Origin of the sequence: Leclercia sp. 29361, from assembly GCF_011290365.1 — a bacterium.
Lineage (GTDB): Bacteria > Pseudomonadota > Gammaproteobacteria > Enterobacterales > Enterobacteriaceae > Enterobacter > Enterobacter tamurae.
Genome location: NZ_CP049786.1, coordinates 3,837,406 through 4,298,778, shown reverse-complemented (window position 1 = coordinate 4,298,778; position 461,373 = coordinate 3,837,406). Strand labels below are relative to the sequence as shown.

General features: G+C 56.2%; 407 protein-coding genes, 11 tRNA genes, 3 rRNA genes, 2 other RNA genes, 10 pseudogenes and 1 riboswitch. Of the genes and pseudogenes, 256 read left to right on the top strand and 177 right to left on the bottom strand.

All coding sequences use genetic code 11. The features are described 5' to 3' along the window. The first annotated feature begins 50 nt into the window (after positions 1 to 50). The 7 genes from garK (at position 51) to G7090_RS20465 (ending at position 6,880) form a co-directional block, all read left to right on the top strand. Positions 51 to 1,196 carry a glycerate 2-kinase gene (gene garK / locus G7090_RS20495; protein WP_166184172.1) on the top strand — a complete coding sequence of 382 codons (1,146 nt, stop codon included), beginning with the start codon at positions 51 to 53 and terminating at the stop codon, positions 1,194 to 1,196. A gap of 32 nt (positions 1,197 to 1,228) precedes the next feature. Beyond that, positions 1,229 to 1,606, top strand: an RNA gene (rnpB, locus tag G7090_RS20490) — RNase P RNA component class A. A 275-nt stretch (positions 1,607 to 1,881) separates the two neighbouring features. Continuing rightward, complete coding sequence (locus tag G7090_RS20485) at positions 1,882 to 3,288, top strand: tyrosine-type recombinase/integrase (RefSeq protein ID WP_226876165.1); 1,407 nt, start codon at positions 1,882 to 1,884, stop codon at positions 3,286 to 3,288. A gap of 308 nt (positions 3,289 to 3,596) precedes the next feature. Further along, positions 3,597 to 3,989, top strand: coding sequence for a hypothetical protein (locus G7090_RS20480; protein ID WP_003844871.1), 393 nt, complete (start codon positions 3,597 to 3,599; stop codon positions 3,987 to 3,989). Next, positions 3,976 to 4,404, top strand: a complete 429-nt coding sequence (locus G7090_RS20475; RefSeq protein WP_064179037.1) for a hypothetical protein — start codon at positions 3,976 to 3,978, stop codon at positions 4,402 to 4,404. Before G7090_RS20480 ends, G7090_RS20475 begins: the two co-directional genes overlap by 14 nt. Positions 4,405 to 4,986: 582 nt before the next feature. Then, positions 4,987 to 6,252: a primase-helicase family protein gene (locus G7090_RS20470; protein ID WP_242685346.1), complete on the top strand. Its 1,266-nt coding sequence runs from the start codon at positions 4,987 to 4,989 to the stop codon at positions 6,250 to 6,252. Positions 6,253 to 6,433: 181 nt separating this feature from the next. Then, positions 6,434 to 6,880 (top strand): hypothetical protein, encoded by a 447-nt coding sequence (locus tag G7090_RS20465; protein WP_242685345.1) that lies wholly within the window; start codon positions 6,434 to 6,436, stop codon positions 6,878 to 6,880. Positions 6,881 to 6,926: 46 nt separating this feature from the next. Here G7090_RS20465 and G7090_RS23865 read toward each other — a convergent pair whose 3' ends face one another. Then, complete coding sequence (locus G7090_RS23865; RefSeq protein ID WP_045616205.1) at positions 6,927 to 7,133, bottom strand: hypothetical protein; 207 nt, start codon at positions 7,131 to 7,133, stop codon at positions 6,927 to 6,929. 215 nt (positions 7,134 to 7,348) lie between these two features. Then, positions 7,349 to 8,496 (bottom strand): IS3 family transposase gene (locus G7090_RS20455; RefSeq protein WP_166182117.1). Its coding sequence is split into 2 segments (ribosomal slippage): positions 7,349 to 8,259 and positions 8,259 to 8,496, totalling 1,149 coding nucleotides; the frame shifts between segments, so codons are not numbered across the junction. A 152-nt stretch (positions 8,497 to 8,648) separates the two neighbouring features. On the opposite strand from G7090_RS20455, the gene G7090_RS20450 reads away from it, so the two are divergent. From G7090_RS20450 to G7090_RS20440, 3 genes are all read left to right on the top strand, one after another. Continuing rightward, positions 8,649 to 10,382, top strand: coding sequence for an ATP-dependent endonuclease (locus G7090_RS20450; protein WP_166184169.1), 1,734 nt, complete (start codon positions 8,649 to 8,651; stop codon positions 10,380 to 10,382). Continuing rightward, positions 10,379 to 11,797, top strand: coding sequence for a UvrD-helicase domain-containing protein (locus G7090_RS20445; RefSeq protein WP_074143544.1), 1,419 nt, complete (start codon positions 10,379 to 10,381; stop codon positions 11,795 to 11,797). Before G7090_RS20450 ends, G7090_RS20445 begins: the two co-directional genes overlap by 4 nt. Positions 11,798 to 12,179: 382 nt before the next feature. Then, positions 12,180 to 13,604: a DNA cytosine methyltransferase gene (locus tag G7090_RS20440; RefSeq protein WP_063155341.1), complete on the top strand. Its 1,425-nt coding sequence runs from the start codon at positions 12,180 to 12,182 to the stop codon at positions 13,602 to 13,604. Positions 13,605 to 13,638: 34 nt separating this feature from the next. On the opposite strand, the gene G7090_RS20435 is transcribed toward G7090_RS20440, so the two are convergent. Continuing rightward, on the bottom strand, positions 13,639 to 14,847 hold the full coding sequence (locus G7090_RS20435) for a type II restriction endonuclease (protein WP_047351815.1): 1,209 nt from the start codon (positions 14,845 to 14,847) through the stop codon (positions 13,639 to 13,641). A gap of 122 nt (positions 14,848 to 14,969) precedes the next feature. Here G7090_RS20435 and G7090_RS20430 point away from each other — a divergent pair, with 122 nt between their 5' ends. Then, positions 14,970 to 15,260, top strand: a complete 291-nt coding sequence (locus tag G7090_RS20430; protein ID WP_166184166.1) for a hypothetical protein — start codon at positions 14,970 to 14,972, stop codon at positions 15,258 to 15,260. Positions 15,261 to 15,496: 236 nt separating this feature from the next. Here the strand turns inward: G7090_RS20430 and G7090_RS20425 are convergent, their stop codons facing one another. Then, entirely contained in the window at positions 15,497 to 16,198 is a 702-nt protein-coding gene (locus G7090_RS20425; protein WP_106994776.1) for a pirin family protein, read from the bottom strand. A 104-nt stretch (positions 16,199 to 16,302) separates the two neighbouring features. On the opposite strand from G7090_RS20425, the gene G7090_RS20420 reads away from it, so the two are divergent. Continuing rightward, positions 16,303 to 17,199 carry a LysR family transcriptional regulator gene (locus G7090_RS20420; RefSeq protein ID WP_106994774.1) on the top strand — a complete coding sequence of 299 codons (897 nt, stop codon included), beginning with the start codon at positions 16,303 to 16,305 and terminating at the stop codon, positions 17,197 to 17,199. A gap of 39 nt (positions 17,200 to 17,238) precedes the next feature. Here G7090_RS20420 and G7090_RS20415 read toward each other — a convergent pair whose 3' ends face one another. From G7090_RS20415 to G7090_RS20365, 11 genes are all read right to left on the bottom strand, one after another. Continuing rightward, positions 17,239 to 17,604: a DUF805 domain-containing protein gene (locus G7090_RS20415; RefSeq protein ID WP_106994773.1), complete on the bottom strand. Its 366-nt coding sequence runs from the start codon at positions 17,602 to 17,604 to the stop codon at positions 17,239 to 17,241. 107 nt (positions 17,605 to 17,711) lie between these two features. Continuing rightward, positions 17,712 to 18,698, bottom strand: a complete 987-nt coding sequence (locus G7090_RS20410) for a glutathione S-transferase family protein (protein ID WP_166184164.1) — start codon at positions 18,696 to 18,698, stop codon at positions 17,712 to 17,714. A 65-nt stretch (positions 18,699 to 18,763) separates the two neighbouring features. After that, positions 18,764 to 19,156, bottom strand: a complete 393-nt coding sequence (locus G7090_RS20405) for a DoxX family protein (RefSeq protein ID WP_181247303.1) — start codon at positions 19,154 to 19,156, stop codon at positions 18,764 to 18,766. Positions 19,157 to 19,377: 221 nt separating this feature from the next. Then, positions 19,378 to 19,692 carry a YqjK-like family protein gene (locus tag G7090_RS20400; RefSeq protein WP_106994770.1) on the bottom strand — a complete coding sequence of 105 codons (315 nt, stop codon included), beginning with the start codon at positions 19,690 to 19,692 and terminating at the stop codon, positions 19,378 to 19,380. After that, the gene (locus G7090_RS20395; RefSeq protein ID WP_032614329.1) at positions 19,689 to 20,087 is read right to left on the bottom strand and encodes a phage holin family protein; all 399 of its coding nucleotides are present in this window, start codon (positions 20,085 to 20,087) and stop codon (positions 19,689 to 19,691) included. The genes G7090_RS20400 and G7090_RS20395 overlap by 4 nt, the downstream gene beginning before the upstream one ends. A gap of 2 nt (positions 20,088 to 20,089) precedes the next feature. After that, complete coding sequence (locus G7090_RS20390; protein ID WP_032614327.1) at positions 20,090 to 20,395, bottom strand: YqjD family protein; 306 nt, start codon at positions 20,393 to 20,395, stop codon at positions 20,090 to 20,092. 29 nt (positions 20,396 to 20,424) lie between these two features. Beyond that, positions 20,425 to 20,793 (bottom strand): DUF1090 domain-containing protein, encoded by a 369-nt coding sequence (locus tag G7090_RS20385; RefSeq protein ID WP_106994769.1) that lies wholly within the window; start codon positions 20,791 to 20,793, stop codon positions 20,425 to 20,427. Between the two features lie 155 nt (positions 20,794 to 20,948). Then, the gene (gene mzrA / locus G7090_RS20380) at positions 20,949 to 21,332 is read right to left on the bottom strand and encodes an EnvZ/OmpR regulon moderator MzrA (protein ID WP_166184162.1); all 384 of its coding nucleotides are present in this window, start codon (positions 21,330 to 21,332) and stop codon (positions 20,949 to 20,951) included. Between the two features lie 4 nt (positions 21,333 to 21,336). Then, a complete protein-coding gene (gene yqjA, locus G7090_RS20375) occupies positions 21,337 to 21,999 on the bottom strand; it encodes a DedA family general envelope maintenance protein YqjA (protein WP_106994767.1) in 663 nt (220 codons plus the stop codon). 351 nt (positions 22,000 to 22,350) lie between these two features. After that, positions 22,351 to 23,127, bottom strand: coding sequence for a transcriptional regulator ExuR (gene exuR / locus G7090_RS20370; RefSeq protein WP_106994766.1), 777 nt, complete (start codon positions 23,125 to 23,127; stop codon positions 22,351 to 22,353). A gap of 166 nt (positions 23,128 to 23,293) precedes the next feature. Beyond that, positions 23,294 to 24,592 carry an MFS transporter gene (locus G7090_RS20365; protein WP_166184159.1) on the bottom strand — a complete coding sequence of 433 codons (1,299 nt, stop codon included), beginning with the start codon at positions 24,590 to 24,592 and terminating at the stop codon, positions 23,294 to 23,296. 479 nt (positions 24,593 to 25,071) lie between these two features. Here G7090_RS20365 and uxaC point away from each other — a divergent pair, with 479 nt between their 5' ends. Continuing rightward, a complete protein-coding gene (gene uxaC, locus G7090_RS20360) occupies positions 25,072 to 26,484 on the top strand; it encodes a glucuronate isomerase (RefSeq protein ID WP_166184157.1) in 1,413 nt (470 codons plus the stop codon). A gap of 18 nt (positions 26,485 to 26,502) precedes the next feature. After that, positions 26,503 to 27,990, top strand: coding sequence for a UxaA family hydrolase (locus tag G7090_RS20355; protein ID WP_166184155.1), 1,488 nt, complete (start codon positions 26,503 to 26,505; stop codon positions 27,988 to 27,990). Between the two features lie 92 nt (positions 27,991 to 28,082). Here the strand turns inward: G7090_RS20355 and sstT are convergent, their stop codons facing one another. The 4 genes from sstT to G7090_RS20335 form a co-directional block, all read right to left on the bottom strand. Further along, positions 28,083 to 29,324, bottom strand: coding sequence for a serine/threonine transporter SstT (sstT, locus tag G7090_RS20350; RefSeq protein ID WP_166184153.1), 1,242 nt, complete (start codon positions 29,322 to 29,324; stop codon positions 28,083 to 28,085). A gap of 273 nt (positions 29,325 to 29,597) precedes the next feature. Continuing rightward, positions 29,598 to 30,575, bottom strand: a complete 978-nt coding sequence (locus G7090_RS20345) for a TerC family protein (protein WP_106994761.1) — start codon at positions 30,573 to 30,575, stop codon at positions 29,598 to 29,600. Between the two features lie 278 nt (positions 30,576 to 30,853). Continuing rightward, complete coding sequence (locus G7090_RS20340) at positions 30,854 to 31,852, bottom strand: Gfo/Idh/MocA family protein (RefSeq protein WP_106994760.1); 999 nt, start codon at positions 31,850 to 31,852, stop codon at positions 30,854 to 30,856. A 70-nt stretch (positions 31,853 to 31,922) separates the two neighbouring features. Continuing rightward, positions 31,923 to 32,411 carry a YgjP-like metallopeptidase domain-containing protein gene (locus G7090_RS20335; protein WP_166184151.1) on the bottom strand — a complete coding sequence of 163 codons (489 nt, stop codon included), beginning with the start codon at positions 32,409 to 32,411 and terminating at the stop codon, positions 31,923 to 31,925. 85 nt (positions 32,412 to 32,496) lie between these two features. Between G7090_RS20335 and rlmG the strand changes: the two genes are divergently transcribed. Continuing rightward, entirely contained in the window at positions 32,497 to 33,633 is a 1,137-nt protein-coding gene (gene rlmG, locus G7090_RS20330; protein WP_166184149.1) for a 23S rRNA (guanine(1835)-N(2))-methyltransferase RlmG, read from the top strand. 121 nt (positions 33,634 to 33,754) lie between these two features. Here the strand turns inward: rlmG and G7090_RS20325 are convergent, their stop codons facing one another. The 3 genes from G7090_RS20325 to lsrR form a co-directional block, all read right to left on the bottom strand. Further along, positions 33,755 to 35,776, bottom strand: coding sequence for an NADPH-dependent 2,4-dienoyl-CoA reductase (locus tag G7090_RS20325; RefSeq protein ID WP_166184147.1), 2,022 nt, complete (start codon positions 35,774 to 35,776; stop codon positions 33,755 to 33,757). Between the two features lie 169 nt (positions 35,777 to 35,945). Next, positions 35,946 to 37,580 (bottom strand): autoinducer-2 kinase, encoded by a 1,635-nt coding sequence (lsrK, locus tag G7090_RS20320; RefSeq protein WP_166184145.1) that lies wholly within the window; start codon positions 37,578 to 37,580, stop codon positions 35,946 to 35,948. Positions 37,581 to 37,617: 37 nt separating this feature from the next. Continuing rightward, positions 37,618 to 38,589: a transcriptional regulator LsrR gene (lsrR, locus tag G7090_RS20315; RefSeq protein WP_106994756.1), complete on the bottom strand. Its 972-nt coding sequence runs from the start codon at positions 38,587 to 38,589 to the stop codon at positions 37,618 to 37,620. Positions 38,590 to 38,803: 214 nt separating this feature from the next. On the opposite strand from lsrR, the gene lsrA reads away from it, so the two are divergent. The 6 genes from lsrA to lsrG are packed head-to-tail and all read left to right on the top strand — an operon-like array spanning position 38,804 to position 44,490. Then, positions 38,804 to 40,291, top strand: a complete 1,488-nt coding sequence (lsrA, locus tag G7090_RS20310; protein ID WP_166184142.1) for an autoinducer 2 ABC transporter ATP-binding protein LsrA — start codon at positions 38,804 to 38,806, stop codon at positions 40,289 to 40,291. Further along, positions 40,288 to 41,319: an autoinducer 2 ABC transporter permease LsrC gene (gene lsrC / locus G7090_RS20305; protein WP_106994754.1), complete on the top strand. Its 1,032-nt coding sequence runs from the start codon at positions 40,288 to 40,290 to the stop codon at positions 41,317 to 41,319. Before lsrA ends, lsrC begins: the two co-directional genes overlap by 4 nt. Further along, the gene (gene lsrD, locus G7090_RS20300; protein WP_166184140.1) at positions 41,320 to 42,300 is read left to right on the top strand and encodes an autoinducer 2 ABC transporter permease LsrD; all 981 of its coding nucleotides are present in this window, start codon (positions 41,320 to 41,322) and stop codon (positions 42,298 to 42,300) included. It begins immediately after the preceding gene. Then, positions 42,300 to 43,301, top strand: coding sequence for an autoinducer 2 ABC transporter substrate-binding protein LsrB (gene lsrB, locus G7090_RS20295; protein WP_106994752.1), 1,002 nt, complete (start codon positions 42,300 to 42,302; stop codon positions 43,299 to 43,301). Before lsrD ends, lsrB begins: the two co-directional genes overlap by 1 nt. 11 nt (positions 43,302 to 43,312) lie before the next feature. Next, on the top strand, positions 43,313 to 44,200 hold the full coding sequence (lsrF, locus tag G7090_RS20290) for a 3-hydroxy-5-phosphonooxypentane-2,4-dione thiolase (RefSeq protein WP_166184137.1): 888 nt from the start codon (positions 43,313 to 43,315) through the stop codon (positions 44,198 to 44,200). Beyond that, positions 44,197 to 44,490: a (4S)-4-hydroxy-5-phosphonooxypentane-2,3-dione isomerase gene (gene lsrG, locus G7090_RS20285; protein WP_166184135.1), complete on the top strand. Its 294-nt coding sequence runs from the start codon at positions 44,197 to 44,199 to the stop codon at positions 44,488 to 44,490. Before lsrF ends, lsrG begins: the two co-directional genes overlap by 4 nt. An 87-nt stretch (positions 44,491 to 44,577) precedes the next feature. Here lsrG and ygjG read toward each other — a convergent pair whose 3' ends face one another. Next, entirely contained in the window at positions 44,578 to 45,957 is a 1,380-nt protein-coding gene (ygjG, locus tag G7090_RS20280; RefSeq protein ID WP_181247302.1) for a putrescine aminotransferase, read from the bottom strand. Between the two features lie 430 nt (positions 45,958 to 46,387). On the opposite strand from ygjG, the gene G7090_RS20275 reads away from it, so the two are divergent. Further along, positions 46,388 to 47,908, top strand: a complete 1,521-nt coding sequence (locus G7090_RS20275) for a PAS domain-containing methyl-accepting chemotaxis protein (protein WP_166184133.1) — start codon at positions 46,388 to 46,390, stop codon at positions 47,906 to 47,908. Between the two features lie 326 nt (positions 47,909 to 48,234). Continuing rightward, entirely contained in the window at positions 48,235 to 49,794 is a 1,560-nt protein-coding gene (locus G7090_RS20270; RefSeq protein ID WP_166184131.1) for a methyl-accepting chemotaxis protein, read from the top strand. Here the strand turns inward: G7090_RS20270 and G7090_RS20265 are convergent. Then, positions 49,791 to 50,285 (bottom strand): PadR family transcriptional regulator, encoded by a 495-nt coding sequence (locus tag G7090_RS20265; protein WP_166184129.1) that lies wholly within the window; start codon positions 50,283 to 50,285, stop codon positions 49,791 to 49,793. The two genes, G7090_RS20270 and G7090_RS20265, sit on opposite strands and share 4 nt — an antisense overlap. A gap of 148 nt (positions 50,286 to 50,433) precedes the next feature. On the opposite strand from G7090_RS20265, the gene G7090_RS20260 reads away from it, so the two are divergent. Next, positions 50,434 to 51,198, top strand: coding sequence for a siderophore-interacting protein (locus G7090_RS20260; RefSeq protein ID WP_166184127.1), 765 nt, complete (start codon positions 50,434 to 50,436; stop codon positions 51,196 to 51,198). On the opposite strand, the gene G7090_RS20255 is transcribed toward G7090_RS20260, so the two are convergent. After that, positions 51,199 to 52,368 (bottom strand): DNA repair protein, encoded by a 1,170-nt coding sequence (locus tag G7090_RS20255; RefSeq protein WP_166184125.1) that lies wholly within the window; start codon positions 52,366 to 52,368, stop codon positions 51,199 to 51,201. A 292-nt stretch (positions 52,369 to 52,660) separates the two neighbouring features. On the opposite strand from G7090_RS20255, the gene G7090_RS20250 reads away from it, so the two are divergent. From G7090_RS20250 to G7090_RS20240, 3 genes are read left to right on the top strand one after another with little or no spacing between them, the layout of a single operon-like run. Further along, the gene (locus G7090_RS20250) at positions 52,661 to 54,328 is read left to right on the top strand and encodes a ShlB/FhaC/HecB family hemolysin secretion/activation protein (protein ID WP_166184123.1); all 1,668 of its coding nucleotides are present in this window, start codon (positions 52,661 to 52,663) and stop codon (positions 54,326 to 54,328) included. A 12-nt stretch (positions 54,329 to 54,340) separates the two neighbouring features. Then, positions 54,341 to 63,478 carry a hemagglutinin repeat-containing protein gene (locus G7090_RS20245; protein ID WP_166184120.1) on the top strand — a complete coding sequence of 3,046 codons (9,138 nt, stop codon included), beginning with the start codon at positions 54,341 to 54,343 and terminating at the stop codon, positions 63,476 to 63,478. Next, positions 63,478 to 63,831 carry a hypothetical protein gene (locus G7090_RS20240; protein ID WP_166184118.1) on the top strand — a complete coding sequence of 118 codons (354 nt, stop codon included), beginning with the start codon at positions 63,478 to 63,480 and terminating at the stop codon, positions 63,829 to 63,831. Before G7090_RS20245 ends, G7090_RS20240 begins: the two co-directional genes overlap by 1 nt. A gap of 37 nt (positions 63,832 to 63,868) precedes the next feature. On the opposite strand, the gene G7090_RS20235 is transcribed toward G7090_RS20240, so the two are convergent. Then, entirely contained in the window at positions 63,869 to 64,006 is a 138-nt protein-coding gene (locus tag G7090_RS20235) for a SymE family type I addiction module toxin (RefSeq protein WP_166184116.1), read from the bottom strand. Positions 64,007 to 64,068: 62 nt separating this feature from the next. Here G7090_RS20235 and G7090_RS23860 point away from each other — a divergent pair. Continuing rightward, positions 64,069 to 65,236, top strand: a pseudogene (locus G7090_RS23860) (VENN motif pre-toxin domain-containing protein); the annotation flags it as partial. A gap of 655 nt (positions 65,237 to 65,891) precedes the next feature. Then, on the top strand, positions 65,892 to 66,206 hold the full coding sequence (locus G7090_RS20225; RefSeq protein ID WP_166184112.1) for a hypothetical protein: 315 nt from the start codon (positions 65,892 to 65,894) through the stop codon (positions 66,204 to 66,206). Between the two features lie 52 nt (positions 66,207 to 66,258). Here G7090_RS20225 and G7090_RS20220 read toward each other — a convergent pair whose 3' ends face one another. Continuing rightward, the gene (locus tag G7090_RS20220) at positions 66,259 to 66,516 is read right to left on the bottom strand and encodes a type I toxin-antitoxin system SymE family toxin (RefSeq protein ID WP_166180990.1); all 258 of its coding nucleotides are present in this window, start codon (positions 66,514 to 66,516) and stop codon (positions 66,259 to 66,261) included. Here G7090_RS20220 and G7090_RS20215 point away from each other — a divergent pair. The 10 genes and pseudogenes from G7090_RS20215 to G7090_RS20165 form a co-directional block, all read left to right on the top strand. Continuing rightward, positions 66,443 to 68,710 (top strand): annotated as a pseudogene (locus G7090_RS20215) (hemagglutinin repeat-containing protein); the annotation flags it as partial. The gene G7090_RS20220 and the pseudogene G7090_RS20215 overlap by 74 nt on opposite strands. Before the next feature lie 33 nt (positions 68,711 to 68,743). Further along, entirely contained in the window at positions 68,744 to 69,487 is a 744-nt protein-coding gene (locus G7090_RS23980; protein WP_371811845.1) for a TNT domain-containing protein, read from the top strand. Continuing rightward, positions 69,484 to 69,714, top strand: a complete 231-nt coding sequence (locus G7090_RS20205; protein ID WP_166184110.1) for a hypothetical protein — start codon at positions 69,484 to 69,486, stop codon at positions 69,712 to 69,714. Before G7090_RS23980 ends, G7090_RS20205 begins: the two co-directional genes overlap by 4 nt. Before the next feature lie 79 nt (positions 69,715 to 69,793). Continuing rightward, a pseudogene (locus G7090_RS20200) lies at positions 69,794 to 70,657 on the top strand (VENN motif pre-toxin domain-containing protein); the annotation flags it as partial. A gap of 96 nt (positions 70,658 to 70,753) precedes the next feature. Beyond that, entirely contained in the window at positions 70,754 to 71,179 is a 426-nt protein-coding gene (locus G7090_RS23975; protein WP_166185475.1) for a deaminase domain-containing protein, read from the top strand. After that, positions 71,179 to 71,547, top strand: a complete 369-nt coding sequence (locus tag G7090_RS20190) for a hypothetical protein (protein WP_166184107.1) — start codon at positions 71,179 to 71,181, stop codon at positions 71,545 to 71,547. The genes G7090_RS23975 and G7090_RS20190 overlap by 1 nt, the downstream gene beginning before the upstream one ends. A gap of 466 nt (positions 71,548 to 72,013) precedes the next feature. Then, on the top strand, positions 72,014 to 72,268 hold the full coding sequence (locus G7090_RS20185) for a hypothetical protein (protein WP_166184104.1): 255 nt from the start codon (positions 72,014 to 72,016) through the stop codon (positions 72,266 to 72,268). Between the two features lie 269 nt (positions 72,269 to 72,537). Next, positions 72,538 to 73,062: a hypothetical protein gene (locus tag G7090_RS23685; protein WP_242685342.1), complete on the top strand. Its 525-nt coding sequence runs from the start codon at positions 72,538 to 72,540 to the stop codon at positions 73,060 to 73,062. Then, on the top strand, positions 73,062 to 73,412 hold the full coding sequence (locus G7090_RS20170; protein ID WP_166184101.1) for a hypothetical protein: 351 nt from the start codon (positions 73,062 to 73,064) through the stop codon (positions 73,410 to 73,412). The genes G7090_RS23685 and G7090_RS20170 overlap by 1 nt, the downstream gene beginning before the upstream one ends. 244 nt (positions 73,413 to 73,656) lie before the next feature. After that, on the top strand, positions 73,657 to 73,998 hold the full coding sequence (locus G7090_RS20165) for a zinc ABC transporter substrate-binding protein (RefSeq protein ID WP_166184099.1): 342 nt from the start codon (positions 73,657 to 73,659) through the stop codon (positions 73,996 to 73,998). 38 nt (positions 73,999 to 74,036) lie between these two features. Here the strand turns inward: G7090_RS20165 and G7090_RS20160 are convergent, their stop codons facing one another. Continuing rightward, on the bottom strand, positions 74,037 to 74,276 hold the full coding sequence (locus G7090_RS20160; RefSeq protein WP_106995880.1) for a SymE family type I addiction module toxin: 240 nt from the start codon (positions 74,274 to 74,276) through the stop codon (positions 74,037 to 74,039). Between the two features lie 71 nt (positions 74,277 to 74,347). Then, positions 74,348 to 74,689: a helix-turn-helix domain-containing protein gene (locus tag G7090_RS20155; protein ID WP_106995879.1), complete on the bottom strand. Its 342-nt coding sequence runs from the start codon at positions 74,687 to 74,689 to the stop codon at positions 74,348 to 74,350. Positions 74,690 to 75,490: 801 nt separating this feature from the next. Between G7090_RS20155 and bcsO the strand changes: the two genes are divergently transcribed. Genes bcsO through G7090_RS20120 form a run of 7 tightly spaced genes read left to right on the top strand, consistent with a single transcriptional unit; the run spans position 75,491 to position 86,848 of the window. Further along, positions 75,491 to 76,096, top strand: coding sequence for a cellulose biosynthesis protein BcsO (bcsO, locus tag G7090_RS20150; protein WP_166184097.1), 606 nt, complete (start codon positions 75,491 to 75,493; stop codon positions 76,094 to 76,096). Then, entirely contained in the window at positions 76,087 to 76,893 is an 807-nt protein-coding gene (gene bcsQ / locus G7090_RS20145) for a cellulose biosynthesis protein BcsQ (RefSeq protein WP_106995877.1), read from the top strand. Before bcsO ends, bcsQ begins: the two co-directional genes overlap by 10 nt. A gap of 20 nt (positions 76,894 to 76,913) precedes the next feature. After that, the gene (gene bcsA / locus G7090_RS20140) at positions 76,914 to 79,034 is read left to right on the top strand and encodes a UDP-forming cellulose synthase catalytic subunit (protein ID WP_166184094.1); all 2,121 of its coding nucleotides are present in this window, start codon (positions 76,914 to 76,916) and stop codon (positions 79,032 to 79,034) included. Next, positions 79,031 to 81,496 carry a cellulose biosynthesis cyclic di-GMP-binding regulatory protein BcsB gene (gene bcsB / locus G7090_RS20135; RefSeq protein WP_166184092.1) on the top strand — a complete coding sequence of 822 codons (2,466 nt, stop codon included), beginning with the start codon at positions 79,031 to 79,033 and terminating at the stop codon, positions 81,494 to 81,496. The genes bcsA and bcsB overlap by 4 nt, the downstream gene beginning before the upstream one ends. Positions 81,497 to 81,509: 13 nt before the next feature. Next, positions 81,510 to 85,382 (top strand): cellulose biosynthesis protein BcsC, encoded by a 3,873-nt coding sequence (locus tag G7090_RS20130; RefSeq protein WP_166184090.1) that lies wholly within the window; start codon positions 81,510 to 81,512, stop codon positions 85,380 to 85,382. Then, positions 85,382 to 85,849 (top strand): cellulose biosynthesis protein BcsD, encoded by a 468-nt coding sequence (bcsD, locus tag G7090_RS20125; RefSeq protein ID WP_106995873.1) that lies wholly within the window; start codon positions 85,382 to 85,384, stop codon positions 85,847 to 85,849. Before G7090_RS20130 ends, bcsD begins: the two co-directional genes overlap by 1 nt. A 9-nt stretch (positions 85,850 to 85,858) precedes the next feature. Further along, positions 85,859 to 86,848, top strand: coding sequence for a glycosyl hydrolase family 8 (locus G7090_RS20120; protein ID WP_166184088.1), 990 nt, complete (start codon positions 85,859 to 85,861; stop codon positions 86,846 to 86,848). Between the two features lie 40 nt (positions 86,849 to 86,888). Here the strand turns inward: G7090_RS20120 and G7090_RS20115 are convergent, their stop codons facing one another. Then, entirely contained in the window at positions 86,889 to 88,142 is a 1,254-nt protein-coding gene (locus tag G7090_RS20115) for a PTS ascorbate transporter subunit IIC (RefSeq protein ID WP_166184086.1), read from the bottom strand. Between the two features lie 637 nt (positions 88,143 to 88,779). On the opposite strand from G7090_RS20115, the gene G7090_RS20105 reads away from it, so the two are divergent. Continuing rightward, complete coding sequence (locus tag G7090_RS20105) at positions 88,780 to 89,232, top strand: hypothetical protein (protein ID WP_166184084.1); 453 nt, start codon at positions 88,780 to 88,782, stop codon at positions 89,230 to 89,232. A 68-nt stretch (positions 89,233 to 89,300) separates the two neighbouring features. Here G7090_RS20105 and G7090_RS20100 read toward each other — a convergent pair. Next, a tRNA-Ile gene (locus G7090_RS20100) sits at positions 89,301 to 89,376 on the bottom strand. A 125-nt stretch (positions 89,377 to 89,501) separates the two neighbouring features. Between G7090_RS20100 and mug the strand changes: the two genes are divergently transcribed. Then, positions 89,502 to 90,008, top strand: a complete 507-nt coding sequence (gene mug, locus G7090_RS20095) for a G/U mismatch-specific DNA glycosylase (RefSeq protein WP_106995868.1) — start codon at positions 89,502 to 89,504, stop codon at positions 90,006 to 90,008. Positions 90,009 to 90,108: 100 nt separating this feature from the next. Here the strand turns inward: mug and rpoD are convergent, their stop codons facing one another. The 3 genes from rpoD to rpsU form a co-directional block, all read right to left on the bottom strand. Further along, complete coding sequence (rpoD, locus tag G7090_RS20090) at positions 90,109 to 91,998, bottom strand: RNA polymerase sigma factor RpoD (protein WP_225759489.1); 1,890 nt, start codon at positions 91,996 to 91,998, stop codon at positions 90,109 to 90,111. A 111-nt stretch (positions 91,999 to 92,109) separates the two neighbouring features. Continuing rightward, the gene (gene dnaG / locus G7090_RS20085; protein WP_106995866.1) at positions 92,110 to 93,855 is read right to left on the bottom strand and encodes a DNA primase; all 1,746 of its coding nucleotides are present in this window, start codon (positions 93,853 to 93,855) and stop codon (positions 92,110 to 92,112) included. A gap of 236 nt (positions 93,856 to 94,091) precedes the next feature. Beyond that, positions 94,092 to 94,307, bottom strand: a complete 216-nt coding sequence (gene rpsU, locus G7090_RS20080) for a 30S ribosomal protein S21 (RefSeq protein WP_001144069.1) — start codon at positions 94,305 to 94,307, stop codon at positions 94,092 to 94,094. 236 nt (positions 94,308 to 94,543) lie between these two features. Here rpsU and tsaD point away from each other — a divergent pair, with 236 nt between their 5' ends. Further along, the gene (tsaD, locus tag G7090_RS20075) at positions 94,544 to 95,557 is read left to right on the top strand and encodes a tRNA (adenosine(37)-N6)-threonylcarbamoyltransferase complex transferase subunit TsaD (protein ID WP_106995865.1); all 1,014 of its coding nucleotides are present in this window, start codon (positions 94,544 to 94,546) and stop codon (positions 95,555 to 95,557) included. Positions 95,558 to 95,574: 17 nt separating this feature from the next. On the opposite strand, the gene G7090_RS20070 is transcribed toward tsaD, so the two are convergent. Continuing rightward, positions 95,575 to 96,222, bottom strand: a complete 648-nt coding sequence (locus G7090_RS20070; protein WP_106995864.1) for a response regulator transcription factor — start codon at positions 96,220 to 96,222, stop codon at positions 95,575 to 95,577. A 263-nt stretch (positions 96,223 to 96,485) separates the two neighbouring features. Between G7090_RS20070 and G7090_RS20065 the strand changes: the two genes are divergently transcribed. Continuing rightward, entirely contained in the window at positions 96,486 to 98,435 is a 1,950-nt protein-coding gene (locus G7090_RS20065) for a S8 family serine peptidase (RefSeq protein WP_166184081.1), read from the top strand. Positions 98,436 to 98,466: 31 nt separating this feature from the next. Here the strand turns inward: G7090_RS20065 and ureG are convergent, their stop codons facing one another. The 10 genes from ureG to plsY all read right to left on the bottom strand — a co-directional run bounded on the left by ureG (position 98,467) and on the right by plsY (position 106,646). After that, complete coding sequence (ureG, locus tag G7090_RS20060) at positions 98,467 to 99,084, bottom strand: urease accessory protein UreG (protein ID WP_166184079.1); 618 nt, start codon at positions 99,082 to 99,084, stop codon at positions 98,467 to 98,469. A 9-nt stretch (positions 99,085 to 99,093) separates the two neighbouring features. Next, positions 99,094 to 99,765 carry an urease accessory protein UreF gene (locus G7090_RS20055; RefSeq protein ID WP_166184076.1) on the bottom strand — a complete coding sequence of 224 codons (672 nt, stop codon included), beginning with the start codon at positions 99,763 to 99,765 and terminating at the stop codon, positions 99,094 to 99,096. Continuing rightward, complete coding sequence (locus G7090_RS20050; protein ID WP_166184074.1) at positions 99,765 to 100,304, bottom strand: HupE/UreJ family protein; 540 nt, start codon at positions 100,302 to 100,304, stop codon at positions 99,765 to 99,767. The genes G7090_RS20055 and G7090_RS20050 overlap by 1 nt, the downstream gene beginning before the upstream one ends. A 9-nt stretch (positions 100,305 to 100,313) precedes the next feature. After that, positions 100,314 to 100,778, bottom strand: coding sequence for an urease accessory protein UreE (gene ureE / locus G7090_RS20045; RefSeq protein ID WP_166184072.1), 465 nt, complete (start codon positions 100,776 to 100,778; stop codon positions 100,314 to 100,316). 9 nt (positions 100,779 to 100,787) lie between these two features. Next, entirely contained in the window at positions 100,788 to 102,491 is a 1,704-nt protein-coding gene (gene ureC / locus G7090_RS20040) for an urease subunit alpha (protein ID WP_166184070.1), read from the bottom strand. Then, entirely contained in the window at positions 102,484 to 102,798 is a 315-nt protein-coding gene (locus G7090_RS20035; protein WP_166184067.1) for an urease subunit beta, read from the bottom strand. The genes ureC and G7090_RS20035 overlap by 8 nt, the downstream gene beginning before the upstream one ends. 9 nt (positions 102,799 to 102,807) lie before the next feature. Then, positions 102,808 to 103,110 (bottom strand): urease subunit gamma, encoded by a 303-nt coding sequence (locus G7090_RS20030; protein ID WP_103822891.1) that lies wholly within the window; start codon positions 103,108 to 103,110, stop codon positions 102,808 to 102,810. Between the two features lie 10 nt (positions 103,111 to 103,120). Continuing rightward, entirely contained in the window at positions 103,121 to 103,933 is an 813-nt protein-coding gene (locus tag G7090_RS20025; protein ID WP_371811844.1) for an urease accessory protein UreD, read from the bottom strand. Positions 103,934 to 104,455: 522 nt separating this feature from the next. Beyond that, the gene (locus G7090_RS20020; RefSeq protein WP_166184063.1) at positions 104,456 to 105,922 is read right to left on the bottom strand and encodes an MFS transporter; all 1,467 of its coding nucleotides are present in this window, start codon (positions 105,920 to 105,922) and stop codon (positions 104,456 to 104,458) included. Positions 105,923 to 106,031: 109 nt separating this feature from the next. After that, complete coding sequence (gene plsY / locus G7090_RS20015; protein ID WP_166184060.1) at positions 106,032 to 106,646, bottom strand: glycerol-3-phosphate 1-O-acyltransferase PlsY; 615 nt, start codon at positions 106,644 to 106,646, stop codon at positions 106,032 to 106,034. Between the two features lie 107 nt (positions 106,647 to 106,753). Between plsY and folB the strand changes: the two genes are divergently transcribed. Beyond that, positions 106,754 to 107,122: a bifunctional dihydroneopterin aldolase/7,8-dihydroneopterin epimerase gene (gene folB, locus G7090_RS20010; protein ID WP_106995853.1), complete on the top strand. Its 369-nt coding sequence runs from the start codon at positions 106,754 to 106,756 to the stop codon at positions 107,120 to 107,122. A gap of 106 nt (positions 107,123 to 107,228) precedes the next feature. Then, complete coding sequence (gene bacA, locus G7090_RS20005; RefSeq protein WP_166184058.1) at positions 107,229 to 108,047, top strand: undecaprenyl-diphosphate phosphatase; 819 nt, start codon at positions 107,229 to 107,231, stop codon at positions 108,045 to 108,047. A 13-nt stretch (positions 108,048 to 108,060) separates the two neighbouring features. Here the strand turns inward: bacA and G7090_RS20000 are convergent, their stop codons facing one another. Together G7090_RS20000 and G7090_RS19995 are read right to left on the bottom strand one after the other, a co-directional pair. Next, entirely contained in the window at positions 108,061 to 109,302 is a 1,242-nt protein-coding gene (locus G7090_RS20000) for a multifunctional CCA addition/repair protein (RefSeq protein ID WP_166184056.1), read from the bottom strand. A 61-nt stretch (positions 109,303 to 109,363) separates the two neighbouring features. Continuing rightward, positions 109,364 to 109,984 (bottom strand): TIGR04211 family SH3 domain-containing protein, encoded by a 621-nt coding sequence (locus G7090_RS19995; RefSeq protein ID WP_106995850.1) that lies wholly within the window; start codon positions 109,982 to 109,984, stop codon positions 109,364 to 109,366. A 238-nt stretch (positions 109,985 to 110,222) separates the two neighbouring features. Between G7090_RS19995 and G7090_RS19990 the strand changes: the two genes are divergently transcribed. The 3 genes from G7090_RS19990 to hldE are packed head-to-tail and all read left to right on the top strand — an operon-like array spanning position 110,223 to position 115,875. Beyond that, positions 110,223 to 111,524, top strand: coding sequence for an inorganic triphosphatase (locus tag G7090_RS19990; protein ID WP_166184054.1), 1,302 nt, complete (start codon positions 110,223 to 110,225; stop codon positions 111,522 to 111,524). Positions 111,525 to 111,542: 18 nt separating this feature from the next. Further along, the gene (gene glnE / locus G7090_RS19985; protein ID WP_166184051.1) at positions 111,543 to 114,401 is read left to right on the top strand and encodes a bifunctional [glutamate--ammonia ligase]-adenylyl-L-tyrosine phosphorylase/[glutamate--ammonia-ligase] adenylyltransferase; all 2,859 of its coding nucleotides are present in this window, start codon (positions 111,543 to 111,545) and stop codon (positions 114,399 to 114,401) included. Positions 114,402 to 114,441: 40 nt separating this feature from the next. Next, positions 114,442 to 115,875 carry a bifunctional D-glycero-beta-D-manno-heptose-7-phosphate kinase/D-glycero-beta-D-manno-heptose 1-phosphate adenylyltransferase HldE gene (hldE, locus tag G7090_RS19980; RefSeq protein WP_106995847.1) on the top strand — a complete coding sequence of 478 codons (1,434 nt, stop codon included), beginning with the start codon at positions 114,442 to 114,444 and terminating at the stop codon, positions 115,873 to 115,875. A gap of 42 nt (positions 115,876 to 115,917) precedes the next feature. Here the strand turns inward: hldE and G7090_RS19975 are convergent, their stop codons facing one another. Further along, on the bottom strand, positions 115,918 to 116,214 hold the full coding sequence (locus tag G7090_RS19975) for an accessory factor UbiK family protein (protein ID WP_106995846.1): 297 nt from the start codon (positions 116,212 to 116,214) through the stop codon (positions 115,918 to 115,920). A gap of 120 nt (positions 116,215 to 116,334) precedes the next feature. After that, positions 116,335 to 116,485, top strand: a riboswitch (FMN riboswitch). 104 nt (positions 116,486 to 116,589) lie between these two features. Between G7090_RS19975 and ribB the strand changes: the two genes are divergently transcribed. Continuing rightward, a complete protein-coding gene (gene ribB, locus G7090_RS19970) occupies positions 116,590 to 117,243 on the top strand; it encodes a 3,4-dihydroxy-2-butanone-4-phosphate synthase (RefSeq protein ID WP_166184049.1) in 654 nt (217 codons plus the stop codon). Between the two features lie 42 nt (positions 117,244 to 117,285). Here the strand turns inward: ribB and zupT are convergent, their stop codons facing one another. Then, positions 117,286 to 118,059: a zinc transporter ZupT gene (gene zupT / locus G7090_RS19965; RefSeq protein WP_106995844.1), complete on the bottom strand. Its 774-nt coding sequence runs from the start codon at positions 118,057 to 118,059 to the stop codon at positions 117,286 to 117,288. 196 nt (positions 118,060 to 118,255) lie between these two features. Between zupT and ygiD the strand changes: the two genes are divergently transcribed. Continuing rightward, positions 118,256 to 119,047 carry a 4,5-DOPA dioxygenase extradiol gene (ygiD, locus tag G7090_RS19960; RefSeq protein ID WP_106995843.1) on the top strand — a complete coding sequence of 264 codons (792 nt, stop codon included), beginning with the start codon at positions 118,256 to 118,258 and terminating at the stop codon, positions 119,045 to 119,047. A 103-nt stretch (positions 119,048 to 119,150) separates the two neighbouring features. Here ygiD and G7090_RS19955 read toward each other — a convergent pair whose 3' ends face one another. The 3 genes from G7090_RS19955 to tolC all read right to left on the bottom strand — a co-directional run bounded on the left by G7090_RS19955 (position 119,151) and on the right by tolC (position 122,574). Next, the gene (locus G7090_RS19955; protein WP_166184046.1) at positions 119,151 to 120,311 is read right to left on the bottom strand and encodes a glutathionylspermidine synthase family protein; all 1,161 of its coding nucleotides are present in this window, start codon (positions 120,309 to 120,311) and stop codon (positions 119,151 to 119,153) included. 2 nt (positions 120,312 to 120,313) lie between these two features. Further along, positions 120,314 to 120,979, bottom strand: a complete 666-nt coding sequence (locus tag G7090_RS19950; RefSeq protein WP_106995841.1) for a DUF1190 family protein — start codon at positions 120,977 to 120,979, stop codon at positions 120,314 to 120,316. Between the two features lie 173 nt (positions 120,980 to 121,152). After that, positions 121,153 to 122,574, bottom strand: coding sequence for an outer membrane channel protein TolC (gene tolC / locus G7090_RS19945; RefSeq protein WP_166184044.1), 1,422 nt, complete (start codon positions 122,572 to 122,574; stop codon positions 121,153 to 121,155). 203 nt (positions 122,575 to 122,777) lie between these two features. Between tolC and nudF the strand changes: the two genes are divergently transcribed. From nudF to parE, 5 genes are read left to right on the top strand one after another with little or no spacing between them, the layout of a single operon-like run. Further along, positions 122,778 to 123,410 (top strand): ADP-ribose diphosphatase, encoded by a 633-nt coding sequence (nudF, locus tag G7090_RS19940; RefSeq protein ID WP_166184042.1) that lies wholly within the window; start codon positions 122,778 to 122,780, stop codon positions 123,408 to 123,410. Next, positions 123,407 to 123,829 carry a DUF1249 family protein gene (locus G7090_RS19935; protein WP_166184039.1) on the top strand — a complete coding sequence of 141 codons (423 nt, stop codon included), beginning with the start codon at positions 123,407 to 123,409 and terminating at the stop codon, positions 123,827 to 123,829. The genes nudF and G7090_RS19935 overlap by 4 nt, the downstream gene beginning before the upstream one ends. A 27-nt stretch (positions 123,830 to 123,856) precedes the next feature. After that, entirely contained in the window at positions 123,857 to 124,684 is an 828-nt protein-coding gene (gene cpdA, locus G7090_RS19930) for a 3',5'-cyclic-AMP phosphodiesterase (RefSeq protein WP_166184037.1), read from the top strand. Further along, entirely contained in the window at positions 124,684 to 125,265 is a 582-nt protein-coding gene (yqiA, locus tag G7090_RS19925; RefSeq protein WP_106995837.1) for an esterase YqiA, read from the top strand. The genes cpdA and yqiA overlap by 1 nt, the downstream gene beginning before the upstream one ends. Positions 125,266 to 125,293: 28 nt before the next feature. Next, the gene (parE, locus tag G7090_RS19920; protein ID WP_106995836.1) at positions 125,294 to 127,186 is read left to right on the top strand and encodes a DNA topoisomerase IV subunit B; all 1,893 of its coding nucleotides are present in this window, start codon (positions 125,294 to 125,296) and stop codon (positions 127,184 to 127,186) included. 54 nt (positions 127,187 to 127,240) lie between these two features. Here the strand turns inward: parE and G7090_RS19915 are convergent, their stop codons facing one another. Continuing rightward, the gene (locus tag G7090_RS19915; protein ID WP_166184035.1) at positions 127,241 to 128,077 is read right to left on the bottom strand and encodes an AraC family transcriptional regulator; all 837 of its coding nucleotides are present in this window, start codon (positions 128,075 to 128,077) and stop codon (positions 127,241 to 127,243) included. Positions 128,078 to 128,243: 166 nt separating this feature from the next. On the opposite strand from G7090_RS19915, the gene G7090_RS19910 reads away from it, so the two are divergent. From G7090_RS19910 to G7090_RS19900, 3 genes are read left to right on the top strand one after another with little or no spacing between them, the layout of a single operon-like run. Next, entirely contained in the window at positions 128,244 to 130,052 is a 1,809-nt protein-coding gene (locus G7090_RS19910) for a DUF2264 domain-containing protein (RefSeq protein ID WP_166184032.1), read from the top strand. A gap of 31 nt (positions 130,053 to 130,083) precedes the next feature. Continuing rightward, entirely contained in the window at positions 130,084 to 131,328 is a 1,245-nt protein-coding gene (locus G7090_RS19905; protein ID WP_181247333.1) for an oligosaccharide MFS transporter, read from the top strand. Between the two features lie 28 nt (positions 131,329 to 131,356). Further along, positions 131,357 to 132,544: a glycoside hydrolase family 88 protein gene (locus G7090_RS19900; protein ID WP_166184030.1), complete on the top strand. Its 1,188-nt coding sequence runs from the start codon at positions 131,357 to 131,359 to the stop codon at positions 132,542 to 132,544. A gap of 22 nt (positions 132,545 to 132,566) precedes the next feature. On the opposite strand, the gene G7090_RS19895 is transcribed toward G7090_RS19900, so the two are convergent. From G7090_RS19895 to qseB, 6 genes are all read right to left on the bottom strand, one after another. Then, positions 132,567 to 133,094: a hypothetical protein gene (locus tag G7090_RS19895; RefSeq protein ID WP_166184028.1), complete on the bottom strand. Its 528-nt coding sequence runs from the start codon at positions 133,092 to 133,094 to the stop codon at positions 132,567 to 132,569. A 23-nt stretch (positions 133,095 to 133,117) separates the two neighbouring features. Next, the gene (lysM, locus tag G7090_RS19890; RefSeq protein WP_106995830.1) at positions 133,118 to 133,558 is read right to left on the bottom strand and encodes a peptidoglycan-binding protein LysM; all 441 of its coding nucleotides are present in this window, start codon (positions 133,556 to 133,558) and stop codon (positions 133,118 to 133,120) included. 137 nt (positions 133,559 to 133,695) lie between these two features. Beyond that, positions 133,696 to 134,010 carry a putative quinol monooxygenase gene (locus G7090_RS19885; RefSeq protein WP_166184025.1) on the bottom strand — a complete coding sequence of 105 codons (315 nt, stop codon included), beginning with the start codon at positions 134,008 to 134,010 and terminating at the stop codon, positions 133,696 to 133,698. A gap of 29 nt (positions 134,011 to 134,039) precedes the next feature. Then, the gene (locus G7090_RS19880) at positions 134,040 to 134,621 is read right to left on the bottom strand and encodes an NAD(P)H-dependent oxidoreductase (RefSeq protein WP_166184023.1); all 582 of its coding nucleotides are present in this window, start codon (positions 134,619 to 134,621) and stop codon (positions 134,040 to 134,042) included. Positions 134,622 to 134,727: 106 nt separating this feature from the next. Beyond that, positions 134,728 to 136,077: a quorum sensing histidine kinase QseC gene (gene qseC / locus G7090_RS19875; protein WP_166184021.1), complete on the bottom strand. Its 1,350-nt coding sequence runs from the start codon at positions 136,075 to 136,077 to the stop codon at positions 134,728 to 134,730. After that, on the bottom strand, positions 136,074 to 136,733 hold the full coding sequence (gene qseB / locus G7090_RS19870) for a quorum sensing response regulator transcription factor QseB (protein ID WP_166184019.1): 660 nt from the start codon (positions 136,731 to 136,733) through the stop codon (positions 136,074 to 136,076). Before qseB ends, qseC begins: the two co-directional genes overlap by 4 nt. A 138-nt stretch (positions 136,734 to 136,871) precedes the next feature. Here qseB and G7090_RS19865 point away from each other — a divergent pair, with 138 nt between their 5' ends. The 5 genes and pseudogenes from G7090_RS19865 to G7090_RS19845 form a co-directional block, all read left to right on the top strand. Further along, on the top strand, positions 136,872 to 137,273 hold the full coding sequence (locus G7090_RS19865; protein WP_106995826.1) for a YgiW/YdeI family stress tolerance OB fold protein: 402 nt from the start codon (positions 136,872 to 136,874) through the stop codon (positions 137,271 to 137,273). Positions 137,274 to 137,392: 119 nt separating this feature from the next. Next, a complete protein-coding gene (gene parC / locus G7090_RS19860) occupies positions 137,393 to 139,651 on the top strand; it encodes a DNA topoisomerase IV subunit A (RefSeq protein WP_166184017.1) in 2,259 nt (752 codons plus the stop codon). 122 nt (positions 139,652 to 139,773) lie between these two features. Then, a complete protein-coding gene (gene plsC / locus G7090_RS19855) occupies positions 139,774 to 140,511 on the top strand; it encodes a 1-acylglycerol-3-phosphate O-acyltransferase (protein WP_106995824.1) in 738 nt (245 codons plus the stop codon). A gap of 59 nt (positions 140,512 to 140,570) precedes the next feature. After that, positions 140,571 to 141,983, top strand: coding sequence for a cell division protein FtsP (gene ftsP / locus G7090_RS19850; RefSeq protein WP_106995823.1), 1,413 nt, complete (start codon positions 140,571 to 140,573; stop codon positions 141,981 to 141,983). 163 nt (positions 141,984 to 142,146) lie between these two features. Next, positions 142,147 to 143,322, top strand: a pseudogene (locus G7090_RS19845) (YgiQ family radical SAM protein); the annotation flags it as partial. Between the two features lie 135 nt (positions 143,323 to 143,457). Here the strand turns inward: G7090_RS19845 and G7090_RS19840 are convergent. Beyond that, the gene (locus G7090_RS19840; protein ID WP_023279901.1) at positions 143,458 to 144,093 is read right to left on the bottom strand and encodes a hypothetical protein; all 636 of its coding nucleotides are present in this window, start codon (positions 144,091 to 144,093) and stop codon (positions 143,458 to 143,460) included. 613 nt (positions 144,094 to 144,706) lie between these two features. Here G7090_RS19840 and G7090_RS19835 point away from each other — a divergent pair. The 5 genes and pseudogenes from G7090_RS19835 to G7090_RS19815 all read left to right on the top strand — a co-directional run. Beyond that, entirely contained in the window at positions 144,707 to 145,954 is a 1,248-nt protein-coding gene (locus G7090_RS19835; protein ID WP_007897923.1) for a site-specific integrase, read from the top strand. Next, a complete protein-coding gene (locus G7090_RS19830) occupies positions 145,941 to 147,707 on the top strand; it encodes a hypothetical protein (RefSeq protein WP_032607906.1) in 1,767 nt (588 codons plus the stop codon). The genes G7090_RS19835 and G7090_RS19830 overlap by 14 nt, the downstream gene beginning before the upstream one ends. Next, the gene (locus G7090_RS19825; protein WP_017384059.1) at positions 147,695 to 149,812 is read left to right on the top strand and encodes a hypothetical protein; all 2,118 of its coding nucleotides are present in this window, start codon (positions 147,695 to 147,697) and stop codon (positions 149,810 to 149,812) included. The genes G7090_RS19830 and G7090_RS19825 overlap by 13 nt, the downstream gene beginning before the upstream one ends. Positions 149,813 to 149,815: 3 nt before the next feature. Continuing rightward, positions 149,816 to 150,244 (top strand): hypothetical protein, encoded by a 429-nt coding sequence (locus G7090_RS19820; RefSeq protein ID WP_017384060.1) that lies wholly within the window; start codon positions 149,816 to 149,818, stop codon positions 150,242 to 150,244. 90 nt (positions 150,245 to 150,334) lie between these two features. Continuing rightward, positions 150,335 to 151,023 (top strand): annotated as a pseudogene (locus G7090_RS19815) (IS3 family transposase); the annotation flags it as partial. 546 nt (positions 151,024 to 151,569) lie between these two features. On the opposite strand, the gene G7090_RS19810 reads toward G7090_RS19815, so the two are convergent. Beyond that, entirely contained in the window at positions 151,570 to 151,878 is a 309-nt protein-coding gene (locus tag G7090_RS19810; RefSeq protein ID WP_032415288.1) for a helix-turn-helix transcriptional regulator, read from the bottom strand. A gap of 95 nt (positions 151,879 to 151,973) precedes the next feature. Then, a complete protein-coding gene (locus G7090_RS19805) occupies positions 151,974 to 153,098 on the bottom strand; it encodes an alkene reductase (protein ID WP_023279877.1) in 1,125 nt (374 codons plus the stop codon). Between the two features lie 260 nt (positions 153,099 to 153,358). On the opposite strand from G7090_RS19805, the gene G7090_RS19800 reads away from it, so the two are divergent. From G7090_RS19800 to G7090_RS19780, 5 genes and pseudogenes are all read left to right on the top strand, one after another. After that, positions 153,359 to 154,291 (top strand): LysR family transcriptional regulator, encoded by a 933-nt coding sequence (locus G7090_RS19800; RefSeq protein WP_158002126.1) that lies wholly within the window; start codon positions 153,359 to 153,361, stop codon positions 154,289 to 154,291. An 82-nt stretch (positions 154,292 to 154,373) separates the two neighbouring features. Continuing rightward, positions 154,374 to 155,249: an MBL fold metallo-hydrolase gene (locus G7090_RS19795; RefSeq protein ID WP_017384065.1), complete on the top strand. Its 876-nt coding sequence runs from the start codon at positions 154,374 to 154,376 to the stop codon at positions 155,247 to 155,249. A gap of 106 nt (positions 155,250 to 155,355) precedes the next feature. Beyond that, positions 155,356 to 156,318, top strand: coding sequence for a DMT family transporter (locus G7090_RS19790; RefSeq protein WP_242685341.1), 963 nt, complete (start codon positions 155,356 to 155,358; stop codon positions 156,316 to 156,318). After that, positions 156,284 to 157,120, top strand: a complete 837-nt coding sequence (locus G7090_RS19785) for a helix-turn-helix transcriptional regulator (RefSeq protein WP_023279881.1) — start codon at positions 156,284 to 156,286, stop codon at positions 157,118 to 157,120. Before G7090_RS19790 ends, G7090_RS19785 begins: the two co-directional genes overlap by 35 nt. 294 nt (positions 157,121 to 157,414) lie before the next feature. Next, positions 157,415 to 158,075 (top strand): annotated as a pseudogene (locus tag G7090_RS19780) (SDR family oxidoreductase). Between the two features lie 42 nt (positions 158,076 to 158,117). Here G7090_RS19780 and G7090_RS19775 read toward each other — a convergent pair. Together G7090_RS19775 and G7090_RS19770 are read right to left on the bottom strand one after the other, a co-directional pair. Further along, positions 158,118 to 158,714 (bottom strand): annotated as a pseudogene (locus tag G7090_RS19775) (LysR substrate-binding domain-containing protein); the annotation flags it as partial. 449 nt (positions 158,715 to 159,163) lie between these two features. Then, complete coding sequence (locus tag G7090_RS19770) at positions 159,164 to 159,490, bottom strand: four-helix bundle copper-binding protein (RefSeq protein WP_022649401.1); 327 nt, start codon at positions 159,488 to 159,490, stop codon at positions 159,164 to 159,166. Between the two features lie 431 nt (positions 159,491 to 159,921). Between G7090_RS19770 and G7090_RS23850 the strand changes: the two genes are divergently transcribed. The 3 genes and pseudogenes from G7090_RS23850 to G7090_RS19760 all read left to right on the top strand — a co-directional run. Then, complete coding sequence (locus tag G7090_RS23850) at positions 159,922 to 160,611, top strand: alcohol dehydrogenase catalytic domain-containing protein (RefSeq protein ID WP_242685340.1); 690 nt, start codon at positions 159,922 to 159,924, stop codon at positions 160,609 to 160,611. Continuing rightward, entirely contained in the window at positions 160,577 to 161,056 is a 480-nt protein-coding gene (locus G7090_RS23845; protein WP_242685339.1) for a hypothetical protein, read from the top strand. Before G7090_RS23850 ends, G7090_RS23845 begins: the two co-directional genes overlap by 35 nt. A gap of 569 nt (positions 161,057 to 161,625) precedes the next feature. Then, positions 161,626 to 161,925: pseudogene (locus tag G7090_RS19760) on the top strand (transposase); the annotation flags it as partial. A 71-nt stretch (positions 161,926 to 161,996) separates the two neighbouring features. Here G7090_RS19760 and G7090_RS19755 read toward each other — a convergent pair. Next, entirely contained in the window at positions 161,997 to 164,648 is a 2,652-nt protein-coding gene (locus tag G7090_RS19755; protein WP_012561117.1) for an excinuclease ABC subunit UvrA, read from the bottom strand. Positions 164,649 to 165,264: 616 nt separating this feature from the next. Here G7090_RS19755 and G7090_RS19745 point away from each other — a divergent pair. Then, positions 165,265 to 166,398, top strand: a pseudogene (locus tag G7090_RS19745) (IS3 family transposase). A gap of 199 nt (positions 166,399 to 166,597) precedes the next feature. Here the strand turns inward: G7090_RS19745 and fghA are convergent. The 5 genes from fghA to G7090_RS19720 all read right to left on the bottom strand — a co-directional run bounded on the left by fghA (position 166,598) and on the right by G7090_RS19720 (position 170,171). Then, a complete protein-coding gene (gene fghA, locus G7090_RS19740; protein WP_012561110.1) occupies positions 166,598 to 167,434 on the bottom strand; it encodes an S-formylglutathione hydrolase in 837 nt (278 codons plus the stop codon). Positions 167,435 to 167,498: 64 nt separating this feature from the next. Then, positions 167,499 to 167,897, bottom strand: coding sequence for a VOC family protein (locus G7090_RS19735; RefSeq protein ID WP_012561111.1), 399 nt, complete (start codon positions 167,895 to 167,897; stop codon positions 167,499 to 167,501). Positions 167,898 to 167,940: 43 nt separating this feature from the next. Then, positions 167,941 to 169,050, bottom strand: coding sequence for an S-(hydroxymethyl)glutathione dehydrogenase (frmA, locus tag G7090_RS19730; RefSeq protein ID WP_017384070.1), 1,110 nt, complete (start codon positions 169,048 to 169,050; stop codon positions 167,941 to 167,943). A gap of 34 nt (positions 169,051 to 169,084) precedes the next feature. Next, complete coding sequence (gene frmR, locus G7090_RS19725; protein ID WP_017384071.1) at positions 169,085 to 169,360, bottom strand: formaldehyde-responsive transcriptional repressor FrmR; 276 nt, start codon at positions 169,358 to 169,360, stop codon at positions 169,085 to 169,087. Between the two features lie 113 nt (positions 169,361 to 169,473). After that, positions 169,474 to 170,171 (bottom strand): IS1 family transposase gene (locus G7090_RS19720; protein ID WP_223195083.1). Its coding sequence is split into 2 segments (ribosomal slippage): positions 169,474 to 169,922 and positions 169,922 to 170,171, totalling 699 coding nucleotides; the frame shifts between segments, so codons are not numbered across the junction. A gap of 400 nt (positions 170,172 to 170,571) precedes the next feature. On the opposite strand from G7090_RS19720, the gene G7090_RS19715 reads away from it, so the two are divergent. Then, positions 170,572 to 171,555: an MDR family oxidoreductase gene (locus G7090_RS19715; protein WP_023280857.1), complete on the top strand. Its 984-nt coding sequence runs from the start codon at positions 170,572 to 170,574 to the stop codon at positions 171,553 to 171,555. Between the two features lie 62 nt (positions 171,556 to 171,617). On the opposite strand, the gene G7090_RS19710 is transcribed toward G7090_RS19715, so the two are convergent. Together G7090_RS19710 and G7090_RS19705 are read right to left on the bottom strand one after the other, a co-directional pair. After that, positions 171,618 to 172,274 carry a TetR/AcrR family transcriptional regulator gene (locus tag G7090_RS19710; RefSeq protein ID WP_023280966.1) on the bottom strand — a complete coding sequence of 219 codons (657 nt, stop codon included), beginning with the start codon at positions 172,272 to 172,274 and terminating at the stop codon, positions 171,618 to 171,620. 423 nt (positions 172,275 to 172,697) lie between these two features. Beyond that, the gene (locus G7090_RS19705; RefSeq protein WP_017384073.1) at positions 172,698 to 172,994 is read right to left on the bottom strand and encodes a helix-turn-helix transcriptional regulator; all 297 of its coding nucleotides are present in this window, start codon (positions 172,992 to 172,994) and stop codon (positions 172,698 to 172,700) included. A gap of 858 nt (positions 172,995 to 173,852) precedes the next feature. Here G7090_RS19705 and G7090_RS19700 point away from each other — a divergent pair. The 5 genes and pseudogenes from G7090_RS19700 to G7090_RS19680 form a co-directional block, all read left to right on the top strand. Beyond that, positions 173,853 to 174,356 (top strand): P-loop NTPase fold protein, encoded by a 504-nt coding sequence (locus G7090_RS19700; protein WP_166184013.1) that lies wholly within the window; start codon positions 173,853 to 173,855, stop codon positions 174,354 to 174,356. 29 nt (positions 174,357 to 174,385) lie between these two features. Then, positions 174,386 to 175,536 (top strand): IS3 family transposase gene (locus G7090_RS19695; RefSeq protein ID WP_087855188.1). Its coding sequence is split into 2 segments (ribosomal slippage): positions 174,386 to 174,644 and positions 174,644 to 175,536, totalling 1,152 coding nucleotides; the frame shifts between segments, so codons are not numbered across the junction. A gap of 124 nt (positions 175,537 to 175,660) precedes the next feature. Continuing rightward, entirely contained in the window at positions 175,661 to 178,375 is a 2,715-nt protein-coding gene (locus tag G7090_RS19690) for a P-loop NTPase fold protein (protein ID WP_166184011.1), read from the top strand. Between the two features lie 204 nt (positions 178,376 to 178,579). After that, on the top strand, positions 178,580 to 178,909 hold the full coding sequence (locus G7090_RS19685) for a hypothetical protein (RefSeq protein WP_000140246.1): 330 nt from the start codon (positions 178,580 to 178,582) through the stop codon (positions 178,907 to 178,909). Positions 178,910 to 179,023: 114 nt separating this feature from the next. Next, positions 179,024 to 180,034: pseudogene (locus tag G7090_RS19680) on the top strand (DUF3362 domain-containing protein); the annotation flags it as partial. An 88-nt stretch (positions 180,035 to 180,122) separates the two neighbouring features. Here G7090_RS19680 and dkgA read toward each other — a convergent pair. Next, positions 180,123 to 180,950 carry a 2,5-didehydrogluconate reductase DkgA gene (dkgA, locus tag G7090_RS19675; protein ID WP_106995821.1) on the bottom strand — a complete coding sequence of 276 codons (828 nt, stop codon included), beginning with the start codon at positions 180,948 to 180,950 and terminating at the stop codon, positions 180,123 to 180,125. Positions 180,951 to 181,055: 105 nt separating this feature from the next. Further along, positions 181,056 to 182,219: an alcohol dehydrogenase gene (gene yqhD / locus G7090_RS19670; RefSeq protein WP_166184006.1), complete on the bottom strand. Its 1,164-nt coding sequence runs from the start codon at positions 182,217 to 182,219 to the stop codon at positions 181,056 to 181,058. A 183-nt stretch (positions 182,220 to 182,402) separates the two neighbouring features. Here yqhD and G7090_RS19665 point away from each other — a divergent pair, with 183 nt between their 5' ends. Then, the gene (locus tag G7090_RS19665) at positions 182,403 to 183,299 is read left to right on the top strand and encodes an AraC family transcriptional regulator (RefSeq protein ID WP_166184004.1); all 897 of its coding nucleotides are present in this window, start codon (positions 182,403 to 182,405) and stop codon (positions 183,297 to 183,299) included. A 56-nt stretch (positions 183,300 to 183,355) separates the two neighbouring features. Here G7090_RS19665 and yghB read toward each other — a convergent pair whose 3' ends face one another. Both yghB and metC read right to left on the bottom strand, forming a co-directional pair. After that, complete coding sequence (gene yghB, locus G7090_RS19660) at positions 183,356 to 184,015, bottom strand: DedA family general envelope maintenance protein YghB (protein ID WP_106995818.1); 660 nt, start codon at positions 184,013 to 184,015, stop codon at positions 183,356 to 183,358. Positions 184,016 to 184,156: 141 nt separating this feature from the next. Continuing rightward, on the bottom strand, positions 184,157 to 185,344 hold the full coding sequence (gene metC, locus G7090_RS19655) for a cystathionine beta-lyase (protein WP_106995817.1): 1,188 nt from the start codon (positions 185,342 to 185,344) through the stop codon (positions 184,157 to 184,159). Positions 185,345 to 185,595: 251 nt separating this feature from the next. Between metC and exbB the strand changes: the two genes are divergently transcribed. Continuing rightward, on the top strand, positions 185,596 to 186,327 hold the full coding sequence (gene exbB / locus G7090_RS19650) for a tol-pal system-associated acyl-CoA thioesterase (RefSeq protein WP_106995816.1): 732 nt from the start codon (positions 185,596 to 185,598) through the stop codon (positions 186,325 to 186,327). 6 nt (positions 186,328 to 186,333) lie between these two features. Next, positions 186,334 to 186,759, top strand: a complete 426-nt coding sequence (gene exbD, locus G7090_RS19645) for a TonB system transport protein ExbD (protein WP_106995815.1) — start codon at positions 186,334 to 186,336, stop codon at positions 186,757 to 186,759. 136 nt (positions 186,760 to 186,895) lie between these two features. Here the strand turns inward: exbD and G7090_RS19640 are convergent, their stop codons facing one another. The 3 genes from G7090_RS19640 to G7090_RS19630 form a co-directional block, all read right to left on the bottom strand. Next, on the bottom strand, positions 186,896 to 187,792 hold the full coding sequence (locus tag G7090_RS19640; protein WP_106995814.1) for an SDR family oxidoreductase: 897 nt from the start codon (positions 187,790 to 187,792) through the stop codon (positions 186,896 to 186,898). Between the two features lie 119 nt (positions 187,793 to 187,911). Next, positions 187,912 to 188,364 (bottom strand): cytoplasmic protein, encoded by a 453-nt coding sequence (locus tag G7090_RS19635; protein ID WP_106995813.1) that lies wholly within the window; start codon positions 188,362 to 188,364, stop codon positions 187,912 to 187,914. After that, positions 188,357 to 188,761 carry a hypothetical protein gene (locus G7090_RS19630; RefSeq protein ID WP_106995812.1) on the bottom strand — a complete coding sequence of 135 codons (405 nt, stop codon included), beginning with the start codon at positions 188,759 to 188,761 and terminating at the stop codon, positions 188,357 to 188,359. Before G7090_RS19630 ends, G7090_RS19635 begins: the two co-directional genes overlap by 8 nt. A 105-nt stretch (positions 188,762 to 188,866) precedes the next feature. On the opposite strand from G7090_RS19630, the gene G7090_RS19625 reads away from it, so the two are divergent. After that, on the top strand, positions 188,867 to 189,358 hold the full coding sequence (locus tag G7090_RS19625) for an ESA_00282 family adhesion-associated protein (RefSeq protein ID WP_166184001.1): 492 nt from the start codon (positions 188,867 to 188,869) through the stop codon (positions 189,356 to 189,358). Between the two features lie 81 nt (positions 189,359 to 189,439). Further along, a complete protein-coding gene (locus tag G7090_RS19620) occupies positions 189,440 to 189,928 on the top strand; it encodes a TIGR00645 family protein (protein WP_106995810.1) in 489 nt (162 codons plus the stop codon). A 39-nt stretch (positions 189,929 to 189,967) separates the two neighbouring features. Here the strand turns inward: G7090_RS19620 and G7090_RS19615 are convergent, their stop codons facing one another. Then, a complete protein-coding gene (locus tag G7090_RS19615) occupies positions 189,968 to 191,008 on the bottom strand; it encodes an aldo/keto reductase (RefSeq protein WP_106996081.1) in 1,041 nt (346 codons plus the stop codon). An 83-nt stretch (positions 191,009 to 191,091) separates the two neighbouring features. On the opposite strand from G7090_RS19615, the gene yghX reads away from it, so the two are divergent. Further along, entirely contained in the window at positions 191,092 to 191,979 is an 888-nt protein-coding gene (gene yghX / locus G7090_RS19610) for a YghX family hydrolase (RefSeq protein ID WP_166183998.1), read from the top strand. A 43-nt stretch (positions 191,980 to 192,022) separates the two neighbouring features. Here the strand turns inward: yghX and G7090_RS19605 are convergent, their stop codons facing one another. After that, positions 192,023 to 194,590: an autotransporter outer membrane beta-barrel domain-containing protein gene (locus tag G7090_RS19605; RefSeq protein ID WP_242685338.1), complete on the bottom strand. Its 2,568-nt coding sequence runs from the start codon at positions 194,588 to 194,590 to the stop codon at positions 192,023 to 192,025. Between the two features lie 532 nt (positions 194,591 to 195,122). Here G7090_RS19605 and G7090_RS19600 point away from each other — a divergent pair. Beyond that, a complete protein-coding gene (locus tag G7090_RS19600; RefSeq protein WP_106996084.1) occupies positions 195,123 to 196,670 on the top strand; it encodes a methyl-accepting chemotaxis protein in 1,548 nt (515 codons plus the stop codon). Here G7090_RS19600 and fucR read toward each other — a convergent pair. Together fucR and G7090_RS19590 are read right to left on the bottom strand one after the other, a co-directional pair. After that, a complete protein-coding gene (gene fucR / locus G7090_RS19595; protein WP_166183993.1) occupies positions 196,667 to 197,383 on the bottom strand; it encodes an L-fucose operon activator in 717 nt (238 codons plus the stop codon). The genes G7090_RS19600 and fucR overlap by 4 nt on opposite strands. Beyond that, positions 197,380 to 198,363, bottom strand: a complete 984-nt coding sequence (locus G7090_RS19590; protein WP_166183991.1) for a sensor domain-containing diguanylate cyclase — start codon at positions 198,361 to 198,363, stop codon at positions 197,380 to 197,382. Before G7090_RS19590 ends, fucR begins: the two co-directional genes overlap by 4 nt. A gap of 167 nt (positions 198,364 to 198,530) precedes the next feature. Between G7090_RS19590 and G7090_RS19585 the strand changes: the two genes are divergently transcribed. Together G7090_RS19585 and G7090_RS19580 are read left to right on the top strand one after the other, a co-directional pair. Further along, positions 198,531 to 199,583 (top strand): ABC transporter substrate-binding protein, encoded by a 1,053-nt coding sequence (locus tag G7090_RS19585; protein ID WP_166183988.1) that lies wholly within the window; start codon positions 198,531 to 198,533, stop codon positions 199,581 to 199,583. Further along, positions 199,583 to 200,305 carry a molybdate ABC transporter substrate-binding protein gene (locus G7090_RS19580; RefSeq protein WP_166183986.1) on the top strand — a complete coding sequence of 241 codons (723 nt, stop codon included), beginning with the start codon at positions 199,583 to 199,585 and terminating at the stop codon, positions 200,303 to 200,305. The genes G7090_RS19585 and G7090_RS19580 overlap by 1 nt, the downstream gene beginning before the upstream one ends. 40 nt (positions 200,306 to 200,345) lie before the next feature. On the opposite strand, the gene yghU is transcribed toward G7090_RS19580, so the two are convergent. Beyond that, a complete protein-coding gene (yghU, locus tag G7090_RS19575) occupies positions 200,346 to 201,215 on the bottom strand; it encodes a glutathione-dependent disulfide-bond oxidoreductase (RefSeq protein WP_106996087.1) in 870 nt (289 codons plus the stop codon). A 256-nt stretch (positions 201,216 to 201,471) separates the two neighbouring features. On the opposite strand from yghU, the gene G7090_RS19570 reads away from it, so the two are divergent. From G7090_RS19570 to G7090_RS19550, 5 genes are read left to right on the top strand one after another with little or no spacing between them, the layout of a single operon-like run. After that, on the top strand, positions 201,472 to 203,061 hold the full coding sequence (locus tag G7090_RS19570; protein WP_166183983.1) for an ABC transporter substrate-binding protein: 1,590 nt from the start codon (positions 201,472 to 201,474) through the stop codon (positions 203,059 to 203,061). 58 nt (positions 203,062 to 203,119) lie between these two features. Continuing rightward, entirely contained in the window at positions 203,120 to 204,073 is a 954-nt protein-coding gene (locus G7090_RS19565) for an ABC transporter permease (protein WP_166183981.1), read from the top strand. Positions 204,074 to 204,079: 6 nt separating this feature from the next. Beyond that, on the top strand, positions 204,080 to 204,925 hold the full coding sequence (locus G7090_RS19560) for an ABC transporter permease (RefSeq protein ID WP_166183979.1): 846 nt from the start codon (positions 204,080 to 204,082) through the stop codon (positions 204,923 to 204,925). After that, positions 204,918 to 205,895, top strand: coding sequence for an ABC transporter ATP-binding protein (locus G7090_RS19555; RefSeq protein WP_166183977.1), 978 nt, complete (start codon positions 204,918 to 204,920; stop codon positions 205,893 to 205,895). Before G7090_RS19560 ends, G7090_RS19555 begins: the two co-directional genes overlap by 8 nt. Beyond that, complete coding sequence (locus G7090_RS19550) at positions 205,892 to 206,869, top strand: ABC transporter ATP-binding protein (protein WP_166183975.1); 978 nt, start codon at positions 205,892 to 205,894, stop codon at positions 206,867 to 206,869. The genes G7090_RS19555 and G7090_RS19550 overlap by 4 nt, the downstream gene beginning before the upstream one ends. Before the next feature lie 62 nt (positions 206,870 to 206,931). Here the strand turns inward: G7090_RS19550 and G7090_RS19545 are convergent, their stop codons facing one another. After that, positions 206,932 to 207,561, bottom strand: a complete 630-nt coding sequence (locus G7090_RS19545) for a DUF2238 domain-containing protein (protein WP_166183973.1) — start codon at positions 207,559 to 207,561, stop codon at positions 206,932 to 206,934. Between the two features lie 119 nt (positions 207,562 to 207,680). After that, positions 207,681 to 210,563 (bottom strand): autotransporter domain-containing protein, encoded by a 2,883-nt coding sequence (locus G7090_RS19540; RefSeq protein WP_166183970.1) that lies wholly within the window; start codon positions 210,561 to 210,563, stop codon positions 207,681 to 207,683. Between the two features lie 188 nt (positions 210,564 to 210,751). On the opposite strand from G7090_RS19540, the gene G7090_RS19535 reads away from it, so the two are divergent. Next, a complete protein-coding gene (locus G7090_RS19535) occupies positions 210,752 to 211,591 on the top strand; it encodes an alpha/beta hydrolase (RefSeq protein WP_166183967.1) in 840 nt (279 codons plus the stop codon). Positions 211,592 to 211,627: 36 nt separating this feature from the next. Next, on the top strand, positions 211,628 to 212,347 hold the full coding sequence (locus tag G7090_RS19530) for a GntR family transcriptional regulator (protein ID WP_106996096.1): 720 nt from the start codon (positions 211,628 to 211,630) through the stop codon (positions 212,345 to 212,347). Here G7090_RS19530 and G7090_RS19525 read toward each other — a convergent pair. Continuing rightward, positions 212,335 to 213,534, bottom strand: coding sequence for an enolase C-terminal domain-like protein (locus G7090_RS19525; protein ID WP_166183965.1), 1,200 nt, complete (start codon positions 213,532 to 213,534; stop codon positions 212,335 to 212,337). The genes G7090_RS19530 and G7090_RS19525 overlap by 13 nt on opposite strands. Positions 213,535 to 213,808: 274 nt before the next feature. On the opposite strand from G7090_RS19525, the gene G7090_RS19520 reads away from it, so the two are divergent. From G7090_RS19520 to G7090_RS19495, 6 genes are all read left to right on the top strand, one after another. After that, on the top strand, positions 213,809 to 215,182 hold the full coding sequence (locus G7090_RS19520; RefSeq protein ID WP_106996098.1) for a PTS transporter subunit EIIC: 1,374 nt from the start codon (positions 213,809 to 213,811) through the stop codon (positions 215,180 to 215,182). 441 nt (positions 215,183 to 215,623) lie between these two features. Further along, positions 215,624 to 217,163: ribosomal RNA gene (locus G7090_RS19515) — 16S ribosomal RNA — on the top strand. A 225-nt stretch (positions 217,164 to 217,388) separates the two neighbouring features. Continuing rightward, positions 217,389 to 220,296 (top strand): 23S ribosomal RNA (locus tag G7090_RS19510). Positions 220,297 to 220,392: 96 nt separating this feature from the next. Beyond that, positions 220,393 to 220,508: ribosomal RNA gene (gene rrf, locus G7090_RS19505) — 5S ribosomal RNA — on the top strand. The 16S, 23S and 5S rRNA genes sit together here, the layout of an rRNA operon. Positions 220,509 to 220,681: 173 nt before the next feature. Then, positions 220,682 to 221,023 carry a DUF1971 domain-containing protein gene (locus G7090_RS19500; protein ID WP_166183963.1) on the top strand — a complete coding sequence of 114 codons (342 nt, stop codon included), beginning with the start codon at positions 220,682 to 220,684 and terminating at the stop codon, positions 221,021 to 221,023. Between the two features lie 80 nt (positions 221,024 to 221,103). Next, complete coding sequence (locus tag G7090_RS19495) at positions 221,104 to 221,295, top strand: hypothetical protein (protein WP_166183961.1); 192 nt, start codon at positions 221,104 to 221,106, stop codon at positions 221,293 to 221,295. A gap of 79 nt (positions 221,296 to 221,374) precedes the next feature. Here the strand turns inward: G7090_RS19495 and G7090_RS19490 are convergent. After that, positions 221,375 to 221,450, bottom strand: a tRNA-Phe gene (locus G7090_RS19490). A 95-nt stretch (positions 221,451 to 221,545) separates the two neighbouring features. Then, on the bottom strand, positions 221,546 to 222,256 hold the full coding sequence (locus tag G7090_RS19485) for a DUF554 domain-containing protein (protein ID WP_166183959.1): 711 nt from the start codon (positions 222,254 to 222,256) through the stop codon (positions 221,546 to 221,548). A 399-nt stretch (positions 222,257 to 222,655) separates the two neighbouring features. On the opposite strand from G7090_RS19485, the gene G7090_RS19480 reads away from it, so the two are divergent. Then, positions 222,656 to 224,791 carry an ornithine decarboxylase gene (locus tag G7090_RS19480; RefSeq protein ID WP_166183957.1) on the top strand — a complete coding sequence of 712 codons (2,136 nt, stop codon included), beginning with the start codon at positions 222,656 to 222,658 and terminating at the stop codon, positions 224,789 to 224,791. A 37-nt stretch (positions 224,792 to 224,828) separates the two neighbouring features. Here the strand turns inward: G7090_RS19480 and G7090_RS19475 are convergent, their stop codons facing one another. From G7090_RS19475 to mutY, 4 genes are all read right to left on the bottom strand, one after another. Continuing rightward, on the bottom strand, positions 224,829 to 226,088 hold the full coding sequence (locus G7090_RS19475; protein ID WP_166183955.1) for a nucleoside permease: 1,260 nt from the start codon (positions 226,086 to 226,088) through the stop codon (positions 224,829 to 224,831). Positions 226,089 to 226,325: 237 nt separating this feature from the next. Beyond that, complete coding sequence (mltC, locus tag G7090_RS19470; RefSeq protein WP_106994337.1) at positions 226,326 to 227,405, bottom strand: membrane-bound lytic murein transglycosylase MltC; 1,080 nt, start codon at positions 227,403 to 227,405, stop codon at positions 226,326 to 226,328. Between the two features lie 102 nt (positions 227,406 to 227,507). Beyond that, the gene (locus G7090_RS19465) at positions 227,508 to 227,780 is read right to left on the bottom strand and encodes an oxidative damage protection protein (protein ID WP_032613973.1); all 273 of its coding nucleotides are present in this window, start codon (positions 227,778 to 227,780) and stop codon (positions 227,508 to 227,510) included. 25 nt (positions 227,781 to 227,805) lie between these two features. Continuing rightward, positions 227,806 to 228,858, bottom strand: a complete 1,053-nt coding sequence (mutY, locus tag G7090_RS19460) for an A/G-specific adenine glycosylase (RefSeq protein ID WP_166183953.1) — start codon at positions 228,856 to 228,858, stop codon at positions 227,806 to 227,808. A gap of 144 nt (positions 228,859 to 229,002) precedes the next feature. On the opposite strand from mutY, the gene trmB reads away from it, so the two are divergent. Genes trmB through G7090_RS19445 form a run of 3 tightly spaced genes read left to right on the top strand, consistent with a single transcriptional unit; the run spans position 229,003 to position 230,820 of the window. After that, positions 229,003 to 229,722 carry a tRNA (guanosine(46)-N7)-methyltransferase TrmB gene (trmB, locus tag G7090_RS19455; protein WP_106994339.1) on the top strand — a complete coding sequence of 240 codons (720 nt, stop codon included), beginning with the start codon at positions 229,003 to 229,005 and terminating at the stop codon, positions 229,720 to 229,722. Then, positions 229,722 to 230,048: a YggL family protein gene (locus tag G7090_RS19450; protein WP_142487055.1), complete on the top strand. Its 327-nt coding sequence runs from the start codon at positions 229,722 to 229,724 to the stop codon at positions 230,046 to 230,048. Before trmB ends, G7090_RS19450 begins: the two co-directional genes overlap by 1 nt. Before the next feature lie 52 nt (positions 230,049 to 230,100). Continuing rightward, a complete protein-coding gene (locus tag G7090_RS19445; protein ID WP_106994541.1) occupies positions 230,101 to 230,820 on the top strand; it encodes a DUF2884 domain-containing protein in 720 nt (239 codons plus the stop codon). Between the two features lie 74 nt (positions 230,821 to 230,894). Here the strand turns inward: G7090_RS19445 and G7090_RS19440 are convergent, their stop codons facing one another. The 6 genes from G7090_RS19440 to G7090_RS19415 form a co-directional block, all read right to left on the bottom strand. Beyond that, the gene (locus tag G7090_RS19440) at positions 230,895 to 231,257 is read right to left on the bottom strand and encodes an endonuclease domain-containing protein (RefSeq protein ID WP_166183950.1); all 363 of its coding nucleotides are present in this window, start codon (positions 231,255 to 231,257) and stop codon (positions 230,895 to 230,897) included. Positions 231,258 to 231,320: 63 nt separating this feature from the next. Further along, positions 231,321 to 232,463, bottom strand: coding sequence for a radical SAM family heme chaperone HemW (gene hemW, locus G7090_RS19435; protein ID WP_166183948.1), 1,143 nt, complete (start codon positions 232,461 to 232,463; stop codon positions 231,321 to 231,323). Further along, positions 232,456 to 233,049 carry an XTP/dITP diphosphatase gene (locus G7090_RS19430; RefSeq protein WP_106994343.1) on the bottom strand — a complete coding sequence of 198 codons (594 nt, stop codon included), beginning with the start codon at positions 233,047 to 233,049 and terminating at the stop codon, positions 232,456 to 232,458. The genes hemW and G7090_RS19430 overlap by 8 nt, the downstream gene beginning before the upstream one ends. A 3-nt stretch (positions 233,050 to 233,052) precedes the next feature. Continuing rightward, a complete protein-coding gene (gene yggU, locus G7090_RS19425; protein WP_106994344.1) occupies positions 233,053 to 233,349 on the bottom strand; it encodes a DUF167 family protein YggU in 297 nt (98 codons plus the stop codon). Further along, a complete protein-coding gene (locus G7090_RS19420) occupies positions 233,346 to 233,912 on the bottom strand; it encodes a YggT family protein (RefSeq protein ID WP_106994345.1) in 567 nt (188 codons plus the stop codon). Before G7090_RS19420 ends, yggU begins: the two co-directional genes overlap by 4 nt. 21 nt (positions 233,913 to 233,933) lie before the next feature. Beyond that, entirely contained in the window at positions 233,934 to 234,635 is a 702-nt protein-coding gene (locus tag G7090_RS19415) for a YggS family pyridoxal phosphate-dependent enzyme (protein ID WP_106994346.1), read from the bottom strand. 17 nt (positions 234,636 to 234,652) lie between these two features. On the opposite strand from G7090_RS19415, the gene G7090_RS19410 reads away from it, so the two are divergent. Both G7090_RS19410 and G7090_RS19405 read left to right on the top strand, forming a co-directional pair. Further along, entirely contained in the window at positions 234,653 to 235,630 is a 978-nt protein-coding gene (locus G7090_RS19410) for a type IV pilus twitching motility protein PilT (protein ID WP_166183945.1), read from the top strand. A 96-nt stretch (positions 235,631 to 235,726) separates the two neighbouring features. Then, positions 235,727 to 236,416 carry an IclR family transcriptional regulator gene (locus G7090_RS19405; RefSeq protein ID WP_166183942.1) on the top strand — a complete coding sequence of 230 codons (690 nt, stop codon included), beginning with the start codon at positions 235,727 to 235,729 and terminating at the stop codon, positions 236,414 to 236,416. A 38-nt stretch (positions 236,417 to 236,454) separates the two neighbouring features. On the opposite strand, the gene ruvX is transcribed toward G7090_RS19405, so the two are convergent. The 8 genes from ruvX to metK all read right to left on the bottom strand — a co-directional run bounded on the left by ruvX (position 236,455) and on the right by metK (position 243,464). Continuing rightward, complete coding sequence (gene ruvX, locus G7090_RS19400) at positions 236,455 to 236,871, bottom strand: Holliday junction resolvase RuvX (RefSeq protein ID WP_106994349.1); 417 nt, start codon at positions 236,869 to 236,871, stop codon at positions 236,455 to 236,457. Next, positions 236,871 to 237,431, bottom strand: a complete 561-nt coding sequence (locus G7090_RS19395) for a YqgE/AlgH family protein (protein ID WP_207630086.1) — start codon at positions 237,429 to 237,431, stop codon at positions 236,871 to 236,873. Before G7090_RS19395 ends, ruvX begins: the two co-directional genes overlap by 1 nt. An 88-nt stretch (positions 237,432 to 237,519) precedes the next feature. Next, positions 237,520 to 238,467, bottom strand: a complete 948-nt coding sequence (gene gshB, locus G7090_RS19390) for a glutathione synthase (RefSeq protein WP_106994351.1) — start codon at positions 238,465 to 238,467, stop codon at positions 237,520 to 237,522. 19 nt (positions 238,468 to 238,486) lie between these two features. Next, positions 238,487 to 239,218, bottom strand: coding sequence for a 16S rRNA (uracil(1498)-N(3))-methyltransferase (rsmE, locus tag G7090_RS19385; protein WP_106994352.1), 732 nt, complete (start codon positions 239,216 to 239,218; stop codon positions 238,487 to 238,489). A 113-nt stretch (positions 239,219 to 239,331) separates the two neighbouring features. After that, the gene (gene endA, locus G7090_RS19380; RefSeq protein WP_166183940.1) at positions 239,332 to 240,039 is read right to left on the bottom strand and encodes a deoxyribonuclease I; all 708 of its coding nucleotides are present in this window, start codon (positions 240,037 to 240,039) and stop codon (positions 239,332 to 239,334) included. A gap of 94 nt (positions 240,040 to 240,133) precedes the next feature. Then, positions 240,134 to 240,631 carry a SprT family zinc-dependent metalloprotease gene (locus G7090_RS19375; RefSeq protein ID WP_166183938.1) on the bottom strand — a complete coding sequence of 166 codons (498 nt, stop codon included), beginning with the start codon at positions 240,629 to 240,631 and terminating at the stop codon, positions 240,134 to 240,136. 72 nt (positions 240,632 to 240,703) lie between these two features. Beyond that, positions 240,704 to 242,101, bottom strand: coding sequence for a galactose/proton symporter (gene galP / locus G7090_RS19370; RefSeq protein ID WP_106994355.1), 1,398 nt, complete (start codon positions 242,099 to 242,101; stop codon positions 240,704 to 240,706). Between the two features lie 208 nt (positions 242,102 to 242,309). After that, the gene (gene metK / locus G7090_RS19365; RefSeq protein ID WP_106994356.1) at positions 242,310 to 243,464 is read right to left on the bottom strand and encodes a methionine adenosyltransferase; all 1,155 of its coding nucleotides are present in this window, start codon (positions 243,462 to 243,464) and stop codon (positions 242,310 to 242,312) included. Positions 243,465 to 243,601: 137 nt separating this feature from the next. Between metK and G7090_RS19360 the strand changes: the two genes are divergently transcribed. The 4 genes from G7090_RS19360 to speB all read left to right on the top strand — a co-directional run bounded on the left by G7090_RS19360 (position 243,602) and on the right by speB (position 247,375). Next, positions 243,602 to 243,817: a hypothetical protein gene (locus G7090_RS19360; protein ID WP_166183936.1), complete on the top strand. Its 216-nt coding sequence runs from the start codon at positions 243,602 to 243,604 to the stop codon at positions 243,815 to 243,817. Positions 243,818 to 244,124: 307 nt separating this feature from the next. Then, positions 244,125 to 244,256 (top strand): acid stress response protein YqgB, encoded by a 132-nt coding sequence (gene yqgB, locus G7090_RS19350; protein ID WP_146145527.1) that lies wholly within the window; start codon positions 244,125 to 244,127, stop codon positions 244,254 to 244,256. Between the two features lie 8 nt (positions 244,257 to 244,264). Continuing rightward, positions 244,265 to 246,241: a biosynthetic arginine decarboxylase gene (gene speA, locus G7090_RS19345; RefSeq protein WP_106994359.1), complete on the top strand. Its 1,977-nt coding sequence runs from the start codon at positions 244,265 to 244,267 to the stop codon at positions 246,239 to 246,241. A 213-nt stretch (positions 246,242 to 246,454) separates the two neighbouring features. Continuing rightward, the gene (speB, locus tag G7090_RS19340; RefSeq protein ID WP_059307233.1) at positions 246,455 to 247,375 is read left to right on the top strand and encodes an agmatinase; all 921 of its coding nucleotides are present in this window, start codon (positions 246,455 to 246,457) and stop codon (positions 247,373 to 247,375) included. A gap of 3 nt (positions 247,376 to 247,378) precedes the next feature. Here the strand turns inward: speB and G7090_RS19335 are convergent, their stop codons facing one another. Beyond that, complete coding sequence (locus tag G7090_RS19335; protein ID WP_166185457.1) at positions 247,379 to 248,590, bottom strand: MFS transporter; 1,212 nt, start codon at positions 248,588 to 248,590, stop codon at positions 247,379 to 247,381. Positions 248,591 to 249,004: 414 nt separating this feature from the next. Between G7090_RS19335 and G7090_RS19330 the strand changes: the two genes are divergently transcribed. The 14 genes from G7090_RS19330 to G7090_RS19265 all read left to right on the top strand — a co-directional run bounded on the left by G7090_RS19330 (position 249,005) and on the right by G7090_RS19265 (position 261,698). After that, positions 249,005 to 249,328: a non-heme iron oxygenase ferredoxin subunit gene (locus G7090_RS19330; RefSeq protein ID WP_061097121.1), complete on the top strand. Its 324-nt coding sequence runs from the start codon at positions 249,005 to 249,007 to the stop codon at positions 249,326 to 249,328. Beyond that, positions 249,325 to 249,633 (top strand): recombinase-like helix-turn-helix domain-containing protein, encoded by a 309-nt coding sequence (locus G7090_RS19325; protein WP_166183934.1) that lies wholly within the window; start codon positions 249,325 to 249,327, stop codon positions 249,631 to 249,633. Before G7090_RS19330 ends, G7090_RS19325 begins: the two co-directional genes overlap by 4 nt. 10 nt (positions 249,634 to 249,643) lie before the next feature. Beyond that, a complete protein-coding gene (locus tag G7090_RS19320) occupies positions 249,644 to 250,666 on the top strand; it encodes an aromatic ring-hydroxylating dioxygenase subunit alpha (protein WP_166183932.1) in 1,023 nt (340 codons plus the stop codon). Then, positions 250,666 to 251,415, top strand: a complete 750-nt coding sequence (locus G7090_RS19315; protein ID WP_166183930.1) for an SDR family oxidoreductase — start codon at positions 250,666 to 250,668, stop codon at positions 251,413 to 251,415. Before G7090_RS19320 ends, G7090_RS19315 begins: the two co-directional genes overlap by 1 nt. Before the next feature lie 12 nt (positions 251,416 to 251,427). Continuing rightward, a complete protein-coding gene (locus tag G7090_RS19310) occupies positions 251,428 to 252,216 on the top strand; it encodes an IclR family transcriptional regulator (RefSeq protein ID WP_166183928.1) in 789 nt (262 codons plus the stop codon). Positions 252,217 to 252,294: 78 nt separating this feature from the next. Further along, positions 252,295 to 253,221 carry a VOC family protein gene (locus G7090_RS19305; RefSeq protein WP_166183926.1) on the top strand — a complete coding sequence of 309 codons (927 nt, stop codon included), beginning with the start codon at positions 252,295 to 252,297 and terminating at the stop codon, positions 253,219 to 253,221. Further along, positions 253,218 to 254,405 carry an NAD(P)/FAD-dependent oxidoreductase gene (locus tag G7090_RS19300; protein ID WP_166183924.1) on the top strand — a complete coding sequence of 396 codons (1,188 nt, stop codon included), beginning with the start codon at positions 253,218 to 253,220 and terminating at the stop codon, positions 254,403 to 254,405. Before G7090_RS19305 ends, G7090_RS19300 begins: the two co-directional genes overlap by 4 nt. Positions 254,406 to 254,430: 25 nt before the next feature. Next, positions 254,431 to 255,687 (top strand): MFS transporter, encoded by a 1,257-nt coding sequence (locus G7090_RS19295; RefSeq protein WP_166183922.1) that lies wholly within the window; start codon positions 254,431 to 254,433, stop codon positions 255,685 to 255,687. A 10-nt stretch (positions 255,688 to 255,697) separates the two neighbouring features. After that, the gene (locus tag G7090_RS19290; protein WP_166183920.1) at positions 255,698 to 256,228 is read left to right on the top strand and encodes a cupin domain-containing protein; all 531 of its coding nucleotides are present in this window, start codon (positions 255,698 to 255,700) and stop codon (positions 256,226 to 256,228) included. An 8-nt stretch (positions 256,229 to 256,236) separates the two neighbouring features. Next, positions 256,237 to 257,007, top strand: coding sequence for an alpha/beta fold hydrolase (locus tag G7090_RS19285; protein ID WP_166183918.1), 771 nt, complete (start codon positions 256,237 to 256,239; stop codon positions 257,005 to 257,007). Beyond that, on the top strand, positions 256,991 to 257,785 hold the full coding sequence (locus G7090_RS19280; protein ID WP_166183916.1) for an SDR family oxidoreductase: 795 nt from the start codon (positions 256,991 to 256,993) through the stop codon (positions 257,783 to 257,785). Before G7090_RS19285 ends, G7090_RS19280 begins: the two co-directional genes overlap by 17 nt. A gap of 9 nt (positions 257,786 to 257,794) precedes the next feature. Next, on the top strand, positions 257,795 to 258,565 hold the full coding sequence (locus tag G7090_RS19275; RefSeq protein ID WP_166183914.1) for an aspartate dehydrogenase: 771 nt from the start codon (positions 257,795 to 257,797) through the stop codon (positions 258,563 to 258,565). Between the two features lie 9 nt (positions 258,566 to 258,574). Next, entirely contained in the window at positions 258,575 to 260,044 is a 1,470-nt protein-coding gene (locus tag G7090_RS19270; protein WP_166185454.1) for an aldehyde dehydrogenase, read from the top strand. Positions 260,045 to 260,057: 13 nt separating this feature from the next. Then, positions 260,058 to 261,698, top strand: a complete 1,641-nt coding sequence (locus G7090_RS19265; protein WP_166183912.1) for a thiamine pyrophosphate-binding protein — start codon at positions 260,058 to 260,060, stop codon at positions 261,696 to 261,698. A gap of 43 nt (positions 261,699 to 261,741) precedes the next feature. Here the strand turns inward: G7090_RS19265 and G7090_RS19260 are convergent, their stop codons facing one another. Beyond that, positions 261,742 to 262,500 (bottom strand): M48 family metallopeptidase, encoded by a 759-nt coding sequence (locus G7090_RS19260; protein ID WP_106994360.1) that lies wholly within the window; start codon positions 262,498 to 262,500, stop codon positions 261,742 to 261,744. Between the two features lie 279 nt (positions 262,501 to 262,779). Between G7090_RS19260 and tkt the strand changes: the two genes are divergently transcribed. The 7 genes from tkt (at position 262,780) to G7090_RS19225 (ending at position 271,256) form a co-directional block, all read left to right on the top strand. Then, entirely contained in the window at positions 262,780 to 264,771 is a 1,992-nt protein-coding gene (gene tkt / locus G7090_RS19255; RefSeq protein ID WP_106994361.1) for a transketolase, read from the top strand. A gap of 386 nt (positions 264,772 to 265,157) precedes the next feature. Further along, complete coding sequence (gene epd / locus G7090_RS19250; RefSeq protein ID WP_106994362.1) at positions 265,158 to 266,177, top strand: erythrose-4-phosphate dehydrogenase; 1,020 nt, start codon at positions 265,158 to 265,160, stop codon at positions 266,175 to 266,177. Between the two features lie 49 nt (positions 266,178 to 266,226). Then, entirely contained in the window at positions 266,227 to 267,390 is a 1,164-nt protein-coding gene (gene pgk / locus G7090_RS19245; RefSeq protein ID WP_106994363.1) for a phosphoglycerate kinase, read from the top strand. Between the two features lie 89 nt (positions 267,391 to 267,479). Then, positions 267,480 to 268,559, top strand: coding sequence for a class II fructose-bisphosphate aldolase (fbaA, locus tag G7090_RS19240; protein WP_166183909.1), 1,080 nt, complete (start codon positions 267,480 to 267,482; stop codon positions 268,557 to 268,559). Between the two features lie 187 nt (positions 268,560 to 268,746). After that, positions 268,747 to 269,604 (top strand): small-conductance mechanosensitive channel MscS, encoded by an 858-nt coding sequence (locus G7090_RS19235; RefSeq protein WP_106994365.1) that lies wholly within the window; start codon positions 268,747 to 268,749, stop codon positions 269,602 to 269,604. Positions 269,605 to 269,745: 141 nt separating this feature from the next. Then, positions 269,746 to 270,381, top strand: a complete 636-nt coding sequence (gene argO / locus G7090_RS19230; protein WP_166183907.1) for an arginine exporter ArgO — start codon at positions 269,746 to 269,748, stop codon at positions 270,379 to 270,381. Positions 270,382 to 270,473: 92 nt separating this feature from the next. Continuing rightward, the gene (locus tag G7090_RS19225; RefSeq protein ID WP_166183905.1) at positions 270,474 to 271,256 is read left to right on the top strand and encodes an oxidative stress defense protein; all 783 of its coding nucleotides are present in this window, start codon (positions 270,474 to 270,476) and stop codon (positions 271,254 to 271,256) included. Positions 271,257 to 271,315: 59 nt separating this feature from the next. Here G7090_RS19225 and argP read toward each other — a convergent pair whose 3' ends face one another. Next, on the bottom strand, positions 271,316 to 272,209 hold the full coding sequence (gene argP / locus G7090_RS19220) for a DNA-binding transcriptional regulator ArgP (RefSeq protein ID WP_106994367.1): 894 nt from the start codon (positions 272,207 to 272,209) through the stop codon (positions 271,316 to 271,318). A 150-nt stretch (positions 272,210 to 272,359) separates the two neighbouring features. Here argP and rpiA point away from each other — a divergent pair, with 150 nt between their 5' ends. Both rpiA and serA read left to right on the top strand, forming a co-directional pair. Beyond that, the gene (gene rpiA, locus G7090_RS19215) at positions 272,360 to 273,019 is read left to right on the top strand and encodes a ribose-5-phosphate isomerase RpiA (protein ID WP_166185451.1); all 660 of its coding nucleotides are present in this window, start codon (positions 272,360 to 272,362) and stop codon (positions 273,017 to 273,019) included. Between the two features lie 267 nt (positions 273,020 to 273,286). Further along, a complete protein-coding gene (gene serA / locus G7090_RS19210; RefSeq protein ID WP_166183903.1) occupies positions 273,287 to 274,519 on the top strand; it encodes a phosphoglycerate dehydrogenase in 1,233 nt (410 codons plus the stop codon). A 91-nt stretch (positions 274,520 to 274,610) separates the two neighbouring features. Here serA and G7090_RS19205 read toward each other — a convergent pair whose 3' ends face one another. From G7090_RS19205 to zapA, 3 genes are all read right to left on the bottom strand, one after another. Then, on the bottom strand, positions 274,611 to 275,210 hold the full coding sequence (locus G7090_RS19205) for a 5-formyltetrahydrofolate cyclo-ligase (RefSeq protein WP_166183901.1): 600 nt from the start codon (positions 275,208 to 275,210) through the stop codon (positions 274,611 to 274,613). A 25-nt stretch (positions 275,211 to 275,235) separates the two neighbouring features. Then, positions 275,236 to 275,419, bottom strand: a non-coding RNA gene (gene ssrS, locus G7090_RS19200) — 6S RNA. A 41-nt stretch (positions 275,420 to 275,460) separates the two neighbouring features. Beyond that, positions 275,461 to 275,790: a cell division protein ZapA gene (zapA, locus tag G7090_RS19195; RefSeq protein ID WP_032613890.1), complete on the bottom strand. Its 330-nt coding sequence runs from the start codon at positions 275,788 to 275,790 to the stop codon at positions 275,461 to 275,463. A 167-nt stretch (positions 275,791 to 275,957) separates the two neighbouring features. Here zapA and G7090_RS19190 point away from each other — a divergent pair, with 167 nt between their 5' ends. From G7090_RS19190 to G7090_RS19155, 8 genes are all read left to right on the top strand, one after another. Next, on the top strand, positions 275,958 to 276,536 hold the full coding sequence (locus G7090_RS19190; protein ID WP_146145529.1) for a YecA family protein: 579 nt from the start codon (positions 275,958 to 275,960) through the stop codon (positions 276,534 to 276,536). 21 nt (positions 276,537 to 276,557) lie between these two features. After that, positions 276,558 to 277,871 (top strand): Xaa-Pro aminopeptidase, encoded by a 1,314-nt coding sequence (pepP, locus tag G7090_RS19185; protein ID WP_166183899.1) that lies wholly within the window; start codon positions 276,558 to 276,560, stop codon positions 277,869 to 277,871. Continuing rightward, positions 277,868 to 279,046, top strand: coding sequence for a 2-octaprenyl-6-methoxyphenyl hydroxylase (gene ubiH, locus G7090_RS19180; protein ID WP_166183897.1), 1,179 nt, complete (start codon positions 277,868 to 277,870; stop codon positions 279,044 to 279,046). The genes pepP and ubiH overlap by 4 nt, the downstream gene beginning before the upstream one ends. Before the next feature lie 12 nt (positions 279,047 to 279,058). Continuing rightward, on the top strand, positions 279,059 to 280,261 hold the full coding sequence (gene ubiI / locus G7090_RS19175; protein ID WP_166183895.1) for an FAD-dependent 2-octaprenylphenol hydroxylase: 1,203 nt from the start codon (positions 279,059 to 279,061) through the stop codon (positions 280,259 to 280,261). Between the two features lie 428 nt (positions 280,262 to 280,689). After that, on the top strand, positions 280,690 to 281,784 hold the full coding sequence (gene gcvT / locus G7090_RS19170) for a glycine cleavage system aminomethyltransferase GcvT (protein WP_166183892.1): 1,095 nt from the start codon (positions 280,690 to 280,692) through the stop codon (positions 281,782 to 281,784). A gap of 23 nt (positions 281,785 to 281,807) precedes the next feature. Next, complete coding sequence (gcvH, locus tag G7090_RS19165) at positions 281,808 to 282,197, top strand: glycine cleavage system protein GcvH (RefSeq protein ID WP_039029826.1); 390 nt, start codon at positions 281,808 to 281,810, stop codon at positions 282,195 to 282,197. Positions 282,198 to 282,324: 127 nt separating this feature from the next. Then, on the top strand, positions 282,325 to 285,198 hold the full coding sequence (gcvP, locus tag G7090_RS19160) for an aminomethyl-transferring glycine dehydrogenase (protein ID WP_166183890.1): 2,874 nt from the start codon (positions 282,325 to 282,327) through the stop codon (positions 285,196 to 285,198). A 71-nt stretch (positions 285,199 to 285,269) separates the two neighbouring features. Beyond that, a complete protein-coding gene (locus G7090_RS19155) occupies positions 285,270 to 286,013 on the top strand; it encodes an SDR family oxidoreductase (RefSeq protein ID WP_166183888.1) in 744 nt (247 codons plus the stop codon). Positions 286,014 to 286,098: 85 nt separating this feature from the next. On the opposite strand, the gene bglA is transcribed toward G7090_RS19155, so the two are convergent. Together bglA and G7090_RS19145 are read right to left on the bottom strand one after the other, a co-directional pair. Next, the gene (gene bglA / locus G7090_RS19150; RefSeq protein WP_166183886.1) at positions 286,099 to 287,532 is read right to left on the bottom strand and encodes a 6-phospho-beta-glucosidase BglA; all 1,434 of its coding nucleotides are present in this window, start codon (positions 287,530 to 287,532) and stop codon (positions 286,099 to 286,101) included. Between the two features lie 113 nt (positions 287,533 to 287,645). Continuing rightward, a complete protein-coding gene (locus G7090_RS19145) occupies positions 287,646 to 288,377 on the bottom strand; it encodes a MurR/RpiR family transcriptional regulator (RefSeq protein ID WP_106994378.1) in 732 nt (243 codons plus the stop codon). A gap of 52 nt (positions 288,378 to 288,429) precedes the next feature. Between G7090_RS19145 and yqfB the strand changes: the two genes are divergently transcribed. Both yqfB and G7090_RS19135 read left to right on the top strand, forming a co-directional pair. Beyond that, positions 288,430 to 288,741, top strand: coding sequence for a N(4)-acetylcytidine aminohydrolase (gene yqfB / locus G7090_RS19140; RefSeq protein ID WP_166183884.1), 312 nt, complete (start codon positions 288,430 to 288,432; stop codon positions 288,739 to 288,741). 164 nt (positions 288,742 to 288,905) lie between these two features. Then, positions 288,906 to 289,565, top strand: a complete 660-nt coding sequence (locus G7090_RS19135; RefSeq protein WP_166183881.1) for a hemolysin III family protein — start codon at positions 288,906 to 288,908, stop codon at positions 289,563 to 289,565. 85 nt (positions 289,566 to 289,650) lie between these two features. Here the strand turns inward: G7090_RS19135 and ygfZ are convergent, their stop codons facing one another. Continuing rightward, positions 289,651 to 290,631, bottom strand: coding sequence for a tRNA-modifying protein YgfZ (gene ygfZ, locus G7090_RS19130; RefSeq protein WP_166183879.1), 981 nt, complete (start codon positions 290,629 to 290,631; stop codon positions 289,651 to 289,653). 304 nt (positions 290,632 to 290,935) lie between these two features. Here ygfZ and sdhE point away from each other — a divergent pair, with 304 nt between their 5' ends. Then, the gene (gene sdhE / locus G7090_RS19125; RefSeq protein WP_032613860.1) at positions 290,936 to 291,202 is read left to right on the top strand and encodes an FAD assembly factor SdhE; all 267 of its coding nucleotides are present in this window, start codon (positions 290,936 to 290,938) and stop codon (positions 291,200 to 291,202) included. After that, entirely contained in the window at positions 291,183 to 291,596 is a 414-nt protein-coding gene (locus G7090_RS19120; RefSeq protein WP_106994382.1) for a protein YgfX, read from the top strand. The genes sdhE and G7090_RS19120 overlap by 20 nt, the downstream gene beginning before the upstream one ends. A gap of 4 nt (positions 291,597 to 291,600) precedes the next feature. Here the strand turns inward: G7090_RS19120 and fldB are convergent, their stop codons facing one another. Continuing rightward, on the bottom strand, positions 291,601 to 292,122 hold the full coding sequence (gene fldB, locus G7090_RS19115) for a flavodoxin FldB (protein WP_106994383.1): 522 nt from the start codon (positions 292,120 to 292,122) through the stop codon (positions 291,601 to 291,603). 102 nt (positions 292,123 to 292,224) lie between these two features. On the opposite strand from fldB, the gene xerD reads away from it, so the two are divergent. The 5 genes from xerD (at position 292,225) to lysS (ending at position 298,312) form a co-directional block, all read left to right on the top strand. Continuing rightward, positions 292,225 to 293,121 (top strand): site-specific tyrosine recombinase XerD, encoded by an 897-nt coding sequence (gene xerD, locus G7090_RS19110; protein WP_106994384.1) that lies wholly within the window; start codon positions 292,225 to 292,227, stop codon positions 293,119 to 293,121. Between the two features lie 21 nt (positions 293,122 to 293,142). Next, positions 293,143 to 293,856: a bifunctional protein-disulfide isomerase/oxidoreductase DsbC gene (gene dsbC, locus G7090_RS19105; protein ID WP_106994385.1), complete on the top strand. Its 714-nt coding sequence runs from the start codon at positions 293,143 to 293,145 to the stop codon at positions 293,854 to 293,856. A 5-nt stretch (positions 293,857 to 293,861) separates the two neighbouring features. Beyond that, the gene (recJ, locus tag G7090_RS19100; protein ID WP_166183877.1) at positions 293,862 to 295,595 is read left to right on the top strand and encodes a single-stranded-DNA-specific exonuclease RecJ; all 1,734 of its coding nucleotides are present in this window, start codon (positions 293,862 to 293,864) and stop codon (positions 295,593 to 295,595) included. A gap of 91 nt (positions 295,596 to 295,686) precedes the next feature. Beyond that, positions 295,687 to 296,785 (top strand): peptide chain release factor 2 gene (gene prfB / locus G7090_RS19095; protein WP_106994387.1). Its coding sequence is split into 2 segments (ribosomal slippage): positions 295,687 to 295,761 and positions 295,763 to 296,785, totalling 1,098 coding nucleotides; the frame shifts between segments, so codons are not numbered across the junction. Positions 296,786 to 296,794: 9 nt separating this feature from the next. Further along, on the top strand, positions 296,795 to 298,312 hold the full coding sequence (gene lysS, locus G7090_RS19090) for a lysine--tRNA ligase (protein ID WP_106994388.1): 1,518 nt from the start codon (positions 296,795 to 296,797) through the stop codon (positions 298,310 to 298,312). Between the two features lie 38 nt (positions 298,313 to 298,350). Here the strand turns inward: lysS and idi are convergent, their stop codons facing one another. Further along, positions 298,351 to 298,893, bottom strand: a complete 543-nt coding sequence (idi, locus tag G7090_RS19085; RefSeq protein ID WP_166183875.1) for an isopentenyl-diphosphate Delta-isomerase — start codon at positions 298,891 to 298,893, stop codon at positions 298,351 to 298,353. Between the two features lie 164 nt (positions 298,894 to 299,057). Here idi and actS point away from each other — a divergent pair, with 164 nt between their 5' ends. The 3 genes from actS (at position 299,058) to G7090_RS19070 (ending at position 300,747) form a co-directional block, all read left to right on the top strand. Beyond that, on the top strand, positions 299,058 to 299,795 hold the full coding sequence (gene actS, locus G7090_RS19080; RefSeq protein WP_166183873.1) for an amidase activator ActS: 738 nt from the start codon (positions 299,058 to 299,060) through the stop codon (positions 299,793 to 299,795). A gap of 80 nt (positions 299,796 to 299,875) precedes the next feature. Next, positions 299,876 to 299,949: transfer RNA gene (locus G7090_RS19075), tRNA-Gly, on the top strand. A gap of 153 nt (positions 299,950 to 300,102) precedes the next feature. Continuing rightward, positions 300,103 to 300,747, top strand: coding sequence for a LysE family translocator (locus G7090_RS19070; protein WP_166183871.1), 645 nt, complete (start codon positions 300,103 to 300,105; stop codon positions 300,745 to 300,747). 24 nt (positions 300,748 to 300,771) lie between these two features. Here the strand turns inward: G7090_RS19070 and fabV are convergent, their stop codons facing one another. Continuing rightward, positions 300,772 to 301,968, bottom strand: coding sequence for an enoyl-ACP reductase FabV (gene fabV / locus G7090_RS19065; protein ID WP_166183869.1), 1,197 nt, complete (start codon positions 301,966 to 301,968; stop codon positions 300,772 to 300,774). Between the two features lie 287 nt (positions 301,969 to 302,255). Between fabV and yjdI the strand changes: the two genes are divergently transcribed. After that, positions 302,256 to 302,486, top strand: a complete 231-nt coding sequence (yjdI, locus tag G7090_RS19060; RefSeq protein WP_032613838.1) for a 4Fe-4S mono-cluster protein YjdI — start codon at positions 302,256 to 302,258, stop codon at positions 302,484 to 302,486. A gap of 10 nt (positions 302,487 to 302,496) precedes the next feature. Then, positions 302,497 to 302,769, top strand: coding sequence for a GNAT family N-acetyltransferase (locus G7090_RS19055; protein WP_166183868.1), 273 nt, complete (start codon positions 302,497 to 302,499; stop codon positions 302,767 to 302,769). 43 nt (positions 302,770 to 302,812) lie between these two features. Here the strand turns inward: G7090_RS19055 and G7090_RS19050 are convergent, their stop codons facing one another. After that, positions 302,813 to 304,042, bottom strand: coding sequence for an amino acid permease (locus G7090_RS19050; RefSeq protein WP_166183866.1), 1,230 nt, complete (start codon positions 304,040 to 304,042; stop codon positions 302,813 to 302,815). Between the two features lie 118 nt (positions 304,043 to 304,160). Further along, entirely contained in the window at positions 304,161 to 304,622 is a 462-nt protein-coding gene (locus tag G7090_RS19045) for a multidrug/biocide efflux PACE transporter (RefSeq protein WP_106994394.1), read from the bottom strand. A gap of 106 nt (positions 304,623 to 304,728) precedes the next feature. On the opposite strand from G7090_RS19045, the gene G7090_RS19040 reads away from it, so the two are divergent. Both G7090_RS19040 and G7090_RS19035 read left to right on the top strand, forming a co-directional pair. Continuing rightward, positions 304,729 to 305,604, top strand: a complete 876-nt coding sequence (locus tag G7090_RS19040) for a LysR family transcriptional regulator (protein WP_166183864.1) — start codon at positions 304,729 to 304,731, stop codon at positions 305,602 to 305,604. 80 nt (positions 305,605 to 305,684) lie between these two features. Then, positions 305,685 to 306,212 carry a cupin gene (locus tag G7090_RS19035; protein ID WP_207630085.1) on the top strand — a complete coding sequence of 176 codons (528 nt, stop codon included), beginning with the start codon at positions 305,685 to 305,687 and terminating at the stop codon, positions 306,210 to 306,212. 14 nt (positions 306,213 to 306,226) lie between these two features. Here G7090_RS19035 and G7090_RS19030 read toward each other — a convergent pair whose 3' ends face one another. Further along, positions 306,227 to 307,003 carry an ABC transporter substrate-binding protein gene (locus G7090_RS19030; protein WP_166183862.1) on the bottom strand — a complete coding sequence of 259 codons (777 nt, stop codon included), beginning with the start codon at positions 307,001 to 307,003 and terminating at the stop codon, positions 306,227 to 306,229. Between the two features lie 14 nt (positions 307,004 to 307,017). Then, complete coding sequence (locus G7090_RS19025) at positions 307,018 to 308,196, bottom strand: M20 aminoacylase family protein (RefSeq protein WP_166183860.1); 1,179 nt, start codon at positions 308,194 to 308,196, stop codon at positions 307,018 to 307,020. A gap of 244 nt (positions 308,197 to 308,440) precedes the next feature. Between G7090_RS19025 and G7090_RS19020 the strand changes: the two genes are divergently transcribed. Together G7090_RS19020 and G7090_RS19015 are read left to right on the top strand one after the other, a co-directional pair. Next, complete coding sequence (locus G7090_RS19020) at positions 308,441 to 309,619, top strand: acetyl-CoA C-acetyltransferase (RefSeq protein ID WP_166183858.1); 1,179 nt, start codon at positions 308,441 to 308,443, stop codon at positions 309,617 to 309,619. Between the two features lie 328 nt (positions 309,620 to 309,947). Next, positions 309,948 to 310,631: an oligogalacturonate-specific porin KdgM family protein gene (locus tag G7090_RS19015; protein WP_106994400.1), complete on the top strand. Its 684-nt coding sequence runs from the start codon at positions 309,948 to 309,950 to the stop codon at positions 310,629 to 310,631. A 143-nt stretch (positions 310,632 to 310,774) separates the two neighbouring features. Here the strand turns inward: G7090_RS19015 and G7090_RS19010 are convergent, their stop codons facing one another. After that, positions 310,775 to 311,950, bottom strand: coding sequence for an oligogalacturonate lyase family protein (locus G7090_RS19010; protein ID WP_106994401.1), 1,176 nt, complete (start codon positions 311,948 to 311,950; stop codon positions 310,775 to 310,777). 454 nt (positions 311,951 to 312,404) lie between these two features. On the opposite strand from G7090_RS19010, the gene kduI reads away from it, so the two are divergent. The 3 genes from kduI to G7090_RS18995 all read left to right on the top strand — a co-directional run bounded on the left by kduI (position 312,405) and on the right by G7090_RS18995 (position 315,797). Further along, a complete protein-coding gene (gene kduI / locus G7090_RS19005; RefSeq protein WP_166183856.1) occupies positions 312,405 to 313,241 on the top strand; it encodes a 5-dehydro-4-deoxy-D-glucuronate isomerase in 837 nt (278 codons plus the stop codon). Between the two features lie 63 nt (positions 313,242 to 313,304). After that, on the top strand, positions 313,305 to 314,066 hold the full coding sequence (gene kduD / locus G7090_RS19000; protein ID WP_106994402.1) for a 2-dehydro-3-deoxy-D-gluconate 5-dehydrogenase KduD: 762 nt from the start codon (positions 313,305 to 313,307) through the stop codon (positions 314,064 to 314,066). 297 nt (positions 314,067 to 314,363) lie between these two features. Then, positions 314,364 to 315,797, top strand: a complete 1,434-nt coding sequence (locus tag G7090_RS18995) for a sugar porter family MFS transporter (protein WP_256367599.1) — start codon at positions 314,364 to 314,366, stop codon at positions 315,795 to 315,797. An 80-nt stretch (positions 315,798 to 315,877) separates the two neighbouring features. On the opposite strand, the gene G7090_RS18990 is transcribed toward G7090_RS18995, so the two are convergent. The 6 genes from G7090_RS18990 to G7090_RS18965 form a co-directional block, all read right to left on the bottom strand. Further along, positions 315,878 to 317,005, bottom strand: coding sequence for an oligogalacturonate lyase family protein (locus G7090_RS18990; RefSeq protein ID WP_166183853.1), 1,128 nt, complete (start codon positions 317,003 to 317,005; stop codon positions 315,878 to 315,880). Positions 317,006 to 317,071: 66 nt separating this feature from the next. After that, complete coding sequence (locus G7090_RS18985) at positions 317,072 to 318,358, bottom strand: ABC transporter substrate-binding protein (protein ID WP_106994405.1); 1,287 nt, start codon at positions 318,356 to 318,358, stop codon at positions 317,072 to 317,074. Between the two features lie 14 nt (positions 318,359 to 318,372). Beyond that, positions 318,373 to 319,500 carry an ABC transporter ATP-binding protein gene (locus G7090_RS18980; RefSeq protein WP_166183851.1) on the bottom strand — a complete coding sequence of 376 codons (1,128 nt, stop codon included), beginning with the start codon at positions 319,498 to 319,500 and terminating at the stop codon, positions 318,373 to 318,375. 12 nt (positions 319,501 to 319,512) lie between these two features. Further along, positions 319,513 to 320,415: a carbohydrate ABC transporter permease gene (locus tag G7090_RS18975; protein ID WP_106994407.1), complete on the bottom strand. Its 903-nt coding sequence runs from the start codon at positions 320,413 to 320,415 to the stop codon at positions 319,513 to 319,515. Beyond that, entirely contained in the window at positions 320,408 to 321,298 is an 891-nt protein-coding gene (locus G7090_RS18970) for a carbohydrate ABC transporter permease (protein ID WP_106994408.1), read from the bottom strand. Before G7090_RS18970 ends, G7090_RS18975 begins: the two co-directional genes overlap by 8 nt. Positions 321,299 to 321,716: 418 nt before the next feature. After that, positions 321,717 to 322,040, bottom strand: coding sequence for a cupin domain-containing protein (locus G7090_RS18965; RefSeq protein WP_106994409.1), 324 nt, complete (start codon positions 322,038 to 322,040; stop codon positions 321,717 to 321,719). A 136-nt stretch (positions 322,041 to 322,176) separates the two neighbouring features. Here G7090_RS18965 and G7090_RS18960 point away from each other — a divergent pair, with 136 nt between their 5' ends. Beyond that, positions 322,177 to 322,869: an aspartate/glutamate racemase gene (locus tag G7090_RS18960; protein ID WP_166183849.1), complete on the top strand. Its 693-nt coding sequence runs from the start codon at positions 322,177 to 322,179 to the stop codon at positions 322,867 to 322,869. Here the strand turns inward: G7090_RS18960 and G7090_RS18955 are convergent. Then, complete coding sequence (locus G7090_RS18955) at positions 322,856 to 323,794, bottom strand: LysR family transcriptional regulator (protein WP_166183847.1); 939 nt, start codon at positions 323,792 to 323,794, stop codon at positions 322,856 to 322,858. The two genes, G7090_RS18960 and G7090_RS18955, sit on opposite strands and share 14 nt — an antisense overlap. Positions 323,795 to 323,915: 121 nt before the next feature. Between G7090_RS18955 and lysA the strand changes: the two genes are divergently transcribed. After that, positions 323,916 to 325,178: a diaminopimelate decarboxylase gene (lysA, locus tag G7090_RS18950; protein ID WP_166183844.1), complete on the top strand. Its 1,263-nt coding sequence runs from the start codon at positions 323,916 to 323,918 to the stop codon at positions 325,176 to 325,178. Here the strand turns inward: lysA and G7090_RS18945 are convergent. Then, complete coding sequence (locus G7090_RS18945; RefSeq protein ID WP_166183842.1) at positions 325,148 to 326,185, bottom strand: LacI family DNA-binding transcriptional regulator; 1,038 nt, start codon at positions 326,183 to 326,185, stop codon at positions 325,148 to 325,150. The genes lysA and G7090_RS18945 overlap by 31 nt on opposite strands. Before the next feature lie 291 nt (positions 326,186 to 326,476). Here G7090_RS18945 and G7090_RS18940 point away from each other — a divergent pair, with 291 nt between their 5' ends. The 4 genes from G7090_RS18940 (at position 326,477) to G7090_RS18925 (ending at position 330,557) form a co-directional block, all read left to right on the top strand. Further along, positions 326,477 to 327,814 carry a PTS sugar transporter subunit IIC gene (locus G7090_RS18940; RefSeq protein ID WP_166183840.1) on the top strand — a complete coding sequence of 446 codons (1,338 nt, stop codon included), beginning with the start codon at positions 326,477 to 326,479 and terminating at the stop codon, positions 327,812 to 327,814. Then, positions 327,811 to 329,238: a glycoside hydrolase family 1 protein gene (locus G7090_RS18935; RefSeq protein ID WP_166183837.1), complete on the top strand. Its 1,428-nt coding sequence runs from the start codon at positions 327,811 to 327,813 to the stop codon at positions 329,236 to 329,238. The genes G7090_RS18940 and G7090_RS18935 overlap by 4 nt, the downstream gene beginning before the upstream one ends. Positions 329,239 to 329,310: 72 nt before the next feature. After that, a complete protein-coding gene (locus G7090_RS18930) occupies positions 329,311 to 330,084 on the top strand; it encodes a GntR family transcriptional regulator (protein WP_166183835.1) in 774 nt (257 codons plus the stop codon). Then, positions 330,081 to 330,557 (top strand): GNAT family N-acetyltransferase, encoded by a 477-nt coding sequence (locus G7090_RS18925; RefSeq protein WP_166183833.1) that lies wholly within the window; start codon positions 330,081 to 330,083, stop codon positions 330,555 to 330,557. Before G7090_RS18930 ends, G7090_RS18925 begins: the two co-directional genes overlap by 4 nt. On the opposite strand, the gene galR is transcribed toward G7090_RS18925, so the two are convergent. Further along, positions 330,518 to 331,534 (bottom strand): HTH-type transcriptional regulator GalR, encoded by a 1,017-nt coding sequence (galR, locus tag G7090_RS18920; RefSeq protein WP_166183831.1) that lies wholly within the window; start codon positions 331,532 to 331,534, stop codon positions 330,518 to 330,520. The genes G7090_RS18925 and galR overlap by 40 nt on opposite strands. Positions 331,535 to 331,957: 423 nt before the next feature. Between galR and aas the strand changes: the two genes are divergently transcribed. Next, positions 331,958 to 334,117 carry a bifunctional acyl-ACP--phospholipid O-acyltransferase/long-chain-fatty-acid--ACP ligase gene (gene aas / locus G7090_RS18915; RefSeq protein ID WP_106994420.1) on the top strand — a complete coding sequence of 720 codons (2,160 nt, stop codon included), beginning with the start codon at positions 331,958 to 331,960 and terminating at the stop codon, positions 334,115 to 334,117. Further along, on the top strand, positions 334,110 to 335,303 hold the full coding sequence (gene lplT, locus G7090_RS18910; protein ID WP_166183828.1) for a lysophospholipid transporter LplT: 1,194 nt from the start codon (positions 334,110 to 334,112) through the stop codon (positions 335,301 to 335,303). The genes aas and lplT overlap by 8 nt, the downstream gene beginning before the upstream one ends. Before the next feature lie 105 nt (positions 335,304 to 335,408). On the opposite strand, the gene G7090_RS18905 is transcribed toward lplT, so the two are convergent. The 3 genes from G7090_RS18905 to mutH all read right to left on the bottom strand — a co-directional run bounded on the left by G7090_RS18905 (position 335,409) and on the right by mutH (position 337,607). Beyond that, on the bottom strand, positions 335,409 to 336,449 hold the full coding sequence (locus G7090_RS18905; protein WP_166183826.1) for an NADP(H)-dependent aldo-keto reductase: 1,041 nt from the start codon (positions 336,447 to 336,449) through the stop codon (positions 335,409 to 335,411). Positions 336,450 to 336,565: 116 nt separating this feature from the next. After that, a complete protein-coding gene (gene ygdR / locus G7090_RS18900; protein WP_032613767.1) occupies positions 336,566 to 336,784 on the bottom strand; it encodes a lipoprotein YgdR in 219 nt (72 codons plus the stop codon). Positions 336,785 to 336,914: 130 nt separating this feature from the next. Further along, positions 336,915 to 337,607: a DNA mismatch repair endonuclease MutH gene (gene mutH, locus G7090_RS18895; RefSeq protein WP_166183824.1), complete on the bottom strand. Its 693-nt coding sequence runs from the start codon at positions 337,605 to 337,607 to the stop codon at positions 336,915 to 336,917. A 684-nt stretch (positions 337,608 to 338,291) separates the two neighbouring features. On the opposite strand from mutH, the gene rppH reads away from it, so the two are divergent. The 12 genes from rppH to recD all read left to right on the top strand — a co-directional run bounded on the left by rppH (position 338,292) and on the right by recD (position 356,628). Then, complete coding sequence (gene rppH, locus G7090_RS18890; protein ID WP_032613763.1) at positions 338,292 to 338,822, top strand: RNA pyrophosphohydrolase; 531 nt, start codon at positions 338,292 to 338,294, stop codon at positions 338,820 to 338,822. 12 nt (positions 338,823 to 338,834) lie between these two features. Then, entirely contained in the window at positions 338,835 to 341,081 is a 2,247-nt protein-coding gene (gene ptsP / locus G7090_RS18885; protein ID WP_166183821.1) for a phosphoenolpyruvate--protein phosphotransferase, read from the top strand. A 194-nt stretch (positions 341,082 to 341,275) separates the two neighbouring features. Beyond that, on the top strand, positions 341,276 to 342,148 hold the full coding sequence (gene lgt / locus G7090_RS18880; RefSeq protein ID WP_166183819.1) for a prolipoprotein diacylglyceryl transferase: 873 nt from the start codon (positions 341,276 to 341,278) through the stop codon (positions 342,146 to 342,148). A gap of 6 nt (positions 342,149 to 342,154) precedes the next feature. Continuing rightward, entirely contained in the window at positions 342,155 to 342,949 is a 795-nt protein-coding gene (gene thyA, locus G7090_RS18875; protein ID WP_142486965.1) for a thymidylate synthase, read from the top strand. A 183-nt stretch (positions 342,950 to 343,132) separates the two neighbouring features. Beyond that, positions 343,133 to 343,597 carry a prepilin peptidase-dependent protein gene (locus tag G7090_RS18870; protein WP_166183817.1) on the top strand — a complete coding sequence of 155 codons (465 nt, stop codon included), beginning with the start codon at positions 343,133 to 343,135 and terminating at the stop codon, positions 343,595 to 343,597. After that, a complete protein-coding gene (locus tag G7090_RS18865) occupies positions 343,588 to 344,151 on the top strand; it encodes a prepilin peptidase-dependent protein (RefSeq protein ID WP_166183815.1) in 564 nt (187 codons plus the stop codon). The genes G7090_RS18870 and G7090_RS18865 overlap by 10 nt, the downstream gene beginning before the upstream one ends. Further along, the gene (locus tag G7090_RS18860; protein WP_166183813.1) at positions 344,148 to 344,552 is read left to right on the top strand and encodes a DUF2509 family protein; all 405 of its coding nucleotides are present in this window, start codon (positions 344,148 to 344,150) and stop codon (positions 344,550 to 344,552) included. The genes G7090_RS18865 and G7090_RS18860 overlap by 4 nt, the downstream gene beginning before the upstream one ends. Continuing rightward, entirely contained in the window at positions 344,537 to 344,860 is a 324-nt protein-coding gene (locus tag G7090_RS18855) for a prepilin-type N-terminal cleavage/methylation domain-containing protein (RefSeq protein WP_166183811.1), read from the top strand. Before G7090_RS18860 ends, G7090_RS18855 begins: the two co-directional genes overlap by 16 nt. 12 nt (positions 344,861 to 344,872) lie before the next feature. Then, entirely contained in the window at positions 344,873 to 348,241 is a 3,369-nt protein-coding gene (recC, locus tag G7090_RS18850) for an exodeoxyribonuclease V subunit gamma (RefSeq protein ID WP_166183809.1), read from the top strand. A gap of 145 nt (positions 348,242 to 348,386) precedes the next feature. Further along, complete coding sequence (gene ptrA, locus G7090_RS18845) at positions 348,387 to 351,269, top strand: pitrilysin (protein WP_166183807.1); 2,883 nt, start codon at positions 348,387 to 348,389, stop codon at positions 351,267 to 351,269. Next, on the top strand, positions 351,266 to 354,811 hold the full coding sequence (recB, locus tag G7090_RS18840) for an exodeoxyribonuclease V subunit beta (RefSeq protein ID WP_166183805.1): 3,546 nt from the start codon (positions 351,266 to 351,268) through the stop codon (positions 354,809 to 354,811). The genes ptrA and recB overlap by 4 nt, the downstream gene beginning before the upstream one ends. Beyond that, on the top strand, positions 354,808 to 356,628 hold the full coding sequence (gene recD / locus G7090_RS18835; protein WP_166183803.1) for an exodeoxyribonuclease V subunit alpha: 1,821 nt from the start codon (positions 354,808 to 354,810) through the stop codon (positions 356,626 to 356,628). Before recB ends, recD begins: the two co-directional genes overlap by 4 nt. A 462-nt stretch (positions 356,629 to 357,090) precedes the next feature. Here the strand turns inward: recD and argA are convergent, their stop codons facing one another. Next, the gene (gene argA, locus G7090_RS18830; protein ID WP_106994435.1) at positions 357,091 to 358,422 is read right to left on the bottom strand and encodes an amino-acid N-acetyltransferase; all 1,332 of its coding nucleotides are present in this window, start codon (positions 358,420 to 358,422) and stop codon (positions 357,091 to 357,093) included. A 229-nt stretch (positions 358,423 to 358,651) separates the two neighbouring features. On the opposite strand from argA, the gene amiC reads away from it, so the two are divergent. After that, on the top strand, positions 358,652 to 359,905 hold the full coding sequence (amiC, locus tag G7090_RS18825; protein WP_106994436.1) for an N-acetylmuramoyl-L-alanine amidase AmiC: 1,254 nt from the start codon (positions 358,652 to 358,654) through the stop codon (positions 359,903 to 359,905). A gap of 88 nt (positions 359,906 to 359,993) precedes the next feature. Here amiC and G7090_RS18820 read toward each other — a convergent pair. The 3 genes from G7090_RS18820 to G7090_RS18810 form a co-directional block, all read right to left on the bottom strand. Then, positions 359,994 to 360,070 (bottom strand) — tRNA-Met (locus G7090_RS18820). A 43-nt stretch (positions 360,071 to 360,113) separates the two neighbouring features. After that, positions 360,114 to 360,190 (bottom strand) — tRNA-Met (locus G7090_RS18815). Positions 360,191 to 360,234: 44 nt separating this feature from the next. Continuing rightward, a tRNA-Met gene (locus tag G7090_RS18810) sits at positions 360,235 to 360,311 on the bottom strand. Between the two features lie 207 nt (positions 360,312 to 360,518). On the opposite strand from G7090_RS18810, the gene mltA reads away from it, so the two are divergent. Continuing rightward, a complete protein-coding gene (mltA, locus tag G7090_RS18805) occupies positions 360,519 to 361,616 on the top strand; it encodes a murein transglycosylase A (protein ID WP_106994437.1) in 1,098 nt (365 codons plus the stop codon). 70 nt (positions 361,617 to 361,686) lie between these two features. Further along, complete coding sequence (tcdA, locus tag G7090_RS18800) at positions 361,687 to 362,493, top strand: tRNA cyclic N6-threonylcarbamoyladenosine(37) synthase TcdA (RefSeq protein WP_166183801.1); 807 nt, start codon at positions 361,687 to 361,689, stop codon at positions 362,491 to 362,493. Here the strand turns inward: tcdA and csdE are convergent. Both csdE and csdA read right to left on the bottom strand, forming a co-directional pair. Next, positions 362,484 to 362,924: a cysteine desulfurase sulfur acceptor subunit CsdE gene (csdE, locus tag G7090_RS18795; RefSeq protein ID WP_166183799.1), complete on the bottom strand. Its 441-nt coding sequence runs from the start codon at positions 362,922 to 362,924 to the stop codon at positions 362,484 to 362,486. The two genes, tcdA and csdE, sit on opposite strands and share 10 nt — an antisense overlap. Further along, entirely contained in the window at positions 362,921 to 364,129 is a 1,209-nt protein-coding gene (csdA, locus tag G7090_RS18790) for a cysteine desulfurase CsdA (protein ID WP_166183797.1), read from the bottom strand. The genes csdE and csdA overlap by 4 nt, the downstream gene beginning before the upstream one ends. Positions 364,130 to 364,322: 193 nt before the next feature. Here csdA and G7090_RS18785 point away from each other — a divergent pair, with 193 nt between their 5' ends. The 4 genes from G7090_RS18785 to rlmM all read left to right on the top strand — a co-directional run bounded on the left by G7090_RS18785 (position 364,323) and on the right by rlmM (position 367,347). Continuing rightward, positions 364,323 to 364,550: a YgdI/YgdR family lipoprotein gene (locus G7090_RS18785; protein ID WP_106994441.1), complete on the top strand. Its 228-nt coding sequence runs from the start codon at positions 364,323 to 364,325 to the stop codon at positions 364,548 to 364,550. A 348-nt stretch (positions 364,551 to 364,898) separates the two neighbouring features. Continuing rightward, entirely contained in the window at positions 364,899 to 365,813 is a 915-nt protein-coding gene (gene gcvA / locus G7090_RS18780; RefSeq protein ID WP_039029917.1) for a glycine cleavage system transcriptional regulator GcvA, read from the top strand. Between the two features lie 45 nt (positions 365,814 to 365,858). Then, on the top strand, positions 365,859 to 366,254 hold the full coding sequence (locus G7090_RS18775) for a DUF423 domain-containing protein (protein ID WP_032613718.1): 396 nt from the start codon (positions 365,859 to 365,861) through the stop codon (positions 366,252 to 366,254). After that, positions 366,247 to 367,347, top strand: a complete 1,101-nt coding sequence (gene rlmM / locus G7090_RS18770; RefSeq protein WP_166183794.1) for a 23S rRNA (cytidine(2498)-2'-O)-methyltransferase RlmM — start codon at positions 366,247 to 366,249, stop codon at positions 367,345 to 367,347. Before G7090_RS18775 ends, rlmM begins: the two co-directional genes overlap by 8 nt. A gap of 90 nt (positions 367,348 to 367,437) precedes the next feature. On the opposite strand, the gene xni is transcribed toward rlmM, so the two are convergent. The 5 genes from xni to queF all read right to left on the bottom strand — a co-directional run bounded on the left by xni (position 367,438) and on the right by queF (position 373,892). Continuing rightward, entirely contained in the window at positions 367,438 to 368,196 is a 759-nt protein-coding gene (gene xni, locus G7090_RS18765) for a flap endonuclease Xni (protein ID WP_166183792.1), read from the bottom strand. 112 nt (positions 368,197 to 368,308) lie between these two features. Continuing rightward, positions 368,309 to 369,676, bottom strand: a complete 1,368-nt coding sequence (locus G7090_RS18760) for an L-serine ammonia-lyase (protein WP_106994444.1) — start codon at positions 369,674 to 369,676, stop codon at positions 368,309 to 368,311. Positions 369,677 to 369,737: 61 nt separating this feature from the next. Continuing rightward, positions 369,738 to 371,027 (bottom strand): HAAAP family serine/threonine permease, encoded by a 1,290-nt coding sequence (locus G7090_RS18755; RefSeq protein WP_166183789.1) that lies wholly within the window; start codon positions 371,025 to 371,027, stop codon positions 369,738 to 369,740. Positions 371,028 to 371,568: 541 nt separating this feature from the next. After that, entirely contained in the window at positions 371,569 to 372,933 is a 1,365-nt protein-coding gene (ppnN, locus tag G7090_RS18750; protein WP_106994446.1) for a nucleotide 5'-monophosphate nucleosidase PpnN, read from the bottom strand. A 116-nt stretch (positions 372,934 to 373,049) separates the two neighbouring features. Beyond that, positions 373,050 to 373,892: an NADPH-dependent 7-cyano-7-deazaguanine reductase QueF gene (gene queF, locus G7090_RS18745; RefSeq protein WP_166183787.1), complete on the bottom strand. Its 843-nt coding sequence runs from the start codon at positions 373,890 to 373,892 to the stop codon at positions 373,050 to 373,052. Positions 373,893 to 373,961: 69 nt separating this feature from the next. On the opposite strand from queF, the gene syd reads away from it, so the two are divergent. From syd to G7090_RS18705, 8 genes are all read left to right on the top strand, one after another. After that, entirely contained in the window at positions 373,962 to 374,507 is a 546-nt protein-coding gene (syd, locus tag G7090_RS18740; protein ID WP_106994448.1) for a SecY-interacting protein, read from the top strand. Between the two features lie 632 nt (positions 374,508 to 375,139). Further along, entirely contained in the window at positions 375,140 to 375,466 is a 327-nt protein-coding gene (locus G7090_RS18735) for a YqcC family protein (protein ID WP_166183785.1), read from the top strand. After that, positions 375,463 to 376,236: a tRNA pseudouridine(65) synthase TruC gene (gene truC, locus G7090_RS18730; RefSeq protein ID WP_106994450.1), complete on the top strand. Its 774-nt coding sequence runs from the start codon at positions 375,463 to 375,465 to the stop codon at positions 376,234 to 376,236. Before G7090_RS18735 ends, truC begins: the two co-directional genes overlap by 4 nt. Positions 376,237 to 376,260: 24 nt before the next feature. Beyond that, on the top strand, positions 376,261 to 376,710 hold the full coding sequence (locus G7090_RS18725; RefSeq protein ID WP_166183783.1) for a flavodoxin: 450 nt from the start codon (positions 376,261 to 376,263) through the stop codon (positions 376,708 to 376,710). A gap of 360 nt (positions 376,711 to 377,070) precedes the next feature. Then, a complete protein-coding gene (gene gudP / locus G7090_RS18720; protein WP_166183780.1) occupies positions 377,071 to 378,429 on the top strand; it encodes a galactarate/glucarate/glycerate transporter GudP in 1,359 nt (452 codons plus the stop codon). Further along, positions 378,426 to 379,766: an enolase C-terminal domain-like protein gene (locus G7090_RS18715; protein WP_166183778.1), complete on the top strand. Its 1,341-nt coding sequence runs from the start codon at positions 378,426 to 378,428 to the stop codon at positions 379,764 to 379,766. The genes gudP and G7090_RS18715 overlap by 4 nt, the downstream gene beginning before the upstream one ends. A gap of 12 nt (positions 379,767 to 379,778) precedes the next feature. Further along, positions 379,779 to 381,119, top strand: coding sequence for a glucarate dehydratase (gene gudD, locus G7090_RS18710; protein WP_166185443.1), 1,341 nt, complete (start codon positions 379,779 to 379,781; stop codon positions 381,117 to 381,119). Between the two features lie 87 nt (positions 381,120 to 381,206). Continuing rightward, a complete protein-coding gene (locus G7090_RS18705) occupies positions 381,207 to 382,346 on the top strand; it encodes a glycerate kinase (RefSeq protein WP_166183776.1) in 1,140 nt (379 codons plus the stop codon). A gap of 59 nt (positions 382,347 to 382,405) precedes the next feature. On the opposite strand, the gene barA is transcribed toward G7090_RS18705, so the two are convergent. Continuing rightward, positions 382,406 to 385,165, bottom strand: a complete 2,760-nt coding sequence (gene barA / locus G7090_RS18700; protein ID WP_166183773.1) for a two-component sensor histidine kinase BarA — start codon at positions 385,163 to 385,165, stop codon at positions 382,406 to 382,408. Positions 385,166 to 385,222: 57 nt separating this feature from the next. Here barA and rlmD point away from each other — a divergent pair, with 57 nt between their 5' ends. The 5 genes from rlmD (at position 385,223) to eno (ending at position 392,912) form a co-directional block, all read left to right on the top strand. Beyond that, positions 385,223 to 386,521, top strand: coding sequence for a 23S rRNA (uracil(1939)-C(5))-methyltransferase RlmD (rlmD, locus tag G7090_RS18695; protein WP_166183771.1), 1,299 nt, complete (start codon positions 385,223 to 385,225; stop codon positions 386,519 to 386,521). A 52-nt stretch (positions 386,522 to 386,573) separates the two neighbouring features. Next, entirely contained in the window at positions 386,574 to 388,811 is a 2,238-nt protein-coding gene (gene relA / locus G7090_RS18690; protein WP_166183769.1) for a GTP diphosphokinase, read from the top strand. A gap of 70 nt (positions 388,812 to 388,881) precedes the next feature. Beyond that, positions 388,882 to 389,673 (top strand): nucleoside triphosphate pyrophosphohydrolase, encoded by a 792-nt coding sequence (gene mazG / locus G7090_RS18685; RefSeq protein WP_166183767.1) that lies wholly within the window; start codon positions 388,882 to 388,884, stop codon positions 389,671 to 389,673. A 224-nt stretch (positions 389,674 to 389,897) separates the two neighbouring features. Next, positions 389,898 to 391,535 (top strand): glutamine hydrolyzing CTP synthase, encoded by a 1,638-nt coding sequence (gene pyrG / locus G7090_RS18680; RefSeq protein ID WP_166183765.1) that lies wholly within the window; start codon positions 389,898 to 389,900, stop codon positions 391,533 to 391,535. A gap of 81 nt (positions 391,536 to 391,616) precedes the next feature. Continuing rightward, positions 391,617 to 392,912, top strand: a complete 1,296-nt coding sequence (eno, locus tag G7090_RS18675; protein ID WP_106994461.1) for a phosphopyruvate hydratase — start codon at positions 391,617 to 391,619, stop codon at positions 392,910 to 392,912. Positions 392,913 to 392,968: 56 nt separating this feature from the next. On the opposite strand, the gene G7090_RS18670 is transcribed toward eno, so the two are convergent. Then, positions 392,969 to 393,793, bottom strand: a complete 825-nt coding sequence (locus G7090_RS18670) for a MurR/RpiR family transcriptional regulator (protein WP_166183763.1) — start codon at positions 393,791 to 393,793, stop codon at positions 392,969 to 392,971. Between the two features lie 166 nt (positions 393,794 to 393,959). On the opposite strand from G7090_RS18670, the gene G7090_RS18665 reads away from it, so the two are divergent. The 3 genes from G7090_RS18665 to queE are packed head-to-tail and all read left to right on the top strand — an operon-like array spanning position 393,960 to position 396,949. Beyond that, entirely contained in the window at positions 393,960 to 395,516 is a 1,557-nt protein-coding gene (locus tag G7090_RS18665) for a maltose/glucose-specific PTS transporter subunit IIC (RefSeq protein WP_166183760.1), read from the top strand. After that, the gene (locus tag G7090_RS18660) at positions 395,516 to 396,223 is read left to right on the top strand and encodes an N-acetylmannosamine-6-phosphate 2-epimerase (protein WP_166183758.1); all 708 of its coding nucleotides are present in this window, start codon (positions 395,516 to 395,518) and stop codon (positions 396,221 to 396,223) included. Before G7090_RS18665 ends, G7090_RS18660 begins: the two co-directional genes overlap by 1 nt. 54 nt (positions 396,224 to 396,277) lie before the next feature. Beyond that, positions 396,278 to 396,949, top strand: coding sequence for a 7-carboxy-7-deazaguanine synthase QueE (queE, locus tag G7090_RS18655; protein ID WP_166183755.1), 672 nt, complete (start codon positions 396,278 to 396,280; stop codon positions 396,947 to 396,949). A 54-nt stretch (positions 396,950 to 397,003) separates the two neighbouring features. On the opposite strand, the gene queD is transcribed toward queE, so the two are convergent. Beyond that, the gene (gene queD, locus G7090_RS18650) at positions 397,004 to 397,366 is read right to left on the bottom strand and encodes a 6-carboxytetrahydropterin synthase QueD (RefSeq protein ID WP_166183753.1); all 363 of its coding nucleotides are present in this window, start codon (positions 397,364 to 397,366) and stop codon (positions 397,004 to 397,006) included. A gap of 304 nt (positions 397,367 to 397,670) precedes the next feature. Here queD and cysJ point away from each other — a divergent pair, with 304 nt between their 5' ends. Genes cysJ through cysH form a run of 3 tightly spaced genes read left to right on the top strand, consistent with a single transcriptional unit; the run spans position 397,671 to position 401,938 of the window. Beyond that, on the top strand, positions 397,671 to 399,476 hold the full coding sequence (gene cysJ, locus G7090_RS18645; protein ID WP_166183751.1) for an NADPH-dependent assimilatory sulfite reductase flavoprotein subunit: 1,806 nt from the start codon (positions 397,671 to 397,673) through the stop codon (positions 399,474 to 399,476). Beyond that, on the top strand, positions 399,476 to 401,188 hold the full coding sequence (gene cysI / locus G7090_RS18640) for an assimilatory sulfite reductase (NADPH) hemoprotein subunit (RefSeq protein WP_166183748.1): 1,713 nt from the start codon (positions 399,476 to 399,478) through the stop codon (positions 401,186 to 401,188). Before cysJ ends, cysI begins: the two co-directional genes overlap by 1 nt. Positions 401,189 to 401,203: 15 nt before the next feature. Next, the gene (cysH, locus tag G7090_RS18635; RefSeq protein WP_166183746.1) at positions 401,204 to 401,938 is read left to right on the top strand and encodes a phosphoadenosine phosphosulfate reductase; all 735 of its coding nucleotides are present in this window, start codon (positions 401,204 to 401,206) and stop codon (positions 401,936 to 401,938) included. A gap of 114 nt (positions 401,939 to 402,052) precedes the next feature. On the opposite strand, the gene G7090_RS18630 is transcribed toward cysH, so the two are convergent. Next, the gene (locus tag G7090_RS18630) at positions 402,053 to 403,096 is read right to left on the bottom strand and encodes an aminopeptidase (protein WP_166183743.1); all 1,044 of its coding nucleotides are present in this window, start codon (positions 403,094 to 403,096) and stop codon (positions 402,053 to 402,055) included. A gap of 239 nt (positions 403,097 to 403,335) precedes the next feature. On the opposite strand from G7090_RS18630, the gene cysG reads away from it, so the two are divergent. From cysG to G7090_RS18575, 11 genes are all read left to right on the top strand, one after another. Beyond that, the gene (gene cysG, locus G7090_RS18625) at positions 403,336 to 404,694 is read left to right on the top strand and encodes a siroheme synthase CysG (RefSeq protein ID WP_106994470.1); all 1,359 of its coding nucleotides are present in this window, start codon (positions 403,336 to 403,338) and stop codon (positions 404,692 to 404,694) included. Between the two features lie 9 nt (positions 404,695 to 404,703). Beyond that, positions 404,704 to 405,612, top strand: coding sequence for a sulfate adenylyltransferase subunit CysD (gene cysD, locus G7090_RS18620; protein ID WP_106994471.1), 909 nt, complete (start codon positions 404,704 to 404,706; stop codon positions 405,610 to 405,612). Positions 405,613 to 405,621: 9 nt separating this feature from the next. Then, positions 405,622 to 407,049, top strand: a complete 1,428-nt coding sequence (gene cysN / locus G7090_RS18615; protein WP_106994472.1) for a sulfate adenylyltransferase subunit CysN — start codon at positions 405,622 to 405,624, stop codon at positions 407,047 to 407,049. Continuing rightward, positions 407,049 to 407,654, top strand: coding sequence for an adenylyl-sulfate kinase (gene cysC / locus G7090_RS18610; RefSeq protein WP_166183741.1), 606 nt, complete (start codon positions 407,049 to 407,051; stop codon positions 407,652 to 407,654). Before cysN ends, cysC begins: the two co-directional genes overlap by 1 nt. A 57-nt stretch (positions 407,655 to 407,711) precedes the next feature. Next, a complete protein-coding gene (locus tag G7090_RS18605) occupies positions 407,712 to 408,035 on the top strand; it encodes a DUF3561 family protein (protein ID WP_106994474.1) in 324 nt (107 codons plus the stop codon). Positions 408,036 to 408,202: 167 nt separating this feature from the next. Next, entirely contained in the window at positions 408,203 to 408,514 is a 312-nt protein-coding gene (gene ftsB, locus G7090_RS18600) for a cell division protein FtsB (protein ID WP_032613637.1), read from the top strand. A 21-nt stretch (positions 408,515 to 408,535) separates the two neighbouring features. After that, positions 408,536 to 409,246, top strand: a complete 711-nt coding sequence (ispD, locus tag G7090_RS18595) for a 2-C-methyl-D-erythritol 4-phosphate cytidylyltransferase (RefSeq protein WP_106994475.1) — start codon at positions 408,536 to 408,538, stop codon at positions 409,244 to 409,246. After that, positions 409,246 to 409,725 (top strand): 2-C-methyl-D-erythritol 2,4-cyclodiphosphate synthase, encoded by a 480-nt coding sequence (gene ispF, locus G7090_RS18590; protein ID WP_006811766.1) that lies wholly within the window; start codon positions 409,246 to 409,248, stop codon positions 409,723 to 409,725. Before ispD ends, ispF begins: the two co-directional genes overlap by 1 nt. After that, positions 409,722 to 410,771: a tRNA pseudouridine(13) synthase TruD gene (gene truD, locus G7090_RS18585; RefSeq protein WP_166183739.1), complete on the top strand. Its 1,050-nt coding sequence runs from the start codon at positions 409,722 to 409,724 to the stop codon at positions 410,769 to 410,771. Before ispF ends, truD begins: the two co-directional genes overlap by 4 nt. Next, the gene (surE, locus tag G7090_RS18580; RefSeq protein ID WP_032613629.1) at positions 410,752 to 411,513 is read left to right on the top strand and encodes a 5'/3'-nucleotidase SurE; all 762 of its coding nucleotides are present in this window, start codon (positions 410,752 to 410,754) and stop codon (positions 411,511 to 411,513) included. The genes truD and surE overlap by 20 nt, the downstream gene beginning before the upstream one ends. Next, the gene (locus G7090_RS18575) at positions 411,507 to 412,133 is read left to right on the top strand and encodes a protein-L-isoaspartate(D-aspartate) O-methyltransferase (RefSeq protein ID WP_106994478.1); all 627 of its coding nucleotides are present in this window, start codon (positions 411,507 to 411,509) and stop codon (positions 412,131 to 412,133) included. Before surE ends, G7090_RS18575 begins: the two co-directional genes overlap by 7 nt. A 28-nt stretch (positions 412,134 to 412,161) precedes the next feature. Here G7090_RS18575 and G7090_RS23840 read toward each other — a convergent pair whose 3' ends face one another. Next, on the bottom strand, positions 412,162 to 412,407 hold the full coding sequence (locus G7090_RS23840) for a hypothetical protein (protein WP_242685337.1): 246 nt from the start codon (positions 412,405 to 412,407) through the stop codon (positions 412,162 to 412,164). On the opposite strand from G7090_RS23840, the gene nlpD reads away from it, so the two are divergent. Continuing rightward, entirely contained in the window at positions 412,295 to 413,374 is a 1,080-nt protein-coding gene (gene nlpD / locus G7090_RS18570; RefSeq protein ID WP_242685389.1) for a murein hydrolase activator NlpD, read from the top strand. The two genes, G7090_RS23840 and nlpD, sit on opposite strands and share 113 nt — an antisense overlap. A 60-nt stretch (positions 413,375 to 413,434) precedes the next feature. After that, positions 413,435 to 414,427 (top strand): RNA polymerase sigma factor RpoS, encoded by a 993-nt coding sequence (rpoS, locus tag G7090_RS18565; protein ID WP_032613624.1) that lies wholly within the window; start codon positions 413,435 to 413,437, stop codon positions 414,425 to 414,427. Between the two features lie 53 nt (positions 414,428 to 414,480). Here rpoS and G7090_RS18560 read toward each other — a convergent pair whose 3' ends face one another. Then, the gene (locus G7090_RS18560) at positions 414,481 to 414,858 is read right to left on the bottom strand and encodes a DUF4440 domain-containing protein (RefSeq protein WP_166183737.1); all 378 of its coding nucleotides are present in this window, start codon (positions 414,856 to 414,858) and stop codon (positions 414,481 to 414,483) included. After that, the gene (locus G7090_RS18555; RefSeq protein ID WP_106994481.1) at positions 414,855 to 415,271 is read right to left on the bottom strand and encodes a MarR family winged helix-turn-helix transcriptional regulator; all 417 of its coding nucleotides are present in this window, start codon (positions 415,269 to 415,271) and stop codon (positions 414,855 to 414,857) included. The genes G7090_RS18560 and G7090_RS18555 overlap by 4 nt, the downstream gene beginning before the upstream one ends. Positions 415,272 to 415,443: 172 nt before the next feature. Between G7090_RS18555 and G7090_RS18550 the strand changes: the two genes are divergently transcribed. Genes G7090_RS18550 through G7090_RS18540 form a run of 3 tightly spaced genes read left to right on the top strand, consistent with a single transcriptional unit; the run spans position 415,444 to position 417,695 of the window. Further along, on the top strand, positions 415,444 to 416,046 hold the full coding sequence (locus G7090_RS18550; RefSeq protein WP_106994482.1) for a non-oxidative hydroxyarylic acid decarboxylases subunit B: 603 nt from the start codon (positions 415,444 to 415,446) through the stop codon (positions 416,044 to 416,046). Next, a complete protein-coding gene (locus G7090_RS18545) occupies positions 416,036 to 417,463 on the top strand; it encodes a non-oxidative hydroxyarylic acid decarboxylases subunit C (protein WP_166183735.1) in 1,428 nt (475 codons plus the stop codon). Before G7090_RS18550 ends, G7090_RS18545 begins: the two co-directional genes overlap by 11 nt. 10 nt (positions 417,464 to 417,473) lie before the next feature. Beyond that, a complete protein-coding gene (locus G7090_RS18540; protein WP_014071539.1) occupies positions 417,474 to 417,695 on the top strand; it encodes a non-oxidative hydroxyarylic acid decarboxylases subunit D in 222 nt (73 codons plus the stop codon). A 115-nt stretch (positions 417,696 to 417,810) separates the two neighbouring features. Here G7090_RS18540 and mutS read toward each other — a convergent pair whose 3' ends face one another. Next, positions 417,811 to 420,372, bottom strand: coding sequence for a DNA mismatch repair protein MutS (gene mutS / locus G7090_RS18535; RefSeq protein WP_166183733.1), 2,562 nt, complete (start codon positions 420,370 to 420,372; stop codon positions 417,811 to 417,813). A gap of 113 nt (positions 420,373 to 420,485) precedes the next feature. After that, positions 420,486 to 420,716, bottom strand: a complete 231-nt coding sequence (locus tag G7090_RS18530) for a SymE family type I addiction module toxin (RefSeq protein ID WP_166183731.1) — start codon at positions 420,714 to 420,716, stop codon at positions 420,486 to 420,488. 189 nt (positions 420,717 to 420,905) lie between these two features. On the opposite strand from G7090_RS18530, the gene G7090_RS18525 reads away from it, so the two are divergent. Further along, entirely contained in the window at positions 420,906 to 421,250 is a 345-nt protein-coding gene (locus G7090_RS18525; protein WP_207630127.1) for a nitrous oxide-stimulated promoter family protein, read from the top strand. Positions 421,251 to 421,254: 4 nt separating this feature from the next. On the opposite strand, the gene G7090_RS18520 is transcribed toward G7090_RS18525, so the two are convergent. From G7090_RS18520 to ascF, 6 genes are all read right to left on the bottom strand, one after another. Then, entirely contained in the window at positions 421,255 to 422,487 is a 1,233-nt protein-coding gene (locus G7090_RS18520) for an MFS transporter (RefSeq protein ID WP_166183726.1), read from the bottom strand. Positions 422,488 to 422,499: 12 nt separating this feature from the next. Beyond that, on the bottom strand, positions 422,500 to 423,261 hold the full coding sequence (locus G7090_RS18515) for an ABC transporter ATP-binding protein (protein ID WP_106994489.1): 762 nt from the start codon (positions 423,259 to 423,261) through the stop codon (positions 422,500 to 422,502). After that, entirely contained in the window at positions 423,261 to 424,298 is a 1,038-nt protein-coding gene (locus G7090_RS18510) for an iron ABC transporter permease (RefSeq protein ID WP_166183723.1), read from the bottom strand. The genes G7090_RS18515 and G7090_RS18510 overlap by 1 nt, the downstream gene beginning before the upstream one ends. Beyond that, positions 424,298 to 425,296: an ABC transporter substrate-binding protein gene (locus tag G7090_RS18505; RefSeq protein WP_166183721.1), complete on the bottom strand. Its 999-nt coding sequence runs from the start codon at positions 425,294 to 425,296 to the stop codon at positions 424,298 to 424,300. Before G7090_RS18505 ends, G7090_RS18510 begins: the two co-directional genes overlap by 1 nt. Before the next feature lie 194 nt (positions 425,297 to 425,490). Further along, positions 425,491 to 426,915, bottom strand: a complete 1,425-nt coding sequence (locus G7090_RS18500; RefSeq protein ID WP_166183719.1) for a 6-phospho-beta-glucosidase — start codon at positions 426,913 to 426,915, stop codon at positions 425,491 to 425,493. Positions 426,916 to 426,933: 18 nt separating this feature from the next. Next, complete coding sequence (ascF, locus tag G7090_RS18495; protein ID WP_166183717.1) at positions 426,934 to 428,385, bottom strand: PTS cellobiose/arbutin/salicin transporter subunit IIBC; 1,452 nt, start codon at positions 428,383 to 428,385, stop codon at positions 426,934 to 426,936. 244 nt (positions 428,386 to 428,629) lie between these two features. On the opposite strand from ascF, the gene G7090_RS18490 reads away from it, so the two are divergent. Beyond that, a complete protein-coding gene (locus G7090_RS18490; RefSeq protein WP_166183715.1) occupies positions 428,630 to 429,643 on the top strand; it encodes a LacI family DNA-binding transcriptional regulator in 1,014 nt (337 codons plus the stop codon). Here the strand turns inward: G7090_RS18490 and G7090_RS18485 are convergent, their stop codons facing one another. The 5 genes from G7090_RS18485 to norV form a co-directional block, all read right to left on the bottom strand. Beyond that, the gene (locus G7090_RS18485) at positions 429,644 to 431,296 is read right to left on the bottom strand and encodes an SgrR family transcriptional regulator (protein ID WP_166183713.1); all 1,653 of its coding nucleotides are present in this window, start codon (positions 431,294 to 431,296) and stop codon (positions 429,644 to 429,646) included. Between the two features lie 501 nt (positions 431,297 to 431,797). Next, positions 431,798 to 433,288 (bottom strand): N-acetylglucosamine-specific PTS transporter subunit IIBC, encoded by a 1,491-nt coding sequence (gene nagE, locus G7090_RS18480; RefSeq protein WP_166183711.1) that lies wholly within the window; start codon positions 433,286 to 433,288, stop codon positions 431,798 to 431,800. 212 nt (positions 433,289 to 433,500) lie between these two features. After that, positions 433,501 to 433,659: a hypothetical protein gene (locus G7090_RS18475; RefSeq protein ID WP_166183709.1), complete on the bottom strand. Its 159-nt coding sequence runs from the start codon at positions 433,657 to 433,659 to the stop codon at positions 433,501 to 433,503. Between the two features lie 192 nt (positions 433,660 to 433,851). Then, complete coding sequence (gene norW / locus G7090_RS18470) at positions 433,852 to 434,985, bottom strand: NADH:flavorubredoxin reductase NorW (protein ID WP_166183707.1); 1,134 nt, start codon at positions 434,983 to 434,985, stop codon at positions 433,852 to 433,854. Further along, positions 434,982 to 436,430 (bottom strand): anaerobic nitric oxide reductase flavorubredoxin, encoded by a 1,449-nt coding sequence (gene norV, locus G7090_RS18465; protein ID WP_166183705.1) that lies wholly within the window; start codon positions 436,428 to 436,430, stop codon positions 434,982 to 434,984. Before norV ends, norW begins: the two co-directional genes overlap by 4 nt. Positions 436,431 to 436,619: 189 nt before the next feature. Here norV and norR point away from each other — a divergent pair, with 189 nt between their 5' ends. After that, the gene (gene norR, locus G7090_RS18460) at positions 436,620 to 438,134 is read left to right on the top strand and encodes a nitric oxide reductase transcriptional regulator NorR (protein ID WP_166183702.1); all 1,515 of its coding nucleotides are present in this window, start codon (positions 436,620 to 436,622) and stop codon (positions 438,132 to 438,134) included. Here the strand turns inward: norR and gutQ are convergent. From gutQ to srlA, 7 genes are all read right to left on the bottom strand, one after another. Then, on the bottom strand, positions 438,131 to 439,096 hold the full coding sequence (gene gutQ / locus G7090_RS18455; protein WP_166183700.1) for an arabinose-5-phosphate isomerase GutQ: 966 nt from the start codon (positions 439,094 to 439,096) through the stop codon (positions 438,131 to 438,133). The genes norR and gutQ overlap by 4 nt on opposite strands. Further along, a complete protein-coding gene (locus tag G7090_RS18450; protein ID WP_166183698.1) occupies positions 439,089 to 439,862 on the bottom strand; it encodes a DNA-binding transcriptional repressor in 774 nt (257 codons plus the stop codon). Before G7090_RS18450 ends, gutQ begins: the two co-directional genes overlap by 8 nt. A 63-nt stretch (positions 439,863 to 439,925) precedes the next feature. After that, positions 439,926 to 440,285, bottom strand: coding sequence for a transcriptional regulator GutM (gene gutM / locus G7090_RS18445; protein WP_166183696.1), 360 nt, complete (start codon positions 440,283 to 440,285; stop codon positions 439,926 to 439,928). Between the two features lie 107 nt (positions 440,286 to 440,392). Next, positions 440,393 to 441,172, bottom strand: coding sequence for a sorbitol-6-phosphate dehydrogenase (gene srlD / locus G7090_RS18440; protein ID WP_166183694.1), 780 nt, complete (start codon positions 441,170 to 441,172; stop codon positions 440,393 to 440,395). 15 nt (positions 441,173 to 441,187) lie between these two features. Continuing rightward, complete coding sequence (srlB, locus tag G7090_RS18435; RefSeq protein WP_166183692.1) at positions 441,188 to 441,550, bottom strand: PTS glucitol/sorbitol transporter subunit IIA; 363 nt, start codon at positions 441,548 to 441,550, stop codon at positions 441,188 to 441,190. A 12-nt stretch (positions 441,551 to 441,562) separates the two neighbouring features. After that, positions 441,563 to 442,522 carry a PTS glucitol/sorbitol transporter subunit IIB gene (locus G7090_RS18430; protein ID WP_166183690.1) on the bottom strand — a complete coding sequence of 320 codons (960 nt, stop codon included), beginning with the start codon at positions 442,520 to 442,522 and terminating at the stop codon, positions 441,563 to 441,565. Continuing rightward, a complete protein-coding gene (srlA, locus tag G7090_RS18425) occupies positions 442,519 to 443,082 on the bottom strand; it encodes a PTS glucitol/sorbitol transporter subunit IIC (protein ID WP_156264509.1) in 564 nt (187 codons plus the stop codon). The genes G7090_RS18430 and srlA overlap by 4 nt, the downstream gene beginning before the upstream one ends. A 268-nt stretch (positions 443,083 to 443,350) precedes the next feature. On the opposite strand from srlA, the gene mltB reads away from it, so the two are divergent. From mltB to G7090_RS18340, 17 genes are all read left to right on the top strand, one after another. After that, the gene (gene mltB, locus G7090_RS18420) at positions 443,351 to 444,445 is read left to right on the top strand and encodes a lytic murein transglycosylase B (RefSeq protein ID WP_207630084.1); all 1,095 of its coding nucleotides are present in this window, start codon (positions 443,351 to 443,353) and stop codon (positions 444,443 to 444,445) included. A gap of 173 nt (positions 444,446 to 444,618) precedes the next feature. Next, entirely contained in the window at positions 444,619 to 445,116 is a 498-nt protein-coding gene (gene pncC / locus G7090_RS18415) for a nicotinamide-nucleotide amidase (RefSeq protein ID WP_106994509.1), read from the top strand. 86 nt (positions 445,117 to 445,202) lie between these two features. Next, positions 445,203 to 446,261, top strand: coding sequence for a recombinase RecA (recA, locus tag G7090_RS18410; RefSeq protein WP_166183686.1), 1,059 nt, complete (start codon positions 445,203 to 445,205; stop codon positions 446,259 to 446,261). 80 nt (positions 446,262 to 446,341) lie between these two features. Beyond that, the gene (gene recX, locus G7090_RS18405) at positions 446,342 to 446,842 is read left to right on the top strand and encodes a recombination regulator RecX (RefSeq protein ID WP_166183683.1); all 501 of its coding nucleotides are present in this window, start codon (positions 446,342 to 446,344) and stop codon (positions 446,840 to 446,842) included. A 131-nt stretch (positions 446,843 to 446,973) separates the two neighbouring features. Further along, complete coding sequence (gene alaS / locus G7090_RS18400) at positions 446,974 to 449,601, top strand: alanine--tRNA ligase (RefSeq protein WP_166183681.1); 2,628 nt, start codon at positions 446,974 to 446,976, stop codon at positions 449,599 to 449,601. A gap of 241 nt (positions 449,602 to 449,842) precedes the next feature. Further along, a complete protein-coding gene (gene csrA, locus G7090_RS18395) occupies positions 449,843 to 450,028 on the top strand; it encodes a carbon storage regulator CsrA (protein WP_000906486.1) in 186 nt (61 codons plus the stop codon). Between the two features lie 342 nt (positions 450,029 to 450,370). After that, positions 450,371 to 450,463 (top strand) — tRNA-Ser (locus G7090_RS18390). Positions 450,464 to 450,467: 4 nt separating this feature from the next. Beyond that, positions 450,468 to 450,544, top strand: a tRNA-Arg gene (locus G7090_RS18385). Positions 450,545 to 450,609: 65 nt separating this feature from the next. Then, a tRNA-Arg gene (locus G7090_RS18380) sits at positions 450,610 to 450,686 on the top strand. A 65-nt stretch (positions 450,687 to 450,751) separates the two neighbouring features. After that, positions 450,752 to 450,828, top strand: a tRNA-Arg gene (locus tag G7090_RS18375). Between the two features lie 160 nt (positions 450,829 to 450,988). Further along, positions 450,989 to 451,065: transfer RNA gene (locus G7090_RS18370), tRNA-Arg, on the top strand. A gap of 248 nt (positions 451,066 to 451,313) precedes the next feature. Next, positions 451,314 to 451,880 carry a fructose-1-phosphate/6-phosphogluconate phosphatase gene (yqaB, locus tag G7090_RS18365; RefSeq protein WP_106994513.1) on the top strand — a complete coding sequence of 189 codons (567 nt, stop codon included), beginning with the start codon at positions 451,314 to 451,316 and terminating at the stop codon, positions 451,878 to 451,880. Further along, positions 451,877 to 452,305 (top strand): YqaA family protein, encoded by a 429-nt coding sequence (locus G7090_RS18360; protein WP_106994514.1) that lies wholly within the window; start codon positions 451,877 to 451,879, stop codon positions 452,303 to 452,305. Before yqaB ends, G7090_RS18360 begins: the two co-directional genes overlap by 4 nt. 71 nt (positions 452,306 to 452,376) lie before the next feature. Continuing rightward, positions 452,377 to 453,921 carry a glutamate--cysteine ligase gene (gene gshA, locus G7090_RS18355; protein ID WP_166183679.1) on the top strand — a complete coding sequence of 515 codons (1,545 nt, stop codon included), beginning with the start codon at positions 452,377 to 452,379 and terminating at the stop codon, positions 453,919 to 453,921. Between the two features lie 152 nt (positions 453,922 to 454,073). Beyond that, positions 454,074 to 454,589: an S-ribosylhomocysteine lyase gene (luxS, locus tag G7090_RS18350; protein WP_106994516.1), complete on the top strand. Its 516-nt coding sequence runs from the start codon at positions 454,074 to 454,076 to the stop codon at positions 454,587 to 454,589. A 227-nt stretch (positions 454,590 to 454,816) separates the two neighbouring features. After that, on the top strand, positions 454,817 to 455,185 hold the full coding sequence (locus G7090_RS18345) for a hypothetical protein (RefSeq protein ID WP_106994517.1): 369 nt from the start codon (positions 454,817 to 454,819) through the stop codon (positions 455,183 to 455,185). Between the two features lie 74 nt (positions 455,186 to 455,259). Further along, positions 455,260 to 457,608, top strand: a complete 2,349-nt coding sequence (locus tag G7090_RS18340) for an FKBP-type peptidyl-prolyl cis-trans isomerase N-terminal domain-containing protein (RefSeq protein ID WP_166183677.1) — start codon at positions 455,260 to 455,262, stop codon at positions 457,606 to 457,608. A 60-nt stretch (positions 457,609 to 457,668) separates the two neighbouring features. Here the strand turns inward: G7090_RS18340 and emrB are convergent, their stop codons facing one another. The 3 genes from emrB to mprA form a co-directional block, all read right to left on the bottom strand. Beyond that, the gene (emrB, locus tag G7090_RS18335; protein ID WP_106994519.1) at positions 457,669 to 459,216 is read right to left on the bottom strand and encodes a multidrug efflux MFS transporter permease subunit EmrB; all 1,548 of its coding nucleotides are present in this window, start codon (positions 459,214 to 459,216) and stop codon (positions 457,669 to 457,671) included. A gap of 16 nt (positions 459,217 to 459,232) precedes the next feature. Continuing rightward, positions 459,233 to 460,408, bottom strand: a complete 1,176-nt coding sequence (gene emrA, locus G7090_RS18330; RefSeq protein WP_166183675.1) for a multidrug efflux MFS transporter periplasmic adaptor subunit EmrA — start codon at positions 460,406 to 460,408, stop codon at positions 459,233 to 459,235. Between the two features lie 125 nt (positions 460,409 to 460,533). Next, positions 460,534 to 461,064, bottom strand: coding sequence for a transcriptional repressor MprA (mprA, locus tag G7090_RS18325; protein WP_106994521.1), 531 nt, complete (start codon positions 461,062 to 461,064; stop codon positions 460,534 to 460,536). Positions 461,065 to 461,373 lie beyond the last annotated feature (309 nt).

Sequence of the window (461,373 nt, the reverse complement as noted above, 5' to 3'; positions counted from 1 at the left end):
CGCGGGAACGCGCCCGCTATTTTTGCCTTAAGCGGTAACAGGCTATAACTATGAAAATCGTAATCGCCCCTGACTCTTACAAAGAAAGCCTGTCTGCCACCGAGGTAGCGCGGGCGATAGAAAAAGGCTTTCGGGAGATCTTTCCCGATGCAGAGTATGTTTCGGTTCCCGTAGCGGATGGCGGGGAAGGAACGGTTGAAGCGATGATTGCCGCCACCAACGGCACGATGCAGCACGCGGTGGTGACAGGGCCACTGGGCGAAAGCGTTAACGCCTGCTGGGGGATCTCCGGCGATGGCGTGACGGCATTTATTGAGATGGCCGCAGCAAGCGGACTGGTGCTGGTGCCTCCGGCCCAGCGCAACCCGTTGATTACTACCTCCCGCGGCACGGGCGAGCTGATCCTCGCCGCACTCGATAAAGGCGCGCGCAATATCATTATCGGGATTGGCGGCAGCGCCACCAACGACGGCGGCGCGGGCATGGTGCAGGCGCTGGGCGCAAAACTGACCGACGCCAACGGTACCGAGATTGGCCACGGCGGTGGCAGCCTGATGGCGCTGAACAATATTGATATTTCGACCCTCGATCCGCGCCTCAAAAGCTGCGCGATCCGGGTGGCCTGTGACGTGAGCAATCCGCTGATCGGCGACCAGGGTGCATCCCGCATCTTCGGGCCGCAGAAAGGGGCCACGGAAGCCAACATCGTCGAACTCGACAATAATCTTTCCCACTATGCAGATGTGATTAATACCGCGCTGCGTATTGATGTCAAAAATGTGCCCGGTGCAGGCGCGGCAGGCGGCATGGGCGCTGCGCTGATGGCGTTCCTCGGTGCGGAGCTGAAAAGCGGCATCGAAATTGTCACCCAGGCGCTGAATCTCGAAGAGCATATTCACGACTGCACCTGGGTGGTGACAGGTGAAGGGCGTCTGGACAGTCAAAGTATTCACGGCAAGGTGCCGGTGGGCGTGGCGCGCGTGGCCAGCAAGTATCATAAACCGGTGATCGGTATTGCCGGCAGCCTGACTAATGATGTCGGCATTGTGCACCAGTACGGTATCGACGCGGTGTTCAGCGTCCTGACCAGCATCAGCACTCTTGAAGAGGCGTTCCGCGGCGCGTTTGACAATATTTATCGCGCCTCGCGCAATATTGCTGCCACCCTGCGGGTCGGGATGCTCACCGAAGGGTGACAGCGGGGCGCAAACCCTCTATACTGCGCGCCGAAGCTGACCAGACAGTCGCCGCTTCGTCGTCGTCCCTTTCGGGGGAGACGGGCGGAGGGGAGGAAAGTCCGGGCTCCATAGGGCAGGGTGCCAGGTAACGCCTGGGGGGGAAACCCACGACCAGTGCAACAGAGAGCAAACCGCCGATGGCCCACGCAAGTGGGATCAGGTAAGGGTGAAAGGGTGCGGTAAGAGCGCACCGCGCGGCTGGTAACAGTCCGTGGCACGGTAAACTCCACCCGGAGCAAGGCCAAATAGGGGTTCGCATGGTACGGCCCGTACTGAACCCGGGTAGGCTGCTTGAGCCAGTGAGCGATTGCTGGCCTAGATGAATGACTGTTCAACGACAGAACCCGGCTTATCGGTCAGCTTCAACTTCTTTAAAAACAATAAGTTGATGTATCTCAGGCACTTAGAAGCATAAATGAGATACAGAATGGGATACATCAACGATTGTTACCTACCTCATACGCTTCAGCGTAACGGCGTTTTTTACGCTTACTTCAGATTGTCTGATAATCAATTTTTCCGTTGCTCGCTTGGTACGGATAGCCCACGCCGATGTCAGTTCCTGATCTCCCGACTAACGCCATTCTTCACTCTTTTGCGATCTGGTACTATCCACCGCGATCAGTTACAGAGAATCATACGAATGATGAAAAAGCTATCCCAGCATGACATTGATGCTTTCGTAGCCGCGCAACATGCAGAGATTTATGGCTATGTTGAGAATATCCCCGCCGACGCTCGCCAGCGAAAAATAAGGGGAGATGTAACCCCACCGTTATCACCAGATACTGGTCGGGCGTTCGCACAGTTTTTTCAAGAGTTCTATGAAGATCAACTCTTCAACGGCGAAGCATCCCCGACGGAATCTTTTTTTCTTGAGTCTCTGGCTCAGCGTTTCGATATTTCAGGTATGGAAAGTGCCATTGTCGCCGCAGCGTCAAAGTACGATATTCTTTTGCACCAGTCGCAGAAGGCCAATGCAGCTTTTCTGAGTAAAGATTTTTCGACGTACTCCCAGATCCTCAACGATCTGAAACAGAAAATCCCTCTACCTGTCGCAGTGTCTCCGGTTGAAGATTCTGCGCCAGCCATGACATTGCAAAAGGCATGGGATGGTTTTCTGGTGTTCAAATCAGATTGGAATCCGAAGATTCGGAAGGGGAACGAAAAGTACTTCATGGTCATCAGAGAAGTGCTGGGGGCTGATACGCCAGTGGACAAAATCACCCGCCGCGATATCAAAAACTTGCTGGAAGTGGTGGCGGGTCTACCCCGTCAGAACAAGAAGCCATATAACAAGATGACGGTTCGGGAGTGTTTAGATTTGGATGAGGTTCCCGAGGATGACCGTGTGGCACCGAAGACCGTTAAAGATTATCTGAAGCTATGCCAGGGGTTGTTCTCTACTTATCTAACATCTGAAATGGATATACTGGCATCTTCACCGACGCTAAACGTTCGTTATGAAGCACACAGCAAAAGCTATGGAGACTACAGCAAAACAGAAATGCGCAGGCTGGTGGCCCATTTCAAAAATCTATCAGGTTGGAAAAAGTGGATACCGCTCCTTCTTGCCTATACTGGTGCACGTCGGGCAGAGATCGCCAAACTAAAGCGTTCGGATGTTCGTCTTGATGATGATTCCCAGCGTTACTACATCATGATTGATGATACCAAAACCGAAGCAGGTACGAGGCAAGTACCGCTATCACTTCATCTGCTTGATCTTGGATTTTTGGACTACGTAGAGGGATTCTCTGCTGGCGATTCGCTTTTCCCTGACCTCACTAACTTCAACCAGATCACCCACTTTTTCCACGATATTCGTGAGGTTCTTGAGATCCCTTATCTCAATGATTATGGCGCTCGCCGCGTCGTGCACAGCCTTCGCCACACATTTATTACAGAAGCGCGAAAAACTAACGAGCTTACGCCAGTTCAGAAGGTGGTCGGACATGAGCATAGTGGGGAAGGGCAAACCCAGCGATACACCCACAAGTTTACTGTGACGAATTTACTTCCAGTGGTTGATGGTATTTGCTGGGACTAAACTCTCATCAACCTTCCTGTAAGTGCAGGGGGGATTCCCCCTACTTTTATAAATTATGGCAAACAGCGTGTTTTTCTCATCAGGTACGCCACCGCTTGTAATGGTTTAATTTATTGATTTTAATAGTGAAACTCATAAAGTACTTGACAAATGAGAATGATTCGTGTTATTATGTAATTAAGGGGAAGATTTCCCCGACATCCCACCGAAACACATAAAATCCCGCAGGTGCCAGTTTCTGCCTCTTCTCCTTGGTAGGCTGGATCAATCCGCTTGCGGGTTTTTTATTACCATCAGGAAATTATTATTTGGAAAATAAAAACTTAGCGTCAATCGACGTAACGGACTCCGCACGTCTGCGCGGCAAGGTTGACCACACCACATGGCACGCGTGCAAATCGCGGCTAAAACTGCTGGGCCTGCCACAGACACCGAAACGAATCGGCTTCCTTCTCTGGCTGGAACACCAGCAACATCACGTCTTCACCTTTGAAGAGTACGTGGAGAGATGGGGCTACAACAACGCCCATCTGCATCTCAATGAGTATGAAAAAAGCGGACTTATCCATCATCGCGACGAGTATTTTCTTAGCGAAACTGCCACCAGCACCGATAGCCCATTCCGCTGTAAGTGCTGCAAGTCCATAAATCTGAACAAAATTCTTAAAGCAAAGGAGCGCATTATTAATGAAACTAACTAAAGAACAAACAGCCCTCATCCAGCGTCTTTATGACGAACGTATCACGCAAGCGGAAAAAGTAGCATTGTCCGAAGTCAGCACCACCATCGTCTTCAACGAGGTATTCCCGCTGGTCATCACTAAGGCGGCTGCTTATCTGGACAACGGTTACATCCTCAATCCTCAAGCCTGCAACCATTATCAATCTTCGCCTTTCTTCGAGGTGAGCATGTTTAAACCGGAGATTCTGCTGGTACAGGAACGCCAGGAGGCTGTAGCGGCGGCATCTGAACGTCTGAAGTCGGATATCGCCGCAGAAGTGTTGGAAATCGTCCGTCAACAACGCCAGCGAAAGCAGGAAGCAGCAGCAGCCGAACAGTCAGCCAAAGACGCTATCACTACTGAACAAGCGATCTTCGCAGCATTCGAGGTGTGATGGTAGACGCACAATTTCAACAGTTCGCTATGCCGTCAGATTCCCGGCGGTTAGCCTCCCGGCAACGCCCGGCTTACAGAGAAATGATGTCCTCACTCCAGGATGGTAAAGACCCGATTACGGGCACCAGACTAAATTCTCCATGCATCGACCATGACCACGATACAGGGACATGTAGGTTGGTCCTCAATCGCTCAACAAACACGTTTGAGGGAAAGGTGCGAGCCTTCCTAATTCAGCAGGGTTGGAAGCCGCAGCAGTTCGCTCAGCCGTTATTTGATGCATGGTTGGGACGTAATGACGCAGTAACCACGCAACTTTATGAGTTCGCTCTGGAGATCTGGCCCTACCTAAGCTGGGAACGCTTCCTAACGTACCTCCGAAATCTCGCCGTTTACTACGGGACAGCATGGGCGTACTACGACCACTTGCTTTATGAAAAGCCTTCAAAAACAGGATGCTAAGCCATGCAATTAATCGTTCCAAAAGACATTGAACAATGGCTGGACAATACGCGCGAACACCGTTCACGCGCAGCACAGATTATTAAACTTTTATACGACGCACAGGAGCACGACACCTATGACACAAGAGACGACCACACACACAGCCACACCCCCACCCCCAGTTGAAGCCTTCTCGCTTCACCTGCGTAGCCAGGGATACGCCCTGATTTCACTGCCTGGTGGCGTTAAGTTGCGCAACATCAACACAGGCACCGATCATAGTCTCGATTCCCTTGCGGTACATTACGCTCGTTTTTCAGGGGGCTCATGGAACCCACAATGGCAGTCAGTTGTATTTAGAACACTTCCATTCATCGCCCAAAGCATCTTCAATCCAGCGTTGCCGTCTGGCCTTTCTGAGGATGGGACGCTGAACACCTATCGCAGATTCTCCAGCGACAATGCTCCAGTCGACATCCTTACTCCATGGTTCGAATACTTAGTGAGGATGTTCCCGGATGAAGCCGATCGCACCAACGTCTGCGCATGGTTGGCACATTGCTTCCAGCGTCCAGAAGAACGCCCAACATGGCATCTCGTGATCCCATCTGATACCGGAACGGGTAAGGGATTCCTCTTTCAGCAAATATTGACACCATTGTTGGCGGGGCAGACAAAACATTATTCGAGCTACGCTCAACTGACCGAAAAACATAATGGCGCGTTAGCCGATAATCTGATAATCGTGTTTGATGATCCGCCGACGGCAAGTCGTCGTGTTGCGGAGTCTCTGAAGTCCATCCAAACCGAACCAACGGTGGACATCAGACCATTGTATGAAAGCGCCCGTAAGGTTGCGACATTCACCCGGTTCATGACGTTTAGCAATAGCCCAACGCCAATCGAAGTGGAAGATAACGACCGTCGCCACTATGCGACGCACTTCGTTAAACACAAAGTGGATCACGATGAAACCGCAGCATTCATCGCTCGCCTCAGCGACTGGTTAAACGCTGGTGGGCTGGAAGCCGTCTATCGTTGGTTTATGCAATACGATCTCAGTGACTTCAATCCATACCGACCACCACACAGTGTAGCGTTGGAACGGATGAAACAGGCAAGTGTCTCCCCGGCAGAGTCAGAAGCGGCAGTATTCACCGAAAGCCACCAAGTGTTCTCTTTCAATGCTTTTCGTGAAGGTTGTCCGGCATTCAGTCGGGACAATGAAGCAACGGATTGGCTTCGCAAACACGGTTATACCAGCGCAAGATTATTCACACTCACTCGATTTAAGGACACTCCGTTAACAAAGGGGGCGCTTTGGTATCATTCTGACATGGATAAGGGACACGCACGTGAATGGTATCTATCGAAATACTACCCTCAGATCGAAGCTGCATAACAGCCCTAAAACGGCCCTGACAAAATAGAGCCGTACTATCCCAGCCCTTGGGAAATAAGGCCTAAACGGGGCAAGCGTCCCTAACGGCCCTAAATCTTTTTTTCTTATTCATTAAGACTGTGACAACCCAGTTGGAACATAACACGTGTCCAATCGTTCGTTATGCGTGGCACTTTGGCTAATGGCGAAGGTCGCCACCACGATGAAAACGCATGTTTGCTTAACAACTTCGTGTAAACGCGAAATTAAAAAAACTTATCTATCCCCTGATCCGAGGAATATCGGACAGGATTCATCATTCCCCAAATGGCGCAGCAGAGCGCCGGAGACTTTATCTATGGCAAGACAAAAAAACTCTGAAATTGATGCTCAGTTAAGAGCGTTGGGTGCGCCAACAGGCGCTATAAACGGTGTTTACAACGAATGGGAGGGATTGCCTTTCGTAGAGGTAGTTCCTGGTTTCTTGGTTTTGCAGCAGGATCTGAACGATGTAATCCTACCAGCAGAATCACGTGAGCCGATTAATTACGATCTGGAAGAGTTCTATCTGAACGTGAGCGGAAACCGAGCGTGGCGCTGGCGTATTGAAGATGGGCGGTTTATTGCCTCCACAGGCACTTGTGATTGATAAAAATGTACGGTAGGAGTGGCGTTTTCATCACATTGCTGTGCACTTACTCTGCATCATCGGTTTGAAAGGTTTTGGTATATGGACATTTTCCTTTGGTGACGTAGGTGAACAGATAAATGCTGTTCTGGTAAGTACAGAGCGTCTTTCCACTCTCCGTCGTTTCCTGCTGAGGATCGGACATTGTGATCTGCTCTGCTGCCACAAACTGCGAGAACAATAGCCCTGATATCGCCAATATTACTCTTGTCACAAACTTTCTCCTTTGATTTCGTTGTCAAAATCCATCGCTCTCAACAACTGTGCATAGGGATTATAGTTTCAATGTTGATCAATTTTATCGATCGATTCAGTATAAATTGATCGTTTTTATCAATTGATTATTTTATAATGACTCCTGATGAATACCTAACTCACAGCAAAAAGGAAGACCATGAAAAGATTGATTCTTGAATCGCCACGGATAATCTAGACACTTCCGAGCCGTTGATAATACTGGTTTTCATATTCTGTCGGTGACATCTGATCGCTGGAACCATGCCGACGCTTACTGTTATAAAACATTTCGATGTAATCAAAAATATCACTGCGGGCTTCTTCCCGCGTTCCGTAGCTCTTTTTCTTTATCCGTTCGCGTTTCAACAACTGGAAAAAGCTTTCTGCAACCGCATTATCATGGCAGTTACCGCGACGGCTCATGCTGCCCTCCAGGCCGTGTGATTTCAGGAACGACTGCCACTCATGGCTTGTGTACTGACTGCCCTGATCCGAATGAACCAGCACCTGTTTTTGGGGATTACGCCGCCATACAGCCATCAGCAGTGCGTTCAGGGCAATGTCCTTTGTCATCCGGGATTGCATGGACCAGCCGATAATTTTGCGTGAGAACAGATCAACAACCACGGCAAGATACAGCCAGCCTTCGCGGGTCCTGATGTAGGTTATGTCCGTTACCCAACGCTCATCCGGAGCATCCGGATTAAACTGTCGCTGGAGCCTGTTGGGCGACACGATACTGGCCTCGCCTTTACGTGCCCGCGGGCTCCGGTATCCGACCTGAGCCTTTATCCCGACACGTTTCATCAGTCGCCAGACTCTGTTCACTCCGCACTGTTGCCCGCTGTCCCGCAGATCCAGATGGATTTTGCGATAACCATAGACGCATCCCGATTCCAGCCAGAACTGTTTAATCTGTCCTGTCAGTCTCAGGTCTGCCTGATGGCGTTGTGAATGCGGCTGCTGAAGCCAGGCGTAAAAACCACTGGGATGAACATCCAGCACCCGACAGAGCAGGCGAACAGGCCAGCAACAGGAGTTGTCACGGATAAAGGCGTACCTCAGTCGGACAGCTTTGCGAAGTACGCCGCGGCTTTTTTTAATATGTCCCGTTCGTCGGTAACCCGCTTCAGCTCTTTCTGGAGACGGCGGATCTCGGCCTGAGCATCTGACTGTTCTTTATTAATGGAAGGATCCGGACCGTACTTCTTTATCCAGGCGTAAAGGCTGTGGGTGGTGATATCGAGACGTGTTGCAACGCTGGCAACAGAATAACCGCGATCAACAACCTGTTTGACTGCTTCAGTTTTAAACTCTTCGGGATAACGCTTACCGCTCATGGGCACCTCTCTTTAAGCCATCTTAAATGACTCGGAGGTGTCTGTTAAACCCGTGGCGATTCAGGTAAACAGAATTGATGATTCTTTAGACGATAACTGAAAGCTGATACATTGATATTTCTAACTATAAAGTGTGAAAGGAAGTCAATCTCATGCCAAAGATTCGTCATATAGAGGTAGAGAATTTTCGGGTAATAAAAAAACTTTCGTGGTCACCATCCCCTGGTCTCAACTGTTTAATTGGTCCTGGCGACTCAGGCAAATCGACGATTCTTGATGCCATTGACCTTGCTCTTGGGGCAAGGAGATCTTACACATTTAATGATGCTGATTTCTATGGCTTAGATGTAACTAAAAAGATCACTATTTCTATAACGATCGGAATGCTTAATGATGAATTATTGAACTTTGAAAGATATGGGCCTTTTTTAAGATCATTTAATTCTGAAACATGTGAAATTCATGATGAACCACATCTGGACTATGAACCTGTATTAACGTTAAAACTTGTTGTTGAGAGTGATTTAGAACCAGATTGGCGGCTCTATTCATTAAGAGCAGATGTTGACGGAGTTGAGCGTCGTCTTCCATGGAAACATCGTGAGATGATTTCTCCATCAAGATTAGGTGTTACTCCTTACAATAATCTCGCATGGGGTAGTCGATCAGTGCTTAACAAACTTTCGGAGGAGAGGTTTGATGTCACATCTGTCTTAACACAATTATCACGACAGACTCGTAATGCTTTTGCTGCTAATCCGATAGAAGGTTTGGATAAAGTTCTTGAAGACGTAAAATCAATAGGTAACAAATTGGGCGTGCCTTTAGGAGAGCTTAAGGCATTATTAGACGTTAATGGAATCACCTTGTCTAACGGAGCTATTAGTCTGCATGGTAGCGATGGGACTCCTTTGCGGCAGTTAGGTACTGGATCCTCCCGGTTACTTATTAGCGGTATACAGAAAGCTACGAGTCAGTCAACAATGTTACTGGTTGATGAGGCCGAGTATGGGCTGGAACCATACAGAATATCAAGGCTCCTTAACGAATTAGGGGCGAAAGAAGAGAACCCATTACAACAAGTATTTTTAACTACTCATTCACCATATGTTTTGCGAGAATTACAGTCAAAGCAATTACATGTTATAAGAAAAAAACCTCCCCTGCATCAGGCCGATGGTATATCTCATAATATTCTCAGCTTAGGTGGTGGTGATGATCAGCAGGCGACGCTGAGAGCTTGTGCTGAGGCATTTTTTAGTAAAAAGGTAATAGTTGGTGAAGGTGCTACTGAAGTCGGAATTATTCGAGGATTAGAATTATATTGTCAAGATATCAATCACGAAGGCTTTCTATCTAAAGGTGTTTTTTGCACTGACGGGAACGGCGGAAGTAATTATTTTGTTCGTGCTGAGATTTTCTCAAGTCTCGGTTATCCTACGGCAATCCTTAAGGATTCAGATATTCAAGATGCCGCACATGCGGGCCAAACAGCGCAATGTATTGAAAAAGGTGTAAGGATTTATGAGTGGGGGCATGGTTTATCAACAGAGGGTGCCATTTTTTCTTGGTGTGATATTACGCTTATTCCTAAGCTAATCAACCTTGCTATAGAACTTAATGGTCGACAAGAGGTTGCCCAGCATATTGAAAACAAGTCAGCTAATCAGTTTAAATTGGAGAATTGTTTAAACCAGCCGGAAGAAAGAATGCGCATGGCCTTATATCAGGCAGCAGGAAGCTATAAGTGGTTTAAAAATATAGCGAAATCTGAAGAGTTATCACGAAAATATATTGGACCAAACTTCAAAACTTTTAAAAATGAGTTCCAAATTGTACTGAATGGAATTTATCAGTGGGCTTGTGAAGAAGGCCATCAGCAATGAATATAAACCAAATACTTACTTCTGAACGTGGGTCTGTTGTAGCTCCCGCTGGATGCGGTAAAACACAGCTAATCGTTGCCGCTTTAAATAATCCACACAGTAAACCTATTTTGGTTCTAACTCATACAACTGCTGGGGTTGCAGCCCTTAAGAAGAGGCTTAGGAAATTTAAAATAGCAAACCAAAATTTTGTGGTAACAACTATCGATGGTTGGGCATTACGAGTTGCTCACAATTTTGCTGCATCTTGCCCCATGCACTCGTCGGCAGAAAGCCCTAAGCTATTTTATCCCGAGATGCGGCGGGTTGTTAACACATTCATTGCTTCTGGTGCTCTGTCTAAAATTCTTAAAGCATCGTACTCACGACTTTATGTTGATGAGTATCAAGACTGTAATATGGATCAGCACCAGTTAATCGTTTCACTTTCCAACCAATTACCGACAGTAGTTTTTGGTGATCCTATGCAATGTATCTTTGATTTTAGTGGTGCAATGCCTGACTGGGTGTCTGAGGTTGAGCAACAGTTTCCATTGTTAGGAACCCTAACGACACCTTGGCGATGGAATAATGCCAATTCTCCAATATTGGGAGAATGGATTCTTCAGGCTCGTGAAATTTTAATGTCTGGAGAAAAGGTCGATTTGAGTTCTTGCCCCCAGCACATTTTTTGGCATCCCCTTAGTGGAGATTATCAAACTGATCGTTCCAGCAATTACAAAGTCGAACGATCGATATTAGAACTCTATCCTAATGACAGCTTATTAGTCATTGGAGCGTCTATGGATGAACAATCTCGTCACAGTTATGCTCAGGGAAATCCCCGTATAGATGTTGTTGAACAGGTCCAACTTTCGGGAATTATAACGGCAGCTCAGGAATTTGACGAAAAGAAAGGTAAATCACTTGCTGATTCAATCGTAGATAATGTATCTAAAATGATTACGAATGTTGATGCAGCAGTAACTAAGCGCCGTATTGATACCATTCTAAACGGTCGTAATGAAAAACCGGCTACAGAATGCGAACAAGCATTATGTGATGTTGTAAATTCCAATTCACGGTCAAGTATTTTATCTGCTCTTCTGCAATTGGAAAAGAATGACGGGGCACGTGTTTATCGTAAAGCAGCCTTTAAAGCCTTAAAAGATACAATATCTATGTCTATTGGTAGTCCACAGAAAAGTATGTTTGAGTCAGCTTCTATCATTCGCGAGCGTTTACGACAAGTAGGAGATAATCGAATACCAAAAAGGGCAATAGGTTCCACGTTACTATTGAAAGGGCTTGAAGCAGACCATTGTTTGATCCTTAATGCTCAAGGCCGTGGAATGAACGCGAGGCATCTTTACGTTGCTCTTTCAAGAGGGGCAAAGTCAGTCAGTGTTTTTTCTACACACCAATATATAGGATGATTAAGCGATTGATTAGACAAGCCTAAAAATATTGAATCTTTAACTAATCAATTGATTTTAAAAGATAAATTTCATGCTCATTGGAAAGGAGTGATTAATTGCCTACTGATATTCGGCGGAGATGCCAGTGAGTAAGGCGGAGCTCTTTTGAACGGTGCTTAACTCTTTAAGCATTGGCGCGGTAAACCAGTTACTAACCAAAGTTTTTGTTAGTATCCTTTTGATATTAAATAATTTTTAGTCTTGCGTGCAGTGTCATTGGAGACAGATTTCAAGTATTGATAGAAAATATGTAAAACACTGTTTAAATAAACAGTAATAAAATTTCCATCTGGGTTAAATGAGTGATAGAGTGTCACTCATGAGACCCATTGGAGGCATTATGTCAGAATTTGAATTACTGGCGCAGGATCTTCTTGAAAAAGTAGAAGCAGAAGAAAAGCAGCGACAGGAAAATGATAGAAAACTCATTGAGCAGGTACTGGAAATCTATGATCAAAAGTATGTGGCTGAGCTCTTAAGAAAAGTTGGCAAAAACGATTGGAGCCGGGAAACGCTTAACCGCTGGATCAATGATAAATGTTCCCCCAAGTCATTGAGCTCAGCCGAAGAGGCACTTCTTCGAAAAATGCTTCCGGAACCGCCAGCAAATCATCCAGAGTACGCGTTTCGTTTCGTTGACCTTTTTGCCGGGATTGGCGGGATTCGTAAGGGATTCGAAGCGATCGGGGGCCAGTGTGTCTTTACAAGCGAATGGAATAAACAAGCGGTACGCACCTATAAAGCTAACTGGTTTAATGACGAGCAAGCGCATACATTTAATCTCGATATCCGAGAAGTCACTCTTAGTGACAAGCCAGAGGTATCAGAGACAGATGCTTATGCCTACATCGACGAACATGTTCCAGACCATGATGTGCTTCTGGCTGGCTTCCCTTGCCAGCCCTTCAGCCTTGCGGGAGTGAGTAAGAAAAATTCGCTGGGTCGCGCACATGGTTTTGAGTGTGAGGCTCAAGGAACACTTTTCTTTGATGTGGCACGCATTATCCGGGCAAAAAAACCAGCCATTTTTGTGCTTGAGAACGTCAAAAACCTGAAAAGCCATGACAAAGGTAAAACCTTTAAGGTCATCATGGAAACGCTTGACGAGTTGGGTTATGAAGTTGCCGATGCAAATGACATGGGGAAAAGTGATCCTAAAGTCATAGATGGTAAGCGTTTTCTTCCTCAGCATCGTGAACGTATCGTTCTGGTGGGTTTCCGTCGCGACCTGAATATTCACAATGGCTTTACCCTCCGCGATGTCAGTCGATTTTATCCCGAACAACGTCCATCCTTTGGAGAGCTACTGGAACCAGTGGTTGATAGCAAATATATCCTCACGCCTAAACTCTGGGAGTACCTTTACAACTATGCTAAAAAGCATGCAGCTAAGGGCAACGGTTTTGGTTTTGGTCTCGTTAACCCCGAAGATAAAGAAAGCGTGGCCCGCACACTTTCTGCTCGTTACCATAAAGATGGATCCGAGATTCTGATAGACCGTGGCTGGGATATGGCAGTAGGTGAAGTCGATTTTGCGAATGCTGAAAACCAAGCTCGCCGACCACGTAGACTGACTCCCCGCGAGTGCGCACGCCTCATGGGCTTTGAAACGCCAGACGGCAAGCCTTTCCGGATTCCGGTTTCTGACACTCAATCATATCGTCAGTTCGGTAATTCCGTTGTGGTCCCTGTCTTTGAAGCAGTAGCCAGACTACTGGAGCCTTACATTCTCAAGGCTATTTCTGCCAAGCCTGATAAGACATAACGGATACTCCCGGCTTCCACATGCCGGGAGCTTCTTATGGCAGTTCTGCGTAAAGCCCTGTGAGCTCAGCGATAAAAGCCCCCAGCGTCATTAGTTCACCTCTCACCGCTTCCGGATATTTCCTGTGTAATGATGATGGTACAACCAGTTTTACCCCTGCATCTCGCATTTCACTATGCTGAGCCTGAGAAACTCCCTCCTGTAGAGTGAAAAGGTGTATCTGCCTAATTTTATCCGCCTCGTTTAGTATCTGACGCCAACGGTCTTTGCATGTTGTCTTCACGGCTAACATACGGAGATTTTCTTCGGGATATCCGATATCGTGGTAAGCCTCAGCAGATGGGAACAGAAAGTCAGGTTTTTTATTGCCCTCAGTTACTGCTTGCGTGGCAAAGTGTCGTAGACCATGCTCAACGAAAAGATGTTCAAGATGTAGCTCAAGTGACTTTCCCGCTCTTGATTTTCGGCGATTACTGACGGAATTTGCCAGTGCAATGAACTCATCGACTGAGCCAAACCCCTTACGAATGATGTCCAGTACGTGAAACTCTTCTACCAGAAGAAAAATGTCGTACTCTATACGGCGTCGATCGATCAACTGTTCGTCTGGGTCATTGGAGTTTTTTGCGTAGTGCCCGCCAGCATACTGGATAATTTCACTACCTGATGGGAACTGCTGCTTCCAGGCGTCAGGTATATTGTATTTATGATTCACTGGGACATGTTGTAGAGACAATCCCCCCAGAATTTCACTGGATGGCCCAAATAAAAGCGTCCCAGGGATGACTTCCCCTATAACGGACTCAATAATATTCTCTTCATCAGGATTGACGCAGACCCATATGTTCACCTCTGAACTATCACCGCCTTGCTCATCCTGCTTGAAGGCCAGAAGCGTAAGGGCTCCTGTATTTTCAGGATCTTGGAGTGGGCTTCCTCTTCCCCAGCGAGTGATTCTTCTCTCATTCCGGGTCCCGCCAAAAAAACGATTATTGTAATAGATAGCCCGAGCCTCGCTGTCCGGATACTCATGTGATGAAACATGCGCGGTAAGAAAAACAGACGGGTTCAGTTCTTGGGTATTGTTGATGGAAGGAAGTAGTTTTTCAGCGATGTCGGAAGAAATATATAGTCCTACCTGATGTCCACCTGTTGCGCCAGTATCATTGGCAGACAATCGTTTGATATAGAGAAAGTAATTGTCACCAGCTATCCTGAGCAGCCAGTCCTGAAAAACCGACATAAGCATCCCTCTGTTGTCTGAAAGTTCGAAGCTCAATTTTTCCACAGAAACGCAAGGGGAGCCAGCAAACTTTCCTTGATTAATTAAGTGAATAAGTGCAGGTGTGACTATCACGGAGCTAAATGCATATGAACACCCCAGGATGGATGCATCCCCAGCTCTTGGCATTTGATCCCTTGCAAGCAGATCGGCGTATCGTACACTTCAAATGGGATACAGAATGGGATACATTGTGGGCTACAACCCGCATTCCACCGCTTCTGGTGCTTGATTGCATGGGATACAAAGCTGACTTATCGGTCAGCTTCACCATTTTAAAACCCCGCTTCGGCGGGGTTTTTGCTTTTTGCATTCCCCGTCAGCTCTTACCTGCACACGTGTTTATATACTTCATCACAGATCGACATCCGTAATTGAAAAATACTTCAGGGTTCTTCCCTGACAGATATTTAAGGATCAGAGCAGCTGACGGCGTTCAGCCGTATTGAAGAGCAGGCGCGTTACTATCGCGTGAAATATTACTTCGATGTGAGCCAGGTTCTGACGCCGGAGCAGCGCGCCGAGGTCCGCTCGCAAATCGCTCAGGCCATGAGCGAGTAAATCATCAATGGTTTGCCGGGGAGGCGTAGGCCAACCCGGCAATACCGACTCAGACCGGCAAATCAATCAGCAGCGCCCGCAGCGGCGTATCAGCCACCAGGGTGATATTCGCCTCATCGCGGATAAACGCCCCGTCCCCGCAGGTCAGTGCTTCCCGCTCTTCAGCCGGGGTTAGTGCATGCACCGTACCATGAATGGACTGCAGATAGGCGCGTGGACCGTGGAGCTGAAAACTCAGGCGCTCCCCTTTATCCAGCTCGATATGGTGCAGCCACACCTGCTGACGTAACTGCAGACTGCCTGTGCTGCCATCCGGCGAGGCCAGCAGCTGCTGTTTACCCTCCTGCAGATCGATCTTCTGCAGCGGCGGGTTTTCCCGCTCAGGGCAGGCATCCAGCCACAGCTGGATCCGCGTCAGCGTCTTATCTTTGCTGAGATTATGCTCGCTATAGCTAATGCCTGGCTGGGTGGCTATCAGCAATGCTTCCCCGGCTTTCGCCTGGACATGGTTGCCCTCGCTGTCGCGATACTCTGCTTCGCCTTCAAGAATCAGATTCAGGATATCCACTTTCGGATAGGTACGCGGCTGGAACGAGGCCCCGGGGGCGAGTACTTCCTGATTCAGTACACGCAAAGAGGCATAGCCCAGCAGTTTCGGGTCAAAGTAGTGTCCAAAGGAAAAGGTGTAGCGAGCCTGCAGCCAACCGAAATCGGCTTGTCCGCACTGTTTGGCTGTTCTTGTCGTAATCATAAACTTGACCTCTCTTTACACTAAAACAATGGTAAAGGTATGGACGCTGCATTGTTAGCCAGATATTCTGCCCGGTATGTTCAAATTTCCTGAATGAGAACGCCATGGCTAAAGAGAGAGCATTGACCCTTGAAGCACTGCGGGTGATGGACGCGATCGATCGACGCGGTAGCTTCGCCGCCGCAGCAGATGAACTGGGGCGCGTGCCATCAGCCCTGAGCTACACCATGCAGAAGCTGGAAGAAGAGCTGGATGTGGTGCTGTTTGACCGCTCCGGTCATCGAACAAAATTCACTAACGTTGGGCGGATGCTGCTGGAGCGCGGCCGCGTGCTGCTGGAAGCGGCAGATAAACTGACCACCGACGCCGAAGCGCTGGCCCGCGGGTGGGAAACACACCTGACGCTGGTCACCGAGGCCCTGGTGCCTACTACTGCGCTCTATCCGCTGGTGGATCGCCTTGCGGATAAAGCCAACACCCAGCTGTCGATCATCACCGAGGTGCTCGCCGGCGCGTGGGAGCGTCTGGAGCAGGGCCGGGCTGATATTGTGATCGCCCCGGACATGCACTTCCGCTCCTCGTCCGAGATCAACTCCCGCAAGCTCTATAAAGTGTTGAATGTCTACGTTGCCGCTCCGGATCATCCGATCCATCAGGAGCCGGAACCGCTGTCGGAAGTGACCCGCGTGAAGTACCGCGGCGTGGCGGTGGCGGATACCGCCCGCGAGCGCCCGGTGTTAACCGTCCAGCTGCTGGATAAGCAGCCGCGTCTCACCGTCAGTACGCTGGAAGATAAACGTCAGGCGCTGCTGGCCGGGCTGGGCGTGGCGACCATGCCGTATCCGTTTGTGGAAAAAGATATTGCCGAAGGGCGGCTGCGGGTGGTGAGCCCGGAGTACACCAGTGAAGTGGATATCATTATGGCGTGGCGTCGTGACAGCATGGGCGAAGCCAAATCCTGGTGTCTGCGCGAGATCCAGAAGCTGTTTACCCAGAAGTAATCTGTTGGCCCGGCAAGCGTAACGCCGCCGGGCAACGTTTTAACCGTTCAGCAGTGGATCCGGCCCAAACCGGTTTTCACCGACCGTGCCGCGCTGGCAGTTGAAGATCAGAATAATTATCCAGCCGATTACCGGGATCAGTACCAGCAACAGCCACCATGCCGACCTGTCGGTATCGTGCAGTCGGCGAAACAGTACCGCCCACCCTGGCAGAAACACCAGCAGGCCATATACCGTAGTGAGAATGCCTTCCCCGCCAGCCCGCTCCCAGCCCAGCATTTTGTCTATGAGTCCCAGGACGCAGATCAAAATGAAGTTCACCAGAATAAACATCCAGTATTCTTTGCGCCGGGCGCGCCCTTTAAAGCCAATATAATTTCGCAGTACTTTGAGATACCAGTCCATTTTTTACGCCTCAGTAGCAATTAATCGCTTGTTTTCTAAGGGATCAAATCAAGCATAGACGGGAATAAAAGAGGGGTAAAGGGCGCCAGCGAGGCGCCCCCTGAGGCTTAGTCGAAGCGAGCGTCGCGGCCGTGCGGTTCAGTCAGATCCTGCCACGGGCCAACGGAGATAATGCCCGTCGGATTAATGGTTTTATGGCTGCGGTAATAGTGGTTACGGATGTGGTCAAAGTCCACCGTCTCCGCAATCCCTGGCATCTGATAGATGTCGCGCAGGAAACCGTACAGATTGAGGTAATCGCTGATCCGGCGTTTGTCGCACTTAAAGTGGGTCACATAAACCGGGTCAAAGCGAACCAGGGTGGTCCACAGTCGGATATCGGCTTCGGTCAGCTGGTTGCCGGTCAGATAGCGGTGCTGACCGAGAATTTGCTCCAGACGTTCCAGCGACGCAAAGACGTTGTTCACGGCTTCGTCATAGGCTTCCTGGCTGGTGGCAAACCCGGCCTTATAGACACCGTTATTGACGTTGTCGTAGATCCAGCTATTCAGGTCATCAATTTTATCCCGCAGCGCCGGCGGATAGTAGTCGCCCGCCCGGGCGCCGTGAGCATCAAACGCGGTATTAAACATGCGGATAATTTCCGCCGATTCATTGCTGACAATGGTCTGATTTTTTTTGTCCCACAGGACCGGAACGGTGACCCGGCCGGTGTAGTGCGGATCGGCGCGCAGGTAGAGCTGGTAGAGAAAATCATGGTGATAGAGTGAATCGCCGGTGGCCGCCGGGAAATCGCTGCCGAAAGTCCAGCCGTTCTCCAGCATCAACGGATGCACCACCGAGACGGGGATCAGCGAATCCAGCCCCTTCAGCGCGCGGACGATCAGCGTGCGGTGCGCCCATGGGCAGGCAAGCGAGACATAAAGGTGGTAACGATCTTTCTCTGCCGCGAAGCCACCTTCGCCGCTCGGGCCAGGCGCGCCGTCGGCAGTGAGCCAGTTACGGAAGGCCGACACGGAGCGCTTAAAGCGTCCGCCAGTGGATTTGGTGTCATACCAGGTATCCTGCCAGACGCCGTCTACGAGTTGTCCCATCTTTTCCTCCTTAGATAGCAAAAGCGAGGAGATATCTCCTCGCTTTTTGATTCAGTATAGTCTGCTTACCACTTCTTATTCAGAACGCGGTCGATGCTGTATGCACCCGGGCCGGTGATGGCCAGCAGCAGGAAGCCGCCTGCGATGGTCAGGTTTTTCATGAACATCAGCGAGTTCACGCCTTCCGCAAAGTTGCTGTGGAACAGGAACGCGGTCAGCAGGGTAAAGCCTGCGGTGAACAGCGCCGTGGTGCGGGTCAGGAAACCGAACAGAATCGCCAGGCCACCGCCAAACTCAAGCAGAATGGTCAGCGGCAGCAGGAACCCCGGGACGCCCATCGCTTCCATGTACTGCTGCGTACCGGCGTAACCACCGATTTTGCCCCAGCCTGCGGTAATAAACAGGATTGGCATCAGGATACGCGCAACCAGTACACCAACATCTTCTAATTTTTTCATCTTACTCTCCAGGGAACCATTCAGGCTGTAAACACTATTTTGTTTGCGAAATCGGGCGGATGCCGCGGTCTCGCTGTCGATGGAGAGAATCATAAACGGGGTGAATGGCGATTGTTAGCAAGGAAAACTGTCAATCTTCTTCAAAGATATTGAGTAAGTCGAGGCGGCACAAAAAAGTAAAGCGCCAGAAGGCGCTTTACCGGGTGAGGCAGAGGGTAACGTCAGCGTGCGTCGTATTTGCGCAGCTGCTGCTGATTAATTGTCGATTTCACCAGCCTCCAGGCGCTCCAGATACCGAAACCGCGGCGTGCCCAGCGGACCAGCCTGTTCGGATGGCGGACTGCCCGCACCGCCAGAATGCTGCTCCCCACCAGCGCCCAGGCGCGGAGGTTGAGAAGGGCATTCCAGCCACGATCGTAAGCGTGAGTCACCTCCAGCCAGTCACGGCTGCTTGCTGACAGATCCAGCCGTTGTTGCTGGATCTGGCTCAGCAAAAATGCCTTTTCTCGCTCACGTTCTGCAGCGCTTCTGCTCACTTTTTCTCATCCTCCAGCAATGACCGATCGTTGGCCAGTTCCTTACGGGTATGATGTAGCAGGGTCGAATGACGCACTTTGCGCATCGTCCAGATCCCTCCTATCAGGGCGGCAAGCAGCAATACCACGGTTGTGCCAATCATGACATTCAGGCGGTACTGCGGATCGACTGCCCAGATAATCAATACCATAAGGCTCATCAGGCCAAAGGCGGCGAAGAGCATGGTCAACCCCAACATCAGTAGCAGCTGGAAGAGGTTTGCTTTCTCTTCTTCCAGTTCAACCACTGCCAGACGGATGCGCGTCTCTGCGATGCCGACGAGAGTGGTTAAAATCCGCTGTCCGATACCGAGGACGTTTTTTGCGGGCCCTTGTGGTTGACGTGAATCTTCCATAATTAACGTCGCGTCAGGAGCATGCCGATGACGACGCCAACCGCAGCACCGATACCTACCCCGGCCCACGGATTTTCGCGTACGTACTCATCGGCGCGCGCAGCGGCTTCACGGGTCTGTTTCGCCAGCACATCGCTGGTTTCGCCCAGACGGTAGCGGCTCTCATGCAGGGCCTGCTCCGCTTTATTGCGCAGTTTACTCAGCTCTTCTTTCGACTTACTGCTCGAGGAGCTCAGCACCTCTTCCAGGGTATCCGCCAGGGACTTCAGTTCAGCGCGTAAATGGTCTGACGTAGTATCTTTTGACATGATTCTCTCCTGTTAAGATGTCCATTAAATCAGTAATCGCGAGACTCCAGCGCTTTCAGCTCGTTCTCCGCTTCCAGCAATTTATGCTCACGTTTAGCAATTTTATCCGCATCGCCTTTCTCTTTAGCCTCCACCAGATCCTGGCGGCGCTCAGCAATCTCCTCTTTCTGATCGGCAATCTTGCGCTGATGATCGGCACGCAGCTTGCTGTCTGAACAGTTAGCTTTAACTTCGCTAAGGGCCTTCTGCAGCCCGTTGATTCGATTCTGATTGTTATGCTTTTCAGCGTAGCTGATCTCGCGTTGAATGTCCTTTTCCTTCTCCTGACACAGGGAAGACGCGAACGATGCTGCACTTAAAGAAAAAAGGGCGAGGCCCAGGGCGATGCGGTAATTCATTATGAAAACCTTCCATTGTTTGTCGACATAACCTACCGGAATGTCGGTTTCCAGAGTTGAGCGGAGTACGAGTGGGAGGTGCTCCGCGTACTTAAGCATAGTAAGTAAACGGTGATATCACCAAAGTGAGTGAAAAGATTCAGAATAGTGGAAATTTAGCCCAGCAGACGCGAGGTATCACGCAGACGCGTCAGCCAGACCACCGCCTGATTATTATCATCCTGTTGCGCAATGATATACCCGTGCGGCAGGCTGCGGTCGAGCACCTTCTTCGCCGCGGCGCTCTGCACGCTGGAGTCGAAGGTAATCAGCAGCACGTCGTTCTGCGGCGTAATGCTTTTAAACTGAATGCCGTTCGCATCCAGATGATGCCAGACGGAGAAGCCATCGGGCATACTGACGCCCTGATTGACAGAGCGAATAGCCAGCGTCGATTCCTGCTTTTGCAGCGCCGCCCAAGCCAGCAGCAAGGCGCTGAACATCATCAGCGCAACGATGGCGTAAGAGAGACGGCGCAGTGACGGGGTTGAATTGCTCATCACCTTAGCCCTGACTTCCATGTTTTTTCTTCCACAGCACTACCAGCGAGCCCACCAGGCCGAACACCAGTAATACCACAGGCAACAGCATCAGGCAGGACATCAGCTGGTCTTCGTACTTCAGGAACACCGGGGTCTTGCCAAGCAGGTAGCCGAGGGTGGTCAGGATAAGTACCCACAGCAGGCCGCTCATCCAGTTAAAGAACTGAAAACGCGCGCTGCTGAGGCCGGAGAGTCCGGCAATCGTTGGCAGCAGGGTACGAACAAAAGCGATGAAGCGCCCGACCAGCAGCGCGGAAAGCCCGTGCTTATGGAACAGGTGATGCGCTCGCTGATGATAGTGTGCCGGAAGATGGGAAAGCCAGTTCTGCACGATGCGAGTGTTGCCGAGCCATCGTCCCTGGATATAGCTCAGCCAGCAGCCGAGACTGGCAGCAATGGTCAACAGCAGTACGGTTTGTGGGAATTGCATTGCCCCTTTTGCGCAGAGCACGCCCACCAGCACCAGCAGGCTATCGCCGGGCAGGAAAGCGGCAGGCAGCAGACCGTTTTCAAGAAACAGGATCATAAACAGGACAAAATAGAGCATGCCAATCATGGAAGGATTGGCCAGCGTTTCGAAATCCTGAGCCCATAAGGCATTCAGTAGTTGGGTCAAAAGTTCCATTCAGTGTTCCTGAAAATCGGTTAACGGCACACCTGTCAACCGGGTCAAACAGCACGGCGACATTTTTTATAATTTCATTATGGTCGCTCGCGGACACAATGTGTGGCCAGAACTGTTCCCTGTTAAGTGGCAAAGTAAGCAAGCACTAACTAACAAGCTAAACGGCTAATTGCATCTAATTGTAACAAAGCCTGAAGGGATCCGTCACAGTATTTGCATCATTCCAGGATTGATTTTGGCTTAACCCAGGCAGGGGACGCGAGGTCTTTTACAAACGCTGACACTCTAAAGGTTTGCTTACCCACCTCAGCGGGAAGGCGCAGCGAAGCGCCTGCTCATGGAAAAAGGAAACTATTTTGCCTGACTGACGGCGGTATCGAGGTGAACCACCGGGTTTTCTGCAAAAAGATAGCGGTCGGCGTTGAATTCGAAGTCGTCACTGGTTTCATTGAACAGCATCTGTTTGGTGTTCTCAAGATGCTGCCACATCGCCAGTTTCGCCGCGTTCGGATCTTTACGAATCAGGGCTTTGAGGATCTGGTCATGGTCGTCGCACCAGTTATCCACGGAACGGGAGTCGATGTGATCGTGCAGTTTTTTCCAGTACGGGTTATGAACGCGCTGAGTCCACATTTTTTCCACGATTGCTGCCAGAGCGGTATTTTGCGTGGCGAGGGCGACCTGGACGTGAAACTGCAGATCCCACTCGGAGTCGCGGAAACATTTTTCTTTACGCGCGTTATCCTGGATCTCCATCAGCTTCATGATGTCCTGCTTGGTCACCTGAGTCGCGGCGAACTCTGCAATATTGCTTTCGATAAGCTGACGAGCCTGGAGCAGCTCAAAGGGACCGTAGTTGGCAAATTCGAGATTCTCATCCGGTACCGGGGAGTGTTTTGCCTGGCTGGAGATAACATGAATGCCCGACCCCTTACGCACTTCAACATAGCCTTCCACTTCCAGCATGATGATGGCTTCACGAACCACGGTGCGGCTTACGCTCTTTTCATCAGCGATAAAACGCTCGGCAGGTAATTTGTCTCCCACCAGATAAACGCCTTGCTCGATGCGAGCTTTCAGCTCAGCAGCAAGTTGCTGATAAAGGCGACGGGGTTCGTTGATTTCCATATGCGCTCCAGGCAGAGTATGGCTAATGATTTGTTATACCACTTTTACCCGTTTGTCTCCAGATTCCACCCGTAAAAAAGCCGCTCGGGAGCGGCCTTTCTATGCCCGGCGGCGCGGGCCTCCGGATTCTGTAAGCCGGGTAAGCGCAGCGCTACCCGGCATTACACTAACTCTGCGTTGCCGGCCTTCCCACCGACTCTTGCAGCAGCTCCTCTGCGGACTTGCTTTTCAGCACCGTCCAGATAAGCACCGCACCCAACAGGTCGAAGATAGCCAGGACCGCGAACAGCGGGCTGAAGCCGATGGTGTCAGCCAGCGCACCGACCACCAGAGCAAACATGGTACTGGCGGTCCAGGCTGCCATCCCGGTCAGGCCGTTGGCGGTCGCCACTTCGTTACGCCCAAAGACGTCAGAAGAGAGGGTAATCAGCGCACCGGACAGTGACTGGTGAGCAAAACCACCGATACACAGCAGGCCGATAGCCACGTACGGGCTGGTGAACAGGCCGATCATCCCTGGGCCAATCATCAGCAGTGCGCCCATGGTCACCACCATTTTACGGGAGACAATCAAGTTCACACCAAACCAGCGCTGGAACAGCGGTGGCAGATAGCCGCCGACGATACAGCCCAGGTCAGCAAACAGCATCGGCATCCAGGCGAACATGGCGATCTCTTTCAGGTTAAAGCCGTAGACTTTAAACATGAACAGCGGGATCCAGGCGTTGAACGTACCCCATGCCGGTTCTGCCAGGAAACGTGGCAGGGCGATACCCCAGAACTGACGGGTGCCGAGGATCTGCAGGACAGACATCTTCTTGCCGTTGTTGGTCTGATGCTGAGACTCCTGGCCACCGATGATGTAGTCGCGCTCTTCATCAGACAGCTTCTTCTGATCGCGCGGGTGTTTGTAGAAGATCAGCCAGGCCATTGCCCAGGCAAAGCTCAGCACGCCGGAGATGATGAACGCCAGCTGCCAGCTGTGCATTACGATAGCCCACACCACCAGCGGCGGTGCGATCATGGCGCCAATAGACGAACCGACGTTGAAGTAGCCCACTGCGATAGAACGTTCTTTCGCCGGGAACCACTCGGAGGCCGCTTTCAGACCCGCAGGGATCATCGCCGCTTCTGCCGCACCGACTGCGCCACGGGCCAGCGCCAGGCCGCCCCAGCTGCCTGCCAGCGCGGTTGCGCCGCAGAAGATAGCCCATGTGACGGCAAAGACCGCGTAACCGACTTTCGTTCCCAGGATATCCAGCACATAGCCTGCTACCGGCTGCATGATGGTATAAGCCGCGGAGTAGGCCGCGATAATATAAGAATATTGTTGCGTGGAGATGTGCAGCTCTTCCATCAGCGTCGGCGCCGCCGCCGCTATGGTGTTACGTGTCAGGTAGCCCAGCACGGTGCCAAGCGTCACCAGTGCGATCATGTACCAACGTAACCCTTTAATTTTACGCATGTAAAACCTCATCGTTATGTTATTGCCGCACCGGAGTACGGGCATCTCTACGCCAGGCGTGAGATGTTTATCAACGGGAGGGCGTTACCGGGATTGCTCCCGGAACGGCCCGAACCTTGCCATAAGTAAACGTGCATAAGTCGGTATCCTTACCGCTGAGTCCGATGCCTGTGGCACCGGTAACGCATTCCGTCGGCTTATAATTTGCGACGGCGAGAAGATAACTTGTCATACAACTTTAAAAGGTGAGTGACATCACAAAAGTGTCAATCTTTGTAAGGACAATGTCTGTGCGCCGTCAGGCCAGAGCTGGCGCGGTGTTAAGCGATATTTACCACTTTGGGCGTAGACTATTTGTCGACGTTTATTGATCTAACTCACGAAAAAATCATCGGCCTCTGGAAATTGGTGTGATAACTTTGCAGCATCTGAACATCACTTTTCTGACGCACTCGTAAGCTCGTAAGAGGAAGACGATAATGACCCCGTTTATGACTGAAGATTTTCTGTTAGATACCGAATTCGCCCGCCGCCTGTACCACGATTACGCTAAAGACCAGCCTATTTTTGACTACCACTGCCACCTTCCGCCGCAGCAGGTTGCCGAGGATTACCGTTTCAAAAACCTGTATGACATCTGGCTGAAAGGCGACCACTATAAGTGGCGTGCTATGCGCACCAACGGGGTGGCGGAACGCCTCTGTACCGGCGATGCTTCCGATCGTGAAAAATTCGACGCCTGGGCGGCGACCGTGCCGCACACCATCGGTAACCCGCTGTACCACTGGACCCATCTGGAGCTGCGCCGTCCGTTTGGCATCACCGGCAAACTGCTCTCTCCGTCTACCGCCGATGAGATCTGGAAAGAATGCAACGAGCTGCTGGCCCAGGACAAGTTCTCTGCCCGCGGCATCATGAAGCAGATGAACGTTAAGATGGTTGGTACAACCGACGATCCGATCGACTCTCTGGAGCATCACGCCGTTGTCGCCAAAGACAGTTCATTTGACGTCAAAGTGCTGCCAAGCTGGCGCCCGGACAAAGCCTTCAACATTGAGCAGGCGACCTTTGCCGACTATATGGCGAAGCTGAGTGAAGTCTCTGATACCGAGATCCGCCGTTTCGGCGATCTGCAGACTGCGCTGGCGAAACGTCTGGATCACTTCGCCGCCCACGGCTGTAAAGTCTCTGACCATGCCCTGGACGTGGTGCTGTTTGCTGACGCCAACGAAGCCGAGCTGGACAGCATTCTGGCGCGTCGTCTGGCCGGTGAAAGCCTCAACGAACACGAAGTGGCGCAGTTCAAAACCGCAGTACTGGTCTGGCTGGCGGCTGAATATGCCCGTCGCGGCTGGGTGCAGCAGTACCACATCGGCGCGCTGCGCAATAACAACCTGCGCCAGTTCAAACTGCTGGGTGCCGACGTCGGTTTCGACTCCATCAACGACCGTCCGCTGGCGGAAGAGCTGTCGAAGCTGCTGAGCAAACAGAACGAAGAGAACCTGCTGCCAAAAACCATCCTCTACTGCCTGAACCCACGCGATAACGAAGTGCTGGGCACCATGATCGGCAACTTCCAGGGTGAAGGGATGCCGGGCAAGATGCAGTTCGGTTCCGGCTGGTGGTTCAACGATCAGAAAGATGGCATGGAGCGTCAGATGACGCAGCTGGCGCAGCTCGGTCTGCTGAGCCGCTTCGTGGGTATGCTGACCGACAGCCGCAGCTTCCTTTCTTATACTCGCCATGAATATTTCCGCCGCATTCTGTGCCAGATGATTGGCCGCTGGGTGGCAGCGGGCGAAGCCCCGGCCGACATCCAGCTGCTGGGCGAAATGGTGAGAAACATCTGCTTTAACAACGCACGCGACTACTTCGCTATTGAACTGAACTAAGGCCTTCTGAGGGTTGATATGCAATACATCAAGATCCATTCGCTGGATAACGTAGCGGTCGCGCTGGCCGACCTGAGCGAAGGTCTGGACGTGACGTTTGATAACCAGACCGTCACGCTGCGCCAGGACGTTGCGCGCGGGCATAAATTTGCCCTGCAGGCCATTGCCAAAGGGGAGAACGTCGTCAAATACGGTCTGCCTATCGGCCATGCGCTGGCGGATATCGCGGCGGGGGAGTTCATTCACTCCCACAATACGCGTACCAATCTGAGCGATCTGGATGAGTACAGCTATCAACCTGAGTTACAGGCTGAGGGCAGCCAGGCGGCAGATCGTGAGGTTCAGATCTACCGCCGTGCCAGCGGGGAGGTGGGGATCCGCAATGAACTGTGGATCCTGCCGACCGTCGGCTGCGTCAACGGCATTGCCCGTCAGATCCAGACCCGGTTCCTGAAAGAGACGAACGACGCAGAAGGCACTGACGGCGTCCACCTGTTCAGCCACACCTATGGCTGCTCCCAGCTGGGCGACGATCACATCAATACCCGCACCATGCTGCAAAACATGGTCCGCCACCCCAACGCCGGGGCGGTGCTGGTGATCGGCCTTGGCTGTGAGAACAACCAGGTCGACGCCTTCCGCGAAACGCTGGGGGATTTTGATCCGACCCGCGTGCATTTCATGGTCTGTCAGCATCAGGACGACGAAGTGGAAGCCGGGCTGGAGCATCTGCATCAATTGTACGAAGCGATGCGCCACGACCAGCGTGAAGCGGGCAAGCTGAGCGAGCTGAAGTTTGGTCTGGAGTGCGGCGGCTCTGATGGGCTGTCCGGCATTACCGCCAACCCGATGCTGGGTCAGTTCTCTGATTACGTTATCAGCAACGGCGGCACCACCGTGCTGACCGAAGTGCCGGAGATGTTTGGCGCTGAACGCATTCTGATGAGTCACTGCCGCGATGAAGAGACTTTTGAAAAGACCGTCACCATGGTCAACGACTTCAAACAGTACTTTATCGCCCATAACCAGCCGATTTACGAGAATCCATCCCCGGGCAACAAGGCGGGCGGGATCACTACGCTGGAGGAGAAATCCCTCGGCTGTACCCAGAAAGCGGGTGCCAGCCAGGTGGTGGATGTCCTGCGTTATGGCGAGCGGCTGCAAACCCACGGTCTGAACCTGTTAAGTGCCCCGGGCAACGATGCTGTGGCTACCAGCGCCCTGGCGGGTGCGGGCTGCCATATGGTGCTGTTTAGCACCGGGCGCGGCACGCCGTACGGCGGTTTTGTCCCGACGGTAAAAATCGCCACCAACAGTGAGCTGGCAGCGAAGAAAAAGCACTGGATTGATTTCGACGCCGGTCAACTGATCCACGGCAAAGCGATGCCGCAGCTGCTGACGGAGTTTGTGGACACTATCGTGGAATTTGCCAACGGCAAGCAGACCTGCAATGAGAAGAATGACTTCCGCGAGCTGGCGATCTTTAAGAGTGGTGTAACGCTGTAGTACCGTGCGGCCTGATGCCCTCACCCTGACCCTCTCCCACCGGGAGAGGGTACAAACACTAAAAACGGCAACCTCTGGTTGCCGTTTTGCTGTTAACCTCGAAGCGCGTTTTTCGCCAGACGTGCATCTTCAGCCTGGCAGGCCGCCGCGGTAAACAGCACGTCAGTCGAGGAGTTCAGTGCGGTTTCGCAGGAGTCCTGCAGCACGCCGATGATAAAGCCGACCGCTACAACCTGCATGGCCACTTCATTCGGGATACCGAACATATTACAGGCCAGCGGGATCAGCAGCAGCGAACCACCCGCCACACCCGATGCGCCACAGGCGCACAGCGATGCCACGACGCTCAGCAGCAGCGCGGTTGGCAGATCCACCGGAACACCCAGAGTATGCACCGCCGCCAGCGTAAGCACGGTGATGGTGATCGCCGCACCCGCCATATTGACGGTCGCACCCAGCGGGATGGAGACGGAGTAGGTGTCACGATCCAGATTCAGCTTCTCGGCCAGCGCCATGTTCACCGGAATGTTCGCCGCAGAGCTGCGGGTGAAGAAGGCATACACGCCGCTTTCACGCAGGCACGTCAGCACTAGCGGATAGGGGTTGCGGCGGATCTGCCAGAACACCAGCAGCGGGTTAATCACCAGCGCCACCAGCAGCATGCAGCCCACCAGCACGAACAACAGTTGCGCATAGCCCCACAGGGTTTCAAACCCGGTGGTGGCCAGGGTGGAGGAGACCAGGCCGAAGATACCGATCGGCGCAAAGCGGATCACCACCTTCACCATAAAGGTCACCGCGTTGGACATATCGTTAACCAGATTTTTGGTGGTGTCGTTACCGTGACGCAGGGCAAAGCCCAGTCCGACGGCCCACACCAGAATGCCGATGTAGTTAGCATTCAGCAGAGCATCAATCGGGTTAGAGACCATGCTCATCAGCAGGCCGCGAAGTACCTCGACAATACCGGATGGTGGGGTGATATCACCCGCGGCAGAGGTAAGGTGCAGCGTGGACGGGAACAGGAAGCTAAACACCACCGCCGTCAGGGCAGCAGAGAAAGTACCCAGCAGATAGAGGAACAAAATCGGACGGATGTTGGTTTTCTGGCCGTGCTGGTGGTTGGCAATGGAGGCCATCACCAGCATCAGGACCAGCACCGGTGCGACAGCTTTTAACGCGCCAACGAACAGGGTGCCGAGTAAGCCAGTGGCAATAGCGGCCGGTTTAGAAACCAGTGCCAGTAAAATACCCAGCACCAGGCCTATCAGTATTTGTTTGACGAGGCTGCCCTGCGCCAGACGCGCGAGCAGACCAGTAGATTGTGTGGTCATGGAAAATTCCTTCAGTGAAATTGCGTTCCGTCCCGGAGGTGCTCTGAGGCACTTATCATCCCGGTTAGAGGTGTGTGTTATGCAAGGTTGAGTATATTGAAAGTGCGGATGCTGGGAAGCGTAAAATGCTGGGTTTTACGTGCTGCGTCATATTTTTTAACTGTATATTTACATTTTTTGTCGGGTGGCAAAGGTAAAAGCAAAACGGCAACCTGAGTTGCCGTTTTTAATGTCTGTACCCTCTCCCGGTGGGAGAGGGCCAGGGTGAGGGCATCAGAGTGCGCCAGATCGCTTTTGTTTCTTATCGTTCTGGTGATTCACCCAGGCATTAATCGCCAGGGTCAGAACCAGAATACCAAACACCACGCCCAGCGAGATGGCGATCGGGATGTGATAGAAATCGACAATCATCATCTTGATACCGATAAACACCAGGATCACCGACAGGCCGTACTTCAGCATTGAGAAGCGCTCCGCCACGCCCGCCAGCAGGAAGTACATGGCACGCAGGCCGAGGATCGCAAACAGGTTTGACGTCAGGACGATGAACGGGTCAGTGGTCACCGCGAAGATCGCCGGAATACTGTCCACCGCGAAAATCACGTCGCTCAGCTCAACCATGATCAGCACCAGCAGCAGCGGCGTCGCGAACAGCAGCCCGTTCTTGCGCACGAAGAAGTGCTCGTTCTCGATGGTGTCGGTCATACGCAGGTGGCCGCGGATCCAGCGCACCAGCGGCTTCTCGCCAATACCGGTTTCGTCCTCTTTTGCCAGCGCCATTTTCACACCGGTAAACAGCAGGAAGGCACCGAAGACGTACAGCAGCCATTCGAACTGCGTAATCAGCCAGCTACCGGCGAAGATCATGATGGTACGCAGGACGATCGCGCCCAGCACGCCATACACCAGCACCCGACGCTGCAATGCAGCCGGTACGGCAAAGTAGCTAAACAGCATCAGCCAGACGAAGACGTTATCCACTGCCAGGGCTTTTTCAATCAGATAGCCCGTCAGGAACGCCAGCGCCTGAGGATCGGCCACCGCGCGGCCCTGAGTAATAGAGAGATACCACCAGAAGGCAGCACAGAAGAGCAGGGAGAGGGTGACCCACACCAGCGACCAGGCGGCCGCCTGTTTCATGGTCATGCCATGTGCGCCGCGACGCCCCTGTAAAAAGAGATCGATCGCCAGCATGATCAGGACCACGACTGCGAATCCGCCCCACATCAGCGGAGTACCGACAGTATTCATACAATTTTCCTTACGCGTAAAAAACAAAAACGGCTATGGTCAGAAGACGATAGCCGTTGCGTTTTTTATGCATAGACCTCGCCTTCCGGCAAGGTCTCACTTACAACAAGAAAGGAATACGCTAATCGCATTCCTTTTTCGTTGCCCGGCGACCGGATGCGGTTTTATACGCATCGTAATGACGATCCACCGGCAAGGAAGTTACTCCCCTTTGCAGGTAACAAAATATGTCAGGTCATTGATTTCGTCAATGACCTGCACTAATTCATTACACAGCTTTACGCGGTAACTTCTGCGTTCAGGCCATCCGCCGGGAACACCACCCCCGTCTGACGACGGATCTCGGTCTGCAGCTTCGCCGTGGTACGGCTCACCGCCAGGCCCGGATGGTTTACTTCCTGGGTTTCGACCAGACGCGCAAACACCTCTGCCTCATACAGCATAGTGTTGATATGCTGAGGCTGCGTCAGCTCCTGTGCCTTGCCGCCGCGCGGCACCAGGCTCAGCTTCTGGCACTCGGAGATCTTCTCGACAACCAGCGAGCCGTTCTCGCCCTGGATTTCACTCGGCAGCACCGAATCACTCACCTTGGAGTGCTGCAGGGTCACGCTGAAATCACCGTAGTCCAGCACCACCAGACCGTGAGCATCGACTCCGCTCTCCAGCAGGCTGGCGGTGGCCTGCACCCGGTGCGGCTCGCCCCACAGCGCTACCGCCGAGGCCAGGCAGTAGAAGCCGATATCCATAATCGAGCCGTTAGAAAACGCCGGATTAAAGGTGTTCGGGTTCTCGCCATCGAGATAGCGCTGATAGCGCGACGAATACTGGCAGTAGTTGATAAAGGCTTTGCGCACTTTGCCGATTTTCGGCAAGGACTGCTGCAGCAACAGGAAATTCGGCAGGCTGGCGGTTTTGAACGCTTCGAACAGCACCACCTGGTTTTCCCTCGCAAGCGCAATAGCCGCCTCAACTTCATCAATATTGGAGGCCAGCGGCTTCTCGCAGATCACATGCTTTTTGTGGCTGAGGAACAGCGTCGTCTGCGGGAAATGCAGTGAATTCGGGCTGGCAATATAGACCGCATCAATGGCATCGCTTTGTGCCATCGCCTCCAGAGAGGTAAACAGATGCTCGACAAGATAGTCGTTAGCAAAGGCCTGAGCCTGTTCAAGGCTGCGGGAATAGACTGCGGTGAGCTTATATTTGCCGGTCTCATGGGCGGCATCGACGAACTGGCGCGTGATCCAGTTCGTCCCAATGACTGCGAAACGTATCATAAACGTTCACGAACTCCGTTGCTGGGAACCTGTTGCCACTGTAGCACGTGATGATGACAAATCTTGTGCGCTATAACGATAAATGCGTCAGCCACAGGCGAGTATCAAACTCCAGCTGGTGGTACTGCGGCTCCATATGACAGCACAGAGAGTAGAAGGCCTTGTCGTGCTCTTTCTCTTTCAGGTGCGCCAGCTCGTGCACCACAATCATGCGCAGGAAGGCTTCCGGCGCGTTGCGGAACACGGTTGCCACGCGGATCTCGGCTTTGGCTTTCAGCTTGCCGCCCTGCACGCGGGAGATGGCGGTATGCAGACCCAGGGCATTCTTCAGCACGTGGATCTTGTTGTCGTACATCACCTTATTGATTGGCGGGGCGCTCTTCAGATATCGGTTTTTCATATCCTGCGTATACTGCCAGAGGGCTTTATCGGTGGCGAAATCATGGGTCCCCGGGTAGCGTTTTTCCAGCACCGCCCCCAGCTTTTGCTCGGCAATTAACGTGCGGACCTGGGAAAGCAGATGCTCCGGGTAGCCCTGGAGATAAGTCAGCTGGTTCATCAAAACCCCAAAATAATTTGAAAACGGGTATACTCACGCACCCTTTTCAGGGATAACGCCGAAATTTTACCATTCAGGAGGGCCGATGAGCCACTTAGACAACGGTTTCCGTTCACTCGACTTAAAACGTTTCCCGGAAACGGACGACGTTAACCCGCTTCAGGCGTGGGAAGCGGCGGATGAATATCTGCTGCAACAGTTGGATGAGACAGAAATTAGCGGCCCGGTTCTGATCCTGAATGATGCTTTCGGCGCATTGGGTTGTGCGCTGGTCGAACATACACCTTATAGCATCGGTGACTCCTATTTAAGCGAGCTGGCGACGCGCGAGAATCTGCGCCACAACGAGCTCGATGAAGGCAGCGTGAAGTTCCTCGACAGCACCGCGGAGTATCCGCAGGCGCCGGGCGTGGTGCTGATTAAGATCCCGAAAACCATGGCGCTGCTGGAACAGCAGCTGCGTGCGCTGCGTAAGGTCGTAACACCCGAGACGCGCATTATCGCGGGCGCAAAAGCGCGTGATATCCACACCTCGACCATTGAACTGTTCGAGAAAGTTCTGGGGCCAACCACCACCACACTGGCGTGGAAAAAAGCGCGCCTGATCAACTGTACCTTCAGCGAGCCAGCCCTGGCTGACGCGCCAGAGACCCTGAGCTGGAAGCTGGAAGGCACCGACTGGACCATCCACAACCACGCCAACGTCTTCTCCCGCACCGGGCTGGATATCGGCGCACGCTTCTTTATTGAACATCTGCCGGAAAATCTGGAAGGGGAGATCGTCGATCTCGGCTGCGGTAATGGGGTAATCGGTCTGACGCTGCTGGCGAAGAACCCGGAGGCCAGCGTGGTCTTCAGCGATGAGTCGCCAATGGCCGTGGCGTCCAGCCGTCTGAACGTGGAAACCAACATGCCGGAAGCGCTGGATCGCTGCGAGTTTATGATCAACAACGCGCTGTCGGGGGTGGAGCCGTTCCGCTTTAACGCCGTGCTGTGCAACCCGCCGTTCCACCAGAAACATGCCCTGACCGATAACGTCGCCTGGGAGATGTTCCACCACGCGCGTCGCTGCCTGAAAATTAACGGTGAGCTGTACATCGTGGCCAACCGCCACCTGGACTACTTCCACAAGCTGAAGAAGATTTTCGGCAACTGTGCCACGGTGGCCACCAACAACAAGTTCGTGGTGTTGAAGGCGGTTAAGACGGGTCGCCGTCGTTAAGATTTAAACAGGTGCGGCCTGATGCCCTCACCCCGGCCCTCTCCCACGGGGAGAGGGTGCAAACACTAAAAACGGCAACCCGGTTGCCGTTTTGCTTTTACCTCGCCGCCGGGCAATGCCGTTAAATTTCCAACGCTAATTTTGTTCCCTGGGCAATCGCGCGCCGGGCATCCAGCTCCATCGCCACGTCGCACCCGCCAATCAGATGCACTGTTTTGCCCGCGTCGCGCAGTGGCTCCGCCAGATCGCGCTTCGGCTCCTGTCCGGCACATAAAATCACATGATCGACGCGCAGCAGCTGCGGCTCGCCATTGATCAATACGTGTAACCCCTTGTCGTCGATCTTCTGATAGCTCACCCCCGGGATCATCTTCACGCCGCGCGAGAGCAGGGTGGCGCGGTGGATCCAGCCGGTGGTTTTCCCCAGTCCTTCCCCCGGTTTGCTGGCCTTACGCTGGAGCATCACAATCTGGCGCGGGCTTTTTGGCAGTTGCGGCCCCTCCGGACGCAGGCCGCCGACCTGATTCAGGCTGGTGTCGATCCCCCACTCCTCGCAGAATTCCGCGATGTTCTGGCTGGTGGGTTCCCCCGCCTGGCTCAGGTACATGGCGGTATCAAACCCGATCCCGCCGCAGCCGATAATCGCCACCCGATCGCCCACCGGTTTTTTGTCGCGGAGCACCTCGAGATAGCTCATTACCTTCGGATGATCGATGCCGTCGATCGCAGGCGTGCGCGGGGCGATCCCGCTGGCAAGGATCGTCTCGTCAAAGTCGATCAGATCCTGCGCGGAGACCCACTGGTTAAGGCGCAGATCGACCCCGGTGAGGTCGATCATCCGCGCGTAATAGCGTAGCGTCTCGTAAAACTCCTCTTTGCCCGGGATCTGTTTGGCGATATTAAACTGCCCGCCGATCTCAGGCAGCGCATCAAACAGCGTCACGCTGTGCCCGCGCGACGCGGCATTTACCGCAAACGCCAGTCCCGCCGGGCCTGCGCCCACCACCGCCAGCCGTTTTTTAGTTACCGCTGGCACCACCGGCATTCTGGTTTCATGGCAGGCGCGCGGATTGACCAGGCAGGAGGTCACTTTGCCGACGAAAATCTGATCCAGACAGGCCTGGTTGCAGCCGATGCAGGTGTTGATCTCATCCGCACGGCCGCTCTGCGCCTTGGAGAGGATCTCCGCATCGGCGAGGAATGGCCGCGCCATCGACACCATATCCGCGTCGCCGTTGGCCAGCAGATCGTCCGCCACCTGGGGATCGTTAATGCGGTTGGTGGTCACCAGCGGGATCGACACCTTGCCTTTCAGCCTGCGCGTCACCCAGCTGAACGCCGCGCGCGGCACCGGGGTGGCGATGGTTGGGATCCGCGCCTCGTGCCAGCCGATCCCGGTGTTGATGATGGTTGCCCCCGCCGCTTCAATGGCCTGCGCCAGCTCGACGGTCTCCTCGAAGGTGCCGCCGCCCTCCACCAGGTCGAGCATCGACAGGCGATAGACGATGATAAAATCACTCCCGACGCGTTCACGCACCGCACGCACCACTTCAACCGCAAAACGCATCCGGCGGGCATAATCCCCGCCCCATTCGTCCTCGCGCTGGTTGGTGCGCGCGGCGAGGAATTCGTTGATCAGATAGCCTTCGGAGCCCATCACCTCCACGCCGTCGTAGCCCGCTTCCCGCGCCAGGGCGGCGCAGCGGGCGAAGTCGTCAATCAGCGTGAGGATTTCATCGTGGGTGAGGGCGTGGGGCGTAAAGCGGTTGATCGGCGCCTGGATCGCCGACGGTGCCACGAGGTTCGGCTGATAGCTGTAGCGCCCGGTATGCAGAATCTGCAGGGCGATTTTGCCGCCCTCGTTGTGTACCGCGTCAGTCACGATCCGGTGATGGGGCAGCTGTGCCACATCGTTCAGCACCGCGCCGCCCTCCATCCCGACGCCAGAAAGGGCAGGGGCCACGCCGCCGGTGACAATCAGCGCCACCCCGTGACGGGCGCGTTCGGCGTAGAACGCGGCCAGCCGCTCGGCACCGTCCGGACGCTCTTCAAGACCGGTATGCATCGAGCCCATTAACACACGGTTTTTGAGCGTGGTGAACCCCAGATCAAGGGGGGCGAACAGCGACGGGTAGTGGCTCATAAACGCTTCCATTGTAAAATTATTGTTATGTGGTCGGATGAGTTACTAATTTAGCCAGCGGCAGAAGAAAGGTAAAAGCGGGATTGAATGATTGTGATAGATCTCAAGAAAAGGCACCCCTCACCCTAACCCTCTCCCCATAGGGGAGAGGGAACAGTCAGGTGCGGTCTTACAGGATTGGCTCCATCGGGGTTTCTCCCTCGCCCCTTTGGGGAGAGGGCCGGGGTGAGGGGGATGACCGCACCAGCCCCGGCGCCTGCCACATCGAGGTGGTCAGCCCGCTGTCCACCAGCCCCAGCTGATCGGCATACACCGCCTGCCACTTCTGCATCATGCCGTCGTACAGCACCCGGTGCGCCGGGTTCGGGGTGAACTCCCGGCTCCACTTCACCAGTTTCTCGCCGGTAGAGGCCATATCGCTGTACAGCCCGGCACCGGTTCCCGCGGCAATGGCGCACCCCAGCGCGGTCGCCTCTTTCACCTCCGGCACCCGCACCGGCAGGCCGGTGACGTCGCTTAATATCTGGCTCCACAGTGCCCCTTTCGCGCCGCCGCCAGCAAACACCAGGCCGTCAAAATTCACCCCGGAAAACTGCGATATCTGCGCCAGGTTACAGGCGGAGACGATCGCCGCGTTCTCCTCAAGTGCCCGGAACAGGGTGGCTTTGTTGCATTTTTCCGGATCGATGGAGAGGTTAATAAACGACGGCGCAGCGTGATACCACTGCTTAAAGTGCATCGCATCGGAGAAGATCGGCATCACCCCATGGGAACCCGCCGGCACCCGGCTGGCCATCTCCTCCATCAGGGCGTAGGTATCCATCCCCATCCGCTCGGCAATCAGCTTCTCTTCGGCGCAGAAGGCGTCGCGGAACCAGCGCATGGTCAGCCCGGTGAAGAAGCTGATCGACTCCGCCTGAGCCATGCCGGGGATGACGTGCGGGTTCACGCGGATGTTCATCTGCGGATCGGTACGCACCTGCGGCAGGTTGACCACCTGCTGCCAGAAGGTGCCGCCCAGCACCGCAGTCTGCCCGGCGCGGACCACCCCCAGCCCCAGGCAGCCCAACTGCACGTCGCCACCGCCCATCACCACCGGGGTGCCTTCCCGCAGGCCGCTCTGCTGCGCCGCCTCCCTGGTCACTGCCCCGAGCAGGGTGCCAGTCTCTTTTACCGGGGAGAGAATATCGGCGCGCAGCCCGGCCATGTCCAGCAGCGCCGGACGCCAGTCGCGGGAGAAGAGATCTAACATGCCGGTGGTGCCCGCGTTGGACGGATCCACCGCCAGCTCGCCGGAGAGCTTCGCCGCCAGCCAGTCGCTGATCATGGTGATGGTGGCCGCGTTGCGGTAGATATCCGGGCGATGGTGCGCCAGCCACAGCAGGCGCGGCATGGCGCTCAGGGCCAGGGTCTGGCCGGAGACGTCATACACTTCGGATTCAAAGCGGAAGTCGTGGATCTCTTTCAGCTCGGCCACTTCGCGGCTGGCGCGGGCATCAACGTTGGCGCAGGCCCAGATGGCGTCGCCGTTGCGGTCGTAGAGGACGATCCCTTCCCGCATCGAGCAGCAGGCGACGGACTGGATAGCCGCCGGACTCAGCTGCGCCCGCTCCAGCGCCTGGTGAATACACTGGCAGGCCAGCCGCCAGTTGGTGTCGAGGTCAAACTCCATCGAGCCGGGAACGTTCTCCACGCTCAGGTGTTTCCACTCCGCCTGGCCGACGGCGACCTGGTTGCCCAGCAAATCGAAAATAACGGCGCGAACGCTTCCCGTCCCTGCATCTAACGCTAAAAGGTAACTCATGAGCTTGCCTCATCGTAAGCGCAGGGCAGACAGGCTCTTATTTTGCCAGAGCCAGCACCGCGCGGGCTGTCGTCTCTTCCGTCACCAGGCCATTGATACGGCGACCGTTCAGTGCGGCATAAATCGCATCGGCTTTCTCTTCCCCTCCGGCGACGCCGACGATGACCGGTAACTGCGCCAGTTCATCGAGGGTGACGCCAAGTAATTCCCGGTGGATCTCCAGCTCCTCTACCCGCTCGCCGTTGGCGTTAAGGAAATAACCGAGGATATCCCCCACCGCCCCTTTACGGGCAAACATCAGCTGCTCGCCTTCGCTGATATAGCCGGAGCGCAGGATAGTGGCGTCCCGGCGCTGATTCACCGAGCCAATCCCGACCACCGCCACATCGGCGGCGGTGGCGGCGAGGATCACATCCCGCACGCTGGTTTCCCGCTTTAAGATCCCGGCCACTTCCGCGGATGAAACCCGCAGCGGGGCAGGGATCATGCTGATGCTGCAGGCGGCATCCAGCTGGCCAATGCCGGTCATATAGGGCCCGACACCGCCGGAAAGCGTCACCAGCCGCACCTGCTGGGAGCTGATAAAGCCGCTTAGGTGCTGAATGCAGCTCATGGTGGTTTCACCAAATCCCACCGCCAGCAGTTGGCCGGGTTCCAGCACCCCCATCAACGACTGCGCGGCACCAATGCCTAAACGCACGCTCATCGGTGGGGTGTTCAGGGCTGGCAACACGCGGGCCAGCCGCAGGCCGAAGCGCTGCTGGAGTTCGGTCTCCAGCGCCAGACAGCCCTCGTAGCGGGAGTTGATCTGCACCCGGATCACCCCGGACTGCCGACCCTTCTCCAGCAGCCGCGAAATCTTGAGCCGCGGCAGTCCCAGCCGCTCGCCGATATCGTTCTGCGTCAGGCCGTCGTGGTAGTAGCACCACGCCACGCGCGCCACCAGTTCCTCTTCCGTTAGTGCCAGTCCGGCAAATCGTCCCTCTTCGGCAACGCGTTTCTCAGCCATATTTGAACTCTTATCAAAATTTAGATCATATGTTCGCTCTGCCGCAGGTTGAATGTGTGAGCCACACGGCAAAACGGGTATTCCGGAATGTTTCTGCATTATCGGGATCATATCCATCAAACTGTGATCCCTGCACGGTTGTAAATATAGTTCACCGTCTACGCTTTTGAACATTATTAATTTCAAAAATCATTTGTTCAATAGCGGAGCGATAATGACAGCACTTATCGAGGCGCGCGGGATCCAGAAGCAGTTTTCCGGCGTTCCTGTACTGAAAAACATTGATTTCACTCTGCTTGCGGGACAGGTACACGCCCTGATGGGCGGCAACGGCGCGGGGAAATCGACCCTGATGAAGATCGTCGCCGGAGTTGAAACTGCCGACCGCGGTGAACTTTCTATCGCCGGGCAGCCTTTTGCTCGCCTGAAACCGGGCCAGGCGCACCAGCTTGGCATCTATCTGGTGCCTCAGGAGCCGATGCTGTTCCCGAACCTCAGCGTGCGGGAAAACATTCTCTTCCGTCTGCCGCGTGGACAGGATATCGCCCGACGGCTGGCCGATAAGCTGGAGCAGCTCCAGTGCCAGCTCAATTTAGAGGCTGCCGCCAGCACGCTGGAGGTGGCGGATCAGCAGATGGTGGAGATCCTGCGCGGGCTGATGCGCGAGGCGAAGATCCTGATCCTCGATGAGCCCACCGCCTCGCTGACGCCGGGTGAAACCGAACGCCTGTTCCGCCAGATCCGCGCCTTACAGGCCGCGGGGGTTGGCATCGTCTTTATCTCCCACAAGTTGCCCGAAATCCGCCAGCTCGCCAGCCACGTCTCGGTGATGCGCGACGGGGCGATCGTCCTGAGCGGTGAAACCGCGCAGTTTGATGATAACGCGCTGATCGCCGCCATGACCCCGGTCAGCCGCGAACAGGGGCTGAGCGACACGCAAAAGCTGTGGCTGGCGCTGCCGGGCAATCGCCGCACCCAGGCCCAGGATTTCCCGGTCCTGCGGGTGGAGAGCCTTACCGGGGAAGGCTTTATCGATCTGGATCTTGAGATCTACGCCGGGGAGATCGTCGGCCTGGCCGGGCTGGTGGGTTCCGGGCGCACCGAGTTTGCCGAAACCCTGTACGGCCTGCGCCCGCCACGTGGGGGCAAGATCTGGCTCGAAAACCAGCAGATCGACAGCGATCCGGTCAGTGCCCGGCTGGAGAAGGGGCTGGTCTATCTCCCGGAGGACAGGCAGGTATCCGGCCTGTTTCTAGATGCGCCGGTCCGCTGGAACACGGTGGCCCTGAATGAACCCTCGCTCTGGCAGCAGCGCAAACGCGAGGCGGCGGTGGTGGAACGCTATCACCGGGCGCTGGGGATCAAACTCAACAGTCCGGATCAGACCGTGCGCACCCTGTCGGGGGGCAATCAGCAGAAGGTGCTGCTGGCCCGCTGCCTGGAGGCCAATCCGCTGCTGCTGATCGTCGATGAACCGACCCGCGGGGTGGACGTCTCGGCCCGGGCTGATATCTATCAGCTGATCAAAAGCGTGGCGGCGCAAAACGTGGCGGTGCTGATGATCTCCAGCGACATGGATGAGTTCCCCGGTCTCGCAGATCGGGTGCTGGTGATGCATCAGGGGGTGCTGAGCGGGGAACTGCCGCGCCACGCCGTCAGCCTTGACCGCATGATGGCCCTGGCCTTTGGAGGACAGGCATGAAAACACTCCTGAAAAACCGCGAGCTCAGCGCGCTGCTGGCGATCCTCGCCCTGTTTGTGGTGCTGGTAGCGCTCAACCCGGCCTACCTCAGCCTGCAGACCCTGGGGATGATCTTTGCCAGTTCGCAGATCCTGATCCTGCTGGCGCTCGGTGCCGGGCTGGTGATGCTGACCCGCAATATCGACGTCTCGGTCGGCTCGATTGTCGGGCTGTGCGCCATCGCCGTGGGGGTAGCGCTGAACAACGGCTACGGCCTGCCGGTGGCGATCCTGTTTGCGCTGGCGATCGGGGCACTGGCGGGGGCCTTCAACGGCCTGCTGGTAGTGGGGCTGCGCATTCCGGCGATTGTCGCCACCCTCGGCACGCTGGGGCTGTGGCGCGGGGTGATGCTGCTCTGGACCGGCGGGAAGTGGATTGAAGGCCTGCCGGTAAGCCTGAAAGCGCTGTCGGAGCCGGTGGCGCTCGGCATCTCGCCGCTGGGGATGGTGGTGCTGGCGATCGCCGCTCTCGGGGCGTGGATCCTGTCGCGCACCGCCTTTGGCCGGGATTTTTACGCCGTCGGGGATAACCTTGCCGCCGCCCGTCAGCTGGGCGTGGCGGTGAACCGCACCCGGATGGCGGCCTTCACCCTTAACGGCGTGCTGGCGGCCTGCGCCGGGATCGTCTTCGCCGCGCAGATCGGCTTCGTGCCGAACCAGACCGGCAGCGGGCTGGAGATGAAGGCCATCGCCGCCTGCGTGCTGGGGGGCATCTCCCTGCTCGGCGGCACCGGGACCTTAATCGGCGCGCTGCTGGGGGCCTTCTTCCTGACTCAGATCGACACCGTACTGGTGCTGTTCCGTCTCCCGGCCTGGTGGAACGACTTTATCGCTGGCCTCGTGCTGCTGGGGGTGCTGGTGCTCGATGGACGACTGCGCCAGGCGCTGGCGCGTCATCAGCGGGCGCTGAAGTACAGCCGTTTCCAGCCGGGCAACAAAGGGGGGAAGCACGTCACCCCGTTTCGCAAACGCAACAAAGAGGTGGCGTAGATGAAGCTTAACTGGGAGTGGGCGCTGCTGCTGTTACTGGTGCTGGAGATCCTGCTGTTTGGCGCCCTCAATCCGCGGATGCTCGACATCAACATGCTGCTGTTCAGCACCAGCGATTTTATCTGCATCGGCATCGTGGCCCTGCCGCTGACGCTGGTGATTATCAGCGGCGGGATCGACATCTCGCTGGGCTCGACCATCGGCCTGTGCGCCATCGCCCTGGGGGTGATGATGCAGTCCGGTGTGCCGATGGTGGCGGCGGTCCCGCTTACCCTGCTGCTCGGGCTGCTGTGCGGCCTGTTTAACGCGGCACTGATCCACTACACCGGCATCAGTCCGCTGGTGATCACCCTCGGCACGCTCTACCTGTACGGCGGCGGAGCGCTGCTGCTCTCGGGGATGGCCGGGGCGACCGGCTACGAAGGCATTGGCGGCTTCCCGGAGAGCTTCACCGCCTTTGCCAACCTCACGGTTCTCGGCCTGCCGATCCCGCTGGTGCTGTTCGCATTTATTACTTTCTTCTTCTGGCTGATCGTTCACCGCGGGCGCTTTGGCCGTCACCTGTTTCTGATTGGGCAAAACCCCCGCGCGGCGCGCTATGCGGCCCTGTCGGTGAACGGCATGCCCTATGCGCTGTATGGCCTGGTGGGTGTGGCCTCGGCGATTGCCGCTCTGGTGATGGTCTCCTATTTCGGCTCGGCGCGTTCCGATCTGGGGCGCGACCTGCTGATGCCAGCGCTCACCGCGGCGGTGCTTGGCGGGGCGAATATCTACGGCGGTTCAGGTTCGGTACTGGGTACGGCGCTGGCGGCATTGCTGGTGGGGTATCTGCAGCAGGGGTTACAGATGGTTGGCATCCCCAATCAGGTGTCGAGCGCGCTGTCAGGGGCGCTGCTGGTTGTGGTGGTGATGGGGCGTTCGCTGAGTCTGCATCGTGAATGGGTGCGGTCTCTTCTCACAAAAAATACCCGGAGCGTATGATGAAAATAAAACTGATGGTGCTGGCCGTGGCGTTAAGCGTGGCGACGGCGCAGGCGGCGGATCGCATCGCGTTTATCCCGAAACTGGTGGGGGTCGGCTTCTTTACCAGCGGCGGTAACGGCGCAAAAGAGGCGGGTAAAGCGCTGGGGGCGGAGGTCACCTACGATGGCCCGACCGAGCCGAGCGTCTCCGGGCAGGTGCAGCTGATCAATAACTTCGTCAACCAGGGCTATAACGCCATTATCGTCTCGGCGGTGTCGCCGGATGGGCTCTGTCCGGCGTTGAAGCGCGCCATGCAGCGCGGGGTGAAAGTCCTGACCTGGGATTCCGACACCAAACCGGAGTGCCGCAGCATCTACATCAACCAGGGCACCCCGGAACAGCTCGGCGGCCTGCTGGTGGATATGGCCTCGAAGCAGGTCACCAAACCGGCCGCCAAAGTGGCGTTCTTCTACTCCAGCCCCACCGTTACCGATCAGAACCAGTGGGTGAACGCGGCGAAAGCCAAAATCGCCAAAGAGCACCCCGAGTGGCAGATCGTCACCACCCAGTTTGGCTATAACGATGCCACCAAATCCCTGCAGACCGCCGAAGGGATCTTAAAAGCCTATCCGGATCTGGATGCGATCATCGCCCCGGACGCCAACGCCCTGCCAGCGGCGGCCCAGGCGGCAGAGAACCTGAAGCGTGAAGGGGTGGCGATCGTCGGCTTCAGTACCCCGAACGTGATGCGTCCGTACGTGGAGCGCGGCACGGTGAAAGCCTTTGGTCTGTGGGATGTGGTGCAACAGGGCAAAATTGCGGTCAATGTCGCCGATCGTTTGCTGAAAAAAGGCGATCTTAACGTCGGCGACAGCGTGGAGGTGAAGGATATCGGCACGCTGAAGGTGGAGCCGAACAGCGTCCAGGGCTATCAGTATGAAGCGAAAGGCAATGGCATCGTGCTGCTGCCGGAGCGGGTGGTGTTCACCAAAGAGAACATCAACAACTACGACTTCTGACAGGGGGGAACATGGCTGATTTAGACGACATCAAAGAAGGTAAGAACTTTGGCATCGACCGACCGCAGCAGAACGTGCCTTTTACCCTGAAGGGGTGCGGGGCGCTGGACTGGGGAATGCAGTCGCGGCTGGCGCGGATCTTCAATCCCGCCAGCAACCGCACGGTGATGCTGGCCTTCGATCATGGTTATTTCCAGGGGCCGACCACCGGGCTGGAGCGCATCGATCTCTCCATTGCGCCGCTGTTTGCCGAAACCGACGTGCTGATGTGTACCCGCGGTATTCTCCGCAGCACCGTGCCGCCCGCCACCAACAAACCGGTGCTGCTGCGCGCCTCCGGGGGAAACTCAATGCTCGGCGAGCTCTCCAACGAGTGCGTGGCGGTGGCGATGGAAGATGCCCTGCGCCTGAACGTCTGCGCGGTGGCGGCGCAGGTCTATATCGGCAGCGAGTATGAACACCAGTCGATCAATAACATCATCAAGCTGGTGGATGCGGGCAATCGTTACGGCATCCCGACCCTGGCGGTGACCGGGGTCGGCAAGGAGATGGCCCGGGATGCGCGCTACTTCTCGCTTGCCAGCCGCATCGCCGCCGAGATGGGAGCCCAGTTCGTCAAAACCTATTTTGTCGAAGAAGGATTCGAGAAAGTGACCGCCAGCTGCCCGGTGCCGATTGTTATCGCCGGGGGCAAAAAACTGCCGGAACACGAGGCGCTGGAGATGTGTTTCCGCGCCATCGACCAGGGCGCGTCAGGTGTCGATATGGGGCGGAACATCTTCCAGTCCAGCGCGCCGCTGGCGATGCTGAAGGCGGTGAAGAAGGTGGTGCATGAGAAGATGAGCGCCCGCGAGGCGTACCAGTTCTGGCAGGAGGAAAAACAAGGAGAAGGGCAATGAACGTGACCTTAGTGGAGATCAACATCAAACCGGACAGGGTGGACGAGTTTCTGGAGGTGTTTCGCGCCAACCACGAAGGGGCGATCCAGGAGCCGGGCAACCTGCGGTTCGACGTGCTGCAGGACCCGCGGGTGAAAACCCGGTTCTTTATCTATGAGGCGTACAAGGATGAGGAGGCGGTGCAGGCCCACAAGCAGACCCCGCACTATCTGGCGTGCGTGGAGAAGCTTGAGGACCTGATGTCGGAGCCGCGTAAAAAACGCTGTTTTGTTGGGTTGATGCCGGCGTAAAAAACGCCCGGTGGCGCTGCGCTTACCGGGCCTACAAACTTCTGCGGATCGTGTAGGCCGGGCAAGCATCGCGCCGCCCGGCGTGTTTTACGCTTCGGTCACACTCACCCGCAGTGCCGCCAGCGCCATCCGGGCGGCTTTCAGCACCAGCTCACACTGCTCGATGGTCAGCGTCAGCGGCGGTTCAATGCGGATGGTCTTCGAGTTGTTGAGCGTTCCCGCCACCAGCACCCGCTGGCGGAACATCTCGCTCGCGAAGCTGTAGCCGGTTTCGTTATCGACAAACTCAATCGCCATCAGCATCCCTTTGCCGCGCGCATCCTGTACCAGGTCCGGGTATTCACGCCCGAGCTGGCGGAAGCCATCCAGCAGCATGTCGCCTTTCTGCTCCGCCTGAGCGGGCAGGTTCTGCTCCAGCAGCACGTTGATGGTGGCCAGCGCGGCGGCACAGGCCAGGGGGTTACCCCCAAAGGTAGTGGTATGCAGGAAAGGATTGTCGAACAGCACCGAGAACACCTCCTCGGTGGCGACGGTAGCACCAATCGGCATCACGCCGCCGCCCAGCGCTTTGGCCAGGCACAGGATGTCCGGCTGCACGTTCTCGTGCTCGCAGGCAAACATCTTGCCGGTACGCCCCATCCCGGTCTGCACTTCATCCAGGATCAGCAGCGCGCCAAACTCATCGCACAGCTTACGTACCGCCGGCAGATAGCCCACTGGCGGCAGGATCACCCCGCCTTCGCCCTGGATGGGCTCGAGGATCACCGCCGCCACGTCGTCGCCGGTTTTACGGCATTCCGACAGCGCGGAGCGCATGGCGTTGATGTCGCCGAACGGCACATGGCGGAAGCCCGGCAGCAGCGGCATAAACGGCTTACGGAAGGCAGATTTCGCCGTGGCAGAGAGGGCACCTAACGACTTGCCGTGGAAGGCGCCGCTGGTGGCAATAAAGGTGAATTTCCCGCGCGGCGACTGGTACGCTTTGGCGAGTTTGATCGCCGCTTCGACCGATTCCGTGCCGCTGTTACAGAAGAAACTGTATTTGAGTTTCCCCGGCGTCAGAGCCGCCAGCGTTTTTGCCAGCATCGCCCGCAGGGGATCCAGCAGTTCCTGGCTATGAAGGGGTTGTTTTGCAAGCTGATTTTGTACGGCGGAAACCACAACTGGATTACGGTGCCCCACGTTGAAAATACCAAATCCACCCAGGCAATCTACAAACTCCTGTCCCTGGGTGTCGACAAGCGTATTAAGACTTCCCGCCTGCCACTCTACGGCTCCGTAATCCCCGCCTGCTGTTACCGATTTTCTGTATTCCAAAAACCCGGGATTCACATGCTCTTTGAAGTAATCAATCACCTCGCGGTTAAGTTGTTTCATCTCCTCATGATCAAGCGTTCGCTTCTCAATGAGATTCAGTGCGTGCGCGGTACAGGCAAGAGCCGATGCGCTGGAGGGTAACCTGTTCAAGATGTGCTCCCGGGAATGGCGTATCACATGATACTGGATTAAGTATTGCAGGCTTTGCGCCACTTCCGGTGAGGGGACAAAAATCGGGATAAACGCCAGGTTAAAATAATGTTACACAATATTTAATCATGCGAAACGCAATTCCGGCGGCAACGCATCGGGATTTTCCCACAGCAGAATGCGCGTTTGCAGTGCATTCGCCCTGTTTTAGTGCGATCGGTTGCCGGGCGGGCGGAGGGGGCGATCCTCCTTTGGGAGTAGTTTCGGTGCGAAATCATTTAATATCAATAGATTATAAAAACACACAAAAAATGCGGTTTAGTCCCGTTTTGCGATCTCGAGCATGTTTAACAACTAAAGATAAATTCGTTAACGCCGAAAAAACGTTACGCCCAAAAAATAACATTCAAGTAACCTGCAAGGGATGCCTATGTCGCCTCAACAATTTGTCACACAGTGTGAATACCCACTGAAAGATGACACCACTCTGATGTCCACCACCGATCTGCACAGCTACATTACCCAGGCCAATGACACCTTTGTCCAGGTGAGTGGTTACTCCCTGGGCGAGCTGGTAGGTCAGCCGCACAATCTCGTTCGCCACCCCGATATGCCCAAAGCCGCCTTTGCCGACATGTGGTACACCCTGCAGCAGGGTGAGCCCTGGAGCGGCATCGTGAAAAACCTGCGTAAAAATGGCGATCACTACTGGGTACGCGCTAACGCCGTGCCGATGGTGCGCAACGGCCAGACCACCGGGTACATGTCCATCCGCGTGAAAGCCACGCCGGAGGAGATTGCCGCCGTCGAACCTTTATATAAAGCACTCAACGAAGGCCGCAGTAAAAAGCGGGTGCACAAAGGGCTGGTGGTGGCGAAAGGCTGGACCGGCAAACTGCCCGCGATGCCGCTGCGCTGGCGGGTACGCAGCGTGATGGCCGCGCTGTACCTGGTGCTGGCGGGCGCGCTGTTCGCCACCGGGGCGAGCTGGGCAGCAATGGGGGGCAGCGCGCTGGTGATGCTGCTGGGAACCCTGCTGTTTGAGCAGCAGATTGTGCGCCCGGTCGAGAACGTGGCCCGTCAGGCGCTGAAGGTGGCGACAGGCGAACGCAACAGCGTTGAGCATCTTAACCGCAGCGACGAACTGGGGCTGACCCTGCGCGCGGTCGGGCAGCTCGGCCTGATGTGCCGCTGGCTGATCAATGATGTCTCCAGCCAGGTCATCAACGTGCGCGACGGCAGCGACCAGCTGGCGAAGGGGAATGACGACCTCAACGATCGCACCCATCAGACGGTGTCGAACGTGAAGCAGACCGTGGAGACCATGAACCAGCTGGCGATGACGGTGCAGAACAACACCCGCACCGCCGTGGACGCCGATAAGCTCTCCATCGCCGCCAGCGACGCCGCCACGCAGGGCGGACACGCGATGCAGACCGTGGTCAACACCATGGATGAAATTGCCGACAGTACCCAGCGTATCGGCTCGATCACCAAGCTGATTAACGATATCGCTTTCCAGACCAACATCCTGGCGCTGAACGCGGCAGTGGAAGCGGCAAGGGCGGGCGAGCAGGGGAAAGGCTTTGCGGTAGTGGCCGGGGAAGTGCGCCATCTGGCCAGCCGCAGCGCCAGTGCCGCCAACGATATCCGCAAGCTGATCGACGCCAGCGCCAGCAAGGTGATGTCCGGTTCCGAGCAGGTGCATGCCGCCGGACGCACCATGGATGACATTGTGGAGAAGGTGCAGAACGTCACCCGGCTGATCGCCGAGATCAGCCAGTCTACGTCCGAGCAGGCCTCCGGCCTGTCGGAGCTGACCCGCGCGGTAGCCGAACTGGATTCCATCACCCAGAAAAACGCGGCGCTGGTCGAAACCAGCGCCCAGGTCTCGGCGATGGTGAAGCACCGGGCTAAACGTCTGGAAGATGCCGTTACCGTGCTCCATTGAGTCAGTAAGGTTCCGAAAAGGCCGTTTGCTCCTGACAGGGTGAACGGCTTTATTTGTGATTATTTTTATCGGTTACTGTTAATGTAATATTAAATAACTAAATAAACCGCTTCAGTTAATTATCCCTGCCTAAGTCAGTTTTCCCCGATGCTCTGTCAAAAACACCTCTCTGGTGGTTACGTAACGATCGATGAGACGAAATTAATAGCCTGCGCCTATCCATTGCTTGGTTTGTTTAATAAAAAAGCGATCAAACTCATAAAGTTAGCGTGAAAGTTACCGATAACGCTGATCGTCTGATAAATGATCACAATGATGGAGTAAATATGTTCTTACATGATGTAAAGATCGGCACAAAATTATTTCTGGCGTTTGGGTTCTTTATTGTCCTGATGGGGATAAGTGCGAGTTTATCTCTGTTGAGCCTTAACCGGGCGAATAACGGGATGCAATCCATTATCAGCAACGATTATCCGACAACGGTAAAAGCGAACCAGTTAATCGAAAACTTCCAGGAATTTATTAGCACCCAACAGCTGATGTTGCTGGACGACCAGGGCCAGTACCGGGAGCAGTCAGAGCAGAAGCTGAAGACCATCAGCGAGCGCATTACACTGATCCTCGGCGATCTGAACAACGCCCTGCAGGACAAGGCGTCCCAGCAGGTGCTGACCGATATTCGCGGCGTGCGCCAGCAATATCTCGACTCCCGCTATCGGATCCTGCAGGCGGTGCAGAGCAACGATCGGGCGGGTGCGATTCAGGAGATGATGACCAACACCCTCAGCCTGCAGCAGGCCTATAAGGCAAAAGTGCAGGAGCTGATTACCATTCAGAATAAGCAGATGCAACGCGCATGCGTGGAGGTGGACGGCGACTTCAGAAGCAACCGTCTGCTGCTGATCCTGATCACCCTGTTCAGCGTGGCGGTGGGCAGCCTGATGGGATGGTTTATCGTGCGTTCAATTACCCGTCCGCTGGGCCAGGCGGTCGATTTTGCCCGGTCGATTGCCGATGGCGATCTCACCGGGAGCATTGCCTCCCACGGTAAAGACGAAACCGGTCAGCTGCTTACTGCGCTGATGGAGATGAAAAACCGTCTGCTGGAGATTGTGCAGCAGGTGCAGTTCGGTTCGGAAAATATCTCCACCGCGGCGGCGCAGATTGTGGCGGGCAACCAGGACCTGGCGGCGCGAACCGAAGAGCAGGCCAGCTCGGTGGAACAAACGGCGGCATCGATGGAGCAGATCACCGCGACGGTAAAAAACACCGCGTCACATACCGGTGAAGCCACCAGTCTCTCCGCGGATGCGGCCAAAGTGGTGAAAAACAACGGCGAGATGATGAAGCAGGTCACCAGCAAAATGCGCCTGATTAACGAAACCTCCAACCGGATGTCCGACATCATCAACCTGATCGACTCCATCGCTTTCCAGACCAATATTCTGGCGCTGAACGCGGCGGTAGAGGCGGCACGCGCGGGTGAACACGGCCGCGGCTTTGCGGTAGTGGCCGGTGAAGTTCGCCAGCTGGCGCAGAAAAGCGCCACCTCGGCCAGTGAAATTCGCCAGCTGATTGAAAGCTCAACCAGCCAGACCCAGGACGGGATGGCGCTGGTGGAAAAAGCCAGCGGGCTGATTAACGGCATGGTGGGTAACGTCGAGGAGATGGATGTGATCCTGCGCGAGATCCGCCAGGCCAGCCATGAGCAGACGGAAGGGATCTCGCAGATCAACAGCGCGATTGGCCTGATTGACTCCACCACTCAACAGAACTCCGCTCTGGTGGAGGAGTCTGTTGCGGCGGCCTCATCCCTGAACGAGCAGGCGCTGAACCTGAAAGATCTGGTGAAAGTGTTCCGCGTGCGCGGGGAAGTTACTGCTTAATCCAGCTGATTGATCTCCAGCGACGCGCGGTCAATAACTGCAATAATCTGTTTCAGCTGCGCGTCGCTCAATCCTTCCTGATTGACCTTCAAATCCAGCACCGCTTTAAAATTGTCGATAGCCCGCTTCATCTGCGGGTTTTTACGCAGCTGGAAACCTACACAGCGTGCTTTGATGCGCGCCTGAATGTTCTCAAGCTGCTCCAGGTTCTCATCCAGCCAGCGCTGCCCGGCTACGGTGATGGCAATCTGTTTGCGCCCGTTCTCTTCTTCGGTGATGGTGATAAATGCCTGATCCTGCAAAAAATCCAGCGTCGGATAGATCACTCCGGGGCTCGGCGTATAGTTTCCCTGGGTCATGCTTTCAATATCTTTAATCAGCTCATAACCGTGGCTGGCATTGCGGGCCAGGAGGTCCAGAATCACCAGCCTTAACTCACCGTGACCAAAAAAGCGCTGACGGCGTCCGCCGCCTTCGTGTGCCTGTCGCATAGGATTTTCCTTTAATTTGATATATCTAATTTATATCTAAAGCAGTTTTAGATGCAATCTAAAACATCTTGCATTTTTTCTTATTAGCAATCATTATCATTTAACTTTCAATTTCGATATATCGATTTCACTTTCACGAAGGCAAATTATGACCACAACCCGCTACCCCCAACGTGTCCGTAACGACCTGCGCTTTCGCGAGCTGAACGTGCTCCGCGTGGAGCGCGTCAGCGCCGGTTTTCAGCGCATCGTGTTAGGCGGCGAGGCGCTGGAGGGCTTCAGCTCCCGCGGCTTCGACGACCATTCCAAAGTCTTTTTCCCGGAAAAGGGCACCACCTTTGTACCGCCAATGGTGACAGACGAGGGCGTGGACTGGGGTGACGGCGTGCGTCCGCAGGCGCGGGATTACACCCCGCTGTACGATGCGGCCCGTCATGAGCTGGCGCTCGATTTCTTTATCCACGACGGTGGGGTGGCAAGCAGCTGGGCGGTGGACGCTAAGCCGGGGGACACCCTCTCCATCGGCGGCCCGCGCGGTTCGCTGGTGGTGCCGGAAGATTACGCCTGGCAGCTGTACGTCTGCGATGAGTCGGGCATGCCCGCCCTGCGTCGCCGTCTGGAAGCTCTGCGTGCACTGCCGGTGCGCCCGGAGGTTCACGCCGTGGTCACCGTGGCTGATGCCGCCTGTCAGGACTATCTGGCCCACTTAAGCGAGTTCAATATCAGCTGGGTGGTGGGGCATAACGAGCAGGCGGTGGCGGATCGTCTGGCGACGCTCAGCGTGCCGGCAGAGGATTACTTCATCTGGCTGACCGGGGAAGGGAAGGTGGTGAAAAACCTGAGTCGCCTGTTTGAAACCGACGCTATCGATCAGAAGCTGGTGCGTGCCAGTGCGTACTGGCACGCCAAATAATCAGGCCACGTCGTCGAGCTGCGCTTCGCTGACCTGATGTTCGAGAGAGGCGCGCACCTCGTGCAAGGCTCTCTCCTGCTGGGCAAAGTACGCTTCCATATTGCTCAGCGAGGAGACCAGCAGCCAGGACTCCTCTTTCTCCAGCTCCGCCAGCTCGCTCACCAGGGTGTCGATCTGCTCCCGGACCTGGGCCATCTTTTTGCGGATACGGGTCAGGTCATTGAGCCTGTCGCTGGCCATCAGCGGCTCCAGCCCCTGATGCAGACGGGCCACCAGGGAGCGGATCGCCTTCACGTCGCCGCGCTGCTTCGCCTGGTTCAGCTGCACCATCATGGCGTTGGCCTCTTCCTTCAGATCGTCCGCCACCAGATCCGGGTGGCAGAGCTTGCTTGCCTGACGCCAGAGCCGTTTTAACTCGTTCTGATCCTCTTCGGAGAGGTCCTGGCCCTTGCGCAGGCGGATTTCCGCTTCATGCTGCTGCTCGCGGTATTTTTCATATTCTTCATTGGCCTCGTCCCGCGCCTGGCGGGCAGGCTCCTCTTCGCGGGTCAGGCCCGTTTCCAGCTCCTGGGCTTCGGCCAGCAGATTGGCGATGAGGTTGCTTTGCTGCTGCAGATGCTTACGCGCCGCGGCGGCCTGCACCGAGTCGGCGGGCAGATCGCGCCAGTGCTGGGTCAGGGTGGTCAGCACCTCTACCGCCTGGGCAACATACTGCTGGCAGCGGCGATAGTCCGCCTCCCGACGGCGCGTCTCTGCCTGCTGGCGGCGCAGGTTGAGCTCCGCCAGGGTTTTGCGCAGGGCGAGGATCTGGCTCATCAGCGGGCCGAGGCGGGTGAGGTAGATATCGTTAAATTCATCCAGCTGCTGCACGCGGGCGTTACGCCTGTCGATAAGATCGCGCAGGCGCTCTTCCAGCGCTTTCAGCTCCAGCTTACTGGCGGCCAGCTGCGGATCGCGCCACGTGGTGACGGCACGCTGGCTTTGCAGCCAGTGGGTAATGGCCGCCATCGCCCCGGTGTAGTTTTTCTGCTCAAGCGCCACGACGATCGCCAGCAGCTCCTCGTCAAAGGCTTCGTTTTTTAACCGTGCCAGCTGGCTCTTGATGATGTCGTCATCTTCCAGCTCGATGGCATTTTTAATGATTTCCAGCCGTTTGATCGGTGTGCTCATGATGCTTTTCGCTTTGGCGCTTAAGTATTTGAGTTAAGGATAGTTGTCAGGAAAACAACAGGGAATAATACACATGTCTGATGAATGGCGCGACGGGGGAATGCGTTAATTTTGCGCCAAGTAATCCGGCTGCGGGATTTCAATAAATTCCTGGAACAGTGGAAAAGTCCGAAAAGTGCATGGATGGGCGTTTACTCATATTTACAGAGTTTACTTTTTGACATAATTTGCCCCTTTTTTGTACGCCGGTCCGAAAACGGACAAAAGGCAGGGGGATGTTGTGAAGGTAAGGATGACCAGGTTAATCGGGCTTTTCGTGGGTATTATTTTGTGGCCGATCGGCAGTGCCCACGCAGCGCTCCTGTCGCCCGCCGACCGTAGTGCCGTCCAGCAACAGCAACAGCTGCTGCTGGATCAAAACCAGCGCCAGCGCGACGAGCTGGAGCGCAGCACGGTTCTTCCCCGGACGCCTTCCTCTCCTGCACTTTCTGCCCCTGACGGCCCCTGTTTTGTGATCTCCCGGATTGTGCTCGAGGGTGCCACCGCCATGCCAGATGTTGCCCAAAGCCGTCTGACTGCCCCCTGGCGCAATCAGTGCCTCGATATGGCCGCTCTCAACGACCTGACCCACGCGGTCTCCGACTGGTATATCAGCCGGGGTTATATCACCAGCCGCGCCTTTCTGACCGAGCAGGATCTGACCCACGGCACGCTGCATATCGCGGTGCTGGAAGGTAAGCTCCAGCAAATTCAGCTGGAGGGGGTACCGGAACGCACGCTGAAGATGGCTTTTCCGGGACGGGTGGGCAAGATCCTCAACCTGCGCGACATCGAACAGGGGATGGAGCAGCTGAACCGGGTTCGTCAGACGCCGGTTCAGATTGAGATCCTGCCCGGCGACCGCCAGGGATACTCCATCGTTAACCTCACCGCCGCCCCGGAATTCCCGCTTACCGGCTCGCTCAGCTTTGATAACAGCGGGCAAAAGAGCACCGGCACCGGCCAGCTCAGCGGGGTGCTTATCGGCAATAACCTGCTGGGGATCGCCGATAAATGGTTTATCAGCGGCGGGCGCAGCAGTGATTTTTCCAGCAGCAAGGATGCGCAGAATTTTGCCGCAGGCGTCAGCGTGCCCTATGGCTATGGCCTGCTCGATTACAGCTACAGCTGGAGCAACTATCTCAGCACCATCGATAACAACGGCTATCACTGGCGCTCGACCGGCGACAACGAAACCCACCGGCTGAACGGCTCCTGGGTGCTGTTCCGCAACGGCGATATCAAGACCAGCGCCGCGGTGGGCCTGACCCACCGCATCAACCATAACTATCTCGACGATGTCCTGCTCGCCACCAGCAGCCGGAAGCTCTCCAGTTTTTCGCTGGGCATTAACCACACGCAAAAAATCGCGAGCGGCGTGGCGACCTTCAACCCGGCCTTCACCCAGGGCGTGCCGTGGCTGGGGGCCGAGGATGATAACGACAAGCACGGCGATGTGCCAAAAGCGGAGTTTCGCAAGTGGAGCGTCAACGGCAGCTATCAGCAACCGCTTACCGACAGGCTGTGGTGGCTCTCCAGCGTCTATTTCCAGTGGTCACCCGATCGTCTGTACGGCAGCGAACGCTTAACCCTCGGGGGCGAGACTTCGGTGCGCGGCTTCAAAGAGCAGTATCTCTCCGGCGATAACGGCGGCTACTGGCGTAACGAACTCAACGCATCGCTCTTCACCCTGCCGTGGATCGGGCAGATCGGTGCCCTGGCGGCACTGGACGGCGGCTGGCTGAAAAAAGACGGTTTCGACCGTTACGCCTCCGGCACCCTGTGGGGGGCGGCCGTCGGGCTGACCAGCGTTAACCGGCTGTTCTCCAGCCAGTTCACCGTCGGGACGCCGCTGGACTACCCGGACTGGCTGGGGCCGGATCATCTGAATATTTATTACCGCGTGTCGGTGGCATTTTAAGGGACAGGGACGATGAAAAAGGAACAGGTAAGTTTATCCCGGCGCGTACTGAGCACCTTACTGAGCGTGCTGCTCGCGACGCAGCCGCTGCTTCCTGCCGTGGCGGCAAACCTTACGCCGACCGGCACTACCCAACTGGATAAAGCCGCCAACGGCGTGCCGGTGGTCAATATCGCCCCGCCGAATGCCGCGGGCATTTCGCACAATAAATATCAGGATTACAACGTCGGCAAAGAGGGGCTGATCCTCAACAATGCCACCGGCCAGGCTAATCAGACCCAGCTCGGCGGGCTTATTCATAACAACCCCAACCTGACGGCGGGCAGGGAGGCGGCGGGGATTATCAACGAAGTCACCGGCACTAACCGCTCTCAGCTGCAGGGCTATACCGAAGTGGCGGGCAAAGCCGCCAACGTCATCGTCGCCAACCCTTACGGCATCACCTGTAACGGCTGCGGGTTTATCAATACCCCCAACGCGACGCTGACCACCGGCAAGCCGGTACTCGACGCCAACGGCCGGTTACAGTCGCTGGACGTCAGCAAAGGCAGCATCCTGATTGAAGGCCAGGGCCTGGACGGCAGCCAGAGCGATGCGGTGTCGATCATCGCCCGCGCCACCGACGTGAATGCCCAACTGCATGCCAAATCATTGACGGTGGTGGCGGGGGCCAACCGGGTGGCGGCCGACGGCAGTATCAGCCCGATCCCCGGTGAAGGCGACGCCCCGAAAGTGGCGGTCGATACCGGGGCGCTGGGTGGGATGTACGCCAACCGTATTCACCTGGTCTCCAGCGAGAAAGGGGTGGGCGTCAATCTGGGCAATCTCAATGCCCGCGACGGGGATATTTCGCTGGATGCCAGCGGAAAACTGACGCTGAAAAACAGCCTGGCCAGCGGTGCCATTACCGCGAAGGGTGAAAGCCTGGCCCTGAGCGGGGATCACAAAGCCGGGGGCAACATCACCCTGAACAGCCAGAGCGATCTGGCGCTGCAGGAGGGTTCGCTGAACAGCGACCGTGACCTGGTGCTGAATGCCAGCGGCACGCTCTCGCACAGCAAGGCCAAACTGACCGCCGGGCGGGATGTCTCCCTTACGGCGCAACAGATCTCCCAGGATGCTGGCAGCCAAACGGATGCCGCACAGCATATCAGTGTGAATGCCCGGGACGGCGCCACGCTCGATGGACGCATGACGGCCGGGCAAAACCTGGCGGTGGCCGCCGACGCCCTGACGCATAACGGCCAGCTGGTGGCGGGAAATGGGCTGTCGCTTAATGCTGCCCGTCAGACGCTTAACGGCGCGATAAACGCGACCGGCGATCTCAGCGTGGCAGGACAGCAGGTTACCACCACCGGGGCCGCGCAGATTCAGGGCCGTAACCTGAGCATAAGCGCCAGACAGGCAGATCTGAAAGGAACCCAGGCGGCGAAAGAGGCTCTGACGGTCAACGCCAGTGAGACTCTGGCGCACAGCGGCAAAAGCAGCGCGAACACGATGACCCTCAGCGCACCGCAGCTGGACAACAGCGGCGTGGCGATCGCGTCGGCACTTAATACGCAGTCACAGAAGCTCACTAACAGCGGGCTGTTGCAGGGGGATTCGTCCCTGCGGCTGGATACCCGGGAGCTGGACAACCAGCAAAACGGGACGCTCTACAGCGCAGCAAGGCTGACTCTCTCCATTCCGACGATTGGCAACAGCGGTCGGATTATCAGCGACGGATCGCTGGTGGTTGCGGCCAACACCCTCAACGGTGCGGGGCTGTTGCAGGGCACCGAAGGGCTGACCCTTAGCGGAGATACGCTGGCCCAGGGGACGGCGGGGCGCTGGCTGACCGCCGGTACGCTGGATATCACCGCCGGGCAGCTCACCACCGCAGGCACCCTCCAGGGGCAACATCTCAGCGTTGATGCAGGCGACTGGCGGCATTCTGGCTCTGCGCTTGCTACGGGCGATTTTGACGCCCGCGCAACCGGCTCCCTGCTGAACAACGGCGACCTGATGAGTCAGGGCAAGCTGACCTTTAACGTACCGCAGCTCACCAACAACGGTAACCTGCTCGCTGCGGGTGACATGCTCCTGACCGGCACCCTGAATAACCGGGGCGACCTGCTGAGTCAGCAGACCCTGACGGTTAACGCCCGGGAGATCACCAACAGCGGTCGGCTGCAGGGGCAGAACATCGCCCTGGCAGGCACAAATTTGACCAACAGCGGCGCCATCCAGAGTGCGTTGGATCTGGCCCTGACGTTAAGCGGTGACATGGCTACCGTCACCGGCAGCAAAATAACCGCCCTGGGCCATGCCCGACTCAGTGGGAAAAACCTCGACAACCAGGGGCTGCTGAGCGCGAAAAACCTCACTATCGACGGCGACTCGCTCAGCAACGGCGGGGAGATCAGCGGCGTCAACGGACTTAACCTGCACCTGACGGGCAACCTGAAGCAGCAGGGGAAAATGCTGAGTGGGGCAGGCCTGACCGTTCGGGCGGACGACATCAGCAACAGCGGCCAGATGCAGGGGGATAACACCCAGCTTGATGCCCGCACGCTTAACAACGATGGACGTCTGCAGGGCGACAGCGGCCTGACGCTCACGCTGCTGGAGGCGTTGACCAACCAGACCAACGGCATCATTCTCAGCCAGAATGCACTCGCTGTGACCGCCCCGGTGCTGAACAATAACGGCACGATTCAGGGGAATGGTCCTTCCACGCTCAGTGGCGCCACGCAGGTGCAAAATAACGGCAACATCCTCTCCGGCGATGAGCTGAAGCTGACCACCGCTGACTACAGCGGGGCAGGCTGGCTGCAGGCGACGAACCTGCTAATGAATGCGGCAAAACTCGCTAACAGCGGCACCATGATAGCGGCCCGCGAGGCCACCTTTACCGGCAACAGCCTGACCAACGCCGGGACCCTGCAGGCGGCACAGCTGACCGTGAACGCGCAGACGCTGACCAACAGCGGCACCCTGCTGGGGAACAACAGCCTGACGCTGACCAGCGACAAAATCAGCAACGACAATGGCAACCTGTTCAGCGGGGGCGACCTGCTGACTGAAGCGACGTCCCTCAGCGGTATCGGCCAGATTGTGGCCCTCGGCAACCTGACGCTGAAGCTGGCGAACAGCTGGACAGCGCAGGGCGTGGTGGCAGCAAATAACCAGCTAACCGTTATCAGCCAGGGCGACATCGTCAACCAGAGCACCCTGCAGGGCAACGGCATCACGCTGAACGCCGCGGGCAAGGTGACCAATAATGGCCTGATTACTGCAGGAGGCGGCACGACCTCGCTTTCCGGCAGTGAGATTGCCATGAACAGCAACGGCTCGCTGCAGGCCGGCGGCGATGTCAGCCTGACCAGCCAGGGCGATATTACCCTTGATGGCTTTACCGGCACCGCTGGCAATATGGCGCTCACCGCCGCCGGGTCGGTGATCAATACCGCGCTGCTGTATGCCGGAAATAATCTGTCGCTGTTTGCGGATCGTATTGCGAACCTGCGGGGCGATATGCTGGCAGGCAATGACCTGGTAATGCAGAAGGATGCTTCCGGGGCGGCGAACACCGAAATCATCAACACGTCGGGGAATATCGAAACCACAAACGGCGATATCATCCTTCGGACCGGGCATCTACTGAATACGCGTGATGGCCTGACTGCCACGACCACAACCACCCAAAATCCTTCATCCATTTCCGGGTTAGGGAATGCGACGATCGATATCGATATTTCTCAGCTGCCTGAAGGAAGTTACGGGAAATATATTGCAGTCTACCCTTTTGAAAACTGTACCGGGGCTGTAAACACCCACTGTTCTATATATAAAGGCCGCACCTCCTGGGGCATGCGAGCCGATCAGAACGAGCAAAAATTTGCCCTCAACCAGACGATTACCTCCGTTTCAGCTACTGGCGGTGCAGCTGGTATTCGCTCTGGCAACGATCTGTCCATTAACGCCGATCATCTTGAGAACAATGCCAGTGCGATCCTCGCCTCCGGTGATATTTTCCTGACGGGTAATACGCTCTCCAACCAGTCATGGCAGAACGCCACGACATCGGATTACTGGAAATATACCTATCAGGGAACAGCGGGTTATGCAGACCCTGATAGCATCATCACCTTCACAAGTGAGCAAGATCATATCGGGACAGTGACTCTGCCCGATCCTGTTTGGGATAAAATTCGTTTTACGCTGGATGGTAAAAGCACGGAAACGGTACTCGGTGATATCTACCGCGCGGTCATTCAGGCTGGCGGCACTGTTCAAGCCGTGTTCGACAACAATATTGGCAACACCAACACCACGTCAAATGCCGGGCGCATCAGCAATACCCTTGTTGCGCCGGACCTGAATACCCCATCAGCACAAAGCATCGCGGGTGGCGCGAATCAGCAGACGCTGGGTGATGCCGACACGATGGCGATCACCGCGCCAGACTGGCAGAACACCGATCAAGGTCAGACCATCGCCGACGGCACAACGCTCGTACCTGGCGGCATCGACGGCACCTATCCTCTTCCTTCCGGCAATAACGGCTACTTTGTCACCTCCACCGATCCGGACAGCCCGTACCTGATCAACGTCAACCCAAAACTCGACGGGCTGGGACAGCTCGATCCTTCGTTGTTTGGCGACCTGTGGAAACTACTCGGCGTTAATCCGGGTACCGCTCCGCGTGAAACGGCCACTCAATACACGGACACCAGTCAGTTCCTGGGGTCGTCGTACATGCTTGATCGCCTTGGGCTGAAGCCGGATCGCGATTACCGCTTCCTCGGCGATGCCGCATTTGATACGCGGTACGTCAGCAACTACGTGCTGAACCAGACCGGAACACGCTATATCAACGGTCTGGGGTCCGACCTCGACCAGATGCGCTACCTGATGGACAGTGCCGCTGGCGCAGAGACCTCGCTGGGGCTGAAGTTCGGGGTGGCGCTGACGGCAGACCAGATAGCCGCCCTCGACCACAGTATTCTGTGGTGGGAAGCCGCCACCGTTAACGGCCAGACCGTGATGGTGCCGAAGGTGTACCTCTCTCCGAAGGACGCCAGGGTGCAGAGCGGCAGCGTGATTAGCGGGAGTAACGTACAGCTGGTGGGCGGTAACGTCACCAACAGCGGAAGCACGCTGCTGGCGCAGAAGGGCCTGTCTGTCGACAGCAGCAACAGCATCAGCAACCTGAACGCCGGACTGCTCAGCGCAGGCGGCGGACTCAATCTGAGCTCGCTGGGTGATATCAACAATATCGGCTCCACCATCAGCGGTAAAACCGTGGGGCTGGAGAGCGTTACGGGCAGCATTAACAACGTCACCCAAACGCAGACGTGGGATGTGGACGCGGGCCGCGTGCGCTTAAGCGGTACGGATGTGGGCGTCACCTCGTCCATCACCGCAACGGACGGGCTGGCGATGCGCGCCGGGCAGGATATCAACATTACCGGAGCGAACGTGGCGGCGGGCGGTAGCCTCGGCATGGCGGCCGGTAACGATATCAATATCACCGCCAACGAGATTACACAGAGTGAGCGCCGTTCGCCGCGCAACAGCGCAACAACAGAGACGGCTTCCGTTACGCAGCAGCGCAGCACCCTGACGGCGGGGGACGATCTCACCCTGCTGGCGGGGAACGATCTCAATGCCCGCGCCGCAGCCATTGCTGCCGAAGGGGATGTTGGCATCCAGGCCGGTCGCGATCTGAACCTGCTGGCAGAAGCCACGTCTGAAAGCACCAGCAGCAAAGCGAAGAAGAAAACCGCCATCGATGAGTCCGTGCGTCAGCAGGGGACGGAGATCGCCAGCGGCGGCAACGCGACCCTCATCGCCGGGCGCGACATGAATGCGCAGGCCGCAGAGGTGACGGCGCAGGGCGATATCGGCGTGGCGGCGGGTCGGGATGTCAACCTGACCACCGCGACCGAGAGCGACTATCGCTACCGCGAGAAAACCAAAACCAGCAGCGGGTTCCTCAGTAAAAAGACCACCCACACCATCAACGAAGACAGCGCCACGCGGGAGAAAGGCTCCCTGCTGAGCGGCGATAACGTGACGGTGCAGGCCGGAAATAACCTGCTGGTGAAAGGCTCGGCAGTGGCCGGTGACGGCGACGTGGCGTTATCGGCAGGTAACAACGTCGACATCGTGGCGGCCACCAACACCGACACCTCCTGGCGCTTTAAGGAGACCAAAAAGTCCGGCCTGATGGGCACCGGCGGGATTGGCTTCACCATCGGCAGCAGCAAGTCCACCCACGACCTGCGGGAGCAGGGCACCACCCAGAGCGGGAGCTTCAGCACCGTCGGCTCGACGGGCGGCGACGTCAGCATCTCGGCGGGGAAACAGGCCCACATCGGCGGGGCGGATATCATCGCGCAGAAGGATATTGCGGTTCGCGGTGACAGCGTGGTAATCGAGCCGGGCCACGATAAACGCACCCGCGATGAGAAGTATGAGCAGAAGAGCAGCGGCCTGACGGTGGCGCTGTCGGGCATGGCGGGGAGCGCGCTGAACAGCGCGGTCACGACGGCGCAAAGCGCGAAGCAGAGCAGCGATTCGCGTCTGGCCGCCCTGAAGGGGACACAGGCGGCGCTCTCCGGCGTGCAGGCCGGGCAGGCGGTGGCGCTGGACCAGGCGAGGGGGACCTCTGACAGCGGTAACACCAACACCGTAGGTATCAGCGCGTCGCTGGGTTCGCAGTCGTCTAAATCCTCATCGCATATGCAGAGTGAGACCACCACGGGCAGCACCCTCAACGCGGGCAGCAACGTTACCCTCAGGGCCACCGGGAGCGACATCACCGTGGCGGGCAGCCAGATCAAGGCCGGTCAGGATGTGACGCTGGATGCGGCCCGGGACGTGAACCTGCTGGCCTCGCAGGATACGCAGCAGACGTCGGGTAAAAACAGCAGCAGCGGGGGCAGCATCGGCGTCGGGCTGGGGGTGGGTTCCGGTGGGGCGGGGTTCAGCATCTCCGCGAACGCCAACAGCAGCAAAGGGCACGAGAAGGGCAACGGGGTCTGGCAGAACGAGACCACGGTGGATGCGGGTAATCAGCTCACGATTAACAGCGGGCGCGATACCACGCTGGCCGGCGCCCAGGTGAGCGGCGAAACCGTGGTGGCGGATATCGGGCGCAACCTGACGATAACCAGCCTGCAGGACAGCGACCACTACGACAGCAGGCAGCACAGCGTCAGCGGCGGCGTGGGGTACACTTTCGGGGCGGGCGGTTTCTCCGGCAGCATCAGCGCCAGCCGGGACAAAATGTCCAGCGACTACGACTCGGTCCAGGAGCAGAGCGGGATTTTTGCCGGGAAGGGCGGCTTTGACGTGACCGTGGGCAACCACACGCAGCTCGACGGCGGGGTGATCGCCTCGACGGCGGATGCGGACAGGAACCGCCTCGACACCGGCACGCTGGGCTTCAGCGATATCCACAACCGGGCAGAGTTTGAGACCGGACATCAGGGGGCGGGGATCAGCTCCGGGGGCAGCATTGGCAGCCAGTTTGCCGGGAACATGGCGAACGGCCTGCTGGCCGGAGGCGGCAACAGCGGCGATGCACAGGGCACCACCCGGGCGGCGGTGAGCGAAGGGACGCTGACCGTCCGTGACACAGCGAACCAGCAGCAGGATGTGGCAAACCTGAGCCGGGATACGGCGCATGCGAACGGCAGCATCAGCCCGATATTTGACAAGGAGAAGGAGCAGCGACGTCTCCAGGAAGTGCAGCTGATTGGTGAGATTGGCAGCCAGGCCATGGATATCGCCCGGACGCAGGGAGAGCTGGCCGGGCGGGCAGCAGCGAAAGATCCGCAGGCACTGGAGGAGGCCCGTCAGCAGCTGATCACGGAAGGGGTACCGGTTACGGATAAAGCCGTGGCAGACCGGGCCTACGGGAACGCGATGGCGCAGTACGGAACGGGCAGCACACTGCAGCGGGGTATCCAGGCGGCCACGGCAGCGCTGTCGGGGCTGGCAGGCGGGGATATCGCCGGGGCGCTGGCGGGGGCCTCAGCCCCTGAGCTGGCGCATATGCTGAAAGCCACCGAGGGTAATACGGCGGTTAACACTATTGCCCATGCCATTCTGGGCGGCGCGGTGGCGGCCATCCAGGGTAACAGCGCGGCGGCAGGTGCCGCAGGCGCGGCCACGGGCGAGCTGGCGGCGAAGGCGATAGCGGGGATGCTCTATCCTGACGTGACCGACCTGTCGAAGCTGAGCGAGGAGCAGAAGCAGACGGTCAGCGCCCTGGCGACGATTTCGGCGGGGATGGCCGGAGGGCTTGCGGGGGACAGCACGGGGTCTGCGGTTGCCGGGGGGCAGGCCGGGAAGAATGCGGTTGAGAATAACTCGCTGAGTGGTGACCAGGCCCGTGCAGCGGCGAAACAGGCTGCTGAATCCCTGAAAAATCAGGTCAGGGAAAAGCTGGGTGAAGGTACAACGTCTGCCATCGCGAACGCCATTATCAATGGCCTTGCTGATACCGGTGATGCAGCGTTAGGCTCTGCGGACTACGCAGCTGATGCGGCCATGGCACTGGCGTCCTGTGCTGCGGGCGACAGCTACTGCAGCAAGGCCATGAGCGACCTGGCCGGGAAAAATCAGGCGGTGGCGGATACGGTCACTGCCCTGATGCAGGGAGAAACCTGGTCTGCAATTGCGGATATGGTTACACAGGCGGCTGGCGGAAATCAGGCTGCGCTGGAAGCCACGGGCGGGTTGCTGGCAGGGATTATATTGCCGGGCAAGAAAATACCAGGAAATAATATAATTGCTGTTGAAAATGGAACAAAAGCAATTATTGATTCCAGAAAGTTTGACTATCTCTTTGGTAATGTTAAAAGCAGTGAACATAACGCAGATCGTTCTACTCAACTAGCGCAAACAATGAACCGCTTGGGGTTAGAAACTAATGACAAAGGGGCAAGTGCCCTTACCGAACATTTTAAACAAGTAGTGAATACAAAAGGGAACGTTGTAGAAACTTATACTAAAGGAAATCAATCGTTTGAGGTGAGGGAGTCTCTACTTTTTGGCCCTTCAGGGAAGGCTGCAAAGTTAGAAACTGCTTTTGAGATCATGCCTGATGGTTCTCGCAGATTTGTCACTACCATTCCTAAAGATGGGAAAAAATAATGTTCATTAAATCATTTCCAGATGAAATAGAATTGTTAGGGTTTTTTGAATCTGAACCTATGGAAATTAGTGAGGTTGATGATTTACATTTTGCATATCAAACCAAGGATGATAGTGGTTTAGAGATAACTTTCTCATTCTGTGTAATAGGTGGTTGGATAAAGGCTGTTATCTCTTTTCATGGAAAGCAAATATCTTGTCATACGCTTGAAAATATTACTGAAATTAAATTGCAGAAAGATATCTTAGGTGAATATCTTTACTCGGAAATCATAACCACTGAACTTATTACGAAAGTTATGATACGTGTACAGCCATATATATCAATAAGTAGTAGCTCTTTGGTTAGGTAAAAAGATCCCGGCCTCTGCGCCGGGATCTTTTTACCCGTCAGCCCTTAACCGGCTCGATCACCGGTCTTCTCTGCTCAACGCTGACCATGACCGGTGTGTCGGTGCTGAATCCCGCTTCTGCCAGCCAGTTACCGTTCAGTCGCAGGCAGGGGCTGAATGAATACCAGATGGTCATGCAGATACAGGCTCTTTAACAGCTTTGGGAAAAATGGAACGCGGGGCATAAAACCGCGTATCGGGCGTGGGGTCACCTTCGGCAGCATGACCGGCTCGGGCTATGTCAGCGCCAGCCAGGACAAAATGAACAGCACCTTTGATTCGGTGCAGGAGCAGACCGGGCTGTATGCCGGTGACGGTGGTTTCGACATCACGGTCGGCCGCCACACACAGCTGGACGGGGCCGCGATAGCCTCCACCGCTGACGCGGGTAAAAACCGCCTGGATACGGGCAGCCTGGGCTTCAGCGATATCCATAACGAAGCCGACTATAAGGTCAGCCACAGCGGCATCAGCATGAGCGGCGGCGGTGACTTCGGCGGCGACCAGTTCAAGGGCAATATGCCGGGCGGGATGATAGTCGCGGGCGGCAGCAGCGGCCACGCGGAAGGCACCACCCGGGCGGCGGTGAGCGAGGGGACCATCACCGTCCGCGACCAGGCAAACCAGCAGCAGGACGTGGCGGACCTGAGCCGGGACACGGAGCATGCGAACGGCAGCATCAGCCCGATCTTCGACAAGGAGAAAGAGCAGAAGCGGCTGCAGATGGTGGGCCAGATCGGCGAGATTGGCAGCCAGGCCATGGACATCGCCAGGACGCAGGGAGAGCTGGCTGGCCGGGCAGCGGCTAAAGATCCGCAGGCGCTGGATGAAGCCCGCCAGCAGCTGGCCCGGGAAGGTAAACCGGTGACGGATAAAGCCGTGGCAGACCGGGCCTACGGGAACGCGATGGCGCAGTACGGCACCGGCAGCCCGATCCAGCGGGGTATCCAGGCGGCCACGGCCGCGCTGTCGGGGCTGGCAGGCGGGAATATGGCCGGGGCGCTGGCAGGTGCCGCGGCTCCGGAGCTGGCGTATGCCATCGGTCATAAGTCGGGTCTCAGTGAGGATGACGTCGCGGGCAAAGCCATTGCCCACGCCATTCTGGGAGGCGCGGTAGCAGCCCTGCAGGGGAACAGTGCGGCGGCAGGAGCCGCAGGCGCGGCCACGGGCGAACTGGCGGCGAAAGCGATAGCGGGCGTGCTGTATCCTGGCGTGACCGACCTGTCGAAGCTGAGCGAGGAGCAGAAGCAGACGGTCAGCGCCCTGGCGACGATTTCGGCGGGGATGGCCGGAGGACTGGCGGGGAACAGCACGGGGTCTGCGGTTGCGGGCGCGGGGGCCGGGAAGAATGCAGCGGAGAATAACTCGCTGGGTCCTGAAAGCTTCGGCAAAGGTCTTGCTGACTCGGCTAAGGCTGCAACCTCCTGGGTTAAGTATGCGCAGGACAACAATCTCTCGCCGGAGCAGGTGCAGGCCGGATTACAGGATATTGTGCGGGGTGATTTGCCGGAAAGTGCGGATATTATCAAAGCCATCCTGAGTAACAATCCAGGCTCTGATACGGTAATGGCGTTCCTGACAGCGGAAGAGGCCAAGGATTACGCGCTGGCTCTGCTGACGTCAATCCCGGCAGAAAAAGCATTATCGCTGGCAGGTAAAGCTGTCGGTATCATCGATAACAAAATTCTGATCAGTGCCGCAGAGAAAATATCGACGGCGAAACCGGGTAAGCAATTTACAGCACCGAGGGATTTGAATGAACAAATTGTATGGAAACAAGTGCAGGAAAATCCGGCAGCAGGAGAGAAGCTGCTCGGCATGAATAATGATCCGCGTTTCCCTACAAGTGCAGGTTTCCAAAAAATGCAGGTAGTCCAGAAAAATGCCAAAGGAGAATCAATAACTATTCATTATCAGTACAACTCTACTACTGGTAAAGCTTACGATATTAAAATTGATACTCCACAAAGGGTTAGCTCTAATCCGGCAGATGTCATCGAAAATATTAAAGGGCTAGTTAAATGAAAGTCAGAGAGAAAGATGGAACAGTTATAAATGTGTTTTCAATTTATTGGTTTGGTGAAGAAACATATTTTTATGGGCTTCCCAAAAACTATGGAGGCTTGATTGCATATAGAGCGAGTCAAGTGACTGTAATTGAATCAGAAATACATTTTAAGGCAATGTATTTTGAAAATAATGCGAAGAGCATTCATCATTGGGCACTGATTAAAGAGAAGTTGCTGGATGATATATTAGAACGAGATGAAGATGCCTATAAACGCTTCCTTGAAATCGTGAAAGCTGAGGGTCTGGTAGAGCCAGATTTTTATTAACTGCAATAGATCCCGGCCTCAGCGCCGGCATCTTCTTTTTACCCGTTAGTCCTTAACCGGCTGGATCACCAGTGGTCCCTGTTCCATGCTGAGTAACCAGCGCGTCGGTGCTGAATGCCGCCTCTTCCAGCCAGTTGCCGTTCAGGCGCAGGTTGGGCTGACGTAATACCAGACGGTCGTGTAAGTACAGGCTCTTTAACAGCTCTGGAGAAAATGGAAAACAGGCAGCAAAACCGCTGTCGGCAGGCAACAACGTCGACATCTTGGCGGCCACCAACACCGACACCTCCTGACGCTTTAAGGAGACCAAAAAGTCCGGCCTGATGGGCACCGGCGGGATTGGCTTCACCATCGGCAGCAGCAAGTCCACCCACGATCTGCGCGAGCAGGGCACCACCCAGAGCGGGAGCTTCAGCACCGTCGGGTCGACGGGCGGCGACGTCAGCATCACGGCAGGTAAGCAGGCCCACATCGGTGGGGCGGATATCATCGCGCAGAAGGATATTGCGGTTCGCGGTGACAGCGTGGTGATCGAGCCGGGCCACGATAAACGCACCCGCGATGAGAAGTATGAGCAGAAGAGCAGCGGCCTGACGGTGGCGCTGTCGGGCACGGCGGGGAGCGCGCTGAATAGCGCGGTCACGACGGCGCAAAGCGCGAAGCAGAGCAGCGATTCGCGTCTGGCCGCCCTGAAGGGGACACAGGCGGCGCTCTCCGGCGTGCAGGCCGGGCAGGCGGTGGCGCTGGACCAGGCGAGGGGGACCTCTGACCGCGGTAACAACAATACCGTGGGTATCAGCGCGTCGCTGGGTTCGCAGTCGTCCAGGTCGTCCTCGCATATGCAGAGTGAGACCACCACGGGCAGCACCCTCAACGCGGGCAGCAACGTCACCCTCAGGGCCACCGGGAGCGACATCACCGTGGCGGGCAGCCAGATTAAGGCCGGGCAGGACGTGATGCTTGATGCAGCCCGGGACGTGAACCTGCTGGCCTCGCAGGACACGCAGCAGACGTCGGGTAAAAACAGCAGCAGCGGGGGCAGCATCGGCGTCGGGCTGGGGGTGGGTTCCGGTGGGGCGGGGCTCAGTATCTCCGCGAACGCCAACAGCAGCAAAGGACACGAGAAAGGTAACGGGGTCTGGCAGAACGAGACCACGGTGGATGCGGGTAATCAGCTCACGATTAACAGCGGGCGTGATACCACGCTGGCCGGCGCCCAGGTGAGTGGCGAAACCGTGGTGGCGGATATCGGTCGCAACCTGACGATAACCAGCCTGCAGGACAGCGACCACTACGACAGCAGGCAGCACAGCGTCAGCGGCGGCCTGGGTTACACCTTCGAGGCGGGCGGCTTCTCCGGCAGCATCAGCGCCAGCCGGGACAAAATGTCCAGCGACTACGACTCGGTCCAGGAGCAGAGCGGGATTTTTGCCGGGAAGGGCGGCTTTGACGTGACCGTGGGCAACCACACTCAGCTCGACGGCGGGGTGATCGCCTCGACGGCGGAGGCGAACAGGAACCGCCTCGACACCGGCACGCTGGGCTTCAGCGATATCCACAACCGGGCAGAGTTCAAAACCGAACATCAGGGGGCGGGGATCAGCTCCGGGGGCAGCATTGGCAGCCAGTTTGCCGGAAACATGGCGAACGGCCTGCTGGCCGGGGGCGGTAACAGCGGTGATGCAGAGGGCACCACCCGGGCGGCGGTGAGCGAAGGGACGCTGACCGTCCGTGATACGGCGAACCAGCAGCAGCATGTGGCGGACCTGAGCCGGGATACGGAACATGCGAACGGCAGCATCAGCCCGATATTCGACAAGGAGAAGGAGCAGCAACGTCTCCAGGAAGTGCAGCTGATTGGTGAGATTGGCTCGCAGGCGGCAGACATTGCCCGCACCCAGGGCGAGATAGAAGGCCTGAATGCGGCGCGGGCCAGGCTGGCAGAAAAGGAAATTTATGAGCCGGGGCCGGATGCCAGTAAAGATACCAAAGCTGAGTATCAGAAGGCGCTGCGCGAGACGTCCGAATACAAGACGGCGATGGAGAAGTACGGCACGGGCAGCACCATCCAGCGGGGTATCCAGGCGGCGACGGCGGCGCTGTCGGGGCTGGCAGGCGGGGATATCGCCGGTGCCCTGGCGGGGGCGTCGGCACCGGAGCTGGCTTACTTCATCGGGCATCATTCTGGTCTTGGTGAGGATGATGTCGCGGGCAAAGCCATTGCCCACGCCATTCTGGGAGGCGCGGTAGCAGCCCTGCAGGGGAACAGTGCGGCGGCAGGAGCCGCAGGCGCGGCAGCGGGCGAACTTGCGGCGAAAGCGATAGCGGGTATGCTCTATCCTGACGTGACCGACCTGTCGAAGCTGAGTGAAGAGCAGAAGCAGACGGTGAGCGCCCTGGCGACGATTTCGGCGGGGATGGCCGGAGGGCTGGCGGGGAACAGCACGGGGTCTGCGGTTGCCGGGGGGCAGGCCGGGAAGAATGCGGCTGAGAATAATTTACTTGGCGGCGGAACTGAAGAAGGCCAGATAAAAGCCATGCAGGAACATGCGAAAAACGTCATGTCCTGCAATACCGACCCTGGCGGAGCGGCTTGTCAGAAAGGACTGGCATTGCAGGACGCTCTGATGGTTGCACTTCCGGCAGGACTTGGCGGTGGTGTTCTGGTTGCAGCAACTCCGGAAATAGCCGCTGCAGCGAAAGCCGCAATCGCAGCTTGTACCAATAATGCGGTACTGTGCTTGAACAATGCAGGGATCATGGCCTCGGAAGCGATAGTGCCTGGTGGTGTGGGGGCTGGTGGTGCAGTAGGAATTGGTAAAACTGCAGCTGAAGCTATGGCTGCGAAGACAGTAGTTAGTACTATTAAGGACAATATTGCAGCCAGCCAGGCAGCCAGAGCCTCTTCGAGCTTTGGGCAATTTAGTAAAGCAGAAGGAGCCGTTCAGGAAAATCTTGGCCTATGGCCGCCGAGTCGTGGAGCTTATGGGCCAGTTGAAAAAGTGACTTTGCCAACAGGTAAGATAGTTGATAGGTACGGTTATCCTGGAGGTAGTTTCGTATCACCAGCAGGTGTGCCCTTTGAACAACGAGCACTACCATCCTCTTATGAAACTACGAAGCCTTATTTTCAATATGAAATATTGAAACCCATTGATGATGTATCCCAAGGTAAAATCTTGCCTTGGTTCGGTCAGAAAGGGCAGGGTACTCAATATGAATTGCCAAAACCAGTTCAATGGTATTTAGATAAAGACTATTTAAAGGAAGTGAATAAATGACTAAATCAGAGCTTGAACGCCAATTAGGTATACTCGGTGTTCATCCTAACAGTTACTCGCTGGGAGTATTGAAAAATAGTGACTGTGTGTGTGTTGTTCATGAAAATACACAATGGAATATTTATTATGTTGAAAGAGATAGACCATCACTCCTTTCTTCATTTTTACAGGAAGAGGAAGCTTACGATTTTGTTCTAAAACAATTTAAAAAATGGCTTTCTAAATAAAAAAATCTAGGCTTGCCGGGATTTGTCTTGCTTCTTCTTTATTATTCGACAAGGAGCAGAAGCGATCCAAGCCATGGATATAGCCGGTGCGCTGGCGTCGGCATCGGAACTGGCTTACTACATCGGTCATCATTCTGGTCTTGGTGAGGATGATGTCGCGGGCAGGGCCATTGCCCATGCCATTCTGGGCGGCGCGGTGGCGGCCATCCAGGGTAACAGCGCGGCGGCAGGTGCCGCAGGCGCGGCCACGGGCGAGCTGGCGGCGAAGGCGATAGCGGGGATGCTCTATCCTGACGTGACCGACCTGTCGAAACTGAGTGAAGAGCAGAAGCAGACGGTCAGCGCCCTGGCAACGATTTCGGCGGGGATGGCAGGCGGACTGGCGGGGGACAGCACGGGGTCTGCGGTTGCCGGAGGGCAGGCCGGGAAGAATGCGGTTGAGAATAACTATCTGAGCTTGTCGGAGAAGACTGAGCTTGAAATAGCTAAGCAGATACTTCAAAACAGCAAAGACCCGACTGAACGCGAGAAAGCTCAGCAGAAGTATGATGCTCTGCGTGAAAAAGATATCGCCAGCGACCAGAAAGTTATTGATGCGTGTGGCAACGGTAATGCCGGAAGTGCGGCCTGTGCCGGAGCAAGGCTAGAGGTTATCGCGGCAAAAGGGGAATACGAAAATACCGGCAACTATAACTCGAAAGCCAGCCAGTAATACTCGGATGCTTACGGACAGATAGTAAATCTGCTGAATATCACCAGCGTTGATGCGCAGAATCAGCAGCAGGTGAAGGATGCGATGGTGAACTATGCTATGGGGCAGTTTGGCATAGATAAATCCACCGCAGAGGCATATGTCGGAACCTATAACGGAATGAAGGTTATTGCTGCTTCAATGGCTCCGGTAATTGGCACTGCAGCTGCAAATAAGCTGAGTTCTTTAGGCAAAGATGTGATTTTTCAGGAATCTGGCCTTTCAGGAAGTTCTGCAAATTGGAACAGCTATGTAGAAAGCGAAAAAGCTATTCAGCAAAGTGCGGCAATGAAGCAGCAGGTAACGGATATACGGGCTGGATTACCGTCATCGCCTAAGCGTTCGGGTAATGTTGCTGTTGCCGATGTGGATATCCCAGGTATGCCAGTGCAGATGGCGGCGCATAATAGTGTTAATGAAGCAGGCAAAGGGTTAGTAGGTAAAGGAAGTCAGAATTTCCAATCCCAAACGTTGCCAAATAAAGAAGGCGCTTTGATTCCAAGAAATACGGATTCTGAATATAAGATTCTTGATAACTTGGCCGATCAGCTAGGCAATAACACCTCAGCAAGAGGCACAGTTACAATTTTCACGGAACGTCCGGCATGTGGCAGTTGCTTAGGTGTAGTTGATCAGTTCCAGCAAAAGTATCCTGGCATTCGGGTCAATGTCCTCGGTAACAATGGTGTGCTACTAACCCCGAGGAAGAAATAATGAATGATGAACGTATTGATTATTATGAAATTAAAAGAGATTTTTTAGAGTGTTGTTATGAAGGTTGTCGCGTAAAATTGGATGATATTGCCAGCGGAAACTCTCAGTGGCCAGAGGGTGCAGATGGAAGAGGTTATGCATCTTATCAATATGAAGGTGCCTATCAGCTCCCTATTGAACAATTAATGTTAGCTGTTATTAATTTAATACTAATGGCGGCGCGTGGCCCTGAACATGTTGAAGCGTATCACCAAAAAGAAATTAATCAGATCTTATCAGCTCATCCTCTTGAGGAACTGTTGAAAGAGTTGGGTGAAGAAGAGCGTAAAGATCTTCTTTACGATATGAAGTTATTAAAATTAATATGATGCCTGAATAAAAAACCCAACCTTTGTGGTTGGGTTTTTTATCTATAACTTGACATATCCATTTTTCTAGAAGTGGCTTTTTTTGTGATAATTATAATAAAATCATTGCATTGACTCTGATTTTGAGCGGAGATCTTAAGAGATTTTCAGCTTCTTCTTAACGTCCGGTTCCGGCTGAATTACCCATTCCTACCTCGCCAGCATCGTAAAGAGAACCGCTAATGACAGTGGAGAAAGCGTTGCTAAAATGCACTGTGCAGACAGGGACGTCACGGCAGGGCGGTAGCGTATCTACGGGGTAACGTGATGGCAGATATCGGGCGCGACCTGACGATATCATCGATAACAAAATTCTGATCAGTGCCGCAGAGAAAAAACGTTCCGGGGGCCGCAGGTGATTAGGTGGTTCAATAGGATCTGAGCTTGGTGGCAAAGCTACAGAAAAAGTAACTGAGGAACTTAAAAAATGAAAACTTCATCTCGAGTGATTTTGGGTAAATTTATTATATGTAGTTCAATATTGTTATTATGTTTTATTGGCATGGTTTTAGCAGCTATCATAACTAAACTAGCATTTATAATGCTAGCATGGTTTAAGTTCGGAGCTGTTGAATTCATGTGGAGTGATGTAATTTATGCAGCAAAGCTGGGTGGAGTAGGGGGAGCTTTTCTAGGACTCGGTTGGGCATTATTTTATCTTTTTAAAGTAAAAGGTTTCTAGCCGAAAGTAACTCGCTGGCGGGGGACCAGGCCCGTGCAGCGGCGAAACAGGCTGCTGAATCCCTGAAAAATCAGGTCCGGGAAAAGCTGGGTGAAGGTACAACGTCTGCCATCGCGAACGCCATTATCAATGGCCTTGCTGATACCGGTGATGCAGCGTTAGGCTCTGTGGACTACGCAGCTGATGCGGCCATGGCGCTGGCTTCCTGTGCAGCGGGTGACAGCTATTGCAGCAAAGCAATGAGTGACCTGGCCGGGAAGAATTAGGCGGTGGCGGAAACGATCACTGCTCTAATGCAGAGTGAAACCTGGTCTGAAGTGGCAGATACGGTTAAACATGCTGCTGACGGAAATCAGGCTGCGCTGGAAGCTACAGGCGGAATGTTGGCAGGTATAATCCTTCCGGGTAAGAAATTACCAGACCTGGTGGCTGTGAAAATTGTTGCGAGTTCTGTAGTTGATGCCAACAAGTTTAATTATTTGTTTGGTCGGGCAACAGGTAGTAAACATAATCTAGATCGTTCCAACCAGCTTGCACTAGAGATGAAAAGATTGGGGGTTACTGACGACCTGAATGGTCATGCAACTTTGGCTGAACATTTTGATCAAGCAGCTAAAAACCCTGATAACATTGTAAAAAAATACACTGATCAGTATGGTAACTTTGAAGTCAAAGAGTCTTTTTTTATCGGCCCGTCAGGAAAGGCTACCATGTTTGAGAGTACTTTCCAGGTAATGGGGGATGGTTCTCACAAATTTATCACGACAAAACCAATAAATGGAGCGGCTAAATAATGTTCATAGAAAAGCATCCTGATGAAATTGCATTGCTATCTTTTTTCGAAAGTGAGCCCGTCTCTTTTGAAAATGAGAATGTGAGTTTTTTATATTCTTATAAAAGCAATGACAATCTATCCATCGATTTTTCTTTTAGTATTATTGAAGGTTGGATTCAGTGCTGGTTGAGTTTAGATGGAAAAGAATTTTTTCACTATTCACTAGATCTTGTTAGCAGTTTTTCCATAAGAAAAGACAACATCGGAGAATATCTTTATGTTGAATCTACTAATAGTGAGTTAGTGAATATTCTAGAGGTTAGAGTAATTCCAGACATAAAGGTAAAGGCAAGCTCTTTGGTTAGATAGATGTGAAGAATAAATCGCTGAGTGGTGACCAGGCCCGTGCAGCGGCGAAACAGGCTGCTGAATCCCTGAAAAATTAGGTTTGGGAAAATGCGGACAGATTAACAGGTTCTGCTGTCGCGAACGCCATTATTAATGGCCGTGCAGATACGGGTAATGCAAAAGATATTGATCAGGTATCGAGGAATGGTGCCTGGACTTCAAGTGAAAATGCTCCTGCCGAATCAGTATCGATGCCTAAACATTGATGAGGTTGATAGTAGTGACAAAATCAGAAATATACATCCAGATGCTTAATCTTGTCTTACCTTATGTAAGAAACATTCAGTTAAAAAATGCCTGGGTAAAGGCAAGAGATATGTCCTGCTACTTAGAAACTGAACTTATACACAATTTACCTAACAGTATTTTAGAGCAAGATATGATGGAGCATGATGTATGGTTTTTGAATAATCAAGCAAAATACTATTTTGAAAAAAGTAGCGAAGATATATCACCTAATTATAATCAGCACATCGAGTATATTAAGTTACTGTTTAAAATGGTGCCGGAAAATTTAAAATGTAAACTACAATGGCAAGGTCCTTGATAGGATCCCGGCCACTCCGCCGGGATCTTCTTTTCCCGTCAGCCCTTAACCGGCTCGATCACCAGTCTCCCCTGTTCCACGCTGACCGTGACCGGCGTATCGGTGCTAAATCCCGCCTCTCCCAGCCAGTTACCGTTCAGGCGCAGGCTGGGGCTGCGGGAATAGTAGGTTGTCATGCAGGTGCGGGGATCAAAATGCCGGATGCTGACATAACTGATCTTCAACCGCCGCTGCGCTTTGGAAATGGTTCGCTCTGACGTAGAATCGTGTTTAGCCATAATAACTACTCCTAACTAGTTGTTGTGGTTAGCGGCAATTCGGTGCTCTAACACCGAATTGCCGCGTTCTTTTACTTCTGTTGAGAGGCGAAACGGTTAGCGTTATGCCTCATTATCAAAGATTCAAGTAGCGCTTTCGCCACGTCCTTTTCTTCTGGCGAAAGGGATCCTGCCGCTTCAAATAACATCTTTAATTCATCTTTCTGACATCGTTCGTCCTCACTAAAAACCAGACTGTCTGCGCTGGTAGACAGAGCAACAGAGAGTCTGCGAATAACATCCAGCGAAGGCTGTACTTTATTCGCTTCATAGCGTCGAACCATGTTGATATGACACCCCGATATTTCGGACAGGACAATTTGTGTCATTTTTTGCTCTTTACGGATACGTGCGAGACGTTTACCAAAATTCATATCATTACCTGCATATAAATCATAACTAATTGTTTGTGTTATGTATTTGACGGCTTTGATTGAATATATCCCATAAGGTATTGGTAGTAGAGGGCAGAGTTTTGTTTTTGCGTAGCCGATTCCAATAAAAATACGTCCTTAACCCGAGTGCTAATATACGTAACCTACAGGTGCTAACCCACAAAACGATAATCCCGATAACCGTTAAAGATGACCCCACCCAACAACGCTACTGCTCGTGAACACGCTTCACATCCCCTCAGTAACCTTGTGGCTTTTTACCCGTTTCGTGAGTTATGCGGAAGGTTTCTCTTACTTACAACGCCCTGGCTTTATCTTCACAGGAGGCAGGTTATCAACACGATGCTGCCCATCTGATAAAAGATCTCCTTAACCTCATGCATTAGTATGAAAAGCCCGTCTCTGCTACTACAACTTTTAGTCTTTTTTGATAAACCCTGCTTATAGTTACCCTCCGGTATTTAACCGCAATTACATCATTTTTTCGGTCAAATGTTTCACTTAAGTAACACAAAACAAAATTTTATGTTTAAGTTGTAGGTTGTTAATGGCGAAAAGTGGAGAAATTGCGTTATCTGTCGATAAGCTTGTAGAGAGTATTACCTCTACGTAATATGCATTAGAATATTCGGTAAACAAATATTAGCGCCAGCAATGGCGGGGGCGATGATGGTTGTTAACCCTTCACTCCCTTTACATGCTCGTAACCCCACAAACTGTTGTCCCTGGCAAAGTCATGCAGGAAACAAAAATACTGACTTGTGAATCAAGAGTAATACCATGAAAAATTATGATGATTTACAGCGTTTCAAGGATAAAACGCGCACCGGTGACATCCATTTCAAGGATCTGTCGGCGCAAAACAAACAGGCGTCGAACAGCGGCTGGGCGATTATCAACCAGCTGGCAGGTGTAGACAGTGACGCAGCGCTGGCGAAGGCCGGCAGCGTTACGGTACCCGTGCCGCAGGCTGTTAAACCCGGCGAACTGGATGCGGCGTTTGCCAGCCTGACGAAGACGCCCGTGGCGGAGCCGGCCGGTTCAGCCCCGTCTATCATGCAGAGCTTACAGGTTGAAAGCGCAGATAAAACCGCACAGACGCAGCTTAATCCGGCGGTACCTTCTCTGTTCGATCAGCTGCGCCCTGAGGCAACCCCCCAGGCGACCGTAAAAGAGACACCTGTCGCGGCGGCGCCATCTGCATTCCATCCAGCACCCGTGCTCGCGCCTGTACAAGCGCCTGCTGAGACAGTGACTCCGCCAAAACCGGCGGAGCCGGTGCGCTTTGAGCAGCTGTTCGCGACCAAAACCTCCGCAACTGCCAGCCATCCGGTCAAGGACCTTCCGTTACAACCGCTCCTGGAGACAATCGCTTCATGCCGTTAGTGTGTATTTGCTCGCCAAAAGGCGGAGTAGGGAAAACCACGGTCACGGCCAACCTCGCTTATGCTCTGGCACGTGCCGGCAATAAAGTTCTGGCCATTGACTTCGATGTTCAGAACGCGCTGCGTCTGCATTTTGGCGTGCCGTTATCTGACGGGCGTGGCTACGTTGCGCGTGCCAATGAGTCGGCGGACTGGAGCCAGTCGGTGCTAACGGCGGGCAGCAATATGTTCGTCCTGCCCTATGGCGAAGTGACGGAAGAACAGCGCCTGATCTTTGAGCATAACCTCACCAGCGACAGCAATTTCCTGGCGCGAGGCTTAAGCTCTCTGCTGAACTATCCGGGGCTGATTATCCTGGCCGACTTCCCTCCAGGGCCGAACCCGGCACTGAAGGCGATCTCGCCGCTGGCCGATCTGCATCTGGTGACCCTGCTGGCCGACACCGCCTCCCTGTCCCTGCTGCCCCACATCGAAAATCACCGGCTGACCGGCGGCGCACCGCCAGATAACAAGGCCGGATACTATTTCCTGGTGAACCAGAGTGACAACCGGCGCCATATCAGCCGTGATGTCACCGCCTTCTTACAGCAACGCCTCGGTGACCGCCTGCTGGGTGTGATCAACCGGGATGAAAGCGTGCCTGAGGCCAATGCCTCACAGCAATCGATACTGGATTTCAGTGCCACCTCGGCGGCGGCGTTTGATATCGAGCTGGTGAGTAAGCGTATCGCGGGTATTTTGGGTATCCAGGTCGGTGACGGCGCCGTGCACGCCAACCTGAGAACCTCCAGTTTCTGACGACAATTTCAGGACGTCCTATGAAAAAGGCGCTGTTTTATCTACTGCTATTGGTCTTAGCACCCATCGCCGTATTAATTATTATCACCCCAATGGATAGCCAGAAGCAGTATATCTTCGGCTTAATCAGCATTGGGGCGCTGATGCTGCTTGGCTTTAGCAAACATCACCGTGTGTCGGTCATTATGATGATTGTGGCGGTCTTAATGTCCACACGATATATCTGGTTCCGGGCCACGCAGACGCTGCACTTTAATTCAGAAATAGAAGCCATACTGGGGATCGGGTTATTTCTTGCCGAACTCTATATCTGGATAACCATTATTTTGAGTTATCTGCAAAACCTGTTTCCTCTCCAGCGCAAGATCGTACCGCTGCCGGATGATATGGCGCAGTGGCCGACGGTGGATATCTATATTCCGTCGTACAACGAAAGCCTGGACGTGGTGCGCGATACGGTGCTGGCGGCGCAATGCCTGGATTACCCGGCAGACAAGCTCAAGATCTACCTGCTGGATGACGGTAAGCGCAACGAGTTTGCGGTATTTGCCGCCAACGTCGGGGTAGGGTACATCACGCGTAACGACAACTCCCACGCCAAAGCGGGTAACCTCAACCACGCCATGAAGCTTACCAAGGGCGAGCTGATCTGCGTCTTTGACTGCGACCACGTGGCGACGCGTATCTTCCTGCAGGCGACCGTCGGGGCCTTCCTGCAGGATCCGCGTCTGGCGCTGATGCAGACTCCGCACTACTTCTACTCACCGGATCCGTTCGAGCGTAACCTCTCCGCGGGCCGCGATATTCCCAACGAAGGTCAGTTGTTCTACGGGCAGATCCAGCGCGGCAACGATAACTGGAATGCCACCTTCTTCTGCGGCTCCTGTGCGGTGATCCGTCGCAGCGCGTTAGAGGAGATTGGCGGCTTTGCGGTTGAGACCGTGACCGAAGATGCCCACACCGCCCTGAAGATGCAGCGTCTGGGCTGGAAGTCGGCCTATCTCGATATCCCCCTGGCGGCAGGGCTGGCGACCGAGCGTCTGGTGGTGCACGTTATACAGCGTACCCGCTGGGCGCGCGGCATGACCCAGATTTTGCGCGTCGATAACCCGCTGCTGGGCCGGGGTCTGAAGTGGCAGCAGCGTCTTTGCTACCTCAACGCCATGCTCTCGTTCCAGTTTGCGTTGCCGCGCGTGGCGTTCCTCACCGCGCCGCTGGCGTACCTGCTGTTTAACCTGAACATTATCCACTCCTCGGCGAGCCTGATTTTCGCCTACATGCTGCCGCACCTGTTCCTCTGTATCTATGTGAACTCGCGGGTCAACGGGCGGTTCCGCTACAGCTTCTGGGGGGAGATCTACGACCTGGTGCTGGCTTTCCACCTGGTGTTGCCGACGGTGATTACCCTGATCTTCCCGAAACGTGGCAAGTTCAACGTGACCGATAAAGGCGCGCTGCTGGACGTGGGCTATTTCGATTTCAGCATTGTCCGCCCGCACCTGATTATTGCGGTGCTGCTGGCGGCAGGGGTTGTCGCCGGGATTGTGCGTGCTGTCGGCCATGACTACTTCGGGGTAGACCCGATGGTTATCGCCCTCAATGTCGGCTGGGGCGTTTACAGTTTAATCTTCCTGCTGGCCGCCATTGCCGTGGCGCGGGAGACCCGTCAGACGCGTAAAACCATCCGTATTGATGCCACCGTGCCGGTAGTAATTCACTACGCCAGCGGCATCTCCTCGCGCAGCCATACCCTGGATCTCTCCATGGGCGGCTGCCGTATTGCGGTGGTGGATGACCGTCACCTCAACGACGAGATCGAAGAGATAGAGCTGCAATTGCAGTCCGGGGCCATCAGTATTCCGGTGAGCGTGATTGCCCACGACGAGCAGTACATTCGCCTGATGTTTGACGAGATCCCGCTGGACCGCCGTCGCGAACTGGTGCGCGTAGTACTGGCCCGCGCCGATGCGTGGATCAACCCGCCGAAAGCGCAGGACAACCCGTTCCGCTCGTTGTTTATCATTATTCGCAGCGTATTCGATCTGTTCTGGCTGACCTGGAAGGACCGTCGTGAAAAGCGCCGTCATCGCCATGATGACGCCCGCCGCGGGAATAACGCCAACGAGGATACCGCTGTATGAAAGGGATGACCCGTAAAGCGCTGCAGATGGCGCTGATGTTCGGCGTGCTGGTGCAGCCGGTGACGGCGGAAGAGCCGACCACCGTGGAATCGCTGCTGCCGGTGGATCTCCCGCCGCCGGTAACGGATGCGGCGCAGCCTGCTCCTGATGCGGTGCCTGCTGCGGCCGACACGGCTCCGGCCACGCTGCCCGCCCCCGACACGCTGCCTGCCTTCCAGACCCCGCCGGTCGAGGAGACGACCCCGGTGCCTGAGGCTGCGCCTGCGATACCGACACCCGATGCCGCGTCTGCGGCACCAATGGGCATCACCCCTGGCACCACCACCAGCATCTCCGTGGCCCAGATGGGTCAGCCAAACGGCGTGGTGCTGAGCGGCGGCCAGCTGCAGGGCGGGATCGACTTTACCCTCTCGGCGGACCAGGTGATCACTAACGCGCAGCTGGAGCTGAACCTCAAGGTCTCCCCGGCGATGGCGGCACGTAATACCACCCTGCAGCTGATGCTCAACGGCCAGCCGCTGGGGACGGTGCCGCTGGGCTCCGCCGACAGCAATGTCTCCAGCTATCAGCTGGATATTCCGGCGGCGATGGTGGTATCCCGCAACAACATCAGCTTCAAAATTAACGACGGCGATGCGCTGCTGTGCCAGCGCGATCTGTCCGACAGCTACCAGGTCACCATCATGCCGAACACGCGGCTGGACCTGGAGGCGCAGCAGCTGAACATTGCTGCGGATCTCAGCCACTTCCCGCGTCCGTTCCTCGACGAAATGCAGATGACGCCGACCACGCTGACCTTCGCGTTCCCGGCCAAAACCCTGCCGGAGCAGGTGGGTGCCGCGGCGCTGATCGCCTCCTGGCTGGGTATCGAAGCGGACTATCGCGGCATCGCCTTTGATGCATTACACGATCAGCTGCCGGAGAAAAACGGCATCCTGTTTGGTAAACCGGGCGAGTCCATCGGCGGCTTAACACTGCCAGCCTCGAACGGAGCCACGCTGCAGGTGGTGGATAACCCCGGCAACCCGATCTACAAGCTGCTGCTGGTGGTAGGGAACAACGAGCAGCAGCTTAAAAGCGCCGCGTACCGTCTGACCCGTGGGCAGTTCAACGGCCAGACCACCAGCCTGCCGGTTGAGGCGCAGAACATCCCGGTCAGCAAACCTTACGATGCCCCGCGCTGGATCTCGACCGATCGCCCGGTGCTGCTGAGCGAGCTGATGCGTAAGGATCAGAGCCTGACCGTGACCGGCATCTGGCACGAACCGCTGACCCTGGCCTTCCGTGCTGCGCCGGATCTGTTTATGTGGGATGGGGACACCATTCCGCTGAAAGTGGCCTACCGCTTCCCGTCCGAAAGCTGGATTGACGAGCAGCGCTCGTACCTGTCGATGACCTTCAACGGCGCGTTCCTGCGCAACCTGCCGGTCAACAAGCAGGGGCTGCTCGAAGGGCTGTGGCATAAGCTTGGCGGCGATGCGCGTCAGGAGAATGTGGAGGTGCCGCTGGAGCCGTACCTGATTTACGGCGACAACCAGCTGCAACTCTATTTCAACATCCAGACCAAAGAGACTGCGCCGTGCAGCGTCCTGCTCAATAACAACATCAAGAGCCGTATCGACGAAGACTCGAGTATTGATCTGAGCAACACGCGCCACTTCACGCTGCTGCCAAACCTGTCGTACTTCGTGGGTGCCTCGTTCCCGTTCACCCGTCTGGCGGACTTCTCCCAGACGGTACTGCTCCTGCCGGAGAACCCGAGCGAAAGCGAGATCAGCACCCTGCTGGATCTCTCTGCCCGTTCCGGTAATGCCACCGGCACCGCGCTGAACAATAACCGCGTGATGTTTGGTCTGCCGTCCGGCGGTGCGAACCTGCTGCGCCTGAGCAACAGCGACGTGCTGGCGGTCTCCTCGCTGGATCAAACCGCCTTTAACCGCGCCCTGCTGGCGCAGTCGCCGTTTGTCAGCAACGAGCACACCTTTGGCGTGCGGGAACCGAAACTGTGGGAAAAAGCGCAGCGTCTGCTGGAGGGAGACTGGAACGCGTCCGGCGTCGATGCCGACCGCTACTTCTCGTCGAACGAATCCTGGCGCGGCTTTGTCAGCTTCCGCTCCCAGTGGAACCCGGAACGTCTGGTGGTGATGGCGATTGGCAGCGATGACGCCCAGCTGGCGCGTCTGCATACCGACCTCAACTCCGCCCGCATCAACGCCGGGATCCGCGGCGATACCGCGATCATCACCGATGAGAACGGCGTACGCAGTTTCCGCGTCGGCCCGCAGTTCCCGAGCGGCCAGATGCCCTGGTACATGATGGTGGTGTGGTATGCCACGCAGCACTCCGCCATGCTGGCGATTTTTGGACTGCTGTTCGCGACGATTATTGGCCTGAGCCTCTACTCGTTACTGAAAAAACGCGCGCACAAACGTCTTAACCCACAGGATTCAGATCGTGAGTAAGGGTGGTAACACTATGGAAAATAAAAACAAAACCGCCGGACATCTGCCTGTGCTTTGCCTGGTCAGCGGGCTGGCGATCGGGGGCATCCAGGGTGCCCAGGCGGCGGATGCCGCGCAGTCAGCCAATAACCCGGCGCTGAAAGCGCTGTTCGATCAGGCCAACTACTGGCACGAAAAGTCTCACGATAATCTGGCGATGGAATCGCTGAAAAAAGTGCTGATGGTCGACGCCAACAACACCCAGGCGTTGTACCTGATGGCCCTCTGGTCGCAGCAGGCCGGCGACATCAAAGGGGCAGCCCAGTGGCGCGAGCGCTTAACGGCGGTCTCGCCGCAGGATGCGAATTTGCAGGCGCTGGATAACGCCAAACAGATGCAGCAGGTGCCGCGCGGGCAGCTGGAGCTGGCCCGTCAGCAGGCGCGCAGCGGCAACATTCCCGCCGCGCTGGCCACCTGGCAGAGCCTGTTTACCGGCAATCAGCCGCCGCCGAGCCTGGCCCCGGAGTACTATCTGACCATGGCGGGGGACAAGTCCCTCTATCCGCAGGCGGTGAGCGAGCTGCGTCAGCTGCGCGTCCAGTATCCGCAGGATAACAACGTCAAAATTGCGCTGGGTAAAGTCCTGACCTATCAGGAAAGCACCCGTCGCGAGGGGATGAACATCCTGCAGGATCTGGCGAGCGGCAGTCAGGATGCGGATAAATCCCTGCGTCAGGCCCTGCTGTGGCTGGGCCCGCAGGCGGGCGACGAAGCCTATTACCAGACCTTCCTCCAGCGTCATCCGAACGATACCGCGGTGCAGGATCACTACCGCAAGAGCATCGGCGGAGCGGCAAAAGGCGAAGGCTATGTGGCGCTGAACAGCGGCAATACCGATACCGCCCGCAACCAGTTTGAGCAGGTGCTGAAGGCCAACCCGGAAGATGCCGATGCGCTGGCCGGGATGGGCTATGTGGCCCTGCGCAAGGGCGACTATGCCGCAGGCGCGCAGTACCTGAACCGCGCGGCCAGCCTTGGCGGTGCCGCTTCTGACGAGCGTAAACAGCAGGCGCAGGACGCCGAATTCTACGGCCAGCTGGCCCAGGCGCAGGCGGCTTACAAGCAGGGTAACGTCAGCCAGGCCCTGGCGCTGAGCGCGCCCCTGACCCAACGCAGCGGCGAGCAGGGGGCGGCGGCGAAGCTGTTCCGGGCCGACGTCCAGCGGCATAACAAAGATTACACCGCAGCAGAGCAGACCCTGCGCGGCCTGCTGACCGAGCAGCCAAATAACGGCGCGGCGCGGGAAAACCTCTACTACGTCCTGCGTGAGCAGAACAAAACCGCCGAAGCCCAGGCGATGTTGCAAACCCTGCCTGCCAGCCTGCAGGCGAGGCTGCAGCCGCGCGTCTCCGGCGGTAACCCCACCGATCCGCTGCGTCGTCAGGCCCAGCAGGCGGTGGCCAACGGCGATCCGCAGCGCGCTATCGCCCTGTTACAGCAGGGTACGGCCCGCTATCCATCCGATCCCTGGCTGCGTCTGGATTTAGCCCGACTGCTGCAGAAGCAGGGGCGCAGCGCGGAGGCGGCTAACGTCATGACGCCTGCCTTCCGCCCGAACGCCAGCAACAGCGAACTCTACGCGGCGGCCCTGTTCGCCAGCGAAAACAACGCCTGGCAGCAGTCGCAAACGCTGCTGTCACGCATTCCGGCCTCCAGCCAGAACGGCGATATGCGCGAACTGTCCCAGCGGGTGAATTACAACCTGCAGATGGACGTCGCCGAACGCTATCTGGCCCAGGGCGACCGGACCGCGGCGGCCAACACCCTGAAAGCCCTGGCATCACGTCCGCCGCAAAGCCCGGCTGACGCCGGCAAGCTGGCGCGGATGCTGGCCCAGAGCGGCGATGTCACCACTGCGGTGAGCGTGGTGCACGACAATATGCGTCGTGGCGTGCAGGGTAATGCCGGGGACTATGCCGATCAGGTTGCGGTCCTGAACCAGGCCGGACTGGGCAGCGAAGCTCAGGCCTGGCTTGCCAGCCCGGAACTGCAGTCGCGCAGTACCCCGACCCAGCTGGCGAGCATTCGCAACGGCTACGTGATCAACGAGGCCGATCGTCTGCGCGTGCAGGGCAACTACGCGGCGGCCTACGACAAGCTGATCCGCGCCATGCAAAACGATCCGCAGAACACCGATCTGATGTTTGCCATGGCCCGCGTCTATCAGTCCGGGAAGATGAACAAAGAGGCCGGGGTGGTTTACGACTACCTGATGACCCGCGACACGCCGCAGCAGGACGCGCGCGCCGGGGCCATCGACGTGGCCCTTGCCAGCAACAACGTGGATAAAGCGAAGCAGCTTTCCGCCGGGCTGACCAACGACAGCACCCCGGAACGCTTACTGCTGCTGGCCCGGGTCTCCGAGGCCCAGGGCAACCATCAGCAGGCGATGAGCTATCTGCGCACCGCCCGCGGCAAGTTGCTCGGCCTGCAGAACAATAACGGCGAAACCGCCCCGATGCTGGGCGGTCTGGCCCTGGCCGACAATCCGTTTGTCGGTACCTCCAGCCAGGGCGTGGAGGCGGCCTCACCGTCGCTCTACGGCCAGGCGATGCCGTGGCAGGTGGCCCAGCTGGCGCGTAATCCACAGACCGCGCCGCCGGGCACCGTGCGCACCGATCTGCCGGTAGAAACTGCCCAGGCGGGCACGCTGCGGCAGGTGGATAACATGATGGAGATGCTGGTCGACAAAACCGCCACCTGGGCGCGGGGTTCAACTGCCCTGCGCGCACGTGACGGCGAAGAGGGGCTGAGCAAGCTGACGGAGATCAAGGCCCCGCTGCAGTGGTCCACCGTGCCGTTCGGCGATTCGCGTCTGGATGTTAACGTCACGCCGATCAGCCTCGATGCAGGCACCTCGTCCGATGAATCCAGCCGCCGGTTTGGTACCGGGGCGCTGATCCAGGGTGGGGTGGCCGAGGAGCTGTATAACGCCTCCACCACCACGCCGCCAGAGCTGCCGAACATCGACAAAATCAAGGTGCCGTCCCAGGGCTCGCAAAGTGCCCAGGGGGTCGAAGTGGCAATGGCACTCACCGGGGAGCAGTACAAAATTGATGTCGGCTCCACGCCGCTGGGCCAGGATCTGAATACGCTGGTAGGGGGCGTGCAGTGGTCGCCGCAGCTGACGGATTACCTCAAGCTGATCCTGACCGGCGAACGTCGCGCGGTGGTGGACAGCCTGCTCTCCTACGTTGGGGTGGAAGATAAGTACAGCGGCAAGAAGTGGGGCCAGGTCACCAAAAACGGCGGCAGCGCCCAGCTGAGCTATGACAATACCGATGCGGGCTTCTATGCCGGGTTTGGCGTGTATGACTACGTCGGGGAGAACGTCCCGAGCAACACCAGCGTCAACGGTTCGGCGGGGGTCTATTTCCGTCCGTACTATGCTGCCGATCGCGAGTTAAAAGCCGGCATCAACATGAACTACATGAACTTTGACAAGAACCTGAGCTACTTCAGCTACGGTCAGGGTGGCTATTTCAGTCCGCAGGATTACATCAGCGTCTCCTTCCCGGTGGATTACACCCAGAAATATGACAACTGGAAGCTGGGCTTAGGGGCATCGGTGGGGTATCAGTCTTACTCCCAGGATGAGAGTCCGTACTTCCCGACAGATTCCGCCATGCAGCGACAGCTGGAAGATTATGTCTCCCGTGGTTTTGCCAAAGAGGCGTTCTACAAGGGCAGCAGCGAGAACGGCCTGGGATACACCCTGCGCGCGTCAACGGACTACAAACTCAATAAAGACATGACCATCGGCGGACAGGTGGGTTATGACACCTTTGGTGATTACAACGAAAGTACCGCGAGCCTCTACTTCCGCTACCTTCTGGGGAATAAGTAATGAACGATCAACAGCTTTTGCAGTATTACCAGCATCAACAGACGCAGTCGGGTTGGTTTTCGCTGATCCACGTGATGATTGAGAGTATGGTAGCCAACGTCGGTGAGGCGCAGAGCCGCTCGTTCCTCGTGCAGATGGGCGACTCGCTGGGCGAGCGTTTCCCGCTGGCGCTGGCCCACACCGTGGGTGAGCTCGAAGCGCAGATCAATGCCCGGCTCGCGGCCTTTAACTGGGGCTATATTGATATTGACGCCAGCGAGACGGCGATCCGCATCGCCCATACGGCGTTGCCGGTACCGCCGGAAGAGCCAAAGCAAATGGCGTGGAACCATGCCTTCAGCGCGGTGCTGGAGGGGCTCTACGCCCGCTGGCTGCGCGAGCAGGGCGGCAAATCACACGTATCACTGTGGCGCGAGGCATCCCCCTCGGCTACGGTTATCCATTTCAGATATCAAAACAATCAATAAGGATCGGCCATGTGGCAGCGAAGTAAAACCCTGGTTCTGGTGCTGGGACTGTTGTTAAGTCATCAGGCCTTTGCCGGCCCCGCCTGGGACAGCTACAAAGCGCGATTTTTGATGGCGGATGGTCGCATCATTGATACCGGCAACAACAGTGTGAGCCACACTGAGGGGCAGGGCTTCGCCATGATGATGGCGGTGCGTAACAACGATCGCGCCGGTTTTGACAAAATCTGGAACTGGACGAAAAAGAATCTGCAAAATCCCGAGACCGGACTGTTCTACTGGCGTTATAACCCGGTGGCACCGGACCCGATCGCCGACAGAAACAACGCCACCGACGGCGATACCTTTATCGCCTGGGCGCTGTTAAAAGCGGGTACCCAGTGGAATGACAATAACTATCTGAACGCCTCGGACGCCATCACTAAATCGCTGCTGGCCCGCAACGTGATCAGCTTTGCTGGTTACCGCGTGATGCTGCCCGGTGCGAAGGGCTTTAACCTCAACAGCTACGTGAATCTCAACCCGTCCTATTTTATCTTCCCGGCGTGGGAGGATTTCGCGAAGCGCAGTCATCTGACGGTGTGGCGTGACCTGATCAATGACGGACAGAAGCTGCTGGTGAAGATGCGCTTCGGCAATACCCAGCTTCCCGCAGACTGGGTTTCCCTGTACGCCGACGGTCGCGTGACCCCGGCCAAAGAGTGGCCGGCGCGCTTTAGCTACGATGCGATTCGCGTCCCGCTGTATATCAAGTGGGCGAATGCTTCCAGCCCGCTGATGGCGCCTTATACCGCGTACTGGGGACGGTTTGCCCGTACCCAGACGCCAGCCTGGGTGAATGTCACCACCGGCGATCCGGCGCCGTATATGATGGCGGGCGGGTTGCTGGCGGTGCGTGATTTGGCGCTGGGGCAACTTCCGGCGGGCGATCCGCAGATCACGACGCAGGAGGATTACTATTCTGCGAGTCTGAAGATGCTGGTGTCGTTAGCGAAATAAAGGCAGGAAAAACCGGCCCGGGAACGGGCCGGTGAGAGGATTAATGGCCTAAGCCGAAGGTGTATTTGATGATGGCGGACAGGAAGGTGAAGTCCGGATCGGCAAAGGTCACCGCACTCACGCCCAGATGGTTAAACAGCGGCAGGACCAGTGCTGGCAGGAAGCACAGCAGCAGACCATTCACGAAACTCGCCAGTACCGCCCCCCGGAACCCACCGGTTGCATTACCAAAGATCGCCGCACTACCGCCGGTAATAAAGCTCGCCATAATGCCCGGGATAATGATCGGCAGACCGATGAACGGGAAGATCGCCACGCAGCACAGTTCCGCCACAAAGCTGACAAGGAAGCCCACCAGTACCGCGTTCGGGGATTTGTCGAACAGCACCATCGGATCCACGGCCGGAACAGAACCTGGCGCCACTACCTGAGAGAAGCCTTTGAAGGCAGGCACGATCTCTTCGGTGAACATCACCACGCCTTTCTTGGCGATATATAACCCGCCTGCGAAGGTCGCAGATTTTTCCAGCAGCCAGACAAAATAAGGTTTATTCGCCAGCACGTTGTTGAGGAAAGCGTCTTCAGCAAAGATGGAGGAGATGCCCAGCAGGAAGAACATGGTCACAAAGGTCGCCACGTCCGGGTTTTTCAGGAAACTGAATTTACCGCTGACTTTGACCTCTTCGACGTTGACCGAGGTATCACCAAACCATTTCCCGAGATACGAGCCGATAATATAGGAGCTGGACGCGGCGTGGGCGATGCAGTAATCGTTGTGGCCGATAATTTTACGGCTGAAGCGCGACAGGATCGTCGGGAACACTGCCATATAGGTGCCGATCACCAGCGAGCCGAAAATAATGGCGAACTGCTCGCTGTAACCTAATCCCACCAGCGCGGCGGTCACCGAGAAGGCCATAAAGACGATCAGGTGCAGTGACAGATAAATTGATTTAAAGCGGGTGTAGCGGGCCAGCAGCACGTTAATGATCATCGCAAAGAACAGGATGAATGCCGCCGGTCGGCCCAGCGTATCGATAGTCAGCGCCATAATCGCTTCGTTGCTGGGCACCACCCCGCGCAGACCAAATGCGTTGGTAAATATGTCGCTGAACATGGTTAAGACGCCGCCGAGAATACTCCCGCCGGTTTTAATTAAGACAAAACCAATAAAAGCAAGAAGGGTGCCTTTAATAATATCGGTGAGGCTGCTTCTTTGTAACGCCAGACCTAAAAAAGCAATAAACGCGACAATAATCGCGGGTGTGCCAAGTATTTTAATAATGTAATCCACGATAAGTTTTCCGTATTTAAGAGAGTATCAAAATAGTCAGTAAAAAATTTTCAGGCCGAACGCATCCCCGAGAGTTATCCCGATAGTTATTTTCTGGCGCTGTAAAATAAAATGTTAAATCCGTGTGTTGGCTTTATATAAAAGCGCTAATGCATGCTCCTCGTTTCTCACACCGGTTAGTTATCCACACAAAAACCTTACTGTTTGTCTGGTCTGATATCTTAACGATTTCCGAGAAGTAAATTGTGATGAACATATCTAAAACGCCATTTCATTTTACAAAAAATGACGATTCGTTTTTGCTGGGGCGTTGAGAGTAGGATTCTGGAAGGCGGCTCGCAGAGATGAAAACGAGGTTGGGATTTTGCTTTTGGCGGGACGGGGAGAGGAGTAGGGTGAGGGCGTTGCAGAAGAAACTGCAACCGGGCGTAGGAACCCGATTCAGTATAAGGTGACCCAGATTCACTTTCTGGTGTCCTGCCAGCGCGTATACCGATAAGATTACGGTGGCGCTGGCGGAGCAGCCGAAAGGCTGGCCGATCCCCTTGTACGTCGGCATTCCTACCTCCGTCAGCGTCACCCCCCGAGCGTAGGAACTCTGGCGTTGATCTCATTCTTTGTACAAGGAGGATGCCTTATGGCTACGATCCCAACTCAGTCTTATCCCGAATTTGACGAAAGCGTTATTCATCATCTGCTCACCGCGCCAATCCCCGCCACGGCCGACCTGTTTGAGGTAACGGACCTGTGCACGGCCTATGTGAATGTCTTACTGGAAACAAAAGATCTGTCTGCGCGTCTGGCGCTTTGCGGGCGGTTATCTCACGTGCTCGCCCGTCTGGCGCAGCTGTGCGATGAGGATTTACCGCCGGAGCTGGTGGCACAGCTTACTGTTGATGAGCCGCCCGAATCCGTCATGCCAGACTGCTGGCAGGACACGTATCTGATGGTGGGATATCTGCGCTCGCTGAATCAGGCGTTACTGGCGAATATGCTGCCGGGTAAGGTGGCGGAGGATCTGGCGGGACTGCTGCATGACATGGTGTATATTCTGCGGGATTATGTAAGGGAGCCGTACCGGACACACTAATATTGCCTGAATAGAGGCTGAACGAAAAAGGCGTCAGATAATTTCTTATCTGACGCCTTTTTTTTATCTGGTGGCCCCTGCTGGACTTGAACCAGCGACCAAGCGATTATGAGTCGCCTGCTCTAACCACTGAGCTAAGGGGCCGTGGCGGAGGATTATAAAGTAACTCCTCGTCGCAATCCAGACATACCCGCCTGCCTGCTGTTTTTATAAACAACCCATTTTCAATCTCTTATACTTAGAGCCTGAACCATTAAGCGGGAGTAAACATGATCAACGACATCCTTGCGCCAGGCCTGAGGGTGGTGTTCTGCGGCATCAATCCGGGCAAGTCCTCTGCCCATACCGGTTTTCACTTTGCCCATCCGGGGAATCGTTTCTGGAAGGTGATCTATCAGGCCGGGTTTACCGACAAACTTCTGAAGCCGGAAGAGGAGCAACAGCTGCTGGATACCCGCTGCGGTATCACCATGCTGGTGGAACGGCCGACGGTGCAGGCGAGCGAGGTGAACCTGCATGAGCTACGCAGCGGCGGGCGGGAACTGATTAAGAAGATTGAGGACTATCAGCCGGCGGCGCTGGCGATCCTCGGCAAGCAGGCGTATGAGCAGGCGTTCAGCCAGCGTGGGGTGCAGTGGGGAAAGCAGAGCATCACCATCGGCGTGACGCAGGTGTGGGTGTTGCCTAATCCGAGCGGGCTTAACAGGGCGACGGTAGAGAAGCTGGTGGAGGCGTATCGGGAGCTGGATGAGGCGCTGGTGACGCGGGGGCTTTAAATACGGTGCGGCCTGATGCCCTCACCCTGACCCTCTCCCACAGGGAGAGGGAATAAACAAAAAAAGCTCCCGATTGGGAGCTTTTTGCTGTTTACCTGGGTTAGTCGTCCAGGAAGCTACGCAGCACTTCAGAGCGGCTCGGGTGGCGCAGTTTACGCAGCGCCTTCGCTTCGATCTGACGGATACGTTCGCGGGTCACGTCGAACTGTTTACCCACTTCTTCCAGCGTGTGGTCGGTGTTCATATCGATACCGAAACGCATACGCAGGACTTTTGCTTCACGGGCGGTCAGGCCAGCCAGCACGTCGTGCGTGGCGGCACGCAGGCTCTCGGTGGTCGCAGAGTCCAGCGGCAGCTCGAGGGTGGTATCCTCGATGAAATCACCCAGATGCGAATCTTCATCGTCGCCGATTGGCGTTTCCATGGAGATTGGCTCTTTGGCAATCTTCAGCACTTTACGGATCTTGTCTTCCGGCATCAGCATGCGCTCGGCCAGCTCTTCTGGCGTCGGCTCGCGGCCCATCTCCTGCAGCATCTGGCGGGAAATACGGTTGAGCTTGTTGATGGTCTCAATCATATGCACCGGAATACGGATGGTGCGCGCCTGATCCGCGATAGAGCGGGTGATAGCCTGACGGATCCACCAGGTTGCGTAGGTGGAGAACTTGTAACCACGACGGTATTCGAACTTATCAACCGCTTTCATCAGACCGATGTTACCTTCCTGGATTAGATCCAGGAACTGCAGACCGCGGTTGGTGTATTTCTTGGCGATAGAGATAACCAGACGCAAGTTCGCTTCAACCATCTCTTTCTTCGCACGGCGGGCTTTCGCTTCACCGATGGACATGCGACGGTTAATGTCTTTTACCTGCTCGATGGTCAGGCCGGTCTCTTCTTCAATCTGCTGCAGCTTCTGCAGACCACGGTGGACGTCGTCAGCCACATCACGCAGCTTTTCAGACCACGGCTTGTTCATCGCGATAGCCGCGTTGAACCAGGTTTCGCTGGTTTCGTTGCCGGTGAACAGGGTGATGAAGTTCTTCTTCGGCATTTTGCACTGTTCAACGCACATTTTCATGATGATGCGTTCCTGGGTACGGACGCGGTCCATCATGACGCGCATGCTGTTAACCAGGTAATCGAACTGTTTTGGCACCAGACGGAACTGCTTGAACACTTCAGAAAGCTTCAGGATCTCTTCCTGAGCGGCAGCATGGCTACGGCCTTTGGCTTTAATGGTGTCGCGGGTGACTTCATACTGTGTACGCAGCTCACCGAACTTCTCGCGCGCCAGTTCAGGGTCGATGCTGTTGTCATCGTCGCTGCTGTCGTCGTCGCTCTCTTCTTCTTCTTCGTCTTCGTCATCGTCCATCTCTTCCTGAGACAGCTCAGAGCCGACATGCGTCGCCGTAGGCGCCATGTCTTCTTCCGCGTTCGGATCGACAAAGCCGGTGATCAGATCGGACAGACGTGCTTCTTCCGCTTCCACACGATCGTACTGCTCGAGCAGATAGGTGATGGCTTCAGGGTATTCGGCAACAGAGCACTGAACCTGGTTGATCCCGTCTTCGATACGTTTGGCGATGTCAATTTCGCCTTCACGGGTCAACAGCTCAACGGTCCCCATTTCACGCATGTACATGCGCACCGGGTCCGTCGTGCGGCCGATTTCTGATTCAACACTCGACAGAACCTGTGCAGCAGCTTCTTCTGCATCTTCGTCAGTGTTGTTTGAGTTTTCAGCAAGCAACAGATCATCGGCATCAGGGGCTTCTTCCATCACCTGAATACCCATGTCATTGATCATTTGGATGATGTCTTCGATCTGATCGGAGTCGACGATATCTTCCGGCAGATGGTCATTGACCTCGGCATAGGTCAGATAGCCTTGCTCCTTACCACGTTGGACAAGAAGTTTCAGCTGTGACTGCGGGTTTTGCTCCATAAGACGGTATCCACACTTATTCGTTTGATTGGTGTCGGCGATACGGCTGCCAACCTTTAAAGCGAGGGCGTACTTGTATTTGTGCCGCTGCCTCTCAGTGCGGCTGTCGGGATCTGCCCGAACGATATTCGGCACTTAAGCCGTTAAATTCTTTTATTTCTTCGCCAGTTCCTGGTTAATCATCCAGAGCTCCCGGCGTTCTTCGCTGCTTAAACCGTGTGTGCGCTCGCGAGCTATCAACTCTTCCTGGCGCAGTTCAAGCATCGAATCAAACATATGGTTGAGCGAGTCGGTGAAGGTCTCTTCAGCGATATCTTTATCTGCTATATCGTCCCACATCGACAGTTTTTCAAGGGTGGCGGACGCTTTTGTTCCGCGATAGTGCTCTAAAAGTTGCCCTGTGGTCAGACCTGGCTGTGAGAGACAAGTGTTGACCAGTTCTGCAAATAAGCCAAGTCCCGGCAGCTTTTCGTGGTTCAAACCTTCCAGAGAGGGCACTTTCGGCGCCAGTTCCGGATTTTGCACCAGCAGTCCTATCAGTATACGCATGGTTGTGCGTTTTAGCTGTGGCGCCGGGCGAGCCGCTCCGCTATCCGCCAGCTTTGGCATTAAACGTTCAAGCTGACTGTCATCCAGAATGCCGAGTTTCTTACCCAACTCCTGACGCAGATAGATGCGCAACGTTTCGCCAGGCACCTGAGTAATCAGCGGTAACGCCAGCGTGCTCAGCTGGGCGCGGCCATCCGGGGTACTCAAATCGACCTGCGGCATCAGGCTGTTAAACAGAAACGTGGAGAGCGGCTGAGCCTGCTCCATCCGCGCTTCAAATGCCGCTTTGCCCTCTTTACGCACCAGCGTATCCGGGTCTTCGCCGTCGGGCAGAAACATAAAGCGTAACTGACGCCCGTCGGTCATATACGGCAGCGCTGTTTCCAGCGCGCGCCAGGCGGCTTCGCGTCCGGCACGGTCGCCGTCGTAACAGCAAACCACGGTGTTGGTCACCCGAAACAGCAGCTGAATATGGTCGGCGGTCGTGGAGGTGCCCAGAGACGCAACGGCATAATTAATGTCGAACTGCGCCAGCGCCACCACATCCATATAGCCTTCGACCACCAACAGGCGCTGCGGTTCAGCGTTATCCTGCTGGGCTTCATACAGGCCATACAGCTGGCGGCCCTTATGGAAAATGTCCGTTTCCGGGGAGTTAAGGTATTTCGGCAGGGCATCGCCCAGCACGCGTCCACCAAAACCAATTACCCGGCCACGCTTGTCGCGAATGGGGAACATCACCCGCTCGCGGAAGCGGTCATAGCTGCGTCCCTTGTCATTCGTGACCAGCATGCCCGCGTCGATGAGGGATTTACGATCTTCGCTATTGCCGCCAAAACGCTTTAACACGTTATCCCAACCGGGAGGGGCGTAACCAATAGCGAAACGCGCAATAACATCGTCGCTCAGTCCGCGCTGATTCAAATAGTGACGCGCAGGCTCAGCGGCAGGTTGCTTAAGAGACTGTTGGTAAAATGCGTTCAGGCCGTCCATCAGCTGATACAGCGTTTGTCGTTGATGACGCTCTATCTGGCTGGGGCCACTGCCTGCTTCATAAGGCACTTCAAGGTTGTGCATGGCTGCCAGCTCTTCGACGGTTTCAACGAACTCGAGCTTGTCGTAGTTCATCAAAAAGTCGACGGCGTTGCCGTGCGCGCCACAGCCGAAGCAGTGGTAGAACTGTTTTTCACCGTTAACGGTGAAAGAGGGGGTTTTCTCGTTATGGAATGGACAGCACGCGTGGTAGTTCTTGCCCTGCTTCTTCAGCTTTACCCGCGCGTCGATGAGATCGACGATGTCGGTTCTTGCCAGCAGATCATTAATAAATACACGTGGAATTCGTCCAGCCATAGGCCCCGCGATTACACTTCATCCTTCAAACTGTCTCTGCGTTGGCTGCGCTCGTTCACCCCTGTCACTTACTTAAGTAAGCTCCGGGGATTCACTCACTTGCCGCCTTGATACAGTGTGAATGATTTTGTGTAAGTCCTGATTCATAAACGAAAACAAGCCGCGCATTCCTTCCGGAAGCACGGCCTTACGACTATTACTCTGTCTGACAATTGAGGACGTGCGTCCTCAAAAGATTAGTACAGACGAGTACGGCGTGCGTTTTCGCGAGCCAGTTTCTTCGCGTGACGTTTCACAGCAGAAGCTTTAGCGCGCTTACGTTCGGTCGTTGGTTTTTCATAGAACTCACGACGACGAACTTCAGCCAGAACACCTGCTTTCTCGCATGAACGCTTGAAGCGACGCAGTGCTACGTCGAACGGCTCGTTTTCACGTACTTTAATTACCGGCATGTAACTCTCACCTTTATAAATTCGGTTTGCCGCTGGCATCAACGCCAGCTTATTTCAAAATGGTGCGGAATTTTACTGCAATTGCTGCTGCTTTGTAAAGCACCGCGGCCGTTTTTGAAAGGGACTTTTATAAGGGTGAGGAGTATACACGAAGAGAACTCCAGGGGTGAGGAAAGTTTTACATCAACCCGCCCAGGCTCTACACTGCGCGGTATCTGAGTGAGGTAAAACAAGTCATGCGTGTACTGGGTATTGAAACATCCTGCGATGAAACCGGCATCGCGATCTACGACGATGAAAAAGGGCTGATCGCCAACCAACTGTATAGTCAGGTGAAATTACATGCTGACTACGGCGGCGTGGTGCCGGAGCTGGCCTCCCGCGATCATGTGCGTAAAACGGTGCCACTGATTCAGGCGGCGCTGAAAGAGGCGGGCTTAACGGCAAAAGATATCGACGCCGTAGCCTACACGGCCGGTCCAGGGCTGGTGGGCGCGCTGCTGGTGGGCGCGACTATTGGTCGTTCGCTGGCGTTCGCGTGGGATGTCCCGGCAATCCCGGTTCACCATATGGAAGGGCACCTGCTGGCGCCGATGCTGGAAGATAATCCACCGGAGTTTCCGTTTGTGGCGCTGCTGGTTTCCGGCGGCCACACCCAGTTGATCAGCGTCACCGGTATTGGTGAATACGAACTGCTGGGTGAGTCCATTGACGATGCGGCGGGTGAAGCTTTCGATAAAACCGCCAAGCTGCTGGGTCTCGATTACCCAGGCGGCCCGATGCTGTCGAAAATGGCATCCCAGGGCACGGAAGGGCGCTTTGTCTTCCCGCGTCCGATGACGGATCGTCCGGGTCTGGATTTCAGCTTCTCGGGGCTGAAAACCTTCGCGGCGAATACCATCCGTAATAATGAAGATGACGATCAGACCCGCGCTGATATCGCCCGTGCTTTTGAAGACGCGGTGGTGGATACGCTGATGATCAAGTGCAAGCGCGCTCTGGATCAGACTGGCTTTAAGCGTCTGGTGATGGCGGGTGGCGTCAGCGCCAACCGTACCCTGCGTGCGAAGCTGGCGGAAATGATGCAAAAGCGTCGCGGTGAGGTGTTCTACGCCCGTCCGGAATTCTGTACCGATAACGGGGCGATGATCGCCTATGCCGGGATGGTGCGTATGAAGCCGGGTGCCACGGCGGATCTCAGCGTCTCCGTCCGTCCGCGCTGGCCGCTGGCAGAACTGCCTGCCGCCTGATGAAAGTGACCCGGATGTCAGAGTGCGATATCAAACATCCGGGTTTTCGCTAGCAGGCAGTAGAGCTGGCAGCTGTTCTTCACCCCCAGCTTGTCCATCGCCCGCATTTTATGGGCGCTCACGGTTTTAATGCTCAGATGCATCCGCCGCGAGATATCCGTCAGGCTCAGTCCCCTACAGATCAAACGCAGCACGTCAGTCTCCCGGACGGAGAGCGCCTCATTCATCATTTTCCCGCCTTTAAACAGGGCGTTCATCAGGGTGCGCTCGACGTACACTTCGCCATCGATCACCGACTGTAACGCCTGGCTGAGGATCTTTTCATCGCTGTGACGGCTGAGCCAGGCTTTCGCACCTGCTTCCAGTGCGAGGCGGATCAGCAGCGGGTTGGTATCGGGCGAGAGCATCATCACCTGCAGCGACGGGTAGTGGCGGGTTAACCACTTCACCAGCGCCAGCCCCTCCATGCCGTTCTGCGGATCCCGCAGCGTATAGCCCAGCAACAAAATATCGGGGGTTTCACGCGCCAGCAACGCCAGAAGCTCTACGGTTGAGGCGGCTTCGCCACAGAATGAGAGCGCCAGAGAAGCGTTATCGCCGATCATGGCGCCGATCCCCCGGCGGATCACGGTATGCTCATCCGCAATCACCATTTTAATTGTCATTGGATTTTCCTTTAGCGGCGTTAATTAGAGTTTGCCCAGGATGTAATTTTATATTGTGCGTACCCGGATGGATTGCAAAGGAATAAATATTTTTACCCGCAGCGAGGGCTTGACAGATTTAAATGGCGCCGCTGCTAAGCCAACGTTTAATGACAAGAGATTTCTTATTTTTTAAAAGAGCGCTCTTATAGGTCCGCTTACTTTTTTAATTCATGCTGAAAAAGAAGGATTTTAATTAATGTCATAAAGGATCGTTGGCTAAAATGAAAAAAAGTATTTTATCGCTGTTAATTTGCGCAGCCGTTACCTGTTCCGCGCACGCTGCAACGCTGCCTCAGGCGGAGCTGGCTCAGGACGGTATCTCTTACGCAGCGATCATCGTGACGCTGAAACCGGGCACCGAGGGCACAACCGCTGCGGCCCGCAAGCTGACCCTGAGCGACCCGACCCTGGTCCTCACCCCCATGTTCCAGGCGGATAAGTCTGCCGAACTGAATGAGCTAAATACGCGTTACGGTTTTGACCGTTATTTGCGTGTCACCCTGCCGGAGAGTAAAGCGCAGGACAAAAATTTCATCAACACAATTATTACCGAGCTGGAACACAACCAGAATGTTGAATCTGTTTATCCTGAAAGTATTCCCGTTTCGTTAGATGATACCCAGCAGGAAACAACCCAAAGCAAACCGAAATTAAAGTCGTCGGTAAACGGGAATCTCACCGCTTCATCCATTCCGGATTATCGCCACCTGCAGGATTATTTAAAATCACCTGGTGAAAAACGTGCTGGCTATTATATGGGTGGCGTTAACCGTGACAGTGTGAATTCCTATAAGGGCAATGAGGGTGAAGACATTACAATCGTCTCGTCCGAAAACTGTGGCTGGAATGATAAGCATCTGAATTTACCGCCGATTGCTTTCCTGCAGGGACCCAACAAAGAGACCTGCACCGAACGGCAACATAATACCGCTTCCGTCGGCATTCTGGCGGCGCGGGATATTGGCTCCGGCGTGCGTGGCCTGAGCTATAAGAGTAAAGTCGCCTATGCCGCCTGGCCATCGACCAACCTCTATAACATGATCCCCCAATTAAACGCGGGGGATGTGGTCTCATTAAATATGCAGACCTGGGGCGGAGAAGTGGCCGGAACCTGTACCTCGGCCTGCTACATCCCTATCGAAAACGATGTCAGCTATTTCAACGTCATTAAGGCGCTCACTGACAAAGGCGTATTTGTGGTGACCTCCGCGGGCAATGGCAATATCAACCTCGACTCGCCAGCGTTCAATGGCAAATGGGATACCCAGGTGCGGGATTCCGGGGCGATTATTGCCGGGGCCTTCTGTGCGAAGACCGGGCAACGGGCCCACTTCAGCACCTATGGCAAGCGAGTGACCAGCTCCTCCTGGGGTTGTAGCGATGTCGTCACCACCGGCTACGGCACCCTCAATAATACCGTCAATGCCAACTACACCAATAACTTCGGGGGAACCTCATCGTCCACACCAATCGTCGCCGGGGTGGTTGCCAGCCTGTCGGGGATTGCCAAAGCTCACGGTATTACGGTGACCCCGCTGCAGATGCGCCAGATCCTGCAGGAGACCGGTACCCCAGCCGCCAATGGCACCGGGGCGATCATCGGGACGCAGCCGGATATGGAGCGGGCCGTTGCCCGCATCATGGCCCTGAAGAACGGCGGTGAAACCCTGCCAGCCCCGACGGCGGTAGCCGGGGCGGATTACACCATGGTTTCGTCTGCCACGGGCGTCAGCACCTGGCCGCTGGATGGCAGCAAGAGCCTGAATGCGAAATCGTATAACTGGAGCGTGACCAAAGGGGCCGGTACCTTCTGGCTGCAGGAGAAGCTGAACGGCACCCTGGTTAACAGCCTGAACAGCGCCCATGCCTATGCGGCGATCCCGGCCAATAGCGAAGGTGAAGTGACCTATACCCTGACCACCACCGGGGCGGACGGTCGTACTGCTCAGGACAGCATGACCATTAAAGTGAGCAAACCGGCGGCACCGGCGCTGGATGCACCGGCCTATAACGCGAAGATTGCCTATCCGACCAAATGCACCAAAGTGTCTTACGACGGCAAAATCTGGATGAACCAGTGGTACGTCAACCCGGGCCAGGAAACCCCGGGCAACGGCGGCACCTGGGGCGTGTGGCGTCAGCAGGGCGCATCGAGCAACAGCTGTAAATAATCAGCAAGCCTGGCGTGATGCCAGGCTTTTTTTATATCTTCAGCATTCCTTTCTCTTCCAGGAAGCCAATGATCGTCCCCAGCCCGTCGCCCACTTTCAGGTTGGTGAAAGTCCAGGGACGCTCGCCGCGCATCCGGTTGGTGTCGCGCTCCATCACCTCCAGCGACGCACCCACGTACGGCGCAAGATCGGTTTTGTTGATCACCAGAAAATCGGATTTAGTGATCCCCGGCCCGCCTTTGCGCGGGATCTTCTCCCCTTCGGCGACGTCGATCACGTAGATGGTCAGATCCGCCAGCTCGGGGCTGAAGGTGGCGCTCAGGTTATCCCCACCGCTCTCGACAAAGATCAGATCCAGATTGCCGAACTTCTCGCTCAGCGCTTCCACCGCCGCCAGATTCATCGAGGCATCTTCGCGGATCGCGGTGTGCGGACAGCCGCCGGTTTCTACCCCGACAATGCGCTCCGGCTCGAGGGCGCCTGCCTCGGTGAGGATGCGCTGATCCTCTTTGGTGTAGATATCGTTGGTCACCACCGCCAGCTGATACTGGTCGCGCATCGCTTTACACAGTGCTTCCAGCAGGGCGGTTTTGCCCGACCCTACCGGGCCGCCGACGCCCACGCGCAGGGGATGTTTGTACTCAGACATAGAGACTCCTCAGGAACGGAATAACCGTGAATATTGGGTTTCATGACGCGCCGAGGCGATGGCCGAGAGCGGCGTGGCCGCCCCCAACTGGTCATCGCGGCGCAGAAGGGCCTGCTCCAGCCCGTCGGCAAAGCGATCGCAGAGATCGATGATCAATAGCTGGGCCGCCTGCTGACCAAAGGGCACCAGCTTAACGCCCGCCATCACTGCGCTCTCAATCCAGCTGTAGCCGAGGCTTAACGCCATCTCGCGCAGGCCGATGCCCCAGCGCACGCCGAGCCATGCCATGCCGCACAGCTGGCTTTGCGAGAACAGCGGCAGCCAGTCGGGCGGGCAGTCCGTCTCCCAGCTTTTGATCAGCCGGGTGAAGGCTGCCCCGCGGTTGCGCTCCTCTTCCCGCAGCTCGCGGGTCTCGCGGCAGGCGAGGAGGTACGCTGTCCAGCGCGAGGCGGCGGCAATATCCTGCTGCTCGCAGGCGCGATACAGGCGGGCAAACAGCGGCAGATCGACGCAGAAAAAGCTCTGCTCCATCTGCTGACATTGCCAGGCTTTGAACGCGGCGGGCGTCGTAACCCAGCCCGCTTCCGCCGCCCACTCCAGCCCCTGGGACCAGGTGTAGGATCCCACCGGCAGGCTGCTGCTGGCGAGCTGCATCAGGCGCAGCTGGCGGGACAGGTCCATCAGCTCATCAGCGCCAGCAGTGCAGAGGCGATCAGCCCCCCGCCAAAGGTTTTACGCAGCCCGTCGTGGCGGCGCAGCAGCAACCCGGCAGCAAAGCTGACGCACAGCACCGCAGCGCTGGCGAGCATAAAGCCGCTGGTGAACAGCCAGAAGCTGTGGCCTGCCATCTCGACGCCGTGCGCCCAGCCGTGGAACATCGCCAGCGCCGGGACGGCCAGCAACAGGCGGTTTTCGGTTTTGAACATCATCACGCCGCATACCGCCAGCGAGGCGATAATCAGCATCTCCATCCCGCTAAAACCGCCAAACAGGCTGCCCGCGATCGCGCCGGTCAGCATCATCCCGAGGGTGGCAAAAGGCATCAGCAGTTTGCGGCCGCTCAGGGCAGCGAGCACGCCTGCGCCGGTTAACATCAGGAGATGATCCAGCCCGGTCAGGGGATGGAAAAAGCCGGCCTGAAAACTGTCGCTGCCGTGTCCCGGATGGGCCAGCGCGGGCAGGGAGAAGGCCAGCAGCAGCAGGGGGAACAACTTGCGCATGATGAATCCTTAATGTGAATGAGCGTGAGAGTGCGAATGGGAATGACCTTCGCTGGCGTAGGCACCTGCTTCCGGTTCAAACGGCAGCCTGGCGAACGTCACTTCGAGGTCGAACAGGTGCAGCATCTCGTCGAGGACGTGATCGTGGTGATAACGCAGCTCGCCGGGCAGAATTTGCAGCGGCACGTGGCGGTTGCCCAGGTGATAGCAGGCGCGCGCCAGCAGGAAAGGATCGGCGCAGCGCACCACCGACAGTGGCTCAGCGGCAGCAATAACTTCCACCACCTCACGGCCGTCGTCGCTGATAAGCAGGTCGCCACCCCGCAGCAGCAGGCCGCGCGGCAATATCAGGCCTGCATCGCGCCCGTCGTCCAGCGCCACGCGGGCGCGGCTCTTGACCCGGACATCAATCGGCAGCGTCACCCGGGCAGTCACGGGATGGGGATGGTCGAGGCGTTGAGTTAAGGTGATCATGATTTCTCCTCAGAACAGAAAATAGCGTTGTGCCATCGGCAGGACCTCTGCCGGCTCACTGGTGATCAGTTCCCCGTCAATGCGCACCTCATAAGTTTGCGCATCGACGGTAATGTTCGGTTGCAGGGCGTTGTGGATCATGTCGGCCTTTTTCACCGTCCGGCAGCCTTTGACCACCGCCGTGGCACTCTGCAGGTTCAACTGTTGCGCAATACCGTTATCGGCGGCGGCCTGCGAGAGAAACGTCAGCCGGGTAGCGTGGCGGGCGGCACCCAGCGACCCAAACATCGGGCGGTAGTGCACCGGCTGCGGGGTAGGGATCGAGGCGTTAATGTCGCCCATCGGCGCGCAGGCGATCATCCCGCCTTTGACGATGGTGGCTGGCTTCACGCCAAAGAAGGCGGGGGACCAGACCACCAGATCCGCCAGCTTGCCGGCCTCAATCGACCCAACTTCGTGGGCGATGCCGTGGGTCAGGGCCGGGTTGATGGTGTATTTGGCGATATAGCGCTTCACCCGCAGGTTATCGTTCTCGCCCGATTCGTCCGCCAGCGGGCCGCGCTGCACTTTCATCCGGTGCGCCACCTGCCAGGTGCGGATAATTACCTCTCCAACCCGGCCCATCGCCTGCGAATCCGACGAGGTGAGGGAGAAGGCCCCGATGTCATGCAGCACGTCTTCGGCGGCGATGGTCTCCCGGCGAATGCGCGATTCGGCAAAGGCGACGTCCTCGGCAATATCCGGGTCGAGATGGTGGCAGACCATCAGCATGTCGAGATGTTCGTCGATGGTATTGACCGTGTAGGGCAGGGTCGGGTTGGTGGAGGAGGGTAGAATGTTAGAGTGCGCGCAGGCGGTGATGATATCCGGCGCATGGCCGCCGCCCGCCCCTTCGGTGTGGAAGGTGTGGATGGTGCGCCCGGCGATGGCCGCCAGCGTGTCTTCGACAAACCCGGCCTCGTTGAGGGTGTCGCTGTGCAGCGCCACCTGGATATCCATCTCATCCGCCACCGTCAGGGAGCAGTCGATGGCTGCGGGCGTTGACCCCCAGTCCTCATGAATTTTCAGGCCAATCGCCCCGGCGGCAACCTGCTCGCGCAGGGTATCCGGGTTGGAGGCGTTGCCTTTGCCCAGCAGGCCAATATTGACCGGCAGGGTGTCGGCGGCCTGCAGCATCCGCGCGATATACCACGGCCCCGGCGTGCAGGTGGTGGCATTGGTGCCAGCGGCAGGGCCGGTTCCGCCGCCGATCATGGTGGTGACGCCAGAGACCAGCGCCTCTTCGGCCTGCTGGGGGCAGATCCAGTGGATGTGGGTATCGACCCCGCCCGCGGTAACGATCTTCCCTTCGGCAGCGATCACCTCGGTGGCCGCGCCAATTGGGATAGTGACGCCGGGCTGAATGTCCGGGTTACCGGCTTTACCGACGGCGACGATCCGGCCATCCTTCACGCCGATATCGGCCTTAACGATCCCCCAATGATCGACGATCAGGGCGTTGGTGAGCACCAGATCGACGCAATCCTGCGCCGTCATCTGCCCCTGACCCATGCCGTCGCGGATCACCTTCCCGCCGCCGAATTTGACCTCTTCACCGTAGATCGTCAGATCCTGTTCCACCTCGATCCACAGCTCGGTATCGGCCAGCCGGACTTTATCCCCGGTGGTGGGGCCAAACATGTCGGCATAGGCCTGGCGTGAGATCTCAGCCATAGTTCACCTCGCCCATCACCTCGCCGCGAAAGCCGACAATACGCTGAGCGCCCGCCACCTGCACCAGCGTTACGGCCCGCTTTTGTCCGGGCTCGAAACGCACGGCGGTACCGGCGGCGATGTTCAGCCGGTAGCCTCTGGTGGGCTCACGATCGAACTTCAGGGCCGGGTTCACCTCGTAAAAATGGTAATGGGATCCGACCTGGATCGGCCTGTCGCCGTGGTTCTCGACGATCACGCTCAGGGTGTTACGGCCTGCGTTGATCGCGATCTGGCCGGGTTTAATCTGGTATTCGCCTGGGATCATGCTGCCCCCTTACAGGATCGGATTGTGAACGGTGACCAGCTTGGAGCCGTCCGGGAAGGTGGCCTCCACCTGAATGTCCGGGATCATCTCCGGCACGCCCTCCATCACCTGGCTGCGGGTCAGGACGTGGCGGCCGGCTTCCATCAGCTCCGCCACCGTCTGCCCGTCGCGTGCCCCTTCCATAATGAAGGCGCTGATCAGGGCCACCGATTCCGGGTAATTGAGCTTCACGCCGCGGGCGAGACGGCGCTCGGCCACCAGCGCGGCGGTAAACAGCAACAGCTTGTCTTTTTCTCTGGGGGTCAGTTCCATCGTGCGTCTCTCAGGTGTGCCAGATACGGGGCGAGCAGGGGGCTTTGGCGGTGAGCTGCGGGCGCAGGCGCTGCCAGATCTCGCGCATCGCCTGCTGGCAAATCAGGTTGTCATGGGCCAGAAAACGCACCGACAGCAGGCCGTCGGTGAGGGTCGCCCCGGCGAAATGCTCCAGCGGTGCCAGGGCCTCGCGGGCCTCCTCCAGCTGCGTTTCGCTGGCCGGGTAAAACAGCAGGGTGCCGATCCACGGGTGTTCTGCCACGGGGGTCAGATCGCCGTCGGCCAGATGCTGGCGTTCGATCAGCAGCGGTTCGCCGTCGATCCAGACCTCAAGGCGGCTTTCGATCTGCCCGGGGCTGAAGATCTCGCCGATCACCGGCCGGCCTAAGCAGAACAGCTCCCAAGCCAGTAGCGTGCTGCTGCGCTGCAGATGAAACACCGAGCGCAGGGCGGCATTCGCGCCGGGGAAGAAAATGGTGTCCTGGGGTAGCCACTCCAGCGTGGCGTGCTCGTCCAGGGTGAAGTGCTGATCCAGCCGCGCCAGCGCGCCGTTGCTGCGGTAGAACTTGCTGGCACCGGGCATGGTGATCAGCGCGTGGCTGCGGGCCTCAAGATGGACGTCGATTGTCAGTTCATCCCCGCCAACAATCCCGCCCGGCGGGTGCAGCAGATAGAGGTGGCAGGTGTCATCTTCGGGATAGAACGGGCGTTGTACGGTAAGGGGGCCGACATGACGAGCAGAGTGAAGGAGGGTTTTTTCAGGGGTGTGACAAAACTGCAAAGCAAGCGATGCCTGCCAGCCTTTTACTGTTTTATCAACCATCTGAGGTGCTGACATGCTTCATCCATCTGCTCGCCGTCGGGATTTTTTTAGTATGCCCTGGCGGAAATGAAGGCTGTCATATGAGTCACTTATGGATGGGAGGCGGCATTGCCCGGCGGCGCTGCGCTTGCCGGGCCTACAGGTCGTGCATGTTGTGGGTTTGTAGGCCGGGTAAGGCGCAGCCGCCACCCGGCTTCTCCGTCGCCTGAATATGGCACGGGTGTTGAGTCCCCGCTGAAATCGGCGAACCGGAGACCGGATGACAAGGGCTGGACGCCAGGGATGGCGGCCAGAGGCGAATCGAGACAGGATGTCGAGTTGAGCCGACCGCAGGCGTCAGGTCGGGAGGTGAGCGTAGTGCGAAGCACCGATTTCGTCGCGGGGCCGCGGGGATTGATAAGGGGGCCGCGGTGGCCCCCTTATCACGTTCACAGGTTCCGTTCATTTCATATTCTGCTGGACATGAGGTGAACGGAACTATTCCACTCCTGCTACATAATGCCTTACCAGACAGGTAATACCTTACCGGTAATCCTCCGCATCAATATCATACCCGGACGGTTCCCAGCGGATCGCCAGCAGCGAAACCAACCCAATCAACGGCGCCAGGGCAATCACCCAGAAAACAGCCGTATCCATCGAGGCCACCAGCAGCGGGAACATAAACAGCGACAGCGTCGAGCTGCTGCGCATCAGCGTCTGGTTCAGCCCCACACCCACACCGCGCAGCGAGGTCGGGTAGCTGAGCGAGGCAAAGGTCATCGTATGCGCCCCCGGCCCAAAGCCCTGGCCAAAGAGGAACAGAGCCAGCATCGCCACCGCCGTAACCCCCTCTGCGGCGCCTTCCGGACGACCGATAATCGCCAGCACCAGCAGGGCAATCAGCTGGCAGGTATAACCTCCCAGTGACATCCGCCATGCGCCAAAACGCGGCACCAGCCGCACCGCCAGCAGACCGCCGACAAAGGCGAACAGCAGGTTCAGGGCCAGCGAAATGAGTATGGTGGTCAGCATCGACTGCACAAAGAAGCTGGAGATAATCACCGGCAGGCCAAAGGCCACCGCGTTATAGGCGAAGGACGAGAAAATCGACAGCAGCGTGGCCAGGGTAGTGCGGCGCAGATAAACCCCGCGGAACAGATTCAGGTAGTTACCCCAGCTGGCTTTGTTCACCACCGGGGCGGGCTGATCGAGCGCCTCCTGCGGCACGTGGGCATTAATGTTATACGCCTTGCGCAGGATCGCTGCCGCCTCTTTCAGGTTGCCCTGATTCGCTGCCCAAACCGGGGATTCGCTCATATACCGACTGCGGATGGCAATGATCACCAGCGCGGGGATCGCCCCAAAGCCGAGGATAATTCGCCACAGCCAGTCGCTGTGCGTCTCTGGCAATACGCTATAGAAGAAGAGCACCAGCAGATACGAAATGCTGATCGCGGCATACCAGGTAGGGCACCACATGGCGACGCTGGCGGCTTTGTTGCCGGGGCCTTTCAGCTTCGCGAACTCGCTTAAGAAGGCCATCGCCACGGGGAGATCGATCCCCACGCCCAGACCCATCACAAAGCGCGCCCCGGCCAGCACGTACTCGTTCGGGGCAAAGGCACAGGCGATGGCCGCGACCACGAAGAACACCATGTCGGCCATAAAGACCCGGTAGCGCCCGATTTTATCCGTCAGGTAGCCGCCAATCAGCGCCCCGACAATCGCACCGAAGGTGATGGCTGAGGCCACCATGCCGGTGCCTGCGGGGGTGAGGTTGAACTCGCGGGTAATGTCTTTGATGCCGAACGCCAGCGCACCCAGGTCGTAGGCATCGAGAAAGATACCGCCAAGGGCGATCCCGATGACGATACGCGCATTGGCCCGGCCCTGTGAGCCTTCGTTTACCAGTTGGGTGACGTCCGCCGCGTTGCGGACCCATTTGATCTCCCCGTCGGGAGTGTTTCCTGCCGTTGCAAGTGAGGTTGGATCTGCGATCTCTGTCATTTTCTTATGTTGTGTTGGCTGTACGAACAAAAAGAGTACTCACAGCAAGAAAACGATCTAAATCACATTTGGTTATAAGGCATAACTAAGGGGTGAAGGCGAAAGGGCGCTACTGAGGCTCTTTCTTCTTTCTCTTCAGCTTCGACCAGATTTTAGTCTCCTGATGACGCCACAGGCGCTGGATGTTGTCATGATGACGCAACAGGATCAGGCAGGAGAGCATCGACACCGGGAAGGTGAACTGGGGTTTGAACCACCAGACGTAAAACGGGGCAATCAGCGCGCTGACGATGGCGCCAAGGGAGGAGTAACCGCTGAGCAATACGCTGAGCAGCCAGGTGCCGGCCATCACGCCGGTGAGATCCCAGCCAATAGGGGCGATGGCACCAAATGCGGTGGCCACGCCTTTACCGCCTTTGAAACCGAAGAATACCGGCCAGATGTGGCCCAGACAGGCGGCGATAGCAATCAGCCCCAGCCAGAATGGCGTAACGCCCAGCGCATACGCGCCCCAGACGGGAAGCATGCCTTTCAGGACGTCAAAAATCAGAACCGCTACGGCTGCTCCTTTGCCGCCAATTCGTAGTACATTGGTCGCCCCCGGATTCCCGGAACCACTCTCGCGTGGGTCAGGTAACCCGGCGATACGGCAGACCAGAATGGCGCTGGAAATTGAGCCGCAAAGGTAAGCAAGGAGGATCATTCCAGGCGCGATTGCACTCATAACGCTGTTCCGTTTTGAAAATATCGTTTTGTACTTAGCATCTGTGGATAATACGCATAATTCGCCGGGAGTGGTATCCGGTTTAGCCAAAAACCAGGCAGGTCGTGATGGATATAGTATTTATAGAGCAACTTTCGGTAATCACCACTATCGGGGTGTATGACTGGGAACAGACCATCGAACAGAAGTTAGTGTTCGATATCGAAATGGGCTGGGATAACGTCGCCGCCGCGAAAAGCGATGATGTGAACGACTGTCTGAGCTATGCCGACGTCAGCGAAACGGTCATCAGCCACGTGGAAGGGCAGCGTTTTGCGCTGGTGGAACGCGTGGCGGAAGAGGTGGCGGAACTGCTGCTCAGCCGCTTTAATTCCCCGTGGGTGCGCATCAAAGTCAGCAAGCCGGGCGCGGTGGCGCGGGCGGCCAATGTGGGCGTTATCATTGAGCGTAGCCAAAATCTGAAAGGAAATATTTAACGGTATCATCGTTAAACCAATTCCTGTTAAATCAGTCTTACAGCTGTTCATTCTGCGGTTACCCCCTGGGTAACCCGTTTTTTTCTGTCTTTTTAGGGGTTTATTGATGAGCGATATGCACTCCCTGCTGGTGGCAGCAATACTGGGTGTGGTCGAAGGATTGACAGAGTTTCTGCCGGTTTCCAGTACGGGCCATATGATTATTGTTGGCCATCTGCTGGGCTTCGAAGGCGAAACGGCGAAAACCTTTGAGGTGGTGATCCAGTTAGGATCCATTCTGGCAGTGGTGGTGATGTTCTGGCGCCGTCTGTTCGGGCTGATTGGCATTCACTTTGGCCACCCGCCCCATGAAGGCACCGGCAAAGGGCGCTTAACGCTGCTGCACATTCTGCTTGGGATGATCCCGGCGGTGGTGCTGGGGCTGGTGTTGCACGACACCATCAAATCGCTGTTCAACCCGATTAACGTGATGTACGCGCTGGTGGTGGGTGGTTTCCTGCTGATTGCCGCCGAGCTGTTCAAGCCAAAAGAGCCACGCGCGCCGGGTCTGGATGATATGACCTACCGCCAGGCGTTTATGATTGGCTGCTTCCAGTGTCTGGCACTGTGGCCGGGCTTCTCCCGTTCCGGAGCGACCATTTCCGGCGGGATGCTGGTGGGCGTGAGCCGCTATGCGGCCTCGGAGTTCTCGTTCCTGCTGGCGGTGCCGATGATGATGGGGGCGACCGCGCTCGATCTCTATAAGAGCTACCACTTCCTGACGGCGGCCGACATCCCGATGTTTGCCGTGGGCTTTATCACTGCGTTTATCGTGGCGCTGATCGCCATTAAAACCTTCCTGCAGCTGATCAAGCGGATCTCGTTTATCCCGTTCGCCATCTATCGCTTTATCGTGGCGGCCGCGGTTTACGTGGTCTTCTTCTGATGACTCACTGCCCTCAGTCTTTCGGCTGAGGGCAACGCTGTTCCTTCCAGTCCGCTACTGCCTGAATCCGTCGTTTTGTTAACTCTTCCCGAATCTCTGGCCCTTTAAATCCGGCCTCGATCACCGCTTGCGTCGGCACGGCTTTCGCCACCTCCCAGGCTTCACGCAACAGTCGCCCCTGCGGATAGTCGTTGGCTTCAAACCCGGTGCGCCCGCGCACGTCGGCTTCGCTGGTCAGGGCGATCTGCTCCACGCGCTGCGGCTTGCGCCAGGCGTCAATGCTGTCGAACAACTTCACGATGGTGGCCGGTTTGAGGATCGGGAAGGTGTGGATCAGGTCATGGAACTCGGCGACCAGCTTCGCCAGATCGCGGATCTCGTTCGGCACCCGCATGCGCTGGCAAACCCGTTCAACCAGTCTGACCCCCGCCGGGCCGTGGCCGTGATGACGTGGCCAGAGTTCGGGTGGCGTTAAGCCTTTGCCGAGATCGTGGCAGAGGGTGGCGAAGCGCACGTCCACCTCCGGGCTGAGCATCGCCGCCATGCTCAGGGTCATCAGGGTGTGGATGCCGGTATCAATTTCCGGGTGCCACTTCGCCGGGGCTGGCACGCCAAACAGCGCGTCCAGTTCCGGGAACAGCACTTTGAGCGCTCCGCAGTCGCGCAGCACCTGGAAGTAAACCTGCGGATTACGGGTGGTGAGCGCATTCTCCGTCTCTTTCCACACGCGCTCCGGGGTGAGGTGTTCCAGCTCGCCCGCGTCGGTCATCGCCGTCATCAGTGCCATGGTTTCGTCGGCGATACGGAAGCTCAGATGGGCATAGCGCGCTGCAAAGCGCGCCACGCGCAGTACGCGGAGCGGATCTTCAGAGAAGGCCGGGGAAACATGGCGCAGGATGCGGTTTTGCAGATCCTGTTGACCGCCGTAGGCATCGATGATATGGCCGTTTTCATCCTGCGCGAGGGCATTGATGGTCAGATCCCGACGCTGCAAATCCTCTTCGAGGGTAACGTCAGGGTCGGCATGGCAGGTAAACCCGGTATAGCCGACGCCGGATTTACGTTCGGTACGCGCCAGAGCGTACTCCTGGCGGCTTTGCGGGTGCAGAAACACAGGGAAATCGCGGCCTACCTGCTGGTAACCCGCGTCGAGCATTGCCTGAGGGGTGGCTCCCACCACCACCCAGTCTTTATCTTTGACCGGCAGACCTAACAACGCATCACGAACCGCACCACCGACCAGATAAATCTTCACGCCACACTCTCCCGTATCAAATATTGGCAAAATAATACGTAAGTGTGGCAGAGATGGCGACTTAGTTCATCCAACGGTCTTTACGTTTACGGCTCGGCACCAGATGTGGCAGCACCAGACCCAGCAGCAGACCCATCCCCAGCACGCCACCGCCATACATAAACCATTGCATGATGATGGTGCGCTGTTTGTCATCCAGCTGCAGGTTGGCCGCGCTCACCTTTTTCTGGGCGACGATCAGCTCGTTCTTCAGCTTCTGGTTCTCATCTTTGAGACCGTTGATCACCCCGTCGCTCTGAGCCACTTTCTGCTGCATTTCAGCGGTGCGCTGGTTCCAGGTGGCGTCGATATTGGTCAGCTTGTCAGTCAGGGTTTTGACCTGGTTTTCCAGATCCGGCACGCGGGTGCGCAGGCTCGGGTCGGTGCTAAGCTCTTTCAGGGGGATCCAGGCGGTACGGCCGCTGCTGTCGCGCACCTGGCCGTAGTTGGATTCCGCGTTGCTCTGCAACAGCACCACTTCCTCGCCGGCATTAATCGTACCCACGAGGCGATAATTGTCACCCGGACCACTGCGTACCCAGGTGTTCAGTTCGTCAGAAACGTAGCGCTTCTCTTCTGCGTGGACCACGGTCGCGGCGCTTAAAGCAAGTAATGTCAGTCCGATCAGGCGTAATTTAGGCATCAGGCAGTCGTTATTTTCATGAAAAGTGGAACGATATTAGTGGAAACAGACTTCAGGCTCAAAGGATTCGTCAGCATTCGGAATCCTCTGTGCTCTGTTGGCCACTGTAGCAAACTTTACGCCCGTCAAATTGCCCATTGCGTGGCAATCTGGCGCAAAATACTATCTACTGACAAAAAAGTGGCGAGTAAGTTCGCCGTAATTTACCCCACGATATTGCAATCAAAAGAACAAGGCCATGGCTCAGGAAATCGAATTAAAGTTTATCGTTGAAAACGGCAGCGTCGATGCGCTGCGAACTCATCTGCATCAGCTGACCGGCGAGCATCACGCTCCGGTGCAACTGCTCAACATCTATTACGAAACCCAGGACCTGTGGCTGCGCCGTCATGACCGGGGTCTGCGTATCCGTGGCGTGGACGGACGCTACGAGATGACCATGAAAATCGGCGGCCGCGTTGTCGGCGGCCTGCATCAGCGCCCGGAATACAACATCGATATCAGCCAGCCTGAGCTGGAGCTGGCGCGTTTCCCGGCGGAAGTGTGGCCGGAAGGCCAACTCCCTGACGATTTGGCGGAGCGCGTTAACCCGCTGTTCAGCACCGATTTCTGGCGCGAGAAGTGGCTGGTGAACGAAGGTAAAAGCCGGATCGAAATCGCCCTCGACCTGGGAGAAGTGAAAGCCGGTGAGTTCCAGGAGCCGATCTGCGAGCTGGAGCTGGAGCTGCTGGAAGGCCACGCCTATGACGTGCTGAAGCTGGCCCGCAAGCTGGTGACGCTGAGCGGCCTGCGCCAGGGCAGCCTGAGCAAAGCCGCCCGCGGCTATCATCTGGCCCAGGGCAATGCTCCGCGTGTTCTGAAGCCGACCGAGATTCTGCGCGTTGCGCCAAAATCCTCTGTCGAGCAGGGCTTTGAAGCCTCGCTGGAGCTGGCGCTGAGCCAGTGGCAATACCACGAGGAGCTGTGGGTCCGCGGCGTGAAGGGGGCGAAAGCCGAGGTGCAGGCGGCGATGGCGCTGGTGCGTCACAGCCTGACGCTGTTCGGTGGCATTGTGCCGCGTAAAGCTAGCGCTCACTTACGTGATCTGCTGACCCAGGTTGAAGCCCTGATGGCCTCTGAGGTCTCTGCTGAGACGGCGATCTACAGCCCGCAAACCGCGACGGCGAAACTGACCCTGACCGAGTTCCTGATCAATCGCGGCTGGCGCACCTTCCTCGATGCGAAGGCGCAGGCCAAAATCGACGACTCCTTTAAGCGTTTTGCCGATATCCACCTCTCCCGCCACGCCGCTGAACTGAAAACCATTTTCGGTCATCCGCTGGGCGATCAGTATGGCGATCAGCTGATCCGGCTGGCGCGCAATATCGACAGCATCCTGCTGCTGGCAGGGGCCTATGACGGGCCGGTCGCCCGCGCATGGCTGGAGAACTGGCAAGGGCTGCTGTATGCCATTAAGACCCGCCAGCACATTGAAATTGAGCATTTCCGCAACGAAGCCATTTCGCAGGAGCCATTCTGGCTGCACAGCGGAAAACGTTAACGCAGGCAAGGAACCCCCATGATGCCGCTTTCTTCACCCTTACAGCAGCAGTGGCAGACGGTATGTGAACGTCTGCCGGAAGCATTATCCGCCTCGTCATTAAGCGAGCAGGCCCGGCAGGTACTGACCTTCAGCGATTTTGTGCAGGAGAGCGTCACCGCCCATCCTGACTGGCTGGCAGAGCTTGAAGCCTCGCCACCCCAGGCGGACGAGTGGCAGCACTACGCGCAGTGGTTACAGGACGCGCTGGTGGATATCAGCGATGAACCCGCGCTGATGCGCGTGCTGCGCCAGTTCCGCCGTCGGGTGATGGTGCGCATCGCCTGGGCGCAGGCGCTGATGCTGGTGAGTGAAGAGAGCACGTTGCAGCAGTTAAGTCACCTTGCGGAGACGCTGATCGTTGCCGCCCGGGACTGGCTGTACGACGCTTGCTGCCGCGAGTGGGGCACGCCGTGCAGCGAGGAGGGTACCCCGCAGCCGCTGATGATTCTGGGCATGGGCAAACTGGGCGGGGGCGAACTTAACTTTTCCTCGGATATCGATCTGATCTTCGCCTGGCCGGAGAAGGGTGCCACCCGCGGCGGACGTCGCGAGCTGGATAACGCCCAGTTCTTTACCCGGCTGGGGCAGCGGCTGATTAAGGCCCTCGATCAACCTACTCAGGATGGCTTTGTCTATCGCGTGGACATGCGCCTGCGCCCGTTTGGCGACAGCGGCCCGCTGGTGCTGAGCTATGCTGCACTGGAAGATTACTACCAGGAGCAGGGCCGCGACTGGGAACGCTACGCGATGGTGAAGGCGCGGATCATGGGCGATACCGGCGATGCGTATGCCAACGAGCTGCGCGCCATGCTGCGCCCGTTCGTGTTCCGTCGCTACATTGATTTCAGCGTTATTCAGTCGCTGCGTAACATGAAAGGGATGATTGCCCGGGAAGTGCGTCGTCGCGGCCTGAAAGACAACATCAAGCTGGGGGCGGGCGGCATTCGCGAGATTGAGTTTATCGTCCAGGTGTTCCAGCTGATCCGCGGCGGGCGCGAGCCCTCGCTGCAGTCCCGTTCTTTGCTGCCCACCCTGGCCGCCATCGCTCAGTTGAACCTGTTGCCGGAAGGCGATGACCGGATCCTGCGCGAGGCCTACCTCTTTTTACGGCGACTGGAAAACCTGCTCCAGAGCATCAATGACGAACAAACCCAGACCCTGCCGGGGGATGAGCTCAATCGCGCCCGTCTCGCCTGGGGGATGCGCGTTGACGACTGGCAGGCGCTGACCGACGCGCTGGATGCGCACATGGCGGCGGTGCGGCGCATTTTTAACGATCTGATCGGCGACGATGAGAGCGAATCCCAGGATGATGAGCTGTCCGAGCACTGGCGCGAGCTGTGGCAGGATGCATTGCAGGAGGACGACACTACTCCGGTGCTGACCCACCTCAGCGATGACGATCGCCATCGGGTTGTGGCGCTGATTGCCGATTTCCGCCTTGAACTGAACAAGCGTGCCATCGGCCCGCGCGGCCGCCAGGTGCTGGATCACCTGATGCCGCATCTGCTCAGCGACGTCTGCTCCCGCGCCGATGCGCCGGTACCCCTGTCGCGCCTGACCCCGCTGCTGAGCGGGATCATCACCCGTACCACCTATCTGGAGTTGCTCAGCGAGTTCCCCGGGGCGCTGAAGCACCTGATCTCCCTCTGCGCCGCCTCGCCGATGATTGCCAGCAAGCTGGCGCGCTATCCGCTGCTGCTGGACGAGCTGCTCGATCCCAACACCCTTTACCAGCCGACGGCGACCGATGCCTATCGCGACGAGCTGCGCCAGTACCTGCTGCGCGTACCGGAAGAGGACGAAGAGCAACAGCTGGAGGCGCTGCGTCAGTTTAAGCAGGCGCAGCTGCTGCGCGTGGCGGCGGCAGATATCTCCGGAACCCTGCCGGTGATGAAAGTGAGCGATCACTTAACCTGGCTGGCGGAAGCGATTATTGATGCGGTGGTCCATCAGGCGTGGGTGCAGATGGTGGCCCGTTACGGCCAGCCGAAGCACCTGGCCGATCGCGAAGGGCGCGGCTTTGCGGTGGTGGGCTACGGCAAGCTGGGCGGCTGGGAGCTGGGCTACAGCTCCGATCTGGATCTGATTTTCCTGCATGACTGCCCGGTAGATGTGATGACCGACGGCGAGCGGGAGATCGACGGTCGTCAGTTCTACCTGCGCCTCGCCCAGCGCATCATGCACCTGTTCAGCACCCGGACCTCGTCCGGCATTCTGTATGAAGTGGATGCCCGCCTGCGCCCGTCCGGGGCGGCGGGCATGCTGGTCACCTCTACCGACGCCTTCGCCGACTACCAGAAGAACGAAGCCTGGACCTGGGAGCATCAGGCCCTGGTGCGTGCCCGGGTGGTGTATGGCGATCCGCAGCTGAACGCGCAGTTCGATACCATTCGTCGCGACGTGCTCACCGCCACGCGCGAGGGCCCGACGCTGCAAACTGAAGTGCGCGAGATGCGCGAGAAGATGCGCGCTCATCTGGGTAATAAGCACAAGGATCGCTTTGATATCAAAGCCGATGAAGGCGGTATCACCGACATTGAATTTATTACCCAGTATCTGGTGCTGCGGGACGCGCACAGCAAGCCGAAGCTCACCCGCTGGTCGGATAACGTGCGCATTCTGGAGCTGCTGGCGCAAAACGACATTATGGACGAGCACGAGGCGCTGGCACTGACTCGCGCCTACACCACGCTGCGCGATGAGTTGCACCACCTGGCCCTGCAGGAGCAGCCGGGCCATCTGCCGCTCGACTGTTTTAACCCCGAGCGAGAGCTGGTGCGGGCCTGCTGGCAGAAGTGGCTGGTGGAACCGTGCGTAACAAAACAAGTGTGATATTATCGCGCGCAAATTGTGAATCTTTCTGGAGTCAGGAATGAAAGTAACACTGCCAGAGTTTGAACGTGCTGGAGTTATGGTGGTTGGCGATGTGATGCTGGATCGCTACTGGTATGGGCCAACCAGCCGCATTTCCCCGGAAGCCCCGGTCCCGGTGGTGAAGGTGGATACCATAGAAGAGCGTCCTGGCGGCGCGGCAAACGTGGCGATGAATATTGCTTCCCTCGGCGCGCATTCGCGTCTGGTGGGGCTGACCGGTATCGACGACGCGGCGCGTGCGCTGAGCAAGACCCTGGCGGACGTGAACGTCAAATGTGACTTCGTTTCTGTTCCGACGCACCCGACCATCACCAAGCTGCGCGTGCTGTCGCGCAACCAGCAGCTGATCCGCCTCGACTTCGAAGAGGGCTTTGAAGGCGTGGATCCGGAGCCGCTGCACGAGCGCATCAACCAGGCGCTGGGCAATATCGGCGCGCTGGTGCTCTCTGACTACGCCAAAGGGGCGCTGGCCAGCGTGCAGCAGATGATTACCCTGGCGCGCGATGCCGGTGTGCCGGTGCTGATCGATCCGAAAGGTACCGATTTCGAACGCTATCGCGGGGCGACGCTGCTTACGCCGAACCTGTCTGAGTTCGAAGCGGTAGCGGGTAAATGCAAAACCGAAGAGGAGATCGTTGAGCGCGGCATGAAGATCATCGCCGACTTCGACTTCTCCGCGCTGCTGGTGACCCGCTCCGAGCAGGGGATGACCCTGCTGCAGCCGGGCAAAGCGCCGCTGCATATGCCAACCCAGGCGCAGGAAGTGTATGACGTCACCGGTGCCGGTGATACGGTTATTGGCGTGCTGGCGGCAACGCTTGCCGCAGGTAATACGCTGGAAGAGGCCTGCTACTTTGCCAATGCCGCCGCGGGCGTGGTAGTGGGTAAACTGGGGACCTCTACCGTTTCGCCAATCGAACTGGAAAACGCGGTGCGCGGTCGTGCCGATACCGGTTTTGGCGTGATGAGCGAAGATGAGCTGAAAGTGGCGGTTGCCGCCGCCCGTAAGCGTGGCGAGAAAGTGGTGATGACCAACGGCGTGTTCGACATTCTGCACGCGGGTCATGTCTCCTATCTGGCGAACGCGCGCAAGCTGGGCGACCGTCTGATTGTGGCGGTTAACAGCGATGCCTCCACCAAACGCCTGAAAGGCGAGACCCGGCCGGTGAACCCGCTTGAGCAGCGCATGATCGTACTCGGCGCGCTGGAAGCGGTGGACTGGGTGGTCTCGTTCGAAGAAGACACGCCGCAGCGCCTGATTGCCGGGATCCTGCCGGATCTGCTGGTCAAAGGCGGTGACTACAAGCCTGAACAGATCGCGGGTAGCGAAGAGGTGTGGGCCAACGGCGGGGAAGTGATGGTACTCAACTTTGAGGACGGGTGTTCAACCACCAACATCATTAAGAAGATCCAGAAAGACAGTGAGAAATAAAAAACGGGCCGCAAGGCCCGTTTTTTTTGCAGGGTGGTGGCATTATTCCACGTTATCTACCGGTGGGATCGCCGGCGCCGGTTTTACTTCATCAACGACGTTGCGGTTTTCCAGCTCGGTCAGACGCTGCTCCAGCAGGGCGATTTTCTCGCGGGTACGCAGCAGCACCTGCGTCTGTACGTCAAATTCTTCACGGCTGACCAGATCCAGACGCATCAGCTGCGACTGCAGCACCTGGCGGATCTTCTTCTCAACGTCATCACCGAATTCACGCACGCCTTTCGGCATAGATTCATGGACCTGGCGGGCAAGTTGTTCAATTTTTTTTGGGTCGATCATGGTAGTTCCCTTGAAGAAAAGGTGTTAACGACCATTGTAGCGCGTAACTGCGATCCTTAAACCAGATTTGTGTGAAGCTTATGCGTTGCCGAACATAATCATTAGCGTTATAGTTATCCCGCTTATTCTCAGGGCGGGGCGAAATTCCCCACCGGCGGTAAATCAGCTCTATGCTGAAAGCCCGCGAGCGCTTTGGGTGCAAACTCAAAGGTCAGCAGATCCGGTGTAATTCCGGGGCCGACGGTTAAAGTCCGGATGGGAGAGAGTAACGAACCAGTCGGGCGAGGCCCGCTCACGTTATTTTTTTGCCGCACGACGGCGCTCCTAAGACTGCCCTGATTCTGGTAACCATAATTTTAATGAGGTTTTTTTACCATGAATCAGACGCTCCTTTCCTCTTTTGGCACCTCTGCTGACCGTGTAGAACAGGCGCTTGCTGCGCTTCGCGAAGGTCGCGGCGTGATGGTGCTTGACGATGAAGATCGTGAAAATGAAGGCGATATGATTTTCGCCGCCGAAACCATGACCGTTGAGCAGATGGCACTGACCATCCGTCACGGCAGCGGCATCGTTTGCCTGTGTATCACCGAAGATCATCGTAAGCAGCTGGATCTGCCGATGATGGTAGAGAACAACACCAGCGCCTACGGGACCGGTTTTACCGTGACCATCGAAGCGGCCAGCGGTGTGACCACCGGCGTGTCTGCTGCTGACCGTGTAACCACCGTGCGCGCAGCCATTGCCGATGGCGCAAAACCTTCTGACCTGAACCGTCCGGGCCACGTATTCCCGCTGCGCGCGCAGCCGGGCGGCGTCCTGACCCGCGGCGGCCACACCGAAGCGACCATCGACCTGGTGACGCTGGCCGGCTTCAAGCCTGCCGGTGTGCTCTGTGAACTGACCAATGATGATGGCTCGATGGCGCGCGCGCCGGAGTGCATCGAATTTGCCGCTAAGCACAACATGGCGGTAGTCACTATCGAAGATCTGGTGGCGTATCGCCAGGCGCACGAGCGCAAAGCCAGCTGATAACGCATCAATAAAAAACGCCGGGATAACCCGGCGTTTTTTTTAGCCTATTCCGGCCGTCTGGAGTAACACCAGACTGAGCCCCATCACCGACATCCCGCACAGCACGCCGTAGCTGGGATTGTTATTCGGGTCGATCTCTTTGGCGAGCGGCATCAGCTCATCCACCGACAGCGCCACCATAATTCCTGCTACCGCTGCCATAATGGCCGCCATCACCACCGGCGAAATCAGGCTGCCGAGGATCAACCACGCCAGCACCCCGCCGAGGATCTCCGCCATGCCGGAAATGCCTGCCCAGAACACAGCTTTACGCTTTGATCCCGTAGCTGCATAGACCGGGCCCGCCACTGCCAGCCCCTCAGGGATATTGTGCAGCGCCACTGCCAGCGCAATACCAAAACCTAACTCCAGATTGTTGCTGGCGGTCACGTAGGTGGCAACGCCTTCCGGAAAGTTATGCAGGCTGATGCCCAGGGTCAGGAGCAGGGCGGTGCGCCGAAGGTTAGCGGGCAGCGGCTGACTCCCTTTTTGCATCAGGTCCTGCGGGTGCGCGTGGGGCAGCATTCTGTCCAGCGCAAAGTAGCCCAGCAGGCCAACGACAAACATCCCGTAGCCGAGCACCGGCGACATGCCTTCCGTGCCGAGGGCGGCGGGCAGCATCTCCATCAGGGAGATGAGCAGCATAATCCCGGCCGCAAAGCCGAGGGAAAAGGCCAGCACGCGGTTAGAGGGCTTCTGGCCCAGGACGCCGAGCATGGCGCCGATAAACGTGGCAGCACCAGCAAGAATAGTCAGAATCAGCGGAACTGACATTCACCTCTCCTTATGATAATGATTCTCATTAATATTAAAGGCTAAACTCGCACAATGCGAGAGGGTACAGTCGCCTTTACAGATCCCTTACATTCAAATTTCCTGATGATCTTCATCATGGTTATCTGAGTTCATCTTATCGGGTTAACGGTTAAGGTAAAGCTATCAAATCGACACCTTGTGTAAGGATATCATCATGACTTCTTCTCGTATGCCAGCACTGTTTGTGGGTCACGGCAGCCCAATGAATGTGCTGGAAGATAACGTCTACACCCGCGCCTGGCGGCATCTGGGCGAGACGTTGCCGCGTCCGAAGGCGATTGTGGTGGTCTCCGCGCACTGGTTTACCCGGGGCACCGGCGTCACCGCGATGGAAACCCCGAAAACCATCCATGATTTCGGTGGATTCCCGCAGGCGCTGTACGACACACACTATCCGGCACCGGGCTCCCCGGCGCTGGCGCAGCAGCTGGTGGATCTGCTGGCCCCGATCCCGGTCACTCTCGATAAAGAGGCGTGGGGCTTTGACCATGGCTCCTGGGGCGTGCTGATCAAGATGTATCCGGATGCCGACATCCCGATGGTGCAGCTCAGCATCGACAGCACCAAACCTGCGGCCTGGCACCTGGAGATGGGGCGTAAGCTCGCCTCTCTGCGTGACGAAGGCATTATGCTGGTGGCCAGTGGTAACGTAGTGCATAACCTGCGCACCGCCCGCTGGCACGGGGAAAGTACGCCTTATCCGTGGGCGACGTCATTTAATGATTACGTGAAAATGAACCTGAACTGGCAGGGGCCGGCAGAGGAGCATCCGTTGGTCAATTACCTGGCACACGACGGCGGCTCGCTCTCGAACCCGACGGCGGAACACTTCCTGCCGCTGCTCTATATCCTGGGCGCGTGGGATGGTCAGGAGCCGATTACCACACCGGTAGAGGGCATCGAGATGGGCAGTTTGAGTATGTTGTCGGTGCAGGTGGGGAAATAAAGGCAAAAAGGTAACAGGAGTTACCGTTTTTAGTGTTTGCACCCTCTCCCTGTGGGAGAGGGCCGGGGTGAGGGCATCACGCCGCACAATCCCGGCAATACGATTATTCCACGAAGATATGCGGGTAGAACCGTGACAGATCCTGGGTGATCAGCGCCCGATCTTCACGAATGCCAATCCCGGCGGGTTGATCGTTGATCAACCAGCTGCCGATCAGCATATAGCTGTCGCCATACTTCGGCAGTTGATAGAACTGCTGGACAATCATTCCCTCTTCGCCATACGGGCCTTCTACCGCTTCCACGGTGCTACCGTTTTCGATAATCGACACGTTGGCCCCCTCGCGGGAGAAAATCGGCTTTTTGACATACTTATCCATCTGCGGATAGTCATCTTCCGCGAAGTACGCTGGCAGCAGATTCGGATGGTCCGGGAACATCTCCCACAGCAGTGGCAGCAGGGCCTTGTTGGAGATAATGCTCTTCCACGCCGGTTCCAGCCAGCGCACGCCAGCATCTTCCAGTTTAGTGGAGAACACTTCGCGCAGCATGTATTCCCACGGATAGAGCTTGAACAGATTACTGATAACCTGATCCTGCGTATCGGTGAACTGGCCTCTTTCGCCCAGCCCGATATCTTCTATATAGAGAAACTCGCTGGCAACCTCGGCCTCGGCTGCGCAATCCTGCAGATACTGCACCGTGCCGCGATCTTCAACCGTGTCACGACAGCAGGCGAAGTGCAGCAGGTTGAAGCCGTGCTGCTCGCGCAGCTCAGCGAAACGCTCAATCAGCTTTTCCTGCAGGCTGTTGAACTGATCGCTGCCTTCAGGCAGGTTGCCCGCCGCGACCTGATCTTCGAGCCAGATATACTGGAAGAAAGCCGCTTCGTACAACGAGGTTGGCGTATCGGCGTTGTTCTCGAGCATCTTCGGCTCACCGACGCCATCCCACGCCAGATCGAGGCGCGAATAGAGCGACGGCTGATGCGTCTGCCATGACTGACGCACAAAGCCCCAGGTGTGCTTCGGAATGCGGAATTTAGTCAGCAGCTCATCGCTGGCAATGACCTTCTCCACGACCTTCAGGCACATCTGATGCAGTTCAGCCGTCACCGCTTCCAGCTTTTCAACCTGGTCGAGGGTCAGCTTGTAATAGGCATCTTCACACCAGTACGGCTCGCCGTACATGGTGTGAAAGTTGAAACCGTATTCGGTGGCTTTTTCGCGCCAGTCCGGGCGCTCAACAATACTGACTCGTTCCATTATCAGCCGCCCATAGAGCGTGTTGAGGTGCCGGTCGCGCTACGCTGCATGGTGTTCTGTTTGGCAACAGAGTCACCGAAGCCGCCGCGGGTAACGGTATTCGTGGTCGCTGGTTTTGGTGCCATGGCGGTCTTAGGCACGTTCATGGTGCGGCCTGGTTGGGCAGCGCCGTAACCTTTGCCGCTGGCATCGGTGTACTGGCCGTAAGCCGGGCTGGCCGGGTTTTTCGAGCTGAACAGCGGCTGCTGTTTATAACCCGCGCCACCACCCATCAGACGGCCCATCATATAACCCGCCATCAGCGGCATCCAGAAGCTGCCGCTGGACTGTGCCTGGGCCTGGTTTTCCGGGGCGGTACCCGCCTGAGCCGGCGCCTGCTGGCACTGACCTTCGCCAAATTCTGCCACGCAGTCTTCACGGCTGGCGTATTTCGGCGCGGTGCGTTCCGCTTCCTTCAGGGCGTTGTTGTAAGAGGCGGTACACTCCGCACTTTTACCGGTGGCTGCAGCACAGTCATCGGCATTCTGATAGAGCGAAACCGTTTCGTCAGTTTGTTCACAGCCTGCCAGCATAAAAACAGCGGTAAACGCCAGGGCGACAGGGGTGAGATGACGCGCGTTCCAGCTTTTGCGGAACGAGGCGTGATTAATGGATTTTGTCCGTTTCATAATTGTCTTCCAGGACCCAGTGGTAAAACACAGAAAATAACGCTCAGAATAGAGGATGAGTGGTGGAAATTGAAGCGATCGGCGTCAAACAGGGGGATCTTTACGTTGGCTTACGTTTTTTTGTCGGGCAGGCAGGATTTAACCGGCCTGGTGAACCCAGGCCGGTATCAATATCAGTTGCTGGTAGTGCGTGCAGCGGCGGCGGTGTAACCGTCAGCAGAGGCATCCTGCTGTGGGTTTTCCGGGGCCACGGCTTCCGGAGTAGTGGAGATCGGTTTACCCAGGGCACCGTTCAGCGCCAGCAGATCCTGCTCGTTCAATGTACCCAACGCTTGCTTGATGTTCAGCTGGTTAATCAGGTAGTTGTAACGGGCGTTTGAGAGCTGTTGTTTGGCGTTGTACAGCGTGGTGGTCGCGTCCAGCACGTCAACGATGGTACGGGTACCGACAGAATAACCGGCTTCCGACGCATCCAGTGAGCTCTGGGCAGAGACCACGGCCTGTTTGTAGGCATTGATGCTGCTGACAGAGGCGTTCACGTTGTTGAAGGAGGAACGCACGGTCTGTACTACGCTGCGGTGCGCGCTTTCGAGCTGCTCGCTGGCACCAACAAAGTTGTACTGCGCCTGTTTGACCTGCGAATTCACCTGGCCGCCCTGATAGATTGGCAGGGAGAAGTTCAGGCCGATTTTATTCTGGCCAACATCGGTATCGTTGTACTGGGCACCGCTGGTTCTGGAACCGCTGTAGCTGGTATTAGAAATACCGCTGGAGGCGCTCAGGCTCAGGGTTGGCAGATGGCCATCCTGTGCCAGGCGGATCTGTTCGCGGGCCAGATCCTGGCTCAGACGCGCCTGCAACAGGCTGAGGTTACGGTTTTCAGCTTCTTTCAGCAGGGCATTCACCGCCTGCGGCTTTTCGGCTTTGAAGTGATCAACGTTCAGCGAGGCCAGTTGCGGATAGTAATTACCGGTTACCTGACGCAGCTCTTCGACGGCATTATCCAGGTCGTTACGCGCGGTAACTTCGTTCGCCAGCACGTTGTCGTATTGTGAACGGGCGTTCTGCACGTCAGTGATCGCCACCAGGCCCACGTTGAAACGCTGGGTGGTCTGATCGAGCTGACGATAGATAGCTTGTTTCTGTGCTTCAACGTAGGAGAGCGTATCGATGGCGCTCAGCACTTTGAAGTAGGCGGTTGCCGTATTAAGGATCAGCGTCTGCTGGTCGGTCTGATAGGTGACATCCTGAATACCGGCAGATTTCTCCTGCAGGCTCAGGTTACGCCATTTAGACATATCAAACAGCGTCTGGGTTAACTGGAGTGAACCGCTGGTGACGTTAGAGTCGACGCCGTTAGCATCACGGTAACCGTTGTTATAGGTATAATCTGCACCTAAACCCAGCTGCGGTAATAATGGGCTGCGTGCTTCATTAATTTTTTCAAAGGCAGCATCACGATCGGCGGCGGACCTACGCAGTTCCGGGTTGCTCAGACGTGCCTGCTTATAAACCTGCATCAGGTCCTCTGCCTGACTCAACGCGCTGAAACCCGTCAGGCTCAGGCCGATGAGGATGGGGAGCAATTTCTTCATTTGCTTTCCTTGTTGTGAAGCTTAGTTAGCGCTGATCTAATTAAAAAATATCTACCGATTCTAGCAGACTTCGCCACTGCAAAAGGTTGGCGTTCCGTGCCATGCGGCAGTAACTTGCACCAATTTACCATACTGTAGTAGAAACCGCAGTTTAGCAGAATTGAATTTCACCTTAACGCCACCATTTATATCAGGATGCAAACATGGATAAACCAGAAAAGTTGCCAGTGACTTTCACAAAAAACGATGTAGAAATTATTGCACGAGAAACGCTCTACAGCGGATTTTTTTCACTGGAATTATACCGTTTTCGCCATCGTCTGTTTAACGGTGAAATGAGTGGCGAAGTCAGACGCGAAATTTTTGAGCGCGGGCATGCTGCAGTGTTGCTACCCTTTGACCCAGTGCGTGACGAAGTGGTACTGATAGAGCAGATTCGCATTGCCGCGCTGGATACCAGCGAAAGCCCGTGGTTACTGGAGATGGTGGCCGGGATGGTGGAAGAGGGCGAGACGCCGGACGATGTCGCCCGCCGCGAGGCGATGGAAGAGGCCGGACTTGATGTCGGTCGTACAAAACCGATCACCAGCTATCTGGCAAGCCCTGGCGGCACCAGTGAGCGCCTGTCAATTCTGGTTGGCGAAGTGGACGCCACGACCGCGCAAGGGATTCACGGTCTGGTTGATGAAAACGAAGATATTCGTGTTCATGTGGTAAGTCGGGAGCAGGCTTATCAATGGGTAGAAGAGGGGAAAATCGACAACGCGGCTTCTGTCATCGCTTTGCAATGGCTCCAGCTGCATTATCAGGACTTACGAAACGAGTGGAAAAAATGAAGCGTTATACACCTGACTTCCCTGAAATGATGCGCCTGTGCGAGACCAATTTCGCCCAATTGCGCCGATTACTGCCGCATAACGATGCGGTGGGTGAAACAGTGAGCTATCAGGTGAGCAACGCGCAGTATCGATTAACTATTGTTGAATCAACCCGTTACACTACACTGGTGGAAATTGAGCAAACCGCTCCCTCCATCAGCTACTGGAGCCTGCCGTCGATGACGGTGCGGCTCTACCATGACGCGATGGTCGCTGAAGTGTGTTCAAGTCAGCAGATCTTCCGCTTCAAAGCGCGTTATGATTACCCAAATAAAAAGTTGCATCAACGTGACGAAAAGCATCAAATTAATCAGTTTTTGGCCGATTGGCTACGATACTGTTTAGCACATGGAGCGATGGCGATTCCGGTTTGTTAGCGTCGTAAACCTACCTAAGGACACCATTTGGAAAGCCTGTTGAACCTGACTGTTGCTGGTGGGGCGCCAGTCAGGGTATTGCAAATTACTGATACTCACCTGTTTGCCAATAAGCATGAAACCCTGTTAGGTGTGAATACCTGGGAGAGTTATCAGGCTGTTCTGGAAGCCATTCATGCCCAGAAGCGCGAGTGCGATCTGATTGTCGCCACGGGCGATTTGGCGCAGGATCAAACCTCCGCGGCTTATCAGCATTTTGCTGAAGGTATCGCGAGCTTTAACGCGCCCTGTGTCTGGTTACCCGGTAATCACGATTTTCAACCTTCAATGTATAGCGCGCTTCAGGATGCGGGGATTTCGCCTGCGAAACGGGTCCACACGGGCGACAACTGGCAAATTATGCTGCTCGACAGCCAGGTCTTCGGCGTGCCGCACGGCGAGCTGAGCGAGTTTCAGCTGGAGTGGCTCGAAGCAAAACTTGAGGCCAATCCTGAGCGTCATACCCTGCTTTTACTGCACCATCATCCGCTGCCGGCAGGATGCAGCTGGCTCGATCAGCACAGCCTGCGTAACTCCGCTGCCCTCGATCGGGTGCTGATGAAGTTCCCGCGGGTGAATAACTTACTCTGCGGCCATATTCACCAGGAGCTGGATCTCGACTGGAACGGTCGTCGCCTGCTGGCTACGCCCTCTACCTGCGTGCAGTTCAAACCGCACTGTGCGAACTTCACCTTAGATACCATTGCGCCTGGCTGGCGCTGGCTGGAACTGCATGCCGACGGCTCGTTAACGACCGAAGTCTGCCGCCTGCAAAGCACGCAGTTCCGCCCGGATACTGCGTCAGAAGGCTACTGATGTCTGCGCTCCTTTATCTGCACGGGTTCAACAGCTCCCCGCGCTCCGCAAAAGCAACGCTGTTTCGACAGTGGCTGGAGGTGCATCATCCCCACGTCGAGATGATCGTCCCGCAGCTGCCGCCATACCCGGCCGAGGCCGCCGACATGCTGGAGGCGATTGTCCTGGAGCACGGCGGCGAGCCCTTTGGTGTAGTGGGGTCATCCCTCGGCGGTTATTACGCCACCTGGCTGTCTCAGTGCTTCATGGTACCTGCGGTGGTGGTCAATCCGGCGGTGCGGCCTTTTGAGCTACTGGTGGGCTATCTGGGGCACAACGAGAACCCCTACACCGGACAGCAATATGTGCTAGAGTCACGCCATATTTACGACCTCAAAGTTATGCAGATTGATCCGCTGGAAGCACCAGATCTTATCTGGCTGCTGCAACAGACGGGTGATGAAGTGCTGGATTACCGCCAGGCGGTGGCGTACTACGCCTCCTGCCGCCAGACTATAGAAGAGGGCGGTAATCATGCCTTCACGGGCTTTGAGGATCATTTCACCCAGATTGTCGATTTTCTTGGTCTGCACAGCCTCTGACAATCGCTGCGAATTGCTAGTTTAAATCATGACGCAAACCTATAACGCTGATGCCATTGAGGTACTCACCGGGCTTGAGCCGGTTCGCCGCCGTCCGGGGATGTACACCGATACCACGCGCCCAAACCATCTGGGCCAGGAAGTAATTGATAACAGCGTCGACGAAGCGCTGGCGGGCCATGCCAAACGCGTCGACGTTATTCTGCACGCCGATCAGTCGCTGGAGGTCATCGACGACGGTCGCGGCATGCCGGTGGATATTCACCCGGAAGAGGGTGTCCCGGCGGTGGAGCTGATCCTCTGTCGTCTCCATGCGGGCGGCAAGTTCTCCAACAAAAACTACCAGTTCTCGGGTGGCCTGCACGGGGTAGGTATCTCCGTGGTCAACGCCCTGTCAAAACGGGTTGAAGTCACCGTGCGCCGCGACGGCCAGGTGTACAACATCGCCTTTGAGAACGGCGATAAAGTGCAGGATTTGAAGGTGATCGGTACCTGCGGCAAACGCAATACCGGCACCAGCGTCCACTTCTGGCCGGACGAGAGCTTCTTCGACAGCCCGCGTTTCTCGGTCTCGCGCTTAACGCACATTCTGAAAGCGAAAGCGGTCCTCTGTCCTGGGGTGGAGATCACCTTCAAGGACGAGGTCAACAACAGCGAGCAGCGCTGGTGCTACCAGGACGGTCTGAACGACTACCTGGGCGAAGCGGTCAACGGTCTGCCAACCCTGCCGGAAAAACCCTTTATCGGTAATTTTGCCGGTGATACGGAAGCGGTGGACTGGGCGCTGCTGTGGCTGCCGGAAGGCGGCGAGCTGCTGACCGAAAGCTACGTCAACCTGATCCCGACCATGCAGGGCGGGACCCACGTTAACGGCCTGCGCCAGGGCCTGCTGGACGCGATGCGCGAGTTCTGCGAATACCGCAATATCCTGCCGCGCGGCGTGAAGCTGTCGGCGGAAGATATCTGGGATCGCTGCGCCTACGTGCTGTCGGTCAAAATGCAGGACCCGCAGTTTGCCGGGCAGACCAAAGAGCGCCTCTCCTCGCGCCAGTGTGCGGCGTTTGTGTCGGGCGTGGTGAAAGATGCCTTCAGCCTGTGGCTGAATCAGAACGTGCAGGCCGCAGAGATGCTGGCCGAAATGGCGATCTCCAGCGCCCAGCGCCGCCTGCGTGCGGCGAAGAAAGTGGTGCGTAAAAAACTGACCAGCGGCCCTGCGCTGCCGGGCAAGCTGGCGGACTGTACCGCGCAGGATCTGAACCGCACCGAGCTGTTCCTGGTGGAAGGGGATTCCGCAGGCGGATCGGCCAAGCAGGCGCGCGATCGTGAGTACCAGGCGATCATGCCGCTGAAGGGTAAGATCCTGAATACCTGGGAAGTCTCTTCCGATGAAGTGCTGGCCTCGCAGGAGGTGCACGACATCTCCGTGGCGATCGGTATCGATCCGGACAGTGAGGACCTGAGCCAGCTGCGTTACGGCAAGATCTGTATCCTCGCGGATGCGGACTCCGATGGTCTGCACATCGCCACCCTGCTGTGCGCGCTGTTTGTGAAGCACTTCCGTGCGCTGGTGAAAAACGGTCACGTTCACGTGGCATTGCCGCCGCTGTACCGTATCGATCTCGGCAAAGAGGTCTATTACGCTCTGACGGAAGAAGAGAAAGCGGGCGTGCTGGAGCAACTCAAGCGCAAGAAGGGCAAACCGAACGTGCAGCGCTTTAAAGGGCTGGGTGAGATGAACCCGCTCCAGCTGCGTGAAACCACCCTTGATCCCAATACCCGCCGTCTGGTGCAGCTGACCATCAGCGATGAAGACGAGCAGCAGACCAACGCGATGATGGATATGCTGCTGGCCAAGAAGCGCTCGGAAGACCGCCGCAACTGGCTGCAGGAGAAGGGTGACCTGGCGGATATCGAAGGTTGATATAACGACAGGTTTTGTAGGCCGGGTAAGGCGTAGCCGCCACCCGGCATCTCCTCAGGCCGCATGATTCTTCCGGTACTGTAAGGGCGTCTCTCCGATGCCCTTTTTAAATGCGCTAATAAAATAGGTCACATCCGAAAACCCCACCCACGCGGCAATCTCCCGCACGCTCGCCTCACTGTGCAACAAACTCTCGCAGGCCTTACGCAGGCGCAACGTATTCAGGTAATCGTGAATTTTCTCCCCCGTTTCGGCATGAAACTTCCGTGACACGTAGCTGCGGGATTTCCCCAGCTCGCCTGCCAGCGCATCGAGGCTGAATTTTTGCTGGTAATGCTCATCCAGCCAGAACATCACCTGGCTGGCGATCCCCTTGCTGTTACCGGGCTGGCCTTCGTCATCGGGCGGCAGCATGGCAAACAGGCCGATCAGCAGGCTGGCGACGCGCTCGCTGTTCATCGGCGGCGGATAGCAGCTGAACAGATGATCGAGATGGCTGTGGCAGTGTGCCATATCCGCCACCCAGGCTTCGCCTCCGCGCCGGGACAGCTTCTGCAGCCGCTGCTGCGTCTGGGGAAAATCGCGTAGCGCCTTCAGAACCGCATGCTGATCGAGATGAATAATGGTCCGCCGGTAGTTCGCTTCGGCCTGCGGGTCGACCATCACCTTGTGCAGGGTAAAAGGCGGAAAGAAAAACAGCCGTCCCGGGCGCATGGTGTAGTGGCGGTTATCGACAATCGCCACGCCAAAGCCTTCTTCCACATAGAGAATTTCCAGACACTGGTGCCAGTGGTGGTAGCGCACGGTGTTGGCAAACAGGCGGCTGAACGACACGATAGTATCGTTCAGGGCAATCAGCTCAAGGTGTTCCGCCGTCGGTGTCTCGCGCATAGTGCAATTAAACTCAACTTTTCCCTTTTCCTGCTTCTTTATAAACCACCTTTTTAAATTTCCTTAACTGCGGGTTTATTCATCTCTCACTCCTGTGACCCGGGTAACATTTCTGCCCCTCACTGATTAACTATTCTTTGCCGCAGTTGATTACGAGGACCAGCCTATGTGCGCGGTAAACAAAGAAAAATCAAATCCGTTGTCATCCCGCCAGGATCTGGTGGCGGCCCTGAATACCCTGCTGGCGGCGGTAGACACCCAGTTCCCGGTGGGCAGTTCCCGCTTTTCGCTGGGGGATACCAGCGCCCATTACGCCACAGATGTCGCGCAGATGGAGGGGCTCTCCCGGGTGTTATGGGGACTGTTTCCGCTGCTGGCCGCGGGCGACAGCACGCCGTTCAGCGAAAAATACATCGCCGCCATTAAGCAGGGCACCGACCCGCAAAGCGCAGGCTACTGGGGCGAAGCCGGGCCTTACGATCAGCGCCTGGTGGAGATGGCGGCCTATGGCCTCGGGCTGGCGCTGCTGCAGGACAAACTCACTGAGCGGTTTAGCGAACGCGAGCTGATGAACCTGCACGCTTGGCTGAACCAAATCACCGATGCGACGATGCCGGACAGCAACTGGAACTACTTCGCCATCATGGTGCAGTTGGGCTTTAAGCGTGCCGGACTGCCGTATGATCAACAGGCCATCGATCGCCGTTTCGCGATGATGGATGCCTACTATCTGGGGGAGGGGTGGTACTCCGACGGCCCGGGTCGGCCAAAGGATTACTACATCTCGATGGCGTTTCACTTCTACGGCCTGATCTACGCCACCCTCAGCGGAGATGAGGCGCGGGCGAAAGTGCTGCGCCAGCGTTCGCGTCTGTTTGCCGAAGACTTTATCTATATGTCCGCTGCGGATGGCGCTTCGGTGCCCTTTGGCCGCAGCCTGACCTACCGCTTCGCGATGGTTGCCTTCTGGAGCGCAGTGGTCTTCTCCGGGCTGGAGGTGTTCACGCCGGGTATCGTGAAGGGGATTGTCCTGCGTCATCTGCGCTGGTGGCATCAGCAGCCGATAACCGATCGCGATGGGATCCTGACCCTCGGGTTTGCCTACCCGAATCTGGCGATGTGCGAGGACTATAACTCCCCCGGCTCGCCGTACTGGGCGCTGAAAACGTACCTGATCCTGGCCCTGCCGGAGAGCCATCCGTTCTGGCAAGCCGACGAGCAGCCGCTGCCTGCGCTTGCTGAGAAGCGCGTCATTCCCCATGCCCAGCAGATCCTTATCCACACCGACCATGTGACCCTGCTCACCGCCGGACAGCTGGAGCTGAACAACTACGTCAACACCGAGGCGAAATACACCAAATTTGCCTACTCAAGCCGGTTTGGTTTCACCATTGAGCGCGGACGCTTCGGCCTCAAGCACGCCGCCTGTGATTCGATGCTGCTGCTGGCGGATGGTGATAACTATTTCCGCGGACGCCGCGAGTGCGAGACGGTGCGTGTGGACGAGAATTACATCTTCTCGCGCTGGTCGCCGTGGCATGACGTTCACATTGATAGCTGGCTGGTGCCGTTCGGCGAGTGGCATCTGCGTCTGCATCGCATCACCAGCGCGCGCACCTTGCAAACGGTTGAGGGTGGCTTCGCGGTGATGAAGACCGAACCGCAGCTTCATGGGCGGGGCAGTTACCTGAGCGCCGATAACGGCAGCAGCACCATTGTCGATCTCTCACCAAACATCAGCCGCCAGCCGGACAGCGTGGTGACGCCGCCGAACAGCAGCATCATGTTTGCCGGGTGCGCCACCATCCCCGTGCTCACCAGCACCCTCCCGCAGGGCGAAAGCTGGCTGTGCTGCGCGGTGACTGCCTCGGCTCAGAATAAAAACCGGGCGGAAAGCCCCCAACTGCAAATCAACAATAACCAGGTGGTGATTAGCGCACCTGGAAGCGAACGTCAGCTGTCGTTCATTTTATAAAGCCCTTACCCTGGATATCGGCGAGGATGGTATGAATAACAAAACTGAATATTACAAAATCAGCAGTTTTATCTTTCTCTATTTCTTTACCTGGTCGGCAAGTATTGGTCTGCTGGCGATCTGGCTTGGACAAAAAGCCAATCTCAGCGGGTCGGTGATCGGCACCGTCTTTGCGGTGAACGGCATCTTCTCCGTTATTCTCAAACCGATCTACGGCTATATTCTGGATAAGATCGGCATGAGCAAATACCTGCTCTATTTTGTGGTGGCGATGTCCGCCCTGATGGCGCCGTTCTTTATTTACGTTTATCAGCCGCTATTAATGTCCAACACCATGCTGGGGATTATTATCGGCGCGCTCTATTTGAGCTTCGCCTGGTATGCGGGTGTGGCGGCGTGCGAATCCTATTCCGACCGTTTCAGCCGCCTGAACGGCATGGAGTTTGGTCAGATCCGCATGTGGGGCTCATTGGGCTGGGCGGTGGCGTCGTCGTTCTCTGGCCTGCTGTTTAACCTCTCTCCCTCTTACAACTTCATTATGGGCAGCGTGGCGTCGGTGATTATGCTGATTGTCCTGCTGAACCTGAAGGTGAACACCAACTCCGAGCATGCCGGTGAGGTGCTGACCAAAGAGAAAATCGCCCCGGCGGATGTCTATGCCTTACTGCGCAGCCGCAAGTTCTGGGCCTTCTGCCTGTACGTGGCGGGCGTGGCGTGGATGATGTTTATCGCCGAGCAGCAATTCTCCCGCTATTTCGTCACCTTCTTCGATGATATTCACCAGGGCAACGCGGTGTTTGGCTATCTCGGTACCGTACAGTCGGGGATGGAATTCGTGATGTATATGGTGATCCCGCTGTTCGTAAACTTTATCGGGGCTAAGCGTGGATTGTTAATCGTCGGCCTGATTGTCGGCGCGCGACTGATTATTTCCGGGATGTGCGACTCCCACCTGTTAATTTCGGTGCTCAAGCCGCTGTACGGTCTGGAAATCTGTCTCCTGCTGGTGTCGGTATTTAAATATATCGCCGAGCATTTCGATAAACGCGTGAATGCCACCATGTACCTGCTGGGCTACCAGGCGATGCTCTACGTCGGTAACGTCGTGGTGTCGTCCCCGGCCGGGTATATGTATGACCGCATCGGCTTCGAGCAGACCTATATCATCATGGGCGCCACGGCGCTGACCTTCACTCTTATTTCTGCGTTTACCTTATCCGCCTGCCAGAGCAAATGGCGCGGGGCTAAAACGCTGAACGTTGCAGAACACCACTAATTTACGCCGTCAAAGAAGGAATCGAATTATGTTAAGTCATATCACCGAGGAACGCCTGGCCGATATTCCCGCGCCCGTGGATGAACGCGCCTTCCGGGATGAATTAAGCTCGGCGCGCAGCCATGTCCTCGACCTGATTAGCCGTCATTTAACGGAGTTCGGTGAACAGTTCCCGGCGGAAACCTGCAAGGACGGATTTTACCCGCTGACGGAAAACGTCGAGTGGACCACCAGCTTCTGGACCGGGCAGCTGTGGCTGGCGTGGGAGATGAGCGGCGAGGAGAAATTCCGCGCCATGGCCGAGAAACACACCCGCTCCTTTGGCCTGCGCATCGCCGGGCGCAGCGACACGAATACCCACGATCTCGGCTTCCTCTACACGCTCTCCTGCGTGGCGGACTGGCGTCTGACCGGCAGCCGCGAGGCGCGCGGCTTCTCGCTGCTGGCCGCCGAAGCGCTGCTGGAGCGCTTCCACGAGAAAGCAAAGATCATCCAGGCGTGGGGGGATCTGGCGGATCCGGAGCAGGCCGGGCGGATGATCATCGACTGCAACATGAACCTGCCGCTGCTTTACTGGGCGACCGAGCAGACCGGGGATCCACGCTTTGCCGAGGCCGCCAGAGCCCACGTGATGCAGGCCGCGACCTACCTGATTCGTGAAGATGCCTCGACCTTTCACACCTACTATATGGATGTGGTGACCGGCGCGCCGCGCTACGGCAATACCCAGCAGGGCTATGCGGATGACTCCTGCTGGTCACGCGGCCAGGCGTGGGGGATCTACGGCTTCCTGCTGAGCTACATCTATACCGGCGACGCGACGATGATCGCCCTGTCAAAACGGCTGGCGAACTACTTCCTCAACCGGCTTCCGGAGGATTACGTCTGTCACTGGGATCTGGCCCTGGTGGGCACCGATGCCCTGCGCGATTCGTCGTCGGCGGCGATTGCGGTATGTGGCCTGCTGGAGCTGGTGAAGCACCTGCCGGTAACCGATCCGGATCGCGAGCGCTATCTGGCGTGGGCGAAAGGGATCATGTCCTCGCTGACGAAGCACTATCTGATGGGTAAAGAGGAGAAGGGCAACGGCCTGCTCAAGCACTCGGTTTATCATCTCGCCAGCAACAAGGGGGTGGATGAGTGTGCCAGTTGGGGGGATTACTTCTACGTTGAGGCGCTGGTGCGCTTTACTCAAAGCTGGAAATCATACTGGTAAGAAAAGCGCTGGGGTGCGCTTATCACCACCCCAGCACTTCAGTAATGACTCGCCGATAGGGGGTGTCGATTTGTTGCGGCACCTGATCAATATAGTCCCGCGCGTGCTGGCGGGCCTCACCGCTCAGACTGTCCAGATAAACAATGGCTTCGTCCACGGTGGGTACCCGTCCCTCCAGCGAGGCGCTTCGCGGTGGCAATCCGGTCCAGATCACCGCCTCGATGCCTCTCTCCACCGCCCATCTCGAGAGCAGGCCGGTGTGGCGACCGGCGATCAGCAGCGAGCCGATGCCGTCGCAGCGCTCCTCAGGGATCCCTTCGCGCTCGCGCAGGGCCTGACAGGCCACACTCAGCGTTTCCGCGTTGAGCCACGCCCAGAGCACCGGCACGGCAGGGGCATTCATACAGATGGCGGTAGCCAGCTCACCGCCGTCGCTGACCCGACAAAACTCGATGGGCAGCGACGGTCCGTCGGTGTGCCACTCCCCGGCGACGGGGAGTGAGCCGCTTTTCCATATCAATGAGCCCCAGCCCAGGCAGGCTATCTTCATCCTGTTTTCTCTGTGCGTTGCTATCAGGCTTCAGGGATACGCAGCGTCTGTCCTGGATAGATTTTATCCGGGCTGGAGAGCATAGGGCGGTTGGCTTCAAAGATTTTGTTGTATTTCGACGCGTCGCCGTAGACGGTTTTGGAGATGGCGCTCAGGGTGTCGCCCGATTTAACCGTGTAGTAGGTGGCCTCATGCTGGGTGTCAGTGGCGTTGATGGTGTTCTCCACCTCGCTGACGCCCGCGATGTTACCCACCGCGACCTGAATTTTTTCTTTCTGTTCCTGGGTGAGCCCGTCGCCGGTCACCACTGCCTTACCGTCGTTGACGTTGACCTGCACCTTTTCAGCGCCCGGTATGTTGAGCTTTTTGAGATGCTCAGAGACTTTATCGCTTTGACCTTTGTGATCGGTCAGGTTGTCCCACAGCTTTTCACCGGCTTCTTTAACGAAGTTAAAAATTCCCATTCCTTCCTCCAGATAACAATGAAATCAGGAATAAGCATAGCAGCTACGCTTTAAGGTGATAAAAAAAGCCCGGTAACGTAACGTTACCGGGCCTGGGATTTTCTCCCTCTCCCTTTGGGAGAGGGCTGGGGTGAGGGTTAAACCCCCTGCTCCAGAATACGAATATGCGTTTCCAGAACATCCCCTTTCACCGCCTCGCTCCACGCTTTCATGTGCGGGGTCTGCAGGTGGGCTTCGAGGTGGGCCACGGTTTCCCACTGCTCAACCATGACGATGGAGTCCGGGGCAGTGGTCTGGAAGCTGACGCCAGCGGCGGTATCCACCATTGGCGCGTAGCCGTGGCAGCCTGCTTCTTCTAAAACGGTCGGGATAATCTTCGCAAACTCATCCAGCACCGCCTGACGGTGATGTTGACCTGGGCGGGTACGGATTTCAGCAATAACGGTAAGCATGGTCATTTCTCCTGATAACATGCCACCAGTTAAGCAAAAATTTCCGCGAGATGCTTGCGATATTCTGCGATATAGCGTGGCACATCCGGCATTTTGATCACGTCATTGGTGATAAAAGTCGGCAGCGCCTCCATCCCCAGGAACTGGTTGGCCTTGTGGAACGGGAGATAAACACCGTCAACGCCCACGCCGTGGAAGAACTGATCTTCGTCGGTAAAGGCCTCCATCGGGGCGTTCCAGGTCAGGGAGAGCATATATTTTTTCCCCTGAATCAGGCCGCCGGAGCCGTACTTCTTCGAGGCATCAGAGCGGGTGCGGCCGTCGCTGGCATACAGCGCGCCGTGACCTTCGGTAAAGACGTCGTCCATGTACTTTTTCACGGTCCATGGCGCGCCCATCCACCAGCCAGGCATCTGCCAGATAACCACGTCAGCCCAGAGGAAGTTCTGCACTTCGGCCTGGATATCGTACTCACCGTCGGTGCGCACGACCTTAACATCATGCCCGGCGTCGCGCAGGAAGCCGTCCGCGACCTCGGTCAGGGTGTCATTCAGTTGGCCATTAGAGTGGGCGAATTTTTTCGCGCCGTTGATAATCAGAATATTGCTCATTAAGTTGTCCTCAGAGTAGCGAGTCTGAGGGCCATTCTACGCGCGACAGCGGTGCGGTGAAATTAGCAAAATGTGCAAAGTCTTTTGCTGAAACAGCAATAATCCCTTACCAGCCGATCCTGACCTCAAACCCGCCATCCTGCCCGTTGCGGAGAGAAACCTGCATCCGGTGCAGCGTGGCAATGCGCTTGACGATCGACAGACCCAGGCCGCTGCCGGTCTGATCCTGGCCGGGCGGGCGATAAAAACGCTCCCCGATCCGCGCCAGGGCCTCGGGCGCAATACCCGGGCCGGTATCGCGTACGGTAAAGCTGTGGGTATCCAGCGTCACCTCCACCACACTGCCGCGCGGACTGTAGCGCACGGCGTTATCCAGCAGGTTACGCACCAGCAGGCTCAGGAGTAGCTGCTGCCCGGTGCGGGTGACCTGCGGGTCGTGAATATGGAGGCGGATCTCGATCCCGGCCTGCTGCGCCGGGTGATAGATATCCATCACCGCCGACTGGAGTAAATCGGCCAGCTTAAGGGGTTCGACATCGTCCAGATTTTCCAGCGAATCCAGGCGCGACAGCGTCAGGAGCTGCTCAACCAGCCTTGATGCCCGGTCGATCCCGGCGTGCAGCTGGTCCAGGGCTTTCGCCTGCGCCTGCGGGTCGTCCAGCGAGAGCTGCGCGACGTCGGTCTGCACTTTCAGGGCGGTTAGCGGGCTGCGCAGCTCGTGGGCGGCATCCGAGGTAAAGCGGCGCTCGCGGGCCATCATCTCCCCGGTGCGGGCGAAAAGCTGATTCAGCGCCTCCACCAGCGGGCTGACCTCCGCGGGCACCCCGTGCGTCGGCAGCTGGTCGGTGGCATCGGGGGAGCGAGCGCGCAGGGTTTGCGCCAGCTTTTTCAGCGGCCAGAGTTCACGGCTCAACAGAACGATCAGCACCAGCAGCATCGCCGGCAGGGCCACCAGCCACGGAGTGAGCTGGGATCTCACCACGTCCAGCGCCATCTCCTGGCGGTACTCCCGCTCCTGACCCACCACTACCCGGTACTTGCCGTCCGGTGCGGTAAGCCATAAGAAGCGCCAGTCGTCGTTGTCGTCGTTGAGCTGGCCGTTATCAAACCCTTCCCGACGATAGTGATACGGGATCTCGCGCCCGTTTTCGCCGTCGTTAAGCACCATTTTGCCGTCGGGGGTGTAGATGGCGAAGGCCAGCGCATCGTCATCCAGATGCCCGTGTTTCGCTTTTTTCGGCACCTCGCGCATCCGCTCCGGGGCGCGGATCTCATCCAGATCCATGGTCAGGAGCCGTTTAGCAAACAGCATCTGCTGGGTGTCGAACAGCTTATCGAGCTTCTCGCTGGTCTGCTGCCAGGCGACAAGGCTGGCGGCAAACCACGCCGTCAGCGACAGGACGAGGAACAGCAGCGTCAGGCGCAGCTTGAGGCTCAGGCGTTGGGTCAGTTTCATGCATCACCCAGGGTATAACCGATGCCGTGCACGGTGCGGATAAAATCGCTGCCGAGCTTGCGGCGCAGATGGTGGACGTGGACCTCTATGGCATTACTGGAGACATCGTCGTCCCAGGTATAGAGCTTCTCTTCAATCAGCTTGCGCGGCAGCACCCGGCCCGCGTTGCGCATTAACAGCTCCAGCAGGGCGAACTCTTTCGGCTTGAGCACCAGGGTTTCGCCATTAAGGCTGGCCACCAGCCGGGTGGGATCGAGCGTGACGCCGCCGTGGCGCAATTCGCTGTGCGCCTGACCGTGGCTGCGGCGCACCAGCGCCTCAAGGCGGGCGGCCACTTCGATCAGCGCGAAGGGTTTACAGAGATAGTCGTCGGCCCCGAGACGCAGCCCCTCGACGCGCTGGTTGAGCGCATCCCGCGCGGTGAGGATCAGCACCGGCTCGCTGCGGCCCTGTTCCCGCCATTCGCGCAGGATCTGCAGCCCGTCGATGCCGGGCAGGGTCAGGTCGAGCACCACCGCGTCATAGGGGGCGCTGTAGAGCGCCGCTCTGCCGGTTTCACCCTCGGTAAACCAGTCCACGCTGAAGCCCAGTTTTGTCAGCCCGGCCTTGATGCCGTCGCCGATCAGCTTGTCGTCTTCTACCAGTAAAATGCGCATGTTCCCTCCCTGTTGCGGCCAGTAAACCCTCTGTCACGCCCGGCTGTACAGTAAAAAAATTTAAATTTTCCGCTTAAGAAGTTGTTAAGGTTTACCCTGTTTAATGGATTGCGAAACGACATTAAAGGGAGAGTTAAGATGAAAAAATATGCTGCGATTGCTGCCATCATGATGATCACCACCGCGCCGGTGTTTGCTGCTCAGGGCGGGTTCAATGGCCCGTCAGCGACGGCAACCCAGACGCAAACCCAGCAGGGCGGTTTTGTCGATAACGACGCCAACCTCACCACCGCCGCCAAGGTCAAGGATCTGAAGGACGACAGTTGGGTAAAACTGCGCGGTAACATCACCGAGCGCCTGTCCGACGACCGCTATACCTTCCGCGATGAGAGCGGCACGGTGAACGTTGAGATCGACAACAAACACTGGAACGGCCAGACCATTTCCCCGCAGGATAAGGTTGAGCTGCAGGGCAAGGTCGATAAAGAGTGGAACGATTTCGAAATCGACGTGAAACAGGTTATCAAGCTCAGCAAATAACCCGGAAAGGGGCCGCTATTCGGCCCCTTTTTCTTTGTGACTCGACTCGCCAGATAAGGTAGTATCTGCGGCAATATTGCCTGAAACCAACTGGTTTCTGAGTTGAGGAATCCCATTTAATGAGCGATATGGCAGAGCGCCTCGCGCTACATGAATTCACGGAAAACGCCTACCTGAACTACTCCATGTACGTCATCATGGACAGGGCGTTGCCGTTTATCGGTGATGGGCTGAAACCCGTTCAGCGCCGCATCGTGTATGCGATGTCTGAGCTGGGTCTGAATGCCAGCGCCAAGTTTAAAAAATCCGCCCGTACCGTCGGTGACGTGCTGGGTAAATACCATCCGCACGGCGACAGCGCCTGTTATGAAGCGATGGTGTTGATGGCCCAGCCGTTCTCGTACCGCTATCCGCTGGTCGACGGTCAGGGGAACTGGGGTGCGCCGGACGATCCGAAGTCGTTCGCGGCGATGCGTTACACCGAATCCCGCCTCTCTAAATATGCCGAACTGCTGCTCAGCGAGCTGGGCCAGGGCACCGTGGAGTGGGTACCAAACTTCGACGGTACGATGCAGGAGCCGAAAATGCTGCCTGCGCGTCTGCCGAACATCCTGCTGAACGGCACCACCGGCATTGCCGTGGGGATGGCGACGGATATCCCGCCGCACAACCTGCGTGAAGTGGCGAAAGCGGCGATCACCCTGATTGAACAGCCGAAAACCTCGCTGGATGAGCTGCTGGATATCGTCCAGGGGCCGGACTACCCGACCGAAGCGGAGATCATCACCTCCCGCGCGGAAATCCGCAAAATCTACGAGAACGGTCGCGGCTCGGTGCGCATGCGCGCGGTGTGGACCAAAGAGGACGGCGCGGTGGTGATCACGGCGCTGCCACACCAGGTCTCCGGCGCGAAAGTGCTGGAGCAGATCGCCGCCCAGATGCGCAACAAAAAGCTGCCAATGGTGGATGACCTGCGCGATGAATCCGACCACGAAAACCCGACCCGTCTGGTGATCGTGCCGCGCTCTAACCGCGTGGACATGGAGCAGGTGATGAACCACCTGTTCGCCACCACCGATCTGGAAAAAAGCTACCGTATCAACCTGAACATGATCGGCCTCGACGGTCGTCCGGCGGTGAAAAACCTGCTGGAGATCCTCACCGAGTGGCTGACCTTCCGTCGGGATACGGTGCGCCGTCGTCTTAATCACCGTCTGGAAAAAGTGCTTAAGCGCCTGCATATCCTTGAAGGTTTGCTGGTGGCGTTCCTCAATATCGACGAAGTGATCGAGATCATTCGTACCGAGGATGAGCCGAAGCCGGCGTTGATGTCGCGCTTTGGCATCAGCGAAACCCAGGCTGAAGCGATCCTCGAGCTGAAACTGCGCCATCTCGCCAAACTGGAAGAGATGAAGATCCGCGGTGAGCAGAATGAGCTGGAAAAAGAGCGCGATCAGCTGCAGGCGATCCTCGCCTCCGACCGTAAGATGAACAACCTGCTGAAGAAAGAGCTGCAGGCGGATGCCGAAGCCTTCGGTGACGATCGTCGTTCTCCGCTGCACGAGCGCGAAGAAGCGAAAGCGATGAACGAGCATGACATGCTGCCGTCCGAGCCGGTGACCATCGTGCTGTCACAAAGCGGCTGGGTACGCAGCGCCAAGGGTCACGACATCGACGCCCCGGGCCTGAGTTACAAAGCGGGGGACAGCTTCAAAGCCGCGGTGAAGGGTAAGAGCAACCAGCCAGTGGCCTTTATCGACACCACCGGACGCAGCTACGCCATCGATCCGATAACGCTGCCGTCGGCGCGCGGGCAGGGCGAGCCGCTGACCGGCAAGTTGACGCTGCCGCCGGGTGCCACGGTTGAGCACATGCTGATGGAAAGCGATGAGCAGAAGCTGCTGCTGGCCTCCGATGCGGGCTACGGCTTCATCTGTACCTTTAACGATCTGGTATCGCGTAACCGTGCGGGCAAGGCGTTGATTAGCCTGCCGGAAAATGCCCGCGTCATGACGCCGCTGGTGATTGAAAACGAGAGCGATATGTTGCTGGCTATCTCTGCCGCAGGCCGCATGCTGATGTTCCCGCTCAGCGATCTGCCGCAGCTGTCGAAAGGGAAGGGCAACAAGATCATCAACATCCCGACGGCGGACGCGGCCGCAGGCGAAGACAGCCTGGCGCACCTCTTTATTCTGCCGCCGCAGAGCACTCTGACCATCCACATGGGCAAACGCAAAATCAAAATGCGTCCGGAGGAGCTGCAGAAAGTGGTCGGCGAACGTGGACGCAAAGGGTCGCTGATGCGTGGCCTGCAACGCATTGAACGCGTGGAGATCGACTCGCCGCACCGCGCTAAAGCGGGCGATAACGAAGCGTAACAGAGCACCTCCCCCTCCGTTCAGGAGGGGGTCTCGCGTAAAACATCCGTTATAAAAACAAAAGAGTTACCCGCTTACAGTTGCAGTATAATCGTCAGCTGTCAGGGGTTTTTGAGGTCGCTATGCTATTAATTGTTCGTTCCATTCTTGCCGTGATTTACTGCATTCTGGTCTGTATTTTCGGCTGTATTTACTGCCTGTTCAGCCCGCGCAATCCAAAGCATGTTGCCACCTTTGGCCACATGTTTGCCCGTCTGGGGCCGCTGTTTGGTGTGAAAGTCGAGACGCGTCTGCCGGAAGGGGTAGAGAAGCACGGCAACGCTATCTATATCGGTAACCATCAGAACAACTACGATATGATCACCGCCGCCAAAATTGTCCAGCCGCCAACCGTGACCGTGGGCAAAAAAAGCCTGCTGTGGGTGCCGTTCTTTGGCCTGCTCTACTGGCTGACCGGCAACCTGCTGATCGATCGTAACAACCGCGCCAAAGCGCACGGCACCATTGCCGAGGTGGTGAACCACTTCAAAAAGCGCAGGATCTCCATCTGGATGTTCCCGGAAGGGACCCGCAGCCGCGGCCGCGGCCTGCTGCCGTTCAAAACTGGCGCGTTTCACGCCGCAATTGCGGCAGGTGTACCGATTATTCCGGTGTGTGTTTCCAACACATCGAATAAGATTAACCTCAACCGCCTGCGTAACGGCCTGGTGATCGTCGAGATGCTGCCGCCGGTCGATGTCAGTAAATATGGCAAAGATCAGGTGCGTGAGCTGGCGGCCCATTGCCGCGAATTAATGCTGAATAAAATCGCTGAGCTCGATAAAGAAGTCGCAGAGCGCGAAGCCGCTGGCAGGGTTTAAGCCGGCCTGAAGGGAAAACGAATTCCCGCGTTGTTAGTACGTTTATCCATGGAGCTAATATGTCACTCAGTCGCCGTCAGTTTATTCAGGCATCGGGTATCGCCCTTTGTGCAGGTGCGGTTCCGCTGAGGGCAAACGCCGCCGGGCAGCAACAGCCGCTGCCCATCCCGCCGTTACTCGAGTCCCGTCGTGGTCAGCCGCTGTTCCTGACGTTACAGCGCTCCCACTGGTCGTTCACCCAGGGGACGCGGGCTAATGTCTGGGGCGTTAACGGGCGCTACCTTGGCCCGACCGTGCGCGTCTGGAGCGGCGATGACGTCAAACTGATCTACAGCAACCGTCTGGCGGAGAACGTTGCCATGACCGTCAGCGGTTTGCAGGTGCCGGGCCCGCTGCTGGGCGGCGCGCCACGCATGATGTCCCCGAGCGCCGACTGGGCGCCGGTTCTGCCGATTCGCCAGAACGCCGCCACCCTCTGGTATCACGCCAACACGCCTAACCGCACCGCGCAGCAGGTCTATACCGGCCTGGCGGGGATGTGGCTGGTGGAAGATGAGGTCAGCAAATCTCTGCCGATCCCGAATCATTACGGGGTCGACGACTTCCCAATTATCATTCAGGACAAGCGGCTGGATAACTTCGGTACGCCGGAGTACAGCGAGCCGGGCAGCGGCGGCTTTGTCGGTGACACGCTGTTGGTGAACGGCGCGCAAAGCCCGTATGTCGAAGTCTCCCGCGGCTGGGTGCGCCTGCGTCTTCTGAATGCATCCAACTCGCGCCGCTATCAGCTGCAGATGAGCGATGGCCGGGCGCTGCACGTGATTGCCGGGGATCAGGGCTTCTTACCAGCCCCGGTACCGGTTAAGCAGCTGGCGCTGGCGCCGGGCGAGCGGCGCGAAATCCTGGTGGATATGACCAACGGCGATGAAGTGTCGATCACCTGCGGCGAGGCGGCGAGCATCGTTGACCGCCTGCGCGGCTTCTTTGAACCCTCGAGCATTCTGGTGTCGACCCTGGTGTTGACCCTGCGACCAACCGGGCTGTTGCCGCTGGTGACCGATACCCTGCCGATGCGCCTGCTCCCGGACGAGGTTCTGAGCGGGACGCCGGTGCGCAGCCGGGATATCAGCCTCGGTGACGATCCGGGCATTAACGGCCAGCTGTGGGATGTGAACCGCATTGATATCACCGCCCAGCAGGGCACCTGGGAGCGCTGGACGGTACGCGCCGACATGCCGCAGTCATTCCATATCGAAGGGGTGAAGTTCCTGGTGCGTAACGTCAACGGCGCCATGCCGTTCCCGGAAGACCGGGGCTGGAAAGATACCGTCTGGGTCGACGGGCAGGTTGAACTGCTGGTCTATTACAGTCAGCCCTCCTGGCCGCACTTCCCGTTCCTGTTCCACAGCCAGACGCTGGAGATGATGGACAGGGGCTCGGTAGGACAAATGTTGGTCAATCCGGCACCGTAGAACGTGCCGGGTGGCGCTGCGCTTACCCGGCCTACGGGCTTGTAGGCCGGGTAAGGCGAAGCCGCCACCCGGCGTTAAAAACCCCGCACAATACTCCTTCATTTCCCACATTGTTCCAGCGTATAATCCCGCTCCTTTTGTCTATTTTTTCTTCGGAAGCATTATGAGCGCAATTTCCCTGATCCAGCCGGATCGTGACCTCTTCTCCTGGCCCCAGTACTGGGCGGCCTGCTTTGGACCGGCGCCGTTCCTGCCGATGTCTCGTGAAGAGATGGACCAACTTGGCTGGGACAGCTGCGACATTATTCTGGTGACCGGCGATGCCTACGTCGATCACCCGAGCTTTGGCATGGCGATCTGCGGTCGCATGCTTGAAGCCCAGGGCTTCCGCGTCGGGATCATTGCCCAGCCGGACTGGAACAGCAAAGAGGACTTTATGCGCCTCGGTAAACCGAACCTGTTCTTCGGCGTCACCGCGGGCAACATGGACTCGATGATCAACCGTTACACCGCCGACCGCAAACTGCGTCACGACGATGCCTACACCGCGGATAACGTGGCGGGCAAGCGTCCGGACCGCGCGACACTCGTCTACACCCAACGATGCAAAGAAGCATGGAAAGACGTGCCGGTCATCCTGGGTGGCATCGAAGCGAGCCTGCGCCGTACCGCCCATTACGACTACTGGTCTGATACCGTGCGCCGTTCGGTGCTGGTGGACTCCAAAGCCGACATGCTGATCTTCGGCAACGGTGAGCGTCCGCTGGTGGAAGTGGCCCACCGTCTCTCTCAGGGCGAGCCGGTAGGCAACATCCGCGACGTGCGTAATACCGCGATCATGGTGAAAGAGGCCCTGCCGGGCTGGAGCGGGGTGGATTCCCGTATCATCGATATGCCGGGCAAAATCGACCCGATCCCGCACCCGTATGGCGACGATCTGCCGTGCGCGGATAACAAACCGGTCGAGCCGAAGAAAGCCGAAGCTAAAGCGATCACCGTTCAGCCGCCGCGTCCCAAGCCGTGGGAAAAGACCTACGTGCTGCTGCCGTCCTTTGAGAAAGTCAAAGCGGACAAAGTGCTTTACGCTCACGCTTCCCGAATCCTGCACCACGAAACCAACCCGGGCTGTGCCCGTGCGCTGATGCAAAAGCACGGCGAGCGCTATATCTGGGTCAACCCGCCGGCCATCCCGCTCTCTACCGAAGAGATGGACAGCGTCTTTGCCCTGCCGTACAAGCGTGTGCCGCACCCTTCATACGGTGACAGCCGCATTCCGGCCTATGAGATGATCCGCTTCTCGATCAACATCATGCGCGGCTGTTTCGGCGGGTGCTCCTTTACTCTTGTTTTTATGTATTTAGAGTTAAACTCTACTTTTCTATTTTTAGAATTCAAGCTATTCATCGTAATTGAGAGATATCCTTTTAATGTTCAGCAAGCCTGTTAAAAGCACTTTATCTGAACCGCGTTTTGCCTAAATCCTGCTCAATATATACTCTCCCTGAGTTCTGAAATCCTCAAATTCCCCAATCTTAAAGCATTGATACATAGATGATGTCAGATAATGCGCAATCATCTCACCGCCAATATGGATCCGTTCCGGGTGTGAGTATGTCGCCTGTATAGCCCTTTGTTCATTCATCATTACAGGAATTGTCTGCAACAAATCCCCATCCAGGATTTGGCACTCAGGTTTTACTCCTGTTCCGTATTGTAATTGCTCTGATTCGAAATCATGGACTGAGCGATAGGCGAACGAAACGATATTTCCTGTTTCCTCGCAAATTGCGAACTGATAAACACTGGTTGTCACCGTTGAAGAAGAGGGAATTGCATGGTCATGCTTGTATTGTTTCCACAGCCTCCTTAGACAGGCCGATGTATGATAATTGAGATTTTGTATACCTGATACGACCATTCTGGTTGATGCTTCAAGCAACCAGGTGTTAGAAAATCCACCTGCCCCCGTACCTGCTATGATGGTTCTTAGCTGGGGGATGTAACCTGCTTTGGAAACAAAAGATAACGGCTCCCCATTATCGGTGACGGCAAGGGTATCTGTTACAATCAGTGCTTGTGCTTCGTCTGTATAAAATATCAGTGATGACATATTTTCCTCATCCAGAAAAGACATTACATGAATCACAGAACAGGTCACTACAACCACGTGAAAGGGAGTCAGACCATTTTCCAGAGGTAAATATATTCTTGTGTTTGGACGCGTTGCGGTTCTCTGTAAAAAATATATAGCACAAACAAAAGTCCCCGCAGGGATAAATATAGTTATATGCGCTTTTTCTGCTGGCTTTTACAATTGAAAGTGACAGGTAAACGAAATGTGTTACAGGTTTCTTTTGCTTTTCGTTGGGTTCTGTATATGCGAATTTACCCTGTGTGTTATTTTTGCAATGGACTCAGGCTGTATTCAATCAATTAAGGTTTACTTCTGGCATTAAGATGTATCCGTTGCCTGTTTTTTAAGGGCACGGTTTGTGCCGGGAAATGAAAATCACATCTTAAGTTCTTCACTCAAAGGATTTGTGATGTTTATCACGTATGGTCCGGGTAACGTGTTGAGGTCAATGTATTGCATCGTGATGGTGTCGTTACATCTTTTACTTTCCTCCTGATTTGCATATTCACTCCCGGCAACCTGGTTGTTTGTTTTTTCTTCTTCCGGATTTATAGTGTAGGCATGAGGTGGCGTTTCAGGGCGACAGACTGTGAGGATAATCACTAACATTCATGCGCGTTATGGGCGTGTCAGCAAACTGGATGCAACAGAGCCGAAACTGAAATTTGAACCCGGATTTCTGTATGCTGAAATACCTTATATTAGCGGCATCCAGAATCGAAAACTGAGCCGATATGTACACTTTTATCTTATGGATAAAGCTATCCTGCAGGCCAGGGATTTAAAGCCTTTAGCCCGGGCATTTTTACGCTGGATAAGGTGGCTGGAGGATAACGGACTTGACCCTTTCACCCCGGGAACGTTGAAATACCAAAGCCCTACATATGGCTTCAGGGAGTATCTTCTGGGGGCCGTAAGGCAGGGGCGCATCGCCTCATCCACCGCGGCGGTGTACATCAGCGTTATCCGACGGTTTTACGTATTTCTGGGCAAGTGTGGTGAGCTGGCTGCCAGCTCATTTTTTACGTTGGTCGAAAAAGTCGTTGACGGGCGACGCAAGGTGATAAGTTCGGATCTTGCCATCAGGATAACCAGCACAACAAAAAGGACAATCAACCCACTGAATGATGCAGAGGTTCATATCCTGGATGAGGCACTGAAATCTGAGTCCGGGTTGTTCAGTTTAATGATTGTGCTGATGAAAAATTGTGGGTTACGGCTGGATGAAATGCTGACCCTGCCGTCGTCACTCTTTACTGAAGAGTACCTTGCCAGTGTCCCTGTATCTGAGTTGACCATCAGGGGGCTTCATATTGGTCCGAGATGCGGAGTTCATACGAAGTTTGGGATGACGCGAGAACTCTTCATCACCAGACGATTGTACGAGCAGGTTCTGGATTATCTGGCGGATGAGGAGTATGAAAAGAAGATCCAAAAATGGCGTGCACGACAGGGTGGGGAAGGGCGGCACGAGCCTTTATTTTTAATGGCAAACGGGAAACGGATGTCTGAAAAAGCCTTTTACTCCCGCTGGTACAGTTTTCGCCATCGCCTGGCCCGGTCTGCTCCGGGAAATGTGTTCAGACATAAACCCCATGATTTGCGGGCAACGTTTGCGACCCATTTTTTACGCTCGGCACTGAGTTGCTATCCCGATCAGGCCGCAAATGCGCTGGGTACAGTAAAATACTGGATGGGCCATAAAAGCGAAAATACGACGATGAAATACATCGTCTTTCTTCAGCAAAACCAGATTTCTGATGCAGTCGCCGGGGTCATGGACGCATTGATTGACGGTGCTGCAGGTCGCGATGGAGCCATATATGAGCCGGAGTGAAACGCAGATAACGTGGATGGCCGAAAATGTGCTGTCATGGGAGACGGTCAGCGGACACATCACTCAGCGGGATCTGAACCGATATTATTTACTTGACGTTTATCTTCAGGCTCATTTTTCAGATTATGTGTTGCTCCCCGGATGGTTTAGTGAACATTCGCATCTTGCCCGCCCTGAAAAACGCGATTTTATTGCCTCTCTGAAACGATTTCTTCTGTCTTACCGTCCCGCCGGAAGGTTAACCATTTTCCGTTATCTCAATATGTTTTTTATATGGCAGTCAGTCAATCAGTATGACTATGGCACGGCTGAAGGCGTTGAAATGTATATTAAACATCTCATGAACGATATTCGTCGGCGAAAAATTTCAGTCAGGATGGCAAGACACTACTTGTCCGTGGTCAACCGGTTTTTGCTTACGGGCGGGCAGATTCAGAGGCGGTATGAATATGAATTCTTACCGAAAGGAACGTATCAGCAGCAGGGAAGGGATAGCTATACCAGGAATGAACTTTCCGAGATCCTGAGGCAGTTGTCATCCATGAATGAGTTCCTTGCGGGATGTATCCGGGAGCATATCGCTAAATCGGAAAAAGGGGTGCGGCATTTCTCACCGTCTTTGCTGGCACCTGTTTATGAAGCGTATTTCCGGTATCCGGGAGAGAACGGGGTCAGCAGGGCAGAGATCATCATCAGGGACGTTCTGGAAAATTACTTTCTTACTTCTTTTTTTCTGTTCTGTTACCACACATGGGGAAACACCTCTCAGGTTCTGGGTCTGACGCGGGATGATATACATCTGGATGAAAAGGGTATCAGCACTGATTATGTTTATAAGGGGAGAGCGAATAAGTATATACGTCTGACGATAGGTAAATCGGAGTATGTGACCAAACGTGCGGGCTATTACTGGTTTCTGTCTTTTATCAGGCTCAGGGACGACATCGTTAACTATCTGGTTTCCGCAGATAACTTCCCTCCGGTACAGGCGCTGTTTCTGAGTGAGCCGCAGGTGAAATTCCGTAAGCTTTATTCTCTTAATCCCAGTCATCTGACTAAATTTTCTAACTCTGAGGGGGCGTGGGCCACGATGCGGCAGCTTAATCCCTCGCTTCCATCAATTACCGTTTCTGGCTTGCGCAAAACGTCTGAGCAGTATACGGACAGAACATTAAAGAATGGTCTGATTACGGCGGAAAAAGCACAGCATAACTGGGGCACTTACAGGCGGAATTATGCTGCAGGTAACCCACAGGGGGCGAAGGAAAACTTCAGTGCTGCACTTGATACGCTTATGAATCAGGGGATTGCGACACGTGCGTTATCCGAGCGGGTAAAAGTTGCTGATGAGCTGGGGATCGATCTGCGTGGAAGCGATGAGGGTGTGGATCTTTTATTGAATGGCCTGGGATGTCGATCGCAGGAGCCGCCTACAGATATTGAATTGCGCTTTATAAAAAAGCAAAAACGATTTGGCCGGACACCAAAGGCTTGTGCGGATTTTTCTCATTGTGTCGAATGTTCAAAAAGTTGCGTTGTGGAAACGCTGGAGTCTGTATGGCTCCTGCTGTCATTCAGGCATGCTATCGAGTATGGAAAACCGTTGTACATCGGTTCGGTCAATGCTGTGGAGCGTTATGAAACGTTACTCCTGAAGATTGATTTACGGCTTGGGCTGGTAGATGAGGCGATCCTGAAAAAAGCGCGCGTTAAACTTCAGCGAGAAGGTGTGGCTCCGGTATGGCAGATTTGAAGAAAAAAGAGGTAAGCCGTAGTCGAATGGCGGAGTTTCCTGCCGGAACGCCGCTTCGTTCAGGGGATGAGTTTCCGACTGAGGATATCATCTGTGAGGCACTAGAAAACAAAAGCTTTGAACGTCTGAATAACTGCCTGGTTATCGCCAGCTCAGATGAACATGATATGCGTTTTATCAATGAGGAGACGCTGAATATTTATTTCAGGGATGATGTCTGGACCAATCGCTATGTCAGAACCCATATTGGTGAAACGTTAAGAACCGTTAATTTTTCAGGCATACGGGATCCTGAACTGCGTCTTGAAGCCAAAATCATCTCAGCCAGCCTGCTCTGGATTGTCGGCAGGACCGCGAAGACGCAGTCCCTGATCCGGAAATGTGCAAACATTGTGGCGGGAGCCCGTATTATTGAGTCTATGGGGTATCGCAGTCTGTTTCAGCTTCGTTTTCCGCTTGTCCGGAATGCTTTCATTGTAAAGATGAAGGAGGAGGATGAGCACGGCAGGAAGCGTTCTGAAAGAACATTACGTAATTACTTTATGGACCTGGCGGATATCTCGCTGACAGGTCATACCCGTCTTCGAAAATACGGTTACTTTCCTGATATTAGCTTCGACAGTTACAACAGTGTGGATGATTCAAACCAGACATATTGTATGCCTTTCAGTCTTATGATGTCTGTCTGGGAAGGGCTGATTACTGAACTGGATGCTGAAATCAGTGATTTCGATTTTGACGGGTTTTCCCGGCTGTGCGCTATCATAAACGGTTTTTATGATTCGCCTTACTATACGTCGATGCTGGAAGCCCGTAAAAGAGGGACAGCAAAAAGCATACCGGATTACCGGGCCGCGTATTACTACAATATTGTTGCCGGGGAAATTCGGGCGCTTTTCGCGACACTTGGCCCCGGGATGCAGGGCTGGTTCTCGGTACATAAAAATAAGCGCTGGAGATCTGATTTTATTGGCGTTGATCACATAAAGCTGAACACCTGGCATTTTGAGCTGACGTTAAAAGTCATGAATGTGATACAGGCCATGTCGGGGATGAGACACAGCGAAGTGCTTGGCGTGATGCACGGTTCACTGATTTATGATGGTGATATCCTGGGACTTCGTTCGGTGTTGCATAAGTTCGCCCCGGAAGGTGGAAGTCACGAAGACTGGGTTGTTTGTCGCTATGTGGAAAAGCCTTTTCAGCATTTACGCAGAATTAATCAAATCATGACAGGCCTGGACGGGAAGACGCTGGACAATGTTCCATTGTCTTTAAATATCAGGTCGTGGTTCTCGGAGCAAAAACTCTCTTTTATGGGGACGCAGCGCCAGACTGAGTGGGCAAAGAAATTTGTGAAAAGACACCATCTGTTCATCCGACGTGACCATATTGATGAGTTCAGGCTTTTAAATCCAAACATACGTGATGATGAACGCGTTGCGATGGAGATTCGGGAGGGGGCTTTCTGGCCATTGCGAACCCATCAGTTTCGCCGTTCACTTGCTGTACACCTCAGGCGTCTTGATCTGATTTCTACTAATGATCTTATCCGGCAGTTTAAGCACTTAATCAGAGGCATGACGGAGTGGTATATGTCCGGTGCACTCAACGCTTCGCATTTTAGCCGGGCGATCCCTCAGGCATTCGCTGCCGAGATTGAGAGGGTTGATACCGAACTCTCAGCTTCCAGGGCTGTTTCTTATCAGCATGAAGGCCTGCTTTATGGCGAAGGCGGGAAGTTACTGATGTCCCAGAGAGGTGGGCACTTACATCAGATGACGTTTCCTACACTGAAAAAAGCGATGAGCATGGCTAAACGAGGCGGGCAAAAACTGGTATCTCTTGGAAACGGTTTTTATTGCATGAATGGCCATGACTGCGAGTTTAAGGCGGTTGTTCAGTCAGCGTCCTGCAATCCGGGATGTGAGAACATGCTGGCCGGAGCTGATTCTGTTCCCGTGTGGAAACGCAGGATGGCTCATTATGACAACCTTCTGGAGATTGCCGTGCGAAATAATGCTCCTCAGGCTGACAGGGATTTTCTGATGCTTGAGAGAGATTTTTATGCAGATGCTGTCCGTTTTTTTGAAAAGGATGAATAGAGCATGACGAACGAACAGTCGGGGGTTAAAAAAACACAGGCAAGAGCAGAGCAGGCCCTGAGGGAACTGATGTTATCAGGGGAGCGTATCAGCCAGTATGCTGTGGAAAAACGAGCGGGGCTGGCAAACGGCACCCTGAATTATAACTGTCCTGAGTACAGGCAGGTCAGGGAGGCTATCCGCAGTCTGAAAAAAACGTGCCAGGGCACCGCGCCGGTTGATGAGCAGGGCATTGAGCAGCAGATCAAGCTGAAAGAAAAGTATCGCCGTCAGAGAAATGAGCTGAGGGAAGAAATCAAAAAGATGATGGCTGAAAATGTAGAGCTGTTACATAACCTTATACTTTTACAGCAGTATGTCAGGGAGCTTGAACGCAACACCGGGAGGGAGAAAGGGGACGTCATTCCGTTCTCGGGTGGTGTCAGGGACTGAGGCTATACTGAACGGAAGGACGCGAGGTGAATCGCCACAGGTTTAACAGACACCTCAGAGTCATTTAAGATGACTTAAAGAGAGGTGCCCATGAGCGGTAAGCGTTATCCTGAAGAGTTTAAAATTGAAGCAGTCAAACAGGTTGTTGATCGCGGTTATTCTGTTGCCAGCGTTGCAACGCGTCTCGATATCACCACCCACAGCCTTTACGCCTGGATAAAGAACTACGGTCCGGATTCTTCCACTAATAAAGAACAGTCAGATGCTCAGGCCGAGATCCGCCGTCTTCAGAAAGAGCTGAAGCGGGTTACCGACGAACGGGACATATTAAAAAAAGCCGCGGCGTACTTCGCAAAGCTGTCCGACTGAGGTACGCCTTTATTCGTGACAACACCTATTGCTGGCCTGTTCGCCTGCTCTGTCGGGTGCTGGATGAACATCCCAGTGGTTTTTACGCCTGGCTTCAGCAGCCGCATTCACAACGCCATCAGGCAGACCTGAGACTGACAGGACAGATTAAACAGTTCTGGCTGGAATCGGGATGCGTCTATGGTTATCGCAAAATCCATCTGGATCTGCGGGACAGCGGGCAACAGTGCGGAGTGAACAGAGTCTGGCGACTGATGAAACGTGTCGGGATAAAGGCTCAGGTCGGATACCGGAGCCCGAGGGCATGTAAAGGCGAGGCCAGTATCGTGTCGCCCAACAAGCTCCAGCGACAGTTCAATCCGGATGCTCCGGATGAGCGTTGGGTAATCACAGCGTGGTTTCCTCAAACCCTCGCTGTGAATTAACTGAAATACTTCATTGAAGCTGTAACCAAACAGTTAACTGAAAGAATGAGCCCGCAGAGCATTGCACAGCGATGACACCATTTGTTGAGCTTCACCGTTTTCGCATACAACCGTCCGGAATTTGGAAAAGCACTGTCTTTTTGTACTGACCGATCATGATTAAGTGACACCTCTTCGAAAAAGAGAGCGCGATGAGCGATTAATATATGGCTCGAAAGACAATTATGTTGGGCTTTTATGACCGCTGTCAGAGGTATTATCTTACCCGGACGGCAACAGGGTCGGAATGTCATCAGCGGCACTGTAACAAGCTATCCGCCATCTTAAATATCTGCAGGTCCTTGCACCGAGTATGCACACCAACCGACAGAGTGATTTGACCCAAACTGGTGGATATTTTGCAAAACTATTAGCCTCTTATGACCGGTCTGCAGCCTGATATTGAGGAATTAGTGCGCTTTCATGGAATGCCTGCCGGGATCGCAAGTACGAACCCCCGGTACTGTTACACTGAATGTGCTCAGTCCTGTATCAGATTGTATTTTTCAGCAACTCAAGAACAACCCTTATTTTATCATTGTCACGTTTGTAGTACGTCCAGGGACCGATGCGCTGAGAAGTAACAAGTTGTGCCCGTTGAAGAGCTGAGAGGTAAAGAGAAACGGTAGACTGTGAGAGCCCGACCTTTTCCTGAATGATACTGACACACACACCGAACTCGTCCGCATCAGCATAAGGCTGATGGAAGTGTATTTTCGGTTCCTTGAGCATATGCAGAATTTTTCTTCTAACAGGGTTTCCCAGCGCCTTAATCACGTCATTCAAATCAATATCAGGCATAAACTCTGTCACTTGTCGCATTGAGGAATTGCAATGTTACGATACTTCTCTACGTTAAGCATCAGCTTTTGAAAAGCTGATGCTCATAAGAATGGTTAGCCAAAGGCGGGATAATCTGTGTAGCCTTTTGCCGTTCCACCATACATGGTTGTTGGATCGACCGGATTCAGTGGCCATTCATGATAAAGGCGCTGCGGTAAATCCGGATTAGCTATGAACGGGCGGCCAAATCCGATAATGTCTCCCCAGCCAGCACCGATAATCCGTTCGGCTTTTTCTTGCGTATATCGCCCGGCATACATAATTACACCGCTGAATAACTTACGGACTTCAGCTCTGAATGCTTCAGGCAATTCGGGAGCATCATCCCAGTCGGCTTCAGCAAGAGAAATATAGGCTATTCCGATTTCTTCAAGAATTTTAACGGCTTCGGTATAGGTTTCATGGGGATCATCTTCCACCAGGCCAAGATAGACCCTTACTTCATCCGTGGTCTGAAAGAGCGGAGCAAAACGGACTCCCACACGGTCTTTACCGACCACATCAGCGACAGCCTGCGTCACTTCGCGCAGAAACCGCAGCCGGTTATGTAATGAGCCACCATATTCATCCTCTCTTTTGTTGCTATGGGATGACATGAACTGGTTAACCAGGTATCCATTTGCACAGTGAATTTCCACACCGTCAAAACCGGCATCAAGGGCGTTCTGAGCTGCCCCGGCGTACATCCTGACAATCTCACTAATTTCCTCTTTTTCCAGTGCGCGGGGGCAGGAAGCGGTAGCCAGCGCACCCTCTCCCGGCCCGGTTTCGATGAATACCTTAACGTTTTCCCCTGCCGGTATCGCCGACGGAGCGACAGGCGAGGCGTTACATGGCTGCAGGGAGTTATGGGATACTCTTCCGACATGCCAGAGCTGGGCAAAAATGATGCCTTCTTTTTCATGCACTGCCCGCGTCACTTTCTTCCAGCCTTCCACTTGCCGTGAGCTGTAGATCCCCGGGGTCCACGCATAACCCTGCCCACGAGGTTCGATTTGTGTTCCTTCGGTCACCATAAACCCGGCACTGCTGCGCTGTGCGTAATATTCAGCCATCAGTTCGTTCGGAATATCACCCGGTTGTGAGCTCCGTGAGCGGGTTAAAGGCGGAAGTACAACACGATTCTTCAGGGTGTAGGGACCTAGTCTGGTGGGAGAGAACAGGTTTTTCGTCTTCATTACATATCCTGATATAGCGAATTTTCAATATCACTGAAACGCCATGTCTCAGCATTTACGACCTGGCATGTCGTCGTTCGGCCGATGTAGCCGCAGAACCACGACACTTTATTCCACATATTGAGATTTACCAATATCTAGATTTATAAAAATTATGATCGGATGAGCGGAACGGGGGGGTTGCCTGATGGCTCACAGAATCGGCATCATGAACCTAAATGGTTCTGATAATGTTATCGGAGATCCTGAACGGGAACGGTATGCGTCACGATTTTAATGACTATGTTGCATTCATGGCAGTAGCACAGGAGTGCAGTTTTTCACGGGCTGCTGTCCGCCTCGGGATCTCGGCATCCACGCTTTCACACACGATACGTCGTCTCGAGGAGCGCGTTGGCATGCCGTTACTTATGCGTACAACCAGGCGGGTGGCTGTCACCGAAGCCGGTAAACAATTATTACTGACGCTTGAACCCGGTCTTGCGCGCATTGAAGCGGGCGTGACAGCTCTTCAGAGACTGCGCCATACACCGGCTGGGCTGGTCAGACTTACGGTATCAGATCACATGATTCATGAATGTCTCTGGCCACGATTGTCACCGTTACTAAAAAAATATTCGGATATCAAGGTGGAAATGTCGCAGCAGAACGGTTTTGTCGACATTGTTGAGGGCAATTTTGATGCCGGAGTCCGAATTGGTGATGACATATTAAAGGATATGGTGGCCGTCCGAATCGCACCGGACATACGGTTTGTCGTCATTGGATCGTCCACCTATCTTGCAGAAAGAGGTCTGCCGCTACATCCCTCTCAGCTGGAAAAACATGACTGCATCAATATACGTCTGTCACCCACAGGCCCGCTGTATGGCTGGGAATTTGTCAGGCAGGGGGAGATTGTGAAAAAAGTGGACGGGCAGCTTACTTTTTCAAGCATTTATCCAATGCTTCAGGCAGTAAAAGATGGCTACGGCCTGGCCTACCTGCCGGAGTCTTCTGCCCTGGCGGGGATTGAGGCGGGACACTATTGTCGGGTGCTTGAGGACTGGTCAGAGGCTTTTCCCGCCGACATGATAATTCCAATAATGTCCATTACAGGCTCCGGTAAAGATAATACCGACACCTTACATGAGAAAGGCAAAAGCAATATAACCTGCTGTGCTCCGGATTTTAAGAATGAGCGGTTTACGTAGCAGGATGAGCAGTTCGAACCAGAAATTTCGTTACTATTGCTAAAGTAAAACCTGATGACCTCTAATCGTAACGGAGACCAATATGACTTCACAACTGAACTGGCAGGCCCCGGCTATCAATCGCAAAAAAGTAGGTGACATGACTGTGACCATGCTGAGTGATGGCTATCTGGACGTATCTTTTGAGCTGCTGTCTGGTATTGACGGCTCACGTGCCGAGGATTTACTGCAGAAGCGCGGTGTGCCAGCAGTACCCCGTATTAATATCAACGTCTACGTTATCCAGACGCCTGAGCGAACCATCCTGATTGACAGTGGTGCCGGAGGTATCAATGGCTGGGGCGGTCGGCTTCAGGTAGCCCTGGCCGCGGCAGGCATTGACCCGCTTCAGATTGATACCCTTCTCCTGACTCACGCGCATCCTGACCATATCGGCGGGCTTGCAGGCCCCCTGCAGACTCCCGTTTTCCGCAATGTTCAGCAGTTGTTTGTGCATGAGAAAGAACTCGCTTTCTGGCGTGATGAAACCATTTCCGCTGGCGCGCCTGACGCATTCAAGCCGTTCTTTGAAGTAGCAAGGAACGCCTTCAGCGCTTATGACGACAAACTGGTGCCATTCCGCGAGGAAGCGATTTTACCAGGTATTCAGACTGTACCGCTGTTCGGCCATACACCAGGACATACCGGTTATCTGCTGGGTGATGAAAAAGAGTCGCTGCTCATCTGGGGTGATATTGTTCACTTCCCGCACATTCAGGTTGCTCAGCCTGACGTTACTATCGCGTTCGACAGCGATCCTGCGGCGGCGGCGGCCATCCGTAGCAAAGTGCTTGACCGCGCAGCGAGCGATAACCTGGCTGTCAGTGGTATGCACTTCAACCTGCCTACTACCGGTAAGGTTATCCGTGAAGGTAACAGCTTCGCACTGAATTACGACCTGTGGTCACCCGCAGTCTGATCACCTTCCTTCCCGGTGCACACAATAGTGACCGGGAAGATCCCCTTTCATATCGCCCGACAAGAACCCACCTGCAATACTATGAATATCACTGCCTCACAAAAAAATGGCTCATTACTCTTGCGCCCTGGCTTTTTGTATTCCTCTGGAGTCAGGGTTTGTCGCAGCCAAATTTACCGTGCAGTACAGCGCGCCGTTTCATCTTTTATTCCTGCGTGGCGCATTTTCCTGTCTGGTCCTTCTGCTGCTTACACTGGGGTTCAGGGCCCGTTTTCCGTCCGGCAGAGGAATGGTTCGCAACCTGATTGTCGGACTTTTCCTGCAGAGCTTCTTTCTGGGCGGATGCTTTTATGCCATCCATCGTGGCATGCCGTCAGGCATTGTGGCGCTCATCACCGGCCTGCAGCCGGTACTGACTGCAATACTGGTTTCACTCATGCACCGTCAGTCCCTGCATCCCCGGAAATGGCTGGGTATTGCGATTGGCTTTGCGGGCGTTTTCCTGGTGCTCTCGCCAGGCCAGCATAGTTTTGCACTGGATCCTGTGGCTTTTGGGTCGGTCATGCTGGGGTTATTTGGCGTAACGATCGGAGCGCTTTATCAGCGCCGTGCTCAGGGAGATGGACATATCTTTGCGAACACGTTTTTACAGTACGTCACTTTGACAATATCGATGGGTGCAATTAGCCTGATGTTCGAATCTGCTCCGACGCAGTGGAGCTTATCATTTGCGCTGGGTCTGGGCTGGCTGGTTATTGGCGTATCGGTTCTGGCGATTATGTTGCTGATTTTTATGATACGAAGCGGTGAAGCAACCAAAGTCGCTACTTACTTTTACCTGGTTCCCATTCTCACGGCAGCTGAAGCGTGGTTGCTGTTTGGAGAGGCCATTACATTGCCCATGCTTGTGGGGTATGGCAATAACTATAATCGGCCTGATTTTTGTCATCCGGGAATAGACAACCGCACGCGTCGCTGTATGCTTTTGTATATGGCGACGTATAATAGCGGTCAAAGTCAAATTCCGGATGAATATGCAAACAGTCAGCTTTTCCGATTCTCCCGTTGATGATCTCCTCGCTGAGCTTCTTACCCTGGCACGCTCCCGTTTTCCACTTCCCTGCGATTGCCTTCGCGCAGAACAGACGCATCAGGTAAAGAAGTTCGAGGTGGAAGGTGCGACCCTTTCCTTCCCGCTGGAAGGAGAATTCCGGTATCGTGAAAATGAGAAATGGCACCGGGTGATCCCGGGCGAGATTATGGTCGTCCCGAATGCCCGTAGCATCGATATAGAATATGCCCCTTCAGAACAAAGTGGTGAGTTTGTTGCCCTGAGCGTGGTGCTCGCGGAGGAACAGCTTGAAGCAGCCAGGCTGTTACTTGCCGCACCACCACCACAGGACACCGGCAGCATCGCAGCCATTTCCGTATCAGCTCTTCTTTCACCCCTTAACCGCTGGACAGCCGCAATGCGGGAAGGGAAGCGTCCGCTTTCCCTGCACGCCATGGTTGAAGTGGTGCTCTGGCTTTATGGCATGGGATACCATGCTTTGCTGCGAGCCCGGCAGCCAAGTCTGGCCATGAAAATCCGTCAGATGGTAGCGGACAAACCGGCTCATCCCTGGAGTGCTGCTGAAATTGAAGATCTGACGGGACTCAGTGGCCCCACGCTTCGGCGCCACCTGGCCAGTGAGTCAACCAGCTTACGCTCAGTTATCGCCGATGCACGTATCGCGGAGGCTCTCCGCCTGCTGATGACATCGACGCTGCCGGTAAAAACGGTCGCGGGGCGGGTGGGTTACAATTCACTATCGAGCTTCAGCAAGCAGTTTTCTGAACGCTATGGAATCGAACCTTCAGGGTTCCGCTGACTTCAGTTCGTTCAAGGTACACATTGCGTCCCTCGCACTTCAGTAACTTGCGTGGATCTTTCGAATATAACGGAAGATATTGGCCGGCATTGCGTGTAACCGGTTCAGGAGTTCTCATCGTGACGGGAGAGCTAAATCGGTACGGCTGTTGTTCTCAGCTATAAGAACAACTGAGTATCTGACCAGCTGTCTGGTGCTGGCAGCAGCATGCAGTGCAATCGGTCAGGCTCAAAGGAACTGACCTGATGTCAGGTTATAATTTCGGACACATCATAACCCCAGAAGGAGACAACTGTGGTTCATGTTTTCATTATCGGTGGTGCAGGCAAAATCGGCCAGCGTCTGTGCAGGATCCTTTCAGGTAGGGGGCATGCTGTTCGTGCCCTCTACCGTAAGCCAGAGCAGCAGGCATTGCTAGGCGAGCTGGGTGCTGAGCCCGTCAGTGGGAGCCTGACAGAGCTGGATGCAGCTGCGCTGGCGATGCACTTTGCAGGTAGTGATACAGTGGTGTTTACTGCCGGTGCCGGCGGTAAGGGGGGACAGGAGATGACCAATGCGGTCGACGGCGAAGGGCTGAAAAAGTCGGTAGCTGCCGCCCTCAGTGCCGGTGTGTCTCGCTTTCTGCTCGTTTCTGCATTCCCGGAGTCCGCACGGGGAGAAAACCACTTCTGAATCATTCGAAAATTATATGCGTGTTAAAAAAATGGCCGATGTGGAACTAGCACAAAGCGAGCTTGACTGGGTGATCCTGCGCCCCGGCGCGCTGCAGGATAAGACTGGTACGGGTTATGTACGTGCCGGCCTGGCCATCCCGTATGGTAACGTGCCCCGTGATGACGTGGCGGCTACGCTGGCTGAACTCATTGAGCAACCTGCCGTCAGCCGCGTCATCATTGAGCTGACGTCTGGCGATGCTCCTGTCCGTGAAGCCATACAGAAGCTGGCGGGCCGATAAAAGGCCAGCGCACGTACCAGCAGGCTGCAGGCCCCCAGGCGTTTACAATAAACTTTCCAGCCAGTCGGTAAACGCCCGTACTTTTCGGGAGAGATGGCGGTGCGGATACAGAAGTTACAGTTTGCGATTCGGGGACGTATTATCTGGCAGAACCTCTACCAACAGCCCGCGATCGAGATAAGGCTGCAAAAAAATATTCATGCCCTGTAGTATTCCCAGCCCCGCCAGGCCTGCTGCAATGTAGGCTTCTGAGTTATCCACGACAAGCCTGCCTGGAAGTTCAATTTCGGTGGAGCCCTCTGACGTCCCGAATGTCCAGGGCATAACTTGTCTGTTGCTGCTGTTAATCCAGTTGACGGCCTGATGCTGCTGCAACTCGTCCATTGTTTCCGGGGTGCCGTGTTGATCAAGATACGCAGGACTGGCGCAGGTCGTCATTTTAACGGTTCCCACCTCCTTTGCGATATAGTCGCCATCGTCCAGCTCCCCCACCCTCAGTATGCAGTCCAGGCCATCATGCAGCATATTCCGTCGGCGGTCTGAGCTGCTCAGGATAATTTCAATTCCGGGATGCTGGCGATAAAAATCAGGCAGGTTGGGTATAACAAGTAAAGCCGCAAACGCGACAGGCATATCTATGAGCGAATAGCGGGCGTCAAAATGATAGCGACAGGAAAGTTCTGCCATATTAAACATAAACAACCCTTGGGCGCACCGCCGCAGGCGCCCTCAGCACGTTTCTGCGGGCCTCCCGCCTGTTTCCGGCACCTTTCAAACGCCCCTGATGATTTCTGCGCGTCTGCATGGCTATGCAGTGAGATCTGCTCTCCACCGATTAGTGCATGCAGATTTTGGAAACGTCCAATTCTGGCACGAAGCGGTCACCCCGGCGGGGTGCAGTCCGCTGTCAGCGAAAACGGACATTGAGCCAATCAAATAATCTGTGCCAGAATTTGTCATTGAGGCTAGTACTTTCGAGTAGATCTATTTCCCGCCCGTACTCTTAAACTCATCTATCTCATCCTTCTACGACTTATTACCGGGAATATAAAACCCCGCCGAAGCGGGTTTGGTAATTTGAGTTTTTCTCAGGCGGCCATCTTTCTGCATTGTTCGGCGCAGTGATGACAAGCGCTTGAGCAATCCTGACAATGGTCATGTTCATGCTTTCCACACTCGTCACCGCACTTCTGACAAACATCAGCGCAAAGACGGCAAAGATCCTGGGCAGACCCGCTATTTAGTGTCATGAATTGAGCTGCAAGACGGCAGATATTTGCACACTGCATATCCAGTTTTATGCACTCGCGCATCATCTCCAGATTCTCTTCGTCGAGACACGAAGCCGCACAGTTATCACATGCCGTTGCACATAGATAACAGGCTTCGATGCATTTTTTGTATTCGTCTAACATAATTTCTCCTTAGCTAAGGTTACGTATTAAGCATGGAAGAGATAACTGATTATTCAAATTTTGAATTAGTTAATTACCTTTTCAGCATTTCATATCATTGATTCAAAGTGCATCTCTAGGGTTACCTAATTCACCTATGTCTACTTCTGGCACAATGCAGAAATGAGATAGATTTACTTTATCCGCTTCTCGCTCAAAGCTGTCCGTAATCCCTTGCCTGCTTAAAAAAACCGGATTAACGTGTGATGTTTTTACGTTTTCCAGGCAGCCTTCATCGGTAAGTACCTGTCTTACAGACTTCAATGCACTTAGTTAAGAAACATCCTAATCGTCCTTTCGCCGATCGCGAGATCTGTTATGGCAGCTAAACTCGATTGATACCCCAATCCGCGGGGCAGCATTTCCTTTCCGCACGCAAGAAGGAGAAGATCATGAAAGCAGTAATTTACAACGGTCCTTATGATGTAAAAGTAAAAGACGTACCGGATGCGAAAATTGTCCGCCCCACGGATGTACTCGTCCGCATCACCACCACCAACATTTGTGGGTCGGACTTGCACATGTATGAGGGCCGGACCAGCTTTGAACAGGGACGGATTCTGGGTCACGAAAACCTGGGTGAAGTGGTCGAAATTGGCTCAGGCGTTGAACGTATTAAGGTGGGCGACTATGTTTGTCTGCCGTTTAACGTGGGATGTGGTTTTTGCGAAAACTGTGAAAAAGGTCTGACTGGCTTTTGTCTCACTACCAATCCGGGTACGGCAGGCGCAGCTTATGGTTTTGCTGAAATGGGTCCCTGGGAGGGAGGTCAGGCGGAACTTCTTCGGGTGCCATTTGCCGACTTTAACTGCCTTGTTCTTCCCCCTGATGCGGCAGAAAAAGAAGATGATTATGTGATGCTCTCTGACATTTTTCCTACCGGCTGGCATGCAACAGAACTTGCCGGATTGAAGCCTGGTGAAAGCGTGGCCATTTATGGCGCGGGGCCGGTCGGTTTGATGGCAGCTCATTCGGCGATCATTAAAGGTGCTTCACAGGTGTTTGTGGTTGATACGCACACAGACCGGTTGGCTCTGGCTGAAAAAAATGGGGGCGACGGGCATCAATGCTACTGGCGATGAAGCTGTACAAAAAATTCTCGACCTGACGGATGGACGCGGTACGGATTGTGGCTGCGAATGTGTTGGCTATCAGTGCTGTAACAAACATGGCCATGAAGATAACTCTGTTACCATGAACAGTCTTGTTGCGTCGACGAAAGCAACCGGGGGAATTGGTGTGGTTGGCGTCTTTATTCCTCAGGATCCGGGGGCTGAATCGGAGCTTGCCAGAGAGGGTAAGATGCCATTTGATTTTGGGAGTTTCTGGTTTAAAGGACAGGCAATCCGTACCGGCCAGGCGAACGTTAAGGCCTATAACCGTCAGCTGTCTCGCCTCATCCATCACGATAAAGCCAGTCCGGGCAAAATAATTTCTCATCGTCTTTCGCTTGAAGAGGCTCCTGCCGGATATAAGCACTTCGATGAGCGGGATGAAGGATGGACGAAGGTTATCCTTAAGCCTTAAATAGAGTTATCCGGTATGAGAAAGCAAAAACCGGGAAAGAATGTATGACTTTTGACAGGGTGCAATAAAATATCCTGTCAGGGCGTTATTATTCATACTTTCAGCTGCCAGGCGCTTCCATATCCAGACTTGTTCCCTGATTTTGCCGACGAGATAGCAAAATTAATACATTCAGGAGGAGGCATCTGCGGTTGATCTGTTCCGTATTTATTAACGCCCTGTGCTGTAAGTATTGTCTGCCTCTACCACATAGCAGACATGTGCGCAGGAACGGTCCGCTATGAGCGAAAAGCGGACTTCCGGTCCTTGCGCAAACTCCCGTTCCGAGAAGTTGCAGTTCACAAATCACCTGTTAAAGAAGGTATGGTAGCCCACAGCATTAATTTTGCTTCCATCTTCAGTCAGACTGGCCGGTACCGGCTTCCGATAAGTTTCGTCGGCTGAGGCCCGCTAAAGTAGAGAGGTCAAAAAATAACCTTGACGTACAATAATTTTCGATATCCAAACTGACCCCTAATTAGGTGGACACCTGATGACTGACTTAAAATTTCTATCACGCCAGCGTTACACATCCGCAGTCGCATCTTGCGGGGTTCAGCGGGGTGTTGCAGGCGGACGTGCACGTGCGGACGCCCTCTGACACCACGACCGAAGCGCTGTGCCGTATCGGCGAGCTGTATGGCATCGAGGCGGGCATCCGGGGCAAAAGCGCGGCGGAACGGCTGGCCATTCGGCAGGAAAAAGCGGTACCGCTGCTGACCGCGCTGGAGGGCTGGCTGCGTGAAAAGCAGAAAACGCTGTCACGGCACTCGGAGCTGTCGAAGGCGTTCGCGTACGCGCTGAACCAGTGGGATGCGCTGAAATTATACCTGCGGGAGATTACTGATACAGAACACGCCGGGAATGTGCCGCCATTGACGCAATGACGACACAGCCCTTTTTAACCGTTCCGTGAGAGTTCCCTGGCAATATACTGTGCGGTACGGCTTTCTTTGACCTGCGATACCTGTTCGGGAGTTCCTGCGGCAACCAGGCGTCCTCCCTCATGTCCCGCTCCAGGACCGATGTCGATAACCTGGTCTGCCTGAGTAACCGCCCGCATATCGTGTTCAATCATTATCACCGTATTTTCTGCATCAACAAGCCGCTGCAGCTGCACAAGGAGGCGGTCGGCGTCTGAAGCATGCAGGCCGGTTGTCGGTTCATCTAGGATATACAACGTGTGGCCACGTTGGCTACGTTGTAGTTCGGTTGCCAGCTTGATCCTTTGCGCCTCCCCTCCGGATAACTCGGTTGCTGGTTGTCCCAGACGCAGGTAGCCCAGACCAATTTCACTCAGCAGACGGAGGGGACGAGCCACTGGTTCTTCAGTCGCAAAGAACTGACTGGCTTCATCCACCGTCATATGCAGGACCTCCGCGATATTTTTGTCCTGCCAGCAGATCCTGAGAGTATCCCGGTTATACCGCGCGCCATGGCAGGTCGGGCACGGTGCATACACGCTCGGCATAAACAACAGCTCCACGCTGACGAATCCTTCACCTTCACAGGTTGCACAGCGGCCTTTTGCCACATTGAAAGAGAATTGACCCGCATCGTAATGATGGAGTTTGGCGTCAGTCGTTCCGGCAAAGAGCTTACGAACAGGATCAAACAACCCGGTATATGTCGCCAGGTTTGAACGGGGGGTCCTGCCTATCGGTTTCTGGTCAACCTGAACCAGACGCTTTACCAGTCCGGTATCACCGGTCAGGGTACCGTACGTTTTCTCCGTTACGGATGGCCCCTCAGCGTCGCTGGCTTCGGAAAGCACGTCTTCTGGCTCACCGCCAAGTGAAGAAAGCACCAGTTCCGGTAAGGCCTGGGCAATCAGACTGGATTTACCGGAGCCAGAGACTCCCGTCACGGCTGTCAGCACACCCAGAGGAATATCAACATCGATCCACTTAAGATTGTGGCGATGGATCCCCTGCAGTTTCAGCCACCCGGATGGGATACGGGCAAAAGATTGTGGTGGCCGGACTTCATCAAATAAATAACGCGCGGTACGAGATTGGGTGACGGCTTTCAGATCTTCAGGAATACCACTGTAGAGAACATGTCCTCCCTGTTCACCAGCCGACGGTCCCACATCAACAAGCCATTGCGCCCGTCGCATCAGGTTAAGATCATGTTCAACGACAAACACCGAGTTGCCGGCATCACGAAGGTTCTCAAGCGCATCGTAAAGCGCTTTACTGTCTGAGGGGTGCAGACCCGCAGACGGTTCATCAAGAACATAGACCACACCAAACAGCATCGAACTGAGTTGCGTGGCAAGACGCAGTCGCTGAAGCTCTCCTGCAGATAGAGTTGGGGTTGCTCTGTCCAGCGTAAGATAACCCAGCCCCAGCTTCTGCAACTGATACAACCGGGCCATGACACCACCGGTCAGCCGTTGTGCCGCCAGTCGTTTCTCTTCCGATAACGCCGATGTCCGGCAGACATCGGCGTTATCGGAATGGACCGCTTTTCCGGATGCAGCACGCTCTGTCAGATCCCGACGGGTGATATCCCTGTCGGCATCTGCGCCGGCGTGGTGGGCACTGAAATCCCCCCGGGAGATTGGAAGGAGCAATTCCGCCAGCTGGTCTAAGGGCATCTGCATAAATTCACCAATGTCCACACCGGCAAAGGTGACGGACAATGATTCTGACTTCAGTCTTTTCCCGTGACAGACCGGACACAGCTTGCCTTCCATAAAACGGGAGACTCGTTTTCTCATCAACGCGCTTTGCGTGCTGGCGAAGGTATGTAGCACATAACGACGTGCCCCGGTGAAGGTCCCCATATAACCCGGCGTCATTTTTTTCCTGACGGCTTCGCGCGTATCTTCCGGACTCAGTCCCGGGAAAACCGGTACAGTGGGGGTGTCTTCGGTAAAAAGGATCCACTGACGGTCTTCCGCTGGCAGATTTTTCCAGGGAGTGTCGATGTCATACCCCAGCGTCACCAGAATATCCCGCAGATTCTGTCCGTGCCAGGCCGGGGGCCAGGAAGCAATAGCCTTTTCACGGATACTAAGTGAGGGATCGGGCACCATCAGTGTTTCAGTTACCTCATAGATATGGCCCAGACCATGGCAAGAAGGGCATGCCCCCTGCGGCGTGTTGGGAGAAAAATCCTCGGCATACAGCATCGGTTGTCCGGCAGGATAAGCGCCCGCCCGTGAGTACATCATTCGCACCAGACTGGATAAGGTGGTCACGCTGCCGACAGAGGAGCGCGCGTTACTGGCACCGCGTTGTTGCTGAAGCGCAACGGCTGGCGGCAGTCCGTCAATGGCATCCACATCCGGAACCCCGACCTGATCAATGAGGCGACGAGCGTAGGGGGCAACCGATTCAAAGTAGCGCCGTTGCGCCTCAGCATAAATGGTGCCAAAGGCCAGTGAAGACTTACCCGAGCCTGACACACCCGAAAAAACAACCAATGCGTTGCGCGGAATGGAAACATCCACCTCTTTAAGGTTGTTCTCGCGAGCACCGCGAATCACAACTGAATTGTTGTCGTCAGTCAGGATGGGATGATAACCGAAAAGTTTCTTTGCCATAGAATTTCCTGTGCTAGGTGTGTCCGCTCTTAATAAGGCCACCTCTTGTGACGGTATCTGGTGTGCCGGACCGCTCGATCAGAAAGCCCGTCGAAAAAAGCGTTTGTGTGACTGGAAACAGATTGCTGAAGCTGGGCCCGGTGGTACCATGTGGGACACCGCTGAAGTTTCAGCGGTACCCTGCGGATCCGCCTTCTGTATGAGAACTGGCTGGCGGCGTACCCGGGACCGGAGATTTGGCTCCCGTGATAATGCGGGCTCCCCGGTACGCGACGCTGTGGTTCCAGACCCAGCTGATGGCGACACTCAGGCGGTTTCGGGTACCAATTAAAAAATACAGATGAATAATGCACGTGATTTCATATGTCATTTCCTTTCATTACAGTTTTAGACCCCATCAGACATCTGCCTGGCAGAGTTAACGGAGATAGGAGCGGACTATCGAAATGGTGTCGTCGATTGACCTCTTCTGCGACTCATTTCGTTTGCCCGTATCGGGGAATTCCTCCCGAAGATAGCTTTCCAGAACAACCGCCATCAGGTCGTTAACGGCTCCCTGGACTGACCCCGCCCCGGTAGACGATCCTGCCCTATAGTTTGAGTATAGGAGGAGCGTATGGGCACACCACGATTTACACCTGAATTTAAGGAAGAAGCCGTCCGTCAGATAACGGAACGCGGTTATTCCGTCGCCTAAGTATCTGAGCGTCTGGGCGTCTCTGCACACCGCCTCTACAAGTGGCTACGGGCTATCAAACCTGATAACAGCGAGCAGCATGCCCGGGATTTACTGGAAGCTAAAAGCGAGATCCTGAAACTCCGGGCGCAGCTAAAACGCACCGAAGAAGAACGGGATATCCTGAAAAAGGCCGCGCGGTACTTTGCAAAGGAGCCCGACTGAAGTACCGCTTTATCAATGAGCACCGAACTGTATGGGGTGTGATGACGATGTGTCGGGTACTGAATGTCGCCCGGGCCGGGTTCTATGCGTGGCTGCATAACCCTGTCTCGGCGCGTGATAAAGATAACCAGCGCCTGCTGATGCTTATCCGCGACTCATATTCCCTGAGCGGAGGCGTATACGGTTACCGGCGGGTTCATGGCGATCTGAACGAAATCGGGGAAACCTGTGGTAGAAACCGGGTGGGTCGGATCATGCAACTGGACCGGATTAAAGCTGTGCGCGGCTATAAAGCGCCACGTCGTATCGCTGGCAGGCCTTCAGTCGTTGCTCCTAATCTCGTGCAGCGGCAGTTCACCGTTGTCCGGGCCACCCAGGTCTGGGTCACCGATATTACTTATATCCGCACCTGGCAGGGCTGGCTGTATCTGGCGGTGGTTATCGATCTCTTCGCCCGTAATGTGGTCGGCTGGTCGATGAAACCCACTCTCTCACGCGAACTGGCGCTCGACGCGCTGATGATGGCGGTCTGGCGCCGAAAACCAGACAGCGAGGTTATCGTACATAGCGATCAGGGCAGCCAGTACGGCAGTGACGACTGGCAGCGCTTCTACCGGGCCAATAACCTGGCGCCGAGCATGAGCCGGCGTGGCAACTGCTGGGATAATGCGGTGGCCGAATCGTTCTTCAGTTCGCTGAAAAAAGAACGGATCAGAAAACGCATATATAAAACCAGGGATCTGGCCCGGGCGGATCTTCGATTACATTGAAGTCTTCTATAACCGGTCCCGGCGCCACAGCCACCTCGGCGACGTCAGTCCGGAGGCCTTCGAACAGGCCTCGTCGTGAGGACAGGATTTGTCTACAGGCGTGGGGTCAGTCCAAACTATAGGGCAGGATCGTCTACCGGGGCGGGGTCAGTCCATCAACGGCTCGGAAGTGTCTAGATTATCCGTGGCGATTCAGTTACAGTACATCTCAGGTCTGCAGGGTTCAGGCCCTGTTCAGGCCTGAAAATTAAGCACATTTTCTGAGGCTGGAAATCAACTCATGCTGACAGCCTGAGCCTGTTGGCATGGTAAGCAATGTGCTCACCAATAAAGCTGGAAATGAAATAATAGCTGTGGTCGTATCCAGTATGATATCGGAACGACGCATTGAGGTTCATCTCATTGCATACTCTCTCAAGGATTTTGGTGCGCAGTTGCTCTTCATAAAAGGCGTCACTCAGCCCCTGATCAATGAAGATTTCTGGTAATTTTTCACCCTGTAAAATGAGGCTGACTGGATCGTAGGCTTCCCACGTTTTTCTGTTTTCACCCAGGTAAGCGCTAAATGCCTGTTGCCCCCATGGCACCTGAGAAGGCGATACTATCGGGGAAAATGCTGATACGCTCACATATTCACCAGGATTTCGCAGAGCCAGCACCAGAGCACCCAGCCCTCCCATAGAATGACCGGATATAGATTTTCTTGCCGTTGCAGGAAAATGATTCATGACGACATCCGGAAGCTCTCTGAGAATATAGTCATACATCCTGTAATGAACATTCCACGGCTGTTCCGTCGCGTTCAGATAAAAACCGGCCCCCTGGCCAAGATCGTAACTGTCGGCATCCGGGACATTATTACCCCGGGGACTGGTATCCGGGACAACAACGATGACGTTATGCCGGGCTGCATAATGCTGCATACCTGATTTGGTGATGAAATTCTGCTCAGTACAGGTCAGGCCCGACAACCAGTATAGTACCGGCAGTTTTTCTGTTACTGCTTTGGGAGGAAGATACACACCGAAATTCATTTCACAATTAAGGGATTGTGAATAATGCCGGTACACGTTTTGCCAGCCGCCAGAGCTGGCATGCTGCTCAATGAGTTCCATCAGCCGTTATCTCATGGTTATTTCCCCTGACCGAAGCCAGGGGAAGTATCTTTAAATCCGGACGTCAGATAAACGTATACGCCGTGATTTTGTTACCCGCCGGATCCCGCAGGTAGGCAGCATAGGCCCCGGGAAGGTGACCACGCGGGCCAGGTTGACCTTCATCAGCTCCACCGGCGGCAAGGCCGGCAGCATGGAAAGCATCAACCTCTTCCGGGGTGGCAGCAGCGAAGCCGACAGTCACCCCGTTAGCGGAAGGTGCTTCACCGTTGCCCGGACGGGCAATGATAAATGCCGGCTTTTCGCGGCCATAGAGTACCCAGCCGTTGCCAAACGGGCCGAGGTTATTGATACCAAGCGTGCCCAGGACGACATCGTAAAATGCGGAGGATTTCTCGACATCGGCTGCGCCAATGAACACATGAGAAAAGATGCCGTCACCAGAAATTACCGGAGTTGTCATTTTCCACTTCCTTCAGTTTGAGTTGATTAAAATTCTGATGGGATCAGTAATGAATCACTGTCCGGATAGATTTGCCTTCATGCATAAGCTCGAAGGCGTCATTGATTTCATCCAGTGTCATCGTATGGGTTACAAATGGCTCAAGGTCAATATCCCCCTTCATGGCATCCTCGACCATACCGGGGAGCTGAGTGCGGCCTTTTACTCCGCCAAACGCGGAACCTTTCCATACGCGCCCGGTGACCAGCTGGAAAGGACGGGTGGAAATCTCCTGTCCGGCCCCTGCGACACCAATGACAACGGACTGCCCCCACCCACGGTGAGCACTTTCCAGCGCTGCACGCATGACGTTAACGTTACCGATACATTCAAAGGTATGGTCAATACCCCACTTGTTGATATCCAGCAGAACATCTTTAATCGGTTTGTCATAATCATTCGGGTTAATGCAGTCAGTGGCCCCGAACTGACGGGCCAGGTCAAATTTTGTCGGATTAGTATCGATAGCGATAATACGTCCCGCTTTTGCCTGACGGGCCCCCTGTACCGCAGCCAGACCAATTGCCCCCAGACCAAAAATGGCAACTGAATCGCCCGGCTGCACTTTAGCCGTGTTATGGACGGCGCCAATACCGGTAGTCACGCCACAACCCAACAGGCAGACGTGTTCATGGTTCGCCTCCGGGTTAATTTTTGCCAGAGAAACCTCGGCCACAACGGTGTATTCACTGAATGTGGAACATCCCATGTAGTGGTAAAGAGGCTGACCGTTGTATGAAAAGCGAGTGGTCCCGTCAGGCATCAGTCCTTTGCCCTGAGTCTCGCGAACCGATACACAGAGGTTCGTTTTACCGGACTGGCAGAATTCACACTCCCCGCATTCAGCGGTGTAGAGCGGAATAACATGGTCACCCGGCTTCACACTGGTGACGCCTTCACCAACTTCAACGACGATACCGGCTCCCTCGTGGCCGAGAACCACCGGGAAAACGCCCTCAGGGTCATTCCCTGAGAGGGTAAAGGCATCGGTATGGCAGACACCTGTGTGGGTGTTTTTAATCAGCACCTCGCCTTTTTTAGGCGGAGCAACATCAATTTCAACAATCTCCAGGGGCTTCCCTGGTGCAAATGCAACAGCGGCACGTGATTTCATACGTAATATATCCTCAATGTAATAATGGCCTCACCTATTTAAGATAGGCACGAACCAGCTCAATCGTATCGTCAACTGATTTACTGACTTCATGACTGTAGCTGTCATTCTGGTCAAAGGTTTCCCGTATGTGGCTCTCCAGCACCTCTGCCATCAGTCCGTTAGCGGCGCCCCGGACGGCGGCGATTTGCTGGAGAACGGAACGGCATTCAGCGCCACTTTCAAGTGCTCTTTCCAGAGCATCAATCTGACCCCGGATACGGCGAACCCGGGTTAGGACCTTTTTTTTCTCTTCAGGAGTACTGGGCATTGCTTACCTCACTGCTCTGTATTTCTTATACTATAGGGGAGTATTACATTAAGATCAACACATACCCCACTATAGTATAATAAATATATCAGAGCACCGGTAATGACTCCAACTTACTGATAGTGTTTTATGTTCAGATAATGCCCGATGACTTTGTCATGCAGCTCCACCGATTTTGAGAACGACAGTGACTTCCTGCCCAGCCTTGCCAGATGCTGCCTCAGATTCAGGTTATGCCGCTCAATGCGCTGCGTATATCGCTTGCTGATAACGTGCAGTTCTCCCTTCAGGCGTGATTCATAAAGCGGCCAGCCATCCGTCATCCATACCACGACCTCAAAGGCCGACAGCAGGCCCAGAAGACGCTCCAGCGTGACCAACGTGCGTTCACCGAATACGTGCGCCACAACCGTCCTCCGTATCCTGTCATACGCGTAAAACAACCAGCGCTGGCGTGATTTAGCGCCGACGTAACCCCACTGTTCGTCCATTTCCGCGCAAACAATGACGTCACTGCCCGGTTGTATGCGTGAGTTTACCGACTGCGGCCTGAGTTTTTTAAGTGTCGTAAAATCGTGTTGAGGCCAACGCCCATAATGCGTGCACTGGCGCGACATCCGACGCCATTCATGGCCATATCAATAATTTTCTGGTGTGTACCGGGCTGAGAGACGGTGTAAGTGAACTGTAGCTGCCATGTTTTACGGCAGTGAGAGCAGAGATAGCGCTGATGTCCGGCAGTACTTTTACCGTTACGCACCACGCCTTCAGTAGCTGAACAGGAGGGACAGCTGATAGAAACAGAAGCCACTGGAGCACCTCAAAAACACCATCATACACTAAATCAGTAAGTTGGCACCATTACCCGAATTACCAGCGTCTGCTCTTGGCACGGAGCGGACCTATTTACTGAGCCGAAGGTCCGCTCAGACTAACTCATTAAAGCCTGGTTGTTTTATCGCATCATCAGCCGTGTTCTGAAGCATTAGCTATGTATCTTCAGGGATGCTGATTTTCCCTCTGCACCAGATAAACCAGAATACAGTTTGATGTCGGTCAAAAAAGACAGCTTTAAGTGCATGAAATGAATAATGTTTCTTGAATGCTGGCAAAGCACTGGGATAGTAGTGTTGATTATTAGACGATCGGTCAATATTATTTATTGACGACTTAATGACTGAACGGTAAACGCCCGGACAAACGAGGTGAACGTGTTTAAATCTTTATTAATCAACAAAACAGATGGACGCTATAGTGCGCAACTTGCTGAAATCGCTGAAAGTGAACTACCGCAGGGGGATGTGGAGGTCAATGTTGACTATTCATCCATCAACTACAAAGACGCACTGGCCATTACGGGCCGGGGCCCAATCGTCCGACGCTTTCCCATGGTGCCCGGCATTGATTTTACCGGTACAGTGTCCGCCAGTTCACATCCCGAATATCAGGCCGGAGATAAGGTTCTCCTGACCGGCTGGGGTGTTGGGGAAAAACACTGGGGCGGACTATCCGAAAAAGCACGGGTAAATGGAGACTGGCTGACGCCGCTCCCGGCTGGCGCTAACGGCAAACACGTAATGGCAATCGGAACAGCTGGGTTTACCGCGATGCTGTGCGTAGACGCACTTCTGAATCATGGTATTAAGCCTGAAGATGGTCCGGTACTTGTTACCGGTGCCAGCGGCGGCGTCGGGAGCATTGCGGCCATGATCCTTGCATCAATGGGGTACCGCGTTACGGCGTCTACTGGACGCCCGGAAGAGGCTGCCTGGCTCTATAAAACGGTCGGTGTGGACGAGATTATTAACCGTTCCGAGCTCTCCTGTCCCGGAAAACCGTTACAGAAAGAACGCTGGGCTGCCGCCATTGATACAGTCGGTAGCCATACGCTCTGCAATGTATGCGCCGGGGTGCGTTATGGCAGTATTGTTGCAGCCTGCGGCATGGCACAGGGGATGGAACTAATGGGGAATGTGGCTCCGTTTATCCTGCGTGGCGTCACGCTGAAAGGGATTGACAGTGTCATGTTCGCGAAGGAAAAAAGAGCGGCGATCTGGCAGCAGGCGGTACAGTATTTACCGGAGTCCAGACTGGATAGCCTGACCACCGTTTATCCGCTGAGTGATGCCATCAATGTGGCCGAAAAACTTCTGAGTGGCGGAATTCGTGGCCGGGCAGTAATTCAGTGTAGCTAATGAAGTGGAAGCCAGGCTCAGCCTGGGTTTGATAATTATTATCAGGGGCTGCGGCCCCTTTTTTACTTTTCAACAGCCGTGTCCTTAGAGGGCTGATAGCGTACTGACTTTTTGAAATAGCTCCAGAAGTCGTACACAGGCTGGGTTGAGCAATAAAGTTTGGCACGCATTACGGCACCCTCCCAACTGCTCCAGAAAATGGCCGCCAGTTGCGTATTATTCATATCGGAACGGATTTCGCCCGAAGATAACGCGTCGGACAGACAGCACGCCACAAGCGCCTGCCAGCGCTCAAGTATTTCGTGGAGCTGTTTGATAAAGGACAGTGGAAGACCCGGACTCTCCTGCATCATATTGCCAACCAGACAGCCCCGGGTGAAATTGTACTTTTTAATGCCGTCGCAGGCATCGTCGATGAAATTTTCCAGACGCATCATTGGTGTGAAGGATGATTCATACAGATGTTTTTGGAGTTTATGCACAAAGAAACTGTCATAGGCGCTCAGAACAGTCTGGGCATACTCTTCTTTGCTCTTGAAATAGTAATAAAATGAGCCTTTAGGAACACTGGCATTTTTGACAATGGCATCGACTCCCGTTGAAAGAAAACCATTCTGCGTGAGCAGTTCAAGCCCGCTTCGGATCAGGTCATTACGGGTATCTGTATAGGTACTCTCTGTTTTTCGTGGCCTGCCTCGCCCACGAATTTCGCCAGTCATGACTTTGCTCCTGCATTTTATTAACGGAAAAGAATAAGTGATTTTGCGCGGAGGCTTCAATCAGTTTATCCCCGGCGGTGACGAGGTGGCCACCTATGCCGACTGGACAGGGGACTGACTATTGCCATAACGCCATCGCAGGTTGCTTCAGTAAACCTGCTAATCCCGTACAATGGCGAATTCGCTATATCCGCTTCTCGCACTTAGCTGCCATAAATCGGCCAGGCAATCACAGGTCATTTCTGTCTCGCAAAGAAGGTGCCGTTTCTGCTTTGCGTTGACACCCCTAAATATTAGAATTAAAAGGAGAGAGTTACTGGAAAAAGGCAGCGGAGGCAGTGACAATCGTGGCTTGAAGCCACTACTCGATGGATGCGGACATGTAGTTGGCGTCATTCGACAAAACTAGCAAACTTCTAATAGTCACCATTTCTCCCGTCTGGCGGGAGTGCTGTCAAATGCCCCCCTCATCTCTGTGTGGGAAATGAAGGGTGAAGGGGAAATAGATGACAGCGTTATTTCTACGCCCAGAATACTGAATACCTTGTACAGACGATCAATACTGGCGCTAGCAGGGTTTGCTTCCAGGCGGGCATAGGTTTGCTGCGTTACGCCAAGCCTCTCAGACACATCTTTTTGCGTGAAGCCCTTGATTTTGCGAAACCCGATTAGCACAGGTCTGAGCTGGTTCAGCGTTTTTATCGGGAACTGATTATTCATAAGTGACCTGCCTCGCAGACTGAGTAGGGAGTACCGCCCTGTAATACAGCAGGTAAGGTGTATTTTGTGTTATACAGACTATAGGCTGTAAAACCTTTATTGAAAAGATGCTGATGTTCCAGGGGCATGCCGAGCATGGACGATTTTCTGCGGGGCGGTATTTCGCTACGGGGGAGATTGCGTTCGGGCAATGTACCGGTGTAAAAAACGTCAATTTTTCAAAACCGCTGTTATCGGGATAAGCTGAAAACTCCGAAGGCAGACACAGCCACGAATAATGTCAGACTTAAACTCTGTAGCTGTCTTCTTTTGCCTGTAAATAACGTCTAGTTTGACTCTGATGAAGGCTGTACCAGGCAGAGAACATGTCACTCTCGGGGCCGGATGATAAAATGTGTTCAACTGGCTGGGCAGGGTAATAGCGAAGAACGTTCTCTGAAATTCGATTCAGCTCAGCGTAACGTGCGCTGTAGGTATGTATAATCCATTGCATCAATTTTGCATCCGTATTATTCGCAGATTACACACAAGAAGCTTAACAATGGCTGAAAGAGTGAGCAGGGATATGTAACAAAAACAAGGGCTTCAAGATGAACTGGATAAAACCGGAGCAGAGCAAGCCCTGTTCCGGTTTGTCAGGCTTTGGAATTTCTTCCAGGCCCCTGCAGCTAGTCACAACAAACACATTAATGTTTTCATTGCTTCAATTCAATATTATTGTGTGAAAGGGATTCCATCGAAATCGGCTTATGCATGCTTAAAACTAAACTGCCCCGGCTGCAGTCATTTGGTTGCTGTGGGCTCTGTACTGTGTCTAATAGTGAAAGAATCTTACGTTATAACGAAGGAAATTGCTGAATGACTCTACGATTGCAGACGGAATCACCCGCTGACCAGGATATGTTTAGAGGCAGCAGTCATGAAAAAGTTGCAGAGAATGTGGCTCAGATCATCAGGACACCTGATGTCAATATTATTGGTCTGGAAGGTGAGCTGGGTTCAGGTAAGTCAACAATATTGAAGTTCCTGCAGAAAAAGCTTAAAGATGATTTTACGTTCATTAACTTTGATGCAGAACGTTACCATCATGGCTCAACTAAAAAAGCGCTTATCGATGTCATCCACCACGGGGTCAGCCTACAATGTCCGGGCTCCCGGGATGTGTTGGATAAGTATAAAAATCTGGCTCTGGGTAACATCGTTGAATACGACAAGAGGGTCAGCAGCAGGCTAAGCTGGTTGACCGTCGTTTTTATTTTACTGTCATTGCTTTCCGTGCAGATGCTTCGTTATGTGCTAACAGACCTTAATCAATATTTTACTAACAATGATCTTACCCACGAAAAGTGGACACACGACTAAGTGAGTAAACTCTTAACCAGAGGTGACTCATGACAAAACCAGCATCAACCAGTAAGAAGCCCCGCAAACAGTACACGCCTGAATTCCGCAACGAAGCCCTGAAGCTTGCGGAACGTATCGGTGTTGCTGCCGCTGCCCGGGAACTCAGCCTGTACGAATCCCAGCTCTACGCATGGCGCAGTAAGATTAACAATGCCCGCAGCTCTTCCGAACGTGAGCAGGAAATGTCCGTTGAAATTGCCCGTCTTAAGCGCCAACTGGCGGAACAGGCAGAGGAGCTGGCCATTCTCCAAAAGGCCGCGACATACTTCGCGAAGCGCCTGAAATGAAGTATGTCTTTATTGAAAAACATCGGGCTGAGTTCAGCGTCAAAGCCATATGCCGGGTACTGCGGGTCGCCCGTAGCGGCTGGTATGCGTGGCGTCTGCGTCGTCAGCAGATAACACCACGTCAGCAGTTCCGGCTCGTCTGTGATACTGCTGTCCGTCAGGCATTCACTGAGGCAAAACAGCGTTATGGTGCGCCTCGTCTCGCTGACGAACTGCCTGAGTACAACGTCAAAACCATTGCCGCCAGCCTGCGGCGTCAGGGGCTTCGCGCAAAAGCGGCCCGGAAGTTCAGCCCGGTCCGATACCGCGAACATGGCCTGCCGGTGTCTGAAAATCTGCTGAAACAGGATTTTTACGCGAGTGGCCCGAATCAGAAGTGGGCGGGTGACATCACGTACTTGCGCACGGACGAAGGCTGGTTGTACCTGGCGGTGGTCATTGACCTGTGGTCCCGTGCTGTCATCGGCTGGTCGATGTCGTCGCGGATGACAGCGCAGCTGGCCTGCGATGCGCTACAGATGGCACTCTGGCGACGTAAGCGCCCGGAAAATGTCATCGTGCATACGGACAGAGGCGGGCAGTACTGTTCGGCAGACTATCTGGCGTTACTGAAGCGGCATAATCTGCACGGTAGCATGAGTGCCAAAGGATGTTGTTACGACAATGCCTGCGCGGAAAGCTTCTTCCACTCGCTGAAGGTGGAATGTATCCACGGGGAACGCCTTATCAGCCGGGAAATCATGCGGATGACGGTGTTTAATTATATCGAGTGTGATTACAATCGGTGGCGCCGACACAGTGCCTGTGGCGGACTCAGTCCCGAACAATTTGAAAACCAGAACCTCGCTTAGGGCCGTGTCCACATTACGTGGGTAGGATCACAAGGAGTCATTATTAGGGTGGCTTTTTTATGTTGAGGTGGCCGCGTTTCTTTCTCCTGCCATTATGGTCGCAGGACTGGCATGCCTGCAGAACATGGAATGGTACAGAAAGAAAGGGTATTCGAGTATTGGTGATTTGTTCAAACGCAACAGTACTGACAGGATTGAAGAGACTTGGCTAGTTAATAAGGAGGTCGGAGCTATTGAGCTGGCTGAAGCTCTGCAGGGATTTACCTCCAAAGAGGTCATTTCCCATGGAGATCGCTTCATCCTTATCATTGATAATCTGGACCGAATCAGTGCAGACAAAGTGAAAGAGCTCTGGAGTGATATGGAGCTTATTGCCGGAGCCACTCATGAACACTTCAGGATAGTGGTGCCCTATTCGGCAAGACAGGTTTCAGCCTCACTTTCTGTGGCGGGTTTCAGCGGGCGTGAGTTTATTGCAAAGCGGATTCCTGTAAGTTTTCAGGTTCCTCCTCTTATTTCGGCAGGATGGCAGGAAGCGTTAAGGCAGTACTGGAAAGAAACAGTAAATGAGGATGCAGGGATAGCGTGCCGGGAAGCAACGGTGTTGCTTGAGCGCTGGAAACCCTCTGAGTATCCTCGTATCACACCGCGATTAATGAAGAAGTTTGTTAATGATATTCATATTCTGAACCTTACCGTTCCTGCAACAGAAGATCATCGCCATATTCTTATTGCTCTCTACTTACTGGTGGTCAGATACGGGGAGCGAGATATTAAAGTATTACTTCGCGATCCCAAAGCTAGTCAGACCGAACCCGGTATTGCTCCGGATGATTTTGACGAGATGCTCTCGCTAACTTATCAACAAATATCCCGAATTTTTAATAACGATACAGAAAGATGGAGCGAATTTCTGATGAGCATCCACTATCAGTCCACGGTGGAGCTTGCCAGGAGCGAGTTGCTTGATACGCCTCTTAAAGACGCGATTGGTGCTATAAATATCCCACGGCTTGAAGAACTGACGGCCTTGTGGGGTTTCGCTGAAGCATGGCAGCGAGTGGCACCACATATTCAGATGCGAGACTGGCTGGTTTCTTATAGCCGGATGGATGAGAAGTGTCAGGCTCTCGCCGAACCGCAACTCAAAGTCGCAGTGCAAATGCTGAATCAGAGTTATGCTGTTTCACTCAGAGAAAAGAATGATGAAGGTTTCGTATTGAGTCTGCAGAAACTGATGGCTGACGGGCGGATAAGCCTAGAGCCTTTCGTCGAAAGGCAAATATCGTTTATTGTGAGTAAACTTGATGAAATTCAGGATTCAGAAAAATTGGAGGCTGAATCCACGCAGACGTTGCTGCAGGAAGCTGATTCATACTCTGTTCTGGCCGGTGAATCACTACTGAATAAAATGGAGAATTTTGTAGATGGCGTATTTTATGTGGAATACCTTGTCAATAATGAAGAGACCTTGTCAAACCTGAAAATTGGCACACTAGATATCGGAAATCACGGTCGGGAGGAGATGTTACGCTATGGAGCTGAGCAACCTCAGATAGACCTTTTTAATCCGGGAATTATCCGGCATATCAATATTGCATCGAAGGCGGTACAGAACGTAATTGGAAAGAATGATGGTACAGGTGGGGCTCAGGTTAGCTCTGCAATAATGACGCTTAAAAATCGTCAGGTTGTTGAGGACGTTATCCATTTCAGAAAAATTGTTCTGAGCCCGGACTGGAATAATAATGTTTTAAATCAATATTATCTTAATAATACGGCGACGAGGAATCTCTTCCCTGCGGAATTTGCTGCACAGGCTGTTGCTCACATGGTGCTCCATGGTAACTATGCCGGTATCGAGTCGTACAGTGAACATATTGGTGAGGAACGGTTTGACCTGGCTTTGGCTGCATATCTTCGTTATCTACGTACTGCCGAGAGTATCTTTATAGCACTTAAGGATAAAAATGTTCTGCCGTACATCAAAAATGCTGTTGGCAGGATTGTTGATTTAGGTCTTCTGGTGAATATACCTGTCCTGAGCTTTGTTAAAGGTCAGTATGACGTCATCAAAGAAGCTACAAATGCAACCTCTCTTTTAATATTTGTGCGAGAGCGTCAAAAAGCACTGTCAGAGAAAATAATTGAGTCTGATGTGAATGCTATGGGTCCAGTATTACTCCATGACGTATATCAGTCAGGTGAGCAGTTTGATATTTTGAAGAAAAAGCTGAACGCCCTGGCATGTGGAGTATTTAGTTCTTCTGAAAGGCTTATTGAGTGTTTTACGGTTCTTCCTGTGAACATGCGCTTTATCCTTGAACAAATGCAACTTCAGGGGCAGCATATCCGGATGGAAGGTAGTGTGGGTATCTTTGCATCATGGTTCCGTGATGCAGAGCCAGACGTTGTCACAAATGCCGAGAACATTCATTTCCTGTGGTCTTGCCTCGACGATACCCAGAGAGAGACTGTACTTGATGAGTTGCACGATGTCTTACTTGAAAGACATATTCGTATTGACAGCCGTATTGCGATTATTACCCGTTTTCATAATGAGTTGTCGTTTATTGAACCTGAGAAGGCCGTTGAACGCAGGGCTATTGCGGCGCTGTTTAGCGCTTCTGTTGATAATGTATTATTGTCTCAATGGCTTGACCGTCAGACGTTTTCATTTTCATCATGGTCTCCGGAGGACGCCCGTACGGCAACGAGTTGTATAATGAATAACTCGGAGATTTTTCCTCTCATCTGCAGGAATTCACAGTATATTAAAAACAGAATGTTACCAGAGAAAGCGGACGTTACAGAAGATAGTGATACGTTTCCGGACTGAGTTCGTTCTTTAAATCCTATACCTGAAGACCACAGCGGTGGTCTTTGGGAGTTTTTTTATTGCCTGATATACATTAAGCATGTTATATCTTGCTAAGAAATAATCATTCAGGGATTAATCATAACTACTGAAGTTATGTTGTGTTCTTTTCTTTTAAAAATAAATTATTCAGATTTATTTTCTATTGATTTAATGAGGTAGGGAATGACAGAAAGTGCTTTGCTTTTGCGAGAGGCATTTAATGAATCGGTTAACTATATGACATGGTCTTTTTATTCACTGATAACTGCTTACGTTTCGATGGCTTTTTATGATAGAGTTGAGGTTAAGACCCGAATAAATAATTATCTGAATAAGTTACTTTTCGTGATTGCTATGTCCGTTTTTATCCCAAATATGTACTTTGTTTCAATGGTGTTCAGTCAGAAGTTAGGCACCGCAGCTGGCGTTGCGTCATTCATTATTGGGCTACTTTTCATGATGTTAAACTCGGCGCCTGTAATTACTGGTATCGTACAGCAGCGCAAAGATTGAGTTTTATGAGTATAGTCAGTTGGGTTTTCATCTGTTTTATCAGACTTAGAAAAATGAAATCTTTCAATTCATTGATTTTAAACGCAAAAAAATTTCTAAATGATCAGAATTATAGGGTGCTCGCTCTGCTCCATCACCGAGCACGAAGGCCGTATTATCCAGAGCCGTTCCGAAGAGTCGATTGTTAACGAGATCGAGGCTATTCGCGACACGGTTCCGGGCTTTACCGGCGTGATCTCCGATCTGGGTGGCCCGACGGCCAACATGTATATGCTGCGCTGTAAGTCGCCGCGTGCGGAGCAGACCTGCCGTCGTCTCTCCTGTGTCTATCCGAGCATTTGCGAGCACATGGACACCAACCACGAGCCGACGATCAACCTCTATCGCCGCGCCCGCGACCTGAAGGGCATCAAGAAGATCCTTATCGCTTCCGGCGTGCGTTACGATATCGCCGTGGAAGATCCGCGCTACATCAAAGAGCTGGCGACCCACCACGTGGGCGGCTACCTGAAGATTGCCCCTGAGCATACTGAAGAAGGCCCGCTGTCGAAGATGATGAAGCCGGGGATGGGCAGCTACGACCGCTTCAAAGAGCTGTTCGATACCTACTCCAAACAGGCCGGGAAAGAGCAGTATCTGATCCCGTACTTCATCTCCGCGCACCCGGGTACGCGTGATGAGGACATGGTGAACCTGGCCCTGTGGCTGAAGCAGCGCCGCTTCCGTCTGGATCAGGTGCAGAACTTCTACCCGTCACCGCTGGCGAACTCGACCACCATGTATTACACCGGCAAGAACCCGCTGAGTAAGATTGGTTACAAGAGTGAAGATGTGGTGGTGCCGAAGGGAGACAAACAGCGTCGCCTGCATAAAGCCCTGCTGCGCTACCACGATCCGGCTAACTGGCCGCTGATCCGCCAGGCGCTGGAAGAGATGGGTAAAAAGCACCTGATCGGCTCGCGTCGTGATTGCCTGGTACCTGCCCCGACGCTGGATGAGATGCGCGAAGCGCGTCGCCAGAACCGCAATACGCGCCCGGCGCTGACCAAGCATACGCCGATTGTGCACCAGCGTTCGAACGCGGGCGCGACGGCGAAAAAAAATGTAAAACGTAAGATCGGTTAAAGCTGTAAAAATGCCCGGTGGCGCTAGCGCTTACCGGGCCTACAATATCTTACCCTCTCCCCTATGGGGAGAGGGCAGGGTGAGGGGACTAACCGCCAAACTGGTCCGGATCCGGGCCTAAACGCTTGCCTTTATCCAGCTTCGCAATTTCACCTAACTCATCTTTATCCAGACGGAAATCCCACACCGCGAAGTTCTCCGCGATACGCGCTGGGGTAACGGATTTCGGGATCACCACCAGGCCGCAGTCCAGATGCCAGCGAATGACAATCTGTGCCGGGGTTTTGCCGTACTTATCGGCCAGGTCGCGGATGATTTTCTGATCGAAGACCCCTTCACCGCCCTGCGCCAGCGGGCTCCAGGATTCGGTCTGGATCTTGTGGGTCGCATTCCATGAGTGCAGTTGACGCTGCTGCATCAGCGGGTGCAGTTCAATCTGGTTGATCACCGGGGCAACGCCCGTCTCATCAATCAGACGCTGCAGATGGTGGACCTGGAAATTACAGACCCCGATGCTCTTCACCAGCCCGGCTTTCTGCAGGTCAATCATCCCTTTCCAGGCGTCAACATAGTGATCGATCGCCGGAACCGGCCAGTGCATGAGATAGAGATCGACGAAATCGAGTTGCAGCTTGTCCAGGCTCTCCTGGAGTGCTTCCGCTGGACGTTTCTGGTCGTCGTTCCACAGCTTGGTGGTGATGAATAACTCATCGCGTGACACACCGGCGCTGGCCAGCGCCTTGCCCACGCCGTCCTCATTTTTGTAGGCGGCTGCGGTATCAATAGAGCGATAGCCGACTTCCAGTGCTTTGTGAATGGCGGACACGACCTCGTCGTTACCGGCTTTCCATACGCCGAGCCCCAACTGGGGCATTACGTTGCCGTCCTGAAGCTTGATTACGGTTTGGTTTGCCATCTTTCCTCCTTCATTGGACATCCACCAGAGGTACTCCTCTGGTGGCGTATGTGCATTAAGCCTGGCCTAAATGCCGAAAAACGAAAGGTAAGCGCGCAAAATCGCTTAGCGAGCAGCCTCGTAAATACGGCGGCTCACGTCGAGGGTAATGTCGTGATGCTCACCGATCTGGGTCATGCCGTGCTCTTCGAGTTTCGCCAGCAGGGCAGGGATGGAGCTCCCGTCCAGGCCGTAGCCGGAAAGACGCGTAGGCACGCCCATCTGCTCGAAGAAGTTACGGGTCGCGGCGATAGCGGCATCGATACGCTCCTCGTCCGATCCGTCAGTGATACCCCAGACGCGCTCAGCGTACTGCAGCAGTTTGCCGCGTTTGGTGTCGCGTTTTTCATTCCACAGCGCAGGCAGCACCACCGCCAGGGTCTGGGCATGATCGAGGCCGTGCATCGCCGTCAGCTCGTGGCCCAGCATGTGGGTGGCCCAGTCCTGCGGCACGCCGGCGCCGATCAGGCCGTTCAGCGCCTGCGTCGCGGCCCACATCACGTTGGCACGCACGTCGTAGTTCTCTGGCTCTTGCAGGGCCAGCGGGCCGTCTTCGATCAGGGTCAGCAGAATGCCCTCGGCGAAACGATCCTGAATTTTGGCGTTTACCGGGTAAGTAACGTACTGCTCAACGGTATGAACAAAGGCATCCACCACGCCGTTCGCCACCTGACGCGGCGGCAGGGTGTAGGTATAAACCGGATCCAGCACCGCAAATACCGGCTGCACGTGCTCGTTCATAAAGGCCTGTTTGTCGCCGGTGGTTTTGCGGGAGATCACCGCGCCTTTGTTGGATTCAGAGCCGGTAGCAGGCAGGGTCAGCACGGAGCCCATCGGGATGGCGCTTTTGATGTCGCTGCCGCCGGTCTGCAGGATGTGCCACGGGTCGATACCGTCAGCGTAGTGGGCCGCCGCAGCGATAAACTTGGTGCCGTCCAGCACCGAACCGCCGCCCACTGCCAGCAGGAAGGTGATCTTCTCGTCGCGGGCGATTTTCACCGCGTTCATCAGGGTTTCGTAAGACGGGTTCGGCTCAATGCCGCCAAACTCACGCACGTCCAGACCTTGCAGGGCGCTATAGACCTGATCCAGCACGCCGTTTTTCTTCACGCTGCCGCCACCGTAGGTGATCAGCACGCGGGCGTTGGCCGGGATCTGCTCGCGCAGATCGGCGATAGCGTCTTTACCAAACAGAATGCGGGTTGGGGTATGCAGATTGAAATTGTTCATTGTTCGTTCCCTTAGGTGGGTGAAAATACCGGGCTAACTGATGGTGCCCATTGTGGCGAGCACCAGCGCTCCTCTCAATGCACATTTCTGCCGTTGTCTTGCCCATTTCTACAGGGTGCTGGAGAAACTGCGAAAAACCGCGCACACTGCAAACGTCGGAAACCCTGGACGGATTGAGCAAAGATGAACCGCGATGAAACCTGCCTGCAGCTAACGGCGCAAATTAACATACTGAAAGATAATGCAAATAAGCTCAGCGAACTGCTGCCGGATGTACGTCTGCTGTACGGTACCCAGCCCGGCACCCGCACGCCGGTGATGTATCAGCCTGGTATCATTTTTCTCTTTTCCGGGCATAAAATTGGCTATATCAATGAGCGTGTATTCCGCTATGACCCGCGCGAATATCTGCTCCTGACAGTACCTTTACCCTTCGAATGTGAAACCTTCGCGACAGAAGCCGTGCCGCTGGCAGGTATTCGTTTAAATGTGGATATCCTGCAGCTGCAGGAGCTGCTGATGGATATTGGCGAGGACGAGCTGTTTTGCCCGTCGATGGCGGCAAGCGGGATCAACTCCGCCACGCTGACGGATGAGATCCTCTGTGCCATTGAGCGCCTGCTGGATGTGATGGAGCGCCCGCTGGATGCGCGCATTTTGGGTAAGCAGATTATTCGTGAGATCCTCTACCACGTGCTGCTGGGGCCGGGCGGCGGAGCGCTGCTGGCGCTGGTCAGCCGGCAGACCCACTTCAGCCTCATCAGCCGGGTGCTGAAGCGCATCGAGAGCCAGTACACCGAAAACCTGAGTGTCGATCAGCTGGCGGCCGAGGCCAATATGAGCGTCTCGGCGTTCCACCATAACTTCAAATCGGTGACCAGCACCTCACCGCTGCAATATCTCAAGAGCTACCGCCTGCACAAGGCGCGGATGATGATGATCCACGACGGGATGAAAGCCAGCGCGGCGGCGCTGCGGGTAGGCTATGAAAGCGCCTCGCAGTTCAGTCGGGAGTTCAAACGTTACTTTGGGGTGACGCCAGGGGAAGACGCGGCGCGGATCAGAATGATGCAGGGGTAGGGTGTTCACGTTCCCTCTCCCCTATGGGGAGAGGGTTAGGGTGAGGGGTATTACTGTCAGGCGCGACAGTATTTCTTACGGATCACCACGACGATAGTGCCCACCAGACCAGCCACCAGCAGGAACACCGGCAGGATCATCAGGAAGGTCATGACCTGATCTTCATGGCGTTTCACGAATGGGATCATGCTCAGGGCATAGCCGAAGGTGGTCACCACGCCGACCCACAGCAGCGCGCTCAGCCAGTTAAAGAACTGGAAGCGGCGGTTAGAGAGCCCGGAGATGCCCGCCATGGTCGGCAGCAGGGTGCGGACAAAGGCCAGGAAACGTCCCGCGAGCAGCGCCAGCAGGCCGTGGCGATCGAACATGCAGGCCGCGCGCTGGTGATACTTATGCGGCAACTGCGCCAGCCAGCCTTTCACAACCCGCGTATTGCCCAGCCAGCGGCCCTGCAAATAGCTGAGCCAGCAGCCCAGGCTGGCGGCGGAGGTCAGGATCACCATCGTCGGCGCAAAATCCATCACCCCTTTCCCGATTAACGCCCCCGCCAGCAGCAGCAGGCTGTCGCCCGGTAAAAATGAGGCAGGCAGTAACCCATTTTCCAGAAACAGCGTGGCGAACATCACGAGATAAACAACCCCAACCACGTGAGGGTCCGCCAGTGCTGCAAAATCGTGTTGCCAGAGTGCAGCGATAATATCTTGAATAACAGCCATGGGCTTTCCTGTGGAACAGCGTATATGGGCCTATTGTACTCCCTATTTCGCCTGCGGGCTTTGATCGCAGGCGCAACAAATCAGACTTTTCTGCATCGATTGAGGAGAAAAGTGTCCGCGGAGTGCTTTTAGGACCCGGTGTCATTCGATACGCGCAAACCCGGCCTCTAAATCGGCAATCAAATCCTCGACGTTTTCCAGGCCGATATGCAGACGGATCAGGGTCCCGGTAAAGTCTACTTCTCCGCCCGGACGCAGGGCTGCAATCTGCTCTGGCTGGTTAGGCAGGATCAGCGACTCAAAGCCGCCCCAGGAGTAGGCCATGCTGAACAGGGAGAAGTTATCGAGGTAGTTTGCCAGCTCGTCATTGCTCAGACGCTTGTTGAGCACAAACGAGAACAGGCCGCTGCTGCCCGTAAAATCACGTTGCCAGAATTCATGCCCGACGCTGCCCGGCAGGGCGGGATGGTTAACCCGCGCCACCTGCGGATGCTGCGCCAGCCACTGGGCGACTTTCAGGCTGCTTTCATGATGCTGGCGCAGGCGGACGCTCAGGGTACGCAGTCCGCGGCTGGTCATGTAGGCGGTATCGGCATCCACCATCTGTCCCATCAGATAGGCGTTTTCACACAGCTGCTCCCAGCAGCGGGCGTTGGAGACCGCCGTACCGATCATGCCGTCCGAGTGGCCGATCAGGTACTTGGTCGCCGCCTGAATAGAGATGTCGATACCAAAATCAAGCGCCTTAAACAGCACGCCTGCCGCCCAGGTGTTATCGATCATGATGATGGCGTCCGGCGCTTTGCTGCGTACCGCCTGTACGATGGCCGGCACATCATGCACTTCCATGGTGATGGAGCCCGGCGATTCCAGGAACACGATCCGGGTATTGGGCTGGATCAGATCGGCAATCTTCGCGCCGATCTGCGGATCGAACCAGCCGGTGGTCACGCCCAGCTTGCTGAGGATTTTGGTGCAGAAGTCCTGGCTCGGCTCGTAGGCGGTGTTGGTCATCAGGATATGGTCGCCCTGTTCAACAAACGCCAGAATAGTATTGGCCACCGCCGCCGCACCGCACGGGAACAGGGCGCAGCCTGCACCGCCTTCCAGCTCGCACATCGCTTCCTGTAATGAGAAGTGGGTCAGCGTCCCGCGACGCCCGTAAAACAGCTCGCCCTTCGCCCGGTTGCGGGTGGCGTGCTTTTTCGCCTCGACGGTCTCAAACACCAGCGACGAGGCGCGCTGAATCACGCTGTTCACCGAACCGAGGGTATATTTCTTGCTGCGTCCCGCCTGGACAAGGGTGGTATCAAGATGCTTCTCTTTCATGTCTGCGCAACCTGTTTTTATACGTCTGGACGTCCACACTATCACGAAAGTAAAAATGGTCGCGAGAAGGGTGGTGGGATCAGCGGAATATTTTTTAAAATATGTTTCCGGGAAATTTTTCCTGCGTAAGCGCAAGGAAAATGAAACGAATTTACGGCACTATGTAAATACTAATGAGAACTACTATCAATTCGACGTTGTTTTGATATTATTATGCTCAGATTTTGTGATTTGCGTCCTGGAGATACCGAGTGGGTAATAATTTGATGCAGACGGATCTCTCCGTCTGGGGTATGTATCATCATGCCGACATCGTGGTGAAGATTGTGATGATCGGCCTGATTCTGGCGTCCGTCGTCACCTGGGCTATTTTCTTTAGCAAGAGCGTGGAGCTTATCTCTCACAAGCGCCGTCTTAAGCGCGAGCAGCAGCAGCTGGCCGAGGCCCGCAACCTGAATCAGGCGAGCGACATGACCTCTTCCTTCCAGGCCAAAAGCCTGACCACCCAGTTAATCAACGAAGCCCAGAACGAGCTCGAGCTTTCTGCAGGCAGCGAAGACAACGAAGGGATTAAAGAGCGTACCGGCTTCCGTCTGGAGCGTCGCGTGGCGGCCATTGGTCGTCATATGGGCCGTGGTAACGGCTACCTGGCGACCATCGGTGCGATTTCACCGTTCGTCGGTCTGTTCGGTACGGTCTGGGGCATCATGAACAGCTTCATCGGCATCGCCCAGACCCAAACCACTAACCTCGCGGTTGTGGCCCCCGGCATCGCAGAAGCCCTGCTGGCGACGGCGATTGGTCTGGTTGCCGCTATCCCGGCGGTGGTCATCTACAACATCTTCGCCCGTATGATCGGCAGCTACAAAGCGACTCTCGGTGACGTTGCCGCTCAGGTCCTGCTGCTGCAAAGCCGCGATCTGGACCTCAGTGCCAGCGCCGTGAAGCCGGTCCGTTCTGCTCAGAAATTACACTTAGGTTGATTCGTCATGGCAATGCGTCTTAATGAAAATCTGGACGATAACGGCGAAATGCACGAAATCAACGTGACGCCGTTTATCGACGTCATGCTGGTTCTGCTGATTATCTTCATGGTTGCTGCGCCGCTGGCGACGGTAGACGTGAAGGTCAATCTGCCTGCATCATCCAGTCAGCCGCAGCCGCGCCCGGAAAAACCGATTTATCTGTCCGTGAAAGCCGATAAATCCATGTTCCTGGGTAACGATCTGGTAACGGATGAGTCGGTGATCCCGGCGCTGAATACCCTGACTAACGGCAAGAAAGAGACCACCATCTTCTTCCGTGCTGACAAGACCGTCGACTACGAAACCATGATGAGGGTAATGGACACGCTGCATCAGGCGGGTTACCTGAAGATTGGCCTGGTAGGCGAAGAGAAGACTGTGGCGAAATAAAACGCAAAAAGGCAACGTAAGTTGCCTTTTTTAATGTTTGTTCCCTCTCCCCGTGGGAGAGGGCCAGGGTGAGGGCATCAGCCCGCAAAGAATCGGTAGGCCGGGTAAGGCGAAGCCGCCACCCGGCACTGCACAACTACCCCAGATGTTCCCCGCCGCATACGCCGTGCACTTCCGCCGTCACATAGCTTGATTCCTGGCTCGCCAGATAGACGTACACCGGTGCCAGCTCCGCAGGCTGCCCTGCGCGCTTCATTGGGGTCTGCTGACCAAACTGCGGGATCTTCTCCTGCGGCTGACCGCCGGAAATTTGCAGCGCCGTCCAGACAGGGCCTGGAGCGACCACGTTAACGCGCACGCCGCTCTCCGCCACCTGCTTCGCCAGCCCGCGGCTGAAGTTAAGGATGGCCGCTTTGGTAGACGCATAGTCCAGCAGGTGCGGACTTGGCTGATAGGCCTGAATCGACGAGGTGGTGATGATGCTCGCCCCGGCCGGCAGCAGCGGCAGCGCCTCCTGGGTTATCCAGAACAGCGCAAACACGTTCACGGTAAAGGTCTGTGTAAACTGCTCCGTTGTAATATCAGCAATATTCTCGACTGCCACCTGCTTACCGGCCACCAGCGCCAGCACATCCAGTCCACCGAGTTCCTGATGGGCTTTATGCACCAGCGAACGGGCAAATTTTTCATCGCTCAGGTCGCCGGGGATCAGTACCGCTTTGCGTCCGGCTTCTTCAATCAGCTGCTTAACCTGCTGCGCATCTTCTTCTTCGGCAGGCAGATAGTTAATCGCAACGTCTGCGCCTTCACGCGCGTAAGCGATGGCGGCAGCGCGTCCAATACCGGAGTCGCCCCCTGTCACCAGTGCCTTACGATCCTGTAGTCTGCCGCTGCCTTTGTAGCTTTTCTCGCCGCAATCCGGGACCGGATCCATCTTGCTCTGCACCCCGGGGATGGGCTGTTTTTGCTTCGGGAATTCGCCAGTGTAGTACTGGGTGGTTGGGTCCTGAATTTTGCTCTGGGAATTTGCCATTGAGGTTCTCCTTGAGTGGGTGATCAGGCTTTAAGCTTAGAAGAATCAACCGGGAAGTGAGGATCATTCAGGATAATCCTTAAACCAATAGCAACAGGCGGAGCGGGACGCGCTGGGGGTTACGGCTTTTGCGCAGGGGGTGTCGTTTTCGCGGCGAGTACGTCTTCATTCAGCGCAACGGTGGTCACGCTGGTGGTACGATAGCCTTCATCGGCCAGTTTACGGGTAACGCGCAGGGTGGCGGTTTCACGGGCCCGCAAATACTGATAGTTGGTTTCCAGCCGGGCCAGTATTTTCTCTTTTAAGTCTGGCCGCTGCTGCATAATGGCATTAATTGCCGCACCGTAGATCTCTTCTTTAACCTGTAACGGATAAATTTCACGGCGGTTCTGCCATTTCAGCCGTACCAGACCTGCCGGAATCGAGAGCAATTCTTTGGCAATACGTTGTATTTCAGCGTTTTTAATCTCTTTCAGCGCAGCCAGATTTTGCTCTAAGATAAATTCATCGCTCTTTTTATCATCTAAAGCTAAATAAACGTTGTTGTTATCAACATCCTTCACGTTATTCATCCTCTAGCTTATAAAAAATGGGCGTGTTTTTTTCACAGGTAATTAGATTCAGCCAGATATCATTACCGGCTTCGTTTATCTCAGCGGTTTTTTCCGACAATATTTGACTTAGTGCCTGGGCATCTATTTCCCCTTCCGCTTGCAGGTCATTGAGCAGGCGGGCGAACACCTCGATTTTAACCACCCGGAATAACCGGTCCTTTATATGGCGGTCGTGCTCTTCGAGCAACATATTGCGGGAGTTACCGGTACGGGTAACACCAATTAATATATCAGGCTCGTAATCAGCGAGTGTTCTTTTCCCCTTAGTGAAATTTGCATTGCTTTCTGCTTCTGGTGGTTTCGGTTCCACGGTAGAAATGTGAAACTTAGCCGGGACCAGATTGTCGGGCAACATTTTATATTTCCTTTAATTTCAACGGGGTGGGCTTGTCTGGAGTGTGAGATTCGTTGACAATAACATGAGGCAAATTTAAAATCAAAAAAAATGGAGCCTGCCTATATGAACAGCATTTTTTATACTGTCATTACTTTGTTATTGCTTACTGCCGTGGTTCTTTTATTGATGCGCGAGTTCAATAAAAGTAGCGAAGCGGATAATGCGCAGCCAGAACGGATGTCAAAAGAAGAGGGCGAAGACCATTTTTCTGTGTTAATGAATGCGATTACGCCGGTCTGGTACTGGCGTGTTAATCATGAATATATTGATTTCCTCCATGCCACAATTAAACGAATGAATATGGTGGAAATAAATAGTACGCCTGACCTTTTTGATGCGCAGCGTCGTTGCAGCGATCTCAACTCGGCGGTGTACAAATATTACGACAATATCAAGAAGCGCTGCCTGAATGGTGAGAAAGTGTCGCATTCCGATCTGGAGGTGATGAACCTGCGCCAGTGTTTTCGTGAGTTCAGCCTGGAGGCCTATCCGGCGCTGGTGGTGCTGGTGTGGCCGGAGTATCAGCGGCCTGAGGTTAAGCCGGAGCAGGTATAGGGTCGGTGTTGTTTAGTTGTTGCAAACACTTTGTCGCGTTGCGATATACTGCACGCTGGTTTCGTTTGCAGACAGGACTCTATGGAACGCTTTTTTGAAAACGCAATGTATGCCTCCCGCTGGCTGTTAGCCCCGGTCTATTTTGGCCTCTCGCTGGCGCTGGTGGCCCTCTGTATTAAATTCTTCCAGGAAATTTTTCACGTCCTGCCGCACATATTCAGCGTTGCGGAATCCGACCTGATTCTGCTCCTGCTGTCGCTGGTGGATATGACCCTGGTGGGCGGCCTGCTGGTGATGGTGATGTTCTCAGGCTACGAAAACTTTGTGTCGCAGCTGGACATCGCCGCGGATAAAGAGAAGCTGAGCTGGCTGGGCAAAATGGACGCCTCGTCGCTGAAAAATAAAGTGGCTGCCTCGATTGTGGCGATCTCGTCGATTCACCTGCTGCGGGTGTTTATGGATGCCAAAAATATCCCGGATAACAAGCTGATGTGGTATGTGATTATCCACCTGACGTTTGTGCTGTCAGCGTTTGTGATGGGGTATCTGGATAAGCTGAGTCGCAAGTAATAAAAAAGCCGGGTAAGCGCAGCGCCACCCGGCATTTAACTACTTATCTGACGACGCCTGCCACAGATTGAGCTGCCCGTCAGCCACATGCTGATCGATCCGCTGCAGCTCATCCTCGCTAAAGCGCAGATTATTCAACGCCTGCACGTTCTCCTCCAGCTGCTCTGTCCGGCTGGCACCAATCAATACTGACGTCACGCGATCGTCTTTCAGCAGCCAGCTCAGGGCCATCTGCGCCATCGTCTGACCGCGCGCCTGCGCCATTTCGTTCAGCAAGCGCAGGCTGTTGAGGTTGGCCTCGGTCAGCATGTTTTCGGTCAGGCCGCGCGCCTTTTTGCCTTCGCGCTGCATGCGGGAGCCGTCAGGAATGCCGTTCAGGTATTTGCCGGTCAGCAGGCCCTGCGCCAGCGGCGTAAAGGCGATACAGCCGGTGCCGTTGGCGGCCAGGATATCCAGCAGGCCGCTCTTGTCTACCCAGCGGTTAAGCAGATTGTAGGAAGGCTGATGGATAAGCAGGGGGATCTTCCACTCGCGCAGCAGCTCCGCCATTTTCTGGGTGCGTTCCGGAGAATAAGATGAGATGCCAACGTACAGCGCCTTCCCGCTCTGCACCGCCTGCGCCAGCGCCGAGGCGGTCTCTTCCATCGGCGTATTTTCATCTACCCGGTGCGAGTAGAAGATATCCACATACTCCAGCCCCATCCGCTTCAGGCTCTGGTCGAGACTGGCGAGCAGATACTTGCGCGAACCGCCCGCACCGTACGGGCCCGGCCACATGTCATAGCCCGCTTTAGTGGAGATAATCAGCTCGTCGCGATACGCCGCGAAATCATCCCGCAGCAGGCGGCCAAAATTTTCCTCCGCACTGCCCGCCGGTGGGCCATAGTTATTGGCGAGATCAAAGTGGGTGATGCCGCAGTCAAAGGCTTTTCGCAGCAGGGCGCGCTGCGAGTCGAGGGCGTGAACGTGGCCAAAGCTGTGCCACAAACCGAGCGACAGGGCGGGTAAACGCAGGCCGCTTTTTCCACAGTACCGGTACTGCATATTCTCGTAGCGTTCAGGGGAAGCGTTCCAGGGCATGATGTCTCCTTTCAAGGTTTTTGATTTTCGAAACAGCGTTTCTATTCTAACCTTACTCAGTGCACAATTCATGGAGATATGCGATGACGCGTATGACCGCCAAAGACTTTCCTCAGGAATTGCTCGACTACTACGATTATTACGCTCACGGCAAAATCAACAAACGTGAGTTCCTCAATCTGGCTGCCCGCTATGCCGTCGGCGGCGTGACGGCGCTGGCACTGTTCAATATGCTCAAGCCGAATTACGCCCTCGCCGAGCAGGTGAAGTTCACCGATCCCGATATTCTGCCTGAATACATCACCTATCCTTCGCCAGACGGTCATGGTCAGGTGCGCGGCTATCTGGTGAAACCCGCCCACGCTACCGGCAAAGTCCCGGCGGTGGTGGTGGTGCACGAAAACCGCGGCCTCAACCCTTACATCGAGGATGTGGCGCGTCGGGTGGCGAAAGCAGGATACATCGCCCTGGCGCCGGATGGCTTAAGCTCGGTGGGAGGGTATCCCGGCAACGATGAGGAGGGGAAAGTCCTGCAGCAGAAGGTCGATCCAACGAAGCTGATGAACGACTTCTTTGCCGCGGTCGGGTTTATGCAGAAACACCCGGACGCCACGGGCAAGGTGGGGATCACCGGCTTCTGCTATGGCGGTGGGGTCTCTAACGCCGCGGCGGTGGCCTGGCCAGAGCTGGCGTGCGCCGTGCCGTTTTATGGCCGACAGGCTCCGACCGCCGACGTCGCCAAAATTAAGGCACCGTTGCTGCTGCACTATGCGGAAAACGACAAGAATGTTAACGAGGGATGGCCTGCCTATGAAGCCGCGTTGAAAGCGAACGGCAAGGTGTATGAGGCCTGGATCTACCCTGGCGTAAACCACGGGTTCCACAACGATTCGACCCCGCGTTACGACGAACCCGCTGCCGAATTAGCCTGGAAACGAACCCTGGGATGGTTTGAGAAGTATTTGAGCTAACAAAAATGCCCGGCAGCCTCAGGCTGCCGGGCAGGCGTGGTCATCAGAAGCTGTAGCTCATACCTGCCTGAACACTGGCGTCGTTATCGACATCGCCTGTGCCATAGTAAATGCCGGTATTCACCGAGAAGTTGTGCGCGATAGTGGCATTCACGCCCGCACCAAACATTCCCATGCTGTTGTTATGACCTTCAGTGTTGTGATAATCCGCTGCCTGGATATCGGTATCATCGCTGAACTCTTTCTGCACGCGGACATCCAGCCACGGCATGATCGCCACGTTTTTGTTCAGATCGGTCAGGGTGGTGGTCAGACGCAGACCCGCGCCGCCGTTCCAGGAAGAGACCTGGCTGTCAGCAAAGGTCACTTCTCTGTCGGAGAAGCCGTTAGCTTTGGTCTGATCCCAGCCGAGAATGGCGTACGGTTGCAGCACGGTTTCGCCCGGCAGCAGTACGTTCACCCCGGTACGGGCCTGGGCCATATACAGGCTACCGTCTGTGGAGCCGTGCAGCGCTTCGGTCATGCCGCTGGTGTCGCCGGTGACGTTGTGGGCGGAGAGGGAGTAGCGCATATCGCCATAGCTGAAGCTGGCGTCGGCGAACATTCCCCACTGACGACCGTTCAGCGCCTGCTGCCAGCCGCCGTACAGGCTGTAGTAGTTACCATAGACGGTGTCCTTGAAGCTGTCCGGGCCGTTGTCGGTATCTTCAACGCGGCTGCGGGTCCAGGCCAGCGCCACGCCTCCGGTCAGACTGTCCCCGTTAGCGAGGTAAGCCGTCCAGTCAACGCCGCCCTGCGCGCCCTGAGTGATGCTCTTGTAATCCACATCGTTGCTGAAGTTACCGTTCTGATAGAGGAAATCGCCCCACAGCTGAGCCCCTTCCTGCCGATCGCCCATCAGGCCAGCAAAGTGCAGGCGATCCAGATGGCTGGTGATGTCATCGGTGACCTGATGTCCTGCCTGTTCGGCCGCATCCAGCCCGGCAATCATCCCCTGGACATCGCTGGCCAGTGCGCCGCGTGAGCTGCTAAAGACAATATTCCAGTTCTGGCTACTATCAGCGGTGAGCAGGCTCTGCGGCGCCGTATCAGCGGCCACGATGCTCAGGTCATTGTTGTAGTTGTAGGCTGCGCTGCGGTTTTCAACCTGCTGCTGACCGTTGCTGAAGGTCGCATTGGCGGCCGTTTGCGGCGTGGTGGTTGCCGTCGTGGTGGTAAAGGTTCCCAGCACGATGTTTTGCTGATTGATCGCCGAAGCGGTGATGTTATTGACCACTACAGCGTTACGGGAGCCGGTGATTTGGCCGAAGTTAACCCTGCTGTCGGTGCTCATGTTCACTTCGGCATTGCTGCCGGTCGTGGCGGCGGTCAGGGTAGAGCCGTTCTGCAGACTCCAGGTGGTGGAATCATTAATGGTGTCGAGGGTGATACTGTTGTCGCTGGTGGTATTTACGGTTTCAAACTGATTAATTTGCCCGGAAATAGAGCTGCCTGCATCCATCGACAGGGTATCGGTGCCGTCCCCGCCGGTAACATTGCCGGTGACATGGGAATCATTCACCAGGACCACGGTGTCATTGCCTGCGCCGGTCGTAATATTGCCGTCAACGTTGGCACCGTTTTGCAGGGTGACGGTGGTATCGCCGCTGTTCTGGCTGGCGTTCAGATCGCCATTGATGGTGCTGTTATCCACCAGAAGGGTATTGGTGGAGTTACCGCTCAGCGTAACGTTGCCGTTCACGACGCTGTTATTGGTGAAGGACAGGTCGGTCTGGCCTTTTTCGTTAATGACGCCGATGTCGCCGGTCACGGTGCTGTTATTCAGTGCCAGCGTATCCTGAGTGGTGCCATACAGGGCCACGGCCAGATCGCTAAAGGCATCGACGTTGATATCCTGGAAAGGTTTGTACTGACTCAGGCTTTCAACGATGGTATCGAGATTTTGCGCCACCTGGCTGTTGGTCGCATCCACGCTGGCGTTAGTCAGGGTAAGGGAGGTATCTGATTTGTCGCTACCGACGTAGATGCCACCGTTATCCATGATGCTGTCGCTCATGGCGATAGTTTGGGTACCCTGGCCAGCGCTGATAATACTGCCATGCAGGGCGCTGCCGTTGCTGATGTTCACATCGTGGTAGCCCGCATCGAGCGGATCGAGATAGATGGCGGCCCCCATCATATAATCTTTGTCTCGCTGATAGGTTCCGTCGCTGTTCTGGCCGTTGAGGGTGGAGTCATTGACGTTGATGGTGGTGTTGGTGGTCTTAAGTGCAGAACCTGCTTCGATCATATCCACTTTGGCATTGTTGGTGACGTTAATATTCACCGTACCGCCATTGCTTCCCTGAATATAATGACCTGACATGTCAGAGCCTGTAACGGTCAGGGTCTGCGTATCCCCCGCTTCACGGTGGCCATCCATATAAATATTGGACGCCGTTTCATTCGCCATCACCGCATCTGTGACGCCCGGGTCCTGATAGAAACTGCCGTCTTTATATTCTGACAGGCCGCAGGTCTGGGTGGTGTCACCACTCTGGCAAGCGGGGGCATCGGTAGCACCTGCCTGAGCAGCAAACGACGCAAGTGACAGTAATACACATTGTGACAACAAGGTCCTTTTCATTGAAATACGCATTTTTTCATCTCATATAACCGGATCAAAGTGAGCTCTTTTTAAATGAAATTTGCGTAATTAAGAACTTTCCCAAGGGAAAAGGGTGTAATGAAATTTGAAGTGATATCAAGCGATTAAATGGTCATTTTAATAAAGGGTGCTAATTGGTTTTTTTAAATACATTCATTTTATGAATGTTGCAGTTTTATTAACGCACTAAAAGTAAGACTTTTCTTGTAGAAAAAGGAACATTCCTTGTTGATAAAAAAAAGAGGCCTAATCCTTTAGAATTATGAGGGTAATGAATGGAGAATGTGATTTACATTTGTAAATTGTATGAAATCTAATAACACGTTATTTGAAGGGGTATTTGCCCCAGCGTGATTATCATTTCCCGGTCCGGTAAACAGAAATGAAAAGGTTTATAAAATTAACCGATAAAAGGTATTGCTTTGCATTTTATTGCCGATAACGAGGGTAATACTCGCCCTCCAGGCGATATCTCCCCCATGGCAAGGAAATAACTATGCACGTGTTTCGTAATTTCACTATCCGGTTCGTCATGCTGACGATTCTGGGGATTTTCTGTTTAATGTGGGCGGCAGCCGGGCTCTACAGCTCATGGGCACTTTCACGCGTGGCTGATGGCAATGAGGTTGATCGCCAGCTGGTCAAACAGATGACGGTGCTTAGCCAGGGTAACGATCAGTACTTCCGCTTCGTCACCCGCCTGACCCGGGCGATGGATGTGCAGGCGGCAGGTGGTACGGCAGATCTCACCGCCGTACAGCAGGCGCTGGAGACGATGAGCAGCAAGCTCGATGAGATGAAAGCCATGTCTCCGGGGCCGATGGATGCGCAGATCTCCTCCCAGGTGATTGCCAACTGGCAGGCGCTGCTGGAGAACGGCGTAAAGCCCCAGTTCCAGCTGGCACAGCAGGGCAATCTCGACGCTTATCGTCAGCAGGCGAACAACGTTACCCCGCCGCTGAGCCGCGCCTTTGGCGAAAGTGCCGGGCAGTTCAATAAAGCCGCCGACAGCATTCTCGACAGCACCCGCGTGACGGTGGACGGCATGACCAGCACCACCCGCACGGTGATCATCACCGCAACGATTATAGGCCTGCTGATCCTGCTGTTCGCCGATCGCTACCTGGTCGCGATGCTGGTGAAACCCCTGGATCAGATCCGCCATCACTTTCGTCAGATTGCGCAGGGCGATCTCAGCCAGCCGATCGTTCCCTTTGGCCGTAACTGCGTGGGCCAGCTGGTACCGCTGCTGACGACGATGCAGGACAGCCTGCGCGAAGCGGTAAGCACCATCCGCGCCGGCAGCGAGAATATCTGGCGCGGTGCCACGGAGATCTCCACCGGTAATAACGATCTCTCGTCGCGTACCGAAGAGCAGGCAGCCGCCCTGGAAGAGACGGCGGCCAGCATGGAGCAGCTCACCGCCACGGTGAAGCTGAATGCCGACAACGCTCGTCAGGCCAGCGAGCTGGCGGATGTAGCCTCAGTCACCGCCAGCCGCGGCGGGGTGCTGGTGGAGAACGTGGTCAACACCATGACCGGGATCTCCGTCAGCTCGAAGAAAATCGCGGAGATCACCAGCGTCATTAACAGCATCGCCTTCCAGACCAATATTCTGGCCCTCAACGCGGCAGTGGAAGCGGCCCGGGCGGGCGAGCAGGGGCGTGGCTTTGCGGTGGTGGCGGGGGAGGTGCGTAATCTCGCCAGCCGTAGCGCCAGTGCGGCAAAAGAGATCGAAGGGCTGATCGCCGACTCCGTCTCCCGCGTGGCGGAAGGGGCCCGGCTGGTGAACGATACCGGCACCACCATGGAGGCGGTGCTGCGGGATATTACCGGCGTGACCACCATCATGAAGCAGATTGCCGCCGCCTCGGAAGAGCAGAGCAAAGGCATTTCGCAGGTGGGAGTGGCCATCACCCAGATGGACGGTGTGACCCAGCAGAACGCCTCCCTGGTGGAGCAGGTGTCAGCTGCGGCCTCCGCCCTGGAGCGTCAGACCGAGGAGCTGCAACGCTCGGTGCAGAAGTTCCGTCTGGCGAGCTAGCGGCGGGCGAGCTGTACGTCGCTGATCAATTGGGTCACCTGTGACAGGTGGCCTATTTTCACTTCGCTGGAACGCTGAAACTTGCTCCTGTCGATCAGCAGCAGCGACTGGCTGGCGCGGCTGAGCAGCTGCGATTTAAACCCGGCGCTGTGCGGGGTGGGATCCCACATCACCCCCTGCTCATCCACCCCTTCGCAAGAGAAAATAAACAGGTCGATCTCCAGCGCCTTCAGCTGCGTCACCAGGGCCGGATTCACATAGCAACGATATTTGCGCTCCAGCGTCCCGCCCGAACAGATCAGGGTGATGCGTTCGCGCTTCGCCATTTCATGGCAGATCGGCAGGCTGTTGGTAAACACCGTCAGGGCGATATCCGGCAGCTGTCGAGCCAGATGAAAGCAGGTTGAGCTGGCATCCAGGGCGAGGGTCATTCCCTCGCTGATCCAGTCGAGGGCGTGGCGGGCAATGTCGGCTTTATCGGCGTAATGGCTTTTCAGCCGCGCGCCAAAGGGTTCCCCGCCGTCGCGGTGATCCGGGTGGATCGCTCGCGCCCGCCCATGATGGCGCACGATCTTGCCCTGCTGCTGAAGTTGTTTCAGATCGCGACGAATCGTCTCTTTGCTGACGTTAAGCTCCGCGGCAAGCGCATCCGTCGTCAGCCAGTCAGACGCCGACAGCAGGCGGATAAGATCCTGATGACGGGTGCTTTTCATGGATGCGTTCCGCTGCGGGAGTGGGAGATCAGCGTCTGGCCAATCGCCACCCCATTCTTACCGGTGTGCTTAATCTGATACATCGACCGATCGGCGCGGCGCAATGCATTGACGAAATCATCCTGCTCCTGCACTTCATCGATCCCCACCGAGGCGCCTACCTGTGCCTGGCCGTTATCCAGTTCGAACGGCGTCAGGGCCGCATTCAGACACTGTTGCGCGGTGCTGCTCACCAGCAGACTGGTGAGCGGGAAGGGCAGCAGCAGGACAAACTCGTCCCCACCCAGACGCCCGACCACGGCTCCCGGCGGGCAGGTGTCGCGCAGACGCTGGCTGAGCTGGATCAGCAGTTCATCGCCGCTGCGGTGACCGAAGGTGTCGTTCACCGTTTTAAAATCATCCAGATCGATAAAGGCAATACAGAGCGGGCCCTGGGCTTTGAGCTGCGCGAAGTGGGTGATCAGCGCATGGCGATTCGCCAGGCCGGTGAGCGGATCGTGATTCGCCAGCAGGGCGAGCTGCTCCTCGTACTGTTTCTCTTTGGTCATGTCGATGTGCGTGCCGGTGACCTTCAGCGGGTTTCCTTGCTCATCCCATTCGGTGACGCGGCCGCGATCCAGCACCCAGGTGACGGTGCCGTTTTTGTGCTGCATGCGATGCAGCGCTTCGTAGAAGGGGGTTTTGCCGTGCAGATGATCGTAGAAGGCGTCGAGCACGCTCTGTTTGTCATCGGGATGCAGATGTTCGCGCCAGATCTCAAACTGCGCGTTGAGCTCTTTGGGCTGATAGCCCAGCATCGAGCCCCAGCGGCGGTTATAGATAATCAGCTTCCCGGTGGGAACGTCGAGCTGCCATAAACAGAGACCCGTCCCGTCGAGCGCCGCGCTGAGCTTGCTGCGGGCGTCGCGCGCCAGCCTGGCAAGCCGGGCATTATGCTTTTTGAGAATCTGAATCTGATGTTCCAGCGCCTTTTCTGACATGCGAATAATCTGAAGAAAGAAATTATTGATGCCAGTTTACCGGATGGTTGTAAATATGCTGTTGAAAAAAGAGAGGGATTTGCGTTAAGACCGGGTACTTCTAAAGGAGGCACGACGGCATAATCGCATCGTTGTATAATAAAATACATAACGAATGCGAGGACATGATGAAACAGCGATTTTGGCAAGCCTTAACCCTAAGCGTAGTGGCTTTACTGCCCCTCTCTTCTCAGGCCTCCCGCCTGATCACCGACCAGACTGGCCATCAGGTAACGATCCCCGATAAGGTCGACCGCGTGGTGGTGCTCCAGCATCAGACCCTCAACCTGCTGGTGCAAATGAACGCCACCGACAAAATCGTCGGCGTGATGGCGAACTGGAAACAGCAGCTGGGGGACGGCTACGCGCGACTGGCCCCCGAGCTGACTCAGAAAGCGACCCTTGGCGATTTGACCCACGTCGATCCGGAAAAGCTGGTCGCCCTCAAGCCGGATGTGGTGTTTGTCACCAACTACGCGCCGCAGGAGATGATCGACAAAATCAGCAGCCTGGATATTCCGGTGGTCGCCATCTCCCTGCGTCACGATGCCGCAGGTGAAAAAGCGAAACTGAACCCCACGATGGCCGATGAAGAGCGGGCTTACGATCTGGGGTTGCGGGAAGGGATCGCGCTGATCGGCGAGATTGTTAACAAGCAGCCAGAAGCGAAAGCGCTGATCAACGCCACCGATCGGGGCCGCAGGATGGTCAGCGATCGCCTGAAGGCTATCCCGGCGGAAAAACGTGTTCGCGCCTATATGGCTAACCCGGAACTGACCACCTATGGCGCAGGGAAATACACCGGCCTGATGATGGCCCATGCGGGAGCGTTTAACGTGGCAGCGGCGACCATTCAGGGCTTCAAAACCGTGGCGATGGAGCAGGTGATCGCCTGGAACCCGCAGGTAATTTTCGTCCAGGACCGGTATCCGTCCGTGGTCAACGAGATCAAAACCGGCGCGCAGTGGCAGACCATTGACGCGGTGAAACATCAGCGCGTCTACCTGATGCCGGACTATGCCAAAGCCTGGGGTTACCCGATGCCGGAGGCGATGGGTGTCGGTGAGCTGTGGATGGCGAAAAAGCTTTACCCGGAAAAATTTAAGGACGTGGATATGCGCCAGGTGGCCAACGACTGGTATCAGCGCTTCTATCGCACTACGTATCAGGGGATCGACTGATGCGCGTGCTGGCGGCCGGCAGCCTGCGCAGGGTGTGGCCGCAGTTAATTGCCCATTTCCCGGAGGCAGTGGAGACGCAGTTCGGCCCGGCTGGGCTGTTGCGGGAGCATATTGCATCGGGCGAGGCCTGCGATCTCTTTGCCTCGGCCAATCTTGCCCATCCGCAGGCGCTACTGGCTGCCGGGCGGGCGCAATCCGTGGCGGCGTTTGCCAGCAATTCGCTCTGTCTGACCGTGCGCAGCGAGGTGCTGCGCGATGGCGATGACTGGCTCTCGGTGCTGACCCGGGATGATTTACGCATCGCCACCTCGACGGCGGGAGCCGATCCGTCCGGGGATTATACCCAGATGCTGTTTGACCGGATGGGTGTTGCTGGCGAGGCGGTGAGGAAACGGGCGCTAGCGCTGGTAGGGGGGCGAAGTTCTGCGCCCGTTCCGGCGGGCAGGCTGGCAGCAGAGTGGATTATCCACAGCGGGCAGGCGGAGGTCTTTATCGGATACGCCAGCTACGCGGCGCTATTGCGCGAGATAGCAGGGCTGACGGTTCTCGATATCCCGGAACCCTTTAACCCTCGCGCGGAGTATGGCTGCGCGGTAATGACGGCGCAGGGGCAAAGGCTGGCGGATTTTTTACAGTCAGAAAAGGCAAAAACGATCCTGCAAAATGAGGGTTTTTTGCCGGGTGGCGCTGCGCTTACCCGGCCTACAAAAACCAATCCGTAGGCCCGGCAAGCGTAGCGCCGCCGGGCAAGGGGTCAGCGCATTAACCCTGACGTTTGTCTTCGGTATTGGTATCAAAATCGCTCGCTGCATGACGCTCATGCAGCTGTTCGTTCAGCTCGCCGTTGGTGCGATTGACGATACGCCCGCGCTTCACCGCCGGACGGCTGGCGACATCCTTCGCCCAGCGCTGGACGTTCTTGTAGCTCTCCGCGTCGAGGAACTCGGCTGCGCCGTAGACCTGGCCGAGCGCCACGCTGCCAAACCATGGCCAGATAGCGATATCCGCGATGCTGTACTCTTCTCCCGCCACATAGCGACCGCGCGCCAGCTGCTTATCCAGCACGTCGAACAGGCGTTTGGCTTCCATGGTGAAGCGGTCAATCGCGTACTCAATTTTCACCGGGGCATAGTGATAGAAGTGGCCGAAACCGCCGCCGAGGAACGGGGCGGAGCCCTGCAGCCAGAACAGCCAGTTCAGGGTTTCCACCCGGCCAGCCGGATCTTTTGGCAGGAAGTGGCCGAATTTTTCTGCCAGATAGAGCAGGATATTGCCGGATTCAAACACCCGGGTTGGCGGCGTGGTGGAGTGGTCACGCAGGGCCGGGATTTTAGAGTTCGGGTTCACCTCAACAAAGCCGCTGGAGAACTGATCCCCCTCGCCGATGCGGATCAGCCAGGCGTCATATTCCGCCCCGGTCACGCCCAACGCCAGAAGCTCTTCCAGCATGATTGTTACCTTCTGGCCATTTGGCGTGCCCAGAGAGTAGAGCTGCAGCGGATGCGAACCCACCGGCAGTTCTTTGTCATGGGTGGCGCCCGAGATCGGACGGTTGATGCTGGCGAACGCGCCGCCGTTGGGGTTCTGCTTCCATTCCCAGACTTTCGCTGGCTGGTAGTTGTTGTCGGACATGTTGATCTGCCTTTTTGGGATGTGTTGAGGCAGTTTAGCAGGCATTCCGTGAACGGTTTAACGAACTGAGCGCATAAGCATATGCACTATTCCTTCTGGCGCTTATATATATAAATTCCGCATAAGCTTAATCAAAAATGGCATTTTCATTGTTAATGCGAAAGGGCTTAAAGCTGAATATGATGCGCAAACAGATATCTGTAAAAAATAAAAATGAGCAGTTAAAAAAACTTTCAAGGCAAGGAGTTAGTGAGATATGCGTAAGCCATTAGTATCTGCTGTTCTGGTCGCGCTGGCGCTGGTTGCCGCAGGCTGTGATGATGCCAAAAATAAAGAGACCGCGTCAGCCCCGGCGGCCAAAAGTGATACGCCGAAAGAGGGCGGTTCACTGATTATCGGCATTACTTCAGGCGACCCGCTGGCGGTTAATCCATTATATGCCAGTGACCGCACCACCCTGACGATCATGCAGGCGCTTTACGCCCCGCTCTACAGCTTTAACGATGGCAAAATCGAATGGGGTCTGGCCGAAAGCCTGACGCCATCCGCCGATAACCTCAGCTACACCCTGACCTTAAAACCGAATCTGAAATGGCAGGATGGCCAGCCGCTGACCGCCGACGACGTGGTGTTCACCTTCAATAAGCTGCTGGAGGAGAAACAGCACAGCTTCTTCCGCAGCATGTTCACCTTCGGCGGCAAGCCGGTGGCGGTGAGCAAGGTGGACGATCGCACCGTGAAGTTCACCCTCCCACAGGTGAGTGCCGCCTTTACCGGCACCCTGGTGCAGATCTACCCGATCCCGCAGCACGTCTTCGCCAATGAAGCCGATCTGGAAAAGAGCACCAAAAACGATGCCCCGGTAGGTTCCGGGCCATTCAAGTTTAAAGAGTACCGCGCCGGGCAGTATTATGCCCTGACCCGCTTTGACGACTACTGGAATGGCAAAGCGAAGCTCGACTCCGTGACCTACCGTTTCGCCAAAGACAGCAACTCCGCCAACCTCGCGCTGCAAAACGGCGAGATCAATCTCAAGATGGTCGATCCGCAGGATGTGTCGCGCCTGAAGAATACCGGCAAGTTTGATTTCGTGGTCTACCCGGAAGGGCGTCTGGCCTACATGACCTTTAACCAGAACGTACCGGTGATGAAGAGCAAGGAGCTGCGCCAGGCCATCGCGTACGCCATTAATAAGGACGAGCTGACCCAGACCGCGTTCACCTCGCTGGATTACGCCAAACCGGCGACCTCGTTCCTGACCCCGGATACGCTCTACCAGAGCAACGACGTTGAGCTGTACAAGTTCGACCAGCAGAAAGCCAAAGATCTGCTGAAGGCTTCCGGCGCACCGGCAAACCTTAAGCTGCGTCTGGCCTACGTGAACACCAACAAAACCCAGGAGAGCCAGGCGCTCTACATCCAGCAGGCGCTGAAGGGCATTGGCGTGAACGTGGAGCTGATGCCGCTCGACTCCAACGCCATGTCCCAGCGCAGCCTCGACATGAACAACACCGCCTGGGAGCTGAACCTCGGCGGCTACATCATGGGTGCCGAGCCGGATGGCTACAAATCGCTGTTCATGAGCAACGAAGCCTATAACTACGCCCACTATAAGAACCCGCAGTTCGATGCCCTGTGGGATAAAGGTGCCGTAGAAACTGACACAGGCAAACGCGCTGAGATCTACAAGCAGATCCAGCAGACCGTGGCCAACGACATGACCTACTACCCGATCGCCTACACCAACGCTACCGTGGCCGTGGATAAACGCTTTGGCGGCACCCAGGAAGCGGAACCGAAGCCGGTGTATCTGTTCCAGGACCTGTCAAAAATCTACCAAAAATAAGCTGTCGCCCCGGTCAACCGATCGGGGCTTTTTGTTGGGTAAGTCGTAAGGGCATGTCGTGAACACATTACTGATGCGTCGGCTGCTGCAACTGGTGCCGATGCTGTTCTTTATCTCGCTGGTGGCGTTTTTGCTGGTCAAACTCGCCCCGGGCGATCCGGTGGCGGCGTACATCACCCCGCGCATGGCACCAGAGGACATCGAGCGTATTCGCCAGAGTCTGGGCCTGGATAAGCCGCTGGTGACGCAATATTTTCTGTGGCTGAAAAACATTCTGCAGGGCGATCTGGGCTATTCGCTGATCTACCACCGACCGGTGCTGGTGATGATTGGTGAGCGCATTCCGGCCACCCTTGGGCTGATGGGGGCCTCGCTGCTGATGGCGATTATCCTCGCCATTCCGCTGGGGCTGCTGGCCGGAGCCTTTAAGCACCGCTGGCTGGATCATGTCCTGAACCTGTTCGCCTATATTGGCATCTCGGTGCCGATCTTCTGGTTTGGCATCCTGCTGATCACCGTCTTTGCCGTGCAGCTCAACTGGTTCCCCAGCATGGGGATGCGCACCATCGGCATGGAGGATAACTGGCTGGACGTGGTGCGCCACGGCGTGCTGCCGTGCATTGCGCTCACCTTCTATAACCTCTCCAGCTACGTGCGCTACATCCGCTCCAATACCATCTCGCAGCTCTCGGCCGACTATGTGCAGACCCAGCTGGCCTATGGAGCCACCCGTTCCAGCATCCTGTTCCGCCATGTGCTGAAAAACGTGCTCCTGCCGGTGATCACCCTGTTTGGCCTGTCGTTTGGCGAGCTGGTGGTGGGGGCGTACGTTACCGAGAGTGTCTTCTCCTGGCCGGGTATGGGGCTGCTGGGGATCCAGTCGATCACCTCCCTCGACTACCCGCTGATTATGGCGATCATCATGCTCTCGTCGCTGATGCTGATCGTCGGCAACCTGATCGCCGACCTGTTATATCGCTTCGCCGATCCCCGCATACGTACCCTGAGGTAACCCCGGATGAGCAGACGCTGGCAACAGGTTCGTCACCAGCTGCGCCGCAATCGTCCGGCGCAGTTCTCGCTTTTTGTCCTCTTTATTTTTGTCGTCGCCGCGCTCTGTGCGGGGCTGAGCCCTTACGATCCCGATCAGATGTCGCTGGGGGCGCGCACCCTGCCGCCTGATGGCGCCCACTGGTTCGGCACCGACGAGTACGGACGCGACTACTTTACCCGCGCCCTGTACGGCGGGCAGATCTCGCTGATGGTCGGCTGTCTGGCGATGGTCTTTTCAACCCTGATCGGCACCATCGTCGGCACGGTGAGCGGCTACTTCGGCGGCTGGCTCGATAACCTGATGATGCGCGCGGTGGATATCCTGATGGCGATCCCGGCCTTCTTCCTGCTGCTGGTGCTCAACGCCTACCTGAAGCCCGGCGTGGATAACATCATCATGATCATCAGCCTGCTGACATGGATGAACATGTCCCGACTGGTACGGGCCGAAACGCTCTCAGTAAAAGAGCGCGAGTATGTGCTCTATGCCCGCGCCTCCGGGGAGCATCCGCTACGGATTATCCTGCGTCATATCATTCCCGGCGTGCTGCCGACCATAATCGTCGCCGCCACCCTGAATATCGCCTCGGCGATTCTGATGGAGTCGACCCTCAGCTTCCTCGGGCTCGGGGTGCAGGCGCCTGCCGCCTCCTGGGGCAGTATGCTCAACAACGCCCAGTCCTATATTGGGGAGGCCTCCTGGCTGGCGATGTTCCCCGGCATTCTGATTTTGCTGACGGTGTTCAGTTTTAACGTGTTAGGCGACGTGTTCCGCACCGCCTTTGAGCCGGGAGCGAACCGCGATGAATAACTTACTTGAACTCGACAACCTGCAAACCACCTTCCGCACCCGGGATGGCGATGTCCACGCGGTGCGCGGGGTGAGCTTTCACGTTCAGCTGGGCGAGCTGGTGGGCATTGTCGGGGAGTCCGGCTGCGGCAAGAGCGTCACCTGCAAATCCATTATCCAGCTGCTGGGCAGCAACGGGCGCATCACCGGGGGGCAGATCCGGTTTGACAATGACGATCTGGCGCAGAAAACCCCGGAGCAGATGCGCGCCATTCGCGGAAATGAGATCGCGATGATTTTTCAGGATCCGATGACCGCGCTCAACCCGGTGGTGACCATCGGCAGGCAGATGTCCGAGATCCTGATCCGTAATAAAGGCTTAAACAAAAAAGCGGCCCGCGCGGCGAGCATCGCCATGCTGGAGCAGGTGGGCATTGCCGAAGCGGAGCGCCGTTACGACCAGTACCCGCACGAATTCAGCGGCGGGATGCGCCAGCGGGTGATGATCGCCATCGCGCTCTCCTGCGATCCCAAACTGTTGATCGCCGATGAACCCACTACCGCGCTGGACGTCACTATTCAGGCGCAGATCCTGCGGCTGTTAAAAAGTTTGCAGCAGAAAACCCACACCGCCATCCTGCTGATCACCCACGATCTGGGCGTCGTCGCCCAGGTGTGCAGCCGGGTAGTGGTAATGTACGGCGGGCTGGTAATGGAAGAGGGCAGCGTAGAGGACATCTTTTATCGTCCGGCACATCCTTATACCCAGGGGCTACTGGCGTCTCTGCCACACCCGGAACAGACCAGCCATCGCCTGTCGCCTATCGAAGGATCGCCTCCGGGCCTGCTCAATCCGCCCCCGGGCTGCCCGTTTGCTGAACGCTGTCCGCAGCGGATGCCGCAGTGCGAGCGTCAGCCCGCGTTTTACCGCCCCGAACCGGGGCATCGCGCGGCCTGCTGGCTGCTGGCCGATAAGGAGATTCAGGCATGAGTGAACACCATTCCCCGCTGGTCAGCGTGCGGGACCTGCATAAGCACTTCACTCTCAACGGCGGCCTGCTGCGCAAAGGGGTGGTGGTGAAAGCGGTGGACGGCGTCAGCTTTGATATCCGCCAGGGGGAGACCTTTGGCCTGGTGGGCGAGTCCGGCTGCGGCAAATCGACCCTCGGGCGCGCCATTCTGCGGCTGTTTGATATCACCTCCGGCGAGATTGATTTTGCCGGACAGGCGATCGCCCAGGCCAGCGAAAAGCAGCTCAAGCCGCTGCGCAAGCGGATGCAGGCCATTTTCCAGGACCCGTATTCATCGCTGAACCCCGGAATGACCGTCCAGCAGCTGGTGGCAGAGCCGATGCAGATCCACGGTTACAGCCGCGAGGAGCAGCGGGAGCGTACTGAAACCCTGCTCTATAAAGTGGGGCTCAAGCAGGAACACCTCCAGCGCTTCCCGCACGAGTTCAGCGGTGGCCAGCGCCAGCGCATCAGCATTGCCCGGGCGCTGTCGGTGCGTCCGGAGTTTGTCCTGTGCGATGAGCCGCTGTCGGCGCTGGATGTCTCGGTGCAGGCACAGGTGGTGAACATTCTCCAGGATCTGCAGCAGGAGCTGGGGCTAACCTATCTGTTTATCGCCCACGATCTGTCGATGGTGCGCCACATCTCGACCCGAATCGGGGTGATGTACCTCGGCAAGCTGGTGGAGGTGGCACCTTCTGACACCCTGTATCAGCGTCCGGCGCACCCGTATACCCGGGCCCTGTTAGCCTCGGTACCGCAGCCCGATCCGCGGATCCGCAATCTGGAGCAGGCGACCCTGCGCGGGGAGATCCCCGGCCCGACCTCCGTGCTGCCGGGCTGTAAGTTCTGCAGCCGTTGCCCGCACGTGATGCCGGTATGCCGACGCGAAGCCCCCGCGATGCAGGAGATTGCCCCCGGTCATTTGGCGGCATGTTGGTTGTTTAAGGTTTGAGGGTAATGCGCCAACATCCGCCGGGTGGCGGCTTTGCCTTACCCGGCCTACAAAACCTGGTCTCAAATATTATGTACGACTGAATGCGTAATCTGGCGCTGATGCCAGCGCCCGAGGAGCAGCACCGTTGTGAGCGCCCCGAGCAGGGCGCAGAACATATCAGACTGGGTATCCCACTGATCGCCCTGAGTGCCGAGGAAATCATCCGCGCCCTGGCCCATCGCCAGCGCCGCCCACCACTCGATCAGCTCGTAGGTGGCGCTGATCGCCAGCGCAATACAGCACACCACAAAGGCTGTCATTTTGCGGCCATTGATGTAGCCGCCGCGGACCAGGATCTCCCGGGCCGCCAGCGCAGGCACCAGCCCCTGGAAAAAGTGTCCCAGCTTGTCGTACGGGTTACGGCTCAGGTTAAACATCTCCTGTACGTCAAAGCCGATGGGCACTTTGGCATAGGTGTACATTCCGCCCACCATCAGGATGATGGCGTGCCAGAAGATCAGCGTGTAGAGCAGAGGTGTCAGCGGGTAGCGCCGTTGGGTGGCAAGCAGCAGCGGCACGATGATGATGACCGGCGTCACCTCCATCAGCCAGGTGATGCGGTCCGAGGTATAGAGACCGGTATAAATCAGGATCAGCAGCAGAAGCAGCGCGCCGACCTTCAATCCAGAGGAGAGTGCAGTTTGCGTCATGTGAGTTAACTGTTGAGTAAAAACAGACACTATCGACCGACGCGGCGAAAAATACAATGTTTGCCAGTGGAGCATAAAAAAACGGGGCCATTCGCGGCCCCGTTGTTCGTTCATAACAATCAGAACGACTTGCGTAAACGCAGACTGAAGGTGTGCGCCTGGTAGCGGTCGCCGGCCTGCAGATCGTAACGCGCGTCGAGACTCAGTTCGTTGGCGTCATACAGGGTGGTACCCACAGCCACGCCCGCCATATCTTCCACCGGAGAGGCCCCTTTGGTGATAAAGCTGGTTTCACCGATAGCATCGGCGGCGTAGGTCGCATGGCTGCTGACCTGACGGTTATCGTACTGGTGGATCCACGAGACCTGGGCGAACGGCGTCAGGTTACCCAGGCCGGTGGCGAAGCTCTTCTCGATGCGGACACCGATATCGCTCATGACAGACTGCGCATGGGTGCTGCTGACATCCAGTGCCATACCGTTGCCGCCGGTTTCACTGTAGCCATCCACATGCTGATAGCCATAGGTCAGGCCCGCCAGCGGGGTCAGCACCACGTCAGCCGGCAGGGCGATTGGGTAGCCCAGTTCGCTTTGCAGGGTGATGGACTGACCGTTGAACTTGCCGTGAGCAGCGCCGGAGAAGCCGGTGAAATCAGCGCGACGCACGGAGCTGTAGTTCTGACGGTTGAGACCCGCAGAGAGGTTCAGGTACCACGGATTGCCGGTGTAACCCGCGTAACCAATCACCCCGTAGTTATCGGCGGTGGAGTTGTTGCCGCTCAGGTTGTCTTTGCCGTGGACGGAGGTGTTGCTGTAGTTCAGGGCTGCCCCCAGACGCCAGTTGTCACCCAGTGCACGGTCAGCACCGATGATCAGGCCGCCAAATTTCGCGGTGTAGCCACTGACGTTGTCGGTGCTGTCCTGGCGAGCGTAACCGCCGAACGGCTGACCCCAGACGATCCAGTTGTTGGCATAGTCATCACCGGTGGCCACACCGCTGGTGCCGGAGGCCTGCGGGTTACGTACGGCATCGATGTGAGCACCCACTACTGCCTGAGCGGTAGAGGTAGCAACGGTGGCCGCAGAGCTGGTATTGAGGTTCTGGCTGGTAGAGAGACGCTCGCCAGCACGGTTCGCTTCCTGTTTACCTTCGATTGCCAGCGAGGCGTTATACAGATCCAGCAGCTGCGGAGACGAGATACCGGAGTAGTGCGCGAGCCCACCCAGCGCCGCCGTGGCGCTCGGGATGGTGGCATAACCCCGTTTGGTCGGCTGAGCAGGTGCAGGTTCTGCTGGCGCAGGCTGCGTCGGCGTTGGCACCGTGACAACCGGGGGGGTGACCTCGGGTTCGGTCACTACCGGCGGCGTGACGTCTGGCGTTGGCTCAGGCTGAGGCTCTACCGGATCGGGGATCACCGGCTCTGCACCCAGGGTTAACACCAGGGCCTTGCTTTCAGCCTCTTCATAGACGCTGCCATTAACCACACCGCGATAGCCGAGGGCTTTGTACTTCAGCTGGTCGGCGTGGTAGTCGGTCTCTGCGCCTGCGGCATTGATCACCACATAGCGCTGGCCTTCGGCAAACTGGTAAGTGCTGCCGGTACGCAACAGATTAACGCTGGAACCCGCATCGATAGTGGCATTGCCGCTGACGTTCAGGCGGCCATAACCGGTATCGGCAAGCAGATCGCCGTTAGTGGTTGCCAGATCGGAAACACCGGAAATCAGCGTTGCGGCCGCTTTCTGATGGTAATCCCCGGCGATATTGATGCTGTTGTTCACCTGCAGGGAGGCCGCTTCGTTCACCACGGTGCCGTTTGACACAGGCCTTTCATCGCTCATCTGGAGTGACATCAGGCCGTATTCAGGCAGGCTGGTAACGATATTATCGTTCAGCAGCAGCGAGCCGGTGTTGAATACCACGTCGGAGCCCATGATAGTGCCAGTCGCGCCGTCGATGCCGCTCAGCGTGCCCGTGGTGATGGTGCCGCCATTGATGATTAATCTTGTCGCATTTAAGGCGTAAATATCACCGGCAATATCGCCGGTGTTGGTCAGGGTCACGCCATCGCTGTTATTGCTCCCGACCATCAGAGCATAATTACCGCCGGTTAACAGGCCATTGTTAACGATGGAGTCAAGAGGACCATAACTATAGATTGCGACGTAATTTCCGGTAATTTGGCCGTTGTTTTCAATGGAACCAATGGTGCCATAGTTAATAATACCGGCGAAGCTGCCATTAATCTTATTATCATTGACGAGGGTAGTAATGTTGCCCTGGTTAGAGATCCCGGAACGGCCGTAATTATCAGACGTTCCCCCGTCAATCGAACCGGTATTGTGCAACGTGCCAATCGTACCACTGTTAAAAATGGCACCGTTCTGGCCAATGTAGTTGTTATTCTCAGCATCCGTGGCGCCGATAAGGCCCGCATTGATTAAGTTATCAATGGTTCCCTGATTACTGATGCCGAGGGAGCCGAGGATCTTGCCATCAGCGGTATTGTTTAAGGTATGAATTGTCCCGGCATTGTTGAGCGTGCCGGTGTTGTAATTACCGCTATAGTAATTATTCGAATTTCCCTTAATGGTGCCGGTGTTGGTTAAGGTATTAACCACTCCCGAAGCGCCCACCGCGAACACGCTGTTAATCTGATTTTCATTAACGCTGGCAATGGTGCCGTTATTATTAAGCTGATCGACTGTTCCATCTATCTGAACAAGATTGTTACTTAAAAATAAAGGCATACCATTCTGGTCGTTAATAACGCCATCATTGGTAAGCGTTGTTACAGTCACCCCCGCATTTACCGCCAGGGCAGAAACTGGCATGCCAGTCACAAATCCATTCTGGGTGATATGCACTAATTCTTTAGCGTCGGCAATCTGCACGTTGCTTGTCGGGGTATCAATAATTAACTCTGGAGATGTGGCGTAGGCCTGGGCGGTCGTTGATGCCACCAGCAGAGAGATCAGCTGGCTAAGACGTTTCTTTTCCATGGTGTACCATCATAACGTTGCGATGTTTATGCAAAATGCAGTTGTGATTTCTTCGGATTAATCCGATATCTTCGGGCGCAGAATATACAATTCGTTGCCGAAAACAATAAGCGATGCTTAATTATTTCCGGTTGAATTCATTTCACATATTTGGTCATGTTGATAATTTGAGTTAAGGCTGGTGCGGTATGAGGATATATCCTCACTTTTTGCAGGGAACCGTATTGATTAGTTTATCTTTATTATTGGTAGGGTGTATTACCGACGATCCGCACCGCTCTGCGCAAAAAATAGCCAGTGAAAGTGGTCTGATCAGTGAGGAATTTGACACAGATCCGTTCCCGATTGTGACATGGCAGCGAATCGCCCCTCCGGTTCATACCCTTCGTGTCTACATCGAAGGGGATGGCTTTGCCTGGAAGAGCCGCACAACGCCCTCTGATAATCCGACCCCGCGTAATCCGACCGGTATGAAGCTGGCTGCGGCGGATAAGCAGGCAAATGTGTTTTACCTTGCCCGACCCTGCCAGTTCATCGGGCCGCCGCTACCGGCCACCTGCCGCGTAAATGTCTGGACGCAGGATCGTTTCTCACCGGCGGTTATTGATGCAATGAACGAGGCGCTCAGCCAGATGGTGCTGCGCTATCCGGGGGTGAAGATCGATCTGGTTGGTTACTCCGGGGGGGGCAATATCGCCGCGCTGCTGGCGGAACGCCGGGATGATGTGCGCTCCCTGCGCACGGTGGCAGGCAATCTCGATGTTGCGTATGTCAATGCCCTGCATCATGTTACCCCAATGCCCGCAGCCCGCAGCGCTATCGATCGCGCTGCTGCACTGCGTGACCTGCCGCAGATCCATTACAGTGGCGACGCCGACACCACCGTGCCACCCGCTGTCGCCCGACGTTTTCAACAGGCAGTAGGGGGGAGGTGTGTGCGAACGGAGGTGGTCAGCGGGATGGGGCATGGCTCGGACTGGGCGACAGTCTGGCCGCGATTGCTGGCGCAGGGTATGCCGGACTGCTGAGGGATGATCAACATTGAATGACTTCAGGACCGAACAATGAAAAAGAAAGAGTTTGTGACTCAGGATCTGCTAAGCAAAATCTATCAGGACACCACGGCGGGGCCACGCAAACTTCCCCCTGAACGGCAACTGGCCGAAGAGTATGGCGTGTCGCGTTTCACGATCCGCCAGGCGCTGGAGAAACTGGTCAGCATTGGCGTGGTGCGGATCGTGCAGGGCTCGGGGATCTGGATCAACGAGCATGCGCGCAATAATCCGCTGATCTACAACTCGATCACCGAGAAGCGATTCGATCAGATGCGCTACCGGATGATTAGCCTGCATAAGAGAAGGCCCGATCGCGCGGCGCAGCAGATTTTTGGTATCGATGAAGAGAGTTTTATCTGGCACTTTTGCCGCCTGCGCTACGTCGATGACCAGCCCGTACAGCTGGAAGTGTCCAGCATGCCGGTTGCCGATTTCCCAGACCTTAATCAGCAGGCGATTGAGCGCTCCATTCAGCAGTACGTATTAAGCAAAGGATTGATCATTTCCCATATGCTGACCACCTATCGGGCAGTCAGCGTCAGCCGTGAGCAGGCGGTAATACTGGGCTGCAAAAAAGGCAGCCCGGCAATGCATATTAATAATCGCGGAATACTGGAGGGGGGCCGGGTTTTTGAGGTGAGCGATATTATCGATATCAACTACACCTGCACCTGGGTCAGCCCCTATAACCGCGATAATTTAGCCTGGCGACAAAATCAGGGCGTATGAATTGTCCCGTCCGGCAGGCGGCTCTGCGTCCACTCGTGTGGGCGATAGGCCACCGGATGCGCCAGAGCCAGCTCTTCATTAAAGCCTGTACCGATGCCGGGCGCGGTCGGGGGATAGATAAACCCGTCCTTTACCTCAGGCGCACCGGGGAAGACGCCGTCGGTGGTCGTGGAACGCGGAATAAATTCCTGAATGGCCGCATTGTGCAGGTGAATGTTCAGGTGCGTATTCACCGCCACGCCGATGGGCGTCATATCCCCGGGTCCATGCCAGGCGAGACGCACGCCGAAGGCCTGACACAGGTGCGCCAGTTTTAATGCTGGCGTAATGCCGCCGATCTGCGAGATGTGGCAGCGAATAAAGTCGATGCGACGATTGACGATCAGGTCGTGCCATTCAGCCGGGTTATTGAAAAGCTCGCCCATCGCCAGCGGCACGCAGCTCTGCTGGCGAACCTGTTCCAGCCAGGCACTTTGCTGTGGCGGCAGAATATCTTCGATAAAGTAGGGCTGGTACGGCTCAAGTTGTTTTGCCAGCTGCACGGCCTGCTGCGGGAAGAGACGCTCGTGGACATCGTGTAAGAAATGGAGTTTCCAGCCATATTTTTCGCGCAGGGCGCGGAACATCTCCACGGTATTCGCCATGTATTCATGCTGATCGAACCAGGCACCCGCGGTCGGGTTTTCCGGGGCATGCAGCGCCGACGGCGTGCCGCCATAAAAACCGAGCTGACAACGGATATGACGATAGCCTTGCGCCACCAGTTTATCGGCGGAGGCAAAGAGTTCCTCCAGCGTCTCGCCGCTGGCGTGGCTGTAAGCCGGGATCGCGTCGCGGGATTTTCCACCCAACAATTGGTACAGCGGCATACCGGCCAGCTGCCCTTTAATATCCCACAGGGCCATGTCCACGCCGGAAATGGCGTTATTCATCGCCGGACCGTTACGCCAGTAGGCGTTAACGTTCATCATCTGCCACAGATCTTCGATGTTACTGGCATCCCGGCCGATCAGCAGCGGCTTGAGATACTCATCCACCAGGGTTTTAACCGCCAGCGGGCGCTGCTGGAAGGTGGCACAGCCGTGTCCGACGGGGCCATGCTCCGTGGTAACGCGAACGGTCACCAGGTTATGTCGATCCGGGCGGGTAATAAAGCACTCGATATTAGTGATGATCACAGGCGTCACGAAAAACTCCTTTGCTGCTCTGTGGAAATACGGAATGGGAATATCATCGCCCTAAAAATGTTTACCGGTAAACCGTTTTTTTATTATTTATTTTGGTCAGTTATTTGATTCTATTTTAATTAAAAACCGTACCAATTTTGGTTTGTTAGCTATTTTGTGGCTCCCTGTATAGCTAAGTGTGAGCGATATCAACTTTTATTGGTTTGTTTTGTAGTGTGGGTTTATCTATTCTCGTGGCATCAATAAAACAACAACCCTACCGGCAGGAGTCTTTATGGGGACGCAAGAAGCCATCAATAATATTATTCGTCTGGTCGGCGGCCAGGGGAATATTAATAAAGTCTGGCACTGTATGACGCGGCTACGGTTTGATTTAATCGACGATAATAAAGTTGACCAGGCTGCGATCAAAAATCTGCCTGGGGTGCTGGGCGCGCAACTGCAGAGCGATCAATTTCAGGTGATCATTGGGCCGAAGGTGAACAGCTGGTATGAGCAAATGCTTGATGTGCTCGGCCAGGGCGCTGATAAATCGCCGACGGCGACAAAAGGGCGTAAAAGTCTGGTCTCCCTCTTTATGGATACCGTCTCGGGCGTTTTTGGTCCGATTGTCCCGGCCATTGCCGGTGCCGGGATGATAAAAGGATTGCTCGCCGGGCTGATCGCCTTAAAGGTGGTCTCGGCGAAAAGCGATACCGTCATGGTTATCGACCTGATTGCCAGCGGCGTCTTCTACTTCTTGCCGTTCTTCCTCGCTGTGTCGGCGGCGAAGATCTTCAAGACCAATGAGTATCTCGCCGCGGCGGTTGCCGCCTGTCTGATGTATCCCTCCTTAATAGAAGCAGCGAAAGCCCTGGCGACGCATCAGGAAGGGGCGGTCAGTGCCATCTGGTTAATGAATGCGATCCCGGTATCCGTCTTTAACTATTCTTCGAGCGTCATTCCGGTGATCTTCTCGGTACTGGCATTAAGCTATATCCATCGCTGGGTAGACAGCATCATGCCCGATGTCCTGAAAACCGTCTTCACGCCGACGCTCACCCTCTTTATAGGTGCCCTGGCGGCGCTGGTGGTGATCGGCCCGATTGGTATCTGGCTGGGTAAAGGACTCGCCTTCTTTATAGAAGGACTGTTTAGTGTGTCGGCCAGCTTTGCCGGGCTGGTGGTCGGTGCCATCCGACCGGTGGCGATCCTGACCGGGATGCACCATGCGATGACGCCGATCGCCCTGCAGAACTTCAGTGACCGTGGCTACGATATGCTGATGCCGATGATGTTTATGGCCAATATGGCAATTGCGGGGGCGACATTTGCTATCTGGCGTCTGAGTCGGGACCGTCAGGAGAAGACCGTTACGCTGTCGGCAGGCATCTCTGCGCTGCTGGGCATTACCGAACCGGCACTCTTTGGTGTCCTGACGCGCTATAAGAAAGCTTTTATCGCCGCCACGGTGGCCAGCTCGCTGGCATCAGCCTTTATTGCCTTCTTCGGCGTGCGTCTTTATGGCTACATTCTGTCGAGCATCTTCAGCTTGCCTGCTTATATAGGTCCGTACTTCGTCTTTGCTCTGGCGGGAGTAGCGATATCGCTGGTGCTTTCCTTTACGTTAACCACCATCCTGGTAGGAAAAGAGCAAGCCGCAGAGTGATTTTGACCCCGTCTTAGAGGGCGTGCTGCAGAGAATATCAGTCAGTTTGTGGATAACTCTGTGGGCAAATGCGTATAAGGCGGGGTTTTGCTGGGGAATGCAGCAGTCAGTCATTTTTCTGTCATTTAAGGGTTGCGGCCCCGGGAGAACTCCCTATAATGCGCCTCCATCGACACGGAACAACGGCAAACAAGCCGCCGGGTCAGCAGAGAAAAGCGTGAAATTATCGCTTGACTCTGAAAGAGGAAAACGTAATATACGCCACCTCGCAACGGTGAGCGAAAGCCGCGTTGCACTGCTCTTTAACAATTTATCAGACAATCTGTGTGGGCACTCAAAGTGACATGGATTCTTAATGTCTTCGGACACTAAATGAATACCAAAGTCTCTGAGTGAACATACGTAATTCATTACGAAGTTTAATTCACGAGCATCAAACTTAAATTGAAGAGTTTGATCATGGCTCAGATTGAACGCTGGCGGCAGGCCTAACACATGCAAGTCGAACGGTAGCACAGAGAGCTTGCTCTCGGGTGACGAGTGGCGGACGGGTGAGTAATGTCTGGGAAACTGCCTGATGGAGGGGGATAACTACTGGAAACGGTAGCTAATACCGCATAACGTCGCAAGACCAAAGAGGGGGACCTTCGGGCCTCTTGCCATCAGATGTGCCCAGATGGGATTAGCTAGTAGGTGGGGTAATGGCTCACCTAGGCGACGATCCCTAGCTGGTCTGAGAGGATGACCAGCCACACTGGAACTGAGACACGGTCCAGACTCCTACGGGAGGCAGCAGTGGGGAATATTGCACAATGGGCGCAAGCCTGATGCAGCCATGCCGCGTGTATGAAGAAGGCCTTCGGGTTGTAAAGTACTTTCAGCGAGGAGGAAGGTGTTGAGGTTAATAACCTCAGCAATTGACGTTACTCGCAGAAGAAGCACCGGCTAACTCCGTGCCAGCAGCCGCGGTAATACGGAGGGTGCAAGCGTTAATCGGAATTACTGGGCGTAAAGCGCACGCAGGCGGTCTGTCAAGTCGGATGTGAAATCCCCGGGCTCAACCTGGGAACTGCATTCGAAACTGGCAGGCTAGAGTCTTGTAGAGGGGGGTAGAATTCCAGGTGTAGCGGTGAAATGCGTAGAGATCTGGAGGAATACCGGTGGCGAAGGCGGCCCCCTGGACAAAGACTGACGCTCAGGTGCGAAAGCGTGGGGAGCAAACAGGATTAGATACCCTGGTAGTCCACGCCGTAAACGATGTCGACTTGGAGGTTGTTCCCTTGAGGAGTGGCTTCCGGAGCTAACGCGTTAAGTCGACCGCCTGGGGAGTACGGCCGCAAGGTTAAAACTCAAATGAATTGACGGGGGCCCGCACAAGCGGTGGAGCATGTGGTTTAATTCGATGCAACGCGAAGAACCTTACCTACTCTTGACATCCAGAGAACTTAGCAGAGATGCTTTGGTGCCTTCGGGAACTCTGAGACAGGTGCTGCATGGCTGTCGTCAGCTCGTGTTGTGAAATGTTGGGTTAAGTCCCGCAACGAGCGCAACCCTTATCCTTTGTTGCCAGCGGTCCGGCCGGGAACTCAAAGGAGACTGCCAGTGATAAACTGGAGGAAGGTGGGGATGACGTCAAGTCATCATGGCCCTTACGAGTAGGGCTACACACGTGCTACAATGGCGCATACAAAGAGAAGCGACCTCGCGAGAGCAAGCGGACCTCATAAAGTGCGTCGTAGTCCGGATTGGAGTCTGCAACTCGACTCCATGAAGTCGGAATCGCTAGTAATCGTAGATCAGAATGCTACGGTGAATACGTTCCCGGGCCTTGTACACACCGCCCGTCACACCATGGGAGTGGGTTGCAAAAGAAGTAGGTAGCTTAACCTTCGGGAGGGCGCTTACCACTTTGTGATTCATGACTGGGGTGAAGTCGTAACAAGGTAACCGTAGGGGAACCTGCGGTTGGATCACCTCCTTACCTTAAAGAACCTGCCTTTGTAGTGCTCACACAGATTGTCTGATGAATGATGAACTTCTAAATGTACTTTCGAGTGCATTGAGAAGTTTTGCTCTTTAAAAATCTGGATCAAGCTGAAAATTGAAACGACACACTGTGTCTGCTCTCCGTAATAAGAGCAGATGAGCGGTGTGTTCGAGTCTCTCAAATTTTCGCAATCAGAAGTGAAACAGCTTCGGGTTGTGAGGTTAAGCGACTAAGCGTACACGGTGGATGCCTAGGCAGTCAGAGGCGATGAAGGACGTGCTAATCTGCGATAAGCGTCGGTAAGGTGATATGAACCGTTATAACCGACGATTTCCGAATGGGGAAACCCAGTGCAATCCGTTGCACTATCGTTAAGTGAATACATAGCTTAACGAAGCGAACCAGGGGAACTGAAACATCTAAGTACCCTGAGGAAAAGAAATCAACCGAGATTCCCCCAGTAGCGGCGAGCGAACGGGGAGCAGCCCAGAGTCTGAATCAGCATGTGTGTCAGTGGAAGCGTCTGGAAAGTCGCAGGGTACAGGGTGATACTCCCGTACACGAAGATACACTTGCTGTGAACTCGAAGAGTAGGGCGGGACACGTGGTATCCTGTCTGAATATGGGGGGACCATCCTCCAAGGCTAAATACTCCTGACTGACCGATAGTGAACCAGTACCGTGAGGGAAAGGCGAAAAGAACCCCGGCGAGGGGAGTGAAAAAGAACCTGAAACCGTGTACGTACAAGCAGTGGGAGCCTACTTGTTAGGTGACTGCGTACCTTTTGTATAATGGGTCAGCGACTTATATTCTGTAGCAAGGTTAACCGTATAGGGGAGCCGAAGGGAAACCGAGTCTTAACTGGGCGTTAAGTTGCAGGGTATAGACCCGAAACCCGGTGATCTAGCCATGGGCAGGTTGAAGGTTGGGTAACACTAACTGGAGGACCGAACCGACTAATGTTGAAAAATTAGCGGATGACTTGTGGCTGGGGGTGAAAGGCCAATCAAACCGGGAGATAGCTGGTTCTCCCCGAAAGCTATTTAGGTAGCGCCTCGTGAACTCATCTCCGGGGGTAGAGCACTGTTTCGGCTAGGGGGCCATCCCGGCTTACCAACCCGATGCAAACTGCGAATACCGGAGAATGTTATCACGGGAGACACACGGCGGGTGCTAACGTCCGTCGTGAAGAGGGAAACAACCCAGACCGCCAGCTAAGGTCCCAAAGTCATGGTTAAGTGGGAAACGATGTGGGAAGGCACAGACAGCCAGGATGTTGGCTTAGAAGCAGCCATCATTTAAAGAAAGCGTAATAGCTCACTGGTCGAGTCGGCCTGCGCGGAAGATGTAACGGGGCTAAACCATGCACCGAAGCTGCGGCAGCGACGCTTATGCGTTGTTGGGTAGGGGAGCGTTCTGTAAGCCGTCGAAGGTGGACTGTGAGGTCTGCTGGAGGTATCAGAAGTGCGAATGCTGACATAAGTAACGATAAAGCGGGTGAAAAACCCGCTCGCCGGAAGACCAAGGGTTCCTGTCCAACGTTAATCGGGGCAGGGTGAGTCGACCCCTAAGGCGAGGCCGAAAGGCGTAGTCGATGGGAAACAGGTTAATATTCCTGTACTCGGTGTTACTGCGAAGGGGGGACGGAGAAGGCTATGTTGGCCGGGCGACGGTTGTCCCGGTTTAAGCATGTAGGCGGAGGTTCCAGGTAAATCCGGAACCTTATTCAACGCTGAGGTGTGATGACGAGGCACTACGGTGCTGAAGCAACAAATGCCCTGCTTCCAGGAAAAGCCTCTAAGCATCAGGTAACATCAAATCGTACCCCAAACCGACACAGGTGGTCAGGTAGAGAATACCAAGGCGCTTGAGAGAACTCGGGTGAAGGAACTAGGCAAAATGGTGCCGTAACTTCGGGAGAAGGCACGCTGATGGTAGGTGAAGCGACTTGCTCGTGGAGCTGAAATCAGTCGAAGATACCAGCTGGCTGCAACTGTTTATTAAAAACACAGCACTGTGCAAACACGAAAGTGGACGTATACGGTGTGACGCCTGCCCGGTGCCGGAAGGTTAATTGATGGGGTTAGCGGCAACGCGAAGCTCTTGATCGAAGCCCCGGTAAACGGCGGCCGTAACTATAACGGTCCTAAGGTAGCGAAATTCCTTGTCGGGTAAGTTCCGACCTGCACGAATGGCGTAATGATGGCCAGGCTGTCTCCACCCGAGACTCAGTGAAATTGAAATCGCTGTGAAGATGCAGTGTACCCGCGGCAAGACGGAAAGACCCCGTGAACCTTTACTATAGCTTGACACTGAACACTGGTCCTTGATGTGTAGGATAGGTGGGAGGCTTTGAAGCGTGGACGCCAGTCTGCGTGGAGCCAACCTTGAAATACCACCCTTTAATGGCTGGTGTTCTAACGTGGACCCGTGATCCGGGTTGCGGACAGTGTCTGGTGGGTAGTTTGACTGGGGCGGTCTCCTCCTAAAGAGTAACGGAGGAGCACGAAGGTTAGCTAATCCTGGTCGGACATCAGGAGGTTAGTGCAATGGCATAAGCTAGCTTGACTGCGAGAGTGACGGCTCGAGCAGGTGCGAAAGCAGGTCATAGTGATCCGGTGGTTCTGTATGGAAGGGCCATCGCTCAACGGATAAAAGGTACTCCGGGGATAACAGGCTGATACCGCCCAAGAGTTCATATCGACGGCGGTGTTTGGCACCTCGATGTCGGCTCATCACATCCTGGGGCTGAAGTAGGTCCCAAGGGTACGGCTGTTCGCCGTTTAAAGTGGTACGCGAGCTGGGTTTAGAACGTCGTGAGACAGTTCGGTCCCTATCTGCCGTGGGCGCTGGAGAATTGAGGGGGGCTGCTCCTAGTACGAGAGGACCGGAGTGGACGCATCACTGGTGTTCGGGTTGTCATGCCAATGGCACTGCCCGGTAGCTAAATGCGGAAAAGATAAGTGCTGAAAGCATCTAAGCACGAAACTTGCCCCGAGATGAGTTCTCCCTGACCCTTTAAGGGTCCTGAAGGAACGTTGAAGACGACGACGTTGATAGGTCGGGTGTGTAAGCGCAGCGATGCGTTGAGCTAACCGATACTAATGAACCGTGAGGCTTAACCTTACAACGCCGAAGCTGTTTCGGCGGACTTGAGAAGACGATTTTCAGCTGATACAGATTACTCATCACGCCTGAGGGCGGGGTGAACAACAGAATTTGCCTGGCGGCTGTAGCGCGGTGGTCCCACCTGACCCCATGCCGAACTCAGAAGTGAAACGCCGTAGCGCCGATGGTAGTGTGGGGTCTCCCCATGCGAGAGTAGGGAACTGCCAGGCATCAATTAAAGAAACCCCGTACCCTAAGGTACGGGGTTTTTTGCCGTCTGCGCCTTACCGGCCTACAAGCTAATTACCCATCCTCCCACGTAAATGAGATTTATTATCAATAATGCTTTACAGGCGGACCATAAAGATGTATTTTAAATGCATGTTTAAAGCCGGAGGTAATTATGAGCCATCAAAGAATCCCCAAAAATTGGACAATCAAACGTTCAACTCCCTTTTTTACTAAAGACAATGTTCCTGCCGCGCTTCTGAGCCATCACAACACCGCAGCCGGTATCTTTGGCCAGCTCTGTGTAATGGAAGGGACGGTGACGTACTACGGTTTCGCCAATGAAGAGGCGACAGAGCCAGAAGTGAAAGTTGTGATTAACGCAGGAACCTTTGCGACCAGCCCACCCCAGTACTGGCACCGTATTGAGATGACCGACGATGCACAGTTCAACATCAATTTCTGGGCCGAACCGGCATTCTGCGGTGATGAAGTCTACAGCGCGAAAAAGGCATAATCCCGATGCTCCCTTATCCCTGAGGGAGCCCCTTCATACGGTGTGAAAGCGTTATGATTACTTTCTTCAGGAACTCTTCAATGCAGGCGGACTACGGTGAGCAGGAGTGTTGCACAGAGCCGTCTCTGCTGCTCGTGGCAGAATATCAGGAGTATCTTTTTAACGACTGTATCGCGCGTGGACAGCGAGGAGAGAGTAAATATACGCTGGACTATACTGAAGACGTCAAAGCCCGCCACGAAGCCTGTATGGCGCAAATTACCCATCAGTAGATCTATTGGTCGAACAGGGAAGGGATTTATAGCTTTCCAAAAGCAAAAAACCAGCCCGTAGGCTGGTTTCTTTAAATAGTGGTGCCCGGACTCGGAATCGAACCAAGGACACGGGGATTTTCAATCCCCTGCTCTACCGACTGAGCTATCCGGGCAACGGGGCGAATTAAACCCGATCTGCCTTGTGCCGTCAACGGAATTTGTTGATTTCGTTACTGACCGCACACTCTGTCGCCACTTTGCTGCTATCTCAGGCAAAAAACGCGGTCCACAGGGCAGAAAGCGGCATGGCGATCACCAGCGCAGGCAGCATATTTACCACCGCAAACATCTTAATTCCACAGATCCGCAGCCCGGTTGCCAGCAGCAGCAGGCCGCCTACTGCGGTGAAGTCCGCCATCATCGCAGGTGTGGTCAGGGGTAAAATCAGCGTGGCACAGGTTGCGAGGGCGAGCTGGATAAGCAGCATCGGCACGCAGATCGCGGCAACCGCGATACCCAGAGTGGTCGCAAAAATCGTGGCGGTGAAGAAATCGAGGAAGGCTTTGGCGATCAGGATGCTGGGGTCGCCGGTCATCCCTTCCTGCATCGAACCAAAGATCCCGGTGCCGCTGGCGCAAAACAGTATGATGATGGCGACATAGTTCTGAATATAGGCATCGTGGCCACCGGCTTTCTGCTTACCGCGCGAGAGCAGATCTTTCGCTTTGCTGACGGCGCCGTTAATCCCTTTCTCCAGATAGCAGAACTCCCCGATCAACGCCCCGAGCAGCGTTGCCAGCACCATCACCGGCAAATTGGCGCACTTGATGACCAGCAGAATACCAATTCCCAGTGAGGCCAGGCCGAAGATTGAGGGCATCGAGGAGCGAATACGCTCCGGTAAGCGCTGGCTAAGTACGGCACCCAGTACGCCGCCCAGCAGCACGGCCCCCGCATTAATGAACGGTCCAATAACCACTGTGAACTCCTGTTATTTACTCATTGATATTGCATTATTATTACTCTTTTCAGTGAGTAATCGCCAAATGTAATCCCATTTTTTGCATAATGATTCCTTGTTGCGCCTCCTGGCGAAAGGTGACATTATTGCGCGAATTTTCTCCTCTCAGATACGGGGCCGCCAATGAACCGACTCTCTTTTACTGCGCGAATGGCTGGCCGTATCGACACATCTTATTCTACGCTCACCATGCGGTGAGGGTACTGCAGGCTCACTGCAGGACAACAGTAAAATCAGACGCGTTCTGCTTTTACTGATGTCTGGCGGTCGGAGCTGAACTCCGGTCAGACACATTCGTTGGGCAGGGGGGACACCCTGTCCGGGGCTTTTTCTCGCCTTGCACGGGTATTTGCGCTTATGAAATCAATGAAAATTGCCGTCAGCCGCGAGCTGGCGTCCGCCTTGTCCACGCACCGGGAAGTGGTGACGCTGGATAACACAGATTTTACGGATGTGGCGGCAGTCGTCATTACCGTCGCTGACAGTCACAGCGGCATCCTCGCGTTGCTGAAACGCACCGGCTTTAAGCTGCCTGTATTAATGTTCTCGCCCCAGCCTGTTGAGATCCCGGCGGGAGTTGATGCGGTGATCGATGGCAAAGCGCAGGAGTGGTTAGAGCTGGAAGCGGCGGCCTGTCGCTATGAAGAGAACCTGCTGCCGCCGTTTTTCGACACCCTGAGTCAGTATGTGGCGATGGACAACAGCACTTTTGCTTGTCCGGGGCACCAGCACGGCGCGTTCTTTAAGAAACACCCCGCCGGACGACAGTTCTTCGATTTCTTTGGCGAAAATGTCTTTCGTGCCGATATGTGCAACGCCGACGTGAAGCTGGGCGATCTGCTGATCCATGAAGGTTCCGCTAAACACGCGCAAAAGTTCGCGGCGAAGGTGTTTAATGCTGACAAGACCTATTTCGTCCTTAACGGCACCTCGGCCGCCAACAAGGTAGTGACCAACGCGCTGCTGACCCGTGGCGATCTGGTACTGTTTGACCGTAATAACCATAAATCCAACCACCATGGCGCGCTGATCCAGGCCGGGGCTACGCCGGTCTATCTTGAAGCGGCGCGTAACCCGTTTGGCTTTATCGGCGGCATCGATGACCGCTGCTTTGACGAGACCTATCTGCGGGAGCTGATCCGTGAAGTCGCCCCGGAAAAAGCCGGTGAATCGCGTCCGTTCCGTCTGGCAGTGATCCAGCTCGGCACCTATGACGGCACCATTTATAACGCCCGCCAGGTGATCGACAAGATCGGTCAGCTGTGCGACTACATCCTGTTTGACTCCGCGTGGGTGGGTTACGAGCAGTTTATCCCGATGATGGCCGACAGCTCGCCGCTGTTGCTGGAACTCAACGAGAACGATCCGGGGATCTTTGTCACCCAGTCGGTGCATAAACAGCAGGCAGGGTTCTCCCAGACTTCGCAGATCCACAAGAAGGATAACCATATCCGCGGCCAGGCGCGTTTCTGTCCGCACAAGCGTCTCAACAACGCCTTTATGCTGCACGCCTCTACCAGCCCGTTCTACCCGCTGTTTGCGGCTCTCGACGTTAACGCCAAGATCCATGAAGGAGAGAGCGGGCGTCGGCTGTGGGCCGAATGCGTGGAGCTGGGGATCGAAGCGCGTAAGGCGATTATCGCCAACTGCAAAATGATTCAGCCGTTTATCCCGCCAGAAGTGGCTGGTCGCCCATGGCAGGATCATCCTACCCATGCGATTGCCAGCGAGCTGCGCTTCTTCAGCTTTGAGCCGGGGGCGAAATGGCACGGCTTTGAAGGCTATGCCCGGGAGCAATACTTTGTCGATCCGTGCAAGCTGCTGCTGACCACGCCGGGCATTGATGCCGAAAGCGGGAAGTACACCGATTTTGGTATCCCGGCGACCATTCTGGCGCACTACCTGCGCGAGAAAGGCATTGTCCCGGAGAAGTGCGATCTCAACTCCATTCTCTTCTTGCTCACACCGGCAGAGAGCGCGGAGAAGATGGCGCAACTGGTGGCAATGTTGGGCCAGTTTGAACAGCACATCGAAGACGACACCCCGCTGGCCGATGTCCTGCCGACCATCTGGAAGAAGTATCCGGTGCGCTATCGCGACTACACCATTCGTCAGCTCTGCCAGGAGATGCACGATCTGTACGTTAGCTTTGACGTGAAGGATCTGCAGAAAGCGATGTTCCGCAAAGAGAGCCTGCCCACCGTGGCGATGAATCCTCAGGATGCTAACCAGGCCTTTATTCGCGGTAACGTCGAGCTGGTGCGCATCAGTGAAGCCGAAGGGCGCATTGCGGCAGAAGGCGCGCTGCCATACCCGCCAGGCGTGCTGTGCGTTGTGCCGGGCGAACTGTGGGGCGGGGCGGTACAGCGTTACTTCCTGGCGCTGGAAGAGGGCGTCAATTTGCTGCCCGGTTTTTCACCGGAGTTGCAGGGCGTTTACAGCGAGAAGGATGCGGACGGGATTAAGCGGTTGTACGGCTATGTACTGAAGTAAAAAAATCCCCCCTCCGCCAGGAGGGGGGACTTACAGATTAATGCGCGACAGGAGTCTGCGCACCTGTTGGCGTACGAACATGTTTGTACTTGAACAGCACCATGAACGCGAAGGCCAGAACCAGTGAGTAGCCAGCAAAGATCAGCCACACCGGCTGCCAGTCAGTAATACCGTTGGTGGTATACATCTCCACAATCTTACCGCTCACCACACCGCCGAGAATACAGCCGAAGCCGTTGGTCATCATCAGGAACATACCCTGGGCGCTGGCACGGATTTCCGGACGAACCTCTTTTTCCACAAACACCGAACCGGAGATGTTGAAGAAGTCGAAGGCACAGCCGTAGACGATCATCGACAGCACCAGCAGCACGGTACCGAAGGCTGACGGGTCGCCGTAGGCAAACAGACCGAAGCGCAGCATCCACGCGAAGATACTGATCATCATCACGTTTTTAATGCCGTAGCGGCTCAGGAAGAACGGGATGGTCAGGATGAACAACGTTTCGGAGATCTGTGAAATCGACATCATCACCGACGCGTGCTCAACGATAAAGCTCCCTGAGAACAGCGGGTCGTTATCGAAGCTGTGCAGGAAGGTGTTGCCGAACATGTTGGTGATCTGCAGTTCCGCACCCAGCAGCATGGAGAAGATAAAGAAGATCGCCATGCGCTTGTTTTTAAACAGCGCGAACGCATCCAGACCGAGCATGGCGCTCCAGCTCTGGTTTTTCTGCTGGTTAGAGACTGGGATATGCGGCAGGGTCAGGGTAAACAGCGCCAGTACCAGAGACAGAGCAGCACCGATATAGAGCTGCATGTGGCTCAGTTCGAAGCCGGCGAAGCTGACAGCCCACATCGCCATAATAAAGCCGATGGTGCCCCAGATACGGATCGGTGGGAAGTCCGTCACGATATCCATACCGGCTTCTTTCAGACGATAGTAGGAGATGGTGTTAATCAGGCCCAGCGTTGGCATATAGGCCAGCGAGTTGAACAGGATCACCAGGAACATCGCACCCGGCGTCGTGACCTCGGCCGCCATAAACAGCGTACCCGCCCCCACCAGATGGCAAAGCGCATACACCCACTTGGCGCTTATCCATTTATCCGCCACGATCCCAAGCAGCGTCGGCATCAGAACGGCGGCAATGCCCAAAGAACTGTAGACCGCGCCGATTGAGGCGCCATCGAACTTGAGCGTGACAAACATGTAGGAACCGAGCGTGGTTAGCCAGCTCCCCCACAGACAGAACTGCAGAAACGACAAGATTTTAAGCTGCAGCTTAAGGTTCATGTTACTTTCCTCACAAGAGAGCGGGCTGTATGTTGGTGTAGAAACATTTGGGTTTTGTATTTGATGCAATTCTATCAGCGAGTGGCGTGATGTTTTGTTACCTCCCGCAAAAAAATGCAATCAACATTAATTTGCAGTTTGGATTGTGATGCAAATAACACTTTCCTATGGATGAGGTCTGGACAGCTGGAGAGCATCTTTACCCTCTCCGGGGAGGAGAGGGTAAAAGAGAGAAGGCTACTTTCTACGGTAGTTCTTTTGCGCCGTATTGACCTTGTACAGATAGCGGCGTGACTCGGCGGCGGGGTGACGGGTGGTCAGGGTCTGGTAAACATCCCCTGGCGACATGCTGTTGATAATACTTGCCGCCTTCACTTTATCGTTGGAGAAGACCCGCAGCACGCTGCCCGCGCCACCGTTATAGGCGGTGATCACCGCATAGCGGCGCGAGGTCGGGTTATCGATACCGCTCAGGTAGACGTTGTTCAGCATCGCCAGATAGGCGGTGCCGGTATCAATGTTACTGGCAGGATCGAACAGATAGCTGCGACCCGGCATGCCGGATTTCCCCTGCGCACGGAAGACATCTTTCCCGGCGCTGTGCTGGACAACCTGCATCAGGCCCAGGGCGTCGGAGCGACTCACCGCATACGGGTTAAACGAGGATTCGGTCTGCATAATCGCCAGGATCAGCGACTCATCGACACCGTATTTACGCGATGCCTGGCGTACCATCCCGAAGTATTTGTGCGCACGTTTATCGAGGTGGTTTGGCACCAGGTTAATGGTCACGCTGTATATAACACGCAGGCCATTGCTGCGGCTTTTCAGGCGCGTCTGCAACAAGTATGTGGCAAAGCTGTTGGCGCGACCTTCCCAGCGAATCGACTGCCCGGTCTGATCCACCACCTGACCATACAGGAACGGCTCTTTCGAGATGGTGGTGTCGTCGGCGTCAGAGTACAGGTCGATTGAGCCCGGATCGTCGCCCATCAGCAGGGTTTTCACGATCGCCTCGCGTAAACGCGCCGCAGGATCGGTTCCGGCGATGGTCTCGACGGTGATGGTACCCTCGTCAAAGTTGATGTGGCTGCGGGTCTGGTAGGCGTCGGTGTACTTAACGTAGTCCTTCGGTCCGGCGATCAGAACCTCGTTAAATCCCCATATGTTTTCGATGTTGTGGGCAAACTGCCCCATCAGAATGTCAAAACCGTTGGTGTCCTTCAACCAGGCTTCGTTATAGCTATCGCCTTTATTACTGGAGGAACACGAAACAAGTAACGGTGCAACAAGAGCAAGCGCTAAAAATTTTTTCATCATTCCGGGAGTGCGTGTTGTGTTGGTTCTGGGGCTGTTTTCGCCGGGTGGCGCTACGCTTACCCGGCCTACAAACCGTAGACCAGGCAAGGCGGCACGATATTATTTTTCTGGTGGTGTATAGCCTTCAATGTGAACGTCTTTGCCTTCAAACAGGAAATTCACCATCTCCTGCTCCAGCTGCTTGCGGTGTTCAACGTTCATCATGTTGAGCTTGCGCTCGTTAATCAGCATGGTTTGCTTTTGCTGCCACTGCGCCCATGCCTCTTTGGAGATCTCGTTGTAGATGCGCTTACCCAGATCGCCCGGATAGAGCTGGAAGTCCTGACCTTCTGCGTCGCGTTGCAGGAAGGTACAAAAAATTGTTCTGGCCATACTGATTCCTCTTTGTCGCCCGGAGCTAAACCATTGCCCCGACACGTAATTGCTGTAACAGGCGCTCTACGGGAGCTGCCAGCCCCACTGACGGCGGTTGCGCTAAGTTATACCAGAGAGCGGTGCCTTCATCCATGCACGCGGTGAATGAGGACACGGGAAGCCACATTGGAACAATATCCAGATGGAAGTGGCTGAAGGTATGGCGAAACGCAGTGAGCTGCACAAGAGTATCGGCAGGGATGCCGCGTTGCGCCAGCCAGTCGCGAAGACTCTCTTCATCCTCAAACTGCGGGAAGCAGAATAAGCCGCCCCATAAACCGCTTGGCGGACGCTGGGCAAGATAGACCGTCTCTTCGTGCTGCATCAGCAGAAAATAGCCGGTGCGCTCAGGCAGCGTCTGCTTCGGTTTTTTACCGGGATACTGTGCCCAGCTGTGGTTGGCATAAGCCACACACAGATTATTCAGCGGACAGAGTTCGCATTTGGGCTTCGAGCGGGTGCAGACCATCGCCCCTAAATCCATCATCGCCTGGTTAAAGCGTTCAACGCCGTTAGCAGGGGTGACCGCTTCGCTAATTTCCCACAGGCGCTTCTCCACCTCTTTCTTGCCCGGCCAGCCGCCAACGGCATAGCAGCGGGCCAGCACGCGCTTCACGTTGCCGTCGAGAATAGGGAAGTGTTTACCCAGCGAGAGGGAGAGGATCGCGCCGGCGGTGGAACGCCCGACACCTGGCAGGGCGGCGACTTCATCAAAGGTTTCCGGGAATTTTCCACCGTGCAGCGATACCACCTGCTGGGCGGCTTTATGCAGATTGCGGGCGCGGGCATAGTAGCCGAGCCCGGTCCACAGATGCAGCACCTCATCAAGGGGGGCGTTCGCCAGATCGGTCACGGTGGGAAAACGCGCCATAAAGCGCTCAAAGTAGGGGATAACGGTAGTGACCTGCGTTTGTTGCAACATCACCTCAGAGAGCCATACTTTATAAGGCGTTTTTTCAGTTTGCCAGGGCAGGGTTTTACGCCCGTATTTGTCGTACCAGTCCAGCACCTGGGCTGAAAAATGAGAGGCTTGCATGGTCTTCGCTTCGCGATATCAGGGACGCAGATTGCAGCACAGAGGCATGCGGCTGTAAACCGGATCTTTCCCATGCTTGCATCCCATCATTAACTTTGGATAATGCCCGTTTCCCGAACATTCTCACAAGCAGACTACTCTTTTATGAAAAACGACGTCATATCACCGGAATTTGATGAAAACGGTCGCCCGCTGCGCCGTATTCGCAGCTTTGTCCGCCGTCAGGGTCGCCTGACAAAGGGGCAGCAACACGCGCTGGATAACTACTGGCCGGTGATGGGCGTGGAGTTCACCGAACAGCCGCTCGATTTCGTTGAGCTGTTTGGCCGCGACGCGCCGATTACGCTGGAGATCGGTTTCGGCATGGGCGCTTCACTGGTGACCATGGCAAAAGCGCGTCCGGAGCAGAATTTCCTCGGCATTGAGGTTCACTCCCCGGGCGTGGGCGCGTGCCTGGCAACGGCCCATGAAGAGGGCGTTGAGAACCTGCGGGTGATGTGTCATGACGCGGTGGAAGTGCTGCACAAGATGATCCCTGACAATTCTCTGAACATGGTTCAGCTCTTTTTCCCTGACCCATGGCACAAAGCACGTCATAATAAACGCCGTATCGTTCAGGCTCCCTTTGCTGAGCTGGTAAAAAGCAAACTGAAGCTGGGTGGCGTTTTCCACATGGCGACCGACTGGGAACAGTATGCGGAACATATGCTGGAGGTGATGTCAGCACTCGACGGGTATAAAAACCAGTCGGTGAGCAACGATTATGTGCCGCGTCCTGACTCACGTCCGGTAACGAAATTTGAACAGCGTGGCCATCGTCTTGGTCACGGCGTATGGGACTTAATGTTCGAGAGGGTGAAATAATGGCAAAGAACCGTAGCCGTCGTCTGCGTAAGAAAATGCACATCGAAGAATTCCAGGAAATTGGTTTTTCGGTTGCATGGCGTTTCCCGGAAGGCACCAGTGTAGAAAAAATTGATGAAGACGTGGATGCGTTCATCAATGAAGTTATCGAGCCGAACAAGCTGGCGTTTGACGGCAGCGGCTACCTGGCGTGGGAAGGTCTGATCTGCAAACAAGAGATCGGCCAGTGCACCGAAGAGCATCAGGCTATCGTGCGTAAGTGGCTGGAAGACCACAAATTCGAAGACGTACGCATCAGCGAACTTTTCGATATTTGGTGGGACTAATAGAGCATCAGGGGCCAGCAATTGCTGGCCCGTTTTGTCTGAGGGAGAATATATGATGCGCAAAACGCTGCTCGCTGCGGCTTTAATGACCACGGCTCTGACCGCTCACGCAGATTACAAATGCGAAGTCACACCGCGTGACGACGTGATCCTGAGCCCGCAAACCGTGCAGGTAAAAGGTGAGAACGGCAATCTGGTGATCACCCCGGATGGCAACGTCATGTTTAACGGCAAGCAGTATCAACTGAGCGCAGCCCAACGTGAACAGGCAAAAGATTACCAGGCCGATCTGCGCAGCGCGCTGCCGTGGATCGACGAAGGCGCTCTGACCCGCGTGGAAAAAGGCCGTGTCGCGCTGGATAAGATCATCGCCAAAGAGGTGGGGGAGAGCAGCAATATGCGCTCGCGCCTGACCAAACTGGACGCCCAGCTAAAAGAGCAGATGAACCGGATTATTGAGCATCGTACCGATGGCCTGACGTTCCACTATCAGGCGATCGATCAGGTGCGTGCCGATGGCCAGCAGCTGGTGAATCAGGCGATGGGTGGCATTCTGCAGGACAGCATCAACGAGATGGGTGCCAAAGCGGTGCTCAAAGGCGGCGGCAACCCGCTGCAGGGCGTGCTGGGTAGCCTGGGTGGTCTGCAAACCTCGATTCAGAACGAGTGGAAGAACCAGGAAGCGGATTTCAAAGCGTTCGGCAAAGACGTGTGTAAACGCGTGGTGTCGCTGGAAGAGAGCCGCAAGGGGCTGGTGGGATCGCTGAAGTAGGTTTGTGCGGTCTGGGCCCCTCACCCTAACCCTCTCCCCAAAGGGGCGAGGGAATGATTTGCTCCCTCTCCCTTTCAGGGAGAGGGCCGGGGTGAGGGTAAAAGCGTTTGCAGATTTTCTAAAATACTGTTCAGCACCCCTTCCTCATTATTCCACACTTCGTTGTTCCAGAATCGAATCACCATCCAGCCTTTTTGATTCAACCAGGCTGTTCTTTGCCGGTCATATTCTTCTCTTTCAACATGTTGCCCCCCATCCAGCTCAATGACCAGGCGCGCCTCGCAACAGACGAAATCCAGAATGTAATTCCCTACAGGATGCTGGCGACGAAATTTATAGTGAGCGAACCGGCGACTGCGTAACAGATACCAGAGTCGTCTCTCTTCTGTCGTCAGCTCGCGTCGAAGCTGCTTTGCATAAGAACGAATAATTTCCATCCCCGCACTCTGCCAGCTTTTCCTTCAGCCAGCAGAACGGGATGCAAAATCCTGAATCAGGCTTCAGGACTCTTCGGCGAGGAACAGCTCAAGAAGGGAGTTTAAGAACAGTTTGCCATGCTCGGTGATCTGCCAGTACTCCGCGCATTCGGTCAGGTATCCCTGCGCCAGCGCCTCGTCAATCTGCGGGCGAATCACCGACTCCGGTAATCCGGTATACAGCGCAAACTCCGCGCGCGGCGCGGCTTCCAGCAGACGGAAGCGGTTCATAAAGAACTCAAATGGCTTATCTTCGGCTTCGACGTCGTGCTGGCGCTCCAGATAGCGTCCTTCCATATAGCCACGCGGGTGACGCGTTTTGGCGGTACGCAGAATACGACCATCCGGGAAGGTCACTTTGCCATGGGCGCCGCAGCCAATGCCCAGATAGTCACCAAAACGCCAGTAGTTCAGGTTGTGCTGGCACTGGTAGCCCGGCTTCGCATAGGCCGAGGTTTCGTATTGCTGATACCCGGCGGCGGTCAAAAGCCTATGGCCCTGCTCGAAAATATCCCACAGCGCGTCGTCATCAGGCAGCACTGGCGGGCGTGAACCAAACAGCGTGTTCGGCTCAATGGTCAGCTGATACCAGGAGAGGTGTGGCGGGTTCAGCTCAATGGCCTGACGTAGATCGTCCAGCGCTTCCTCCAGGGACTGATCCGGCAGGCCGTGCATCAGGTCGAGGTTAAAGCTACGCAGGCCCAGGCCGGTTGCCAGGTGTGCGGCGCGCTTAGCTTCACCCGGGCCATGAATACGCCCCAGACGCTTTAACTTCGGCTCGCTGAAGCTCTGTACCCCAATGGAGATCCGATTTACACCGGCACGCTGATACTCGACAAAACGATCGGCCTCAACCGTACCCGGATTGGCCTCCATGGTAATTTCTGCATCCGCTGCCAGATTGAGGCGCGCACGCACGCCATCCAGCAGCATCTGCATCGCCGGGCCTGAGAGCAGGCTCGGCGTACCGCCACCAATGAAGATAGTCTTAACTTCACGTCCCTGCGCGTAAGCTACGTCGGCGTCCAGATCGGCAAGCAGATGCTGAACGTAATCGTCATGAGGCACTTCGCCTTTCAGCGCATGCGAGTTGAAATCGCAGTACGGGCATTTCTGCACGCACCACGGGATGTGAATATAAAGACTCAGAGGTGGCAAATTAGCCATTACGTAACGCTTCCAGTAACAGTTTCAGTGCGCGCCCACGATGGGAAATCGCGCTTTTTTCGTCGCGGGTCAGCTCCGCAGCGGTCTTGCCCTCAGACGGGACAAAGAAAATCGGGTCGTAGCCAAAGCCGCCGTTGCCTGCCGCTTCGCGGGCAATCACACCCGGCCAGCTGCCGTGACAGACAATCGGTGTAGGATCGTCGGCATGGCGCATATAGACCAGCACGCAGTGGAACTGCGCCTTGCGCCGATCATCCGGTACGTCCTTAAGCGCTTCCAGCAGTTTTTCGAGGTTCTGCTGGTCGCTGGCATCGACGCCGGAATAGCGAGCAGAGTAGATCCCCGGCGCGCCGCCCAGCACGTCCACCGCCAGACCTGAGTCATCGGCGATAGCCGGCAGACCGGTGACCTGCGCCGCGTGGCGTGCTTTCAGAATGGCGTTTTCAATAAAGGTCAGGCCGGTCTCTTCGGCAGAGTCCACGCCCAGCTCGGTCTGCGCAACCACATCCAGACCGAAATCATTTAACAGCGAGGCCAGCTCGCGCACCTTACCGGCATTACCGGTAGCGAGAACAACTTTTTGCATGTGTTAATCCTGTTGTATCAGAGCCGCGACTTCCGTCGGGATTTGTTGCGGGTTCAGAATTTTGACCTGCTTATGGCGCCCCAGTTCACCTTTCTCGAGAAGCACCTGGCTTTTCGGGACGCGAAACTGTTTTGCCAGATACTTCACCAGATGGGCGTTCGCCTGGCCATCCACAGGAGGGGCGGTGATGGCGACTTTTACTTCGTCGCCATGCAGCCCGACAATGGAGTCACGGCTGGCTTTCGGCTGAATATACAGCCGTAAAACCAGCCCGTCGGCGCAGGTGCTGACAGCACTCATAACGCCATCCACAGCCCCGGCAGCAGAATGTTGCCCGTGGACTGCAGCAGTTCAGCGATACCCATGTTGAGCACATACAGCAGCAGCACGAGGATCATTGGGGAGAAGTCGATCCCGCCCATGGCAGGCAGCAGGTTACGGATCGGACGCAGCAGCGGTTCGGTAAGCTGAATCAAAGAATATTCTACCGGACTGCGGCCCCGGCTGACCCAGCTCATGATCGCCATCACCATCAGGACCCAGAACACCAGCAGGCCGATCGTTTTCAACAGGATCAACACCGCCGCGATCCAGATGATCGGCTGGAAGGTGATGACCATAAACAGCACGATCGCTTTCACCACGCACAGGATCAGCGCAACCAGCAGAGAGGCACTGTCAATGGGGCCCATCGGCGGGATCACCCGGCGCAGCGGCCCGATAATCGGCTGGGTCACTTTGACGACAAACTGTGAGAAGGGGTTGTAAAAATCACAACGAGCCCACTGCATCCAGACGCGAAGCAAAAGCACCATCGTATACAGTTCAATGACGGTTGAGAGCAGGAAGGTCAACGTCTTCATGGCGTTCCTCAGGTTTCCTTATTATTGGGTGTAATCGCGCGCACCGAAAATTGCTGTGCCGATGCGCACCATGGTGCTGCCAGCCGCAATCGCGGCAGCCATATCGTCCGTCATGCCCAGTGAAAGCGTGTCGACCGTTGGGAAGCGTGTTTTAAGCGCCTCAAATGCTACAGCCATTTGCCGGGCGACGGCAAACTGCCTGTCGTAATCTGACTCCGGGGCCGGGATCGCCATCAGTCCACGAAGCGTCAGGCCAGGCAGCGCCGCTACCTGATCCGCCAGCTGATCCAGTTCTTCCAGAGCAATACCTGACTTGCTGTTTTCGTCGCTGATATTGATTTGAATCAGTACGTTAAGCGGTGGCATCTCTGCCGGACGCTGCTCGCTCAGACGGCTGGCGATACGCAGCCGATCGACGGTATGACACCAGTCGAAATGCTCCGCCACCAGTCGGCTTTTGTTCGACTGTAAGGGGCCGATAAAGTGCCACTGCAGATCCGCGGTACCTTTTTCCCGGAAGTGGCGGATTTTTTCCACCCCTTCCTGCACATAGTTTTCACCGAACATGCGCTGGCCTGCATCAATCGCTTCTGCGATGGCGCTCGCAGGTTTGGTTTTACTGACTGCAAGCAACGTAACTTCTTCTGAAGCACGGCCGCAACCTGTTGCCGCGGCTGAGATTTTGTTCCTGACCTGTGCCAGGTTATGCGCAATGTCGTTCATTTTCCGAGGATCATTAAATGGATATGGAAGAAATTGTGGCCCTTAGTGTAAAGCATAACGTGTCGGATCTACACCTGTGCAGTAACGCACCACCGCGATGGCGACGACGAGGGAAGATGGAGTTCGCCCCTTTTCCGGGGCCGGACGTCGTGATGCTGCTGAAAAGCTGGCTTAGCGACGAACAGCAGGGGGCATGGTGCGCTCAGGGGCAGGTGGATTTTGCCGTCGCCCTGGAGAGCCACCGGCTGCGGGCCAGCGCCTTCGCCCATACACAAGGGTGCTCGCTGGCGCTCCGGCTGCTACCGGAACAGTGCCCGCAGCTGCCTACCCTGGGCACGCCGCGGGCGATCCCCGAGCTGCTGACCAGCGATAACGGCCTGATTCTGGTGACCGGGGCCACCGGCAGCGGCAAGTCCACCACGCTGGCGGCGATGGTCGACTTTCTCAATCACCACAGCGACGGGCATATCCTGACGCTCGAAGATCCGGTGGAGTTCATCCATCAGAGCAAGCGCTGTCTGGTGCAGCAGCGGGAGATTGGCCTGCATTGCCCCTCCTTTGCCGATGCGCTGCGGGCGGCGTTGCGTGAGGATCCCGATGTGATCCTGCTGGGTGAACTGCGCGACAGCGAGACGATCCGCCTTGCGCTCACTGCCGCCGAGACCGGGCATCTGGTACTGGCGACTCTGCATACCCGCGGCGCGGCGCAGGCGATAGAGCGGCTGGTAGATGCCTTCCCGGCCGACGAGAAAGAGCCGGTACGTAAGCAGCTGGCGGGTAGCCTGCGGGCGGTGCTGGCGCAAAAGCTCGAAAGGGATAACCAGCAGGGGCGCGTCGCGCTGTTTGAGTTACTGGTTAATACCCCCGCGGCGGCAAACTTAATCCGTGAAGGTAAAACCTGGCAACTGCCGGGCGTGATCCAGACCGGGTTGCAGGCCGGCATGCAGAACTTCGAGCAGAGCCGTGCTGAGCGCAGGGCGCAGGGGCGGCTTTAATGCGCGGGCTTACGGCAGAGAATGATTTTCGCGGCCTTGTATACTTACGTATGGGCGGTAAAATCGAGCCTCTGATTGCACACATTGAAAGCGACTATGTCATCACAACCGAACCAAAGTCTTATCGACGGCATTCGCTGTCTGCAATATCTGGTTTCCAGCGGTCGCGCCATCGGTTGCCGTGAACTCGCGCGGCTGATGGGGATCAACACCACCCGTGTGAACCGTTTGCTGATGACCATGGCCTCTATTGGCCTGACCATGCAGGACGAGCATCGACGCTACCTGCCAGGCCCCGGTATCCATGCCCTGGCGGCCCAGTCAATCCGCGGCTCCGAGCTCTTCTCCCGCGCCTTGCCCCGGCTGGAGCGCGATGCGCCACGCGATATCGTGGTGGCGCTGGGCGTGCTGTGGGAGGACCAGGTGATCTATATCTGGCACTCGGTGCCCGGTAGCCAGACCACCCAGGCGCTGGCCGGTTTCCATATGCTGCCTGCCTGGCAATCGGTAATTGGCATGTCGCTGCTGGCGAGTGAGACGGACGAGGCGCTGATGCCGCGCTTTACGCCAGAACAGTGGCAGAATCTCGCCCCGCATGTAGCCCAGCAGCGCCAGCAAGGGCGTGTGATCTGGCACCATGATGATGGCGAAGTGTCGATGGCGCTACCGGTGGGCGCGCATCATGCCGCGCTGGCCTTTGCCGGGATGTGGAATATTGACGATGAGAGCGTGCGGACGCGTCTGGCTGAACTAACGGCGCTCAACGCCACGTTGCTGGAAGCATAAGAAGTATTTGCCCGGGGAGCCGGGCAAAGGGAAGGGGATCAGTAACCCTGCTCGAAGAAGCTTTCGAGGATAATCACCGCTGAGGCGGAATCGACACTGCCTTTGCTGAGCGCACGAAAACCGCCATGTTCAAACAGACCGGCGCGGGCTTCTACCGTGCTCAGTCGTTCATCATGCAGCTTAATCGCCACGCCAAAACGGCCATGAATTTTATTGGCAAAGTTGCGTGCCCGTGCCGTCAAGGGCTGTTCGGTGCCATCCATATTCAGCGGCAGCCCGACAATCACTACCTCCGGCTGCCACTCTTTCAGCAGCCGCTCAATCAGGTTCCAGTCCGGGGTGCCGTTTTGCGCTTTCAGCGCCGTCAGTGGACGAGCGGTGCCGGTGATGCGCTGGCCGATCGCCACGCCGATACTTTTAGTGCCGAAATCAAACGCGAGAAGCGTGCCGCTCATCAGGCATGCCCCGCTACGCCAGGCATGGTCTGGATATCAATGCCAATCAGTTTTGCCGCATCACGCCAGCGATCGGCGATAGGGGTTTTAAACAGAATGTTTAAATCTGCAGGAGCCGTCAGCCAGGCGTTATCGAGGATCTCCTGCTCAAGCTGGCCTTTTTCCCACGAGGAATAGCCGAGCGCCACCAGCACATCAGCAGGCTGCTTTTCTGTGCCCAGAGTCTCCAGCACGTCACGGGAGGTGGTGATCACGGTATTATCAGAGATACGGATACTGGAGGAGAACCCTGGCGGCGTATGCAGGATAAAGCCGCGATCTTCTGCCAGCGGGCCGCCGAGCATCACCGCTTTATCGAGACGAACTTCAGGGACACGTTCGTCCTGGGAAATTTTTAATTTTTCCAGAATGCCTTCAACAGTAAGATTTTCCAGCGGTTTATTGATGATGATACCCATCGCGCCATCTTCGCTGTACTCGCAGATGTAAACGACCGCACGACGGAAAATGGGATCCTGGAGAGCAGGCATGGCAATCAGAAAGTGATGCTGTAAATTCATTGTCAGAGGTTCTGTTTCCTGGTTTAAAAAGCGACAGCACCCAGTATGCGGAGAAAGCTGAGTACTGTCACTAATAGTATTGGCTAGGTTACTGCTTCAGACGTTTTTCGATCGCATCCATCAGCATGCCGGTAATCGACACCGGGAATTCTGCTTCGATTTCGCGAATACAGGTCGGACTGGTGACGTTCACTTCTGTCAGACGATCGCCGATGATGTCGAGGCCAACAAAGATCAGCCCTTTGGCTTTTAACATCGGGCCGACGCGGCGGGCAATTTCCCAGTCGCTTTCGGTCAGCGGACGCGGTTCGCCACGGCCACCGGCCGCCAGGTTACCGCGGGTTTCGCCGCCCTGCGGAATACGCGCCAGGCAGTACGGCACCGGCTCACCGTCCACCACCAGCACGCGCTTGTCGCCGTCGACGATCGCCGGGATATAGTTCTGCGCCATGCAGTAGCGGGAGCCGTGCTCGGTCAGGGTTTCGGCGATCACCCCGAGGTTCGGGTCGCCCTCTTTAACGCGGAAGATAGATGCGCCACCCATGCCGTCCAGCGGCTTCAGGATGATATCGCCGTGTTTCTGCCAGAAGGCTTTCAGCTGCGTTTTGCTGCGCGTTACCAGCGTCTCTGGCGTCAGGTCGGAGAACCAGGCGGTGTAGAGCTTCTCGTTGCAGTCGCGCAGGCTCTGCGGTTTGTTGACGATCAGCGTCCCTTTCTCTTCTGCGCGCTCAAGAATATAGGTGCAGTAGATGTATTCAGTGTCGAACGGCGGGTCTTTACGCATCAGGATGACGTCGAGTTCGGCCAGGGGCAGATCCTGCTCGGAACCGAACTCGTACCATTTATCGTAATTCTGCTCGACGTTGACGATGCGGGTGCGCGCACGCGCTTCGCCGTTAATCAGGTACAGGTCGCTCATCTCCATATAGTGGAGCTGGTAGCCGCGACGTTGTGCTTCCAGCAGCATAGCGAAGCTGGAATCTTTCTTGATATTGATGCTTGTGATGGGATCCATCACGATGCCGAGCTTAATCATTGTCTTCTCCGTTAATGCTTCAACCTAAATCGCCAAAACGCACCTGCAGGGCAGTGATGGCGGTTAGCGCGGTGGTCTCAGTACGCAGAACGCGGGGTCCCAACAGAATATCAGTAAACTGGTAGCGCGCGGTCATGGCGATCTCATCCGCCGACAGACCGCCTTCCGGGCCAATCAGCAGTCGCACGCGCTCAACCGGCAGCGGCAGGGTGTTGATGCTGGCGCTGGCGCGGGGATGCAGGTTGAGCTTCAGACCCTGCTCCTCTTCCGCACACCAGGCTTCCAGATCCATTGCCGGACGGATCTCCGGGACCCGATTGCGGCCACACTGTTCACAGGCTGCAACGGCGATTTTTTGCCACTGCTGGAGCTTCTTATTCAGACGTTCGGCATCCAGTTTAACGCCGCAGCGCTCAGAAAAAAGTGGCGTAATGAGGCTTACACCCAGTTCGATCGATTTCTGGATAGTGAATTCCATTTTTTCGCCGCGCGACATCACCTGGCCTAAATGGATATGCAGCGGCGATTCACGATCGTCGATTTCGCCACGTAAGATATTCACCTGCACGCTTTTTTTATCGGCGCGGGTAATTTCCGCCTCAAACACCTGGTTTGAACCATCAAACAGTTGAATCGCCTGACCTGCGCCCATGCGCAGCACACGGCCAACATGGTTGGCGGCCTCTTCAGACAGGGCAATTTCACTGTCCGGGGTTATCAGTTCCGGGTGATAAATACGGGGAATACGCATAGTCAAAGAATTCCATAAATAGCCAGGTCCCGGCTCGGTCTGTCCCCTCTCCCCTGCGGGGAGAGGGTTAGGGTGAGGGGTGTAAGTAAATAAACAATTGTCGCTAGTGTAGGTTAGCTCTTTTGCGCCTGGCAAGCGCGCTGGACGTACGGGTTATGATTCCCCTGCACTTTAGCAATGCGTTCGTCGCGCTGGCACTCCCAGGCGGTTACCGGATAGAGCTTATCCCAGGCGTTAAACAGCTGGGTTTGCTGACGGGAGAGGGTCAGTTGGTAGTGATCGCGCATATAGAAGTAGGTGCGGGCGATGCTGCCCCGGGCGCGGGCTGGTGGTTCGGCGAGCTTCTCTTTGAAGTCTACCTTCATGGCGCACTGACCATACTGGCCTTCGCCGCCGTTCCACTGGCTGTACATAAAGTTGCCGCGATCGCCATTCACCTCGCCCACGGCGGGTTGCAGGTTATGCATATCGCTCTCTATCTGGCGATAGACCGGGTCTTTGGCGCAGTTTTTACGTCCGCCGTCCTGCCAGCACTGACGCTGGTGGCCGAACTGCCAGGCCGGGACGACATGTTCCCATTCAATGCGGCTGGCGCGGTTCTCGTTTTTACGCACTTTGTAACCGCAGGAGGCCAGATCGACGACCCCTTTTTTGCCCTGCCAGTTAATTTTGCACCCGCAGTAAAAATCGCCTGCGACGTCGGCGTTGACCTTCACGCCTGCGGCTTTTGCCTGAGAGAAACTGTGGATACCTTCGGCCAGCACATGGCCTGAAAACGCCGTCGTCAGAAAGGCGACCGCGAGAGAGAAATTACGGGACATCGTGAACTCCGTATCAAAACGAGCCCGCAACGTAACGAAAGTTGTTCCTGTATGCAATCAGGCAGATCATGAATGTTCCTGATGATTCTGCCGCTTACTCCGCAATAAGAGGGTTGCCGCACTTGACGCAGCGGTAGGTAGCTTCGCCCCGCACCACCCGGTTATGGCGACGCACGGTGAGCTGGTGCTGCTGACACGGGCAGCGGTAGGGGAAGGTATTGCGCCGTACTGAATCAAGCTCGAACTGATGCGTGCGACGCGCCGGCACGCCAAGCACCGCTTCCATCATCCATTTCCACTCTTTGCCATGGGGTGCCACGCGGCCAAAGTGCTTCCACACCAGCAGGTGCGCCAGCTCATGCGGAACCACTTCGTCGATAAAAGCCTGCTGATTTTCCAGCATCAGGACCGGGTTGAGGCGGATCTCATACGCATCCAGCCAGGCGGTGCCGGCTGCGGTGCCGCGCTGCTGCCAGACCAGTTTCGGTTCAGGGTAGTTCCGGGCAAGCTTCAGATTGGCCTTGGCCAGGTTATCACGCAGGCTGCGCATGGCGGCTTGCTGAAGCGCAATGGGGAGACGGGGTGTTTTCATAACGGCAGAGCATAGAGTTTGTCGCGGGGCGGTGCAAGCGGCTTCCTCCCGGGCGGGAGGAAGCCGAAAGGATCAGTCGTGAGCGCCGATTTCGCGCAGCGGACGACCTTTCATCAGGTTACGTTCAATATGTTCCAGCGACACGTGTTTGGTTTCAGGAACCAGCCACAGGGTCAGGACGATAAACAGCAGGTTCAGACCACCGTACACCCAGAAGGTGTTGGCGTTGCCAAACGTATCGAGCATGGTCAGGAAGGTTGCGCCGACGATCATGTTGGCGATCCAGTTAGTAGCGGTGGAGCAGGTGATACCGAAATCGCGGCCTTTCAGCGGCTGGATCTCAGAACACAGAACCCAGATCAGCGGACCGGCGCTCATCGCAAAACCAACGATAAACATCAGCAGCATCGCCACGGCAGCATACTGTGCGGTGGTGGAGTGGATGCCCATATGCATCATCGTGCCCAGCACGCCCATGCCGATCGCCATCACCAGGAAGCCCAGGGTCAGCGTCGGTTTACGGCCCCAGCGATCCACCAGACCGATGGCAATAAAGGTTGCCAGCACGTTGGTCAGACCGACAATCACCGTGCCCCACATCTGCTCGGTGGTGTTGCTGTAACCCGCCAGTTCAAAGATTTTTGGCGCGTAATACATGATGACGTTCATCCCGGTGAACTGCTGCATCACCTGCAGCAGCACGCCCAGGAACACCGCCCGGCGGAAGTTACTGTTCTCTTTAAACAGCGCCCAGCCGCTCTGTTTGATCTTCAGGCTTTCGCGGATCTCTTCCAGCTCGCGTTTCGCTTCTTCACTGGTATCACGCAGGCGCAGCAGCACGCGCTCCGCATCATTAAAGCGCCGTTTGGCCGCAAACCAGCGCGGGCTGTCAGGCAGGAAGAAGACGCCAATCAGCAGCAGGATTGCCGGGATAATAATCACACCCAGCATCCAGCGCCATGCGCCGCTGTAGCTGAACGCGGTATCGGAAAGGTAGGCACCGAGAATACCGATGGTGATCATCAGCTGGTACATGGAGATCATGCTGCCGCGAATTTTCTCGGGCGCGATCTCCGACAGGTAAAGCGGTGCGGTATAAGAGGCAACACCCACTGCCAGGCCCAGCAGTACGCGGGAGATAATCAGCACTTCCACGTTAGGTGCTGCGGCGGAAAACAGTGAGCCGGCGACAAACAGAATGGCGCCAATCATCAGGCTCTTTTTACGCCCGAGCTTGAAGGAGAGCCAGCCGCTGCCCACTGCGCCGACTGCCGCACCGAACATCATCGAGCTCACCACCCACTCCTGGGTATGGGAGTTGATCTGGAATTCATCCGTAATAAACGGCAAGGCCCCGGCAATAACGCCGATATCAAGACCGAAAAGTAATCCTGCCAGAGCGGCAAGGAAGCAGACGAAGAACGTCATCGTCTTGTTAGACGTCCGCCCCTGTTTTTTATTGTCAGGCATTTTGCCCTCCATTTGGCTTAGCTGTTTCATCAATGTAAAGATTTGATTAGGAAACAGTAAAAGTATGTCAGAGGGGGAGGCGTGACAAAGAGAGTATTCCGAAAGGGACTGATTTTATTTGGGTGTAAGCGATTTCATGGCGGGCGATATAAAGCCGAAATCAAAAAGGCCAGCACGGGGCTGGCCTTTCAGGAGCGCTGTCAGTCGATTATTTCAGACCAGCAGCTTCACGCAGCAGAGCGGCTTTGTCGGTTTTTTCCCATGGGAAATGTTCGCGACCAAAGTGACCGTAAGCGGCGGTTTCTTTGTAGATTGGGTGCAGCAGATCCAGCATCTGGATCAGGCCGTATGGACGCAGGTCGAAGAACTCACGCACCAGCAGGGTCAGCTGCTCCGTTGGCACTTTTTCGGTACCGAAGGTTTCAACCATGATGGAGGTTGGTTCTGCCACGCCAATCGCGTAGGAAACCTGAATCTCACAACGGTCAGCCAGGCCAGCCGCAACGATGTTTTTAGCAACATAACGTGCAGCGTACGCAGCAGAACGGTCAACCTTAGACGGATCCTTACCGGAGAACGCGCCGCCACCGTGACGCGCCATGCCGCCGTAGGTATCAACGATGATCTTACGACCGGTCAGACCGCAGTCGCCCATTGGTCCACCGATAACAAAACGGCCCGTTGGGTTGATGAAGAATTTGGTTGAGGCATTCAGCCACTCGGTCGGCAGAACCGGCTTGATGATCTCTTCCATTACCGCTTCCTGCAGAGATTTCTGGTCGATATCTTCTGAGTGCTGAGTGGAGAGAACTACCGCGTCGATGCCGACAATTTTGCCGTCGTCGTACTGGAAGGTAACCTGGCTTTTCGCATCCGGACGCAGCCACGGCAGGGTGCCGTTTTTGCGCACTTCAGCCTGACGCTGCACCAGACGGTGAGCATAGGTGATTGGCGCTGGCATCAGCACGTCGGTTTCGTTGGTGGCGTAGCCAAACATCAGGCCCTGGTCGCCCGCGCCCTGCTCCAGCGGATCGGCACGGTCAACGCCCTGGTTGATGTCAGGGGACTGTTTGCCGATGGCGCTCAGTACGGCGCACGAGTTGGCATCAAAGCCCATATCAGAATGCACATAGCCGATTTCACGCACGGTGTTACGGGTGATCTCTTCGATATCAACCCATGCACTGGTGGTGATTTCACCGCCAACCATTACCATGCCGGTTTTGACATAGGTCTCACAGGCAACGCGCGCTTTTGGATCCTGCTCGAGGATCGCATCCAGCACCGCATCGGAGATTTGGTCAGCAATTTTATCAGGATGTCCTTCTGATACAGACTCGGACGTAAACAGGTGTTTTGCCATGTTTTAATTTACCTAAGGAGAATTTGTTTAGCTCAAACTGTCGTGTGGGATAGCCGTGGCAGGTTTTTCCACCAGGACTTGCAGATGATGACACTGGCAGTCTGAGTGTTAATCAGTATGGATGGATTAACATCTGGATGGCTATTTTAGGTCACATCTTCGCCCGATTTCCAGCTTTTTTTATCTATGCGCCTACGGCCTTGAAAACCCAACTGGAAATTTTTGCTGACGGTCCCGGCAATGCGCACATTTATATTTTGCATTTTCCCTGTCTTGTCGGTATAAAACGCGGCGCGCGGCTCATACAAAAAAGCACACGACGTTTCTTCGTGTCGCCACTTCCAGCCGGGTAAAGCAGTGAACTTTTAGCTTTAACTTGTCGCGAGTTTTATCAGGCTTGCGTGGAGGTGATACGAGATAATGAACCGTCGTTTTCCGCTTAGTCAGTTCTGCCTTTCAGGCCGGAACATGCTCCCCGCCATTCGCATTTCTAATCTGCAAACCTGCCGATGTTATACCCATCTCGGCGCTTCTCAGGATTCCAGGGCAGGCACTACGCTTTGTGAAGTCTGAACAAGGGCGCTCTTGTAAATACAAGAGTTTTCTCGTGGTTTCGCCGGACCTTGTCATACAGAGTTCGGATACGTGTTTTACAATGATATGAATAAGAAACCGGTGGCACGCCCCGGCTTTCAGCATTCTGTGCTGGAAATCCGGTCGGATAATGGGTTGTTATCGCAGATTGACGCTGCGATAGTAGTCAACTGTTTTACACTGAATAGTAAGAATTGAGGTTCGCTATGTCTGACGACATGTCTTCGTTTTCGCCTTCGTCAGCAGGCGAACAGGGTGTACTACGTTCTATGCAGGAGGTTGCGATGAGCTCCCAGGAAGCCAGCAAGATGCTGCGCACTTACAATATTGCCTGGTGGGGCAATAACTACTACGACGTCAATGAACTGGGCCACATCAGCGTCTGCCCGGATCCTGACGTACCGGAAGCGCGCGTCGATCTCGCAAAACTGGTGAAAGCGCGTGAAGCGCAGGGGCAGCGTCTGCCTGCACTGTTCTGCTTCCCGCAGATCCTGCAGCACCGTCTGCGTTCCATCAACGCCGCCTTCAAACGCGCGCGTGAATCTTACGGTTACAACGGCGACTATTTCCTGGTTTATCCGATCAAGGTGAACCAGCATCGTCGCGTTATCGAATCCTTAATTCACTCCGGCGAACCGCTGGGTCTGGAAGCCGGTTCCAAAGCGGAACTGATGGCGGTACTGGCCCATGCCGGCATGACCCGCTCGGTGATCGTCTGTAACGGCTATAAAGACCGGGAATACATTCGTCTGGCGCTGATTGGTGAGAAGATGGGCCACAAGGTCTATCTGGTCATCGAGAAGATGTCTGAGATTAATATCGTGCTTGAAGAGGCCGAGCGTCTGAACGTGGTGCCGCGCCTTGGCGTGCGTGCGCGTCTGGCCTCGCAGGGCTCCGGGAAGTGGCAGTCCTCCGGCGGCGAAAAATCCAAATTTGGCCTTGCGGCGAACCAGGTTCTGCAGCTGGTCGAAATCATGCGCGATCGGGGTCGTCTGGACAGCATTCAGCTCCTGCACTTCCACCTCGGTTCGCAGATGGCCAACATCCGCGATATCGCCACCGGCGTGCGTGAATCGGCCCGTTTCTACGTCGAGCTGCATAAGCTCGGCGTGAACATCCAGTGCTTTGACGTGGGCGGTGGCCTGGGCGTGGACTATGAAGGGACCCGCTCGAAGTCTGACTGCTCGGTGAACTACGGCCTGAACGAATACGCCAACAACATCATCTGGGCGATTGGCGATGCCTGTGAAGAGAATGGTCTGCCGCACCCGACGGTGATCACCGAGTCCGGACGTGCGGTTACCGCGCACCACACGGTGCTGGTATCGAACATCATCGGCGTGGAGCGCAACGAATACACCGAAGCGACACCACCGGAAGACGATGCGCCGCGTGCCCTGCAAAGCATGTGGGAAACCTGGATTGAGATGCACGAGCCGGGCACCCGTCGTTCACTGCGTGAATGGCTGCACGACAGCCAGATGGATCTACACGATATTCATACCGGCTATTCATCCGGGGCGTTCAGCCTGCAGGAGCGTGCCTGGGCCGAGCAGCTGTATCTGAACATGTGTCACGAAGTGCAGAAACAGCTCGATCCGAGCAACCGTGCGCACCGTCCGATTATCGACGAGCTGCAGGAGCGTATGGCGGACAAGATGTACGTCAACTTCTCCCTGTTCCAGTCGATGCCGGATGCCTGGGGTATCGACCAGCTGTTCCCGGTTATGCCGCTGGAAGGGCTGAATCAGATCCCTGAGCGCCGCGCGGTGCTACTGGATATCACCTGTGACTCAGACGGGGCGATCGACCACTACATTGACGGGGATGGCATCGCCACCACCATGCCAATGCCGGAGTACGATCCGGAGAACCCGCCAATGCTGGGCTTCTTTATGGTCGGGGCGTATCAGGAGATCCTGGGCAACATGCACAACCTGTTCGGGGATACCGAAGCGGTTGACGTGTTTGTCTTCCCTGACGGCAATGTCGAAGTGGAGCTCTCTGACGAGGGTGACACCGTGGCGGATATGCTGCAGTACGTGCAGCTCGATCCGAACAAGCTGCTGACCCAGTTCCGCGATCAGGTGAAAAAGACCGATCTCGACGACACTCTGCAGAAACAGTTCCTGGAAGAGTTTGAAGCGGGTCTGTACGGCTATACCTATCTGGAAGATGAGTAAGCATTCTTCCCTCTCCCCTCTGGGGAGAGGGTTAGGGTGAGGGGTAAAGCCCGCACAATGCCCTATACTCACTTGAACCCGTATGAAATAGCGGCGATAATCCGCCGCAACAGGCACTATTCGAATCAATCCCTTCCTCGTCGGGTTTAACGACGCGGAGGGGATTTTTTTTCATCTATTTTTAATGCACCGACGTTATAAAGAGGTCAGGACATGAGCACTTTAGGGCATCAGTACGATAATTCCCTGGTATCGAACGCTTTTGGTTTTTTACGCCTTCCGATGAATTTCCAGCCGTACGACAGCGATGCGGACTGGGTGATCACCGGTGTGCCGTTTGATATGGCGACATCCGGTCGTGCCGGTGGCCGTCATGGTCCGGCAGCGATCCGTCAGGTCTCCACCAATCTGGCCTGGGAGCACAACCGTTTCCCGTGGAACTTCGACATGCGCGAGCGCCTGAACGTGGTTGACTGCGGTGACCTGGTCTATGCCTTCGGTGATGCGCGTGAAATGAGTGAAAAGCTGCAGGCCCACGCTGAGAAGCTGCTGGCTGCCGGCAAGCGTATGCTCTCCTTCGGGGGTGACCATTTCGTGACCCTGCCGCTGCTGCGCGCTCACGCCAAGCATTTCGGTAAGATGGCTCTGGTGCATTTCGATGCCCATACCGACACCTATGCGAACGGCTGCGAATTCGACCACGGCACCATGTTCTTCACCGCGCCGAAAGAAGGCCTGATCGATCCAAACCACTCCGTGCAGATCGGGATTCGTACCGAGTTCGATAAAGACAACGGCTTCACCGTGCTGGACGCGGGCCAGGTGAACGATCGCGGCGTGGATGACATCATCGCGCAGGTGAAGCAGATCGTTGGCGATATGCCGGTATACCTGACATTCGACATCGACTGCCTGGATCCGGCCTTTGCGCCAGGTACCGGCACCCCGGTGATCGGCGGCCTGACCTCCGATCGCGCCATTAAGCTGGTACGTGGCCTGAAGGATCTGAATATCGTGGGTATGGACGTGGTGGAAGTCGCGCCTGCTTACGACCAGTCCGAGATCACCGCGCTGGCCGCGGCGACCCTGGCACTGGAAATGCTCTACATCCAGGCGGCGAAAAAAGGCGAGTAAGCCTTACACGCTGATTGCTGCTGCGCGACGCATGCGCAGCAGCAACATTCCGCCCGCCAGCAGGGTGATAGCCTGAGACACTACCAGGACCGAAAAGCCGGAACTGACCGACCCCATCGATTTCATCACCATCCCCATCAGCAGCGGAATAAACGCCGCGCAGATATTGCCGATCCCATTGATGATCCCGTACGCGCTTCCCACCGCTTCCCGCGCGGCATGGTGCTGGATCACCGCCGGAATAGCGGCCCCCTGAAGCCCCCAGAAGACGTTAGCCGAGAGCATAAACAGCGCCAGCCATACCGGCTGATGGCTCAGCATCAGCGCGACCACCGACAGCGCCGTCAGCAACCCGCCCACCACAAACAGCACCGGCGCCTGTTCCGGACGCATTTTGTCGAGCAACACCCCGCCGAGGAATTTCGAGCCCAGGCTTAACAGGAAGGGGACCGCCGCGAGCAGGCCCGTCGCGTGCAGCGAGAAGTGGTGCTCATCGCGCAGCCATGCCGGCAGCCACGCGCTGCTGCCCCAGAGATAGCTCAGCGTGGCGATTTCCACCAGCAGGATCCATCCCAGCAGCGGCGTTTTCCAGGCCAGGGTAAAGGTCTGCACAAAGCCCGGTTTTTTCATCCTCACCCGGTTGCGTGGCGCTGGCAGAAAATGCCAGATAAGACCACCACCGAGCACCAGATTCATCACCGCCAGCGCGTAAAATGACCCCGCCCAGCCCAGATGCGCCATCAGCCAGGTGACCAGTGGAAAGCCGATGGCCAGCCCGAGAGAGACGCCGAGCGCGGTCACGGCGTTAGGTTTGCCTATCTCCTCCGGGCTAAAGTTGTCGCTGATAAACCGCGTCTTCAGGGAAAAGAGCGGCCCTTCGGCAATGCCCAAAATTACCCGGGCGATGAGCATCCCCATCAGCGAGCCGAGCAGCGGAGAGATAGCGCACACGACGGCCCATATCGCGATACTACTTAATAAACCCTGTCGGTAATGCAGTTTGCTTTCAATAACCGGTGTTAATAATAAAGCCGAAAATCCATAACCCAGAAGAAAGCAGGTCATGAGCATTCCTTGTAACATTCTGTTTTCATTTAACTGAAAATGTTCGGCAAACTCCGGGTTTAAAATCATCACCGAGATATTAACCCGGTCAACGTAAGAAATAATAATCAGTAATAACAATGCGATTGTACCTTGCCATCTTGCCGTCATCATGCCCGCCTTAATTTTTTATCTCTTTATATTTTTATCAATGTGATTGTCACGCAGCTAAAATGGTTTACCTGTGAAACTCGTTGTTTATAAAGGTTAATTTAAAAATAAGTTTCACAGGTGAAACAGCGTTAAGACGCTTGCTTTTATTTTTAAGGAATAAAACGAAAAGAAGTCAATATCAATTTTGCAATTTTTAAGGGCATCAATAAAACGTATTCATTCACGGCTTAATAATGAAAATTTCATATCGCTGCATTTTTTCGTGATCCTTTGCACAGTTAGCTAATTAATTGCCTTCCAATTAACAAATTTGTCACATTGGCGCTTGACGAAACATCCGTCGCTTTTATATTGACCGTATTAAATAAGAAACAGAGTTTCATATATGAAACAAAAGCCTGGAGGATCGTGATGAGCTGGATAGGCGTATGTGACGCAGAACAAGTACAGGAAGATTTCCCTTTTAGCGGCAGCGTCGAGGGCAAAGAGATCGGGGTTTATTTGATTGACGGTGAGTATTACGCCCTTGAAGACGTATGCCCGCACGCCTATGCGCTGCTGAGCCAGGGCTTCGTGGAAGACGGTAAAGTGGAATGCCCTCTGCATGAGGCGGTTTTCGACGTCAAAACCGGCCAGTGCCTGCACGGCCCCGGTGGTCGTAACCTTAACCGCTACCCGGTTCGGGTCTTTGAAAACCAAATCCAGATTACCTTCGTCGAGGAGACCGTGGCATGAGCGACACCCTGAACTTCAACCCGGCGCTGCCGGAAAGCCGTCAGTTTACCCCGCCTGCAGAGGGCGGTAACGGCGCCATCCATAAGCCGGGTGATTACACCAACCTGATCTGGCAAACCCGCAGTCGCGAGCCGGAAAACTGGGAAGTGAACCTGATCGCCACGCTGGAAGATCTCTTCGAACAGGGCGCGGAAACCTTGCCGGAGCTGGTTAACGGGCTGAACGCGGTGCGCATGCACGATCAGCAGGGCGAGCCGTGGAGCGAGACCAGCTTCCAGGCATTCTTACAGGTTAACGGCTACTGAGGACAACGCGATGACGACTACCGTACAAAACTATCTCGATAAAGGTCTGCGTGGCCTCTGGTATCCGGTGCTGGCCAGCTGGGAAGTGCAGTCTGCGCCGGTGGGCATAACCCGTCTGGGCGAGCAGATTGTGGTCTGGCGTAACAAAGACGGCCAGGTACAGGCGCTGGAAGACCGCTGTCCGCACCGTGGCGCGCGGCTGTCGATGGGCTGGAACCTCGGCGACCGCATCGCCTGCTGGTATCACGGCGTGGAAGTGGCGGGCAATGGCGAAGTCAAAGATGTGCCCGCCGTGGATAAATGTCCGCTGGTTGGCCAGCAGTGCGTGCGCAGCTACAACGTGCAGGAGGCACATGGCGCGATTTTTCTCTGGTTTGGCGTCACCGCTGACCAGCAGCCGGACGAGCTGACCTTCCCGGATGAACTCGCCGACACGGACAATTTCAGCAACTTCCTCTGCACCGCGGCGTGGAAATGCAATTACCAGTACGCGCTGGAAAACGTGATGGACCCGATGCACGGCACCTATCTCCATTCCTCGTCACACTCGATGGCGGAAGGGGACCGCAAGGCCGACATGGTGCTGCAGCCAACTAAAACCGGCTTTATCTTTGAGAAGAAGGGTCAGAGCGGCATCAACTTCGACTGGGTGGAGTTGGGCAACAGCGGCACCTGCTGGATGCGCCTCTCCATTCCATATAAGAAGCGTTTCGGGCCGGGCGGCCACTTCTTTATCGTCGGCATGGTGGTGCCGGAAGATAACGACAACTGCCGCGTCTTCTTCTGGCGCATCCGCCGCGTACAGGGGTGGCAGCGCGATATGTGGCGCTTCATGTACCGCAACCGTCTGGAAAAACTGCACTGGGAAGTGCTGGAGCAGGATCGCGTGGTGCTGGAAAGTCTGGCGCCAAACGCCCGCGACCACGAATACCTTTACCAGCATGATGTCGGCCTCTCGCGCCTGCGCCGCATGATGCAAAAGGCCGCCAAAGAGCAGCTGGCGATGCGCGAAGCACAGCAGGGAGCCGCCTGATGAACGGGCTGTTAAGCGGAAAACGTATCGTTGTGACCGGCGCCGCGCGCGGGCTGGGCTACCACTTTGCCCAGGCCTGCGCGGAGCAGGGCGCGGCGGTGGTGATGTGCGACATCCTCAAAGGCGAGCTGGCCGAGAGCGCCCACCGGCTGCGCGAGCAGGGCTATGCGATCGAATCGCACGTTATCGATCTGGCCGATCAGCACTCCATCGAGCAGGTCTTCAGCGCCATTGGCGAGCAGGGGCAGATTGACGGGCTGGTGAACAACGCGGCAATGGCCACCGGCGTGGGCGGCAAAAACATGCTCGATTACGATCCGGATCTCTGGGATCGGGTGATGAGCGTGAACGTCAAAGGCACCTGGCTGGTGACGCGCGCCGCAGTGCCGCTGCTGCGCGAAGGGGCGGGGATCGTGAACGTAGCGTCCGATACTGCGCTGTGGGGCGCGCCGCGCCTGATGGCCTATGTCGCCAGCAAGGGGGCCGTGATTGCCATGACCCGCTCAATGGCGCGCGAGCTGGGTGAAAAACGCATTCGCATCAACGCCATCGCCCCAGGGTTAACCCGCGTCGAAGCAACCGAATATGTGCCCGCCGAACGGCATCAGCTCTACGAAAATGGCCGCGCGTTAACGGGCGCACAGCAGCCGGAGGATGTCACCGGCAGCGTGGTCTGGCTGTTAAGCGATCTGTCGCGGTTCATCACCGGACAGCTGATCCCGGTCAACGGCGGTTTTGTCTTTAACTAAGGTATGGCGATTATGGCAAACGATCAGGAAGTGAAGTATCTGGTGCCGGGGCTAGAGCGCGGTTTACAGCTGCTATTGGCCTTTGGCGAGCAGCATCGCGATCTGACCTTTGCCGAGCTGCACCGGCTGGTGGATATGCCGAAGGCTACCGCCTACCGCGTGGTCCAGACGCTGGAGTACATGGGCTTTCTGGAGCGTAACGCGCGCACCAATACCTTCTCGCTGGGCATGAATGTGCTGCGTCTGGGCTTTGAGTACATCGCCTCGCTGGATGTGGCCCAGGTCGGCCAGCCGGTCATCGAACAGCTGCGTGACGTAAGCCAGTGCAGCAGCCATCTGGCGATCCGCGACGGACGCGACATCATCTACGTCGCCCGCGTCAGCGCCGCCGGGTCGCGCATCAATCAGGTCAGCATTGGTACCCGTTTACCGGTGCACTGTACGTCCCTGGGACGCATGCTGCTGACCGATATTTCCCGCGCCGATTTTGAACAGTTGTTCCCGCACGAACGCCTGCCGGGCAACACGCCGGGACAGCTCCACGACCGCGAAGCCCTGTGGCAGATGGTGCAGCAGGACAAAGCCCGCGGGTATGTGATCGGCGAATCCTTCTTCCGCCACGGCATCTCCTCCATCGTCTACCCGGTATATGACCGAAGCCATCGCGTCGCAGCGGTGGTGAGCATTCTGGTGCCGTCGGAAGAGATCCCGCAAACCGACCGCGAGCGCCTGCAAAACGACGTCCGTCTGGCGGCGGATAAAATTTCTGGCTTCTTAGGGTATTTGTCACAGGCCAGTTAAATCAGCGAGTTAACGTCAGACGCTTGACTGCGTCGGGCATGTTTTACGCCCAATTTGGGCCAGATGAGGCAACGAACGATGAGTGTAACCGGAATTGAAAAGCTGGAATTTGGCGTTGAAGACCTGACGCACTGCGCCAAATTTATGCGTGATTTTGGCCTGACGGGCGATGCCAGCGGCCAGCGTTTTACCACCTTAAGCGGCGCGCGCGTGGAGCTCAACCCGATCGACAGTAGCGACCTGCCGCCGGCGTTTGAAGCGGGCAACACCCTGCGCCGCATGACCTGGGCGGTGGCCACGCAGGGCGATCTGGATGCGCTGCGCCCGAAGCTTGCGCAGCAACCCGGTTATCGCGAAGTGGGCGATGCGCTGGAGTGCCTCGACCCGAACGGCATGACGTTGCGCGTGCAGGTCAGCCAGCAGACTGACGTAGAGCTGAACGTCGAGCCGATTAACCAGTGGGGCGATGCCCGCCGAATCGACACCCCAAGCCCGGTTTATGACCGTGCCCAGCCGATAAACGTCGGGCACGTGGTGTTCTTCGTGGAAGAACTGGCGGCGGTGGAAAAATTCTATCGCGAGGTGCTCGGCTTCCAGGTCTCGGATCGCTATATCAACCGCGCCGTGTTTCTGCGCTGCGGCGTGCGCGGCGGCCATCACAACCTGTTTCTGCTGCAATTGCCCAACCGTAAGCGCGGCCTGAACCACGTGGCCTTTACCGTGCGCGATATTCATGAAGTCATCGGCGGCGGCATTGCGATGAACAAAAACGACTGGAGCACCTTTATTGGGCCTGGTCGTCACCCGGTGTCGTCGGCCTACTTCTGGTACGTCAACAGTCCGACCGGCGGCGCGTTTGAGTATTACACCAATGACGATTACCTGACGGAGAACTGGCAGCCGCGGGAGCTGGAACACTCTCTCATCTCCTTTACCGAATGGGCGGTGGAAGGCGGCATTGACCACGACACGCGCCGTCAGCAGAAAAAGCCGGAGGCGGTATGACCTCGCGCATAGTCATTATCGGCGGCGGTCAGGCGGGCGGCTGGGCGTCAAAGACCCTGCGCGACCAGGGCTTTGACGGCGAGATTTGCGTGGTGGCGGAAGAGGAATGGGATTTCTACGAGCGTCCGCCGCTGTCAAAAGCGTCTCTTCTGGAGCCGGACGCAACCCTCCCGCGCCTGTTTACCGAAGAGGCGCAGCAGACGCTGAACCTGAGCTGGTACCGACCGCTACGTGCTGAACAGATCGATCGCGAGGCGAAAACGATCGCTTTAAGTAACGGCGAGCGCCTTAGTTACAACATGCTTTTGCTGGCCACCGGGGGGCGGGCGCGCCTGCCGGGCGAGGCGTGGGCGAAGCATCCGCAGGTGTTTACCCTGCGCCACTGGCAGGACGCGCAGCGCCTGAAGCGTCGTCTGTCGGAAAGTAAAAAACTGGCCATCATCGGCGGCGGCTGGATCGGCCTGGAAATTGCCGCTTCCGCGCGCAAAAGCGGCGTGGCGGTCACGCTGTTCGAGCAGCAGTCCGCGCTGTGCATGCGTTCGGTGAGCGGCGAGGTATCTCAGCAGTTAGAAAAGATCCATCGCGAGCAGGGGGTGGATATCCGTACCGGCTGCGGTGCGCTGGAGCTGGAAGATAACAAGGGTCTGCCGGTGATTCATTGCGACGGTAAGCGGGAAACTTTTGATGCGGTGGTGGTGGGGATCGGTGTCGATCTCAATCTCGAGCTGGCGCGCGACGCCGGGCTTCGCACCGGGCGCGGGATCGTGGTGGATGCCCAGGGCCGCACCTCGGATCCGTTCATCTTCGCCGCGGGGGACGTCGCACAGCATCATCATCACGGCCTGTGTATTCAGTCCTGGGCCTTCGCCCAGAATCAGGCGGTGGCGACAGCGAAGGCGATGCTCAACCCCGATGCGCCAGGCTACGACGACGCGCCCTGGCTGTGGTCGGATCAATACCAGCACAATATTCAGATCCTCGGCATTCCGCAGCCGGGTAGCAACACGATAGTGCGTGAGGAGTCACTGTTCTTCTCGCTGGATGCGAACGGGCGGCTGACGCAGCTGGTGGCGTTCAACGATGCACGCACCGTCAAACTGGCGAAGCGCTGGATGGCGGCCGGGCGTGATTTATCGGACGTGCCGCTCGCCGACCCCACCTTTTCACTGATGTCACTGCGATAAAAAACGCGCACCCGTAGGGGGAGACATGACCACTTTAGAGACCAACACCGCGCCCGTTGAGGCAGGCGGTGAGGGCACCCGCACGCCTGAAAAAGCGGTGCGCTGGGCCATTCCGCTGTCGCTGCTGGCCTGCGTGCTGCTGGCGTTTTTCGACAAAATCAGCATTGCAGCGCTGTTTTCCGACACGCATTTCCAGCAGGCGATGGGGATTGATTTCGATACCACGCGGCTCGGCATTCTGATGAGCGCCTTCCTGCTGAGCTACGGCTTTTCCTCGGTCTTTCTCAGCGGGCTGGGGGACAAAATCGTGCCGCTGCGCCTGCTCACCGGGATGATGGTGGTGTGGTGTGTGCTGATGGTGGCGATGGGCTTTACCCATAACTACACGCTGATGATTGTCCTGCGCATTCTGCTCGGCGTGGCGGAGGGGCCGCTGTTCCCGCTGGCCTTCGCCATCGTGCGGCATAACTTCCCGCAGCATCTGCAGGCGCGCGCCACCATGCTGTGGCTGCTGGGCACGCCCGTGGGGGCGGCGATCGGTTTTCCGCTCTCTATCTGGCTGCTGAACACCTTCGGCTGGCAGAGCACCTTCTTTGTGATGGCGATGCTCACCGTGCCGGTACTGCTGTTTGTACGCATTGGTCTGCGCGGCATCCGGCTGGAGGCCAAACCCACAACATCACAGGCCTCGCAGGATGAACGTCGTACGGCCCGGCGCGAGCTGTTTGTTAGCCCGCACTTCTGGATCATCTGCATCTTTAACATCGCGTTTCTCACGTACCTGTGGGGCATCAACGGCTGGCTGCCGGGGTATCTGATTAAGGGCAAAGGCATCCATCTGGAGCATGCGGGCTGGCTGTCGTCGATGCCGTTCATCGCCATGCTGGCGGGGGAGGTGATTGGCGCATGGCTCTCGGACCGGGTCGATAAGCGTGCGGCGGCCTGCTTTATCTCCATGGCGGGTGCAGCGGTAGGGCTGGCGGCGGTGATGCACCTCGATACTCCGCTGACCGTTATCGCGGCGATGAGCTTTAGCACCTTTATGTGGGGCACCGGTGCACCCAACATTTTCGCCCTGCTGGCAAAAGCCACCCATCCACGGGTGAGCGCCACGGCGGGCGGCATTTTCAACGGGCTGGGAAACTTTGCGGGCGCGCTGTCGCCGGCGGTGATGGGTGCGCTAATCGCCTACACCCACAGCATGGATTCCGGAATGATTTTTCTGGCGGTGATGGCGGCGGTGGGCTGCCTCCTGTTACTGCCGCTGCTGAGACGTTACTGAGGAGAGTGTTATGACTGATTCAACCGTAACTGCAAAAACAGGCGTTAAACCTGACCATCTGACCATGGAAGAGTGGGTCGAATCGCGCATTGCGCGCTTCGAAGGCCGTAAATACGACTGGAACGCACTGAAGTTTCAGGCCGATTTTGACCCGAAATATCGCCGCGCCCAGATGCGTTACATCGGCACCGGCGCCACGGGCGTGGCGAACGACACCAACACCGTACAGGCGGACCATTTTACCTTCTCCACCATGGTGCTGCCGTCGAAATGCGAAGGGCCGCTGCATCTGCATGATGATGTGGAAGAGGTGTTCTTTATGCTCAAAGGGCAGATCACGCTGATGATTCAGGACGGCGATAACTACACCGAAACCGTGCTGCGCGAGCGTGACCTGATTTCCGTTCCGGCGGGGATCTACCGCGGGCTGTTCAACCACGGCGAAGAAGAGGCGCTGATGTGCGTCATGCTGGGTACCAACAAGCCGGAAATCCCAACCTATCCATCCGATCATCCGCTTTCCAAAGTGAAGCGGAACTAGGAGGCACGATGACGGGGTTTCGCGAACAGGGCAGCGGTATTCCGCTGATGCTGCTGCACGGTATCAGCTCCGGTGCAGCCTCCTGGCATAAACAGATGTCGCTGGACGGCTTTCGCGTGCTGGCGTGGGACATGCCCGGCTATGGCGAAAGCCCGATGCTGGCGGTTGAGCGGGCAAACGCCGGTGATTACGCCGACGCCCTGGCGGCAATGCTTGACCGCGCGGGTGTCTGGCAGGCGGTGCTGGTCGGCCATTCGCTGGGGGCGCTGGTGGCCAGCGCCTTTGCCGCGAAGTTCCCGGATCGCGTAATGCACCTGGTGCTGGCAGATGCTGCGCAAGGCTACGGCCAGGCCGCACTGGCGCAGCGCGAGCAGGTCTGGCGCAACCGCGAGCAGCAGATGGCGCTGGGCGGGGAAATCCTCGCCCAGACCCGCGCCGCGAAACTACTGCGTCCCGGCGCGCGTGCGGAGGATATCGCCACCGTCGCGGCGGGAATGCGCAAGCTGCGTCCGGAAGGCTACCTCGCCGCCGCGTGGATGCTGACGCACGACGATATTCATGCCTGGCTGAAGCGCTACTCAGGCAACGTTGAAGTCTGGTGCGGCGAGCAGGACGCGATCACTCAGCCGGAGCTGGTACAGGGGCTGGCGCTGCGCTACGGCGTACCGTTTATCGCTATCCCGCAGGCCGGGCACGCCAGCTATCTCGATAACAACGCCTTTTTTAACCAACAGCTTTTACGCATTAATGAAGAGGTGCGCGATGAATGCACAAATTAACGGGCGCGTAGCGGTCGTCACCGGCGGTTCTTCTGGTATTGGCTTCGAAACGCTGCGGTTGCTGCTGGGCGAGGGGGCAAAGGTGGCCTTCTGTGGCCGCGATCCGGACCGTCTCGCCAGCGCCCACGCCGCGCTGCAAAACGACTACCCGGACGGGGAGATTTTCGCTTACCGCTGCGACGTGCTGAAAGCCGACGAGGTGCTGGCGTTTGCCCGTGCCGTGAACGATCGCTTTGGCGCGGCGGATATGCTGATCAACAACGCCGGGCAGGGCTATGTGGCCCATTTCAATGACACCCCGCGCGAGGCCTGGCTGCACGAAGCCGAACTCAAACTGTTCGGGGTCATCAACCCGGTGCAGGCGTTTCAGCCGCTGCTGGAGCAGTCCGACATCGCCTCCATCACCTGCGTGAACTCCCTGCTGGCGCTGCAGCCGGAGGAGCACATGATAGCCACCTCCGCCGCCCGCGCCGCGCTGCTGAACATGACGCTGACGCTCTCGAAAGAGCTGGTAGGGAAAGGCATCCGCGTCAATTCCATCCTGCTTGGCATGGTGGAATCGGGCCAGTGGCAGCGCCGCTTTGAAAACCGGACGGATAAAAGCCAGAGCTGGCCGGAATGGACGGCGGATATCGCCCGTAAACGCGGCATTCCGATGGCGCGACTCGGCAAACCGCAGGAGCCCGCGCAGGCGCTGCTGTTCCTCGCCTCGCCGCTGGCCTCCTTTACCACCGGGGCCGCGCTGGACGTTTCCGGCGGCTTCTGCCGCCATCTGTAAGGACACATCATGAAAAAGATCATGTTAATTGGCTTCGGGGCGATGGCGCAGGCGGTGATTGAGCGCCTTCCCGCCGGTGTGGCTATCGGCTGGATTGTGGCGCGTGAATCTCACCACGCGGCAATTCGCGCGCAGTTTGGCGATGCGGTGGTGGTCCTGACCTCCCCGATGGCGTGCGCTGAAACGCCCGATCTGGTGCTGGAGTGCGCCAGCCAGCAGGCGGTGGCGCAGTATGGGGAAGCGATTTTAGGTCGCGGCTGGCATCTGGCGGTCATCTCCACCGGTGCGCTGGCGGACAGCGCGCTGGAGCAACGCCTGCTTGCGGCGGGCGGCAAGCTGACGCTGCTCTCCGGTGCGGTTGCCGGTATCGACGGGCTGGCGGCGGCGAAAGAGGGCGGACTGGAACGCGTGACCTATCAGTCGCGCAAAAGCCCGGCCAGCTGGCGCGGCAGCTATGCCGAGCAGCTTATCGATCTTAACGCGGTGTCCGTTGCCCAGGTATTCTTTGAAGGCAGCGCCCGCGAGGCGGCGCGCCTGTTCCCGGCGAATGCCAACGTGGCGGCCACCGTGGCGCTCGGCGGTGTGGGGATGGACGACACCCGCGTACAGCTGATGGTCGACCCGGCAACGAAACGCAATACCCACACGCTGCACGTCGAAGGCCTGTTTGGCGAGTTCCATCTGGAGCTGAGCGGGCTGCCGCTGGCCTCTAACCCCAAAACCTCCACTCTGGCGGCACTCAGCGCGGTGCGCGCCTGCCGAGAACTTGCCCAAGGCTGAGGAGCCATGATGGAAGAGCAAAAGATTTTCATTGGCGGCAACTGGCGACACGGTGGTGGCCATGCCATGCAGAGCCATTTCCCCGCTGACGGCTCGTTAAATGCGGTGTTGAACGCGGCAAGTCTGGGCGATTTGCAGGAAGCCATTGAGGCCGGAGAGCGCGCCTGGCGCGATCCCGCATGGCGCAACAGCCTGCCGCATATGAGGGCCAGGATCCTGCACAAGGTCGCGGATCTGATTGAGTCCCGCGTGGACGAGTTGGCGCAAATGCAGAGCCGCGATAACGGTAAGCCGCTGGCGGAAGCGCGTGGCCTGGTGATGAGCGCGGCGGGAACGGCACGCTATTTCGCTGCTGCCTGCGAGCTGCTGGAAGGGGAACTCCCGACCCCGCGTCAGCAAGATTTGCTGACCCTGAGCCGCTATGAGCCCCTCGGAGTGGTAGCGGCCATCACGCCGTGGAACTCGCCGATTGCCAGCGAGATGCAGAAGGTGGCTCCGGCAATTGCCGCGGGTAACGCGGTGATCCTCAAACCCGCCGAAGCCACGCCGCTGATGGCGCTGGAGCTGGCGCGCATTTTTGAGCAGGCCGGGCTGCCAGCCGGGCTGCTCAGCGTATTGCCGGGCAAAGGCTCGGTGATTGGCGATGCGCTGGCACGACACCCTAAGGTTCGCAAAATCTCCTTTACCGGGGGTACCACCACCGGACGCCATCTGGCGCACGTGGCAGCGGAAAAACTGATCCCGGCGTCGCTGGAGCTGGGGGGTAAATCTCCGACCATCGTGCTGGAAGATGCGGACGTTGAGCAGGCCGCGCGCGGGATCTGCTACGGCATTTTCAGCTCAGCTGGGCAGGCGTGCATCGCCGGTTCACGGCTGTTTATCCACCAGAGCATTTACGCCCCGCTGATGGCGCGGCTGCTGGAGTTAACCCGCGGTCTGCGCGTCGGCCATCCGTTTACCGACGGCACTCACGTAGGGCCGCTGATCAACGAGAAGCACCGCCAGAGCGTGCTGGAGTATGTCGAGCTGGCGAAGCATGAAGGAGGGCGCGTGCTGTGCGGCGGGGAGATCCCGGCCGATCCCACGCTGGCAAACGGCAGTTTCTTCCAGCCAACCATTATCGAAGGGCTGAGCAACAGCGCCCGCGCCTGCCAGGAGGAGATCTTCGGCCCGGTGCTGGTGGCGATGCCGTTTCGCGATGAAGCGGCGCTGATCCGCGAGGCGAACGATTCGGTTTACGGTCTGGCTGCAGGGATCTGGACGCGCGACACCGGGCACGCGCTGCGCCTCAGCGAGCAGCTGGAGGTGGGCACGGTGTGGATCAATACCTACAAGGTCTTTGCCATTTCGACCCCGTTCGGGGGCTTTAAAGAGAGCGGTCTGGGCCGCGAAAAGGGCATTCAGGGGCTGAAAGCCTGGATGCAGCAAAAGAGCATTTATCTGGCGACGGGTAACAGCGTCAACCACTGGTGCGACTAAGAAAGGGTGAGTAATGAGCGAAATGATAACCGTCGGCGACGCCATCGCCAGAACGCTGGAGCAGTATCAGGTTGAGGCCATCTACGGCGTCATCTCCATTCACAATCTGCCGATCGCCGATGCGGTAGGGCAGCGCGGCAACATCCGCTTTGTGCCAGCGCGCGGCGAAGCAGGCTCCGTCACTATGGCCGACGCCCACGGGCGCTTTTCCGGTCTCGGCGTGGCGCTGACCAGCACCGGTGCAGGGGCAGGGAACGCGGTTGGCGCGCTGGTGGAGGCGATGAATGCGAATACGCCGCTGCTGCATTTAACCGGACAGGTAGAGAAAACCTGGCTGGATGCCGATACCGGCTTTATCCACGAAACCCGTGACCAGTTGACCTTCCTGAAGGCCAGTTCAAAACGGGCGTACCGCATCAGCAATGCCAACCAGGCGATAGCGATTCTGCATAAAGCGATTCAGGAGGCACAGACCCCGCCGTGTGGACCGGTCTCTGTAGAAATCCCAATTGATATTCAGGGTGCGAAAATTCCACTGTCGCTGGTAACGGCGCCAGTGAAACCTGCTCCGGGGGCAACCCTTGATGCCAGCGTTGTTAATACGCTGTGGGCACAGCTTAAGCAGGCGAAACAGCCGCTGCTGTGGCTGGGCGGCGGTGCCTTGTCATGCGCTGATGCCGTTAAAACGCTGGCAGATGCGGGCGTGACCGTTATCTCCAGCACTCACGCTCGCGGCGTGCTGCCGGACAGCCATCGCGCCAGCCTGCGGGCGTTCCATAACTCGCCGTCCGTTGAAGCGCTTATCGCCCAGTGTGATTTTACGCTGGTTGCCGGTTCGCGCCTGCGCAGCAACGAAACGCGCTCCTGGACGCTTGAGCTGCCGCACCCGCGCGTGCAGATTGATATCGATCCGGCGGCGGCGAGCCGCAACTATCTGATGGATAACACCCTCATAGCCGATTGCCCGACGCTGTTAACGGCGCTGGCGGCGAAAACGCAGGGCCGCGAATGGGGTGACGCCCGGTGGGATTCGCAGGTACAGCAGGCGGTTGAGCAAGCTGACCAGGGACTTCGCGAGCAGTGCGGCGCCTATGCGAAGCTTAACGATGCTATCGAAAAAGCCTTGCCGAAGGATGGCCTGCTGGTGCGCGATATCACCGTTTCCGGCAGCCTGTGGGGTAGCCGTCTGTTCCGCGCCAACGGCCCGCTGATGAACATCCACTCTCTGGCGGGGGCGATAGGTATGGGTCTGCCGATGGCGATCGGCACCGCGATTGCCAACCCGCAGCGTAAAGTGGTCGGGCTGGTGGGTGACGGCGGTCTGAGCCTGAACCTCGGCGAGCTGGCGACGCTGGCGCAGGAGAAAGCCAACGTGACGCTGCTGGTAATGAACGACGGCGGTTACGGAGTAATGCGCGGCATTCAGGATAAATATTTCGGCGGGCGTCAGTATTATAACGAGCTGCATACGCCGGACTTTACCCTGCTGGCGCAGGCGATTGGCCTGCAGGCGTGGAGCGTTGAGCGAGCGGAAGATTTTGATGCAGTAATGACGGAAGCGCTGGCGATGCCGGGGCCGTCGGTGGTGGAAGTGCGGATGGGGCAGATTGGCGCGCTGAAGTTTGCCGGGCCGCCGCAGAAGACGTTGTACTAGGTGTTTTGCCCGGTGACGCACTGCGCACCGGGCATATGTGCAATTATTTAATGCCGTCTGTAGCCATGCGATCGCGAATATGCTGCGCACGTGCCGCAGAAGCAGGGTGGTCGTCAAACATTGAGCTTTGACGGCCCGCTTCCTGTTGCGCCAGTTTTTCGAAGCTGGTGGCTAAACCTGACGGGTTGATGCCGCGTTTGCGCAACAGATCGTAAGAGTAGTCATCCGCTTCAGATTCCTGACGCTGGGAGAACTGGGAATTGACCAGTTTTTCACCGAGATCGCCAAGCTGCGACTGGGACAGGCTCCCGACAATGCCGCCGGCAGACGCTGCCGCCACGCGCACGGCGTTGGTGCCAAGTGCAACCTGCATGCCTTTCTTCACGTGGCCGAGGGCAACGTGACCCATTTCATGCCCGATAACCGCTTCAACTTCGTTGTCGGTCATCATATCCATCAGTCCGCTGTAGACGCGGATACAGCCGTTGGCCATCGCAAAGGCGTTGACGTCTTTGGCCATGTAAACCTTATAGTTCACCGGCTGGCCATTAATGTTGTCACCAAGCGCAGAAGCAATCTTGTCCAGACGCTGAGCGTAAGTGCTGCCTGCCGGGGCGATGGTAGCCTTACCGTCCATCTCCTTACAGGCTTCATCGCTTAATGTTTTGACCTGAGCATCGCTCAGGGAGTAGGCCTGAAACGCCTCTGCTCCGGAGCTCATCAGACCGCCGGAGTCCATATTCTGACACCCGCTCAGCAGGAGCGTTGTTCCCAGAGCCAGCACTATTGCACGCATTTTCATTAGGTTGCTTCCGCACTCGTTAAACACGATAAATTCTGAAATTACATCACGGCAGCGAGGCCGGAGTACCCTGAGTATAAAGAATATAAACGAAGGCGGGCGAGAAGATTGCGCAACGTGCGAGCCTGTTCCAGAGATTTCTTAACCGGCAAAAGAATGGTCCATGTACATGCTTTGTCGCTTGGGTTACATTGTTGGCACTTTTTTCTGGCGTAGCCCAAAACGCGCTGTCGTCAAGCCGAAACGGGTATGGCCTTCAACATCCGATCTGGAGTCAAAATGTCCTCACGTAAAGAGCTTGCCAATGCTATTCGTGCGCTGAGCATGGATGCTGTACAAAAAGCTAAATCCGGTCACCCGGGTGCCCCGATGGGTATGGCTGACATTGCCGAAGTCCTGTGGCGTGATTTCCTGAACCACAACCCGCAGAACCCGGCCTGGGCTGACCGCGACCGTTTCGTACTGTCCAACGGCCATGGCTCCATGCTGATCTACAGCCTGCTGCACCTCACCGGCTATGCGCTGCCAATCGAAGAGCTGAAAAACTTCCGTCAGCTGCACTCTAAAACCCCGGGTCACCCGGAAGTGGGCTACACCGCAGGTGTTGAAACCACTACCGGTCCGCTGGGTCAGGGCATTGCTAACGCCGTGGGCATGGCAATTGCTGAGAAGACGCTGGCGGCGCAGTTCAACCGTCCGGGTCACGACATTGTTGACCACTTCACCTATGCGTTCCTCGGCGACGGCTGCATGATGGAAGGTATCTCTCACGAGGTATGCTCCCTGGCCGGTACCCTGAAGCTGGGCAAACTGGTTGCGTTCTATGACGACAACGGCATCTCCATTGATGGTCACGTTGAAGGCTGGTTCACCGACGATACCGCAGCACGTTTCGAAGCCTACGGCTGGCACGTGGTACGTGGTGTTGACGGTCACGATGCTGACGCGATCAAACGTGCAGTAGAAGAAGCACGCGCTGTAACCGACAAGCCGTCCCTGCTGATGTGCAAAACCATCATCGGTTTCGGTTCCCCGAACAAAGCCGGCACCCACGACTCTCATGGTGCACCGCTGGGTGATGCAGAGATCGCCCTGACCCGTGAACAGCTGGGCTGGAAACACGCCGCGTTTGAGATCCCATCTGAGATCTACGCGCAGTGGGATGCCAAAGAAGCCGGTCAGGCAAAAGAAGCAGCATGGAACGAGAAATTTGCTGCCTACGCTAAAGCCTTCCCACAGGAAGCGGCTGAATACACCCGTCGTATGAAAGGTGACATGCCGGCTGACTTCGACGCCAAAGCGAACGAGTTCATCGCTAAACTGCAGGCGAACCCGTCCAAAATCGCCAGCCGTAAAGCGTCCCAGAATGCCATCGAAGCCTTCGGCCCGTGGCTGCCAGAGTTCCTCGGCGGCTCCGCTGACCTGGCACCTTCTAACCTGACCATCTGGTCTGGTTCTAAAGCGATCAACGAAGATGCTGCCGGTAACTACATCCATTACGGTGTACGTGAATTCGGTATGACCGCGATTGCCAACGGTATCTCCCTGCACGGTGGTTTCCTGCCGTACACCTCCACCTTCCTGATGTTCGTGGAATATGCCCGTAACGCGGTGCGTATGGCTGCACTGATGAAACAGCGTCAGGTGATGGTTTACACACACGACTCCATCGGTCTGGGCGAAGATGGCCCGACTCACCAGCCGGTTGAGCAGGTTGCTTCTCTGCGTGTGACCCCAAACATGTCCACATGGCGTCCATGTGACCAGGTTGAATCCGCGGTAGCGTGGAAATATGGCGTTGAGCGTCAGGATGGCCCGACCGCACTGATCCTCTCCCGTCAGAACCTGGCTCAGCAGGATCGTACCGAAGCGCAGCTGGCGAACATCGCCCGCGGCGGTTACGTGCTGAAAGATTGCGACGGTCAGCCACAGGTGATTTTCATCGCGACCGGTTCTGAAGTTGAACTGGCGGTTGCGGCCTGGGATCAACTGGCAGGCGAAGGCGTGAAAGCGCGCGTGGTTTCCATGCCGTCTACCGATGCCTTTGACAAGCAGGACGCGGCGTACCGTGAATCCGTGCTGCCGAAAGCGGTCTCCGCTCGTGTGGCTGTGGAAGCGGGTATCGCTGACTACTGGTTCAAATACGTGGGCCTGAACGGCGCAATCGTCGGCATGACCACCTTCGGTGAGTCTGCTCCGGCTGAGCAGCTGTTCGAAGAGTTTGGCTTCACCGTTGAGAACGTGGTCGCAAAAGCGAAAGAACTGCTGTAATTGCTGGTACGGTGCGGGCTTATGCCCTCACCCCAACCCTCTCCCACGGGAGAGGGTGCAAATACCAAAAACGGTAACCCCTGGGTTACCGTTTTGCTTTTACCTCGCCACCCGGCTTTTTTGTATCTACTATTCCTCCTGCATGTAACTGCGCTGTGAATTATTCCATTAAAAATGTGACGCAAGTCATATAGCTGGCTTATTGGTCCGAGGGCTCATTCCCTTTATTCCACGTTTCGCTTATTCTGGCTGAAGCGTTTCAGTCGATTAAACGTTCGACAAATGACCAATCAGTTGGAGTTTGTGACAGGCGAGGATTCCCCTCAGAGCGTTGCTGGATTACTCTGTCAGCCACCTCGAATCAGGGAAAGCTTTGCAGGAGACTTATGACCGTACGCGTAGCGATTAATGGTTTCGGTCGCATCGGACGTAACGTGGTTCGTGCTTTATATGAATCCGGGCGCCGGGCGGAAATGACCGTGGTGGCCATCAATGAACTGGCCGATGCCGCAGGCATGGCGCATTTATTGAAATATGACACCAGCCATGGGCGCTTCGCCTGGGACGTTCGTCAGGAGAGAGAGCAGCTGTTCGTCGGTGATGACGTGATTCGTGTGCTGCATGAGCAGACGATCGACGCCTTACCCTGGCGTGAGCTGGGCGTGGATGTGGTGCTCGACTGTACCGGCGTCTACGGCAATCGCGAACATGGCGAAGCCCATCTGGCGGCTGGCGCGAAGAAAGTGCTCTTCTCACATCCCGGCAGTAACGATCTCGATGCCACGGTGGTTTATGGCGTTAACCATCATGAGCTGCAAGCGGAACACCGCATCGTCTCCAATGCCTCCTGCACCACCAACTGTATTATTCCGGTCATCAAACTGCTGGACGATGCCTATGGCATTGAATCGGGCACCGTGACCACGATTCACTCCGCCATGCACGATCAGCAGGTCATTGACGCATACCACCCGGACCTGCGACGCACTCGCGCGGCGAGTCAGTCGATTATCCCGGTGGATACCAAACTGGCGGCCGGTATCACCCGAATTTTCCCCCAGTTTGAAGACCGTTTTGAAGCTATCGCCGTGCGTGTTCCTACCATCAACGTGACGGCGATCGACCTCAGCGTGACCGTGAAGAAACCGGTAAAAGCCTGTGAGGTCAACCTGTTGCTGCAAAAAGCGGCACAGCAAGCATTTCATGGTATAGTTGACTATACGGAATTACCGTTGGTCTCAGTAGATTTTAACCACGATCCGCACAGCGCCATTGTTGATGGCACCCAAACGCGCGTGAGTGGGGCGCATCTGATCAAAACGCTGGTCTGGTGTGATAATGAATGGGGCTTTGCTAACAGGATGCTCGACACCACGTTAGCCATGGCCGCACAAGGTTTCAGGTAAGGCGCGTATTGCGTCTGCAAAACTTTAAGAATCAACGAGAGGATTCACCATGTCTGTAATTAAGATGACCGATCTGGATCTGGCAGGTAAACGCGTTTTCATCCGTGCGGATCTGAACGTACCGGTTAAAGATGGGAAAGTCACCAGCGACGCACGTATCCGTGCCTCTCTGCCAACCATCGAACTGGCACTGAAGCAGGGTGCAAAAGTGATGGTCACCTCCCACCTGGGTCGTCCGACCGAAGGCGAGTACAACGAAGAATTCTCTCTGCTGCCGGTTGTTAATTACCTGAAAGACAAACTGTCCAGCCCGGTACGTCTGGTTAAAGACTACCTGGACGGCGTTGAAGTTGCTGAAGGTGAACTGGTTGTTCTGGAAAACGTTCGCTTTAACAAAGGCGAGAAGAAAGACGACGAAACCCTGTCCAAAAAATACGCAGCCCTGTGCGACGTGTTCGTAATGGATGCTTTCGGTACTGCTCACCGTGCGCAGGCTTCTACTCACGGTATCGGTAAATTCGCTGACGTCGCCTGTGCAGGTCCACTGCTGGCAGACGAACTGGAAGCACTGGGCAAAGCTCTGAAAGAGCCAGCGCGTCCAATGGTTGCTATCGTTGGCGGTTCTAAAGTCTCTACCAAACTGACCGTTCTGGACTCTCTGTCCAAAATCGCTGACCAGCTGATCGTCGGTGGCGGCATCGCCAACACCTTCGTTGCTGCTCAGGGCCACAACGTGGGTAAATCCCTGTACGAAGCAGACCTGGTTGACGAAGCAAAACGCCTGCTGACCACCTGTGACATCCCAGTTCCAACTGACGTTCGCGTAGCGACCGAGTTCTCTGAAACCGCTACCGCTGAGCTGAAGTCTGTCTCTGACATCAAAAATGAAGAGCAGATTCTGGACCTGGGCGATGCCTCTGCAGAAAAACTGGCTGAGATCCTGAAGAATGCGAAAACCATTCTGTGGAACGGCCCGGTTGGCGTGTTCGAATTCCCGAACTTCCGTAAAGGTACTGAAATCGTGGCTAACGCGATTGCAGACAGCGACGCATTCTCCATTGCTGGCGGCGGTGATACTCTGGCAGCAATCGATCTGTTCGGTATTTCCGACAAGATCTCCTACATCTCCACTGGCGGCGGCGCATTCCTCGAATTCGTGGAAGGCAAAGTTCTGCCAGCAGTAGCCATGCTCGAAGAGCGCGCTAAGAAGTAAGCCATTTTAGGGCAGGGAAACCTGCCCAATTTTCAGCGTGCTTTTAAGAGCTCGCCCCTTTCCAAGGCCGAAGATACAGGACTCGCAACATGTCTAAAATTTTTGATTTCGTAAAACCTGGCGTGATCACTGGTGATGACGTTCAGAAGGTGTTCCAGGTAGCAAAAGAAAACAACTTTGCTCTGCCAGCGGTTAACTGCGTCGGTACCGACTCTATTAACGCCGTACTGGAAGCCGCAGCAAAAGTTAAAGCTCCGGTAATCGTTCAGTTCTCTAACGGCGGTGCTGCGTTTATCGCAGGTAAAGGCGTGAAAACTGACGTTCCTCAGGGCGCGGCAATCCTGGGCGCAATCTCTGGCGCACATCACGTACACCAGATGGCTGAGCACTACGGTGTTCCGGTTATCCTGCACACTGACCACTGCGCGAAGAAACTGCTGCCGTGGATCGACGGTCTGCTGGACGCGGGCGAAAAACACTTCGCAGCAACCGGTAAGCCACTGTTCTCTTCTCACATGATCGACCTGTCTGAAGAGTCTCTGGAAGAGAACATCGAGATCTGCTCCAAATACCTGGCGCGCATGGCCAAAATGGACATGACTCTGGAAATCGAACTGGGTTGCACCGGTGGCGAAGAAGATGGTGTGGACAACAGCCACATGGACGCTTCTGCCCTGTACACTCAGCCAGAAGACGTTGATTACGCGTATACCGAGCTGAGCAAAATCAGCCCACGCTTCACCATCGCTGCCTCCTTCGGTAACGTACACGGCGTGTACAAGCCAGGCAACGTGGTTCTGACCCCGACGATTCTGCGTGATTCTCAGGAATACGTTTCCAAGAAACACAACCTGCCGCACAACAGCCTGAACTTCGTCTTCCACGGCGGTTCCGGTTCTTCTGCTCAGGAAATCAAAGACTCCGTAAGCTACGGTGTTATCAAAATGAACATCGATACCGACACCCAATGGGCAACCTGGGACGGTATCCTGCAGTACTACAAAACCAACGAAGCTTATCTGCAGGGCCAGCTGGGCAACCCGAAAGGCGAAGACCAGCCGAACAAGAAATACTACGATCCACGCGTATGGCTGCGTTCAGCCCAGGCCTCTATGGTGACGCGTCTGGAGCAGGCATTCAAAGAGCTGAACGCGGTTGACGTTCTGTAATTTGCACTGCTGATAGCCTCAGAAAGCCCGCGGTAATCGCGGGCTTTTTTTATGCTTTTTCAACTGGCTACGGGCACTATTTATGTGATCTGTTTGGCAAAAGCCCTCGCTTTTGTTTACCCTTAACTAACTTGCCTGCCTCGATGGGGGATGCATTTCTATGGTTTGCTTAGATAAGGAATATTGAATGGAAGATCTCGGTGTTGTAGATAGCATCAATAACGCGGGCTCCTGGCTGGTGCGTAACCAGGCATTGCTGTTGAGTTACGCCGTAAACATTGTGGCGGCCATCGCCATTATCATCATCGGTATGATCGTGGCGCGCATCATCTCTAATGCGGTTAACCGCGTGATGCGGGCGCGTCATATTGATGCCACGGTGGCAGATTTCCTCTCCGCACTGGTGCGCTACGGCGTTATCGCGTTTACGCTGATTGCGGCTCTGGGCCGTGTCGGGGTGCAAACGGCATCGGTTATCGCCGTGCTGGGTGCCGCCGGTCTGGCAATTGGTCTGGCCTTGCAGGGCTCGCTGTCGAACCTGGCGGCCGGGGTACTGCTGGTGACCTTCCGTCCGTTCCGCTCTGGCGAATATGTTGATCTCGGCGGCGTGGCCGGTACCGTGCTGCAGGTGCAGATCTTCTCTACCACCCTGCGCAGCGCGGATGGCCGGATGGTCGTGATCCCGAACGGGAAAATCATCGCCAACAACATCATTAACTTCTCTCGTGAACCGGTCCGTCGCAATGAGTTCATCATTGGCGTGGCGTACGACTCGGATATCGACAAGGTTAAGCAGCTCCTGACTAACATTATCGAGTCGGATGACCGCATTCTGAAAGATCGTGAGATGACCGTTCGCCTGAACGAGCTGGGTGCTTCATCTATCAACTTTGTGGTGCGCATCTGGAGCCACAGCGGCGATCTGCAGAGCGTTTACTGGGATGTGCTGGAACGCGTGAAACGCGACTTTGACGCCAACGGTATCAGCTTCCCGTACCCGCAGATGGACGTGAACTTCAAGCGTGTGAAAGAGCCGGCGGAATAACGTTTTCCAGGTAACCCGGCATGCGCAATGCGTGTCGGGTTTAATTAGTTCTGCTTATTGCCAATTAATATTATCCATTTCCTCTTATTATCCTCCCGCAGTATAGTCTGCCCTTAAGACAGCTTCCTGAGATTAATTTTCATGTTATCTTTTTACATTCAAGGGCTTATGATTGGCGCAGCGATGATCCTGCCTCTCGGCCCGCAAAATGCGTTCGTCATGAATCAGGGTATTCGTCGTCAGTATCATCTGATGATTGCGTTGCTCTGCGCGGTGAGCGATATGCTCCTGATCTGCGCCGGTATTTTTGGCGGTAGCGCGCTGCTGATGCAGTCCCCCTGGCTGCTGGCGCTGGTCACCTGGGGCGGCGTCGCGTTTCTGCTGTGGTATGGCTTTGGCGCCCTGAAAACGGCGATGGGCAGCAATATTGAGCTGGCCAGCGCCGAAGTGATGAAGCAGGGGCGCTGGAAAATTATCGTCACCATGCTGGCGGTCACCTGGCTCAACCCGCATGTTTATCTGGATACCTTCGTGGTGCTGGGTAGCCTGGGCGGTCAGCTTGATGCCGAGCCGAGACGCTGGTTTGCACTGGGTACCGTCAGCGCCTCTTTCCTGTGGTTCTTTGGGCTGGCGCTGCTTGCCGCCTGGCTGGCTCCCCGTCTGCGCACCGCCAAAGCCCAGCGCATTATCAACGGCCTGGTCGGTGTGGTGATGTGGGTTATCGCTTTCCAGCTGGCGAAAGAGGGGATTCATCATATTCGGGAACTATTCTACTAAGCGTTGTCTTATGGACATTCGACCAGCAGCCGCTAAGCTTGCTGGCATGCGCCCTGTTACATGGGCACTCTTCGCAACATGGAGGAATAAAAGTGAAGTTGAATGTAATCGCCCTGGCGGCATTAATGGGTTTTGGCGCAGCATCCGTTCAGGCCAGTGAACTGCCTGACAGCCCGCACATTGTGACCTCCGGTACCGCCAGCGTTGATGCGGCCCCGGATATTGCAACCTTAGCCATCGAAGTGAACGTGGCGGCAAAAGATGCCGCTACCGCCAAGAAACAGGCAGACGATCGCGTTGCGCAATATCTCTCTTTCCTGGAGCAGAACGGCGTCGCTAAAAAAGATATCAATTCTGCCAACCTGCGTACTCAGCCGGATTATGACTATAAGGATGGCAAAAGCATCCTGAAAGGTTACCGCGCGGTGCGTACCGTGGAAGTCACGGTACGTCAGCTTGATAAGCTCAACTCCCTGCTGGATGGCGCGCTGAAAGCGGGTCTGAACGAAATCCGTTCTGTCTCCCTGGGTGTTGCGCAACCAGAGAAGTATAAAGACGAAGCGCGTAAAGCGGCGATTGATGATGCCGTGCGTCAGGCGCAGCAGCTGGCTTCTGGCTTTAACAGCAAGCTGGGCCCGGTTTACAGCGTCCGTTACCACGTCTCTAACTATCAGCCGAGCCCGATGGTACGCATGATGAAAGCGGAAGCGGCGCCAGTCTCTGCGCAGGATACCTACGAACAGCCAACCATTCAGTTTGACGATCAGGTTGACGTGGTGTTCCAACTGGAGCCAGCGCAGGGTCAGCAGCAGAACCAGCAGACTCAGCCGGTTCAGCAGAATCAGCAGCAGGATACGGCGACTAAAGCACCGTAAGTCTGGTATTCAGCACAGAAAAAAGGCCGGGTCAGCGTTAATGCGACCCGGCCTTTTTATTAGTCCTGACGCAGGACTTTATGTCCATGGGCCAGCAGCGCGTCGGTGACGTTGCGCATCATCCGGCTTTCCGGGGCAAAGCGGTGCCAGTAGAGCATACGGCGCTGGTGTAAGCCTGGTGTCAGGTCGATCAGCTCGCCGCTGTTCAGCTCTTTCTCGATCTGCAGATGCGGGATCATGCAGCAGGTGGTGCCCTGACGTGCCAGCTGCACGAAGGCTTCGGAGGAGTTCACGATATGGCAGGGTACGCTGCCCGGCGGCAGGTCGAAGTTCTGCTGTAAAAATGCCTGATGCATGTCATCAAGATGGTCAAAGGCCACGGCAGGTGCTTTCAGCAGCGCCGCGCGGGTAACGCCATTCGGGAAGTAACGCTCGGCAAAGGCTTTTGAGCCAACGAACAGATAATCCAGCGCCCCCAGCTGATCCACCAGGCAGCTTGGCAGCGCCTGAGGCTGGATACTGACTGCACCCACTACTTCACCGCGGCGCAGACGCTCCTGGGTACGGGTTTCGTCTTCAACCTGCAGATTCAGGCGAATAGGCGAATCGGCCAGCACCGGGGCGAGGGCAGGGAGGAGCCAGGTTGCCAGACTGTCGGCGTTGACCGCCAGCGAGAGCAGCAGCGGCGTGGAGCCGGTCTGTTCATCGCCCAGCCACTCATCTTCCAGCAGCTCAACCTGACGCAGCAGTGCCAGCAGCTTTTGCCCCTGTTCGGTTGGACGCGGCGGCACGGTACGAACCAGCAGCGGCTGCCCGAACATGTTCTCAAGCTGTTTGATTCGTTGTGAAACAGCGGATTGGGTAATGCACAGCTTTTGTGCTGCGCGTTCGAATCCGCGTTCACGAATAACGGCATCAAGCGCCTGTAATGTTCTGTAGTCCGGACGTTTCATTGCTCTGGCTGACTCCCAAAAAATTCAATACTTCGCACTATGACATAATTTTATGTTTGATACAGACGAAATTGGTGACCTCGCAGATCACATGGCGCAGGCGAATGCTCTATAATGCGCGTCACGCAAAATCACCACGGGCACGAGATCATGACGCAGGATGAACTGAAAAAAGCAGTAGGATGGGCCGCTCTCCAGTATGTACAGCCGGGTACCATTGTCGGCGTGGGCACAGGGTCAACGGCAGCACACTTTATTGATGCGCTGGGCACCATGAAAGGCCAGATCGAGGGCGCGGTTTCCAGCTCCGATGCCTCCACGGAAAAGCTGAAAAGCCTGGGGATCACCGTTTTCGATCTCAACGACGTTGACCGTCTGGGGATCTACGTCGACGGCGCGGATGAGATCAACGGCCATATGCAGATGATCAAGGGCGGTGGCGCGGCGCTGACGCGCGAGAAAATCATCGCCTCCGTGGCGGACAAGTTTATCTGTATCGCCGATGCCTCCAAGCAGGTCGATATCCTCGGCAACTTCCCGCTGCCGGTTGAAGTGATCCCGATGGCGCGCAGCGCGGTTGCCCGCGAGCTGGTGAAACTGGGTGGCCGCCCGGAATACCGTCAGGGCGTGGTGACGGATAACGGGAACGTGATTCTGGATGTTCACGGTCTGGAGATCCTCGACGCCGTGGCGCTGGAGAATGCCATCAATGGTCTGCCAGGCGTGGTAACCGTAGGGTTATTCGCCAATCGTGGCGCGGATGTCGCGCTGATCGGCACCGCCGATGGCGTCAAAACCATCGTGAAATGATCTGACGGGGGGAGCCTCCCCCCGCTAACTTTTTTTGCAACAGCGATATTCGGTGACTTGTGTCACATTTCTAATTCTCTCCTGACGATCCTGCCGCTTTCGTATTCCTCCACAGCATATTTCACTGCCAATTGGCGCTGTATGACATTTCTTCAGAGTCCCGACGCAAACGTTCATATTGCTGCAATAGTTTTTTTTGATATGTTGGCTGGAGCGGATTTCAATCCAGCACAACAACAGTTCAGACAATCAGACAGGGTCGGGGAAATGGCAAAGGTATCACTGGAGAAAGACAAGATTAAATTTCTGCTGGTCGAAGGGGTGCATCAGAAAGCACTGGATAACCTTCGTGCGGCAGGTTACACCAACATCGAATTTCACAAAGGCGCGCTGGATACCGAACAGCTGAAAGAGTCGATCCGTGACGCCCACTTCATTGGCCTGCGATCCCGTACCCACCTGACTGAAGACGTTATTGCCGCAGCAGAAAAACTGGTTGCGATTGGCTGCTTCTGTATCGGCACCAACCAGGTCGATCTCAATGCTGCTGCGAAGCGCGGTATCCCGGTATTCAACGCGCCATTCTCCAATACCCGTTCCGTGGCGGAGCTGGTGATCGGTGAACTTCTGCTGCTGCTGCGTGGCATCCCTGAAGCTAATGCCAAGGCCCACCGCGGGATCTGGAATAAACTGGCATCCGGCTCTTTTGAAGCGCGTGGTAAAAAGCTGGGCATTATCGGCTACGGCCACATCGGCACGCAGCTGGGCATTCTGGCGGAATCGCTGGGGATGCACGTCTTCTTCTACGACATCGAAAACAAGCTGCCGCTGGGGAATGCCACTCAGGTTCAGCATCTCTCCGACCTGCTCAACATGAGCGATGTCGTGAGCCTGCACGTGCCGGAAAACGCCTCCACCAAAAACATGATGGGTGCAGAAGAGCTGGCGCTGATGAAGCCGGGCTCGCTGCTGATCAACGCCGCGCGCGGTACGGTAGTGGATATCCCGGCGCTGTGCGAAGCCCTGAAAAGCAAACATCTGGCGGGTGCTGCCATCGATGTCTTCCCGACCGAACCGGCGACCAACAGCGATCCGTTCACCTCGCCGCTGTGTGAGTTCGACAACGTGATCCTGACTCCGCACATCGGGGGCTCTACTCAGGAAGCGCAGGAAAACATTGGTCTCGAAGTGGCCGGTAAGCTGAGCAAATACTCTGACAACGGCTCAACCCTGTCGGCGGTCAACTTCCCTGAAGTCTCTCTGCCGCTGCACGGTGGACGTCGTCTGCTGCACATCCACGAAAACCGTCCAGGCGTGCTGACGGCCATTAACCAGATCTTCGCTGAGCAGGACGTGAACATCGCCGCACAGTATCTGCAAACTAACGCCCAGATGGGTTATGTGGTTATTGATATCGAAGCGGATGAAGACGTTGCAGAGAAAGCGCTGCAGGGGATGAAGGCTATTCCAGGCACGATTCGCGCGCGTCTGCTGTACTAGGTTAGTGCGGTCTGATGCCCTCACCCCGCCCCTCTCCCACAGGGAGAGGGCGCAAACACTAAAAACGGTAACTGGCGTTACCGTTTTGCTTTTACCTCCACTGCCAAATCTTCGACGGCGTCACCACCGCAGGCAGCGGAATATCCCATTTCTCAACCGGTAACGCGTCCACGCGCTGACAATCATGGGCATAGCCTACGGGCTGTAAGCCGTGCTGCTGCCAGTTTTGCAGAGTGCGATCGTAAAAACCTCCGCCCATACCCAAACGCTGTCCGCTCTCATCAAATGCCACCAACGGCGTCACCAGTACGTCCAGCTGATCCAGCGGCAGCACGTCGCGCACGTCCAGCTTAGGTTCGGTGATTTTCAGACGATTCACCACCAGCTCGCTGTGAGGATGGTAGTGCAGAAACAGCAAGTTCCCCGGGCTGAACGGGTGCAATACCGGCAGATAGACCTTTTTCCCGGTGCGCCAGAGCTCATCGATCAGCGGTTGGGTATCGAGTTCGCCATCAAAGGAGAGAAACAGGGCGACAGTATGCGCCATCACAACGGGTGGATAAGCCATCATGCGTGCCGCGCCTTGTTGCGCGAAATGGGCTTGTTGTTCAGACGATAAGGCTCTGCGTTGCTGACGGATAAACTGACGAATGTGTTGACGAGAGGCAGGGACTTCAGGAAGTTGCGTCATGGTAGTCGCTGGGTAGAAAGGTGAGGGAATCTCCGAGATGCCGCCGCAGGCTGTAACCCTTGAACCCTTGGTTCAAGGTGAATGTGTCGTCATAGTTTTAAGGCTTCTCGGACGAACCGAGCATGCTCACCAACCATGGAGCGCCACATTCTTGTGGTATGAAATATCGGCTCAGGGGACTGGCCCGCATGCGAACATCTCAGAGAAATTTTTCCTTCACGGTCACTCTACCATAGTAGACCACGAAGTGTTATTCAAAGTTTTGCCCCGGTCTGTCTGTAATTCGACCCTGATCAAGCAATGCCTGTTCAATGGTCTGCTGGAGCATTTTAATGCGTTGTTCCATGCTCGCCGCGTAATCGCGGGTCTTCGCTTTTTCCTGAGCCAGTTCATAACTGATGTTCAACGCGGCGATGAAGACCAGCTGCTCAGTATTTGTGACTCTAGTGCGTTCTTTTAAATCTTGCAACCGCTGATTCAAATCATCCGCAGCCTGATTCAAAGCATCCCTTTGTTCAGGCGGACAATTCACTCGCAGCGAACGGCCAAAAATTTGGATATCGACGGGTTGTGCAGACATGCCACCTTCCTGCTGTTTGACTGCGCTGCCTTCACTTCCGCTACCGGGGGCTGCGAAGGGGCGACACTATAGCTACCCTGGCGTGTAGAAACAAGCCCTATTCTGGTTCACCAGGGTCCAAAGTGGTAGCATATCATGAATATTCCTCCCTTTGATGACGAATGAGCATGTCTATGCAGAACGAAATGCCTGGTTACAACGATGTCAGCCAGTTACTGAACCAGCAGGGAGTGGGTTTAACCCCGGCTGAAATGCACGGTCTGATCAGCGGGATGCTGTGTGGTGGAAACAACGACAGCTCTTGGCTGCCGCTGGTTCACGACCTGACGAACGAGGGTCTGGCGTTTGGGCACGACCTCGCCCAGGCGTTGCGCAGCATGCATGGCGCAACCAGCGATGCGCTGGAAGACGACGGCTTCCTTTTTCAGCTTTATCTGCCTGATGGCGACGACGTCAGCGTGTTCGATCGCGCCGATGCGCTGGCCGGTTGGGTCAATCACTACCTGCTAGGGTTGGGTGTGACGCAGCCTAAGCTGGAAAAAGTGACGGGCGAGGCCGGAGAAGCGATCGACGATCTGCGTAACATCGCTCAGCTGGGCTACGATGAAGACGAGGATCAGGAAGAGCTGGAGATGTCGCTGGAAGAGATCATCGAGTACGTGCGTGTGGCGTCGCTGCTTTGCCACGACACCTTTACGCGCGTAAAACCGACCGCGCCGGAAGTGCGCAAACCAACCTTACACTAATAACGATTCCAGGAGGGTGTCATGACTCAGCAAGAGTACCTTCGCCGCCGTCAGGCGCTGCTGGCGACTATGCAGCCGGGCAGCGCCGCGTTGATTTTTGCCGCACCGGAAGCCACGCGCAGCAACGATAGCGAATATCCGTACCGCCAGAGCAGCGATTTCTGGTACTTCACCGGCTTCAATGAGCCGGAGTCGGTGCTGGTGCTGATCAAAAGTCACGACACCCATAACCACAGCGTGCTGTTTAACCGCGTTCGGGATCTCACCGCCGAGATCTGGTTTGGCCGCCGTCTGGGCCAGCAGGCCGCGCCGGAAAAGTTGGGCGTGGATCGCGCCCTGGCGTTCAGCGAAATCAACGAGCAGCTCTACCAGCTGCTCAATGGCCTGGATGTGGTCTACCACGCGCAGGGTGAATACGCCTATGCCGATGAGATTGTCTTTACCGCGCTGGATAAGCTGCGCAAAGGTTCCCGGCAAAATCTGAAAGCGCCGATAACGCTCACCGACTGGCGTCCCGCCGTCCACGAGCTTCGCCTGTTTAAATCAGAAGAAGAGCTCGAGGTCATGCGTCGCGCGGGCGAGATCAGCGCTCTGGCCCATACCCGGGCGATGCAAAAATGTTGTCCGGGAATGTTCGAGTATCAGCTGGAAGGCGAAATTCACCATGAATTTACCCGCCACGGTGCTCGCTACCCGGCCTATAACACCATCGTTGGCGGCGGTGAAAACGGCTGCATTCTGCATTACACCGAAAACGAGTCTGAACTGCGGGATGGCGATCTGGTGCTGATCGATGCCGGATGCGAATTTAAAGGCTATGCCGGGGATATCACCCGCACCTTCCCGGTGAACGGTAAATTTACCCCGGCCCAGCGTGCCATCTACGACATCGTCCTGCAGTCGCTGGACACCGCGCTGATGCTTTTCCGCCCCGGCACCTCTATTCAGGAGGTCACCGGCGAAGTGGTGCGCATTATGATTAGCGGGCTGGTAGAGCTGGGGATCCTCAACGGCGACGTCGATCAGCTGATCGCAGAGAACGCTCACCGTCCCTTCTTTATGCATGGCCTGAGCCACTGGCTGGGGCTGGATGTGCATGATGTGGGCGTGTATGGCCCGGAACGTTCCCGCGTGCTGGAGCCAGGAATGGTGCTGACCGTTGAACCGGGGCTCTATATCGCCCCGGATGCCGACGTGCCCGCCGAGTATCGCGGGATCGGTATTCGTATCGAAGATGACATCGTCATCACTGAATCCGGTAACGAAAACCTGACGGCGTCGGTGGTGAAAAACGCCGACGAGATTGAAGCCCTGATGGCGGCGGCACGCCGATGAGCATCATCATCGTTGGCGGAGGCATGACGGGCGCCACCCTGGCGCTGGCGATTTCTACGCTGACCCAGGGCAAGCTTCCGGTGCATCTGGTTGAGGCCGTGGCGCCGCAGTCGGCCGGTCATCCGGGGTTTGATGGCCGCGCCATCGCCCTGGCGCAGGGAACCTGCCAGCAGTTGGCCCGCAGCGGCATCTGGCAGGCGATTGCCGATTGCGCTACCGCGATCGAAACCGTTCATGTCAGCGACCGGGGCCACGCCGGGTTTGTCACCCTTGAGGCGCAGGATTATCGCATTGATGCCCTGGGGCAGGTGGTGGAGCTGCACGACGTAGGTCTGCGACTGTTCCGCCTGCTGCAGGATGCCCCTGGCGTGACGCTGCATTGCCCGGCGCGCGTGGAACACTCTACCCGCAGCGAAACCTCGGTCAGCGTCACGCTGGATGACGGCAGTACGCTCGAGGGACAACTGCTGGTGGCAGCTGACGGCTCCCGTTCAGCGCTCGGTCAGCAGTGTGGCATCCAGTGGCAGCAGCAGCCGTACCATCAGCTGGCGGTGATCGCCAACGTTGCCACCGCCGAGCCACACCGTGGCCGCGCCTTTGAACGTTTTACCCAGCATGGTCCTTTGGCCATGCTGCCGATGTCGCAGGGACGTAGCTCGCTGGTCTGGTGCCATCCGCTGGAAAAAGCAGATGAAGTGCAGGCCTGGTCGGATGAACGCTTCTGCACCGAACTGCAAAAAGCCTTTGGCTGGCGGCTGGGACGTATCACCCATGCCGGGAAGCGTTCGGTCTATCCTTTAGCATTAACCACGGCGTCGCAGGCTGTCTCCCATCGCGTCGCGCTGGTGGGCAATGCGGCCCAGACGTTACACCCTATCGCCGGGCAGGGCTTTAACCTCGGGCTGCGCGATGTGATGACCCTCGCCGAAACGCTGGCGCAGGCCTTTGCCCGACAGCAGGATTGCGGCGCGTATCCGGTGCTATGCCAGTATCAGAAACGACGTCAGGCAGATAAAGAGGCCACCATCGGCGTCACCGACGGGCTGGTGCATCTGTTTGCTAATCGCTGGGCACCGCTGGTGGCAGGGCGTAACCTGGGGTTAATGGCGATGGAATTATTCATTCCGGCACGCGATGTGCTGGCGCAGAGGACTCTCGGTTGGGTCGCTCGCTAAGGAGTTAACAAAGTGCAGAATGTTGATGTTGCCATTGTCGGTGGCGGAATGGTAGGACTGGCGCTGGCCTGCGGTCTGCAGGGTAGCGGTCTGCGCGTGGCGGTGCTGGAGCAGAAACAGCCTCAGCCTGTCGCTTCCGATGCGCCGCCTGAGCTCCGTGTCTCAGCGATCAACGCCGCCAGTGAAAAGCTGCTGACCCGTATCGGCGTCTGGTCAGAGATCGTCGCCCAACGCGCCAGCTGCTATCACGGCATGGAAGTGTGGGATAAAGACAGCTTCGGGCATATCGCTTTTGATGATGAGAGTATGGGCTACAGCCATCTTGGCCATATCATTGAAAACGCGGTGATTCACCATGCGTTATGGCAGAAAGCGCAGCAGTGCAGCGACGTCACGCTGATTGCGCCCGCGCAGCTGCAGCAGGTGGCCTGGGGCGAAAACGATGCCTTTATTACCCTGCAAAGCGGCGACATGCTGACCGCGCGTCTGGTGGTAGGGGCCGATGGGGCAAACTCCTGGCTGCGTAACAAAGCCGACATTCCACTCACATACTGGGACTACCGCCATCATGCGCTGGTCGCCACCATCCGCACCGCGGAGCCGCATCAGGCCGTAGCCCGGCAGATTTTCCATAATGATGGCATTCTCGCCTTCCTGCCGCTGAGCGATCCGCATCTCTGCTCGATCGTCTGGTCGCTTTCCCCCGAGAAGGCCCAGCAGATGCATGAGGCGTCCGCCGACGAGTTCAATCAGGCGCTGTGCGTGGCCTTTGATAACCGACTGGGGCTCTGCACCGTCGAAAGCGAGCGCCAGGTGTTCCCGTTAACCGGTCGCTATGCGCGCCAGTTCGCCGCCCATCGTCTGGCGCTGGTGGGCGACGCCGCGCACACTATTCATCCCCTGGCCGGGCAGGGCGTGAATCTGGGCTTTATGGATGCTGCCGAGCTGGTGAATGAACTGCGTCGTCTGCATCGTGAGGGTAAAGATATCGGGCAGCATCTTTACCTGCGCCGGTACGAACGCAGCCGTAAGCACAGTGCTGCGATGATGCTGGCGGGCATGCAGGGGTTCCGCGAACTCTTTGCCGGTGCCAACCCGGCCAAAAAACTGCTGCGCGATCTCGGTCTGAAGCTGGCTGACACCCTCCCGGGCGTCAAACCACAACTCCTGCGCCAGGCGATGGGTCTTAACGATCTGCCGGACTGGCTACGCTAATTTAGAACCCCGTCACACTTTATTCTGTCGGCCTGTGGGTCGGCAGAATTCCCTCGTTTGAAATAATCTAATTTCACCCGCTTTTTCGCATTAGATTATCTAATCTAATGATTTTTATGTTACGGAAATTTCGCGCATTTTTCCGCAGTAAATATCCTCTTGTACTAAATCTTCTTCAGGTTACTTTGCTTTTGTGCGGAATGATTCGCATTTTTATAGTGAATAACTCTGTACGCTTTGCTGGCATTTTTGACCATAAGCTAATGTGATGACCCATTTTCCCTTATGGTTAACCACCGTTTTCAGTGGTAACTTCAGGGAAAAGAGAACGTTTGCGTCGGCGTCCGGGAGCGATGCCGATGCCGGGTTTTATGGTGAAATTTTCAGCATAAAACGCAAGACAGCCCAGCTCATTCAACGAGGATAAGATGGCTCAACAGACGCCTTTGTACGAACAACACACCTTATGCGGTGCACGCATGGTCGATTTCCATGGCTGGATGATGCCGCTGCATTATGGTTCGCAGATTGATGAGCATCATGCGGTGCGCACCGATGCCGGTATGTTCGACGTCTCGCATATGACCATTGTCGATCTGCACGGCAGCCGCACCCGGGAGTTTTTGCGTTATCTACTGGCGAACGACGTGGCGAAACTCACGAAGCCGGGCAAAGCGCTCTATTCCGGCATGCTGAATGCCTCCGGCGGCGTGATTGACGACCTGATTGTCTATTACCTTACCGAAGATTTCTTCCGCCTCGTTGTTAACTCCGCCACCCGTGAAAAAGACCTCGCCTGGATCACCCAACACGCTGAACCTTACTCCATCGACATCACAGTACGTGATGACCTGTCGCTGATCGCGGTGCAGGGTCCGAACGCCCAGGCGAAAGCTGCATCCCTGTTCACTGATGAACAGCGTCAAGCCACCGACGGCATGAAGCCGTTCTTTGGCGTGCAGGCGGGCGATCTGTTTATTGCCACCACCGGGTATACCGGTGAAGCGGGCTATGAAATTGCGATGCCGAATGAAAAAGCGGCCGATTTCTGGCGTGCGCTGGTCGAGGCGGGCGTTAAGCCGGCCGGTCTGGGGGCGCGCGATACGCTGCGTCTGGAAGCCGGCATGAATTTGTATGGCCAGGAGATGGACGAAGGCGTCTCTCCGCTGGCGGCCAACATGGGCTGGACCATTGCATGGGAACCGGCGGATCGCGACTTTATCGGACGTGAAGCGCTGGAAATGCAGCGTGAGAAGGGCACCGAACAGCTGGTTGGCCTGGTGATGACCGAGAAAGGCGTACTGCGCGGCGAGCTGCCGGTGCGTTTCACCGATGCCAATGGCAACCACTGCGAAGGCATTATCACCAGCGGTACCTTCTCTCCGACGCTGGGCTACAGTATTGCGCTGGCGCGTGTGCCGGCGGGCATTGGCGAGACTGCCGTGGTGCAGATCCGCAACCGCGAAATGCCGGTCCGCGTGACCAAACCGATTTTTGTTCGCGCCGGTAAACCGGTCGCCTAATTATTTTTATCAGGAGAAATTCAATGAGCAATGTGCCAGCAGAACTGAAATACAGCAAAGAACACGAGTGGCTGCGCAAAGAAGCCGACGGTACTTACACCGTTGGGATCACCGAGCATGCTCAGGAGCTGTTAGGTGACATGGTCTTTGTGGATCTGCCGGAAGTGGGCGCGACCGTGACCGCGGGCGACGACTGCGCCGTGGCGGAATCTGTTAAAGCCGCTTCTGATATCTATGCGCCAGTGGGCGGCGAAATCGTGGCGGTAAACGACGCGCTGAGCGACTCCCCGGAACTGGTGAACAGCGAGCCCTACGGCGAAGGCTGGATCTTCAAAATCAAAGCCAGCGACGAAGCGGAAGTTGCCGCTCTGCTGGATGCGACTGCATACGAAGCCCTGTTAGAAGACGAATAATGTTGTGCCGGATGGCGCTGCGCTTATCCGGCCTACAGGTCAATGTAGGCCCGGTAAGCGTTAGCGCCACCGGGCAACAGAGTTAGAGACAACTACGATTCACTGCACGTTTCAGGAACCATCGCTCATGACACAGACTTTAAGCCAGCTTGAAAACCGTGGCGCCTTCATTGAACGTCACATCGGGCCGGATGCTCAGCAACAGCAGGAGATGCTGAAGACGGTTGGCGCGGATTCGTTAAACGCCTTGATCGGCCAGATCGTGCCGAAAGATATTCAGCTCGATACGCCGCCGCAGGTGGGTGAAGCCACCACTGAATACGCTGCGCTGGCAGAACTGAAAGGCATTGCCAGCCTGAACAAGCGCTTTAAGTCTTACATTGGCATGGGCTACACCAACGTGCAGTTACCGCCGGTGATCCTGCGTAACATGCTGGAAAACCCGGGCTGGTACACCGCCTATACTCCGTATCAGCCGGAAGTGTCTCAGGGCCGTCTGGAAGCGCTGCTTAACTTCCAGCAGGTCACCCTGGATCTGACCGGTCTGGACATCGCCTCGGCCTCGCTGCTGGATGAAGCCACCGCTGCCGCAGAAGCGATGGCGATGGCAAAACGCGTCAGCAAACTGAAGAACGCAAACCGCTTCTTCGTTGCCGCCGACGTTCACCCGCAAACCCTCGACGTGGTGCGTACCCGTGCGAAGACCTTTGGTTTTGAGGTGATTGTTGATGACGCTGATAAAGTGCTGGATCACCAGGATGTGTTCGGCGTGCTGCTGCAGCAGGTTGGCACCACCGGTGAAGTGCACGACTACGGCACCCTGATTGCCGAGCTGAAAGCGCGCAAAGTTGTTGTCAGCGTGGCGGCCGATTTTATGGCGCTGGTGCTGTTAACGGCCCCGGGCAAACAGGGCGCAGACATCGTCTTCGGCTCCGCGCAGCGCTTCGGCGTGCCGATGGGCTACGGCGGTCCGCACGCGGCCTTCTTTGCCGGCAAAGATGAATTCAAACGCTCCATGCCAGGCCGTATTATCGGCGTATCAAAAGATGCCGCCGGTAACACCGCGCTGCGCATGGCGATGCAGACTCGCGAGCAGCACATCCGTCGTGAGAAAGCGAACTCCAACATCTGTACTTCTCAGGTGCTGCTGGCCAATATCGCCAGCCTGTATGCGGTCTTCCACGGCCCGGCTGGTCTGAAGCGTATCGCCAGCCGTATTCATCGTCTGGCGGATATCCTTGCCTGCGGCCTGCAGCAGAAAGGTCAAAAACTGCGCCACGCGCACTTCTTTGACACCCTGTGTGTTGAAGTGGCTGACAAAGCCGCGGTGCTGGCGCGCGCCGAAGCCGCAGAGATTAACCTGCGCAGCGATATCCTCAATGCGGTGAGCATTACCCTGGATGAGACCACCACGCGTGAAGATATTCAGGTCCTGTTTAACGTCCTGCTGGGTGACGACCACGGCCTGAATGTGGATACCCTCGATAAAGAGGTGGCGCATGACAGCCGCTCTATCCAGGCGACCATGCTGCGCGACGACGCAATCCTCGCCCATCCGGTGTTTAACCGCTACCACAGCGAAACCGAGATGATGCGCTACATGCACTCCCTGGAGCGCAAGGATCTGGCCCTGAACCAGGCGATGATCCCGCTGGGCTCCTGCACCATGAAGCTGAACGCCGCCGCCGAGATGATCCCGATCACCTGGCCGGAATTCGCCGAGCTGCACCCGTTCTGCCCGGCCGATCAGGCGGAAGGCTACCATATGATGATTAACCAGCTCTCCGACTGGCTGGTGAAACTGACCGGCTACGACGCCCTCTGCATGCAGCCAAACTCCGGCGCACAGGGCGAGTACGCGGGCCTGCTGGCAATCCGTCACTATCACGAGAGCCGCAACGAAGGCCATCGCGATATCTGCCTGATCCCAAGCTCTGCCCACGGCACCAACCCGGCCTCTGCCCAGATGGCGGGGATGGAAGTGGTGGTTGTGGCCTGTGATAAAAACGGCAACATCGATCTGGCAGATCTGCGTGCCAAAGCAGAACAGACCAGCGATAAGCTCTCCTGCATCATGGTGACCTATCCGTCCACCCACGGGGTATACGAAGAGACCATCCGTGAAGTGTGCGAGATCGTGCACCAGCACGGCGGCCAGGTTTACCTGGATGGCGCCAACATGAACGCTCAGGTGGGGATCACCACGCCAGGCTTTATCGGCGCGGATGTGTCGCACCTGAACCTGCACAAAACCTTCTGCATTCCGCACGGCGGTGGCGGCCCGGGTATGGGGCCAATCGGTGTGAAAGCGCACCTGGCCCCGTTCGTACCGGGTCACAGCGTAGTGCAGATCGAAGGCATGCTGACCCGTCAGGGCGCGGTCTCTGCGGCACCGTTCGGCAGCGCCTCCATTCTGCCAATCAGCTGGATGTATATCCGCATGATGGGCGCGGAAGGGCTGAAGCAGGCCAGCCAGGTGGCGATCCTGAATGCCAACTACATCGCGACGCGTCTGAAGTCTGCCTTCCCGGTGCTCTACACCGGCCGCGATGGCCGCGTGGCGCACGAATGTATTCTGGATATTCGTCCGCTGAAAGAGCAGACCGGTATCAGCGAGCTGGACATTGCCAAACGTCTGATCGACTACGGCTTCCATGCCCCAACCATGTCGTTCCCGGTCGCGGGCACGCTGATGGTTGAGCCAACCGAATCCGAAAGCAAAGCCGAGCTGGACCGCTTTATCGACGCGATGCTGGCGATCCGCATGGAGATCGACCGCGTTCAGGATGGCGAATGGACGCTGGAAGATAACCCGCTGGTCAACGCCCCGCACACCCAGCACGAGATGGTGGCGGAGTGGAATCACGCTTACTCCCGCGAGCTGGCGGTCTTCCCGGCAGGCGTGGCTAACAAGTACTGGCCGACCGTGAAGCGTCTTGATGACGTCTACGGCGACCGCAACCTGTTCTGCTCCTGCGTGCCGCTGAGTGAATACCAGTAATATCGATGGTGTAGTAATGTAGGCCGGGTAAGGCGAAGCCGCCACCCGGCTTTTTTTATGGAGAGAACCGAATGGGTATTGCACTTGTTACCGGCGCCAGCCGCGGAATTGGCAAAGCAACCGCGCTTCAGCTGGCACGTGAAGGCTACACCGTGGCGGTGAATTATCACCACAACATCAAAGCCGCGACCGATGTGATCGCGCAGATTGTGAAAGAGGGCGGCAAAGCCTTTGCCCTGCGGGCAGATATCAGTGATGAAGCCCAGGTCATGGCGATGTTCGACAGCCTCGATCGTGAAGGTGAACCGCTGACGGCGCTGGTTAACAACGCTGGCATTCTGTTCGAGCAGAGCACCATCGAAAATCTCTCTGCCGAGCGCATTAACCGGGTGCTGGCCACCAATGTGACCGGGTATTTCCTCTGCTGCCGTGAGGCGGTGAAACGCATGGCGCTAAAACATGGCGGTAAAGGCGGGGCGATTGTGAACGTCTCATCCGCCGCATCGCGACTCGGCGCACCGGGGGAGTATGTGGATTACGCGGCGTCGAAAGGGGCCGTGGACTCTCTTACCACCGGGTTAGCGCTGGAGGTGGCGGCGCAGGGCATCCGGGTTAACTGCGTCCGTCCCGGGCTGATCTACACCGAAATTCATGCTTCCGGCGGGGAGCCAGGACGTGTGGATCGGGTGAAGTCGATGCTGCCGATGCAGCGCGGCGGTCAGCCTGAAGAGGTGGCGCAGGCGATTGTCTGGCTGCTGAGCGAGAAGGCGTCGTACGTGACGGGCAGTTTTATTGAGTTAGCGGGCGGGAAGTAAACCCCTCACCCTAACCCTCTCCCCATAGGGGAGAGGGGATCGATCGTAGGCCGGTGCAAGCGTAGCGCCGCCCGGCGTTACGGAGTTAAAGCGTCTCGCCGTTGCTGGCAATCACCGCTTTGTACCAGTCAAAACTCTTCTTGCGCGAACGGGACATGTCGCCGGTGCCGTCGTCGTGCTTGTTCACGTAGATAAAGCCGTAGCGTTTACTGTACTGGCCGGTGGTGAACGACACGCAGTCGATGCAGCCCCACGGGGTGTAGCCCATCAGGTCCACGCCATCATAAGTGACCGCTTTTATCATCTCTTCGACGTGAGCGCGCAGGTAGTCGATGCGGTAGTCATCGTTAATGCTGCCGTCTTCTTCCACTTTGTCGTACGCGCCAAAACCGTTTTCGACGATAAACAGCGGCTTCTGATAGCGCTCATACAGCTCGCACAGGGCGTAACGCAGGCCGACCGGGTCGATCTGCCAGCCCCAGTCCGACGCCTTCACGTGCGGGTTCGGGACGCTGCCTTCGAAGCCGGAGATCGCATCGCCAGTACCGCCTTCCGCTTTCACGGCGTTAGTCATGTAGTAGCTGAAGCCCAGGTAGTCACAGGTGCCTTCACGCAGGATCTGCTCGTCGCCGGCTTCCATGTTGATGGTGAAACCGCGGCGCTCCCACTCGTTCAGTACGTAGGACGGGTAGTAACCGCGCAGCTGCACGTCGGTAAAGACATAGCGCTCGCGCATCGATTCCTGGGCAAACATCACGTCTTCTGGTTTGCAGGAGAACGGATAGAGCGCCACCATCGCCAGCATGCAGCCGACTTTCATTTCCGGGTTGATGCGACGGGCGGCTTTCACCGCCAGGGCGCTGGCCACGAACTGGTGGTGCAGCACCTGGTACATGGTCTCTTCCGGGTTCTGATGCTCGGTATAGACCACGCCGGAGCAGCAGTAGCCGAACAGCGGGGCACGCCAGTTGCGCTGGTTGTTGATCTCGTTGAAGGTCATCCAGTATTTGACCTTGCTCTTGTAGCGCTCAAACACTACTTCAGCGAAGTTCACGAAGAAATCGACCACCTTGCGGTTAGTCCAGCCGCCGTACTCCTGCACCAGGTGCAGCGGCATTTCGAAGTGGGAGAGGGTGATCACCGGCTCGATGTTGTACTTCAGCAGCTCATCGAACATGTCGTCGTAGAACTTCAGCCCCTCTTCGTTCGGCTGGGTTTCGTCACCTTTCGGGAAGATACGGGTCCAGGCGATGGAGGTGCGGAAGCATTTGAAGCCCATCTCGGCAAACAGCTTGATGTCTTCTTTATAGTGGCCGTGGAAGTCGATGGCTTCATGGTTCGGGTAGTATTTACCTTCGATCACTTCCTGAGTGATTTCGCGCGGAACGCCGTGGGCGCCGCCGGTCAGCACGTCACAAATGCTCGGGCCTTTGCCGCCTTTGTTCCAGCCGCCTTCAACCTGGTGCGCCGCCACTGCGCCGCCCCATAAAAAGTCTTTTGGTAAGGTGAGTTTTTTCATCTTTGCTGATCTCATTAATTGACTTATTTTTGAGTCTAACAAAGGGGAATAAAAAGTCACGATATAACAATTTGCAGGAATTGTGATTTGTTACGGCAAAAAAACAGGGTGTTTTATTCCGTTAATTTCTTCGCCAGTTTGCGCCCCAGAGATTCGAGAATATAAATCACCGGGATTTGCGTCGTAATATCGTAGACCCCTCCGATACGCGTTTGCGGGACATGCCAGGAGAGATTAAAGTCCGCCAGTTTTGCCAGACGCGAATGTTCGTGGCTGGTGATGGAGAGCACCTTGCAGTGATGCAGGCTGAACTGGCTGGCGAAGCGCAGGATCTCTTCAGTTTCGCCCGAGACCGAGAGCACAATTGCCAGCGCGTTTTTCGCCATATCGTTGGTGACCGGGAAATAAGGATCGTCGATATGATTGCTGAATTTGCCAATATTAGAAAAGAAGCGTGCGCCATATTTTGCCAGCGACCCCGAGGTGCCAGCGCCGACAAATATAATGCGCTCTGAGGATAAGATAATATCCACGGCGTTATTGAGTAGCGTATCAAATTCATCATTGTTTACGCTTTTGAAAAAACTGATAATCTCGCTGGCACCAAAATTGGCCTGCTGCGGTTCGTTTTGTTCGAGATATAATTTAAACCGCACGCGGAATTCAGAATACCCATCGCATTTCAGCTTGCGGCAAAAGCGCAGCACGGTGGTGGTGGAGACCCCTGCCGCATCCGCCAGTTCGCGGATAGTCATGTACATCACCTGGTCACGGTTTTTGATGACGGTGTTGTAGACCATCATCTCCAGATTATTGAGACTGGCAATGGCGGAATGGGAGAACATGCTCACAGGGGTTAAACTCACTCATCAGACTTCATCTTCAGGGAATAATACCATGCAGCCAAACGACATTACTTTTTTTCAGCGCTTTCAGGATGACATTCTGGCCGGGCGTAAGACCATTACCATTCGCGATGAGAGCGAAGCGCACTTTGAAGCGGGTGATATTCTGCGGGTGGGGCGTTATGAAGATGACGGTTACTTTTGCACCATTGAGGTGACGGGCACGTCGACCGTGACGCTGGAAACGCTAACCGAAAAGCATGCTCAGCAGGAGAATATGACCCTCGGTGAACTTAAGCGGGTCATCGCGGAGATCTATCCAAATCAGACTCAGTTTTATGTTATTGATTTTAAATGCCTTTGATTTTTAGCAGAACATCCGTTAGCTGAAAATATCATTCAAGAATATGATTTTATTTAATAAATATTAAAAGGATATTTATTTTAGCTAACAGGTGTTCACTGAAATCATTCTCAGTTAGCATAGTCAGCGATGCAGTATTCACTTATGTTTTCCCGGAGTTCTCTATGGTTAGCAAACCATTAACCGCACAGGGATATTCGCTGGCTGAGGAAATAGCCAACAGTATTAGTCACGGCGTGGGTCTGGTGTTTGGCATAGTCGGGCTGGTATTGCTACTGGTTCAGGCCGTCGACACCAACGCCAGCGCGCTGGCAATCACCAGTTACAGCCTGTATGGCGGAAGCATGATTCTGCTGTTCCTGGCGTCCACTCTTTACCATGCCATTCCGCATCAGCGGGCCAAAATATGGCTAAAAAAATTCGACCACTGCGCCATCTATCTGCTGATTGCCGGGACCTATACGCCGTTTTTGCTGGTGGGACTGGATTCACCGCTGGCGCGCGGGCTGATGATTGTGATCTGGAGCCTGGCGCTGCTGGGGATCCTGTTCAAGCTGACCATCGCGCACCGTTTCAAGGTGCTGTCGCTGGTGACCTATCTGACCATGGGCTGGCTGTCACTGATTGTGGTCTATCAGCTGGCGGTAAAACTGGCGGCGGGTGGAGTGACCTTGCTGGCGGTCGGCGGAATTATCTATTCGCTGGGGGTGATTTTTTACGTCTGCAAGCGCATCCCCTATAACCACGCGATCTGGCACGGGTTTGTGCTGGGCGGCAGCGTCTGCCATTTCCTGGCGATTTATTTGTATGTAGGGCAGGTTTAATTAACATTGCCGGGTGGCGGCTTCGCCTTACCCGGCCTACGGGGCTTGTAGGCCCGGTAAGCGCAGCGCCACCGGGCAAAAAACATCACTCTTCCAGCGAATACGGCAGCGGCTCGATGCTCAGGGTATTCACATCTTCGCGCACGCGGAACACGCTATCCGGCTCCATATCATTATTCATGACGGCCTGCACCAGCAGGCGGCCATCGTCGAGCTGAACGGCAGCAAGCACGGTGCCGGTCCGGCGCCAGTTCTCACCCATTTTCAGCTCCAGATCTTCACCGGCTTCCGGTACACGGCTGGCCTGGCCTGCCAGATACCACAGCGCACGTTTGTTGGCGCCGCGGAACTTCGCGCGGGCGACCATCTCCTGGCCGGTGTAGCAGCCTTTTTTAAAGCTGATCCCGCCGAGCGCCTGCAGGTTGGTCGCCTGAGGAATAAACTGCCCGCTGTTAGCGGCGTCGATTACCGGGATGCCCGCTTCGATGTTCAGCGCCAGCCACTGCTGGCTGTTATTCAGCTGAGCTTCGCCACGCAGGGCCTGGGTCACGCGCTCTGCAGTGGCGACATCGGTCACCAGCAGGAAACGTTCCGCCGGGTGTTCAAACCACAGCAGCGAGGTGGCACCGTCGTTGGTCACCTGTTTTTCGGCATCAGGCAGTTCGCTGAACAGGTTTTTCAACGCCGCGCGCGCCTGGAATCCGGCCACGCCCAACAGCACCAGCTCATCATCGGCGGCGATGGTCACTTTTGAGAACACCGCATACTTTTTCAGCTCGGTGAGTTGGGCGTCGCGCAGGCTGCGGCGTTCGATCAGGGCAAAACCGTCCTGACGGCGGAAGAGGCGCAGGTTGCTCCACATTTTGCCTTTTGGATCGCAGTGCGCAGCCAGCAGATGCTGGTGTTCGGTCATCTGGCTGACGTCAGCGGTCACCTGGCCCTGCAGGTACTTTTCGCTGTCCGCACCCACGAGGGTGGCCAGCGCCCAGTCATCAAGAGTCATAAGCGTCAGCGGCAGACGCGCAGAGGCGACAGGCTGGCGCGGAGAAAAAGGTGTAAATGCCATAGTGAGATCCTGAATTGCATAACGCTTTGTTAATGCCTAATGGTAAAAGAGACTGTCGCCATTGCAAGCGGTTTCAACAGGCTATTCGTGCCCTCGCGCCATTCTGCGTAACGCAACGCAAAACGGATCAACACCGGTATTTGTTGTGGTTTTTTCTGGGAGCATGCGTCAGGAACGCAATATTCCAGTAATGAAACAGCAAAAAACACGTTACACTAAGAGCCGTTTCTTCCCGGTAGATCCTCTTTCTCAGCCGATACGAACGGAACACTGCCTGAACTCAACGTTATGCAGGAAAAAGCACATGGACATTACTAACAAAGCCCGCATTCATTGGGCATGCCGTCGCGGCATGCGCGAACTCGATATCTCCATCATGCCGTTCTTCGAATACGAGTACGACACCCTGAGCGATGAGGACAAAAAGCTCTTCATCCGCCTGCTGGAGAACGACGATCCTGATTTATTTAACTGGTTGATGAATCATGGCGAACCCGCCGACGCCGAACTGCAACGGATGGTGCTTTTAATTCAAACACGGAATCGGGAACGTGGTCCTGTGGCAATCTGATTTACGCGTCTCGTGGCGCGCCCAGTGGATGTCTCTTTTGCTCCACGGCCTGGTGGCGGCTTGCATTCTGTTAATGCCATGGCCGCTGAGCTACACCCCATTATGGTTAATCTTACTGTCGCTGGTGGTGTTTGATAGCGTACGCAGTCAACGACGCATCAATTCCCGTCAGGGCGAAATCAAACTGTTCATGGATTCCCGCCTGCACTGGCAGGGCAGCGAGTGGGAGATTGTCGGCACGCCGTGGATGCTCAATTCCGGCATGATGCTCCGCTTACGCAAAGGCAGCGGGAAACGCTACCAGCATTTATGGCTGGCGGCAGACAGCATGGATGAAGGGGAGTGGCGGGATCTGCGCCGGATGCTTTCGCAGCAACCGACGCACGGACGGTAGGGGTTTAGCTGAACTGCTCCGCCATTTCGCCGAGGATCTGCTCGCACCAGTTTTGCAGGCGCTCTTCACTCAGATCGTATTGATTCGTTTCATCGATGGCCAGCCCGACAAACAGCTGGCCGTCGGCAATGATCGGTTTCTTGCTGGTAAACTCATAGCCCTCTGTCGGCCAGTAGCCGATGAAGGTCACCCCTTTCGGCGCCAGCTTGTCATGCAGCATCCCCAGCGCGTCGAGGAACCACTCGCCGTAGCCTAGCTGATCGCCCATGCCGTACAGCGCGATAATTTTGCCTTCCAGCTGCAGGGAATCAAGCTGATCCCAGATGGCTTCCCAGTCTTCCTGCAGTTCACCAAAATCCCAGGTCGGGATGCCCAGAATCAGCACGTCGTACTGCTCCATCATCGTCGGTGCGTCGTCTTTGAGATTATGCAGGGTGACCAGTTCCGGACCAATAATGTCGCGAATTTTCTCTGCGGCCATCTCGGTGTAGCAGGTGCTGGAACCATAAAACAGACCAATATTCATCGCTAAAATGTCTCAATACTTGCTATGACTTTGCGAACTAGTGTACCAGAAACAAGGCCCGTTCAGGCATAATGCACCCATTGCAGAACGAAAGAGGCTGACGTGGAAAAGGATCTCGCACTCATCGAGCAATTTCTCGATGCACTGTGGCTGGAGAAGAATCTTGCCGAAAATACCCTCAGTGCTTACCGACGCGATCTGGGGATGCTGGTGGCCTGGTTACACCATCATGATCTCGCCCTGGCCACGGCCCAAAGTGGCGATCTGCAGGCGCTGCTTGCCGAGCGCATGGAGGGGGGCTATAAAGCCACCAGTTCCGCCCGGCTGCTGAGCGCCATGCGGCGTCTGTTTCAGCATCTGTATCGTGAGAAATTACGTCCCGACGATCCCAGCGCCGCGCTGGCCTCGCCAAAATTGCCCCAGCGTCTGCCGAAGGATCTCAGCGAAGCACAAGTTGAGAGATTATTACAGTCGCCGGTGGTTGACCAACCGCTGGAGTTACGCGATAAAGCGATGCTTGAAGTGTTGTACGCGACGGGGCTGCGCGTCTCTGAGCTGGTCGGGCTGACGATGAGCGATATTAGCCTGCGTCAGGGCGTAGTGCGGGTGATCGGGAAAGGCAACAAAGAGCGTCTGGTGCCGCTGGGGGAAGAGGCGGTGTACTGGCTGGAGAACTATCTTCAGCATGGGCGTCCGTGGTTGCTCAACGGTGCCTCCATTGATGTGCTGTTTCCGAGCCAGCGTGCGCAGCAAATGACGCGTCAAACCTTCTGGCATCGCATCAAACATTACGCCACACTGGCGGGTATCGACAGTGAAAAACTTTCGCCGCACGTTCTGCGTCACGCTTTTGCGACCCATCTTCTGAACCATGGAGCCGATCTGCGCGTGGTCCAGATGCTGCTTGGGCACAGTGACCTTTCAACGACGCAAATCTACACGCATGTCGCGACGGAACGCCTGCGGCAGCTACACCAACAGCATCACCCACGTGCGTGATGACTTGTAACAGGAACCAATATGAAAAAGTCTTTAGTGCTCTTCTCTCTGCTGGCAGCCTCATTATCCGGCCTGGCGCATGCTGACGATGCGGCCATTAAACAGTCCCTGGCGAAGCTTGGCGTCACCGGGAGCGAGATTCAACCTTCGCCAATTCCCGGGATGAAAACCGTGATGACCAGCGGCGGCGTAATGTACGTCACCGAAGACGGTAAGCACTTCCTGCAGGGACCGCTGTACGACGTAAGCGGTGCCCAGCCGGTCAACGTGACTAACCAGATGCTGATGAAGAACCTGCACGCGCTGGAAAAAGAGATGATCGTCTACAAAGCGGCGCAGGAAAAACATGTCATTACCGTGTTCACCGACATCACTTGCGGCTACTGCCACAAACTGCATGAAGAGATGAAAGACTACAACGCGCTGGGGATCACCGTGCGTTATCTCGCCTTCCCGCGGGCGGGCGTGCAGAGCCAGCCTGAGCAGGACATGAAGGCCATCTGGTGTGCGAAAGATCGCAACAAAGCCTTTGATGATGCCATGAGCGGTAAAGGCATTCAGCCAGCCTCGTGCGATATCGACATTGCCAATCACTACGCGCTGGGGGTGCAGTTTGGCGTGACCGGAACGCCCGCCATCGTGCTGAGCAACGGTTATGTCGTGCCGGGTTACCAGGGGCCGAAAGAGATGAAAGCGTTCCTCGACGAGCACCAGAAACAGTTTGGCGGTAAATAATTCGCGTGAAATCTTCGATACAACTTCGTCGTCGTGAAGTGAACGACAGCGCCGCGTTACCCGCGGATCTGTCGCCTCTGTTGCGTCGACTGTATGCCAGCCGTGGCGTGCAAACCGCAGACGACCTTGAACGAAGCGTAAAAGGCATGTTGCCCTGGCAGCAGCTGAGTGGCGTCGAGAAGGCCACGGAGCTGCTGTACAACGCCTTTCGGGAAGGGACGCGCATCATCGTGGTGGGGGATTTCGATGCCGATGGCGCCACCAGTACCGCGCTGAGCGTGCTCAGCCTGCGGGCGATGGGATGCGATAACGTCTCCTACCTGGTGCCGAACCGCTTCGAGGATGGCTACGGCCTGAGCCCGGAAGTGGTCGATCAGGCCCACGCCCGCGGCGCGCAAATGATCCTCACCGTCGACAATGGGATCTCCTCCCATGCCGGTGTCGATCGTGCGTACGATCTCGGGATCCCGGTGCTGGTCACCGATCACCACCTGCCTGGCGACACGCTGCCGGCAGCGGAAGCGATCATCAACCCCAACCTGCGCGACTGCGACTTCCCGTCAAAATCCCTGGCGGGGGTTGGAGTGGCATTTTACCTGATGCTGGCGCTGCGTACGCGGCTGCGGGATAACGGCTGGTTTGAGTCGCAGGGTATCGCGGCGCCGAATCTGGCGGAATTCCTCGATCTGGTGGCGCTGGGCACCGTGGCGGACGTGGTGCCGCTGGATGCCAATAACCGTATTCTCACCTGGCAGGGCTTAAACCGCATTCGGGCGGGCAAATGCCGTCCGGGCATTAAGGCGTTGCTGGAGATCTCCAACCGCGATCAGCAGCGGCTGGCGGCCAGCGATCTGGGCTTTGCCCTCGGACCGCGACTCAATGCCGCCGGGCGACTGGATGACATGTCGGTGGGCGTAGCACTGTTGCTGTGTGACAACATCGGCGAAGCGCGCGTGCTGGCCAACGAGCTGGATGCCCTGAACCAGACCCGTAAAGAGATTGAGCAGGGGATGCAGGCTGAGGCCCTGATCCTGTGCGAGAAGCTGGAGCGCAGCGGCGAAACGCTGCCCGGCGGGCTGGCGATGTATCACCCCGAGTGGCACCAGGGGGTGGTCGGGATCCTGGCCTCGCGCATCAAAGAGCGTTTCCACCGTCCGGTGATCGCCTTTGCGCCAGCCGGAGACGGCACGCTGAAAGGATCGGGCCGATCTATTCAGGGGCTGCATATGCGCGATGCGCTGGAGCGTCTGCATACGCTGCACCCGGATCTGATGATCAAATTTGGCGGCCACGCGATGGCGGCGGGCTTGTCGCTGGAAGAGGCGAAGTTCGAGCGGTTCCAGCGCCTGTTCAGCGAGCTGGTCACCGACTGGCTGGATCCTGCTCTGCTGCAGGGCGAAGTGGTCTCCGACGGTCCGTTAACCCCCGCTGAAATGACCATGGAAGTGGCGCAGATGCTGCGTGATGCCGGTCCGTGGGGACAGATGTTCCCGGAGCCGCTGTTCGATGGCCGTTTCCGTCTGCTGCAACAGCGGCTGGTGGGGGAACGCCATCTGAAAGTGATGGTGGAACCGGTCGGCGGCGGCCCGCTGCTGGACGGTATCGCCTTCAACGTCGATACCACCATCTGGCCGGACAACGGCGTACGCGAAGTCGAACTGGCCTACAAACTGGATATCAACGAGTTTCGCGGCAACCGTACGCTGCAAATCATCATCGACCATATCTGGCCACTTTAGCATCACTATTCCGCTATAAAACAGGGCGTGAATCCGGTACAATTCCGCCCTTATCTCCGCATTTTGACTAGTCCATAAAAGAAAACAGACCATGTTTGAAATTAATCCGGTAAAAAACCGCATTCAGGACCTCACGGAGCGCTCCGACGTTCTTAGGGGGTATCTTTGACTACGATGCCAAGAAAGAGCGTCTCGAAGAAGTAAACGCCGAGCTGGAACAGCCGGACGTCTGGAACGAACCTGATCGCGCACAGGCGCTGGGTAAAGAGCGTTCCTCTCTGGAAGCTATCGTCGATACGCTGGATCAGATGGCGCAGGGTCTGGAGGATGTTTCCGGGCTGCTTGAGCTGGCCGTTGAGGCCGACGACGAAGATACCTTTAACGAAGCCGTGGCAGAACTCGACGTGCTGGAAGAGAAGCTGGCGCAGCTGGAATTCCGTCGCATGTTCTCCGGTGAATACGACAGCGCCGACTGCTACCTGGATATCCAGGCCGGTTCCGGCGGCACAGAAGCACAGGACTGGGCCAGCATGCTGACCCGTATGTACCTGCGTTGGGCTGAAGCCCGCGGCTTCAAGACCGAGATCATCGAAGAGTCTGAAGGCGAAGTGGCAGGCCTGAAATCTGTCACCGTTAAAATCATTGGCGATTACGCTTACGGCTGGCTGCGTACTGAAACCGGCGTTCACCGCCTGGTGCGTAAGAGCCCGTTCGACTCCGGCGGCCGTCGTCACACCTCTTTCAGTTCCGCGTTTGTCTATCCGGAAGTGAAGGACGATATCGATATCGAAATCAACCCAGCCGATCTGCGTATCGACGTTTACCGCGCCTCCGGTGCGGGTGGTCAGCACGTAAACCGTACGGAATCCGCGGTGCGTATTACCCACCTGCCGACCGGGCTGGTAACACAGTGCCAGAACGACCGTTCCCAGCATAAAAACAAAGACCAGGCCATGAAGCAGATGAAAGCGAAGCTTTATGAACTGGAGATGCAAAAGAAAAATGCTGAGAAGCAGGCGATGGAAGACAACAAGTCCGACATCGGCTGGGGCAGCCAGATCCGTTCTTACGTCCTTGATGACTCCCGCATCAAAGACCTGCGTACCGGTGTCGAAACCCGTAACACGCAGGCGGTGCTGGACGGCAGCCTGGACCAATTTATCGAAGCAAGTCTGAAAGCAGGGTTATGAGGAACCAACATGTCTGAACAACAAGCACAGGGCGCTGACGCGGTCGTCGATCTTAACAATGAACTGAAAACCCGCCGTGAGAAGCTGGCTGCACTGCGCGAGCAGGGCGTGCCGTTCCCGAACGATTTCCGTCGCGATCGCACCTCAGACCAACTGCACGCTGACTTCGACGCTAAAGAGAACGAAGAGCTGGAAGCGCTGAACATCGAAGTGGCCGTTGCAGGCCGCATGATGACCCGTCGCATTATGGGTAAAGCCTCCTTTATCACCCTGCAGGACGTTGGTGGCCGCATTCAGCTGTACGTCTCCCGTGACGATCTGCCGGAAGGCATCTACAACGAGCAGTTCAAGAAATGGGACCTGGGCGATATCCTCGGCGCCAAAGGTAAGCTGTTCAAAACCAAGACCGGCGAGCTGTCCATTCACTGCACCGAGCTGCGTCTGCTGACCAAAGCCCTGCGCCCGCTGCCGGACAAGTTCCACGGCCTGCAGGATCAGGAAGCGCGCTACCGTCAGCGTTATCTGGACCTCATCTCTAACGATGAATCCCGCAACACCTTCAAAATTCGCTCCCAGATCATGGCCGGTATCCGCCAGTTCATGGTTAAACGCGACTTTATGGAAGTGGAAACTCCAATGATGCAGGTGATCCCGGGCGGTGCGTCTGCGCGTCCATTCATCACCCATCACAACGCCCTCGACCTCGACATGTACCTGCGTATCGCGCCGGAACTGTACCTGAAGCGTCTGGTGGTAGGCGGTTTCGATCGCGTGTTCGAGATCAACCGTAACTTCCGTAACGAAGGCATCTCCGTACGTCATAACCCAGAGTTCACCATGATGGAACTCTATATGGCATATGCGGATTACAAAGATCTGATCGAGCTGACCGAATCCCTGTTCCGTACCCTGGCGCAGGACATTCTGGGCACCACCGAAGTGCCTTACGGCGAAGAGGTCTTCGACTTCGGTAAGCCGTTCGTTAAGCTGACCATGCGCGAAGCGATCAAGAAATACCGTCCGGAAACCGAGATGGCCGATCTGGATAACTTCGACTCTGCGAAAGCGATCGCTGAAAGCATCGGTATCAAGGTTGAGAAGAGCTGGGGTCTGGGCCGTATCGTGACCGAGATCTTCGAAGAAGTGGCCGAAGCACACCTGATTCAGCCGACCTTCATCACCGAATACCCGGCAGAGGTTTCTCCGCTGGCGCGTCGTAACGACGAGAACCCGGAGATCACTGACCGCTTTGAATTCTTCATCGGTGGCCGCGAAATCGGCAACGGCTTTAGCGAGCTGAACGATGCAGAAGATCAGGCCCAGCGCTTCCAGGATCAGGTTGATGCGAAAGCCGCAGGCGACGACGAAGCGATGTTCTTCGATGAAGACTACGTGACCGCGCTGGAGCACGGTCTGCCGCCAACGGCAGGCCTGGGTATTGGTATCGACCGTATGGTGATGCTTTTCACCAACAGCCACACCATCCGCGACGTGATCCTCTTCCCGGCGATGCGTCCGGTGAAATAAGCCGTACAGATGTAAAAAAAGCCCCGAAAGGGGCTTTTTTATTGCGCCGCGAAGGCTCTGAGTGCCTCGCGAGCCGTACTCGCTTCCATCACCATCCACGGGCTAAAGGCCCAGGGCGTGGCCTCCAGCGCGCAGAATAGCGTCTCCAGCTCCACCCACTGATAGTCCATCACTTCGTCATCGTTAATGATTATTTCACTGGTGATGCGAGCGGCAAAGACCGGGCAAATTTCGTTTTCAACAATCCCGGAGGGATCGGTACTACGATAGCGAAACTCAGGCGCGACGGGGGTGATATTGGCAATTTCAGCACCCACTTCAAAGCGACAGCGGCGGATGATCGCCTGGTCTGTCTCTTCGCCAGACTGCGGATGGCCGCAGACCGAGTTTGTCCAGACGCCGGGCCAGGCTTTTTTGCTCAGTGCGCGTCGGGTTAGCAGGCATTCACCGTTGGCGTTAAAGAGCCAGCAGGAGAAGGCCATGTGCAGTGGGGTATGAGAGGTGTGTGCGGCGTATTTTTCCTGAGTGCCCATCACCTTTCCCTGGTCACTTACCAAAATAACGTGTTCTTGAATACTCATTCATGCTCCAGTACCAGCCATGCCAGATGGCTCAGCACCATCTGCAGCACTATTATACTGCATCCTTATACGAACGGTTTGACGCGCAGAGCGGAAAAGGGCTGACCCATATCAGTTCTGGCTGCTATCATAGCGCGGCCATTCACGTTGACCGAGGAACTGTTTTGTTTGCAGGAAGCCTGACGAAAAAACCCGTTTCTGCTCTGTTTTGCCTGATCCTGGCCCTGTTACTGGCGGGATGCGCGGGCGACCAGTCATCGGACTCTGGTCCTGTGTATACCGTTAAACGCGGCGATACGCTGTACCGCATCTCGCGTGCGACCGGCACCAGCGTGAAGGATCTGGCGCGCCTGAATAATATTTCGCCGCCTTACACCATTGAAGTAGGGCAAAAGCTGAGAACTAACGGCAGCAGCGCCACGGCGAAAAAATCCTCTTCAAAGAGCAAAGGGAAAACCGCCGCGGTTACTCCTTCTTACACCGTACCTAAGTCCTCCTGGCCGCCCGTCGGGCAGCGCTGCTGGATCTGGCCTGCCAGCGGAAGAGTCGTCGTGCCCTATTCATTGTCCGAAGGGGGTAATAAAGGCATTGATATCGCAGCTGCGCGAGGCACCCCGGTCTATGCATCCGGAGCAGGGAAGGTGGTCTACGTCGGTAATCAGCTGCGTGGGTACGGTAACCTGATCATGATTAAACATGGCGAAGACTACATCACAGCCTATGCCCATAACGATACAATGCAGGTCAACAACGGGCAGAATGTGAAGGCCGGGCAGAAGATTGCGACTATGGGCAGCACTGGCACAGATTCGGTTAAGCTGCATTTCCAGATTCGTTATAAGGCGACCGCTATCGATCCGCAACGCTATTTACCGCCACAGGGCGGCAAACCGAAGTGCTAAGTGGTTATTTAATCGCCGGTTAGCGCACGGGAGTCTTGTCAGGAGAGGCGTAAGGTCTATAATGCTTTACGCACCTCAAAGCGGGCGTAGTTCAATGGTAGAACGAGAGCTTCCCAAGCTCTATACGAGGGTTCGATTCCCTTCGCCCGCTCCAGACTCCCCAGCCAGCACCTTTCCATAAATCCAATTTCTTTCAGCATACTACGCAGTAGCGCTTATCGACTCCTTTTGAATAGAAATCTTCATTTAACGCATAACCATTCAGTGCTAGCATGGCAGGTCTGTTCTTCTATCTCTGGAGATGACTATGCTGGACATAACAAACTTTGGGCTTTTTGCCCTGTCAGTTTTTCTGCTTTCCGTAACACCAGGGCCTGACATGGCCTACGTGATAGGTCAAAGCGTGGCTAACGGAAGAAGATCGGGGATCATCTCTGCTGCTGGTGTCGCCTTAGGTAGCTGTACTCATGCTGTAGCAAGCGCAGTGGGATTAACTGCATTAATTACCGCTTCTCCGCTGATGTTCACCATCATCAAGTATCTCGGGGCGGCTTATCTTATGTATCTCGGTAGTAAGATGGTTTTGGGAACCTTCGCAAAACAAACCACGAATCACAGCGAAGCTGAACCTGTTAAGACCAAAGCGACCCTTACGAATCTGCTTTCTAAAGGCTTCATTACAACCTTAACCAATCCGAAGGTTCTGTTGTTCTTTATCTCTTTCTTTCCTCAGTTCGTTTCACCTGGGGGCGAGCACCACACCGCCTCGTTTCTGATCCTGGGGATGGCTTACGCGCTGATCGCTTTTTTGACTGATTTAACCTTCGCCATGCTTGCAGGTAGTGCCGCGGGTGCAGTCTCACAAAATCGGGGATTACAGAAAATGCTGGATCGGATTGTGGGGATGGCATTTATTGGATTGGGAGTGAGGTTGGCTCTGACACGTCGTTAAAAAAGGGGCTTGCGCCCCCTTTTATTAGATTAATGTTTTCACATCAAAATCTATGTTTGTTTCGGTATCGGCTTCGTAGTTAACTTCTTCGAATCCGAAACCAAACAACTTCAGGAACTCTTCTTTATAAGCGATGTAATCTGTCAGCTGCTCCAGATTTTCATCGGTAATCGTCGGCCAGATTTCGCGGCACGCTTGCTGAACATCTTCACGCAGTTCCAGATCGTCCATGCGAATTCGCTGCTCGTCATCAAGTTTGGCATTACCGCCATACAGGCTGGTAGTCATCAGACGATTGATTTGCTCGATACAACCTTCATGAATTCCACGGTCTTTCATGAGTTTGAACACGATGGAAATATAAAGCGGCATGACAGGAATGGCGGAGGACGCCTGCGTGACGACGGATTTTAACACCGCGACGTTTGCAGAACCGTTGAGAGGAGCCAGCTTATTGCGTAACGCTTTTGCCGCCCGATCCAGGTCTTCCTTCGCCTTACCGAGCGCACCGTGCCAGTAAATAGGCCAGGTCAAATCCGTGCCGATGTAGGAATAAGCAACGGTCTTCGCGCCATCAGCCAGCACACCTGCGTTATTCAGCGCATCAATCCACAGTTCCCAGTCTTCGCCACCCATCACGGTAACCGTATTACGCACTTCTTCTTCGGTTGCCGGTTCAATGCTGGCGGTGATGATCTGATCTTTGTTGGTATCAATGGCTTTAGAGGTATAAACCTCACCGATTGGCTTCAGCGCAGAGCGAACAATTTCGCCCGTTTTTGGCATCTTTCTTACCGGGGATGCCAGCGAATAAACCACTAAATCAATCTGACCCAGATCTTCTTTGATCAGGTTGATGACTTCGTCGCGGCACTCATCGGAGAACGCGTCGCCGTTGATGCTTTTCGAGTAAAGACCTTCACGTTTCGCTGCTTCATCAAAAGCCGCAGAGTTATACCAGCCCGCTGAGCCTGGCTTGGCATCCGTTCCCGGTTTTTCGAAGAAAACACCGATAGTGGAAGCACCGCCGCCAAATGCTGCAGAAATTCTGGAAGCAAGCCCATAACCAGTGGAAGCACCGATCACCAGCACGCGCGCAGGGCCATCAGTGAGTTTTCCGTTTTTGCGGATGTACTCGATTTGTTTGTTTACATTAACCTGGCAACCAACCGGATGTGTCGTTGTGCAGATGAATCCACGAATCTTGGGTTTAATTATCATGTTGATTTTAATCCATATTCAAATTTCTTAAACATAGAGTAATGATAACTCTTTTGGGAAAACTTGTAATGAAGAATACGCCTTCATTAACTAACTCTAAGATTGATAATGGTTTTGTTAAAACGCTACGGTTATCAAAAATGAACAGCCCTTGTATGACCAGGGTTATTAAGCGGTGTCGGGCACCAAAGGGAGTGGATAACTGGATTAAATAAATGTTAACTTTTGGATCTCAACACCAGCACACTCCTTATTCCCGAAAACATAATAATTACAGAGGCAATGTCATGGATAACGATCTCCTGCAAGCGGGATACCGGGCCTATACCGGTGAGAAAATTGATGTCTACTTCAACACCGGCATCTGCCAGCATGCGGGAAACTGCGTGCGTGGCAGCGCAAAACTCTTCAACCTGAAACGTAAGCCGTGGATCATCCCTGATGAAGTGGATGTCGATACGGTTGTGCGTGTGATTGATACCTGCCCCAGCGGCGCACTTAAATACCGCCACAAATAAGCGAGAAACCATGGAAATTCAGGAAGGCCATAACAAGTTTTATGTCAATGATGCCGAAGGCAACCAGGTCGCGGAGATCGTCTTTGTTCCCACTGGCGAACACCTCAGCATTATTGAGCATACCGATGTCGATCCCAGCCTGAAAGGACAGGGCGTGGGCAAACAGCTGGTGGCGAAGGTAGTGGAAAAGATGCGCGCAGAAAACCGCAAAATCATCCCCCTGTGCCCGTTCGCCAAGCATGAATTTGATAACACCCGCGAGTATGACAATATCCGCGCCTGATGCTGAACAGCACGCTGTCGCAAACCAGCGTGCTGTCTTTTGATCAGGCGATAAACATCACCGACACGCATAACACCCCAACGATCAGCGTCAGCACATTGCCAACGGAGCGGTAAGGCTTCAGGGCCGGGATCAGGAAGGTAGACAGGGTTGGCATGATAAACAGGATCATCGCAATAAGCGGTCCGCTGATGGCATAGATCATCGAGATGGCGTTAGGATTAATGCAGCACACCGCAAAGGTGATCAGAGAGACCCCCATCACCGATACGGCCCGATTAAAGGCCCGGCTTTTCTTCACCCCAATCTGATTTAACCCGGATTTCACTATCTCTGTGGCCCCCTCAATCACGCCAAAATAGGTGCCGAGAAACGACTTCGACATCGCGATAATGGCCACCACAATCCCGGAGATCCCAAGCCAGGAAGGGGAGGAGGGCATCATCGAGAGCGCAGAGAGAATGGTCACCCCTTCCTCTTTAGCGGCGACGATGTAGGACGGTGGGATCGACAGCAGGCAACTGAAGACAAAGAACAGCACGCTCAGGCAGATAATCAGGTACGCCACCTTCATGATGCGGGTACATTTGCCCATCGCGGCGTCACCATATTTCTCCTGCCGATCGACGGCAAAGGTCGAAATAATCGGCGTATGGCTGAAGGCGAACACCATTACCGGAATGGAGATCCACACCTGGTGCAGGGTGTGTTTATCCACGCTCATCTGGCTGGTGAGCAGCGAGGGCTGCCAGCTGTGGGTGAGATACAGCGACACCAGCAGGAAGTAGGCGATCAGCGGGAAAACCAGAAACCCCATCACCCGGATGGTGGCGTGACGGCCCATCAGAAAGATCAGATTCAACGCCAGCACGACCCCCAGGCTGACCAGCACCCGCACCGTGGTGTCCACCGTCAAATGCTTCGCCAGCTGTTCGGTCAGCGAGTTGGTGATCGCCACGGCATAGATCTGCACCACCACAAAAAAGGCGACAAAGTAGAGCGTGGTGATCAGATTGCCGATCTTTTTCCCGTAGTAGTGCGTTACCGCACCGGTGATCCCTTCGCTACCTTTTGTTTTTGCAGAGAGGATGAACTGGCATAACGCTTTGTGGGGCCAGTAGGTAAATGGATACGCCACGAGGGCGGTGATAAACAGGACGACAGCGCCCGCAGATCCCAGCTGGATGGGCAGAAACAAGGTTCCTGCGCCCACGGCAGTGCCGTACAGGGCAAAGCTCCAGAGGGTCTCTTCTTTAGACCAGATTTTCGACATGTGAGAAACGTATCAACTATAAAACCAACAAAAAGGAGACTATTTTACCATAATCATCAGTTGGGGTCGCAGTTGGCGCTATGGGAAGCGGGCCGGAAAGCATTTCCGGCCAGAGGGATTAAGAGGTGGCGGCCTGTCGCTGCTGGCGTCGCTTCATGACGCGATCGCGCAGGGTGTCGTACGCCCAGTTATAAAGCATGGTGTACGGCAGGAAGAAAATAAAGAAGCCAATCTCTAAGGTGAACGCCTGCAACAGGCTCACGCCCAGCACCAGTGACACAATACCGACACCGATAAAAATAAACCCGACTTCAAAGCCGAGAGCGTGCAGGGCGCGGACTTTAGCGGTGCGGGTGACAATATGCCGCGGCCAGAGTCTGTCGAACCCGGCGTTATAGATGATGTTCCAGATCATCGCCGTGGTGGCGAGGAGAATGGTCAATCCGCCCATCTCCAGCACCGGGCGCTGCATCAGCCAGGCGGTGGTCGGGGCAAGGATCGCCGTGGCAATCCCTTCAAATAAGACGGCGTGGAAGATACGTTCCGGCAGTTTTCGGCGTTGAATATCGTTGTGCTGCATAACCTGATACCTCATTAACCTGCCAGGATGGGCAGAGTCAGGCCGCTATTTTTATCGTTAAAACTGATATATAAAAGTTAGATTCCATCGATAAAGTAGATACATCATGCGCTACTCCCCCGAAGCCTTAACGGCGTTTGTTGAGACGGTCGCCACCGGCTCGTTCTCTGCCGCCGCCCGCCGTCTGCGTAAAAGCCAGTCCACCATCAGCACCGCCATTGCTCATCTGGAAGATGACCTCGGTTTTGCGCTGTTCGATCGCAGCGCCCGCCAGCCGGTGCTTACCGCCCAGGGCAAACAGGTGCTGGGCTATGTTCAGTCGATCCTCGCCGCCAGCGCACGGCTCGACGAGCTGGCGGTCTCCCTTAGCGAAGAGACCGAAGCGCGGCTGACCTTTGTGCTTTCGGACACCCTGCATCCGGACGTGCTGGAGGAGATGCTGTTTCGCTTTGACGAGCGTTTTCCCCATACCGAATTCGAATGCCTGATTGGTGAAGAAGAGGATGTCATCGACCTGCTGCAAAAAGGGCGAGCGCACATCGGCCTTACCGGGGCGCGGGAAAGTTATCCCACCGACATTGCCGCTGTCCGCCTGCCGATGCAGACCCACATGGCGATCTATACCTCTGCCAGCCATCCCCTCGCGGCGCAAAATCGCATCGAGGCTGATGAACTGCACGGCTGGCGGGAGCTGCGACTGAACACCTATCTGGAACGTGAGCCGGTGCTGGCGCAGGGGCCGGTGTGGTCGGCGCCTAACTACCTGATGCTGCTCAGCATGGCGGTGCAGGGCTTCGGCTGGTGCGCGCTGCCCTGTGCGCTGGTGGCGGAGTTTGCCCCTGCGAATGCCCTGGTGCAGATCAACGTCCCGGGGTGGCCGCGCTCGGTGGCGATCGATCTGGTGTGGAATAAACGCTCCCCGCCGGGGACAGCGGGAAACTGGCTGCGGCACTGGCTACAGCACCAGGCAGATCCGGTGTGATGAATACGACATTCACCTGATCGGTACCGAAATCTAAAAGGTCTACACTTAATGGGGTAAATTAACCGGCGAGAAGTGACATGAACGCTAAAAATACCATTACGCCCCAGGTGCTGATGCTCTCATCTAAAGATTGGGTGCCTAATAATCCCCATCTGCCGGTGCTGATCTATAAAGGGGTGATAACGGATGGGGATCGTGCCAGCCAGTTTGAACAACGGTTTGCCGACAACGGCTGGCCGCCCCAGTGGCGCGATGGGATTTTCGACTATCACCATTACCACTCCACTGCTCATGAGGTCTTAGGCATTTCCCGGGGGGCGGCGCGCCTGATGATTGGCGGTCCTGGCGGGGAGGAGATCGAGGTAGAGGCAGGGGATGCCCTGTTATTGCCTGCGGGAACCGGGCACTGCCGCTTATCGGCAAGTCTCGATTTTCAGGTGGTGGGGGCTTATCCGCCGGGGATGGAGTTCGATCTCTGTAAGCAGGCAGCGACGCCAGCAATACTGGCGCGGATCGTTGCGCTGCCGTTTCCTGAATCGGACCCGTTAAATGGAAACGCGCCCGCCTTAACCCAGTACTGGAAATCGCCGCCCTTCAGCCAGTGAAGGGCGGAATACCGTTACTGACCAGTATAAATATCAAAGCTGAAGTATTTAGAGGCGAGCTTTTTGTAGGTCCCGTCAGCCAGGATCGCCGCGATGGCGCCGTTCAGCTCCTGACGTAACTGGTCATCCTCTTTGCGCAGTCCAATCGCCGCCCCGGCGCCAAACAGGGCATCGTCCTGCAGCGCGCCGCCGACAAAGGCAAATTCTTTACCCTGAGGCTTGTTGAGGAAGCTGTACTCCGCCATCACCCCGGAGAGCACCGCGCCGTCAATACGCCCGGACTCGAGGTCGCGTATCACCTGGTCGGCACCCTGGTAGGCCACCACGTTAACGCCCTTGCCGCGCCACTGCTCATTGGCATAGGTTTCCTGGGCGGAACCCTGCTCCACGCCGATGGTTTTCCCCTTCAACTGATCCACGCTGTTGCTGGCGAGGCTGTTTTTACGCGCCACCAGGAAGGCCGGGCCGCTGTAAATCTTGTCGCTGAAGGCAATCTGCTCTTTACGTTTGTCGGTGATGTACATCCCGGAGAGGATGGCATCAAATTTACGCGCCTTCAGGGATGGAATGATGCCGTCGAAATTACTTTCAACCCAGACGCATTTCGCCTGCAGCTGCTGACAGATGGCATTGCCCAGATCGATATCAAAACCGACCACCTCGCCCTGTGGGTTTTTTGACTCGAAGGGGGCAAAGGTTGGGTCCACGCCAAAACGCAGCGCTTTGGTCTCGCCGGCAAACGCGGATGAGGCGACCAGCAGGGCCACCAGCGGTAAAAGGATTTTTTTCATTATCTGTCCCTGTCTTAACGGCAATAGTTTTCAACCAAACGGGCAAAGAAGGAGGCCCCGGTGGTAATGATCTCGTCATTGAAGTCGTAGCCGGGGTTATGCACCATGCAGCCGCCTTTTTCTCCTTTCTCGCCGTTGCCGAGCAGGAAATAGCTGCCCGGACGTTGCTGGAGCATAAAGGCAAAATCTTCACTGCCGTTGGATGGGGAGACGCTGTCGAGTACCGCATCTTCACCAAAGAATTCGATGGCCAGCTGGCGGGCGAAGGCGGTCTGTTCCGCATCGTTGACCAGCACCGGGTAGGAGTCATAGATCTCCACTTCGCTGGTGGCGCCGTAGCTGCGGGCGGTGAAGTCGGTAAGCTCCTGAATGCGGCGGATCAGCAACTCGCGGATCTCCGGCTTCATCGAACGCACCGTCAGCTCCATCACCGCGCTGTCCGGGATCACGTTGGAGGCAATGCCCGCCTGGAAGGTTCCGACCGTCACCACGGCAGTTTCGCCCGGCGGCACGTTACGCGCCACGATGCTCTGCAGGGACATGATCAGCGCGGCCCCGGTCACAATTGGATCCACGGTGCGTTCCGGGTGCGCGCCATGCCCGCCGTACCCTTGCAGGGTGATTTTCACGGTATCGGCGGAGGCCATAAAGTTGCCTTCATAGAAGCCAAACTTACCGGTCGGCAGGTAGGGCATATTGTGCAGGGCAAAAATACGGTCGCAGGGGAAGCGGTCAAACAGCCCGTCTTTGATCATGAGATCGGCGCCGCCAATCGCCTCTTCGGCAGGCTGGAAAATCAGGTGCACGGTACCGTTAAACTGGCAGGCGTCAGAGGCAATATATTTCGCGGCGGCCAGTAAAATCGCCGTGTGGCCGTCGTGACCGCAGGCGTGCATTTTGCCCGGCACGGTACTGGCCCAGGGCAAATCGGTGGCTTCGAAGATCGGTAGGGCGTCCATATCGGCGCGCAGGCCAATGGATTTGCTGCCCTGGCCCTTGCTGAGCGAGCCGACCACGCCGGTTTTGCCGATCTCCCGCGTCACCTGATAGCCCCAGCCTTCCAGCTGGTGCGCCACCAGATTGCTGGTATTGAACTCTTCGAGGCTTAATTCAGGATTGGCATGTAAATGACGACGGATGGCGATGATTTCTTCTTCTGATTCTTTTATTTCTGGAATGATACAGTCGGACATTTGTTACTCCAGTGTTAACGCGTGTTTGCATCCCCTAACTTATCGCCGCGCCGTCATAATGCAAATTCGTTCTCTAATAATTACCGTGAAAATTATAAGTTATGTGAATGCATGCAGGCTTTCACCGGGACACTCAAAATAAGTGCGTGACCTTTGTGATAAAACTCACTTTTTTTAAACAATTACATCATTAGTTGATAACAATCCTCTAGTATGAGCGGTGTCATTTTGCGCAGAGGTTGAGATGAAAGACGTCGTGATAGTGGGTGCGTTGCGCACAGCAATAGGCTGTTTCCAGGGAGCGCTCTCACGCCACTCGGCGGTAGATCTGGGCAGCGTGGTAGTCCGCGCGCTGGTGGAGCGCAGTGGCATTGAGGCCCACGAGGTTGACGAGGTGATCCTCGGCCAGGTGCTGACCGCTGGGGCCGGGCAAAACCCCGCCCGCCAGGCCGCGCTGAAGGGGGGATTACCCAACACCGTTTCGGCCATTACCATCAACGACGTCTGTGGCTCCGGCCTCAAGGCGCTGCACCTGGCGACCCAGGCGATCCAGTGCGGCGAAGCCGACGTGGTGATCGCCGGCGGCCAGGAGAACATGAGCCGCGCGCCGCACGTTCTTACCGACAGCCGTACCGGGGCCCAACTGGGCAACAGCCAGCTAATCGACAGCCTGGTGCATGACGGGCTGTGGGATGCCTTCAACGATTACCATATGGGCGTCACGGCGGAAAACCTGGCCCGGGAATATGGTATCACCCGTGAACGTCAGGACGCTTACGCTCTCAGCTCGCAGCACAAGGCCCGGGCCGCCATCGACGCAGGCCGCTTCCGGGATGAGATTGTCCCGGTCAGCGCCCGGATGCAGAACGGTGATCCTCTGCTGATAGATACCGATGAACAGCCGCGCACCGACGCCAGCGCCGAAGGGCTGGCGTTACTCAATCCTGCCTTTGAAATTACCGGTTCGGTCACCGCCGGGAATGCCTCCTCTATTAACGACGGCGCTGCCGCGGTGATGATGATGAGCGAGAGCAAAGCCGAAGCGCTGAATCTACCGGTGCTGGCACGCATCAAAGCCTTTGCCAGCGTCGGCGTGGATCCTGCTTTAATGGGGATCGCCCCGGTGCATGCCACGCGCCGCTGTCTGGAGCGGGCAGGGTGGCAGCTGGCGGATGTCGATCTGATCGAAGTCAACGAGGCATTTGCCGCCCAGGCCCTGTCGGTGGGCAAAATGCTGGAGTGGGATGAGCGCCGGGTCAATGTCAACGGCGGGGCGATTGCGCTGGGCCACCCCATTGGTGCCTCAGGGTGCCGTATTCTGGTCTCGCTGGTGCATGAGATGGTGAAACGCGATGCCCGTAAAGGGCTGGCCACGCTGTGCATCGGCGGCGGGCAGGGCGTGGCGTTAGCGATAGAACGATAACGCGCTTTGATAAATATCAATCTGAATAAGCCTCCCAACCCGGAGGCTTATTTGTTTGTGAGCTCCGTCATATTTTTACCCTTGTAAGTACATTCTCAAACTTCCTCGAAATATTTATCGCATTCCCTGAAGTGCTAATAACAATTTAGTGTGATCCCGATCCGTTAAATTCCCTTTAAAAACCCTCTTTTGTTGATATTGCTCACGGCTGGCTTTGCCAAAAAAAATGAAACAAATATTTACGATCATGATCACTAAAATTACGTATTTAAAAAAATAAAATGCAATTCCATAAAAACGAAACATCATTTTAAACGAGGGTTTTTTCATGTTTAAGAAATCTCTGGTCCTTGCTTCACTTATTGGCGCTTCTTTCGCAGCTCAGGCTGTCACTGTCGATCTGCGTCACGAATACATTGATACTGGTACCAACGCAGACCGCGTGGCAGTTTCACACCGTTTTGATAATGGCTTTGGTTTTTCTGTCGAAGCTAAATGGAAATCTGGCGGCGATAAAACTGACCAGCCGTTTTCCGATATGGTAGGTAATGGTCACGAAGACCAGATTAGCTGGCGCTGGAAAGCCAACGATAATATCTCCCTGACGCCAGGATTTACGGTCGAAAGTAAAGAAAGCAACACCATTTATAAGCCCTTCCTGCAAGCGCAATACAGCTTCGACAATGGCTTCTATATTTCCGGTCGTTACCGCTATGAGTACACCCGTTATCCTTCTACCCCGGACAGAGAAGATGATAAGGTTAACCGCGGTGATGCGTGGGTGGGTTGGGTAATGGGCGATTTCCGTACCGAGCTGAACTACGTTTATGCAAAAAGCTCCGAAGGCAATATTCGTAACAACAACAAAGATTACTCCCAGGAATATAACGTCAAGCTGGCGTACAAAATTGATAAAAACTGGTCCCCGTATGGCGAAGTGGGTAACGTTGGCGTGAAATCAACCGATGAACGTCAGACCCGTCTCCGTGTCGGCGTAGCATATTCCTTCTAATAACAAGCAGTACCTCCGGGATTAACCGGCTCGAAAGAGCCGGTTTTTTTATGCCTGCAATTTATGCCTGCACCAATATAGGGGAAAAAAAAGCCCTCCATAAAGAAGGGCAAGGCCAGTTACAGGAACACAGACACAAACATTTATTCACGCAATAATTCAGGTTGCTCAGGAAGCTTCGCAATATAGAGAGCAGGTTTGCCGTCTTTATCGGAACTAAACAGGACCGCTTTATCATCCGGGGTAAAGGATGGGTGTGGATGGGTCACCTGACGGCTGTTGGCCACGGTTGCCCAGGAGGTATCGTGACGCGCGATGCGGAAGTAAGCCTTTTTCGCCACGTCGAATGCATACAGATAAGGATCGTTATCGATGGTGTAACCGCTGGTGTCCTTCACATCAACCGGGGTACCGGAGCCATCACCTACGAGCAGGGTGCCATCAAAGTTACTCATCAGGTGCGAACAGGCCGGCATCTGCATCACTGCGCTGTTCTCGCCGGTATCCGGGTTGAAGCTGTACACGGTACGGCCTTGCTCACCTTTCAGGTAAGAGACATACACCAGCGCCGAGCCGTTCGGAACCCAGAACTCGTGGGTGCAGCTTTCACCTTCCGCGTGCTCTTTAACCTTACGCACGTTGCTGCCGTCTTCGTTAACCATCCACATGCGGGCATCCACCAGATCGTGTGGGCCTTCATGGCAGAACGCGACGGTATTGTCGTCAAACGGACGATAGATAGGGTGGCCGAGCCAGTTTTTCTCTTCGTGGATCACGCTGCTTTCGCCGGTCTGCAGATCAACGCGCAGCAGGCGGCAGTGCGGGCCTTTGTGGAAGAAGTCATGGAAGATTTGCCAGTCATTCAGCGGCGTCCAGTCGCTTTTCGCGATTTCGATGCCGACCAGTTTGGTGCAGTCGCTGTTCGCCACCCAGGTGCCGTAGCCGACCCAGTCATCGCTGACGCGATACACTTCGCGTTCATCAAGGGTCGTCAGATTGACTTCCCGCAGAGTGCGATCATTCTTAACGTAATAGAGCGATTTATCATCCGGTGACAGGAAACCACCAAAGGTATTGTCGCCCGCGCCTTCGGTTAACTGCACCGCTTCGGCCTTTTTCAGATCCAGCAGATAGTAGTTCCAGTGGCCATCGAATTCGCCGGCAAACAGCAGATGACTACCGTCGTTGAAAAAGCATTTTTGATAGAAGTAGTTACGATGACAGGTAACTTCAGGGGGGGTCAGGCGGGTGACTTCCACGCCTGTATCCGGATCGCGACTGACCTCATAGTTCAATTTGACCCGCATGCCTTTTGCCATGATGCACTCCTTGAATTCGACGGCAGGATTTCCCTGCGGTCCGCTCGGTAAAATATGAGTTTAAAAACTGAGTGTTAAAATATCAAAACATTGTTTCAGTGTGTGTGACTGGTGGCGCACTTCTGAAGGAAAAGCCCGCAAGATCATCATTCTCTTTACATCTGTTCAGATTTTTAGCATCCCGACATCAATTTTTTATTGTTTTATAACCTGTTGTTTAATTTGCAAATTAATCGGGGTGTTTTAAACAAACGTTTTAAGAAAGCGATGTCAACTCCCTGACAATCGTGATCGCAACTGCAATTTTGAGAATAACTTACAGAAAAAGTGAAACATCGTTTTAAATGTAATTGAAAACCCATTTCACAGCAGATAATATGTGCTCATCATGAAAACGGAACACCGTTTTGTTAATTATCCTGGCCTTCGGGGCCGATAAATTCTGGAGGTTAATGTGGAAGTCAGACAAAGCATCCACAGCGCGCATGCAAAAACGCTGGATACCCAGGGGCTGCGCGATGAGTTTTTAGTCGAGAAAGTGTTTGTCGCGGATGAGTACACCATGGTGTACAGCCACATTGACCGCATCATTGTTGGCGGCATCATGCCGGTGGCAAAAACGGTCTCCGTCGGTGGTGAAGTGGGCAAACAGCTCGGCGTCAGCTTCTTCCTTGAGCGTCGTGAGCTGGGCGTGATTAACATCGGCGGTCCGGGCACCATCACCGTTGACGGTCAGTGCTATGAGATCGGCCATCGCGATGCCCTGTACGTCGGAAAAGGCGCGCAGGAAGTGGTTTTTGCCAGCGTTGATAGCGGCAAACCAGCGAAGTTCTACTACAACTGCGCCCCGGCACACACCACGTATCCGACCAAAAAAGTGACCCCGCCGGAAGTCTCTCCGGTCACCCTGGGTGACAACCTCACCAGCAACCGCCGCACCATCAACAAATACTTCGTTCCTGATGTGCTGGAAACCTGCCAGCTCAGTATGGGTCTGACCGAGCTCGAGCCGGGCAACCTGTGGAACACCATGCCGTGCCATACCCATGAGCGCCGCATGGAAGTGTACTTCTACTTCAATATGGAAGAAGACGCCTGTGTATTCCACATGATGGGACAGCCGCAGGAGACGCGCCATATCGTGATGCATAACGAGCAGGCGGTGATCTCACCAAGCTGGTCTATTCACTCTGGCGTGGGTACGCGTGCCTATACCTTCATCTGGGGCATGGTTGGCGAAAACCAGGTCTTCGATGATATGGACCACGTTGCCGTTAAGGATCTGCGCTAGTCGCGGACAGTTAAGCACACACTTGCCTGTTCGTTCAGGCGCTGAAAGATTAAAGGAAAAAAAATGATTCTGGATGCATTTTCTCTGCAAGGTAAAGTTGCGGTCGTCACCGGTTGTGATACCGGTCTGGGCCAGGGTATGGCGGTGGGTCTGGCGGAAGCCGGCTGTGACATCGTGGGTATCAACATCGTTGAGCCGCAGGAGACCATCGAGCGCGTCACCGCGCTGGGCCGTCGTTTCCTGAGCCTGACCGCTGACCTGCGTAAAATCGATGCCATCCCTGAGCTGCTGGAGCGTGCGGTTGCTGAATTCGGTCATATCGACATTCTGGTCAACAACGCCGGTCTGATTCGTCGTGAAGATGCCATCAACTTCAGCGAGAAAGACTGGGACGACGTCATGAACCTGAACATCAAGAGCGTGTTCTTCATGGCTCAGGCTGCAGCGAAGCACTTTATCGCGCAGGGTAACGGCGGCAAAATCATTAACATCGCCTCCATGCTCTCCTACCAGGGCGGCATCCGTGTGCCTTCTTACACCGCTTCCAAAAGCGGCGTAATGGGCGTAACCCGTCTGATGGCGAACGAATGGGCGCAGCACAACATCAACGTGAACGCCATCGCACCGGGCTACATGGCCACCAACAACACTCAACAGCTGCGTGCTGATGAAGAGCGTAGCGCGGCGATCCTCGAGCGTATCCCGGCGGGTCGTTGGGGTCTGCCAAGCGATCTGATGGGGCCGGTGGTGTTCCTGGCGTCCAGCGCTTCTGACTACATCAACGGCTATACCGTAGCGGTTGACGGCGGCTGGCTGGCGCGTTAATTCTCGCCCCTGTTGAAAAGACCTCTGCTCACGGGCGGAGGTTTTTTTTGTCCTGAATTAACCATTGTCCATATCGATAAACGAGGAAAATCCATAGGCATTTTACCAAAATGACGCGTATCACATATTTAATCTCTATAAATCAGGTTATTAACAAAAAGTGGTGATTATTCATCCTTGTTTTAAATTGTAATGTCCATCACAGATCGCACCCTGCCAGCCAATAAATCCATATTTTCACGTTATACGACCTGACACTTTTTCAGGGTTTCTCGTAATTTCATTTAACGTCTTACGCTGTTCAGGCAGGAAAATATGACATCTATAAATGACTCAACCTTTATGCCCCGCGCGCTTCGCGATACCCGCAGGATGAACCTGTTTGTTTCTGTTTCCGCGGCGGTGGCCGGTTTACTGTTTGGGCTGGATATCGGCGTTATTGCCGGTGCGCTCCCCTTTATCACCGATCACTTTACGCTCAGTAATCGCCTGCAGGAGTGGGTGGTGAGCAGCATGATGCTGGGTGCCGCAGTAGGGGCCTTGTTCAACGGCTGGCTCTCATTCCGCCTGGGCCGAAAATATAGCCTGATGGTGGGTGCCATTCTGTTTGTGGCCGGCTCGCTGGGCTCCGCGTTTGCCACGGGCGTTGAAGCGTTACTGCTTTCACGCGTGCTGCTGGGGGTGGCGGTAGGGATTGCCTCCTACACCGCACCGCTCTATCTCTCGGAGATGGCGAGCGAAAACGTGCGCGGCAAAATGATCAGCATGTACCAGCTGATGGTGACGCTCGGGATCGTGCTGGCCTTTCTGTCTGATACCTATTTCAGCTACAGCGGCAACTGGCGCGCCATGCTGGGTGTTCTGGCGCTCCCGGCAGTATTGCTGATTGTGCTGGTGATCTTTTTGCCCAACAGTCCGCGCTGGCTGGCGCAAAAAGGGCGGCACGTCGAGGCGGAGGAAGTGCTGCGGATGCTGCGCGACACCTCTGAGAAAGCGCGGGAAGAGCTGAACGAGATCCGCGAAAGCCTCAAGCTGAAACAAGGTGGCTGGTCGCTGTTTAAAATTAACCGCAACGTTCGTCGCGCGGTATTTCTCGGCATGCTGTTGCAGGCGATGCAGCAGTTTACCGGCATGAATATCATCATGTATTACGCGCCGCGTATTTTCAAAATGGCCGGGTTCACCACGACCGAACAGCAGATGATCGCCACCCTGGTGGTGGGGCTGACCTTCATGTTCGCTACGTTTATTGCGGTGTTTACCGTCGATAAAGCGGGCCGTAAGCCGGCCCTCAAAATTGGTTTTAGTGTGATGGCGCTGGGGACGCTGATCCTCGGCTACTGCCTGATGCAGTTTGATAACGGTACCGCGTCCAGCAGCTTGTCCTGGCTCTCCGTGGGCATGACCATGATGTGCATCGCGGGTTACGCCATGAGCGCCGCGCCCGTGGTGTGGATCCTGTGCTCTGAAATTCAGCCGCTGAAATGCCGCGACTTCGGGATCACCTGTTCCACCACCACCAACTGGGTGTCGAACATGATCATTGGCGCCACCTTCCTGACCTTGCTGGACTCTATCGGCGCAGCGGGAACCTTCTGGCTCTATACGGTGCTGAACGTGGTGTTTATTGGTATCACCTTCTGGCTGATCCCCGAAACCAAAGGCGTCACCCTGGAGCACATCGAGCGCAAGCTGATGGCAGGGGAGAAGTTAAGAAACATCGGCGTGTGAGGTTAACGCCCGGCGGCGCTTCGCTAGCCGGGCCTACGGTTTTCTCCCTCTCCCTGTGGGAGAGGGTTGGGGTGAGGGCATCAGACCGCACACAAGTACAGCGCCGGCATCCCTTCTTCGTCCGAGGTATACAGCACCCACTTATTGTCCGGCGAAAACGACGGATGCGGGTGCGTCACCTGGCGGTCGCCATCCAGCACTTTCCAGCTGGTATTGTGCTGGCAGATGGCGGTTTGCGTGCCTTTTTCGATGTCGAACACCCAGATGAAGGGATCGTTAAGGCTGATATCCCCGGTATTGTGCGGCGAGCCGTCACCGACAATCAGCGAGCCGTGGTGGTTGCTCATCAGGTGGGAGCAGGGCGGGATCGCCATCAGCTGGCGGTTTTCCAGCGTCGTGGGATCGGCGCTGAACAGGTAGCGCTGTGGATCGTTCTCCTTATGCGCCACGTAATAGAGCGCCGAGCCGTCCGGCACCCAGAATTCGTGGGTAAAGCTCTCGCCCGCGTCATGCTGGCGCACCTTGCGCAGATTGCTGCCATCCGGGTTGATCAGCCACATGCGCGCATCGATCGCGTCGCGCGGGCCTTCGTGGCAAAACGCCACGGTGCTGTCGTCGAACGGCCGATAAATCGGGTGCCCGAGCCAGCGTTTTTCCTGCAAAATCACCTCACGTTCGCCGGTTTGCAGGTCGATGTTGATCAGACGGCATTCCGGATTGGTGAAGTAAAACGCGCGGAACTTGCTCCAGTCGGTGAGCGGCTGCCAGTCGCTTCTCTTAATTTCAATGCCCACCAGCTTCGTGCAGTCAGAGTTCGCCACCCAGGTGCCGTAGGCCACCCACTCATTATCGACCTCATACACCACGTACTCTTCCAGGCTGGTAAGATCCACCCGGCGCAGCTCGCGGCTATTTTTCACGTACCACAGGGACTGGTCGTCCGCGGAGAGGAAGCCGCCAAAGGTGTTGTCTCCGGCACCGTCGGTCAGCTGGGTCGCCTGTTGCTGCTCAATATCCAGCAGGTAGTAGTTCCAGTGGCCCTCAAAGGCGCCGCCAAAAATCAGCTTGCCGCCGTCACGGGTAAAACATTTCTGATAGAAGTAGTTACGGTGACAAATAATGTGCGGAGGGGTCATCCGTATCACCTCGTGGCCGGTCTGGCTGTCCTGGCGGGTACGGAAACGCAGAGGGATGATTTTTCCTTTCATGGTGTGTTCCTTCAGATAAAAAAATACCCCACCGCATAACGGTAGGGTATTGATAACCTAAGATAATCAGCGCATTGCGCGTTTCAGGATACGTTCAGCCTGACGCTGGAAGTCAGCGGCGGTCTCTTCCACGGTTTTCTGACCGTAGTCGATGTACTGCAGGGAGGTGCCGAACTGAGCCACGATCTGCGGATCGTCAAAGTATGGCGATACGGAGAGTTTCGCTGGCAGAGACTGCGCCAGACGCAGGCCAGACACTGCCGGATCGTCCTCTTTGATGGTGCCGTTTTCGGTCAGGTATTTCACCGCCACTTTGCTCAGCGGTACGCCACGTTCCAGACCCAGAGTCTCAACGCCTTCTTTGCTGTTCAGCAGGAAGTTAATGACTTTCGCTGCGGCTTCCGGGTTTTTGGTGGATTTACCGATAGAAAGCATCTGCGCTGGTTTAAAGAACAGACCGGCATCGGTGGCACCCGGCAGCATTGGATAGCTGCCCAGCGCCAGTTTCGCTGGTGGTTTCAGGTTGTCGGAGTATTTTTTGATGGTGGAGTTCCACATGTAGGTCCCGCCCCATTCACCCTCGATCCACGGCTTCATCTCGTACATGTTGCTCTTACCAAACGACGCATAGTACTTGGTGTCCGGCATCACGTGGCTGTCGATCAGACTTTTATAGGTCTGGAAGAACTCCACCCACTGCTCTTTGCTGTAGGCGAATTTCTTCGTCTTCTCGTCCACTGCCGGGATGTTGTACTTCTGGATCATGTAGGAGTTGAGCAGCGCCAGGGTATCCTGGTGCTCCAGCACTACCGGATAGTACTGTTTGCCCAGTTTGCTTTCGAAGGCTTTACCGGCTGCTTTCAGCTCATCCCAGGTTTTCGGGTATTCCACACCCGCTTTTTTCCAGGCTTCATCGTTGAAGTAGAAGACGCGCGCGGTCACGGAGATTGGGATCCCGTTCAGCTTGCCGTCCACGGTGGTGGACTGCAGCTCTTTCGGATCGAACTGGGAAAGATCGATCACATCCTTCATTTTGTTCAGGTCGTAGAAGCCGTCGCCGGTTTTCGAGAAGATCGGCAGCCAGTTCCAGTTGGTCTGCATGACGTCCGGCTCGGTACCGCCCGCAATCTGGGTGGTCAGACGGGATAAGTGACCATCCCAGCCGGTGTATTCCGCCTTCACGTTAATATCCGGATTCTGTTTGTGGAACTCTTCCAGCGCTTTGAGTGTGACCTGGTGACGGCCATTGCCGCCCCACCAGGACATACGTAAATCAACATCCTGCGCCATCGATGGCAAAGCAGTAAGGCCCAGAGTGGCGGAGATTGCTGCGCTTAAAAGCACTTTTTTCATTTTTATAACTCCAGTCAGAGAGAGATGTTCTGTTCAGTTTTCGCGTCAAAAATATGACACTTATTCATATCAAACTTAAAGTACACCTGACGGTGAAGGCCTTTGTTAATCATCGGCTTAGCTTCATCGGAAGGAATTCGGGCAGTCAGTTCATACTCGCCAACTTTCAGGTACACGAAGAATTCATGTCCCATATTTTCGGCGCGAACCATCTCGCCGCTGCAGCAGCCCTGGGCGAAAGGCTCATCGGAGATGGAGACAAAATCAGGGCGAATCCCGTAGAAAATGTCCTGATCGACGTAGCTGGCGACTTTCTCTTTCAGCTCCGGACTTAACGGCATGGTCTGGTTGCCGATGGTCAGAGAGAGCTGGCCATCCTGCTGCACCAGCTTGCTGGCGCGGATGTTCATCTCTGGCGAGCCGATAAAGCCGGCCACGAACATGTTTTTCGGTCTGTGGTACAGGTTGTCCGGGGTATCCACCTGCATGATGTGGCCGAGCTTCATCACGCAGATGCGGTCGCCCATGGTCATCGCTTCGGTCTGATCGTGCGTCACGTAGACGGTGGTCGCCGGTTTGCCGGAGGCCTTCAGCTGCTTGTGCAGGTCCGAGATACGGATACGCATCGAGGCACGCAGCTTGGCATCAAGGTTGGACAGCGGTTCGTCGAACAGGAACACGTCCGGCTTTTTCACAATCGCACGGCCTACGGCCACACGCTGGGCCTGACCACCGGAGAGCTGGCGCGGCAGGCGGTCCAGCAGCTCATCCAGCTCAAGGATTTTGGCCGCTTCGTTAACCTGGGCCTCAATTTGCGCTTTTGGCAGCTTGCTCAGCTTCAGGCCAAAGGCCAGGTTTTCACGCACGGTCATGTGCGGATAGAGCGCATAGTTCTGGAACACCATCGCAATCCCACGCTCTTTTGGCGCGAGGTTGTTGACGATTTTGTCCCCGATGCGCACTTCGCCGCCGCTGATGGTCTCCAGACCGGCCAGCATACGCAGGGTGGTGGACTTCGCGCAGCCGGAAGGGCCGACGATCACCATGAATTCACCTTCAGCGATTTTCAGGTCGATAGCATGTACCGCTTTGAAGCCGTTGGAGTAAACCTTTTCCAGTTTGTTGAAAATAACTTCAGCCATGATATTTCCCTCTTAACCTTTAATTCCGCTGCTGGTTACGCCCTGTACGAAGTAGCGCTGTGCCAGGAAGAAGACAATGATGGATGGCAGAATGGAGATGCTCGCCATTGCCAGAATTTCGTTCCACGGCGCACCTTCGGTGACGTCGATGGACATTTTCAGAGCCAGTGCAATCGGGTATTTATCCACGCTATAGACGTAAATCAGCGGCCCGATAAAGTCGTTCATTGACCACATGAACTGGAACAGCGCCACGGAGATGATGGCCGGTTTCAGGATTGGCACCACCACGTACCACAGCACCTGAATGGAGTTACAGCCGTCAATCTGCGCTGCTTCTTCCATGTCACGCGGTACGCCGCGCAGGAACTGGATCAGCATGAAGACGAAGAACCCCTGGGTGGCGAAGGCCAGCGGCAGGTACAGCGGCATATAGCTGTTCAGCATGCCCATTTCACGGAACATCAGGTACTGAGGGATCAGCAGCACGGTGCTTGGCAGCAACATGGTGGTGATCAGGGTTGCGAACCAGAACTTCTTCCACGGGATCTCGAAGCGGGCAAAACCGTACGCCACGATGGTGGAGGAGATAATGGTCAGGATCACTTTCGGGATCACATACTTGAAGGTGTTCAGCATGTAATGACCGAAGTTGTACTCGGTACCGGTTTTCCAGCCGTTGATAAACCCATCCCAGGTGGCGTGGGCTGGCCACAGGCTCAGGGTGGTGAAGATCTCGTGGTTCGGTTTGAACGACGCCGAGAACATCCACACCAGCGGATAGAGCATCAGCAGGCCAACAAACAACAGGATCACATAGCGAATACTGGCGCTAATCTTTTCACGACGCAGCGTCCGCGCCACTTCACGTTCTGCGAGGCTTCTCGCCGTGGAGAGTTGTTGAATATCAGCCATTTTTGCCTCCCTTATCGGCGGAGTAGAACACCCAGTATTTCGAAGACTTAAAGGCGATAGCGGCGAAGACAGCGACTACCAGGAACAGGACCCAGGCCAGTGCAGCGCCATAACCCATGTCAAAGTACTTGAATGCGGTGTCGTAGATGTACAGCGAGAACAGGTAGGTGGAGTAGGTTGGCCCACCGCCGGTAATGACATAGGGTCCGGTAAATTCCTGGAACGCCTGAGTGGTCTGCATGATGAAGTTGAAGAAGATCACCGGCGTAATCAGCGGCACGGTCACTTTCATGAACATCTGCCATTTGGACGCGCCGTCGATCATCGCCGCTTCATACTGCGACTGCGGAACGTTCTGCAGGGCGGCGAGGAAGATCACCATCGCCGAGCCGAACTGCCAGACGCGCAGCAGGGTCACGGACATCAGCGCCAGAGAGGGTTCGCCAAGCCAGTTCACTGCGTCAAAACCAAACACGCCAATGAAGCTGTTGAGCAGGCCATCAATCGCAAACAGGGCGCGCCACAGAACGGCAATGGCGACGGAGCTGCCGAGGATCGACGGAATATAGTAAGCGGTACGGAAGAAGCCGATGCCGCGCAGTTTAAAGTTCAGAACAAAGGCAATACCCAGCGCAAAGGCCAGCTTTAATGGGATGGTTAAAAAGACATAGGCAAAGGTCACGCCCATGGATTTCCAGAAGAGGCTATCTTCCGTAAGCATGTAGCGATAGTTTTCTATGCCGTTAAATACCGGCGGGCTCATCAAATCGTACTCAGTAAAACTGAGGAAGAAAGATGAAACAAAGGGGAAAGCGGTGAAGAGTATCAGCCCAATTATGTAGGGTGATATCCACGCCAGCCCCAGCATCTTGTTTTCATTCATACATACCTACCTGGTAATTAATGGTTTAAAACGGAATCTGTGCGGGGAGTCATTTTTAAAACATATGAACCGTTGTTTTCAAATTGTAAAACATCGTTTTAATTTATTTTATTGCGATTTAAACCCACGTCATTCGATAAATAGTGGAAATGTGATCGCGGTCGAAACAGCGTTTCAATAAGGTGAGATGGGTGGCATTTTTATCGACTTGCGCGGAAAGGCGATGAGAAAAAACCAGCTAAACAGAGGACTTTGCGCACATATTCTGGAAATTATCGCCGGCAGATACAAACTACTAATGTTTGTAGCCACGCGCGGCGTGGGAAATAAGATAGTGAGGATATAATTAACTTGTTGAATGATTACGGCGTGACAATCTGACGGGAAAAAGGCGATGCGGTGACATCGCCCTGTTTTGTTATTTCAGGAAGTCTTCACGAACCGGGGTAAAGGTATCCAGCAGGGTGCCTGGCTTCAGGCAAACGCAGCCGTGCATCACATGCGGCTCTTTATAAAGCGTGTCTCCGGCGGTAACGATATGCTTCTCTTCACCGATGGTGAATTCGAATTCGCCGGATAATACATAGGTCAGCTGCTCGTGCGGGTGGTTATGCATCGGGCCGACGGCGCCCTCTTCGAAATTCACTTCTACTGCCATCATTTTGCCGTCGTGCGCCAGAATGCGACGCGAAACGCCATTGCCCAGATCCTGCAGCGTGGTTTCTTTATGGAAAATAAACATGCTCATGTCCTGTTATATAGTGAAACGTTGTTTCATTTAATTTATCCCAGCCCGGGCTAAAAGGAAGCGTGGAACCAGAGAACTGGAAACTCGATCACAAGTTTGCTTCACTGGAAGAAACTCAAAGGAGAGCACGATGAAAACGATAGGCCTGTTGGGAGGAATGAGCTGGGAATCCACTATTCCGTATTACCGTCTGATCAACGAAGGGGTGAAGCAGCGCCTGGGCGGGTTGCACTCGGCAAGCCTGCTGCTGCACAGCGTCGATTTTCATGAGATCGAAGCCTGCCAGTCCAGCGGCGACTGGGACAAAGCCGGAGAGATCCTCGCCGATGCGGCGCTGGGGTTGCAGGGGGCAGGGGCGGAGGCCATTCTGCTCTGCACCAACACCATGCACAAAGTCGCCACGCAGATCGAAGCGCGCTGTTCTCTGCCGTTCCTGCATATCGCCGATGCCACCGGGCGGGCGATTACCGCGGCGGGCATGAACCGCGTGGCCCTGCTCGGCACCCGCTACACCATGGAACAGGATTTCTATCGTGGACGGCTGACGGCGCAGTACGGCATCGAGAGCCTGATCCCGGATGAGGCGGAGCGGGCCCGCATCAATCAGATTATCTTCGAGGAGCTGTGCCTCGGCACCTTCAGCGACGCCGCGCGCCACTACTACCTGAGCGTGATCCAGACGCTCGCCGATCGAGGGGCTCAGGGGGTGATCTTCGGCTGCACCGAGATTGGCCTGTTGATCCCGGCGGAGGAGAGCCCGATCCCGGTGTTTGATACCGCGGCGATCCACGCCGCCGATGCGGTAGAGTTTATGCTTTCGTAACCGGCGAGGATAAAAGCCGCTCCAGTGGCTCAACGATGGTACTCAGCCCCTGTTGCAGATGGGCGCTAAAGGTATCCACCAGCGCCGAGGCCGGGCGGTGCAGCGGCTTAATCAGGCTCACCGTAAAGGGCACCGAAACAGTGAAGCGGCGGATCGCAATGCCGCTGTCGGCATAATCCAGCGCCGTCAGCGGATTCACCACCGAAATCCCCACGCCCGCCCGCACCATGGCGCAGATCGACGCGGCGCTGTGGGTCTCCACCACCATCCGTCGTTTCACCTGATGCTCGGCAAACAGGGTATCCAGCAACTGCCGGTAACTGTCGGTGCGCGACAGGCTGATGTAGTTCTCACCCTGAAAATCTGCCGGGGTCAGCACCGCTTTTTCAGCAAGCCGATGTCCGGCGGGCAGGACGCACACCTCATCTAATGAGAGCAGTTCATGACGTGCGGTGCCCGCCGGAGTGGCGAGGGTTTCGGTCAGGCCGAGATCGTGGCGCTGGGCCGAAAGCCACTCCTCCAGCAGGGGCGATTCCTGCGGGACGATGGTCAGGTTCACGTCCGGGTAGCGGGCGAGAAACGGCTGCAGCAGGGCGGGTAAAAAAGATTGAGAGAAGACCGGCAGGCAGACGATGGACAGCTCGCCCTGGCGAAACTCGCGCAGGCTGTCGGCGGCGCTGACGATGCGGTCCAGCCCGTACCAGGATCGCTGCACCTCCTCGAACAGCCGCAGCCCTTGTACCGTGGGGTGCAGCCGCCCGCGGGTGCGCTCAAACAGCGTCAGGCCGATGACCTTTTCAAAGCGTGCCAGCTCGCGGCTCACCGTCGGCTGGGAGGTGTGCAGCAGGCGGGCCGCTTCGGTCAGGTTTCCGGCGGTCATCACCGCGTGGAAGATTTCAATATGGCGCAGGTTTACAGCGGGCATGGGAGGCGACCTGGTTGAACGTAATCCATATCATTTTTGCATAGACTGGCGATAAAACGATATTTTTTATTCTCTTCGCGCTGTGGCGTAATCATTAAAAATTGCCTTCCCGGAGAACACCATGCCACGCCCGCTGAACAACACTGATACCGACCTGAACGCTGACAATTTACTGCGCCTGCCTGCGGAGTTTGGCTGCCCGGTCTGGGTTTATGACGCGCAGATTATCCGCGACAAAATTGCGGCGCTGCATCAGTTCGACGTGGTGCGCTTTGCTCAGAAAGCCTGCTCCAACATCCATATTCTGCGCCTGATGCGCGAGCAGGGCGTCAAGGTTGACTCCGTGTCGCTGGGCGAAATCGAACGCGCGCTGGCGGCGGGGTACGATCCAAAGGCTGACCGCGACTCCATCGTCTTTACCGCCGACCTGATCGACACCGCCACCCTGGCCCGGGTGCATGAGCTGCAGATCCCGGTTAACGCCGGTTCGGTGGATATGCTGGAGCAATTAGGGCAGGTGTCGCCGGGCCATCGCGTCTGGCTGCGGGTCAACCCGGGCTTTGGTCACGGCCACAGCCAGAAGACCAACACCGGCGGCGAAAACAGTAAACACGGTATCTGGTACAGCGATCTGCCTGCGGCGCTGGAAGTATTGCAGCGCTATAACCTGAAGCTGGTGGGCATTCACATGCACATTGGCTCCGGCGTGGACTACGGTCACCTGGAGCAGGTGTGCGGCGCGATGGTGCGCCAGGTGATCGAATTTGGCCAGGATCTGGAGGCGATCTCCGCAGGCGGTGGCTTATCGATTCCGTATCGCGAAGGGGAAGAGGCGATCGACACCGATCACTACTACGGCCTGTGGAACGGCGCGCGGGAGAAAATTGCCGCCCACCTGGGTCATCCGGTGAAGCTGGAGATCGAGCCGGGGCGTTTCCTGGTGGCGGAATCCGGCGTGCTGGTGGCGCAGGTGCGCAGCGTGAAGGCGATGGGCAGCCGTCACTTCGTGCTGATCGACGCGGGCTTTAACGATCTGATGCGTCCGTCGATGTACGGCAGCTATCACCACATTACCGCCCTCGCGGCTGACGGCCGGGATTTAACCCAGGCGTCAGTGGTGGAGACGGTGGTGGCCGGGCCGCTGTGTGAATCCGGGGATGTCTTCACCCAGCAGGAGGGCGGGAAAGTTGAAACCCGCGCGCTGCCGCAGGTGGTGCCGGGAGATTATCTGGTGCTGCACGATACCGGTGCCTACGGCGCGTCGATGTCCTCGAACTACAACAGCCGTCCGCTGCTGCCGGAAGTGCTGTTTGATAAGGGCGCGGCGCGTTTAATTCGCCGTCGCCAGACCATTCAGGAACTGCTCGCCCTCGAACTGTTCTGATCGAACCAGGGTCCCGTCGCTACCGAATCGCGTAATACCAGCGTGCCGGTAAACGGCGGGATCGCTTCGATCGGCTCGCTTTTCGCCAGCCGGATCGCCTGATCGATGGCGGTGGTGATCATGTTGTCGATCGGCAGATAGACGGTAGAAAGTGCAGGTTCCAGCCATTTCGCGCAGGGCGCGTCATCAAAGCCGAACAGCGACACATCCTGCGGAATATGCAGCCCGGCCTGGTGCAGCGCCTTCGACGCCCCCAAAGCCATATCGTCATTACAGGCAAACAGGGCGCTGAACACCACCTTGTCGTTCAGTAACTCCTGGCACAGCTCATACCCGCGGGTCATCCCCGAATCACCGTACTTCACCCGGCTCTCATCCCAGGGAATACCGTGCTTTTCCAGCGCCTTGCGATAGCCGGTCAGCCGCGCCTTGCCGGTGGGGGTGTGGATCGGCACCGTCATACAGGCGATCTCCCGGTGCCCCTGGCTTATCAGGTACTCCACGGCGCTGAAGGCCGCTGCCTGCTGCTCAAAGAATACGCAGCGCTCCCGGGCCTGGCTGACGTCGCGGTTGATCGCGATAAGCGGCATCGGCACGCTGTTGATCAGCTTCATGATCGCTTTTTCGCTCATATAGCGGGTGTAAAGCACGATGGCATCACACTGGCGATCGGCCAGCATCTGCACCGCTTCTTCCTCCCGCTCCGGAGTATCGTGACCGTCGGTGACAATCAGCTGTTTCCCGTGCGTTTCGGTCTGACGGGAGGCCTGCTGCAGCAGGCGACCAAAGTAAAAACCGTCGAAGGTCGAGACCACCAGACCAATGCTGTTGCTGGTCCGGTTCGCCAGCGATCGCGCCAGAAAATTGGGGCGATAGCCCAGCTCTTCCATCGCGTTAAACACCTGCTGACGGGTACTCTCTTTCACCTGACCTGTGCCGTTCAGTACGCGCGACACCGTGGCTTTCGACACGCCCGCGCGCAGTGAGACATCCAGCATTGTTGCCATTTGCTCTTCCTGCTTCCACGTTATGCACGCAAGTTTATCACAGACGTTCAGGGGCATAAGCCGGGCGGGAGAGGCAAAACCCCCATCAGGATCACGCTTTCTGGTAACGGGTGACGGGTCAGGTAAAAGTGGTATACCAAAGTGGTTATTAATCACACTCCGGGATACCTCTTGCCGCGTTGGGAGCTTAATCACAGAACAAATCTTCACCAGAAGCTATTTTTGGTATGCCAATAGAAGCCGGCTGTACACCTTATCCCAATAAAGGCCCTTTTACTGAGGTATTACCCCATGGCATTACAGGAAAAACTGATCAACTCTCTGGGCAGTTTCGCCACTAAGTTCAACAGTTATCGCTATATCATGGCGATAAAGTCCGCCTTCATCACCTTAATGCCGGTCATCATCGTAGGCGCATTTTCGGTGCTGATCTCCAACATGGTGCTGGATCCAAAAAACGGCTTAGCCAGCTTTGAGTCGCTCTCGTTCCTCGCCACGCTGAAACCGATCACCAGCGCCCTGAACTACGCCACCCTGAACTTCCTCAATATCGGGGCCGTCTTCTTAATTGGCATCGAGCTGGGGCGCATCAACGGCATTAAGTCCCTGTTTCCGGGGCTGCTGGCGGTGATCTGCTTTATCTGCGTCACCCCGACCACCGTGGAGATGATGATCGACGGCGAAATGCACATCGTGAAAGACGTGCTCCTGCGCCAGTTCTCTGATACCCGCAGCCTGTTCCTCGGCATGTTTATCGCCATCCTGTCGGTAGAGATCTACTGCTGGCTGGAGGGCCGTCCGGGGCTGAAAATCAGGATGCCTGACACCGTGCCGCCGAACGTGTCGGCCTCGTTCTCGGCGCTGATCCCGGCGATCATTACCACCACCGTTATCGCCACCTTCGGCTTTGTGTTCCATCAGGTCACCGGCATGTACCTCTACGATGCGGTCTACCAGGTGGTGCAGCAGCCGCTGGAGCGGGTGGTGCAAAGCCTGCCGGGGATCCTGCTGCTGATGTTCGTCGCCCAGCTGTTCTGGGTGATTGGGATCCACGGTAACCAGATGATCAAACCGATCCGCGAGCCGCTGTTGCTGGGAGCGATTACCGTCAACATGAGCGCCTTTGAGCAGGGGAAAGAGATCCCCAACATCATCACCATGCCGTTCTGGGATGTGTACATGAGCATCGGCGGCTCGGGCCTGACCATCGGCCTGCTGATCGCGGTGATGATTGGCACCAAACGCAAAGAGATGAAGGAGATCGCCAAGCTCTCTATCGGGCCGGGGATCTTTAACATCAACGAGCCGGTGATCTTCGGTATGCCAATCATGCTCAACCCGATCCTGGCCATCCCGTTCATCATCACCCCGCTGGTGACCGGCTCCATCGGCTACTTCGCCACCGTCGCCGGTTTTGCCGGCAAAGCCGTGGTGATGGTGCCCTGGACCACGCCGCCGCTGATCAACGCCTGGCTCTCCACTGCCGGTTCGATGGGGGCGGTGGTCACGCAGGGTGTTTGCATTATCACGGCGGTGCTGATCTACCTGCCGTTTGTGAAGATCGCTTCACGCCGTGCCGAGCAGGCCGCGATTCAGGCTGCCAACAAGGAGGCGACGAATAACGCATGAGCATTAAACAGATGACTATCCCCGGGGACTTTATCCTCGGGGCCGCGGCCTCCGCCTGGCAGACCGAGGGCTGGAGCGGGAAGAAAGCGGGCCAGGATTCGTGGATCGATCTCTGGTACAAAAACGATCGTCAGGTGTGGCATAACGGCTACGGCCCGGCGGTGGCAACCGATTTTATCAACCGTTTCCGCGAAGACGTGGCGCTGATGAAGCAGGCCGGGCTGACCCACTACCGCACCTCCATCAACTGGTCGCGTTTTCTCACTGACTATGAAAACGCCACCGTCGATGAGGAGTACGCTGCGTATTACGACGCCCTCTTTGCCGAGATGCACCGCCAGGGCATTGAGCCGATGATCTGCCTGGAGCACTACGAGCTGCCGGGCACCTTGCTGGAAACTTACGGGGGCTGGGCCTCGAAGCACGTGGTGGAGCTGTTTGTCCGCTATGCCGAACAGGTCTTCGCCCGCTATCACCACCTGGTGAAGCGCTGGTTTAGCTTCAACGAGCCGATTGTGGTCCAGACCCGGGTCTATCTTGACGCGCTGCGCTGGCCTTACGAACAGAACACCGGCACCTGGATGCAGTGGAATCACCATAAGGTGCTGGCGACGGCGAAAGTGGTGAAGCTGTTCCGCGAGAAGGGTTATAGCGGCAGCGTGGGCTGCATTCTCAATCCGGAAGTGACGTATCCGCGCTCACGTGCGGCCCATGATGTGAAGGCTGCCGAAATCTACGATCTGTTCTACAACCGGGTATTCCTCGATCCGCTGGTGCACGGGCGCTATCCGCAGGCGCTGTTCACCCTGCTGGAAAAACATCAGGTGTCGTGGGAGTACAGCCCCGAGGAGCTGGCGCTGATTGCCGACAACACCGTCGACGAGTTGGGGATTAACCTCTATTACCCGCACCGGGTGAAGGCCCCGTCCCGGGCCTGGCACCCCGAGACGCCGTTCCATCCCGCGTACTACTATGAGCCGTTTGAGCTGCCGGGGCGGCGGATGAACCCCTCCCGCGGCTGGGAGATCGCCCCGCGCATCATTTACGACATGGCGATGCGGATCAAAAACGACTACCGCAACATCGACTGGTTCGTGGCCGAAAGCGGGATGGGGGTTGAGAACGAAGGCCAGTACCGTAACCGTGACGGCATTATCGAGGACAACTACCGCATCAACTTTATCAGCGAGCATCTCTATTACACCCTGCTGGCGCGGGAGGAGGGGGCGAACTGCCACGGGTACATGCTGTGGGCCTTCACCGATAACGTCTCGCCGATGAACGCCTTCAAGAACCGCTACGGTCTGATTGAGATCGACCTGGCGGATAACCGCGCCCGACGCGCTAAAAAGTCGGCCAGCTGGTTCCGGCAACTGCGCGATTCGCGCGTCCTGACCCTGACCCTCGATGACGAATGGAAGTAGGCGCAGATCGCGGCGCTTCTGGTAACATAGGGCGCAAACTGGCCCGCATTAACTCAGAGTACAGGTGATAACGTGGATAAGGCTGTCGTCCCGGCGGAAAAGAAGCAGTACCAGGAGATTGGCGAGGATTTACGCGCCCAGATCATCCAGGGGCACTATCCCGTGGGCTCGCGTCTGCCGCCGGAGCGCAATATCGCGGAGACCTACGGCGTCAGCCGCACCATCGTGCGGGAAGCACTGTTGATGCTGGAGCTGCAGGGCACCGTGGATATCCGTCAGGGTTCCGGCGTCTACGTGATGCGCATCCCCGAAGAGCATGAGAACGAGGAAGAGCGTCTGTTAACAAGCGACGTTGGCCCGTTTGAAATTCTACAGGCGCGCCAGCTGCTCGAAAGCAACATCGCCGCCTTTGCGGCCAAAATGGCCACCCGCGCCGATATCGACAACCTGCGTCGCATCATCGAGCAGGAGCAGCGGGCGATTGCCGCCAATGACAACAGCCAGGACAACAGCAAGATGTTCCATCTGGTGCTGGCAGGCGCCACGCAAAACCAGATGCTGCTGGCGACCGTCGAAAGCGTCTGGCACCACATGGACAGTAGCCCGCTGTGGCAGCAGTTCAACGTCCATATTGCCAGCCGGGCGTACCGTCTGAAGTGGCTGGGCGACCGGCAAACCATCCTCGCCGCGCTGCGTCGCCGCGATGTGATGGGGGCCTGGCAGGCCATGTTCCAGCATCTGGAAAATGTCAAAAAGAGCCTGCTGGAGCTCTCCGATGAAGACGCCCCGGACTTTGACGGCTACCTGTTTGAGTCGGTGCCTGTTTTTCAGGGGAAGCTGGTGTGAAGATCCAACCGCTGTACGCCGCCCCGCAACATGCGGAGCAGGTGATCGACTGGCTGTGGCAGGCCTTTGGCGACGGGCTGGCGCGAGACTTTTTCGCCAGCGTAGTGACCTACAGTCAAACCCCGGACGCGCTGCCGCTGACCTTTATTGCCACCGAGGGCGAGCGGTTACTCGGCACGGTGGGGTTATGGCGCTGCGACCTGATCACCCGCCAGGATCTTTACCCCTGGCTGGCGGCGCTGTACGTGGACGAAGCGGCGCGCGGGCAGGGGCTGGCAGGAAAATTACAGCAGTACGTGCAGAGGTATGCCGCAGAGAGCGGGCATCGTGAACTGCATCTCTGGTCCGCCTGCCGCGATTTCTATGAACGCTACGGCTGGCACTACATCGGTGACGGTCTGGAGTACCCGGACAAAACCGTGCACCTCTACCGCTATTCGCTGGCCGACTCTGCCGGTGGCGTGACCGAGTGACGGCGCACCAGCGTCGGGCTGAACAGGTGGGTGATCTCCGGCGGCTGGCGTTTATCCGCCAGTGACAGCGCCAGCTCCGCCGCCTGAGTCGCCATGGTGACGATCGGGTAGCGCACCGTGGTCAGCCGCGGGCGGACATAGCGGGAGATCAGAATGTCATCGAAGCCGATCAGCGAGATATCTCCCGGCACGTCAATCCCGTTATCGTTCAACACCCCCATCGCCCCGGCGGCCATCGAATCGTTATAACAGGCAATCGCCGTAAAGTTACGTCCTCGTCCCAGCAGTTCCGTCATCGCCTGCTCCCCGCCGCTCTCATCAGGTTCACCGTAGGTGACCAGACGATCGTTGCAGGGCAGGTCGTTCTCGCGCAGCGCATCATAGTAGCCCTGCAGCCGATCTTCGGCATCGGAGATGGGGTGGTTCGAGCAGAGGTAGCCGATGCGGGTATGCCCCTGTTGGATCAGGTGGCGGGTGGCAAGCCAGGCGCCGTAGCGATCGTCCAGCGCCACGCAGCGTTGTTCATAGCCGGGGATAATGCGGTTCACAATTACCATCCCGGGGATCTGCTTCATCAGATGCACTAACTCCTCATCTGACAGCTTTTTGGCATGCACCACCAGCGCGGCGCAGCGATGGCGGATCAACTGCTCAATCGCCTGACGCTCTTTCTGTTCGTTATGGTAGCCATTGCCAATCAGCAGAAAGTTGCCGGTGTGGTAGGCGACCTGCTCAACGGCTTTCACCATCGCGCCGAAAAAGGGATCCGACACATCACCCACCACCAGCCCGACGGTGTCGGTGGACTGCTGAGCCAGTGCCCGGGCGTTGGCGTTCGGGTGATAATTCAGGGATTCCATGGCAGTCATCACCGCCTGGCGGGACGTTTCGCTGGCCTTGGGTGAATTGTTGATGACGCGTGAAACCGTGGCAACAGAAACACCCGCCAGTCGGGCCACATCCTTAATTGTCGCCATTCTCTACCTTCTCTTTGGGGTAAGCGTTTACACACTAAATAGTGTTGCGGAAAAGTGAGGCGTATTCAAGCGCAGGGCGGTGAGGCAATTCACAAAGGTGACAGACGGCAGAGGAAATTGTGTAATCGTTACACAGCGAAGCGTGACAGAAGCGGGAGAATTTGAATCTTTGCTTACACTTTGCCTCAGGCTGTTGCGATTGTCTGCTGGCGGGGGTTTGGTCGCCATTGCTACATTTGAGATCCCAGAGGTATTGATTGGTGAGAATTCTTAGTACGTACTGCGTACTCATCTCTTGCACCAGCCTGCGCAGATGCGCAGGTTTTTTTTTGTCTTTATCCGGCTGTCGCTCCTGCTGCACTTCTCGTGTAATCTGCCACAATTTACCGTAACCCGGCTAATTGAAAGGCAAAGGGAGTTGAAATGCTATTTGGGTTCTTCCGCACGCTGTTCCGTCTTCTTTTTCGCGTCCGTCTGACGGGCGATACGCAGGCATTGCACGCCGATCGCGTTCTTATTACCCCCAACCACGTCTCCTTTATTGATGGCATCCTGCTGGCGCTGTTTTTACCCGTGCGTCCGGTGTTTGCGGTCTATACCTCCGTCAGCAAGCAGTGGTACATGCGCTGGCTGACGAAGTTGATTGATTTTGTTCCCCTCGACCCGACCAAGCCGATGATGATTAAACATCTGGTGCGTCTGATTGAGCAGGGGCGTCCGGTGGTGATCTTCCCGGAAGGTCGGATCTCCATCACCGGCTCGCTGATGAAAATCTATGACGGTGCGGGCTTTGTGGCGGCGAAATCCGGTGCCACGGTGGTGCCGGTGCGCATTGAAGGCGCGGAGCTGACCTTTTTCAGCCGCCTGAAAGGGCTGGTGAAACAGCGCCTGTTCCCGCGCATCACCCTGCATCTGCTGCCGCCCACCTCCTTGCCGATGCCCGACGTACCGCGTGCCCGCGATCGACGTAAAATCGCCGGGGAGATGCTGCATCAGGTGATGATGGAAGCGCGGATGGCAGTCCGCCCGCGCGAAACCCTGTACGAGTCGCTGCTGACGGCCATGTACCGTTATGGCGCGAAGAAAAACTGCATCGACGACATCAACTTTGCCCCTGACAGCTATCACAAGCTGCTGACCAAGACCTTGTTTGTTGGCCGTATCCTCGAAAAATACAGCAAGCAGGGGGAAAAGATCGGTCTGATGCTGCCGAATGCCGGGATCAGCGCTGCGGTGATCTTTGGCGCCGTCTCCCGCGGGCGTATTCCGGCGATGCTGAACTACACCGCAGGGGTGAAAGGGCTCAGCAGCGCCTTCACCGCCGCGCAGATCAACACCGTTTTCACCTCACGCACCTTTCTTGATAAAGGCAAACTCTGGCATCTGCCGGAGCAGCTTACCCAGGTGCGCTGGGTCTTCCTCGAAGATCTGAAAGCCGAAGTCACTGCCGGCGATAAGCTGTGGATTTTTGCCCACCTGCTGATGCCGCACCTGGCCCAGGTCAAACAGCAGCCGGAAGATGCTGCGGTGATCCTCTTTACCTCCGGCTCGGAGGGGAACCCGAAAGGGGTGGTTCACAGCCATAAGAGCCTGCTGGCCAACGTCGAGCAGATCAAAACCATCGCTGACTTCACCGCGAAAGACCGCTTTATGTCGGCCCTGCCGCTGTTCCACTCCTTTGGCCTGACGGTAGGGCTGTTTACGCCGCTGTTGACCGGGGCCGAGGTGTTCCTCTACCCGAGCCCGCTGCACTATCGCATCGTGCCGGAGCTGACCTATGACCGTAACTGCACGGTGATCTTCGGCACCTCGACCTTCCTCGGCAACTATGCCCGCTTTGCCAATCCGTACGATTTCCACCGCGTGCGTTACGTGGTGGCCGGGGCGGAGAAACTGCAGGAGAGCACCCGCCAGCTGTGGCAGGACAAGTTTGGTCTGCGCATTCTGGAAGGCTACGGCGTGACCGAGTGCGCGCCGGTAGTTTCCATTAACGTGCCGATGGCGGCCAAACCCGGCACCGTCGGACGCATTTTACCGGGGATGGACGCACGGCTGCTTGCCGTGCCGGGTATCGAAGAGGGCGGACGTCTGCAGCTGAAGGGCCCGAACGTGATGAACGGCTATCTGCGGGTAGAAAACCCGGGCGTGCTGGAAGCGCCGACGGCAGAAAACGTTAACGGTGAGGTGGAGACCGGCTGGTACGACACCGGCGACATCGTGCGCTTTGACGAGCAGGGCTACGTTCAGATCCAGGGGCGCGCAAAACGCTTTGCCAAAATCGCCGGGGAAATGGTGTCGCTGGAGATGGTTGAACAGCTGGCGCTGGCCGTATCGGCGGACAAAATGCACGCTACCGCAGTGAAAACCGATGCCAGTAAAGGCGAGGCGCTGGTGCTCTTTACTACCGACAGCGAACTGAAGCGCGAGCAGCTGCTGCAGAAGGCGCGCGAGCATGGCATTCCGGAGCTGGCGGTGCCGCGCGATATTCGCTATCTGAAACAACTCCCGGTGCTGGGCAGCGGCAAACCGGATTTCGTTACTCTCAAAGGCATGGTTGACCAGGCGGAGCCGCATAATGAGTGAGTCAGTACCCACTAACACTTCCATCTGGTCAAAAGGAATGATGGCGGTCACTGCCGCCCAGTTCCTCTCTGCCTTTGGTGATAACGCGCTGCTGTTTGCCACCCTGGCGCTGCTCAAATCCCAGTTTTATCCGGACTGGAGCCAGCCGATCCTGCAGATGGTGTTTGTGGGCGCTTACATCATTTTCGCCCCCTTTGTCGGTCAGGTGGCGGACAGCTTCGCCAAAGGGCGGGTAATGATGTTCGCCAACAGCCTGAAACTGCTGGGGGCCGCCAGCATCTGCTTTGGTGTGAATCCGTTTATCGGCTATACGCTGGTGGGGATCGGGGCGGCAGCCTACTCACCGGCCAAATATGGCATCCTCGGTGAACTTACCACCGGCGATAAGCTGGTCAAAGCCAACGGCCTGATGGAGGCGTCGACGATTGCGGCGATCCTGCTGGGCTCGATGGCAGGCGGGGTGCTGGCGGACTGGCATGTGCTGGCGGCACTGGGTGTCTGCGCGGTGATGTATGGCGGGGCGGTAATCGCTAACCTGTTTATCCCGAAACTGCCGGCGGCGCGTCCGGGACAGTCCTGGCGTTTTACGCCGATGACCGCCAGCTTCTTCAACGCCTGCCGGGTACTGTGGCGTAACGGCGAAACCCGCTTCTCGCTGCTGGGCACCAGCATGTTCTGGGGCGCGGGGGTGACGCTGCGCTTCCTGCTGGTACTGTGGGTGCCAACGGCGCTGGGCATTACCGATAACGCCACGCCGACCTATCTCAATGCGATGGTGGCAGTGGGCATTGTGCTGGGTGCGGGGGCCGCAGCGAAGCTGGTGACGCTGCAAACCGTCGCACGCTGCATGCCCGCCGGGATCCTGATCGGCGTTGTGGTGCTGATCTTCGCGCTGCAGCATGCGCTGTTACCGGCCTATGCGCTGCTGTTCCTGATGGGGATCTGCGGTGGCTTCTTCGTGGTGCCGCTGAATGCGCTCCTGCAGGAGCGCGGGAAACATACCGTGGGGGCAGGTAACGCCATCGCGGTGCAAAACCTCGGCGAAAACGCCGCCATGCTGCTGATGCTGGGTCTATACTCGCTGGCGGTGAAGGTGGGTGTGCCGGTGGTAGGCATTGGCGTTGGGTTTGGGGGCCTGTTTGCGCTGGCGATTTCGGGACTGTGGATCTGGCAGCGTCGGCGGTGACAGGGCCGATGGGTTGTGCGGCCTGATGCCCTCACCCCGGCCCTCTCCCACAGGGAGAGGGAGCAAACACAAAAAACGGCAACCAGGGTTGCCGTTTTGCGTTTATCAGGGTGCCGGATAGGTATACACCTGATGCACCGCTTCAATCTCCGCTAACACCTCTTCGCTCAGCTCCAGATGGAAGCTTTCGACGTTCGTTTTCAGCTGCTCCATAGTGGTCGCGCCCAGCAGGGTGCTGGCAACAAACGGCTGACGGCGTACAAACGCCAGCGCCATCTGCGCCGGATCGAGCCCGTGACGTCTGGCGATATCCACATAGGCTGCCACCGCTTTCTGCGTCTGCTCGCCGCTGTAACGGGTAAAGCGGCTGAACAGCGTATTACGTGCCCCCGCCGGTTTTGCACCGTTAAGATATTTACCGGTCAGCGTGCCAAAGGCCAGGCAGGAGTAGGCCAGTAGCTCGACGCCTTCATACTGGCTCACTTCCGCCAGACCCACTTCGTAGCTGCGGTTCACCAGGCTATACGGGTTCTGAATGGTAACGATGCGCGGTAGATCGTGCTTATCCGCCAGGTGCAGATAGCGCATTACGCCGAAGGCCGTTTCGTTAGAGACACCGATATAACGGATTTTCCCCGCACGCTGGCACTCGGTTAAGGCTTCCAGGGTTTCCAGCAGCGTAACGACCGGCGCACTGTCGCTCCAGCTATAGCCGAGCTTGCCAAAACAGTTGGTCGGACGCTGAGGCCAGTGAACCTGATAGAGGTCGAGGTAATCGGTCTGCAGACGCGTCAGGCTGGCGTCCAGCGCGGCGCGAATGTTCTTACGATCGAGGTTTTGATTCGGGCGAATCCCGCTGTCGTTATTGCGCGACGGGCCGCTGACCTTGGAGGCAACAACCAGCTTTTCGCGATTACCGCGTTTCGCCAGCCAGTTGCCGACGTAGGTTTCGGTTAAGCCCTGTGTTTCCGGGCGTGGCGGAACCGGATACATTTCTGCGACATCAATCAGGTTAATGCCCTGGCTGACGGCGTAATCGAGTTGTGCATGGGCATCGGCTTCGCTATTTTGTTCACCAAATGTCATCGTGCCCAACCCCAGTTGGCTTATCTCAAGTGCGCTATGGGGGATACGGTGATAATGCATAGCCGGCTTCCTTAGTTGACATGTTTTATGCGTCAGGAAACTCCCGACAAAGGAATATAAACATGACAGAGGGGAAGCGAAAAATCAAAAGGTCAGCAAGCTGCTGACCTTTAATACTATCTTTCAATAATCTGTGAAACGTCGTCGCGGTTAATCTGCATATTATTACCCTGCTGATCCCGGTAGCTAACCAGACCGGTATCATCGTCGACTTCGGGTTTGCCGTCGGTCAGGATCATGCGGCCATCTTTCGTCGCCATGACGTAATCGCTGCTACAACCTGAAACGGCAAACGCTAAACCAACAGCCGAGATTATTACTGCCCATTTTTTCATTCTTTATTACCTCCACCTGGCTCGTATTACATCTTATTGTAGTAATAACTCGGGCAAGGTTTTTTACAAAGCGGTGAAATCTGAAAAAACAGGCAAATCTGTGATAAAAGACATAATTCTGGCTAAAAAGTCAGGTATTCAGCAGAAAATGACGTGCTAACAGGGCTCCCGTGAAGTTCTTTTTCAAATAAAAGCCGCGGGGAAGCGTCAGGATAGGTTCGCCGCCCGCGCCTATGGCTTCGGTCAGCGCTTTACTGTTTGCCGCTTTGGGCCGCAGCTGGAGTACTTCCCCGTGGCGGGCGGTGATACGCTCCACCTGACCCAGCACGATCATGTCCATCAACTCTTCCCAGTCCAGCCGCAGCTGACGATCTTCATCCTCATTCGGGCTCCAGATCAAAGGCGCACCGACGCGCCTCTGCGCCAGCGGGATCGCTCGATCGCCTTCTACCGGGATCCACAGCACGCGCTTTAACTTATGCCGCACGTGGCTGCTCTCCCAGGTGATCCCGGTATTGCCGGTTAACGGCGCCACGCAGACAAAAGTGGTCTCCAGCGGGCGGCCCAGGCTGTCGATGGGGATCGTCTTCAGCTCCACCCCCAGGGCAGCAAAATCCTGTTCAGGTTTGCTGCCCGCGCTGGCTCCCAGCCACAGCTCCAGCAGAACGCCCGTCCACCCTTTATCACGCTTAAGATCGGGTGGAATTGGCAGACCCGCCAGGGCAGCGAGTTCTCCCAGTGAGTATCCCGCCAGGCGTTGCGCTTGTTGCAGTAATGCCGCTTCCGTTGCGGGGGGAGACGTCAGAGGGGCGAGGGAAAGCATGAGTATTGCCTTTTGGTTAAAAAATGAACAGCAGTTTTCCACTGCACAGAATGAGTTTATCTTTTTCTTTTTGCTGATGCCAGGTGGATGATTTATCAGTGTTTTTATCGGCTGTAATCCGGTCAGGTTGAGGGGGGCATCCGGGTTGTTCAAATCTGGTCACTGACAATAAACAGGATCTTACCCCCTGTTATCCACAGAAAAATGGGATAACTGGGTATAACATCCACTACTGTTTCCATTTACAGCCTTGACGTGGGATGAAAATCGAAAAATCAGACAAAATGTGCCTAACTTATTGGCACAATCTGTGGATAAAACCGACGTTGTTCGATCTTTCATCAGCACCAGGATCTTTAAGGTGACCTGCATCACAATAAGCGCTGTAACTCACACAATTCACAATTTAACTGTATGAATTATAGTGGTTTGTAAAAAACGCTATTCTCTGCAATATTCAGAGTGATCTGGGTTGTCCATCGGTAATTCCACACTTCTTCACAACTCTATCCACAGAAAAAGTGAATAAAATTGCCCTTCTGACCGCTCATCTGTTTATAACTCAGCTGATAATTGTGAGTTATTCAAATGTTATTAGGCTCCAGGCCAGAAAGAGAGTGGTTTACCGCCTCACTGGAGTGTGAAACAATCATTTATATATAAGGTTTAGTTTGGGGTAGTCCGGTGATTGATGACGATGGCTACCGCCCGAATGTAGGTATCGTAATTTGTAATCGTCAGGGTCAGGTTATGTGGGCCCGGCGATATGGTCAGCACTCCTGGCAATTTCCCCAAGGCGGGATCAATCCAGGAGAGTCCGCAGAGCAAGCGATGTATCGGGAGCTGTTCGAAGAAGTTGGCTTAAGCCGCAAGGATGTTCGCATTCTGGCTTCGACCCGCAACTGGTTGCGTTACAAGTTACCGAAGCGTTTGGTGCGTTGGGACACAAAGCCGGTATGTATCGGCCAGAAACAGAAATGGTTTCTTCTGCAATTGGTGAGCAGCGATGCGGATATCAATATGCAAACCAGCAGCACGCCCGAATTTGATGGCTGGCGCTGGGTCAGCTACTGGTATCCCGTTCGTCAGGTCGTGTCATTTAAGCGCGACGTTTACCGTAGGGTGATGAAAGAGTTCGCAAGTGCTGTGATGATGCTTCAGGAGGCCCCTCCTAAGCCGCAGAGCGCACCTGCCTGGCGACGTAAAAGAGGTTAAGCTACGCACATTATGCTCACCCGCCTGCGTGAAATAGTCGAGAAGGTGGCCAGTGCCCCGCGGCTCAACGAGGCGCTGGATATTCTGGTCACGGATATCTGCCTTGCGATGGAAACCGAGGTCTGTTCGGTCTATCTGGCCGATCACGACCGCAGGTGTTACTACCTTATGGCCACGCGCGGATTGAAAAAACCGCGTGGTCGTACCGTCGCGCTGGCATTTGATGAAGGCGTTGTCGGTCTGGTCGGGCGTCTGGCGGAACCCATCAACCTTGCCGATGCGCAGAAACACCCCAGCTTTAAATATATTCCTTCCGTAAAAGAGGAGCGCTTCCGCGCCTTCCTCGGCGTGCCAATTATCCAGCGCCGTCAGCTGCTTGGCGTGCTGGTGGTCCAGCAGCGTGAGCTGCGACAGTACGACGAAAGCGAAGAGTCATTCCTCGTTACGCTGGCCACGCAAATGGCGGCCATTCTCTCCCAGTCTCAGCTGGCGGCGCTGTTTGGTCAGTACCGGCAGACGCGCATTCGTGCCTTACCGGCTTCACCGGGCGTCGCAATAGCAGAAGGCTGGATGGACGCCACGCTGCCGTTAATGGAGCAGGTTTACGAAGCTTCGACGCTGGACACCGCCCTTGAGCGCGAACGTCTCACCGGTGCGCTGGAAGAGGCCGCCAATGAGTTTCGCCGCTACAGCAAGCGTTTTGCCGCCGGGGCGCAGAAAGAGACGGCAGCGATCTTCGATCTTTACTCCCACCTGTTGTCCGATGCCCGGCTGCGCCGGGAGCTGTTTGACGAGGTCGACAGCGGCTCGGTGGCGGAGTGGGCGGTTAAAAAGGTCGTCGAAAAATTTGCCGAGCAGTTCGCCGCCTTAACCGACGGCTATCTGAAAGAGCGTGCCGGGGATCTGCGTACCTTAGGCCAGCGTCTGCTGTTCCATCTCGATGATACCATTCAGGGGGCCAATACCTGGCCGCCGCGCTTTGTGCTGGTGGCGGATGAACTCTCCGCCACCACGCTTGCAGAGCTGCCGCAGGACCGGCTGGCCGGGATCGTAGTGCGCGATGGCGCCGCCAACTCCCATGCCGCCATTATGGTGCGCGCGCTGGGGATCCCGACCGTGATGGGCGCGGATATTCAGCCTTCGGCGCTGCACCGGCGTACGCTGGTAGTCGATGGCTATCGCGGCGAGCTGTTGGTCGATCCTGAACCGGTGCTGTTGCAGGAATATCAAAAGCTTATCAGCGAAGAGAACGAGCTGAGCCGCCTTGCTGAGGATGACGTTAATCAGCCTGCGGCGCTGAAAAGCGGTGAGCGGATCAAAGTGATGCTCAATGCCGGGTTGAGTCCGGAACACGAAGAGAAGCTGGGCAGCCGTATTGATGGCATCGGTCTCTACCGCACCGAAATCCCGTTCATGCTGCAAAGTGGCTTCCCCTCTGAAGAGGAGCAGGTCGCGCAGTATCAGGGCATGTTGCAGATGTTCAACGACAAACCGGTGACCTTACGTACCCTTGACGTTGGCGCCGATAAGCAACTGCCGTACATGCCGATCAGCGAAGAGAACCCCTGCCTGGGCTGGCGCGGGATCCGCATTACCCTCGATCAGCCGGAGATATTCCTGATCCAGGTGCGCGCCATGCTGCGCGCCAATGCCGCCACCGGTAACCTCAGCATTTTGCTGCCGATGGTCACCAGCATTGACGAGATCGATGAAGCCCGCCGTCTGATCGAACGCGCCGGACGCGAAGTCGAAGAGATGATCGGCTACGAGATTCCGAAACCGCGGATTGGGGTGATGCTCGAAGTTCCCTCGATGGTCTTTATGCTGCCGCAGCTGGCGACGCGGGTTGATTTCATCTCGGTGGGCACCAACGATCTGACCCAGTACATGCTGGCGGTGGATCGCAACAACACCCGGGTGGCGAGCATTTACGATAGCCTGCACCCGGCGATGCTGCGTGCGCTGGCGATGATTGCCCGCGAGGCGCAAGAACATGGCCTCGACCTGCGTTTATGCGGTGAGATGGCGGGTGACTCGATGTGTGTGGCGATCCTGATTGGCCTCGGCTTCCGTCACTTATCCATGAACGGACGCTCCGTCGCCCGCGTGAAGTATCTCCTGCGCCATATTGACTTTGAGGATGCGCAGCTGCTGGCGAAACGCAGTCTTGAAGCCCAGCTGGCAACGGAAGTGCGTCATCAGGTGGCGGCCTTTATGGAGCGCCGCGGCATGGGTGGCCTGATCCGCGGCGGGCGTTAAGCACCGGGTATCCCTTCACCTCGTGAGGAGGGATACAAACTGCGCGAAGTCTCTATACACATCTTTTACATCTCGGGCGCAACCTCCACGCTCGCTTGTGCTATGATTCGCAACTTTGGAGCGCAGGGTACACCTCTGCGCGCATCTCTGCCGCTGTCCACTTTCAGCGGAATAACAACATCTTGTGGTGACAGATGAACAGTGGCTATCTGCATTTTCCGGAGTTTGATCCGGTCATTTTCTCAGTAGGACCCGTTGCGCTTCACTGGTACGGTCTGATGTATCTGGTCGGTTTCGTCTTTGCCATGTGGCTGGCTGGCCGTCGTGCCAAACGCCCTGGCAGCGGCTGGACCAAAGACGAAGTGGAAAACCTGCTGTATGCCGGTTTCCTCGGCGTTTTCCTCGGTGGACGTATCGGCTATGTGCTGTTCTATAACTTCCCGGTCTTCCTGGCCGATCCGCTCTACCTGTTCCGCGTCTGGGATGGCGGTATGTCCTTCCACGGTGGCCTGATCGGCGTCATCCTGGTAATGGTCATCTTCGCTAAACGCACCAAACGCAGCTTCTTCCAGGTGGCTGATTTTATTGCCCCACTGATCCCGTTTGGTCTGGGCGCTGGTCGTCTCGGTAACTTTATCAACGGCGAACTGTGGGGCCGCGTCGATCCGAGCGTGTCATTCACCATGCTGTTCCCGCAGTCGCGTGCCGAAGATATCGCGCTGCTGCCGTCGCACCCGGAGTGGCAGTCCATTTTCGACACCTACGGCGTTCTGCCGCGCCACATGTCCCAGCTTTATGAAATGGTGCTGGAAGGTGTGGTGCTGTTTATCATTCTGAACCTGTTCATCCGCAAGCCGCGCCCGACGGGCTCCGTATCGGGCCTGTTCCTGATCGGTTATGGTGCGTTCCGCATCATCGTTGAGTTCTTCCGCCAGCCGGATGCGCAGTTTACCGGTGAGTGGGTGCAGTACATCAGCATGGGGCAGATCCTCTCTGTGCCAATGATTGTGGCAGGCATCTTGATGATGGTCTGGGCGTATCGTCGTCCACAGCAACAGGTCTCCTGAGGAATCATGAAACAGTATCTTGAACTGATGCAAAAAGTGCTCGATGAGGGCACGCCTAAAAACGATCGCACCGGCACCGGTACGATCTCCATTTTTGGCCACCAGATGCGCTTCAACCTGCAGGAAGGCTTTCCGCTGGTCACGACCAAGCGCTGCCATTTACGCTCGATCATTCATGAACTGCTCTGGTTCCTGCAGGGCGACACCAACATCGCTTATCTGCGCGAGAATAACGTCTCCATCTGGGACGAATGGGCGGATGAAAACGGCGATCTGGGCCCAGTTTATGGTAAGCAGTGGCGCGCCTGGCCTACGCCGGACGGCCGCCATATTGACCAGATCACCACCGTGGTGAACCAGCTGAAAAACGATCCAGACTCGCGGCGTATCATCGTCTCAGCCTGGAACGTGGGCGAACTGGATAAAATGGCGCTGGCCCCGTGCCATGCGTTCTTCCAGTTCTATGTGGCTGATGGCAAGCTCTCCTGTCAGCTCTATCAGCGCTCCTGCGATGTCTTCCTCGGCCTGCCGTTTAACATCGCCAGCTATGCGCTGCTGGTGCATATGATGGCCCAGCAGTGTGACCTAGAAGTGGGTGATTTTGTCTGGACCGGCGGGGATACCCACCTGTACAGCAATCATATGGAACAGACCCACCTGCAGCTGACCCGCGAGCCGCGTGCGCTGCCGAAGCTGGTGATCAAACGTAAACCGGACTCCATTTTCGACTATCGCTTCGAAGATTTCGAAATTGAAGGTTACGACCCGCATCCGGGAATCAAAGCCCCTGTGGCCATCTGATGCTGCAATCCTGACATAACCGGCGCCCTCTGCGCCGGTTTTTTTATGCCTGCGTGATGGTTTTGCGAGCCTTCGTCAGTGGATATTGCAACGCGCTGCAATTCCTCCAAAAGTGCTGAAACTGCCTCGTAATTTACACATCTCTCCCTCGAACTGTTTTTTTCCTCACGGCACACTGCCGCCATGAAAAAGGAAAAGGGTTTTACCCTCATGGAAATGCTGATCGCCATCTCGCTGATTATGACGCTCAGTGCCGCAGGGCTATATGGCTGGCGGCGCTGGCAGCAGCAACAGCAGCTGTGGCAGACGGCGCGCCAGGTGCGGGATTATCTGGTGGTGCTGCGAAATGACGCCTGGCGCAATAACCAGGACCATACCGTGACCCTGAAACAGGACGGCAAACGGTGGTGTCTGTTAAAGAGCGGTATTCCGGAGTGCCTGGCGGACAACGCCTTTGTGCTCACGCCGCAGTGGCCTGACATACAGGTCACTGAGTTGACGCCTGCGCTAGGGTTTTACGGTTTACGCGATACCGCCTGGGCCGGAAGAGTGCATCTGCAAAGCCAGGCCGGAGAGTGGCTGATCCTGATTTCCGCATGGGGACGTATCCGCATGTGCAATGGCAAGGGGGAGTTCGCATGCCGGTAAAACAGCAGGGATTTTCGCTAACCGAAGTGCTGATCGCGATGGCGATAAGCAGCGTGCTGCTGATGGGGGCGGCGCGCTTCTTGCCCGCGCTACAGCGGTCGATCATGCTGCTGACGAAGCAGCAGGAGCTGGAAGAGGAACTCTGGCTGCGCATCAACGGCATCGGTAAGCACCTGCAGCGGGCGGGGTACTGCGCGGGAAAATGCGAAGGCGAGGGGTTGAAGATTGGCCTGCGCGGCGAATGCGTTATTGTCCAGTGGGACGAAAACAGCAACGGCCGCTGGGAAACCTCGCCATCCGCTGCCGCAGAGCAGACCGGTATTCGCCTCAACGGCGGCGCACTGGAAACGTTGCGAGGTGCGACGCAGTGCGATGGCAAGGGTTGGGAGAGAATGACCGACCCTGACAGGATCAGGGTTCAGCGTTTTCAGGTGCAGCGCATTTCACGGGCGGGCTTTGCGCCGGAGCTGAGCCTGACGCTGGCGGCCTCCGCCAACGGACAGCCTGATGGCGAAGTTGAGGCACACCACATCGTGACCGGGTTTAATCTGTGAATCGTCAGCAGGGGATATCATCGCTGGCGCTGGTGCTCCTGCTGTTGATTCTCGGCAGTCTGATGCTGGCCGGGCTCAACCAGCAGTTGGCCGCCCTGATGCGCATCGTCAGTACGGAACGTCAGGCGATACAGCATCAGGCGATAGCCCAGTCCGCGCTGGAGTGGGGAAGAACGCTCCCCTGGCAAACCCAGGCTGAGGTCACGTGCCGACAGCATCCGCAGCAGCCGTGGCGCGTCTGCTTACGCATCCTCGAGCAACGCGTAGTGCTTATCGCCAACAGCGGCAGGGTGATGCTGTGGCGGCTGGGTGAGGTGAAGGGTGGAAAGGTGGTATTTTCCCCGTACGGCTGGAGCGATTTTTGTCCTCTGAAGGAGAAAGCGTTATGTCAGCAGCCGTAGCGAAACAGAAGGGGTTCAGCATCGTCGAGGTCTTACTGGCCATGATGCTGATGGTGATGGTCGTCACCGGGCTGGCGGGTTACCATCGTGTTTTAGCCAGCCGTTTTGTCATCCTTGAGCAGTATCGCCAGCTCTGGCGTTATGTCTGGTCTCAGTCACAGCTGGCCGCCGGGGATATCCCTCCGGGCTGGCAGGTCAACAGGGTGCAGACAACACCGGCCGGATGTGTCAGCATCTCGGTCTCACTTATTTCTCCATTGGGTCGGCAGGGTCAAATGACGCGCCTGCACTGCCCGGTTAGCCAGTAGTTGGGAGCAGCAATGTTAAGGGTCTACCACTCAAACCGTCTTGATGTGCTGGAAGCGCTGATGGAATTTATCGTCGAGCAGCAGCGGCTCGACGATCCCTTTGAACCGGAGATGATCCTGGTTCAGAGCACCGGTATGGCCCAGTGGCTGCAGATGTCCCTGTCACAAAAGTTTGGTATTGCCGCCAATATTGATTTTCCGCTACCCGCCAGCTTTATCTGGGATATGTTTGTCCGCGTGCTGCCGGAGATCCCCAAGCAGAGCGCGTTTAACAAACAGAGCATGAGCTGGAAGCTGATGACGCTGCTGCCGGAGATGCTGACGCATGACGAATTCGCCATGCTGCGCCACTACCTGAACGACGATACCGACAAACGAAAACTGTTTCAGCTGGCGTCGCGTACCGCGGATCTCTATGACCAGTATCTGGTCTATCGCCCCGAATGGTTAACGCGCTGGGAAGCCGGTGAGCTGATCGACGGTCTTGACCAGGCGCAGGTCTGGCAGGCACCGCTGTGGAAAGCGCTGGTGGAACACACCGAACAGCTGGGTCAGCCGCAATGGCACCGTGCCAATCTCTATGAACGTTTTATCGCAACGCTGGAATCCGCCTCAGTGCGGCCTGCCGGATTGCCGTCCCGGGTCTTTATCTGCGGGATCTCCGCCTTGCCGCCGGTTTACCTCAAGGCGCTGAATGCGCTGGGCAAACACATCGACATTCATATCCTGTTCACCAACCCGTGCCGGCATTACTGGGGGGATATTCAGGATGCCCGCTGGCTGGCCCGCATCGTCACGCGCCAGCGTCGGCGCCTGTTTGACGAGCGCGCGGTACCGCTGTTTAAAGACAGCGAGACAGCGGCTGACCTCTTTGATGAACAGGGTATCCAGGACTTACCGAATCCGTTATTGGCCTCCTGGGGAAAACTGGGGCGCGACTATATCTACATGCTCTCCGAGCTCACCGCCTCCGGTGAAGGCGATGTCGATGCCTTTGCGGATATCACCCCGGACAGCCTGCTGCATAACGTGCAGCGGGATATTCTGGATCTGGAAAACCGCGCGGTGGCAGGCGTCACGGCTGCAGAGTTTGCCAGCAGCGCCAACAAACGTCTGCTCGATCCCGACGATCGCAGCGTGACCCTCCATCTGTGTCATAGCCCGCAGCGTGAAGTCGAGGTGCTGCATGACAACCTGCTGGCGATGCTGGAGGAGGATCCACAGCTCACCCCCCGCGATATCGTGGTGATGGTGGCGGATATCGACAGCTACAGCCCCTATATCCAGGCGGTGTTTGGCAGCGCGACGGGCGATCGCTATCTGCCGTTTGCAATATCGGACCGCCGTGCGCGCCAGTCCCACCCGGCCCTGCAGGCGTTTGTCAGCCTGCTCTCCCTGCCGGATAGCCGCTTCGTTCCGGAAGATGTGCTGGCCCTGCTGGATGTTCCGGTACTGGCGGCCCGTTTTGATATCGATGAGGACGCGCTGCGCTACCTGCGTCAGTGGGTCAACGAATCCGGCGTCCGCTGGGGAATGGATGATGACAACGTGCAGGAGTTTGAGCTGCCGGTCACTGGCCAGCATACCTGGCAGTTTGGTCTGACGCGTATGCTGCTCGGCTACGCCATGGAGAGCAGCCAGGGGGAGTGGAATGCCGTCCTGCCGTATGACGAATCCAGCGGCTTAATCGCCGAGCTGGTGGGTCATCTCGCTTCGCTGCTGATGCAACTTAACCGCTGGCGGCGGGAGCTGATGAAATCGCGCTTGCTCGAGGAGTGGATGCCGGTATGCCGGGAGATGCTCAACGATTTCTTCCTGCCGGATCAGGAAACTGAAGCGGCGATGGCGCTCATTGAGCAGCAGTGGCAGGCCATTATTGATGAGGGGATCTCCTCGCACTATGGCGAAGCGATCCCCCTCTCGCTGTTACGTGATGAACTCACGCTGCGTCTCGACCAGGAGCGTATCAGCCAGCGCTTCCTCGCCGGGCCGGTGAACATCTGCACCCTGATGCCGATGCGCTCCATTCCGTTTAAGGTGGTCTGCCTGCTGGGGATGAACGACGGCATTTACCCGCGGGCGCTGGCGCCGCTGGGGTTTGATTTAATGAGCCAACAGTCCCAGCGCGGTGACCGTAGCCGTCGCGATGACGACCGCTACCTGTTCCTCGAGGCGCTGATCTCGGCGCAACAGCAGCTCTATATCAGCTACATCGGCCGCTCCATTCAGGACAACAGCGAGCGGTTCCCGTCGGTGCTGGTTCAGGAGCTGGTGGACTACATCGGTCAAAGCCATTACCTGCCGGGCGATGAACACCTTAATTGCGATGAAAGTGAACAGCGCGTGAAGGCGCATATCACCTGCTGTCACAGCCGTATGCCGTTCGATGCCGTCAATTACGAGGACAACGAGCAGCAGAGCTACGCCCGGGAATGGCTTCCCGCCGCGAAGCGGGAAGGGGTGGCCCATGGTGACTTTATCCAGACGCTGGATCCCTTGCCGCTGGAGACGGTGGCGTTTGAACAGCTCCAGCGTTTCTGGGCCCATCCGGTGCGGGCCTTTTTCCAGATGCGATTGCAGGTCCATTTCCGCTCCGAAGAGAGCGAGATCCCGGATGCGGAGCCCTTTACCCTGGATGGGTTAAGCCGCTACCAGTTAAACCAGCAACTGCTCAACGCGCTGGTGGAGCAGGAGGATGCGCAGAAGCTGTTCCGCCGTTATCGCGCGGCGGGTCAGCTGCCGTATGGTGCCTTCGGTGAAATCACCTGGGATGCCCAGTGTGAGGAGATGCAGGCCCTTGCAGGTCGGGTGATTGAGTGCCGTCAGCCCGGCAAGAGCATGGAGATCGATCTCAACTGCAACGGCGTAAATCTGACGGGATGGCTGCAGCACGTGCAGCCTGACGGGCTGCTGCGCTGGCGTCCGTCGATGCTCAGCGTTTCGCAAGGTTTGCAACTTTGGCTGGAACACCTTGTCTATTGTGCTAGCGGTGGCGAAGGTGAGAGCCGGCTGTTTGTGCGCAAAGACGGTGAATGGCGCTTCCCGGCGCTCCCTGCCGCGCAGGCGATGGAGTATCTGTCGCAGCTGGTTGAAGGTTACCGGCAGGGGATGAATACGCCGCTGCTGCTGCTGCCAGAAAGTGGGGGGGCATGGATTAAAACCTGTTACGACGCCACAAATGATGCGATGTTAACGGATGACGCGACCCTGCAAAAAGCGCGCAGCAAATTTTTGCAGGCCTACGAAGGCAACATGATCGTGCGTGGGGAAGGGGACGATGTCTGGTACCAACGCCTGTGGCGAACCCTGGAGCCGGAGTACTTCGAGGCCATCACCGACGAGGCCCGACGCTATCTGTTGCCGCTGTATAAATTTAATTAGTCCTGGCTCTGTGTAAAAATTGCACAGATTTGGGCATTCATTTATGATGCCCATCTTGTCATGGACTGATGTACACCACAAAGAGATGCTGGCCTGTCCGGCACAAAGCGTGTTAATGATGATGTCCGTGATGAAGAGGTAGTGAATGCCAGGCAGCACCTTGTTGAAAACCTTAGTTTTGTTCGTCGCTCTTTGGACCCCCCTCAGTCAGGCAAATACCGGTTGGCAACCCGTTCAGGAAACGATTCGCAAAAGCGATAAAGATACTCGCGACTATCAGGCGATCCGCCTTGATAACGGGATGGTCGTGCTGCTGGTTTCCGATCCGCAGGCGGTAAAGTCGCTGTCGGCGCTGGTGGTGCCGGTGGGCTCGCTGGAAGATCCTGAGTCCCATCCAGGGCTGGCGCACTATCTTGAACATATGACCCTGATGGGCTCAAAGAAGTACCCCCAGCCAGACAGCCTGGCCGAGTTTTTAAAAATGCACGGTGGCAGCCATAACGCCAGCACCGCGCCATACCGCACGGCCTTTTATCTGGAAGTCGAAAACGATGCGCTGGAAGGCGCGGTCGATCGTCTTGCGGATGCCATTGCCGCCCCGCTGCTGGATAAAAAATATGCCGATCGCGAGCGCAACGCCGTCAATGCGGAGCTGACGATGGCCCGTACCCGGGACGGGATGCGTATGGCCCAGGTCAGCGCCGAAACCATCAACCCCGCGCACCCTGGCTCCCGCTTTTCTGGTGGTAATCTCGAAACGCTGAGCGACAAGCCGGACAGCCCGGTGCTCGATGCGCTGCACGCCTTCCGCGACAAATACTACTCCGCCAATCTGATGAAAGCGGTGGTGTACAGCAACAAACCTCTGCCGGAGCTGGCGAAACTCGCCGCCGAAACCTACGGTCGGGTGCCGAATAAAGATATTACCCGTCCGGAAATCACCGTGCCGGTCGTCACCGATGCGCAGAAAGGCTTAATCATTCACTATGTTCCCGCGATGCCGCGCAAGGTACTGCGCGTGGAATTCCGCATTGATAACAACACCGCGCAGTTTCGCAGCAAAACCGACGAGCTGGTTAACTACCTGATTGGCAACCGTAGCCCGGATACCCTGTCCGACTGGCTGCAAAACCAGGGGCTGGTGGAAGGTATCCGCGCGGACTCCGATCCGATCGTCAACGGCAACAGCGGTGTGCTGGCTATCTCCGCGACCTTAACCGATAAAGGGCTGGCCCATCGTGATGAGGTGGTTGCCGCGATTTTCAGCTATCTCGCGCTGCTGCGTGACAAAGGCGTCGATAAACGCTACTTCGACGAGCTGGCGCACGTGCTGGATCTCGACTTCCGTTATCCCTCCATCACCCGCGATATGGACTACGTTGAGTGGCTGGCCGACACCATGATCCGTGTGCCGGTTGAGCATACGCTGGATGCGGTCAATATCGCCGATAAGTACGATGCTGACGCCGTCAAAGCCCGTCTGGCGATGATGACGCCGCAGAATGCCCGTGTCTGGTACATCAGCCCGGACGAGCCGCACAACAAAACGGCCTACTTTGTGAATGCTGAGTATCAGGTGGATAAAATCAGCGAGCAAACTTTTGCCGACTGGCAGAAGAAATCTGCCGCGATTGCGCTCAAGCTGCCGGAGGTGAACCCCTATATCCCGGACGACTTCACGCTGATAAAACCAGCTAAAGCCTATGCAAAACCGCAGCTGATTGTGGACGAAGCTGACCTGCGCGTGGTTTATACCCCGAGCCGCTATTTCGCCAGCGAGCCGAAAGCTAACGTCAGCATGGTGCTGCGTAATCCTGCGGCGATGGACAGCGCCAAAAACCAGGTGATGTTTGCCCTGAATGACTATCTGGCCGGCATCGCGCTGGATCAGCTCAGCAACCAGGCCGCCGTGGGCGGGATCGGTTTCTCGACCAACGCCAATAATGGCCTGATGCTCAACGCCAACGGCTACACTCAGCGTCTGCCGCAGCTGTTTAAGGCGTTGCTGGAGGGTTACTTCAGCTACACCGCCACCGAGGAGCAGCTGGCGCAGGCCAAATCCTGGTATGCCCAGATGATGGACTCTGCCGAAAAGGGCAAGGCCTTCGATCAGGCCATTATGCCGGTGCAGATGCTGTCCCAGGTGCCTTACTTCCAGCGTGAAGAGCGTCGGGCGCTGCTGCCGTCCATCACCCTCGAGGAAGTGATGGCCTATCGTGCGGCGCTGAAAACTAATGCCAGACCGGAGTTTCTGGTGGTCGGCAATATGAGCGAAGATCAGGCGAAAACCCTGGCGCAGGATGTCCGCACCCAGTTGGGGGCTAAAGGTACCGAATGGTGTCGCAACCAGGATGTGCTGGTCGATAAACAGCAGAACGTGATTTTCGAGAAACCCGGCAGCAGCACAGACTCCGCGCTGGCGGCGGTCTTTGTCCCGACCGGCTATGACGAATACGCCAGCTCAGCTTACAGCGCTGTGCTCGGACAGATCGTGCAGCCCTGGTTCTACACCCAGTTACGTACCGAAGAGCAGCTGGGTTATGCCGTGTTTGCCTTCTCAATGAACGTTGGTCGCCAGTGGGGGATGGGCTTCCTGCTGCAAAGCAGTGATAAGCAGCCGGATTATCTCTGGCAGCGTTTCCAGGCCTTCTTCCCGGAGGCGGAAGCGAAGCTGCGCGCCATGAAGCCAGAAGAGTTTGCCCAGATCCAGCAGGCGGTGATCGCCCAGATCACACAGCCGCCGCAAACCCTGGCCGAAGAGGCCTCAAAGATCAGCAAAGATTTTGATCGGGGTAATATGCGCTTCGATTCGCATGATAAAGTAGTGGCCGAGATAAAACAGCTCACGCCGCAGAACGTCGCCGACTTCTTCCACCAGGCGGTGGTTGCCCCGCAGGGGATGGCGATCCTCTCTCAGGTTTCAGGTAGTCAAAGCAAAAAAGCTGACGTCACCCCACCTGCAGGCTGGACGGTCTGGAAGAGCGTGAGTGCATTGCAGCAATCTTTGCCCAGGAGTAAGAACGAATGACCGATACCGCCGAGTCCCTTGATCCCCTACGTTTACCGTTACAGGGGGAGCGACTGATAGAGGCCTCAGCGGGAACCGGAAAAACCTTCACCATCGCGGCACTCTATCTGCGACTGCTGCTCGGACTGGGCGGCAGCGCAGCCTTCAGCCGCCCGCTTAGCGTGGAAGAGCTGCTGGTGGTAACCTTCACCGAGGCCGCAACGGAAGAGCTGCGTGGCCGTATCCGCGCTAACATTCACGAGCTGCGCATTGCCTGCCTGAGACAGAGCACGGACAACCCGCTGTATGCCAGCCTGCTGGAGGAGATCGACGACCCACAGCAGGCGGCGCAGTGGCTGCTGCTGGCGGAACGTCAGATGGATGAGGCCGCTGTGTTCACCATCCACGGCTTCTGTCAGCGGATGCTTAGCCTGAATGCCTTTGAATCCGGCATGCTCTTTGAGCAGCAGCTCATCGAAGATGAATCCCTGTTGCGCTATCAGGCGTGCGCCGACTTCTGGCGCCGTCACTGCTACCCCTTGCCACGAGATATTGCCGAAGCGGTTCACGGCTTATGGAAAGGTCCGGAAGAGTTACTCCGCGCCATCGACCGTTATCTGCAGGGCGAAGCCCCGGTTATCAAATCCCCCCCGCCTGCGGACGAAACCCTGGCCTCTCGCCATGAGAAGATCGTTGGCTTGATCGCCACCATGAAACAGCAGTGGTCCAACAGCGTGGCGGAAATCGACGCGGTTATCGAAGGTTCCGGTATCGACCGGCGCAAGTTCAACCGCGGCAACCAGGCAAAATACATTGAACGCATTACGGCCTGGACCCAGGAGGAGAAGCACAGCTATCAGCTACCTGACGCGCTGGAGAAGTTCTCGCAGAGGTTCCTGGCGGAGCGGACCAAAGCGGGTGGCGAAGTGCCGGAACACCCGCTGTTTGTCGCCATCGATACCCTGCTGGCTGAACCGCTGACCCTGAACGATCTGATGATCACCCGGGCGCTGGCCGAGATCCGCGACGCGGTGGCGCGAGAAAAACGTCGTCGTGGCGAGCTCGGTTTTGACGATATGCTCAGCCGTCTCGATGAGGCCCTGAACAGCGACAATGGCGATGCCCTGGCTGCGGCCATCCGGGGCCGTTTTCCGGTGGCGATGATCGATGAATTTCAGGACACCGACCCCCAGCAGTACCGGATTTTTCGCCGCATCTGGCGACAACAGCCCGACACCGCGCTGCTGTTGATTGGCGACCCGAAACAGGCGATCTACGCCTTTCGTGGCGCGGATATTTTCACCTATATGAAAGCGCGTGGCGAAGTCGCCGCGCACTATACGCTGGATACCAACTGGCGCTCGGCGCCTGGCATGGTGGAAAGCGTCAATACTCTCTTTTCACAGATGAACGACGCCTTCATGTTCCGTGAGATCCCCTTCCAGCCGGTCAAATCCGCCCCGAAGAATGCCGGGCTGCGCTTTGAGCTGCGGGGTGATTTTCAGCCAGCGATGAGCGTCTGGCTGATGGAAGGCGAGGGGTGCGGCGTCGGGGATTACCAGACCTTTATGGCCCAGCACTGCGCGGCGCAAATCCGCGATTGGCTGAGCGCCGGTGTTCGCGGTGAAGCCATCCTGCACCGGGGCGACGAAGCCCGGCCGGTGCGGGCCTCGGACATTACGGTGCTGGTGCGCAGCCGTCAGGAGGCAGCGCTGGTCCGCGACGCGCTGACATTGCTCACCATTCCTTCGGTCTATCTCTCCAACCGCGACAGCGTGTTTGAAACTCTCGAAGCTCAGGAGATGCTCTGGCTGCTGCAGGCGGTGCTGGCACCCGAGCGGGAAAGCGCCTTGCGCAGCGCGCTGGCAAGCTCGATGCTCGGTCTTAATGCCCGGGACATCGACAGACTGAATAACAGTGAAACCCTCTGGGATGAGGCGGTGGAAGAGTTTACCCGCTACCGCGAGCGCTGGCAGAAGCGGGGCGTGATGGCGATGCTGCGCGACATCATGACGCAGCGCAATATTGCTGAAAATATGCTGGCCACCGCGGGGGGCGAACGCCGCCTGACTGACATTCTGCACATCAGCGAGCTGCTTCAGGAGGCAGGAACCCAGCTTGAGAGCGAGCATGCCCTGGTGCGCTGGCTGGCGCAGCATATCGCCGAACCCAACAGCAACGCCTCAAGCCAGCAGATGCGCCTCGAAAGCGACAAACATCTGGTCAAAATCGTCACCATTCACAAATCGAAGGGGCTGGAATACCCCCTGGTCTGGCTACCTTTTATTGCCAATTACCGGGTGCAGGATCAGGCCTTTTATCACGATCGCCAAACCTTTGAAGCCGTGCTCGACCTCAGCAAAGCGGAGGACAGCGTCGAGCTGGCCGAAGCCGAGCGGCTGGCGGAAGATTTACGTCTGCTGTACGTGGCCCTGACCCGTTCGGTCTGGCACTGCAGCCTGGGCGTCGCGCCGCTGTTCCGGCGTCGGGGCGACAAATCCGGTGACAGCGATTTTCACCTCAGCGCCCTTGGTCGCCTGATCCAGCGCGGCGAGCCGAAAGATGCGGCCGGGCTGCGCCAGTGCCTGGAAACCCTGTGCAATGACCACATCGCACTCCAGGTTGCCGGGGTGGCTGACACCGCCCGCTGGCAGATGCCGGAGTCGGTGATGCCGGATCTGCAGGCCCGGCAGGTAGCACGCGCGCTGTTCGACGACTGGCGGGTCACCAGCTACTCCGGCCTGCAGCAGCGCGGGCACAGCATCGCTCAGGATCTGATGCCGCGCCTCGACGTTGATGCCGCAGGCACCGGCGAGGTGGCACAGGAGCCGGAGCTGACGCCGCACCAGTTTCCACGCGGCGCTTCGCCGGGCACCTTTTTACACAGTCTGTTTGAAGCGCTCGATTTCACGCAACCCGTCTCCCCGGAGTGGGTGCTGGAGATGCTGCAGAAAGGCGGATATGACGCCCGCTGGGAGCCGGTCCTGACCCACTGGATCAACCAGGTTCTGCAGACGCCGCTCAACGAGGAGGGGATCTCGCTGAGCCAGCTTTCAGCCACCGATAAACAGGTTGAGATGGAGTTTTACCTGCCGGTCGCCGGGCCGCTTACCGCCGATGCGCTGGATGCGCTGATCCGCGAGTACGATCCGCTGTCACGTGACTGCCCGCCGCTCGATTTCCGTCAGGTGCGCGGCATGCTGAAAGGCTTTATCGACCTCGTATTCCGCCATAATGGTCGCTACTACCTGCTGGACTATAAGTCCAACTGGCTGGGGGAAAACGGCGAGGCCTATACCCCGGAGGCGATGGCTCGCGCGATGCAGTCCCACCGCTACGATCTGCAGTACCAGCTCTACACCCTGGCGCTGCATCGTTATCTGCGCCACCGTATTGCCGACTACGACTATCAGCACCATTTCGGCGGGGTGATCTACCTGTTTTTACGCGGCGTGGACGGCAGCTCGCCGGGGTCCGGCTGCTTTGCCACCCGACCGGATGAAAATTTAATAAATCAAATGGATATCTTGTTTTCTGCAAGCCGAGAGGAGCTTGTGTCATGACGATGCAGGAATTATTGCTGGAGGCCGTAGAACAGCGCGTATTGCGTCGTCTGGATGTACAGTTTGCGATGATGGTGGCCGGGAACGATGAACCCTCGGTGATGCTGGCGACGGCAATCCTGAGCCGGGACACCGGAGAAGGGCATGTCTGCCTGCCGCTGTCACGTCTGAAGGCAGAGGCGAAAACCGCCGCCCTGCAGGCCTGTTTTGCCCTCCATGATGAAACCCTGGACTGGCCCACGACGCTGATGCGTTCCCGGGCGGTGAGCGCTGGGGATGAGCCGACGCCGCTGGTGCTGACGGGCGACCGGCTCTATCTTAACCGGATGTGGCGCTATGAGCGGGCCGTGGCCAGTTTCTTTAGCGAAGCCAACCATCCCTTACCTCACGACAGTGCCGACGTTCAGCGTACCCTGAATGCGCTCTTTACCTCTGACGAAGCCGTTAACTGGCAAAAGGTGGCGGCGGCCGTGGCGCTAACCCGACGTATCTCGGTGATTTCCGGCGGCCCGGGCACCGGTAAAACCACCACCGTTGCCCGTCTGCTGGCGGCACTGATCCAGATGGCGGGGGAGGAGAAGTGCCGTATCCGGCTCGCAGCCCCGACCGGTAAAGCCGCCGCGCGTCTCACCGAGTCGCTGGGCGGGGCGCTGCAGCAGCTCCCGCTGTCCGATCTCCAGCGTAAGCGCTTCCCGACCGAAGCCAGTACTCTGCACCGTCTGCTTGGCGCTCAGCCGGGCAGCCAACGTCTGCGTTACCATGGCGGTAACCCGCTGCATCTGGACGTGCTGGTGGTGGATGAGGCCTCGATGATCGACCTGACCATGATGTCTCGTCTGATTGATGCCCTCCCGCCCCATGCCCGGGTGATTTTCCTTGGCGACCGCGATCAACTGGCCTCCGTCGAAGCAGGGGCGGTGCTGGGGGATATTTGCACCTGGGCCAGCGCCGGTTTTACCGTACAGCGTGCCCAGGAGCTGGCTGGGATGACGGGATGTCAGATGGAAGGCAACATCAGCCCGGTGGCGGGCGCGCTGCGCGACAGCCTGTGCCTGCTGCAAAAAAGCTACCGTTTCGGCAGCGACTCCGGTATCGGCCAGCTGGCGGCGGCGGTTAACCGCGGCGATCGCCACGCGCTGCGCTCGGTGTTTGACGGCACCTTCAGCGATATCGAGAAAAAGCAGCTCCAGAGCGGGGAAGAGTATCTGGTGATGCTGGAGGATGCCCTGCAGGGTTATCAGCATTTCCTCGACCATGTACAGCACCAGGCCGCAGAAGGGGAGATCCTGGCGGCATTTAGCCGCTATCAGCTGCTGTGCGCCTTGCGGGACGGGCCCTTTGGCGTGGCCGGGCTCAACGAAAGGCTGGAGCAGGTGCTGATGCAAAAACGCCGCATCAGCCGTCAGCCGCATTCACGCTGGTACGAAGGTCGCCCGGTGATGATCTCGCGCAACGACAGTGCGCTGGGTCTGTTTAACGGTGATATCGGGATTGCGCTTGATCGGGGCCAGGGGCTGCGCGTCTGGTTCCAGATGCCGGATGGCACCCTGAAGTCCGTGCAGCCGAGCCGCCTGCCGGAGCATGAAACCGCCTGGGCGATGACGGTACATAAATCGCAGGGGTCGGAGTTCGATCATGCGGCGCTGATCCTGCCTACCCAGATCTCCCCGGTGGTGACCCGGGAGCTGGTCTATACCGCCATCACCCGTGCCCGTCGGCGGTTGTCGCTGTATGCGGATGACGGTGTGCTGGTGCAGGCCGTCACCACCCGTACGGAGCGACGCAGTGGCCTGAGTGCGATTTTTGAGGCGTTATAATTTTCCCCTTTGAACCCCACAAAAAATATTGGCACGGACGGCCCCCTCTCCATTTAGGGCGAGGGCTGGGGTGAGGGGGAACATGCGGCTCAGTAGGTGGTTCCGTTCACTTTATGTTTTGTGCTTCTCTGTCAGCCGCGTCACCCGTGAACGTGTTAAGGGGCTTGCCGCCGCCCCTTAACAATCCCGGCTCCCGGCAAAGAAAATCGCCGCTTCGCGGTCCCTTCGGCTTATTCCTTACGGCTTATCGGGGGCGGGCGGAGGTAACATCCCTGTAAATCCGCCCTCTCGGCGCATCCATGCGCCTCGCCCCGGCTTGCAGGAAACGCCTCAGCGATTTTCAGCCGGCCCAGGGAGTGGCTGTCAGTTTTTCATTATTCTGCAATTATTTCATTGCTTTAAAAGCACGGAAATTACTGTGGAGCCCATAAGATTGTGCGGAGAGGGTCAGGGTGAGGGGTCTTAACCTAAATCCGCCATCAGCACCTTCGAGCGACGCTGATAGTTGTACATCTCTTTCTTGGTTTCCGGCAGGGAATCAATGTCCACTGGCGTGAAGCCGCGCTCCTGGAACCAGTGAATGCTGCGGGTGGTGAGCACAAACAGCTTGCTCAGCCCCAGCTGCCGCGCCTGGACCGCGATCCGCTCCAGCAATACCTCGCCGCGCGACGAGCTGCGGTAGTCAGGGTGCACCGCCACGCAGGCCATCTCCCCGATCTTCTCTTCAGGGAAGGGATAGAGCGCCGCACAGGCGATGGTGAGGTTGTCGCGCTGAATAATAGTGAACTTATCGATCTCCATCTCCAGCTGTTCGCGGGAGCGACGCACCAGGATCCCCTGCTGCTCAAGAGGGCGAATCAGCTCCAGAATGCCGCCGATGTCGTTGATGGTGGCGCGGCGGATCTGCTCGGCGCTCTCCATCACGATCTGCGTCCCGATACCGTCCCGGGAGAACAGCTCCTGCAGCAGGGCACCATCTTCCTGATAGCTGATCAGGTGGCTGCGGCGCACGCCGCTGCGGCAGGCTTTGATGGCGCCGCGCAGGAAGCGCACGGTGCCGGAGTAGTAATCGCCTTGCTCCTCAAGCGCTTCGACCCGCGCCTGGGCTTCGTTCGGGAACAGCTCAGAGACGATATTCCCCAGCTCGTTCGTCACCCCCTGCGAGGAGCAGAAGCCGATCATCTTCTCGGCTTTCAGCTTGATCGCCAGCTGGGTGGCAATCTCTTCTGAGGTGAGGTTGAAGCTTTCGCCAGTCACCGAGACGGCAACCGGGCCGGTGAGCACAATCGCGCCGCCGTCGAGCTGGCGGTGGATCGCCTCTTCATCGATACGACGAATACGTCCGCTGTGGCAATAGTCCACCCCGTCATCCACGCCAAGCGGCTGGGCAATAATAAAGTTGCCGCTCACCACGTTAATATGCGCGCCCTGCAGTGGGGTATTGTTGAGACTCATCGACAGCCGCGCGGTAATGTCCAGCTGCAGCAGGCCGGCAGCCTGCTTAACCAGTTCCAGCGTTTTAGCGTCGGTGACGCGGGTATGTTTGTGATAAATCGGTTCGTGATGATGCATGGCCAGATTGGCTTCAATCTGTGGGCGGGCGCCATACACGACGACAAGGCGAATTCCCAGGCTGTGCAGCAGGCCTATATCATTGACAATACTGGAGAAGTTCTCATGCTCAATGGCTTCGCCGCCGAGCATAATGACGAACGTCTTCCCCCGGTGAGTGTTGATATAGGGAACAGAATGACGGAATCCCTGGACCAGTTCGATTCTACGTTCCTTCACCACGGCACAACCCCTCAATGAATTTTTATTCGTAATTTTTGTATTTTTATTCGAATATGCGCCTGCGCGCAAGCCAAATTTTTCTGCGAAGCAAAGAAAACATTCAGAGAAGATATCGTTAACGCATGATTGTTTACCCTTTTAAGGATGACAGTTTATGCATCATTCGCTAAAGTTTTCGGTCAATTTGGACGTTATGAGAAGTTATTCGATATCTTTGCTCGGGAGAAGCATGTCGGGATCCAGTAAAGCATTAAGTCGTCGCCGCCTGCTACAAGGGGCCGGGGCAATGTGGTTGCTTAGCGTAAGTCAGGTAGGGCTTGCTGCCGTCAGTCAGGTCGTCGCGGTGCGTGTCTGGCCGGCATCGACCTATACACGCGTGACGGTCGAGTCCAACCGGGTACTTAACTATAAGCAATTCGCCCTGAGTAACCCGGAGCGGGTGGTGGTGGATATCGAAGGGGTGAACCTCAATTCTGTCCTCAAAGGGATGAGTGCCCAGATCCGTGGCGACGATCCCTACATTAAGTCAGCACGGGTCGGGCAGTTTGATCCGAAAACCGTGCGCATGGTGTTTGAACTCAAGCAGAACGTGAAGCCGCAGCTGTTTGCCCTGGCCCCGGTGGCCGGTTTCAAAGAGCGTCTGGTGATGGATCTCTATCCGGCCAACGCGACGGATATCCAGGATCCTCTGCTGGCGTTGCTGGAAGATTACAATAAAGGCGATCTCGATCGTCAGGTTCCGCCTGCGCAGAGTGGCCCGAAGCCGGGGAAAGCCGGGCGCGATCGCCCGATTGTGATCATGCTCGATCCGGGACACGGCGGGGAGGACTCCGGCGCGGTGGGCAAATACCGTACCCGGGAAAAAGATGTGGTGCTGCAGATCGCCCGTCGCCTGAAGGCGCTGATCGACAGAGAAGGCAACATGCGCGCCTATATGACACGTAATGAAGACATTTTTATTCCGCTGAAGGTGCGTGTGGCGAAGGCGCAAAAGCAGCGCGCAGATCTGTTCATCTCTATCCATGCGGATGCCTTTACCAGCCGTCAGCCCAGCGGATCGTCTGTGTTTGCCCTTTCAACCAAAGGGGCAACCAGTACGGCGGCTAAACTGTTGGCAGATTCGCAAAACGCCTCTGACCTGATCGGCGGTGTCAGTAAGAGCGGCGATCGCTACGTCGACCATACCCTGTTTGATATGGTGCAGTCGCTGACCATTACCGACAGCCTGAAGTTTGGTAAAGCCGTGCTGGGTAGACTGGGCAGGGTTAATAAGCTGCATAAAAACAGCGTCGAGCAGGCCGGGTTTGCGGTGCTGAAAGCGCCGGATATTCCGTCGATACTGGTGGAAACGGCGTTTATCAGTAACGTGGAAGAGGAGCGCAAGCTCAAGACGGCCGCATTCCAGCAGGAAGTGGCGGAGTCGATACTGGCAGGGATTAAGGCCTATTTCTCGGATGGGGCGACGCTGGCGAGACGCGGATAATCAGGATGGCCGGGTTTACGCCCGGCAAAATGACAAACTGCAGATACAAAAAAACACCCGGAAGGGTGTTTATTGTTTTCAGAAGTGTTGGTTGCGGGGGCCGGATTTGAACCGACGACCTTCGGGTTATGAGCCCGACGAGCTACCAGGCTGCTCCACCCCGCGTCCGTCATTCTACTTCGTAGAATCTTACTTCTTTAAATTTGATTGGTTGCGGGGGCCGGATTTGAACCGACGACCTTCGGGTTATGAGCCCGACGAGCTACCAGGCTGCTCCACCCCGCGTCCGTCTTTCTACAGTCGTAGAAGATACTTCATCAAATTTTAATTGGTTGCGGGGGCCGGATTTGAACCGACGACCTTCGGGTTATGAGCCCGACGAGCTACCAGGCTGCTCCACCCCGCGTCCGTGGATGCGCACTATACTCGGATGACTTTTTGTTGCAACCCTTTTTCGTAAAAATCACCAAATTAGGTGTTGATTGTATGCTATGCCGACAGTTCGACTGTTTTTTGCGCAAAATTTGCGTGAGGGGAGGTAATCGCATTTCAATACCCTTGCCGGTTTGTTATCTTCGATGCGCAGAAACGGGCAACTAAAAGACGAGACATAATGAAAGGACGTTGGGCGAAGTATCTGATGACGGGCGCGATGGTAGCCATTCTGGCTGCCTGCTCCTCCAAACCGACCGATCGCGGTCAGCAATATAAAGACGGGAAACTGACCCAGCCTTTCTCTTTAGTGAATCAGCCGGATGCCGTGGGCGCGCCGATTAACGGCGGCGACTTCGCGGAACAGGTGAGCCAAATCCGCACCGCCTCGCCGCGGCTGTATGGCTCGCAGAATGCCGTCTATAACGCGGTGCAGGACTGGTTACGCGCCGGGGGCGATACCCGCACCATGCGCCAGTACGGCCTCGACGCCTGGCAGATGGAAGGCACCGACAACTACGGTAACGTCCAGTTTACCGGCTACTACACCCCGGTGGTGCAGGCGCGCCATACCGCGCAGGGTGAGTTCAAGTATCCTATCTACCGCATGCCGCCAAAACGTGGCCGCCTGCCGTCCCGCGCCGAGATCTATTCCGGTGCGCTGAGTGAAAATTACATTCTTGCCTACAGCAACTCGCTGATGGATAACTTCATTATGGATGTGCAGGGCAGTGGCTATATCGATTTTGGCGACGGCAGCCCGCTTAACTTCTTCAGCTACTCCGGCAAGAACGGCCATGCTTACCGCAGTATCGGTAAAGTGCTGATCGATCGCGGGGAAGTGAAACGCGAAGATATGTCGATGCAGGCGATCCGCGAGTGGGGCGAGAAGCACAGCGAATCTGAAGTGCGTGAACTGCTTGAGCAGAACCCATCCTTTGTCTTCTTTAAACCGCAGAACTTCGCTCCGGTGAAAGGGGCGAGTGCGGTACCGCTGATTGGTCGTGCATCGGTCGCCTCTGACAAGACGGTGATCCCGCCGGGTACCACGCTGTTAGCCGAAGTGCCGACGCTGGATCACAACGGGAAATTCTCCGGCCAGTACGAGCTGCGTCTGATGGTCGCTCTGGACGTTGGCGGCGCAATCAAAGGCCAGCACTTCGACATCTATCAGGGGATCGGGCCTGATGCCGGTCACCGTGCGGGCTGGTATAACCACTACGGACGCGTGTGGGTGCTGAAACCGGCAGCAGGCGCGGGGAACGTGTTTAGCGGCTGAGTGTGGTAATATTGACGCCATGTTTTCCGGGGTGAGGGGCAACTCTCACCCTTTTTACATCTGAGGTCCTATGTCTGTGGTAATGAGCGAAGCCTGGCGCCAGCGTTTTGGTGGCACCGCGCGTTTATATGGTGAAAAAGCCCTGCAACTGTTTGCCGATGCGCACGTCTGCGTGGTCGGGATTGGCGGCGTTGGCTCATGGGCGGCGGAAGCGCTGGCACGAACCGGGATCGGCGCCATTACGCTTATCGACATGGATGATGTCTGCGTGACCAACACCAACCGGCAGATCCACGCCCTGCGCGACAGCGTCGGGCTGGCAAAATCCGAGGTGATGGCGGAACGCATTCGCCAGATCAACCCGGAATGCCGTGTCACCGTGATTGATGATTTCGTAACGGCCGATAACGTCGCCCAGTATATGGGCGCGGGTTACAGCTACGTGATTGACGCCATCGACAGCGTACGCCCAAAAGCGGCGCTGATCGCCTGGTGTCGTCGCAATAAAGTGCCGCTGGTGACCACTGGTGGGGCGGGCGGACAGATCGACCCGACGCAAATTCAGGTCACCGACCTGGCGAAAACCATTCAGGATCCGCTGGCCGCCAAGCTGCGCGAACGACTGAAAAGCGATTTTGGGGTAGTGAAAAACAGCAAAGGCAAGCTGGGCATAGACTGCGTCTTCTCCACGGAAGCGCTGGTTTACCCTCAGGCGGACGGCTCAGTCTGCGCCATGAAGAGCACCGCGGAAGGGCCAAAACGGATGGACTGCGCCTCCGGGTTTGGTGCGGCCACCATGGTGACCGCGACCTTTGGTTTTATCGCCGTGTCTCACGCCCTGAAAAAGATGATGGCGAAGGCGGAACGTCAAGCCTGACGCGCCGCTTCCAGCACCGCCTCACTCAGCGCAGTCAGCCCCTGGCTGCGCGAGGCGCTCAGTTGGCCACGTAACCCCAGCTCATCAAACAGCGCCAGCGGGCTTTCACTGAGGATCTGCGCGGCGCTTTTTCCCTCTATTGCTGTCAACAATACCGCCAGCAATCCGCGCACAATGCGGCCTTCGCTGTCGCCATAAAAATGCAGCTTATCCCCCACGGGCGTGACCCCAAGCCAGACGCGGTTCTCACAGCCGGGGATCTCTTTTGCCTGCGCTTTCAGCTCATCGGACAGCGCGGGGAGCTGTTTGCCCAGCAGGATCAGCTGGCGATATTTGTCTTCCCACTGGCTCAGCGGGGCGAAGGTCTGTTTTAACGTCTCGTCAGTGATGACGGTGCCGAACGGGTGTCCGGCCAGAGTTGGGCTTGTCATTCATCCACCAGTAAGGCAAGGGCGCGATCGACGGCGGCAACCAGGGCCTCGACATCGCTTTGGGTGTTATAGGGTGCAAACGAGACGCGCAGGGTACCCGGAACGCCAAGCGCTGCCAGCAGCGGCTGGGCGCAGTGCTGACCGGCGCGCAGGGCAATGCCGTATCCCGCCAGCAGTGTCACCATGTCGCTGTGATGCACCCCGGCAAAATCAAACGCCAGCAGGCTTGAATCCTGAACCCGGAAAGAGCGAAAACCGGGGCGTTTTTTCAGCGCTTCTTCCGCCAGCGTTGCCAGCCCACGACTCCAGCTCTCTGCCTGCTGCAGATCGATATCCGCCAGCCACTCCAGCGCCGCACTCAGGCCAATTACCCCGGCGACGTTGGGCGTCCCGGCCTCCAGGCGATACGGCACCGCCTGGGTTTGGAAGCCATCAAAGCTCACTTCGGCGATCATCTTGCCGCCGCCGAGCCACGGGGTCATCTGCTCCAGCAGCTCCGCTTTGCCGTACAGCGCGCCGATCCCGGTTGGCCCGTACAGCTTATGCCCGGAGAAAGCATAGAAATCGATATCCAGCTGCTGTACGTCTGCCGGGAAGTGCACTACACCCTGCGCGCCATCAACCATCACCACCATGTCGTTGGCATGGGCAATCTCAATAGCGCGGGCCAGATCCGGACAGCCGCCGGTGACGTTGGACATCTGCCCCAGCGCGAGAATACGGCTGCGAGGAGTGATCACATCGGGCAAGCGGGCGATATCCGCCACCCAATCCGCGCCCAGGGGTAACTTCACTACCCGGGCGCCGGTCTGCTCAGCCACCATCAGCCAGGGCACCAGATTGGCATGATGCTCCGCCTCGCTGACGATGATCTCGTCCCCCGGCTGCAGGCGTGGGCGGGCATAGCACTGGGCCACCATGTTGATGGCTTCGGTGGTGCCGCGGGTCCAGACAATGTTTTTACCGCTTTCGGCATTAAGCAACTGCGCAACCTGATCGCGGGCCGCTTCATAGCGCGCGGTTAAGCGTTGCGCCTCGGCGTACTGGCTGCGATGCACATTGCCTGCGCTCAGGCTGTAAAACTGGTGGGTAGCATCGATCACCGCCTGAGGCTTGAGGGCCGTCGCGGCGCTATCGAGATAGACACCGGCATCGGCCAGCGCCGGAAACTGCGCACGAAAATGGGCAGGGCTGAATGCGTTCATGGAATTCCTCTTTATCATGAAGAGATCGTCGCGCAAATTCAGCGGCAGGGCAAGAAGGTTGATCTCTATCGGATTTGTCTGTTTATCCTGGCGTAACAGACGAAGCAGGTTATGCTGAAATAGTGTCAGGAAGATGTTTTAGCCTGTTCTGAAACATGGTTTAGATAGCATTAATTGCTAAAGGAGATAAAAGATGAAAAAGACTGTCGCAATTGTTTCTGCCTGTATGCTGACTTTCGCCCTGAGCGCCTGTTCCGGTAATAACTACGTTATGCATACCAATGATGGCCGTTCAATCGTGTCCGACGGTAAGCCACAAACCGATAATGACACCGGTATGATCTCGTATAAGGATGCTAACGGGAACAAACAGCAAATCAACCGTGGTGATGTGAAAGAGATGGTTGAGCTGGATCACTAACGGAATTGCAGACAAAAAAAAGCACCGCAATTGGGCGGTGCTACATTAATCACTATGGACAGACAGGGTAAATGTACAGGAAGTGAAAAATTGGTAGCGTTGCTACCGGGGTCTGAATCGCAGACCAATTGCAAACACAACAACACAACATCACAACCGTAAGCCAAAAGCCCTTCAGAACACGCATTCCAAAAAAACTTTTCGTTCCGGCTCAGGAAGTGCCGCCACTATAGGTATTTGCTGGTAGTTCCTCAACGGACAATTTATAATGGCTCAGATAAAAAAAACTAATAGGTTAAACGTTGTTTCCTGTTTGTTAAAAGCCGTTAACATCTAAGCCAGATAACCATGTCCAAGCGATTACCACCTCTTAATGCATTACGTGTATTTGACGCTGCCGCCCGCCATTTAAGTTTCACGCGCGCGGCCGATGAGCTTTTTGTGACGCAGGCCGCAGTAAGTCATCAAATCAAGTCCCTTGAGGATTTTCTGGGCCTCAAGCTGTTCCGCCGCCGCAACCGTTCCCTGCTTCTGACGGAAGAGGGGCAGAGCTATTTTCAGGATATTAAAGAGATCTTCTCCCAGTTGACGGAGGCGACCCGTAAGCTGCAGGCGCGCAGTGCCAAAGGGGCACTGACTGTCAGTTTATTGCCCAGTTTTGCCATTCAGTGGCTGGTGCCGAGACTCTCAAGCTTTAACTCAGCTTATCCGGGGATTGATGTCCGAATCCAGGCTGTCGACCGTCAGGAAGACAAGCTGGCGGACGATGTCGACGTGGCAATTTTCTATGGTCGCGGCAACTGGCCAGGCCTGCGTGTCGAAAAATTGTACGCGGAGTATTTGCTGCCGGTCTGCTCACCACTACTCTTAACAGGCGAAAAAGCGTTAAAAGCACCGGAGAATCTGGCGCAGCATACGCTTTTGCATGATGCTTCTCGCCGCGACTGGCAAACTTATACCCGCCAGCTTGGTCTTAACCATATTAATGTGCAGCAGGGCCCCATCTTCAGCCACAGTGCGATGGTGTTACAGGCTGCCATCCATGGACAGGGCGTGGCGTTGGCAAACAACGTCATGGCGCAGTCCGAAATTGAGGCCGGCCGCCTGGTCTGCCCCTTTAATGATGTTCTGGTCAGTAAGAATGCTTTTTATCTGGTTTGTCATGACAGTCAGGCAGAACTGGGTAAAATAGCCGCGTTTCGCCAGTGGATCCTGGCAAAGGCGGCCAACGAGCAAGAAAAATTCCGCTTTCGGTACGAGTAACACTTTCTTTTGCGCGCAGGACGCGCATAACTTCAGGACAGAAACATGACCAGCCGTTTTATGCTGATTTTTGCCGCGGTGAGTGGCTTTATTTTTGTTGCCCTGGGCGCTTTTGGCGCACATGTCTTACGCAAATCACTGGGTGTGGTGGAGATGGATTGGATCCACACCGGTCTGGAATATCAGGCGTTTCACACCCTGGCGATCTTCGGATTAGCCGTGGCGATGCAACGCCGTATCAGTATCTGGTTTTACTGGAGCAGCGTATTTATGGCGCTGGGTACCGTGCTGTTCAGCGGTAGCCTGTACTGCCTTGCGCTGTCGCATTTACGCCTGTGGGCGTTTGTTACCCCGGTCGGCGGCGTCAGCTTCCTGGTCGGGTGGGTATTAATGTTAATCGGTTCGTTCCGTCTGAAACGCAAGGGCGTTGTTCATGAATAAAGTTGTCTTATATTGTCGCCCGGGCTTTGAAAAAGAGTGTGCCGCGGAGATCACTGATAAAGCCGCGAAGCGCGAGGTATTTGGTTTTGCCCGCGTAAAAGAGAATTCGGGCTATGTTGTTTTCGAGTGCTATCAGGCTGATGACGCGGAAAAACTGGTTCGCGACTTGCCGTTCAGCTCGCTGATTTTTGCCCGTCAGATGTTTGTCGCGGGTGAACTGCTGAAAGATCTGCCGCCTGAAGATCGCATTTCGCCGATTGTTGGCATGCTGCAGGGCGTGGTGGAGAAGGGCGGCGATCTGCGCGTTGAGGTTGCGGACACCAACGAAAGCAAAGAGCTGATGAAGTTCTGCCGTAAGTTCACCGTGCCGCTGCGCGCGGCACTGCGTGAGGCGGGCGTGTTAACCAACTACGAGACACCAAAACGTCCCGTGGTCCATATCTTCTTTATCGCCCCTGGCTGCTGCTATACCGGTTATTCCTACACCACCAATAACTCGCCGTTCTTTATGGGCATCCCCCGTCTGCGGTTCCCGGCTGATGCCCCAAGCCGCTCAACGCTGAAGCTTGAAGAGGCGTTTCACGTCTTTATTCCCGCTGATGAGTGGGACGAACGCCTGGCAAACGGCATGTATGCGGTTGATCTCGGTGCCTGTCCGGGCGGCTGGACCTATCAGCTGGTGAAGCGCAACATGTGGGTTTCCTCTGTCGACAACGGTCCGATGGCGCAAAGCCTGATGGATACCGGGCAGGTGACCTGGCTGCGTGAAGATGGTTTCCGCTATCGTCCAACCCGCAACAACATCTCCTGGATGGTGTGCGACATGGTAGAGAAACCGGCAAAAGTGGCGGCCCTGATGGCCTCCTGGCTGGTGAACGGCTGGTGTCGTGAGACCATTTTTAACCTCAAGCTGCCGATGAAAAAGCGCTATGAGGAAGTCTCTCAGAACCTGGCCTACATTCAGGAGCAGATGGATGAACACGGTATTAACGTGGTGATTCAGGCGCGCCAGCTGTACCACGATCGTGAAGAAGTCACCGTGCATATCCGCCGCTGGTGGGCTGCCGTCGGTGGGCGTCGCGACGAGAGATAACCTTTGTAACGCCCGGTGGCGCTACGCTTACCGGGCCTACAACAACCCTCGTCCGTAGGCCCGGTAAGCATCGCGCCACCGGGCATAAACTCACACTCGATCTAACCGTAGCTGCTGCAAATTCCCGTCTAACTGTAAATCGGTCTGTAACCGCGCCACGTCCCGGCAGATAAAGGCCATCTCTTTATGCGCTTCCAGCTTTTTGCGCCACTTCTCTGGCACCTCATCCAGGCGGGCGTAAATCCCCTCCAGATCCTGAAAATCGGTTAGCAGTTGGGCCGCGCTTTTCGGGCCAATGCCTGCCACACCCGGCACTTTTGAGCTACTGATCCCCGCCAGACCCCAGTAATCCGGTAGCTGCTGCGGCGAGACGCCAAACTCACTGGCGATAAAGGGGGCATCCAGCCAGCGTTTCTGGAAATAGTCGCGGATGCGAATAGTGGGGGAGAGCAGCTGACAGTAGCCCTTGTCCGTCGAGACAATGGTGGCCTGATGCCCGGCGCTGGCGACTTTTACCGCCAGGGTGGCGGCCAGATCGTCAGCTTCGTTGCCCTCGGCGCCCCAGCAGGGAACCCCGCGCTGTTCAAAGGTGGCGCGGATGGTGGGCATTTCTGCGTGCAGGTCATCCGGCATCGGCGCACGGCCGGCCTTGTAATCCGGCAGGCGCTGATGCCGCCAGCCGCTGTTACGGGCTTCATCGTCAAACACGGCGACCACGTGGCTGGGCTGGCTGTGGCGGATAAGCTGCTCCAGCGCATTCAGGCAGGTATCCTTGCAGGGCGTACCCTGAACCGCGTGGATGCGCCGGATAAGGTTGAGCGCGTCGACAATAAGCAAATGAACGGCCACAGATTTTCTCCCTTCTGTTCAGTCAAATAAGGGTAACACTGTCGGCGGGGGGAAACTACGTGTGGCGGGGCGTTCGGGAAGGAGCCTCGCAAAACGAGGCTCCTTTTTGGACTTAATCGCAGGTGACAATCTTCATCGCCAGACCGCCGCGAGAGGTTTCGCGGTATTTGGCATTCATGTCTTTCCCGGTCTCATACATGGTTTCGATCACTTTATCGAGGCAGACGCGCGGCTCGCTGGTACGGCGCAGCGCCATACGCGCGGCGTTGACCGCCTTCACGGAAGCAATCGCGTTACGCTCGATGCACGGCACCTGCACCTGACCGGCAACCGGATCGCAGGTCAGACCGAGGTTATGCTCCATCCCGATCTCTGCGGCAATACAGACCTGCGTCGGGCTTCCGCCCAGCAGCTCCGCCAGTCCCGCCGCCGCCATTGAGCAGGCCACGCCTACTTCACCCTGGCAGCCCACTTCCGCGCCGGAGATGGAGGCGTTCATCTTGTACAGCGAGCCAATGGCGCTGGTGACCAGCAGATAGCGGGCCAGCGAGTTAGCATTCACTTCGCGGATGAACTTGTCGTAATAAGCCAGCACCGCCGGAACGATACCGCAGGCACCGTTGGTCGGGGCGGTAACCACGCGGCCACCCGCGGCATTCTCTTCGTTCACCGCCAGTGCGAACATGTTGATCCAGTCCACCACCGCCATCGGGTCGCTGGTGGTTTTGTCACTGCTCACCAGCATGCGGCGCAGGGCGGCAGCCCGACGCGGAACGCGCAGTTTGCCCGGCAGAACGCCCTCGGTAGTAATACCGCGTTCAATACCGCCACGCATCACTTCCCAGACGTTGGCAAAGTGCTGTTCCAGCTCCGCTTTGCTGTGCAATGCCAGCTCGTTTTGCATCATCAGGCCGGAGAGTGACAGACCGCTCTCCTGGCAATGGCGCTGCAGATCGGCCGCCGATTTGTACGGATAAGGAACCGCCACAGGCGCGCTGTCGCTCTGGCCAAAATGGTCTTCGTCGACGATAAAACCGCCGCCGATGGAGTAATAGGTTTGACTGTAAATCGCCTTGTCGCCTGCCAGGGCAGTGATCCGCATACCATTTTCGTGCAGCGACAGGTTGTCGGCATGGAAATTCATGCAGCGATCAACCGGGAACTCAACTTCGTGTTCACCCTTCGCCAGCAGCAACCGGCTGTGAGTGTTAACGTCCTGGATAAAGGCCGGGATGGCGTCAATATCCACGCTATCCGGCAGGTTGCCCGCCAGGCCCATAATAATGGCGATATCGGTATGGTGACCTTTGCCGGTCAGCGACAGGGAGCCGTAAACATCCACCACCACGCGGGTCGTGTCGTGCAGCATTCCGCGCGCAATAAGATCGTCCGTGAACTGTTTACCGGCTTTCATCGGCCCGACGGTGTGCGAGCTGGATGGACCAATACCAATTTTGAAAATATCGAAAACGCTAATCATGATGCGTCCGTTGCTACGTCTTGGGAGAAGAGTGCGCCGTCCGAAGACGGCGCGGGAGGAATTAAGCGAACAGCGAGAAGAAGATAGCGGAGATAGCAATCAGACCCATAATCACAACGAAGACGTTGCTGATCTGGCCGCTGTATTTACGCATCGCTGGCACTTTCTGAATCGCGTACATCGGCATCAGGAACAGGATCATCGCGATAATCGGGCCGCCCAGGGTTTCGATCATCCCAAGGATGCTCGGGTTCATGGTGGCAACCGCCCAGGTGGTCAGCAGCATGAACAGTGCAGTGATCTTGTTCAGCTTGTTGATTTCAATGCTCTTGCCTTTACCGCGCAGCGATTTAATCACCATGCCGTTAAAGCCTTCACGTGCGCCCAGGTAGTGGCCGAGGAAGGATTTGGTAATCGCGATAATGGCGATGATTGGCGCCATCCAGGCAATGACCGGGGCGTTAAAGTGGTTCGCCAGGTAAGAGAGGATAGAGATGTTCTGCTCTTTCGCTGCCGCCAGATCCGCCGGCGCGAGGCTCAGTACGCAGCTGAAGACGAAGAACATTACGGTCAGCACCATCATCACGTGAGCGCGAGCCAGGATGCTGGAACACTTCTTCTCGGCACCCTGACCGTACTCTTCACGCTTCGCCACGGCGAAGGAGGAGATGATCGGGGAGTGGTTGAAGGAGAAGACCATGACCGGAATGGCCAGCCACAGGGTCATCCACAGGCCGTTGCCGGTAGCAGATGCGCTGCTCAGGGAGAGGGTTTCCAGCGCCGCACCGTTCCACTGTGGGATCAGGTAGCAGGCCAGCACCATCAGAGCGATAACGAACGGGAACACCAGCACGCTCATCGCCTTCACAATCATTTGCTCACCGAAGCGCACGATGGTCATCATGCCGACGATCAGGATCAGCGACAGAATAGCGCGCGGCGGCGGGGTCATGCCCAGCTGATGAGTCATGAAGCTGTCCACGGTGTTGGTGATAGCCACGCTATAAACCAACAGGATTGGGTAGATCGCAAAGAAGTAGAGCAGGGTAATCAGTTTACCAGCGCCAATACCGAAATGTTCTTCAACAACTTCGGTGATGTCTTCGCCCGGGTTTTTACCAGAGAGCACAAAACGGGTCAGGCCGCGGTGTGCAAAGTAGGTCATCGGGAAGGCAATGATCGCCATGATGATCAGCGGAATTAAGCCGCCCACACCTGCGTTAATAGGAAGGAAAAGAACACCAGCGCCGATTGCTGTGCCGTACAGGCCAAGCATCCACATGGTATCTGTTTTACGCCATCCACTTCGGGTTTCAATCGAAGCAACGGTGCTGGTTTGAGTGGTTTCCATCTGTGTCTCCAGGAGTAGCTAATGTCAGGTTTCTGGTCAAATTCAGTGCAAAAAGGGCTAATCGTAATATGAAATTCGCTCAGTGACGGTTTTTATATAATTTTTCTCCGTAACTATCGGCGGGCGGAAAGATACATTTTAGTAATGGATCTATCAGTGATCCCGATCTCAAATGCGATAATCCACTTATGATGTGGGTATCTTTAGACCATTTATCTGCTAATAAAACAGCATGACGAATTTCTGGGCGCGAAGGCTACCATTAACGATATGTGGCGAGATAGATCCCCCAGTAAGATAGGAGCCTTACGCTGTAAAAGTGTCTGTTTAGAGGATTTTTTCGTGCTTTATGGCATTTTCGGCTGATAAATCACGCTCTGGCCAGGAACGTAATCGTTTGCGTTACGTTATGAAATAGCAAAAAGATAAGTAATAGTGATATTGCAGGCCAGGCCATGTCGCTGAAGGCAATAAAAAAGCCGGGAGGCGAAGGGCCATTCCCGGCGGGATAGGGTACCCGGCATGCGCGCCGGGCAAGGCGTTACGCTGAGATCTCGTAACAGGGGATATAGGCAGAGCCTGGAAGCTTCATACGGTGCTGGGCGACGAAGCCCTGCAGCAGATCGTCCATGCGGCGCATCATGTCGCGGTCGCCATGAATTTTATACGGCCCAAACTCTTCGATGGCCTGGATACCCACCTCCTTCACGTTACCCGCCACGATGCCCGAGAAGGCGCGACGCAGATCGGCGGCCAGCACTTCAACCGGCTGATCGGGATAGAGTTTCAGGTTGGCCATGTTTTCATGCGACGGCTCAAACGGGATCTGCAGATCCGGCGAAATGCGGATCGACCAGTTAAAGCTGTAGGCATCCCCGGTATCGCGACGGTTCTCTTTCACCAGCGGCATCGCCTTTTTCATCAGGCGCGCCACTTCGGCGGCGTCATCGATGATGATGCGATAGTGACGGCGAGCCGCCTCGCCCAGGGTATGGACGATGAACTCATCCAGCACGCGGAAGTAGTCTGCACTCTCTTTCGGCCCGGTCAGGATCAGCGGCAGGACCTGGTCCTGGTTAGCCGGATGCATCAGAATGCCCAGCAGATAGAGCAGCTCTTCTGCCGTCCCCACGCCGCCCGGGAAGATGATGATCCCGTGCGCGATACGGACAAACGCCTCAAGACGTTTCTCGATGTCCGGCATGATGATCAGTTCATTGACCAGCGGATTCGGCGGCTCAGCGGCAATAATCGACGGCTCGGTCATGCCGATAAAACGGCCCTCTTTGTAGCGCTGCTGGGCATGCCCCACCGCGGCGCCCTTCATCGGCGCTTCCATCGCCCCCGGACCGCAGCCGGTGCAGATGTTCAGCTCGCGCAGCCCCAGCTGGGTGCCGACACGACGGGCGTAGAGGTATTCGGTTTCGTTAATGGAGTGACCCCCCCAGCACACCACCATGCTCGGGGCTTCGCCCACGTGCAGGGCACGGGCGTTACGCAGAATGGAGAACACCAGGTTGGTGATATGGGCCGAGCTTTCGAGGTTCAGATGCTGGAAACGACCGGCGTTACTGATCTGGCCATTCACAAACAGGATATCGCGCAGGACGGCAAACAGGTTGGCCTGCAGCGCGCGAATGATGCGCCCGTCAACAAAGGCATCTTCCGGCGGGTTAATCAGCTCCAGCTTCACGCCACGTTCACGACGCAGAACGTTAATATCAAAGCTTTCAAAGCGGGACAGCAACTCTTTGCTGTTGTCGGTCAGGCTACCGGAGTTCAGAACGGCAAGTGAACAGTTGCGAAACAGTTGATAAAGATCGCTGCTGGCCGTGCTCTTGAGCATGTCCACTTCCAGCTGCGACAACATATCCATTGAGCCAAGCGGGCTTATATGTGTAATCAAGTGAGCTCCTTACGGGACGTTTATCGTCTTTCCCTGCTGATTACAATAGCCCTGGCTTATGACCTTTCACAACCCAAAGCGCGGAACGGACCGCGCATATTGTGAATTTATTTATCTTACTGACGGACTAAACGACCGATCGCCGGAACAAAATCGGTGTTGCTGCGCCACGGATTGATATCCAGCCCACCGCGGCGGGTATAGCGGGCGTAGACGCTCAGCGCTTCTGGCTGGCAGAAATGCAGAATGTCGTTGAAGATGCGCTCCACGCACTGCTCATGAAACTCATTGTGGTTTCGGAAGGAGACCAGGTAGCGCAGGAGCTTCTCACGATCGATTTTAGCGCCGCGATACTGGATCTGAACCGAACCCCAGTCAGGCTGGTGAGTGATAAGGCAGTTGGATTTCAGCAGGTGGCTGACCAGCGTTTCTTTCACCACGTTGCCGCTGGCAGCATTTTCAAGCCAGGCGGTATCAAACTGGTAGGTGTCGATCTCAATATCCTGCTCGTCAATGCAGGTACCGTGGAAATGGGCGATTGGCTGACCTTCCAGCTCGTCGATGCGGTAGAGGGCGACGGTCACTTTCCCCTGCGCGCAGGCGCTTAAGTCACGTTCCAGCGTGCGCTGCACCGCGTCCCAGCTGTCAAAGCGGGTCTGATTGAAGCTGTTGAGGTAGAGCTTAAAGCTTTTGGACTCCACCAGGTTGACGCTGGTGTAATCCAGCTCAACGTGACCTACCGCCACCTGGGGTAAACCCCGGACGTTGAGCCAGGAGAGCTCATACAGCGTCCAGATATCGCCGCCGTGAAAGGGCAGGTTATCGGCTTTCAGCCCGAGTGGATCGCGATTAAGACTGCGCGGCACGCCCTGTAACAGGCTGGCGTCGTAGATGTCGCGGTAGGCGGTGGTTTTGCCCAGGGTTAAGCCCGATAAGGCATCATGATTTTCGTAAGACATGTTTCATTGTCACTTTGCAGGTAAACTATGCGACTGAGTGTATCCTGGCTTATATGAAGAGAGAAACCGGTGGATAAAGAGACTGCAGCTGCCTTAACCGCGTTTACGGCGCGTTACTGTGACGCCTGGCATGAACAGAACGCGTCATGGCCTCAAAGCGAGGCGCTGTATGGCGTCCCCTCGCCCTGTATTATCACCTCTTCCGGGGATACCGTGACCTGGCAGCCCCAGCCGTTTACCGCTGAGCAGAATGTAAATGCCGTTGAACGCGCCATGGACATTGTGGTACAACCTGCGGTCCACGCGTTCTATACCACACAGTTTGCCGGGGATATGTGCGCTCGCTTTGATAACGAGATGCTGACTCTGCTGCAAACCTGGAGTGAAGACGATCTGCAGCGCGTGCAGGAGAACCTGATTGGGCACCTTGTGACCCAGAAGCGCCTGAAGCTATCGCCAACGCTCTTCATCGCCACGCTGGAGAGTGAAATGGATATTCTCTCTGTCTGCAACCTTACGGGGAACGTGGTAAAAGAGACGCTGGGCACGCAAAAACGCCAGATCCTGGCCGCTTCCCTTACGGATTTCCTCAATAATCTTCATCCTGTCGTGTAATCCCGCGTACTACAGCGCGTGTGAGAGATCTCTTACAGAGCTTGTAAGAGATCACCGTAACATCTCACGCGCTCAACCTGATATTCTTTCAATTAATTCATTTATTATCAGCACGTTGAATGCGTGTCGGGTAGTAATAAGTTGCAACAACTCTTTAATTTGACTTACGCAGTGCCTTGTAAGACGAAGCGGAATAGGGGATTCTATGCCCGTCGACAGGATGCCGACACGAGAAGCGAACATCAGGATGATGGCGTTTCTTAACTCAGGACACGTCAGGAAGGCGTTACAAGGAAGGCTTCAGGAAGAAGCAAAAGGATAACGCAGGATGCGTGAAGGACACCTCCAGGAAGGAGAATGAGAGCCGGTACGGATGTCCGGTGGGTCAGGAAGACCAGGACGTTTCAGGATGAAACAGTCACATCAGGATGATGTGCGCAAGATGCAGCGGTCGAGGGAAGACCAGACCTTCGGGTCAGAGGAAAAGTTGTCACGGATGAGCAGGGAGCACTAAAAGTAGCTGGATTGCTGCGAAACGAACCGGGAGCACTGTTTTTACAGTGCTCCCTTTTTTTATTTCTGCGTGGTCTTTGCTATGCTGCCCGCCGTTCAGATTTTCAGTTGAGGTTTTCATGACGCATCACGACCACGTGCGCGCGCAGCTGCACGCCATCGAAGCTTTATTGCGCGATCATCAACTGTGGCAAGAGACGGCGCCGCAGCCTGACGCGTTTGAGAGCACGCAACCTTTCTGCATGGATACCCTGGAGCCGTTTGAGTGGCTGCAATGGGTGCTCATTCCCCGCATGCATGCCCTGATTGAGGGCGGACATTCGCTGCCGCAAAACTTTGCCGTCGCCCCCTACTATGAAATGGCGCTGGACGCTGCTCATCCGTCACGGGAGGAAGTACTGGCGGCACTGCTGGCGCTGGACACCCTCTTTGGCAACGAAGCATGATTGAGATCCTCTATCAGGATGAGTGGCTGGTGGCGGTCAATAAGCCCTCCGGCTGGCTGGTGCACCGGAGCTGGCTTGATCGCGATGAAAAAGTGGTGGTGATGCAGACCGTGCGTGACCAGATTGGTCAGCATGTTTTTACCGTCCACCGCCTCGACAGACCCACTTCCGGCGTATTGCTGATGGGCCTCTCCAGCGAGGCCGGACGACGTCTGTCGCAGCAGTTCGAGCAGCATCAGATCCAGAAACGTTACCATGCGATTGTCCGGGGCTGGCTGACCGACGCCGCGACGCTCGATTATCCGCTGATCGAAGAGCTGGATAAAATCGCCGACAAATATGCCCGGGATGATAAAGAGCCGCAGCCTGCGGTAACCGACTATCGCGGTCTGGCGACTGTCGAAATGCCTGTCGCCACCAGCAAATTTCCGACCACACGCTACAGCCTGGTCGAGCTGGAGCCGAAAACCGGGCGTAAACACCAACTGCGACGCCACCTTACCCATCTGCGTCATCCGATCATCGGTGACAGCAAGCATGGCGATCTGAAACAGAACCGCAGCGCCGCCGAACACTTTGGCTGTAACCGACTGATGCTGCACGCCAGCCAGCTGAACCTGGTGCATCCATTTACCGGTGAGCCGCTGACCATCCGGGCCGGGCTTGATCCGGTGTGGATGCAGGCGCTGTCACACTTTGGCTGGCGCGGGCAACTCCCCGAAAATGAAAGGGTTGAGTTTGAACCCGCCAACGTTCAGGATGAACGTTAATTGCATTTATTGAGGGAGTAAACCATGGCTGTAGTCGGAATTTTTGTCGGTACGATGTACGGCAATTCGCTGCTGGTGGCCGAAGAAGCCGAAGCAATTCTCGCGGGAATGGGCCACAAAGCCACGGTGTATGAAGATCCCGAACTGGCCGACTGGGAAAAATACCAGGGCCAGTATGCGCTGGTGGTCACCTCGACAACCGGGCAGGGCGATCTGCCGGACAGTATCGTCCCGCTGTACCAGGGCATTAAAGATAAGCTGGGTTATCAGCCGGAGATGCGCTACGGCATCATCGCGCTGGGTGACAGCACCTACGCCAGTTTCTGCGGTGGCGGCAAAAAGTTCGACGCCTTGTTACAGGAGCAGAGCGCTCAGCGCGTGGGTGAGATGCTGATGATCGATGCCTCTGAGCACCCTGAACCGGAAAGCGAATCCAATCCCTGGGTTGAACACTGGGGCACGCTTCTCGGCTAGATGCTTTCCCTCCCGGCCGCGGGAGGGCATTCCACCGCGTCAAGCGACCTGATTCACACTCTTCTCTTTCTCTTCTGTTGTTTTCTCACTCAGCCACGTTTCCGTGAACTACCTTCCATTGAGTTAGGCTTATGCCATAAACAACCTCAAACCCTCCCGCCAATGTTGTGTTGTTGCACGGTGAGAGGGGCCTGGATCCTTTCTTATACTTTTTCCGCCAGTTAATAAAAATGCAGTCAGTAAGGCAAAAGACCTCAACGTTTGAACTGCAAAAAACACATACACGTCATTCTGATACCCTACCGGTTGAGCTGTTCAGAATGAACGTAGCGATAAAAGCTATGATTCAGGAGTGCAAGAATGAGTTCATTAAGCCAGGCGGCGAGCAGCGCTGAAAAGCGCACCAACGCTCGCTATTGGATAGTGGTGATGCTGTTTATCGTCACATCCTTTAACTATGGCGACCGCGCCACGCTGTCGATTGCCGGTTCTGAAATGGCAAAAGATATCGGTCTGGATCCGGTCGGAATGGGTTACGTTTTCTCAGCATTTTCATGGGCCTATGTTATCGGCCAAATCCCGGGTGGTTGGTTGCTTGACCGATTCGGTTCAAAACGCGTCTACTTCTGGTCCATTTTTATCTGGTCCCTGTTCACCCTGTTACAGGGCTTTGTCGATATCTTTAACGGCTTTGGCATTATTGTCGCGCTCTTTACGCTGCGCTTCCTCGTCGGCCTTGCCGAAGCGCCCTCCTTCCCGGGCAATAGCCGCATAGTGGCAGCCTGGTTCCCGGCGCAGGAGAGGGGAACGGCGGTATCCATTTTTAACTCCGCGCAATACTTCGCTACCGTGATCTTCGCCCCGATCATGGGCTGGCTGACCCACGAAGTGGGCTGGTCACACGTGTTCTTCTTCATGGGCGGTCTGGGCATCATCATCAGCTTTGTGTGGCTGAAAGTGATCCACGAGCCAAACCAGCATCCGGGCGTAAACCAGAAAGAGCTGGATTACATCGCCGCGGGCGGGGCGCTGATCAACATGGATCAGGCGAAAAGCAAAGAGAAAGTGCCGTTCAGCCACAAGTGGGGTCAGATCAAACAGCTGGTGGGCACCCGCATGATGGTGGGGATCTACCTCGGCCAGTACTGTATCAACGCCTTAACCTACTTCTTTATCACCTGGTTCCCGGTCTATCTGGTGCAGGCTCGCGGTATGTCGATTCTGAAAGCCGGGTTTGTGGCCTCTGTTCCGGCAATCTGCGGCTTTATCGGCGGCGTGCTGGGCGGGGTGATTTCCGACTGGCTGATGCGTCGTACCGGTTCCCTGAATATTGCCCGTAAAACGCCGATCGTGCTGGGTATGCTGCTCTCCATGTCGATGGTGTTCTGTAACTACGTTGACGCCGAGTGGATGATTATCGGCTTTATGGCGATGGCCTTCTTCGGGAAAGGGATCGGGGCGCTGGGCTGGGCGGTGATGGCCGATACCGCACCGAAAGAGATCAGCGGTCTGAGCGGTGGTCTGTTCAATATGTTCGGCAACATCTCCGGGATCGTCACCCCGATTGCCATCGGTTACATCGTCGGCACCACCGGTTCCTTCAACGGGGCGCTGATCTACGTCGGGGTTCACGCTCTGGTGGCGGTACTGAGCTACCTGGTGCTGGTGGGTGATATCAAACGTATCGAACTGAAACCTGTCGGGGAGCGTTTATCATGAGTATGCAATCCAGCCCTGTCGTGACTGAAATGAAGGTTATCCCGGTTGCCGGTCAGGACAGCATGCTGCTGAACATCGGCGGCGCGCATAACGCCTGGTTTACCCGCAATATTGTGGTGCTGACCGATAACGCCGGGAATACCGGCGTTGGGGAAGCCCCCGGCGGCGAAGTGATCTATCAGACCCTGGTGGATGCCATTCCGCAGGTGGTGGGTCAGGAGGTGGCGCGGCTGAACAAAGTGGTCCAGCGCGTGCACAAGGGCAACCAGTCCGCCGATTTCGATACCTTCGGCAAAGGTGCCTGGACATTTGAACTGCGGGTCAATGCGGTGGCGGCACTGGAAGCAGCGCTGCTGGATCTGCTCGGCAAAGCGCTGAACGTGCCAGTGTGCGAACTGCTCGGTCCGGGCAAGCAGCGCGATGCGGTCACCGTGCTGGGCTATCTCTTCTACTTGGGCGATCGCACGAAAACCGACCTGCCGTATCTGGAGCAATCCCCTGGCAGCCACGACTGGTATCACCTGCGCCATCAGGAGGCGCTCTCCAGCGAGGCGGTGGTGCGTCTGGCAGAAGCGGCCCAGGATCGCTACGGCTTTAAGGATTTCAAACTGAAAGGCGGCGTGCTGCCGGGCGAACAGGAGATCGACAGCGCCCGCGCCCTGAAGAAACGCTTCCCGGACGCGCGCATTACCGTCGATCCCAACGGCGCATGGCTGTTGGATGAGGCTATCGCCCTGTGCAAAGGCCTGGGCGATGTCCTGACCTACGCCGAAGATCCCTGCGGTGCCGAACAGGGCTTCTCCGGCCGTGAGGTGATGGCGGAGTTCCGCCGCGCCACCGGTCTGCCGGTCGCCACCAATATGATCGCCACCAACTGGCGCGAGATGGGTCACGCGGTGATGCTGAACGCGGTGGATATCCCGCTGGCGGACCCGCACTTCTGGACCCTCTCCGGCGCGGTGCGCGTGGCGCAGCTGTGCGACGACTGGGGCTTAACCTGGGGTTGCCACTCTAATAACCACTTCGATATCTCGCTGGCGATGTTCACCCATGTTGGTGCCGCTGCACCGGGTACGCCAACGGCTATCGACACCCATTGGATCTGGCAGGAAGGCGAAGCGCGCCTGACCAAAAATCCACTGGAAATTAAACACGGCAAGATTGCCGTACCGGATGCGCCGGGGCTTGGCGTGGAGCTTGACTGGGATCAGATCCACAAAGCCCATGAAGCCTATAAGAAACTGCCCGGCGGCGCGCGTAATGACGCAGGCCCGATGCAGTATCTTATTCCCGGCTGGACATTTGACCGCAAACGCCCGGCGTTCGGTCGCTACTGATTAAAGGATTGAATTATGAGCACATTTACTACGCCTGTTGTCACTTCCATGCAGATCATCCCGGTTGCCGGCCATGACAGCATGCTGATGAACCTGAGTGGGGCCCACGCCCCGTTCTTCACCCGTAATATTGTGATTATCAAAGACAACTCCGGCCATACCGGCGTGGGTGAAATCCCGGGCGGGGAGAAGATCCGCAAAACCCTGGAAGATGCAATCCCGCTGGTAGTGGGCCAGACGCTGGGCGCGTACAAAAACATCCTTAATGCCGTACGTAACGAATTTGCCGACCGCGATGCGAGCGGCCGCGGGCTGCAAACCTTCGACCTGCGTACCACCATTCACGTGGTGACCGGTATCGAAGCCGCAATGCTCGACCTGCTGGGTCAGCATCTGGGCGTCAACGTCGCCTCCCTGCTGGGTGACGGGCAGCAGCGTACGGAAGTGGAGATGCTGGGCTACCTGTTCTTCGTCGGCAACCGCAAGCTGACCCCGCTGCCGTACCAGAGCCAGCCGGATGAGCAGTGCGACTGGTATCGTCTGCGCCACGAAGAGGCGATGACCCCGGATGCGGTTGTGCGTCTGGCGGAAGCGGCCTATGAGAAGTACGGCTTTAACGATTTCAAACTGAAGGGCGGCGTGCTGGCCGGGGAAGAGGAAGCGGAGTCTATTATCGCCCTGGCGAAACGCTTCCCGCAGGCGCGCGTCACCCTCGATCCCAACGGGGCCTGGTCGCTGGAAGAGGCGATCCGCATCGGTAAGCGCCTGAAGGGCGTGCTGGCCTACGCGGAAGATCCGTGCGGTGCCGAGCAGGGCTTCTCTGGTCGTGAAGTGATGGCCGAGTTCCGCCGCGCTACCGGTCTGCCGACCGCCACCAACATGATCGCCACCGACTGGCGTCAGATGGGCCATACCCTCTCCCTGCAGTCAGTCGACATTCCGCTGGCGGACCCACACTTCTGGACCATGCAGGGCTCGGTGCGCGTGGCGCAGATGTGTCACGAGTTCGGCCTGACCTGGGGCTCACACTCCAACAACCACTTCGATATTTCGCTGGCGATGTTCACCCATGTGGCCGCGGCCGCGCCGGGCACTATCACCGCGATTGATACCCACTGGATCTGGCAGGAGGGCAACCAGCGCCTGACCAAACAGCCGTTCGAAATTAAGGGCGGTATGGTGCAGGTGCCAACCACGCCGGGTCTGGGCGTTGAGCTGGATATGGATCAGGTGATGAAGGCGCACGAGCTGTACCTCCAGCACGGTCTGGGCGCGCGCGACGACGCGATGGCGATGCAGTACCTGATCCCGGAGTGGGCCTTCAACAACAAACGCCCTTGCATGGTGCGTTAAGTCCGGTGCCGGTTCCTGCGGGAGTCGGCATTTTCTCTTGCGTGACGGGTGTATGCTTATGGTAGTCAACATGCGTAAGGACGGCTTATGAAGATTGTTATCGCACCGGACTCTTATAAAGAGAGCCTGAGTGCCCTGGCTGTGGCGACGGCGATAGAGCAGGGATTTTGCGAGATTTTCCCGACGGCAGAGTACGTCAAACTGCCGGTCGCCGATGGCGGTGAAGGCACTGTGGAAGCGATGGTGGCTGCCACTCAGGGAGACATTATTCAGGTGCGGGTAACGGGGCCGCTCGGCGGGCATGTTGACGGTTTTTATGGCCGCTCCGGTGATGGCAAAAGCGCGTTTATCGAGATGGCGGCGGCCAGCGGTCTGGAGCTGGTGCCCCCGGCCCAGCGTAATCCGCTGAAAACCACCTCCTGGGGAACCGGGGAGCTGATCCGTCATGCGCTGGATGCGGGCGTGAAACATATCATCATTGGCATTGGCGGCAGCGCCACTAACGATGGCGGGGCAGGGATGGTGCAGGCGCTGGGCGCGAAGCTGCTGGACGAGCAGAGCAACGCCCTGGGTGCCGGTGGCGGTGAGCTGGAGAAACTGGCGCGCATCGACATCAGCGGTCTGGATAAACGGCTGACAGCCTGCCGGATTGAAGTCGCCTGCGACGTCACCAATCCCCTGACCGGGGACAACGGTGCCAGCGCCGTGTTTGGTCCGCAGAAGGGGGCGACCCCGGAGATGATTACGCGCCTCGATGGCGCGCTGACGCACTATGCGCGGATCATTGCCCGCGATCTGGATGTCGACGTCCTCGGGCTGGCCGGCGGCGGTGCTGCGGGCGGTATGGGGGCGGCGTTATACGCTTTTTGCGGCGCGCAATTGCGCCAGGGCATTGAGATTGTGACCGATGCTCTCAACCTCGACAGCCTGGTGGCCGATGCCGATCTGGTGATCACCGGGGAAGGGCGAATCGACAGCCAGACCATTCATGGCAAAGTCCCGGTGGGAGTGGCGAAGATCGCCAAACGCCACAATAAGCCGGTGATCGGCCTCGCGGGCAGCCTGACGGCGGATGTCGGCGTGGTGCACGATCATGGCATCGATGCGGTATTTAGTGTGATCTACACCATCTGCACGCTGGAGGAGGCGCTGGAAGACGCCGCAGAAAACGTGCGGATGGCGGCAAGGAATATCGCGGCGGTGCTGAAGGTGGGGATGGAGGTGTAACCCCTCACCCTAACCCTCTCCCCAAAGGGGAGAGGGGATCGTCCGTGCGCATACTTTTGCTATAAGCCCAGCACTTTCATTGCTTCCCGCGTGACGTTATCCATCTCATCCAGCAGCTCCAGGAACTCCGGTTCCAGCTCGCTTTCCGGCGTCCCTGAACGCAGCTGCTGCTCCAGCAGATGACATAGATTTTTCAGGCGCGGCACCCCACTGTACCCGCAGCTGCCGTGCAGCTTATGGATCGCATCAACGAGGTCTTCCGGATTTTCACCTACCAGCTGCTCCTCCACCTTATTGCGGATCTCAGGCAGGAAGGCTACCAGCATCTGCAGCATCTCCCGCGCGAGGTCGTTTTTGCCCGCCGCCTGACGCAGCGCCAGCTGCCAGTCGAGGGTGGCATTGTCGTTAACCGTGATGTCGGCGGCTTCCGCAGGGGCGATCCAGCTGCCTGCCGTCGGGCCGGGCTTGTAGCGCAGCAGCAGACTGTGCAGCTTCTCTTCTTCAATCGGTTTTGCCAGATAGTCGTTCATCCCGGCGCTTAACAGCTTCTCTTTCTGGCCCGCCATCGCGTGCGCAGTCACGGCGATCACCGGCGTTTGCTGCTGATGGGGGAGCTGGCGGATCAGCTCGCAGGCGCGGATCCCGTCCATGCCGGGCATCTGAATATCCATCATGATCAGGTCAAACTGCATCTGCTTCGCGCGCTCAACGGCCTGCAGGCCGCTCTCGCACAGTTCGACATGCTGAACCTGATCCTCCAGCAGGGCGCCGATCAGCTTCAGGTTGGCCGGGTTATCATCCACCGCCATCACGGTCATCGGCAGCTTGCTCTCATCGACAACGATCGGCGCAGCGGAATGGTTCAGACGGCAGTATTCGGTCAGGGTCGGCAGCAGGCGCGTGGCGGTGAGCGGCTTCAGCAGACAGGCGGCCGCCCCGTCGTGTTTCAGCTCTTCGGCGTTAATCTGCGCATGGCACGGCAGGGCCAGCAGCAGGTAGTCGGTCATCGAGGCCGCTTTCGCCATCCGCTCCTGCTGCATGGTCAGCTCGCCGGTAAAGGTCACCGGGATGCCCATCAGCAGTATGTCGTAGTGCTCAACCGGCAGCGCGGAGAAGGCCGGGCTGTAAACCACCTCCAGCGGGGTGGTGCTTAATACGTCCAGCGTGCTTTGCGCCGCGGCGGCATTGGGCTCCACGTACGCCAGTCGTTTACCCTGTAGACACTCCATCCCCGGCCGGTCGATCAGAACATTCGGGTTCAGGTCGAGGTTGATATGGAACCAGAAGGTCGAGCCGCGGTTAGGCTGGCTGTGGAAGGAGATATCGCCCCCCATCTCGTTCACCAGTTTCTGGGTGATCACCAGCCCCAGGCCGGTGCCGCCATGACGCCGTGAAATACTGGCGTCGGCCTGGCGGAAGGCCTGGAACAGCCGCGACTGATCGCGCTCGGGAATACCAATCCCGGTATCGCGGATCTGCACCTCAATCTGCACCTTGGTATTGCTGATGGCGCGCTTTTCCACCAGCACGTCAATGTTACCGCTCTCGGTGAACTTGATGGCGTTACCCACCAGGTTGGTGATCACCTGCTGCAGGCGCAGCGGATCGCCAATCACGTTATCCGGCACATCATTTTTAATGTTCAGCGTCAGCTCCAGCCCTTTGTCGTGGGAGGAGTGCGCCAGCAGAGTCACCACTTCGTCCAGGGTGCTGCGCAGCGGGAACGGAATGCTCTCCAGAATCAGTTTGCCCGCCTCAAGCTTGGAGAAGTCCAGCACGTCATTGATGATCGCCAGCAGGTTGTTGGCCGACCGTTCAATGGTATGCAGGTGGTCGCGCTGGGTCGGGTTGAGCTCGGTCTTCAGGGTCAGGCGGGTAAAGCCAATCACGCCGTTGAGCGGGGTCCGCAGCTCATGGGACATGTTCGCCAGGAACTCCGACTTAATACGCGCCGCCTCCTGGGCACGCTTTTTAGCCAGATCCAGCTCGACGTTCTGGATCTCCATCTGCTCCAGGGTTTCCCGCAGATCGGAGGTGGCCTGATCGACGTTATGCTGCATCTCCTCATGGTAGGCCGCCAGCGACATCGCCATTGAGTTGATACCGTTTTTTAGCATATCCAGCTCACCAAGCATAAAGCCTTCGACGCGGCTGTCGAGCTGACCCCGGCGGATACGGTCGACGGTATTTACCATGTTGCGGATCGGGCTGGTCACGTCGCGCATCAGACGCCAGCCGAAGATCAGCGCAATGCCGATACAGAACAGCATCATCACCGTGGAGATGAAGATTTCCCGGTACTGCTGCAGCCGCACGGACTTGAGATCCAGCTCCAGCGCCACATATCCCAGCATGTTGTTATTGGGCTTGGCATCCGCTTCGGCAGATTCATCCGGTGAATAGCTTTCCGAGATGATCGGCGTGCGCAGGATCATCTTTTCGCCCTGGCGAATCACGCTCAGCCGTGTCGGGAAGGGCATGCCGGCCGGGAGCTTCAGCGTGCCCGGGTCAAGCTGGATATTGGAGGTGACAAACAGGCGATTGTGTTGGTCATACACCGAAATCGCCCGCACAATATCCGAGTGACGGCGGTGCAGGATGCTAATGAGCTGGCCGATAGACTCGCGATTTTGCAGGGTCATGCCGTACTCGCTGGAGACCGCCAGCGGCTCAATAATGCTGGCCCCCGCGTCCTCGAGCTGCCGCTGCAGGTCGTTATAACGGTGCACCACAAAGAAGGTACTCAGCAGTAAACCAATGAGTACGGTAGGGGCGAGGATCAAAATCATCATGCGCGCACGCAGGCTGTAGTTGGTCATGGAGTTCCGTTATGGGACAATTAGAGTCAATATGTTCATTTGAGATAATACCCGGCAATGGCGCAATTCTACTCTGCAAAGCGGCGCGTGACGACGCGTCAGATCATAACTGTTGATGTGACAGACCTCGATCCCTTCGGTCAGGGGGTGGCGCGCCATGATGGTAAAGCCCTGTTTATCCCCGGCCTGCTGCCCGATGAGCGTGCAGAGATCACCCTGACGGAAGAGAAACGCCAGTACGCGCGCGGGCAGGTAAAACGTCGCCTTAACGACAGCCCGCAACGTGAGAAACCGCGTTGCCCGCACTTTGGCGTCTGCGGTGGCTGCCAACAGCAGCATGCCAGCATCGCGTTACAGGAGCGCAGCAAAAGCAATGCCCTGGCGCGCCTGCTGAAGCACGACGTCAACGAGGTGATCGCCGATAAACCCTGGGGCTACCGCCGCCGGGCGCGCCTGAGCCTGAACTACCAGCCGAAAACCGCGCGTCTGGAGATGGGCTTTCGCAAGGCTAACTCCAGCGACATCGTCGACGTCAGACAGTGCCCCATTCTGGTGCCCCGTCTTGAGGCATTGCTGCCAGAAGTGCGCAAATGTCTCTCAGACCTGCAGGGCGTTCGTCACCTGGGCCACGTCGAACTGGTGCTGGCCAACAGCGGCCCGCTGATGGTGCTACGCCATACTGCACCGCTTTCGGCCAAAGATCGCGAAAAACTGGAACGCTTTTCGCATTCCCATGAGCTTGACCTTTATCTCGCCCCGCAAAGCGAGATACTTGAGCAACTGAGCGGTGAAACGCCCTGGTATGATTCAGACGGGCTACGCTTAACGTTCAGTCCGCGCGATTTCATTCAGGTCAATGATGGCGTTAACCAACAGATGGTCGCGACCGCGCTCGACTGGCTGGATATACAGCCGGATGATCGGGTGCTCGATCTGTTCTGCGGGATGGGCAACTTTACCCTGCCGCTGGCAAAACGGGCGCACAGCGTGGTCGGTGTGGAGGGCGTGGCGGCGCTGGTGGAGAAAGGACGCGACAACGCCATTCACAATGGGCTGCAAAACGTGACATTTTTTCATGAGAATCTGGAAGAGGATGTCACTCAGCAGCCCTGGGCGGCGCACGGCTTCGACAAAATCCTGCTGGATCCGGCCCGTGCAGGCGCGCCAGGCGTAATGCAGCATATTATTAAACTCGCCCCTAAACGCGTGGTCTATGTTTCCTGTAATCCGGCGACGCTTGCCCGGGACAGCGAAGCATTATTAGCGGCGGGTTACCAGATTCAGCGTCTGGCAATGCTCGATATGTTCCCGCACACTGGACATCTGGAATCAATGGCGTTGTTTGAACACAACTGATGAGTTTCGGCTTGTCGAATTCGACAGGCAAGGGTCCCTAAAGGAGAGGACAATGGTTGCGGTAAGAAGTGCACATCTCAATAAAGCTGGTGAGTTTGACCCACAAAAATGGATCGCAAGTCTGGGGATTGCCAGCCAGCAGTCGTGTGAACGCTTAACCGAAACCTGGGCTTACTGTCTGCGCACCACCAAGGGGCATCCCGATGCCGAGCTGCTGCTGTGGCGCGGCGTGGAGATGGTGGAAATCCTCTCCATGCTCAGCATGGATATCGACACCCTGCTCGCCGCCATGCTGTTCCCGCTGGCCGACGCCGAGGTGGTCTCCGAAGAGGTGCTGCGCGAAAGCGTCGGTACATCAATCGTCTCGCTGATCCACGGCGTGCGCGACATGGCGGCTATCCGCCAGCTGAAAGCCACCCACACCGACTCCGTCTCGTCCGAACAGGTCGATAACGTTCGCCGTATGCTGCTGGCCATGGTGGATGACTTCCGTTGCGTGGTGATTAAGCTCGCCGAACGCGTCGCCCATCTGCGGGAAGTGAAGGATGCGCCTGAAGATGAGCGCGTGCTGGCGGCGAAAGAGTGCACCAATATCTATGCCCCGCTGGCGAACCGTCTGGGCATCGGGCAGCTGAAATGGGAGCTGGAAGATTACTGCTTCCGCTACCTGCACCCGGCGGAATACAAACGTATTGCGAAACTGCTGCACGAACGCCGTATCGATCGTGAACACTACATCGAGGAGTTTGTCGGCGGCTTACGTCAGTCGATGAAAGAAGAGGGCGTGAAGGCTGAGGTCTATGGCCGGCCGAAGCATATCTACAGCATCTGGCGCAAAATGCAGAAGAAGCATCTCGCCTTTGATGAGCTGTTTGATGTGCGCGCCGTGCGTATCGTCGCCGAGCGTCTGCAGGACTGCTACGCCGCGCTGGGGATTGTTCACACCCACTTCCGCCACATGCCGGATGAGTTTGACGACTACGTCGCCAACCCGAAACCGAACGGCTACCAGTCGATCCATACCGTGGTACTGGGGCCGGGCGGTAAACCGGTGGAGATCCAGATCCGCACCAAACAGATGCACGAGGAGTCCGAGCTCGGCGTCGCCGCGCACTGGAAGTACAAAGAGGGCACCTCAGGCGGGGCGCGCTCCGGTCACGAAGATCGCATCGCCTGGCTGCGTAAGCTGATTGCGTGGCAGGAAGAGATGGCCGACTCCGGCGAAATGCTCGACGAAGTGCGCAGCCAGGTCTTTGACGACCGGGTCTACGTCTTTACGCCGAAAGGCGACGTGGTTGACCTCCCGGCAGGCTCAACGCCGCTCGACTTCGCCTACCACATTCACAGCGACGTGGGGCACCGCTGCATCGGGGCTAAAATTGGCGGACGCATCGTGCCGTTTACCTATCAGCTGCAGATGGGCGATCAGGTGGACATCATCACCCAGAAGCAGCCGAACCCGAGCCGCGACTGGCTCAACCCGAACCTGGGCTACATCACCACCAGCCGCGGACGCTCCAAGATCCACGCCTGGTTCCGCAAGCAGGATCGTGACAAGAACATCCTGGCCGGTCGTCAGATCCTCGACGACGAGCTGGAGCATCTGGGCATCCACCTGAAAGAGGCGGAGAAGCAGCTGCTGCCGCGCTACAACTTCAATGAGCTGGATGAGCTGCTGGCCGCTATCGGCGGCGGGGATATTCGTCTTAACCAGATGGTGAATTTCCTGCAGGCGCAGTTCAACAAACCGAGCGCGGCTGAGCAGGATGCAGCGGCGCTGAAACAGCTGCAGCAGAAGAGCTATACCCCACAGCACCGCAGCAAAGAAAAAGACAATGGCCGGGTGGTTGTGGAGGGCGTCGGGAATCTGATGCACCACATTGCCCGCTGCTGCCAGCCGATCCCGGGAGACGAGATCGTCGGCTTCATCACCCAGGGGCGCGGGATCTCTATCCACCGCGCGGACTGCGATCAGCTGGACGATTTACAGTCTCATGCGCCGGAACGAATCGTCGATGCGGTGTGGGGCGAAAGTTACTCCGCGGGCTATTCGCTGGTGGTGCGGGTGTCGGCCAACGATCGCAGCGGCCTGCTGCGCGATATCACCACTATTCTGGCCAACGAAAAGGTGAACGTGCTGGGCGTTGCCAGCCGCAGCGACACCCGTCAGCAGCTCGCCACCATCGATATGACCATCGAAATTTATAACCTGCAGGTGCTGGGCCGGGTGCTCGGCAAGCTGAACCAGGTGCCGGATGTGATAGACGCCCGTCGTCTTCACGGCGGGTAAGATTACCATCTTTTGTAGGCCGGGTAAGGCGCAGCCGCCACCCGGCGTTACCGATTTAACAGGATAAGACATGACCCAAATCGACCGCCTGCTCGGCATTATGCAACGTCTGCGCGACCCGGAAACCGGCTGTCCGTGGGACAAAGAGCAGACTTTCGCCACCATCGCCCCCTACACCCTGGAAGAGGCCTACGAGGTGCTGGATGCCATCTCCCGGGAAGATTTTGACGATCTGCGCGGCGAACTGGGCGACCTGCTGTTCCAGGTGGTGTTCTATGCGCAGATGGCGCAGGAAGAGGGGCGCTTTGATTTCAACGACATCTGCGCCGCCATCAGCGATAAGCTGGAGCGCCGTCACCCGCATATCTTTGGCGATGCCACCGCGGAAAACAGTACCGACGTGCTGGCCCGCTGGGAGCAAATCAAAAGCGCGGAACGGGCTGAAAAATCCCAGCATTCAGCGCTGGACGATATCCCGTTAAGCCTGCCAGCGCTGATGCGTGCGCATAAGATTCAGAAACGCTGCTCGACGGTGGGGTTTGACTGGACCTCTTTAGGCCCGGTACTCGACAAAGTGCATGAAGAGATCGACGAAGTGATGCACGAAGCGCAGCAGGCGGTAGTGGACCAGGAGAAGGTGGAAGAGGAGATGGGGGATCTGCTGTTTGCCACCGTCAATCTCTCCCGTCATTTAGGGGTTAAAGCCGAAGTGGCGCTGCAAAAAGCCAACCTCAAATTCGAACGCCGCTTCCGGGAAGTGGAGCGTATTATCGCGGCCCGCGGGCTGGAAATGACCGGCGTGGACCTCGATGCGATGGAAGAAGTGTGGCAGGAAGTAAAACGCCAGGAATCTGATCTCTAACGGGTTTTTGCGATCAAGCGCAATTTGTGTGATTTTTTAAATGACAAGCGCTTGATTTGCGTCAAAAACATTTACCCAAAAGGGGCTATTTTCTCACTCCCTATATGAGTCAAAGCCTGAGACAGGAGACGGAGAATGAAAGTTTGTGGCGCTCGCCGTGTTCGGGTATACTACTTTCCCGTCCTGGTTATTCCATCGTTTCACCCTAACTTCTCAGGTTCAGCATGACAACGAACTATATTTTTGTGACCGGCGGGGTTGTATCCTCTCTGGGTAAAGGCATTGCCGCAGCCTCCCTCGCAGCCATTCTTGAAGCCCGTGGCCTCAATGTGACCATGATGAAGCTGGATCCGTACATCAACGTCGATCCAGGTACCATGAGCCCGATCCAACACGGGGAAGTGTTCGTTACTGAAGACGGCGCTGAAACCGATCTGGACCTGGGTCACTACGAGCGCTTTATTCGCACCAAAATGACCCGTCGTAACAACTTCACGACCGGCCGTATCTACTCCGACGTTCTGCGCAAAGAGCGCCGTGGCGACTATCTGGGCGCTACCGTTCAGGTTATCCCGCACATCACCAACGCCATTAAAGAGCGTGTTCTGGCGGGGGGCGAAGGTCACGACGTGGTGCTGGTAGAGATCGGCGGTACGGTCGGTGATATCGAATCCCTGCCGTTCCTGGAAGCGATTCGTCAGCTGGCGGTGGATATCGGTCGTGAACACGCGCTGTTCATGCACCTGACCCTGGTGCCATACATGGCTGCCGCAGGTGAAGTGAAAACCAAACCGACCCAGCACTCTGTGAAAGAGCTGCTCTCCATCGGTATTCAGCCTGACATTCTGGTTTGCCGCTCCGATCGTGCGGTTCCGGCCAACGAACGTGCGAAAATTGCATTGTTCTGTAACGTGCCAGAAAAAGCTGTTATTTCAATGAAAGATGTCGATTCCATTTATAAAATCCCGGGCCTGTTGAAATCACAGGGCCTCGACGATTATATTTGTAAACGATTCAGCTTGAACTGTCCGGACGCAAACCTGTCAGAATGGGAACAGGTGATTTACGAAGAAGCGAACCCGGCAGGCGAAGTGACTATCGGTATGGTCGGCAAGTACATTGAACTGCCGGACGCCTATAAGTCAGTTATCGAAGCGCTGAAACACGGTGGTCTGAAGAACCGCGTGACCGTCAACATCAAGCTGATTGATTCACAGGATGTTGAAACCCGCGGTGTCGAAATTCTGAAAGATCTGGATGCTATTCTGATCCCTGGCGGCTTCGGCTACCGTGGTGTTGAAGGCAAGATCGCTACCGCACGCTATGCGCGTGAAAACAATATTCCTTACCTCGGCATTTGCCTGGGTATGCAGGTTGCGCTGATTGAATTCGCCCGCAACGTGGTGGGGATGGAAAACGCGAACTCTACGGAATTTGTGCCAGACTGTAAGTACCCTGTTGTGGCGCTTATCACCGAATGGCGCGACGAAGAAGGTAACGTCGAAGTCCGTACCGAGAAGAGCGATCTGGGTGGCACGATGCGTCTGGGTGCACAGGCTTGTCAGCTCTCTGACGACAGCCTGGTTCGCCAGATGTACGGTGCGCCGACAATCACTGAACGCCATCGTCACCGTTATGAAGTCAACAACCTGCTGTTGAAACAAATTGAAGCTGCGGGTCTGCGTATTGCGGGCCGCTCCGGGGATGATCAGTTGGTCGAGATCATCGAAGTGCCGAACCACCCATGGTTCGTCGCCTGTCAGTTCCACCCGGAATTTACTTCTACGCCGCGTGATGGACATCCGCTGTTTGCTGGCTTTGTGAAAGCCGCCAGTGAGTTCCAGAAGCGTCAGGCGAAGTAAGAAAAGTTAGAACGGCAGCGCGTACAAAGGTACGCGCTGTTTGTCTGGAGTTTTAGTTTAACTTGTACTGAGGAAAATCTAATGTCCAAAATCGTTAAAGTCATCGGTCGTGAAATCATCGACTCCCGTGGTAACCCGACTGTTGAAGCCGAAGTACACCTGGAAGGTGGTTTCGTCGGTATGGCAGCTGCGCCGTCAGGTGCTTCTACTGGTTCCCGCGAAGCGCTGGAACTGCGCGATGGCGACAAATCCCGTTTCCTGGGCAAAGGCGTAACCAAAGCTGTTGGCGCGGTTAACGGCCCAATTGCACAGGCAATCCTTGGCAAAGACGCCAAAGACCAGGCTGGCATCGATAAAATCATGATCGATCTGGACGGTACTGAAAACAAATCTAACTTCGGTGCGAACGCAATCCTGGCTGTTTCTCTGGCGAACGCCAAAGCAGCAGCGGCTTCTAAAGGTCAGCCACTGTTCGAACACATCGCTGAACTGAACGGCACTCCAGGCAAATACTCTATGCCAGTTCCGATGATGAACATCATCAACGGCGGCGAGCACGCAGACAACAACGTTGATATTCAGGAATTTATGATTCAGCCAGTTGGCGCGAAATCCCTGAAAGAAGCAGTACGTATGGGTTCTGAAGTGTTCCACAACCTGGCTAAAGTTCTGAAAGCTAAAGGTATGAACACTGCAGTAGGTGACGAAGGTGGTTATGCACCTAACCTGGGCTCCAACGCCGAAGCACTGGCTGTAATCGCTGAAGCGGTTAAAGCAGCAGGCTACGAGCTGGGCACCGACATCACCCTGGCGATGGACTGTGCAGCATCTGAATTCTACAAAGACGGTAAATACGTTCTGGCTGGCGAAGGCAACAAAGCCTTCACCTCTGAAGAGTTCACTCACTTCCTGGAAGACCTGACCAAACAGTACCCAATCGTTTCTATCGAAGACGGTCTGGACGAGTCTGACTGGGATGGTTTCGCATACCAGACCAAAGTACTGGGCGACAAAATCCAGCTGGTTGGTGACGATCTGTTCGTAACCAACACCAAGATCCTGAAAGAAGGTATCGAGAAAGGCATCGTTAACTCCATCCTGATCAAATTCAACCAGATCGGTTCTCTGACCGAAACTCTGGCTGCGATCAAAATGGCGAAAGACGCTGGCTACACTGCCGTTATCTCTCACCGTTCAGGCGAAACTGAAGACGCTACCATCGCTGACCTGGCTGTTGGTACCGCTGCTGGCCAGATCAAAACCGGTTCTATGAGCCGTTCTGACCGTGTTGCTAAATACAACCAGCTGATTCGTATCGAAGAAGCGCTGGGCGAAAAAGCACCATACAACGGCCGTAAAGAGATCAAAGGTCAGTAATTCTGAGCCTTAATCTTTAGAAAAAACCCGCTTCGGCGGGTTTTTTTATGCCTGCGTTAAAGCAGCAGGGGCAGGGTAGCGCTGGCGGTTTGCAGGCTGGCGTCGCCGTAGCGGTTGTCCAGGGAGATGAGCGTGGTGGCAAGCAGCTCCACCAAAAGCATCACCCCTACTTTGGCATTCATCGCCCCGGCGCTGAGCGGGCCTTCGGGTTTTGCCGCAACCAGCTGCATATCGCTGATTGAAGCCAGCGGGCTGCGCGGCGTATTGCTGAGAGCCAGCACGCGTGCTCCACGTTTACGCGCAAGTTTCACTACGTGCAGCAGATCGCGGGTTGATCCTGAGCTCGAAATCGCCACCACCAGATCCTCTTTACCCAGTGTGGTTGCGCTCATCGAGGCGCGGTGCATGTCGCTCAACAGCTGCGCAGGTTTACCCAGACGCAGCAGTTTGTAGTGCAGATAGTCACCCAGAATGGCACTTGCCGCCACGCCGTAGATATAAACCGAACGCGCCTGATGCAGTGCCTGAGCGGCCTGCAGCAGCATATCCCTGTCAAGCAGCCGGGCGGTATCCCGCAGCGCCAGAACGGACTCTTCCACGACCTCATCCACCCGATCGCCCTGCGCAACCGGTGCCTGGTCACGCTGAACGTCCAGCGCCAGCGCCATCTTGAACTCCGTATAGCCTTTACAACCCAGCGTGCGACAAAGTCTGGTTACGCTTGCCTCGCTGGTTTCGCTCTCACGCGCCAGTTCGGTAATGGTGAAATAGAGCACTTTTGCCGGATCGCTTAAGACGAACTCGCCCAGTTTTTGCTGGGTCGGACTATAGCCAGAGACACCCTGTCGCAGCCTCAGCAGCAGATTTTCATTTTCTGACATGCAAAATCCTTAATGCGTTTCTCTGTGGGCTAGTGTGGCGGAAAGCGGGGGCGAGACGCCAGACATTTTAAAAAAGTATGATCGCTCTCCAGGTTATTGGTGATAATTTTCACTTCATGTTTTAAATATGGTAAAAATTTTCATCAAATAATTGGGGAGTGAAAAAATGATGCAACTGTTTAGCGGCGCCTCATCGGGCGCATGGTTTGAAAAAGCCCAGCGCTTTGGCAAATCCTTTATGTTACCCATTGCCGTGCTGCCCGCTGCGGGTCTGCTGTTAGGCATTGGCGGCGCACTGTCGAATCCCAATACCCTCGCGGCCTACCCCTTCCTGGATGTGAGCTGGCTACAGGCAATATTCACTATCATGAGCAGCGCCGGCTCGATTGTCTTTGCCAATCTCTCGGTGCTTTTTGCCGTGGGGGTGGCCGTGGGGCTGGCGAAAACCGATAAGGGCACTGCGGGCCTGGCGGCACTGCTGGCGTTCCTGGTAATGAATGCCACCATTAACGCCCTGCTGATCCTTAATGGCACTCTGGCGCAGGAGAACCCCGGCGCGGTGGGGCAGGGGATGACGCTGGGTATTCAGACCCTGGAAACCGGCGTCTTTGGCGGGGTGGTCATCGGGCTGGTAACCTGTACCTTGCACCATCGGTTTAACAAAATTGCCCTGCCGCAATTTCTCGGTTTCTTTGGCGGGTCACGCTTTGTCCCTATTATCAGCTCGCTGGCGGCGATACTGGTGGGCGCGATCATGACCGTCGTCTGGCCGCACTTTCAGAAGCTGATTTTTGGCCTCGGCGGTCTGGTCGATGCGACCGGGTATCTGGGCACCTTCCTGTACGGCTTTATCCTGCGCATGCTCGGTCCCTTCGGCCTGCATCACATTTTCTATCTGCCCTTCTGGACCACCGCCCTCGGCGGCAGCGAGATCGTCAACGGTCAGCTGATTGAAGGTACACAGCGCATCTTCTTTGCCCAGCTCGCCGACCCGAATACCCAGCAGTTCTACGCGGGCACCTCGCGCTTCATGTCCGGACGCTTTATTACCATGATGTTTGGCCTGATCGGTGCTTGTCTGGCGATGTATCACACGGCAAAGCCTGAAAATAAAAAGCGGGTCGCGGGGCTGCTGCTTTCGGCGGCGCTGACCTCTTTCCTGACCGGTATCACCGAGCCTATCGAGTTCTCCTTCCTCTTCATCGCCCCGGTGCTGTACGTCATCCACGCACTGTTCGACGGGCTGGCCTTTATGCTCGCCCATATTCTGCACATCACCATAGGGCAGACCTTCTCAGGCGGTTTTATCGATTTCGTTCTGTTCGGCATTCTGCAGGGCGAAGCCAAAACCCACTGGCTGTACGTGCCGCTGGTCGGGGTTCCCTGGTTCTTCCTGTACTACTTCACCTTCCGCTTCCTGATTAACCGTTTCGATTTTGCGACCCCGGGCCGGGAGAAAGAGGCCGTAGCAGAAACTGCGCTTCCTCAAAGCGAACGGGCGAAGGCGATCATTGAGGGCCTGGGCGGCAGGGAGAACGTGGACGAGGTGGACTGCTGCGCCACACGTTTACGCGTGACGGTGAAAGACGGCGGCAAAGTGAACGAAACCATGCTCAAGGCAACCGGCGCTCGCGGCGTGATCCTGCGGGGCAATGGCGTACAGGTTATCTACGGTCCGCATGTCACCATCATCAAAAATGAAGTTGAAGAGATCTTATCGTAATGAAAAATGTACTGGATATTTTGAAAGGTAAGCTGATCGTCTCCTGTCAGGCGCTGGATAACGAACCCTTACACAGCCCGTTTATTATGGCGCGCATGGCGCTGGCGGCGGCGCAGGGCGGGGCGGTGGCCATCCGCGCCAACAGCGTCGTGGACATCGAGGCCATCAAAAAACAGGTTTCGCTGCCGGTGATCGGCATTATCAAGCGCGACTATCCGGACAGCGAGGTATTTATTACCGCCACGCTGCGGGAGGTGGATGAACTGATGGCCGTAAAACCGGAGATTATCGCTCTTGATGCTACCGCGCGTCCGCGTCCCGGCGGCCAGACGCTCGCCGGGCTGATGACAGCGATCCGGGCGCAATACCCATCCCAACTGCTGATGGCGGATATCGCCACGGTAGAGGAGGCGAAAACCGCCCAGGCGCTGGGTTTTGACTGCGTGGGCACCACGCTCTATGGCTATACGGCCGACACCGCAGGCCATAAGCTGAAAGAGCGGGAGTGCGAGTTTCTGCGGGAGGTCGTCGCGGCGGTCACCATCCCGGTGGTGGCCGAAGGCAACGTCGAAACACCGGAGCTGGCTGCCCGCTGTCTTGAGTCAGGCGCGTATACGGTGGTAGTAGGCGGGGCGATCACGCGCCCACAGCAGATTACGGCGCGATTTGTTGGTGCAATCGAGGCACAGAGCACCGATCGGGCATGATCCTGGGCCGGGGATCTGCGATACTTAACGTTTATCCCCTTCTTTGAGATGACTATGCAGTACCCGATTAACGAGATGTTCCAGACCCTGCAAGGCGAGGGTTACTTCACTGGCGTTCCCGCTATCTTCATTCGTCTGCAGGGATGCCCGGTGGGTTGTGCCTGGTGTGATACCAAACATACCTGGGAAACGCTTAGCGATCGGGAAGTGTCACTGTTCAGCATTCTGGCCAAAACCAAAGAGAGCGACAAATGGGGCGCGGCGAACCCGGAAGATCTGCTGGCCATTATTGGTCGTCAGGGCTGGACCGCGCGTCACGTGGTGATCACCGGCGGTGAGCCCTGCATCCATGACCTGATCCCGCTGACCTCGCTGCTCGAAAAAAACGGCTTTAGCTGCCAGATTGAGACCAGCGGCACCCACGAAGTGCGCTGCTCCCACACCACCTGGGTCACCGTGTCGCCAAAAGTGAATATGCGCGGCGGTTACAATGTGCTGTCCCAGGCGCTGGAGCGTGCCGATGAGATTAAGCACCCGGTAGGCCGCGTTCGTGATATCGAAGCGCTGGATGAACTGCTGGAGACGCTGACCGATGACAAACAGCGCGTTATTGCGCTGCAGCCGATCAGCCAGAAAGAGGACGCCACGCGTCTGTGCATTGAGACCTGTATTGCGCGCAACTGGCGTCTGTCGATGCAGACGCACAAGTACCTGAATATCGCCTGAAAAAAAGCCCGGTGGCGCGCACGCTTACCGGGCTTATAACGCTTGCCTGATTGATTACCCGCGATAGACACAACCTGCCGTGCAGGTCTCTTTGATCATCACCGCGCTCAGCAGTGGCACCAGCGGTTTAATCTCATCCCAGATCCATTTCGCCAGCACTTCGCTGGTCGGATTTTCCAGTCCCGGAATATCATTCAGATAGAAGTGATCGAGGCGATCATAGGTCGGCTTAAACGCGGCCTTCAGCTCGGCAAAATCCATGATCCAACCGGTATGCGGATCGACGTCACCCGTGATCTCCAGACGCACCATAAAGGAGTGCCCGTGCAGGCGACCACATTTATGGCCTTCCGGGACATGAGGGAGATGGTGGGCGGCTTCGAAGATGAAATCTTTAAACAGTGTGGTGGACATCATGAACTCTCAAGAATGCGGAAAAAACCGCCGCATAATACCGGAAAGCACCTTTTTTATCATTACCTAAAACGGCCCTTACCACCCGATACGCTTTGGGTGGGCAGTAACCTTATTTTTATCTTTTATTTTCATGAAGTTAATTAATCGTTTTTATTGTTAACAACGATAGCAAAAACAGGTTAGTCCATTTGGTTATTTATTATTTCCATCCCGTCTTTAATTGTTATGATCCGCGCCGTTAACCTTACACTCTGTTCTGTCTTTCAGATAAAAATTCAGCTTTGCTACTGGAACATAACGACGCATGACAACACAGGCCCCACCTTCAAATTTGCTTCCCCTGAACCCGGAGCAACTGGCACGCCTGCAGGCAGCCACCACTGATTTTTCACCTACCCAGCTTGCCTGGGTTTCTGGTTATTTCTGGGGAATGCTCAATCAACAGCCGGGTGCTGTGGTGAGTGCACCGGCTGCGGCCGTTGAGATCCCGGCAATTACGCTTATCTCCGCTTCGCAAACCGGCAATGCCCGTCGCGTGGCGGAAGCCCTGCGGGACGATCTGCTGGCGGCCAAACTGAACGTGAACCTGGTGAACGCCGGGGATTATAAATTTAAGCAAATCGCGTCAGAGAAGCTGGTTGTCGTTGTGACCTCTACCCAGGGCGAAGGTGAGCCGCCTGAAGAAGCGGTTGCGCTGCATAAGTTCCTGTTCTCGAAAAAAGCGCCAAAACTGGCGGGCACCGCCTTTGCGGTCTTCGGTCTCGGCGACTCCTCCTACGAATTCTTCTGCCAGTCGGGCAAAGATTTTGACAGCAAGCTGGCCGAACTGGGTGGCGAGCGCCTGCTCGATCGCGTGGATACCGACGTCGAATACCAGGCCGCGGCTGCCGAATGGCGCGCGCGCATTGTTGACGTGCTGAAAGCCCGCGTGCCGAAAGAGACGCCGGCGCAGGCGGCAGTTACTGCCGCTGGCGTGGTAAACGACATTCATACCAGCCCGTACACCAAAGAAGCGCCGCTGACGGCGAGCCTCGCGGTTAATCAGAAAATCACCGGTCGTGATTCTGAGAAAGACGTGCGTCATATTGAAATCGATTTAGGCGACTCCGGCCTGCGCTACCAGCCGGGCGATGCCCTTGGCGTCTGGTATCAGAACGATCCGGCGCTGGTGAAAGAGCTGGTTGAGCTGCTGTGGCTGAAGGGCGATGAAGTGGTGTCGGTAGACGGCAAAACCCTGCCGCTCTCGGAAGCGCTGCAGTGGCATTTCGAGCTGACCGTCAATACCGCCAACATCGTGGAAAACTACGCCACCCTGACCCGCAGCGAATCCCTGCTGCCGCTGGTGGGCGACAAAGCCAAACTGCAACAGTACGCCACCACCACGCCAATTGTGGACATGGTGCGTTTCGCGCCAGCGCAGTTGGATGCTGAAGCGTTAATCGGCCTGCTGCGTCCGCTGACGCCGCGCCTGTACTCTATCGCGTCGGCCCAGGCCGAGGTGGAAAGCGAAGTCCACGTCACCGTGGGCGTGGTGCGTTACGACATCGAAGGTCGCGCCCGTGCCGGTGGTGCCTCCAGCTTCCTGGCAGATCGCGTGGAAGAAGAGGGCGAGGTGCGGGTCTTTATCGAGCACAACGACAACTTCCGTCTGCCGGCCAACCCGGAAACCCCGGTGATCATGATTGGCCCGGGCACCGGCATCGCGCCGTTCCGCGCCTTTATGCAGCAGCGCGCCGCCGATGAAGCGCCGGGCAAAAACTGGCTGTTCTTTGGTAACCCGCACTTCACCGAAGATTTCCTCTACCAGGTAGAGTGGCAGCGCTATGTGAAAGAGGGCGTGCTCTCGCGCATCGATCTGGCCTGGTCCCGCGATCAAAAACAAAAAATATACGTACAAGACAAACTGCGCGAACAGGGCGCAGAGCTGTGGCGCTGGATTAATGATGGTGCCCACATTTATGTCTGCGGCGACGCCAATCGCATGGCGAAAGACGTTGAGCAGGCGTTGCTGGAAGTGATTGCTGAATTCGGTGGCATGGATACTGAATCGGCGGATGAATTTTTAAGTGAGCTGCGCGTCGAGCGCCGTTATCAGCGAGATGTCTACTAATGAGCGAAAAACATCCTGGCCCTCTGGTGGTCGAAGGCAAACTGACTGATGCCGAGCGCATGAAGGTTGATAGTAACTACCTGCGCGGCACCATTGCCGAAGATTTAAATGACGGTCTGACCGGCGGTTTCAACGGCGACAACTTCCTGCTGATCCGTTTCCACGGTATGTACCAGCAGGACGATCGCGATATCCGCGCCGAGCGTGCTGAACAGAAGCTGGAGCCGCGTCACGCGATGCTGCTGCGCTGCCGTCTGCCGGGTGGCATTATCACCACCAAACAGTGGCAGGCGATCGACAAATTCGCCCATGACAACACCATTTATGGCAGCATCCGTCTGACCAACCGTCAGACTTTCCAGTTCCACGGCATTCTGAAGAAGAACGTGAAGCCGGTACACCAGATGCTGCACTCCGTCGGGCTGGACGCGCTGGCGACCGCCAACGACATGAACCGTAACGTGCTCTGTACCTCCAACCCGTACGAGTCCGAGCTGCACGCTGAAGCCTACGAGTGGGCGAAGAAGATCTCCGAACATCTGCTGCCGCGCACCCGCGCCTATGCTGAGATCTGGCTGGATCAGGAGAAGGTTGCGACCACCGACGAAGAGCCGATCCTTGGTCAGACCTATCTGCCGCGTAAGTTTAAAACCACGGTGGTGATCCCGCCGCAGAACGATATCGATCTGCACGCCAACGACATGAACTTCGTGGCGATTGCCGAGAACGGCAAGCTGGTGGGCTTTAACCTGCTGGTGGGCGGTGGTCTGTCGATTGAGCACGGTAACAAGAAAACTTACGCCCGCACCGCGAGCGAGTTCGGTTATCTGCCGCTGGAGCACACCCTGGCGGTGGCCGAAGCGGTGGTGACCACCCAGCGCGACTGGGGTAACCGTACCGATCGTAAAAACGCCAAGACCAAATACACCCTGGAACGCGTCGGCGTAGAGACCTTTAAAGAAGAAGTGGAGCGTCGCGCCGGTATCAAGTTCGAGCCGATCCGTCCGTACGAATTCACCGGTCGCGGCGATCGCATCGGCTGGGTAAAAGGCATCGACAATAAATGGCACCTGACGCTGTTTATTGAGAACGGTCGTATTCTCGATTATCCGGGCCGTCCGCTGAAAACCGGTCTGCTGGAGATCGCAAAGATCCACAAAGGCGAGTTCCGCATTACCGCCAACCAGAACCTGATCGTTGCCGGCGTGCCGGAAAGCGAGAAAGCGAAGATCGAGAAGCTGACGCGGGATCACACGCTGATGGACGCGGTAAAACCGCAGCGTGAAAACTCGATGGCCTGCGTCTCCTTCCCGACCTGTCCGCTGGCGATGGCCGAAGCCGAGCGCTTCCTGCCGTCGTTCACCGACAAAGTGGAAGCGGTGCTGGAAAAACACGGCATTCCTGACGAGCATATCGTGATGCGCGTCACCGGCTGCCCGAACGGCTGTGGCCGTGCGATGCTGGCGGAGCTGGGTCTGGTGGGTAAAGCCCCGGGTCGTTACAACCTGCACCTTGGGGGTAACCGCAGCGGAACGCGCATTCCGCGTATGTATCGCGAGAACATTACGGAACCAGAAATTCTTGACTCCATAGACCTGCTTGTCGGGCGCTGGGCGAAAGAGCGCGAAGCGGGTGAAGGCTTCGGCGACTTTACGGTGCGTGCGGGCATCATTCGTCCAGTGCTCGATCCCGCCCGGGATTTCTGGGAGTAACTACGAGAGGTAATTATGTCCGTACTCGATCTAAACGCCCTTAACGATCTGCCAAAAGTCGAACGTATTCTGGCCCTGGCGGAAACCAACGCCCAGCTGGAAAAGCTCGACGCCGAAGGTCGTGTCGCCTGGGCGCTGGAAAACCTGCCGGGTGAATATGTGCTCTCCTCGAGCTTTGGTATTCAGGCCGCGGTCAGCCTGCATCTGGTGAATAAGATCCGTCCGGACATTCCGGTGATCCTCACCGACACCGGCTACCTGTTCCCGGAAACCTACCAGTTTATTGACGAACTGACGGACAAGCTGCAGCTGAACCTGAAGGTCTACCGTGCCGAACAGAGCGCGGCCTGGCAGGAGGCGCGCTACGGTAAGCTGTGGGAGCAGGGCGTGGAGGGCATTGAGAAATACAATGCCATCAACAAAGTCGAGCCGATGAATCGGGCGCTCTCCGACCTCAACGCCAAAACCTGGTTTGCCGGTTTGCGCCGGGATCAGTCCGGTAGCCGGGCGTCCTTACCGGTGCTGGCGATCCAGCGTGGGGTGTTCAAGGTGCTGCCGATTATCGACTGGGACAACCGAACCGTATACCAGTACCTGCAGCAGCATGGCCTGAAATACCATCCGCTGTGGGACCAGGGCTATCTGTCGGTGGGAGATACTCACACCACCCGCAAATGGGAGCCGGGTATGGCGGAAGAAGAGACCCGTTTCTTCGGCCTCAAGCGCGAGTGCGGATTGCACGAAGGGTGATTGTTATGCCCCTCACCCTAACCCTCTCCCCATAGGGGAGAGGGGATCGCACGGAGCCGTCTTTTCTCCCTCGCCCCAGTGGGGAGAGGGCCGGGGTGAGGGGAGCTAATCCCGCTACACTTTCCCCGCTTTCGCCAGCTCTTTCACCAGCGGCAGCATCACCCGCACCACGTCCCGGCTGCGATGTTCGATCCGCTTTGGCAGCGCCTCGTCAATGTACTGCAGATTATCCAGCCTGACGTTATGCCAGCTCGTCCCCTGCGGGAAAGCTTTTGATTTTGCCCGCTGCTGATACCCGTCTTTCTTACCCAGAGACCAGTTGGTCGCCTCGACATACAGCACCGGGATCCCGGCCTTATCGAACTTCTCACCGTCGTTACAACATCCTGTCCCTTTCGGATAACTGGCGTTGCCGCCCGGATTGGTGCCAGCAACGATACCCTGGGCGCGGGCAATCGCCAGCGCGCGGTCGCGGGTTAATTTGCGCACCGGGGGAGGGGTGGTTTTGCCGCTGTTAAAATAGAGCTTATCCCCGACGATCAGGTTATCGAGGTTGATCACCAGCAGGGTGTTTTTCTTCTCGGCCGCGCTCATACGGTTGAGCACGTTCTCAGCCCCCAGGCGTCCCTCTTCTTCACCGCTGGTGGCGATAAAGCGGATGCTGTACTGGGTTGGAATATTCTTCAGCTGCTCCGCCAGCTCCAGCATCACCCCGACACCGGCGGCATTGTCATCAATGCCCTGCAATGTCAGGCCGCCGAGGTTGTTATCGGCATCGCTGTCGCTCATCGGCGCGTAGGTATCCAGATGCGCCATGATAATAATTTGCTGTGCGGCTTTACCTTCATGAGCTGCAATCACGGTGCTGCCGGTCACGTTGTGCCAGTTTTTGCTCTGATTGCGTGAGGTATAGATATAGCGGCTCTGGAAGGTGCGGATATCGCTCTGGTAGCCCATCTCAGCGAACTGCTGGCGCACATAGTCAGCGGAGAGCATTTCGGCGGGGGTACCGGTCATGCGGCCCGGGAAAAAGGTCGCGATATGACGCGCCTGCGTCGCAGCGATCTCACCCAGAGGGGGCGTTTTAGCCTGAACCGTTCCAGTTAAGCAAACGCCGAGCGCCAGGAGAGCGATACGGTGGCGCATTGCGGAAAACATAGTGAGTCCTTAAAAAATAGAGCAAAATTTTAACGCGCTTAGTATGAAACTGTGACCGTGCTTACACAATTTGAATTGCTCTTAAATGCCCGTAATTACGCGTGTTAAGCACTTTTTGATATTTGCTTTTGCAGGGCGTTATTCCATTGAGTAACTACTCATTCCAATTCGTAATTTCATTCGCTATGAGCAGCCCCCTATAGTCCCACTATTCCTGGTTGTTAGCGAGTTGTAGCATTGTGGATTACCTTCCTTTATTTGCTGACATAAAAGACCGTCCGGTCCTGGTGATCGGCTGCGGTGAAATCGCCGAGCGCAAAATTGCCTTTTTACACCGGGCAGGCGCGCGCGTGCAGGTGGTTGCCGAAGCGGACTTTGATGAAGCGCAAATCGACAATGTGGTGCTGGTCATTGCCGCAACCGAAAACCGCACACTCAACCAGCGCATCTCTGATGCCGCCCACGCCCGTCACCGTCTGGTGAACGTGGTGGACGATCAGCCCCTGTGCTCGTTTATCTTCCCGTCGATTGTCGACCGTTCGCCGCTGGTGGTAGCGATCTCTTCCGGCGGCACCGCACCGGTGCTGGCCCGCGTTCTGCGGGAAAAAATCGAAGCGCTACTGCCAACCAGCCTGGGCCGAATGGCCGAGAAAGCCAGCTTCTGGCGCAACCATCTGAAAACCCGCCTGACCAGCGTGGCGGAACGCCGTCGCTTCTGGGAGCGGGTGTTCCGCGGCCGCTTTGCCAGCCTGATGCAGGCCGGTAATGAGACGGCGGCACAACAAATCCTCGAAGACGAACTGGATAACCCGGGCAGCACCAGCGGGGAGATTATCCTCGTCGGCGCGGGGCCGGGCGATGCCGGACTGCTGACGCTGCGCGGCCTGCAGGTACTCCAGGATGCGGACGTGGTGTTCTATGACCATCTGGTGACCGATGGCATACGCGAATTAATCCGTCGTGATGCCGAGCAGATCTGCGTTGGCAAACGCGCGGGCGGACACGCCGTGCCGCAGCATGAAACCAATCAGATGCTGATTGACGCGGCGAAAGCGGGCAAAACCGTAGTACGTCTCAAAGGGGGCGACCCGTTCATCTTTGGCCGTGGCGGCGAAGAGCTGCAGGCAGCGGCTGAAGCGGGCGTGCCCTTCCAGGTGGTGCCAGGGATCACCGCGGCCTCAGCGGTGACGGCTTATGCGGGTATTCCCCTGACGCACCGGGACTACGCCCAGAGCGTCACCTTTGTCACCGGCCACTACAAGGCCGACAGCACCCCGTTTGACTGGACCCATCTGGCGCAAAGCCGTCAGACGCTGGCGATCTACATGGGCACCATGAAGGCGGCGGAAATCAGTGAACAACTTATTCAACACGGGCGCGATGCAGATACGCCTGTGGCGGTGATATCCCGCGGCACGCGCGTCGATCAGCACGTGGTGACCGGCACATTACAACACCTTGCACACCTTGCGAAAGACGCCCCGATGCCCGCCCTGATTGTGGTGGGTGAAGTGGTGCAGCTGCACAGCACGCTCGCCTGGTTTCAACACACTACCGACACAGAAGGGTTTGGCTCTTCTGTTGTAAATCTGGCTTAAGGAACGGTTATGGATCAAAAACGACTGACTCACCTGCGGCAACTCGAAGCGGAGAGTATTCATATCATCCGCGAAGTGGCCGCTGAGTTCGCTAATCCGGTAATGATGTACTCCATTGGGAAAGACTCCAGCGTGATGCTGCACCTGGCGCGTAAAGCGTTTTATCCAGGCACGCTGCCGTTCCCGCTGCTGCACGTGGATACCGGCTGGAAATTCCGCGAGATGTATGAGTTCCGTGACCGTACCGCCAAAGCCTACGGCTGCGAACTGCTGGTGCATAAAAACCCGGAAGGGGTGGCGATGGGCATCAACCCGTTCGTGCACGGCAGCGGCAAACACACCGACATCATGAAGACCGAAGGGCTGAAGCAGGCGCTGAACAAGTACGGCTTTGACGCCGCCTTCGGTGGTGCCCGTCGCGACGAAGAGAAATCCCGCGCCAAGGAGCGTATCTACTCCTTCCGCGATCGCTTCCATCGCTGGGATCCGAAGAACCAGCGCCCGGAGCTGTGGCACAACTACAACGGCCAGATCAACAAAGGCGAAAGCATCCGCGTCTTCCCACTCTCCAACTGGACCGAGCTGGATATCTGGCAGTACATCTATCTGGAAAATATCGAAATCGTGCCGCTGTACCTGGCGGCTGAACGTCCGGTGCTGGAGCGCGACGGCATGCTGATGATGATTGATGACGATCGTATCGATCTCCAGCCCGGCGAAGTGATCAAAAAGCAGATGGTGCGCTTCCGTACCCTCGGCTGCTGGCCGCTGACCGGCGCGGTGGAATCTAACGCGCAGACGCTGCCAGAGATCATCGAAGAGATGCTGGTGTCGACCACCAGCGAGCGACAAGGGCGCGTGATTGACCGCGACCAGGCAGGCTCCATGGAGCTGAAGAAACGTCAGGGTTATTTCTAAGGAGCCGCCATGAATACCACTATTGCTCAACAGATTGCGGATGAAGGCGGCGTCGAAGCCTACCTGCACGCACAACAGCACAAAAGCCTGCTGCGTTTTCTGACCTGCGGCAGCGTTGATGACGGCAAAAGTACGCTGATTGGCCGTCTGCTGCACGATACCCGTCAGATCTACGAAGATCAGCTCTCTTCCCTGCATAACGACAGCAAACGTCACGGCACCCAGGGCGAGAAGCTCGATCTGGCCCTGCTGGTGGATGGCCTGCAGGCGGAGCGCGAGCAGGGCATCACCATTGACGTGGCCTATCGCTACTTCTCCACCGAGAAGCGCAAATTTATTATCGCCGACACGCCGGGGCACGAGCAGTACACCCGCAACATGGCGACCGGCGCGTCAACCTGCGACCTGGCGATCCTGCTGATCGACGCCCGCAAAGGGGTGCTGGATCAGACCCGTCGTCACAGCTTTATCTCCACGCTGCTGGGGATCAAGCATCTGGTGGTGGCGGTCAACAAGATGGACCTGGTCAACTTCAGCGAAGAGAAGTTTAACGAGATCCGCGAGAGCTACCTGACCTTTGCCGAACAGCTGCCGGGCAACCTCGACATCCGCTTCGTGCCGCTCTCGGCGCTGGAAGGGGACAACGTAGCCTCCCAGAGTGTGAGCATGCCGTGGTACAGCGGCCCGACGCTGCTGGAAGTGCTCGAGACCGTCGAGATCCAGCGCAGCGTTGAGACGCAGCCGATGCGCTTCCCGGTGCAGTACGTTAACCGTCCGAACCTCGATTTCCGCGGCTTCTCCGGCACCCTTGCCTCCGGCAGCGTGCAGGTGGGCCAGCGCGTGAAGGTGCTGCCGTCAGGCGTGGAGTCTGCCATTACCCGCATCGTCACTTTTGATGGCGATCTGCAGGAAGCCGGGGCAGGCGAAGCCGTCACCCTGGTGCTGAAAGACGAAATTGATATCAGCCGGGGCGACCTGCTGGTGGATGCAGAGGAAACGCTGCCTGCGGTGCAAAGCGCCGCTATTGATGTGGTGTGGATGGCGGAGCAGCCGCTGAGCCCGGGCCAGAGCTACGACATTAAAATCGCTGGCAAGAAAACCCGCGCCCGCGTGGACGCCGTTCAGTACCAGGTGGATATCAACAATCTGGCGCAGCACAGCGTCACGGAATTGCCGCTGAACGGCATCGGCCTGGTGGATTTCACCTTCGACGAACCGCTGGTGCTGGATCAATATCAGCAGAACCCGGTGACCGGGGGCTTAATCATTATCGATCGCCTGACCAACGTCACCGTTGGCGCCGGGATGGTCCGCGAGCCTAAAGCGCAGGCGAGCGCGGTGCCGTCAGAGTTCAGCGCCTTTGAGCTGGAGCTGAATGCGCTGGTGCGTAAGCACTTCCCACACTGGGGCGCACGCGATCTGCTGGGAGGCAAGTAATGGCGCAGCATGATGAGAACGTCGTCTGGCATCCTCATCCGGTCACGGTGGCCGATCGCGAACAACTCCACGGTCACCGTGGGGTTGTGCTATGGTTTACCGGGCTCTCGGGCTCCGGTAAATCCACCGTCGCGGGTGCGCTGGAAGAGGCGCTGCATAAAGCGGGTGTCAGCACCTATCTGCTGGATGGCGACAACGTGCGTCACGGGCTGTGCAGCGATCTCGGCTTTAGCGATGCAGATCGCAAAGAGAACATCCGTCGGGTGGGCGAAGTGGCCAGCCTGATGGCCGATGCCGGGCTGGTGGTGTTAACGGCGTTTATTTCGCCGCACCGTGCCGAGCGGCAGTTTGTGCGCGAGCGCGTCGGTCAGAACCGCTTTATCGAAGTCTTTGTTGATACCCCGCTGGCCATCTGCGAGCAGCGCGATCCGAAGGGGCTGTATAAAAAAGCCCGCGCGGGTGAACTGAAGAATTTCACCGGTATTGACGCAGTTTATGAAACTCCTGATGCGCCCGAAATCCATCTGGAAGGTCAACAATTGGTAACAAATTTAGTAAGCCAATTATTAGACCTGCTCAGACAGGGCGATATTATCAGATCCTGAGATGGTATTGATGGGGGTGATTATCCCCATCGATATGTCATGGTCACAGGATCAGCTATGCGAAACAGTGAGAACTACATTATCACCGGGACGGACACAGTATCGGCAAATGACGAGACGACCTGGTCTTTCCCTGGGGCGATCGTCGGCTTCGCCTCATGGCTGATGGCACTGGGCATCCCTTTCCTGTTTTACGGCAGTAACACCCTGTTCTTTTTCCTCTATACCTGGCCTTTCTTCCTGGCGCTGATGCCCGTTGCCGTAGTGGTAGGGATTGCGCTGCACTCTCTGCTCAACGGCAAGCTGCTCTACAGTTCATTCACCACCGTGATGACGGTGGTGGCGATGGTCGGACTGTTATTTTTGTGGCTCATGGGATAAGTTCAGCCATAATTCAAACCGTCACTAACTGTGTCACGTTATTGGCTTGCGCGAATCTGCAAAAAAAATGTGGTACATTTGCCCGCAATGGTGCGGCGTCTCTGTAGCCCCGATGTAGAGTCGGGGGCAAAGTTATGGGATGATGATGCCGTTTTTCAGGGGGCAGGATGGGTAAACTTACGCTGCTGTTGCTGGCACTGCTGGTCTGGCTTCAGTATTCACTGTGGTTCGGTAAGAACGGCCTTCACGATTACAGTCGCGTCAGCGATGACGTGACGGCGCAGCAGGCAACAAACAGCAAACTTAAAGCGCGAAACGATCAGCTGTTTGCGGAAATTGACGATCTCAATGGCGGACAAGAGGCCATTGAAGAGCGCGCACGCAACGAACTCAGCATGACTAAGCCGGGCGAAACCTTTTATCGTCTGGTGCCGGATGCGTCTAAACGCAACCAGGGCTCAGTACAAAACACCCGATAATCAGGCCCAGGATTATTAGCCATGGCAGTCACTTTTTCGAACGTATGCGCCGTTGTGCCAGCCGCCGGGTTTGGCCGGCGCATGCAGACAGAATGTCCCAAGCAGTACCTTTCAATTGGTGATAAAACGATCCTTGAGCACACCGTGGCGGCGCTGCTGGCGAACCCACGCGTGTCGCGGGTCATTATCGCTATCAGCCCGGGCGATGCCCGCTTTGCCGCGTTGCCGCTTGCCGGTCATCCGCAAATCACCGTCGTGGACGGTGGCGCAGAGCGCGCCGATTCGGTGCTGGCGGGTCTTCAGGCCGCCGGTGACGCGCAGTGGGTGCTGGTGCATGACGCGGCGCGGCCGTGCCTGCATCAGGACGACCTGGCGCGGCTGCTGACTATCAGCGAAACCAGTCGCGTCGGCGGCATTCTCGCCACGCCGGTCCGCGATACCATGAAGCGCGGCGAGCCGGGACTTCCGGCCATCGCCCACACGGTGGAGCGCGTTGACCTCTGGCATGCCCTGACGCCGCAATTTTTTCCCCGCGAGCTGCTCCAGGCCTGCTTAACCCGTGCGCTGAACGAAGGCGCAACCATTACCGACGAAGCATCGGCGCTGGAGTACTGCGGTTTTCACCCCGAACTGATTGAAGGGCGCGCAGATAATATAAAAGTGACGCGCCCCGAAGATTTACAGCTGGCAGAATTTTATCTTACCCGTTCGACCCATCAGGAGAAGGCATAATGCGAATTGGACATGGTTTTGACGTACACGCCTTTGGCGGCGAGGGCCCAATTATCATTGGCGGCGTACGCATCCCTTATGAAAAAGGACTGCTCGCGCATTCTGATGGCGATGTTGCTCTGCACGCGTTAACCGACGCGCTGCTGGGTGCGGCGGCGCTGGGCGATATCGGCAAGCTGTTCCCGGACACCGATCCGGCCTTTAAAGGGGCGGACAGCCGCGAACTGCTGCGCGAAGCCTGGCGTCGTATTCAGGCCAAAGGCTACACCCTCGGTAACGTGGATGTGACCATCATTGCCCAGGCACCGAAAATGCTGCCGCATATCCCGCAGATGCGGGTGTTCATTGCCGAAGATCTCGGCTGTCATATGGATGACGTTAACGTCAAAGCCACTACCACCGAAAAGCTCGGCTTTACCGGCCGTGGCGAAGGTATCGCCTGTGAAGCGGTAGCGCTGCTGGTGAAGGCGGCCAAATGACGGATTTCGATAACCTGACGTACCTGCACGGTAAACCGCAGGGCACGGGCCTGCTGAAGGCCAATCCGGAAGATTTCGTGGTGATCGAAGATCTGGGCTTTGAGCCGGACGGCGAGGGCGAGCACATCCTGGTGCGGATCCTGAAAAACGGCTGCAACACCCGTTTTGTCGCCGAGGCGCTGGCTAAGTTCCTGAAAATTCATGCCCGTGAAGTGAGCTTCGCCGGGCAGAAGGATAAACACGCTGTGACCGAGCAGTGGCTCTGTGCCCGGGTGCCGGGTAACGGAATGCCTGATTTAAGCCAGTTCCAGCTTGAAGGCTGCAAGGTGCTGGAATACGCCCGTCACAAGCGCAAACTGCGCCTCGGCGCGTTAAAGGGTAACGCCTTTACCTTGGTGCTGCGCGAGGTGAGCCACCGCGAGGATGTCGAGAAACGGCTTACTGCTATCAACGAGCAGGGCGTGCCGAACTACTTCGGCGCCCAGCGTTTTGGTATTGGCGGCAGTAACTTGCAGGGCGCGCTGCGCTGGGCGCAAAGCAATGCCCCGGTGCGCGATCGCAATAAACGCAGTTTTTGGTTGTCGGCAGCCCGCAGTGCGTTGTTTAATCAAATCGTGAGCGAACGTCTGAAAAAAACAGACGCGAATCAAGTTGTTGTTGGCGATGCGCTACAATTAGCCGGGCGCGGCAGCTGGTTCGTCGCCACTGACGAAGAAATGGGTGATGTGCAGGCGCGCGTCAATGCGAAAACGCTGCTGATCACTGCGGCCCTGCCGGGTACCGGTGAATGGGGCCCGCAGGGCGAGGCGCTACAGGCTGAGCAGGCCGCCGTCGCCGGTGAAACAGAATTATGCGCTCTGCTGGTGCGGGAAAAAGTCGAAGCGGCACGCCGGGCGATGCTGCTCTATCCGCAACAGCTGAGCTGGAACTGGTGGGATGACGTGACCGTCGAGTTACGTTTCTGGCTGCCGGCAGGTAGCTTTGCCACCAGTGTTGTCAGGGAACTTATCAACACTTCGGGTGACTATGCGAATATTGCTGAGTAACGATGACGGGATCCATGCGCCAGGCATTCAGACGCTGGCTAAGGCGCTACGCGAGTTCGCTGAGGTGCAGGTCGTGGCTCCCGATCGTAACCGCAGCGGTGCTTCTAACTCGTTAACCCTCGAGTCATCCCTTCGCACCTTTACGTTCGATAACGGCGATATCGCCGTGCAGATGGGCACCCCGACGGACTGCGTCTTCCTCGGCGTCAATGCGCTGATGCGTCCGCGTCCGGACGTGGTGGTCTCCGGCATCAATGCCGGGCCCAATCTGGGGGATGACGTGATCTACTCCGGCACCGTGGCGGCCGCCATGGAGGGACGCCATCTCGGTTTCCCTGCGCTGGCGGTATCCCTCAACGGCCATCAGCATTACGACACCGCTGCCGCGGTGACCTGCTCCATACTGCGCGCCCTGAGCCGTGAGCCGCTGCGCACCGGGCGGATCCTCAATATCAACGTTCCGGACCTGCCGCTGGATCAGATCAAAGGCATTCGCGTAACGCGCTGCGGCAGCCGACATCCGGCAGATAAGGTGATCCCGCAGGAGGATCCGCGCGGGAATACCCTGTACTGGATTGGCCCGCCGGGTGAAAAGCACGATGCCGGGCCGGATACCGACTTCGCCGCGGTGGACGAGGGGTACGTTTCCGTGACCCCGCTGCATGTAGATTTGACCGCGCATAACGCGCAAGATGTGGTGTCAGGCTGGCTGGATCGTGCCGGAGTGAGCTCCCAATGGTAAGTAAACGTGTACAAGCACTTCTGAATCAATTACGCACTCAGGGTATTGCTGATGAGCATGTGCTCACTGCCATCTCACTGGTACCGCGTGAAAAATTCGTCGATGAGGCGTTTGAGCACAAAGCGTGGGAAAACGTCGCCCTGCCAATAGGGCAGGGGCAGACCATTTCGCAGCCCTATATGGTGGCGCGCATGACCGAGCTGCTGGAGCTGACCCCGGACTCACGGGTGCTGGAGATCGGCACCGGGTCGGGTTACCAGACCGCCATTCTGGCGCATCTGGTACATCACGTCTGCTCGGTTGAACGTATTAAAGGCTTGCAGTGGCAGGCGCGTCGCCGTCTGAAGCAGCTTGATTTGCACAATGTTTCTACCCGTCACGGCGATGGCTGGCAGGGCTGGAAGGCTCGCGGCCCGTTTGATGCCATTATCGTGACGGCCGCACCGCCGGAAATCCCGGCTGCGCTGATGGCGCAACTGGACGATGGCGGGATCCTCGTTTTACCGGTGGGCGATGAACATCAGCTGTTAAAGCGTGTTCGTCGACGGGGCGACGAGTTCATCATCGATACCGTAGAAGCCGTACGTTTTGTGCCTCTGGTAAAAGGAGAGCTGGCCTGAGACTCGGATTTTTCCAGGGTTATTCAGGCTAATTCAGCGTATGGTGTGGCGCAAAAGCGCGTGACATTACGGTTAATTTTAAGTCACTGGTAACTAAAAACATTCCTGGGGGATAAATGAGCGCGGGAAGCCCAAAATTCACCATCAGCCGTGTTGCGGCTCTGTCACTGGTTTCACTGTGGCTGGCAGGTTGTACATCCTCGAATAACGCCCCTGCGCCGGTGAGTTCAGTTGGCGGCAACAGCAGCGGAGCTGGCAATTCATCCGGCGGCATGCTGATCACCCCTCCGTCCAGGATGGGCACGACTACACAACAAACACCTCAGATTCAACCTGTTCAACCCGTGGTTACGCAGCCAACACAGATTCAGCCAGTGGATCAGCCTGTTCAGACGGAAAATGGCCGCATTGTGTATAACCGTAAGTATGGGAACATTCCGAAAGGAAGCTATACCGGCGGCAGCACTTACACCGTAAAACGCGGCGACACTCTCTTCTATATTGCCTGGATCACCGGGAACGATTTCCGTGATTTGGCAGAGCGAAATAACGTTGCGGCCCCGTATGGCCTGAATGTCGGCCAGACGCTGCAGGTTGGTAACGCCACCGGCGCACCATTAACGCCAGGCAATACCGTTTCAGCGGCTGACGTGACGGCGCAAAATAACAGTGTGACGCCTGCGCAAAAATCAAGCACAGTGGTTGCGTCACAACCGACAATTACGTATTCTGAGGACTCAGGTGAACAGAGTGCTAACAAGATGTTGCCGAATAATAGAGGGTCTGCGACTGTCGTCACAGCGCCCGTTACGGCACCTGTGGTTAGCTCTACCGTGCCCGTTGCCAGTAGTCAGACCTCCAGTTCGCCGATCTCTTCGTGGCGCTGGCCGACTGAAGGCAAGGTTATCGAGAACTTCGCTTCCTCCGAGGGGGGAAATAAAGGGGTCGATATCGCAGGAAGTAAGGGACAGGCTATTATCGCGACCGCAGATGGACGCGTTGTATATGCCGGTAACGCTCTGCGCGGTTACGGTAATCTTATTATCATAAAACACAACGATGATTACCTGAGTGCCTACGCCCATAACGATACGATGCTGGTCCGGGAACAACAAGAAGTTAAGGCGGGGCAAAAAATAGCTACCATGGGTAGCACCGGAACCAGTTCTACACGCTTGCATTTTGAAATTCGTTACAAGGGGAAATCCGTAAACCCGCTGCAGTATTTACCGCAGCGATAATTTGGCGGGACATACCACTTCGGTTGTCTCGTTCAGGGATCACGGGTAGGAGCCACCTTTATGAGTCAGAATACGCTGAAAGTTCATGATTTAAATGAAGACGCGGAATTTGATGAGAACGGAGCTGAGGTTTTTGACGAAAAAGCCTTAGTAGAAGAGGAACCCAGTGATAACGATTTAGCTGAAGAAGAGCTGTTATCGCAGGGCGCCACTCAACGTGTGCTGGACGCGACTCAGCTTTACCTTGGAGAGATTGGATACTCTCCACTGTTAACAGCAGAAGAGGAAGTGTACTTTGCGCGTCGGGCATTACGTGGTGATGTAGCCTCACGCCGTCGTATGATTGAAAGTAACCTGCGTCTGGTGGTCAAGATTGCCCGTCGTTACAGCAATCGTGGTCTGGCTCTGCTGGATCTGATTGAAGAGGGCAACCTGGGACTCATCCGCGCGGTAGAGAAATTTGACCCTGAACGTGGGTTCCGTTTCTCAACATACGCGACATGGTGGATTCGACAGACCATCGAACGGGCAATCATGAACCAAACCCGTACGATCCGCCTGCCGATTCACATCGTGAAAGAGCTGAACGTCTATCTGCGTACCGCACGCGAGTTGTCCCATAAACTGGACCACGAGCCAAGCGCGGAAGAGATTGCCGAGCAGCTTGATAAACCGGTTGATGATGTTAGCCGTATGCTGCGTCTCAACGAGCGTATTACCTCTGTCGACACCCCACTGGGTGGCGATTCCGAGAAAGCGCTGCTGGACATCCTGGCCGATGAAAAAGACAACGGCCCGGAAGACACCACGCAGGACGATGATATGAAACAGAGCATCGTCAAATGGCTGTTCGAACTGAACGCCAAACAGCGTGAAGTGCTGGCACGTCGTTTCGGTCTGCTGGGGTATGAAGCTGCAACACTGGAAGATGTCGGTCGTGAAATCGGCCTGACCCGTGAACGTGTTCGTCAGATTCAGGTAGAAGGTCTGCGTCGCCTGCGTGAAATCCTGCAGGGTCAAGGGCTCAATATCGAAGCGCTGTTCCGCGAGTAAGCAACTTTTCGTCAAAAAAAGGCCCGTCGAAAGACGGGCCTTTTTCTTTTGTCTTAAGGCTGCGTGGTTTCGTGCAGCAGACGCCAGGTAATCGTATCGCCTTCCTGATTGAGTACCGCACTGGACCAGCGCACGTTCACCGGCTGAGCGGGGCGGGTTTGTGTCTCGCGATAGTGAAGCACCGCCCCGTTATCCCAGGTCTGCAACGTCGTTAATTCATCAATCACGATCTTCAGGCCCGGACGGCTGCCGCGTTGAGCCTCGAGGAAATTTGCCAGCGCCGGGTGATCCAGATGTGCGCCGCTGGGGGCAATCATCAGGAAGTCCTGGCGAAAACGGGCGAGCAGGGCAGCAAAATCGCCTTCTCCTTGGCCTAACCAGTTTTCTAACGCGACGTGAGCATCAATAATTTCTGTTTCATAGCAGGTCATTCTTTCTCCTTTACCATCATTTTGCGGACCAGCTCCGTAAACTGGTGACGTTCCTCAGGGCTTAAACGCCCCAGAAAAGCCTCATCGACGTCATTCCCCACCGGCTTACAGCTTCCGAGCAGCGCTTCACCTTCGGGGGTTAAGAAAACAAACCGTCGGCGCTTGTCGGCCGGATCGGCTTCGCGCTTCACCAGCCCGCGAGATTCCATGCGGCTCAGCATTTCCGCGAGAGTGGCTTTGGTACTGACAGCAGCTTCGGTCAGCGCCACCTGCTCAATGCCGGGATGTTCAGCGATAGAACGCAGGACCGCATATTGCGGCTTGGTCAGCTCGGGCAAGGCCTGTTGCCAGTGCGCAGTATGCTGCTGAAAAAGCTGACGTAACAGGTGGAACGCTTCTTGTCTCAGTTCCATGAACTCTCCGGCGTAAAAATCACTTCTCTATCATAGCCGTTATCAACCGGGATTTTAACGCGACCGGTTTTAGCATTACGTGTGATCGCATACGAACGATCTTGTCAGCGTACTTCTCCGGGCGTAGGGTAAACAATAAGTTCGTACACGAACAAATTAAATGAGGTACTGAATGAGAGTGATTGTTGGGATGACAGGGGCGACCGGCGCGCCGCTCGGGGTGGCACTGCTGCAGGCGCTGCGCGATATGCCGGAGGTAGAGACCCATCTGGTGATGTCGAAATGGGCCAAAACGACGATAGAGCTGGAAACGCCGTATACCGCTCAGGACGTTGCTGCTCTGGCCGACGTGGTCCACAGCCCGGCGGATCAGGCCGCCACCATATCATCCGGCTCCTTTCGTACCGACGGCATGATCGTTATTCCCTGCAGCATGAAGACGCTGGCGGGGATCCGCGCAGGCTACGCCGACGGGCTGGTGGGGCGTGCCGCCGACGTGGTGCTGAAAGAGGGGCGCAAGCTGGTGCTGGTCCCGCGGGAAACGCCGCTCAGCACTATCCATCTGGAGAACATGCTGGCCCTTTCCCGCATGGGGGTGGCGATGGTGCCGCCCATGCCCGCGTACTACAACCACCCGCAAACCGCCGATGACATTACCCAACACATTGTGACCCGGGTGCTCGACCAGTTTGGTCTGGAGCATACCAAGGCCCGTCGCTGGAAAGGGCTACAGGCGGCCAGAATTTTTTCACAGGAGAATGAACATGGCATTTGATGATTTGAGAAGCTTCCTGCAGGCGCTCGATGAGCAAGGGCAACTGCTGAAAATCACGGAGCAGGTCGACGCGGAGCCGGATCTGGCAGCGGCAGCCAACGCCACCGGGCGCATTGGCGACGGGGCGCCTGCGCTGTGGTTTGACAATATTCGCGGCTTTACCGACGCGCGCGTGACCATGAACACTATCGGCTCCTGGCAGAACCACGCCATCTCGATGGGACTGCCGCCGAATACGCCGGTCAAAAAGCAGATCGACGAGTTTATTCGCCGCTGGGATAAATTCCCGGTAGCGCCGGAGCGCCGCGCCAGTCCGGCATGGGCGGAGAACACCGTCGACGGCGAAGCGATTAACCTGTTCGACATTCTGCCGCTGTTTCGCCTGAACGAGGGTGATGGCGGGTTCTATCTCGATAAAGCCTGCGTGGTCTCCCGGGATCCGCTCGATCCGGATCACTTCGGCAAGCAGAACGTTGGCATCTACCGCATGGAGGTGAAGGGCAAACGCAAACTCGGCCTGCAGCCGGTGCCGATGCACGATATCGCCCTGCATCTGCATAAAGCTGAAGAGCGTGGTCAGGATCTGCCGATTGCGATCACCCTCGGTAACGATCCGATCATCACCCTGATGGGGGCGACGCCGCTGAAATACGATCAGTCGGAATATGAGATGGCGGGTGCGCTGCGGGAAAGCCCGTATCCAATCGCCACCGCACCGCTGACCGGCTTTGACGTGCCCTGGGGGTCGGAGGTGATCCTCGAAGGGGTGATTGAGGGGCGTAAACGCGAAATCGAAGGGCCGTTCGGAGAGTTTACCGGGCACTACTCCGGAGGGCGCAACATGACCGTGGTGCGCATCGACAAAGTCTCGTACCGCACCAAACCGATTTTTGAATCGCTCTATCTCGGCATGCCGTGGACCGAAATCGACTATCTGATGGGGCCGGCAACCTGCGTGCCGCTCTACCAGCAGCTGAAAGCCGAGTTCCCGGAAGTGCAGGCGGTGAATGCGATGTATACCCACGGCCTGCTGGCGATTATCTCCACCAAAAAACGTTACGGCGGCTTTGCCCGTGCCGTTGGCCTTCGGGCAATGACGACGCCGCACGGTCTGGGTTACGTGAAGATGGTGATTATGGTGGATGAGGATGTCGACCCGTTCAACCTGCCGCAGGTGATGTGGGCGTTGTCGTCGAAAGTGAACGCGGCGGGGGATCTGGTGCAGCTGCCAAATATGTCGGTGCTGGAGCTGGATCCGGGTTCAAGCCCGGCGGGGATCACCGACAAACTGATTATCGATGCCACCACGCCAGTGGCCCCGGATCTCCGCGGTCATTACAGCCAGCCGGTACAGGATCTGCCTGAAACCAAAGCCTGGGCTGAAAAACTGACCGCGATGCTGGCCGCACGTAAATAAGGAGGGGAACATGATTTGTCCACGTTGTGCCGATGAACATATTGAGGTGATGGCGACGTCGCCGGTGAAAGATGTCTGGACGGTCTACCAGTGCCAGCACTGCCTGTATACCTGGCGAGATACCGAGCCGCTGCGCCGCACCAGCCGGGAGCACTATCCTGAAGCGTTTCGCATGACGCAGAAAGATATCGACGATGCCCCGCAGGTACCGACCATTCCACCGCTGCTGTAAAAAAAGCCGGGTGGCGAGGTAAAAGCAAAACGGCAACCTTCAGGTTGCCGTTTTTAATATTTGCACCCTCTCCCTTTGGGAGAGGGCAGGGGTGAGGGGAACAGAACGCACCGATCTACACCAGATTCTTCAACCGATAGATCCACTCCAGCGCCTGACGTGGCGACAGAGAATCCGGGTCGAGGTTCTCCAGCGCTTCCAGTGCCGGGGAGGTCTCTTCGGCTGGCGCCAGCAACGACATCTGCGTCCCGTCAACCTGGGTCGCCGCCGCGTTTGGCGCCAGGCTTTCCAGCTCACGTAGTTTCTGACGCGCGCGCTTGATTACCTCTTTCGGCACCCCCGCCAGCGCCGCCACGGCCAATCCGTAGCTTTTGCTCGCCGCGCCATCCTGCACGCTGTGCATAAAGGCGATAGTGTCCCCGTGCTCCAGCGCATCCAGATGTACGTTCGCTACGCCTTCCATCTTCTCCGGCAACTGGGTCAGCTCGAAGTAGTGGGTGGCAAACAGGGTCATGGCTTTGATTTTATTGGCCAGGCTTTCGGCACAGGCCCACGCCAGCGAGAGCCCGTCATAGGTCGAGGTCCCGCGGCCAATCTCATCCATCAGCACCAGGCTGTACTCGGTGGCGTTGTGCAGAATGTTGGCGGTTTCGGTCATCTCTACCATAAAGGTCGAACGACCGCTCGCCAGATCGTCCGCCGCACCCACGCGGGTAAAGATGCGATCGACAGGGCCGATCTCCACCTTTTGCGCCGGAACGTAGCTGCCGATATAGGCCAGCAGGGCAATCAGCGCCGTCTGGCGCATATAGGTACTTTTACCGCCCATGTTCGGTCCGGTAATGATCAGCATTCGCCGCTGCGGCGACAGGTTCAGCGGGTTAGCGATGAACGGCTCGTTCAGCACCTGCTCCACCACCGGGTGACGGCCTTCAGTAATACGTACCCCGGGTTTATCGCTAAAGGTCGGGCAGCAGTAGTTCAGGGTCTCAGCACGTTCCGCCAGGTTAACCAGCACATCCAGCTCGGCCAGGGCGGAGGCGCTCTGCTGCAGATCCCCCAGGTGCGGCATCAGCATATCGAACAGGGCGTCATACAGCTGTTTTTCCAGCGCCAGGGCTTTGCCTTTCGAGGTAAGTACTTTGTCTTCGTACTCTTTCAGCTCAGGAATAATGTAACGCTCGGCGTTTTTCAGCGTCTGGCGGCGCACGTAATGGATAGGTGCCAGGTGACTCTGCCCGCGGCTGATCTGAATAAAATAGCCGTGTACGGCGTTGTAACCGACCTTCAGGGTGTCCAGCCCGAGCCGCTCGCGTTCGCGGATCTCCAGCTTATCGAGATAGTCCGTTGCGCCGTCGGCCAAGGCGCGCCACTCGTCCAGCTCTTCATTGTAGCCCGGGGCGATAACGCCGCCGTCACGCACCAGCACCGGCGGCGTTTCAATGATGGCCTTTTCCAACAGCTCGCGCAGTTCGCTGAATTCGCCCATCGCCTCGCGCAGCTTCTGCACCGGCGCGCTGTCGATCTCTGCCAGCTGGCTGCGCAGTTCTGGCAGCTGCTGGAACGCGTGACGCATCCGGGCTAAGTCGCGTGGTCGCGCGGTACGCAGCGCCAGACGCGCCAGAATACGCTCCAGATCGCCTACCTGGCGTAACACCGGCTGCAGGTCGCTGTATCTCTCCTGCAGGGCGCCAATGGTCTGCTGGCGGCCGGTGAGGGTGGCGATGTCGCGTACCGGCATATGCAGCCAGCGTTTCAGCATCCGGCTACCCATCGGGGTGACGGTGCTGTCGAGCACCGAGGCGAGGGTGTTTTCCACGCCCCCGGCCAGGTTCTGGGTGATCTCCAGATTGCGACGGGTAGCGGCATCCATAATGATGCTGTCCTGCTGGCGCTCAATGGTAATGGAGCGGATATGCGGCAGGGCGGTGCGCTGGGTATCTTTCACATACTGCAGCAAACAGCCCGCGGCGCACAGACCGCGCGGGGCGTTTTCCACGCCGAAGCCGGTCAGATCCCGGGTGCCAAACTGCAGGTTAAGCTGCTGGCGCGCGGTGTCGATCTCAAACTCCCACAGCGGACGGCGACGCAGACCGCGACGGCCTTCAAGCAGCCCCATCCCGGCAAAATCTTCGGCGTACAGCAGCTCCGCCGGATTGGTGCGCTGCAGCTCGGCGGCCATGGTTTCCTGGTCGGCCGGTTCGCTCAGGCGAAAACGCCCGGAGCTGATATCCAGGGTGGCATAGCCGAAACCTTTGCTGTCCTGCCAGATGGCGGCGAGCAGGTTATCCTGGCGCTCCTGCAGCAGCGCTTCATCGCTGATGGTGCCGGGGGTGACGATGCGTACTACTTTGCGCTCAACCGGGCCTTTCGAGGTGGCCGGATCGCCAATCTGTTCGCAGATGGCGACCGATTCCCCCTGATTGACCAGCTTCGCCAGGTAGTTCTCTACCGCGTGGTGCGGGATCCCGGCCATCGGGATCGGTTCCCCGGCAGAGGCACCGCGTTTGGTCAGCGAGATGTCGAGCAGCTGTGAGGCGCGTTTCGCATCGTCATAAAACAGCTCGTAAAAGTCGCCCATCCGATAAAACAGCAGGATCTCCGGATGCTGAGCTTTCAGCTTCAGGTACTGCTGCATCATGGGGGTGTGCGCGTCGAAATTGTCAGTAGTGGTCATGGAGTGATGATGTCCATTTCTTTGAAAATAGTGCTGTTCAGGCGACATTAGGGTCGTGTAATGGCGCTATTGTCGCATGAAAAAAAGAGCCGGCGCAGCAAAATGTCGCGACTTTACGAGGCCTCTTCCGCAATCAGCTCAATCACTAATTTTCCCTGTTCCACCAGCACCCGCACCCGGGAATGGGTTTTAAAACCGGCCTCTTCCAGCCAGTCGCCTTTTAAGCTCAGCGCAGCATGTACGCTGTAGCGCGTCGGGATTTTGGTCTTGCGATCCTCGTGGCGTTTTCTGAAATAGCCCACGGTGAGATGGCGGCTGGGTCTGGAGATGCATATATCCGACATAGAAACTCCTTGTTCGCAGGGAAGGATCCGGTGAAACAAACACCTGTATAAAATGTCAGTAAAATGAGGCGAAGACAAACGTATAACTGCGAAGCGCCTTCAGGAAACGAAATGTAAAATATGAAATCGGGCTGAACATCCGGCCTGAAAAGGGTATTATTGATGCAACTTATCAGTGGGTATCAGGCCATGTCAGGAAAAAGGATCGCGCGCGAAAAAGAGACCATCCGCAAGATGATCGCGCTGTATGAAAAGCAGTGTCCCGAGGCATCAAAAGCCGCGGGGCACTATCCGGCGCTGAATGCGTACGCCGACAAGCGGCTGGATAAATGCGTGTTTGGCGAGGAGAAACCGGCCTGCAAGCAGTGTCCGGTTCACTGCTATCAGCCAGCTAAACGGGAAGAGATGAAGCAGGTGATGCGTTGGGCAGGACCGCGCATGCTGTGGCGTCATCCGATTCTGACGATCCGCCATCTGATCGACGATCGCCGCCCGGTCCCGGAGTTGCCGGAAAAGTACCGCCCGAAAAAGTAACCCGTCAGGCGCGCGGCCTGCGCATCGGGCGGCAGATAACCACCATGGCGAAGGCGCTGCATAGCGGAAACACAGCCAGCACCAGCCAGGGATACATTGCCGCGACGGAGGGCCTCAGCGCCTGGTCGAGCAGATCGCCCAGCAACAAATTCCCCGCCAGCACCGCGCAACCGCCTGCGGTGGCCAGAGCACCGTAGTGCGCGCCCAGCGTCGATTCGCTCGCAAACCAGGGCACCACATCTTTGCCCGCCGGCACCAGCAGCATCTGCCCGGTGGTCAGTAGCGTCACAAAGCAGGCCGCCGGTAGCAGACGCAGCCAGCCGGTTGCTGGCTCTGAGGGCGCAAAGAGTGCGACGCTCAGGAAGGACGCGGCAATCAGCAGAAAGCCCACCGGCAGGATCCGCACCGCGCCCACCCGACGGGCAAAGCGCGCCAGCGGCAGCTGAAAGAGGATCACCAGTCCCGAGGCCAGCATAAACAGCGGGCCGAGATCTTTTTCGCTGCCCCCGGCACGCTGGATCTCCACCGGCAGCGCCAGATAGAGCTGGTTATAGCTTAACAGCCAGCTGCTCCAGGCGATGATAAACGCCACGAACCGCGGCTGGCGAAAGGTGGTCCACCAGGGGGTGATCTGCAGCGGCTGGTTTTTTGCCGATCCGGCCGGCAGACAGAAGAACAGCACAATCAACGCCACCACAAATACCGCGGCCCCCGCCAGCGCCACCTGGCGAAAACCCATCCCGGTGAGCAGGGCACCCGCCACCGGGCCAAGCACCGCCCCCAGCTCGCCGCATACCGCAAACAGCGCGAACCACTCGGCGCGGCTGCGTTTGCCCTGCGCCTCGCTGCGGGTTCCGGCTTTTGCCAGTAAGGCTTCGATGGAAGGCGAGAAGAGCGCCCCGCCGATCCCGGTGAGGCACGCCCCGGCGATGATGACGGGCAGGCTGTAGCCAAAGGCCAGCAGCAGATAGCCCACTACCCGCACCACGCAGCCGCAGAGAATAATAACGCGCGCGCCGTAGCGGTCGGAGAGGGCACCGCCGACGATAAACATCCCCTGCTGGGAGAAGGTTCGCAGCCCAAGCACCAGCCCGATAAGCCCACCGGAGAGCAGCATATCGTCGCGTAAAAAGATCGCCAGGAAGGGGACAACGGCATAAAAACCGATGTTGAAAACAAACTGGCTGCCCAGTAAGACGGGCGGCCAGAGCTGTGTTGCAGGGCGGAGCAGCGTCACGATAACCTCGCCTCAGACGAGGTAGTGGATGTGTTTTTTGCCGTGGTAAGGCGACAGCTCAATGCGGGTTTTCACCCGGAACACCTCCCACAGCAATTCCTCGGTGAGGATCTCCTGCGGCGTGCCGGTGGCCACAATGCGCCCTTTCTGCATCACAATCAGCGCATCGCAGAACATCGAAGCGTGGTTAAGATCGTGAATGGCGACGATGCTGGTGACCGGCAGCTGGCTGATCAACTGCATCAGCTGCATCTGATGGTGGATATCCAGGTGGTTGGTGGGTTCATCCAGCAGGATCTCGGTGGGCATCTGCGCCAGCGCGCGGGCGATATGTACCCGCTGGCGTTCCCCGCCGGAGAGGCTCTGCCAGCCCTGATCGCTGTTATGCAGCATATCCACCGTCTTCAGCGCCGAATTGACGGTCTCGTCATCCTGCGCCGTCCAGCCGGAGAACGGGGAGTGGTGCGGAATACGCCCCAGCTTCACCACGTCCCGCACGCGCATGTTGGCGTCGGTCATGCCGTGCTGTTCCACGAAGGCCACCCGACGGGCGAGCTGCTTTTTCGGGATCCCATGGATGCTGGCGCCATCCAGCGCGACGGTGCCGCTATGCGGGCGACGTAAACCGGCGAGGATCCGCAGCAGGGACGATTTGCCGGAGCCGTTTGGCCCCAGCAGGCCGACGGTCTGCCCCCGGGATACCGCCAGAGAGACATTGTCGACGATGACCTTTTTACCCACCTTCCAGGTGATATTTTCAGCAGTGATGCTCATCACTTATTCCTTGAACGATAGATAATCATGGCAAAGAACGGGACGCCCACCAGCGCGGTCACCACGCCAACCGGCAGGCTTTGCGGAGCGATCAGCAGCCGTGAGGCGATATCCGCCAGCACCATCAGGATCGCCCCGGCCAGCGCGCTGGCGATGAGCAGCGTGCGGTGCAGGGGGCCGAAGAAGAAGCGCATCATGTGTGGCACCACCAGGCCGACAAAGCCGATGGAGCCCGCCATGCTGACGATGGTCGCGGTCATTAAGGCGGTGACGATAAACAGGATCAGGCGCACCCAGGGCACGGCGATGCCCAGCGAGGCGGCGGCATCGTCGCCAAAGGTGAAGGCGTCCAGCGCGCGGGCGTAATAGAGGCAGATCGCCAGCCCCACCAGCATTACCACCAGCACCAGCTGGAACTCCGGCCATCTCACGCCGCTAAAGCTGCCCAGCAGCCAGAACATCACGTCGCGCGCCTGCTGGGCGCTGGCCGAGGTGCTGACGGTCCAGGCGGTGATGGCGTTAAACAGCTGCGAGGCGGCAACCCCGGCGAGAATGGTGCATTCACTGCCGCCGCGTGCGCCGTTGGTCAGCAGGGCCACAAAGGCAAAGGCGGCAAAGGCTCCGGCAAAGGCCCCGGCGGAGAGGGTGACGGTGCCGCTGCCAATGCCCAGCACCACCACGGCGACCGCGCCGGTTGATGCCCCGGCAGAGACGCCCAGCACGTAGGGTTCGGCAAGGGCGTTTTTCAGCAGGCTTTGCAGCACCGCGCCGCAAATCGCCAGCCCCGCACCGCAGCAGGCCGCCACCAGCGCCCGGCTCAGGCGGAAGTCCCAGATCACGCTCTCGTAGATGCGGTTGAGCGGAACCTCGGTTAAGCCGATTTTATTGGTGATAGCGTAGAACACGCTCTGCAGGGGGATCGACAGCTCCCCCACGCTGACGCCGATGGCGATCACCAGCAGCAACGCCACTATCGCCATAAAACCCGACGCCGGCAGCAGCCAGTTATGTCGGGTCTGTTGAACCACTGCTGACATTAATTCAGTCCCATCTTTCTGAGCTGTTCACCAACCTGCTCCGCGCCATAGATGGTGCGGATAGTCGGGTTCATCGCCTGGCCGTCCATGATCACAATGTGACCTTTTTTAACGGCGTCGAGCTGGCTGACGGCCGGATCGCTTTTCAGGAATTTGATTTTTTCCTGAGCATCGTCCAGCGCCCAGCGATTACGATCGAGGCTGGAGACCACGATCACGTCCGGGTTGGCGGCAATAATGCTCTCCCAGCCCACGGTCGGCCATTCGGTTTCGGAGGTGATGGCGTTGTGGCCGCCCAGCACGTTGGCGATAAAGCCGGAGGCGCTGTTTTTCCCGCCAACGTAGGCGTCAGAAGAGGGGGAAGAGCTGGAGAACCAGAAGACGAACGACAGGTCTTTTTTGTTTTTACTGAATTCGCTACGCAGGTCGGCTTCGCGCTTTTTGAAATCGGCAATCAGCGCCTGACCGCGATCTTCGACGTTAAAGATTTTGGCGAAATCTTCGATCTCTTTATACAGGAAGGTCATGTCCCACAGCTTCTGGCGGCTGCCGTACATATCGCCAATATCTTTTTTGGTGGCGCACATGCCCGGCGACATATAGCTGTTTACGCCTACGGTGGCCAGATCTTCGCGTTTGGCGACTTTACTCTCTGGCCCTAATAGCAACGGCAGCTGCGCCGGAACGAAGTCCGGGTTTTGCGCCAGAATGGATTCCAGGGTTGGGATCTCGACGGTCAGCGTTTTGACTTTTTTGTTCTGTTCAGCCAGCTGGGGCAGCACTTTGGTCGGCCAGAAGGCGCTGGCGGCCACCTTATCTTCAAGGCCCAACAGCAGCAGAATTTCAACGGTGTTTTGTCCCAGCGCCACGACGCGCTCCGGCGCTTTGGTGAAGGTTTCTTTATATCCGCAATTCTCAATCGTCAGAGGATAGGTGGTCGCAAAAGCCGAGCCTGCTGTTGCGATCAGCAATCCTAATGCGCTGATGACCTTTTTCATGGAACGCTATCCTTCATTAATGTAGTGATGCCAGATCGTGCGTCTGGCTGAGAATGAATATCATTTATTTCGGCGGAGTTTTATACAATGATATATTCATGGTGTCAATGAACGATAATAACGGCATGAAACTATTGGGTTTGTGAGGACGTTTGTAGGCCGGGCAAGCGCAGCGCCGCCCGGCGAAGGGGAGGTTAATCTAAATCAGCGCCGTTGCTGGCGATCACTTTCTTGTACCACCAGAACGATTTCTTGCGTTTGCGATCGAGGGTGCCGTTTCCGGCGTCATCGCGATCGACATAGATAAAGCCGTAGCGCTTGCTCATCTCGCCGGTAGAGGCGGCCACCAGATCGATACAGCCCCAGCTGGTATAGCCGATCAGCGGGATGCCGTCTTCAATGGCATCGCCCATGGCGCGGATATGCTCCCGCAGATAGCTGATGCGGTAGTCGTCATTGATTTCACCGTTAGCATCAATCTCATCTTTCGCCCCGAGACCGTTCTCCACCAGGAACAGCGGTTTCTGGTAGCGGTCGTACATCATGTTCATGGTGATGCGCAGACCCAGCGGGTCGATGCCCCAGCCCCATTCGCTCACCTCAATGTGCGGGTTGCGCAGGGACTTGACGATGTTGGCCGCGCTGGTGTTTCCCGCATTCATATCCGCCGAGGCGCAGCGCGAGGCGTAATAGCTGAACGACACAAAATCGACGGTGTTCTTCAGCAGCGCGTCATCGCCGGGATCTTTGACAATTACCACCCCTTTCTCGCGGAACACGCGGGCCGACCAGGTCGGGTAGCTGCCCCGGGCCTGCACGTCGATAAAGAACAGGTTCTCCCGGTCTTTCTCCAGCGCCATCCACACGTCTTCCGGTTTGCAGGAATACGGGTAAAAATTGCCGCCCGCCAGCATGCAGCCGACCTGGTTTTGCGGATTCACCTCGTGGGCAATTTTGGTCGCCAGCGCGCTCGCCACCAGCTCGTGGTGCGCTGCCTGGTACTTGACCTGATCTTCGTTTTCGCCTTCCTCAAACACCAGCCCGGCCCCGGAGAACGGGCTGTGCAGCATGATGTTGATCTCGTTGAAGGTCAGCCAGTACTTCACCAGCCCGTTAAACTCCTCGAAGCAGGTGCGTGCATAGCGGGCAAAGAAGTCGACCATCTTGCGGTTGCGCCAGGAGCCGTACTCGGTCACCAGATGCATCGGCACGTCGAAGTGGCACAGGGTCACCAGCGGCTCGATGTTGTACTTTTTGCACTCCTCGAACACCGCCCGGTAAAACGCTATTCCTTCCTGATTCGGCAGCGGCTCGTCGCCATTCGGGTAGAGACGGCTCCAGGCAATCGAGGTACGGAATACCGTGAAGCCCATCTCAGCCATTAAGGCGATATCTTCTTTATAGCGATGGTAAAAATCGATCGCGTCGTGGCTGGGATAGAACTCGTCATCACGCAGCGAAAAGCGTTTTTCCTTGCCGACTTTTACCGCCAGGCGATTAGCGCCATGGGGGATCATATCGACGGTGGTCAGGCCCTTGCCGCCTTCGCGGTATGCGCCTTCGCTCTGGTTAGCGGCCAGTGCGCCGCCCCATAAAAATCCTTGTGGAAAAACTGACATTGTTACCTCGCTATACATTTATGCTTGTGCTGCTTTGGCCTGAACCGGTGCGGTTTGCAGGGCGCGCGCTTTCTCCGCGTCCTCTTCTACCGGGATATCTTCAAAGCCCAGAATCAGGGTCAGCACGAAAGAGAGCACCACGGCCAGGGCCATCACCCCGAAGACCCAGACGATAGACATCGGGTTAGCCGGGTCGAAGAACTGGACGCTGGTAAACAGGCCTGGCGCCGCCATTGAGTGGCTGGCCAGTCCGGCAATCCCGGCAACCGCGCCGCAGATAAAGCCGCTGATCAGGCTCGCAATCAGCGGGCGTTTCAGGCGAACCGCCACGCCATACAGCGCCGGTTCAGAGATCCCCGCCATGATGGCAGAGGCTGCGGCGGCCAGCGCCGTCTGGCGCAGTTCCGGGTTTTTGGTTTTCCACGCCACCGCCAGCGACGAACCACCCAGCGACAGGTTGGCACCGATTTCGGACGGCATCACCATCCCCTCTTTGCCGGTTTCGGCGATGGTCTGAATGATAGTTGGAGTAAAGACGCGGTGCATCCCGGTCATCACCAGCAGCGGCCACAGCGCGCCCATAATGGCCACGGACAACCAGCCCAGATAGCCGTGAATGGTGTACACCAGTGAAGAGATGCCGCTACCGATCCAGATCCCCAGCGGCCCAATCAGGACGATGGCGAGCGGGGCGGCAATCAGCACGATCAGCATTGGCTTAAGGAAGTTTTTGGTCACGGCCGGGGTGATTCTGTCCACCCAGCGTTCGATATATGACAGGCACCAGGTCATCACCAGCGCCGGGATCACCGTGTAGGTGTATTTCACCGCCGTCACCGGAACGAAGGCGAACTCAACGTGCTCGCCCTGCGCCGCTTTGGCCATCAGCTCGATAAAGCTCGGGTGTACCAGCACGCCGGCAATGGCAATCGCCAGCGACATGTTGGTCTTGAACTTCACCGCGGCAGAGGCGGCCACCATCAGCGGCAGGAAGAAGAACGCCCCGTCGCCGATCACCGTCAGAATGGTCAGCGTCGGCTCGCCTTTGGTCAGCACGCCGGTCATCTCCAGGATCATTGCCAGCAGCTTGACCATCGATCCGCCGATGATCGCCGGGATCAGCGGAGACATGGTGCCGATCAGCGCGTCGAGGATCCCCGCGCCGATGCGTTTCAGGGTCAGCTTTTGCGGCCCCTGGGGTGCAGCAGGCTGCATATCGGCAGGCAGCAGATTGACTACCTCGCGGTACGCCTGAGAAACGGTATTGCCGATGATCACCTGGCACTGGTTGTCGTTGCGCACTACCCCCAGCACGCCGCTGATGCTTTTCAGCGTGGCGCTGTCGATCAGGCTCTCGTCTTTCGCCACAAAGCGCAGTCGGGTCATGCAGTGGGTGACGGCGACGATGTTGTCTTTGCCGCCGAGCGCGCTGACAACAGCGTTCGCCAGCGCAGCATAATTTTTGGCCATCGGGTTATATCCTGTTTTATCAGTAAGGTACGTCTTCACCGTGGGTAACGATGAAACTTATATAGGAAACCGGTTCCACAAAATCATGAAGAGTTTCTCTGAATCAAACAAGATCGCATTTTGACCATTTTTTAGATCCGTGATGAGGATCACCTAAGGGAGCGAAAAGCGTGATCGTCCTGCTGCGACATTTTCCACGCGGTACAGTACACTGCCGCTCATCAGATGCAGATGGAACAGATTGATGACCACGATGCTGGAAGTGGCGAAGCGGGCAGGGGTCTCGAAGGCGACGGTTTCCCGGGTGCTTTCGGGCAATGGCTACGTGAGCCAGGAGACAAAAGACAGGGTCTTTCAGGCGATTGAAGAGAGCGGTTACCGGCCCAATTTACTGGCGCGCAACCTGGCGACCAAACGCACGCAAACCCTCGGACTGGTGGTGACCAACACCCTCTATCACGGGGTCTATTTCAGCGAGCTGCTGTTCCACGCTGCCAGAATGACCGAGGAGAGAGGCCGACAGCTGATCCTCGCCGATGGCAAGCACAGCGCCGATGAAGAGCGGGAGGCGATTCAGTATCTGCTCGATATGCGCTGCGACGCGATCATCATCTACCCGCGTTTTCTCAGCGTCGATGAGATGGACGAGATCATCCAGAAGCACGAGCAGCCGGTGATGGTGCTTAACCGTCGGCTGCGCAAAAACAGCAGCCACTGCGTCTGGTCGGATCATAAAGCCTCCAGCCAGGCGGCGGTATCAACCCTCATCGAACAGGGCCATCGCGATATCGCCTTTATCACCGGATCGCTGGATTCCCCCACCGGGATTGAACGTCTTTCCGGCTATAAAGATGCCCTGGCCCAGCACCAGATCCCGCTGCGCGACTCGCTGATTGTCGAGGGTAAATGGAACCCGGCCAGCGGGGCGGCAGGGGTGACGACGCTGCTGGCGCGGGGCGAGCATTTTACCGCGCTGGTGGCGAGCAACGACGACATGGCGATCGGCGCCATTAAGCAGCTTCACGACAGCGGCATCGCCGCGCCGGGGGCGGTTTCGGTAGTTGGTTTCGATGACATTGCGATGGCGCCCTACGTGGTGCCCGCGCTCTCCAGCGTGCGCGTGCCGGTGACCGAGATGGTGAAAGAGACCATCAGCCGCCTGATCTTTATGCTCGACGGCGGGGAGTTCACCTTCCAGCAGACCTTCGCCGGAGAGCTGATCCTGCGCGATTCGGTGATCCCCGGCCCGCACCGCTAATCATAATTCGGCGGCCGGGGGCAGCCAGGCGCGGGTAAAATCGAGCCAGCCCCCCGCGGTCAGGACCATATCCTGCACGTTTTCCAGGGCGTTGATCCGGTAGCGATAGTGGAACAGCGGCGTGCAGCGCCCCTCCGCCAGCAGACGCTGGAAAAAGGGCGTCAGATGGGCGTGAAAATGCGCTTCGCTGTCGCTGTTTTGCATCAGCTGCTGTTTTGCCGCCTCCCAGCCCGCCTCGCCCAACGCCGTGGCCCAGGCGGGTTCATAGATAAACCACTCCGCCAGCGCAAACTCCGCCATGCCGGTCGCCAGATGATCCCCCAGCAGCAGATCGGCATCCGCCAGCGTATCGGGGGCATACCAGCCATCACGATCTTTCCACTCGATATGCAGCTCACAGCTGTGCGGCTGCAGCTCGAGCCGCAGAATTTCAGCCAGCTCGCGCAGCTCGGGGGTGTTGTAGCACACCAGTTTCAGCCGGGGCGGCAGGTCGCTGTCAGCGGGGGCGGGCAGGGCGGGCACCCGCAGGCCGGGAAGGATTTCGGTATGGATCTGCAGATCCTCCCGCCGACCAAAGCACTGCTGGTTGAGCGTCAGAACGGTCTGGCGCAGGTACGCGGCCAGCGCTTCGGGCAATTTTGCATTGACCATCAGCCACGCAAACCCGCCGCTGGTGGAGGTCACCGCTTCCTGGGGGGCGCTGCCTTTCCCGACCGTAATCCATGCCGGTTTATCAGCGACCGTGCCGGTGCGCCAGAACTCAATGGCATGCAGCAGCGGATGGGTTGCAAAGTACCAGGGCTGGCGCTCGAGGCGCAAAAAATGCGAGTGATGGCGGGCAATAGCGAACGGCCCGGCGCCGACCTCCGGTTGCCGGGGATGGGGCAGGCGACAGACCGGATGGGCAAGACGATGGGCCAGCAGGGCATCCGGGGCATGCAGATACACCGCCAGGCACCAGGGGGCGGCGAGGGTCACCGCGTCGATATGCAACAGCCCGCTGTTACGGGCCGGATCGCTCAGCAGCTGCTGCACTGCACTCAGAATGTCGTCATCGCTCAGCGGCTGGCCGTTATGCCAGTGTGCCCCGCTGCGCAGGTAAAAATGCCAGCGCAGTCCGTCGTCAGAGCAGGCCCAGTGGTGCGCCAGATCCGCCACCGGCTGTGCCTGGCCCGGTTCATAACGGGTTAACCCGGCATGGACCGCGCAGATAATGTGCTGTTCGGCGCGTCGACGATGCAGCGCCGGGTGCAGAGAGGTGAGCGGGCGATACCAGGGAATGCGCAGCGTCGGCTGGTGCTTGAGCCATTTCCCGCCGAGAAACGGGGTGATGATGTGATGCAGGCTGGCGGGGTCGCCGTCCGCCAGTTGCAGGGCGCTCTGATAATCCCCCTTCTCCAGACAGGCATGCATCAGCGGGGCGCTGAGTTCGCTGGTGGTCACCAGGCAGTGCAGGGTGGCACGATGCCCGCGCCCCGGCTGTGCCTTCCAGCTTAACCAGCCGCTTTCCGCCAGCTGGCGTAACAGCGTCCGGGCGTGGCGTTCGCTGCACAGCGCCACTTCGGCCACTTCAGCGAGAGTGGTCAGTTTTGGCGTAAAGCCGTAATGCACGGAGAGCCGCTGATACTGGCGGATTTTCTGAAGCTGACGCATAGAGTTACCGGGGAAGAGTCGCAATGGTCAGAGTGTAGGCGGTTTTACGGAAGAAATAAGGGAGAGATGTAGCAACTGTTCCGGTTTTGCCGGGAGTAAGACTCCCTCTCCCTTGAGGGAGAGGGCTGGGGTGAGGGGGAACATGCGACTCAGGTGGTGGTTCCGTTCACCTCATGTTCCTTGCTTCTCTGATACACCTGAACCGGTGAACGTGCCAGGGTGGCTCAATCGCCACCACCCTGGCTACCCGGGCTCCCGGCAAGAAAATCGCCGCTTCGCGGTTCCCTCAGCTTATTCCTTCCGGCTTTCGGGTCGGGCACCAGCCTGCATCCCTGCAGGCTATGCCCTCTCGGCGCGTCCCTGCGCCTCGCCCCGGCCTTCCGGAAACGCTTCGGCGATTTTCAGCCGGACCAGGGAGCCGCTGTAAGTGAATAATTATAAAGTAATTATCCTATTGCTTTAAGAGCAAAGAAATTACTGGGGCTCCCCCGGCCCAGAAGATTATGCGTTAAGCCGCGCTCTGATTTTTAACGCGATGCTCTCCGCCTGTGGCCCCAGAATCACCTGCGCATTCTGCGTGCCCATCTTGAGAATGCCTTTGGCACCGAGCGCTTTCAGTGCCGGTTCGTCGAGGACGCTGTTATCTACCAGGGTTAAGCGCAGGCGGGTGATGCAGGCGTCCACCAGCTTCAGGTTCTGCTCCCCGCCCAGCGCAGCGATGTAGTGCGTGATGGCTTCATTCTGATCGTCCGACTCGCCCGTTACGCTCTCGTCATCTTCCCGCCCCGGCGTTTTCAGCTTGAAGAAGCGGATTGCGAAACTGAAGACCACAAAATAGATCACAAAGAACAGGGCAATCAGCGGGATCAGGATCCAGGGTTTGGTGGCTAATCCCCAGTTCAGCACGAAGTCGATCAGACCCGCCGAGAAACCAAACCCGTGCAATACCCCAAGGCTGTTGGCGATGACCATGCTCACGCCAGCCAGTACCGCATGCAGGGCATACAGGGCAGGGGCCAGGAACAGGAAGGAGAATTCAATCGGCTCGGTGATCCCGGTAAGGAACGCGGTCAGGGCCACGGAGAGCAGCATCCCGCCCACCGCCGCGCGACGCGCTTTTGGTGCGGCAAAGTACATGGCCAGCGCCGCACCCGGCAGGCCGCCCATAAAGATTGGGTATGCCCACGCCATGTAGACGCCTGCATGCGGGTCGCCGGCGAAGAAGCGGTTGAGATCGCCGCGGGTCAGATCGGTAGCAATCTGGGTAATGCTGGAACCGTCAATGCCCGGTACCGCGCCGCCCACCACCAGGCCTTTCACCACATCCGGCGCGAGGCAGATATTGTGAATGCTGCTGGCCGCATCGTAGGTCACTTTCAGGCAGTCACCGAGGCTGAACCAGAATACCGAGTGCAGAATGTAGTGCAGGCCGAAGGGGATCAGCGCGCGGTTGAGGATGCCGTAAATAAACCAGCCGGGCTCGCCGCTGCGGGAAACCAGCAGGCTGAAGGTATCAATCCCGTGCTGCACCGATGGCCAGACGTAGCCGCAGATCCACGCCAGCAGCAGGCAGATCAGCCCGGTCATGATCGGCACCAGCCGCTTACCGGCAAAGAACGCCAGGAAGTCGGGCAGTTTCGTCTCCGAGAAGCGGTTGTAACAGTGACCCGCCACCACGCCCGCGATGATCCCGGCGAAGAAGGACATGTTAATGGAGGAGTTAATGACCGCCGTGGCTTTGGTCAGCACCAGGAAACCGACAGCGCCCGCCAGCGCGGCGGCACCAGCGTTGTCTTTCGCCAGTCCAATAGCAATGCCGAGCGCAAACAGCAGGGGCAGGCTGTCAAAAATGCCGCCACCTGCACTGGCGATAAAGGGAATATTCAGCACGTCGGGCTGGCCCAGACGTAATAAAATCGCGGCAACAGGTAAGGTCGCGATAGGCAACATCAGCGCCTTGCCCAGGCGTTGCAAATAGCTAAATGCGTTCATAATATCCACATCCAAAAAAGGGGCTTGATTCACGGCGAAAAATAACAGCTTTTCGCTAGGGTTAAAATGGCGGGAAGTAAAAATGTGATGTGCTTTAAATTAATATATCGCTGACACCTTTGGTTTATTTATATTTAAATAAACAAGGATATGTTCGATGAATACTTCCGCTTTTGGGCAATAAAAAAACGGCAATTGTGCCGTCTTTTTTATTAATGCTTTTTGTCGCTGACAGGCAGCATCAGATCTTTAAGGCGCTGGGTTCGCGCCTCCGGGCTGAGGTAAAGCCAGCGGAATAATATGCGTTCGACAGGCTGTACTTTTTTAAAATAGTCAGCAAGGTCGTTAATTTCTTTCCTGAAGGTCGCCATGTTTATCTCCGGCTAATCAATACCCTCTCAGATTAAAAAGAAATCAGGGAATAAAACAGGGTGATGTTTTTCGGCTGTTCCGCATTTTATTATTTATCTTTTTAGTTGCGTAATTAAAAAAGCCCCGGGGCACCGGGGCTGCGAAAGGCAAAATCGGACAAGCATATAACGAGTAGAGCAAGCGTTTGAGGGTTAAACAGGTAGTGATTTCAGCAGGGCAAAGGCCTCCTTCATCCGATCTTCACTGACCACGAAGGCGCGTAAATTGCCCTCGCTGTCGGCACCTTTCGCCACCATCCCCTGAGGTTCGATGGCGATCTGCCAGTTCAAATCCTGGCGCTGGGTTTCACCTGCCAGATGCAGCGGCAGTTCCGGCGTTTTGACCTTCACCAGCATTGCAGGCAGTTTCAGCGGGGTGTTGGCCCCGAGCAGGTTCTTCGCCAGATACATGGCGCTTAACTGGATTGGCTGCAAGAACGGCAGTACCTGACCGTTGATTTCGGCGCAGTCGCCGAGGGCATAGATATCCGGCTGCGTGGTTTGCAGATAGCTATCGACTTTTACCCCGCGGTTGGTTTCTGCCCCGGCACGCTGGGCCAGCGCGATTTCCGGACGCAGGCCGGTGGCGGCAATGACTACATCCACGTCAATGCAGCGGTCCCGATCCAGCAGGGCGCAGATCCCGGTATCGGTTTTAGTCAGGCTTTGCAGCTGCGATTTCAGCTGCAGATGCACGCCCATATCGGTCAGCCGGTGCTGTAAGCGACTGCTCACTTCGGCTGGCATCAGCGCCGACAGAATGCTGGCGGAATGATCAACCAGGGTGACCGCTTTCCCGGCCCGGCAAAAATCCATCGCCAGTTCGCTGCCGATAAGCCCCGCGCCGACAATCATCACCCGCTGCGCGTCACGCAGCGAGGATTCACAGGCCCGGTACTCCGTCTGGCTGTTGAGGGTCAGCATCAGTTCGCGGCCCGGAACCGGCGGCACAAAAGCCGCGGCTCCGGTGGCCAGAACCAGTTTGTCATATGACCACTGGGTCTCTTTCCCTTTTACCACGTGCGCCGCCGCATCAATGTCGGCGACCCAGGTGTAAGGGAACAGGCGCAGGTTAAACTGTTCGGCAAACTCCCCCGCCGTCTGGCGGGTGAGGTCGTCGGCATGCTGACTCTGGCTGATAACGTGGCTTAAGTCAGGCTTGTTGTACTCGTCCATGCTGTCCGCGGCGATCAGCGTCAGCGGGACGTTCGCATCCTGTTTACGGATATTTTTCACCAGCTGGCGGGCGGCGAAGCCCGAGCCGATAATCACAATACCGTGGCTCATTTTGCCTCCGATGCCAGTTCGTCAAAGACGTCTTTACCGAGGGAACATTCCGGGCAGAGGAAGTTATCCGGCACGTCGCTCCACGGTGTGCCAGGGGCGACATCCTGCAGCGGTTCGCCGAGGGCTGGATCGTAGATCCACTGGCAGACGCTGCACTGCATGCAAGGGCCGAGGTCGGCGGCCGCCGCGGCGGCACAGGCGCAGGCTTCCTGTTCGGGTGTGGCTTTAGCGGTCGCTTCTGGCAGCGGAGCGAGCGCCCACTGACGTGCAATGTCGCGGCCGTGCTGACGGCAGATTTCCAGCGCATCCAGATCCGGACGCCATTTCGCCTTCAGGCTCATCGACATTTCAAAGCCCGCATCCTGCAGTCGGGTAGAGAGACGGTCAACCGCGCCGCCGCTCCAGCCGTGGGAGCCGAAGGCGCTGGCGCGTTTGTTGCGGAAGCGCAGGCCGGTCATCTCTTCCACCAGGCCGGCAATTTTCGGCATCATCACGTTGTTCATGGTGGAGGTCCCCACCAGCACCCCTTTGGAGCGGAAGACGTTGGTCAGAATGTCGTTCTTGTCGCTGCGCGCCACGTTAAAGATTTTCACCGCCACGTTCGGATCCACTTCGTTGATGCCCTGGGCAATCGCGTCGGCCATCATGCGGGTGTTGTTGGACATGGTGTCGTAGAAAATGGTGATGCGGTCTTCCTGATAGTCTGCCGCCCATTTCAGGTACTGCTCGACGATCTGGGTTGGGTTCTCACGCCATACCACGCCGTGGGAGGTGGCAATCATATCCACCGGCAGATTGAAGCCGAGGATTTCAGTAATTTTTGGCGTCACCAGACGGCTGAACGGGGTCAGGATGTTGGCGTAGTAGCGCTGGCATTGTTCGTAAAGCTCGGCCTGATCCACTTCGTCGTTGAACAGACGTTCGTCGCAGTAGTGCTGGCCGAAGGCGTCGTTACTGAACAGCACGGCGTCGCCGGTCATGTAGGTCATCATGCTGTCCGGCCAGTGCAGCATCGGGGTTTCAACGAAGATCAGCTGTTTGCCGTTACCGATGTCCAGCGCGTCACCGGTTTTCACCACGTTGAAATTCCACTCCGGATGGTGATGGTGACCATTGATGGAGTCGATGGCGTTGTTGGTGCAGTAGATCGGGGTGTCCGGGATGCAGGACATCAGCTCGGTCAGGGCACCGGCGTGATCTTCTTCAGCATGGTTAATGATGATGTAGTCGATATCGGCCAGGTCAATTTCACTGCGCAGGTTTTGCACGAACTCACGGCTGAATTTATGATCGACGGTGTCGATCAGGACGTTTTTTTCTTCCCGGATGAGATAGCTGTTGTAGCTGCTGCCGCGCAGCGTTTTGTACTCCGTCCCGTGAAAATCACGTACTTCCCAGTCACGTTGACCAACCCAATGAATATTGTTTTTAACCAGAATAGACATAGCAACCTCAACTTAATACAGCGAAATTAAACGAAAGATGTAATGGTAATTGCAGGTTGCGTGCCAACTTTTTAAGTTATTAATTTTAAAATAAATTAAAAATAATAACCCCTCATGGGTAGTCAATTTGACTGTCATTGATATAGTCAATATGACAAGATGCATTGTCAAAATGACAGTGAGGCGAAAATGAGTTTTTCTGTAGAGGTGCTGGCGAAAATCGCCATTGAGTTACAGAGCGGTATCGGCCATCAGGATCGCTTTCAGCGGCTGATCTCCACCCTGCGTCACGTGCTGGATTGCGACGCCTCGGCGCTGCTGCGCTATGAAGGGCGGCAGTTTATCCCGCTGGCGATCGACGGCCTGGCCCAGGACGTGCTGGGGCGGCGCTTTACTCTGGAAGGCCATCCGCGGCTGGAGACCATCGCCCGCGCCGGGGATGTGGTGCGCTTCCCGGCCGACAGCGACCTGCCCGATCCCTATGACGGGCTAATCCCCGGCCAGGAGAGCCTGAAGGTGCACGCCTGTATCGGCCTGCCGCTGTTTGCCGGGCAGAACCTGATTGGCGCCCTGACCCTGGACGGCATGTCGCCGGACCAGTTCGACACCTTCAGCGACGAGGAGCTGAGGCTGATTGCTGCCCTCGCCGCCGGGGCCCTGAATAATGCCCTGCTGATTGAACAGCTTGAGAGCCAGAACAGCCTGCCCGGGGGCCCGGCTGTGTTTGAGCAGGTGAAAAACACCGAGATGATCGGCCTGTCGCCGGGCATGATGAGCCTGAAAAAAGAGATTGAGATTGTCGCCGCCTCCGACCTGAACGTGCTGATCGAGGGCGAAACCGGCACCGGCAAAGAACTGGTGGCGAAAGCCATCCACGAGGCCTCGCCGCGGGCGGTCAATCCGCTGGTCTATCTCAACTGCGCCGCACTGCCGGAGAGCGTGGCGGAGAGCGAGCTGTTCGGCCACGTCAAAGGGGCGTTTACCGGGGCCATCAGCAACCGCAGCGGCAAGTTTGAGATGGCGGATAACGGCACCCTGTTCCTCGATGAGATTGGCGAGCTGTCGCTGGCGCTGCAGGCCAAGCTGCTGCGGGTGCTGCAGTATGGCGATATCCAGCGGGTGGGCGACGACCGCAGCCTGCGGGTTGACGTGCGGGTGCTGGCAGCCACCAACCGCGATCTGCGCGAAGAGGTGCTGGCAGGCAACTTCCGCGCCGACCTGTTCCATCGCCTGAGCGTGTTCCCGCTTTCGGTGCCGCCGCTGCGCGAGCGGGGCGAGGACGTGGTGCTGCTGGCGGGCTATTTCTGCGAGCAGTGCCGGTTGCGGATGGGGTTATCCCGGGTGGTACTCAGCCCCGGTGCCCGTGCGCATCTGCTGAGCTACGGCTGGCCGGGTAACGTGCGCGAGCTGGAACATGCCATCCACCGGGCGGTGGTGCTGGCCCGGGCGGCGCGGCTGGGGGATGACGTGGTGATCCACGCGCAGCATTTTGCCCTGCATGATGAGAGCACCCCTGCGGTGACGCCGGAAACCCCGTTAGTGGTGAATCAGAACCTGCGCGAGGCAACGGAAGCGTTTCAACGCCAGATGATTACCCGCGCGCTGGAGCAGAACAGCCGCAGCTGGGCGGCAAGCGCAAGGGCGCTGGAGACCGACGTCGCCAACCTGCACCGGCTGGCGAAACGTCTGGGTCTGAAGAGTTAGATGATCCCTGCCTGGTAGAAATCCTGCAGGTTGATGGCACCACACAGGCGGCCATTTTTGTCCACCACCGGGGCGGCGGTGATTTTGCGCTTCATCAGCAGCTCTTTGGCTTCAATGGCGCGGCTTTCGGCCTTCAGCGTCAGGCCACCAGTGGTCATGGCGCTGCTGACGTTAACTTCCAGTTGGCCGCCGCCCACCAACCAGCGACGCAGGTCGCCGTCGGTAAAGACGCCTTTCACCTGGTTGTCGTCATCGCAGACCGCCACCAGCCCCAGCCCGGTGCGGCTCAGCTCAAGCATCGCATCCATCACGCTGGTGTTCAGCTTCACCTGTGGGGTGGCGTCGTCGGTACGCATCAGGTGATGTACTTTGTTCAGCAGACGGGCGCCCAGCGCGCCTGCCGGGTGGGAGCGGGCAAAATCTTCTTCGTTAAAGCCGCGGGCCTGCATTACCGCCATTGCCAGCGCATCGCCCATCATCAGGGTGTTGACGGTGCTGGAGGTCGGGGCCAGGTGCATCGGGCAGGCTTCGCGTTCCACCGAAATATCCAGCGTGGCTTTGGCGGCCAGCGCCAGCGGCGAGCGGGGTTTACCGGTCATCGCCAGCAGCGCGACCGATTTTTCCTGCAGGCGCGGCAGGATCAGATCCAGCTCTTTCGCCGAACCGGAGTAGGAGATAAACAGCAGCACGTCGCGACTCTCGATCATTCCCAGGTCGCCGTGCAGGGCTTCAGCCGGATGGACGAAAAAGGCCGGGGTGCCGGTGCTGGCGAGGGTGGCGGCAATCTTTTTGCCGATGTGCCCGGATTTACCGATGCCCGCGACAATCACTTTGCCTTCACACTGGATAATGGTGTTGGCGGCCAGAACAAAATCCTCTCCCAGACGATCCGGCAGGCGGCTGGCCTCCTGCAGTTCCAGCATCAGGGTTTGACGACCCGCGTTTAACAGAAAATCACTCATCTCTCTCTCCGGTTACAATCACATCGATTCCTTTCTCTTCCAGCGCTTGTTTGAACGCCGGATCGATACCCGCGTCGGTAATCAGCTTATCAACGCTCTCCAGGCTAGAGACAATATTCGGGCTTTTACGGCCAAACTTCGACGAGTCGGCCATCAGAATCACTTCCCGGGCGGCATTGCACATCGCTTTACTGACGCTGAACACCTCGTTGAAGGTGGTGACGCCCGCATTAAGGTCGATGCCGTCGGTGCCCATAAACAGCCGGTCAAAGCTGAAATGGTCGAAAGCGTTCTCCGCCAGCTGGCCGTGAAACGAGGCTGATTTTTTACGGAAGGTACCGCCGGGCATCAGGATGGTTTGTTCGTTGTCGAATTCGGACAGGGCGTTGACGATATGCAGGCTGTTGGTCATTACGGTGATGTTATTGAAGCGGCTCAGCATCGGCACCATCTGCAGCACCGTACTGCCCGCGTCGAGGATGATGGAGTCACCGTCATGGATATACTTGACCGCCGCCTCAGCAATTAACGCCTTCTGGTGGGTGTTGATCAGCGTCTTGTGATCGATGGGCGGATCGGCCTCGTCCTTATTCAGCACCACGCCGCCATAGGTGCGGATCACCGCCCCGGAATTCTCCAGGATCACCAGATCCTTGCGGATGGTGGTGCCGGTGGTGTCAAAGTAGTGGGCCAGATCCTCAACCGAACATTTTCCCTGCTTTTGCAGATGGTCGAGAATGGCCGCCTGCCGCTGACGGGGTTTCATAGGCGTTGAGTTCCTCAGGTTGCGAAATGATAATTTCGCAAGCTTATAACGTTCACAACGAAATTATCCATGTTTCAATTTAAGCGCTAATGATAGTGCATCCTGACACAGCGAATCATTGGGAAAGATCACATCAGGCTCTAATTCCTGTAATGCGAGACCGTTAATCGCTGCAATTTTCACCGGTCGGGCAAAGACCGTCAGTCCGCGCATCATCATTGCATCGCAGACCCGATGATTGTCATCCAGCGCGATGGCGACAATCACCCGCGGTTTGAAACGTCCGCCGGAGCGGCCCACGCCGACACGACCTTTCTGGCAGAGAGCGTCGAATGCGCGGTTAAAGCGGTGGATTTGCCAGCCCCCGAGGGCCAGCTGGCACAGCCAGGCGATAACGGCGACGGTCATTAATGCGGTAACCATGTGTAGCTCCTGTGGAATTGCCGGGTGGCGGCTGCGCCTTACCCGGCCTACGATTCGAGGGGGTTGTAGGCCCGGTAAGCGCAGCGCCACCGGGCATTAACGCACAATCAGAACATCACCTGCCCGCCGGTGATATTGATCGACTGCCCGGTGCAGTAGGAGGCTTTCGGGCTGGCATAAAACAGCAGCATGTTCAGCACGTCCTGATAGTCGCACCCGCGCTTGAGCGGCACTTTATCGATGTAATACTGCTCCACTTGATCCGCTTCGATGCCAAGCTTAGTGGCATACTGCGGCAGCAGGGACTGGAACATCGGTGATTTCAGCAGGTTGCCGAGCATCAGCGAATGCACGGTAATACCGTACTCCGCCAGATCCAGCGCCAGGGACTGGGTCAGCCCCACGCCGCCGAACTTGGCCGCGCTGTAGCCGGAGTTATGCTTGCTGCCCACCTTGCCGGATTTGGAGTTGATCTGAATGATGCGCCCGGCAATGCCGTAGCGGATCATCAGGCGCGAGAACTCCCTGGCGCAGAGGAAATAGCCCACCAGGTTCACCTGCAACGAACGGTCGAAATCCCCCAGTTCCACGTCGCTAATAAACGCTGCTTTGGCGATCCCGGCGCTGTAGACCAGCAGATCGACCCGGCCAAAAATCTCATTCACCCCGTGCGACAGCGCCATCACGCTCTGCTCGCTGGTGGCGTCGGCGCCAAAATCATACGCCTTGCCTTCACCAAACTCCTTATTGATCTCGCTGGCGACCCGGGCGGCTTTTTCGCTCTGAATGTCCACCACCGCCACGCGATACCCTTCTGCGGCCAGCCCGCGGCAGAGATATTCCCCTAAGGTTTGTCCCCCGCCAATGACAACTGCAACCTGTTCCATGTTTCTCTCCTTTAATTACGCCACAAATTTCAGTACACAACCGGCTGCAACCGCCTGCGGAACCGGCCCGGCAACGTGCACGGTGCCCGGGTATTCCGCCGCGGTCTGGCCATCAAAACGCAGGGTGATATGCCCCAGCTCGCGCAAGTTCTGCTCCGCAACATCGCCCACCGCTGTTACCGGATAGCGCGCATCGCCCAGCGTGAGCTGGCTGCCAGGCCGCAGCTCGCCGCTCAGTTCGCCGTGACAGTGGATAAAACAGAACTCCTCGATATCCGCCGGAGCCCCTTCACGGAAGGTGATCAGCATCTGGTCGCTCAGCGCGTCCGGGGCGCTCTGGCCGATGCGGGTAATGGTGGTCTGGTAAATTACGGTCATGACGAATTCCTCTTATTGATAGATAAAGCCAGAGACGAACCAGGCAATCAGGACGGTGGGCGCGCCGGTCAGGAAGCGGCTCACCAGCACGGAAGGAACGCCGACGCGGACGGTGTCCTGGCGCGCTTCGGCCAGCGACAGTCCCACCGGGATAAAGTCGCAGGCGGCCTGGGCATTAATGGCAAACAGGGCGGGCAGGGCGAGGTGCGGGGGAATATTGCCGAGCCCGATCTGCACCCCAATCAGCACGCCGATCACCTGGGCAATCACCGCCCCGGGGCCGAGGAACGGCGACAGCAGCGGGAAGGAGCAGATCAGCGCCAGGGTTACCAGCCCGAGCGGATGGCTGGCCAGCGGCGCGAGGCCGTGGGCGATCCAGTCCCCCAGACCGGAGGCCATGATGATGCCGATCAGCGCCGAGACGAAGGCCATAAACGGCAGGATGGTTTTCAGCACTGTGTCGATGGTATCGCGCCCGGACTGGAACAGCACCGCCACCGCGGAGCCCATCCCCATCCCGACTTTTGCCAGCAGGCCGTCGCTCTGCTCGGTGATCTTCATGCTGGTGTCGTACTCTCGCGGCGCGCTCTGTTTTGCCGGGGCAGCTCCCCCGGCCAGAGAGATGTTCTCTTCCTTTACGCCGGAGACGTAAATGTCCTCCAGGATGTACTGCGCCAGCGGGCCGGATTTGCCGGTCGCATGGATATTGACGGTGGGAATACGGCGTTTTGGGTAGATGCCGCAGCGCAGGGTGCCGCCGCAGTCGATCACCGCCACGCCAATCTCCGCTTCCGGCGGCTCGCCCTCCTTAAAGCCGTCTACCGCTTCCCAGCCGGTGAGTTCGCGCAGCTTGTCGACAATCGCCGGGCGGGTGCCCGCGGTGATATAGACGATCTTTTTGTTTGCTGTGGCGTCGAGTTCCAGCGGGCCGCCCCAGCCGCCCACGCCTTTTTCAATCCGGATACGGGTCATGCTGTGGCTCCTGCAAGCTGGACTTTCTGTTCAAGCTGAATGCCCATTTTCTTTTCGAAAATGGCGGTGGTGAGATCGGTCACCCAGCCGCGGAAGAAGTTGGTCACCAGGCCGACCAGCAGGTAGCTCACCGCCAGCGGGCCGAGCGGCAGGCCCAGTGTGGTCAGGCCGCTGGCGATCCCCAGATAGACGAACAGCTCGCCGGGGTTAATGTGCGGAAACAGACCGTTCATGGAATGACAGCTGTAGGACGCCGCGGCGTAGTAGCTTGGCTTGTAGCGTTCGGGCATAAAGCGCCCGAGGCTCAGGGTCATCGGGTTACAGAACACGAAGGTGCCGATGCAGGGCAGCAGCAGGTAGCGGGAGACGGGGTTCCCGGCGCAGCGCTGGGCCAGTTTTTCGATCCGGTGCTGACCAATAAAGTTGATCAATGCATTCATGATCACCAGCAGGCTGATCAGCAGCGGCAGGATCCCGGTGACCATGCTGGTAAAGACCTCGCCACCTTTCTGAAACAGCCCGATAAACCACTCGGCGCCATGGGTGATGGTTTCTATCATTGTTTTCTCCTGTAGGGTGAGTTCATCTCTGACGGGCTAATAATAATCACTTTGAAAGGTTTTAAAGTGTTAAACAGATCTCACAATGAAAGAAAAATGTATTATTTTGAAAGATAATGGGCGAGGCGGGGGCGACGTGGTTGAGAAGAGGACGAATTTGTCTTCAGGCGCGTAAAGATTTTGCCGTGCGGGTTCGCATCTCTTCCTTGAGGTGTCCCGGATGCTTTACCATACTTGCCACTTATCGAATTCGTTGAATGGATGTCTCATGCTCAAGCGTCGTTACGCAGCCTTACTGCCTGCGCTTATTCTGCTCTCTGCCTGCAGCAGCAAACCGAAGACCGAAGAGGTCCAGCAACAAACGGCGGGCGCCCCGTCCGGTGGCTTCCTGCTGGAACCCCAGCATAATGTGATGCAGATGGGGGGCGACTTTGCCAACAACCCGGCGGCGGAACAGTTCATCGACAAAATGGTGAGCAAGCACGGGTTTAATAAAACCCAGCTGCAGGAGATCCTCTCCCAGGCCAAGCGTCTGGACTATGTTCTGCGACTGATGGATCGCCAGGCGCCGACCACCCAGTCACCGGCCGGGCCGAACGGGGCATGGTTACGCTATCGCAAGCAGTTCATTACCCCGGACAACGTGCAAAACGGCGTGGCGTTCTGGAACCAGTATGAGGATGCGCTCACCCGCGCCCAGCAGGTGTACGGCGTGCCGCCGGAAATTATCATCGGCATTATCGGGGTGGAAACCCGTTGGGGCCGCGTGATGGGTAAGACCCGCATTCTGGATGCCCTGGCGACCCTCTCCTTTAACTACCCGCGTCGGGCGGAGTACTTCTCCTCCGAGCTGGAAACCTTCCTGCTGATGGCCCGCGACGAGCAGGACGACCCGCTGGATCTGAAGGGCTCCTTTGCCGGGGCGATGGGTTACGGCCAGTTTATGCCGTCCTCCTATAAACAGTATGCGGTCGACTTCAACGGGGACGGGCACATCAACCTGTGGGATCCTGAGGATGCGATTGGCAGCGTCGCCAACTACTTCAAAGAGCATGGCTGGACCCCAGGTCAGCCGGTGGCGGTGATGGCTAACGGCCAGGCGCCAGGTCTGGAGAACGGCTTTAAAACCCGCTACAGCGCGGCACAGCTCACCGCTGCAGGGTTAACGCCGCAGCAGCCGATGAGCGGTAATCAGCAGGTCAGCCTGCTGCGTCTGGATATCGGTACCGGCTATCAGTACTGGTACGGGCTGCCGAACTTCTACACCATTACCCGCTACAACCACAGCACCCACTATGCGATGGCGGTCTGGCAGCTGGGTCTGGCCGTTGCGCAGGCACGTGTGGCCTCGCCGTTCAGTTAATTCTGCTTCTGTCCGTCGAAAAAGGGAGTGGCGTTGCGCCACTCCCTTTTCATTATTAACCGCTCATCCAGGTTAATTTTTCTGAAGCCCCCTCGTAAAACCTCCACCTCGTCCTCATATCTGGCGACTAAAGTGCTATCTTGTGCTGCACGTTTATAAGGAGTCAAAACGCGATGACTGACCATGAATTGATGCAGCTCAGTGAGAGAGTAGGGCAGGCGCTGAAACAGCGCGGTGCGACGATCACCACGGCAGAATCCTGTACCGGCGGCTGGGTGGCGAAAGTCATTACCGATATCGCCGGCAGTTCCGCCTGGTTTGAGCGAGGATTTGTCACCTACAGTAATGAAGCGAAAGCGCAAATGATTGGTGTCCGTGAACCCACGCTTATTGAGCATGGCGCGGTCAGTGAGCCGGTGGTCATTGAGATGGCGATTGGCGCCCTGCGTGCCGCCCGGGCGGACTATGCTGTCTCTATAAGTGGCATCGCCGGGCCGGACGGCGGTAGCGATGAAAAGCCTGTCGGAACGGTGTGGTTTGGCTTTGCCACGGCGCAGGGCGAGGGGATTACCCGTCGGGAATGCTTTAGCGGCGACCGTGAAAGCGTGCGTCGTCAGGCCACCGTTTATGCGTTAAAAACGCTCTGGCAACAATTTCTACAAAACACTTGATACTGTATGAGCATACAGTATAATTGCTGCAACAGAACAGAATCCAGGGTGAAGCGCAGTTGTTTCACCCGGCATGAGAGGAAAAAATGGCTATCGACGAAAACAAACAGAAAGCGTTGGCGGCAGCACTGGGCCAGATCGAAAAGCAATTCGGTAAAGGTTCCATCATGCGCCTGGGTGAAGATCGTTCCATGGATGTAGAAACTATCTCCACCGGTTCGCTTTCTCTGGATATTGCACTGGGTGCTGGCGGCCTGCCTATGGGTCGTATCGTAGAGATCTACGGGCCAGAATCCTCCGGTAAAACCACCCTGACCTTACAGGTTGTGGCGGCAGCACAGCGCGAAGGCAAAACCTGTGCCTTTATCGATGCTGAGCACGCGCTGGATCCAGTCTACGCACGTAAACTGGGTGTTGATATCGACAACCTGCTCTGCTCCCAGCCGGATACCGGTGAGCAGGCACTGGAAATCTGTGACGCACTGGCGCGCTCTGGCGCAGTAGACGTAATCATCGTCGACTCCGTTGCAGCACTGACGCCAAAAGCAGAAATCGAAGGCGAAATCGGTGACTCTCACATGGGCCTCGCGGCACGTATGATGAGCCAGGCGATGCGTAAGCTGGCCGGTAACCTGAAGCAGTCCAACACGCTGCTGATCTTCATCAACCAGATCCGTATGAAGATTGGTGTGATGTTCGGTAACCCGGAAACCACCACCGGTGGTAACGCGCTGAAATTCTACGCCTCCGTGCGTCTGGATATCCGCCGTATCGGTGCCGTGAAAGACGGTGAGAACGTGGTGGGTAGCGAAACCCGCGTGAAGGTTGTGAAGAACAAGATTGCGGCACCGTTTAAACAGGCTGAGTTCCAGATCATGTACGGCGAAGGTATCAACTTCTTCGGCGAACTGGTTGACCTGGGCGTGAAAGAGAAGCTGATTGAAAAAGCGGGCGCATGGTACAGCTACAACGGCGACAAGATTGGTCAGGGTAAAGCGAATGCAATCTCCTGGCTGAAAGAGAACCCGGCTGCAGCAAAAGAGATCGAGAAGAAGGTGCGCGAGCTTCTGCTCAGCAACCAGGATTCCAAACCGCAGTTCGCTGTTGATGGCGAAAACGCTGAAGAAACCAACGAAGATTTCTGATAATCGGATGTCATATACAAGGGTCGCTTAATGCGGCCCTTTTTGCTTTTTGGTTTTAGACTGCAGCAGGAGGTTTATTTATGAATGAATCCACAACGCGTCGTCCTGCTTATAACCGTCTGTTAGATCGCGCGGTGCGCATCCTTGCCGTCCGCGACCACAGCGAGCAGGAACTACGCCGCAAACTCGCCGCGCCGGTGATGAGCAAAAATGGGCCAGAGGCCATCGATGCCACGGCAGAAGATTACGACCGGGTGGTCGCCTGGTGCTATGAGCACAGCTATCTGGACGATACCCGTTTTGTCGCACGCTTCATCGCCAGCCGCAGCCGAAAAGGCTACGGCCCGGCGCGCATCCGACAGGAGCTCAATCAAAAAGGTATCCCGCGCGAAACCAGCGAAAAGGCGATGCGTGAATGCGAGATTAACTGGTGCGAACTGGCGCGGGAACAGGCCGTGCGAAAGTACGGTGAACCTTTGCCACGTGAGTTTTCAGAAAAGGTCAAAATCCAGCGCTTTTTGCTCTATCGCGGATTTCTGATGGAAGATATTCAGGAGATCTGGCGTAATTTTACCGATTGAACGCATGCGGGATTTTACTTCCCTCTAAAGAAAACTTATCTTATTCCCACTTTTTTCAGTAGCTGGTCCGTCCAACAACGGTTGTGTAGTGACCGGCTGTGACATTTCGTTAGCTTGATTTCAGGATAATTATGAGCAAGAGCACCGCTGAGATCCGTCAGGCGTTTCTCGATTTTTTCCATAGTAAGGGACACCAGGTTGTTGCCAGCAGCTCCCTGGTACCGAACAACGATCCAACTTTACTGTTTACCAACGCCGGGATGAACCAGTTCAAGGATGTTTTCCTTGGTCTCGACAAGCGTAATTATTCTCGCGCAACCACCTCGCAGCGCTGCGTGCGTGCGGGCGGTAAACATAACGATCTGGAAAACGTCGGTTACACCGCACGTCACCACACCTTCTTCGAAATGCTGGGTAACTTCAGCTTCGGCGACTATTTCAAACATGACGCTATCCAGTACGCATGGGAACTGCTGACCGGTGAAAACTGGTTCAACCTGCCGAAAGAGCGTCTGTGGGTTACCGTCTACGAAACCGATGACGAAGCCTATGAAATCTGGGAAAAAGAAGTGGGTATCCCGCGCGAACGCATTATTCGCATCGGCGATAACAAAGGCGCACCGTACGCGTCTGACAACTTCTGGCAGATGGGCGATACCGGCCCATGCGGTCCGTGTACCGAAATCTTCTACGATCATGGCGATCACATCTGGGGCGGCCCTCCGGGTAGCGCAGAAGAAGATGGCGACCGTTATATCGAGATCTGGAACATCGTCTTCATGCAGTTCAACCGTCAGATCGACGGCACCATGGAGCCGCTGCCGAAGCCATCCGTGGATACCGGTATGGGTCTGGAGCGTATTGCCGCAGTACTGCAACACGTTAACTCCAACTACGACATCGACCTGTTCAGCACCCTGATTAAGTCTGTTGCCGAAGTAACTGGCGCAACCGATCTGAGCAACAAATCCCTGCGCGTTATCGCCGACCACATTCGCTCCTGTGCCTTCCTGATTGCTGACGGCGTGATCCCGTCGAATGAAAACCGTGGCTACGTGCTGCGCCGTATCATTCGTCGTGCTATCCGTCACGGCAACATGCTGGGCGCGAAGGACACCTTCTTCTACAAACTCGTTGGGCCACTGGTTGGCGTGATGGGCGCAGCTGGCGACGAACTGAAACGTCAGCAGGCGCAGGTTGAGCAGGTTCTGAAAACCGAAGAAGAGCAGTTTGCCCGTACTCTGGAACGTGGTCTGGCCCTGCTGGACGACGAACTGTCGAAGCTGAAAGGCGATACGCTGGATGGCGAAACCGCCTTCCGTCTGTACGACACCTATGGCTTCCCGGTTGACCTGACCGCTGACGTCTGCCGCGAGCGCAACATTAAAGTTGACGAAGCAGGCTTCGAAGCGGCCATGGAAGAACAGCGCCGCCGTGCGCGTGAGTCCAGCGGTTTTGGTGCCGATTACAACGCGATGATCCGTGTTGATGGCAGCAGCGAATTCGAAGGTTACGAGCATCTCGAAACCAATGGCAAAGTGACTGCGCTGTTTGTTGACGGTAAAGCCGTGGACAGCATCAGTGCGGGCCAGACTGCGGTTGTGGTGCTGGACAAAACCCCATTCTATGCAGAATCGGGCGGTCAGGTTGGCGATAAAGGCGAGCTGAAGGGCAGTGATTTCAGCTTTACGGTCAACGACACGCAGAAATACGGTCAGGCGATTGGTCATCAGGGCACGCTGGCATCCGGTACCCTGAAAGTGGGCGAGGGCGTTCAGGCTATCGTTGACGAAGCGCGCCGCGCACGTATCCGTCTGAACCACTCCGCGACGCACCTGATGCACGCCGCGCTGCGCCAGGTTCTGGGCACGCACGTTGCGCAGAAAGGCTCGCTGGTAAACGACAAAGTGCTGCGCTTTGACTTCTCCCATTTCGAAGCGATGAAACCGGCGGAAATCCGTGCGGTAGAAGATCTGGTGAATGCCCAGATCCGTCGTAACCTGCCGATTGAGACCAACATCATGGATCTCGAGGCGGCGAAGAACAAAGGCGCAATGGCCCTGTTCGGTGAGAAGTATGACGAACGCGTACGCGTGCTGAGCATGGGCGATTTCTCTACCGAACTGTGTGGCGGTACCCACGCCAGCCGTACGGGCGACATCGGTCTGTTCCGCATCGTGTCTGAATCCGGTACCGCGGCAGGTGTGCGTCGTATCGAAGCGGTCACGGGTGAAGGCGCGATTGCACTTCTGCATGCGCAGAGCGATCAGCTGCACGACATCGCTCAACTGCTGAAAGGCGACAGCCAGAACCTGGGCGAGAAAGTGCGTAGCGTGATGGAACGTACCCGCCAGCTGGAAAAAGAGCTGCAGCAGCTGAAAGAGCAGGCTGCCGTTGCCGAGAGCGCCAACCTCTCCAGCAAAGCGGTTGAAATTAACGGCGTCAAACTGCTGGTCAGCGAGCTGACGGGCGTTGAGCCGAAAATGCTTCGTACCATGGTCGACGATCTGAAGAACCAGCTCGGTTCTACCATCATCGTTCTGGCGACGGTAGCGGAAGGTAAGGTTTCTCTGATTGCGGGCGTATCTAAGGACGTGATCGACCGTGTGAAAGCAGGGGAACTGATTGGTATGGTCGCTCAGCAAGTGGGCGGTAAAGGCGGTGGTCGTCCGGACATGGCGCAAGCCGGTGGTACAGACGCAGCAGCCCTTCCAGCGGCACTGGCCAGTGTTGAAAGCTGGGTAAGTTCGAAACTGTAATAATTACAAAGCGTACACAGACGCCATAACGACACCGTTATGGCGTACTGCGCTCTACGCTATCGATAATGATAAAGTCAGGTTGAGTTTGTGTATATCGGCTAAACTTACGTTTAACAGATTGTGATGCCATGACTACCGACACATTACGTGTTTGTCATCGCTTACTTTTTGGCGTTATATGATGGATAATGCCGGGATACAAGAGACCCGACTCTTTTAATCTTTCAAGGAGCAAAGAATGCTGATTCTGACTCGTCGAGTTGGTGAGACCCTCATGATTGGGGATGAGGTCACCGTGACAGTTTTAGGGGTAAAGGGCAACCAGGTACGTATTGGTGTGAACGCCCCTAAAGAAGTCTCTGTTCATCGTGAAGAGATCTACCAGCGTATCCAGGCTGAAAAATCCCAGCAGTCCAGTTACTGATATTATCGCGTCTCGCTGTCTGGCGAGACGCAACCCTCCCGATATATTCCTTGTCAAAAGTTACCGTTCGATTTCAACTGCTCTCTTTTTAACCTCCTGTCATACCCTTTCTCTGTCCGACATCCTCTTTATACCTACACATAACTGCCAGCAGGCCTGCAAAATCCGTTTATAAAACACCCTCTTTGCGGGTTTTACATGCGAATTGACTGTGATTTGTGCAAACGAAAAAAGAGCGTGGAAAAAGGTTTGACTTATAAGTCCCAGAAAGTAATATATGCGCCACGCAGCGACGAGAAGCTCTTAACGAGTTACTCGAAGCACTCGAAAGAGGCGTTGTGTGGTGAGGTGGCCGAGAGGCTGAAGGCGCTCCCCTGCTAAGGGAGTATGCGGTCAAAAGCTGCATCCGGGGTTCGAATCCCCGCCTCACCGCCATTTTGCATCCGTAGCTCAGCTGGATAGAGTACTCGGCTACGAACCGAGCGGTCGGAGGTTCGAATCCTCCCGGATGCACCATCCTTTACTTCATGTCGTTTTCGAAACGATATGGGGTATCAAGTAGTACAGTAGTAAATCCTGATGCATCCGTAGCTCAGCTGGATAGAGTACTCGGCTACGAACCGAGCGGTCGGAGGTTCGAATCCTCCCGGATGCACCATCTTTTGCTTTGTGTTGCTTATGAAGCAATACAGAGTATCAGCAGTAACAGTAGTAAATCCCGATGCATCCGTAGCTCAGCTGGATAGAGTACTCGGCTACGAACCGAGCGGTCGGAGGTTCGAATCCTCCCGGATGCACCATATTCTCCGAGATAGCAGCTAAACTGTTGTTTCATGTTCTGCGAGATAATCGCGAGCACCAGGGAGGATAGCGTTGCTTTAGCAACGCCCCGTAGGGCGAGGCGCAGCCGAGTAATCCTCCCGGATGCACCATTTACTATTTCTTCAGAAGTACCCTGATGCATCCGTAGCTCAGCTGGATAGAGTACTCGGCTACGAACCGAGCGGTCGGAGGTTCGAATCCTCCCGGATGCACCATCTTCTCCGAGATAACAGCCAGACTGTTGTTTCATGGTCTGCGAATCAATCGCCAGCACCAGGGAGGATAACGTTGCTTTAGCAACGACCCGGAGGGCGAGGCAACGCCGAGTAATCCTCCCGGATGCACCATCTTCTCCCTCATTGTTTATTCCTTCGACGTTCCGTCAGCAATCATCTTCTCTGTCAGCGACAAAACCCCTTGTTTACGTTAAAGTAACGTTTTGTAATCCTTCTGCGAGAGCACGATGTACGCACAGTATGACGGTTTGATCTTCGATATGGATGGGACCATCCTGGACACCGAGCCAACGCATCGTAAAGCCTGGACTGATGTCCTCGGCCGTTACGGAATGCGTTTCGACTTACAGGCCATGATTGCCCTCAACGGATCCCCCACCTGGCGTATTGCGCAGGCCGTGATTGAACTGAATCAGGCCGATCTCGACCCCCATCTGCTCGCGCGTGAAAAAACCGATGCGGTAAAAGCGATGCTGTTAGATACCGTGCGCCCTTTGCCATTAATTGAGGTGGTAAAAGAGTGGCACGGACGTCGTCCGATGTCGGTCGGGACGGGCAGTGAGAGCGCGGTCGCAGAAGCATTGCTCAACCACCTTGGTCTGCGCCACTATTTTTCTGCAGTGGTCGCCGCCGATCATGTTAAAAACCACAAACCCGCCCCGGACACCTTCCTGCTGTGTGCAGAGCTGATGGGTGTGCCCGCTGCGAAGTGCGTCGTGTTTGAAGATGCCGACTTCGGTATTCAGGCGGCACATGCTGCCGGCATGGATGCGGTGGACGTTCGCTTACTGTGAGTGACCTGCTGTCACTGACCTCACTATTCGCCAGCAGTTTTTTAAGCGCTACGCTCTTGCCGGGAAATTCGGAAGTGGTGCTGGTGGCGATGCTCTTGTCCGGCGTAAGTCAGCCCTGGTTGCTGGTGTTAATAGCAACAATGGGTAATAGCTTTGGAGGGCTGACTAACGTTATTCTTGGGCGATTCTTTCCGCTACGCAAAACGTCGCGTTGGCAGGAAAAGGCAGTCGGCTGGCTAAAACGCTATGGCGCTGCCACGCTTTTATTAAGCTGGATGCCGGTAATCGGTGATTTACTGTGCCTGCTGGCGGGATGGATGCGCATCTCCTGGGGGCCCGTGCTCTTTTTTTTATGCCTTGGCAAGGCGTTGCGCTACGTTCTGGTAGCGGTTGTGACTTTGCAGGGCATGACGTGGTGGCACTAATTGGACTGTTTGTGACCATGAACCATTACAATTATGCTAAATAAAATGATTTTGACAGGCGGGAGGTCGAATTGATCCCGGACGTATCACAGGCACTGGCCTGGCTGGAAAACCACCCTCAGGCTCTGAAGGGTATTCAGCGTGGTCTTGAGCGCGAAACGCTGCGCGTAAACGCGGATGGCAGTCTTGCAACGACGGGCCATCCACAGGCGTTGGGTTCGGCGCTGACCCATAAGTGGATCACTACTGATTTCGCTGAAGCGCTGCTTGAGTTCATTACGCCGGTCGATGGCGATATTGACCATATGCTGAAGGTCATGCGTGATATCCACCGCTACAGCGCCCGCAATCTGGGTGACGAGCGTATGTGGCCACTCAGCATGCCTTGCTACATCGAGCAGGGCCAGGACATCGAACTGGCGCAGTACGGCACGTCTAACATTGGTCGTCTGAAAACGCTTTATCGCGAAGGGCTGAAAAACCGCTACGGCGCGCTGATGCAGACGATCTCTGGCGTGCACTATAACTTCTCGCTGCCGATGGCATTCTGGCAGGCGAAGTGCGGCGAGACCGATAAAGAGGCGATCTCGGCGGGCTATTTCCGCCTGATCCGTAATTACTATCGCTTTGGCTGGGTCATTCCGTATCTGTTCGGTGCGTCACCAGCGATTTGCTCCTCTTTCCTGCAGGGCAAACCGACCACGCTGCCGTTTGAGAAGACCGACTGCGGGATGTATTACCTGCCGTACGCCACCTCTCTGCGTCTCAGCGATCTCGGTTATACCAATAAGTCGCAAAGCAATCTCGGAATTACGTTTAACGAATTGCACGAGTATGTGGCAGGATTGAAGCGGGCGATCAAAACGCCATCGGAAGCGTACGACGAAATCGGGCTTGAGAAAGACGGCAAACGCCTGCAAATCAATACCAACGTTTTACAGATCGAAAACGAACTGTATGCGCCGATCCGTCCAAAACGTGTTACTCGCAGCGGCGAGACGCCGTCAGATGCCCTGCAGCGCGGCGGCATTGAGTACATCGAAGTGCGTTCCCTGGATATCAACCCGTTCTCACCGATTGGTGTTGATGAGCAGCAGGTACGCTTCCTCGATCTGTTTATGGTCTGGTGCGTGCTGGCCGATGCGCAGGAGATGAGCGCTGACGAACTGCTTTGCACCCGCACCAACTGGAACCGGGTGATCCTGGAAGGGCGCAAGCCTGGCCTGACGCTGGGTATGGGGTGTCAGACGGCGCAGTTCCCGTTGCAGCAGGTGGGTAAAGATCTGTTCCGCGATCTGAAGCGCGTTGCCCACACCCTGGACAGCGTGTACGGTGGCGAAGCGTATCAGCAGGTTTGCGACCAGCTGGTCGAAAGCTTTGATAATCCAGAGCTGACATTCTCGGCGCGTATTCTGCGTTCTATGATTGATCAGGGGATTGGTGGCACCGGTCGTGCGCTGGCGGCGGAGTATCGCGATATGCTGCAGCAGGAGCCGCTGGAAGTGTTAAGCGAAGCCGAGTTTGCTACGGAGCGCGATGCGTCTGTGGTGCGTCAGAGTGAGATTGAAGCGGCGGACACTGAGTCGTTTGCAGCGTTTCTGGCGAAACAGGCCTGACAGAAAAGAAAAAGGCCACATCTCTGTGGCCAAAATAACATCTCTGAAGAACAGGGATGATGATAACAAATGCGCGTCTTTCATATATTCAGACTCGCGTTGAAAAGAAGAGTTCATTTTTTTTAAAAAAAAATCACTATCGGAGGTGACGTATGCCGTTATTAGATAGCTTTACCGTCGACCATACCCGTATGGAAGCACCTGCTGTACGCGTTGCGAAGACCATGCATACCCCGCACGGCGACACGATCACTGTCTTCGATCTGCGTTTCTGCGTACCCAACCAGGAAGTGATGCCCGAAAAAGGCATCCACACTCTGGAGCACCTGTTTGCCGGTTTCATGCGCGATCACCTGAACGGTAACGGCGTTGAGATCATCGATATCTCCCCAATGGGCTGCCGTACCGGTTTCTACATGAGCCTGATCGGCGTGCCGGAAGAGAAACGCGTCGCAGATGCGTGGAAAGCGGCAATGGAAGACGTACTGAAAGTAAAAGAGCAGAACCAGATCCCGGAGCTGAACGTTTACCAGTGCGGTACTTATCAGATGCACTCTCTGGAAGAAGCCCAGGAGATTGCACGTCATATTCTTGAGCGTGACGTTCGCGTTAACAGCAATGAAGAACTGGCGCTGCCAAAAGATAAGCTGCAGGAACTGCACATCTAGCAAATTACCCGGCCCTCCGCAAGAAGTGTGCCGGGTAATATTAGTTTCTTTATAAATTCCTAAAAGCCCATCTCTCGTTGTGAATCCCTCTCTTTCTCTTTATTATGCAAACAACGCATGGTAGTTATTTATATATATTATATCTATGGATGATAGATTGACGCTCATTCACTGTAATTATTGATGCGCGAATATTTCATGGAATAGATAATAATTCAGAGGGATTTATGAAAGTTTATTTTGCTGGCACCGCGATTCTTTTTTCCGCCTTTCTCCTGTCCGCCTGCAGCTCTAAGCCAGTAACACCGCCTATCGCCAAAGCCCCGGCTGAACGCAAGCAGGAGGTGCAGTGCTATCAGGAGTTCTCTGCACTGCAAAAGCTCGACCCGGCGGCCTATGAGTCCTATCGTAAGCAGTTCGATAATATTAATAAAAACTATAAAATTTACGAATCGAATAAAGCTCTGGTTGATGGTAACGCTTCTGAAGTTATGCTCACCGAAATAAATAAAAAACTGTCGCTGGTATGCGTCAGGATTCGTAATACGGTTTATACCAACATGATGAACCGTGCCAATGAAATGAATCAGTTATGAATAAATACTTCAGCGCAGCATTGTACTGCGGATTATTATTATCGGGCGGAAAAGCGTTTTCAGCCGGAACGGATTTGTTAGAACGTTTAAGTAACGAAAAGATTATCGGCAACGATTCAACCAATCCTTTTAGTGCCCCAAATACCACTCCTAATCCCCCGGACGCGGCACCGCAGGCTAAAAAGCCTGTTCGTCCTGCAGCCCGTGCCGTGCCCGGTAAAAACGACAAGGCCGTCGTCGTGGACCAGGCTAAACTTTCCCGCCTCACCGAGGCGCTTCGCCAGGCCAATGCCACCATCACCGGATTAGACAAACAGCTAAGTACGGTAGAACGTGAAAAGGCGCAGCTGGAGCAAGCCGTCGCCCACGAGAAAGAGCGCGTCGCGGAAAAAGAGCAGGTACTCGCCCGGCTTAAATCACAGCCGGATGGCAGTGCGCAAAAACTTGCCGTTGAAAGCCTCATCGCGACGCTGCCGAAATCCACTGGCGTCGATCAACAAAAAAACGCCGAGCTGGCGGAGCAACTGAATAACGCCAACGCACAGCGCGCGGCCCTGACTAAAGCGTTAAACGAGCTGCAGGCACAGAAGAACGCGCTGGATACTCAGCTCGCTACGCTGAAAACGAGCAGCGAAAAGAGCAGCGTCGCAGCGAAAGAACTCGACGCCCTAAAAAACCAGCTGTCGGCGCTGAACCTGCAAAAAGCTAACCTTGAAAGTCGGCTGGCCGAACAGGAAAAATTGTTCAGCAGCGAAAAGACGAAGGCTGAGGTTGCACAGAGCCAGCTTGAGGTCGCCAAAAAAGTCATTGCCTCGCAGGATTCGCTGCTGGCCGAGCAGAAGAACAACGCCGGAAGCGACAAAGAGAAGCTGGTCAAAGAACTTACCGATCTACAGGTGCAGAAAAAGGCGCTGGATGCCCAGCTCGCTACCCTGAAAACGAGTAGCGAGAAGAGCACCGTCGTAGCGAAAGAACTCGACGCCTTAAAAGCCCAGCTGTCGACGCTGAATCTGCAAAAAGCCACTCTGGAAACCCGGCTGGCCGAACAGGAAAAATTGTTCAGCAGCGAAAAGACAAAGTCTGAGATTGCGCAGAACCAGCTTGAGGACGCCAAAAAAGTTATCGCCTCGAAGGAGTCGCTGCTGGCCGTACAGAAGAGCAGTGCCGACAGCGATAAAGAGAAGCTGGTTAAAGAGCTGACTGAGCTTCAGGCGCAGAAAAAGGCTATGGATAGTCAGCTAACCGCGCTGAAAGCGGCCAATGAGAAAAGCGCCGCGCTGACCAAAGAGCTGACCGACCTGCAGACGCAGAAGAAAGCGCTGGAGGCACAGCTCGCCACCCTCAAAATCAGCAGTGACAAGAGCACCGGCGCCGTGAAGGAAGTCGATGCCTTAAAAGCCCAGCTGTCGGCGTTAAACCTGCAAAAAGCCACTCTGGAAACCCGGCTGGCCGAGCAGGAAAAACAGGTCAGCAGCGAAAAGGTGAAGTCTGAGATTGTGCAGAACCAACTCGAGGACGCCAAAAAAGTCATCGCTTTACAGGAATCCCTGTTGGCTGTGCAGAAAAATAACGCTGGCAGCGAGAAAGACAAAAACGGTGCGCTGGCCACTCAGCTGGCTACCGTCGGGAAAGCGTCTGAGGAGCTGAAAAAACAGCTGGCCCAGCTTCAAACGCAAAAAGCAGCGCTTGAGGAGCAGCAGAAAACGCAAAGCGCCTCTCTGGCAGCGCTGACGGCCGAAAACCAGAAGCTGAAGGCGAGTCAGGCAGCACCTGCAAAAGAGGGTACGGATAAGCAGCGGATGAAGATCGATAAGGCTGCGGCAAAAGATACGCTGACCAGCTACGCCATTGGCAGTTGGTATGGCGATGCGGCAGGGCGTGAAAAAGCTAAGCTGGACGGGCTGAAGAAAAAGCTCGATCTCAACGCCTTTATGCAGGGCTTTAACGATAAGGTGAACAATAATCTGCAGCTGGCGCCAGCTGTGCTGTCGAAAGAGCTGACCGCGCTGGACCAGGTTCAGAAAAAGCAGTTTGTCGCCACGCAAAGCGAAAATGAAAAGCAGAGCAAAGCGATCATGGCTAAGGCGGCGAATGAGAAGGGTGCCAAGCGACTGCCGGAGGGGGCAATCTACCGGATTATCCAGCAGGGCCAGACCCCACTTATTACTGGCCAGAATGAGATCATGACCGAGCTTAGTGAGGTGCTGGGCACCGGTAAGGTGATGTCCAGTAAAGAGGTTCGTGCCAGCCGGGTGAAAGATCTCCCGCCAATGTTCCAGACGGTGGTGAAAAAGATGGGTCTGGGCGGGGAGGCAAAACTGCATATTCCGGCGAAGCAGGCTTACGGTGAAGCGGGCGTCCCCGGCTTTGTGCCGCCAGGTACGGTCTCGATCATCACGATTAAAATTATCGGTATTAAATAATCGTAATCGCGACCATAAAAAAACGGATCTGCATGCAGATCCGTTTTTCTTTTCAGGCGGTTAGTGCGCGCCACCGCCTCCACCGCCCGCTCCGAACGGCGGTCTGGCTAACCAGATCAGCCCCAGTAGCACGATGAACACGCCCGCCGACAGCCAGAAGATCTCGTTAGCCGAGATGATCAGCCCCTGCGCGGTGATCTGCTGTGCTATCCAGCCTGATGCCTGCTGCTCGGACATGCCCATTCCCTGCAGCTGGCTGTACACCTCCTGCGCCTGCGGATTGAACACGTTCACCGACTCCGTCAGCTGCGCATGGTGTAACGACTCGCGGTTGCTCCACATGGTGGTGGTCATCGAGGTTCCGATGGAGCCCGCCAGGGTACGCATAAAGTTCGACAGACTGGAGGCCGCCGCCATCCGTTCCGGCGGCAGGCCGGAAAGGGTGATGGTGGTCAGTGGCATAAAGAAGCACGCCACCGCAAAGCCCTGAATAAACTGCGGCCACGCGGAGGCACCAAAGTCCATGCCCGGTTCGAAGGTATAGGCACGCCAGTAGAAGCACACCGCATACATAATGAAGCTGAAGGTGACCAGCCGACGCATATCGAGCTTATGGGCGAAGCGACCAATGATCGGCGACAGCAGGACCGGGATCACCCCGACCGGCGCCGACGCCAGCCCCGCCCAGGTGGCCGTGTAGCCATATACCTCCTGCAATAGCTGCGGCAGCAGAACAATGGCGCCGAAGTAGAGCATGTAGGCAAGGCTGATACACAAGCAGCCTATGGTGAAGTTGCGCGACTTGAATAGCGACAGATCGACTATCGGGTTGTCATCCGTCAGCTCCCAGACAATCAGGAAGCTTAGCGCCACCACCGCCACCACCGTCAGGACGATGATCTCCTGCGAGGCGAACCAGTCCAGCTCTTTCCCGCGGTCGAGCATGATCTGCAGACTGCCGATGCCCAACACCAGCAGCGCCAGCCCCACGCCATCAATGCGTCGTTGCTCGGTGCGGGTTTCGCGACCGCGCAGCGACTGCAGGGTCAGCAACACCACCACCGCGCCAATCGGCACGTTGATAAAGAAGATCCAGCCCCAGTGGTAGTTATCGCTGATATAGCCGCCCAGAATCGGGCCGCAGATCGGGGCGACAATCACCGTCATCGACCAGAGCGCCAGCGCGATAGAGCGTTTGGCCGGTGGATAGTTGTTAAGGAGCAGACTCTGCGACAGCGGGATCAGCGGCCCGGCAACAATCCCCTGGATCACGCGGAAGAAGATCAGCATGGTCAGGCTGCTGGACATCCCGCACGCCCAGGAGGCGATCACAAAGGCGATGGTGGACCAGAGGAACAGTTTCACTTCCCCGACGCGCTTTGCCAGCCAGCCGGTGATCGGAATGGAGATAGCGTTCGCCACCCCGAACGAGGTGATGACCCATGTCCCCTGGCTCAGGGATGAGCCAAGGTTCCCGGCGATGGTCGGGATCGCCACGTTGGCGATGGTGGAGTCCAGCACCTGCATAAAGGTCGCCAGCGACAGCGCAATGGTCATGATGACCAGTTGCGCCCCTTCCAACGGTTTTTGCGGTTTTTGCTGCTGCATAACGCTCACCTTTGGATTAACCGGCGTTCGCCTTCACGATCTCATCGATCAGCTTATTCACGGGCTCAAGGCTGATCTCGCGGGCATTACTTTCGTAAGCCGGGTTAGAACGCGCCTGGTTCGCCAGCATCTGACCGTCGCGGTTAGCGGTATCGACCGTCACCAGCGTGGAGAGACCAATACGCAGCGGATGATCCGCCAGCTGTTTCTCATCCAGCTCGATACGCACCGGCAGACGCTGAACCACTTTGATCCAGTTCCCGGTGGCGTTCTGCGCAGGCAGCAGAGAGAAGGCGCTGCCGGTACCCATATCCAGACCGACAACTTTACCGGTGTATTTCACCTCGTCGCCATAGATATCGCTGACCACCGTGGCGCTCTGGCCAATACGCATATGCGCCAGCTGCGTCTCTTTGAAGTTAGCATCCACCCACAGGTTCGTTGCCGGCACGACCGCCATCAGCGGGGTTGAGGTGCTGATCTGGGCGCCAGGCTGCACCGAGCGACGGGAAACGTAGCCAGTCATCGGGCTGACGATTTTGGTTCGCTCCAGCGCCAGCCAGGCGTTGCGCACTTCAGTCGCTGCCTGTTTGACCGCCGGCTGTTGATCGAGAGTCGTGTCCAGCACCACCGCCTGGTTGGCGTTGTATTGCTGAATGGCGACATCGAGCTGGGCCTGGGCGCTGGCGACCGCATCGCGGGCGTGTTGCAACTCTTCACGGCCAATCAGGTTGGCGGTGCCGAGGGGAACGCGGCGATTAAAGTCACTCTGCGCCTGGGCGAGAGCCGTTTTCTGCACGGTGATGTTGGCCTGCAGCTGCTTGCTGTTGATCATCTGCTGACGGGTCTGACGCACGCTCGAGGCCAGCCCGGTCTGCGCTTTTTCAAACGCCTGCTGCGCGTCGGTTGGATCCAGCGTCACCAGCACGTCGCCTTTTTGCACAAAGTCGGTATTGTCAGCCCAGACTTTCGTCACGCTGCCCGACACCTGCGCCATAATCTGAACCTGGTTCCCTGCCACGTACGCGTCATCCGTCTCTTCACTATGACGCAGTACTAAAAACCAATAGATCCCATATGCCACGGCAATGATAATAAAGAGCAAGGTCAGCAGCAGAAGGGCGCGCTTGCGTTTGCCTTTCTTCTTGTTGACCGGTTGCTGCGGGGTTGTGTTCTCCGCATTTGCGCTCATGATTTTCTCCACGATCTTATTATTTCACATCGGCTGAGCCGACCTGTTATCAGAAAGGCCAGCACTATTATGTGCTGGCCTGTCGGTTTTCTTATGAATCTGGATTTTTGGAGCGTGTCGTCGCGTTAGCGCAGCGCCTCAAGAACAGCGCCGTCTTCATCCATCTGGTCCAGACGGGTGAGAAGCTTACGGGTGATATGCTCGAGCTGCTCTTTCTCGGTACCACTTAAAGACGACCAGAGTTGATGCAGGCAGTTGTGCTGAGGTGGAAGCACCTCACGCAGGAATTCGTGACCCTTGTCGGTCAGTTGCAGATGCAGACAACGGCGGTCGTTGTCGCTTTCACGGCGTTCAATCCAGCCGCGTTTTTCCAGCTCATCGGCAATACGGGTTGCATTGGTACGAGACGAACCCAGGGCGCAGCTCAGCTCGGAAGGCTGGATGCTGTGATTCTCCTGAGACTCCAGCGTAATCAACGCCATAAATAACGTCTCGTTAATCCCTTGAGCTTTCAGCATTTTATTGCGATTTTCCAGCAGCTTTCCCTGCATGTGCATGCAGAGACGGGTCAGCAGGATCTCCTGATACGGGAAATCTGCATAGCGACTGGCGCGAAATTTAAGCATTTGTTCAATGGGCGTAAACGAACTATCCATTTGGGCATAACCTCATTAATTACAGCCGATATAGTAACGACGGTGACAAATAATGTAAATGAATTATTTGTGCGGCTAAAATCGATTAGACAAATTTCACCGTCATCAAGAGCCGGGTAGATCCGTGACCCGGTAAGCACAGAAAAGAGGGGATTGCACTGGCAAAACGGGGATGGGACTTCGGGCGTAAGCTATTCATGCGGTATTCAAATATATTACCCACATAAAAATTTCCGGAATAAATGATTCCGCCACCATATCAGACTGAGGGGCTCCTTAACACCCTGAGGAGCCCCAAACTTATGTAAA

Coding starts and splice junctions, on each gene's coding strand:
- garK (WP_166184172.1), top strand. CDS start 51: ATGAAAATCGTAATCGCCCCTGACTCTTACAAAGAAAGCCTGTCTGCC.
- G7090_RS20485 (WP_226876165.1), top strand. CDS start 1,882: ATGATGAAAAAGCTATCCCAGCATGACATTGATGCTTTCGTAGCCGCG.
- G7090_RS20475 (WP_064179037.1), top strand. CDS start 3,976: ATGAAACTAACTAAAGAACAAACAGCCCTCATCCAGCGTCTTTATGAC.
- G7090_RS20470 (WP_242685346.1), top strand. CDS start 4,987: ATGACACAAGAGACGACCACACACACAGCCACACCCCCACCCCCAGTT.
- G7090_RS20465 (WP_242685345.1), top strand. CDS start 6,434: ATGGCGAAGGTCGCCACCACGATGAAAACGCATGTTTGCTTAACAACT.
- G7090_RS20450 (WP_166184169.1), top strand. CDS start 8,649: ATGCCAAAGATTCGTCATATAGAGGTAGAGAATTTTCGGGTAATAAAA.
- G7090_RS20445 (WP_074143544.1), top strand. CDS start 10,379: ATGAATATAAACCAAATACTTACTTCTGAACGTGGGTCTGTTGTAGCT.
- G7090_RS20440 (WP_063155341.1), top strand. CDS start 12,180: ATGTCAGAATTTGAATTACTGGCGCAGGATCTTCTTGAAAAAGTAGAA.
- G7090_RS20435 (WP_047351815.1), bottom strand. CDS start 14,847: ATGTCGGTTTTTCAGGACTGGCTGCTCAGGATAGCTGGTGACAATTAC.
- G7090_RS20430 (WP_166184166.1), top strand. CDS start 14,970: ATGCATATGAACACCCCAGGATGGATGCATCCCCAGCTCTTGGCATTT.
- G7090_RS20425 (WP_106994776.1), bottom strand. CDS start 16,198: ATGATTACGACAAGAACAGCCAAACAGTGCGGACAAGCCGATTTCGGT.
- G7090_RS20420 (WP_106994774.1), top strand. CDS start 16,303: ATGGCTAAAGAGAGAGCATTGACCCTTGAAGCACTGCGGGTGATGGAC.
- G7090_RS20415 (WP_106994773.1), bottom strand. CDS start 17,604: ATGGACTGGTATCTCAAAGTACTGCGAAATTATATTGGCTTTAAAGGG.
- G7090_RS20410 (WP_166184164.1), bottom strand. CDS start 18,698: ATGGGACAACTCGTAGACGGCGTCTGGCAGGATACCTGGTATGACACC.
- G7090_RS20405 (WP_181247303.1), bottom strand. CDS start 19,156: ATGAAAAAATTAGAAGATGTTGGTGTACTGGTTGCGCGTATCCTGATG.
- G7090_RS20395 (WP_032614329.1), bottom strand. CDS start 20,087: ATGGAAGATTCACGTCAACCACAAGGGCCCGCAAAAAACGTCCTCGGT.
- G7090_RS20390 (WP_032614327.1), bottom strand. CDS start 20,395: ATGTCAAAAGATACTACGTCAGACCATTTACGCGCTGAACTGAAGTCC.
- G7090_RS20385 (WP_106994769.1), bottom strand. CDS start 20,793: ATGAATTACCGCATCGCCCTGGGCCTCGCCCTTTTTTCTTTAAGTGCA.
- mzrA (WP_166184162.1), bottom strand. CDS start 21,332: ATGAGCAATTCAACCCCGTCACTGCGCCGTCTCTCTTACGCCATCGTT.
- yqjA (WP_106994767.1), bottom strand. CDS start 21,999: ATGGAACTTTTGACCCAACTACTGAATGCCTTATGGGCTCAGGATTTC.
- exuR (WP_106994766.1), bottom strand. CDS start 23,127: ATGGAAATCAACGAACCCCGTCGCCTTTATCAGCAACTTGCTGCTGAG.
- G7090_RS20365 (WP_166184159.1), bottom strand. CDS start 24,592: ATGCGTAAAATTAAAGGGTTACGTTGGTACATGATCGCACTGGTGACG.
- uxaC (WP_166184157.1), top strand. CDS start 25,072: ATGACCCCGTTTATGACTGAAGATTTTCTGTTAGATACCGAATTCGCC.
- G7090_RS20355 (WP_166184155.1), top strand. CDS start 26,503: ATGCAATACATCAAGATCCATTCGCTGGATAACGTAGCGGTCGCGCTG.
- sstT (WP_166184153.1), bottom strand. CDS start 29,324: ATGACCACACAATCTACTGGTCTGCTCGCGCGTCTGGCGCAGGGCAGC.
- G7090_RS20345 (WP_106994761.1), bottom strand. CDS start 30,575: ATGAATACTGTCGGTACTCCGCTGATGTGGGGCGGATTCGCAGTCGTG.
- G7090_RS20340 (WP_106994760.1), bottom strand. CDS start 31,852: ATGATACGTTTCGCAGTCATTGGGACGAACTGGATCACGCGCCAGTTC.
- G7090_RS20335 (WP_166184151.1), bottom strand. CDS start 32,411: ATGAACCAGCTGACTTATCTCCAGGGCTACCCGGAGCATCTGCTTTCC.
- rlmG (WP_166184149.1), top strand. CDS start 32,497: ATGAGCCACTTAGACAACGGTTTCCGTTCACTCGACTTAAAACGTTTC.
- G7090_RS20325 (WP_166184147.1), bottom strand. CDS start 35,776: ATGAGCCACTACCCGTCGCTGTTCGCCCCCCTTGATCTGGGGTTCACC.
- lsrK (WP_166184145.1), bottom strand. CDS start 37,580: ATGAGTTACCTTTTAGCGTTAGATGCAGGGACGGGAAGCGTTCGCGCC.
- lsrR (WP_106994756.1), bottom strand. CDS start 38,589: ATGGCTGAGAAACGCGTTGCCGAAGAGGGACGATTTGCCGGACTGGCA.
- lsrA (WP_166184142.1), top strand. CDS start 38,804: ATGACAGCACTTATCGAGGCGCGCGGGATCCAGAAGCAGTTTTCCGGC.
- lsrC (WP_106994754.1), top strand. CDS start 40,288: ATGAAAACACTCCTGAAAAACCGCGAGCTCAGCGCGCTGCTGGCGATC.
- lsrD (WP_166184140.1), top strand. CDS start 41,320: ATGAAGCTTAACTGGGAGTGGGCGCTGCTGCTGTTACTGGTGCTGGAG.
- lsrB (WP_106994752.1), top strand. CDS start 42,300: ATGAAAATAAAACTGATGGTGCTGGCCGTGGCGTTAAGCGTGGCGACG.
- lsrF (WP_166184137.1), top strand. CDS start 43,313: ATGGCTGATTTAGACGACATCAAAGAAGGTAAGAACTTTGGCATCGAC.
- lsrG (WP_166184135.1), top strand. CDS start 44,197: ATGAACGTGACCTTAGTGGAGATCAACATCAAACCGGACAGGGTGGAC.
- G7090_RS20275 (WP_166184133.1), top strand. CDS start 46,388: ATGTCGCCTCAACAATTTGTCACACAGTGTGAATACCCACTGAAAGAT.
- G7090_RS20270 (WP_166184131.1), top strand. CDS start 48,235: ATGTTCTTACATGATGTAAAGATCGGCACAAAATTATTTCTGGCGTTT.
- G7090_RS20265 (WP_166184129.1), bottom strand. CDS start 50,285: ATGCGACAGGCACACGAAGGCGGCGGACGCCGTCAGCGCTTTTTTGGT.
- G7090_RS20260 (WP_166184127.1), top strand. CDS start 50,434: ATGACCACAACCCGCTACCCCCAACGTGTCCGTAACGACCTGCGCTTT.
- G7090_RS20255 (WP_166184125.1), bottom strand. CDS start 52,368: ATGAGCACACCGATCAAACGGCTGGAAATCATTAAAAATGCCATCGAG.
- G7090_RS20250 (WP_166184123.1), top strand. CDS start 52,661: ATGACCAGGTTAATCGGGCTTTTCGTGGGTATTATTTTGTGGCCGATC.
- G7090_RS20245 (WP_166184120.1), top strand. CDS start 54,341: ATGAAAAAGGAACAGGTAAGTTTATCCCGGCGCGTACTGAGCACCTTA.
- G7090_RS20240 (WP_166184118.1), top strand. CDS start 63,478: ATGTTCATTAAATCATTTCCAGATGAAATAGAATTGTTAGGGTTTTTT.
- G7090_RS20235 (WP_166184116.1), bottom strand. CDS start 64,006: ATGACCATCTGGTATTCATTCAGCCCCTGCCTGCGACTGAACGGTAAC.
- G7090_RS20225 (WP_166184112.1), top strand. CDS start 65,892: ATGAAAGTCAGAGAGAAAGATGGAACAGTTATAAATGTGTTTTCAATT.
- G7090_RS23980 (WP_371811845.1), top strand. CDS start 68,744: ATGCAGGAACATGCGAAAAACGTCATGTCCTGCAATACCGACCCTGGC.
- G7090_RS20205 (WP_166184110.1), top strand. CDS start 69,484: ATGACTAAATCAGAGCTTGAACGCCAATTAGGTATACTCGGTGTTCAT.
- G7090_RS23975 (WP_166185475.1), top strand. CDS start 70,754: ATGAAGCAGCAGGTAACGGATATACGGGCTGGATTACCGTCATCGCCT.
- G7090_RS20190 (WP_166184107.1), top strand. CDS start 71,179: ATGAATGATGAACGTATTGATTATTATGAAATTAAAAGAGATTTTTTA.
- G7090_RS20185 (WP_166184104.1), top strand. CDS start 72,014: ATGAAAACTTCATCTCGAGTGATTTTGGGTAAATTTATTATATGTAGT.
- G7090_RS20170 (WP_166184101.1), top strand. CDS start 73,062: ATGTTCATAGAAAAGCATCCTGATGAAATTGCATTGCTATCTTTTTTC.
- G7090_RS20165 (WP_166184099.1), top strand. CDS start 73,657: ATGAGGTTGATAGTAGTGACAAAATCAGAAATATACATCCAGATGCTT.
- G7090_RS20160 (WP_106995880.1), bottom strand. CDS start 74,276: ATGGCTAAACACGATTCTACGTCAGAGCGAACCATTTCCAAAGCGCAG.
- G7090_RS20155 (WP_106995879.1), bottom strand. CDS start 74,689: ATGAATTTTGGTAAACGTCTCGCACGTATCCGTAAAGAGCAAAAAATG.
- bcsO (WP_166184097.1), top strand. CDS start 75,491: ATGAAAAATTATGATGATTTACAGCGTTTCAAGGATAAAACGCGCACC.
- bcsQ (WP_106995877.1), top strand. CDS start 76,087: ATGCCGTTAGTGTGTATTTGCTCGCCAAAAGGCGGAGTAGGGAAAACC.
- bcsA (WP_166184094.1), top strand. CDS start 76,914: ATGAAAAAGGCGCTGTTTTATCTACTGCTATTGGTCTTAGCACCCATC.
- bcsB (WP_166184092.1), top strand. CDS start 79,031: ATGAAAGGGATGACCCGTAAAGCGCTGCAGATGGCGCTGATGTTCGGC.
- G7090_RS20130 (WP_166184090.1), top strand. CDS start 81,510: ATGGAAAATAAAAACAAAACCGCCGGACATCTGCCTGTGCTTTGCCTG.
- bcsD (WP_106995873.1), top strand. CDS start 85,382: ATGAACGATCAACAGCTTTTGCAGTATTACCAGCATCAACAGACGCAG.
- G7090_RS20120 (WP_166184088.1), top strand. CDS start 85,859: ATGTGGCAGCGAAGTAAAACCCTGGTTCTGGTGCTGGGACTGTTGTTA.
- G7090_RS20105 (WP_166184084.1), top strand. CDS start 88,780: ATGGCTACGATCCCAACTCAGTCTTATCCCGAATTTGACGAAAGCGTT.
- mug (WP_106995868.1), top strand. CDS start 89,502: ATGATCAACGACATCCTTGCGCCAGGCCTGAGGGTGGTGTTCTGCGGC.
- dnaG (WP_106995866.1), bottom strand. CDS start 93,855: ATGGCTGGACGAATTCCACGTGTATTTATTAATGATCTGCTGGCAAGA.
- rpsU (WP_001144069.1), bottom strand. CDS start 94,307: ATGCCGGTAATTAAAGTACGTGAAAACGAGCCGTTCGACGTAGCACTG.
- tsaD (WP_106995865.1), top strand. CDS start 94,544: ATGCGTGTACTGGGTATTGAAACATCCTGCGATGAAACCGGCATCGCG.
- G7090_RS20070 (WP_106995864.1), bottom strand. CDS start 96,222: ATGACAATTAAAATGGTGATTGCGGATGAGCATACCGTGATCCGCCGG.
- G7090_RS20065 (WP_166184081.1), top strand. CDS start 96,486: ATGAAAAAAAGTATTTTATCGCTGTTAATTTGCGCAGCCGTTACCTGT.
- ureG (WP_166184079.1), bottom strand. CDS start 99,084: ATGTCTGAGTACAAACATCCCCTGCGCGTGGGCGTCGGCGGCCCGGTA.
- G7090_RS20055 (WP_166184076.1), bottom strand. CDS start 99,765: ATGGACCTGTCCCGCCAGCTGCGCCTGATGCAGCTCGCCAGCAGCAGC.
- G7090_RS20050 (WP_166184074.1), bottom strand. CDS start 100,304: ATGCGCAAGTTGTTCCCCCTGCTGCTGCTGGCCTTCTCCCTGCCCGCG.
- ureE (WP_166184072.1), bottom strand. CDS start 100,778: ATGATCACCTTAACTCAACGCCTCGACCATCCCCATCCCGTGACTGCC.
- ureC (WP_166184070.1), bottom strand. CDS start 102,491: ATGGCTGAGATCTCACGCCAGGCCTATGCCGACATGTTTGGCCCCACC.
- G7090_RS20035 (WP_166184067.1), bottom strand. CDS start 102,798: ATGATCCCAGGCGAATACCAGATTAAACCCGGCCAGATCGCGATCAAC.
- G7090_RS20030 (WP_103822891.1), bottom strand. CDS start 103,110: ATGGAACTGACCCCCAGAGAAAAAGACAAGCTGTTGCTGTTTACCGCC.
- G7090_RS20025 (WP_371811844.1), bottom strand. CDS start 103,933: ATGGTTGATAAAACAGTAAAAGGCTGGCAGGCATCGCTTGCTTTGCAG.
- G7090_RS20020 (WP_166184063.1), bottom strand. CDS start 105,922: ATGACAGAGATCGCAGATCCAACCTCACTTGCAACGGCAGGAAACACT.
- plsY (WP_166184060.1), bottom strand. CDS start 106,646: ATGAGTGCAATCGCGCCTGGAATGATCCTCCTTGCTTACCTTTGCGGC.
- folB (WP_106995853.1), top strand. CDS start 106,754: ATGGATATAGTATTTATAGAGCAACTTTCGGTAATCACCACTATCGGG.
- bacA (WP_166184058.1), top strand. CDS start 107,229: ATGAGCGATATGCACTCCCTGCTGGTGGCAGCAATACTGGGTGTGGTC.
- G7090_RS19995 (WP_106995850.1), bottom strand. CDS start 109,984: ATGCCTAAATTACGCCTGATCGGACTGACATTACTTGCTTTAAGCGCC.
- G7090_RS19990 (WP_166184054.1), top strand. CDS start 110,223: ATGGCTCAGGAAATCGAATTAAAGTTTATCGTTGAAAACGGCAGCGTC.
- glnE (WP_166184051.1), top strand. CDS start 111,543: ATGATGCCGCTTTCTTCACCCTTACAGCAGCAGTGGCAGACGGTATGT.
- hldE (WP_106995847.1), top strand. CDS start 114,442: ATGAAAGTAACACTGCCAGAGTTTGAACGTGCTGGAGTTATGGTGGTT.
- G7090_RS19975 (WP_106995846.1), bottom strand. CDS start 116,214: ATGATCGACCCAAAAAAAATTGAACAACTTGCCCGCCAGGTCCATGAA.
- ribB (WP_166184049.1), top strand. CDS start 116,590: ATGAATCAGACGCTCCTTTCCTCTTTTGGCACCTCTGCTGACCGTGTA.
- zupT (WP_106995844.1), bottom strand. CDS start 118,059: ATGTCAGTTCCGCTGATTCTGACTATTCTTGCTGGTGCTGCCACGTTT.
- ygiD (WP_106995843.1), top strand. CDS start 118,256: ATGACTTCTTCTCGTATGCCAGCACTGTTTGTGGGTCACGGCAGCCCA.
- G7090_RS19955 (WP_166184046.1), bottom strand. CDS start 120,311: ATGGAACGAGTCAGTATTGTTGAGCGCCCGGACTGGCGCGAAAAAGCC.
- G7090_RS19950 (WP_106995841.1), bottom strand. CDS start 120,979: ATGAAACGGACAAAATCCATTAATCACGCCTCGTTCCGCAAAAGCTGG.
- tolC (WP_166184044.1), bottom strand. CDS start 122,574: ATGAAGAAATTGCTCCCCATCCTCATCGGCCTGAGCCTGACGGGTTTC.
- nudF (WP_166184042.1), top strand. CDS start 122,778: ATGGATAAACCAGAAAAGTTGCCAGTGACTTTCACAAAAAACGATGTA.
- G7090_RS19935 (WP_166184039.1), top strand. CDS start 123,407: ATGAAGCGTTATACACCTGACTTCCCTGAAATGATGCGCCTGTGCGAG.
- yqiA (WP_106995837.1), top strand. CDS start 124,684: ATGTCTGCGCTCCTTTATCTGCACGGGTTCAACAGCTCCCCGCGCTCC.
- parE (WP_106995836.1), top strand. CDS start 125,294: ATGACGCAAACCTATAACGCTGATGCCATTGAGGTACTCACCGGGCTT.
- G7090_RS19915 (WP_166184035.1), bottom strand. CDS start 128,077: ATGCGCGAGACACCGACGGCGGAACACCTTGAGCTGATTGCCCTGAAC.
- G7090_RS19910 (WP_166184032.1), top strand. CDS start 128,244: ATGTGCGCGGTAAACAAAGAAAAATCAAATCCGTTGTCATCCCGCCAG.
- G7090_RS19905 (WP_181247333.1), top strand. CDS start 130,084: ATGAATAACAAAACTGAATATTACAAAATCAGCAGTTTTATCTTTCTC.
- G7090_RS19900 (WP_166184030.1), top strand. CDS start 131,357: ATGTTAAGTCATATCACCGAGGAACGCCTGGCCGATATTCCCGCGCCC.
- G7090_RS19895 (WP_166184028.1), bottom strand. CDS start 133,094: ATGAAGATAGCCTGCCTGGGCTGGGGCTCATTGATATGGAAAAGCGGC.
- lysM (WP_106995830.1), bottom strand. CDS start 133,558: ATGGGAATTTTTAACTTCGTTAAAGAAGCCGGTGAAAAGCTGTGGGAC.
- G7090_RS19885 (WP_166184025.1), bottom strand. CDS start 134,010: ATGCTTACCGTTATTGCTGAAATCCGTACCCGCCCAGGTCAACATCAC.
- G7090_RS19880 (WP_166184023.1), bottom strand. CDS start 134,621: ATGAGCAATATTCTGATTATCAACGGCGCGAAAAAATTCGCCCACTCT.
- qseC (WP_166184021.1), bottom strand. CDS start 136,077: ATGAAACTGACCCAACGCCTGAGCCTCAAGCTGCGCCTGACGCTGCTG.
- qseB (WP_166184019.1), bottom strand. CDS start 136,733: ATGCGCATTTTACTGGTAGAAGACGACAAGCTGATCGGCGACGGCATC.
- G7090_RS19865 (WP_106995826.1), top strand. CDS start 136,872: ATGAAAAAATATGCTGCGATTGCTGCCATCATGATGATCACCACCGCG.
- parC (WP_166184017.1), top strand. CDS start 137,393: ATGAGCGATATGGCAGAGCGCCTCGCGCTACATGAATTCACGGAAAAC.
- plsC (WP_106995824.1), top strand. CDS start 139,774: ATGCTATTAATTGTTCGTTCCATTCTTGCCGTGATTTACTGCATTCTG.
- ftsP (WP_106995823.1), top strand. CDS start 140,571: ATGTCACTCAGTCGCCGTCAGTTTATTCAGGCATCGGGTATCGCCCTT.
- G7090_RS19840 (WP_023279901.1), bottom strand. CDS start 144,093: ATGTCATCACTGATATTTTATACAGACGAAGCACAAGCACTGATTGTA.
- G7090_RS19830 (WP_032607906.1), top strand. CDS start 145,941: ATGAGCCGGAGTGAAACGCAGATAACGTGGATGGCCGAAAATGTGCTG.
- G7090_RS19825 (WP_017384059.1), top strand. CDS start 147,695: ATGGCAGATTTGAAGAAAAAAGAGGTAAGCCGTAGTCGAATGGCGGAG.
- G7090_RS19820 (WP_017384060.1), top strand. CDS start 149,816: ATGACGAACGAACAGTCGGGGGTTAAAAAAACACAGGCAAGAGCAGAG.
- G7090_RS19810 (WP_032415288.1), bottom strand. CDS start 151,878: ATGCCTGATATTGATTTGAATGACGTGATTAAGGCGCTGGGAAACCCT.
- G7090_RS19805 (WP_023279877.1), bottom strand. CDS start 153,098: ATGAAGACGAAAAACCTGTTCTCTCCCACCAGACTAGGTCCCTACACC.
- G7090_RS19800 (WP_158002126.1), top strand. CDS start 153,359: ATGCGTCACGATTTTAATGACTATGTTGCATTCATGGCAGTAGCACAG.
- G7090_RS19795 (WP_017384065.1), top strand. CDS start 154,374: ATGACTTCACAACTGAACTGGCAGGCCCCGGCTATCAATCGCAAAAAA.
- G7090_RS19790 (WP_242685341.1), top strand. CDS start 155,356: ATGGCTCATTACTCTTGCGCCCTGGCTTTTTGTATTCCTCTGGAGTCA.
- G7090_RS19785 (WP_023279881.1), top strand. CDS start 156,284: ATGCAAACAGTCAGCTTTTCCGATTCTCCCGTTGATGATCTCCTCGCT.
- G7090_RS19770 (WP_022649401.1), bottom strand. CDS start 159,490: ATGTTAGACGAATACAAAAAATGCATCGAAGCCTGTTATCTATGTGCA.
- G7090_RS23850 (WP_242685340.1), top strand. CDS start 159,922: ATGAAAGCAGTAATTTACAACGGTCCTTATGATGTAAAAGTAAAAGAC.
- G7090_RS23845 (WP_242685339.1), top strand. CDS start 160,577: ATGGGGGCGACGGGCATCAATGCTACTGGCGATGAAGCTGTACAAAAA.
- G7090_RS19755 (WP_012561117.1), bottom strand. CDS start 164,648: ATGGCAAAGAAACTTTTCGGTTATCATCCCATCCTGACTGACGACAAC.
- fghA (WP_012561110.1), bottom strand. CDS start 167,434: ATGGAACTCATTGAGCAGCATGCCAGCTCTGGCGGCTGGCAAAACGTG.
- G7090_RS19735 (WP_012561111.1), bottom strand. CDS start 167,897: ATGACAACTCCGGTAATTTCTGGTGACGGCATCTTTTCTCATGTGTTC.
- frmA (WP_017384070.1), bottom strand. CDS start 169,050: ATGAAATCACGTGCCGCTGTTGCATTTGCACCAGGGAAGCCCCTGGAG.
- frmR (WP_017384071.1), bottom strand. CDS start 169,360: ATGCCCAGTACTCCTGAAGAGAAAAAAAAGGTCCTAACCCGGGTTCGC.
- G7090_RS19710 (WP_023280966.1), bottom strand. CDS start 172,274: ATGACTGGCGAAATTCGTGGGCGAGGCAGGCCACGAAAAACAGAGAGT.
- G7090_RS19705 (WP_017384073.1), bottom strand. CDS start 172,994: ATGAATAATCAGTTCCCGATAAAAACGCTGAACCAGCTCAGACCTGTG.
- G7090_RS19700 (WP_166184013.1), top strand. CDS start 173,853: ATGACTCTACGATTGCAGACGGAATCACCCGCTGACCAGGATATGTTT.
- G7090_RS19690 (WP_166184011.1), top strand. CDS start 175,661: ATGGAATGGTACAGAAAGAAAGGGTATTCGAGTATTGGTGATTTGTTC.
- G7090_RS19685 (WP_000140246.1), top strand. CDS start 178,580: ATGACAGAAAGTGCTTTGCTTTTGCGAGAGGCATTTAATGAATCGGTT.
- dkgA (WP_106995821.1), bottom strand. CDS start 180,950: ATGGCAAACCAAACCGTAATCAAGCTTCAGGACGGCAACGTAATGCCC.
- yqhD (WP_166184006.1), bottom strand. CDS start 182,219: ATGAACAATTTCAATCTGCATACCCCAACCCGCATTCTGTTTGGTAAA.
- G7090_RS19665 (WP_166184004.1), top strand. CDS start 182,403: ATGAACCGCGATGAAACCTGCCTGCAGCTAACGGCGCAAATTAACATA.
- yghB (WP_106995818.1), bottom strand. CDS start 184,015: ATGGCTGTTATTCAAGATATTATCGCTGCACTCTGGCAACACGATTTT.
- metC (WP_106995817.1), bottom strand. CDS start 185,344: ATGAAAGAGAAGCATCTTGATACCACCCTTGTCCAGGCGGGACGCAGC.
- exbD (WP_106995815.1), top strand. CDS start 186,334: ATGGCAATGCGTCTTAATGAAAATCTGGACGATAACGGCGAAATGCAC.
- G7090_RS19640 (WP_106995814.1), bottom strand. CDS start 187,792: ATGGCAAATTCCCAGAGCAAAATTCAGGACCCAACCACCCAGTACTAC.
- G7090_RS19635 (WP_106995813.1), bottom strand. CDS start 188,364: ATGAATAACGTGAAGGATGTTGATAACAACAACGTTTATTTAGCTTTA.
- G7090_RS19630 (WP_106995812.1), bottom strand. CDS start 188,761: ATGTTGCCCGACAATCTGGTCCCGGCTAAGTTTCACATTTCTACCGTG.
- G7090_RS19625 (WP_166184001.1), top strand. CDS start 188,867: ATGAACAGCATTTTTTATACTGTCATTACTTTGTTATTGCTTACTGCC.
- G7090_RS19620 (WP_106995810.1), top strand. CDS start 189,440: ATGGAACGCTTTTTTGAAAACGCAATGTATGCCTCCCGCTGGCTGTTA.
- G7090_RS19615 (WP_106996081.1), bottom strand. CDS start 191,008: ATGCCCTGGAACGCTTCCCCTGAACGCTACGAGAATATGCAGTACCGG.
- yghX (WP_166183998.1), top strand. CDS start 191,092: ATGACGCGTATGACCGCCAAAGACTTTCCTCAGGAATTGCTCGACTAC.
- G7090_RS19600 (WP_106996084.1), top strand. CDS start 195,123: ATGCACGTGTTTCGTAATTTCACTATCCGGTTCGTCATGCTGACGATT.
- fucR (WP_166183993.1), bottom strand. CDS start 197,383: ATGAAAAGCACCCGTCATCAGGATCTTATCCGCCTGCTGTCGGCGTCT.
- G7090_RS19590 (WP_166183991.1), bottom strand. CDS start 198,363: ATGTCAGAAAAGGCGCTGGAACATCAGATTCAGATTCTCAAAAAGCAT.
- G7090_RS19585 (WP_166183988.1), top strand. CDS start 198,531: ATGAAACAGCGATTTTGGCAAGCCTTAACCCTAAGCGTAGTGGCTTTA.
- G7090_RS19580 (WP_166183986.1), top strand. CDS start 199,583: ATGCGCGTGCTGGCGGCCGGCAGCCTGCGCAGGGTGTGGCCGCAGTTA.
- yghU (WP_106996087.1), bottom strand. CDS start 201,215: ATGTCCGACAACAACTACCAGCCAGCGAAAGTCTGGGAATGGAAGCAG.
- G7090_RS19570 (WP_166183983.1), top strand. CDS start 201,472: ATGCGTAAGCCATTAGTATCTGCTGTTCTGGTCGCGCTGGCGCTGGTT.
- G7090_RS19560 (WP_166183979.1), top strand. CDS start 204,080: ATGAGCAGACGCTGGCAACAGGTTCGTCACCAGCTGCGCCGCAATCGT.
- G7090_RS19555 (WP_166183977.1), top strand. CDS start 204,918: ATGAATAACTTACTTGAACTCGACAACCTGCAAACCACCTTCCGCACC.
- G7090_RS19550 (WP_166183975.1), top strand. CDS start 205,892: ATGAGTGAACACCATTCCCCGCTGGTCAGCGTGCGGGACCTGCATAAG.
- G7090_RS19545 (WP_166183973.1), bottom strand. CDS start 207,561: ATGACGCAAACTGCACTCTCCTCTGGATTGAAGGTCGGCGCGCTGCTT.
- G7090_RS19540 (WP_166183970.1), bottom strand. CDS start 210,563: ATGGAAAAGAAACGTCTTAGCCAGCTGATCTCTCTGCTGGTGGCATCA.
- G7090_RS19535 (WP_166183967.1), top strand. CDS start 210,752: ATGAGGATATATCCTCACTTTTTGCAGGGAACCGTATTGATTAGTTTA.
- G7090_RS19530 (WP_106996096.1), top strand. CDS start 211,628: ATGAAAAAGAAAGAGTTTGTGACTCAGGATCTGCTAAGCAAAATCTAT.
- G7090_RS19520 (WP_106996098.1), top strand. CDS start 213,809: ATGGGGACGCAAGAAGCCATCAATAATATTATTCGTCTGGTCGGCGGC.
- G7090_RS19500 (WP_166183963.1), top strand. CDS start 220,682: ATGAGCCATCAAAGAATCCCCAAAAATTGGACAATCAAACGTTCAACT.
- G7090_RS19495 (WP_166183961.1), top strand. CDS start 221,104: ATGCAGGCGGACTACGGTGAGCAGGAGTGTTGCACAGAGCCGTCTCTG.
- G7090_RS19480 (WP_166183957.1), top strand. CDS start 222,656: ATGAAATCAATGAAAATTGCCGTCAGCCGCGAGCTGGCGTCCGCCTTG.
- G7090_RS19475 (WP_166183955.1), bottom strand. CDS start 226,088: ATGAACCTTAAGCTGCAGCTTAAAATCTTGTCGTTTCTGCAGTTCTGT.
- mltC (WP_106994337.1), bottom strand. CDS start 227,405: ATGAAAAAATTTTTAGCGCTTGCTCTTGTTGCACCGTTACTTGTTTCG.
- G7090_RS19465 (WP_032613973.1), bottom strand. CDS start 227,780: ATGGCCAGAACAATTTTTTGTACCTTCCTGCAACGCGACGCAGAAGGT.
- mutY (WP_166183953.1), bottom strand. CDS start 228,858: ATGCAAGCCTCTCATTTTTCAGCCCAGGTGCTGGACTGGTACGACAAA.
- trmB (WP_106994339.1), top strand. CDS start 229,003: ATGAAAAACGACGTCATATCACCGGAATTTGATGAAAACGGTCGCCCG.
- G7090_RS19450 (WP_142487055.1), top strand. CDS start 229,722: ATGGCAAAGAACCGTAGCCGTCGTCTGCGTAAGAAAATGCACATCGAA.
- G7090_RS19445 (WP_106994541.1), top strand. CDS start 230,101: ATGATGCGCAAAACGCTGCTCGCTGCGGCTTTAATGACCACGGCTCTG.
- G7090_RS19440 (WP_166183950.1), bottom strand. CDS start 231,257: ATGGAAATTATTCGTTCTTATGCAAAGCAGCTTCGACGCGAGCTGACG.
- hemW (WP_166183948.1), bottom strand. CDS start 232,463: ATGGCTAATTTGCCACCTCTGAGTCTTTATATTCACATCCCGTGGTGC.
- G7090_RS19430 (WP_106994343.1), bottom strand. CDS start 233,049: ATGCAAAAAGTTGTTCTCGCTACCGGTAATGCCGGTAAGGTGCGCGAG.
- yggU (WP_106994344.1), bottom strand. CDS start 233,349: ATGAGTGCTGTCAGCACCTGCGCCGACGGGCTGGTTTTACGGCTGTAT.
- G7090_RS19420 (WP_106994345.1), bottom strand. CDS start 233,912: ATGAAGACGTTGACCTTCCTGCTCTCAACCGTCATTGAACTGTATACG.
- G7090_RS19415 (WP_106994346.1), bottom strand. CDS start 234,635: ATGAACGACATTGCGCATAACCTGGCACAGGTCAGGAACAAAATCTCA.
- G7090_RS19410 (WP_166183945.1), top strand. CDS start 234,653: ATGGATATGGAAGAAATTGTGGCCCTTAGTGTAAAGCATAACGTGTCG.
- G7090_RS19405 (WP_166183942.1), top strand. CDS start 235,727: ATGTCATCACAACCGAACCAAAGTCTTATCGACGGCATTCGCTGTCTG.
- ruvX (WP_106994349.1), bottom strand. CDS start 236,871: ATGAGCGGCACGCTTCTCGCGTTTGATTTCGGCACTAAAAGTATCGGC.
- G7090_RS19395 (WP_207630086.1), bottom strand. CDS start 237,431: ATGAATTTACAGCATCACTTTCTGATTGCCATGCCTGCTCTCCAGGAT.
- gshB (WP_106994351.1), bottom strand. CDS start 238,467: ATGATTAAGCTCGGCATCGTGATGGATCCCATCACAAGCATCAATATC.
- rsmE (WP_106994352.1), bottom strand. CDS start 239,218: ATGCGTATTCCCCGTATTTATCACCCGGAACTGATAACCCCGGACAGT.
- endA (WP_166183940.1), bottom strand. CDS start 240,039: ATGTCCCGTAATTTCTCTCTCGCGGTCGCCTTTCTGACGACGGCGTTT.
- G7090_RS19375 (WP_166183938.1), bottom strand. CDS start 240,631: ATGAAAACACCCCGTCTCCCCATTGCGCTTCAGCAAGCCGCCATGCGC.
- galP (WP_106994355.1), bottom strand. CDS start 242,101: ATGCCTGACAATAAAAAACAGGGGCGGACGTCTAACAAGACGATGACG.
- metK (WP_106994356.1), bottom strand. CDS start 243,464: ATGGCAAAACACCTGTTTACGTCCGAGTCTGTATCAGAAGGACATCCT.
- G7090_RS19360 (WP_166183936.1), top strand. CDS start 243,602: ATGGCTATTTTAGGTCACATCTTCGCCCGATTTCCAGCTTTTTTTATC.
- yqgB (WP_146145527.1), top strand. CDS start 244,125: ATGAATAAGAAACCGGTGGCACGCCCCGGCTTTCAGCATTCTGTGCTG.
- speA (WP_106994359.1), top strand. CDS start 244,265: ATGTCTGACGACATGTCTTCGTTTTCGCCTTCGTCAGCAGGCGAACAG.
- speB (WP_059307233.1), top strand. CDS start 246,455: ATGAGCACTTTAGGGCATCAGTACGATAATTCCCTGGTATCGAACGCT.
- G7090_RS19335 (WP_166185457.1), bottom strand. CDS start 248,590: ATGACGGCAAGATGGCAAGGTACAATCGCATTGTTATTACTGATTATT.
- G7090_RS19330 (WP_061097121.1), top strand. CDS start 249,005: ATGAGCTGGATAGGCGTATGTGACGCAGAACAAGTACAGGAAGATTTC.
- G7090_RS19325 (WP_166183934.1), top strand. CDS start 249,325: ATGAGCGACACCCTGAACTTCAACCCGGCGCTGCCGGAAAGCCGTCAG.
- G7090_RS19320 (WP_166183932.1), top strand. CDS start 249,644: ATGACGACTACCGTACAAAACTATCTCGATAAAGGTCTGCGTGGCCTC.
- G7090_RS19315 (WP_166183930.1), top strand. CDS start 250,666: ATGAACGGGCTGTTAAGCGGAAAACGTATCGTTGTGACCGGCGCCGCG.
- G7090_RS19310 (WP_166183928.1), top strand. CDS start 251,428: ATGGCAAACGATCAGGAAGTGAAGTATCTGGTGCCGGGGCTAGAGCGC.
- G7090_RS19305 (WP_166183926.1), top strand. CDS start 252,295: ATGAGTGTAACCGGAATTGAAAAGCTGGAATTTGGCGTTGAAGACCTG.
- G7090_RS19300 (WP_166183924.1), top strand. CDS start 253,218: ATGACCTCGCGCATAGTCATTATCGGCGGCGGTCAGGCGGGCGGCTGG.
- G7090_RS19295 (WP_166183922.1), top strand. CDS start 254,431: ATGACCACTTTAGAGACCAACACCGCGCCCGTTGAGGCAGGCGGTGAG.
- G7090_RS19290 (WP_166183920.1), top strand. CDS start 255,698: ATGACTGATTCAACCGTAACTGCAAAAACAGGCGTTAAACCTGACCAT.
- G7090_RS19285 (WP_166183918.1), top strand. CDS start 256,237: ATGACGGGGTTTCGCGAACAGGGCAGCGGTATTCCGCTGATGCTGCTG.
- G7090_RS19280 (WP_166183916.1), top strand. CDS start 256,991: ATGAATGCACAAATTAACGGGCGCGTAGCGGTCGTCACCGGCGGTTCT.
- G7090_RS19275 (WP_166183914.1), top strand. CDS start 257,795: ATGAAAAAGATCATGTTAATTGGCTTCGGGGCGATGGCGCAGGCGGTG.
- G7090_RS19270 (WP_166185454.1), top strand. CDS start 258,575: ATGGAAGAGCAAAAGATTTTCATTGGCGGCAACTGGCGACACGGTGGT.
- G7090_RS19265 (WP_166183912.1), top strand. CDS start 260,058: ATGAGCGAAATGATAACCGTCGGCGACGCCATCGCCAGAACGCTGGAG.
- G7090_RS19260 (WP_106994360.1), bottom strand. CDS start 262,500: ATGAAAATGCGTGCAATAGTGCTGGCTCTGGGAACAACGCTCCTGCTG.
- tkt (WP_106994361.1), top strand. CDS start 262,780: ATGTCCTCACGTAAAGAGCTTGCCAATGCTATTCGTGCGCTGAGCATG.
- epd (WP_106994362.1), top strand. CDS start 265,158: ATGACCGTACGCGTAGCGATTAATGGTTTCGGTCGCATCGGACGTAAC.
- pgk (WP_106994363.1), top strand. CDS start 266,227: ATGTCTGTAATTAAGATGACCGATCTGGATCTGGCAGGTAAACGCGTT.
- fbaA (WP_166183909.1), top strand. CDS start 267,480: ATGTCTAAAATTTTTGATTTCGTAAAACCTGGCGTGATCACTGGTGAT.
- G7090_RS19235 (WP_106994365.1), top strand. CDS start 268,747: ATGGAAGATCTCGGTGTTGTAGATAGCATCAATAACGCGGGCTCCTGG.
- argO (WP_166183907.1), top strand. CDS start 269,746: ATGTTATCTTTTTACATTCAAGGGCTTATGATTGGCGCAGCGATGATC.
- argP (WP_106994367.1), bottom strand. CDS start 272,209: ATGAAACGTCCGGACTACAGAACATTACAGGCGCTTGATGCCGTTATT.
- rpiA (WP_166185451.1), top strand. CDS start 272,360: ATGACGCAGGATGAACTGAAAAAAGCAGTAGGATGGGCCGCTCTCCAG.
- serA (WP_166183903.1), top strand. CDS start 273,287: ATGGCAAAGGTATCACTGGAGAAAGACAAGATTAAATTTCTGCTGGTC.
- G7090_RS19205 (WP_166183901.1), bottom strand. CDS start 275,210: ATGACGCAACTTCCTGAAGTCCCTGCCTCTCGTCAACACATTCGTCAG.
- zapA (WP_032613890.1), bottom strand. CDS start 275,790: ATGTCTGCACAACCCGTCGATATCCAAATTTTTGGCCGTTCGCTGCGA.
- G7090_RS19190 (WP_146145529.1), top strand. CDS start 275,958: ATGTCTATGCAGAACGAAATGCCTGGTTACAACGATGTCAGCCAGTTA.
- pepP (WP_166183899.1), top strand. CDS start 276,558: ATGACTCAGCAAGAGTACCTTCGCCGCCGTCAGGCGCTGCTGGCGACT.
- ubiH (WP_166183897.1), top strand. CDS start 277,868: ATGAGCATCATCATCGTTGGCGGAGGCATGACGGGCGCCACCCTGGCG.
- gcvT (WP_166183892.1), top strand. CDS start 280,690: ATGGCTCAACAGACGCCTTTGTACGAACAACACACCTTATGCGGTGCA.
- gcvH (WP_039029826.1), top strand. CDS start 281,808: ATGAGCAATGTGCCAGCAGAACTGAAATACAGCAAAGAACACGAGTGG.
- gcvP (WP_166183890.1), top strand. CDS start 282,325: ATGACACAGACTTTAAGCCAGCTTGAAAACCGTGGCGCCTTCATTGAA.
- G7090_RS19155 (WP_166183888.1), top strand. CDS start 285,270: ATGGGTATTGCACTTGTTACCGGCGCCAGCCGCGGAATTGGCAAAGCA.
- bglA (WP_166183886.1), bottom strand. CDS start 287,532: ATGAAAAAACTCACCTTACCAAAAGACTTTTTATGGGGCGGCGCAGTG.
- G7090_RS19145 (WP_106994378.1), bottom strand. CDS start 288,377: ATGTTCTCCCATTCCGCCATTGCCAGTCTCAATAATCTGGAGATGATG.
- yqfB (WP_166183884.1), top strand. CDS start 288,430: ATGCAGCCAAACGACATTACTTTTTTTCAGCGCTTTCAGGATGACATT.
- G7090_RS19135 (WP_166183881.1), top strand. CDS start 288,906: ATGGTTAGCAAACCATTAACCGCACAGGGATATTCGCTGGCTGAGGAA.
- ygfZ (WP_166183879.1), bottom strand. CDS start 290,631: ATGGCATTTACACCTTTTTCTCCGCGCCAGCCTGTCGCCTCTGCGCGT.
- sdhE (WP_032613860.1), top strand. CDS start 290,936: ATGGACATTACTAACAAAGCCCGCATTCATTGGGCATGCCGTCGCGGC.
- fldB (WP_106994383.1), bottom strand. CDS start 292,122: ATGAATATTGGTCTGTTTTATGGTTCCAGCACCTGCTACACCGAGATG.
- dsbC (WP_106994385.1), top strand. CDS start 293,143: ATGAAAAAGTCTTTAGTGCTCTTCTCTCTGCTGGCAGCCTCATTATCC.
- lysS (WP_106994388.1), top strand. CDS start 296,795: ATGTCTGAACAACAAGCACAGGGCGCTGACGCGGTCGTCGATCTTAAC.
- idi (WP_166183875.1), bottom strand. CDS start 298,893: ATGAGTATTCAAGAACACGTTATTTTGGTAAGTGACCAGGGAAAGGTG.
- G7090_RS19070 (WP_166183871.1), top strand. CDS start 300,103: ATGCTGGACATAACAAACTTTGGGCTTTTTGCCCTGTCAGTTTTTCTG.
- fabV (WP_166183869.1), bottom strand. CDS start 301,968: ATGATAATTAAACCCAAGATTCGTGGATTCATCTGCACAACGACACAT.
- yjdI (WP_032613838.1), top strand. CDS start 302,256: ATGGATAACGATCTCCTGCAAGCGGGATACCGGGCCTATACCGGTGAG.
- G7090_RS19055 (WP_166183868.1), top strand. CDS start 302,497: ATGGAAATTCAGGAAGGCCATAACAAGTTTTATGTCAATGATGCCGAA.
- G7090_RS19050 (WP_166183866.1), bottom strand. CDS start 304,042: ATGTCGAAAATCTGGTCTAAAGAAGAGACCCTCTGGAGCTTTGCCCTG.
- G7090_RS19045 (WP_106994394.1), bottom strand. CDS start 304,622: ATGCAGCACAACGATATTCAACGCCGAAAACTGCCGGAACGTATCTTC.
- G7090_RS19040 (WP_166183864.1), top strand. CDS start 304,729: ATGCGCTACTCCCCCGAAGCCTTAACGGCGTTTGTTGAGACGGTCGCC.
- G7090_RS19035 (WP_207630085.1), top strand. CDS start 305,685: ATGAACGCTAAAAATACCATTACGCCCCAGGTGCTGATGCTCTCATCT.
- G7090_RS19030 (WP_166183862.1), bottom strand. CDS start 307,003: ATGAAAAAAATCCTTTTACCGCTGGTGGCCCTGCTGGTCGCCTCATCC.
- G7090_RS19025 (WP_166183860.1), bottom strand. CDS start 308,196: ATGTCCGACTGTATCATTCCAGAAATAAAAGAATCAGAAGAAGAAATC.
- G7090_RS19020 (WP_166183858.1), top strand. CDS start 308,441: ATGAAAGACGTCGTGATAGTGGGTGCGTTGCGCACAGCAATAGGCTGT.
- G7090_RS19015 (WP_106994400.1), top strand. CDS start 309,948: ATGTTTAAGAAATCTCTGGTCCTTGCTTCACTTATTGGCGCTTCTTTC.
- G7090_RS19010 (WP_106994401.1), bottom strand. CDS start 311,950: ATGGCAAAAGGCATGCGGGTCAAATTGAACTATGAGGTCAGTCGCGAT.
- kduD (WP_106994402.1), top strand. CDS start 313,305: ATGATTCTGGATGCATTTTCTCTGCAAGGTAAAGTTGCGGTCGTCACC.
- G7090_RS18990 (WP_166183853.1), bottom strand. CDS start 317,005: ATGAAAGGAAAAATCATCCCTCTGCGTTTCCGTACCCGCCAGGACAGC.
- G7090_RS18985 (WP_106994405.1), bottom strand. CDS start 318,358: ATGAAAAAAGTGCTTTTAAGCGCAGCAATCTCCGCCACTCTGGGCCTT.
- G7090_RS18980 (WP_166183851.1), bottom strand. CDS start 319,500: ATGGCTGAAGTTATTTTCAACAAACTGGAAAAGGTTTACTCCAACGGC.
- G7090_RS18975 (WP_106994407.1), bottom strand. CDS start 320,415: ATGGCTGATATTCAACAACTCTCCACGGCGAGAAGCCTCGCAGAACGT.
- G7090_RS18970 (WP_106994408.1), bottom strand. CDS start 321,298: ATGAATGAAAACAAGATGCTGGGGCTGGCGTGGATATCACCCTACATA.
- G7090_RS18965 (WP_106994409.1), bottom strand. CDS start 322,040: ATGTTTATTTTCCATAAAGAAACCACGCTGCAGGATCTGGGCAATGGC.
- G7090_RS18960 (WP_166183849.1), top strand. CDS start 322,177: ATGAAAACGATAGGCCTGTTGGGAGGAATGAGCTGGGAATCCACTATT.
- G7090_RS18955 (WP_166183847.1), bottom strand. CDS start 323,794: ATGCCCGCTGTAAACCTGCGCCATATTGAAATCTTCCACGCGGTGATG.
- lysA (WP_166183844.1), top strand. CDS start 323,916: ATGCCACGCCCGCTGAACAACACTGATACCGACCTGAACGCTGACAAT.
- G7090_RS18945 (WP_166183842.1), bottom strand. CDS start 326,185: ATGGCAACAATGCTGGATGTCTCACTGCGCGCGGGCGTGTCGAAAGCC.
- G7090_RS18940 (WP_166183840.1), top strand. CDS start 326,477: ATGGCATTACAGGAAAAACTGATCAACTCTCTGGGCAGTTTCGCCACT.
- G7090_RS18935 (WP_166183837.1), top strand. CDS start 327,811: ATGAGCATTAAACAGATGACTATCCCCGGGGACTTTATCCTCGGGGCC.
- galR (WP_166183831.1), bottom strand. CDS start 331,534: ATGGCGACAATTAAGGATGTGGCCCGACTGGCGGGTGTTTCTGTTGCC.
- aas (WP_106994420.1), top strand. CDS start 331,958: ATGCTATTTGGGTTCTTCCGCACGCTGTTCCGTCTTCTTTTTCGCGTC.
- lplT (WP_166183828.1), top strand. CDS start 334,110: ATGAGTGAGTCAGTACCCACTAACACTTCCATCTGGTCAAAAGGAATG.
- G7090_RS18905 (WP_166183826.1), bottom strand. CDS start 336,449: ATGCATTATCACCGTATCCCCCATAGCGCACTTGAGATAAGCCAACTG.
- ygdR (WP_032613767.1), bottom strand. CDS start 336,784: ATGAAAAAATGGGCAGTAATAATCTCGGCTGTTGGTTTAGCGTTTGCC.
- mutH (WP_166183824.1), bottom strand. CDS start 337,607: ATGCTTTCCCTCGCCCCTCTGACGTCTCCCCCCGCAACGGAAGCGGCA.
- ptsP (WP_166183821.1), top strand. CDS start 338,835: ATGCTCACCCGCCTGCGTGAAATAGTCGAGAAGGTGGCCAGTGCCCCG.
- lgt (WP_166183819.1), top strand. CDS start 341,276: ATGAACAGTGGCTATCTGCATTTTCCGGAGTTTGATCCGGTCATTTTC.
- thyA (WP_142486965.1), top strand. CDS start 342,155: ATGAAACAGTATCTTGAACTGATGCAAAAAGTGCTCGATGAGGGCACG.
- G7090_RS18870 (WP_166183817.1), top strand. CDS start 343,133: ATGAAAAAGGAAAAGGGTTTTACCCTCATGGAAATGCTGATCGCCATC.
- G7090_RS18865 (WP_166183815.1), top strand. CDS start 343,588: ATGCCGGTAAAACAGCAGGGATTTTCGCTAACCGAAGTGCTGATCGCG.
- G7090_RS18855 (WP_166183811.1), top strand. CDS start 344,537: ATGTCAGCAGCCGTAGCGAAACAGAAGGGGTTCAGCATCGTCGAGGTC.
- recC (WP_166183809.1), top strand. CDS start 344,873: ATGTTAAGGGTCTACCACTCAAACCGTCTTGATGTGCTGGAAGCGCTG.
- ptrA (WP_166183807.1), top strand. CDS start 348,387: ATGCCAGGCAGCACCTTGTTGAAAACCTTAGTTTTGTTCGTCGCTCTT.
- recB (WP_166183805.1), top strand. CDS start 351,266: ATGACCGATACCGCCGAGTCCCTTGATCCCCTACGTTTACCGTTACAG.
- recD (WP_166183803.1), top strand. CDS start 354,808: ATGACGATGCAGGAATTATTGCTGGAGGCCGTAGAACAGCGCGTATTG.
- amiC (WP_106994436.1), top strand. CDS start 358,652: ATGTCGGGATCCAGTAAAGCATTAAGTCGTCGCCGCCTGCTACAAGGG.
- mltA (WP_106994437.1), top strand. CDS start 360,519: ATGAAAGGACGTTGGGCGAAGTATCTGATGACGGGCGCGATGGTAGCC.
- tcdA (WP_166183801.1), top strand. CDS start 361,687: ATGTCTGTGGTAATGAGCGAAGCCTGGCGCCAGCGTTTTGGTGGCACC.
- csdE (WP_166183799.1), bottom strand. CDS start 362,924: ATGACAAGCCCAACTCTGGCCGGACACCCGTTCGGCACCGTCATCACT.
- csdA (WP_166183797.1), bottom strand. CDS start 364,129: ATGAACGCATTCAGCCCTGCCCATTTTCGTGCGCAGTTTCCGGCGCTG.
- G7090_RS18785 (WP_106994441.1), top strand. CDS start 364,323: ATGAAAAAGACTGTCGCAATTGTTTCTGCCTGTATGCTGACTTTCGCC.
- gcvA (WP_039029917.1), top strand. CDS start 364,899: ATGTCCAAGCGATTACCACCTCTTAATGCATTACGTGTATTTGACGCT.
- G7090_RS18775 (WP_032613718.1), top strand. CDS start 365,859: ATGACCAGCCGTTTTATGCTGATTTTTGCCGCGGTGAGTGGCTTTATT.
- rlmM (WP_166183794.1), top strand. CDS start 366,247: ATGAATAAAGTTGTCTTATATTGTCGCCCGGGCTTTGAAAAAGAGTGT.
- G7090_RS18760 (WP_106994444.1), bottom strand. CDS start 369,676: ATGATTAGCGTTTTCGATATTTTCAAAATTGGTATTGGTCCATCCAGC.
- G7090_RS18755 (WP_166183789.1), bottom strand. CDS start 371,027: ATGGAAACCACTCAAACCAGCACCGTTGCTTCGATTGAAACCCGAAGT.
- queF (WP_166183787.1), bottom strand. CDS start 373,892: ATGTCTTACGAAAATCATGATGCCTTATCGGGCTTAACCCTGGGCAAA.
- G7090_RS18735 (WP_166183785.1), top strand. CDS start 375,140: ATGACGCATCACGACCACGTGCGCGCGCAGCTGCACGCCATCGAAGCT.
- truC (WP_106994450.1), top strand. CDS start 375,463: ATGATTGAGATCCTCTATCAGGATGAGTGGCTGGTGGCGGTCAATAAG.
- G7090_RS18725 (WP_166183783.1), top strand. CDS start 376,261: ATGGCTGTAGTCGGAATTTTTGTCGGTACGATGTACGGCAATTCGCTG.
- gudP (WP_166183780.1), top strand. CDS start 377,071: ATGAGTTCATTAAGCCAGGCGGCGAGCAGCGCTGAAAAGCGCACCAAC.
- G7090_RS18715 (WP_166183778.1), top strand. CDS start 378,426: ATGAGTATGCAATCCAGCCCTGTCGTGACTGAAATGAAGGTTATCCCG.
- G7090_RS18705 (WP_166183776.1), top strand. CDS start 381,207: ATGAAGATTGTTATCGCACCGGACTCTTATAAAGAGAGCCTGAGTGCC.
- barA (WP_166183773.1), bottom strand. CDS start 385,165: ATGACCAACTACAGCCTGCGTGCGCGCATGATGATTTTGATCCTCGCC.
- rlmD (WP_166183771.1), top strand. CDS start 385,223: ATGGCGCAATTCTACTCTGCAAAGCGGCGCGTGACGACGCGTCAGATC.
- relA (WP_166183769.1), top strand. CDS start 386,574: ATGGTTGCGGTAAGAAGTGCACATCTCAATAAAGCTGGTGAGTTTGAC.
- mazG (WP_166183767.1), top strand. CDS start 388,882: ATGACCCAAATCGACCGCCTGCTCGGCATTATGCAACGTCTGCGCGAC.
- pyrG (WP_166183765.1), top strand. CDS start 389,898: ATGACAACGAACTATATTTTTGTGACCGGCGGGGTTGTATCCTCTCTG.
- eno (WP_106994461.1), top strand. CDS start 391,617: ATGTCCAAAATCGTTAAAGTCATCGGTCGTGAAATCATCGACTCCCGT.
- G7090_RS18670 (WP_166183763.1), bottom strand. CDS start 393,793: ATGTCAGAAAATGAAAATCTGCTGCTGAGGCTGCGACAGGGTGTCTCT.
- G7090_RS18665 (WP_166183760.1), top strand. CDS start 393,960: ATGATGCAACTGTTTAGCGGCGCCTCATCGGGCGCATGGTTTGAAAAA.
- G7090_RS18660 (WP_166183758.1), top strand. CDS start 395,516: ATGAAAAATGTACTGGATATTTTGAAAGGTAAGCTGATCGTCTCCTGT.
- queE (WP_166183755.1), top strand. CDS start 396,278: ATGCAGTACCCGATTAACGAGATGTTCCAGACCCTGCAAGGCGAGGGT.
- queD (WP_166183753.1), bottom strand. CDS start 397,366: ATGATGTCCACCACACTGTTTAAAGATTTCATCTTCGAAGCCGCCCAC.
- cysJ (WP_166183751.1), top strand. CDS start 397,671: ATGACAACACAGGCCCCACCTTCAAATTTGCTTCCCCTGAACCCGGAG.
- cysI (WP_166183748.1), top strand. CDS start 399,476: ATGAGCGAAAAACATCCTGGCCCTCTGGTGGTCGAAGGCAAACTGACT.
- cysH (WP_166183746.1), top strand. CDS start 401,204: ATGTCCGTACTCGATCTAAACGCCCTTAACGATCTGCCAAAAGTCGAA.
- G7090_RS18630 (WP_166183743.1), bottom strand. CDS start 403,096: ATGTTTTCCGCAATGCGCCACCGTATCGCTCTCCTGGCGCTCGGCGTT.
- cysD (WP_106994471.1), top strand. CDS start 404,704: ATGGATCAAAAACGACTGACTCACCTGCGGCAACTCGAAGCGGAGAGT.
- cysN (WP_106994472.1), top strand. CDS start 405,622: ATGAATACCACTATTGCTCAACAGATTGCGGATGAAGGCGGCGTCGAA.
- cysC (WP_166183741.1), top strand. CDS start 407,049: ATGGCGCAGCATGATGAGAACGTCGTCTGGCATCCTCATCCGGTCACG.
- G7090_RS18605 (WP_106994474.1), top strand. CDS start 407,712: ATGCGAAACAGTGAGAACTACATTATCACCGGGACGGACACAGTATCG.
- ftsB (WP_032613637.1), top strand. CDS start 408,203: ATGGGTAAACTTACGCTGCTGTTGCTGGCACTGCTGGTCTGGCTTCAG.
- ispD (WP_106994475.1), top strand. CDS start 408,536: ATGGCAGTCACTTTTTCGAACGTATGCGCCGTTGTGCCAGCCGCCGGG.
- ispF (WP_006811766.1), top strand. CDS start 409,246: ATGCGAATTGGACATGGTTTTGACGTACACGCCTTTGGCGGCGAGGGC.
- truD (WP_166183739.1), top strand. CDS start 409,722: ATGACGGATTTCGATAACCTGACGTACCTGCACGGTAAACCGCAGGGC.
- surE (WP_032613629.1), top strand. CDS start 410,752: ATGCGAATATTGCTGAGTAACGATGACGGGATCCATGCGCCAGGCATT.
- G7090_RS18575 (WP_106994478.1), top strand. CDS start 411,507: ATGGTAAGTAAACGTGTACAAGCACTTCTGAATCAATTACGCACTCAG.
- G7090_RS23840 (WP_242685337.1), bottom strand. CDS start 412,407: ATGCCGCCGGATGAATTGCCAGCTCCGCTGCTGTTGCCGCCAACTGAA.
- rpoS (WP_032613624.1), top strand. CDS start 413,435: ATGAGTCAGAATACGCTGAAAGTTCATGATTTAAATGAAGACGCGGAA.
- G7090_RS18560 (WP_166183737.1), bottom strand. CDS start 414,858: ATGACCTGCTATGAAACAGAAATTATTGATGCTCACGTCGCGTTAGAA.
- G7090_RS18555 (WP_106994481.1), bottom strand. CDS start 415,271: ATGGAACTGAGACAAGAAGCGTTCCACCTGTTACGTCAGCTTTTTCAG.
- G7090_RS18550 (WP_106994482.1), top strand. CDS start 415,444: ATGAGAGTGATTGTTGGGATGACAGGGGCGACCGGCGCGCCGCTCGGG.
- G7090_RS18545 (WP_166183735.1), top strand. CDS start 416,036: ATGGCATTTGATGATTTGAGAAGCTTCCTGCAGGCGCTCGATGAGCAA.
- G7090_RS18540 (WP_014071539.1), top strand. CDS start 417,474: ATGATTTGTCCACGTTGTGCCGATGAACATATTGAGGTGATGGCGACG.
- mutS (WP_166183733.1), bottom strand. CDS start 420,372: ATGACCACTACTGACAATTTCGACGCGCACACCCCCATGATGCAGCAG.
- G7090_RS18530 (WP_166183731.1), bottom strand. CDS start 420,716: ATGTCGGATATATGCATCTCCAGACCCAGCCGCCATCTCACCGTGGGC.
- G7090_RS18525 (WP_207630127.1), top strand. CDS start 420,906: ATGTCAGGAAAAAGGATCGCGCGCGAAAAAGAGACCATCCGCAAGATG.
- G7090_RS18515 (WP_106994489.1), bottom strand. CDS start 423,261: ATGAGCATCACTGCTGAAAATATCACCTGGAAGGTGGGTAAAAAGGTC.
- G7090_RS18510 (WP_166183723.1), bottom strand. CDS start 424,298: ATGTCAGCAGTGGTTCAACAGACCCGACATAACTGGCTGCTGCCGGCG.
- G7090_RS18505 (WP_166183721.1), bottom strand. CDS start 425,296: ATGAAAAAGGTCATCAGCGCATTAGGATTGCTGATCGCAACAGCAGGC.
- G7090_RS18500 (WP_166183719.1), bottom strand. CDS start 426,915: ATGTCAGTTTTTCCACAAGGATTTTTATGGGGCGGCGCACTGGCCGCT.
- ascF (WP_166183717.1), bottom strand. CDS start 428,385: ATGGCCAAAAATTATGCTGCGCTGGCGAACGCTGTTGTCAGCGCGCTC.
- G7090_RS18490 (WP_166183715.1), top strand. CDS start 428,630: ATGACCACGATGCTGGAAGTGGCGAAGCGGGCAGGGGTCTCGAAGGCG.
- G7090_RS18485 (WP_166183713.1), bottom strand. CDS start 431,296: ATGCGTCAGCTTCAGAAAATCCGCCAGTATCAGCGGCTCTCCGTGCAT.
- nagE (WP_166183711.1), bottom strand. CDS start 433,288: ATGAACGCATTTAGCTATTTGCAACGCCTGGGCAAGGCGCTGATGTTG.
- G7090_RS18475 (WP_166183709.1), bottom strand. CDS start 433,659: ATGGCGACCTTCAGGAAAGAAATTAACGACCTTGCTGACTATTTTAAA.
- norW (WP_166183707.1), bottom strand. CDS start 434,985: ATGAGCCACGGTATTGTGATTATCGGCTCGGGCTTCGCCGCCCGCCAG.
- norV (WP_166183705.1), bottom strand. CDS start 436,430: ATGTCTATTCTGGTTAAAAACAATATTCATTGGGTTGGTCAACGTGAC.
- norR (WP_166183702.1), top strand. CDS start 436,620: ATGAGTTTTTCTGTAGAGGTGCTGGCGAAAATCGCCATTGAGTTACAG.
- gutQ (WP_166183700.1), bottom strand. CDS start 439,096: ATGAGTGATTTTCTGTTAAACGCGGGTCGTCAAACCCTGATGCTGGAA.
- G7090_RS18450 (WP_166183698.1), bottom strand. CDS start 439,862: ATGAAACCCCGTCAGCGGCAGGCGGCCATTCTCGACCATCTGCAAAAG.
- gutM (WP_166183696.1), bottom strand. CDS start 440,285: ATGGTTACCGCATTAATGACCGTCGCCGTTATCGCCTGGCTGTGCCAG.
- srlD (WP_166183694.1), bottom strand. CDS start 441,172: ATGGAACAGGTTGCAGTTGTCATTGGCGGGGGACAAACCTTAGGGGAA.
- srlB (WP_166183692.1), bottom strand. CDS start 441,550: ATGACCGTAATTTACCAGACCACCATTACCCGCATCGGCCAGAGCGCC.
- G7090_RS18430 (WP_166183690.1), bottom strand. CDS start 442,522: ATGACCCGTATCCGGATTGAAAAAGGCGTGGGCGGCTGGGGCGGCCCG.
- srlA (WP_156264509.1), bottom strand. CDS start 443,082: ATGATAGAAACCATCACCCATGGCGCCGAGTGGTTTATCGGGCTGTTT.
- mltB (WP_207630084.1), top strand. CDS start 443,351: ATGCTCAAGCGTCGTTACGCAGCCTTACTGCCTGCGCTTATTCTGCTC.
- pncC (WP_106994509.1), top strand. CDS start 444,619: ATGACTGACCATGAATTGATGCAGCTCAGTGAGAGAGTAGGGCAGGCG.
- recA (WP_166183686.1), top strand. CDS start 445,203: ATGGCTATCGACGAAAACAAACAGAAAGCGTTGGCGGCAGCACTGGGC.
- recX (WP_166183683.1), top strand. CDS start 446,342: ATGAATGAATCCACAACGCGTCGTCCTGCTTATAACCGTCTGTTAGAT.
- alaS (WP_166183681.1), top strand. CDS start 446,974: ATGAGCAAGAGCACCGCTGAGATCCGTCAGGCGTTTCTCGATTTTTTC.
- csrA (WP_000906486.1), top strand. CDS start 449,843: ATGCTGATTCTGACTCGTCGAGTTGGTGAGACCCTCATGATTGGGGAT.
- yqaB (WP_106994513.1), top strand. CDS start 451,314: ATGTACGCACAGTATGACGGTTTGATCTTCGATATGGATGGGACCATC.
- luxS (WP_106994516.1), top strand. CDS start 454,074: ATGCCGTTATTAGATAGCTTTACCGTCGACCATACCCGTATGGAAGCA.
- G7090_RS18345 (WP_106994517.1), top strand. CDS start 454,817: ATGAAAGTTTATTTTGCTGGCACCGCGATTCTTTTTTCCGCCTTTCTC.
- emrB (WP_106994519.1), bottom strand. CDS start 459,216: ATGCAGCAGCAAAAACCGCAAAAACCGTTGGAAGGGGCGCAACTGGTC.
- emrA (WP_166183675.1), bottom strand. CDS start 460,408: ATGAGCGCAAATGCGGAGAACACAACCCCGCAGCAACCGGTCAACAAG.
- mprA (WP_106994521.1), bottom strand. CDS start 461,064: ATGGATAGTTCGTTTACGCCCATTGAACAAATGCTTAAATTTCGCGCC.